Source organism: Ottowia massiliensis (assembly GCF_900240305.1).
GTDB classification, from domain to species: Bacteria; Pseudomonadota; Gammaproteobacteria; order Burkholderiales; family Burkholderiaceae_C; genus Ottowia; species Ottowia massiliensis.
Map to the genome: position 1 here is coordinate 361168 of NZ_LT964854.1, position 450927 is coordinate 812094.

The window sequence follows — 450927 nt, forward strand, 5'->3', positions numbered from 1 at the left end:
AAAGCGGCAGAAAAAGCAGCAGAAAAGGCGGCAGGGAAGCGGTCAGGCATGGCAGGCGGCTTTCATTCACTCAGCGCGGCTTTCGGGCGGCAGGCTGTGCGGGCGCGGCTGGCGCAGGGCCTGGCGCATGGCGTCCAGGCCGATCACGGTTTCAGCCGACACGGTCGCGCGCGGCACGGGCTTGAGCGCGTGGCCGTAAATCAGCTCGAATTCCAAGGGGATGGAGCCGCTTTCCGCGCCGCTTTCCGCACTGTTTCCGCGCAGGCTTTCCATCTCGGCCAGCAGGCGCGCGTGCCAGCGGCGGCCGCGCAGGGCGGCAAAGCGGCTGCGGCTCAGGTTGCGCCCCAGCGCGCGCAGCTCCTGCAAGGCGCGCTGCGGCGTTTCAAAAGTGAGGGTTACGTGCTCCATGAACATGACCGGCTCGGCAAAGCCGGCCTGCATCAGCATGTCGCCCCAGTCGTGCATGTCGGTGAATTCGTGCGCGGGCGCGGGCCAGCCCAGGCGCGCATACAGCGCGCGCAGGCCGCGCAGCGTGTCCGGCCCCAGGCAGGAAAACATCACAAAGCCATCCACGGCCAGCGCTTGCAGCCACTGGCGCATCAGCGCCTGCGGCTCGGCCACGCGGTGCAGCAGCATGTTGGCCCACACCATTTGCACGCTGCCCGCTTCGGGTTGCGCCACGGTGCGCAAGGCCGGGCGCGCCCAGCGGGCGGGCCGCCACCAGGGCAGGGGCGCGTCGCCCGCATGGCCCTCGCCCGCAGGCACGCCCACGCATTCGGCCTGGGCGAAGTGCGCCGTCACCAGCGCGTGCCCTTGCATGCCGCCGTGGCGTGGCGACCAGTGCGCCCAGCGTTTGACGGGCAGGGTGATCCACGGCAGGCGCTCGGCCATGCGGCGCGCCACTTCTTCATGCAGCCAGGGCGCGGGGCCGGGCAGCGCGGCCAGCCGGGCGGCGGCCCGCGCGTCCAGGGAAGGAGGGGAAGAAGGCGAGGAAGCGGCGGTCATGGCAAAAGCCCCGGCGCGCGGGGCGGATGCGGCTTGGCATCAAAAACAAGAGCGAATTCACAGGGCCTGAAAAGGCTGTCGTCGCAATGAATACGGGGAGGTCTTGCTATGAATCAAGGAGCAGAAAAACCCCTTCGCCACCCCGCCTGCGGCGCTGGGGCGGGCAGTATATTGATGGCGCGGCGCTTGCGCGCCCTGCCGCCGGACCATCCGCAGGCGCTGCGCGGCCTTCTTCCGCTTCTTCCACTTCTTCCGTTTCCTGCTCCCTTTTTCGCCGCATGGCCCTGCTTGCCCGCCTGCTGCCCAGCCAGTGTCATATCTGCCGCGCCTGGCCCGCGCCGCCCATTTGCGCCGGGTGCCTGGCCTGCTTCGTCCGCCCCGAGCCGCGTTGCCTTACCTGCGCCGCGCCGCTGGCGGGCAGCGCGGCGCAGTGCGGCGAGTGTTTGCTCAGGCCCCCGCCCATGAGCCGCACCTTCGCCGCGCTTTCCTATGGCTGGCCCTGGGACGGGCTGCTGGCCCAGTTCAAATTCCATCAGCAAACCGGCCTGGCCGCCCCGCTGGCTGCCATGCTGCTGCAAACGCCCGGCGTGGCGCAGGCCGTGGCCGAAGCCGATGCCGCCGTGCCCGTGCCCGCCTCGCGCCAGCGCCTGGCCGCGCGCGGCTACAACCCCGCCTTGCTGCTGGCCCGCGCCCTGGGCGCGCGGCGCGTGGTGGCCGATGCCCTGCTGCGCCCTCACGACGCGCCGCCCCAGCGCAACCTCAGCCGCGCCCAGCGCCTGCGCCGCGTGCAAAACGCCTTCGTTCCCAACCCCGCGCGCCGGCCCGCCCTGCAAGGCCGCCATGTGCTGTTGATCGATGACGTGATGACCACCGGCGCCACCTTGCGCGCCGCCGCCGAAGCCCTGCTGCGGGCGGGCGCCAGGCAAGTCAGCGCCGCCGTGCTGGCCCGCACGCCGCCGCTTTGAGCGGGCTGCTCTCAGTCTGTCTGCGAACAGCCCCTCAAAAACAGGAGCGAATCCAGGGGCGCCAAAAAGCTGATCTGCGCTGGTTCCACTAGGACATCATGCTATTGAAAAAGGAGCTGAACAAAAGAAACCAGGCCCGGCATGAAGCCAAGCATGGCGAGCGGGTCTGCGCCGCCCGCGCCCGAAAGGATAAATTCAGCCCTTCCACCCGTGCCATGCAGTACCGCTGCCCCGCCTGGCCTCGCGCTGGCCTTTCCCTTTTCCGGAACCCTTGCTGAGCGCAGGCAGGCGGCCCGCCTTTTCGCGCCCGCGCGCAGGTCTTGATCCCACTGATATGACCCATCTGCTTGTCATTGCCCACGCCCCGCTGGCCAGCGCCCTGCGCGATGCCGCCCTGCACGTGTTTCCCGATGCCGCCAGCCACGTGCTGGCGCTGGACGTGCAGGCCCACGTCAGCCCCGATGCCGCCTTGCTGGCCGCGCGCGCGCTGCTGCTGCCGGCTGCCGCGCGCGCGCTGCTGCTGACCGACGTGCTGGGTGCCACGCCCAGCAACGTGGCCAGCCGCCTGGCCGCCGAAACCGGCTCGCCCCTGCTGGCCGGAGCCAATTTGCCCATGCTGCTCAAGGCCATCACCTACCGCGCCGAGCCGCTGCTGGAGCTGGCCGCGCGCGTGCGCGAAGGCGGCCAGCAAGCCATCATCCGCATCGAGCCATGATCGAAAAACAGACCACCATCATCAACAAACTCGGCCTGCACGCCCGCGCCAGCGCCAAGCTCACCAAGCTGGCGGGCAGCTTTCCTTGCGAAGTGTGGATGCAGCGCGGCGAACGCCGCGTGAACGCCAAAAGCATCATGGGCGTGATGATGCTGGCCGCCGGCATGGGCACGGCCGTCACCCTGCAAACCAGCGGCGAACGCGAGCAAGAAGCCATGCAGGCGCTGCTGGCGCTCATCGAAGACAAGTTCGGCGAAGGCGAGTAGCCCGCGCGCCCTCCGGCCTGAACGTGATCCTTCCATGACCGCTCCTTTGCGTCCCGCCTTTTTCATCCTCTGCGCCCTGGCCCTGTGCGGCCCGGCCGCCACCCAGGCCCAGCCGACGCCCGCCATCGAGATGGCGGACATCCCCGCAGGCAGCTTCCTCATGGGCGCGTGCGTGCCGGCCAGCGCCGACAAACAGCGGCGCGCCCGCGATGAATTCATGGGCCGCCCGCCCGCGCAGCCCGCTTGTCAGCCAGAAGAAGAAGCCTTTGGTTCCGCATCCGGCCCGCAGCACGCCGTGCGCGTGCGAGCCTTCCAGCTTGGCAAAACCGCCGTCACGCTGGGCCAGTTCAAGGCCTGGCTGCGCGCCGCCGGGCGTGACGATCTGCTCACCGAAGAGTTCATGCAGGCCAACCGCCACGGCGACCAGGCCCCCGTGGTTTATGTCAGCTGGCATGACGCGCAGGACTACATCCGCTGGCTCAACCAGACCTGGCCGCAGGGTGGCCGCTGGCGCCTGCCCTCGGAAGCCGAATGGGAATACGCCTGCCGCGCGGGCCAGCCTGTTCGCTACTGCGGCAGTGATGACCCCGGCGCCGTAGCCTGGCACGCTGATAACAGTGACCGCCGCATCCACCCCGTAGCACAAAAGCAGCCCAACGCCTGGGGGCTTAAGAGCCTGTTTGCCCCCCGTCCGCAGGCGCGAAAGCGCGGCCTCGGGCGTCCTGCGGCGTTGCAAATCCTCGCCGGGCCATAAGGCCCGTCTGCGGTTTGCGCCTTGCAGCCCATCCCGACCCGCGCTTTCGCCCCTTGCGGCCAGAGGGCAAACAGGCTCTTGCGACATGAGCGGCAACGCCTTTGAATGGGTGCAGGACTGCTGGCACAACAGTTACAAGGAGGGCGGCATGGAAGACGCCGCCCCCGCCGACGGCAGCGCCTGGGAAAGCAGCTGCTCTTTTCGCAACCGCTATTTCAGCGGACTGCGCATGGTGCAGCGCGGCGGCAGCGCGCTGGCTCCGGCCTTTGGCTACGCGCGCGCCCTTGTGCGCCACCATGCCCCTCCCAAGTGGCGGGGCGATGACAGGGGCTTTCGCCTGGCGCGCGATCCGCATCCTTGAGCCGTCAAGGCGTTCCGGGAAAGGCTGTTTCTGCTCTTGTATCCATAGCTGGATGTCCCCGTATTCATTGCGGCACAGGCCCTTTTTGGCAGCCTGAATTTGCTCTTTTTTTTGAATTGAAAGGCCTCTTTTGCCAGCGCTGTCCGCCCAAACAGGCACGGATGGAACGGGAAAGGCTTCTCAAGGACAATCGCCCGCCATGTTCAAGTCCGCATTCCGTTTTTCCTTCTTGCGCCTGCTGCCCCTGCTGGCGCTGGCTTGCGCGCTGCTGGCAGGCTGCACGCAGGAGTCAGCGCCGCAAAGCAGCTTCTTGCTGCTGGACGGCCAGCGCATCTCCACCGAAAGCCTGCGCGGCAAGGTGGCGCTGGTGAATTTCTGGGCCACCAGCTGCACCACCTGCGTGGCCGAAATGCCCGAAATCGCCGCCACCTACGGCAAGTTCAAGGCGCAAGGCTACGAGACGCTGGCCGTGGCCATGCAGTACGACAAGCCCGAATACGTGAGCCGCTTTGCCACGCAGCGGGCGCTGCCTTTTCTGGTGGCTTACGACCATGATGGCCAGGCCGCCAAAGCCTGGGGCGATGTGCGCCTGACGCCCACCACCTTCTTGCTGGACAAGCAGGGCCGCATCGTCAAGCGTTACGTGGGCCAGCCGGACTTTGCCGCGCTGCACGCGCAAATTGAAAAGCTGCTGGCCGAATGAACGCTGCACCGCACAGCGCTTTGCGCCGCCAGCTTTGCCTGGCCGCGCCCGCCCTGCTGGCCGCTGGCGCGCTAGCCGGTTGCAGCCGGCAGCGCGCGCCCTACAGCACGTTCACGCTGCTGGATGGCTCGGCGTTTTATTCGTCCGCCTTCGCGGGTTCGGTGGCGCTGGTGAATTTCTGGGCCACTTCGTGCCCTTATTGCATGAACGAGGCGCCGCAACTGGCCGCGCTTTACCAGCATTACCGCCCTCATGGCTTGCAGGCCGTGGCGGTAGCCATGTCGTACGACCGCGCCGAAAGCCTGATTCGCTTCATGCAAACGAGGCAGCCGCCGTACCCGGTAGCGCATGACCGCGATGGCTCGCTTGCGCGCCAGTGGGGCGATGTGCGCGCCACGCCCACGGCCTTTGTGCTGGACCGCAAAGGGCGCATTGCCCGGCGCTTTGTCGGCTCGCAGCTGCACGAGGTGTCGCGCCTGATTGGCAAGCTGTTGTCCGAAGGCTGAGCGCCCGTTCAGAAAAGCCGGGCGCTACACTGCCCGCCTTCTTCGCCCTTCGCCCTCGCGCCTTGCCCCGCCGTGACCACTCCCGCCGTCGAACTGATCGCCGCTGACACGCCTGAGCGCGTGGCCCAGGCGCGCGCGCTGTTCGAGGAATACGCAGCCGAAGCGGGCATCGACCTGTCCTTTCAGAACTTTGAGCACGAGCTGGCCACGCTGCCTGGCGAATACGCCCCGCCGCGCGGCGCGCTGCTGCTGGCGCTGGTGGACCAACAGGCGGCCGGCTGCTGCGCCCTGCGCCCGCTGGATGATGCCGATACGCCCAACGCCGCCGAAATGAGGCGCTTGTATGTGCGCCGCATGTTCCGGGGCTTTGGCCTGGGGCGGCAGCTGACGGAGCGCATTCTGGACGCCGCCCGCCAGCGCGGCTACCAGTGCGTGCTGCTTGACACGCTGGACGACATGGAATCGGCCCGCGCGCTGTATGAAGACCTGGGCTTCGAGCCGACCGATCCCTACTATCACAACCCCCTGCCCGGAGCGCACTACCTGAAGGTGAACCTGGACTGACCCTCTGGCCGCAAGCGCCCGGACCGCCACCCTTTCATGCTTTCTCCTTCCGGCATGAAATGGGCCGCAAGTCCTCATGGAATCAGCGCAGGCAGCTATCATTTTCAAAGCAGAAAAAGACTTTTTCGATATCCGCATGAGCCAGCTTCTCTCTTTCAAAGGCCATCGCCGCCCGCCGCTGGCGGCCGCCTGTCTGTCCGCCTGCCTGGCGCTTGGCGCGATGCCGGCCCTGCCGCAGGCGGCGCAGGCGTCCGGCAAGGCCAGCCCAAAAGCGGCCCAGAAGGCCGCCAGCCAGCCCAAGGCACAGAAGGCGGCGTCTGGCGCGCCCCGGCGCGACCCAAAAGCTGACGTGACGCTGGATTTTGAAAATGCCGAAATCGAGGCCGTCGCGCGCGCCATGGCCACGCTCAGCGGCCGCAATGTGGTGGTAGACCCGCGCGTGAAGGGCACGATTACGCTGTCCAGCACCGTTGCCGTCACCCCTGCCGAGGCCATGCGCCTGTTTGCGGCGCAGTTGCGCACGCAGGGCTTTTCGGTGGTGGAAACCGATGGCATGTCGCTGGTGCTGCCCGAGGCCGAAGCCAAGCTGCGCAGCGGCAGCGTGCGGACGCAGACGCCGCGGAGCACCGGCAGCGGGCAGGTGCAGACGCAAATCTTCCGCCTCATGCATGAAAACGCGGCCAACCTGGTGCCCGTGCTGCGCCCGCTGATCAGCCCCAACAACACTATCAACGTCAGCCCCGGCGGCAACGCGCTGGTCATCACCGACTACAGCGACAACCTGCAACGCATGGGCCGCATCATCGCCGCGCTGGACATCTCCAACGCCACGGGCGTGGAGGTGGTGCCGCTCAAGCACGCCGTGGCCGCCGACCTAGCGCCGCTGGTGCTGCGCCTGGCCGAGGCGGGCGGCAGCGCCATGCCCGCCGCGCCCGGCAACGGCAACATGGCCGTGCAGGCCAGCGCGGGCAGCGGCGTCTTTCCCACCACGCTCATTCCGGAGCCGCGCAGCAATTCCATCATCGTGCGCGCGGCCAACCCGGCCAAACTGGCGCAGATCAAGGGGCTGATCCAGCAGCTGGACCTGCCTTCGGCCACGCATGACGACGGCAGCAGCGGCAACATTCACATCGTCCACCTCAAAAATGCCGATGCGGTGAAGCTGGCCGTGACCTTGCGCGCCGCACTGGCGGCCCTGCCGGGGCAGCAGCAAGGCGCAACCGGCGGCGCAGCCAGCGCGGCGGCGACCGCCTCAACGGGTTCCTCCTCCAGCAGCCGCAACAGCGCCAGCAGCAGCGTGCAAAGCAGCGGCAGCGGGCTGAATACCGGCCCCAGCATCGACGCCGAAGGCGACAACCAGCCTTCCACCGGCGGGCAAATTCAGGCCGATCCGGCCACCAACTCGCTCATCATCAGCGCGCCAGGGCCGGTGTACCGCGAGCTGCGCGAAGTCATCAACAAGCTGGACGAGCGCCGCGCGCAGGTATTCGTGGAAAGCCTGATTGCCGAAGTGCGTACCGACAAGGCGGCCGAATTCGGCATCCAGTGGCAAGGGCTGGTCGGCCGCCGCGACGGGGCCAACGTGGGCATCATCGGCACCAACTACAACACGGGCGGCACCAACATCATTTCGCTGGCCAGCCAGTTCCGCAACGGCATGCCGTCGTCCGACCGCAACGTGGTCATGCCCGCGCAAGGCATGAATCTGGCCTTCGGCCACCGCGTCAATGGCCTGTTCACGCTGGGCGCGCTGGCCAACTTCCTGCAAGCCACGGGCACGGGCAATGTGCTGTCCACGCCCACGCTGCTCACGCTGGACAACGAGGAAGCCAAGATCATCGTGGGCCAGAACGTGCCTTTCGTGACGGGCAGCTACACCAACACGGGCGGCTCCAACGCCGCGCTCAACCCCTTCCAGACCTATGACCGCCAGGACGTGGGCCTGACTTTGCGCGTGCGCCCGCAAATCAGCGAAAACGGCACCGTGAAGATGGTGATCTACCAGGAAACCTCCAGCGTGGTGAAGGAAACACAGAATGCCGCGCAAGGCCCCACGACCAACAAGCGCGCCATTGAATCCAGCGTGCTGGTGGAAGACGGCTCCATCGTGGTGCTGGGCGGCCTGCTGGAAGACAACTACGCCGAAAAGGAAAGCAAGGTGCCCGTGCTGGGCGACGTGCCCGTGGTGGGCAATCTGTTCAGAAGCCGCGAGCGCGGCTACGTGAAAACCAACCTGATGGTGTTTCTGCGCCCCGTGGTGGTGCGCGACGCGCCTTCGACCGAGCAGTATTCCGTGAGCCGCTACGACATGATGCGCGCCGCACAGCAGGACAACCAGCCCGATCCGAGCAGCGTGCTCAAGGTCAATATCGCGCCCGTCATGCCGCCCGCCCAGCCTCTTTACAAGGATGAGTGGAAAAACGAAGCGCCGCCCGCTCCCCTGAACCACGGCAGCGCGGCCCCCGCCCCCGGCATGGTGCGGCAGGAAAAGCGCTCTTCTTTCCGCATGCCCGCTTCCGGCGAAGCCAACTACATGGGGGATTGATGCGCTATCCCCTGCCCTACGCCTTCGCGCGCGCGGCCCTGCTGCTGCTGGAAGACGACGGCCAGACGCTCACCTTGTGGGCCAGCCCGCGCAGCGACCGCGCCAGCCTGGGCGAGGCGCTGCGCTGCCACGGCCAGGGCGAGCGGCCCTTGACGCTGCAAGTGCAGGACGAAGCCACGCTGGCCCAGCGCATCAGCAACGCCTACGCGCAGGGCGAATCCAGCGCCGCCGCCGTAGTCAGCGAAGTGCAGTCTGACGTGGACCTCTCGCGCATCATGCAGGAGCTGCCTGCCGTGGAAGACTTGCTGGAGGCGGCGGACGACGCGCCCATCATCCGCATGCTCAACGCGCTGCTCACGCAGGCCGCGCGCGATGGCGCGAGCGACATTCACATTGAGCCTTACGAGCGCCACTCCAGCGTGCGCTTTCGCGTGGACGGCACGCTGCGCGAGGTGGTGCAGCCCAACCGCGCGCTGCACGCCGCGCTCATCAGCCGCCTGAAGATCATGGCCGAGCTGGACATTGCCGAAAAGCGCCTGCCGCAAGATGGCCGCATCAGCCTGCGGCTTGGCACGCGGGCCATCGACGTGCGCGTATCGACCCTGCCCGGCGCGCATGGCGAGCGGGCGGTGCTGCGCCTGCTGGACAAGTCTGAAAGCCGCCTCACGCTGGAAGCCGTGGGCATGCAAGGCGGCGTGCTGCAACGCTTTGAGCAGCTCATTCACCAGCCGCACGGCATCATTTTGGTGACCGGCCCCACAGGCAGCGGCAAAACGACCACGCTGTACGCCAGCCTGGCGCGGCTGGATGCGGCGCACAGCAACATCATGACGGTGGAAGACCCCATCGAATACGACTTGCCGGGCGTGGGGCAGACGCAGGTGAACCCGCGCATTGAACTCACCTTCGCCCGCGCGCTGCGCGCCATCTTGCGGCAAGACCCGGACGTGGTGATGATTGGCGAAATCCGCGATGCGGAAACGGCGCAGATCGCCATTCAGGCCAGTCTGACGGGCCACCTGGTGCTGGCCACGCTGCACACCAACGACGCGCCTAGCGCCATCACGCGGCTGACCGATATGGGCGTGGAGCCGTTTTTGCTGTCATCTTCCCTGCTGGGCGTGCTGGCACAGCGGCTGGTGCGCAAATACTGCGCCGCCTGCCACGGCAAAGGCTGCGAGGCCTGCGGGCGCACGGGCTACCAGGGGCGCATCGGCGTGTTCGAGCTGCTGACTGTGGATGACGCCATTCGCGCCCAGATTCACGGCCAGGCGCCCGAGGCGGACATCCGTGCCCAGGCCCTGTCTGGCGGCATGACCCTGATGCGCGACGACGGCGCGCGGCTGGTGGAGCAGGGCGTGACCAGCCGCGAAGAAGTGCTGCGCGTCACGCGCGACTGACTGGCCGCCAACCGCCATCCCTGCACGCTTTTCACTCACCATGCCCGCAGTTCAGGCCCCGGCAGACATCCTGCGCGAAGTCTTCGGCTACGCCAGCTTCCGGGGGCAGCAGCAGGACATCATCGAACACGTCACGGGCGGCGGCGATGCGCTGGTGCTCATGCCCACGGGCGGCGGCAAATCGCTGTGCTACCAGATTCCGGCCATTGCCCGCCAGCGGGCCGGGCATGGCGCCACGCTGGTCATCTCGCCGCTCATCGCCCTCATGCAAGACCAGGTGGACGCGCTGCACGAAGCGGGCGTGGCCGCCAGCTTCCTCAATTCCACGCAAGACTGGCGCGAGGCCCAGGCCGTGGAGCGGCAGCTGCTGGCAGGGCACATCACGCTGCTGTACGCCGCGCCCGAGCGCGTGACCACGCCGCGCTTTCTGGAGCTGCTGGATGCGCTGCACGCGCGCGGGCAGCTGGGCCTTTTTGCCATCGACGAAGCGCACTGCGTGAGCCAGTGGGGGCACGACTTCCGCCCCGAATACCGGGCGCTGACGCTGCTGCACGAACGCTGGCCCGGCGTGCCGCGCATTGCCCTCACCGCCACGGCTGATGCGCTCACGCGCGCCGACATCATCGAGCGGCTGCGGCTGCAAGGCGCACGGCAGTTCGTGAGCAGCTTTGACCGGCCCAACATCCGCTACACCATCGTCGAGAAAAAAGACCCCGCGCGGCAGCTGCTGCAATTCATCGAACGCGAACACGCGGGCGAAGCGGGCGTGGTGTACTGCCAGTCACGCAAGCGCGTGGAAGACATGGCCGCCACGCTGAACGCCCACGGCATCACCGCCCTGCCCTACCACGCCGGCCTGCCCGCCACCGAGCGCCAGCACAACCAAAGCCGCTTTTTGCGCGAAGACGGCATCGTCATGTGCGCCACCATCGCCTTTGGCATGGGCATCGACAAACCGGACGTGCGCTTTGTCGCCCACGTGGACATGCCCAAGAACATCGAGGGCTACTACCAGGAAACGGGCCGCGCCGGCCGTGACGGCGAACCCGCCGACGCCTGGATGGCCTACGGCCTGCAAGACGTGGTGAACCAGCGCCGCATGATTGATGAAAGCCCGGCCGAAGAAAGCTTCCGGCAGGTGATGCGCGGCAAGCTCGATGCCCTGCTGGCCCTGGCCGAAGCCACCGACTGCCGCCGCGCCCGCCTGCTGGCCTACTTTGGCGAGGAAATGGCGCCCAGGCCCCATGGCACTACCAAAAAGATAGCTGCCGGCGCAGATTCCACTAGGACAAACGGCCATTTTGACCACTGGTGCGGCAACTGCGACAACTGCCTGAACCCGCCCCAAGTGTGGGACGCCACCGACTGCGCCCGCAAGCTGCTGTCCACCATCTACCGCGTGCAGCAGATGAGCGGCATCAGCTTTGGCGCGGGGCACATCATGGACATCCTGCGCGGCAAGCCGACGGACAAGGTCGCGCAATTCGGCCATCAGCAAATCTCCACTTTCGGCATCGGCAGCGAATACAGCGAAGCCCAGCTGCGCAGCGTGCTGCGCCAGCTCATCGCCCTGGGCGCGCTGCAAGTAGACGCCGCTTCCTACAACACCTTGCGCCTGCTGGAGCCTGCCCGCCCCATCCTGCGCGGCGAGCAGCCCGTGCATTTGCGGGCCGCCGCCAGTGCCAAAAAAGAAACCCGCAAGCGCCAGGCGCCCGCTCACAAAGCGCCCGCGCCCGCCGCTGCCGAGCTGGACGCCGCTGCCCAGGCGCGCTTTGCCGCTCTCAAGGCCTGGCGCGCCGAAACCGCCCGCGAGCACAACCTGCCCGCCTACGTCATCTTTCACGACGCCACCCTGGCCGCCATCGCCGCCCGCGCCCCGCAAGCGCTGCAAGACCTGCAAGGCGTCAGCGGCATCGGCGCCACCAAACTGGAGCGATACGGGCAGGCTGTGCTCGACGCCTGCCTGGTCGCTTCCGCTCACTGAATCCGTCCGCCATGAAATTCCGCCTCTTCGCCCTGTTGCTCTGTCTGGCCGCCTGCGCCCCAGCCTGGACCGCCGAAAAAGCCGCTGCCCAAGCCAACGACGCCCCTCCTGCCTGGCTGGTCTGGATACCCGTGCAAAACGGCTATTACGACCCCGCCCGCCAAAGTTGGGCCATCTCTCCGCCCGCCCGCCCCCAAAATGACGATGAACGCCACCCCTTTTCACGCAACGGGCTGGCTCCGGCCCGCCATAACGGCAAATATGGCTATATTGATACCCACGGAAAATGGAAAATCAAGCCGCAATACGATGCCGCCGCGCCGTTTTCTGAAAATCATCTGGCCGTCGTCCGCAAAGACAAGCGTGATATCTACATCAATGAAAAAGGCCAAAAGGCATTCAAAATGACTTTTGCGCAGGCTGGCTCATTCGGCGCCAATCAGCTGGCCATTGCGCGGCAAGACGGTTTATCTGGTTTTCTGGATGCCCTGGGCCAATGGAAAATTGCCGCGCGTTTTGCCAGGGCGCGCCCTTTCGCCCCTAATGGCCTGGCCGCAGCCAGCTCCGGCCAAGCCCCTGATCAATGGGGCTATATCAACGCCAGCGGCGCCTGGGCCATTCCCGCCAAATTCGACAGTGCGGGCGACTTTGCCGCCAACGGACTGGCTCCCGCCAGCCAGGGCGGCAAACACGGTTTTCTTGACCAACGGGGCAACTGGGCCGTGCCTGCACAGTTTGAACAAGCCCGCCCTTTCGCAGCCAACGGACTGGCGCGCGCCCAGCAAAACGGGAAATGGGGCTATGTGAATGCCTTTGGCCGCTGGGTTATTCCTGTTCACTTTGATGAAGCGGACGATTTTGAAGCCAACGGCCTGGCTGGAGCCAAGCAAAATGGGCTGGCCGGCTATTTGAATGAGCGCGGCGACTGGGCCATTGCCGCGCAATTCACGGAAGTTTCTCCATTTGAAAACCGCCCGTGGGCCAAAGTCATTCAGAGCAAAACGGAATTGCCCGGATTCATTGACGCGCGCGGCCAATGGATTGTCCGACAAGACAGGGTTTGCGGCCAAACCGTGGTCAAAAATGCTGGCGACGAGATTATCTGGCCCCGCAAATTCAGCGCCGCCTGCGACAAGAAATAATTACTTCGCGCTGGCTATAATTTTCTCCATTTTTTTGCAAGCGGTTTTCAACTGTGCCCGTATCCTCATCCATCCAGAAAATTCTCGCTCTCGTCGCCGATGACCTGCGCCAGGTTGACGCCACCATTGCGCAGCGGCTGGACTCCGGCGTGCCACTGGTTGGCGAAGTGGCGCGCTACATCATCTCTTCCGGCGGCAAACGCTTGCGCCCGGTTCTGCTGCTGCTGGCCTGCGGCGCCCTGGGCTACAAGGGGGAACAACGCTTCAATCTGGCCGCCGTGGTCGAATTCATCCATACGGCCACCTTGCTGCATGACGACGTGGTCGATGAATCCACCCTGCGGCGCGGCCGCAGCACGGCCAACGAGGTTTTTGGCAACCCGGCCAGCGTGCTGGTCGGCGACTTTCTCTACTCGCGCGCCTTCCAGATGATGGTGGACAGCAACAACATGCGCGTGATGCAGATCCTGGCCGATGCCACCAACGTCATCGCCGAAGGCGAAGTGCTTCAGCTCATGAACATTCATAACGCCACGCTCGATGAAGCGGCCTATCTGCACGTCATTCGTTCCAAAACCGCCAAACTGTTTGAAGCCAGCGCCCGCCTGGGCGCCGTGCTCGCCGACAGCGGCGCCGCCATGGAAGCCGCCTGCGTCGAGTACGGCCGATCCCTGGGCACCGCCTTCCAAATCATTGACGACGTACTCGACTATGACGGTGACAGCCATGAGATGGGCAAGAACCTGGGCGACGACCTGCGCGAAGGGAAAGCCACGCTGCCGCTCATCATCGCCATGCAGCGCAGCCGCGCCGAAGAAGCGGCTGTTGTGCGCCGCGCCGTGGAAGAAGGCAGTGCGCAAGACATGGAAGCCATCATCTCCATCGTGCGCCAAAGCGGCGCGCTGCAAGGCGCGCGCGAAGTAGCCGCCCGCCAGGCTGAAAGCGCCATTCGCGCAGCTGCCTTGCTGCCCGCCAATCCTCATAGTCAGTCAATGATAGAATTGGCGACTCAACTTTTGCAGCGGCGGACCTGAAATCTCCTTCAGCCTTCCCGCCCGCATACGGGGTGTAGCTTAGCCTGGTAGAGCGCTACGTTCGGGACGTAGAGGCCGGAGGTTCGAATCCTCTCACCCCGACCAGGATTCAAGAGTCAAATCAAGCACTTAGCTGGTTTGGCTCTTTTTCTTTGTGCATAGCAATTCAGAGTAAATCACCCTATTTGATGGCCCAACAATGGCCCAAAACCTTGGGTGCTCTTGCTGCTTGTAGCACCCGACTCTATACTGCTGTTCACGACAAACCAGTGTGGCAGGTTGGCGGAGTGGACAGGCATCCCCCGTCCTCGCTCAGGAAGCGCCTGCACGTTCTCCGGGGGATTCAGCGATAACCCGGCACGCCAATCACTGCGCCCGAAATTCCTGGGCCATCTTCCCGGTGGACTGTCGCAGCGCGAAAAGGCGCGACGAGATGCTGAAGTTAGGTTGAGCTTCCTCCAACCGTGCTCTTCGATCTCGACAGGGCTCTGGTCTCGAAAACTGTCAATCGCTTCACGAGCCGCTTGTCGGCTCACGACGAGTTTTCGAGCCATGCAACTTCCCCTGCTGCCAGAAGCGCAAGCTGGCATTCCCATCGTCCGAGCGACCCTTGACTCCCCATCCGCCCCGGTGCGGGTTCTCTTCACCGAGGACTTGTCCCGGATGCTGGGCAAGAGCGTCACCACCATCCGCACCTTCGCCACCAGCTCCAAGTACAGCCACCTGATTCCCCGCCCGTTCAAGATGCCAGGCAGCCGCAGGCTGTGCTGGTACGAACGCGATGTGCTCGCCTGGATCGAGTCCACCAAGCCTGCGGAACCACCGCCCCCACGGCGACCACGCGGGCGCCCCACCAAAGCAGAGCAAATAGCCCGCCAACGCTGGGCTGCGACCACTTTTACCCAGCCAAACACTTGAGCAGTGGACGCCGAAATCACCAGCGCGTCCAAACCGCGCTCGGCTTCTCCGTTTGACGATGCACTGGATTGGCTCTATCGGAAGAGCGCTGAAGTGTCGGCTCACGCTGCGGCAGCGACAGCACACCTTCCCGACAGTCCTCTTCCCGTCAGCATTGAACAAACAGCCACGGGAACTAAGATCCAACCCAAAGACAAGGTTGGTACTGGCCGTGCGCTCACGCGTGCCGAATCCGCGCTGATCGTGGTAGGAGGAAAAATTGCGGCGACGATGCCCGAAGGGCAGGACATGGCGTTCACTCATGCCGTGCTTTGCCAAGTCGGGCTGCCACGCGCCAAGGTCGAGGGTCGGGAGTTCATGCGCCAGTCCGGGGCCGCATGGGTAAACGTGCAAGCGGGCCTTCTGGATGAAGGCAAGGGGCCTGTGATGCAGCCTGTGCCCTACGGCCCGATGCCCCGCATGGCGCTGGCGTGGATCTCCACCTATGCGTTACGCACTGGAGAACAGGAAATCCACATCGGAAACAGCGCCGCCGAGTTCCTGCGGCTCATGGGCATGGGTGACGACGGCAAACGCTATGCAACCTTGCGCAAGCAGATGCACGCCCTGGCCGCCTGTCGCTTGCAGCTTGGCTTCAAAGGCCGCACCTACAACGGGCAGCCAGTAGAGCAGTTCGACGCATGGCAAAGCAACAAGGACACGGCGCAGCGTTCGCTTTGGCCGGGAGTGATGCGGCTTTCTGAAAGCTACTTCGGTTCATTGATCGAAAGCGCAGTGCCGCTCGACAATCGCGCATTGATGGCACTCAAAGGCTCCGCGCTGGCACTCGACGTATATGCGTGGCTGGCCCATCGTCTGCATCGTATCGAGGGCAAGGGCATCATCTTGCACTGGCATTCACTGCGGGAGCAGTTCGCACAAGAGTACACAGGCAAGGATGCCGACAAGGATTTCAAAAAGAAATTTCTTCCCGCGCTGCGAAAAGTGCTCGCAGCTTATCCACAGGCCAAGGTGCAGCAAGTCAGGGGCGGGGTACTGCTAAATGGCTCCCCTCCGCCGATTCCTCTCAAAGGCGGGCCGACGAAGTAGCCTGACAAATACCAAGGCCCTGATGGGCCTTTTTTGTTTCACGATGACTCCAGTACCGCTATTCGCTGGACTACACCAAGGCTCGATACAGCAGGTTTATCAATCACTTAGGCGAGTTCAACATATGCCGGTGCTTTCCGAAACCTGACCCGGCTTCCCCTCGCGTGGCTCCCATGCGGCTCTTGGAAACCGGGCTTTCCGAGGAGTCATCATGGCGAAGATCAAGCTCACCAAGTCCGCAGTCGATGCGGCGCAACCTCAAGACAAGGCCATCGAACTGCGGGATACCGTGGTGCCCGGCTTCCTGTGCAAGATCACCCCAGCGGGCCGCAAGGTGTTCATGCTCCAGTACCGCACGAACGCGGGCGAGCGCCGCAAGCCCGCCCTGGGCCAGTACGGGGAACTAACGGTCGATCAGGCACGCACGATGGCGCAGGAGTGGCTGGCCGAGGTGCGCAAGGGCGGCGACTCCAGCGCGGCCAAGAACGCCGCCCGCAAGGCACCGACCATGAAGGATTTTTGCCACACCTTCATGGAGGACTATTCCAAGCAGCGCAACAAGCCCAGCACGCAACGCGGCTATCAGGGCGTCATTGACCGTTGCATCATCCCGATCATGGGCCGGATGAAGGTGCAGGACGTGAAGCGCCCGGACGTGGCTGCGCTGATGAAGAAGCTAGCCTACAAGCAGGCCGAGGCGAATCGCACCTTTGGCGTGCTGCGCAAGATGTTCAACCTGGCCGAAGTGTGGGGACTGCGCCCCGACGGCACGAATCCGTGCCGCCACGTCCCGATGTACCCGCCCGGCAAGGAAACCCGGCTCATCGTGGACGATGAGCTGGTGCGGATATTCCGCCATCTGGAGCATCTGGAGGTCGAGGGACTGGAGAACTACGTCATCCCGCTGGCGATTCGCCTGCAATTCGAGTTCGCCGCCCGGCGCTCCGAAATCTGCCCACTCCAATGGGATTGGATTGATTTGGAGAATCGGAGGGTCGTCTGGCCTGACAGCAAGACCGGCGGTATCTCCAAGCCCATGAGCGAGGAAGCCTATCGGCTGCTGTCCACCGCACCGCGCTGGGCAGGCTGCCCCTACGTCCTGCCGTCGCCGAACGATCCGACTCGGCATCTGACCCACGGCGAGCACTACGGCGGCTGGACGCGCGTGCTCAAGGCCGCTGGCGTGCCCCACGTCGGCACGCACGGCATCCGCCATCGGGCCACGACCGACATTGCCAACTCAGGCGTGCCGACCAAGGTGGGCATGAAGCTCACAGGTCACAAGACCGTGGCGATGTTTATGCACTATGTTCATACCGAGGACAAGCCGGTGCGGGATGCGGCCGAACTGGTGGCGAACCGGCGGCTGGCGATTACCGGGGCATCCCGTTCTATGGAGGTGACAGCATGACAAGGAAGACGACCGTGGCAACGCGGAAACCTGCGGCTTTACCGGCCGGCTATGCCGGCATCCACGGCGGCATCGTGGAACTGCTGGATGCGGCGCGCCAGGCGGCGGCGCGCAGTGTCAATGCGCTGATGACAGCCAGCTATTGGGAGATTGGCCGTCGGATCGTCGAGGCCGAGCAGAAAGGCAGGCGACGGGCCGGTTACGGCGAGCAGTTGATGGAGCGCTTGTCCACCGATCTGACAGCGCGATTCGGGCGCGGTTTCAGCCCGGACAACCTGGAGAACATGCGGCGCTTCTTCGTCGCTTACCCCTTTGAGGCAATTTCCGAGACACTGTCTCGGAAATCTGGTGAAGGACTGCCCATAGAGAATTCCGAGACAGTGTCTCGGAAATTCGGCCTCTCCGAACTGGCCCAGGTCTTCACCCTGCCGTGGTCGGCCTATGAGTTCACTTCTCCGACGTTGGTCAAGGAGTACTTGCGCAACAAGCTGGCAGGCTTCGAGCATGAAGTCTTTGCGGTGCTGTTCCTGGATACGCGCCATCGACTGATCGAGTATCGGGAGATGTTCCACGGCACCATCGACAGTGCATCGGTGTATCCGCGTGAAGTGGTCAAGGAAGCGCTACGGCTCAATGCGGGGGCGGTGATCCTTTCGCACAACCATCCCAGCGGGAATCCTGAGCCGTCACAGGCCGATAAGGTGCTGACACAGCGGCTCAAGGAAGCACTGGGGCTAGTGGAGGTGCGTACGCTGGATCATGTCATTGTGGCTGGCGCAGATACGGTGTCGTTTGCGGAGCGAGGGCAGATGGGAACCTCTAAAAACCCTCGCACCCCTGACCGACACTGCCCCAGCCAACGCGACAATCACCCGATGAGCAAACCCCAAGCCCGCAGCGCCATCAAGTTCGACCTCTTTGCCGAGGCAGCACGCAAGCACAAGATCGAAAGGCTGGGCGATCCGCTACAAGTCATTGCCCGGCACATTGACTTCGCCCACCTGACGCAGGTCATCGATGGATTGTTGCCCAGGGGGGACGCCAGCAAGGGCGGGCGCCCGCCATACCCCAGCGAGGTGATGGTGCGCATTCTGATCCTCAAGTACCTCTACAACCTCAGCGACGAGCAGATGGAATATCAACTGCTCGACCGCATGAGCTACCAGCGCTTTTGCTTGCTGACCGATAGCGCCAACATCCCCGACCGCAACACCATCTGGCACTACCAGCAGCGTCTGGGGATTGATGGTGTCACAGCGCTGTTTCAGGCGGTGGACAACCAGTTGCTACAGCACGGTTACATGGCGCGGTGCGGGCAGATCATCGACGCCACCCTGGTGCCCGCTCCCACCCAGCACTTCACCAAGCAAGACAAGGCCCAGCTCGAACAAGGCAAGATTCCCGCCGACTGGAGCGCCGCCAAGCGCAGGCAAAAAGACCTGGACGCCACCCACACCAAGAAGCACGGCAAGGGCTACCACGGCTACAAACTCAGCATCAGCGTGGATGCCAAGCACAAATTCATTCGCAAGATCACCACCGGCACGGCCAGCGAGCACGACAGCACACACTTTGATGAAGTGCTGCACGAGCACAACACCAGCGCCGACGTGTACGCCGACCGGGGCTACCCCAGTGCACAGCGCAGCGAGATGCTCAAGGCCCTGGGGCACCGCGAGCACATCCAGCGCAAAGCCAAGCCGGGCGGGCCTTTGAGCGAATGCCAGAAGGGGCGCAACAAGCGCATTGCCAAGACCCGGGCACGGGTGGAGCACCCCTTTGCCCAGATGCGCCACATGGGCGGCAAGTTCATTCGCACCATTGGCCAGGCGCGCGCCACAGTCACCATGACCATGATGGCTGCGTGCTACAACCTCAAGCGCCTGGCGAAGTTCCTTGATGACGGGGTGGATGCGTTCTACAAGAACAGGCTACCAAAGACCGTGGTGCGTCTGCAGGGGGCCAATGCGTGAGGAATGGGGCATGAAAAGCCCCAAAAAGAGACGAAATTGCTCGAAAAATAGGCAAATCTGCGGGGCGCGAACTGCTTGCGCCAGAAACGGGCTGAAAACGGCAGTTTTTAGAGGTGCCCAGATCTAATCCTTGGGGCTTCGTCCCCTTTTTTGCTTTGACTTTTTATTGCGCGGCGACTGATTTCCTCCCATTGCCGACGTTCGGGTGTGTAGGTAGGGAGATTTTGTGCAGGATATGGCTGCTCGCCCCAAGGGCTTTGAGCGAGAAAATTTTTCTTCTCTCTGCTTCGTTTCACCCTCTTGAACTCTTGTTTGTAGGCCTCATATATGTGTAATGCGCTGGCATGACGTCTTTAAGGGGGTCAAGTGGGGGAACAAGGGAAAGCTAAAGCTGCCAACGGACGTTACAATACCGACGAGGTTACAAAACGTGTTGTCTGGACCCAGTCTGCGGGCCATTGTGAGCTTTGCGGAGCAGACCTTATGCACGACTACCGTGCAGGAAAGCCCATGCGATGGGGCGAAGTGGCCCACATCTTACCGGCTAGTCCCAAGGGCCCCAGGGGGCGCGAGGATCATGACGAGACGAAGGCCGAGTCGCTTACCAGCGATACAGCAAACCTCATGCTTCTCTGCCCAAGCTGTCACGACAAGATCGATCGCGATGCTGATGGATATCCAGAAAGCGACCTGAGCGGGCTTCATCAGGCTTATTTGGAGCGTGTCCGGCTGGCAGCAACCACGCCTGATGGTGGAAGAGCTATTCCAGTGGTTGTGCAAAGCCAGCATTTCACGACAATTAACGACATCTCGGTTCGTGATCTGTTGGTTGCAATGTCCTCAGAGGGGCTGACTGCATTTGATCACCCCATCAAGATCACTTTTCCGGCTCCAAGCCATCGGGGCAGGGACGCCCATTATTGGCAGAACATTCAGGATAGCGTCCAACACGAATTAAAGCATCAGCTAACGCGTCGTGGAGGGGCCTATGGTGATGCTCCTGCGTTGGCGGTAGTGGGTTTGGCAGATATTCCTGCGCTGATAATGCTAGGACAATCCTTAGGTGATCGATCCAAGCGCCTGCTCTTCTCGTACAACCGCGAGCATCAGTTACGTTGGCCTAATCAGTCAGCTGAACCACCAAATTTTTTGTTTAGCCCCCCAGTGGATGGGGAGGGGCCGCTTGCACTGGTGTTGTCTCTTTCCGCTCAGGTTCCACCTCGCGATGTCGAAGAGGCACTGCCTGGTGCGCGTATCGCAGAGTTAAGTATCCCCGAACCCAGCTACGCGATGGTTCAGAACCGTCGCGTGATCCACGCGTTCCGTGACGCTCTACAAACGCACTTGAGCCGGCTCGAGGCCATGACTGCAGGCACAATCCATGTGTTTGCAGCGATTCCCGCTGCTTTGGCAATTGAGTTTGGTGCCTTGCTTACCACGCAACACCAGCACGCTTATCTGATTTTCGATCGAGATAAAGACAACCAAAACAGGTTCACGCCAACACTACAATTGGGCCGCCAGGCTCAGGAGGTTCATTAATGTCTATGAGCAACGAGCAGACCAAGCGAGATAGTTGGGAGCATTTTCTGCTTCGAGCAGCGAGCGAAATCTCACTGTCTGAAGCACAGTACCAGAAGATTGAGGGTCGATACTCCCAACTGCAAAAGATCCTAAACGCTTCTGACAATCCACTACTGTCGGAAGCTCATATTTTTGCCCAAGGCTCCATGCGCCTGAAGACGACGATTAAACCAGTTTCCGAAGCCCCAGAGGATCTGGATACCATCGATGCTGACGCCATTATTTGGCTCCCCCATGCGCAGGGGGCTGGAGCTCAAGAAGTTTTGGATGCCATTGAGGAACGCTTCAAGTCTGGCAGTCGCGTCCAGGAAGAAATCAAGCAGCTACGTCGAGGCATCCGGATCATCTATGCCGACGAAAACCCCGGATTCCACATCGATGTCACGCCGGCACGTGCCATTAATGGGAATTCTCAAGGCAATGGCGAAGGTAAGCTGGAAGTACCAGACCGGGTAACTGGATGGAAGGCAAGTAGCCCAATTCCCTATTCTGACTGGCTGCAAGGGGCTTCAAAGCAGACGATAGTTATCGCAAAAAGTCAGCTATCCCTTGAGGCTGCGACTCAGGATCCGTTGCCGCTTTATCAGGAGTACATTGATCAGGATCCACTTCGAGCGTCGATCAAACTGCTAAAACGGCATCGGGATGAGTGGGCCATCCGCACAAAAAATGCAGACCACCGTCCAATTTCGGCAGTTATCACCACACTAGCTACACACGCCTACCTTGATGTGGCGAAAAGCTCTCAGTCGACGCCGATAAGGCCGCTGAACGTCATCCTCGAAATCGTTCGGAGGATGCCTAATCACATCAAACGCTTGGGGAGCGACTGTTTGGTCTGCAACCCCGCAGACAGCGGTGAAAACTTCGCTGAAAAATGGAATAGACCGAGGGAAGGGCATCTCTACCGCGGTGCATTCCAGGAGTGGCATGAGAGTGCCAGCACGTCCGTGTCCATAGGGCTTGAGAGTTTGTCCGCAGAGTCCTTTGCTGAGGCGGTCAAGGAGAACTTTGGCATGGGCTCAGCCTTCATCGCGGCAGTGAATAATGAAATCCCGCCCCATTGGACTATGCCTGGTCGGCCTGATGGAACCACCCGAAACTCCACGTTAATGAGCACCATGTTTGGCGGCATGAGCGGAACCGCGAGCTCTCAAGAGGATGTGAAGCCAGTTGGGCGTCTTGGTTGATCAGATGGATACGTCTCTGCAGCGTGGTATAGCCGCGCTGCGAGGTGCTCTTGGCGAAGAGGCAGCACACGCTCTGCTCCAGCCTGCGGTCGTTCGGACCGGTGAAGCTGCGAGCTACTATTTTCCTCTGCCAGTTGACTATACGGGCACGGAGCGGCGGCTACGCATCAGCTTTCCCAAGAATTTTCCCCGCAGTGGGTTGAGGCTTATAATCGAGCCCTCGCCATGGCTTGTATGGCCTCACGCTATGGAGGTCGGACTCTGCCTGCATGGTTTCCAGGAGCGCCCAGTCATGGGCGCCCCCGAATATGTTGTGTCGGATAGCTTGGCTCGGTTAGGCAGGATCGTAAATTTGTCCCGGATGGGTTCATGTGCGGCTACCCGGGACGCCGAATTTCAGCGCGAAATCACATCCTATTGGTCTAGGCAGCAAGGGCTATCTTTACAGAACCTTATTCTTTTGGATCGCCCTCAAGCTGCCTCGAAGCTGTTTGCCCTTAGCGATCCTCGACAGACGTTACCATCTGGCCAGGAAACCGTCTGGCTCGCCACGGATCTGACATCACTGAAAAGACATTGCCGGCGAACGATTGGCCGATCTCCAAGGATGCGAGCACCTGAGGCCCCAGGTTTCTACGCAAAGCTTCGGAGCTATCCAGATCTGCGCCTTCCCCCCCCTGATCTACTGCTCACATGGCTCTTGCCGCATCTTGCTCCTGATGACAGAACGCAGTTGGTGGCTTGGTTTAATGAGAGTGGTTCACTGCCAAACCGCTGGATCGCTTTGGAACTCCCTGGGGATACCAATGCTCCCATCTACTGCCTAAACGTTCGCGCATACGGCCTGCAGTTGGATCGCGGCTCGAGGTTTTACCTGCGATCAGCGCGGCGCCGGTCTGCAGTTGTGGTCAAAAATCCCCCAGTTCTGATCCGAGCAACGACGCTGGATGTGCTGGATCGGACGGAGATCTTGTCTCGTGACCTCAGTGGCGTGGCGCAGAAACTAGAAGGAGCTCGCGTCGTTTGCGTTGGAGTAGGTTCATTGGGTAGCACCGTTGCCCTACAGTTGGCTCGTTCGGGTGTTGGCCATCTGACACTCATTGACCCGGACCACTTGGTCTCGGCAAATCTTGGCAGACATGTGCTCGGTGCCGATGATCTCGGTCTTCCCAAGGCTGAGGCGCTTCAGGAACAAATTCGCAAAGACCTACCCACTACGGAAGTCACGGCGTTCGCCACCTTCTCCGAAGTGGTGATGTACAAGAATCCCGAGGTTTTTGATAAGGCGGATCTGGTGGTGGTTACTACTGCAGACTGGCAGTCGGAGGTGGCGCTGTGGGGGGCCAAGTCGGATGGTACCTCCTGGGGCTTACTCCAGGCCTGGAGTGAGCCCCATACGCAGGTGGGGCATGCGCTCCTAGCGCCATCTGGTGCATTTGATGCTCGAAGCCTGTTCACAGACAACGGTGAATTTAAGCACAAGTTCACCGAATGGCCGGAAGGTGGGGTCGTCGCTCTTCCCGCCTGCGGGGAGAGCTTCATCCCAGGAGGCTCTCTTGGAATGGTGAACATTGCTTCGATGGTTTCTCAAACTGCATTACGAGTGTTGAGTGGAAACATCGATAGCCCGAGCTGGGTCAGCAGCATCAATAGGCCTGATGACGTGGTGATGCTGGGAGGTAAGTACCTTGGGCCTGAGCTACCTGCCGGAATGCAGCAGGCTCAGTTAGAGCGCGACTGGCCGGAGACATTGGAGAGAGGTAAATGACGGCGATCGCCTGGCAATGGAGTTGGCCCGGGCTGAACACTCCCCTGTTGGTATCGCAGGAGGTCGCGAGCGTCCTGGAGAGCTATAGGCAGAAGCGCTTTGAAGTAGAGCGTGGGGGGCAGCTATTCGTCGACCCCTCAAGCTCTACCGGACTGGTACTCACCTTGGCGACTCCCTCTCATAAAGATGATCGGGCAGGCAGGACCTGGCTGGATTTGAATGCTCGTCGCTGCCGAAAGGAAATTGAGCAGGCCAATGCTACAGGTCTCCGCTTGGTGGGGTACTGGCATACGCACCCACAACGCATTCCTATGATCTCCCCCACTGATGTCCAGAGCTTTTCTCGGTTCGCCGCGCACTACACCCAAGAGCTGCCGCACCCGATGGCAATCATTGTAGGCAACTCCAGTAGCCGTGACGGCATAAAGGCTTGGTCTTTCAGGGATGGGCGTTATGTTGAAGCCGTCTGGGGGCACTGGTCGGGCTAACGGTTACGTGTTTCTGCCAACATAAGGGCGAAAAGTTCTCCCTGAAACCGTGCGTCGTCTAGCGCGTTATGGTTGGGTGCGCTTATGGGGTTGAGCCGAGCGGTCATCTGGGAGGATTTTGTTTCCTTCCAGCGGCATCCGGTCGCCCCCATGTAATACGCCTTCATGTCGATTGCGGTGAACCCAAAGGGGTTTGATCCAGAATACTTGTGGAAGTAATAGTTGATGAAGGACCAGTCAAACGGGGTATTAAGCCCCACGAAAACTACTTTCTGGTCTGCGGAGCAGATCTGGTTCAACCATTGCTCCAGCTTGAGCATCGCCGCCTGCGGAGCAAGCCCTTCGCTCTCAAGCTTGGTAAGGTCAAGCCCAGTGACGGCGACGGCCTCTGGATCGTGCTTTAGGCCGTCTGGCTGGAGCTCGAGATAGATAGACTGAGTGGGTTCTGAGACGACGCAGGCACCGATGGAAAGCAGGCTATAGATGCCTGGCACCGGTCCCGACGTCTCGACATCGACGGAAACATAAAGCTCATCGCTCATCATTTTTTCCTTAAATCTCGAATAGCATGCTTAGAGTGGAGCATCCTCGTAGAATTTATACTCATTCGATGACCACTTTTGGTCGAGATCAGGTATTGATGCAAATGGATAATAAGCGAAACAGATCCTTGCGTCTCCGCTTCGCGGACGCGCTGCTCCAGTTCGCTGTTCGCTCATCTCTGACGGGACTGGCATTCGCCAGCCTTCCACATCCCTGACGCCTACGGACCGGCTTCCAGCTTCGGGCCTGCTCGCTTCGCTTGCGTGCGGTCTGCACATCGCGGCGGCCGTTGTCATGTCCAGCCGTCTCCCCTGACTCCATCACCTTGCTTGCGACTGTAGCCCGTGGCCGCGTGCCATCAAGGCGCGTCAGGCCGTGCCCTCGGCTGCGCCTGCGGGCCCGCACCTACCTGCCGCTTTTCTCCTTGACGGCCCACGTCCGTGGGCTCCTGACCGTCGCGGGCGATGAACTCAGGAAAGACGGTGGCAACAGGGCCAACCGGGTTCCTCGTGCCAACCGCACCGAACAGCCGAAAGGCTGGGCTCCGAATCTAGGAAGGAGTCGGTGACGGTGCAGATCACCAGCGTGGTTCGCGCCAGTGATGCGTCTTTCAACGTGCGCAGGACGGAACGCCGCTACGTCAATGGCGGGGCGGCCGGACTGGAGCGATGGACGGCGGTGGTATCCATCGTGCAGCAGACCCCGCGCACTGAAGAACGCATGCGCCGCAACCCGCTGGGCATCTACGTCAATGGCTTGTCGTGGAGCCGTGAATTGGATTCTTCTGAAGGAGCCAAACCATGAATGCACGTTTCCGTAAAACCGCATTGCCGGTGATCCTGACGGTCGCTGGCCATCCTCGCAGGCGGCTTGTCGGTTGGCGTGATGGGCGTACTGATCTGGTCGCTGCAACCGCAGCAACGCGGTGTAGGCGAATCCACGGAGCTGTACAACGTGGATCACGTCTCGCGCTCCGAAGGACTGGATGCGCTGCCGACAGACTATTCCAAGCTGCCAGCGCTGCCCCCGGACGTGCCGGAGCTGGGGCCACCGCTGCCGGGTGATCTGGGGCCAGCCATCGTCAATTCGCAGCAGCCAGTTGCCGCCACCTATGCCGCGCCCGGCTACGACCCCAACGATGCGCTGCGCAAGGAAGCAGAAGCGGCGGCAGCTTCATCGGTATTCTTCCGCACAGGCGCCTCGCAGGCCGCGCCCGTGGTGCAGTCGCAGGTTGCTGCCGCGCCTGGCTTCGCCGCCAATGCAGCCTTCGATCCGCTGGCCGCTGGCCCGGCCTCGACGGCGGCCCAGCCTGCTGATCCGACCATGACACAAAATCAGCAAAACCAGAAGGAGGCGTTCCAGAAAGCCGGAACCACGGAAACCCGTAATTCCGGCAATCTGACCTTGCCGGCTTCGCCGTATCAGGTGATGGCCGGAACCGTAATCGCAGGTGCCTTGGTGACAGGCATCAAGTCCGACCTGCCGGGCGACGTGATCGCCACGGTGACGGAACCGGTCTATGACACGGCCACGGGCAGGTTCCTGCTGATCCCGCAGGGTTCGCGCATCCTGGGCAAGTACAACAGCCAGGTCAGTTACGGCCAGAGCCGCGTGCAGGTGGTGTGGAACCGCATCATCCTGCCGGATACGTCTTCGCTGACGCTCGACAACCTGATCGGCACCGCCCCGGCTGGCTATGCCGGCCTGGAAGACGACGTGGACTGGCATTGGGATCGGATCTTTGCCGGTGCCGTGCTGACCACGCTGCTGGGCGTCGGTGCCGAGCTGGCCGCACCCGAGGACCGCCAGGACGGTGATCGCGTCATCATCGCCGGGCGCGACAGCCTGCAGGACACCGTGAACCAGGTCGGCCAGGAAGTGACCCGGCGCAACCTCAACATCCAACCCACGCTGACCAGCCGCCCCGGCTTACCGGTGCGCATCATCGTGAACCGCGATCTGGTGCTGCGGCCCTATCAGCCGCTGTTCTTCAACAAGGGGACTTCACGATGAGCACAACCAGGAAACTGCGGCTGGGGCCGCTGCCAAAGACCGAAACCGTCAAACTGACCTTCACTTGCCCGGCCAGCCTGAAAGCCGACCTCGAACGCTACGCCGCGCTGCACGCGCAGGCGTATGGCGAGGCGGTCGATGCATCGACGCTGATCCCGCACATGCTGGAGGCGTTCATGTTGGGCGATCGAGGGTTCAAGCGACGACGTGCAGCCACTTAGGCTTGATAACCCAACGACTGGAGTTCGCTCACCAGTTGGTCATCCAGCACGGAATTCCCCATCAACTCATCCACCCGAAACTTGGCATACGCCAGCTTCGATACCGAATTCAACTCACGTTGCTCGACGTATCGAAAAGCTCGAACAACTTCTTGGCAAAACAGCTCCTGTTCATGTTGAGGGACAAAGCCGTATCGCCCTTGCAGCACCAGAGCATGTCCGTGAGCTTCAGCATCGTTGATCTCACGATTCTCTCGTTGGCCCTTCCGCAAAAGGGCTCGGCCTATCGAGAGAAGTATGGTGTCGCTAACAAACCCGGTGTGTGTATCCATGTGCGCCTCCTTATGATGAAATGAACACATACTAGAATTGGGGATGAATTCGCAGATTTCAAGGTTTCGCAGTCTTGGCCTGGGAAGATGTTCAAGCATATCGCCTAGGCTACGCTCACCGAGCCGCCTAGCTATTCCTCGGCAGTCGTTACTGCTTCAGCGCGCCCCGGCTTGCTTTCCCAAGACGCCTATGTGGCTCCTGGCCCACGAGTCCGCATTTCTGCAAAGCAGCTTGAAGGAAAGCTAACCTATTGCCCCGTGTATGGTTTCAAGCCTCGCGCGATTTGCACGAAAGGCTTGACACCGGCCCTTTTTTGCGGGCCTACAGCGCATCCCCCCCTTAGGAACCTCTGCATAACTCGATTTCAAGCGTGATAGTGCTTGAACGAGTGTGATGTTCCCTTGCCCCTGGCACTCAAGATGCCCGCGTTTCGCGGGCATCTTGCTTTTTATGCACCCACACCCTTACTTTGCCCCCCTTACCAAGCCACGACAACCGCTCTGCGGTCGCATTTCGGGCCTTGCAGGCACCTCCTCACTTTTCTTCTCAATTGCCAAGCCTTTGCGGGGGTGCCTGCGTGGCCGTTCAGGCCGCGCAAGGGGGCCGCAGGCCACGGGGGGCCGGGGGGCGGCACGCCCCACGCCGAGGAGCCGCCCTAGGCGGCGGGCTGGAAGCCTTTGGGAGTACGGCTCGCCCCCTGTGGGGGCGCGATTGAAGGTCTGCCAGCACCGGCCAAGAGCGAAGTTTTCCCCAAAAATGGCGGCTCAATTACAGGTAAAACATTACAGGGAAAAATTACAGGATTTAGGGGGGTCTGATTTCCCGAACGAAGGGGGGGCCGATTTCCCGACAAAATGGGGGTTTGGGGGGGTCTGATTGCACGTGGATAACTTTTTTATCCACAGGCTTGAGCGCCTGCAGATTTCTAGATGCCCCGGCCCGACACCGGCCAGCTCACTCCCCCGCGCCCAGCCGCAGTCCGCGTTCCAGCATCTGCACCACAGCCAGGTTGATCACCGCAGCCCGGCTTTGCCCCAACTGCCCAGCCAGCCCATCAACCCGCTCCAGCAAAGGCTCGGCAATGGTCAGCGTGATTTGCACTTTACGCCCCTTGCGCACCCGGCGGGGCACCTGGGAAGTACCCACATCCGCATCCGGCGCACCAGAGATAAATGCGTCCGCAGCCTCAGTGCTGGCAGGACTCGCAGGTCTGGAAGGTTTTCTCGTAATCGCCATACATCAAATAAGCAGTGAAATAACTTGTTTTTAATATTAAAACAATGTTTTTATAAGTACATTCAACTCTGCAACCGCTTTGTCATCTCTGGGCTTGGCCTCCAACACGCACAGGCCAGCGCCCGCAGCGTTGGCAAAGGCCTTGCGGCGGCGCAGTGGGGTGGGCAGGTACTCAAATTGCGGCACTTCAGCCACGGCAGCGGCTGCTTCGGCGTTGTCACTGGAATGCTCACCAGGATCGGCGCAATTGAGCACGGCAAAGGCCCGCAGACCATCCCGCACGCTGCGGGCTTCATCGACCAGTGCTGCGATGTCGCTGAGTGCCCACACGTCGTAGCTGCGTGGCTGGAAGGGCACCAGCAGCACGTCCGACAACACCAGTGCCGCACGCAAGGCGGTTGAATCCCGTCCTCCAGCATCAATCACCACGTCGTCAAACTTGGCCGCCTGCTGTTGCACCTGGGCACGCAAGGTAGGGCCATCCGGGTAGGTGGCACAGGCAATGCCTGGCACATGCTCGGCTTCAGCCCGGATGCTGATGGCCGTTTGGGCTGTGCCCTGGCGGTCGCCATCAATCAGCCACACGTCACGTCCAGCCAATGCACGGGCAATGGCAAGGTTCACGGCCAGCGTCGTCTTGCCTACCCCGCCTTTGGTGTTTCCAATCGTGATGATCATCTGTTTTCACCTCAATTTAATATTAAGTTGATTTGTTTTTAAATTGTAAAACAGTGGATTTCATCCGACAACATGCACTTTCACAGGCATCTGACGGTGTTCACCTATGCGCACGAATTCATTCCAGCCGCGAAGCATATGCAGTACATTTGCACGACAACCATCCTGTGCATTGCCATGTCGCTTCTCAAGGACGAAACCCTCTCCATCCGCACCTCTTCCGAGATCAAGCAATTGGTGCGTCTAGCCGCTGAGCGCGAGCGGCGCTCGGTCTCTTCCATGATCGAAATCCTGGTGCTGGACTATGCCCGCCAGCACAAGCTTCAGCCCGCTTCCACGGCAACGGCAAAAACGAAAAAAACCGCCAAGTAATGAACGACCCGTTGCCCCATATCACCCCTGCCCAACTCGAAAGCCATCTCTGGGAATCCGCCAACATCCTGCGCGGCCCTGTGGATGCGGCCGACTTCAAGACCTACATCTTTCCGCTGCTGTTCTTCAAGCGCATCTGCGATGTCTGGGATGAGGAATACCAGGAAATCGTCGATGAAACCGGCGACGAGCAGCTGGCCTGCTTTCCAGAGTCGCACCGCTTTCAAATTCCGCAGGACTGCCACTGGAATGACGTGCGCGCCAAGGCCGCCAACATTGGCGCAGCGCTGCACCATGCCATGCGCGGTATCGAGCAGGCCAACCCCGATACGCTCTACGGCGTGTTTGGCGATGCCCAGTGGGCTAACAAAGATCGCCTTTCAGACGCGTTGCTCAAGGATTTGATCGAGCATTTTTCACGCATCTCGTTTGGCAATCAGAACATCGCCTCGGATGTGCTGGGTGATGCCTATGAATACCTGATCAAAAAATTTGCCGATGCCACCAACAAAAAGGCGGGCGAGTTCTACACCCCGCGCAGCGTGGTGCGGCTGATGATCGACATGCTTGCTCCCAAAGAGGGGCAAACCATCTACGACCCCGCTTGTGGCACCGGCGGCATGTTGCTTGCGGCTGTGCAACACGTGCATGAGCAGCATGGCAATGTCAAGCGCCTGTGGGGCAAGCTCTACGGGCAAGAGAAGAACCTGACCACCTCATCCATCGCCCGGATGAACTTGTTTTTGCACGGCATTGAGGACTTTCAGATCGTGCGCGGCGACACCTTGCGCAATCCGGCATTCTTTGATAGCGACCGCTTGGCCAGTTTTGACTGTGTGATTGCCAATCCACCGTTCTCGCTGGAAAAGTGGGGCGAAGAACTCTGGGTGAATGACCCCTTTGGACGCAACTTTGCTGGCCTGCCGCCCTCGTCCAGCGGTGACTTCGCGTGGGTGCAGCACATGGTCAAGTCGATGGCCGACGTGAGCGGCCGGATGGCCGTGGTGTTGCCCCAGGGCGCACTGTTCCGCAAAGGTGTGGAAGGCAACATCCGCCAGAAACTGCTGGAGATGGATCTGGTTGAGGCCGTGATCGGGCTGGCACCCAACCTGTTCTACGGCACCGGCCTGGCCGCGTGCATCCTGGTCCTGCGCAAGCGCAAGCCGGCCAAACACAAGAAGCAGGTGCTGATCGCCGATGCGTCACGCCTGTTCCGCCGGGGGCGTGCGCAGAACTATCTGGAGCCCGAGCACGCCGCCGAAATCCTCGGCTGGTATCGCGGCTTTGCTGACGTGCAAGACGCAGTCCGCGTGGTCAGCCTCGACGAGATCAAGGCCGAGGACTGGACGCTGAACATTTCGCGCTATGTCCTGCCGCCATTGCAAGAAGACATCCCACCGCTGCCCGATGCCATCGCGGCATTCAAGGACGCTCTCACCCGCTGCCGTGAAGCTGAAGAGCGTCTTGCTCAGGTCATGACTGAGGGAGGATGGGTGAAATGAGCTCGGACCGCCCATTCAAAGACAACAAGATCTTTACTGAAGAAATGGCGAATGCTGCTCGCGCTCGACTGAAGGCAAAGTTTGCCCAGATGGAAGAAGAGAAAGCCCGTAGCAGCAAGCGCATCTCTCAACAAGAACTCGAAGGCTACCTATGGGGCGCCGCCGTGCTGCTGCGCGGCCTGATCGACGCCGGCGACTACAAGCAGTTCATCTTTCCATTACTGTTCTTCAAGCGCGTATCGGACGTCTGGGATGAGGAATACCAGGCTGCGCTTGCCGAGTCGGACGGAGACCTCTCCTATGCCCAGTTCGCCGAAAACCACCGTTTCCAGATTCCTGAAGGCGCGCACTGGAACGATGTGCGGCAAACGCCGAAGAACGTCGGTGCGGCCATCCAGAAGGCCATGCGCGCCATCGAGTCGGCCAACCCCGACATGCTCGACGGCATCTTCGGCGATGCCCCATGGACCAACCGCGAGCGCCTGCCCGATGAAACGCTCAAGAACCTCATCGAGCATTTCTCGACGCAGACACTCTCCGTAGCCAACGTCCCCGAGGACGAATTAGGTAACGCCTACGAATACCTGATCAAGAAGTTTGCGGACGACTCAGGCCACACGGCGGCCGAGTTCTATACCAACCGCACCGTCGTCCACCTGATGACACAGCTCCTGGCTCCGCAGGCTGGCGAGTCGATCTACGACCCCACCTGTGGTACCGGCGGCATGCTGATCTCTGCGCTGGACGAAGTGAAACGCTCCGGCGGTGAATACCGCACGCTCAAGCTCTACGGGCAGGAGCGCAATCTCATCACCTCATCCATCGCTCGAATGAACCTGTTCCTGCATGGCGTGGAGGACTTCGAGATCATCCGGGGCGACACCCTGGCAGAACCCAAGCACATCGAAGGCGACCGTTTGCGCCAGTTCGATGTGATCCTGGCCAACCCGCCGTACTCGATCAAGCAGTGGAACCGCGAGGCCTGGAGCACCGACAAGTGGGGCCGCAATTTTTTGGGTACTCCACCGCAAGGCCGGGCCGACTATGCCTTCCAGCAACACATTCTGGCCAGCCTTAGCGCCAAGGGTCACTGCGCCGTGCTCTGGCCCCACGGCGTGCTGTTCCGTAACGAAGAACAGGCCATGCGTGCCAAGATGGTCGAGCAGGACTGGGTGGAGGCCATCATCGGCTTGGGGCCCAACCTGTTCTACAACTCGCCGATGGAGTCGTGCATCGTCATCTGCAACCGCAAGAAGGTCGCTGCTCGCAAGGGCAAGGTGATCTTCATTGATGCAGTGAACGAAGTCACCCGGGAACGGGCGCAGAGCTTTCTGAAGGCAGAACACCAACAGCGCATCCTGAGCGCCTACAAGAGCTTCACGGACGAACCCGGCTTTGCCAAGGTCGCCACGCTGGCCGAGATCAGCGCCAATGCAAACAACCTGTCCATCCCGCTATACGTGAAGCGCATTGCCGCAGCCAGCCCCATCGACAGCAATGGCGACAAGATGTCGCTGCGCGCTGCCTGGGAGCAATGGCAGGCCGATGGACGCGCGTTCTGGCAACAGATGGATGCCCTGGTTGAGACCCTGGATAGTCTCGTCGACGATGAGGTAGCCGATGCGTAGTGCCCGCGAGTTGCTGGACGAACTCAATGCGACAGACGAATCACCCCGCATCGAGGCCAAACGCGCCAGCGATATTGGCAAATCGGTGATGGAAACCGTTATCGCCTTTGCCAACGAACCTGGCCTTGATGGGGGGTACCTGTTGCTGGGCGTGGATTGGGAGATCAACGACAAGGGCGATACCGTATATCGCCCCGTAGGCTTGCCAGACCCGGACAAGGTCCAGCGAGATCTCGCCAGCCAGTGCGCCAGCATTCCCAACGTTGCCCTGCGGCCAGAGATGCGGCTGGAACAGATCGATGGCAAGTCCCTGCTGGTGGTGTATGTGCCAGAGGCCGACGTCACTCTCAAACCGATCTACAAGAAAGCCACCGGCCTGCCGGGGGGCGCCTTCCGCCGAATCGGATCAAGTGACCAGCGCTGCGTCGATGAAGACCTCTGGGTGTTGCGCGGTGAAAGCCAGCCCTTGCATGGCCCTGATTCAAGCATTCTTTCTGATGCCCGCGCCGACGACTTTGACCCGACCGCGATTGCCGCGTATCGGCGTGAGCGTGCCCGCATCAACCCCCAGGCCGAAGAGCTGGACTATGGCGACGAAGACATGCTCGAAGCCCTGGGGGCACTGAGGCGTGTGGATGGTGCCTTGCAACCCACATTGGCGGGCATCGTTTTGTTCGGTAAACCGCTAGCTTTGCGCAGATTGCTGCCCATGGTGCGTATTGACTACATACGTGTACCGGGTAACGAATGGGTCGAAGATCCAGAAAATCGCTTCCAATCCATCGACATCCGCAAGCCCCTGATACTGGCATTGCCGCTCGCCGAAGCCAGCATTATTGATGAGCTGCCTAAAGGCTTTCGCCTGCCGGAGGGCCAGCTACAGAGCGTGCAGGAGCCCATTCTGCCGCGCAAGGTGATCCGCGAGGCGCTGGCCAATGCCGCCATGCACCGCAACTACACCCTACACAGCCCGACGCAGATCATTCGCTACAGCAACCGCATCGAAATTCGTAACGTCGGCTACTCCCTCAAGGAGCCAGCGCAGTTGGGCTTGCCAGGTTCACGTCTGCGCAACCCAGCCATTGCAGCGGTGCTGCATGATCTGCATCTGGCCGAAGCCAAGGGTACGGGGATTCGTACCATGCGTCGCCTGGCTGCGGATGCAGGCTTGCCGCTGCCAGAGTTCTACTCAGACCGGCAGGCCAATGAATTTAAGCTCACCCTGTTTCTGCACAACCTGCTCACCGAAGAAGACCACACCTGGCTGCGCAATTATGCCGGCAGCACACTGGGCCCCGACGAAGCCAAGGTGCTGATCTATGTGCGGGCAACCGGCGCGGTGGATAACACCGCCTGCCGCGACTTCTGTGGCTCGGATACCCTGGCCGCCAGCATGGTACTGCGCCGGTTGCGCGACCGGGGCTTGCTTGAGAAGCAGGGTGCAGGCAGCCGCACCTATTACACCTTGGCCGGTAATGAGCCTCGTCCGACTCTGGAGAGCGCACAGTCAGAGCTGCCGTTGGATGTCCCAGCAGACACCCCTCCTGTTGGCCAGCCTCAGCCTGCAGAGGCGGTAGCGGGCCAGCAAGCATGCAACCCTCAGCTTGCAACCTTGCCGCCTGAGCTTGCAACCTTACTTGCAACCTTGCAGGGCCGGATCAGCAGCGAAGCCTTGCGTGACGGCATCCGCCGCCTGTGCCAGTGGGCGCCCCAGAGCGGTGATCAACTTGCAACCTTGCTGGGAAAAGACCGCGACTACCTGCGCAACAAACACCTAATACCCATGGTGCGTGACGGCCAATTACGTTTCCGCTACCCGAAAAGCGCCAAACACCCACACCAGGCGTATGTCGCCCCAGAGGACAAGCGTAATGATTGAAAGGGATTTGAAGCCCGGCTGGCGTCGGGTGAAGTTTGGCGATGTGGTCCGCCAATGCAAAGAGAAAGCCGATCCCGACACCTCTGGTCTTGAGCGGTACATCGCCGGTGACCACATGGATACCGATGACCTGCGCCTTCGTCGCTGGGGTGAGATTGGTTCGGGTTACTTGGGTCCAGCCTTCCACATGCGCTTCAAGCCCGGACAAGTTCTCTATGGCTCGCGCAGAACCTATCTGCGAAAGGTGGCGGTGGCCGATTTTGAAGGAATCTGCGCCAATACGACCTTCGTGTTGGAGCCTAAGAACCCCAATGAACTTCTGCCGGAGTTTCTGCCGTTTCTGATGCAGACTGAGGCATTCAACGCGTTCTCGGTGAAGAACTCGAAGGGGTCAGTCAACCCATACATCAATTTCTCCGACTTGGCGCGTTTCGAGTTTGCGCTGCCTCCGATGGAGGAACAGCAGCGAGTTGTTCGGTTGCTTATGAGCGCTGAGGTAGCAAGAACCGCAGCAGAAGATGCGGCGACTCATGCGGAGAAGCTGAGAAAGTCACTGCTTCTTGAAACCTTTGATGCGCTACAGGGCAGCGATATGGTCCGTATTCCATTTCTAGCGACAGAAGTCAGTTGCCGGTGGGTGAAGGCGCGTGATGCGGGCGCGATTCTTATGGGTCGCCAGCTGTCGCCAAAATACAAGACCGGGAAGAACACAAAAAAATATCTGCGAGTAGCCAATGTATTTGACGGTTTCATTGACACGAGTGATGTCAATGAAATGGACTTCAATGAAAGTGAATTCGAGACTTTCAAGCTTCAGAGTGGCGACGTGCTGTTGAACGAAGGTCAAAGCCGTGAGCTTGTTGGCCGCAGTGCTATATTCCGTGACGAAGTTCCCGACTGCTGCTTTCAGAACACCCTGATCCGATTCCGGCCTAACGGAGACGTACTGTCGGAATTTGCGCATTACTACTTTCAGTATTGCCAGTACACATCTCGATTCGTCCAGATTTCCAAACAGACAACATCAATCGCGCACCTGGGTGTCCAGCGGTTTGCCGAAATGAAGTTTCCTCTTGTTGCGACTGATGTACAGAGAGCGGTCGTGGATGCCTTGTCCGCAGTAGTAACGGCCATTCCCCAGCTCAAGAAGCGCGCACAGGCAGCAAGCGCGATAAGGAATCAAGTTCTTACGGAGGGGGCTTCGAGATGAGTTTTTCAGAGTCCAACACCGTCGAGGCCTACGTCCGCGACCTGCTCGCCGGCCCAGTCAAGGCTGTACCGGCCCACACCGCCCAGGAACCGCAAGCCAACTACGGACCCAGCCCCAAAGGCATCGGCTGGCGCTACGCTGCTCCGTCTGAGGTGCCGCGCCAGATCCAGGAAGTTCTGGTCGAACCCTGGCTGCGCGATGCACTGATCCGCCTAAACCCCGAGATTGCCGCCCAGCCCGACCGCGCCGACGAGGTGCTCTACAAGCTGCGCGCCATCGTGCTGTCGGTGCGATCGGATGGGCTGATCCGCGCCAACGAGGAAATGACCGCCTGGATGCGTGGCGAGCGCTCGATGCCCTTCGGCGCCAATAACGAGCATGTGCCGGTGCGGTTGATCGACCTGGATGACCTCGCGCAGAACCAGTACATCGTCACCCAGCAGTACACCTACCGAGCCGGCCCCACCGAGCGCCGTGCCGATCTGGTGCTGTTGGTGAACGGCCTGCCGCTGGTACTGATCGAGGCCAAGACGCCGGTCAAGAAATGCATCAGCTGGGTCGATGGCGCGGTGCAGGTGCACGACGACTACGAGAAGTTCGTGCCTGAGCTCTTCGTCTGCAACGTGTTCTCGGTGGCGACCGAAGGCAAGGCTTACCACTACGGTTCCATCGGACTGCCGGTCAAGGACTGGGGCCCTTGGCATCTGGATGGTGATGGCGACGATGGTCAGCACCACCCACTGAAGTCGCTCAAGCTCTCCGCCGAAAGCATGCTGCGCCCGCAGGTGGTGCTGGATATCCTGGGCAGCTTCACGCTGTTCGCCACCAACAAGAAAAAGCAGCGCATCAAGATCATCTGCCGCTACCAGCAGTTTGAAGCGGCCAACAAGATCGTTGAGCGCGTGCTGGCGGGCTACCCCAGGAAAGGGCTGATCTGGCACTTCCAGGGCTCGGGCAAATCTCTGCTGATGGTCTTTGCCGCGCAGAAGCTGCGCATGCATGCCGGCCTGAAGAATCCCACCGTGCTGATCGTGGCGGATCGGATCGACCTGGATACTCAGATCACCGGCACCTTCACTGGCGCTGACATTCCCAATCTTGAGAAAGCGGACACCCGCGAGAAGCTGCAGCAGCTGCTGGCTCAGGACGTGCGCAAGATTATCATCACCACGATCTTCAAGTTCGGCGAGGCCACTGGCAGCCTGAACGACCGCAGCAACATCATCGCCTTGGTGGACGAAGCCCACCGCACGCAAGAAGGCGACTTGGGCCGCAAGATGCGTGAGGCCCTGCCCAACGCGTTTCTGTTCGGCCTGACCGGTACGCCTATCAACCGTGCCGACCGCAACACCTTCTACGCCTTTGGTGCCGACGAAGACGAGAAGGGCTACATGAGCCGCTATGGCTTCGAAGAGTCGATCCGAGACGGTGCCACGCTGAAGCTGCACTTCGAGCCCCGGCTGATCGATCTGCATATCGACAAGGCCGCGCTGGACGCCGCCTACAAAGACCTGACCGGGGGCCTCTCGGATCTGGACAAAAACAACCTCGCCAAGACCGCAGCCAAGATGGCCGTGCTGGTGAAGACGCCTGAGCGCATCCGCAAGGTGTGCGAAGACATAGTTGAGCACTTCCAGACCAAGGTGGAGCCCAATGGTTTCAAGGGCCAGATCGTCACCTTCGACCGGGAGTCGTGCCTGCTGTTCAAGGCCGAGCTGGACAAGCTGCTGCCGCCCGAGGCTACAGACATCGTGATGTCGGTGCAGGCGGCGGACAAAAAAGAACACCCTGAGTACGCGCCCTACGACCGAAGCCGCGACGAAGAAGAGCGACTGCTGGATCGCTTCCGCGACCCGGCCGACCCACTGAAGCTGATCATCGTCACGGCCAAGCTGCTGACCGGTTTCGATGCGCCCATCCTGCAGGCGATGTATCTGGACAAGCCGCTGCGCGACCACACGCTGCTGCAGGCCATCTGCCGTGTAAACCGCACCTACTCGGAGCAGAAGACCCACGGCTTGATTGTTGATTACCTGGGTATCTTCGATGATGTGGCAGCAGCGCTGGAATTCGACGACCAGAGCGTCAAGCAGGTGGTCAGCAACATCCAGGAGCTGAAGGACAAGCTGCCCGAAGCCATGCAGAAGTGCCTGGCGTTCTTCGCCGGCTGCGACCGAAGCGTGCAGGGCTATGAGGGCCTGATCGCCGCGCAGCAGTGCCTGCCCAACAATGAGGTGCGGGACAACTTTGCTGCTGAGTACAGCGTGCTCAACAAGATCTGGGAGGCGCTGTCACCGGACACCGTTCTGGGCCCCTTCGAAAAGGACTACAAGTGGTTGTCGCAGGTGTACCAGTCGGTGCAGCCCTCCAGTGGCCACGGCAAGCTGATCTGGCACTCGCTGGGCGCCAAGACCATCGAGCTGATCCACCAGAACGTGCATGTGGACGCCGTGCGGGATGACCTCGACACCCTGGTGCTGGACGCTGATCTGCTGGAGGCCGTGCTGTCGGACCCCGACCCGAAGAAGGCCAAGGAGATCGAGATCAAGCTCAAGCGCCGGCTGCGCGGGCATGGCGGCAACCCCAAGTTCAAGAAACTGTCGGAGCGGCTTGATGCGCTGAAAGACCGGTTCGAGTCTGGCCAGATCAACAGTGTCGAATTTCTGAAGCAGTTGCTGGAGATTGCCAAGGAGACGCTGCAAGCCGAGAAGGAGGTCCCGCCCGAAGAGGACGAGGATCGCGGCAAGGCGGCGCTCACTGAACTATTCAACGAGGTCAAGACGGCCGAGACGCCCATCATGGTCGAACGCGTGGTCGCGGACATCGACGAGATTGTGCGACTGGTCCGTTTCCCGGGCTGGCAAGGCACGCAGGCCGGTGAGCGTGAAGTGAAGAAGGCTCTGCGCAAAGCGCTCTTCAAATACAAGCTTCACGCGGATGAAGAGCTGTTTGAGAAAGCGTTTGGCTACGTGCGCGAGTATTACTGAGCGGCAATGGCTGGGGGCAACGCCTGATCAGGCAGCAAGGGTGCACAGCTGTCCAGCTCCCGCACAAAGTCCGCCAGCTCATAGCCCAGGGCCTTGAGCCAGATTCTGAGCTCGATCACGTCCAGCCTGCGCACCCCCGTCTCGCACTTACTTACGTCCGCCTGCGTCCACGCCAGGCGGCGCGCCAGCTCCACCTGGCTGACTTGGGCATCTGCGCGTTTGGCACGCAGCAGGGCAAGCATCTGCTGGTATTCGCGGGTGTAGAGGGTCTTGTACATGGGCAACTCGGCCCATGAGGTTGCATGCGATCATTGAATATGCGAACATCGCATATTTATGCGCCAAACCACTTTTGAAAATCGGCGGGAAAAGTATTTACCCCAGAACCATCAAGGACGCCCATGTTTCAGGTTGAGCAACGTTTTGAGCGGCAGATGATTAACTTCGGAGAGAAAGATCGACCCATTCGACATTATCCAATTGCCGAAGTAGTTGCCGGTCATCTTGTTTTACAAATTATCGGCACGCAGCCAATCCAGGAGCCCGATGGCCATGTTTACAAGAGGCGTACCCATCTGATGGTAACAAAGGTAGGGATTGCTGCAGAAATTCTGAATCAGAATAAATTTGAAGAGGTGGCGGTCTTTGCGGTGATTCCACCATTGAGCCCATCCTCACCAGCGCCTGCAGTCAAGCGATGCACAGCCATCTTTGAATGCAGAGATAAAAATTATCCAGACACCAAGGCGTGGGGTTGTGAGTTCGGGGCGGAATTATTCATTGATCCAACCGATGATGTTGATTTGAAACATATGACGAGCAAAAAAATGCTTTGGATATCAAAATAATCAAGCATTGAGGAGATTATTCACATGTCCCGATTCGAGAACAGCTATCTTGCAGAGTCCGTTGGTTACGCCAATGGACTCAACAACGGCTATGCAAATGGGCTGGCCGTTGGGAGAGAAGAAGGCTACACCCAAGGTTGGAACGAGGCGACAGCGCATGGCAATAGCGTGCTGGCAGAGCGCGACCATCTCATCGACCGGCTGTACGGTGCAAACGAACGACTGGGTGCAGAGAATAGGCGACTGATTCCAGAGAACGAGATACTGAGGGCAGAGAACGAGCAGTTGAAGCAGCAACTACAGTTGCAACAAGAGCAGGCACAAGCCCTGCGTGCAGAGTACGAGGCGATGTTCAAGGCCTTCCTGGGTGTCGTATCCATCGCGCGCCCCGCTATGAAGGCGGTTGCAAAGCTCCCTCTGAAAGAACGCGGTCAAATTTACTACGAGTATGGGGACGAAGCAGCCAAGTTGCAGTCTGTGGAATATGTGAAGGCAAATCGCTTCCCTGGAAATCAACCGTTGATTCAGAAGTACCTTCCTATCGCTCAGCAGGTTTTCCGTCAAACCCATGAACAGCTTCAACAGCAAGAAGCTGAATCAAAACCAACGACCAAAGATCCAACTGATAATTGATCAATATCTGAATTCTTTTCAATTCTTGGGCGCTTTCATGATCGTTGCAATATGTGCTGCATCGGTGCTCTGAAGGTGCTCTGTTGGTGCGCTCATGGAGCAGTAATCTTCCACCCGGTGTGCAGTGTGTTGATTTTCTCTATTGCACCATCGCAGCACCTACAGAGCACCATCACAGCTCGCTGACGTCTCCTTGATGGCACGCAAATGTAATTTGTCTCGTTTGCGCAAAAATATTTTTTGGTCACAGACGGCGCGTGCAGCATTACTCCCACGAAATTTCGCCGCCAAGCGTCAATTGCAATCCTGTCATGGCAACAGATGCTGTGATATGTGTACATTTTGGCTGGATTTGAGCACAAAAGAGTCGTGAAACCCCTGTTCATCCTTGTTTTGCGGCTGTGATACGTATCTTTTTTGGCGGCGATACGTACACCTTTTGGGGGAGTAATGCTGCAATGTGACCAGGAAAACGTCACCTGCAAACTGGGTACGACACACTTGCCACCGAAACACTCTCGCCTGAAACCTTCCCCTGCCGCCATAATTTTCAGTGTTGGTGGTGGCATCGCCAAGACTTTTTTGGCGCCGATCTACCGATGGTTTTGATTTCAGAGGTTGATTTTTTGCGCCCACTCGGCGTCCTGAATTCAGCCCTAAATCATTCTTTGTTAATTATTGGCTGGATATGTATGGACGAAAAATCATCTGATGGCGCCTTTCGTGCAAAAGCATTTGCAAATCGCATTCTTGAGGAGGAGATGGTAGGAGAATCGCTGGCTAAAAGCACTGTATATTTATACCTGAGAAAATTGGAGCAAATTGCAAAGAGATCATCCATCGGCGGACATTGGCAGTTGACGCCAGAAATCATTGTGCGTGATTTTACTAAACGGATTGAATCAAAGACAATTACGCAGGCGACGGCGCGTCTGGAGAGGGCGGCGGCCTTGTTTTGGATTGCCGAACAAGGTCGGTCAGCGTTTGACTCCAATTCCCGCGAGATTTGGCGATTTGAATGCGCATATAATGACATTATTTCAATGTCTATTGGTGAATTACCTGTCAATTTAAAAAATACATCATCGGAAAAAGCAAAGGCATTTCCTGATGAGGCATTTGATCTGCTGATGAACGAAGCCTTCACTTCAGGATCTGAATCTCTTCTTGATTCTCTGATATTTATTCGGGCAAATCTATTTTTGGGACTTCGCCCCGTCGAATGGTTGAATGCTCGGATTATAAATTATCAGCACAGAAATGCGTTGGGCGAGCACATATTTCAGCCCGATGGATCAGCAAAAACTTCGCCTGCTCTTGAAGTTCTGAATGCCAAGCACTCCACTGTGCGTGGCAATGGTCATATACGGATCATACTTCTTGATAGCATTGATAACGAAGGCATTCGACATATCCAGCAATGGATTGGCATAATCAGAAAATTGAAAACTGATTATCTGACGTCATTGTCCGAAGAGGAAATTTACAAGAAAATATACGGCAACATGCAACGCACTATCCGTAGAGTATTGATTAAGGCTGGGTGGCAAGGGCAAAAACCGACGCTATACAGTACTCGCCATCAAGCAGTTGCCAATGCCCGTGCCGATGGACTTACTGAGAAAGAAATCGCTGCCCTATTTGGGCATAGCAGCACCAACACAGCCCGCAGGCACTATGGTAAAAAAATTGCTGGTTATTCAGGCAGGACTATGCGCCCCGCTCCTGAGTCAATCTGGGCTGTTCGCAGCACGGTTGCTGTGCGCCCCAAGCCTCCGCGCGGGGAGCCGTCACCGGCATTGGGTTGACTCCCTTGGTTTTTGGGTGTCCCATGAGCACGCTCCATGACACTGAAAAATGGTTACCATCATGATCAATTGTCGTTTGTTTGGTTAAAATGTTGACCAAATTACGATTGAGAAATCAAACCTTCTCCTTGAGCGCCAGCTGCTGCTGCAACTCGGTGACCGCCTCAAGCGCCTGCGCAAGACCCAGCGCCTGGGCACAGTGGAGCTTGCAGCACGCGCAGGCATGACGCGCAACACCCTGCGCGCGGTCGAGTCGGGCGATCCTGCCCCGTCCATCGGCACCTACCTGCGCGTCATGTCCATCCTGGGTGTTGGTGGTGATCTGGCATTGCTGGCGGGTGATGTCTTGCAAGCTGCACCTGCGGGCTCCGCTGCTGCGCGTTCCTGGCATCCGGCGCCTGTCGTGCAAGTGCACGTGCGTGCCGATCCAACCAGGCATCAGTTGCAGGATTTGCAAAGCCTGGCCCTGCACGAGGAAGCCGTGCGGCTGGCCAAGGCCGACCCTGCTCAGGTGCAGCAGGCGCAGGACACGCTCCAGCGCTGGCTGGCGACGGGAGATGTTCGCTCTGCCGCCTTGTGGCGTGAGTGGGCGGACATTCTGAAGGCGGGTGCCTGGCGCAAGGTGCTGGCCCGCACCCGTCGTGCGCAGCAGCTGCGCCAGGCATCGCCGCTGGTCACGATCCTGCCGCCAGACACCCGGCAGGCCATCTTGGAGCAGGTGGGCGAACTCCAGAAGGGCGTTGCAATGGGCGACGAGCTGGACGATGCACCTGAGGGGCAGCCGTGACGCGGGAAGAGCTGGAACACATCATCCGTGCCAGCGGTGACATCACCGACCAGTACGAGTTCGTCATCGTCGGCAGCCAGTCCATCCTGGGCGCGGTGCCCCGGCCCGAGGAAGTGTTCACCGTGTCCATGGAAGCGGACATCTACCCCCTGCAGGCCCCGGAGCTGGCCGACAGGATCGACGACGCCATCGGCGAAGGCTCACGGTTCCTGAAACCTACGGCTACTACGCGCAAGGCGTCGGGCCCGAGACGGCCTGCCTGCCAGCCGACTGGATGCAGCGGGTGCATCGCATCCAGAACCGCAATACGCAGGATCGCATCGGTTACTGCCTGGACGTGCTCGACCTTTTCCTGGCCAAGGCTGTGGCCGCACGGGAAAAGGATCGCGAGTTCTGCATCGCGCTCCTGCAGTACGGCTACGTGAACCTGGAAGCCGCCTTGGCGCTCGTGCGCAACATGCCACTGGATGCCAAGGCGCAGCAGAGATTACGGGCGACGATGCGGCGGTGGGCGCGGAGTGCAGATCGCCCGCTCACCTGAGTCGCTGACAAGCCACCGCCGATTGGTATTTGACGCTGCCGTTGCCCACAAAAACCTCGGAGGCTGCCCCCACCAGCAAGGTCGTCTTCTTGCTGGTCTGCTTGTAGTAGGACGGCTCGTCGGTGTCCGCCTGCTCGTCGATCTGGCTGACCCCCAGCCGTTTCGCCAGCTGCTTGCCCGTCTGGCGCTTCAAGTACACGGCTGCCTTTGTCTCGCCACCGCCGGTAGTGACCAGCGCCGCCACCACTTCGTCTCCGAACAGCGTTGGCTTCTGCCCCTTTCGCAACGGCAGAAAGAAGCCATCCGCCCCTTTGAGCAGCCCGATAGATTGGAGCCTGGATTCCACTTCATCGGTCTTGAGCGTTGTCCCCGTCTTGCAATGCAGCACGGCTTCGAGCTGTTGTGCTGCGGCTGTTGGTGCGGCAGCGTCAAGCAGCGGCACAGGCATTTGTGCCCCAACTTTGCCAATACCGAATGCGACCAGGCCGCACGCAGTCCAGCGAAGCAAAGCACGCAGATTCTGATTCATGATGAGTTCCTTTCCGAACGACGTTGCAACCACCACCGCTGGCGTTCCAGCAGAGCCTGCAAATGGGTTTCGCTGGGCGCACTCCTCAGCGGCCAGTCGGGTGGCAGATCAGGCTGGGGGCGCGGCGCCATACGCAAAGCCAGCAACTCCAACCGTTTCGGAAAATTCCGCAGCAGGTCGGCAGCGATGGATTGTTCCTGCCCCATGATGGCGTTGACACACAGCAGCAGGTCTTGTGCGGCCTTGCGCAGCTCGGCAGCCAGCGCGTCGGCTTCGATGGTGTTCATGGCTGGCCTTCCTCTGTATTGGGCGCATCCGGTGGCTGCATTCGCAGCCCGGCGTAAACGAAGGCGCGGGCCTCTGGGGCGTAGGCGATGAGTTCGCCCCCATCCCACAGCGGGAAGGTGCAGACCGTTTTCCCCATGCGCAGGAATTCCTGGCGCACGTACTGCGCCAGGGCGTTCAGGTCATGCAGCGCAACGTTTTGCGGTGCCTCTGCCGCTGAAATCACCAGATCGGTGGGCGGCACATGCACCAACTCCAGGCCCATGCGCTGAAATGCCAGTACCAGCAGGGAGCGTGACGGTTCCTGGTCAAGGTAGTGCGGCAGCGCGGCCAGGGTTTCGTCATAGCGCAGCGGCTTGCGCTTGGCCATGATGAATTCGCGCAGCCGTGCAAACACATCGTCAAGCGCCTGCAAGCCTTTGGTGCTGATCTTGGTGCCGATGTCCCTGCCCTGGTTCAGCTCGCCATAGGCGTCGCTGGTCAGCCAGGCGCGGCGCGTCACCGTGTCCACCACGCAGTGCAGGATGTTCTGTGCAAAACCGTCTGTGCGCTCGACCAGGCCGAATTCGATGGTGTCCAAGCCATTGAGAGTGACCGTGGCCCACAGACCATTGCGCTCGTCGCCATGCAGGCACTGCGTGGCCATGCCTTGTAGGGGAATGATGAAGCCCAGCTCTTCCAGCTTGGCCAGCAGCAGCTCGACCGTGGCGTTGATGGGCGTCGGTGGTGGCGCGGGCGCCGCAGTGTCCTGGGGTGGTTCAGGCTGCGCCGGTGGCAGCCGCCCACCAAACCGTGCCTCGTACCACTCGCCCAGGATTTCCGTGGCGAGCTCGGACTCGCGCAGGCCTCGGACCTTGGCTTCATGTCGGATCGCATCCGCCAGACGCACGTCCAGCATCCAGTTGGTTTGCGCTATCGCACCCTGGGCCTTCTTGCGCTCGCGGTAGCGGCGTTGGTATTCGGCGGAGGACTGCCTGCCGGTTCGTGGACGTGCCATGCTTGTTTAATTAACAACACTAGTTAAACTAACTATCCATGAAATCACCATTCCATGCAAGCCCATGCCTGTGACAACAATTCTTTTCGGGAGATGTGCATGACAGCCAACCATGCCCTGCCCATGAGCCAGAAGCAGGCCGACGCACTACGGCGGGAATGGGCGTTGCTGCTCAAGCTGGGCTACGCCAGCCAATGGACACCAGCACAAAAGATGGCGCGACAGGATGAAATCGCCGCTTTGCTGCTGCTGGCGGGTCAGGTCCTGCCACGAGCATTGACCCGACAGGGAGAGCTGGTCAACGTGGATGTTGCCCCGCCAGGGGAGGCGCAATGATTTACTTCTTTGGCGACACCCACGGCCACTTCCGGCATGTGCTGGAGATCGTCTCCAGGGATCGCCCGGCAGCCATCGTCTTTTTGGGCGACCTGCAGGCGCAGCGCCCGTTGGAGGTGGAGTTGGAGTCCATCCTGGAGATGACCGAAGTGTGGTTCATCCACGGCAACCACGACACGGACTCCGATGCTGACTATGACAACCTGTTTGGCTCCGCACTGGCGGACAGGAACCTGCATGGCCGCGTCGCCGTGGTCGATGGCGTGCGCATTGCCGGGCTGGGCGGTGTGTTCCGGGGACAGGTGTGGATGCCGCCGGTGGACTGGCTGTACGAGAGCTCTAAGGAGTTCACCGCGCGCTGCGGCAGGGGCAATCGCTGGCGCGACGGCCTGCCGCGCAAGCACCGCAGCTCCATCTTCCCGGAGGACTACTTTCGCCTGGTCTCGCAACGTGCCGATATTCTGGTGACGCACGAGGCGCCCAGCGCGCACCCGCATGGCTTTGATGCGATTGCTGAACTGGCGCGCAGCCTGCGTGTGGGCAAGGCGTTCCATGGCCACCACCATGACTGCCTGGACTACAGCCGGGATCAGGTGCGACTGGGGTTTGCGGCCTTTGGCGTGGGGTTTTGCGGGGTGACCGACATGAACGGCGGCTGCATTCAGCCCGGGAAGTTTGACCAAGCACGGGCAGCACGCCTGCGGCAGGGGAGTGTATGAAAGACCAACGACAAGAGCGTTTGGGGCGCTTGCAGCGGGAGTACCACCGAAACCATCCATGGCGGCTGGGGCAGGGCGGATTGTTCGTCCCGCACAGCTATGCCGAGGTCAAGCAGGATGCATTGTCTTGGTGGGATGACGTGGGCTTCATCCTCAATCGTCGGCGCGTCATCGTGTGGTGGCGGCATCCACGCCACGTGTACCGCGATGCGATTGAAGAGCTGGCGCAGGAGCAAACTGGTGAGTTCCCGTTCGACGATTGGTTGACGCGAGGTGCAATTCCGAACTACCGCAAGGTAGGTCGATCGCGCAAGAAAATCGTCAGTTACACCTGCCGCCCGCCATCTGAAGCATCACGTGCATATTTCCAGCGTCTGCGAGCCCTGGAACAGGAAATGTCAGCGCAAGGGATTGACTGCAGTGTGCGCCCCAGCAGCAAGCGCAAGCGCCTGTCGTGGGCAACCGGGCTGGAGTTGGTTGCGCCACTGGAGGTGCGCAACGAACAGGAGCTTGCCGTCGTGGCCGATCTGGCCCGAAGCCTGCTGCTGGGCAGAACCACGCTTGAGCGGGAATTCGCCGACTATTGCTACGACAAGGCGATCTGGTTATCCGAGGCAGCAGCCAGAGCATAGCCATCCATTGCGATAGGCTGGATGGCCGAGGCATCTACGGTGGCCATGCGTCAGGCAATTTGCTTGGTCATCTCTTTGAGGACGGTGTGCAAGATGGCTCTGAGGCATCGCAATTCGCCTGCCAGGGTAGCTGCCAGTTCTGGGCGCGTCTGGACGATTCGGGCGTTATCGGCCTCAACCTCGGCGTACAGCGTTTCAGCTTCCGGCATCACACGATGGCGCAGGTTTTCCAATAGGCGCCCTGCAGTGCCTTTGGCCAGGTTCAGTGCCTCCCCAGCTTGCAGCAGCACGCCACGATGGATATTGGAGAAGTGGTGAACGCCCAAAATGGGCCAGGCTAGTGGGGTTTGCGCGGGCCAGCCGTTCTTGTCAAAGGCGGGGGAGTCGTAGGTGGCGACGCTGAGCAGGTCATAGAACGGCGCCAGCTGCACGCCCTCGTGCGAGACCAGAAAGCTCAGGTTTTTCAAGTGGGCATCGCTGTTGCCCACGAGCACGTTGAACACCAGCCAGCCAAACAGCCGCGTGCGTGCCACAGCCGGGCTACGGCAGGCCCTGGCCAGAGCCGCCAAGCTATCCATGCTGCCCTGGCTGTACTTGAAGCCACGATCGAGGCCAAGCAACTGGCAAGCATCGATGGCGTGACGGCGCTGCCACCCCTGGGGGCCTGACACCCGGTCAAAACGATCAACCAGGTACACCGGCGAGGGCACGTAGCGTCGATGCACGTTGGGCACATCCAGGCCGAGTCGCTGGGCCAGCCGCATGACAAACCATTCGTTGATGACGGAATGAGGGTAGTCCTCGTCAGGGTGATCAGGCTTGAGGATGTGGGTGGAAGGCGTGGCACCGGCAGGCTCAAACAATGCGCCCTCTTGCAAGACAACGGCCAGCTTGTGCTGCGCCCCAGCCAGCGACATGCGCTTGATTGCTGCGTGCGTCAATGGCGCCTTCGGCATCTGCAGGATGCGCGCCTGCAAGGGCTCATCAGGCAAAGGGCGCAACGGCTCGGTGGCTTGGAGCGCGGCCTCGGGCGGCAGTAAAGTCAGCGATCCGGCAGACTCCGCGCCATACCACGCCAGCAGGCCGAAAGCATCGGCAGCATCCAGCCTGGCATCACCGGCCAGCAGGGTGCGTTGCCCCTCCTCGGGCAGCAGATTGTCAAAGTACCACTGCACCGGGCGCTGACTGGCGCCGTCCAGCAAGGGCTCGGCGGTCAGTGGCAGGTGCGGGCTCAGCGCAAAGGCCTGCGGGTGGTTCAACCAGCTTGCGGCGTATTGAAAACTCCACAGGCCTGCCACCTCTTGCAGGCTGCCGACTTCCTGCTGATTGATCGAGGCACGCAGTGAGCGGCCATTCATGACTGCCCCTTGCTGCGCACAGCCTCAAGATGTGCAGCCACGCCCTCTGGCACATCCACCATGACGCGGATGCCCAAACCCTCCAGCACCTGAAAGAGCTTTCCCCACTGCACGGATTCGCTGCCACGCTCCACCTTGCCCAGGAAGTTCTCGCTCACGCCGACACTACCGGCAGCATCGTCTTGGCGGATTTTTTGCGCCTTGCGGCTGGCACGTACCACTTTGCCGATGGTTGATGCGCTGGTTATGGGTATGTTCATGGTCAATCCTCACAATTGCAAGGATTTTGAGCCAAACGAAGAGCCTTGACAATAAATCCACTCAGTCATGCGGATTTGCACGCAAGTCGGTTCTTCCGCAACAAAATCCTTACAATCACGAGGATTTTTAGAGCAGGCAACGCTGCGCGTTGCCTGCTCTCTACTCGTTTCTACGAAACCCGGAGAAATACAGCTACAGCCACCACCAGGTGGCAAGCCATCTCGATCATCAGCCCAGCTTCTTGGCCAAATCTTCCGCTCGCGGATGGTAGTAGCGCTTGAGCATGCGCAAGTCTCGGTGCCCTGTCACTGCGGACAACTCCAGCACGTTGGACAACTTTTCTGCCAGCCTCGAAGCCGCTTCATGGCGGGTATCGTGAAAGTGAACGTCGCTCAGGAAGCCTGGTTGCGGCCTTCTGCGTGCGGCTTTGCAGTCAGCCAGGTAGTCCTGCTGCGCTCGCTCAATCGCCCGCGCAAACCCCTTGCGCAACGCCATCGCAGTCGTCGGAAATACCGACCCAGCCACCCGTTCAACAGGCTTTCCGCGTTCCGCCTTCGGGCGCGAAGGCAGCTCCTTCAGAATACTGACCGCTGTCGTGGACAACGGCACGGTGCGCGCATCACCATTCTTCGTGTCCGGCAGGTGCGCGGTGCGTCGTTTGAGATCGACGTTCTCCCACTGAAGGGCCAGCAACTCGCCCCTGCGCATTGCAGTTTCCAACGCCAGCCGCACCAGCGGCAGCAACCACGGATTACGCGCCCCCTTGGTGAAGGTTCCATCCTGTTGGCGCACTCCGCCCGTCAGCGCTGCCAACAAGTAGCTTTCCTCTTCATGCGAAAGCCGCCGATCCCGCGCTCGCGCCTTTTCCGGCCGCTTCACCAACGGAATCGGGTTCTCGACATGGATGCCCCACTCTCGTCGCGCATGGTTGAACACTGTGGAAAGCACGTCGATTTCCCGATTGACGGTGCCTCCAGTCACCTCCTTGAGCCGACGGTCACGCCACCTGGCGACCTCCGTACTGGTGATGGCCGTCATCTTCAGACCCACCAGCGCCGCATCGCGCAAGAGCACATCGATCTTCACGGACTCGATGGCAGCAGACTTCTTCCCCGGCGTTATCTCCTGCTGATAGCGTTTGAGAATCGCTGCAAGCGTGTTCTTCTCAGCCTCCCGCCGATCAATGAACCCCTTGGTTTCCAGTTCGCTCTCAACCGTGCGAACCCACTTCTCGGCATCTTCCTTGTACGTGAAGGTGCGGGACTGTTCCGGGAAGCCCTTGCGCCTCACCTTGGCCCGCCACTGATACTCCCCACGCTTTGTAATTTGCCCCATGTCGCATTTGCCTCACATCGTCGCCAATGGCCCAAGAATGGCCCAACAAATGCTATCACGGACACATATACCAGGGAGAAATGTAAAAAATCGCTACGTTCGGGACGTAGAGGCCGGAGGTTCGAATCCTCTCACCCCGACCAGCTGGTTCAGACAGCAACCTGCTGGAAAACAACACTCCCCCATAGGAAAACGCGTATTGTGTCGATTCATTCACACATTGCGCCGTCTTTTTGATTTACAAAAACTCACCATTCGACGATGATTGGCAGATAACTTTAGTCTGCAAATCTTTGGTCACCGATGGCAACCGTTGAATCCCCCGCACAAGCAGCGCCTCTGCCCGGCTTGGCGCACACGCTGGTCATGACTGGCAAGCTCGGCCAGCAAGCCGCTGAAGACCTCTACAAGAAGGCGCAGCAGTCCAACAAAAATTTCATTGCGGAGCTAACTGGCTCCGGCGCTGTTTCCGCCTTCGACCTGGCGCACACCATCTCCGCTGCATTCGCGGCGCCGCTCATTGACGCCGCGGCCATTGACCCCAACCGCCTCCCACAGGATCTGATCGATCGCAAGCTGATCGTCAAATACCGCATCCTGCCTCTAAGCAAGAGAGGCAACCGGCTCATCATCGCAACAGCTGATCCCACGGATAACGAAGCTGCAGAAAAAGTCAAGTTCGCCACCCAGATGGGTGTGGAATGGGTCATTGCCGAATATGACAAACTTTCCCATCTGATCGAGACAGCCACTCGCGGCACAGGCGATGGAATGGACGGCATCAGCGCCGACGACTTCGAATTTGGCGAAGATGCCGCCAGCCCCAATGAAGCCGAAGAAGATGCTGAACAAGATGACAGCGAAGACACTCCTATCGTTCGCTTCCTGCAAAAAATGCTGGTAGACGCCGTCAGTATGCGCGCCTCTGACTTGCATTTTGAACCCTACGAATTCATGTACCGGGTGCGTTTTCGCATTGATGGCGAATTGCGCGAAATTGCCAGTCCTCCACCCGGCATCAAAGAAAAACTGGCTTCTCGCATCAAGGTTATTTCGCGTCTTGATATTTCCGAAAAACGCGTGCCGCAAGATGGCCGCATGAAACTCAAACTGGGGCCTGATCGCGTGATCGATTTCCGCGTAAGCACCTTGCCCACCCTGTTTGGCGAGAAAATCGTGATCCGTATTCTGGACCCGAGCAGCGCCAAGTTGGGAATTGATGCCCTCGGCTACGAACCAATTGAAAAAGAGCGTTTGATGACGGCCATTGAGCGCCCCTATGGCATGATTCTCGTTACCGGCCCCACGGGCTCCGGCAAAACTGTTTCGCTCTATACTTGTCTCAACTTATTAAACAAGCCAGGGGTCAATATATCCACCGCAGAGGATCCGGCTGAAATCAACTTGCCTGGCATCAACCAGGTCAATATGAATGACAAGGCTGGTCTGACATTTGCTGTCGCCCTCAGGGCCTTTCTCCGTCAGGATCCGGATATCATCATGGTAGGTGAAATTCGTGATCTGGAAACAGCTGACATTGCCATCAAGGCGGCCCAAACAGGGCATTTAGTATTATCCACACTGCATACCAACGATGCCCCGACGACGTTAACGCGCATGCGAAATATGGGGATTGCCCCATTTAATATTGCATCCAGCGTCATTCTTATCACTGCCCAACGCTTGGCGCGGCGACTTTGTCCAAAATGCAAGGAACCCACTGATATACCCAATGACGTTCTCTTAGAGGCCGGGTTTACAGAAAAGGATCTGGATGGAAGCTGGACACCCTACAAACCTGTCGGATGTGACGCATGCAACAATGGCTATAAAGGACGGGTCGGTATTTATCAAGTCATGCCTATTTCAGAAGAGATGCAGCGCATTATTCTCGCCGATGGGAGCGCCCTGGAAATATCCGATCAGGCTCGCTCCGAAGGAGTCCGTTCCTTGCGTGAGTCTGGTCTGCATAAAGTGAAGATAGGCGTTACTTCACTTGAAGAAGTTTTGGCCGTTACTAACGAATAAACCCTCTCAAAGATCTCAAGGGAGCGCACCGAATATGGCAACAGCAACCTCACGCCCAAACATGAAATCCGTCAAAGAGGTTATCTTTGAATGGGAAGGCAAAGATCGCAACGGCAAAATTGTCCGGGGCGAGTTGCGAGCCGCCGGCGAGCATCAGGTCCAAGCTACCTTGCGCAGGCAAGGCATTTTAGTAACAAAAGTGCGCAAGCGCCGGATGCGGTCTGGCAAAAAGATCGCGCCCAAAGACATAGCCATATTCACCCGACAGCTCGCCACCATGATGAAGGCGGGCGTGCCGTTGCTGCAATCCTTTGACATTGTTGGTCGGGGCAGTACCAACCCCAGCGTTGCCAAGCTGCTCAATGACATTCGCACTGATGTGGAATCAGGCTCTTCTTTGTCATCGGCCTTTCGGAAACATCCACTCTATTTCAATACCCTCTACTGTAATCTGGTAGAGGCCGGGGAAGCGGCAGGCATTTTGGAAGATATTCTGGACCGTCTTGCCATCTATATGGAAAAGACGGAAGCTATTAAGTCAAAAATCAAATCAGCTTTGATGTATCCGACTGCTGTTATTATTGTGGCATTTGTAGTCGTCGCTTTGATCATGATTTTTGTTATCCCGGCATTCAAGAGCGTCTTCGAAAATTTTGGCGCAGATTTGCCAGCGCCAACGCTTTTTGTGATCGCCATGAGCGAATTTTTCGTAAGCTACTGGTATATCATATTTATCGGAATATTTGCTGGAGTGTATTTGTTCCTGCAGTCATGGAAGAGAAATGAGAAGATGCAGATGTTCATGGATCGGTTGCTTCTGCAAATACCGATTTTTGGCAATTTGATCGAAAAGTCAGTGATCGCGCGCTGGACGCGAACCCTTTCAACCATGTTTGCAGCCGGTGTTCCCCTCGTTGAATCCTTGGATTCGGTTGGCGGCGCGGCAGGCAACTATATCTACAAGTCGGCGACTCAAAAAATTCAACAGGAAGTTTCAACCGGTACCAGCCTGACGAATGCCATGTCCAATGCGAATGTGTTTCCAAGCATGGTCATACAAATGACTGCCATTGGTGAAGAATCCGGTTCCATTGACCATATGCTTGGCAAAGCGGCCGATTTCTACGAAGCCGAAGTTGATGAGATGGTTGCCGGACTGTCAAGCCTGATGGAGCCTATCATTATTGTTTTCCTTGGAACCATTATTGGCGGCATTGTTGTCTCAATGTATTTGCCGATCTTCAAGCTGGGTTCTGTTGTCTGAGATATGCACGAAAATACTATAGATGCAATAATCTATCTGATTTTTGGACTTCTGGTTGGCAGCTTTCTCAATGTCGTCATTTATCGTCTGCCTCAAATGATGTATCGATCCTGGCTTCATGAAGCAGGATCGAATATTTCCGGCACTACCGCAGATGAGAAGACCCTATGGGCGCTAAGTTTCGGTTCGCGGACTACTGCCCCTGAAAATATGGAAGCGGTTGGACGGCATATCATGCAGGCGGTTGAAGATTTGCCGAGATTCAATCTCATGATGCCGTCTTCACGATGCCAAAGCTGTGGGCATAAAATTCGCTGGTTCGAGAATATCCCAATATTCAGCTGGGTATTCCTGCGCGGCAGATGCTCTGGCTGCAATGCGAGTATCTCATGGCGCTATCCCGCCATCGAACTGGCGGCAGGGCTTCTATTTGCATGGTGCGGCTGGCAATGGGGCCTGACAGCTTCTGGCGTGGCATGGGCGGCGTTTTCTGCCTTTCTGATCGTCATGACCATGATTGACTGGGACACAACGCTATTACCTGACGATTTGACCCTGCCTCTGGTTTGGGGCGGTTTACTGGCATCGTTGCTTCATTTGACAGCTGTTCCGCTATCCCATTCCGTAATTGGGGCGATGGCGGGTTACCTCTTTTTGTGGTCCATTTATTGGGCATTCAGGTTGCTTACGGGGAAAGAGGGCATGGGTTATGGCGATTTCAAGCTTTTCGCAGCTTTGGGGGCTTGGTTTGGCTGGAATGCATTGATACCGATTATTCTGATGGCTTCTGTCATTGGCGCGCTTGCTGGAATTGGCATGAAGTTCTGCAATAATCTTAGAGAAGGACATTATGTGCCCTTTGGGCCTTTTCTGGCGCTGGCTGGATTGACCGCCATGATTTTCAGCCCCACCAGCATTTTGCGCGCCATCGGGCTGGGCGCCTGAAGCTTTTTATCCTATCTTCCCGTGTTTCGGTTGGGATTGACTGGCGGCATAGGCAGCGGCAAAACCACTGTCGCGCAGATGCTTGCCGCACGTGGCGCAGCCGTCATTGACGCCGATGCCATTTCACGTGCGTTAACCGCCTCTCATGGTGCAGCGCTTCCAGCTATTGCCGCTCAATTTGGAACTCATGTCATTGGCCCGGATGGCGCGCTGAACCGTAGCGCAATGCGGCAAATGATTTTTGCTGATCCGGCTGCAAGGCAGCGCCTGGAAACCATCCTTCACCCGCTGGTTGAACAGGCACTGGAAGAGCAGACACGTGAGGCGGCCATGCGCAGCGTGCGCTGCGTTGTGTTTGATGTTCCGCTGCTGATTGAGAATTTCGCGCGCTGGCAATCTCGCATTGACGCGCTGCTGGTCGTTGATTGTCCGGAAGAAGTGCAAATTACCCGCGTCGTGGCCCGTAGCCAACTTTCCCGCGAAGAAGTGATGCACATTCTGTCTGCGCAAGCCAGCCGGGCGCAGCGGCTAGCTATGGCCAACTTTGTGATTACCAATGATGCTGGCACAACGCTGCAAGCGTTGGAGAAGCAGCTTGAAGCACTTCTTCCCCGCTTCGGACTATGATGCGCCCCTTTGCCAGCCCGTGCCCGCTTTCGCGTGATCCTGTACGAATACCCCTTTAACGAGCGCATCCGCACTTACTTGCGACTGGAGCACCTTCTTCATCGCCTGGGCAGTTTGCTAGCCCATACGGCTGCCTTGGATCACCATTTTGCGCTGGTCACCCTGTTTGAAATCATGGACATGGCCGGCCGGATCGACATCAAGACTGATGTGCTGAAAGATCTGGAAAACCACAAAGCCTATCTGTCCGCCCAACGCGGCAACCCGGCCATCGCCCAAGAGGCGCTGGAAGCCTTTGCCGGTTATGTGGAAAACGCTTTTTCCGCTCTCAAGCGCCAGCACGGCAAACCCTGCAGCCAGCTAACGGAAGATGACTGGCTGATGAGTGTTCGCAGCCGCATTTTCATACCGGGCGGCACCTGCTCCTTTGACTTGCCTGCATATCACGCTTGGCAAGAAGGCCACGCTGACGCCCGCTTGGCTGATCTGAGCCGCTGGACTTCACACTTGCAGCCGCTGGCCAATGCTCTGGCGCTTCTTTTGCATATGTTGCGCGACTCTGGCACGCCGCAAATGGCGCAAGCGCAGCAAGGCCAGTTCCAGCATGCGCTGCCTCAGGGCCGCCAGGTGCAGCTCATACGGCTGTCTCTTCCCAAAAAAATGAATGTCGTTCCCAAAATCAGCGGCAACCGGCTGCTGATATCCATACAGTTCATGCAGCAGCTAGCCGGGAACAAAAGCGCGCCCGTGGCTGATGATGTGGCGTTCGAGCTGGCGCTTTGCTCATGACTGAAGCCCAGCCGCCTGTCCCGCGCCACGTCAAGTGCCCCTCTTGCGGCCGCCCTAGCTTGTACGCGCCTGAAAACCGCTTTCGCCCCTTCTGTAGCGAACGGTGCAAACTGCACGATCTGGGCGCATGGGCCAATGAAAGCTTCCGTCTGGCTTCCCCTGAAGACCCGGGCCTTGATGCGGGCAGCGCAAGTTAAAATGCCCGGTTTTCCTTGCGCCCGGAACTCCTTTCTGGCCCGCTCTTTCGGAATGGCGCTTTCCTGAGCGCGCATCCTGCCAAATCACCTTTGCAACCCGGAACAAATATGGCTGCCAACATCGAAACCCTTGAAAAGCTGGAGCGCAAAATGACGCTCACCTTGCCTGCGGACTCCATCCGCAGCGAAGTCGAAGCCCGCTTGCGCAAACTCGCCCGCACGGTGCGCATGGATGGCTTCCGCCCTGGCAAAGTCCCGCTGAACATCGTTGCCCAGCGCTATGGCTATTCCGTGCAGTACGAAGTGGTCAATGACAAGGTTGGCGAGGCTTTTTTCAAGGAAGCCGCTGATGCCAAGCTGCGCGTGGCGGGCCAGCCCACCATCACTGAAAAAAGCGACGCGCCTGAAGGCCAGCTGGTTTTCGATGCCGTGTTCGAGGTTTTTCCCGAAATCAACTTGGGCGATTTGTCTTCCGTTGAGGTCGAGAAACTGTCTGCCGAGGTCAGCGAAGACGCCATTGACCGCACCATCGACATTCTTCGCAAGCAGCGCTGCACATTCGCGCAGCGCGCCAAAGGCAGCCCTGCTGAAGAAGGCGACCGCGTCACTATCGACTTTTCCGGCAAGCTCGACGGCGAGCCGTTTGAAGGCGGCAAGGCCGATGACTTCGTCTTCATCCTTGGCGAAGGCCAGATGCTCAAAGAGTTTGAAGATGCCGTGCGCGGCATGAAAACGGGAGAAAGCAAGACTTTCCCGCTCTCTTTCCCCGAAAACTATCACGGCAAGGAAGTGGCGGGCAAAACGGCTGACTTTCTTGTCACGCTCAAGAACATTGAAGCCGCCCATTTGCCCGAGCTGAATGAAGCCTTCATCAAATCTCTGGGCGTGGCCGACCCCACCATTGAGGGCTTGCGCGCCGATGTGCGCAAGAACCTGGAGCGCGAAGTCAAATTCCGCGTGGCCGCCCGCAACAAGCAAGCCGCGCTGGATGCGGTCACGGCCAAAACCGAATTTGACGTGCCCAAGGCCAGCGTGCAGGCCGAAGTGGCCCGCATGAGCGAAAGCGCCCGCGCCGACCTGAAAGCCCGCGGCATCAAGGATGCCGACAAGGTTGATCTGCCTGAAGACCTTTTCCGCTCCAATGCCGAGCGCCGCGTACGTCTGGGCCTGGTGCTGGCCGAGCTGGTCAATGCCCACAAGCTTCAGGCCACGCCAGAGCAAATCAAGGCGCAGGTCAAGGAACTGGCGGCCAGCTATGAGCGCCCCGCTGAAGTGGAGCGCTGGTACTTCCAGGACGCCAACCGCCTGTCCAATGTTGAAGCCATGGTGCTGGAAGCCAACGTGGCGGACTACGTCTTCAGCCATGCCAAAGTCACCGAAAAAACCCTCAGCTTTGATGAGCTGATGAGCGCTGCCGCTGCGCCAGCCGCCGCCTGACCTGAACACACAGGCGCAGCCCATTCGCACCCAAGGGGGCTTGAGCCGCACAGGCCAAGCCCCATTTTTCCGCCGGTCACTTCTTGAGGAGAACACGCATGCACATCCAGGAACCTGCCAGCAATCTCGGCCTTATCCCCATGGTCATCGAGCAATCGGGCCGGGGCGAGCGCTCCTTTGACATCTATTCGCGCCTGCTCAAAGAGCGCGTCATCTTCCTCGTGGGCGAAGTCAATGACCAGAGCGCCAATCTCGTCGTGGCCCAGCTGCTGTTTCTCGAAAGCGAAAACCCCGACAAGGACATTTCCTTCTACATCAACTCCCCCGGCGGCAGCGTCACGGCGGGCCTGTCCATTTACGACACCATGCAGTTCATCAAGCCTGATGTTTCCACCATGTGCCTGGGCTTTGCCGCCAGCATGGGCGCGTTTCTTCTGGCCGCAGGCGCCAAGGGCAAACGCTACAGCCTGCCCAACAGCAAAATCATGATTCACCAGGTGCTCGGCGGCGCGCGCGGCCAGGCCACCGACATCGAAATCCAGGCGCGCGATCTGCTGCGCACCAAGGAACAGATGAACCGCATCCTGGCCGAGCGCACCGGCCAGCCCTATGAAAAAGTCGTGCACGACACCGAGCGCGACTACTACATGACCGCGCCCGAGGCCAAGGATTACGGCCTGATTGACAGCGTCGTCGAAAAGCGCGCCTGAGAACCCGCTCAAAGTCTGCCCGTGGGTGCAAAAAACGCGGCCCCGGGCGTTCGCGGACATCGCAAATCTTCGATGGGCAGCAAGTAGCCGCAAAGCCCATCTGCGCCATCTGCGCCTTGCCGCCCATCCCGATCCGCACTTTTGCCCTTTCACAGCCAAACCCTGAACAGGTTCTGGACGCCCTATGAAAACCACTGCTTTCTTTCTTCTGACGCTGGCCTGCCTGGCTCCTGACGGGGCCTGGGCCATCAACAAATGCACGGACGCCGCAGGCAAAGTGAGCTATCAGGAGCAGCCCTGCCCTGCCAGCGCCCGGCAAAGCGCCGTGGCAAGCCCGCGCTCGCCAGCCGCGCCGCCGTCTGCCGCCCGGCAGCCTGGCAAAGGCGCTGCCGCGCAAGCCGGCGGCGGCCCTGCGGCGGGCGATGCCAGCGCTGACGAAGCCATCCTGCGTCTCGTGGCCACTGACTCCCTTGTTGAAAGCTGCAAGCACCTGCCAGACTTCAACGAGCAGGGCATGCCCCTGTATCAGAAATGGCGGCAAAACAGGCGGCAAGCCTACGCCCAATACGAAAACAGCGGCCGCTACGCCGAGCTGATGGCCCGCGCCACGGAGCAAGCCAGGCTCACCCGCCAGGCCGCCCCGCAACAGATGAACGCTTTTTGCAGCGGCCCGGCCCTCCAGGCCCTCCGGCAGCAGGCGGTCCAATGACGCATTCACTATCAGAACAATAGCTGCCCGCGCTGATTCCACGGGGGCTTGAGGCCGATTGCACGCTTGCGAAGCAGGCCCGGCCCCCGTCCAGGAACCCACCCCGAAGGCGCGCCTTTTCCGCTTCCGCAAGCTCCTTGCATTTCCTGTCCCTTATACACATCCGACCCTGCCGACGATCTTACGCGTGGCGATCGTCGCGGTCGCCGTACAATGAACGACAACCAGCCATAGCATGCACAGCAGCTACACGGCTGATGTCATCGACCGNCCGCCCCGAACCCGCTCCCCCCGACGCCCCCGCGCCTTCCGGCACAGGCGTTCTGCTGTGCAACCTGGGCACGCCTGAAGCGCCCACCACGCCGGCTGTGCGGCGGTATCTGGCGCAGTTCCTGGGCGACCCGCGCATCGTGGAAGCGCCGCGCGCGCTGTGGCTGCCCGTGCTGCATGGCTGGGTGCTGCGCACGCGCCCGGCGCGCTCTGCGGCCAAGTACCGCACTGTCTGGACTGAGCAAGGCTCGCCCCTGCTGGCCTGGTCAAAAAAGCAGGCCAGCCTGCTGCGCGGCTACCTGCACGAAGCAGGTTTGCGCGTAGCCGTGCGTCATGCCATGTGCTACGGGCAGCCCGCCATTGCGCAGGAGCTGGACGCGCTCAAGGCACAGGGCTGCGCACGCATACTGGTGCTGCCGCTGTACCCGCAGTATTCAGCCACCACCACGGCCAGCGTGCATGACGCCGTATTCGCCTGGGGCCGCACCGTGCGCAGCCTGCCCGAACTGCGGCTGGCCGGGGCCTTTCACGCCCATGCGGGCTATGTGGCGGCGCTGGCCGGGCGCATCCGCCAGCACTGGCAGGCGCATGGGCGGCCTGATGTGCTGTTGCTCAGCTTTCACGGCCTGCCGCAGCGCATGGCCGACCTGGGCGACCCCTACCCGCAGCAGTGCCATGAAACCGCGCGGCTGCTGGCGCAGGCGCTGGGGCTGCGCGAAGGGCAATACGTGACCACCTTCCAGTCCCGCTTTGGCCGCGCCAAATGGCTGCAGCCCTACACAGCGCCCACGCTGGCGCGCCTGGGCCAAGCCGGCACAGGCCGTGTGGACGTGGCCTGCCCCGGCTTCGTGAGCGACTGCCTGGAAACCCTGGAAGAAATCGCCGAAGACGCACGCGACGCTTTCCTGCACGCGGGCGGACGCGAATTCCACTACATCCCGGCGCTCAATGACGACCCGGACTGGATCCGCGCCCTCGTGTCCCTGGTGCAGCAACACCTCCAGGGCTGGCCAGCCGCGTAGCGCGCCAAGCAGGCCCGCGCCCGCTTCCGGCCCCGCGAAGATTTGCAAGGCCGCAAACTGTCCGGGTTCGCCCTTTCAGCGACCCACCGCCTGTGAACAGGGCCGCGCAAGGCTCTCATGCCCCGTTCCCGCTCATGCCCGCCCACAGGCTGGAAAAAACGCCCCGGGCGGAAAAGACGCAGGCAACCCATGCGCAGGATATGAATGCGCCGATCTATCCGCTCCTGTATCAATAGCATGATGTCCTAGTAGAAACTGCGCGAGATGGCATTTCATACCCCTTGGATTTGCTCCTGTTTCTGATGCAAACAGACAGCGCCATCCCGCCCATGAGCAGTGCCATGAGCGCCAGTGGGCCATGGGCGCGCCCCAAGGCCGTGGCCGCCGCAAACCTGAAAGCGGGCATGACCAGCGGCGGCGCCGCTCCGTCCGGGAAGCTGGCGAAACTGCAACCGTTTCCTACAATTTGGGCATGACCGCCCCCGCTCCTGCGCCTGTTTCATCTCTTGCCGCGCCTGCGCCGCGCCTGGCAGGCGTTCAGCAAATGCTGCTGTGGGCGGTGGCCGTGCTGGCGCTCACATCCAGCGCGCTGCTATGGCAAAAGCTGGCGCACACGCAAGAGCAGCTGGCCCGTCAAAGCGCCGCCAGCGGCGCCAAGGCAGACGAGGCGCAGGCCCAGGCCCGGCAGGTCCAGGGCATGGCGCAAACCGCCAAGGCCCGGCTGGCAGTCGCCGAAGGCAGCCTGGACGAGCTGCTGTCCTGGCAGCGGCAGACAGACGAGCTGCTGCAAACCGCCGTGCGCGCCCGCGATGACAGCCTGGTGACCGACCTGGCCGCCATGCTGGAGGCCGCGCAAATCCAGGCCCGCCTCTCGGGCGACGTAACGCCCCTGCAAACGGCGCTGCATCTGGTGCAAGAGCGCATCCGCCAGGCCGCCAATCCACGCCTGGCCGCCGCCGCGCGCGCCGCGCGGCAAGACCTGGAGCGCGCGCAGTCGGCAGACGTGCCCGACATCACCAGCCTGCTGACGCAACTGGATGCGCTGTGGGGGCAGGTAGATGCCATTCCCGCCGCCAATGACGCAGCCGACGCTTCCGATGCGCAGGAGCCGCCGGAAGCCGCCCCCGCCCCGTGGTGGCAGCGCGCGTGGCGCGAAGCCTGGTCTGGCGCCGGGCGGCTGGTGCGCGTGAGCCGCATCGACCGGCCCGACGCCAGCATGATGACGCCGCAGCAAGCGTTTTTCGTGCGCCAGCACGTGAAGCTGCGCCTGCAAGGCGCGCGCCTGGCCTTGCTGTCCGGGCGGCGCGATGCCGCGCAGGCCGACCTGGCCCGCGCCGAACAGATGCTGGGCGAGCTATTCGCGCCGCAGGCGCAGGCCACGCGCGACGCGCTGGCGCGCCTGCGGCAAGCGCAGGCAGCCCTGCAAGGCGCGCCCATGCCCAGCGCCAGTGCCACGCTGGCGGCGCTGGCTGACGCAGCCAGCGCCAGCTCCGAGGCCATCAGCGCCGCCAATGCGGCAGATGCCGACGCAAACGGCAGCGCCGAAGCCAACGCCACGCCTGACGCACAGGGCCAGCCCCACACGCGCCCGGCCGCCCATGAAGACGCCCGCACCGGAGAGTTCTGAAGTGAACAACGCCCTCATGCGCGCCGTGCTGTGGTTTCTGGGCCTGTTCGCCTGCGCCGTGGCGCTGGCGCTGCTCATGGGCGGCAACCTGGGCACGGTCACGCTGTTTTGGCCGCCCTGGCGGGTGGACGTATCCGCCAACCTGGCGCTGCTGTTGCTGCTGGCAGCGGCGCTGCTGCTGCACGCGGGCCGCCTGGCGCTGCGCAAGGCATGGCGGCCTGCCGCTGCGCTGGCCCGGTTTGCCAGATTCGGGCGGCGCGCGCCTGCCCGCCCGCCCGAAGCCTGCCTGGCCGAAGCCTGGGTGCACCGCCTGGCTGGCCGCACGGCGCAAGCTAGGCAAGCCGCCGCCGCCGCACTGGCCGCCGCTGGCGCGCAGGATTGGGCCTTGCAAGCGCAGGCGCACTTGATGGCCGCCGCCTGCGAGACTGGCCCCGCCCGGCAGCGGCACTGGCGGCAGGCCCAGGCGGCGCTGACGCAGTTGGAGCCATTGGCCCCATCCGCCGCTGAGCCAGCCGCGCCAGCCGCATCTGCCGATGGCGCAGCCGACACCGTGCCTGCTGGCCGCCGCGTGCTGGCGGCCAGCGGCCAGGCCGCCATCCGGCAGGAGTCCGGCGGCGAGCAAGAACCTGCCAGGACGCCTCAAAAACAGGAGCAAATATAAAGGGGCAAAAATACGAATCTGCGCAATATCCAGCTATTGATAATGCGCGGAACAGTGTTTTATTGCCTTTAAATTTGCTCCTGTTTCTGGGAAACTGCCCAGAGTTTGGCCATGAGGGGAAAAGAGCGGATTGGAGCGGCTGCAAGGCGTAAGCCGCGAACAGTCAGTGCTATCTGACAAAGCATTTGCAACGTCATAAACCGCCCAAGTCCGCGCTTTTAGCTCTTGCAGACAAACTTCAAACAGACGGGCGGCGGTTGTCGTGACGCTGGAGCGCTATCTGTTTATGGATTTCGCGTTGTTTATTATGATTTGGCGCATGCACGCCTGTAAACGTACGCTTTTTTGGATTTGACGCCTGGGTGAAAGAATCAGCCCGGATTGATTTTTCACTCAGCGGGCCTTGGGCCTGTTTCCGCTTTGAAATTCTGCATCTTTGAATCCGCGTCTTTGATGCAGCATCTCATTATTCCAAGGTCTGGATATGACAAAGCCGCGCTGCGCCAGAAAGCGGCTGCGCGCGGGCGGCGTCGTTACCGCACTCCGGTTTCGTCCATTTCTTTTCGCATGGCCTTGGCGCGCTCGCGCAGGGCGTATTGGCTGGCAAACAAAAAGGGCCGGGAAGGCCCTTTTTATTATTGCCTTGAATAACCGCCGCGCAGCTTTATTGGCTTTGCGCTGATTCTGGCGCGTTTTGAGCGGACAGGGCGGCAAATGGCGTTATCACTTTTGTACCGGACTGGCCACGCCTTTTTCGTCGGCGGCCTCAATGGCTTCGGTGGTGTCCAAAATCATGGACAGCTCGCCCTTCTTGCGGCTGGCGGCATTCTGACGCTCAATCAGGAAATACAACACCAGCCCGGCCACGATGGCGTAAATGGTGGCTTTGGTATCGGGCATGGCCAGCGTGACGGCCACAATGCCTGCCACACCGCGTTCGGCGGAGTCTTTCAGCTCTTCCATACCCACCATGATGCAGATATAGGCCGTGAGAATCAGCGACAGCGACAGCGCCAACGGCAGCACGGGTTTGAACATCGAGACCAGCGGCAGCACAAACAGCGCCAGAAAGCCCGAAATCCAGAATGCGCCTTGCCCGCCGTAGAGGGTATCCATGGACTTGCGGCCCAGTGCGTAGCGTTCGGCAATGACGGCCTGCACGGGCGTCCACAGCGGTCCGGCCAGGCCGGGCCAAGGGGCCAGCACGGCATGCAGCGCATTGCGAATGGCCGTGACCAAGTGCGCGCGAGTCACGTTGTTTTCGATCACTTCATCGGGGCGCTGGTGATCGGCGCGCTTGACAAGCGTAAAGCCCACCAGAATATCGCCAAAGGCAATCACGTAGGCAATCACCGCCGTGGGCGCAGCCAGCAGAAACATGTTCCAGTCAGGCCAGCCCACGTTAAAGGCCAAATGGCTGAACAGCAAGCCGAAATCGGGCTTGGTAATACCCCATTGAATATCGGGCAGCGGAAATTCGCCTATCACCCAGCCAATCAGCATGGCAACCACAATGCCGGGCACCATACCGAAATTGGAAATGATTTTGGCCGCCCGGCTGCGCAGCACCACGCTTTTGAATGAGAGCGAAAAAAGAATATAGGCGGCGATCATCGCGCCCATCAAAATGGAAAAGGGCGCGTTCGAAACACGGCCGCCCGCTTTCAGCTCCCCCATCATGGCGGCAATGCCCGCGCCGATGATGATGCCGCATTTGAGCGAATTGGGAATCAGTGTGACCAGCTTGTCGCCCAGGCCCGTGATGCCAAGCACCAGGAAAATGACGCAAACCTCGATTTGCAGCGCCACCATTGCCTTGACGGCTTCCGGCCCCGGCTCGAAATTCTGCAAATACAGCAGCACCACCGGAATGGCCGGCGTAATCCAGCCCGGCACCAGCGGCACGCCCATCAGCGCGGGCAGCATGAAGCCAATGCCGCAAATCACCACGCCCGCCAGCGCAGCTTCGTACGGCAGCCCCAGATATTGCTGGAGCAAGGGAATCATGCCCAGGCTGACCACGAACATCAGAAAAGCCTGAATCATTTCCGGAAATTCCCACCGGTAATGAATGAAAGGCAGCCTCAATTTGAATGGCCCCAAGGGCCAGAAAGGGTGTTCCTGGCCGTATTCACGCTGCATTGGCATGTATGTCTCCTTTGTTTGTGTGGATATGCGTTCTGCGCGGGCCAGCGGGACATGCCGCCGAAAATGGCAAATTTCCCCTTGAATTTCCGCGCGCCGCTGTTTTCGCGGCGGGCGCGACTGTAGCGGCTGGCGCACATCACCAGCATCAGGTTTTCCCCAATATCGCCATGCAACGCGGCGCGTGTTTTCCGGGGCCTTTCGGCCAGGCAGATTCATGGACGCTGCGGCGCCAGCAGCGGCCTTGGCATTCCTAAAAAAGGAGCGAATTCAAGAAGGCGGAAAACCCGTTCCGCGCCCGTTCCACTAGGACATCATGCTATGAATAGAAGAGCGAGATCAGACTCTGAACAGGTGCTAGAGGCCCCGGCCTGCAACAAAAGTGAATTGAGCACACGGGATTACAGCGCCGCATAAAAGGGCATCAAAGCATCTTGATGATTCAGTGGCGTATGAACCGCCTCATGGCGGGCATGGGACATCTATAAAACGCAGGGCAGCAAAAAATATCTCGCGCAATGAAAAAGGGCCTTCACGGCCCTTTTTTATTTGTCTTGCGATTTATCTTTTTGCGGCGTTTTGTCTTGCCGCTGCTCTGTTTTGTCGCCAGCTGGCTTGGGCGCGGGCTTGCTGGAAATTCGCTCGGCCGCCTTGTCCGCGCCGTCCTGGCGGTCTGCGGCTACTTTGCGTTCGGTCAGCGTTTTGCTTACTTTCACGGGCTTGCCCTTGAGCTTGGCCAGGGCCTGTTGCAAGGGAAAATCTTTTTCGCTGCCGTAGTCGGGCGGGCGGCGCTGGCTGGCGGGTTTTTTGGATTCGGCTTCCAGGCGCTTGATGGCTTCTTCGCGCTCTTTTTCCAGCTCTTTTTCAAAGGCAGGGTCTTTTTTCGCTTCGCTTGCGCCGCTGAGGTGTTTTTCCAGGTCGGCTTCGCGCACGTGCAGCGAGGCGTAGGGGCTGCCTTCTGCGGTGTCATCGACCATGACGTCGGGCACGATGCCGCGCGCCTGGATGGAGGTGCCTTTGGGCGTGTAGTAGCGGGCGGTGGTGATTTTCAGGCCGGTGTCAGGGCCGAGCGGGCGCACGGTTTGCACGGAGCCTTTGCCAAAGGTTTGGCTGCCCATGATGGTGGCGCGCTTGTGGTCTTGCAGTGCGCCAGCGACGATTTCGCTGGCAGAGGCCGAGCCTTCATTGACGAGCACGACAAGCGGCACTTTCTTGAGCGCGGCAGGCAGGCGGGCCAGCGGGTCGGAGCCGGGGCGGCGCATGTAGTCGCTGGGCGAGGCGCGGAAGGTGGCCTTGCTTTCGGCGATTTGGCCGTTGGTGGTGACGACGGTAACGTCTTTGGGCAGGAAGGCGGCGGAGATGGCTACGGCCGCGTCCAGCAGGCCGCCGGGGTCGTTGCGCAAATCGAGCACCAGGCCCTTGATGTGGGGGTCTTTTTCGTACAGATCGCTGACTTTGCGCACGAAGTCTTCCACCGTGCGTTCCTGGAATTGCGAGAGGCGCACCCAGGCGTAGCCCGGCTCGACCATTTTGGTTTTGACCGATTGCGTGCGGATTTCGGCGCGGGTGATGGTGACGGGGAAGGTGCGGTTTTCGTCCTTGCGGAAGATGGTGAGGGTGACTTTGGTGTTCGGCTCGCCGCGCATGCGCTTGACGGCGTCGCTCAATGAGAGGCCGCGCACGGCGGTGTCGTCAATCTTGGTGATGAGGTCGCCCGGCAGCAGGCCGGCGCGGTAGGCGGGGCTGTCTTCTATGGGCGAGACGATGCGGATCAGCCCGTCTTCCTGCGTGATTTCAATGCCCAGGCCGACGAAGCGGCCGCTGGAGCCTTCGCGAAATTCCTGATAGGTTTTTTTGTCGAGGTACTGCGAGTGCGGGTCGAGGCTGGAGACCATGCCGGCGATGGCGTCGGTAATGAGTTTTTTCTCGTCCACCGGCTCGACATAGTCGCTTTTGATCATGCCGAAGACGGCGGCGAATTGCTCCAGCTCGTGCAGGGGCAGCGGGGCGAGGTTGCTGTTGCGGGCTGCAGATTGCAGCGAGGCCGTGCCAAGCGCGCCAGCCAGCGCGCCCGCGCACAGCCAGCCCGCGATTTTGAGTTTCTGGCTCATGGGGGTGTCGGGTTTTCAGGTGGGGAAAGGGGAAAAGGCGTGCAAACGGGTTCCCGCAGCAGGTTCTCAGGCCTTGCCCTGGCTGGCGACGGCGGCTGCGGCCTGTTCGGCAGCCTGCGCGTCGCCCAGGTAATAGTGGCTCAGGGGTTTGAGATCGTCATCCAGCTCATAGACGAGGGGAATGCCGTTGGGAATGTTGAGGGCGACAATGCCCGCGTCTGAAATGCCATCCAGGTGTTTGACGAGGGCGCGAATGGAATTGCCATGCGCTGAAACCAGCAGGCGCTGGCCCTGGCGGATGCGCGGGGCCAGCTCGCCTTCCCAGTAGGGCAGCACGCGGGCCACGGTGTCTTTCAGGCATTCGGTCAGCGGCACTTCGCCGGGCTGCAGGGCGGCGTAGCGCGCATCGCTGCCTTCGCGGTGCGGGTCGTCCTCGCGCATGGCGGGCGGGGGCACGTCGTAGCTGCGGCGCCAGATCAGAACCTGTTCGTCGCCGTATTGGCGGGCCATGTCAGCCTTGTTCAGCCCCTGCAAGGCGCCGTAGTGGCGCTCGTTGAGCCGCCAGCTCTTGATCACAGGCAGCCACTGGCGGTCCATGGCGTCCAGACAGTGCCAGAGGGTGTGGATGGCGCGCTTGAGCACGCTGGTGCAGGCCAGGTCGAACTCGTAACCTTCCTCCTTGAGCAGACGGCCCGCTTGCCGGGCCTGTTCGATGCCCTTGGGCGTGAGGTCCACGTCCGTCCAGCCGGTGAAGCGGTTTTCGAGATTCCAGGTGGATTCGCCGTGGCGTATCAGAACGAGCTTGTGCATTGCAATGGCCGGCTGGGCGGCAGGAAATGGGAAAGGTCTGAAAGAAAAAAGGCGGCATTTTAGAATCGCCCGCTTTTTTCCACCCCTCACAGCCCCTTCGGGCTTTCATTTTTTTGCCCGGAAGCGGCCTTTTTGCACAGAGCCGCCCGGAACAGGAACACAAAGTGGACTTCATTCTTGCCAACTGGCTGCTGATACTGGTGGCGCTCGTTTCCGGCGCCATGCTGTTTGTTCCGGCGCTGTCGGGCCAGCCGGGCGCCGCCACCGTCACGCCCGCCGAGGCGGTGCATTTGATGAACCGTGAAAAGGCCGCCGTCATTGACGTGAGCGAGGCCGCCGAATTCGCCACAGGCCACATTGCCAACGCGCGCCACGTGCCGCTGGCCGAGCTGGCCGAGAAGCTGCCCGCCACCGTGAAGAACAAAACCCTGCCCCTGGTGCTGTGCTGCGCCAGCGGCCGCCGCTCCGCCGCCGCCGTGGCCGTAGCCAAAAAACTGGGCCACGAAAAAGCCGTTTCGCTCGCAGGCGGGCTGAAAGCCTGGCGCGAAGCGGGCCTGCCCGTCGAGAAAAGCTGAAAAAACACTTCCCGGAACCACCCGCCCCACGAGAGAACGCCTCATGCAACACGTCAAGATCTACACCACCGGCACCTGCCCCTACTGCATTCGCGCCAAACAGCTGCTGGCCGAGCGCGGCGTGACGCAGCTGGAAGAAATCCGCGTGGACCTGGCTCCGCAGCGCCGCACTGAAATGGCTGAAATCACGGGCCGGCGCACCGTGCCGCAAATCTTCATCGGCGGCACGCATGTAGGCGGCTGCGACGACCTGATGGCCCTAGACGCGCGCGGCGGCCTCACGCCGCTGCTGCAAGGCGACTGAGAGCCTGTTTCCCAAAGCCTGACCATGCGCCGAGTGCAGGCAATCTTCACGAATGCTTCAGTTGAAGAGGGCAGTGACCTTGTAGTCCTTGCCCAGTTTTCTCGCTTCACTTAGCCAGGCAAAAGTCCTCACCTCAATCCAGCTTTGCTGTCAGCTGGGGATTTGAAGACAGGCTTTTAAACAGGATTGGGCGGATCGGAAAAACGGCGCAGCCATTGCTGCCATGCCGCGCCCAGCGCCCGAACGAAGCGGGTGTGACGATAGCTCCAGAGCAGCCACAGCGCACCTATCAGAAGCCCGGCCAGCGCCCCTGGCCAGTCAAACAGCATGCCCAGCAGCAGGCTCAGCAAGGCCGACAGAAAAACAATGACGCCCCAATGCCGGAGTTGCTGCGGTTTTTTCCGCTGCTCCAATATGGCACTCAGCAAGCCGCCGCCGGGCACGAAAAGCAGCCCGATGTTCAGCAGGAATTTCAACACCAGCCAGATGAATTCAAGAAAAAGGCCCGCGAACGTGAATGCCGTTGCCAGCCAGACGTGGCGTTGCCGCCGGGAAGGCAGCTTGCGCAAGGCGGCAAGCGCGGGCGGTTTCGGTCTGTTTTTTTTCTGCTGGGCCGTTTTCTGCGGGGATGTTTGAGCTTGGATGAGAACCGGCGGCGAAAACGGGGCGGGCTTGACCAGTGCGGCGGGCGCGGTCAGCCGCTGCACATAGGCGGCGAAGTCGCCGTTGGGCGGGGTGTCCCAGTTGGGGCCTTCCAGGTGGCCTGTTTCAGGTTTCATGGCTGTTTTGATCCGGCTCTTGTTCGTCAAAAGAAGGCGGCGCGGGCCATAGCTGCACGGCCAGAAAGATCAGAAAAGCCGCCAGCAAGCTCACAAGCTGGCCAAGGCGGCCGCCTTCTGCGCTGATAACCAAAAGCACGCAGACGCCCAGAAAAATCAGCACGGTGTGCCATATCCGCTTGAAAAAGCCCCCAATGATTTGGAGCAGCTTTGCGGCAAGCGTCAGGCCTTGCTGTTTGGGTTCGCGCCATTCGTTTGCTTCCTTTTCGTTTGGCCTCATGGTTTTTTTCTGATTGATGGGGCCGGCTGCCAGTGTGCGCTTTCAAGCCGGCTTGCCGGGCGTTCGGGGCGGGCGTTTTGGGGTTTGGGTCCTGCTTTTCGTCTGCGTCGCCCGGCTTCTTTTCAGCAGGCGGCCCAAGAAAAGCAAGCAGGGCGACCAGCAGCCCCACCGGCCCGAAAGCAAGAGCCAGCAGGCATGCGATGAAGATCAGCACGTTCTCGAGCATCCATTTGCAAAACGTCCAGATCAGTCTCCAGACCAGACAACACAGCCGTTTGCCCAAAGACAGCAGCTCATCGGCTGCGTCAGGTTCTTGCGTGGGGTTGGGCTTCATGGCGTTCTCCGGTTGGCGTGAAAGTCTTTTTTACTCCCTTTTCAGAAGCAAATTCAAGACCAAGAAAACGCCTCTATCGCATGGATTCATGGGGTCTATTGCTATTGAACCCATAGCGAAATGGCTGGCTTCGGAAGCGGTTCAGCGCCGGGGCAGGCGACGGGCGATTTCGTCCACCAGCAGGCGGGCCAGCTGGCGCTTGCTGGCCGGTTGCAGCCCGGCGGGCAGTTCGGTGACGCCCGCTTCGTCAATCAGCAAGAGCGCGTTGTCATCGCGCCCGAAAGTGGCGGGGCCGATGTTGCCCGCCAGCAGCGGCACGCCTTTGCGCTGGCGCTTGGCTTGTGCGTGCGCCAGCAGGTTTTCGCTTTCGGCGGCAAAGCCCACGCAATACAGCTGCCCGGCTTGCGCGCGCGGGCTGCGGGCGGCGGCGGCCAGCAAATCAGGGTTTTCCACAAAGCGCAGGGGCGGCGGCAGGCCGCTGCCGTCTTTTTTCATCTTCTGCGCGGCCACTTCGGCGGCGCGCCAGTCGGCCACGGCGGCGGCGGCAATCAGCACATCGGCTCCTTGCAGTGCGGGCTGCAAGGCGGCTTGCATTTGCAGGGCCGATTCCACATCCACCCGCGCCACGCCATGCGGCGTGGGCAGATGCACGGGGCCGGCGATCAGCGTGACTTGCGCGCCCGCCAGGCGCGCCGCGCGCGCAATGGCAAAGCCCATCTTGCCGCTGGAGCGGTTGGTGAGGCCCCGCACGGGGTCGATGGCTTCAAACGTCGGCCCGGCCGTGACCACCACGCGGCGGCCCGCCAGTGTTTGCGGGGTGAGCGCGGCGATGACTTCTTCCAGCAGTTCGGGCGCTTGCAGCATGCGGCCATCGCCCGTTTCGCCGCAGGCTTGCGCGCCAAAGCCCACGGCCAGCACGCGCGCGCCGTCAGCGGCCGCCTGCCGCACGTTGCGCTGCGTGGCCGGGTGCGACCACATTTCACGGTTCATGGCGGGCGCCAGCAGCAGCGGCGCGCGCTCGCGCGGGCGCGCCAGGCACAGCAGCGAGAGCAAATCGTCCGCCCGGCCTGCCGCCAGCCGGGCCAGAAAGTCGGCGCTGGCGGGGGCCACGAGGATGGCGTCTGCCTCGCGGCCCAGCTGGATGTGCGCCATGCCACCCGCAGGGCGTTCGTCCCACTGCGAGGTGAACACCGGCTGGCCGGAGAGAGCCTGCATCGTCGCGGCCGTGATGAAGTGCTGCGCGCCTTCGCTCATGGCCACCTGCACGCGGGCGCCCGCTTGCGTGAGCAGGCGGCACAGCTCGGCGGCCTTGTAGCAGGCCACGCTGCCTGTCAGGCCCAGAAGGATGCGGCGGCCTGCCAGCTCGGGCGGTTCATGCGGCGGGGTATGGGTCATGGGCAAGGCTCAGTCTGTTCAAGGAAGGGAGATAAGGAGAGAGGCTGAAAGATTTATACAGCATGGCTTGCCCTTGTTTCCTTCAAAAACCATAGCAGCCAGTCCAGCCTGCGCCGGGACTTGCGGGCGGTTTGGGCATGAAAAAAGCCGGGATGCCCCGGCTCTTTCGTGACGCGCGGATGGCGCGGCGGAAAGTTACTTCAGCGCCTTGTAGCGCATGCGGTGCGGGCGGGCGCCTTCTTCGCCCAGGCGCTTGATCTTGTCGGCTTCGTATTCCTGGTAGTTGCCGTCGAAAAACACCCATTGGCTGTCGCCTTCGGCGGCGAGGATGTGGGTGCAGATGCGGTCGAGAAACCAGCGGTCGTGGCTGATGACCATGACGCTGCCGGCAAATTCGAGCAGCGCGTCTTCCAGCGCGCGCAAGGTTTCCACGTCCAGGTCGTTGCTGGGTTCGTCCAGCAGCAGCACGTTGCCGCCTTGCATGAGGGTTTTGGCCAGGTGCAGGCGGCCGCGTTCGCCGCCAGAGAGCATGCCCACTTTCTTTTGCTGGTCTTGCCCGTTGAAGTTGAAGCGCCCGCAGTAGGCGCGGCTGGGCATCTGGAATTTGCCGACGGTGATGATGTCCAGCCCGCCAGAGATGTCTTCCCACACGGTTTTGTCATTGGCCAGATCGTCGCGGCTTTGATCGACGAAGGCCATCTTCACGGTTTTGCCCAGCGTGACTTCACCGGCGTCGGGCTGCTCCTTGCCCGCGATGAGCTTGAAGAGCGTGGACTTGCCCGCGCCATTGGGGCCGATGATGCCGACGATGGCCCCGGCGGGCACCTTGAAGCTCAGGTTGTCGATCAGCAGACGGTCGCCAAAGCTTTTGCTGACGCCTTTGAACTCGATGACTTCAGCGCCCAGGCGCTCGGCCACGGGGATGAAGATTTCCTGCGTTTCATTGCGCTTTTGGTATTCGTAGTCGCTCAGCTCCTCGAAGCGGGCCAGGCGCGCCTTGCTCTTGGCCTGGCGGCCCTTGGGGTTTTGGCGCGCCCACTCCAGCTCTTTCTTGATGGCTTTGGCGCGGGCGTCTTCGCTTTTTTGCTCCTGCTTCAAGCGCGCCTCTTTTTGCTCCAGCCAGCTGGAGTAGTTGCCCTTGTAGGGAATGCCGTGGCCACGGTCCAGCTCCAGAATCCATTCGGCGGCGTTGTCAAGAAAGTAGCGGTCGTGCGTGATGGCCACCACGGTGCCGGGAAAGCGTTGCAGGAAGATTTCCAGCCACTGCACGCTTTCGGCGTCCAGGTGGTTGGTCGGCTCGTCCAGCAGCAGCATGTCGGGCTTGCTCAAGAGCAGCTTGCACAGCGCCACGCGGCGCTTTTCGCCGCCCGAGAGGTTCTTGATGACGGCGTCCCACGGCGGCAGGCGCAGCGCATCGGCGGCGATTTCAAGCTGGTGCTCGCTGTCGGTGCCAGCGGCGGCAATGAGGGCTTCCAGCCGGCCTTGCTCTTCGCTCAAGGCGTCGAAGTCGGCGTCCGGCTCGGCATAGGCGGCGTAGATTTCTTCCAGCCGCGCGCGCGCATCGTTCACCTCTTTCATGGCCTCTTCCACCGCCTGGCGTACGGTGTGTTCGGGGTTGAGCTGGGGTTCCTGCGGCAGGTAGCCAATGTCCAGCCCCGGCATGGGCAGGGCTTCGCCTTCAATTTCCTTGTCGATGCCTGCCATGATTTTCAGCAAGGTGGACTTGCCCGCGCCGTTCAGGCCCAGCACGCCAATCTTGGCGCCAGGGAAAAAGCTCAGGGAAATGTCTTTCAGGATCGCGCGCTTCGGGGGCACGATCTTGCTGACGCGGTTCATGGAAAAGACGTATTGGGCCATTGGGTGGTCTGGGAAAAGCAGAAAAGAAGAAATACGCCGCCAGTGGAAAGCGCCGGCGCAAAGGGCGGCGATTATCGGCCACGCCCACCAGCGGCTGAGCCGTTGGCCTGGGCGGCGCGTGTGGAACAAAAGGGAATATTTCGCTCCTGAAGCAATAGCGCGCTTTCCATGTTCATCTAGGACCTCATGTGTTTTCAAGGCCTTGAATTAGCTCCTGTTTTTGATGAAGAACCAACACAAAGGTGCGAGAGTGTTGGCAAGACTACATACTGACACGATACGTTGCAAAGCACGAACTACCATTGCCGCCCCGTTGACGAGCCTGAGCATGAACGCTGATTCACTGACCGACCCGCCGCATGACGCTGCCGCCGCGCCAGCCGAGGATGATTCCGCCTTTCCGTCTGAATGGCTGCACTACAGCGGCGCGACATCAAGGGGCTGGGTGCACTTGAGCATTCCTCGTGCGGCTGATGCGCCAGCAGCGCCGCCCACAGGCGAGGAGCAGGTGCTGCGCCTGGCCGAAGCCGAGGCGCTGGTTGCTTGCGTGGAAGAGTGGCTGCATGCAGGCTGGGACCCGGCGCCGGCGCAGGAAGCGCCGCCTGCGGGCGCGCTGGCGGCTGTGGTGCAGGCCCCGGCGCTCGCGCCTGCTGGTTCGCGCCTGGCGCTGATGCCCGGCCTGTTGCCAGGCGGCCAGCCGCCAGCCGCACTGCTGGCGCCGCATCTGGCCTGGAGCGCCGTAACCGGGCAGGTGCTGCTGGGCAGCGTGCCAGCCGAGGCGATACAGGCGCTGGAAGCCGGAGCGCTGGTGTGGCTGCCGGCCGCCTTTGCCAACCGCTGGGCAGTGACGCTGCATGACATGAGCCGCCATCTGCCGCCCGCCGCCGCTTGGCTTGATTTGCCTGACGCCCGCCTGGCGTTGAATGGCAGCGCCGCGCCTGGCAGCGCAACGCAAGATGAAACTGAAGGCGCCGGGCAGGCCATGCTGGAGCAGACGGTCAGCATTCCGCTGGATGTTTGGCTAGGCTGGCCGCGCCAGGGGCAGCCTGCGTTTCACTGGCCCCTGCCTGCTCCGTGGCCTGCTGAATTGCACGCCAACGGGCAGCGTCAAGCCAGCGGCGCGCTGTTGCCGCTGGGCAGCGGCTGCGGCTTGCACGTGCAGGCGCTGGAAAGCTGAACCCGGCTTGTTTCTTTGAACTGGTTCTTGCGCTTTTCCTGATTACACGAAAACAAACGCTATGGATCTTTCCCAGTTTTCTCCCTCTTCAGCGCTGATTACCGTCATCCTCGTGGCGCTAGCCCCGTTCGTGGGGGTGATGGTGACCTCCTTCACCAAGATCGTGGTGGTGTTGAGCCTGTTGCGCAATGCGCTGGGCCTTCAGCAGGTGCCGCCCAATGTGGTGCTCAATGGCATGGCGCTGGTGCTCACCATTTACGTGATGCTGCCTGTGGGCTTGGACGCCTATGCCCGCGTGGGCGCGCTGCCTCAGGCTGCGGGAGGCAACAGCAGCGCCAACATGATGCAGGCCGCTGACGCCGCCAAGGAGCCGCTGCGTGACTTTCTCATCAAGCATTCCAGCCCGCGCGAGCGAGCCTTTTTTCTGCAAACAGCGCAGAAGAACCTGCCAGCGGAGCGCGCCGCGCAGCTGACCGAGCGTGATTTCGTGATCGTGGTGCCGGCTTTCACGGTAAGCGAGTTGTCAGCGGCCTTCCAGATCGGCTTTCTCATCTTTTTGCCGTTTCTCATCGTGGATCTCATCATTGCCAACATCCTCATGGCGATGGGGATGATGATGCTTTCGCCCACGACGATTTCGCTGCCGTTCAAGCTGCTGCTGTTCGTGCTGGTCGATGGCTGGGTCAAGCTCTCGCACGGGCTGGTTCTGTCTTACTGATGGGGAGAGGCTGCATGCTGAACAGTGAAGCTTTGCAACTCGTCTATCAGGCCCTGTGGCTGGTGCTGATGCTTTCAGCGCCTCCCGTGCTGGCGGCGGCCGTCGTGGGCCTGCTCATTGCGCTGGTGCAGGCGGCCACGCAGATTCAGGAGCAAACGCTGCAATACGCGCTCAAGTTTTTCGCCATCGTGCTCACCATCTTCGTGACAGCGTCGCTGCTGGGCAGCTCGCTGTATCGCTTTGCGGACCGGGTGATGACGGAATTTCCGGCCATGGTGCGCAAGTAAAGGCAGCGGGCGGACGCAATGGACTTTGCCGCGTTTGGCAATCTGGGCGACATGGCTTTGCTGGCCGCTTTGGCCAGCACGCGCTTTGCCGTGGCCTTCCTGCTGCTGCCTGTGCTGGCGCAAGAGACGGTGCCCGCCACGGTGCGGGGGGCGCTGTTTCTGGGCTTTGGCGTCATCACGCTGGCGGTGCAACCGCTGCTGGACGTGAATGGCTTGACGGCGCAGCAATGGCTGCTGCTGTTTGCCAAGGAGGCTTTTCTTGGCTTGGCCATGGGAGCCATGCTGGCAGCGGTGCTCTGGGCGTTTCATGCCGCAGGCGAAATCGTGGACGGGGCCAGCGGCATGAGCATGGCGCAAATCGTCGATCCACTCTCGGGCCGCCAGACTTCGCTCACGGGCGCTTTTCTGGGACGCCTGGCTGTTTTCATGTTCATGTTTTCAGGCGGCATGCTGTTGTGGGTAGGCGCGCTGATGGAAAGTTTTGCCCTGTGGCCGCTGGGCCAGATGAACCTGCTGCCCAAAAGAGAAGGCGTGGTGGTATTCGAAGGGGTGTTCTCCCATTTCGCCAGCCTCATGTTCGTGCTGGCCGCGCCTGCGCTGGTGATGCTGTACATGATTGACCTGTCGCTGGGGCTGATGAATCGCTATGCCCCGCAGCTCAACTTGCTGCCCATTTCATCGTCGCTCAAAGGGCTGGCCGCCGTGCTGGCGTGGGTCGTCATGCTCTCAACTGTGGTGCATACGCTCACGGAGCAAATTGGCGAGCTGATGCCGCAGCTGCTGCAAAGATTGCAGGCCATGCTGGTATAGCTGTAGCTTCTCAACACGTTGCTCCCTGCAAAGCCGAGGCGGCAAACGGAAGTTTTATTTTTGATGGGTAGCGGCGCAAGCCAGCGCCGGGCATTCAGGCTCCGCGCGCCCCGCTCCGTCTTCACCTTACTGGCCTGTTGCGCCTTATTGCACGTTTTCTTTTCGCGGCGTGACCAGCACCTGGTCAATGCGGTAGCTGTCCACGTCCATCACTTCAAAGCGGTATCCGCCCCATTCCACGCAGTCGGTGCGGCGGGGCACGCGGCGGAGCATGACCATGAGAAAGCCGGCCAGGGTTTCGTATTCGTCCTTGTCGGGCCAGTCGTAGAGGCTGAGGGCGCGTTGCACATCAGGCATGGGGGTCATGCCGTCCACCAGCCAGGAGCCGTCATCGCGGCGCACGATGAGGTCTTCATCGGCGGGCGTGACCAGCTCGCCCATCACGGTGCTCATCACGTCATTGAGCGTGACCACGCCGACGACGGTGCTGTATTCATTGACGATGATGGCGAAGTCTTCATGCGCCTGCCGGAACTGGGCCAGCACTTCGGCCAAGCTGAGGCGGTCGGGCACGACCAGCGCCTTGTGGATGAGGCCCTCGTCGGTGAGCACGATGGGGCGCTGGTTGAGCACGCGCTGAAAAAGGTCCTTGGCGTCTACGTAGCCCACGACGTTGTCCAGCCCGCCGTCGCACACGGGGTAGGTGGAAAAAGGTTCGGCGGCGATGCGCACACGCACGCTTTCGTCGCTGTCGCGGATGTCGAACCAGGCCACGCTGCCGCGCAGCGTCATGGCGCTGGAGACGGGGCGGGTGTCCAGCTCGAAGACGTTTTCAATCACTTGCTGTTCGGGGCGCTCCAGCACGCCTGCCTGCGCGCCCGCTTCCGTCAGGGCCAGGATGTCGTCAGAGGTGATGCGCTCATCGCGCTGCATGGGCAGCCCCAACACGCGCATGGCGGCGCTGGCGCATTTGTTGTAGAGCCAGGCCAAGGGCTTGAGCAGTGCCAGCAGCCGCTCCATCGGGCCGACCAGGCGCACGGCCAAGCGCTCCGGGTTGGCCATGCCCGCCTGCTTGGGCACGAGATCGGCAAACACCACAAAAAGCGAGGTGACGAGTGCGACCGACAGCAAAAAGGCCAGCCGCGCCGCCCATCCGGCGGCCATCCACGGCTCGAAAATCCAGACCAGCCACGGCCCCAGCATGCCTTCACCCACGATGCCGCCCAGAATGGCAACGGAGTTGATGCCAATTTGAACCACTGTGAAATAGCGGCCCGGATGCTCCTGAATCTGCATCACGCGCAAGGCGCGGGCATCGCCCTCATCAGCCATCTGGGTGAGCTTGAGGCGGCGCGAGGCGGCCAGCGACATTTCAGCCAGCGAGAAAAATGCGCTGGCGGCAATCAGAAAAACAAGAACGAAAAGGCTTTGAAAAGGCGTCATAAGAAAGAAGCGCAGTTTACTGGCCGCCTGCCAAATGCCCGGCGCTGCGGCAACTACGGCGGCGCGAACACGGCTTGACGAAGCGGACAGTGCCTGGCAGCAGTAGTGCTCGCTCTTGTTCCGATAGCGGGTAGCGCCCGTTTCATGAGGACATCAGCCGTTTTTTAGACATTGAATTTGCTTCTGAAAAAAGAGCGTGTACGCAAGAGGAGGGCGGCTCGCATGCTGGCATCGCCGCCTGCAGCCAGGCGCAAGCGACCAGCCGGCGCAGATGCGCTCGCGCGGGGGTGTGCACGCGGAATGTTCATGTGTTGCGTTACGTAATGCGTTCGGGCCGGGCCTTCTGTGCCAGAGCCTGTTTCAGAGCCCGAAATGCCATGCGCCGCCAAAGCGGCGCTCTTTTGTTTTTCCGCCCTGATTGCGCGAAGGTAATGGCAACCCCCATTTCTATAATCATTTTTCATTTTTGACTTGAAGGATTTCACCGCATGTTTGACGTTCTTATCCGTGAAGTGGCTGTGCGCTTTAACCTGGGCGACAAGGCCCTGCCCTTGCTGCAAATGCTGCTGGCATGCATGACTCGGCAGGACACGGGCGGTCTGCCCGGCTTTCTTGAAAAGCTCAAGGCAGCCGGACTTGGCCCCGCCGTGCAATCCTGGCTGGGCGGCGGCCCCAGCGCCAAGGCTGTGACAGCCAGCCAGATTGAAAACGCCTTGGGCAGCGCGGGCGGCCTGCTGGAGCAGCTGACCGGGCGGCTGGACGCGCCGCGCGACGACGTTGCAGGCGCCTTGGGCTATTTGCTGCCCTACATCGTCGGCAAGTTCACGCCCGGCGGCAGCTTGCCCGGCTCGCTGCCCGCTGAAATCGCCAGCGTGGCCAGCGCCGGACAAGCCCTGCTGTCCGCCCCTTTGCCCAGCAGTGGCGGCGGCATGAAGTGGCTGTGGCCTGCCGTGGCCGTGGTCGCCGCCGGCCTGCTGGGCCTGAGCTACTGCCGCCAGGGCGGCGACGGTGTGCCTGCGCCAGCGTCAGCGCCCGTGGCCGCCCCGCAGCCTGCGCCCGCAAGCCCGGTTCAACCTGTGGAAACCGCTCCCGCGCCTCAAAAAACCCAGCCGGAAACGCCCGCCGAAACACCCGCCCAAACGCCCGTCCGGGAAATGCCAGCGCAAGAGCCGAGCAGCGAAGAAAAACCAGCCGCACCGCCCATGCCGGAAATGCCTGCGGCCGCCGCAGAAACACCACCCGCAGAAACGCTGCCTGCTGTTGAAACGGTTGAACCGCCCGCAGAAGAAAAACCAGCGGTGGAAAAACAGCCTGCGGCCTGACGCTTTTTCCACATTTTGCTGCCTGCCAGCCCATGCGCGTTTGCCATGTGCTGGCATTTTTTTTGGCCTTTTGTGTATGGCCTGGTTTGTTTTTAAGTGAAAGATCTTCGCATTGTGTGAAATAGTGCAGCCTTGCCGTGACATGGGCAAAAAGAAACGGACGCCTTGCCGGGCGTCCGTTGGCGTGCAAGAGCCTGAAATCGGTTTTCAGGCGGCGTTTTCAGCCAGCAGGTTTTGCAGCTCGCCAGACTCGAACATCTCCATCATGATATCGGAGCCGCCAATGAATTCGCCTTTCACATAAAGCTGCGGAATGGTGGGCCACTGGCTGTAATCCTTGATGCCCTGGCGGATTTCTTCGTCGGCCAGCACATTCACCGTTACCAGTTTGTGCAGATCCATACCGGCGGCCTTGAGCACCTGAATGGCGCGGCCAGAAAAACCGCACATGGGAAAGTTGGCATCGCCTTTCATGAACAGGACGATGGGATGGCCTTTGACAATGGCATCAATGCGCTGTTGCGTGTCGCTCACGGAAGAACTCCTCTGATTTGTGAAAACGTGGGGAAAAGAAAGAAGGGAAAACGCTGAAGGCGCGGATTATTCCACCGCCCTTCATTCGCCATCGCCCACATACGAAAAAGGCCTGCACGGATGGCAGGCCTTTGCTGGGTTTGTGACGCCGCGCCAAGCGGGCCGCAAGGGCGTATCAGGCAATGAGATAAGCGCTGCGGTCCTTGCCTTCAATCCACTTCGGCGGTTTGCCACGGCCCGTCCACGTAGCGCCCGTGGCGGGATCGCGGTATTTGGGCGGCACTTTGGAACCAGCGGCGCGAGAAGAGCGGCGGCCGCTGGAAGGGAAAATATCCTGCTGTGTCAAACCATATTCCTGAATGACGGCATGAACTTTGGCCAATGCTTCAGACAGCTCGCTTTGGCGGGCCTGTTCAATTTGGGCATTCAGTTGTTCGCGCTGTTGCAGCAGGTCTTTGAGAGATGACATGAAATCTCCTTGAGTGAGTTAGAAACTGGAGACTTGAATATACCATCATTTTTCAGCCGCTGCTTTTTGACTGAATGGCCTGCGGCATTAAGGGGCGCGCCATCACTTTATCAATGCGCCGCCCTTGCAGCGAAAGCACCTCAAATTCCCAGTCCGCCGCCTGGATTTTGTCTCCGGCGCGTGGCAAATCTCCCGCCTCGGCCAGCAGCAAGCCTGCCACAGTGTTGTAGCGGCCTTTGGCTTCGTGGGGCAATTCCTTAATGCCCAGGCGCGCCTTCATTTCATTGACGGGCATCAAACCCTCCAGAATCCATGCGCCATTGGCAGCGGGCGTGGCCCATGCGTCCATATCAGTATCGGGCTTGAGTTCGCCCGTGATGGCTTCCAGCAAATCACGCGGCGTCATCATGCCTTGCACCACGCCATATTCATCAACCACCAGCAGCAGCCGTCCGGATTTGGCGCGCAATTGCTCCAGCATTTCCAGCCCGCTCAGGGTTTCAGGCACGAATGCGGCATTTTCACAATGCTGTGCCAGCGCGCCTTCGGCATTTGGACCCAATTCAAGCAGGCGGGCCACGCTGATGATGCCGATTACGTCATCCAGCCCGCCATCGCACACGGGATACCACGAATGCGATTGTTTTTCACCACGAGTAGCCACATATTGCAGCGCCTGCGCCACGGTGTTTGCGCCGTCCAGCCAGTCAATATCGCTGCGCGGCACCATCAGTGACGTCAAAGGCCGGTCATCCAGGTGAAACACGTTGCGCACCATCTGGTGTTCGTGCGCCTCAATCAGGCCCGCGTCCACGCCCTCTTCCAGACTGGCGGATATTTCTTCGGCCGTGACGGCGCGTTCACTGCGGTTGTCAATGCGCAGCAGTTTCAGCACGCCCTGGGTAGACAGGGAAAGCAGCGCCACGAAGGGCCGCGTGAAAGCCGCCAGCGCCCGCATGGGCGGCGACACCCAGCGCGCCACGGTTTCAGGGTAGAGCTGGCCGATGCGCTTGGGCGCCAGCTCACCAAAAATGATGGTGACGAAAGTGATGGCGGCCACCACCAGCACCGTGGCTGCAATGCCCGCCGCCCTCTCGCTCAGGCCCAGCCCGCCCAGCCAGCTGGCAACCGGGGCGCTGAAGGCCGACTCGCCCACAATGCCGTTGAGCACGCCAATGGACGTAATGCCCACCTGCACGGTAGAAAGAAACTGCGTGGGGTCTTCCATAAGCCGCAGCGCCACGCCAGCGCCTGCGTCTCCCCCCTCGGCCATCGCCTCCAGCCGCGCCTTGCGGCTGGACGCCAGCGCCATTTCCGACATGGCGAACACGCCATTGAGCACGATCAACAAACAAATCAGCAGCAGTTCCATGCATCCAGGGCGCTTTGGCAAAGGCGCGCCCGCATCACAATCACAAGCATGTCACTCTACTTCATCGGCGACGTGCAAGGCTGCGACGGCGCCCTGCAGCGCCTGCTGGACGCCATTGCCTTTTCTTCCAGCCGCGACCGCCTCGTGCTCCTGGGCGATCTGGTCAATCGCGGCCCCCAGTCCGCCAGCGTGCTGCGTCGCCTCATGGGCTATGGCGACGCCGCCTGCTGCCTGCTGGGCAACCATGACTTGCACCTGCTGGCCGTGGTCTGCGGCGTGCGCAAGCCGCACCGCAGCGACACACTGGGCGAACTGCTGGCCTCGCCTGACGCCCCAGCCTTGCTCGAATGGCTGCGCCATCGCCCCCTGGCCGTGCGCGAAGCGGGCGTGCTGTGCGTGCACGCTGGCGTGCTGCCTGCCTGGACGGCACAAGACACCCTGCGTCTGGCCGCCGAAGTGCAAAGCGTGCTGCGCGGCCCCGCCTGGCCCGGCTTTTTGCGCCAGATGTACGGCAACCAGCCCGACGCATGGAACGAAAGCCTGCAAGGCGCAGACCGCCTGCGCGTCATCACCAACGCCCTCACCCGCCTGCGCTACTGCACCGCACAAGGACAAATGGAATTCGCCACCAAGGAAGGCACGGCGAGCGCCCCCGCTGGCCTGATGCCGTGGTTTGATGTGCCCGGCCGCCGCACGGCGGGCGACGTCATCGCTTTCGGCCACTGGTCCACCCTGGGCTGGCGCGAACGCCCCGACATCCTCCCGCTGGACACCGGCTGCGTCTGGGGCGGTTCCCTAAGCGCCCTGCGCCTGGGACCAAACGCAAGCGACCGCGAGCTGATCCAGATCGCATGCGAGCAGGCCCAAAAACCCGGCAACTGAAAAACAGCCCACTTCAGCCCGGTCTTTGCTCCTCGCGGCCAGATTGCGGCCAGAGTGCAAACAGGCTTTCTCTTCTGGCCTGCTTTCCGCCAGATGAAACCACGGCGCGCAAACCAGGCCGGGCATACGAGGCCGCTATGGGCAAAACAGGGCCTTTAGGCGGTTTATGCCGGTCAGAATTTATCAAAACAGGAGCAAATTAAAGGGGCCTTAAATACAGATCAGCGCCCGTTTTACTAGGACCTCATGCTATTGATAAAAGAGCTAAATAAGCCGGTCTCTGACATGGCCCGGCGCCTTTTGGGCCAGGCTTTCAGCCGCGCGCCCAGTCTTTGGCGCGGGCGACGGCTTCGCGCCAGCGGGCCAGGCGCTGGCGGCGCAGGCTTTCGGGCCATTGCGGCTCGAAGCGGCGGGCGGCGCTTTGGCTGGCGGCCAGGGCCTGCTCGTCAAAGCGGAAACCGGCGGCCAGGCCCGCCAGGCGGGCCGCGCCCAGGGCGGTGATTTCGGCGGCATGCGGGCGCACGACGGGCACGCCCAGCGCGTCGGCCTGCATTTGCATGAGCAGGTTGTTGCGGCTGGCGCCGCCGTCCACGCGCAGCTCTTGCAGGGGCAGGCCGGCGTCTTCGCTCATGGCGGCGAACACGTCGGCCGATTGCAGGGCGATGGCTTCGAGCGCGGCGCGGGCGATGTGGGCGCGGGTGGTGCCGCGCGTCATGCCGATGAGCGCGCCGCGCGCGCGGCCGTCCCAGTCGGGCGCGCCCAGGCCGGCGAAGGCGGGCACGAGAAAGACGTCGCCCGTGTCGGGCACGCTGGCGGCCAGCTCTTCCACTTCGGCGGCGGTGCGGATGATTTGCAGGCCGTCGCGCAGCCATTGCACGGTGGCGCCGGCCATGAAGACGCTGCCTTCCAGGCAGTAGGCGGCGCGGGGCTGCCCCGCTGGATGGTTGGCCGTATCGGGCGCGAGCCAGCCGACGGTGCCCAGCAGGTTGTTGCGGCTGGCGGCGGGCTGGCCGCCGGTATTCATGAGCATGAAGCAGCCGGTGCCGTAGGTGTTTTTGGCCATGCCGGGGGCCAGGCATCCGTGGCCGAAGGTGGCGGCCTGCTGGTCGCCCGCGATGCCAGCAATGCGGATGGGCGCGCCCAGCAGATCGGGCGCGGTGGCGCCGATTTCGCCGCTGGAGGGCACGATGCGCGGCAGCACGGCGCGCGGAATGCCAAAGAGCGCCAGCAGCTCATCGTCCCACTGGAGCGTGTGCAGGTTCATGAGCATGGTGCGGCTGGCGTTGCTGGCGTCCGTGACGTGCAGGCCGCCGCCTGCTGCACTGCCTTTCGCGCCGCCGCTGAGGTTCCACGCCAGCCATGAATCCACGGTGCCGAAGGCCAGCTCGCCCGCTTCGGCGCGGCGGCGCGCGCCGGGCACGTTGTCCAGCAGCCATTGCAGTTTGGTGGCGGAAAAGTAGGCGTCGGGCACCAGCCCGGTGCGGCTTTGGATGAGCTGGCGTTCGGCGGGCGACAGCGCTTCGCAGCGGGCGGTGGTGCGGCGGTCTTGCCAGACGATGGCCGGGGCCACGGGGCGGCCCGTTTCGCGGCTCCAGAGCACGGTGGTTTCGCGCTGGTTGGTGATGCCGATGGCCGCGATGTTGGGGGCGATGGCGGCCATGTCCGCGTCCGCCGAGCCGAGCTTTTGCACGCATTCGCGCGCCACGGCCAGTTGCGTTTGCCAGATTTCGTCGGCGTCGTGCTCCACTTGGCCGGGGCTGGGAAAATGCTGCGTGAATTCGCGCTGCGCCAGCGCGGCGATGCGGCCTTGCGCGTCAAACGCGATGGCGCGGCTGCTGGTGGTGCCCTGGTCCAGGGCTAGCAGGTAGGTCATGGGCTTGTCTCCTTGGGCGGGGGCGGCATTGTGCCCTTGCGGCAGCGGCAACGAATCCGGCCCGCGCCCCGCCTGGCCGCCTTGCTTTTCCCCTTTCAGAATTTCATGTCATTGCATACCGATCCCAATCCCTGCCTCGTCATTGGCGTGCTCGATGATGGCGCGGCCAGTCTGTCGGCCACGGCGCTGGCGCATGTGCGCACGGCCGATCTCGTCATTGGCGGCACGCGCGCGCTGGCGCTTTTGTCGCACGAGTTCAAGGCGGGCGCGGCGCAGCGCGATCTCACCGGGCAGCTGGCGCAAGTGCCCCGGTGGGCGCAGGCCGCGCGCCAGGCCAGCCAAAGCTGCGTGGTGCTGGCCACGGGCGATCCGCTGTGCCACGGCATTGCGCCGTATCTGGCGCGCCATTTGTGCGTGAACGCGCTGCGCGTGCTGCCCAATCTCTCCACCTTGCAAGTGGCTTGCGCGCGGCTGGGGCTGGCCTGGCAGGACGCGCGCATCGTCTCCGTTCACGGCAAAGACGCGGGCGAGTGGCAGCGCGGCAGCGCCCCCGGCCACGGCCTTTACGCGCTGGCGCAGGCCGTGCGCGCGCACGAGCGGCTTTTGGTGCTCACCAGCCCCGGCAACACGCCCGCGCGCATCGCCCGCATGCTGCTGGCCGAAGGGCTGGGCGATGACTTTCTGATGGCCGTGGCCGAAAACCTCTTGCAGCCGGGCGAGCGTGTGTACGCCGAGCTGGCCCCGCAAGAGGCGGCGGGCATGGATTTCGCGCCGCTGAACGTCGTCATCCTCTGGCGCAGCCGCCCCGCGCCGCAGCCCGTGCGCTTTGGCCTGCCCGACGCGGCTTACGCGCAGCGCCAGCCCGAAAAGGGCCTGATCACCAAGCTGGAAGCGCGCGCCTTGAGCCTGGCGCGCATGCAGCTGCGCGCCAACAGCGTGGTGTGGGACATTGGCGCGGCCACCGGCTCCGTGGGCCTGGAAGCGGCGCGCCTGTGCCCGCAAGGCCACGTGTGGGCCATTGAAAAAAACGAGGCCGATCACGCCATTGCCGCGCAAAACCACGCCGCCTTTGGCGTGAGCAACTACAGCCTGCATCGGGGCAAGGCGCCGCAAGGGCTTGAGAGCTGGCCTGACCCGGACGCCGTTTTCATAGGCGGCTCCGGCGGCGAGCTGCCCGGCCTCATCGCCCTGGCCCTGCGCCGCCTGCGCGCGGGCGGGCATCTGGTGATGAACTTCGTCACCTTTGAAAACCTCAATGCGGCCTGCGACGCGCTGAAGGCGCACGAAGCGCAAGGCATCGAGTGGGACGTGACCCAGCTGCAAGCCGCCCGCAGCCGCCCCATCCTGGACATGCACCGCCTGGCCGCCGAAAACCCGGTGTGGGTGGTGTGCGCGGGCAAGCCCACCAGCCAGGAACGCAGCGGGGTGTGACGCGGAATAATGGCTTATTTTCAGCTACCGATACGATAGCAATAGGTCCTAGTGGAAACTACGCGAAAGCCATTTTCTGCCGCCTTGAATTTGCTCCTTTTTCTGAACCCTTTCTCCGCCTTTCCAGCATGACCGCAGACGCTCCAAACCCTGACGCCGCGCACCCGGCGCCGGGCCGCCTCATCGGCGTGTCACTCGGCCCCGGTGATCCGGGGCTGATCACCCGTGCGGCCTGGGCGCAGTTGCAGCGCACGGACGCGGCCTGGGTGTATCCGGCCCGCAGCGCCAAAACGCCCAGCTACGCGCTGGGCATTCTTGAGCGCGCGCAGCTGGCGCCGCCGCCGGATGCCGCCACGCTGCTGTTTCCCATGACGCACGACGGCGAAAAGCTCGCCCGCGCCTGGCTGCGCGCCGCGCAAACCGTGCTGCCCTGGCTGCAAGCCGGGCGCGACGTGCTCTTTCTGGTGGAAGGCGACGCCAGCACCTACGCCACCTTTGGCCACCTGGCGCGCACCGTGCGCGGGCTGGATGCGCGCATTGCCGTGCAAACGCTGCCCGGCGTGAACGCCTTCACGGCCGCCTGCGCAGACGCGGGCGTGCCGCTGGCCGAGCAAGACGACACCGTGGCCATCGTCCCGGCCGCCTACGGCGTGGCCGCCGTGGACCGGCTGCTGCCGGAGTTCGACACGCTGGTGCTGATGAAAGTCAAGCCGCTGATGGACGAGCTGCTCGACTGGCTCCAGCAGCGCGGCTTGCTGGAGGCGGCCCATTTCATCGAGCGCGTAGGCGCGCCCGGCGAGCGGGCGCTGGCGGGCCGCGCCCTGCTGGCTTTGCGCGGGCAGACCGTGCATTACCTGTCGCTGCTGATCGTGAAAAACCCGCACCGCGTGCGCGGCGAGCGCATCAGGGGCTGCCTGAAGAAAAAAAGCCCGCCTGCGGCGGCCCCGCATCCATCCGCCTGAAGGCCGCCAGCCGTTTTCCGTTTTCCACTTCAAAAGGAGAAAAGCCATGTCTTTCCGTATGCGCCTGGCGCCCTGCGCGCTGATCGCAGCCCTGCTGGCTGCCAGCGCGCAGGCTGCGAACGTGGACGATCCATCCATGCAGGAAGTCATCCGCGCCGTGCTGGCCTCGGGCGGCAATTACGCTGTGGCGGAAGACACGCAAGAAGGCGGCGATTTGGCTGGCGCCATGCTGGCCGGGCAGGAGCAAAGAGCCAGCCCGCAAGCCCGCCCCGCCGATGTCAGCCTGCCCTATGGCGTGCGCCTGTTCCGTCTGGCGAAAAAAGACGATGCCGAAGGCACGCCCGCCTTCATCTACACCGCCCGCAGCAGCCGCAGCTTGCGCGTGTGGGTGGGCACGGACGGCGGCTTTGTCCCCGCCATCACCGTCAATAGCCTGGGCACGCAAATTTCGCCCGCGAGCAACGAATACGAAGTGGCGTTTGAAGCCGTGGCCGGGCGCGTTTACACCATCCGCCTGAACGAGCCGCCGGCCAGCGAGGGGCTTGACAGCATTGCCATCCGCAAGTGAGCGCCCACGGAGCGGACCCGGCGGACTCAGAGCAGGCTGAACAGATACACGCCCAGCAGCACGAAAACGATGGACAGGGCGCAGCCGAGCTTGGCCGCCGTGCCGATGATGAAACCGGCAAAAGCGCCCAGCCCCACCCGGCCCGCCGCCAGCAGCTCGCGGCGCGCCAGGTATTCGCCCGCCGCCGCGCCCGCCAGCGGCCCCAGCACCAGGCCGGGCAGGCCGAAAAACAGGCCCGCGAAACTGCCCGCCGCCGCGCCCCAGAGGGCCTGCCGGCTTGCGCCCGTGCATTTCGCGCCCAGCAGGCTGGCCACGTAATCCATGAGCGAGCCTGTGGCCGCCAGCGCGCCCACCGTGATGAGGCTGCCCGCGCCAAACGTCTGGTAGCCGTCGCTCCAGGCCAGCAGCCAGGCCCCGGCGAACATCAGCGGCAGGCCGGGCAGCGCGGGCAGCAAGGCGCCCGCCAGCCCAATCAGGATGACGAGCACGGCGGCCAGGGGCAAAAGAAGTGAAGCAGTCATGAGGGCGCAGGCGGAACAAGCGGGCGGAATTGTCTTCAGCTTCGCAGCTTCAGGCCCGGCCGCAAAGGGCGCAAAAAGCAGGCCGGATGGGCACGGCGCAGGCACTGGCATGCAGCCATTTCGCTCCTTTAACCATAGCATGAGGTCTTAGTGCAGATTGCGCGATGCGGCATTTTGGCCCTATTGAATTTGCTCCTGATTTTGATGCGCCCTGGCAGGCCCTGCGCCCGCTTGCGCGGCCAGCGCGCTCACGGAAAGGCCGCCTGCGCCTGATCCAGCGCCTGCCAGCCGCTGCGCATGGCCCCTTCCAGCGTGGCGGGGTAAGGGCCTTGCACGTAGTCGCCGCAGGCGGCCAGGCCGGGGGCGATGGCAGCAGCTGGGCGCGGCAGGGCGGGCGTGCAGGCGAAAGTGGCGCGCTTTTCGCTCACGCTGCGCAGCACGTTCACGGCCAGGCCCAGCTGGCTTTGCGCCTGGGCGGCCACGGCGGCGCAAAGGGCCTGCCGCTCCTGGCCCGCGCTGTTGCTGATGACGAAGGCCAGCAGCCCCGTGATGTTTGGTTCTGAGCTTGGTTCTGCGTTTGGTTCTGCGGCTTGTTGCGCCTTGCCTTCCGCGCCGCGCAGGCGCATGGCGTCCAGGGCAAAAGCGAACTGGGCGGGCGCGGCCGGGCCGCTGCGCAGCGCCAGCATGGGGCGGGCAAAGGCGGCCGCAATGGCTTCAGGCGCCGCCTGCGCATAAACGGTGGTGATGGCCGTGTGCCGCAGCGCGGCGGCGCAGGCGCGCCAGGCTTGCAGGCGGGGCGCGTGGGGCCAGGCGGGCGGCGTGATGGCTTCACCCGCCAGTTGCGCCGCGTGCGGGGCGGCGGTGGCGAGGATGACGGCGTCAAACAGCGCGCTGCACGCCTCATCGCCCGCCTGCCAATGCACGCGCCAGCCGGCGTTTTCGGCTTGCAGGCCCTGCACGCGCTGGCCCATGTGCAGGCGCGCGCCGCGCTCATGCAGCCAGCGCAGCGCCGGTTGGGGCCACAAATCGCCCAAAGGCACGCGCGGCAACAGCAGGTTGGAGCCGCCGCGCACGCCAAAAAGCGCATCGCGCAGCACGCGCAAAAAAACCGCGCCGCTGGCCTCATGCATGGCCGTGTTCAGGGCCGAGACGCAAAGCGGCTCGATGAAATCGCGCAGCAGCTGCTGCGGCAGGCCACGGCACAAATCGGCCACGCTCGCCTGCGGGCCGCAGGCAAAGCCGCCGCACTGCCAGGCCAGCGCCCGGCGCAGCAGCGCCAGCCGCGCGCGCCAGGGCCAGCCGCGCGCGCGGGCAATGCCCCAGGCGGCGTCCAGCGGCGCGGGCAGCCAGCGGGCGGCGGGCAGCGCCAGCCCCGTGCCATCGGGGTAGGCCAGCGCCAGCGGCAGGCGCAGCAGCAGGCGCTGCGGCTCGGCGCCCACCAGCTGCATCAGCCGCAGCGTTTCGCTGTAAGCGCCTATGAGGATGTGCTGGCCGTTGTCTGCCATGACTTCGCGGCCATCGGGCAGCGGCAGGGGCACGGCGCGCGCGCGCCCGCCGCCGCTGCGGCTGGCCTCAAACACGCTCACCGCCAGGCCGCCCTGCGCCGCCCGCACCGCCGCCGCCAGCCCGGCCCAGCCCGCGCCAACGATGGCAACGCGCCGCAGCGGGCGCATGGAGGAAGAAGCGGAGGGCATGGCAGTCACGGTCACAGGCGGCAGGCGGCAAGCGGCGGATGCTACGGGAACGGGGCCGCCCGCCCATGCCCGGCCTTCCGCCACAATCCGGCGCTTTTGCATCACAAGGAATCAAGCCCATGAACTTGCTCGAACGCCTGCCGTATGAATGGCGGCTGGGCTGGCGCTACACGCGGGCCGGGCGGGCTTCGCGGCGCAACGGCTTCATCTCGTTCATCTCGGCGGCTTCGATGCTGGGCATTGCGCTGGGCGTGGCGGCGCTCATCATCGTGCTGTCGGTGATGAACGGCTTTCAGAAAGACGTGCTGGGGCGCATGCTGAGCGTGATTCCGCACATTGAAATCTTCACGCCCGACGGCCAGGCGCTGCCCGATCCGGCGCTGACGCTGGCCGAGGTGCGGCAAAACCCGCAAGTGGCCGGCGCAGCCCCCTTCATTGGCGAGCAGGGGCTGCTGGCGCGCGGCGACGCGATGAAAGGCGCGGCCATCCGCGGCATCGACCCCGCCGAAGAAACGCAGGTGACGGAAGTGGCCGCGAAGCTGAAGGCCGATGGCGTGCTGGCGCGGCTGGAGCCGGGGCAGTTCCGCATCATCCTGGGGCGCGATCTGGCGCGCGCGCTGGGCGTGGCCGAGGGCGACGCGCTGACGCTGCTGGCCCCCGGCGGACAAGTCACGCCCGTGGGCGTGGCCCCGCGCATGAAGCAAATGACGGTGGCGGGCACCTTCAGCTCCGGCCACTATGAATACGACTCGACGCTGGCGCTGATTCACCTGGACGACGCGCGCCGCATCTTCCGCCAGGAAGGGCCGACCGGCGTGCGCGTGCGCCTGCACGACATGCGCCAGGCCCCGCAAGTGACGCAGGAGCTGGCCGGCACGCTCACGGGCCGCCTCTTGCTGCTGGACTGGCCGCGCCAGAACCGCACCTGGTACGCCGCCGTGCAAATCGAAAAACGCATGATGGCCATCATCCTCACCCTCATCGTGGCCGTGGCCGCCTTCAACCTGGTGAGCACGCTGGTCATGACCGTGCAGGACAAACGCGCCGACATCGCCATCTTGCGCACGCTGGGCGCCAGCCCGCGCAGCATCATGGGCATCTTCATCGTGCAAGGGGCGGTGGCGGGCGTGATCGGCACCCTGGCCGGGCTGGCGCTGGGGCTGGCGGTGGCCTTCAACATCGACGTCATCGTGCCCGCGCTGGAAAAGATGCTGAACACCAGCTTTCTGCCCAAAGACATCTACCTGATCTCGCAAATGCCCAGCGATCCGCAGGCGGGCGACATCATCCCCATCAGCATCGTCTCGCTGCTGCTGGCCTTTGCCGCCACGCTCTACCCCAGCTGGCGCGCCAGCCGCGTCAATCCGGCGGAGGCCCTGCGCTATGAATGAGCAACAAGCCGTCTTGCAGGCCAGCGGCCTGACCAAGCGCTTTGCCGAAGGGCAAATCGACGTTGCCGTGCTGCACGGCATAGACCTGACCGTGCGCGCGGGCCAGACGCTGGCCATCGTCGGCCAGTCAGGCTCCGGCAAAAGCACCCTTTTGCACCTGCTCGGCGGGCTGGACGCGCCCAGCAGCGGCAGCGTGCGCCTGATGGGGCAGGACTTCGCCGCCCTCACGCCCGCCCGGCAGGGCCTGCTGCGCAACCGGCACCTGGGCTTTGTCTACCAGTTCCACCACTTGCTGCCCGAATTCAGCGCGCTGGAAAACGTGGCCATGCCCCTGACCATGCGCCGCCTGCCCGCCAGCGCCGCCAACGGGCAGGCCGCGCAAATGCTCGCGCGCGTGGGCCTGGCCGAACGCCTGCACCACCGCCCCGCCGAACTCTCGGGCGGCGAGCGCCAGCGCGTGGCCATCGCCCGCGCCCTGGTCACCCAGCCCGCCTGCGTGCTGGCCGACGAACCCACAGGCAACCTCGACCGCGCCACGGCCGATGCCGTCTTCGCCCTCATGTTCGACCTGGCGGCCCAGCAAGGCACGGCCTTCGTGCTCGTCACGCACGACCAGCAACTGGCCGCGCGCTGCTCACGCCGCCTCACGCTCACGCACGGAAGGCTGACGGAAGGCTGAAGGCGCGGCCCCGGCATCCCGCCCGGACATTTCACGCCAGCGCTCCGCGCAGGTATTCCGCCCTTTATTTCGCTCCTCTATTCATAGCATGAGGTCCTAGAACAGATTGTGGCACACGGCATTTTCGCCCCTCTGGATTCGCTCCTCTTTTTGAGGCTATTGACGCCGCCCGGCCAAGCACTTTGCTGAAATGAGCAAAAGAGAGGGCCACGGTTTTGAGGCGCTGCCCAAGCGCTGGGTTGTGGAGAGGACTTTTGCCTGGTTGAGTCAATCTCGCAGGCGCTCCAAAGACGACGAAGTCACTGCCCTCTTCAGCCGAAGCATTCGCGAAGATCGCCTGCATTCGGCGCGGTCAGGCTCCTGAAATAACTTTTGGGGCAGCCTCTTCAGGGCTTTTCGTACTGCACGAAGATTTCGTTGGGCTTGACCATGCTCAGATCGTGGCGCGCCTTTTCTTCCACGGTATCCAGGCCGTCGCGCAGGTCGGCCACTTCGGAAGCGAGCTGGTCAATTTGCAGCTGGGCCTGCGCGTTGGCGGCTTTTTGCTCGCGCAGGCGTTGGCGCAGTTCGGCCACTTCAGGCAGGCTGCCACGGCCGGTTTGCAGTTGCACGTGCAGCGCAGCGAGCAGCAGCAGAAGAATGGCGACGACGATGCGTTGGGTCATGGCAGGCCTGGCAGGGCGCGTTCAGCAAGGGCGGGGGCGGAGAAGGGCGGATGCTATCGTTTCTGGAACGCCGCCGCGCCTTCTTCCGGCCCGTGCGGCGGCGCGTCAGCGCAGGTTGTAGAAGGCGTCGCGGCCCGGGTACACCGCCGTTTCGCCCAGGTCTTCTTCGATGCGCAGCAGCTGGTTGTATTTGGCCATGCGGTCAGAGCGCGAGAGCGAGCCGGTTTTGATTTGCCCGGCGTTGGCGCCCACGGCAATGTCGGCAATGGTGCTGTCTTCCGTTTCGCCGCTGCGGTGGCTGATGACGGCGGTGTAGCCCGCGCGCTTGGCCATTTCAATGGCCTGGAAGGTTTCGGTCAGCGTGCCGATCTGGTTGATTTTGATGAGGATGGAGTTGGCAATGCCGCGCTCGATGCCTTCTTTCAGAATCTTCGTGTTGGTCACGAACAGGTCGTCGCCCACCAGCTGCACTTTTTTGCCCAGCCGTTCGGTGAGCAGTTTCCAGCCGTCCCAGTCGCCTTCGGCCATGCCGTCTTCGATGCTGATGATGGGGTATTTGTCGGCCCAGGCGGCCAGCATGTCGGCCCAGGCGCTGGCGGTGAGCTGAAGGCCGCCTTCGCCGGCCAGCACGTATTGGCCGTCTTTGTAGAACTCGCTGGCGGCGCAGTCCAGGCCCAGCACGATGTCTTGCCCGGCCGTGTAGCCCGCCTGGTCGATGGCTTGCAAGATGAGTTCAATGGCCGCTTCGTGGCTGGGCACGTTGGGGGCAAAGCCGCCTTCGTCGCCCACGGCGGTGGGCATGCCTTTGTCGTTGATGATTTTCTTGAGCGCGTGAAACACTTCCGCGCCCTGGCGCAGCGCCTCGCGGAAAGACGGCGCGCCCACGGGGATGATCATGAATTCCTGCAAGTCCAGGCTGTTGTTGGCGTGCGCGCCGCCGTTGATGACATTCATCATGGGCACCGGCAGCTGGCAGCCGTTCATGCCGCTAAAGTAGCGGTACAGCGGCAGGCCGCTTTCTTCGGCGGCGGCGCGCGCCACGGCCATGCTCACGGCCAGCGTGGCATTGGCGCCCAGGCGGTTTTTGTTGTCGGTGCCGTCCAGCTCGATCAGGGTTTTGTCCAGAAAGGCTTGCTCGCTGGCGTCCAGCCCCATCACGGCTTCGGTGATTTCGGTGTTCACGTGCTCCACGGCGCGCAGCACGCCTTTGCCGCCGTAGCGTTTTTTGTCGCCGTCGCGCAGCTCGATGGCTTCGCGGCTGCCGGTGGATGCGCCGCTGGGCACGGCGGCGCGCCCCATCACGCCGCTTTCCAGCAGCACGTCGCATTCAACGGTGGGGTTGCCCCGGCTGTCCAGAATTTCGCGGCCCACGATATCGACGATGGCGCTCATGAGGTTTCTCCTTTTCGCAAATGGTTGGGAATGAATGTGGAAGGATTGCTCCTGAAACGGGAGCGGATGAAAGGGTCTGAAAACGGCTTCAGCGCCCATTGGACGGGCGCTGCAACTATTGAAACAGGAGCAAAAAAACAGGGGCGACAAACGGGCGGGCTGCCCGCCTTATCTCTACAGGCCCTCGACGCAGATCATGTTGAACACGCCCGCGCCTTCACGCGCCTGGCGCGCCTTGCGGTATTCGGCGCTGTCGTAAAAGGCGCGCGCCGCCGCGTAGCTGGGAAAGCGGATGATCACCGTGCGCTCGTGCGCTGCGCCTTCCAGCACCTGCTGCTGGCCGCCGCGCGCGATGAATTCGCCGCCATGCGCGGCCACGGCTTCAGTGCTCCAGCGCCGGTATTCGGCCATTTGCTCGGGACGGGTGGTGTGAACGTTGGCGATGATGTAGCCAAAGGGCATGGGAAAAGATCTCCTTGAGTCAGACAGGGGGGGCGGACGCTCAGGCCGAAAAGCTGTTTTCCAGAAAGCCGTTTTTCTTGGTCACGGCGTCCAGCGCCATCAAGGTTTCCAGCAGCGCCCGCATGTGCTTGAGCGGCACGGCGTTGGGGCCGTCAGAAAGAGCGTTTTGCGGATCGGGGTGGGTTTCCATGAAAACGCCAGCCACGCCTACGGCCACGGCCGCGCGCGCCAGCACGGGCACCATCTCGCGCTGGCCGCCGCTGCTGGCGCCCAGGCCGCCGGGCAGCTGCACGCTGTGCGTGGCGTCAAACACCACGGGCGCGCCCGTCTCGCGCATGATGGCCAGGCTGCGCATGTCGGAAACGAGGTTGTTGTAGCCAAAGCAGGCGCCGCGCTCGCAGGCCATGAAGCGGTCTTCGGGCAGGCCCGCCTCGCGCGCGGCGGCGCGGGCTTTGCCGATGACGTTTTTCATGTCGTGCGGGGCCAGAAACTGGCCCTTTTTGATGTTCACCGGCTTGCCGCTTTGCGCCACGGCGCGGATGAAATCGGTCTGGCGGCACAAAAAGGCCGGGGTTTGCAGCACATCGACCACGGCGGCGGCGGCGGGGATTTCGGCTTCGGTGTGCACGTCGGTCAGCACGGGCACGCCCACCTCTTTTTTGACTTTGGCCAGGATGTGCAGCCCCTTTTCCATGCCGGGGCCGCGAAAACTGCTGCCGCTGGAGCGGTTGGCTTTGTCGTAGCTGCTTTTGAAGATGAAGGGGATGCCCAGCGCCGAAGTGATTTCCTTGAGCTGCCCGGCCACGTCGATTTGCAATTGTTCGGATTCGACCACGCAGGGGCCGGCGATGAGAAACAGGGGCCGGTCAAGGCCGATGGGAAAGCCGCAGAGGTTCATGGCGAAAGTGTCTGGAATCAAAGAAGTGCGAAATGCGCGACTGGGGCGCGACTGGGGCGCGACTGGGGCGCGACTGGGGCGAACGGGCGATTTTCGGCAATCTCCCGGCCGGGCCAGGCCAGCGATGCAGCGTCAGCCGAAAAAAGCGGCCAGCGCGGGCGCAAGGAGAGCGGGCGCGTCGCGCTGGGCATCGTGCCCGGCAAAAGGCGCATTGAGCAAGGCGCTGCCAGCGATGTGCTGCTGCAAGGCGGCCAGCTCTTGCAGGCTGCACAGCTCGTCTGCGTCGCCCCGTATCAGCAAGGTGGGCGCAGTGATGGCGCGCACGGCTTCGCCGGGGTAGTTGCCGGGCTGCGCGTTGGTCCACAAGGTTTTGACGGCTTGCAGCAGGCTGGCGAAATCAGGCTGCGGATTGCAAGCCTGGTAGTCAGGCAAGGCGTTGGGGAACAGGCCCGCCCAGTCGTCTTGCGTCAGCCCTTGCAGCATGGGCAGCGCGGGGTCATCCGCCGCCAGCCGCCATTGCGCGCCGATGGCGGCCAGTTGCAGCACTTGGAACGGGCCGTTTTCAGCCGCTAGCCGGTAACCCGCAATGCCGCCGTCGCTAAAGCCCAGCACGCGCGCCGCAGCAATGCCCAATTGCCGCATGACGGCGATCACATCTGACTGATACAGGGCATACGTGAGCGCCTGGCCGCCCAGCGTGGAGCGGCCATGCCCGCGAAAGTCCATGCCAATGAGGCGCAAGCGCTGCGCCAGCGCGGGCAGCACGGGGTTGAGATCGCGCATGTCACCCAGGCCGCCATGCAGGCAGAGCAAAGGCGGGCCATCTGGCTGGCCTGCCTCTTCCACGTAGATCTGCGCGTCGCCCACGGGCAGAACGCGCCCGCAGGCGTGATTAAAAGCGGTGCGGATGGAGGGCATGGCCGTGCCTTTCAAGCGGTGAAGGAAGACGGAAAAAACGGAGGCAGACGCGCGGGAAGCCGGCGGCGTGCGGCGGGCATTGTGCGCTTGTGCTCTTGAACAACGGGCGCATTCGGGGGCTTCTGGCCACTGCCAGCGCCTTCGCTGGCGCCGACGCATCGCTGAAGCGGCGCTTGCAGCGGCTTGTTCAGACGGGCCGCCGATGGGCCGGTTCCACACGGGCCAGATACATCAAAAACAAGAGCAAATATAAAGGGGGCTAAATGACTTTCAGCGCAGTTTCGACTAGGACATCATGCTATCGAATCAAGAGCTAATAAAGGCCATCAAACCTACTGGGCTACGCTGCGGCGTCCCTGCGCCCCGTGGCGTTAGGGCCTGTTGGAAAGCCCTTGAAACTACGCGCTGACTGCCATCAAGCCCTGCACATCACGCCCGCCGCCTCCAGCAGCTGCGCCGTCTCGAACAGCGGCAGGCCCATGATGCCGCTGTAGCTGCCGCTGATGTGCTCGATGAACGCCGCCGCCCGCCCCTGCACGCCGTAAGCGCCGGCCTTGCCGCGCGGCTCGCCGCTGGCCACATAAGCGGCAATGCGGCTGGCGCTCAAACAAGCCAGGCGCACTTGCGAGCGGCTCAAGGCCGCCAGCGGCTGCCCCGCCAGCGGCCACAGGCGGATGGCCGTGAGCACTTCATGCGTGCGGCCCGACAGACGCGCCAGCATGCGGGCGGCCTCGTCATCGTCTGCGGGCTTGCCCAGGATGCCGCCGTCCAGCGCCACCGTGGTGTCGGCGCAAAGCACGGGCGCAGGCGGCAGGCCGCGCGCTTGCAGGCGCTGCACAGCCGCTTGCAGCTTCAGCCCCGTCACGCGCTGCACGTAGCGATCGGGCGGCTCGCCGGGCAGCACGGCTTCCAGCGCTTCGGCATCTTCGCCCGCTTCGGGCAGCAGCAATTCGTGATGCACGCCGATTTGCTCCAGCAACTGGCGGCGGCGCGGACTTTGTGAGGCCAGGTAAATCATGACGGGCAGGCTACTGCATTGGCGTTGGCTGTATTCACGTTCGCTGCATCCACGCGCTCACTCGCGGTGATAGGGATGCCCCGCATTCACCGACCAGGCGCGGTAAAGCTGCTCGATCAGCAGCACGCGCGCCAGGGCGTGCGGCAGCGTCAAGTCCGACAGGCGCAGGCGCTCGTGGGCGGCCTCGCGCAGCGCGGCATCCAGCCCGTCCGGCCCGCCAATGAGCAAGGCCACGCTGGCATTCATGCCCTGCGCCTGCTGCCAGTGCTTCAGGCGCGCGGCCAGCGCCTGTGTACGCAGCGCCTGGCCGCGCTCGTCCAGCGCCACAAGGTGCGCGCCCTTGGGCAGCGCCGCCTCAATGCGCACGCGCTCGGCAGCCATGAGTTGCGCCGCCGTTTTGCCGCCCGCGCGCGGCTCGGCCTTGATGGCTTTGAGCTGCACTTTCAGCTCTGGCGGAAAGCGCTTGGCGTAGTCGTCCCACGCCGCTTGCGCCCAGGCCGGCATGCGCTGGCCGACGGCGATGATGGTGAGTTTCATGTGGCAAAAGAGGCGGCAAAAGCGGCAAGAAAAATGATTTTGCAGGCGGCCAGATGCGAGAGGCCGTATTCAGCCGCCGTGCAGCCCGCCCAATGGGCTTTTCCGCACTGCTGGCGACCTGCACGCCTGTCTGCATTCATCGAAAACAGGAGCAAATTCAAGAGGTCTGAAATACCGTTTCTCGCAGATTTCACCAAGATCTCATGCTATGGTTTAAAGAGCAAAAAATCTTTGCGTATTCAACCCCGTTGCTCACTGGCCGCGTCTTGCATCTTGCTTTGCGTTTTTTGCTATCCGCCTGCCACCCCCGCCTCTTGCGGTTCGGGGCATGTGGTTTTCAGCGGCCTGCCTTGGCGGCGGCAAGGGCTTGGCGCTGGCGTTCGCGCCGGGGCAGCATGCCCCATTGCTGCCAGCGCGCGCGGCTGAGGCTGAAGCGTTCTGCTTGTTGGCCGTTGTACGGCGCCAGGCCCACGCGCTCAAAGCCCAATACGCGCAGGCAGTGCGCGGCCGACCGGTTGCGTGGCGAGCAGTGGCCAAAGACCTGCTCCCGCTTCAAGGTTTGAAAGGCCTGGTTCAGCAGCCATTCGCCGCCGTCGAGCGCCAGCGCCGCGCCCCATGCGTCAGGGCTGAGGCGCGCGCCTATTTCCAGGGCATCTGGCGCATCCATGAGGTGCACCAGACTGAACCAGCCGCAAAACTGCCAGGTGGGCGCTTCAACCAGGGCCAGCAAGGTTTCATGAATTTCGCCCTCGGCATAGGCTTGGCGGGCCTGCGCGACGCTTTCGGCATCGGGCGCGATGGCGCGCTCTGCACGCCAGATGCCAGTGCCTTCATACTGCCGGTAAAAGCGCTGCATGCCGTCGATGAAGCGCTGTGCGGCATTTGTGGTGTCCAGCGGTAAATCATCCATCAGCAACTCACGCACGCGAGGGTTCTGGTGCATGTGCGCAAGGTCAGCGGCATCTTGCCAGGTGAATTCGCTGATTCTCAGGCGCGCGCTGACTTGAAGGTTCTGAATGGGGCAGGACGGCAAATTCATCATGAAGCAGCGGCAAATGACGGAGGCGTAAAGGCCGGCGCGTGTTTTGTTTGCCGTCCCCCGGGCCACGTGTTTATTTCAGAAGCGCGTTCAAAATAGTCTGAATGCCGGTGCGCAGACGCGCAAGGCACAAGCGCCTGGCTGGGCAACCGCGCGATGCGCCTCTGCGCCTTTGTTTCGGCCTGCCTGCGGGTGGCTTAGGGATGGTTTTTGACGAAGAGGCAATCCAGAAACCGGGCTTGCATCTGGCTGGTGGTTTCGCCGCTGGCGGGTGGCACGGTCAGCGTGCGGGCCAGCTGAGGGCTTTCGCCATGAAAACCGTACACCTCAGCGGCTTGGCTGGCACCGCCGCTGGTTTGCGACGCTGGCGCGGGCCAGCCGCCAGCCACCGGCGAAAAACCGGCAGCTGGCAAAAAGGAGGAAGCGAGAGGGTTCATGACGCGGCCAAAAGCAGTTTGCAAAAAATCGTGACGCCAATGCTATTCGGTTGCAGACTTTTGCGCCACTAGGATCGTTCCCAGGGGGGTATTACCTATTCAGGGCTGAACAGGGTTGGATGGATGCGCTTTTTCAGCCCCTTGAGGTCCGGTGGCCGCGCCCAGCATTCTTCGGATGCTCTGGACGCCCATCGTCCGCAAGTTTCGGCATAGGCTGCGCGTGCTGGATTTACTGTTACTCTTTTTTTGGAAGCTCTTCGAAGCCCATAGCCGCCTGCCATGCCTCACCTGATCATTGCCGATGCTCACCGCGCCAGCATCTTGCCCCTGCCTGTGGACGATAGCGCGCCCCTGCCCAGCGGTGCGCGCTTGCCGCCCCTGGCGCGCCCCTGGGCCGCCCGCCTGCCACGGCTGGCCGCGTTGCTGCGCCGCATGCAGGTGCAGGCCCGCTATCTGCTGGCCGATGACGCCCCGCTTACGCCGCTGGAGCTGGCGCAAGCCTTGGCCTACGGTCTGCCCCATGCCGCAGATGACCCCGCCTGCATTCCTTGGGCCGCTTTTGAAACGGGCGCTGTTGGCGTGCCTTGCGCCTGGTTCACCCCTTGCCAATGGCTGCTCGGCATGGACCATGCTCTGCTGGCCGACCCTGCCGCCTTGGCGCTGCCGTCCGAACAAGCCCACGCCCTGCGCGAGGCCGTAGCCCCCCTGTTGGCTGAAGCGGGCATGACCTTGCTGGCTGACCCAACGCCGCAACCGCCATACCTGCGATGGCTGGCCCAAGGAGAACCGCTGCGCCGCCTGCCCACCTGCACGCTGGCGCGCGCGCGTCAACAACGACTCACCCCCAGCCTGCTGCCGCGCCTGCCCGCTGCACTCATGCGCCTGCAAAGCGAAATCCAGATGCTGCTGCAAACGCACCCCATCAACACTGCCCGCGAAGCAGCGGGCCAGCCCCCTGTCAATGCTCTGTGGATCAGCGGAGCAGGCGTGATCGATGCTCCTTGGGCCGCCCATGCTGATGTGCAAACCTTTACCCTCTTGCGAGACCTGCCTTCATATGCTGCCGGCCCTGACGTAGCAGCCTGCTGGCAAGCGGCAGACGCTGCCTGCGCTCCGTTGCTTCAGCAGCCCGGCGCACGCCTGACTCTTTGCACTGCCAACGCCTGTCTCACGCTAACCCCTGCTCCACGCCACTGGCTGCTTCGCCTGCTGGGGCGCTGAGGTCACCAGCTGCCGCTCCCTGTCTGTAAACAGATTCACAGGCACTGCTGCGGATCGTGCGCGCCGATGGCCTTTGGCGCAAACACGGTTTATGCACTGTGGCAAGGAGAAGGCGGTTTCTCGGCGTTTGCTGGCAGCTGCTCCCTGATAAATAGCAATAGGCCGCCAGGCGTTTTTTGCGGCATAGATGCAACATAGAGCGCGACTACACTTTTTACTTGCCGCAGCCGCCGATGCGGCTGGCTTGCCGCGTTTTTCTTGATTGCAAGGACCCTGCGCATGAGCATGACATTTGCCTCTGCCGCCTCATCTGCTGAATCGTCTGAACCTGCAGATCCGGTGCGCACACTGTATTTGCTAGATGACAACGACCAGTTCCGCGCCACGGCCAAGTGGTGGCTAAGCGGTGCAGGTTATCAGGTGGAAGACTTTTGCGACGCACGCCAAGCCATAGAAGCACTGAAACAACTGGATGGCGCAGCCATTGCACAGGCTTGCCTGCTGCTGGATGTGCGCATGCCAGTCATGAGCGGATTGCAAGTGCATGACGAATTGATTGCTCTGGGCATTACTGGCGCGGGCGCCACTCCGGCGCTGCCCGTGGTGTACATGACGGGCCACGGAGATGTGCCCCTGGCCGTGAAAGCCATGGAAAAAGGCGCCATCACCTTTCTGGAAAAACCCTTTGAGGGCGCCGCGCTGGAAGAAGCCCTCAAGCGCGCTTTTCAAAGCCACCGTGCGCCGTCTGATAGCCCTGCCGCCCCTCCTTGTGCCGAATACGCCAGCCGTTTGTCCAGCCTGAGTCCGCGTGAAGCGCAAATCATGCAGGAAGTGGTCAAAGGCAAGATCAGCAAGGTCATCGCGCGCGAGCTGGACATCAGCACCAAAACCGTGGAAATGCACCGCAGCCGCGTCATGCTGAAAATGAAAGCCAAATCCGTTGTGCACCTGACCCACATGGCTTTGGCCCAGCGGGTGTTGTAGTTCTCCCCAGCCAGAAGGACATCAGAAAGCAAATCTGCTCCAGCATGCGCTGCAAACAAGGGGCGCTGGTCATCAGGCAGCAAGAGGCATAGGGGTTTCCTTTTATGTTGCGCTCATGACATAGGGATCGTTCCCAGCTGGGAACGATCCCTATGGCGCAAGCCGCGCGAACCCGGTTTAATACACCCAACAGGCAACGCGAGCAAAGCGATGCTTGGTTACCAGGAAGGTCAGGCGCCAAAACGCTTGATCATCACAACCGGCCCTAACGGGTCATCTCAACCTTGAAGGAGAGTAAAAATGGGTGCAGCAGTAGGTGTAGTTGCTGGTGTTATTGGTGGTGGCGGCGGCGGCATGCTGGGCGGTTTGCTTGGCGGCAGCGGCTTGCTGGGCGGCTTGGGTCAATTGCTGGGCGGCTTTTTGGGTGGCAGCAACAAGCTTGACTTGGGTAAAGTGCTGGAAGGTTTTTCTCCCACCAACGTCATCAATGCCACGGCCAACCTGATCAATGCCATCAGCGGCAGCGGTGCCAGGCAAGCAGTGGATACACTAGCCAAGGAAGATGGTCTGCCCAAATTCCTGCAAGAAGCCATCAAGAAGGTTATTGATGAAGTCATTAAGAAATTTGAGAAAAAGGCCGATCCAGAAGCCGAAAAGGCCTTAAAAGACGCGGCTGGCAACGACATTCAGAAGTCTATTGATGATTTGGCGCAAAAGATTGCCGATGCCGTTCGCAAAAATCTGGAAGAAAACCAAAAAGACGAGGTGAACGAAAACCGGACTGGCGGCAAAGGCGGCAAGAAGTCTACTAATAGCTGGTTGGTAGCTATTGCAAAAGCTATGGGCAAAGTGCTGGGTGAGAAAGCTTCCAAAATGGTTGAGCTTTCACAAAGAATGACCAGCGCCGCAGAAGCTCAAAAGAGTGCTGGCGACGACAAAAAAGCACAGCAGGCTGCTGCCGCCGAGATGAATGAAGTGCAAACCGAAATGCAAGGGGTAAGTCAAGAATACAAGCTACTTACGGAAACCGTCTCTACTATGATTAAGAGTATCGGTGAATCTCTGAGTACTATGGGTCGTAAGCAGTAATATTTTAATAAGTGAAAGGCAGACGGATCTTCCGTTTGCCTTTTTTGTAAACACTCGAACAATGCTAGGCACTGTGTCAGAGTAAATTGGTCTTATCTTGGCGAGTTTTAGGTGAGTACTGGTTCATCTAATAGATTATTAGAATTGATCTTGAGGAAAGGAGTCCATCATGGCTATTCAAGCTGTTAATATGGGTGCTTCAGCTGCGCAGAATCCCACAAGGGGTGATTCAAATCAAGCGTTGCAGTTGCTTGAGAGTTCTAGGCAGGGGGGTGTTTTAGTGCCGAGACTGCTGGCGCAGGAGATTATGGGACGCTCCGAGCTGGAGAGAAATCAGCTTTTAAATGAAATTATGCCTCAATTGTCTGAGGTGGATCGCGACAGTCTGAGGCAGGAAATAAAAACGCTCATCGGAAACGTATGTACAGTACCAGAAAAAACTATTTCGACTGATACGCAAGGCAAAAATTACAGTATTTCCGTGGAAGGCTCCATGGAGAATAGTTTGCTTGCTAGCGGATGTCTTTACTTGAAAGAAGATGGGCAGATTGTTGATTCGATTCCGGTGACGGCGGGTGGTTTTGGTAGCGGTGCTCCGCAAAATGGTGAATATACCGTCGAAGGCTACAGAAATCGCCGTCCCGGGCATGAGTATAATAAAGGAATGAACCGCGAAGGCGTTGGTTTTAGCTTCAATTTGAATCCAACATTCGATACACTACGGTCTCTGTTGAGAATTCATCCTGATGGAAATAGCAGGGGTACATTGGGTTGCATTGGTTTGGAGAGTGGTCAGGCTGATTTGCTGGAATTTGAGTCTAATATGAAAAATGTCCTGGAAACACATGACAGCATTCCGGCGAGCATCCAAATAGAAGGCAACCCTAATCACTCGCGGCCTCCAGCCAAACCGCACAAAGTGCAGGAATGAAATACAAATTTGGTCTTGTCGCAGTCATATGGCATGGGTTGCTGCTGGCTGCGGCGCAGCCGCAGCCTTCGCATGTATCGGAGCAGGCGTCTTTTAGTGTCGCGCTTCTAGGTGTGGTTGCGGTAGGAGAGTCACTGCCTGCTATGTTGGTAAGTCGAGCGGGCCTCTCTAACACGCCTTTTTCTCAATTACCTGAAAAGTTGTACTTCAGCACTAAAGGGAAAACAGAGGTAGCAGTGCTGGATTTCTGTTGTGGTGCAGAGAAATACCCCGTGCAGCGCATCACTGTACTACCGATGGATGTAGTGAAGCAAGCCGTGTACGACACTATGCAGCCTCGGTTTGAAACGAATACCGGTATCCATTTGGGTATGCCTCCAGAAGCATTACGTGAACGTTTGGGTTCTCCAGATATCGAATATGTGTCGCCTGACGCACAGCAGAAGATACGAACTTTTGCAGCCGATTGTCCGCAGGGAGAGCGGCTGCAGCGTTTACTTGTTTACAAAAGCTCCAATCCAACCCATCCAATGCTGGTGCAGCATGACATGCCTTCTTATATGCAGGCATATGCGTTTGTTGACAGCAGGCTAGTGTGCATGACTTTTGGATTCGAATACCCATGATTTTGATGTTCGTCTACATGATATTTCTTATAAAAAGACGAGCAGTTGCCTGTTCGTCTTTTTCCTTTTAAATAAGCGACTAATAATGCGCATCTTCCTATCATAGGATTAACGTGATATCTCTAAATGATTTCATGAGAGAATTATCTCGTGTTTGTGCATTTGGCATCGCAACTACAATTCTGGCGCTGTGGCTTATCTATTCACCATCAGCACTGGCTTGGGGCATCAGCCTGGATACGCTGAGCGCATTGATGGAGCAAGACACACTCAATCGCATGATGGCGGAGCAGGAGCGATTACGGAATATTGATGCTGATACGACTTTGTCCAGGCCGCTTCCAAAAGAGTCGCCGCTGGCCTCTGGCAATTGGGAGGCGGGTTATGGCGAGGTGCGCGGGCGCTTTAGCAAGGAAAGAGGTTTTGCATTTCTCGCGGGCCAATATGGCCTGGGGGACGACTACAGTGAACGTAAATGGTATTTCAAGCGACTCGCCCTGGATTTCAATCATACGCAGCCTGCATTGTGGGACGTGCCGATGAACAATCTGGCTACGGGCATGGCAGCCCTTGTGGCCAGCGGATATCGAGTTTATTCTGGTCGGCAGGTGGAAGCGGCATGGATGAAGCCCGTTTTTCTTCAGATGGAGGCGGCCATGCTGAAGAACAATAAAGTCGTGCAGATGGACTATTCCGACAAGGGGTATCTGTATCAGGTAATGGTATGTCTTGCCATGGACTTGGAGGCGCGCGCGAAGCAAGCCTCGAGTTCCGAGATGAAAGCACAATGGAAAGAAATGGGCGGTCAGGTGCTGTCTACCGTTTTGCATGTGCCACCAGATAAAGTGGTGCTGGGTCCCAAAGGCATAACATTTAAATAGTGATTGTGGCAAGAGTCGCCGAATGAGAATTATTAGGCAAAGTGGGCGAGATAAAAGTTCATGAATTGCTGTCATGTTTTGGCTGCAATGTAGATGGCATAAGATTAATCTGCGTTTTCCATATTCGATAATTTGTAGCAAGGGTTGAGCGGCTCCACAAAGAATTTTTTCCCAATAACGCTGTATTGTGTGCGATCAGTTCGGAATAAAGCTGGTGAATCTTCTGGCTATATTCAGATGAAATCTGGGCTGCATTGGTTTCATTTTTTCATTTTCTTCAACAACAGACGAGGATTTGATATGCGCAAAACATTTTGCATCCTGCTTGCAACAGCCAGCCTGTGGGTGGCGCCGTGGGCGCATGGACTGACGCTCCCTTCGGTAATGGAAGGCATGTCCACTTCAGGCGCCAAGGTCAATGAATTGATATCAGGCGATACGTTACGATCATTATTGTCGAATACGACAGAGGACCCAAAACAAAATACATTGTCCGGCACTGTGGGCACGGCCATTGAGAAACCAACCGGTACGGCTGGAATTGACATGCTGGTTGCAGGCTACCAAGACGCCCAAAAGGCTGAGGCCCGCAAGCTTTTTGCAAAAATAATTGACATGTTCGAACCTGTGGCACAAAAGCTGGAAGTGCCTGCGTATGACATGGGGTCAGCAGCGGCGGCGCTGATTGCGGGCAGTTATGCCGCCTACAAGAACGAAGTGCTGCCCAACGAGTATTTCAAGCCATTGGTTCAGCAGATGCAGCAGGTGTTCATGGCCGATGCGAAGTTTGCGCAGACATCCGTCCAGGAAAAACAGCGCATGTATCAGATTCTGGTGGGTACAGGCATGTTCTTGACCATGGCCCAGATGGATAACATGAAAAACCCGGATCCGCAAATTACCGCGCAATTGCAGTCGGCAGGCAAGGAATTTTTGAGCCGTTTCACGCACATGGATGCAGCCAGCATCAAGCTGGATGAAAACGGCTTGAGCCAGGTTCGATAGAGCGCGCTGTGCTGCCAGCCATCTTCCAGAACAACAGCCTCTGCATGGTTTCTCTTCAGGAGCATTTCATGAGATTGAGTTGTGCTGGATTTTCATCATGCGTCGCAATGACTGGCAGATGGCGGATTTGTTTGGCGGCGCTGTGCCTGGCCATACCTGTGGCGGCTGGCGCGTGGGGAGATGCAGCCTGGGGATACAGTTATGATTATGTGACAGACGCGCTTGAAAGCGACAGGATGTGGCGTCTTATCCAGCAGCAGTCCCAAAAAGACGAGAAAGGCAATAAAAAACCATCTGAATCAGCGCCCAAACGCTCTCCGCTAGATTTGGGTGACGTGGGGAATATGTCTTCCGGCCAGCGCCTGAGTGATACGCGCGCGCCTGAAATGCTGGCTTCGCGCATATATGAGCGCGAGAATTTCATAGACCGCTCGCACATGTTTCAGAGATTAATTGTCGATTTCAATCTGAAGGTGGCTCCGGCTTATGGGATTCCACCCAATAATCTGGCTTCGGGTATGGCGGTTGCCCTGGCGGGCGCCTGGACGGCCTATAAGGGGCAGGCGTTTCCTGATGCCTATATCAAGCCGCTGGAGCAGCAGCTTGAAAAAGTGATGCAGGAAAACGAGAAGATCAAATCCATGCGTGTCCGCGACAAGGTGTTTACCTATCAGACGCTGGTAGGCATGGGCATGTGGCTGTTTGCCTTGCAGCAGGAGCTTCAGAAAAAGCCCAATATACAGGAGCAGGCGCGAATGAAGGCCATGGGCGACAATTTACTGAAAAGTCTGCTGGGCGTACCACCTGAGCGGGTGAGTTTCACGTCGTCCGGAATGGAAATATCGCAATGAATTTTTAACTCACAACGGGAAATGAAAATGTCAAATCAGAAACTTAGTGATACCACGATTGCCAAGCCAGCGGATATGGTAGGTATGGACGTACTTGTGGCAGGCTATCAGGATGAGCAGAAGGCCGAGGCTCGCAAAACATTCACCCGCATGATTGAAATGTTCGAATCTCTGGCGGAAAAGCTTGGTGTCGATGCTTATGACATGGGGTCAGCTTCCGCCGCGCTGATTGCAGGCTGCTATGCGGCGTACCACAACCGGGAGCTGCCAGCGGAGTATTTCAAGCCCCTGGCCCGTCAGATGAAAATCGTGCTGGCTGTCGATCCGAAATTCGCCGGAATGTCCATGACGGAAAAACAAAGCATGTATCACATTCTGGTGGGCGCTGGCGTGTTCTTGACCATGGCCCAAATGGAAAACATGAAAAATAAGAATCCGCAAGTGGCGGCGCAACTGAAGGAGGCGGGCAAAGAGTTTCTGAGCAAGTTCGCGCAAATGGATATCCGACACGTCAAACTGGATGAAAACGGTTTGAGAGAGATTAAATAGAAACAAGATTTGGGAAGCGGGCATGTGCTTCCAGCATGTCGGCATGCATAGGGCTTGTCATCAATCATGAAGAGTCGAGCCTGAAGCCTGCGGGCGAGAACCCAGAAGAGGGGCCATGGCCAGAAGATACGCGTTGCTCGACGATCAGTGGGAGCGCATCAAGGATTGGCTGCCCGAGCGTGCCGGCCAGCTAGGAGCACAGGACAACCGCTTGTTTGTCAATGCCGTGCTGCTACCGGGCCGGCATCCCCTGGCGCGATCTGTTGGCACGTTTCGGAGACTTCCGGGTGGCGCACCTGCGTCACAGCCGCTGGAGCTACAGCGGTGTATGGCAACAGGTCTTTGAAGCCCTGGCGCAGCAGGCCGACAACGAGTACGCAATGATCGGCTCGACCATCGTGCGAGCGCCCCCAGCACGGTGCAGGGATAAAAGGGGGAGCGCCGCAAGCCATCGGACACAGCCGCAGCGGGCTGAGCGCCAAGATTCACGCAGCGGCGGATGCACTGGGCCACCGGATTTCATCTCACGCCAAGGCAGGCGAACGGCCTCGAAGGGGCCGACGTGCTCTTGGCTCAAACAGCGGCCGAAACCGTGATCGCCAACAAGGACTATGACGCCCAAGCTCGAGTGCTCGAGCTGCTGCCGGCCCAAGGCAAAGGCGTTGTCATTGCCTCATGCAGCAGCAAGAGGGCGGCTCGGGACTACGACCTGCATCTTTACCAAGTCCGCCATCTGATCGAAAACTTCTTTGCCAAGCTCAAACAGTGCCGGGCCATCGCCACGCGTTACGACAAGACGGCTCGCAACCTCCTAGGCGCCATCCATCTGGCAGCGACTGGCGTATGGCTCGCCTGATTGATGACGCGCCCGAGTGAGCTTGTGCCGCCGTGGAGGCATGACTACAACTTCCGTCGCGCTCGCCTGACTATGGGTTCAGACACGCAAATCATGCAGACAGCCTTCGGCTCTTGCCTGGCCCGCACCTGCCTGCTTTGACGGCACGGGCGGGCAGGAAGCGGTTTTCACCAGAGTGGCAAGGCTTCGCCGCGCAGCTCGGCGCGCAAGGCGGCGTAGGTGGGCAGCTGGGCCTGCACGTGCGCCCAAAAGCGCGGGCTGTGGTTCATCTCGTGCAGGTGGGCCAGTTCGTGAACGACGACGTAGTCCACAACCGCCGGGCGAAAGTGCATGAGCCGCCAGTTCAGGCGGATGCTGCCGTCTGCGCTGGCGCTGCCCCAGCGGGTGCTGGCCGAGGTCAGGGCCATCTTTTGCCAGCGCACGCCCATGAGGGGCGCGAAGTGGTCCAGCCGCGCGGTGAAGTGGCGGCGGGCCTGCTGCTTGATCCAGGCTTGCGTGGCGTCGCGCCACTGCGCGGCCGTGGCGGCAGGGGGCAGCGAGAGATAGAGCGCGGGGCCAGCTGCGCTGCTGCGATCCGCGTCAGCCACGCTATCTGCAGCGGCTTGCCAGCGAGGACGGGCGGGGCCGTTCAAGGCGGCTCGCGGTTCACGCCGCAGGGTGAGCGTCTGGCCCAGCCAGGGCAGCGTGGCGCCTTCGCCCCACGGGATGCGGGCGGCATGCTGGCGTTGCTGCCGCTCTTGCGCCTGGGCGAGCTTGCTGAGGACCCAGCGCGCTTTTGAGTGCAGGGCGGCCTCGATTTCAGGCAGTTGCGTCCAGCGCGGGGCGCTGACGGTCAGGCCCAGCTCGTCCACCACGAAGCCAATGCTGCGCCGCGCCGAGCGCCGCAGCCGCCAGGCCACGCAGGTTTCGCCCAAGCGTATGGCGTGCGTGGCCTGCGGGTGGGCGTAGTGACGCAGGGGCGGCTGGAGCGTGGGAGAAGCCAGGCGCGGGGCCGGAGGCTGAACCGCCGCCCTGGGCGCGGCAGGCTGTGCGGATGCGGCGCCGAACAGGTCCAGCATGAGCTGGCCCAGATGCTCAAGCGCGGACATGTCAGTCGCCACCGCCGCCATCACCGCCGCCGCCATCACCGCTGCAGCCATCACCGCTGCAGCCATCACCGCCGCCACCATCGCTGTTTTCTGCCAGGCCGGCGTTCGCGCAGACAGGCTGGGGCGCGCAGAGGGCCGATCCATCGGCCGGCCCGCCGTCTGATGGCGGCAGGGCGGCAGCGCCGGCGTAGGCCTGCGGATCGAGCCGCCGCATTTCGGCTTCGATCCAGTCTTGCACTTCGCGCATCAGCTCATCCGCCTTGCGCCCCTGGCTGGCAATGAGCGGGCCAAATGAAATATCAACGATGCCAGGGCTTTTGACGAAGGCGCGCGGCGGCCAGCAGCGCGCCGAAGTCACGGCCACCGGAACCACGGGCACACCGCATTCAATGGCCAGCCGCGTGCCGCCGCTGCGGTATTTGCCCTGCTGGCCGCGCGCCACGCGTGTGCCTTCGGGGAAGATGACCACCCATATGCCTTGCGCCAGCAGGCGGCGGCCCTGCGTGACCATGCGGGTGAAGGCTTCCGTGGGGCGGCCCCGGTCGATGCGCACCATGTTCAGCCGCGCCAGCACCCAGCCAAAGAAGGGAATGCGCGCGAGTTCGCGCTTGAAAACGTAGGCAAGCGGATGCGGCGTTATCGTGGGCAGCACAAAGGTTTCCCAGGCCGATTGATGCTTGACGAGCAGCACGGCGGCGGCCTGCGGGCCGGCAGGCAGGTTCTCCAGCCCCCGCACCCGCGTGCGGATGCCCAGCAGCGGCCTGGCCGACGCCACAACCATGCGCACCCACACATGGCAGAAGCCATACAGCCACTGCTTGCTCACGAAGGGCGACAGCGCAACCACCGTCAGCGACCACGGAATCACCGTCACGGTGAGAAACAGCATGTGAAGAGCGGAGCGGATGAAACGCAGCATGAGCCTGGCCGGAAGATGAGAAAACGGCGGGTTTTACCGCATCGCCGCCGCAAGGCGCACGAACAGGCAGCGGGCAGGCGGGCGCGTGTTTTCCGGGCGCAAGCTTGCCAGGCTCGCGGCCCTGCCTCACGCGTCTTTTTCCTTGCGTTTTCCGCACGCCTTCACAGGCCACGCAGGCTATGCACAGAAACTGTGGACAACTTTGTTGAAAAGCCTGTGCAAACGCTGCGCCGCACTTGCAAAACAAGGGTTTTTGCGGATTGCACAGCAAAACGGCAAAAAATTTAAATCTTTTCAAATCAATGAGTTACGGACGCTATCGCTTCTGTAGTGAAAACGGAGCGGCACATGGCCGTGCGGGCGTTTTTTGTGCATAAGTGAGCCGCCATGCCCCAAAAAACATAGCGTGAAAGCCTTGTCTGGCGGGGCTTTGCGCGGGTTTCGCGTGGGGTTCACAGGAGGGCCGCGCTGACTTCCCGCTGCTGGCGCTCAGCCGCTCGCGCCGCCACCCTTGCGCTGTCACTTGCGCGCCGCCACTCTCGCCCGCGCCCGCTCAGGCCGTCCGCAAGCCCGCCTGCGACAATCCGGCGCATGAACGCACCCTTGCAAAACGATACTTTTGTGCGCGCCTGCCTGGGCCTGCCCACCGCCCACACGCCTATCTGGCTGATGCGGCAAGCCGGGCGCTATCTGCCTGAATACCGCGCCACGCGCGAGCGCGCGGGCAGCTTCATGGGGCTGGCCACGAATGTGGACTACGCCACCGAAGTCACCTTGCAGCCGCTGGAGCGCTACGCGCTGGATGCGGCCATTTTGTTTTCAGACATCCTCACCGTGCCTGACGCCATGGGCCTGGGCCTGAGCTTTCAGCCGGGCGAAGGCCCGCGCTTTGCGCACGCAGTGCGCGACGAAGCCGCCGTGGCCCGCCTGGCCGTGCCCGACATGCAGCGGCTGCGCTACGTGTTTGACGCCGTGACTTCCATACGCCGGGCGCTTGCCGGGCGCGTGCCGCTGATTGGCTTTTCGGGCAGCCCCTGGACGCTGGCCTGCTACATGGTGGAAGGCGGCTCCAGCGACGACTACCGCCAGGTGAAAACCATGCTCTATGCCCGCCCTGACCTGATGCACCGCGTGCTGGGCGTCAATGCCGATGCCGTGGCCGCCTACCTGAACGCGCAGATTGACGCGGGCGCGCAAGCCGTGATGGTGTTTGACAGCTGGGGCGGCGTGCTGGCCGATGGCGCCTTCCAGACCTTCAGCCTGGCCTACACGGCCCGCGTGCTGCGCCAGCTCAAACGCACGGGCGCCGACGGGCGCGTGGTGCCCCGCATCGTCTTCACCAAAGGCGGCGGGCCGTGGCTGCCCGACATGGCCGCCGCGCTGGAGTGCGACGCGCTGGGGCTGGACTGGACGGCCAGCCTGACGCGCGCGCGCCGCGAGCTGGAACGCGCACTGGCCCTGCCGCCTGGCGCGCCAGCGGCCACGCGCCCCGTTGCGCTCCAGGGCAATCTCGATCCGAACGTGCTCTTTGCCCCGCCCGAGGTCATCCGCCAGCAGGCCCGCGCCGTGCTCGACGCCTTCGGCCCGCCTGATGGGCAGCGTGGCTCAAGGCAAGACGAAGGCCGGGGCGTGAGCCACATCTTCAACCTCGGCCACGGCATCAGCCAGCACACGCCGCCCGAACATGTGGCGCACCTGGTAGACGAAGTGCATGCCTACTCGCGCCGCCTTCGGCAACCATGAAACGCGAGGAAAACGGCGCGCAGCGGCAGACGGCTGACGGTTGAAGCCCCCAACAGCAAGCGCCACCTGCCGGATAACATCAAAAACAGAAGCAAATATGAGGGGTTGAAAAAGCCGTTCTGCGCAGGCCCAACTAAGACCTAATGCTATGAATTCAAGAGCGAATATGGGCTTTGCCGCTGCCTGCTTGCCGGGCGCTTCGTTCATCAGAATGAACTGGGCAGAAGATGCACGGGCTGGCGCGCCCTGCCCTTCTTCCGCTGCAAAAGGAAATCCGGCAGCCGCAGGGCGCAAACCACAAGTCAGGTCTTGTGACCCTTTTGCCGCCCGGCGAGACGCTTAGCTGGCCTGCTCACGAGCAGGTTCCAGCAGATGCATGGGCACATCAAAAAGAAGAGCAAATTCACAAGCTCCAAAACGGCTTTTGCGCCCATTTCACTAGGACATCATGCTATAGATAAAAGAGCAAAAAAACTCCTTTTGCGTTTTCATCCTGCCCGAATGACAGGCCTTGAGCAGGCTTTCAGCGCCTGCTCTCAGCCCCGCTCACCCTCTATCTGGCGCGGGGTTGGCAGAGGGTTTGGTAGAGGGCTTGCACCTCTTTGGCGACGATCTTGCCCGTGGCGTTGCGCGGCAGGGCGGGCACGGGCAGCAGGGGGCGGGGCAGGAAGGCGGGGTCCATGCGCTGGCGCAGGGCGCCCATGATGCGCTCGGGCGTCATGCCTGGGGCGGCAACGACCAGCGCAGCCAGGCGCTGCACGCCGGCCTGTTTTTCGGCGGCGGGGTTCTGGGGGAGAAAAAAGCACCCGTCCGTCACGCCTTCCACGCCCAGAAGCTGGGCGGTGAGCGCGCTCAGCGAGGCGCGTTTGCCCGCCACGTTCACCATGTCGGCATGGCGGCTGCCCAGGCGAAAGCGCCGCTCGTCAAGCGGCTCGATGTGGTCAGACAGCTTCACGCGAATTTGCACGTGGCCGCCATGCGCCCATGCGCCTTCGGCACTGACATCAAGCTGCACGCCATCCAGCAGATGCCAGGCTTCGTCCTGCGTGGGGCGGCGGGTGGCGATCTGGCCGCTTTCGGTGCAGCCGTAGATTTCCGTCAGCGGGCTGCCGAAGGCGGCTTCAGCCTGGCGCGCCAGCGCCACGGGCAGCGGGGCGGTGGAGCACAGCAAGCGTTCGCATGACGGCAACGCCACCTGGGCGGCCAGCAGCGCGCCCAGGTGAAAGGGAGTGGTCACCAGCATGCGCGGCCCCGGCGCGGCTCGCAGCGCCGCGCAGATGTCCGCCGGGTAGAAGGGGCGCTCGCGCCACAGGCGCGCGCCGCCGCGCAAGGTGAGCATCACGCTCGATTCCAGGCCGTACATGTGCTGCGAAGGCACGGTGGCGATGATGGCAAGGCCCTGCGAGCCTATCCGCCGCGCTTCGGCCTCGCCATCGGCGCACAGTCCGCCCCAGCGCTTGAGGTGCGCCGTAGGCGCGCCGGTGGTGCCGGAGGTGAAAACGATGGCGGCCACCTGGTTGGCTTCGATCAGCGGCGCATCCTGCAAGGCGCGGGCCGCACCTGCCGCTGGCGGGGCGACTGGCCAGGCGGGCAGCCCTTCGGGGCGCTCCTGACCGTCGTGCAGGCACAGCAGCTGCGGATAGCGCTCCTGCAACTGGCGCACGGATTCGGGGGCAAGGCTGGAAGGCATCAGCGTGGGCCGCCCGGCCAGCAGGGCCGCGCCCAGACCCACCATGAACAGGTAGCGGTCGTGGCAGGTGTTCAGCACGTACTGGCTGGCGGGCAATGCTTCGGCCACGCTTTGCGCGTCGGCAAAGAAGCGCGCGGCCGTCACGGGGCCTTGCGGGCCGAGGGCCAGTGTTTCATCAGGAGCGTGAGCGCTCAGTGCGAGGGCGGGTGGGTTCATCTGGCTCTGCCGGGTTGCGTGGCGGAAAGGGCGTGGACGGGAAAGGCGGTGACGAAGGCGGGCACGCCTGGGGCGCTGGCTTGCCCTGCGACCGCGCACGCGCCTGAATGGCGCGCCAGGTGGCCATCAGGCCCATGCGGTTGTCGGGCGGCAGATAGCGTCTGCGCGCCAGGTTTTCCACAACGAACAGCGCCGCCGTCAGCAGCGGCCCCAGCACAGAGGAAAACAGCATCCACGCCGCAGGCGAAGCCGCCGCGAACAGCGCCAGCGATACGGCCGCCACGCCCGCGAAGAACGCCACCCACACCCGCGTGACTTGCCGCGTGTACCACACCAGCTGCGGCGTCATGCGCCAGTGCCCCCAGCTGGCAAATTCGGTGCAAAGCGGCGTGCGCCCGGGCCGCAGGCTTGCGCCAAACATCCAGCCCAGCGCCGCATGCGCGCCCACGTGCTGGGCCAGATACACCAGCAGCACATTGGCCAGCAGCGGCTCCCAGCCCGCCGCCAGGGCCGCGCACAACGCCAGCAGCGGCAGCCAGCGCCCGGCCCACCGCCACGCGCCGCCTGCGGCAGGCCGCGCCAGAGCGAACGCCGCCGCCAGCCACACAAAAGGCGCCACGGCCAGCGCCAGCGCCAGCCAGGGCAGATGGCGGCTGCTCCACCACGCCGCCGCTGCGTAGGTAACCACGCCCGCCGCCACCAGCATGGGTACGCGTGCGTCATGGGGCGCGCACGCCGCGCTGGCCTCACGGGCGTGAGCAAGGGCTGGGGCATCCGCGCGGGCTGCGCCGCAGGCAGGCGCGCTCTCGCCAGCGGGGCGGCCCGGCGGGCCTGCAGGCATCCAGGTCATTGGCAAGGGAGGAAAAAACTCAAATCGTGCGGTGCGCCGCGATGTGCCGGGCCAGGCTGCGCAGGCTGCTGTAGATGGCTTGCTTGTTCTCGTCTTCAGCCCGCAGCTGAAAACCGTATTTCTTGGATACCGCCAGCGCCACTTCCAGAATATCGATCGAGTCCAGCCCCAGTCCATCGCCATACAAGGGCGCATCCGGGTCGATTTCTGCAGGCTTCATATCCAGATTGAGGCAGTCCACCAGCATCTGGGCCAATTCAGCCAGCAAGGCGTTTTCATCAGCGGGGGAAACGGGAGCGTTCATAAATCTAGGGAACAGAGAGGCAAACAGGCGCGAGCGGCCAGCAAAAAGGCGGTCCGCCCGCCCTGAATCAGAAAAAGCGCGAAAGTATAGGCAGCGCAGGCGCACACTGCCTGCCCGGCCCGACCTGCACTGCGGCATACGCAACGGCGCGCAGCCGAAAAACACGTTCGGCCTGCCTATTTCTGGCCCGGCATCAAAACCCGTTTGCCACGCAAGAGCACCAAAAACAGGAGCAAATTAAAGCGGTAGAAACCGCCCTTCTGCGCAATTTCCACTAGGACATATTGCTATTTAATGCGGAGAGAAACCAGCCCAGCTTTCGCGCTGCGCTGCTGGCTGCCAAGGGCGAAAAAAGCCGCACGGCGTTCAGGCTCTGTGCTTTGGCTGATGCAAAGCTGCTGTGCGCCGCAATGGCTGCTGCGCCAGGCCTGAAAACGCAGGTTGCTCTATCTTGAAAAGAGGAGCAATTTCAAGGGGTCTGAAAGTAGCTTTGGCGCAGACTCTACTAGGACCCCATGCTATGAAACAAGGAGCGAATAAGCAGTGAATTCGCCCCTTGTTTCCTGTACATCTGGCGCTCGCCGGGAGCCTAGATGGAGTCCATAAAGCTGCGCAGTTTGTCCGAGCGCGAGGGGTGCTTGAGCTTGCGCAGGGCCTTGGCCTCGATCTGGCGGATGCGCTCGCGCGTGACGTCAAACTGCTTGCCGACCTCTTCGAGCGTGTGGTCGGTGCTCATTTCAATGCCGAAGCGCATGCGCAGCACCTTGGCTTCGCGCGGGGTGAGGCTGTCGAGAATGTCCTTGACCACGTCGCGCAGGCCGGCCTGCATGGCGGCATCGACCGGGGCGGTGTTGCTGGTGTCTTCGATGAAGTCGCCCAGGTGGCTGTCGTCGTCGTCTCCGATGGGGGTTTCCATGGAGATAGGCTCCTTGGCGATTTTCATGATCTTGCGGATTTTGTCTTCCGGGATTTCCATCTTTTCGGCCAGCAAGGCGGCATCCGGCTCGAAGCCGTGCTCTTGCAAGTGCTGGCGCGAGAAGCGGTTCATCTTGTTGATGGTTTCGATCATGTGCACCGGTATGCGGATGGTGCGGGCCTGGTCGGCGATGGAGCGCGTGATGGCCTGGCGGATCCACCAGGTGGCGTAGGTGGAAAACTTGTAGCCGCGCCGGTATTCGAATTTGTCCACCGCCTTCATCAGGCCAATGTTGCCTTCCTGGATCAGATCAAGAAATTGCAGGCCCCGGTTGGTGTATTTCTTGGCGATGGAGATGACCAGGCGCAGGTTGGCCTCAATCATTTCCTTCTTGGCAAAGCGGCTGGCGGCTTCGCCCTGGTTCATGCGTTTGTGGATGTCTTTCAGCTCGTCCAGCGGCACGACCACGAGCTGCTGCAAGTCGATGAGCTTTTGCTGCAAGTCCTGGATGGGCGGAATGTTGCGGCCCATGACGGCACTCCAGGGCTTGTTGGAGGCCGCCTGCTTTTCACACCAGCGCAGGTCGAGCAGGTGCGATGGCACGCGTTCGCCGTTTTTGCCCCGGCCGGAGAATTCGGCAATGAACTGCTCCTGCGGGTAGCCACACTTGTCCACGATGATGCGGCGCAGATCGCGCTCATGGCGGCGCACGGCGTCTACCTGGCCGCGCAGCATGTCGCTGAGCTTTTCAATGGTTTTGGCCGTGAAGCGGATGGTCATCAGCTCGGCCGAGAGCGCTTCCTGCGCCTTGACGTAGGCGGGCGTGCCCCAGCCGTCTTTGCTGTGCGCCTTGAGCACTTTTTCATAAAGCTGGGCAATGCGGTCAAAGCGCTCCAGCGCCTGCGTTTTCAGCGCTTCCAGCAGCTTGGTCATGGCCTTGGAGCCGCCCTTGCCGTCGTCGTCATCGTCGTCGTATTCGTCGAAGTCTTCTTCGGCCACGTAGTCGTCGTTTTCGTCGTGGTCCACAAAGCCGTCCACGATGGTGTTGATGACGGCTTTGCCTTCACGGATTTCGGCGGCCATTTGCAGGATTTCGGCAATGATGGAAGGGCTGGCGCTGATGGCCTGCATCATGTCCATCAGACCCCCTTCGATGCGCTTGGCAATTTCAATTTCGCCTTCGCGCGTGAGCAGCTCGACCGTGCCCATCTCGCGCATGTACATGCGCACGGGGTCGGTGGTGCGGCCAAACTCGCTGTCCACGGTGGAAAGGGCGGCTTCGGCTTCTTCCTCAGCTTCTTCTTCCGTGGCGGTGTTGTTGCCCTGGTTGGTGAGCAGCAGGGTTTCGGAGTCGGGCGTTTGCTCATAGACGGCCACGCCCAGATCGTTGAGCATGGTCACCACGGCTTCCAGCGTTTCAGGATCGACCAGCTTGTCAGGCAGGTGGTCGTTGATTTCGCCGTGAGTGAGGTAGCCGCGCGTCTTGCCCAGCTTGAGCAGCGCCTTGAGGTTGGCGCGGCGCAGGTTCAGCTCTTCTTCGGACAGAACGGTTTCGTCCAGCCCGAATTCCTTCATCAGCGCGCGCTCCTTGGCCTTGCTGATCTTCATGCGCAGCGGCTTGGCCTGCTCGACTGCTGCGGCTGCGCCGCCAGCGGCTTCGGCCTCCGGCTCGCCTTGCAGGTCGTCTTCGATATCCGACAGATCGGCGTCGTCATCCTCCGCACCTGCTTTTTTGCCTTTGGCTGGGCGGCCACGCTTGCCGCCCGTTTTGGCGGCTTCCGGTTTGGCAGCAGATTGGGCTGCGGGCTTGGCGGCAGCCTTGGCTTTTTTGGCCTTGGGCGCGCTTTCAGACACTGCGTCAGCAGTTTCGCCAACCGTTTCATCAGCGGCAGCCTTGGCGACGCGGGATTTTTTGGCCTTGGCTTCTGGCGCGGCTTCGGCTTTTTCAGCTTTGGCCTTCGGGGCCTTTGCAGCCGGAGTTTTCTTTAGGGGTTCGGCCTCGGCTTCGACGGTGGCAGCTTTCTTGGCGCTGGCTTTCTTGGCAGCTTTTGGCGCGACGGCTTCTTCAGCGGCGGGAGCAGACGTTTTCTTGGCGGGCATGGACGGACCTATGGTGAAGGGGCATGACAGTCGGTTGCATGAAAGGCATCCGGCGCCTGGCCATGCGTTCAGACATCAGAACAAAGGAGTGCGGTCAGGACGCAGCAGGCAAGGGGTGCCTTGCGGCGCGCAGGCAAGATGTCCGGGCGATCATTTGGTGTGCAATCCTTGCGGGAAAGTGGCCGCTGCGTCTGAATCTGGTGCGCGTGGCAGGCCGGGCCGGAGGTGTTGCTGTCGCTCTTGCCGCGAGTCGAGGGCCAAGATTGTAGCGGTGCAGGTTTTTTCAAGAGGCCGCGCGCCCGTAGCGAAAGCAGACCGTTCCAGGCGGCAGCTGGCGCGTGGCGAAAGAAAGCCAGGCTTTAAAACGCGCTGGCTACGCTGATGGCGTTGCGGCTCTTGCGGCTGGATGGGTTGACTGGGCTGGCGCTGCTTTCCGCCAGTGACCCGGCTTGCGTCAAGGCGTCAGCAGAGGCTGGCGCCGTGCCGGTGGCGGAAGCCTTGGCGCGCAGCGCTTCTTCGCTGGCCGCTGCGGGCAGGGCGCGGCCCGTAGCAGCGCGGTAGATGCGGGCGTGTTCGGCCATTACTTTGGCGGCGTAGCCGCCATCGTCCTCCATGTTGGCGGCGCCCACGTAGCACTTCAGGCCGCCAGCCGTGGAGCCGAAACGCGTGGTGCAGTCCTTGAGCACGCGGATGCCCACGCGCAGATTGCTGACGGGGTCAAACGCGGCGAAGTTGCCGCCGAAGTCTTCGTATTTGTCGGTATGCACCTTGGTCATCACTTGCATCAGCCCCTGTGCGCCCACGTTGCTTTGTGCGAAGGGGTTGAAGCTGGATTCGACGGCCATGACGGCCAGGATCAGCGTGGGATCGAGCCGCACGCGCTGGCCTGTTTCATAGGCTTCGGCTACCAGGGCGGCTACTGGCTCGGGGGCTACGCGGTATTTGCGGCTGATCCACTGCACCGCGTTGGCCTGCTCCGGCGGCAAGTCCACCGGGTTGGCGGCCGTGGCCCGGCGGCTGGCCACAGGTTCGGCTTCAAAGCCCACCTGTGCCGCCTGCCGCGCCTTGAGCCATGAGGTGAGTTGCTCTTCGCCTTGATGGCGCAAATCGGGCCGCGCCACCAGCAAGGCTACAGCGCAAACCACGGCCAGGCCCAGCAGGGCAAAGCCGTTGTGCGAAACCTGGAAGAACCCGGCGGCCACATCAACCGCGAAGGTGTTGATGCCGCGCCCCAGGGCGTTCAGCCTGGCGGGAATTTGCATGTTGCTTCCTTTCATGTCCGCAGGCGGCATGGCGCTGCTGCGGGTCACCGTGAAAAAGGCGGGAGCCAGCGCCTTTGTATTTTGTTTGCCGGAGGCTCCTTGAGAGTCCCGCCCAATGGCTGTCTGGCTGTTGGCGGGCGGGCTTTCCAAAAAAATTTGGCTACCTGTTGGAGGTAGCCAAGCTGATGGCCTAATGCGTGAAAAGTTGCGGAGCGGGACTCTAGCACACGTGCGTTTTTCGCGTGTTTCTGGCTTTTTCCAAAGGGAAAACGCATCACAGTTGTTAGAACATAACTACAATCGACAGCTTTCCCGTCCCCCCCTATGAACCCGTTCAGCGTCTGGCCGAGTCCGCGTTTTTCGCGCCCACAGACAGACTTTGAACAAGTTCTGAAACACAAAGGAGTATTTCAATCATGCAAGTGCTTTCATCCCTCAAAGAAGCCAAAAAGCGCAGCCGCGACTGCCAGGTGGTGCGCCGCCGTGGCCGCATCTACGTCATCTGCAAGTCAAACCCGCGCCTGAAGGCGCGCCAGGGCGGCGCCAAGAACAAAAACAAGTGTTGAAGCAGCGCGCGCCGCTTTCACGAATCTGCCAGCGGGCGTCTGAAAACAGGCGCCCGTTTCGCTTTCAACTCCAGGCAGGCAGTTACCATCCCACGCGCGCTGCCCGGGCAGGAGCAGCGCGTTTTCGTTTTCACGATTTCTTTTCAACAAACTTGTGGAGCACTCAACATGGAAAAACGGCTGTTTGCCTACCCTCTGGCTTTTGCCGCCCTGATGGCTTTGACCGCCTGCACCAACGCCCCGAAGCCCGCCCCTGAACCCGCACAGACCCAGACTCCCATGCACCCGCACGCTCATGACCACGCGCAAGGCCAGCCAAGCCAGCCGCGTGAAATCACGCAAGTGGAAAGCGGCAAAGCCGCGCGCAACCAATGCAACGCCAAAGCCGCGCAGTCCATCGTCGGCAAACCCTACGGCGGCCCGGCCATGCTGGAGCAGGCGCGCGCCGCCGCTGGCGCAGACCTTGCCCGCATGCTGCGCGAAAACAGCGCCACCACCAAGGAAATGCAGATAGGCCGCCTGAACGTCATCGTCAATGCGCAAGGCGCGGTCGTGCGCGTGACCTGCGGCTGATTCGCAGCCCTGACCATGATCGGACGCCTGGCTGGCCTGCTGGCCGAAAAGAACCCGCCGCGCCTGCTGCTCGACTGCCATGGCGTCGGCTACGAAGTAGACGTGCCCATGAGCACCTTCTACAACCTGCCCGCCGCTGGCGCGCCCGTCACGCTGCTCACCCACCTGGTCGTGCGGGAAGACGCGCACACGCTCTACGGATTCGGCACCGCCGCCGAGCGTGACGCTTTCCGCCAGCTCATCCGCATCAGCGGCATCGGCCCGCGCATGGCGCTGGCCGTTTTATCGGGCATGAGCGTGAGCGATCTTGCGCAGGCCGTTTCCACCCAGCAGGCGGGCCGCCTGACCAAACTGCCGGGCATCGGCAAGAAAATAGCCGAACGCCTGCTTCTGGAACTCAAGGGCAAACTCTCTCCCGACCTTTCCGCTTCCGGCGCGGCCGCGCCAGCCAGCGATGCGCACGCCGACATCCAGCAGGCTCTGCTGGCGCTGGGCTACAGCGAAAAAGAAGCCGCCGCCGCCCTCAAGGCCTTGCCTGCCGACGTAGGCGTAAGCGAAGGCATCAAGCAGGCCCTCAAAACCCTGGCGCGGTAAAAGCCTGTCGCCCATCTATCCGTGAGGCCGAGCGAAGTCTGGCCGCAAAGGGCGAAAGAGCAGATGAGCCTGGGCGGCCTGACCTGCCGCTTGCAGCGCCGCAGGCCGCCAGGCCGCTTTTCACACCTGTGGGCAAGCATTGGACAAGGTCAATTTCGCTCTACTATTCATAGCAAGACGTCCTAGTAGATATTGCGCAGAGCGGTGTTTCGACCCTCTCAAATTTGCTCCAGTTTCTGATGCCGGATGGACGGTAGAAATGGCCCATGCCAAAAACGCGGTCTGGCGGCAGCCGCAGCTTCATGAGCCAAGACAGGCAAGCCAGCGCATGCAAGAAAAGAACAGCGGCCAAGCCTGCGAGAAGCAGGGTGCCGTCTGTGCCTTGAGTGTCCTGACCGGCTTTTTATCTCTCGCGGCCAGACCCTGACCCGTTTTTCTGGCGCTTGACCGTCTGGCAAGCTCTGGCGCAGCCTGTATTCGCCGTCATGCTCTTTCAAAAAGCAGGCGGCCCAGATTTTTCACCTCTGCTCATTGAAGCTCGCCATCGAATCCGGGCGGCAGGGGCAAAGACATGACGGGGATGCCTTCTTCCAGCAGGGCGTGGGTTTCTTCGGGGCTTGCGCGGCCACGGATGGGACGTTCACGGGTTTCACCGTAGTGGATGCGGCGGGCTTCCTCTGCGAAGCGGGCGCCGACATCTTCGGTTTCGCGCATGAGACGGCGCATGGCTTTCAGTAAAGCGGCCTGCATGGCAGGCAAAGCGGCCCCCTCTGGCCCGCCGCTTGGGCCGCCCTGCCCTGCTGGCGCGCCGCCGCTGCCCAGGTTCAGGCGCGGGGCGCTGGGGAGTTTGTCCACATCGGGCGCGCCGCACAGGGGGCATGCGAGCAGGCCGCTTTGGCGCTGGGCCTGGTAGTCGTCTTCGGAGGCAAACCAGCCTTCAAAGACGTGGCCTTGGTCGCATTGCAAGTCAAGCACTTTCATCGCGCTGCCAGTCAAGCGGCCACGCGCCGCTGAGGTAGTTTTGCAGCCAGAGGGCGGCGGCGAGGGTTTTGCTGTCGGTCACGCGGCCCTGGCGGCACCAGTCGAGCAGTTCGGGCACGGTGGCGGTGAAGACGTGCAGGTGTTCACCCGCGTCAAGCTGGCGCGGGCCTGCCGTGAGGCCGCGCGCGAACCAGAGGTGGATGCCCTCGGTGGAGTAGGCGGGCGTGGGGTGCATCAGGCCCGCGCAGGCCCATTCGCGGGCGGTGTAGCCGGTTTCTTCGCGCAGCTCGCGGCGGGCGCAGTGCAGGGGCGGCTCGCCGGGGTCGAGCTTGCCGGCAGGCAGCTCGATGATGGCCTGGCCCAGGGGGTGACGCCATTGGCGCTCCAGCACCACGCGCCAGCCGCCCTGTCCGTCTTCCAGAAGGGCGGCGATGACGGCTGCGCCGGGGTGGCGCACGTATTCGCGGGTGGCCGTGCCGCCGTGTTCGCCGTGCTGGCCGCCCGGCAGGCGCACGGTGTCGCGCTGCACGCGCAGGAAATGGCCTTGCAGCAAAGGCTCGGAGGCCAGCGGCTGCTCGCGCAGGGTTTCGTCCCGAAAGTCAGGGCCGGCGGGGAAGAGCGAAGGGGCGGGGGTGCGGTCAGCGTCCACGTTTGAGCAGGTAGCGGTAAACAAAGCCGGGAAAGGCCAGCGTGAGAAAGAGCGCGGCGGTGACGGCGTAGAACTCCCAGTCTTGCGGGTGGATCTGCCCCGCATGGGCTTCCAGCGCCTTGCCGATGCCGCCCGTCACGAAGTACCAGAACACCAGCTCCAGCAGGCGCAGGCCCAGGCTTTTGCGGCCCGATGGCGCGGGCCAGACGGCCAGCCAGCGCTGGTTAAGAAAGGGCAGGTTGGCGGCCAGCGCCGCCAGGGCGATCAACAGCCAGATGCTTGCGCTTTGACTCATGGCAATGCCTTTTCCCGATATCCGCCGGGGCCAGCCGTCCGGCGCGCGGCGGCGAGCATGCCGCATGTGCGCGCCAGCGTCTGGTGCCACATCGCTTTATTTGCTCTTTGTTCCATAGCATGACCTCCCCGCCGATATTGCGCAAAAGGCCATTTTTGCGCCTTGAATTTGCTCCTGATTTTGAGGTATTTCAGACTTTTCAACAGCCTGCGCAGCGGCAGTAAGGAGCGCCGGGCGCCAGAGGCAAGCAGCGCAGGCGGCGGGCCGGCAGCAGGGCCGCCTCGGCTTTCAGGTATTGAGCATGTGCGCGATGGCGCTGCGGCAGGCTTCCATCAGCGCGCCCGGCAGCAGGCCCAGGCCCAGCACCAGCAGGCCATTGACGGTGAGCACGGCCCGCAGATCGGCCGGGGCGGCGATGGCGGCTTGCGCCTGCGGCCCGGCGGGCGCATCGAAATACATGACCTTGATGACGCGCAGGTAGTAGAAGGCGGCAATCAGCGACATGACGATGGCGAACACGGCCAGCGCAATGTAGGCGCTTTGCCCTGTGCTCACCAGCGCCTGGATGACGCCAAGCTTGGCCTGAAAGCCCACCATCGGCGGAATGCCCGCCAGCGAAAACAGGCAGATGAGCATGATGCCGGCGAACAAGGGGCTGCGCTGATTCAGGCCCGCGAAGTCGGCGATTTCTTCGCTTTCAAAGCCCTGGCGCGCCAGCAGCATGATCACGCCAAAGCTCACGAGCGTGGTGAGCACGTAGGAGAGCGTGTAGAACATGGCGCTGCTGTAGGCGTTTTCGGCCCCGGCCGGGTTGCCGTCCGTCACGCCCGCCATCAGGCCCATGAGCACAAAGCTCATTTGCGCGATGGTGGAGTAGGCCAGCATGCGCTTGAGGTTGGTCTGCGCAATGGCCGCCAGGTTGCCCAGAAGCAGCGAGGCAATGGCCAGCAGCGCCAGCATTTGCTGCCAGTCAAAGGCCAGCGGCAGCAGCCCTTCCACCAGCAGGCGGATGGCCATGGCGAAGGCCGCGATCTTGGGGGCCGAGCCGATCATGAGCGTGATGGCCGTAGGCGCGCCCTGGTACACATCAGGCAGCCACATGTGGAAAGGCGCCACGCCGAACTTGAAGGCCAGGCCGGCCACCACGAAAACAAGGCCGAATACCAGCACCTGCTTTTGCGCCGCGCCCGCTTCAATGGCCTGGCGCACGCCGCCGATATCGAGTGTGCCCGTGGCACCGTAAAGCATGGACAGGCCGTAGAGCAGAAAACCCGAAGCCAGCGCGCCCAGCACGAAATACTTCATGGCCGCTTCAGTGGCCGTGGCGTCGTCGCGGCGCAGCGCCACAAGCGCATAGGCCGAGAGGGTCATCAGCTCCAGCCCCAGGTAAATGAGCAGGAAGTTGTTGGCCGAAACCATGACGAACGCGCCCAGCAGCGACAGCAGGCCCATCGAGAAAAGCTCGCCGCCGCGCAGCATGCCCCGGTCGGCCGCGTAAGCGCGGCCATAGACGAAGCAGACGATGGTGGAAAGGGCCGCAAAGCACTTGAGCCAGTTGCTCATGGGATCGCTCACCACCAGGCCGCCAAAGCCATAGACGGTTTTGCCGTCTTGCGCGAAAAACGCCGTCAGCGCGGCCACCACGGCCAGCGTGAGCAGGGACATCAGGTAGGTGGGCGTGCGCAGCCTGCCCTTGACCATCAGGTCCATCAGCAGAATCACGCAAGCCATGGCCAGCAGCACGATTTCAGGGTAGATCGCCAGCCAGCTGAGTCGGTCAATCATGTTCACAGCTCCTCAATTCAGCTTGGATGTGGCAACGTGTTGCAGAAAGTGGGTTACAGAGGCGTCCATGACGTCAGTGAACGGCTTGGGATACAGGCCCATGCCCAGTATGGCGGCCGCCAGCAGGGCCAGCATCAGGCATTCGCGGGCATTGATGTCCTTGAGCTGGCGCACGTGGTCGTTGCCGGTGGCGCCCAGATAGACGCGCTTGTACATCCACAGGGTGTAGGAGGCGCCCAGAATCAGCGCCGTGGCAGCGCCCAGGCCAATCCAGAAGTTGAATTGCACGGCGCCCAGAATCACCATCCATTCGCCCACAAAGCCCGCCGTGCCCGGCAAACCGCAGTTGGCCATGGAAAACAGCAGGGCGAAGGCGGCAAAGCGCGGCATGGTATTGACGACGCCGCCATAGGCCGCGATTTCGCGCGAGTGCACGCGGTCATACAGCACGCCAATGCCCAGGAACATGGCGGCGGAAACGAACCCGTGCGAAACCATTTGCACCAGGCCGCCCGCCACGCCGAGGTCGTTGAACAGGAAAAAACCCAGGGTGACGAAACCCATGTGCGCCACCGAGGAATAAGCCACGAGCTTTTTCATGTCCTGCTGCACCAGCGCCACCAGGCCCACGTAAATCACGGCCACGAGAGAGAGGGTGATCATCAGCCAGGCCCATTCATGCGCGGCATCAGGCGCGATGGGCATGGAAAAGCGCAAAAAGCCATAAGCGCCCAGCTTGAGCATGATGGCCGCCAGCACGGCGGAGCCGCCCGTGGGCGCTTCCACGTGCACATCCGGCAGCCAGGTATGCACGGGCCACATGGGCACCTTGACGGCGAAGGCGGCGAACATGGCAAAAAACAGCAGAGTCTGCACCGGCAGGGGCAGGGGCAGCTGATGCCAGGTCTGAATATCAAAACTGCCGCCCGAACGCCAATACAGATAGACGAAGGCCACCATCGTGAGCAGCGACCCCATCAGGGTGTAGAGGAAGAACTTGAAGGCGGCGTAAATCCGGTTGGGCCCGCCCCAGACGCCGATGATGAGATACATCGGAATCAGCGTGGCCTCGAAGAACACGTAAAACAGCAGCCCGTCCAGCGCGGCGAACACGCCAATCATCAGCCCGGACAGGATGAGAAAGGCCGCCATGTACTGATTGACCTTCTTCTGGATGACTTCCCAGCCGGCAATGACGACGATGATGGTGATGAACGCTGTCAGCAGCACGAACCACAGCGAGATGCCATCCACGCCGAGGTGGTAATAAATGTTGAAACGCTCAATCCACGGCGCTTTTTCGACAAACTGCATTTGCGCCGTGCCTGCCTGAAAGCCGGTGTACAGCGGCAGCGTGACCAGAAAGCCCAGGACAGACCCGGCCAGCGCGAGCCAGCGCGCCAGCGAAGCTTGGCTATCGCGCCCCAGCGGCAGGATGACAAGGCCAAAGACGATGGGCGTCCAGATGGCAAGGCTCAACCAACTCATTTCCAACGCTTCCTTTTACTTGTTGAGCCAGACAAAGAACGTCATGAACACGAAAACACCCAGAATCATCCAGAGGGCGTAGTGGTAGAGATAGCCCGTCTGCACGCGGCGCACCAGGGCCGAAATCCGGCCGATCAGCTTCCAGGAGCCATTGACCACCGCGCCATCAATCAGCGCGCGGTCGCCCCCCAGCCATAGCCCCGTGCCAATCACGCGGCCGCCACGAGCAAAGATGTTTTCGTAAATCCAGTCCATGAAATATTTGCTTTCCAGAAACTGGTAAATGCCCGCGCTCATGAAGAACCGCTTGAGCGCCACCGGCAGCGCCGGATTGACCATGTACATGTACCAAGCTGATGCCGCACCCGCCACGGCCAGCCAGAACGGCCAGGAAACAAAGCCATGCAAAGCCATGCTGACAGCGCCATGAATATGTTCGGACAGCTCGGCCATCGCGCCGTGGCGCATGACATCAACAAAAATGACATCGCTGAAATACGGGCCAAACAGCAGCGGCATGAGCGTGAAAAAGCCGATGAAAATGGAAGGTATGGCCAGCATGACCAGCGGCACCCAGACGACCCAGGGCGACTCGTGCGGTTGGGCATCATGACCGTGGCCATGATGATCATCATGGTGGTGGATTTCCGGGTTCTGGTCATACCGCTCCTTGCCCCAGAAGACGAGGAAATAAAGACGGAATGAATAGAAAGAAGTGACAAACACGCCCGCCAGCACGGCGAAATAGCCAAAGCCTGCCCCCCAGACATGGCTGGCGCCTACTGCTTCAATAATGGCGTCCTTGGAATAAAAGCCCGAGAAAAAAGGCGTGCCAACCAGAGCCAGCGTGCCGATCAGCAGAGTCCAGTGCGTCACAGGCATGTATTTGCGCACGCCGCCCATCCAGCGCATATCCTGGTTATGGTGCATACCCATAATGACCGAACCAGCTGCCAAAAACAGCAGCGCCTTGAAAAACGCATGCGTCATCAGGTGAAACACGGCCACGGAATAAGCCGAAGCGCCCAACGCGACTGTCATATAGCCCAGCTGCGACAACGTGGAATACGCCACCACGCGTTTGATGTCATTCTGAATAATGCCCAGAAAGCCCATGAACAACGCCGTAATGCCGCCAATAACCATAATAAAACTCAAAGCAGCATCCGACAGCTCATACAGCGGCGACATGCGCGTCACCATGAAAATGCCTGCCGTCACCATGGTGGCCGCGTGAATCAGCGCGGAAATAGGCGTGGGGCCTTCCATTGAATCCGGCAGCCACACGTGCAGCGGAAACTGCGCGCTCTTGCCCATTGCGCCAATAAACAGGCAGATGCAAATAACCGTCACCAGCATCCAGTCCGTGCCCGGCATCGTCTGGGCCGCCAGCTCGCGGGCATGGGTGAATATTTCGGTGTAGTTGAGGGTATTGGTATAAGCTGCAATCAGGCCGATTCCCAGAATAAAGCCGAAATCGCCCACGCGGTTTACCAAAAACGCCTTCATGTTGGCGAAAATGGCTGTTGGCTTGTTGAACCAGAAACCGATCAGCAAATAAGACACCAGCCCCACAGCTTCCCAGCCGAAAAACAGCTGGAGCATGTTGTTGCTCATCACCAGCATCAACATGGAAAAAGTGAATAGCGAGATATAAGAGAAAAAGCGGTTGTAGCCTGCATCTTCATCCATATAGCCAATGGTATACACGTGCACCATGAGCGATACAAAGGTGACAACGCACATCATCATGGCCGTGAGACCATCGACCATGAAGCCCACTTCCATTTTCAGGCCGCCCACAACCATCCACTCATAAATGGTCTGGTTGAATCGCGCGCCATCCAGCGCCACGCTTTTGAGCGTACAGGCGGAAACAAGGAAGGCAATGAAAACGCCCAGAATGGTGGCTGTATGCGAAGCGCGGCGGCCAATGACGTTGCCGCCGAAGGTTGTGCCCAAAATACCGGCAGCCAGGCACCCAACCAAAGGCGCAAGCGGAACGGCCAGCAGAGCCGCAGTGGAAAGGGTCTGACTCATGATGCGTTTACCCTTTCAATTCATTGAGTTCATCTACATTAATGCTGGATCGATTGCGGAACAGCAGCATCAAAATAGCCAGGCCAATGGCCGATTCAGCAGCGGCCACCGTGAGGATGAAAAAAACAAACACCTGCCCGTGCATATCACCCAGATAATGCGAAAAAGCCACGAAATTCAGATTGACAGCCAGCAGCATCAGCTCGATGGCCATGAGCAGCACAATCAGATTCTTGCGGTTGAGAAAAATGCCGACGATAGCTATCGCAAACAGAATTGCGCCCAATATCAGACAATGCGCCAGTGTCATCGTTTCGTCTCCTCGGCTGGAGCAGCCGCCTCCTCCACTGCCGGAGCCGCCTGCGTCGCCTGCATGGAAACGACGACCAAACGGTCTGCCGCTTTGGCACGCACCTGAATGGAAGGATCAATTTTCTTGGTAGTCTTGCGTTCGCGCAGCGTGAGCGCAATGGCGGCGATCATGGCCACCAACAAAATGACTGCGGCAATCTGCACCGGGTACAGGTATTGCGTGTATAGCAGTCCGCCCAGCATCTTGCTATTGCCTGCGTTCACGCCAGCCAGCACAGCCTGCATTTCAGGCGCTTGCGCCGCGCTAAAGCCGCCTTTAAGGACAGCCGCCATTTCAAGCGTAATCACGGCGCCTACGCCCAACGCCAGCGGAAAATGCTTCCAAAAACCTTGCCGTGCACTGTCAATATTGATGTCCAGCATCATCACGACGAAAAGGAACAGCACCATCACCGCGCCCAGATAAACCAGCACCAGCGTGATGGCAAGAAATTCGGCTTTCAGCAGCAGCCAGATTCCCGCAGCTTGCGAAAACGCCAGCATCAGAAAAAGCACGGCATGCACGGGGTTGCGCGCCGTCACCACCCTGAATGCTGAAAACAGCAGCACGGCAGAAAACAGATAGAAAAAACCAGCCTGAATGTCCATGAATCGTGCCTGTGAATCAGCGATATTTGGCATCAGCGGCCTTCGCGGCAGCGATGTCTTTTTCGTACCGGTCACCCACGGCCAGCAGCATTTCCTTGGTGAAATAAAGATCGCCGCGCTTTTCGCCGTGGTATTCAAAAATCTGGGTTTCAACAATGGAATCGGTTGGGCAGCTTTCCTCGCAGAAACCGCAGAAGATGCATTTGGTCAGATCAATGTCATAGCGCGTGGTGCGGCGCGTGCCATCTTCCCGCTGAGTGGACTCGATAGTGATGGCCATCGCCGGACAGATGGCCTCGCACAATTTGCAGGCAATGCAGCGTTCCTCGCCGTTTTCGTAACGGCGCAAGGCATGCAGGCCGCGAAAACGCGGTGACAGCGGCGTTTTTTCTTCCGGAAACATCACCGTGACTTTGCGGCGGAAAGCGTAACGCCCCGTCAAAGCCATGCCTTTGAATAATTCCAGGAGCATGAAGCTCTTGAAAAAGTCCTTGATCGAAAAAGGAGTTGCAACAGGATTCATATTCGCGCTCCGGTATTCAGAGCCAGAGATTCAGCGGCGTATGCATCCAGACGCCAATGACCAATAGCCAAACGAGTGTGACGGGAATAAACACCTTCCATCCCAAGCGCATGATCTGGTCATAACGGAATCGAGGGAAAGTGGCGCGAATCCAAATGAACATGGTCAGCACGATGGCTGTCTTGACGCCCAGCCAGATCCACCCAGGAATCCATGTGAACGGTGCGAAATCAGCCGGCGGCAGCCATCCGCCCAAAAACATGATGACTGCCAATATGGAAACCAGCCACATGGCAGCATATTCACCCAGGAAAAATACCGCAAAACCCATGCCCGAATATTCGACCATATGGCCTGCGACAATCTCGGCTTCGCCTTCCACCACATCGAATGGGTGCCGATTGGTTTCAGCTACCATGGAAATCAGATACACTACGAACATCGGAATGAGCGGGAGCCAGTTCCATGACAGGAAAGTACCGGCAAAAATGCCGCCAAAGGCCACGCCTTCCGCCTGCTTCATGACAATGTCGGTCAAATTCATGCTGCCAGACACCATGAGCACGGCTAGAAAGCAAAAGCCCATGGCGATCTCATAGCTGATCATCTGGGCCGAAGCACGCAAAGCGCCCAAAAAAGCGTATTTCGAGTTGGAAGACCACCCCGCGATAATCACGCCATAAATCTCAATCGAAGTGATGGCCATGACCAGCAGCAGTCCCGCATTCACATCGGCCAGCGCCACATGAGGCGCGAAAGGAATGGCTGACCAGGCTGCAAGAGCGGGCATGATGGCCATCAGCGGCCCCATGATGAACAACCCCTTGGCGGAAGCCGTTGGCTGAATAATCTCCTTGGTCAGCAACTTGATGCCATCAGCAGCCGGTTGCAGCAGACCCCAGGGCCCCACGCGGTTGGGCCCGTGCCGCGCTTGCATCCAGCCCAGCAACTTGCGCTCCCACAGGGTGGTGTAGGCCACGGCAACCATCAATGGAGCAATGATTGCGATGATTTTCAGCAGGGTCCAAACAATGGGCCATGCGGCATGCGCCCACCATTGGCCTGCAAACAGGTGCAATCCAAAATCGTGCAGCGCATCAATCATGCCGCCACTCCTTGCTCACCCTGCGATCTGTATTCGCGCGCATCCGTTGTCTGCTGAAGCGCAGGCGCGCGCCGCACAATGCCATCCAGCTCGTAGATTCCCCAATCACGGGGCACATTGACAGCTTTTTCCACTGTGATGGACGCTTGCGTTGCGTTGCTCAACGAGCTGGCGGGCAGCATGGAAATACCTGAGCCACCCAACGCGTGCGCCAATACTTCTTGCGAGGAATTGAAAACAGGCTGCGCCAATCCCAGCATATCGCCAAGCACGCGCAGCACCTTCCATGCCGGTCGCGTGTCGCCCAACGGCTTGACCACGGCATGAAAACTCTGCACGCGGCCTTCAGCATTCACGAACGTTCCCGATGTTTCGGAAAAAGGCGCAATGGGCAGCAGCACATCGCTGACATCCATGTTGGCTTTGAATGGGCTGAACGTAACCACCATGCCGTTGTCTTCCATTTCAACCGGAGCAGTTGCATCCATCGCAGGCTCAGTATTGAGCAGCAGCAACGCCCTGAGGCCGCCTGCGAGCATTTGTCCAGCATTCAGCCCATTGTGGCCCGGCAATGCCTTCACCCACTGCGCGCCAACCGTATTGGCAGCTTCCGTCAAATAACCAACGCTGGCTCCCGTCTGGCAGCCCAGCCACTGGCACAAAGCCAGCAGGCTGCTGGCCTGTGGATGATGCGCCGCCGCATTGCCCAGCAAAATCGCCTGAGTGCCGCCCGAAAGCAAAGCCTTGGCAATGGACATCGCCACATCCGGAATATCAATAAACGCTTCAACCGGAGCGGGCACATCTTTTTCAGCCGCCACTGCCTGTGCAACCACAGCCAGCGCCTGGCACCAATCGGCTGGATCAAGCAGAAACTGATTTTGGACGGGCATGGCCCAAGCATCCACATGACGCAGCAAATTGTGCGATGTAATCGCCGAAACGACTGCGCCATGCCGCACAGATTGGCGAATTCGCTGTGCAAACAAGGGGTGGTCCTTGCGCAGGTTTGACCCCACAATCAGCGCCCCCTGCAAGCTGGAGAGAGACTCAACTGCCGTGCCAAGCCACCGAATGCCCTCAGGCTGGTCAAATTCAGTATGGCGAAGGCGATAGTCAATATTTTCACTACCCAAGCCCCGCACCAATTGAGCTGCGAGATACAACTCCTCCAGTGTGCTGTGCGGACTCACCAAAGCGCCAATTTTGTCCGCTCCAAATTCCGCCTTGATGTCATTCAGGCCATTGGCCACATACTCAAGAGCGGTTTGCCAATCCACTTCCTGCCATTGCCCGCCCTGCTTGAGCATTGGCTTGGTCAGGCGATCCTCGCCATTCAACGCCTCATAAGAAAAACGGTCACGATCCGCAATCCAACATTCATTGACAGCTTCATTTTCAAATGGAACAACGCGCATGACCTTGTTGTTCTTGACCTGCACAATCAGGTTCGCGCCAGTGGAATCATGCGGACTGACGCTTTTTCGCCGAGACAATTCCCACGTGCGGGCACTGAAACGGAAGGGCTTGCTGGTGAGCGCGCCGACTGGACAAACATCAATCATGTTGCCCGACAGTTCAGAATCCACGCTATGGCCAATGAATGTTTCAATTGCGGAAAATTCGCCACGATTCGCCATGCCGAATTCCATTGAGCCGCCAATTTCCTGCCCAAAACGCACACAACGCGTGCAATGAATACAGCGCGTCATTTCCTGCATGGATATCAGCGGCCCCACGTCCTTGGGTTTGACCACGCGCTTTTCTTCTTCATAACGCGTGCCAGACATGCCATAACCCACAGCCAAATCCTGCAACTGACATTCTCCGCCCTGATCACAAACCGGACAATCCAGCGGATGATTGATCAGGAGGAACTCCATTACCGATTTTTGCGCTGAGATAGCTTTGGCACTGTGAGTGCGCACCACCATGCCTTGCGTGACGGGTGTTGCGCAAGCAGGCACCGGTTTAGGCGCTTTTTCCACGTCCACCAGGCACATGCGGCAACTGGCTACGATGGATAGTTTTTTGTGATAGCAAAAGTGGGGAATATACATGCCAGCTTTGTCTGCAGCATGAATCACCATGCTTCCCTCAGCTATTTCGACTTTCTTGCCATCAATTTCAATTTCAACCATGACGTTCGCGCCTTTCAGACATAGGACGAGACCGTGCAGGTCTTGTGTTCAACGTGGTATTCAAATTCAGGACGGAAATGCTTCAGCATGGCTCGCACAGGCATGGCGGCTGCATCGCCCAAAGCACAAATCGTGCGCCCCATGATATTCCCTGCAACCGAGTCGAGCAGATCCATATCCGCTGGACGGCCTTTGCCATTTTCAATGCGATCAACCACTCGCCATAGCCAGCCCGTCCCTTCACGGCAAGGCGTGCACTGACCGCAAGATTCATGCATATAAAAATAAGACAAACGCTGAAGAGACTTAACCATGCAGCGCGTATCATCCATCACGATAACTGCACCAGAACCTAACATGGAGCCTGCTTTTGCAATGGAATCATAATCCATTGTGCAATCCATAATGATGGAAGCAGGCAGGACAGGCGATGAAGAGCCGCCGGGAATGACCGCCTTAAGCTGCCGTCCACTGCGAACACCGCCCGCCAACTCCAGCAAGACAGAAAAAGGCGTTCCGAGTGGAATTTCATAATTTCCGGGGCGCTCCACATCACCACTTACGGAAAAGATCTTGGTGCCGCCATTATTGGGCTTCCCGCATTCAAGATAAGCCTGTCCACCATTACGGATGATCCAGGGAACAGCAGAAAATGTTTCCGTGTTATTGATGATGGTTGGCCTGCCATACAGGCCGAAGCTTGCTGGAAATGGCGGCTTGAAGCGAGGCTGCCCTTTCTTTCCTTCTATGGATTCAAGCAGCGCTGTTTCTTCTCCACAAATGTAAGCGCCGAAACCATGATGCGCATTCAACTCAAAATTGAAGTTGCTGCCCATAATATTTTGGCCAATATAGCCAGCCTCGCGCGCCTCTTGCAAGGCCGCCTGGAATCTTTCATAAACCTGGAAGATTTCTCCGTGAATATAATTGTATCCACGGGAAGCGCCAATTGCGAAAGCTCCGATAGCCATCCCTTCGATAACAATATGAGGGTTATGCATCAGAATTTCACGATCCTTGCAGGTTCCAGGCTCGCCTTCGTCAGAGTTGCAAACCAGAAACTTGTCGCCCGGAAACTGCCGTGGCATGAAGCTCCATTTGAGGCCAGTCGGGAAACCCGCGCCGCCACGGCCACGCAAGCCTGACTCTTTGATGATGGCAATGATCTGATCCTGCGTCAGACCTTCACCGCCATCTTTGCCAAGAACTTTGCGCAGGGCCTGATACCCTCCACGCGCCTCGTAATCCTTGAGACTCCAATTGTTGCCATTCAATCCCGCATAAATCTGGGGATTGATATGACGGCCATGAAAACAAGTTTTTTCTCCCGAAGACTGAAACTGAGAGAGAAACTGAGCGACATCTTTCATGCGGCGTCTCCATTTTCAGCCGCGCGCAGACCATCAACAAGCTGATCCAGTCTATCGCTTTCCATGAAGCTGCACATGGTGCGGTCATTAACCAGCATGACAGGCGCGTCAGCGCAAGCCCCCAGGCATTCGCATTGCTGAAGGGTAAACAAGCCGTCAGGCGTGGTTTCTCCGGCCGAAATGCCGAGTTTCCGTTCTAAATGCGCCAACGCCTTCGCGCCATTGCGCAATACGCAAGGCAGATTCGTGCAGACATTCAATTTGTACTTTCCAACAGCATGTTGGTTGTACATATTGTAGAAAGTCGTCACTTCATGCACTGCCATCGGCGGCATTTCCAGATATTCGGCGATTGCCTTTTCGCTCTCAGGACTGACCCATCCCTGCTCCTGCTGGATGATGGAAAGACAGGCCATGACGGCTGACTGTTTCTGACCCGCTGGATATTTCGCAACTTCACGATCAAACCGCATGCGAGTAGCCTCTGATAGAGGCGTTGCGGTAATGGATGCGACACGTGTATTCATCGGTCGATCTCCCCAAACACGATATCCAACGTGCCAATAATCGCCACTGCGTCAGCCAGCATATGGCCTTTAACCAGTTCGTTAAAGGCCGACAGGTGCGCAAACCCCGGCGCGCGAATCTTCATGCGATAGGGCTTATTGGCGCCATCGCTCACCATGTAGATGCCAAACTCCCCTTTCGGGTGCTCCACCGCAGCATAAGCTTCACCTTCGGGCACATGCATGCCCTCGGCAAACAACTTGAAATGGTGAATCAGATCTTCCATGCCGAACTTCATGCGCTCACGCGGAGGCGGGGCCACCTTGTAGTTCTGCACAATAACCGGACCTGGATTGGCGCGCAGCCAATCCACGCATTGCCTGATAATCCTGTTGGACTCGCGCATTTCCTGCACGCGAACGAGGTAACGGTCGTAACTGTCGCCCGTTTTTCCAACAGGAATATCAAAATCTACCTTGTCATAAACATCATATGGCTGCTTCTTGCGCAAATCCCACGCAACACCAGAACCGCGCAGCATAGGCCCCGTCAGCCCCATATTCAAGGCGCGGTCTGCATCAACGACCCCAATGCCGACCGTCCGCTGTTTCCATATCCGGTTATCCGTCAGCAGCGTCTCATATTCATCCACATAAACAGGAAAACGCTTGGTGAAGTCTTCTATAAAGTCGAGCAGCGACCCTTGGCGATTGGCGTTGAGCGCCTCCAGCGACTTGGCGTTACGCACTTTGCTCGCCTTGTATTGCGGCATGGAATCCGGCAAGTCACGATACACGCCGCCTGGCCGGAAATAAGCCGCGTGCATACGCGCACCCGAAACGGCCTCATACATATCAAACAGATCTTCGCGCTCGCGGAAGGCGTAAATCAGAATCGTTGAAGAGCCGCAGTCGTTGCCATGCGAGCCGAGCCACATCAAGTGATTCAGGATTCGCGTAATCTCGGCAAACATTACGCGAATATATTGCGCACGAATAGGCACCTCAATACCCAACAGCTTTTCAACTGCCAGACAATAGGCATGCTCATTGCACATCATGGACACATAATCGAGCCGATCCATGTATGGCAATGCCTGAATGAAGGTCTTGTGTTCAGCCAGTTTCTCCGTTGCGCGATGCAGCAGGCCAATATGCGGATCAGCGCGTTCCACCACTTCGCCGTCTAGCTCCAGCACCAATCGCAACACCCCGTGCGCCGCCGGGTGCTGGGGGCCGAAATTCAGCGTGTAATTCTTGATTTCCGCCATTTACCGCATGCCTCCGTATGACTCTTCACGGATGACTCGAGGCGTAATTTCACGCAGCTCAATTGAAACCGGCTCATAAACTACGCGCTGACGATCGGCGTCGTAACGCATTTCCACATGCCCCGTCAAAGGGAAATCTTTGCGGAATGGATGTCCAACGAAACCATAATCCGTCAAGATGCGGCGCAGGTCGCCGTGCCCGTCGAACATGATTCCATATAGATCGAACGCTTCCCGCTCATACCAATTGGCCGAGCTCCAGATACCCGTGACCGTAGGCAGCACTGGAAAGTCATCGTCCTCACAGAACACGCGCAAGCGCACACGCTGGTTGTGGCTTACAGACAGCAAGTGCAGTATCACGGCGAAGCGCGCTCCTTCCCAGCGCCCATCTCCGTAAGCAGACATATCCATGCCGCACAAATCAATCATCTGTTCAAAGCAGCAATCAGGCGCATCTCGCAAAATCTGGGCGGCCTGTAAATAGGATGAAGCGGACACAAGCGCCGTCACTTCGCCAAGCGCCACGTTCACACTACTCGCCAATCCATCCAGCGCAATCGCAATCTTGTCTCGCAAGACGTCAGGCGCAATGGCGTAATTCACTGTTTCTGTCAGCATGAAATCACGCCCTCGCAATCGTGTTAGTACGCCGCACCTTTTGCTGCAATTGGATGATTCCGTATATCAATGCCTCGGCCGTCGGCGGACATCCGGGCACATACACATCCACTGGAACGATGCGGTCGCAGCCACGCACCACTGAATAGCTGTAGTGGTAATAGCCTCCGCCATTGGCGCATGAACCCATGGAAAGCACCCAGCGCGGCTCGGCCATTTGGTCATATACCTTGCGCAAGGCTGGCGCCATTTTGTTGCAGAGCGTGCCTGCAACAATCATCAGATCCGACTGACGCGGCGACGCACGAAATACTTCTGCGCCAAAACGCGCTATGTCATAGCGCGCCGTGGCGGCGTGCATCATTTCCACCGCGCAACAGGCCAGACCAAAAGTCATAGGCCAAAGCGAGCCTGTTTTGGCCCAATTCATCACCGCGTCAAAATTCGTGGTGATGAAATTTTTCTCCATCATCCCTTCAATCATGCTGCCATCCTTGCCAGACTGCCGACATTGCCATCACTCCCAATCCAGGGCGCCTTTCTTCCATTCATAAACGAATCCGACAACCAGAATCGCCAGAAAGACAAGAACAGCAATGAATCCTGGCAAGCCCACATCGCGCAGGGCTACCGCCCACGGAAAGAGAAAGGCGATTTCCAGGTCGAACAGAATGAACAGGATGGCTACGAGGTAATAACGCACATCAAATTTCATGCGCGCATCCTCAAAGGCATCAAAGCCGCACTCGTAAGGAGAGTTCTTGGCAGCGTCAGGGCGATTGGGGCCGAAAAAGGCTCCCATTCCCAGACACAGCGCGCCAACGAGCAAACCGATCAGAATAAAGACCAGAACAGGAAAATACTGAGCCAGACTCATTGCGCATTCATCGTCAGGAACCGGGATGCGCTGGGAACTCGCTCCCGGTGTTTTTTGTTTGGTGCCGTCGGCGAGACTCGAACTCGCACAGCTTTCGCCACTACCCCCTCAAGATAGCGTGTCTACCAATTTCACCACGACGGCTGATTGTTGCTTGCTTTCACTTGCTGCGTTTTTTTGTGACCTTTGTTCAGCCCGTGAAGCAAGACGGGAATTCTATCTGGAAAAAATCGTCTTACGGCAGAGCAAGGTTTTTAATTTTTGGGTGCCTGCTCGGCGGCATCGCCTGTCTTCTTGCCCGCCTCCGGCTTGGCTTTTTCCTGATTGGCATCAGCCGGTTTGCCCTCGTTCTGAGGCGTTGCATGCGACGCAGCCGCCCCGGCGGGGATGGCTGCCGCTGCGTCCGGCTGAACGGTCTCAGGGGCCTTTACGCCCTCCAGCACGCTGCCGCCAGATGCTTCAACGCGCGGACTGAAACCGTAGTAAGACAGCAGCAGCGTGCTGGCCAGAAAAACCGTTGCCAGCACGGCCGTGCTGCGCGAGAGAAAGTTGGCGCTGCCGCTAGCGCCAAACAGGCTGCCGGAACTGCCGCTGCCAAAGGCGGCCCCCATGTCAGCGCCCTTGCCGTGCTGCACCAGGATGAGGCCCACCATGCCCAAGGCAGACAGGATTTGTGCCACCAGCACGAGGTTCATGACAAAGCTCATTCGTTCACTCCAATGTATTTTTTGATGTAGCCAAGCGCTCGATTAGCTGGCCGTCTCAATGATTTTCAGAAAGTCCCGCGCCTTGAGGCTCGCGCCGCCAATCAATCCGCCGTCAATGTCAGGCTGGGCCAGTAGCTCGGCTGCATTGCCTGCATTCATGCTGCCGCCATAGAGGATGCGCACACCCGCCGCTTGCAAATCGGCGGCGGCCAACAAGGCGCGCAATGCGGCATGTACCGCCTGCGCCTGCTCAGGCGTTGCGGTTCTGCCTGTGCCAATGGCCCAGACAGGCTCATAAGCCACCACCAGATCAGCCAGACGTTCGCCGTTCAGCTGAATCACCGCCGAAAGCTGGCGGCTGACCACGGATTCGGTCTCTCCCTGCTCGCGCTCTCGCAGGGTTTCACCCACGCAGACGATGGGCGTAAGGCCCGCCGCCAGCGCGCGTTGCGCTTTGACTGCCACTTGTGCGTTGGTTTCGCCCTGGTACTGGCGGCGCTCGCTATGGCCCACGATGACATAGCGCGCGCCCAGCTCTTTCAGCATGGCCGCCGATACGTCACCCGTATAGGCGCCGCTTTCGTGCTGCGACACGTCTTGCGCGCCCAGCGCGATGCCGCCCTGCCCTGCCAGCAGCAGCTGCACCTGCGCCAAATAAACGGCAGGCACGCACACGGCCACATCGCATGCCGGTTGCCCGATGCCTGCCAGCAACTCGCCCATCAGAGCTGCATTGGCAGCCAGACTGCCGTTCATCTTCCAGTTGCCTGCAATCAGTTTTTTCCGGCCCATGACATCAGCTCCAGGTCAGAATGATCTTGCCCACGTGCGCGCCGCTTTCCATCAGCACATGAGCGCGGGCTGCGCCGCTGGGCCATCCATCCGCGCCTCGCAGCGCCGGAAAAGTGGCATGAACCACGGGCCGGATGGCGCCGCTTTCCAGCAGCGGCCATACCCTTTCGCGCAGCGCCCTGGCAATGGCCGCCTTGAAGGCCACGGGGCGGGCGCGCAGCGTGTTGCCCGTCACGGTCAGGCGTTTGACCAGCAGCCGCCCCGCGTTGAACCCGCTTTTCACGCCGCCTTGTACCGCAATGATGGCCAGGCGGCCGTCTTCGGCCATGCATTCCACCTCGCGCTGCACGTAATCGCCCGCCACCATGTCCAGAATGACGTCCACGCCTTTGCCATTGGTGAGCTTTTTGGCTTCTTCGGCAAAGTCAGCGGTCTTGTAATTGATGGCGTGATCAGCGCCCAGCTCGCAGGCTTTCGCGCACTTCTCGTCAGAGCCGCAGGTCACGATGACGGTCGCGCCCAGCGCCTTACCCAGCTGAATGGCTGTCACGCCGATGCCGCTGGCGCCGCCTTGCACGAGCAGGGTTTCTCCCGGCTGCAACCGCGCACGGTCAAACACGTTGCTCCACACGGTGAAGAAGGTTTCCGGCAGTGCGGCAGCCTGCACGTCGGTCAGCCCCTTAGGGATAGGCAGACATTGCGCCACCGGAGCCACGCAATATTCGGCATAGCCGCCGCCCGCCACCAGGGCGCATACCCGGTCGCCCACTGCCAGCCCGCATTCGGCCAGCGCGGCGGTATCGCCCGCTTCAATCACGCCCGCCACCTCCAGCCCCGGCAGGTCAGACGCGCCGGGCGGCGGCGGATAGTGCCCTTGCCGCTGAACCACGTCAGGCCGGTTCACGCCTGAAGCTGCCACGCGAATCAGCACCTCACCCGCGCCCGCCTGCGGCACAGGCCGCTCGGCAGGCACCAGCACAGCAGGGCCGCCGTTTTCCCTGATTTCAATGCATTTCATCATTCAAAACCGGCTTGGGTCCTCGTGAAACAAGGCCGGAGCGCTCTCTTTTTGATAGCCATCATTCAGCCGCTGGCTGGCGTTCTTCGCGCACCGGGCGTTCCAGCAGGGCTTTCATCGACAGCTTGATGCGGCCCTTGTCGTCGGTTTCCAGCACCTTCACGCGCACCACCTGGCCTTCTTGCAGGTAGTCGCTCACCTTTTCCACGCGCTCATGGGCAATCTGGCTGATGTGCAGCAGGCCGTCCTTGCCGGGCAGGATGTTCACCAACGCGCCAAAGTCCAGAATCTTGGTCACGGGGCCTTCATAGACCTGCCCCACTTCCGCCTCGGCAGTGATTTCCTCAATGCGGCGGCGCGCCTCTTCAGCCTTGGCGGCGTCATTGCTGGCAATGGTGATCACGCCGTCTTCGGCAATGTCTATGGTGGTGCCCGTTTCTTCCGTGAGCTGGCGGATGGTCGCGCCGCCCTTGCCGATCACGTCGCGGATTTTTTCCGGGTTGATCTTCATGGTGTAGAGCTTGGGCGCGTAGCTGCTGATTTCGGCCTTGGCCTCGCCCAACGCTTCCTGCATCTTGCCCAGAATGTGCATGCGCGCTTCCTTGGCCTGCGCCAGCGCCACTTGCATGATTTCCTTGGTGATGCCCTGAATCTTGATGTCCATCTGCAAGGCCGTGATGCCGCCTGTCGTGCCCGCCACCTTGAAGTCCATGTCGCCCAGGTGATCTTCGTCACCCAGAATGTCGGTCAGCACGGCAAAGCGGTTGCCTTCCTTGATCAGGCCCATCGCAATACCGGCCACATGCGCCTTCATGGGCACGCCCGCATCCATCAGGCTCAGACAGCCGCCGCACACGGAAGCCATGGATGAAGAACCATTGGACTCGGTGATCTCGCTCACCACGCGGATGGTGTAGGGGAACTCATCCTTGCCGGGCAGCAGCGGCACCAGGGCGCGCTTGGCCAGGCGGCCGTGGCCGATTTCGCGCCGCTTGGTGCTGCCCATGCGGCCCGCCTCGCCCGTGGCAAAGGGCGGCATGTTGTAGTGGAAGATGAAGCGGTCTTCAAACTCGCCCGCCAGCGCGTCAATGCGCTGCGCGTCGCGCTCGGTGCCCAGCGTGGTCACCACCAGCGCCTGCGTTTCGCCGCGCGTGAACAGGGCCGAGCCATGCGTGCGCGGCAGCACGCTGCTGCGGATTTCAATGGGGCGCACGGTGCGCGTGTCGCGCCCGTCAATGCGCGGCTCGCCCGCCAGAATCTGCCCGCGAACAATGGCCGCCTCCAGCTCGAACAGCTGGTTGTCCACCTTCACTTCGTCAAACTCCGCGCCCTCTTCGGCCAAAGCGGCCTTGACGGCGGCATACGCCTCACGCAGGGCCTGCGTGCGGGCCTGCTTGCTGCGAATCTGGTAGGCCGCGCGCAGTTTTTCTTCGGCCAGCGCCTTGACTTTGGCCATGAAGGCTTCGTCCCGGGCTTCCGGCGCCCAGGTGCCGTCTTCGGCCCACAGGGGCTTACCCGCTTCGCGCACCAGATCGTGAATGGCCTCAATGGCAATCTTGCCCTGCTCGTGGCCGAACACCACCGCGCCCAGCATCACGTCTTCCGAAAGCTGGTCGGCTTCCGACTCCACCATCAGCACGGCCGATTCCGTGCCCGCCACCACCAGGTCCAGCTGGCTGTTCTTGCGCGCCGTGGGGCCGGGGTTGAGCACGTATTCGCCATTGACGTAGCCCACGCGCGCCGCGCCAATGGGGCCGTTGAAGGGAATGCCGCTCACCGACAGCGCCGCGCTCACGGCGATCATGGCGGCAATATCCGCATCCACCTCCGGGTTCAGCGACAGCGTGTGCACCACCACGTGCACTTCATTGAAAAAGCCTTCCGGAAACAGCGGGCGGATGGGCCGGTCAATCAGGCGGCTGGTCAGCGTTTCCAGCTCGCTGGGCTTGGCTTCACGCTTGAAAAAGCTGCCGGGAATCTTGCCCGCCGCGTAGGTTTTCTCGATGTAGTCCACCGTCAGCGGGAAAAAGTCCTGCCCCGGCTTGGCCTGCTTGCTGGCGGCCACCGTGGCCAGCACCACGGTGTCGTCTATGTTCACCAGCACCGCGCCCGTGGCCTGGCGGGCGATCTCGCCCGTTTCCATCACCACGGTTTTGTCGCCCCACTGGAAGGTCTTGGTGACTTTGTTGAAAAGGCTCATGTTTGCTCCTTGTTTGATAGCTGCCCGCGCTTGTTTTGCGGGCGCTGGAGCCGGTTTTTCTCAAGACGCGATGCCATTCCAGAACCCGGCCCGCCAGCCAAACCGGCAGGGCCTGCAAACTTTTTCGGGTTTTGGAATGACACAGCCTCGCCTGTGAAACGCCGCGCTCCGGGGTTGAAAAAACACAAAAACGCCTGGGCCAGCAAAGGCGTCAGGCGTTTTGGCGTGCATGGCGGCTTACTTGCGCAGGCCGAGTTTCTGAATCAGGGCCAGATAGCGGTCGGCATCGCGGCCCTTGAGGTAGTCCAGCAGCTTGCGGCGGCGGCTGACCATGCGCAGCAGGCCACGGCGGCCGTGGTGGTCTTTGGCGTGCTGCTTGAAGTGGGGCATCAGCTCGTTGATGCGGGCCGTCAGCAGGGCCACCTGCACTTCGGGGCTGCCGGTGTCGCCAGCCTTGCGGGCGTTGTCCTTGACCACGGCGGCCTTGTTCTCTTTGGAGATCATTGCTTGAATCCTTGCGTTCCAAATGGTTTGACTTGCGCCACGCGCCGGAACTGCACGCGGCGTGCGTTTTGCGACATGCAAAACCGGCGGATTGTATGGCATTGCCCCTGTCTGGTCCTGCCTGAAAAGAGGCGCAAGAAGCTGCGCTTTCGCTGAAAGGCGGCAAACGCAGGCGCCCTCTTGCGGGCGCACTCTTTTTTTCAGGCGCGCCGCAGGGTAAAGCGCTCAAAGCCCGCGCCAAGCTGGCGGATTTGCTCTGGCGTGAGCGTCCAGGCGGGAGCGGCGGGGGTGCGGCATTCCTGCACGGCCCAGCAAGTCACGCCGCTGGCGCGCAGTTCGTCAGCCAGGGCCAGCAATTCGCTGGCGCTGAACAGGCCCGGGTGCCAGGTGGTGCGGCATTCAAAGTCGATGCCGCTGTCCGCCAGCGCGCGCAGAGCTTGCCGGGGACGGCCGGCGCTGCCGGGGGCGGCGGTGATGGCGTCGTGCCGGTGCGCGGGGGCCTTGATGTCCAGCCCCACCCAGTCCAGCTGAGGCAGCAGCGCGGCCAGGCGCTGCGGATACATGCCGGCGGTGTGCAGGGCCGTTTGCATGCCCAGCGCGCGCACGGCGGCAAGGGCGTCGGCAAGAGCGGCCTGCAAGGTGGGTTCGCCGCCGGAGAAGACCACGCCGTCCAGCAGGCCGCGCCGCCGGTGCAAAAAGGCCAGCGCGTCCGGCCACGGCAGAGCGGGCGGCGTGGCGGCGTCCAGCAGCTCCGTGTTGTGGCAGTAGGTGCAGCGCCAAGGGCAGCCCTGGCAGTAGAGAACGGCGGCCAGGCGGCCCGGAAAGTCGATGGTGGTCAGCGGCGTGAGGCCGCCCAGGCGCAGGGGCTTGCCGCTTTCCGCCGCAGGGCGGGCGGCCTCTGGCGGCAGGCTGGCAGGTGTTTTCACATCAAAAAGAGGAGCGAATTCAGGCATCTTAAATGCCGTGATGTCCTAGAAAATATTGAAAGGTATGCTATTGATGAAGGAGCAAATTCACGGCATGGCCGTAATGACCATCGCCATTCCCGCGCGGGCGGGAATGGCGACTCTGAAGCAGCCGCTCAGGCGCAACGGCTCAGCGCGGCAGGTTCCGCAAAGAAGCGCCGCTCGGCGTGCTCGCCCTGTTTGCCGATGTTGAAGCTGGCAACGGGGCGGTGGTAGCCCATCACGCGCGTCCAGACTTCGCAGGGCTGGCGCTCTTCGTCGGTGAGTTGCACGGCGTCGGCGGCAGGCGCCGCAACCGGCCGGATGGCGATGGTTTTGCTCATGGAAAGCTCCTTTCGGGTGGTTGAAGAAAAGGGGAAGAAGGCTGTCGCTGCTTCTTTGATGGCTGCTGCCGCGCGTGATGGAAGGCTTGCGCCAGACCGGGCCGTTTCTTGAACAGGCGTTTGCAGCCTGCTCAGAGCCAGCCGTCAAAACGCTCCCGAAACCATCATTTATTTCGCTATCAATTTGATTGCATCAAGTCCCGTGAGACCGTGCGGCAAATGCGTTTTTCAGGCCTTGAATTCGCTCTCGAAAACAGAGTGAAATGCGCCTGTCTGCGAACAGGTTTGGAGCTGGTTCTCAAGCCGCCCGCGCCTGCTGCTGGCGCTCGATGGCCTGGCGTTTGGCCGCCAGCTTTTCGGCGTCGCACAAGGGGCAGTATGGGTGCTCGCCCGCCAGGTAGCCGTGCACGGGGCAGACGGAAAAAGTGGGCGTGACGGTGATGTAAGGCAGGCGAAAGCGCGTGAGGGCGCGGCGCACCAGCTCGCGGCAGGCGGCGGCGTCCGATATGCGCTCGCCCATGTACAGGTGCAGCACGGTGCCGCCGGTGTATTTGGTTTGCAGGTCTTCCTGCCGCGCCAGCGCCTCGAAGGGGTCGTCGGTAAAGCCCACGGGCAGCTGCGATGAGTTGGTGTAGTAGGGCTTGCCGGGCGTGCCCGCGTGCAGGATGTCCGGCCAGCGTTTGAGGTCTTCCTTGGCGAAGCGGTAGGTTGCGCCTTCGGCGGGGCTGGCTTCCAGGTTGTAGAGATGGCCGGTGCGCTCCTGAAAACCGGTGATGCGCTTGCGCACGAAGTCCAGCAGGCGCAGCGCGAAGGCGTGGCCCCATGCGGTGGTGATGTCCTGCTCGCCGCGCGTGAAGTTGCGCACCATTTCGTTGATGCCGTTCACGCCCAGCGTGGAAAAGTGGTTGCGCAGCGTGCCCAGGTAGCGCCGGGTGTAGGGAAACAGGCCCTGATCCATCAGCCGCTGGATGAGCTTGCGCTTGACTTCCAGGCTCTGGCTGCCCAGCTCCAGCAGGCGGCCCAGCGCGTCCAGCAGCGCGGCTTCGTCGCCCGCGTGCAGGTAGCCCAGGCGCGCGCAATTGACGGTGACCACGCCCACGCTGCCCGTTTGCTCGGCGCTGCCAAACAGGCCGTTGCCGCGCTTGAGCAGCTCGCGCAAATCCAGTTGCAGGCGGCAGCACATGGAGCGCACCATGTTGGGCTTCAGCTCGGAATTGATGAAATTCTGGAAATACGGCAGGCCGTATTTGGCCGTCATGGCAAAAAGGCGCCCAGCGTTTTCGCTCTCCCACGGAAAGTCGGGCGTGATGTTGTAGGTGGGAATGGGAAAGGTGAACACGCGCCCTTTCGCATCGCCCGTGGTCATCACATCGATGTAGGCGCGGTTGATCAGATCCATCTCGGCCTGCAAGTCGCCGTAGGCGAAAGGCATTTCCTCGCCGCCGATCACGGGCACTTGCTCGCGCAAGTCTTCAGGGCACACCCAGTCGAAGGTGAGGTTGGTGAAAGGCGTTTGCGTGCCCCAGCGCGAAGGCACGTTCAGGTTGTAAATCATCTCCTGCATGCACTGGCGCACGGCGGCGTAGTCCATGCCGTCCTTGCGCACGAAGGGGGCCATGTAGGTGTCGAATGACGAAAACGCCTGCGCGCCCGCCCATTCGTTTTGCAGCGTGCCCAGGAAATTGACGATCTGCCCCACGGCGGAAGACATGTGCTTTGGCGGCGCGGCCTCCACCTTGCCCGGCACGCCGTTCAGCCCTTCGGTGAGCAGCGTGCGCAGCGACCAGCCCGCGCAGTAGCCGCTGAGCATGTCCAGATCGTGAATGTGGATGTCGCCCTCGCGGTGCGCCTGGCCGATTTCGGGCGCATACACATGCGAGAGCCAGTAATTGGCCGTGACCTTGCCCGCCACGTTCAGGATGAGGCCGCCCAGCGAATAGCCCTGGTTGGCGTTGGCGTTCACCCGCCAGTCGGCGCGCGTGAGGTATTCGTTGATGGAGCTTTGCACGTCCACCAGCGTCTGCGCGTCGGCCCGCAGCGTGGCGCGGCGCTGGCGGTAGGCCATGTAGGCGCGCGCGGTGGCCATGTGGCGCGCGGCAACGAGCGTTTGCTCCACCACGTCCTGAATCTGCTCGATGTGCGGTGCGCCGCCCGGCCAGCGGTAGGCCAGCACGCGGCACGCCTCATCGGCCAGGAGCGCGGCTTGCGCATCGCCGAACTCGCCCGTGGCCGCGCCCGCGCGGGCAATGGCCGAGCGGATGCGGCAGGCGTCAAAAACGGCGCGCTGGCCGTCGCGCTGGATGACGGCAGCGGGCATGGCAGGCGCGGCAGCGCTGGGTGTAGGCGTGGTCACGGATCAGATCTCCCGGAAAAAAGATGAAAGGCGCAGCGCGCGGCGCTGCCCGGAACCAAAGACAAACAGGACAGGCGGCTGCCCGGGCCGGATGGCGGCAGGCAAGGTCATGACACTTCTGGCGTTTGCGGTGCAGGGGCGGCATGGGCGCGGGCCGCGTCAATGGCCGCCGGGCGGCCCTGGCCGTCCACGGCCACCATCACGAACACGCCCTTGAGCACTTCTTCGCGCCGCGCGCCGGGCGCTTCGGCAAAACCGCTGATGCACACCGTCATCGAACTGCGCCCCACCCGGCTCACCCAGGCGCGCAGCGCCAGCGTGCGGCCCACGGGAATGGGGCGCATGAAATCAATGCCCGACGCGCCCGCCATCACCACCTCGCGCCGCGCCAGCTTGCGCGCGGCCATGAAAGCCGCCTTGGCCATCAGTTGCAGGCCCAGGCCCGCAAACAAGGTGCCGTGGTGGTTGGCCATGCCCGGCAGCACCAGTTCCTGAAGTTCGGCGCTCGAAATCGCCGTCTGCTCATCTCTCGTCATCACTCGCAATTTACGCAAAACAGCCGCGCTGCAAAAGCACTGAAATGGCGAATAGTTGCGTGAAAATTCCGGGCCTTTTGCGAATGCTGCGAATCTCCGCCGCCCCGCATGGCGCATCATCCAGGCCATGAAAAAAACCTTCATGGGCCTGAAGCTGCGCCGTCTGCGCGCCGAGCGCGGCCTGTCGCAAACAGCCCTGGCGCACACGCTGGGCATCTCGCCCAGCTACCTGAACCAGATCGAGCAAAACCAGCGCCCGCTCACCGTGTCCGTGCTGCTCAAAATCAGCCAGACGCTGGGCGTGGACGTGCAGCAGTTCTCCGAAGACGGCGAGGCGCGCCTGGTCGCCGCCCTGCGCGAAGCGCTGGCAGACGCGCCCGAGGCCATCTCCCTGCCCGAGCTGCGGGAAGTTGCCGCGCAAATGCCCGCGCTGGCGCGCGCCGTGCTGGCGCTGCACCGCCGCAATGCCGAAGCCGCCGAGCGCCTGGAAGCGCTGGCGCTGCGCCTGGGCGACGAACGCGGCGGCGGCGCACTGCCGCGCGCCCTGCCCTTTGAGGCCGTGCGTGATTTCTTCTTCGCGCACCAAAACCACTTCGACGCGCTGGACCGCGCCGCCGAAGCGCTGGCCCATCAAGCCCAGAGCCAGACCCAAGCTCCGGTGCGCGGCGGCGCGCTCGCCGCCTGGCTACAGCAGCGCCTGCAACAGCAGCACGGCGTGCACGTGCGCCACGCCGAAGGCGCGCAAGCAGACAAGCGCCGCTACGAACCGGCCACGCGCACGCTCTTCATCGCAGCGGCGCTCACCCCCAGCCAGCAAGCCTTCCAGATGGGCACGCAACTGGCCTTGCTGGAGCTGGGCGAAGCCATCGACGCGCAAATTGACGCGCCCTCCCTCGCGCACGACGCCGCCGCGCGCCGCCTCGCCCGCATTGGCCTGGCCAACTACGTGGCCGGCGCGCTGCTGCTGCCGTATGCCGACTTCCTGCAAGCGGCGCAAGCCTTGCGCTACGACATCGACCTGCTGGGCCAGCGCTTTGACGTGGGCTTTGAAACCGTCTGCCACCGGCTCAGCACGCTGCAAAGGCCGGGCGCGCCCGGCGTGCCCTTCTTCTTCGTGCGGGTGGACAAGGCGGGCAACATCTCCAAGCGCCAATCGGCCACGCACTTTCACTTCTCGCGCACCGGCGGCGCCTGCCCGCTGTGGAACGTCTACGAAGCCTTCGGCCAGCCAGACCGCATCCTGCGGCAAGTGGCCGTCATGCCCGACGGGCGCGCCTACCTGTGGATTGCGCGCGCCGTCTCGCATGGCCGCCCCGGCTGGGGGCAGCCGCGCAAACAGTTTTCCATCGGCCTGGGCTGCGACATCCGGCACGCGCCCCAGCTGGTCTATGCCCAGGGGCTGGACCTGAACGACCCCGGCGCAGCCACCCCCATCGGCATGGGCTGCAAGGTGTGCGAACGCGCCCAATGCCCGCAACGCGCCTTCCCCTTCGTAGGCCGCGCGCTGCAAGCAGACGAAAACCGCAGCTGGTTTGCGCCCTACAGCGCCTAGGCCTGGCACAAACTGCCCCCGGAGCCGGTCAAAACCCGTCCGAGGGTGCGAAAGCGCGGCTCCGGGCGTGGTTCTTGCAAACCATCCCGGTCCACCCCTGCGCCCCTACAGCCGAGCGCAAAGCAGGCTTCCTGACATATATAAGCTCCTTAATCAATAGCATGAGGTCTTAGTGGAATCAGCGCAGATGCCGTTTTATGCCCTCATAAATCCGCTCTTTTTTTGATAACCTCCTGCATTTGCAGGCGTCTATTCACAAACGGGCCGGGAGCTTCAAAGCCTGACTGACGCATGGCGTGCCGCCGCCAGAATCCATCCGCCTGCCCGAAGCGCCCACGCAAGGCCGCTTCCGGCGCGAGCGCGGGACCAAGCGCTGCTTTTCACCGCCTGTCTCTAGAAAACAGACAAGGCCGCCACATGTGAAATGGAAAATAGAAAGAGGGCATGGTGCCCAAAAGGCTAACCAACTGCCTTGCCCAGCACGTCGCAATCGCCCGGCCATCCTGATTTTTTGCCCCGCACTGCGCAGGCGCCCGCGCGATCGCTGCATTCATCATGGCCTTCCGCTGCTAGCATCCTGGCCAAGGTTTTAAACACGCATCACCACGCGATATTGCGCAGTATCGATAAGGCGCCGCATCGACAAACCAATCATTATTGGCGGCGGCTTTTCCCGCCGGGCAGCAAATGTTCAATCAAGCGCCACGGCAAATCTGCAAGGACGCAATCCAATCAGCGACCACTCATGCGCCTGGCGTGATTTCACTTTGCATTCAAAGCGCTGCGGCGCACGAAATTGATTGCGCCCACGCGATTTTGGCGGCATATGCCAATGCAATTCACATTGCCGCGCCAGCATATTCAACGTCATTCTCGGCGTTTCACCGCTTGCATCTTGCGCAGTGGCGGGTTTTACCGGCAAGGGCGCTGATTATTTTTCGTGCTGCCTGAATATTGCGAATGGTCATGCAACGCCCCATTCACGGCGGCGCATGGTTTTATTGGGCAAGCATTTTCTGCTTTGCCGGGAAATCTGGTTTGATTCAGGCTGGCAATGCGGATGAGGCGGCGTTCATCCACCGATTCATCAGAACCTGTTCAGCGTCTGGCCGTGAGGGCGAAAGCGAGAACCGGGATGGACTGCAAGGCGCAAACCGCAGATGAGCCTGACTGTTCAATTGCTGCCCATCAAGGAGGAAGGATTGGCAACGCCGCAGGCCGCCTTGAGGCCGCGCTTTCCGCACCCGAAGACAGACTTTGAACAGGTTCTCAGACTTTGCGCGCACCGATCCGCCGCCCTGCTCTGCCCTTCACGCGCCCGCTGCGCCCACAATGCCTTGCCTTGGGTACACGTTCGCTCCGTTATTCGGAGCATGATCTCCAGGAGAAACGGGCGCAAGCGCCACTTTCGGCCTCTTGAATTTGCCCCTTCTTTTGTAGCAAGCCACCCGCCGATGGCGCGTTTCACGCGTGAAAAACCGCTGCGGCCTGACGAAGCGCGGGCGTACGCTGGCGGGCGCTCACACCAGCATGCTGTTGCGGATCAAGCCGACGGCCAGGCCCTCGATGACGAAAGGCTCGCCGAGGCGCACGGTGATGGTGGGGTAGTCGGGGTTTTCAGGATGCAGCTCGATCACGTCGCCATTGCGGTGAAAACGCTTGACGGTCACGTCATCGCCCAGGCGGGCGACAACGATCTGGCCGTTGTAGGCCTCGCGGGTGCTTTGCACGGCCAGCAAGTCGCCGTCGATGATGCCCGCGTCGCGCATGGACATGCCGCGCACGCGCAGCAGATAGTCGGGCTTGCGCGAAAACAGGTGCGCTTCAATGTGGTAGGTCTGGTCCACATGCTCTTGCGCAAGGATGGGCGAGCCGGCCGCCACGCGCCCGATCAGCGGCAGTGCCAAGTGTTCGGGCGGCAGTTGTGAGGTATCCACCACCATCAGTTTGGCTTCTCCGCGCAGGCGGATGCCGCGCGAGGCGCCGCTGACCAGATCAATCATGCCTTTCTGCGCCAGCGCTTGCAGGTGCTCCTGCGCGGCATTGGCCGACTTGAAGCCAAGCGCCGTTGATATTTCCGCCCGCGTGGGCGGGGCGCCTGTTTCGGCAATGATGGTTTTGATCAGATCCAGAATCTGCCGCTGGCGGTCCGTGAGCTTGCGGGTCATGATGGCGGTGGCGGATAAAAAGACTGTTTCGATATCCAGTGATGCCTGTATTTTTAATCAGCTTTCTGGAATATGCAAGCCGGCTCCAAAGCAGCCAAGGCGCCGCCATAAAGCAAAAAGCCAGCGCTGACGCGCTGGCTTTTGAAACGCCTGAAACAGGGCGGCGGCGGATCAGCCCGCCAGCGCTGCCAGGGCGCGGGCGGTGATTTCCTCCACCGTGCCCAGGCCGCTGATGGTGCGGTATTTGGGCGCAGCGGCGGGGTCGGCCTTGGCCCAGTTGCCGTAGTAGTCCACCAGCGGGCGGGTTTGCTGGCTGTACACGTCCAGGCGTTTTTTCACGGTTTCCTCGCGGTCGTCGTCGCGCTGCACCAGCGGCTCGCCGGTCACGTCGTCCCTGTCTTGCTCTTTGGGCGGGTTGAACTTGACGTGATAGGTGCGCCCGCTGGCTGGGTGGCTGCGGCGGCCGCTCATGCGCTCCACGATGGCCTCGAAAGGCACATCGATTTCAAGCACGTAATCGAGTTTGACGCCCGCTTGCTTCATGGCCTCGGCCTGCGCAATGGTGCGGGGAAAGCCGTCGAACAAAAAGCCGGCCGCACAGTCGGGCTGGGCAATGCGCTCTTTGACCAGGTTGATGATGAGATCGTCGCTGACCAGCTGGCCCGCTTCCATCACGGCCTTGGCCTGCTGCCCCAGGGGCGTGCCGGCCTTGACGGCGGCGCGCAGCATGTCGCCCGTCGAAATTTGCGGAATGCCGTATTGGCGGCAGATAAACGCCGCCTGCGTGCCTTTGCCCGCGCCGGGCGCGCCCAGAAGAATCAGTTTCATACCGGTTTCCTTTTTGTGAATGACGTGGAAGATGAATGCGTGAAAACGCGTAAATCATGAGCGAAAAGCGCCCGCGCAAGAAGTTATTCGAAGTCTGGCCCGAGGGGCTGCGGATTGGATCTGCGGCCCATTTGCACCCTTCAGTGGCCCGGTAAATCCGCAGCGCCGCAGGCTTGCCCTAGTCCACCCTTGCGCGCTCTCGAGCAGGCCGTGAACAGACTCCAGGAGAAAGAGGGTGGAGTATGCGCCCCGTCAGCAACCCGCTCGCGCCCCAGGCCGCCAGGGCAGCCAAAACGGCCAGGCCGTGCCAATGTACAGGTCGCAGGACGGCTGCCAGCAGGGCACCTTATTTTGCTCTTTTATCAATAGCATGGCGTCCTAGGACCTGTTGAGAATTACCGAGACTAAATTACAGCCGAAGCTGGATAAATCGCAGCTTTGAAGCTGGCGTCGGTCTTGTCTCCGTGCATGGCACAAGGCGTTTGAACACGTTGAGCTTGTCAAAGAAGTTTTCAATGAGATCAGCACGAAATTAACCGGATTGCCCAGCTCATTCGCGAAAGCACTTGAAGACGGCGTTGCATTTGCCAAATTCTTCGAGCAAGTCGCGCCAGGGGCTGCCTGTGCGCACGATCCACGGCACGGCCTCTGCAAACCAAGCGCTTGTTCGCGCCTCTTGGCCCTGCATCGCCAGGCTTGCCCAGGTAGTGCGAGGCCATCTGTGCCCACTGCTTGTCGCTTGATGCTCTTCTTTCCATTGTGGTATTGCAGTACGAGAGGGGGGACTCAACAAGCCCTAGCACAGCAACAGAGGGAGGAAGATGGGTTTTGCAGTGTTGCATCCACCGCGCCAGCGCATCAGTGCAATGCACTGATGCGCGATAGCGATACGCATAGGCACGCTGCTTGAGCAAAGTCTGAATGAGAGCAAGGCGCGGCGTTTACGATGGAGGAATGACGACGCCAGCGCAGCTTTCTTCTTCTGCCATCGACTCTGCGGATCCGCCTTCAGCGGCCAGCCAGGCTGACGCCAGCGCGCCGCCGCTTCTGGCGCGCGCGCGCAGCTTTGCCGCGCCGCTGATCAGCAGCGAGTCTTTTCACTCAGGCGAAAACGCGCTGGCGCATGCCGATGGCGTGGCCAAAATCCTGGCCGACATTGGCAGCTCCGAAGAAATACAGGCGGCGGCCTATCTGGTGTATGCCAGCGAGCAGCTCAACCGCCCCGAAGAAATCATTGGCAAGGCGTTTGGCCCCGAATTTGCGCGGCTGGCGCATGAGGCGGTGCGGCTGGAGCGCGCGCAGCGCCTCTCGCGCATGGGGCGCGAGGAGCTTTCCACGCCGGAGCGCGCGCGCCAGCAGACGGAAAACGTGCGCAAGATGCTGCTGGCTTTCAGCCGCGATTTGCGCGTGGTGCTGCTGCGGCTGGCTTCGCGCCTGCAAACGCTGCGCTGGTTTGCCGCCCAGCGGCGCGCCTTGCCGCCGGCGCTGCTGCGCGAGTCGCACGAGGTTTTCGCGCCGCTGGCCAACCGGCTGGGCATCTGGCAGATCAAGTGGGAAATGGAAGACCTGGTCTTTCGCGCGCAGGAACCGCAGGTGTACCGGCACATTGCCAACATGCTGGAAGAGCGCCGCGCCGAGCGCGAAGCCGCGCTGGAAGAGCGCCGCGCCTATATTGAAAAGGCGCTGCGCGCGCTGGGCATGGATGCCGAGGTGTCGGGGCGGCCCAAGCACATCTACAGCATCGTGCGCAAGATGCGCGGCAAGAAGCTGGATTTCGCCCACATCTACGACGTGCGCGCGCTGCGCGTGATCGTGCCTACGGTGCAGGACTGCTATGCCGCGCTGGCCTGGGTGAATGAGCACTACACGCCCGTGCCGGGCGAGTTTGACGACTACATCGCCAAGCCCAAAGTCAATGGCTACCAGTCGCTGCACACGGTGGTGCGCGACGCGGACGGCAAGCCCTGGGAAGTGCAAATCCGCACGCGCGCCATGCACGAGCACGCCGAAAACGGCGTGGCCGCGCACTGGGCCTACAAGGAAGCGGGCGTGAAAGGCTACGCGGGCGTGAGCGCCGCCAGCGCCTATGACGCCAAGATTGCCGTGCTGCGCCAATTGCTGGCCTGGGAGCATGACCTTTCGGACGCCACGGCATCGCAGGCCTTGTTTGACGACCGCATCTACGTTTTCACGCCGGACGCGCGCCTGATTGACCTGCCCAGCGGCGCCACGCCCGTGGACTTTGCCTACGCCCTGCACACCGAGCTGGGCCACCGCTGCCGGGGCGCGCGCGTGGATGGCGTGATGGTGGCGCTCAATACCCCGTTGAAAAACGGCCAGACGGTGGAAATCACCGCCGCCAAGGAAGGCGGCCCCTCGCGCGACTGGCTCAACCCCGAGCTGAACTACATCGCCAGCTCGCGCGCCCGCGCCAAAGTGCGCGCCTGGTTCAACGCGCAGCACACGCGCGAAACCATTGCCCGTGGCCGCGAAATGGTGGAAAAGCTCCTCCAGCGCGAAGGCCGGACCAGCCTGGCGCTGGAAGAGCTGGCCGCTTCGCTGGGCTACAAAACGCCCGACGCGCTGTTTGAAACCGTGGGCAAAGACGAGCTTTCGCTGCGCACCATCGAAGCCGCCTTGCGCCCCGCAGAGCCGGAGCCGCCGCCCCCGCCCGAAGGGCAGGTGCTGCTGCGCAAGCCCAGCCGCGCCACGGCGGGCAAAGGCGGCGTGCTGGTGGTGGGGCTGGATTCCTTGCTGACCCAGATGGCGCGCTGCTGCAAGCCCGCGCCGCCTGATGCCATTGCGGGCTACGTCACGCGCGGCAAGGGCGTGAGCGTGCACCGCAAGAGCTGCCCCAATTTGCAAGACCTCATCGTGCGCGAGCCGGACCGCATCATCGAAGTGGCCTGGGGCGCTGGCGCACAAGCTGCCTACCCCGTTGATATTTCGGTGGAGGCGCAAGACCGGCAGGGCCTGCTGCGCGATATTTCCGACGTGCTGGCGCGCGAAAAAATCAACGTGACCGGCGTGCAAACCCAATCCGCCAAAGGCGCGGCCTGGATGACCTTCACCGTGGAAGTGAGCAGCACGCTGAATCTGGCCGACGCCTTGCGCGCCGTGCGGCAGGTGCCCGGCGTGCGCAGCGCCAAAAGGCGCTAGCCGCGCCGGTGCGGGCCGCAAGCGCCAGAGAAAAGTCTGCTTTTTTACTGCTAGAATCCGCCGCTTCGTTCACAACGAAGGCGCGTAGCTCAGCTGGTTAGAGCACCACCTTGACATGGTGGGGGTCGTTGGTTCGAGTCCAATCGCGCCTACCAGCATTCGAAATCGCCCGGCAGTAGCGCCGGGCGATTTTTTTTGCGTCTGCCAGCGGTCCGGCTGGCGGATTACTATGAAAAGAATAGCGGGTTGCGCCCATTCCACCAGGACTTGAGGCCGGTTTGGGCCTTGAACCAGGGCATTGAGTCCAGGCCAGGTTCAAGCGCGGCGGCCTGGCTCAAAGCACTTGCTCAATGGCTTGCAGCGGCCTTCCCAGGCGGGCGCCTTTTTCCGTGACCACGATAGGGCGGTTGATCAGCACGGGCGTGGCCACCATTGCGGCCAGCAGCTCATCGTCCGTCAGCGCGGGGTTATCCAGCCCTTGCTCCAGGTACTCAGGCTGCTTGGTGCGAATCAGGGCGCGCAGCGGCTGGCCCGTGGCGGCGGCGATGCGGCGCAGCTCGTCCGCCGTGGGCGGATTCTTCAGGTATTCGATGACGACGGGTTCGATGCCGCGCGCCTTCAGCAGCTCCAGCGCATGGCGCGATGTGCTGCAACGGGGGTTGTGATAGAGGGTGACGGTGCTCATGGGCGGGTCTGCGCTGGAAGCCATTGCAAAAGCGGCCATTGTCAGGCCAGGCACTACTATCGCGCTCATGCCACACACTGCAACAACTTCCGCCGATCCAGCCGCATCCGTGCCGCGCGCTTCGTCCACCCGGCTCATACACCACCCCTACGTTCCGCCTGCGGAGTTCGAGGCTCCGCAGCCGGCGGTGCACAAGGCGTCCACCGTGTTCTTTCCCAACGTGGCGGCCATGCGCGAGCGCCAGTGGATGGACAAAAGCGCCTACACCTACGGCCTGCACGGCACGCCCACCACCTTCACGCTCGAAGAGCGCATCGCCACGCTGGAAGGCGGCCTGCAATGCCTGCTGGCGCCCAGCGGTCTGGCCGCGCTGGCGCTGGTGAATCTGGGCCTGCTCAAAACGGGCGATGAAGTGCTGCTGCCCGACAACGCCTACGGCCCCGGCAAAGACCTGGCCGCTGGCGAGCTGCGCCAGTTCGGCATCACCCATCAGGTGTATGACCCCATGAAGCCGGCCGACTTGGCCGATCGCGTCACGCCCCGCACGCGCCTGGTCTGGCTGGAAGCGGCCGGCTCCGTCACGCTGGAATTTCCTGACTTGCTGGCGCAGGCGCGCCTGTGCCGCGAGCTGGGCGTGCTCAGCGCGCTGGACAACACCTGGGGCGCGGGCCTGGCCTTCAACCCCTTCAATCTGGACGGGTGCGGGCTGGCGGTGGACATTTCCGTGCAGGCGCTCACCAAATACCCCAGCGGTGGCGGCGACGTGCTCATGGGCAGCGTGGTCACGCGCGACGCGGCCTTGCACCGCAAGCTCAAGCTCTGCCACATGCGCCTGGGCCTGGGCGTGGGCGGCAACGACGCCGAAGCCGTGCTGCGCGCCCTGCCCACCCTGCCGTTGCGCTACGCCGCCGCCGACCGCAGCGCCCGCCGCCTGGCCGAATGGGCCGCGCGCCAGGCCCCTTTCGCGCAAGTGCTGCACCCCGCGCTGCCCGCCTCGCCCGGCCATGCGCACTGGCAAGCCGTCTGCGGCGCGGCCGACGCGGCAGGCCAGGGGGCGGCCGCCAGCTTGTTCAGCGTGGTGATTGGTGAGAAATTCAGCCGCGAACAGGTCGATGCCTTTTGCGATGCGCTGCGCCTGTTTCGCATTGGCTACTCCTGGGGCGGCCCGTTCAGCCTGGTCATGCCGTATGAGCTGCAAACCATGCGCCATGACTGGCCCGCGCATCTGGCGCGCGGCACGCTGGTGCGCTTTGCCATTGGCCTGGAAGACACGGCTGATTTGCAGGGCGACCTGCAACACGCCATGCAGCAGACGCTGGCCTGAAACACCTGCGCCGCCGCCATGTTCACCCCCTCTCCTGCCGAAGTGCGCCGCTTCTTCTGCCGCGCGTGGGCCAAGCGCCGCGCGGGCCAGCCCATGCAACCCATCGAAACCCTGGCCGCTGACTGGATTGCCGAACACCCCGAATACCACGCCGACTTTGCCGACGAAGCCAGCGCCATCGCCCGCGCCTACCCGGAGCTGGACGGCCAGGCCAACCCCTTCCTGCACCTGGCCATGCACCTGTCCATCAGCGAGCAATGCAGCATCGACCAGCCCCGGGGCATTCGCCACGCCGTTGAGCAGCTCGCCTCCCGGCAGGGCGATTTGCACCGCGCCCACCACGAAGTCATGGCCTTTCTCGGCCAGATGCTGGCCGACGCCCAATCCAGCGGCCGCCCTTTCGACGGCAACGCCTACCTTGACGCCATCCAACGCCGCGCCACGCGCGACTGAACACAACCGGCGCAACCGCGAAAGGCGCGCCGCATGCTTCAAAAAAGAGAGCGGCCTGCGCCCATTCCACCAGGACTTGCGGGCGATTTGACCTTGAAAACCTGCTGCAGTCAGCCCGCTTGCGGCTCATGCCAGGCGCGCGCGGGCTGGCGCTTGAGCAGCCAGCCCGATGCCACATCCAGGCTGGCGCACATCAGGTAATACAGCACGGCCACGGCCAGAAAGATTTCGGCGGGATAGACCATCACGCGGTTGTTCACCTGCGTGGCCACGAAAGACAGCTCGCCCACGCCAATCACGTAAGCCAGCGAGGTGTCCTTGATGAGCGCAATCCATTGATTGACAAAGGAAGGCAGCATCATCGGCAGCGCCTGCGGCAGCACCACGCGGCGCATGGCCTGCCAGCGCGTCATGCCCAGCGCCAGCGCAGCCTGCATCTGGCCGGGCGGCAAGCTGCTGATGCCCGCGTACACCGAATGCGCCAGATACGCGCCGCCCACCAGCGAAAGCGCCAGCACCACAGTCAAAAGCTCCGGCACATCCAGCCCGAAGGCGATGGGCAGCAAAAAGTAAACCCAGAAGATGAGCATGAGCACCGGAATGGCGCGCAAAAACGCCAGCGCACCCAGCAGCGCGGCGCGCAGCGCACGCTGGCGCAGCATGGCCAGCGCAATGCCCAGCGCCAGCCCCAGCAGGGCCGAAGCCGCGCCCGAAGCCAGGCTCAGCGCCAGCGTCAGCGCCGCGCCGCCCAGCGGGCCATCGGGCCAGGCGCCCAGCAGCAGGTAAGGCAGGTTGTCCCAGACGACGGAAAAATTCATGCCGCCGCCTTCACCGCTTCACGCCCCGCGCGGCGAAAACGCCCGCGCCGCTGCCACAGCTGCGAGGCCGCTTCCATTGCGGCAATCAGCAGCAGATACAGCAGCGTGGCAATGCCGAACGCCTGAAAGGTCTTGAACGTTTGCGTTTCCACCTGCCGCGAGGCGTAAGACAGCTCGGCCAGGCCGATGGCCATCGTCAGCGAACTGTTTTTCACCGCATTCATGTACTGGCCCACCAGGGGCGAGAAGGCGTTGTGCAGCGCCTGCGGCAAGATGACGTGGCGCCACGCTTGCAGAGGCGTCAGGCCCAGCGCGGCGGCGGCGGCGCGCTGGCCGGCGCCCACGCCCTGCACGCCCGCGCGGAATTCTTCGGCAATGAAAGCCGCCGTAAACAGCGTCAGCCCGAAAAAACCGGCAATGAACTCAAACGAAGGCCAGCGCAGCGCAAGCCCGGCCACTTCAATCTGCCGGGGCGTGTTCAGCCAGGGCAAAAAGCCTTCAGGCAAAAAGGCGCTCGCGCCGAAATACCAGAAAAACAGCTGAACCAGCAAAGGCGTGTTGCGAAACACCGAGAGATAAACGCGCGCCGCCCACTGCACCACGCCGCGCCCTTGCAGGCGCGCCACGCACAGCGCAAAGCCGCCCAGCGTGGCGGCCACGCACACGCACAGCGACAGGCCGATGGTCACCCAAAAGCCGTGCCACAGCCAGCCCAGATATTGGGGCGCGAGCAGTTCGCCAAAAACATTCATCGCCATGTGCCATTGCTCATTTGCAAAAAAGAAAAACCCTGCCTTTTACCGACGGCAGGGTTTCGGGCCGGGCCGCGCCCCTTTTAAAACAGGGCGTTACAAAACATGGTTTTATTTGGCCTGCGGTTTTTCCTGGCCGATTTTATAGAGGCGCTTGAGCGGCGTTTTTGTGTCGGGGCCGAACCAGGCGTTGTAAATCTGCTCGGCCTTGCCGCTTTTTTCCAGCTCCAGCAGGGCCTCGTCCACCACTTTCTTGAGCGCCGCCTCGCCTTTGGGAATGCCAATGCCAATCAGGTCTTCAGACACCGTGAATGGCGGAATCACGTATTTGTCGCGATCGGGCACGTTGGCCAGCAGGCCGATGAGCTTGGGGCCGTCTTGCGTGATGGCCTGCACATTGCCGTTGCGCAGGGCGGCAAAGGCAAAAGGCGTGTCGTCATACGCCACCACCGTGGCGCCGGGAAACTGGCTGCGAATCACGCCCTCATTCACGGTTCCTTTGTCCACGCCCACGCGCAGCTTGTTCAGGTCTTCGGGTTTTTCCAGCGCCGTGCCTTGCTTGATGATGAATTGCTGGCCCGAAGCGAAATAGGGAATGCTGAAATCCACCTGCTTGGCGCGCTCTTCCGAAATGGTGAAATTGGCCACTACCAAATCCACCTTGCCCGAAACCAGCAGCGGCACGCGGTTGGCCGGGTTGGTGGGAACGACTTCCAGCTTGACTTTCAGCTTGTCGGCCAGCGCCTGGGCAAAGTCCACATCCAGCCCTTCGATTTTCTTGGATTTGGCATCCACAAAGCCAAAAGGCGGATTGCTGTCAAAAGAGGCCACTTTCAGCACGCCTTTTTTCTGAATATCTTCCAGCCGGTCGGCCAGCGCCTGCGTGCAAGCCAGCGCCAGAACGGCGGCGCCCAGCCATGCCAGTTGCTTTTTCATTTCATTTGCTCCTGTCGGAATAGGGAAAACCGGCGCGGGCCGCGCCGCTTCAGCGAAGGCGCGTATCAAACCACATTTGCGCCGCGCCCGAAACGATATTTTTCACATAACCATCCAACCGGGGGTTGGATCGCCTGCGCCGCGCGCCGCCGCCTGCGGCAACCCCTGCCCCGCTGCGCCTTGGCGCGCGGGCTGGACACGCGGGCTTGACGCGCGGGCCTCAAGCGCGGCCTCACGCACAATTGCGGTTTTCGTTTTCAGCATTCACATTCATGTCAGACACTGCTGTCCACCATATCCAGCGCCGCCTCAAGGCGCGGCATCTTTCCATGATCGCCATTGGCGGCTGCATTGGCACGGGCCTGTTCATGGCCAGCGGCTCGGCCATTCACAGCGCCGGGCCGGGCGGGGCGCTGGTGGCTTACGCCGCCATTGGCCTCATGGTCTATTTCTTCATGACGTCGCTGGGCGAAATGGCCACGTTCATGCCCGTTTCCGGCTCCTTCAGCACGTACGCCACGCGCTTTGTCGATCCTTCGCTGGGCTTCGCGCTGGGCTGGAATTACTGGTTCAACTGGGTGATCACGGCGGCGGTGGACGTGAGCGTGGCCGCCGTCGTCATCAGCTACTGGGAGCCGCTGCGCAACTTCATGCCCGCCTGGGGCTGGAGCCTGCTGTTTCTGGGCGTGATTTTTCTGCTCAACATGGCCTCGGTGCGCGTGTATGGCGAGACTGAATACTGGATGGCGCTCATCAAGGTGGTCACCGTCATTATTTTTCTGGGCATCGGCGTGCTCACCATTTTCGGCATCATGGGCGGCCAATATATCGGGCTGAAAAACTTCAGCATGGGCGACGCGCCTTTTCTGGGCGGCAGCCTGGGCGGGCAGTTCCTGACCACGCTGGGGGTTTTTCTGGTGGCGGGCTTTTCATTCCAGGGCACGGAGCTGATTGGCATTACCGCAGGCGAATCAGAGGAGCCGGAAAAAAACATTCCCCGCGCCATTGACCAGGTTTTCTGGCGCATCCTGATTTTCTATATTCTCGCCATCGCCATTATCGGCCTCATTATTCCCTATACCAGCCCCGAATTGCTGGGCGCGGACGTGGATGAAATCTCCAAATCGCCTTTCACGCTGGTATTCGAGCGCGCCGGGCTGGCCTTTGCGGCGGCGGCCATGAATGCCGTCATCCTCACCTCCATTCTCTCGGCAGGCAATTCGGGCATGTATGCCTCCACGCGCATGCTCTACGCCATGGGGCGCAGCGGCCTGGCCTGGCCTGTCTTCGGCAAGGTGGATGCGCGCGGCGTGCCCATGCCCGCCCTGCTGGCCACGGGCGCGCTGGTGCTGGGCGTTTACATGCTGCAACTGGGCAACGACGCGGCCTACCAGTACGTGCTGGCCGCCTCGGGCCTGACGGGCTTTATTGCCTGGGTGGGCATCGCCATCAGCCACTACCGCTTCCGCCGCGCCTGGGTGGCGCAAGGCAGGCCGCTTTCCGGGCTGCGCTACCGCGCCAAATGGTTTCCCTTCGGCCCGCTGCTGGCGCTGGCGCTGTGCGTGCTGGTCATCATCGGGCAAGACACCAAGCTGATACTGGACGGCGATTTCGACTGGGAGCGCCTGTTGGTCACCTACATGGGGCTGCCCGTGTTCTTCGGCTTTCTCGTCTATCACAAGCTGCGCTACCGCACGCGCCTGATTGCGCTCAAGGAAGTGGATCTGAGCAAGACCGACCGCGACTGAGCGCCGCAGCGCGCAAAACGCCCGCGCAGGCTGGCAGGCCGCGCGGGCGTTTTGTTTGAAGCTGGCTACAGCAGCGCCGCCCGCTCATGCGCAAGCGGACTTCACGCCTTGATTAGCTCCTTGTTCAATAGCATGAGGTCTTAGTGAAAAGTGCGCAAGCCACGTTTTCATGGCCTCAAATTTGCTCCTCTTGTAAGAGCAAAACACTCTTGTGGAAGCCTCTGAATGCTGGCTTTGAACAGGTTCCGAGGCCAAGACCGCCAAGGCTGGCCAGCCAGCGCCTGACCGGGAAGCAGACTGTGGGCAAGATTTTTAAAATCCGCCGCTTTTTTCTTCACGCCCCGTCATGAATCAAGCCGATCTCTCGCCGCCGCGCCTGCGGCCTCTGCCCGCCCTGATTTTTGCCAGCCGCTGGCTGCAATTGCCGCTGTATCTGGGGCTGATCGTGGCGCAAGGCGTTTATGTGGCGCACTTTCTGATGGAGCTGTGGCATCTGGTGGAAGCGGCCTTTGGCAACAAGCATGCCTTGCAGGCGCTGGTGGAGAGCATTGGCTACAAGAGCGGCGCGCCCGTGGCGGCGCTGAATGAGACGGTCATCATGCTGGTGGTGCTGGCGCTGATTGACGTGGTGATGATTTCCAACCTGCTGATCATGGTGATCGTCGGCGGCTTCGAGACCTTTGTCAGCCGCCTGAACCTGGAGGACCACCCCGATCAGCCGGAATGGCTCAGCCATGTGAACGCGAGCGTGCTGAAGGTGAAGCTGGCGCTGTCCATCATCGGCATCAGCTCCATTCACCTGCTCAAAACCTTCATCAACGCCGACAACTATTCCGACCGCATGCTGATCGCGCAAACAGGCATACACCTCACCTTTTTGCTGTCGGCGCTGGCCATCGCCCTGGTGGACCGGCTGATGACCTCCGCCGCCGCGCACGGCGGGCATTGAGCGGTCCGCAAGGCATGAACGCCGCGCGCCTGCTCGTGCCCCTGGCCTTGCTGGGTTTGCTGTCTGCGGCCTGGCTCAAGGGCGGCTGGCCAGCCCTGGCGTTGGCGGCCAGCGGCGTGGTGCTGTGGGCGCTGCTGCACTGCACGCGGCTGCTGGCGGTGATGCGCCGCGCCGCCGCGCGGCCCCTGGGCTATGTGGACAGCGCCGTGATGCTCAACGCCCGCCTGCGCCCGCGCCTGCCGCTGCTGCACGTGGTGGCCATGACGGGCGCGCTGGGCGAGCGCGTGGAGCCAGCCAGCCAGCCGCAGGCCGAAGCCTGGCGCTGGCGCGATGGCGGCGGCTCCAGCGTGACGGCGGAATTCGTCCATGGCCGCCTGACGCAGTGGCGGCTGGAGCGCCCGCCCGCCGCCAGCGGCTGAAAGCGCCCCCGGCGGCGCGAAGGCAGCGCAAAAAAGCAAAAGGGCAACCGCTTCGCGCGGTCGCCCTTTCTGGCGGATGCTCCCGGAGCGCTCTTTGGGCGCTTACTGGGTGGGCGGCACGTAGCCTGCGGCCTGGTCGGCGCCCGCGCCGAAGAAGTGCGCCTCCATCTGGCGCTTGAGGTATTCGCGGGCGCGCTGATCGGCCATGTTCAGGCGGTTTTCATTCACGAGCATGGTCTGGTGGCGCAGCCAGTCTTGCCAAGCCTGCTTGCTCACGCTTTCCCAGATGCGCTTGCCCAGCTCGCCCGGATAGGGCGGAAAGTCCAGTCCCTCGGCCTCTTTGCCGAGCTTGATGCAGTGAACCATGCGTGCCATGTGCAAATGCCTTTGTCTTGCAGTAAGAAGAAGCGGAAAAAGCGGCGACTGTATCAAGCCGCCCTTGCCCCCAATGCCCAGGCGGAATTGGAGGCCAGGGAATTGAAAGCCGGAGGTCAGCGCGCAAACCGGCGGCAGCGGCAGAAAGAAAGCGGGGGTGCGTCAAGCGCGCCTCCTGCTTTCTGATACACCCATTAAACGCTCAATTTAGATGGCAGCGCCCGCGCCGCCGCGCGGCAGGCCGCCAGAATGCGCGCCTTTCTCTCCACTTTTTTCAGAGACGCCATGAAAAAAACCGCTCTCGCCTTGGCCCTGATGGCCGCTGCTGCCGCTTCCTTCGCCCAGTACGCCGGCCCTGGCTCGACCCCTGCGCCTGCCAGTGTGCAGGCCATTCTGGCTCACCCCGTGGATGACCAGCATGTGACCCTGCGCGGCAAGATCGTGCGCCAGCTACGCGGCGACAAATACATCTTCTCCGACGGCACGGGCGAAATCCGCGTGGACATTGACGGCCATCTGTTCCCGCAAGGCCAGCCCATTGCGGCCAGCACCACGGTGGAGATCGTGGGTGAAGTCGACGCTGACGTGATGGAAACCACCGAGATCGACGTGGATGCGCTGCGCATCGTGCAGTAACAAAGCGATTGCCTCAGGCAAACGCCGTCTGCCATGAAAAAAGGGCGCCGCGCGCGCCCTTTTTTTCGTGTCTGTGAACAGGTTCTGAAAACCAGGGGGCTTCAGACCATGTCCGCCGACAGCCCGGCCGTCTGGCTGAAGCCTGCGTCCACATAGGTGATTTCGGCCGTCACGCCTGCGGCCAGGTCGCTCAGCAAAAAGGCCGCCACGTTGCCCACGTCATCAATCGTCACGTTGCGGCGCAGCGGCGCGGCGTCGGCCACGCGGCCCAGCAGCTTGCCAAAGTCCTTGATGCCGCTGGCCGCCAGCGTCTTGATGGGGCCGGCGCTGATGCCGTTCACGCGCACGCAGCGGCCATCGGCCGTGCGGCCCAGCGCCTCGGCCAGATAGCGCACCGCCGCTTCCAGACTGGCCTTGGCCAGCCCCATCGTGTTGTAGTTGGGAATGGCGCGCAGCGCGCCCAGATAGCTCAGCGTCAGCAGCGCCGAGCGGTCGTTCAGATACGGCAGCGCCGCCTTGGCCATGGCGGCAAAGCTGTAGGCGCTGATGTCGTGCGCGATGCGAAAGCCCTCGCGCGACAGGCCATCCAGAAAATTGCCCGCAATCGCCTCGCGCGGCGCAAAGCTGATGGAGTGCACAAAGCCGTCAAACCGGCCCCAGGCCGCGCCCAGATCGGCGAACAGGCGCTCAATCTGCGCGTCATCGGCCACGTCGCAGTCAAACACCAGCTCGCTGCCGAACTCGGCGGCGAACTCGGTGATGCGCCCCTTGAACTTCTCGCCCACGTAGCTGAAGGCCAGCTCGGCGCCTTGCGCGCGGCAGGCGCGGGCAATACCGTAGGCAATGGAGCGGTTGGACAAAACGCCGGTCACGAGCAGCTTCTTGCCCGCCAGAAAACCCTGTGTCATGAATGAAAACTCCGGTGAGTGCGTGTGAGACAGAATCCGCGAGTGTATCGAATCCGACGCTTTGCACGGGCCTGCGCGGGGCTGACTCTGATTGCTCTGCTGGCCGCCCCCGCCGCCTTCGCCGCCCACGGCTACGCCCTGTGGGGCGAGCTGAAATACCCGCCCGGCTTTGCCCATTTCGACTACGTGAATGCCGACGCGCCCAAGGGCGGCGAGCTGCGGCTGGTCAGCAGCTTTCGCGTGTCCACTTTCGATAAATACAACCCCTTCACCCTCAAAGGCACGGCGCCTGCGTATCTGGATGACTTGCTGTTTGACACCCTGCTCATCGGCTCGCTGGACGAAGCGGGCAGCGCCTACGGCCTGCTGGCCGAAGATGTGGAGGTGGCGCCCGACCGCCTTTCGGCCACTTTCCGCCTGCGGCCGCAGGCGCGCTTTCACAACGGCGACCCGGTGCTGGCCGCAGATGTCAAGCACAGTTTTGACACCCTCACCGGCCCCCACGCCCGCCCCGCTTACGCCACTTTGATGGCCGATGTGGCGGGCGCTGACGCGCTGGATGAGCGCACCGTTCGCTTTCGCTTCAAAAAGCCCTCGCGCGAGCTGCCCCTGACCGTGGGCGCGCTGCCCGTGTTCAGCCGCCAGTGGGGCCAGGGCAAGCCCTTCAATGAAGTGGTGATGGAGCCGCCCATTGGCAGCGGCCCCTACCGCATCGGCCCCGTCCGCTTTGGCAAAGACATCACCTACGTGCGCGACCCCGCTTACTGGGGGCGCGATCTGAACGTGCGGCGCGGCACGGGCCATTTCGACCGCATCCTCGTCAAGATTTACCGCGACAACACCGCCCGGCTGGAAGCCTTCAAGGCGGGCGAGTTCGACCTGATGCGCGTGTTCTCCGCTGGCGACTGGGCGCGACGCATGAGCGGCAAGCGCTTTGCCACGGGCGAGCTGGTCAAAGGCAGCTTCCGCCACCGGCTGCCCACCGGCTTTCAAAGCTACGTGCTCAACAGCCGCCGCCCGGCCCTGCAAGATGCGCGCGTGCGGCAGGCGCTGGGCCTGGCGCTGGACTATGAGTGGATGAACCGGCGCTTTTTCTACGGCAGCTACAACCGCGTCAAGGGCCTGTTCGGCAACACCGAATGCGCCGCCGAGGGCCTGCCTGACGCCGCCCAGCTGGCCCTGATGGAGCCGCTGCGCGCCCAAATTCCCGCCGCCGCCTTCGGAGCCGCCTTCGAGCCGCCGCGCACCGACAGCCCCGAAGACGGCCCCCACGGCCTGCGCCACAACCTGCGCCGCGCCCAGGCGCTGCTGGCCGAGGCCGGCTGGCGGCCCGACGCCAGCGGCTGGCTGCGCAACGCGCAAGGCCAGCCCCTGGCACTGGAATACCTGGACAGCAGCGAAGCAGGCGCGCGCGTGGTGGGCGCGTGGCAGCGCAACCTGGAAAAAATCGGCGTGCGCCTGAGCCTGCGCGCCGTCGATTTCGCCCTCTACCAGCAGCGGCTGGACCGGTTTGACTTTGACATCACGTCGCTGGCCTATGCCGGCGCCGCCTTGCCGGGGCAGGAAATGGCCGAGCTTTTCGGCAGCGCCGCCGCCCGCGCCGAAGGCTCGGGCAACTACCCCGGCGCCGCCAGCGCCGCCATTGATGAGCTGATTGCCCGCATGGTCGGCGCGCGCGGGCACGCGGACTACCTGGCCGCCTGCCGGGCGCTGGAGCGCGTCATCACCCACAGCCACTACCTGCTGCCCCAGTGGTATTCGCCCGTGCACAACATGGCCTACAACGCCTGGCGCCTGCACCCGCCCGCTGTCACGCCCGCCTACTTTCAGGCCGAAACCTGGGCCATCTGGACGTGGTGGGCGCGCAGCGCCGAAGCGGCAGCCAGCCCGCGCGGCGCGCCATGAAGGCGGCCTGCCTGCCCCGGCGGGCGGCGGCTGGCGTTTTGCCGCTTTGGCCGGGCCGCAGGCCGTGAGCAGAAGGAGTTATTACGCTCTGCTTTCAATAGCGTAATGTCTTAGTGAAATGGGCGCAAGAGCCGGTTTTGATCCCTTCAAATTTGCTCCTCTTTCTGATGTGAAATGGAAGGGTTGCGCGCTCCCAAACCAGCTGCGCGTCGCGGCAGCGCCTGCGCAGGGATGCGCCAGCGCCGTAGGTGCGGGAGAGGAAAGCAGAACCTGCTCGCGGCCTGCTTATGCAGGGCGCATGGAAAGCGCCCGCGCTGCAGGCCCAGGGCGGACGCAGGGATGAAAGGGAGAGCCGGGCCAGCGGGGCGGCCTCAGCCATGCTGCATGGCATTAAAAAAAGGAGCTAATTTGATAGGTTTGAAGGGCCATTTCGCGCACGCTCCACTAGGACCTCATGCTATGGAACAAGGAGCTAAAAAGCGAAATTTCTGGCCTGGCCCGATTCGTTTTTCCGCCCCTGGCGGTCAGGCGGGCCAGCAGGGCGCACCGCTGGCCAGATGGGGCCGCCGCGCGACGGCCTATCCGCGCAATGGCGGCGCGAGGCGGGCGGCCCCGCGTCCGGATCAGGGCATCAGGGGCGGTTTTTCGCCGTGCTCATAGACGGCGTAGGCGCGGCCCACGATCAGGGAATCGAGCTTGCCGATCTGCGTGACGTCCTTGTTGGTATAGGGCAGCTTGTGCAGCACGTAGCGCATGGCGTTCAGGCGGGCGCGCTTTTTGCAGTCGCTCTTGATCACGATCCACGGGCTGTCGGCGGTGTCGGTCTCGAAGAACATGGCTTCCTTGGCGCGGGTGTAGTCGTCCCACTTGTCGAGGCTGGCCTTGTCGATGGGGCTGAGCTTCCACTGCTTGAGCGGGTGCGCCCTGCGCTCGGCAAAGCGGCGGCGCTGCTCTTCCTGGCTCACGCTGAACCAGAACTTGATGAGGTGGATGCCCGAGTGCACGAGGTGGCGCTCGAATTCGGGGGCCTGGCGCATGAATTCGCGGTATTCGTCATTGGTGCAAAAGCCCATCACGCGCTCCACGCCCGCGCGGTTGTACCAGCTGCGGTCAAACAGCACGATTTCGCCATGCGTGGGCAGGTGCTGCACGTAGCGCTGGAAGTACCACTGGCCGCGCTCGGCGTCGGTGGGCTTTTCAAGGGCGACCACGCGCGCGCCGCGCGGGTTGAGGTGCTCCATGAAGCGCTTGATGGTGCCGCCCTTGCCAGCGGCGTCGCGCCCTTCAAAGAGGATGACGATGCGCTGGCCGTTTTCCTTGGCCCAGGCTTGCAGCTTGAGCAGCTCCACTTGCAGGCGGAATTTCTGCTTTTCGTAGGTGCTGCGGCGCAGCAGGTTCTTGTAGGGGTAGCCGCCTTCGCGCCAGTCATCGGCCAGCTCCTCGTCAGGATTGACCTTGCCCGGCGAGAGGGTGGCGTGGCGCTCCAGCGCCTTGCGCAGCGCGCGCTGGTCGTCGGGCGAGGCGCCTTCGATGAGGGCGCGCAGCGCCTTGGCGCGCTCGGCGGGCGTGCCGGGCGCCTGCGGGTCAATCAGGCCCTGCGCGGCGGAAACCAGCGTGTCTTGCGCGGCAACAGCGCTTTTGCGGGCCACGAAGTTTTCAATGTCCTTGCGTTGCAGCGAGGGCGGTGTGTCGCCCGCAGCGGCGGGCCGCACGCCGGGAACGCTCCTGGGTTTTGCTGGCCGGGATGCCGCCGTGGATTTGGCGGACTTGGCAGCGACGGCAGCTGGCCTGGCCTTTGCGGCTGCGGCGCTTTGGGCGGGCCGGGTTGCGGGCTTCGCCGCATCTTTTGCCGCGGCGGCCGGGATGGCCTGGGGTTGCTTGGCATCGTCTTTTGCCATCGTGTGAATGCTCCTTCGTGTGTTGAAATTTTGAACTATGTGCCCGTCTTGGGAGGCATGCCTTGATGTTCGATAAAACTGCATGCTGCAGATGTTGCCGCAAGGCAAATCGGGTATTTCCGAATCCGTTGCCGTTGCGTTCCCGTTCACCCAAGGGCGGCGGAAGGCCTTGGGTTGCCTTGGCCTGCCGGGTAGTGTGGCAGGTTGGATTGGCGCCGCAAAAAGAGGAGCGGATTCATAGGGGAAAGAAGTGGCCTTTCCGCTTTGTTTACGGAAAGAGTTTGCTCTTAATTAAAGAGCGAAATACGGCCCCACTTTCGCCTTCATTTCACGGCAAGGCAAGCCGTGCGCCAGAGATAGCAGGCGCGTGTCGGGCAAAGGCCTTGGTGCATGCGGCCGGCTGTGGGCGGGCAGTGCAGAAATGGTGCAGGAGCGTCTGGCACGCTTGTCTGTTGGTGGCAACGGTTGGCATTTGTACCGTCATATTGCGAATTGTCAACGTCGCGGGCGCAAATGGGAATCCGTACATTTTTGCAGTGCCGCCCGCGCCCTTCATGCATTCACGTTCGTTTTGCTGCCCCTGCTGGCCCATGCACTGCTGCCCGCCAGGGCCGCTGCTTTTGGCGCCTCTGCCTTGCAGGGCAATGACGGCATGGAAGAAGAAGCTGCCAGCAGCGGCGATGCCGGCACGCTGGGCGCTGTCACGGTGGTGGGGCGCGCCGCGCCCGTGCCGGTGGAGCATGAAAGCAGCTACCAGCCCGTGCCCGATGCGTCCACGCTGCGCTCGCTGGCCCCCGCGCTGGAAGTGCCGCAAGTGACCAACGCCGTCTCTGCTCAGGTGCTGCGCGACCAGCGCCCGCGCTACATGGACGATGCGCTGATGAACGTCAGCGGCATCACGCAAGGCAACACGCTGGCGGGCACGCAAGACACCATCCTCAAGCGCGGCTTTGGCGGCAACCGCGACGGCTCCATCATGCACAACGGCATGCCGCTGGTGCAGGGCCGTGGCATGAACGCCGCCGCCGAAAGCGTGGTGGTGCTCAAAGGGCCGTCTTCCATGTTCTACGGCATCATGGATCCGGGCGGCGTGGTGAACGTGGTGAGCAAAAAGCCCCAAATGCAGCCGCGCACGGCCCTGAGCGTGACCGGCTCCAGCTACGGGCGCGGCCGCAACGGCGCGGGGCTGCTGCTGGATGCCACCGGCCCCGTGGCCGACAGCGGCCTGGCCTGGCGCCTGGTGGCCGACTACACGAATGAAGATTACTGGCGCAACTTCGGCAAGCGGCGTGACGTGCTGCTGGCCCCTTCGCTGGCCTGGTACGGGCGCGACACGCAAGCCGTGCTCTGGTACGAATTCCGTGACTACAACGTGCCGTTTGACCGTGGCACCGCGCTGGATCCGCGCACGAACAAGCCGCTGGACATTCCCGCCACGCGCCGCCTGGACGAGCCGTTCAACCAGATGAAGGGCAAGAGCCACCTGGCGCAGTTCTCGCTGGATCACCGCATCACGCCCGGCTGGTCGGGCCACGTGAGCCTGAGCTACAACCGCGAAACGTATGACGCCAACCAGCTGCGCCTGATGGGCATCAACACCGCCACCGGCCTGCTGCGCCGCCGCGCCGACGGCACCCGGGGCGCGCTCAGCGCCGACAGCTACGGCACCGCCTACATCGACGGCAGCACCAAACTGGGCGGCATGCAGCACGACATGCAATTCGGCATGGACGCCGAATACCGCAAGATTTACCGCGCCGACATGATTCGCGGCGGCGTGGACAACGCTTTCAGCTACCTCAACCCTGTGTATGGCCGCGTGCGGCCGGGCACAACCGTTGTGGCTGGCGACAGCGACCAGCGCGACCTGCTGCACAACCACTCGCTTTTCTTTCAGGACGCCATCCACCTGAACCGCCAGTGGATCGTCACCGCCGGCGCGCGCTATCTGCACTGGGCGCAGCGCGCGGGCCGGGGCCGCCCCTTCAAGCTCAACACCAACACCCGCGACGGCAAATGGCTGCCCCGCCTGGGCGTGGTCTACAAGCTCACGCCCGCCGTCTCGCTCTACGCCAGCTACAGCCAGTCGCTCAAACCCATCTCCACCATCGCCCCGCACTCCAGCGGGCTGATTGACTCCAGCGTCAAGCCCGAAAGCGGCAAGTCCTGGGAAGTGGGCGCCAAATACGAAAGCGCGGGCGGCCTGACCGGCACGCTGGCGCTTTTTGACATCCGCAAGAAAAGCGTGCTCGTCTCGCAGTTCAACCAGAACACGGGCTTGACCGAATGGCGCACCTCCGGCGCGGCCCGCTCGCGCGGCATCGAGCTGGACGTGGCCGGCGAAATCAACCCGCGCTGGAGCTTCATTGGCAGCCTGGCGCTGATTGACGCCAAAACCACCCGCGACCCCAAATTCCAGGGCAACCGTTTGTGGAACGCCGCCCACGTCACCGCCTCGGCCAACGCCGTCTACAACGCCGGCCAGCTCTGGGGACAAGGCCAGCTGCGCCTGGGCGCGGGCGTGCGCTACGCGGGCAAGCGCGCGGGCGACTCGGCCAACACCTTCTGGCTGCCTTCCTACACCGTGGCCAACCTGTTTGCCACGTATGAAACGCCCATTCAGGGCCGCAAAGTCAAGTTCCAGCTGAACGTGAAAAACCTGTTTGACCGCACCTACTACACCTCCAGCGTGAACGAATTCGGCCTGGCCCTGGGCGACGCGCGCCAGGTGTCGCTCACGGCAGGGTTCGAGTTCTGAAGCTGCTCAAAGCGGCTCGCAGGCGTGAAACGCGCAAGCCGGAACCGGCCCGGGCTGTGCGCGTTTCACTCCTTTTCCGGGAGCAAATTCAGGCCCCTGAAAACGTCCCTTCCGCCCAATTTCAAGGGACTTGAAGCTATCAAACCAATAGCGGATAACCAGCGGCTTCATAACCCGTTCACAGGCAGACTTTGAACCGCTCCCGCAAGCCTGCCCTTGCCCCCTCCATCGTCTTGCGCCTGGCGCTTTTCGCCTCACGACCACACGCCGACACCATCTGGCCGCCCTCGCTGCCCTGACCTTGCTGCCCGCCGCAAGACGCGCAAGGCATGGCGCTGGTCATCATCTCCTCCACCGTGGCGGCCAAAAACGTCCACCCCGGCTGGCGGCAGCTTGCTGCTCCGCTGCTGACCTGGGAAAACGACTTGCTCGACGACCTGGCCATGACCGGCAAGCGCAGCGGCACGGACTACGGCGAAGCGCCCAAGGAGCGCTATCTGTGGCTGGCGCACGCGCCGCATCCCATGTCGGCCGGCCTGCCAGCGGGTGCGGCCAATGTCTATGCGAAGCAGGCCCCCATGAGCTGGGGCCAGCCGGGCCTGGGCGCGATCACCATCGCCACGCTCTACGGTCAGCCGGAAAAAGCGGCCATCTTCGGCTACGAAAAAGGTGCGACTATGGACTACGAATCCCTGGCCCCGGCCCGGCGCGTCATGTTCTTTCTGGGCAGTGAGGNCCTGGGCGCGATCACCATCGCCACGCTCTACGGTCAGCCGGAAAAAGCGGCCATCTTCGGCTACGAAAAAGGTGCGACTATGGACTACGAATCCCTGGCCCCGGCCCGGCGCGTCATGTTCTTTCTGGGCAGTGAGGGCTTTGCCAATCTCTTGCCAGCGGGCCTGCGGCTGTTTGATGCCGCCGTGGATTGGGCGGTAGGCGGCTGAAGTGTTATGCCGCGTCTTGAGCATTCTTGCAGGCAAGCCATGAGTGTGCTGAGGCTCAGGGTTGTTGCCAGCTGGGGTCGTTACTAGCTGGGAATTGCATGCATTGACACGGCGCTCGGCTTTGCATGACAGTAGCGGCCCCTTAAGCAACTTTTGGAGTTTCGCATGACTGTCATATCTGCTAGGTCTTTTCACTCTGCGCAGCCGTTTAGTCTTCCAGCGACTGCCCGTGATTCTGTCCATGGAACGGGGCGGCATGGCTCCGATTCAATTTATTCAACAACCGGACAAGAAACAAACAGCCGTCCGGTCATCCCTCCTACTGCTCCTACGCCACCCAGTGAGCGGCATTTCAATGCAGGTGATTTGTACGGAGCATCAGGCAAGCCCTCTGCAGCCGATATTCGCCAGGATGATATTGGTGACTGCTTTTTCATCGCTACGGCAGGCGCAGTAGCCAACCAGTCGCCTGAGCGGATCAAGCAATCCATTTCTTATAATAGTGATACTGGTAATTTTACGGTTGAGCTTTATGATGGCAAAGAGTGGGCGTCTATTGAAGTCAATCAGTCGGAAATTAAGAATAATATTTTCCGCAATGGAGGAAGTTGGTTGGATAATGGCAAAAGCGATGCGCCGATATGGCCGGCGGTCATGGAAACGGCTTATGCAAAAATGCGAGGAGGAACATTGGATGCAGGTTATAATATTTTAAATAAAGGCGGGAAAGCGCGGGACGCCATGCAAACAATTACCGGAACACGTGGCAGAGATATTTCACGTCTTAACGCCAACCTGATGGGAGACAGAAATATTGAAGCCCAAATTGGGCAGGCTTTAAAGGAGGGACGGCCCGTCACGTTATCAACTGATCCTGAGTATGAATCTAATTGGTTTACTCGTCTTTTTGGTGACAAGGATGCGCCGCAGGATGGTTTGGCCGACAATCATGTTTATGTGGTGGAGGAAATTCGCCTAAACAGCAATGGAGAGGCAGTGGTGCGACTGAGAAATCCTTGGCAAAGGAATGAATCGGAACTTGTCAATGAGTATACTGCGGCCAATAATGAAAGTCCTTTCATTGAGGTGAAGATGAAGGATGTCATAAAGGGCCGTGGATTCGAATATTTCAATATTGGACCGAAATGAATGGAAAAAGGCTTTTCTTGCAATGTGCCTGTTTGGCTGCTTGTGTGGTTGCCACTTCGAATCTTTGGGCGGTAAATGACATGTCAAAACATGCTCCCTTTCTTTTTTTGCAAGAAGTGGATGTTGCCCAGGTTTCAGATGCGGCCAAGCATCTGGAAGATGGAGCCATGGCTTTCATGCAATCGGACTATGTCGTCACGACGCGCCGGTTTTTCCTGCTAACGGACGGCATATGGGTGGCTTACGTCAAACAGATGGATGCCGCTGCGCGGGACTGGAAGGGTATCCGGCAGGACATTAAGGGTGCCCGCGCTGGCATTGACCGGGTGGAGCTTTGGGCGGATGCCAAGGGGCAACGCGCCGAGGCGCTTGCCATGAGCCGCAAGCCGATTGACGAGCAAGGGCACTATCTACTGGGGTATTTCACGCTGTCGCCGGTTTCCGGGCGCTGAAGGCCTGCCAGCGTGCGCCTTCTCTGCGTATGCTGGCAGGTTCTTAAAGGAGAGAATTTAGCTCCTTTATTCATAGCAAGCTTTCTGCGTGAATAAAGCGGTAAGGCCCATCTTCATGGGCCTTTATTTGCTTCTCTTTTTAATGCAGCTACCTGCCGGGGCCATGCTTGGGCCGGGGTGCTGTTGCCTGTCTTTGCCGCTTCCGCTGCGCGGTAGCCTGCGCAAGCAATGCAAGCGCGCGGTGTGCGGCATTGGTGGATTTGCGCCGGCGTGGCGATAGATGGGTTCATTGGCATTCAAAGCTTTCCGCCTTGGCCGTATCGCCGCTTTTGTAGGTGGCAATTCGGGGCCAGGCGCAAATGGGCATTTGCTTGCCGGGGAATGATTTTCCTTGGGCCAGCAGGTGGGCGGGGGCCTGGTTGTTATCGTGCCAGTTTTCCAGTGCGGTGAGCGGGTCGAAATCATTGAATGCTTGGCCGCCGCCGCAGTGATTCATGCCGGGGATCATGAAAAGACGCGAGAAACCGGCGGCATTTTTCGTGTCCTGCTGCATTTGTCGGAACCAGGCCACCTGATCCTTGGCCGAGAAAACGGGATCGGAAACGCCGGTAACCACGATGAGTTTGCCGCCGCGCGCCTGAAAACTGGAAAGGTCGGTGCCGATGGCATCGTTGATCGCGCCGGTCTGGTTGGTTTTGGGCGTATCGCGGTCGAAATCGAATGTGTGCCAATCGAAATCGGGAGCGGCGGGGGTCATGAAATACCAGACGAGCGAGCCTGCACCGAGGGTTACGCCGCGTGAATCAGGTTTTGCAGTTTGCGAGGAGCCGAGTTTCCACGCGCGCCAATCGGGCTGATTCACGCCCGTATCGTAATACCAGCCGCTGTAAATGGGCTGACCTTGGCTGTTTTTCGCGCCGTCAAATATGGCCTTGAGCGCGGCAATCTTGTTTTTCGGCCAATTCAGGCTGTCGGGCGTGAAATCGCAGGTTTCCCATGCATTGACAATGCCGTCTTGCAAGCCGTCGCGGACATCGCATTGCGCGGCTATGGCCTGGCTGAGCTGGTTCAAATCATCCACAGTGAAAGCATGAGCCAGGATTTTTTCGCCTTGGACATTTTGCGGAGCGATTTTCATGAATTGCTGGTAATCCCATTGCTGGGCCACGGCGGCGCGGGACAGGCGAAAACCCGGATTGGCGGCAATCACGCCGTCGAATTCCAATGGATAACGCTGTGCGGCAATCATGGCCTCGCGTCCGCCGTTAGAGCAGCCCATAAAATAACTGTGCTGCGGAGCCGTTTCATACATTTCCCGAATCAGCTGTTTGGCAATATGGGTGACCTTGCCCGTGGATTGATAAGCAAAATCCAGCCGCGCCTGCTGGTCGGCGCCGAAATCGGGCGTAGGCGTGGGATGGCCGCCGTCCATTGAAACGACGACGTAGCCGCGCATCAGCGCAGGTGTTGCCGTGGAATTGCGTATGGGAATATTGCCGACGGCGGGGGCCACGAAGCCATCCACTCCGCCGCCGCCCTGAAACAAAAAGCGCCTGTTCCATTTTTCTGGCAGGCGCAATTGAAAACGCGTGCCGTAATGTTTGCCGTCCGCGCCGGTGCGCGCGCCGATCTCGCCTTCCACTACGCAGTGCTCCTGCGCCTGCTGGGTCGCGGCGGAGCCACCCGTCAGGGCCGACATGGCATCGGCGCCAATGCCGCCGCTTGACCATTCGGCGCGGGTGATTTGCACATCGGCCAGCGCCGCATTTTTCAGTGCGGCGCATTTTGCATTTGCGGCATTTTCATTTTGCTGGTTGGGCGCTTGCGCCAGCGCGGACGCGGCAGCGCTGGCTGCGGCCAGCGCGAGCAGAGAGGGAAGAAGATTCATGGCGTGGCTCCTGTTGAGAGAGAAAAAATAAAGGGGCCGCATTTCATGACACATGCCCCTTTATTCAGAACTTGCAAGAGTAGCGCGCACGCGGTTTTTCCTGCCGCTATCTTCAGGTTTTCAATATCGCGTATCGCGCCCAGGCGGGTATTGCGGTAAGAAGAATCCAGATTTTCGTAGAAAATTACCAGCGTTTGGCCCTGCCACAAAAGAATGTCGCCAGCCCTGATTTTGCCAATAGGGGAAGGCTTGCGGGCAAATCGGCATATTTTTCATTGCGCAGGCGGTTGCGCATGTCCAGCGTCAGGGGCAGCATTTGGCGCATATTCCACTGGTGCGTCATGCCATGGGTAGGATAGCTAATATCACTGTGGCTTGACGAGAATTCGCAGTACCCGCGAGCGCCTGGGCCTGCGCTTTTCATGCTCACGGGCGGACTTGTGAACAGGCTCTCAGGCTTGCGGATCGGTCTTGCGGCTGCGGCTATTGCGGCGGTTGCCAGCAAGCGGCTGGGCGGCCGCTTGCTGAAGACGGATGGTGGCGACCAGGCCGGTGCCTTCCAGGCTGTTGGTCAGGCGCAGCAGGCCGCCCATGTTCTGCACCATCTTGACGACGATGGACAGGCCCAGGCCCGCGCCGGTGGCTTCGGTGCGGGCGCTGTCGCCACGGAAGAACGGGCGGGTGAGCTTGGGCAGGTTGTCGGCGGAGACGCCGGGGCCGTGGTCGCGCACACGCACGAAAACGCGCCCTTCGTGCAAGTTGGTGCTGATGTCCACGGTGGTGATGCCGGTGCCGGGCGTTTTGCCGTAGCGGCGGGCGTTTTCGATGAGGTTGGAGAACACGCGGCCCAGCTCCACTTCGTCAGCCATGACGCGCAGATCCAGCGGAATGGTGGCGTTGATGCGGATGTCTTCCCGGGTGCTGAAGGGGTAGATGCAGCCTTCAATGACTTCGGCCAGGCTGACAGGGTGCATTTCCACTTCTTCCGGGCGGGCGTAGTCGAGGAATTTGTTGATGATGGAGTCCACCTGCGCGATGTCGGCGGCCATGTGCTCGCGGGCCTGTTCGTCGGGCACGCTCATTTCGGTTTCCAGCCGCAGGCGGGCCAGCGGGGTGCGCAAGTCGTGCGAGATGCCGGCGAGCATGCGGGCGCGGTCCAGCTCAATCTGCGAGAGCTGGTCGGCCATGCGGTTGAAGCCGACATTGACTTCCCGCACTTCGCGCGAGGCCACGTTTTCTTCCAGCCGGTGGCCCACGTAGTCGCCGCTGCGCACGCTGGCGGCGGCCACGGCCAGGTCTTTGAGCGGGCGGTTGATCAGGCGCGCCAGCAAGGCGGCGCCCACAAGGGAGGTGGCGCACAGGCCCACGATCCACAGCAGCCAGGCGCCGCCGCCCAGCACGGCGCTCACGCGCGAGCGGTCCATGAGCAGCCAGTAGGAGTCGCCCTCGATGGAAAAGCCGACCCACAGGCCCGGCTCGTCATTGACGCGGCTGGCCACGAGGGTGCCGGGGCCAAGGCGCGCCACGAGTTCCTCGCTGATGCGCTGCTCCAGGGGACTGTTGTCAAAGAGGGTGAAGCGGTCATCAGGCTCGTGCGGAGCGATGCGCACTTTTTCCTGCTCGGCCAGCGTTTTGATGAGAGAGATGCGGGCGATGGCGTCAGAGTGGATGAGCGCGGCGCGCGAGAGATTGACCAGCGAGGCGACCTGCCGCGCGCTTTGGATGGCGCGCGGCTCGTGCTCCAGCGTGCGAAAAAGCTGATACCACGCCAGAGCGCTGCCCAGCAGCATCAGCGCCAGCAGAAAGAAGGTGCGCCAGAAAAGGCTCAGGCCCGTGCCGGAGCGCCTGCGCTTGCGGCGCGCCGGGCTTTTCTGGGGAGAAGAAGCGGACGGCGGCAGCCCTTCCAGCGGCATGCTCATGGAATCGAACAATTCGGCGCTGTCAGACATGTGCGGGTTTGGGAAAGAAAGGCATACAAAAATGGCCCGCCGTGTTTCCTTGGCAGGCCAGAGCGGACAAAGCGCGCGGTCAGCGCAAATCAGTTGGCGCCGTCAGGCACGAAAACATAGCCCACGCCCCACACTGTCTGGATATAGCGCGGGCTGGCCGGGTCTTGCTCAATGAGTTTGCGCAGGCGGGAAATCTGCACGTCCAGGCTGCGGTCGAACGGCTCGAATTCGCGGCCGCGCGCCAGCTGGGCGAGTTTTTCGCGCGACAGCGGCTGGCGCGGATGGCGCACCAGCGCTTTGAGCATGGCGAATTCGCCCGTGGTCAGGGAGATTTCAACGCCGTTTTTGTGCAGCGAGCGAGCGCTCAGATCAAACACGAAGGGGCCGAAGCTCACCGACTCGCTCTCGGCAGCGGGCGCGCCAGGCGCTTCCAGCGGCGGGCGGCGGCGCAGCACGGCGTGAATGCGCGCGAGCAGCTCACGCGGATTGAAGGGCTTGCCCAGGTAGTCATCCGCGCCTACTTCAAGGCCCACGATGCGGTCCACGTCCTCGCCCTTGGCCGTGAGCATGATGATGGGCGTTTTGTCGCCCGCAGCGCGCAGGCGGCGGCAGACGGACAGGCCGTCTTCGCCAGGCATCATCAAATCAAGCACGATCAGGTCCACGGCATCGCGCAGCATGATGCGTGACAGCGCCTTGGCGTCTTCGGCCACGATCACTTCAAAGCCTTCCTGCGCCAGATAGCGGCGCAGCAGGTCACGAATGCGGGCGTCGTCATCAACGACCACGATCTTGTCGGTGCGATTGGCGAGCTGGTTCATGATTCTCCTGAGGTCGAATTTGTAACGGTGGCGATTGTGGCCTTGACAAAACGCGAAAAACGGAGTTTTTCAGCCTGGATTTCACTGTGTTACGTCTGTTGCCACTGACCGGCCACGCCGGGGAGTGGCAAATGCGGGCGTTTGTGCGAAGCTCCGCTGCGCCATGTCAGCAGTCCGTTCAATCCTCTTGTTCGCCTTCATCTGGCCCGCCAGCCCTTGCTGGGCGCAGCCAGCAGGCGAAGGCGCGCCTGGCGTTCAGCGCAGCGACTTGTGGAACAGCATTGAAGCGCATTACCGCACGCCTGCCGCCATGCAGCGCGCCACGCAGCGCCGCCTTTCTGCCGAGGAGCGCGCTTTGCTGCGCGAACAGGTGCGCGGCTACACGGCGCACGACGCAGCCCACATGGCGGCCCAGATGGCCGCGCACATGACTCCAGCGGCACCGCCATCTGCGGCTGCCGGTAGCGCCAATGGCGCCGTGGTTTCCATGCCAATAGCTACGGGTGAAGCGCCGCCTGCGCTGGCAACGCTTCAAGTGCCGGCGTCAGTCGGCAGCGCAAGCAGCACGGACTGAGTTTTCGCGTTTTTTCCCCTTGCCGCCGGGTTCTGGCGGCTTTTTTTCATCTTTTCAATCTCATGACCTCTTCCCGACTCTCGCCTGCTACGCGCCTCGGACTGTGCGCCGCCCTGCTCGCGCTGGCCGCTGCGGCGCAGGCTGAAACCCGCCCAATGACCATGACCGCTCCCCAGAACGTTCTCCAGCTGGCTGCCCAGGGCAGCGTTGAAGTCCGACAGGACTTGCTCATGCTGACGCTCTCCGCCGACCGCGAAGGCGCTTCTGCCGCTCAGGTGCAGGAAAACCTGCGCGCGGCACTGGATGCCGCCTTGTCAGAAGCCAGAAAAACCGCCGAACCTCAGCAAATGGACGTGCAAACGGGCGAATTCAGCGTGATTCCCCGCTATGACCGCAACAACAAGATCAGCGGCTGGCAGGGCCGCGCCTCGGTGCTGCTGCAAGGGCGCGACTTTCCGCGCATTACCGCAGCGGCGGCGCGCGTGAGCGCCATGACGGTTTCCCATGTGGAGTTCGACCTGAGCCGCGAGCAGCGCGCCAAAGCGCAGACCGAAGCGCAGAAGCAGGCCATTGATGCTTTCAAGGCGCGCGCCGCCGAAATCACCCGCGCCTTTGGTTTTGCCAGCTACACCCTGCGCGAAGTGAGCGTGGGCAATGAAAACGATGAATTCATGCCGCGCGCCATGTATGCGGCGGCGCCTGAATCAGCCAGCCTGCTGAGCAAAAAGGCCGCAGTGGCCGTGGAGCCAGGAACCAGCACGGTGCGCGTAACGGTTTCCGGCTCGGTGCAGGCGCAGTAATTCGTTTTGTCTTAAACCTGTTCAGAGTCTGGCCGAGAGGGGCGAAAGAGCAGATCGGGATAAGCCGCAAGGCGCAAACCGCTTGAGTCCACGCTTTTGTGCCCGCAGGCAGATTGCAAATAGGCTTTTAAAAAAGGAGCAAATTCAGGGCATCTAAAATGCCGCCTCGCGCCCTTTCCACTAGGACCTCATGCTATTGATAAAGGAGCGAAATAAGCCCGCCTTCCGCCTGCCTGGACTGCCTTCCTTTGCGAGCGGGCGCTGCACAGGCGCCGGGCGGTCGCTCAATGCAGCGCCTTGTAAATGGCCTCGGCCAGGGTGCGGGAGATGCCTTCCACGGTGGCGAGGTCGTCCACGCTGGCGTTTTCCACGCCGCGCGCGCCGCCAAAGCGTTGCAGCAGGCGCGCGCGGCGGCGGGGGCCGATGCCGGGAATTTCTTCAATGCGGCTGCCGCCCACGCGGGTTTTGGCGCGCGCGGCGCGCATGCCGGTGATGGCAAAGCGGTGGGCTTCATCGCGGATTTGCGCCACCAGCATGAGCGCGGCGCTGTCGTGGCCCAGCCAGACCTTGGGGCGGCCGTCGGCAAAGACCAGCTCCTCCAGGCCTACTTTGCGGCCTTCGCCTTTTTCCACGCCGACGATGCGCGAAAGCTCCAGCCCCAGCGCGGCGAACACCTCACGCGCCACGGCAACCTGCCCTTTGCCGCCATCGACCAGCACCAGATCGGGCAGGCGCGCGCGCGCGGCTTCCACCTCTTGCGGCTCATCGCCGTGCAGCGCCTGGGCCAGCTTGCCGTAGCGGCGCTCGAGCGCCTGGCGCATGGCGGCGTAGTCGTCGCCGCCGGTGATGCCTTCAATCTTGAAGCGGCGGTATTCGCTGCTTTGCATCTTGTGGTGGTGAAAGACCACGCAGCTGGCTTGCGTGGCCTCGCCAGCGGTGTGGCTGATGTCAAAACACTCGATGCGCAGGTTGTCCAGATCGTCATCAGGCAGGTTCAGCGCCTCGGCCAAGGCGCGGGTGCGGGCCTGCTGCGAGCCTTCTTCCGACAGCAGGCGGGCCAGTTGCAAGGCGGCGTTTTGCTCGGCCATTTGCAGCCACACGCGGCGCTGGCCGCGCGGCGCCCAGGTGGCGGTGATGCGGCGCTCTTCCTTGCCCGCCAGCGTGTCCAGCAGCGCGGCGGAAACGGGCGCGCTGGCAATCAGGTGCGCGGGCGCGGGCACGTGCAGGTAGTGCTGGGCGATGAAGGCATCGAGCACGCGCGCCTCGATGCTGTCGTGCCCGGCTTCATCCAGCCGCTCGCCCGCCAGCGCGTCTTGCACTTGCGCGGGAAAGTAGGCGCGGTCGCCCAGGTGGCGGCCGCCGCGCACCATCGCCAAGTTCACGCACGCGCGGCCGCCTTGCACCTTCACGGCCAGGATGTCGGCGTCAGCCTCGCCGCCCGTTTCCACCGCCTGCTGGTGCAGCACGCGCGAGAGCGCGGCAATCTGGTCGCGCAGCACGGCGGCCTGCTCGAACTCCAGCGCCTCCGAATGCGCCGCCATGCGCGCTTGCAGCGATTGCAGCAGCGCCTGCGTTTCGCCGCGCAAAAACTGCCCGGCGCGCGCCACGTCCGCCGCGTAATCCTCATGGCTGATCAGGCGCACGCAAGGCGCGGTGCAGCGCTTGATTTGATACAGCAGGCAAGGCCGCGTGCGATTGGCAAAAACCGAGTCCTCACACGTGCGCAGCCGAAACACCTTTTGCAGCAGCTCGATGGTTTCTTTCACCGCCCAGGCATTCGGATAAGGGCCGAAATAGCGGTTTTTGCGATCCACCGCGCCACGGTAATAAGCCAGCCGCGCGTGCGCCAGCGCGCTGGGGGCCGCAGGCGGCGGCGTGTCTTTTTCATGCCCCGTGCCCGTCAGCTTGAGATAGGGGTAGCTTTTATCGTCGCGAAAAAGAATGTTGTATTTGGGCGCGAGCTGCTTGATCAGGTTGTTTTCCAGAATCAGCGCCTCGGCCTCGGAGCGCACCACTGTCGTCTCCAGCCGCGCAATCTTGCTGACCATGTGGCCAATGCGCGTGCCGCCGTGGTTCTTTTGAAAATAGCTGGACACGCGCTTTTTCAGATTGCGCGCCTTGCCCACATAAAGCACCTGGCCCTTTTCGTCAAAGTAGCGGTACACCCCCGGCAGCGCCGGCAGCGCGGCCACCTGGGCCAGCAACTGCGGCGAGTGGGCAGCAGCGGCGGAAGATGAAGAAGAAAGCGCGTCAGACCCGGTCATTGGACGAAGTGTACGAAGGGAGCTGAAATGGCGGCGGCGGCAGGGACAAGCGTCCGGCTAGTTTGTGAAAAATGACAATTGACAAGTTTTACGAACATATCGGCCATAAACGAAACATATATATTGCAAGGAATAAATATTACGTATAGCCTTCGGACTGCCCGAATGTCAGGGTTTTCATCAAGGAGCAGGCCATGAACGGAATATCCAGCACTGCCTCCCGCAGCAGCTTTCGATCCCTGCCCGATGCGCCCCAGCCGCAACCCACCGGCGCAGCCAGCCCGCAGCCAGCCTCCAGCCCCTCCACGCCCGGCAACAGCCAAACGCTCACGCGGATGGCGCGCGATGCCCGCCCGCCCCTGGCTGGCCAGCAGCAAGCCGCAGCGGCAGACGCCAAAGGCGCGGCAACCGGCGCCTCACAGCTCAACATTGACGACAAAGGCCACGTCCAGCATGAAAGAGTGCTGCTGAAAACGGCGGCAGGGCGCGAAACCATCAGCCCGAAGATTGAGCGCAAGGAAATGCCAGAGGTGAATGGATTGGTAATTCACCAGACAGATTCACCCACAGTTTCTTCCACCTTGAATAGTTATGCGCTAAAAGGAGCCAATGGCGCTCATTTTCTGATTGACAAGGATGGAACCATTTATCAGACGGCTTCGCTGAAGCGGAAAACAAATCATGTGGGGCCACTTAGAAGCCGCTGCGCACAGGAAAAAAGCTGTTCGCCTGAAGAAACGGAGCTGAATGAAAAATTCAATCCTACAAAAGAAAACCAGCGGGAAAGCAAGAAACCGGCGGGGGAGCGCTTTCCCTCCAATAGCGACTCCATTGGAATCGAACTGGTGGGCATGTCTTACAAGGCCAAAAGTCATCAGGAAACCAGCAATCTGGATGGCAGTTTCAACTTCCTGATTACCACCACAGACGGGAAAACGCTAAAATATGAAAATCTGTCGGCTGATGTCGCCAGCCGGATGCGGGAGGAAATCAAGGAAAGCAAGCTCAGAAAAAAATATTATATTTTTGAACAAGTAACAACCCAGCAAAATGAGTCCCTTCAATGGCTGACGCAGCAGCTACGCAGAGAATATTCAATACCGGAATCAGAAGTCTTTGCTCACCCAACAGTTTCCCGCAAAACAGGTTCGGAAGCGCTGACAGCTCAATGGAGATAAACCGTCATGAATTTCAAATGGCTAGTCTGCCTGCCTTTCATTATGACGCCTGGCGTCATGTCTTTGGCCCAAGAGATGCCTGTTCATGATGCCTGCGTGGATATATTGGAAGAGGACTTTGCAGACGACACGATCACGCTATGCCCATCGCCATTGCCGCCGATCGAAATGATTCAGGTGGAAGGTTACAGTGAAAGCAAAAAGGAAGCAGGAGAGCCGGACTGCAATACATTTCATCCGGACGCTGCCACGGTGCGGCGCTATTTTTCAAAAGCGCGGCAAATTAGCCGTCAGGATTGGATGCATAAGATAATTATGGTTTCATGTGAAGCTTATGGAAGAATGGCGCTGCAAGATGGACGCAAAGCAGAATGGAGCGTTAGCCCCAGCCGCGCAGCTCTGATCAGGATTGATGAAGGGGCATACCAGGAATACTTCTTCTTTTGCTCGAAAGCGGATTGCGGTTTCCCGCCATTCTGGTAACAAGCGTCTATTTCAACAATTGCCTTCAAGCGCAGCGCATGAAGGCAATTTGTTTTGGAGACGATGACACGCATAAGCCCCAATGCCCCACCAGAAATCCGCGCAATGAATATTCAATGCCAGAATTGGAAGTTTTTGCTCATCCAGCAGTTTCCCGTAAAACAGGTTCGGAAGCGCTGACAGCCCGATGGAGATAAAACGTCATGAATTTCAAATGGCTAACCTTCCTGCCTTTCATTCTGACGTCTGGCAACATATCTTTGGCCCAGCAAATGATTATCCATGATTCCTGTGTAAAAGTCTTGGAAGAGGACTTTGCTGACGATAGGATCACGCTATGCCCTTCGTCACTGCCGCCGATCGAAACGATTCAGGTGGAAGGTTACAGTGAAAGCGAAAAGGAAGCAGGAGAGCCGGACTGCAATACATTTCATCCGGACGCTGCCACGGTGCGGCGCTATTTTTCAAAAGCGCGGCAAATCAGCGGCCAAGACTGGATGCATACGCTAACCATGGTTCCATGCAGCGCTTATGGCTCTATGACGCTGCAAGGCGGACGCAAAGCAGAATGGGGCATTAGGCCCAGCCGTGCAGGTCTCATCAGAATTGATGGAGGAGACTACCAGGAATATTTCTTCTTTTGCTCGAAAGCGGATTGCGGTTTTTCGCCATTCTGGTAATGAAAACCGTCCCGGCGCATGCCAGGCAGGCTGCATTTTTGCGGGTGATGAAAATTCTGGGCCAGCCATGCGCGGGGCCATTTTTGTTGTCCGTTTCTTATATTGGCATCACCGTTCATCATGGCAGTGAAGGGCGCGCCTGATTGTCATTTGCCAGGCCCGGAATTCCGTGAATTTGCCGGTTTCTGCCAAAGGGAAAATCAACCAGCAGGCGCGGCCGCGTGAATTGGCCTGGGTTCTCCGCCATGTTTTCAGCGCGACGGTTTTCAGGAATGGCCATCAAGGATGGCTTGGCATACGCGTGCTGAAGAATCAATGCCTGCGGCGTTCCATCCGTATTGGCACGATGGTCAATTTTCGAGGCGCCCGAGCCTTCCGTCCCGCCTTCTCCCGCCGCAGGCCAAGGCGCGCAGACGGATCTGACCCAGTTGCCGCTGCCGCTTTCCATTGCCAGCCAGATGCCCGCCCGCGCCCGGAAGCCGGAACGCCTGCCCGGCCAGCAGGGGCAGCAGGAGCAGGCAGCCGCAAAAAGCGATCACGATGCGCCTTATGACTGGCACGATTCGCCAAGCTGCGATGACGGCGACGATGACTGGCGCAGAGACGGCGCTTCATCGCGCCGCGTGCGCAGGCATGACGGCAGCGGCTGCGAAACCCTGACTTCACCCAGACTGCTGCCCGGTAACGGCAAGCCATCAAACAACGCCTCAGGCTCCATTGGCCCCACGCCGGGCAGCGGCTCGCCAGAGGGCGGCGCGCCAGGCGGCGGTTCAACAGGCGGCGGCTCGGCAGGCAGCGGCTCACCGGCGGGCCTGCCCAGCGGCGGCCCTGGCAACGCTCCCGGCTCGCAAGGCGGCAGTCCCGGGCCAACCGGCCGCGTGTTCGATTTCGACCCCGATGGCCGCTGGCATCCTGATTTGCCCGCGCCCGGCCCCGTCAATACACCCCTGGTCCAGCTTGCGCCCCCGCTCTGGATCGGCCCTGGCGCCGTGGGCGGCGGCTTCCCGCTCGCGCCGCCGCCTGACACCTATGGCCCGCCCGGCTATGACCCGCGCCTTGAGAGGCTGCGCGGCACGCCAGGTTATGGCGAGGACTCACTGCCGCCCTTGCCCTCGCTGCTGCCGCAAATCCACATTCTGGCAGCCCCCGCGCCGCTGATCAACCCCTCTGCGCCGCCGCCAGACAGGGACGATCAGATGCGGGACAAAACGCCTTCCGAGATACTGGGACTGGGCGGCAACCTTGAAGCCGCAGGCGTGCCAAGGCCGCCAGACACCGCCGCGCACCACATCGTGCCCTATGGCGACCGCCGCGCCCAGCGCATCTGCGACCTGCTGGGCAGCTTCAACCCGCCCATAGACCTGAATTCAGCAGCAAACGGTGTTTTCCTGCCCAGCCGGCCCGGCAGCACGGCGCCAGGGGCTTACCATCCGAGTCTGCATAGTGATGATTATTATGATGCACTTAGGGATGATTTTAGAAATGTGGGTACAAGAGATGAGGCAATTGAGGCGCTCGATAGAATTAGAGATCAATTATTAGACGCGACTTATCCTGGATCAAAACCAGTTCCCCCGAAAGAATGACATGCATATCCTGAAATGCAATTTCGACGGCTACGCTTCCTTTCTTTTCAAAAGTACGGAAGACGATTTAAAGTGGGGGAAAGGATGGTTTGATGGCGTTTCAAAAGGCGTTGCTTATCCTGTTCCAGAGGGTGTGCGCAATGTTGCCGGGCCTGAAAATCGTTCCGATATCATGCCAGATTTCACCCATATCGGATTGGCTCCAATTCCGACTTTTTCCATGCGTGCCATCCAGGCGCTGGGAAGCATGCTGTCGGAGCATGGGGAGCTTGCTCCAATCAAAATGGACGAGCCGGTCCAATATTATGGATTCAATCCTATCATTATTCTTGACCTTCTCGATGAAGATCAATCGCAAATTACCTATTTCAGTAGCGGCAGGATCATGGCGATTGATCATTATGTGTTGCGGAAAACTGGCATACGGCTTCCACCAATATTTAAAATACCTCAAACCCGCGTCAACAAGACCTACGTCAGCGACGAATTCATTGCCCGCGTGAATGAATGCAAGCTCACGGGCTTTCGCTTTCAGCCTTTGCCATAAATAAATCGGACGGCGCGCCCGGGATAGGATTTGAAATGCATGGGCAGTTTTGAGGGTATGCAAATTATCCTGGGTCAAAACCAGTTCCCCCGAAAGAATGACATGCACATCCTGAAATGCAATTTCGACGGCTACGCTTCCTTTCTTTTTAAAAACGCTGAAGAGGAATACAAATGGCGCAGCCTGCGTGATCATTTTAATCTGTTTGACGGCACGCCCCGCAATGGTAAATATCCCGTTCCGCAAGGCATTCGCAACCGGGTTGGAAAAGAAGAGCGATCCAACGTCTTGCCCGATTTCACCCATATCGGGCTGACGCCCATTCCCACCTTTTCAGAGCGCGCCGTGCGGGCTTTGGGCGACATGCTCAGTTGCAATGGCGAGTTGGCGCCCATCAAAATGGATGAAGCCATGCAGTACTATGGATTCAACCCAATCCGTATCGTGGACGTAGTAGATGAAAAAAACTCTACCATTGTCTATTTTCCAGACGGGGGGATCATGGATATAGATCATTACGTCTTGCGAGCGGATGCAAAAGAATTGCCGCCTATTTTCAGAATTCCTCAATTGGTGCGCAACACGACATACGTCAGCGACGAATTCATTGCCCGCGTGAATGAATGCAAGCTCACGGGCTTTCGCTTTCAGCCTTTGCCATGAAATAAAACCAGACGGTGCGCTCGGGACAAAATTTGAAATGCATGGGCAGCTTTGAGGGTATGCAAATTATCCTGGGTTAAAACCAGTTCCCCCGAAAGAATGACATGCATATCCTGAAATGCAATTTCGACGGCTACGCTTCCTTTCTTTTCAAAAGTACGGAAGACGATTTAAAGTGGGGAAAAGGATGGTTTGATGGCGTTTCAAAAGGCGTTGCTTATCCTGTTCCAGAGGGTGTGCGCAATGTTGCCGGGCCTGAAAATCGTTCCGATATCATGCCAGATTTCACCCATATCGGATTGGCTCCAATTCCGACTTTTTCCATGCGGGCTATCCAGGCGCTGGGAAGCATGCTGTCGGAGCATGGGGAGCTTGCTCCAATCAAAATGGACGAGCCGGTCCAATATTATGGATTCAATCCTACCATTATTCTTGACCTTCTCGATGAAGATCAATCGCAAATTACCTATTTCAGTAGCGGCAAGATCATGGCGATTGATCATTATGCGTTGCGGAAAACTGGCATACGGCTTCCACCAATATTTAAAATACCTCAAACCCGCGTCAACAAGACCTACGTCAGCGACGAATTCATTGCCCGCGTGAATGAATGCAAGCTCACGGGCTTTCGCTTTCAGCCTTTGCCATGAAGGCGCAGGGCGGCCCAGTCAGGCGTTTTTTCAGCCTGTTTGGGTATTTGCCTTCGTGATTTTCACGAAGGCATTTTTTTGGGTTTGGCGCTGGCGATNGGCATACGGCTTCCACCAATATTTAAAATACCTCAAACCCGCGTCAACAAGACCTACGTCAGCGACGAATTCATTGCCCGCGTGAATGAATGCAAGCTCACGGGCTTTCGCTTTCAGCCTTTGCCATGAAGGCGCAGGGCGGCCCAGTCAGGCGTTTTTTCAGCCTGTTTGGGTATTTGCCTTCGTGATTTTCACGAAGGCATTTTTTTGGGTTTGGCGCTGGCGATGCGCGCTGGCCGGTGATGGCTGCGGCGGCATCCGCCTGCCGCGTCAGTTGCCGGTCTGGCCAACGGGTATCGGGGCACATCGAAAAGAGGAGCGAATTCAGGTGCCTTGGAAATACATTCCGCGCAGATTCCACTAGGACCTGTCGCTATGCTAAAAGGAGCGAAAGAGAGCTGCCAGAAGGCGGCTTCTGCGCTGGCGCGGGGGACAATCGCCCGCGTGAACACGACCGCTCGCCAGCCTCTGCTCTGGGACATTTTTTGCCAGGTGATTGACAACCACGGCGACGTGGGCGTGTGCTGGCGGCTGGCGCGCGAGCTGGCCGCGCGCGGCCATACGGTGCGCCTGTGGCTGGATGACTTGCGTGCGCTGCCCTGGCTGGCCCCGGGCGCGTGGAGCGGGGCTTTCAAGCGCATCCGCGTGCTGCCCTGGCCGCGCAGCGCCCAGGCGCTGGCGCAGCTGCCGCTGGCCGATGTGTGGGTGGAGGCTTTCGGCTGCGAGCTGCCCGCCGCCTTCGTGGCCCGCTTCGCCGCTGAACAGGCCATGCCGCCGCCGGTGTGGATCAATCTGGAATACCTCAGCGCTGAAGACTGGGTGGAGCGCATGCACGCGCTGCCTTCGCCCGTGCTGGCCGGGCCGCTGGCGGGCCGCCGCAAGTGGTTTTTCTACCCCGGCTTCACGCCAGCTGCGGGCGGGCTGCTGCGCGAAGGCGATTGGCCCGCGCGGCAGGCGCGCTTTGACCGCGCCGCCTGGCTGGCCGCCCACGGTGTGCGCTGGCAGGGCGAGCCGCTGGTCTCGCTGTTTTGCTACGAGCCGCCCGCCCTGCCCGCGCTGCTGGAGCAGTGCGCCGCAAGCGGCTGGCACTGGCTGGTAACGCCGGGCCGCGCCACGCAGGCCGTGCAGGCGGCGCTGCCGCTGTTGCGCTCAGCCTCTGCGCACATCACGCCGCGCATCACTTTTTTGCCGCACCTGCCCCAGCCTGCGTATGACGAGCTGCTGTGGGCGTGCGATTTCAATGGCGTGCGCGGCGAAGATTCGCTCACGCGCGCGCTGTGGGCGGGCCGCCCCTTCGTGTGGCACATCTACCCGCAGCACGACGGCGCGCACCACGCCAAGCTGGCCGCCTTTTTGCGCTGGCTGCAAGCGCCCGCTTCACTGGCCGCCTTGCACGCCGCGTGGAACGATGCGCCCGGCGCGCCCGCCCTTCTGGCCCCCGGGCAAGCCGCCTTGCGCGAGTGGCAAGCTTGCGTGCAGGCCGCCCGCCAGCGCCTCATGCGGCAGGCCGATCTGGCCAGCCAGCTCATTCATTTCATCCATCAAAAGCAAAGCGAAACAAGCACATGACCACGCCCAGCCTTGACATCAGCGGCGCCATCGCCCGCATCACCCTCCAGCGCCCTGAAGCGGCCAACAAACTCGCGCCCGAAGACATCACCGCGCTGCGCGCCCACTTGCGCGAAATCAACGCCGCCGACGGCGTGCGCGTGCTCATCCTCCAAAGCGCGGGCAAGCACTTTTGCAGCGGGCACGACCTGGCCGAGCTGGCCGCCAACCCGCGCTCGGGCAACGGCTTTGGCGACATGGTGGACGCGCTGGCCGCCTGCCGCCCCGTCACCATCGCCGCCGTGCAAGGCGGCGCTTTTGGCGGCGGCGCCGATCTGGCCCTGGCCTGCGACTTTCGCGTGGGCGGCCCGCAATCGCGCGTGCGCGTGCCCCCGGTGCAGCTGGGCCTGCACCTGTACCAAAGCGGGCTGGAGCGCTTTGTGAGCCGCCTGGGCCTGAACATGGCCCGCCGCCTGCTGCTGGCCGCCGAGCCGCTGGACGCCGCCGCCATGCTGGACTGCGGCTTTCTCACCCACTTCAGCAACGGCCCCGACATCACCGGCGCCGTGGATGAGCTGGCCGCCACCCTGGCCCGCATGGCCCCGCTGGCCCTGCTGGGCATGAAGGAAAGCCTGAACCAGATTGCCTGCGGCCGCCCGGACGCCGCCCTGATTGCCGCCCGCGTGCAGCGCACCATCCTGTCTGAAGACTTGCAAGAAGGCATCCAGGCTTTGCAGCAAAAGCGCGAGCCGGTGTTCAAGGGGCGGTAAAGGAGTCAGGGGCGCGCTGCGCCGCCCGTGGCGCTAAAAACAGGAGCGAATCGGGGTGGGTAAAAATACCGTTTAGCGCACGTTTCACTAGGACATCATGCTATTGATTAAGGAGCTAAATAAGGCGACTTTCAAACTGCTCTCAGAGCCTATCCTCGAACTCCAAATGAATGGCTCCTCCCATGTACCCAAGCGATATGAGCGATGCGCAGTGGCAAGTGCTGGCCAAACACTTTGCCGAAATGAACAAGAGAGGACGTCCCCGTGTACGAATCGCCCGGGACTTGATCAACGCCATCTTTTATGTGCAAGCCACAGACGGCCAAACCACTGACCGTCGGTAGCGCGCACTGCCCAAGGACTGCCCGCCCTGCAAACAGGTCTACAACACCTTTGCCCGCTGGCGCCAGCGCGGCGTGTGGGATGTGCTGCTGGCTGTGATGGTGCACTCAGCAGGTATTCAGGACCGGGTGGAAGTCAAGGCTTTGCTGATCAGGCTATTTATGCGCTTTGCTGGATTGTGAAGAGGGCTTTTGCCTGGTTGAGTCAATCGAGAAGACTGAGCAAAGACTACGAGGTCACTGGCGCTTTAGCCGAAGCATTCGTGAAGGTTGCCTGCATTCGGCGCATGGTCAGGCTTCTGGGATGATTTTGGAGACAGGCTCTGAAAGAAGCTCGGGAAAAGCGCTGGAAGCAGGGCTGATTTTCGCGATCTGGCTCCAAGCTGCGCCCAGCGGCTCAAAGGAGCGGGCGGCCGCATGCCGGACAATCCAGGGCCTTTCCGCCCGCCGCCCGCCCCGCCTTTTCCTCGCCCCTTGCGCCCGAGATGAACCATCTGCCCCGCACAGAAGCCGCGCTGGCCAGCTACCGCATGCGGCTGGCCGTGGTGGCGCTGGCAGCCACGCTGGGCTTTGCGGCGCTGGGCACAAGGCTGTGGGTGCTGCAAGTGCAGCGGCACGAAGAAATGGCCGAGCGCGCCGAAAGCAACCGCACGGCGGTGGTGCCCATCGTGCCCAACCGGGGCGACATTCTTGACCGCAACGGCGTGGTGCTGGCCACCAGCTACAAGGCGCACGCGCTGGAAATCACGCCCGCGCAGGTGCCGGGCGATCTGGACGAGGTGATTGACGCCCTTTCTGAAGTGGTGCCTATCAGCGAGCGCGAGCGCCGCCGCTTCGAGCGCCTGCGGCAGAACACGCGCAGCTTTGAATCGCTGCCCATCCGCATGCGCCTGACGGATGAGGAAGTGGCCCGCTTTGCCGCCAACCGCTACCGTTTTCCGGGCGTGGAAATCAAGGCGCGTCTGTTTCGCACCTATCCAATGGGCGAAGTGGCCGCGCACGCCATCGGCTACGTGGGCCGCGTCAATGACCGCGACAAGGAGCGCATCGAAGACCAGGGGCCGGAATACGCGGCCAACTACCGGGGCACGGACTACATCGGCAAATCCGGCATCGAGGCCAGCTATGAAGACGTGCTGCATGGCCGCACCGGCGTGGAGCAAATGGAAACCGCCTCGGGCGGACGCGCCGTGCGCCTGCTGGAGCGCCGCTCCGCCGCCAGCGGCCAGACGCTGCGCCTGACGATTGACATCACCCTGCAAAAGCTCGTGGAAGAGCTGTACGGCGAGCGGCGCGGCGCGCTGGTTGCGATGGATCCGCAAACCGGCGAAGTGCTCGCCTTCGTGAGCAAGCCCACGTTCGACCCCAACCTGTTCGTGGAAGGCATCGACCAGGCCACCTGGACGGAGCTGAACGAATCGCTCGCCCGCCCCCTGTTCAACCGCGCCTTGCGCGGCACTTATCCGCCCGGCTCCACCTTCAAGCCCTTCATGGCGCTGGCGGGGCTGGAAAGCGGCCGCATCACGCCGCAAACCACCGTGAACGACACCGGCAGCTGGGTGCTGGCCGGGCACGTGTTCCGGGGCCACGCCACCGGCACGGTGAACCTGGAGCAAAGCATCACCCGCTCCAGCAACGCCTACTACTACCAGCTGGCCTACGACATGGGCATCAGCGCCATCAACCGCTTCATGGGGCCGCTGGGCTTCGGGCGCGAAACGGGCATTGACCTGCCGGGCGAAGCCAAGGGCGTGCTGCCCAGCCCCGAGTGGAAGCGTGAAGCCATGCGCCGCTACAAGGACCGGCGCATGCAAGTCTGGGTGCCGGGCGACACGGTCAATGTCGGCATCGGCCAGGGCTTCAACAACTACACCATGCTGCAAATGGCGCAGGCCGTGGCCACGCTGGCGGCTGACGGCGTCAAGCATCCGCCGCATCTGGTCAAGGCCACGCAGGCCAGCCCCGCCAGCGAGCCTGTGCCCGCCCCGCGCCCCGCCGCACAGAACATGGGCTACAAAAGCGCCCACATGAACGTGGTGCGCCAGGGCATGGTGGGCGTCACCCTGCGCGGCACGGGCCGCAGCGCCTTCAAGGACGCGCCGTATCTCTCGGGCGGCAAAACCGGCACCGCGCAAGCCATCACCATCGGCCAGAAAAGCCGCTACAACGCCGCCCGGCTGGCCGAATACCAGCGCGATCACTCGCTCTACATCGCCTTTGCCCCGGCAGAGCAGCCGCGCATCGTGGTGGCCGCCATTGTCGAAAACGCAGGCTTTGGCGCCACGGCGGCAGCGCCCATCGTGCGCCGCGTGCTCGACTACTGGCTGGCGGGCATCTACCCCAGCGAGCAAGACATCAAGGCCGTGCAGCGCAGCCGCGCCAGCGCCCCCATCGGCGCGCCGCGCACTGTGGAGGAAATGGCCATCCGCCCGCCCGAAGCAGCCAGGCCGCAGCCAGCGCCTGGCCCGGCTGACGCGGCTGATGCGCCCAATGCCGCGAATGCGGCAATCCAGACAGACACACCCCCAACACCCCAGACGCCCGAAGCATCCGCCGCGCCAGACACGCTGCCGCATCCCAAGCCCGCAGCCGTGCAAGCGCCAAAGCAACCCGCGCCGCCTGCTGCCCGTAGCGCAGAGGATGACGTGCCCTGAGAGCCTGTTCAGAGTTCGTCCATAGGTACGAAAAGCGCGGACTCAGGTGGCTGACGCAGGCGGCCTCGGGCCCCGCCAAGCCTCTCCGGAGCGCAAGCGGCCCGCAAGCAACCCGTCAAGCCTGTTTACGGCTTGCCCGGCTTTGGATTGATTCAAAAACAAGAGCGAATTCAAGGGGCTATAAGTACCGTTTTGCGCACGTTCCACTAGGACGTATTGCTATGAACAGAGGAGCAAAAAAAGACTTCCAATCCGTTGTCTCTTTGATCCAAGCGGCAAAGCTCAAGGCTGGCGGCGGACTATCGCCAGGGCAACAAAAAACCCGCCAGACGGCCTCTGCCCTGGCGGGTTCGCTGTTTTCAAATCAGGCGTTTTTTATGCGCTCTTGGCGGCGGCTTCCGCCTTTTTGAGGATGACGTACATCTCATCTTTGAGGCGCAGTTTTTGTTTCTTCAGTGTTTCAATGGTTTCGTGCGCTGCGCTTTCTACGCCGCTTTCCATGCGCTTGATCTGGTGATCAAGTTCGTTGTGCTGCTCGAACAGGCGGCTGAAATGGGGATCGGCGTTTTTCAGCTTGCTGATCAGGTCGCGAAATTCTGGAAACATGGAATCTCCTTTCTTGGGTGGTGGAATGACCTTGATTCTAGATGGGCCGCTGGCTCCGGAATCCAGCTGGCGGATTGCGCGTTGCGCCCTTCAATGTTGAAGCGGCCCGCACCGCCGCCCGGGCGGAACATGAAAAGCTGCGGCGGCGAGGCGCCATCGGCCGTCAGTTTTCATCCTTTCGCGGGCCGCTGGCGTTTTTTGACGGCTTTTTTGGCGTTTTTGGCGCGTTTTGCCGGTTTTTCTTCCAGCACGCAGTCGGCGAAGTAGCGTTTGCGGCCCTGTTCGTCCTCCACTTCCACCAGGCCGTGAATGTCGGTTTCAAAGCCGGGGCATTCCAGGGCGAAGGTGCGGGCGAACTTGAGGTAATCGACGATTTTCTGGTTGAAGACTTCACCGGGAATGAGCAGCGGAATGCCGGGCGGATAGGGCGTGACCAGGCCGACGGTGACGCGCCCTTGCAGATGGTCGATTTCCACGCGTTCAGTGCGCCGGCGGGCAATGCAGGCGTAGGCGTCGGCGGGCGTCATGGCGGGGGTGAGTTCGCTCAAATACATCTCGGTGGTCAGGCGCGCGATGTCGTATTTGGCGTAGAGCTGGTGCACGTGCTGGCACAAGTCGCGCAGGCCCATGCGCTCGTAGCGGCGGTGTTGCGCGCAAAACTCGGGCATCACGCGCCAGAGGGCGTGGTTGCGGTCGTAGTCCACTTTGAACTGCTGCAAGGCGGCCAGCAGCGTGTTCCAGCGGCCTTTGGTGATGCCGATGGTGAACATGACAAAGAAGCTGTAGAGGCCCGTTTTTTCCACCACCACGCCGTGCTCGGCCAGGTATTTGCTGACGATGCTGGCGGGTATGCCGGTGTCGCCAAACTTGCCATCCAGCCCCAGGCCGGGGGTGATGATGGTGGTTTTGATGGGGTCGAGCATGTTGAAGCCCGGCGCCAGCTGGCCGAAGCCGTGCCAGCTTTCCTGCCCGCTTTTTTTGCCGCCCTTTTCCCTGCCCTTTTGGGCAGCGCCGTCCTGAATGATCCAGTCATCGGCGCGGCCCACGCCTTCAGCGGCAAGCTGCTGCGGCCCCCACACGGTGAACCACCAGTCGCCCTCGCCAAAGTCGGCGGCCACCTTGCGCATGGCGCGGCGAAAGTCCATTGCCTCCAGCAGGCTTTCTTCGACCATCGCGCGGCCGCCGGGCGGCTCCATCATGGCGGCGGCCACGTCGCAGCTGGCGATGATGCTGTACTGCGGGCTGGTGGAGGTGTGCATCAGATACGCCTCGTTGAAAAGGAAGCGGTCCAGCGGCACGGTTTGCGAGTCTTGCACCAGCACCTGGCTGGCCTGGCTGATGCCCGCCAGCAGCTTGTGAATGGACTGGGTGGCGTACACCAGCGATTTTTTCGGGCGCGGCCTTTTCTTGCCCATGGCGTGATACGCGCCGTAGAAGGGGTGAAAGGCTGCGTGCGGCAGCCAGGCTTCGTCGAAATGCAGGTTGTCGATGTAGCCGTCCAGCAGCTGCTTGATGGTTTCGGTGTTGTAGAGGATGCCGTCGTAGGTGGACTGCGTGAGCGAAAGAATGCGCGGGCGCACCGCTTCGGCGTCCACATGCCGCAGCAGCGGATTGGCGCGAATCTTGGCCTGGATGGCCTGCGGCTCGAACGCCTCGCGCGCAATGGGGCCGATGATTCCGTAATGGTTGCGCGTGGGCCTGAGAAACACCGGCACCGCCCCCGTCATGATGATGGCGTGCAGGATGCTTTTGTGGCAGTTGCGGTCCACCACCACCACATCGCCCGGCGCCACGGCGTGATGCCACACGATTTTGTTGCTGGTGGAAGTGCCGTTGGTGGTGAAAAAGCAGTGGTCGGCATTGAAGATGCGCGCCGCGTTGCGCTCGCTCTCGCCGATGGCGCCGTCGTGATCCAGCAGCTGGCCCAGCTCTTCCACGGCGTTGCACACATCGGCGCGCAGCATGTTCTCGCCGTAAAACTGGTGATACATCTGCCCGATGGGGCTTTTGAGAAACGCCACGCCGCCCGAATGGCCGGGGCAGTGCCAGGAGTAGGAGCCGTCTTCCGCGTAGTCCAGCAGCGCCTTGAAAAAAGGCGGCTGTATGCCTTCCAGATACGCACGGGCCTCGCGGATGATGTGCCGCGCCACAAACTCCGGCGTGTCTTCAAACATGTGGATGAAGCCGTGCAGCTCGCGCAGGATGTCGTTGGGCAGGTGCTGGCTGGTCTTGGTCTCGCCATGCAGGTAGATGGGCACATCCGGGTTCTTGCGCCGCACCTGCTGGATGAAATGGCGCAAATTCAAAATGGCCGGGGCCAGATCGGGGCCGGGGTTGTCCGGGCCGGGGCTGAACTCCTCATCGTCAATCGAAAGAATGAAGGCGCTGGCGCGGCTTTGCTGCTGGGCAAACTGCGCCAGATCGCCATAGCTGGTGGCGCCCACCACCTCAAAGCCCTCTTCCTCGATGGCTTTGGCCAGCGCCCGGATGCCCAGGCCCGAAGTGTTGTCGTTGCGGTAGTCCTCGTCGATGATGACGATGGGGAAATGGAATTTCATGGGCGCGGCCTCCTCTTGGCGTTGCAATCGGGCAAAGCAAAAACGCCTGCGTCTTTCACGCAAGCGCCACGGCAAGGCGGCAAGTGTAAGAACCTGTTCAGAACCTGCGCAGAGTCTGGGCGCTAGCGCGAAAAAGCAGCTCCCAAGTGAATTCAGGAAGAATTTCTGGCAGGTGCAGACATCAAAAAAAAAACAGGAGCAGATACAAAGGGCATAAATACCGTTTTGCGCTGCCCCCACTAGGACATATTGCTATCAAGCCAGGAGCAAATGTACGGCTCCTTTGCTCTTTCAGGCTACGCAGGCGCTGTCTTGCGGCTGGCGGGTAGTTTCAGGGAACAGGCGGCCCAGCTCGCGGCAAATGGTGGCGGGAGCTGCGTCAATGATTTGGGCCAGATCGCGCAGTTGCGGCAGGGCTTTGCGGGGCAGCAGGCCTTCGCCGGCCGTCAGCATGGCGAGCAAGTGGCGCAGGCGGCCTTGCACGGCGCCTGTGCGCAGACGGGCCATGTCGCGGGCCTGGCGCTGCTGCTGGGCCATGACGGCGTGCATGAGCAGCAGACGGTCGCTCTCGTGCCGCCACAGCTCGGGGCTGGCGCGCACGGCGGTCAGCGCCACGGCGGTTTCGCGGTAGGCATTGCCGCTGAGCGCAGCGATGCCGGCGATGTCGCCCGGCCCGGCCAGTTGCACGAGCGCGTTGCCGTCGCCGCCAGGCTGAATCAGCGCCAGCCAGCCTTCGGCCACGCGCCATAGCGGCCCTTGGCTGCCAGCGGCCATGAGCTGCTGGCCGGGGGCGAGCGACAGCCCCCAGTGTTGTGCCTGGGCCTGGGCGCAAGCGGACGGAAGAGAGGCGGGAAAGCCGCGCGCCGCGTCAGGTTCCGCGTGAGATCCAGCGCCTTTGGGCAGGATGGCCAAGCCCGGCGCGTCTGCCGCAGGCATTTGGAAGGAAGAGAAGTTCATTGCCGATGCTCCTTGGGTTGCCGCCGCGCGGCGCGGCCAGTGCGCGAACGCGCAAGCCGTTGGCCGGAGTTGGGGATGGCGGCAGGAAAAAGACCGTGAAAGAAGGGCGCGGCCCTTCCCGAAGGGTCAGGCCGCGAAGGAGAAGGCGGGCAAGGCGGGCGGCCCGCGCGGATGGGCCGCCCGCACGGGCTGCGCCCAAACGGCGTGCCGCAAAACGGCAACAGGAGCGGCGTACGCCATGCGTTCCAGCGCCAGGGCGGGCGCTGCGGCAGGCGGGGCCAGCCGCTCGCCCATCAGCACGCACAGCGGGCAGTGGTCAAGGTGCAGGGCGGTTTTGCCGGCCTGGCCGTCACCGGCGGCGCTGTCTGCGCTGTTGTCTGCGTCAGACAGGGCGATCCAGCGGGTTCCTTCGGAGGTGCAAACCTGCACCCATTGCGCGTTGCCGGCGCTCGCCAGCGCGCGCGAGACGGTAGGCGCCAGCGCAGACAACGCGACAACCCAGGCCGTCAGCCAGACGAGCCAGCGGGGAAAGCCACGAGGAAGGCCGGTGCGGCGGTTCATGAGCGCAGTTGTCAAGCCGGTTCGCGCGTTGGACAGAGAGCAGCGGCGCGAAATGCGAAAAAACCCATTCGAGTTCATTTTATGAACCCAACACAAACCGTTGCCAGACAAGGCCTGGCTCTTTGAGCAGCATCAAGAAATTGACGTGGCTACAGGACGTAAAACCTGAAATTGACAAAGGTCAATTAAAGGCTGCTAGCTGTTTGTATAGTCAAAACCGGATATATCGATCCACGAAACGAAAGGAGTCTGAAATGAGTCTGCTTGGAAAAAAAGCGCTGGATGTGGCGGCCAACCTGGGTCGCCGCCGCTTCCTGAATTCGGCCGCTGCGCTGGGCGCGGTCACGGTCGGCTTGGCCGCCTGCAAGGAAAACACGCAGGGCAGCGCTGCGTCTGCTCCGGCGGCGCCAGCGGCTGCGCCTAAGGCGGCGCCAAAAACTGAAATCACGGCAGCGCCCGAGACGCGCGGCTTCGTGGGTGGTGCGGGCAGCATTGAAATCCATCCAGGCCAGCTGGATACGCACTACGGCATCTGGAGTGGCGGCCACACGGGCGATTTGCGCGTGCTAGGCATTCCTTCCGGTCGTGAATTGGCTCGTGTGCCTGGTTGCTGCCCGGATGCGCTGGTGGGATGGGGAATCACCAATGAATCCAAAGCCGTAATGGGCACCAAGCCCGACGGCACGTTGGAGTTCACCACGGGCGACACGCACCACGTGCACTGCTCATATAAAGACGGCATCTACGACGGTAAATACTGTTTCGTGAATGACAAGCTCAACGCCCGCTTGGTGCGTGTGCGCTTGGATTACATGGTGACGGACAAGATTCTCAAGTTGCCGCATGTGCAGGGCTTCCACGGCATCTTCCCGGACAAGCGCGATCCGGTGGATCCCAGCGTCAACTACACCACGCGCGTGTTCTGCGGCCAGGAATTTCGTGTGCCGCTGGAAAAAATTGACAACAACACCGTCAATGACGACGCGAACTATGGCTGCGTATTCACCTGTGTGGATTCCGAGAAGATGGAGGTCAAGTGGCAGGCCCGCATCGACGGCAACTGCGATTTGGTGGCTACCTCATACGACGGCAAGCTGGCTGCCACCAACCAGTACAACACCGAAGGTGGCGTAACCTATCCCGACATGATGTCGGCTGAAGTGGATGCTTGTCTGTTCTTCAATGTAGCGCGCATTGAGCAGGCCATCAAGGACGGCAAATTCACCCATCTGGGCAACAACAAGATTCCAGTGGTGGACTGCCGCGCGGAAGCCAACAAGGATCCGAAAACGGCGCTGGCTGTGCCCGTGCCCGTACCCAAGAACCCGCACGGCGTGAACGCTTCACCCGACGGCAAGTATTTCGTGTGCTCCGGCAAGCTTTCGCCCACCTGCACGGTGATCGAGCTGCAAAAGGTGCTGGACTGGTTTGACGGCAAGCTGGACGACATCGCCAAGGCCGTGGTGGCTGAAGTGGAAGTGGGCCTGGGGCCGCTGCACACCACGTTCGATGGCCGGGGCAATGCCTACACCACGCTGTTCCTGGATAGCCAGATTTGCAAATGGAACGTTGAACAGGCCATCAAGAAATACGCTGGTGATAAGAACATCAACCCCGTTATCGACAAGATCGACGTGATGTACCAGCCCGGTCACATTAGTGCGACGCATGCTGAAACCAGTGCGGCTGATGGCGTATGGATGGGCGTAGGCAACAAGTTTTCCAAGGACCGCTTCCTGCCTGTCGGCCCGCTGCATGCCGAAAACGACCAGTTGCTCGACATCACGGGCGAGCGCATGGTGCTGGTGCATGACACGCCGGTGCGCGGCGAGCCGCACGACTTCGTGATCTTCAAGCGCGAGTGGCTTAATCCCAAGCAGATCTACAACATGGAAGACTTCCCCTTGGCGGTGCCCAGCGCGGAAGAAGCGGGCGTCACCCGCAATGGCAACAAGGTCACTGTGCGTATGGTGTCTTTCGCGCCAGCTTTCGAGCCCAATGTGTTCAAGGTGAAATTGGGCGATGAAGTGACGGTGATTCTCACCAACATTGACCGCGTGGAGGACTTGACGCACGGCTTTGGCCTGCCTGACTACAACATTCAGTTCATTGTCAATCCGCAGGAAACCAAGTCTGTAACTTTCAAGGCGGACAAGCCAGGCGTGTTCTGGTACTACTGCACCAACTTCTGCCACGCGCTGCACCTGGAAATGCGCGGACGCATGATCGTTGAATCTTGATGCCCCTGGCAGGCAGGTAAACGGGCGGGTCATCGGGCCTGCCCGCAAAAGTAGAAAATAAAAAAGGGGCTTGAGCTGGTGACGGCTTGGCCCCTCGGTTTTTGTAAGAGCCTATTCACGGACAGGCTGTGAACAGGTTCTAAATCCCAGGATGTATTGGCTCATGAAAATCGAAACACTCGCTCGCAAGATGCTGACAGGGCTGGCGCTGTCACTGGCGGCGCTGGCGGTGCAGGCCGCCGGGCAGGGCGCAGGCGGCTCGCAAGCCTACGAAGCGCCCCTGCCGCCGGGGCTGGCCACGGCCAAGGACATGTGCGCCCTGCTGCCGTGCAAGGACGTGTTTCCGGGGGCAACCTCGTTTTCCGAACGCATGGGCCAGCCACCCTACGTGGAAGCCTACGGCGGCGAAGATGGCAAGCAAAAGCTCGGCTACGTGATGCTCTCTACCGACATCACCGACACGCCCGCCTATTCGGGCAAGCCGGTGGTCACGCTGATCGGCATGGACACGGAGGGCAAATACGTTGGCGTCAAAGTCATCAAGCACTCCGAACCCATCTTGCTGCTGGGCATCCCGGAGTCGGCGCTGCTTGATTTCAATGCCCAGTACATCGGCAAATCCGTTAAGGACAAGATTGAAGTGGGCCAGACCCGGCCTGATGAAGGCGTGCTGGGCGTGGACGCCATTTCCGGCGCTACGGTGACGGTTATCGCGCAAAACCAGGTCATCACCACTTCCGGCGCGGCCGTGGCGCGGCAGGTGGGCATCATCGAGCCGCTGGTGCGCGAGCCGGTGCGCTATGTGGAGCCTGCCGCTGGCCAGCCCCTGCCGGATTGGGACACGCTGGTCAAACAGGGCGCAATAGGCAAGCTGGTGGTCAAGCCAGAGCAGGTGGGGCTTGAAAAAAGCAACGTGCCTTTCATTGAGCTGTGGTTCGGCTCGCTCAATTCGCCCGTCGTCGGTCCGGCGCTGCTGGGCGAGGACACCTGGAAAAACCTGATAGGGCGCATGAAGGAAGGGCAAAACGCCATCTTCATCATTCGCACGGCGGGAGCCGAATCGTTCAAAGGTTCGGGCTTCGTGCGCGGCGGCATTTATGACCGCGTGCAGGTGCGGCAGGACAACGACATCTTCACCTTCAAGGACAGCGATGCCGTGAACCTGTACACCCTCAAGGCCAAAGGCGCGCCCAAGTTCAGCGAATCCAGCATCTTCATCGTGCGTTCGCCTGCCTTTTCGGCGGCGTATCCGTGGAAGCTGATCTTTCTGGGCAACAAGCGCGATCCGGCCACGGGCCAGCGCGTGTTCACGGTGTTTGACAAGGGTTACTGGCTGCCTGAGCAGTATTTGGTGGGCGGCCATCCCAAGATCGCTGTACCCGAGGCCACATGGGTGAAAGTGTGGAAGCAGCGCGCGCCGCAGATCGTGCTGTTCGCCCTGCTGCTGGTGGCTGTCACGGTGGTGTATGCCCTGCGCGACCATCTCACGCGCCGCTCCACGCACAAAAACAAGTGGCCGGTCAATTCCTTCAAGTTCACCTTCTGGGCCATCTTCATCTTCTGGGTGGGTTTTGGCCTGATGGCGCAACCTTCGGTCACGCAAGTGCTGACCTGGCTGCACTCGCTGCTGTTCAAGTGGGAGTGGGATCTGTTCCTGAGCGATCCTTTCCTGTTCCTCTACTGGATCTTCATCTTCGTGACCATCTTCCTGTTCGGGCGCGGCCTGTTTTGCGGCTGGACCTGCCCCTTCGGTTCCATTCAGGAAGGGCTGCACAAGATTGCGGGCGCCACGCCGCTGAAGCGCTACCAGTTCCTGCCGCCCAAGTGGCTGCATGACCGGCTCAAGTGGATCAAATACGCCGTGTTCTTCGGCCTGGTGGTGGTGTCGCTCTTTTCGATGGGGCTGGCCGAAAAGCTGGCCGAAGTGGAGCCGTTCAAGACCACCTTCCTTGTGGGCATCACCAAGCGCAGCTGGCCGTTTGCCACGTTTGTGCTGGTGATTCTGGGGCTGTCCATCTTTATTGAGCGGCCTTATTGCAAATACGTCTGCCCGCTGGGCGCGTCGATTGCCATGCCGACCACGTTCCGCTGGTTCGGTCTGCGCCGCAAGGCGGACTGCAACACCTGCAAAGCCTGCGCCAAAGGCTGCGGCGCGCTGGCCATTGACGCCGATGGGCGCATCGACCAGCGCGAGTGCATGCACTGCATGGATTGCATGATTCTTTACACCGACAGCGCCGGCTGCCCGCCGCTGGTCAAGGAGCGCAAGGCGCGCGAGCGCGCGGGCGAACCGATGACAGCCATTGCACGCGACGGCTACTACATCCCCATCGTTCCGATTGAGGAAGACCGCCAGCGCCTCAATGCCCAAAAGCTGCTGTCCATCAAGCCTGACCCGCGCTGGCCCAGCAAGCGCGCCCATCCCTCCGTGGAAAACCTGCATGGCGTGCGCCGCCTGCTGGGCGAAGTGGTGGAGCACCTCTGGCCCTTCAGCCGCGAAGGCTGGCAGGCCAGCCACGTGGTGGTGGCGCTGGGCGTAGCGGCGGCGCTGGGCGCCACGCTGGTCTGGCTGCTGGCCGCAGGCGGCAGCGCCTCGCCCATGCTCGTGATCGGCGTGTGGTTTGGCTGGAGCGTGTTTGAAGTGCTCGTGCGCTTCAAGAGCAAGCCCTACGTCAAGGACGGCCCCTGGTGGGGCAGCGTGTGGCGGCAGGCCACCGTCATGGACATGATCAGCTACGTGGGCCTCAAAAACCTGCTCATTGGCGCGGCGCTGTTCTGGCTGCTGGCGTTCACCGGTCTGTGGACGCTTGCATGAAGGGCGGCGTTTTCAGACCATCCGCGAAGAGACGGCTGGCCGCAGCCTTCCTGGGCATGGCCCTGGCGGGCCATGCCGCAGCGGCCACGCTCACGGTCAGGCCGGGCGAGTCCATCCAGGCGGCCATAGACCGCGCCCAAAACGGCGATGTCATCGAAGTGCAGCGCGCCCGCTACCAGGAAAACCTGCGCATCGACAAAACGGTCACGCTGCGCGGCATCGAACGCCCCACGGTCGATGGCAGCGGCAAGGACGACACCATCCGCGTCATCGCCCCCGACGTTGTCATCGAAGGCATGATCGTCGCCAACTCCGGCGACAACCGCTACAAGCAAAACGCTGGCATCTACGTTCAGCCCGGCGCGCACCGCGCCAAAGTGCAGCATTGCTACCTGGCCTACAACCTGTTTGGCATGTGGATTGAAAAAGCCGATGACGTGCAAGTGCTGCACAACAACATCACCGGCAAGCGCGACTACGACAGCCCCCGGCGCGGCAACGGTATCCAGCTCTACAACACCAAGGGCGCGCGCATCATCGGCAACCAGATCAGCTTCGTGCGCGACGCGCTCTATATCGACGTTTCGCACCACGCCATCTTCCAGAAGAACAACCTGCACCACAGCCGCTACGGCACGCACTACATGAACTCCTACTACAACCTGTGGGAGGACAACGACACCTGGAAAAACCAGGCCGGCCTGGCCCTGATGGAAGTGCGCGACCAGACCATCCGCAACAACCGCGCGTGGAACAACATCGACCACGGCATCATGCTGCGCACCCTGCAAGACGCAGTGGTGGAAAACAACATCGTCATGGGCAACAAGCGCGGCTTTTTCGTCTATGACGTGGAATTCACCAAGATGCTGGGCAACGTGGTGGCCGACAACTACACCGGCGTGCATCTGGCGGGCGCGGCGCGCAACACCTGGGACGGCAACGACTTCATCCAGAACCGCCTGCAAGTCAAATACGTGCTCACGCGCGACCAGCAATGGGGCGGCCCCGAAGGCAACTACTGGAGCAACTATCGCGGCTGGGACCGCGACCACGACGGCCGGGGCGACATTCCCTACGAAGCCAACGACATCGTGGACCGCCTCAGCTGGCGCTACCCTGCCGTGCAAATGCTGCTGGGCAGCCCTGCCGTGCAGGCGCTGCGCCTGGTGGGCCAGCAGTTTCCGGTGCTGCGCGTGCCCAGCGTCGTGGAAAACCACCCCCGCATGCTGCCGCGCTCCACCGAATGGGCCAAATGGCGCGCGCGCGTGCAAAAGGAAAACCCCAATGTCCGATGAAACCAGCAGCAGCCCCGGCGGGGGCGACGCCGTCATTCGCTTGCGCGGCGTCACCAAACGCTTTGACCGCTTCACCGCCGTGGACGATGTTTCGCTCGACATCCGGCGCGGCGAAGTGTTCGGCCTGATCGGCCACAACGGCGCAGGCAAAAGCACCCTGTTCAAGATGATGCTCGGCCTGCTTGCGCCCACCAGCGGCCGCATTGAAGTGGGCGGCCAGCCCGTGCACGGCCGCGCCGCGCGCGAAGTGCGGCGCGGCATTGGCTACCTGCCCGAAAACGTGGCCTTGTGGGACAACCTCAGCGGCCTGGAAACGCTGCGCTTTTTCGCGCGCCTCAAGCGCGTGGACGCGGCAGGCTGCCCCGCGCTGCTGGAGCGCGTGGGCCTGGGCGCGGCGGGCAAAAAGCCGGTGCGCGCCTACTCCAAGGGCATGCGCCAGCGCCTGGGCTTTGCGCAGGCGCTGCTGGGCCAGCCGCGCGTGCTGTTTCTGGATGAACCCACCACGGGGCTGGACCCGCACGCCATCCACTTTTTCTGGGACACGCTGGCCGAGCTGCGCGACCAAGGGCTGACCATCGTGCTCACCTCGCACATCCTGGCCGAGCTGCAAAACCGTGTGGACCGCGTGGCCGTCATGGCCAGCGGCAAGGTGCAGGCGCTGGGCACGCTGGACGAGCTGCGCGCCATCTTCGATTTGCCGCTGACGGTGCAGGCCAGCCTGGCCGCTGGCGTCGATGCCGGGCAGGCCCAGGGCTTCATGGCCGCCTGGCCGCCCGATCTGGCCGGCTTCGCACACGCTTTTGACGGCCAGACCCTCACCCTTCGCGCCCCGCGCGAGAAAAAAATGGCCCTGCTGCGCCACCTGCTGGCCGCGCCGCAAGTGGCCGACGTGCAAGTGCATGCCCCCTCGCTGGAAGACATGTTCTTCAGCGAAGGCGGCGCAGGCGTGGCCGCCAGCGCGCAAAACCGCCCGCAACCCCGCCCGCAAACCCAACAGGAAGCCGCATGATCCAGCCCCGTCAAGTCCTCACCCTGGCCTCCAAGGAATTTCGCGACCGTCTGCGCAACCGCTGGGTGCTGGCCGTGGCGCTGGTGTTCGCCGCGTTTTCGCTCGTCATCACCTACGCGGGCGGCGCGCAGCAGGGCACGGTGGGCCTGCGCTCGCTGGAATTCACCATCACCAGCCTGGTCAGCCTCGTCATCTACCTTGTGCCGCTCATTGCCCTGCTGCTGGGCTTTGACGCCATCGTGGGCGAGCGCGAGCGCGGCTCGCTCGACTTGCTGCTGGCCTACCCCATCACGCGCGGCGAGCTGCTGCTAGGCAAATACCTGGGCCTGGCGCTGGCGCTGGCGCTGGCCATGCTGGCCGGGCTGGCCGCCGTGGGCGTGGTGCTGGCGGGGCAGTTCGGCACGCGGGCGCTTTTTCACTATTCGGGCTTCGTGATCAGCGCGCTGCTCATGGGGCTGGCCTTTTTGAGCCTGGCCGTGCTCATCTCGGTGCTGGCGCGCGACCGCACGCGCGCTTCGGGCGCGGCCATCATCCTGTGGTTTTTGTTCGTGCTGGTGTTTGACCTGGCGCTGCTGGGCGTGCTGGTGGGCACTGCCGGGCGCTACGGCGGCGAAATCTTCCCCTACCTGCTGCTGCTGAACCCGACCGACGTTTTCCGCATCCTCAACGTCTTTTCCGCTGAAGACGTGCGCAGCGCCTACGGGCTGGTCAGCGTGGTGCCGCCCGTGCTGCTGCGGCTGGACGTGCTGGCCGCCGTCATGGCCGGCTGGATTGCCATACCCTTGGCCCTTGCCAAATGGAGATTTAAGACATGAGCGATTTCTTTCGCCTTCGCCCCCTTCATGCCGCCTGCCACTGCGGCCAGCCCCATGCCCGTGATGAAGCCTGCTCCGAGCGCCGCGTGCTGCTGGGCCTGATGGCCCTGTCAGCCATCGCCCCGCTGGCGGCGTGCAGCAACGAAACCGGCAGCCAGGCCGTCAGCACCGAACCCGTTGAAATCACCGCCTCCACCTCCTGCGAGCTGGACGGCATGCTGCTCACCGACTACCCCGGCCCCAAGGGCCAGATTCACTACGCGGGCGAAGACCGTCCCTGGTTTTATTGCGACACCATCGAAGTGCTCAACACCCTGCTGCTGCCCGAGCAAATCCGCAAGGTGAACGCCGTCTATGTGCAAGACATGGGCCGCGCCGACTGGGACAACCCCAAAGGCGCCTGGATCGACGCGCGCACCGCCCTTTATGTGCAAGGCAGCAAGCGCAAAGGCTCCATGGGCGAAACCCTGGGCACCTTCAGCAGCGAAGAAGACGCGCAAAAGTTCATCGCCGAATACGGCGGCAAGCTGCTGCGCATGAACGAAATCACCCCTGAAATGATTGATCTGCGCGGCGGCTCCGGGCTGGACAACAGCATGTGAGCGCCGCTCCATGTGCCTGAACAGCGCCTGAAAAACGCCCGGAAGCAGGGCCGGTTTTACCCTCTATTTCGCTCCTTGATTCATAGCATGAGGTCCTAGTGGAATGGGCGCGAAAGCCAGTTTTGGCCCCTCAAATTTGCTCCTGTCCTTGTTATCACGCCCTTCTTCAGCCCGCCATGAGCCAGCCGCCTTTGCTGACCCCGCCCGCTGCCGCCGCCTCTGCCAAAACGCCCCTCACACGCCGCCGCTGGCTCTGGCTGGCAGGCGCTGGCGCGCTGGCTGCGGCAGGCGCGGCGGGCCTGGCCCTGCGCCGCGCCGCGCCCGGGCAGCCGCCAGCGGGCGACGAAGGGCTGGATGAAGTCTGCATCGTCGCCCCGCCCACCCCTTACGACCCCGCCAGCGGCCTGCCGCCCGAAGCCCCGCGCCCCGTGCCGCCAGACGCGCGCTGCCCCGTCTGCGGCATGTTCCCCGCCCGCAACCCGCGCTGGGCCGCCCAGATCATCTACACCGACCACTCGGCGCAGTATTTCGACTCGCCCGTCAATTTGCTGCTGTTTCTGGCCAACGTCAGCCGCTACAGCCCCAACCGCAGCGAGGCCGACGTGCAATCGCGCTGGGTGACGGATGCCGCCAGCGGCCAGTGGACGCCGCTGAAGCAAGCCTGGTTCGTGCACGGCTCCGAAGTGCGCGGCCCCATGCGCACGCCCGACCTGCCCGCCTTCGCCCGCGAGGAAGACGCCGCACGCTTTGCCGCCAAGCGCGGCGGCCAGGCGCTGCCCTGGGCGCGCATCACGCCCCAAATCCTCGAGGCCCTGTCCAAAGAGCGCGGCGGCCCGCACAACCACGCCAGCCACGGCGCTGCCGCCGCAGCGCCCTGATTTCCTGCTGCTGCGGCGGTTTCTTTCCACCTTTTCTCTCACGATTTTTCCGGCCACCATGAAAAAAGTCGTCGTCGGCGTCTCGCGCGCCCTCTCTCCCCACCCCGTAGGCAATGCCTTTGAAGAGCAGCTTTTCTTCACCTATGACGGCATGGGCCGCCAGACCAATGCCGCCATTCGCGCCACCCACGCCGCCTGCGCCAGCGCGCCAGCGGGCGCCAGCACCGGCGCGCAAGCCTTTTGCGGCCTTGAATGCGTCACCCTCCTGCTCCAGGGCGGCCTGCGCGTGCGCGACAGCGCCGGGCACGACCACACGCTGGCCGCTGGCGACGTGCTCTGGAACGGCGCGGGCCGTGGCCTGCTGCGCGAAGAACGCCCCGCGCCCGGCGCGCCGCTGGAGCAAGTCAGCCTCTGGATCAACCTGCCCGCCCAATACAAGCTCACCGAGCCGCACTGCCAGCTCATCCGCAGTGCAAGCATCCCTGCCTTGAGCCTGCCCGGCGAAACAGGCAGCCTGCGCCTGATCGCCGGTGAATGGCAAGGCCAGCTGGGCCCCGCCGAAACCGTGCAATCCCTGCAACTGTGGGACCTGACCCTCAAAGCCGGCCAGAAAACCAGCCTGCCCCTGCAAAACGGCTGGTACGCCGTGCTCCTGACCCTGACGGGCACGCTGCGCATCAGCCACTGGCTGCACCCCGTGGGGCCGCTGCAAACGGCCATGCTCGATGCCTTCGGCGACGAAGCCGGCCTGCACGCCGAAGGCGATGAAGACGTGCGCGCCATCCTCGTCAGCGCCCAGCCGCTGAACGAAGCCATCAGCGGCCAGGACGGCCTGGTGATGAACACCCCCGAGCAGCTTGCCCACATGCAGCAGGCTCTCGCGCAAGGCGCTTTCGGCGCGCTGTCCGCGCTGGATTGACGCCCGCAGCCTGGCCGTGAACGGACGCCCCGGCCCCGGCGCGCGGCCCGGCGGCCAGCTTTCCTGGAGCGGGCAGGGGCTTCATTCATCAAAAACAGGAGCGAATTCGGCGGGCCATCAATGGGTATTCCCGCTGATTCCGCCAAGACCTGATGCTCTGATTTCAAGAGCGGATTTGGCGCTGCGCCTGCTTTCCTTTCGTGCCAGCGCGGGAGTCTGCGCTCGGCAGAAATGAATGAGGCGGAACGGGGCGCATCCGCGATGGAAAGGGGCCGGGGGCGGCGCTTCGGAACCCGTTCAGAGTCTGGCCGCGCGAGGGCGGCGCTTGAGTGATGGCCCGCAAAGCGCAGGCGCGCCTTGCAATCCGGCAGGAGTTTGCAGGGCCGCAAGAGCGTTCAAGTCCGCGCTTTTGCGCCTACGGACCGACGGCAAGCAGACGTTCAGAAGCCTTGCGCGCTGCTTTTTCCCTTCCAGGGCGGCGCTGACGAAGCGTTCATGTTCGCTCCTTCTTTCATAGCGTTACGTCTTGGTGAAATAGGCGCAATCGCCATTTCCGGGGGGCCTGAATTTGCTCCTGTTTTGATGCCATCCAGCATGCTTTCGCGCCTGCCCGCCATCCAGCCGGAAAAGGCGCAGGCCGCCAGCTGGCCGGGCCGCCCGCCTTGCGGCCAGCTTTTTGAACAGGCTCTCTCACGCGGGCGGCGCTTCTGACCTTTGTTCTGAAGGCGCGGCCCCGCCGCCGCAGGAGCCGGGCGCTTTGCCGCAGGTGCAGGCGTGGTCAATGCCTACGGCATTGGCCAGACCGCCGCAAGAGCCGCCGATGGGCTTGCGCCCCGCCATCACGCCAATGGCCATGCCCGCCACCACGAGCAGCATGACGATGAATGCGATGAGCCAGATCATGGTTTTTCTCCTTGAGGTGATGCGCCAAAGGCCGCGTCAAAAGCCGCCGTGGCCCGGGTAGCGAAGCCTGCGCCATTTTCCCGGCGGCTGACGAACAGGGCCGCAATGCCCCTGGCCTGGGCGTAGTCAAAGCCCTGCTGCGGCCCCAGCGCCATGAACAGGGTGGAGAGGCCGTCGGCCTCCAGCGCCGAAGGGGCGGCCACCGTGACGGCGGCCAGGCGATGGCGCACGGGCGCGAGCGTGCGCGGATCAATGATGTGGCTTTGCCGCTGGCCGTCCACCTCGTGCCAGTTGCGGTAGTCGCCCGAAGTGGACAGCGCCAGCCCGTTGAGCTGCACGATGCGCTGCGCCTGCCGTTCGCCTTCCAGCGGCGCCTCGATGGCAATGCGCCAGGGCGCGCCATCGGGCTTGAGGCCCACGGCTTTCATCTCGCCCGTGATTTCCACCAGATAGCTGCCCACGCCCTGCTGCGCAAAGTAGCTGGCGACGCGATCGACCGCGTAGCCGGCGGCGATGCTGTTGAATTCCACGCGGATGGGTGCGTCCTTGCACAACTGGCCGGGCTGCACGCGCAAATGCTGCATGCCCATGCGATCGCGCGCCGCCTCCAGCTCGGCTGGCGCGGGCGCGGGCGACGCCTCGTGCGCGGGCCGCGCCGCCGCGCCGTGGCGAAAGCCCCAGGCCTCCAGCACGGGCAGCAGCGTCACGTCAAACGCGCCTTCGCTTTGCTGCGCCAGCGCCAGCGCGTGCCGCGCCAGCTCAAGCGCCGTGTCAGGCATGTCCATGCACACCGGCGCGGGCGCGGCGTTAAAGCGTGCCAAATCCGAATCGTCACGGTAGGTGGACACGGCCGCGTCAATCTCGCCCAGCAGCGCCTGCACCGCCCCTTGCGCCTGCGCGGCGGCAGGCTGGCCGCCGGAGCCTGGCACGTAGCTGATGTGGTAGGTGCTGCCCATCGTCGGCCCCTCGATGCGCACGACGGACGCGGTGGACGCAGGCTGCGGCTGGCAGCCCGCCAGCGCCGCCATGCAGGCCAGGCAGAGAAGAAAACAGCGCGGATTCATGAATGATGTTTTGCCAAAGCCGCTGATTTTGCGCGCGGCCAGGCGCCTTCCGGCCCCCAGCCGCAGACACTGCTGCCGGAACGGCCGTTAAGCCACGCATGCATCCGCCCATGCATCCGCCCATATTTATTCGCCCATATTCGCGGCTGACGGTTTCATTCACGCCGCTTGCTGGCCCAATCCGTGAAATCAAGGCCGGGCCGTAGAGCAAAAGCGATGAAGCCTGGCGGGAATGGGCGTCTCTGCCAGTGGCAGCCTTCGCGGCGCTCAAAGGCCGTCACGCGCCAGCCAGGCTGCTTGAAGCACTGAAAACAGGAGCAATTCAAAGACTTTGAAAATGGCCCTTGCGCCCATTCCACCAGGACCTCATGCTATCAATCAAGGAGCAAGATTCAGGCGGCCCGCATCCGCCCGTGGCTGCGGTGCGGATCAGTACACCTTGATTTCAACGCGGCGGTTGCGCGGCTCGTCCACGCCGTCTTCAGTGGGCACGAGCAGCTCGCGCTCGCCACGGCCCACGGCCTCGATGCGGGCAGCGGGAAAGCCTTTGGCGATGATGTCTTCCCGCAGGCGGCAGGCGCGGTTGAGCGAAAGCTCGTCATTGGCAGTCAGTGAGCCAACGGTGTCGGTGTGGCCGGTGACGATGATTTCCGCGCCGGGGCGGTTGGACACCTCGGCCAGCACGGCGTCCAGCTCGGCCTCGGATTCGGGCGTGAGCTGCACCGACCCGGTGTGAAAGTACAGCGCGTAACGCTGCGCGGGCGCAGGCGCGGCGGCCAGCAGCTTGCCCATGCGCCGCTCCACCGCGCGCGCCGTGGTGTGGCCGCGCTCCACTTCCGACTGGGTGGACACGGACAGGGTCTGGTAAGCCTCATCCAGCCGCTCGTGGCGCTCGCCCGTTTGCACTTCCACGGCGCTGCCCGGCTGGGGCAGCAGGGTGACGCGGGTGGCGGGAGCGCAGGCAGCCAGCAGCGCGGCTGCGGCCAGCAGGAGCGGCAACAGGGCCGGGCGGGAATCCGGAGAAATCCTCATGGGCGGGTCTCGACAATGAAATCGGTGCCGCGCACGCCAATGACGGCGGTGGGCGTGGTGACTTTGACTTTTTCAGGCTGGAGCTTGGCAATCAGCCCGGTGATCACGCGCAGGCTGCCGCGCGCGAGCTTGACCCACATGCTGCCTTCCTGCGTGGTGGAGTTGAAATCGAACTCGGCCAGATCCAGCGACGAATCAGGCCCCAGCGTGAGCACGGTGCCATCGCGCAAGGTGACAGCAGCGATGCCGTCTGCGCCCGTGCTCAGGCGCTCCTGGGGCAGCAGGGCGCCGCCCACCACGGCGGCGCGGCGCGTGTCGCCCTGCGCCAGCGTGACCTGGCCTTGCACGGTCTTGAAAGTGCCCAGCCGTCCATCACCCGGCGTGATGACGAAAGCCCTGTCAGCCGCCTCGGCCGCTGGCGCCTGAGTCTGCGCCACAGGTTCAGGCCGCTGGGGGGCGCCTTCCTGCGCGGGTGCGGGCTGCGCCAGGGCGGCGGCGGCCATCAGCCCGCAACAGGCCGCCAAGCCGCGCCGCGCGATTGCTCGGAACGTGAACATCAGTGCTTTCTCCCATTTGGTTGCAAAAAGTGGACGAATGCTAACGCAGGCATCTTGACGGCGCTGCGTGAAACAGCGTATCGCAACGTATTGCGGCGCGCTGCGCGCCATGCGCTATGACTTGGGCGGCGCGTCGTGCACGACGAACGTGGGCACGCCCATGCCGCTGGGCGCAAAGAGAAAGGGCACTGTCACCCACATGGCATCGGGCGTGCCGTTGCGCGTGCCGGGCAGAAAGCGCGTGGCCAGAAGCCGGCGCACGGCGTAGTTGTCCAGCGAGGGGTAGCCGCTGGACTGCCTGATCTCGGCCCTGGAAGCGCAGCCATTCGTTTCAACCAGCACCTTCACCAGCACGCGGGGAATGTTCTCGCGCGCCTGCCCTTTCGGCACAGGCTGCCAGGCGGCCTGCCGGTCGGCGGACGTGGGCATGGGTGCGCAGGCTGGATAGGGCTGCTGGCGCGCTGACGCATCCGCCGCACGGGGCGGCGCGCCACATGCAGCAGCCAGCAAGCTGACACAAAAAAGAAGGGGCAGCGTGCGCATGGGCGGCTTCAGGTCTTGGGCAGCGTCACGCCCACCTGGCCCTGGTACTTGCCGCCCCGGTCCTTGTAAGAGGTTTCGCATACTTCATCGCTTTCAAAAAAGAGCACCTGCGCGCAGCCTTCGCCTGCGTAAATCTTGGCGGGCAAGGGCGTGGTGTTGCTGAATTCCAGGGTCACATAGCCCTCCCATTCCGGCTCGAAGGGGGTCACATTAACGATGATTCCGCAGCGCGCGTAAGTGCTTTTGCCCAGGCAAATGGTGAGCACGTTGCGCGGAATGCGGAAATATTCCACGGTGCGCGCCAGCGCAAAGCTGTTGGGCGGAATGATGCAAACCTCGCCCTCGAAATCGACAAAGCTCTTTTCGTCAAAGTTCTTCGGGTCCACCACCGTGCTGTGAATGTTGGTGAATATCTTGAATTCAGGCGCGCAGCGAATGTCATAGCCATAGCTGGAAGTGCCGTAACTGACGATCTTGCGCCCGTCCACCTGCCGCACCTGGCCCGGCTCGAAAGGCTCGATCATGCCGCGCTCCTCGGCCATGCGGCGGATCCATTTGTCACTTTTGATGCTCATGAAAAAAAACCTGAGGCAAAAAGGAAATTCATTTTGCCGCAGGCCCGCGCGATGCCTGAAGGCCGCTTGCTCATGAGTTTCCGGCGCACGGACAAGCGCGGCCCTTCAGCGCAGCCTACGGCCAGATCATGAGCAGGCTCCAGCGCCTCGCCACAGCCCAGCGGCGGCGGTTCACTGGCGGATGGTCCAATCCGCCGCGCTCATGCCGCTCTCCCTGAAATCAATCACCACATTGTGTTTGGCGGCCCCGCACTGAACCACCCACATTTCCTGCCAGCTGCGCGCGCCAGGCTCCCCCGAGGGCATGCGGGTCACGAATGGCTGCACGCCAGTGATTTTTTCGCAGCCCAGCACACCTGCCTTGGCAGCGACCCCCATCATGGCGTCACGTTGCAATTTTTCATTGGTCAATGTGCCCTGCTGGACAGGTTTTGGCTCGGCGTGGTCGGTTTTGCGAGCCTGCTCCTTCTCCTGCGCCAGGGCCGGCGCGCATGGCAGCGCCATTGCCAATGCCAAAAATAAAGCGCCTGCGGCGCATACACGCTTTTTCATTGCATTTTCTCCTTGTCAAAACCATTTATTCATACCATTCGACGGCGCTGCGGGTTGAAACAGCCGGGAAGGTTTCTCGGTCTTGCACTGACAATCTCCGCCGGTTTTTCCGCCGCGTCTTTTCTGCCCCTTCATCGACAAAAGCTTGCCCGCACGGTTTGCGGCAGCTTAGCCTGAATTGCAACAAAGCGGACGAGGCCGGATACATGGGCGGCACAGCAGCCTCATAAATCAAAAATAGGAGCTAATTTAAAGCATATAAAAGCGGACTTTGCGCTCTGTTGACTAGGACTGCGCGCTATGAATGGAGGAGCAAGAATTACAGCCTCATGGCCGCCGTAGGCAACCGGCGAAGCTTTTTTCGCTAACGCCGCCACGTGCCGTGAATATTGGTGAACGCAGGCGCGCAGCGGGACCATTGACTGCCTTTGAAGTTCATGAAAAAACCCGTAAAAATTTGAGGAAGGGAAGCCATTCCGCCGCTGTCCCATTCTTAAAATTACATTTTTTCAAGAAAAACATGCACCTCAAGCAACGCCTGATCATCGCCTCAAGCCTGATCGCAGCCGCGCAAGCGCAAGCGGCCATCATCAACTTTGACGAGCTGAACTGCAACTACAGCAACGCCCGCACCGACTACACCTTTGCCGCAGGCTACGGCGGCCTGGTGTGGAACAACCTTGAGTGCGCCAATAACACCATGCAAGACCCGTTTGGCACCGGGCAATACCTGGGCTCCGGCTACACCGATGGCGCGCAAACGCCTCGCAATCTGGCCGTTGTGCCTTTCGAGCCGCCTGCAACGCCAAATGACGGGTTGACCGGCTCCATCACCGGCAGCGGCGGCAGGCGGTTTGACTTGCACAGTCTCTACATCACACCCGTCTGGCACAACAACCTGCAAGTCAAGATCACCGCCTCGCGCGCCGGCACGGTGGTTGATACACGGACCGTCACGCTTGCGGCGGGCAGCCCCACATTCCTGAACCTGAATTACAGCGACGTGGACAAGGTGGAGTTCGCGTCCCAGACAGGCACCGGCACACCGCACACACCCTATTTTTCGGGGCCATTCGGCATGAATTTCGTCGGGCGCATCTTCGCGCTGGACACGATCAGCATCACGCTGCGCCCCTTGCCGCAGCAGCCTGCCGCCGTGCCCTCCGCATCAACAGGCGCGCTGGCCGCCCTTTCAGGCGCTCTGGGCCTGGCAGGCGCATTGGCGGCGCGGCGGCGCAGGAACGTCACACGTCAAAAGCAAGAGCAAATTCACGAAGGGTAAAAACGGCTTTGGCGCAATTCGCGCTAAAAACCTGTTCGCAATCTTTTAAGCAAGAGAACCAACCATGCCGCTTGATTTTTTTGAAAACGGGTTCTCAGGGCTTGGCGCTGCTTCGCCGTTTTTCCAGTAGCCGCTGCCACACGTGCGGGGCCACGAACTGCTCGGCATCGCCGCCCAGCAGGGCGATTTCGCGCACGAAGGTGCTGCTGACGAACTGGTAGCGCGTGCCCGGCGTGAGAAACACTGTCTCCACCTCCGGCGCCAGCACGCCGTTCATGCCCGCAAGCTGGAACTCGTAGTCAAAGTCAGTGACCGCGCGCAGCCCGCGCACCATTGCCTTGCCGCCTTTGGCTTGCACGAAGTGGCTGATCAGCCCCTCGAACGGCTCCGCCCGCACGCCCGGCCATTGCCGGGCCGACGTCTGCGCCATCTCCAGCCGCTCTTCCAAGGTGAACAGGGTTTTTTTGTGATGGGCGATGGCCACGGCGATGATGACCTCGTCAAACAGCTCGCGCGCGCGGCGCGCGATGTCTTCATGGCCCAGCGTGATGGGATCGAACGTGCCGGGATAGACGGCGATGACAGGGCGGCTCATGGTTTTTCCTCCGTGGGCAGGGGCTTGCAGAACAAATGGGCATGCACCGCGCCCGCCTTCAGGTGGCGGCGCAGCGTGAATAAAGCGGCTTCGGGGCGGCCCTGCCATGAGACGTCTGCTTCCAGATAGACAAAGCCGCCAGGGCGCAAAGCCTTGGCGGCGGCGGCCAGTGCGGGCGCATACAGGCTGGCGGCGGCAAAAGGCGGATCGAGAAACACCACATCCAGGCTGCCCGCAGGCTGGCCGTGCAGGGCCGCCACGCCATCGCCGCGCAGCACCTGCACGGCGCTGGCCGAAAGGCGCTGCTGATGCTGGCGCAAGGCGGCGGCCAGCCGCGCGTCCTGCTCCACCAGCAGCACACTCTGCGCTCCGCGCGAGGCGGCCTCCAGCCCCAGCGCGCCCGTGCCCGCGAAGGCATCGAGCGCCCGCCAGCCCGCCAAGTCTTGCCCCAGCCAGTTGAACAGCGTCTCCCGCACGCGGTCAGGCGTGGGACGCAGGCCGGGCATGCCGGGCACGCCAAGGCGCGTGCGCTTCCATTGGCCGCCAATGAGCCGGATCTGGTGAGGGAGCGTGGACATGAGTGCAGCAGGCGTGAGCAAAACTTGGCCCGGCAGCATAGCCTTCCGCGCGGCAGAGCCGGGGGGACTTCTCCCCCAACAGCGCCAGATGGCATCAAAAACAGGAGCAAATTCAGGGCATCTGAAATGCCGCTTTGCGCAGTTTCCACTAGGACGTCATGCTCTTGTTTCAAGAGCTAATAATGGCCTGTCTTTAACCGCGTTCCTGCTGCTGCCTTTGGCTGTGGGCGGCGCTGGCGGCGTCTTCGGCTTCTCGCTCTTGCACGGCTTCTTGCGCCTGGCGGTGGGCGCGGCGGGTGTCGGTGACGAGGGTTTCAGCGGCATTGACGGCGGCGCTGGCGCGCAGCCAGGCCTGGCGGGCGCGCTCGCGGCTCTTGCGGGCTTCGTCGAGGGCTTCTTCGTCGTCCAGCATGGCGTATTCGGTGCGCTCGATTTGGTCGTCAAGGTCGGCCGTCATGGCGCCGATGTAGGCGGCCAGGCGGCCCAGGTCGGGGGCGCATTCATGGACGATGCGCTGGCTGAGCTGGCCGCGCTCTTCGCTCAGGCGGGCCAGGGCGGCGCGGCGGCGCTCCAGCGCTTCTTCAGCCTGAAGGAGGGCTTTGTCAGCTTCGTGCAGGGCGGCCAGGGCGGTGCGCTCGCGCAGCTGGCGCAGGCGGGCCAGCTGGCGGGCCTGTTCAAGCTGGCGGGGCAGGTCTTGGGCGCCGCTCATTCAGTCATTCAACCTGGATGTCGCGGCTGCGGGCGGAGGAGGCGGCAAAGCCTTGCATCTGGCCGATGGTGTCTTCAAAGGCGCTGGCTTCGTCGGGGCGCTGGCGCAGCAGGTTTTCAATGGCGGGCTGGGCGGCTATGGCGTCATCAGCCAGGGCGTCGCTGCCGGGGGCGTATTCGCCCACTTGCAGCAGGAAGCGGATTTCTTCGTGTTTGGCCATGAGCGCGCGCACGCGCAGGGCGGCCTGCTGGTGCTCGCGGCTGGTGACGCGGGTGAAGACGCGGCTGGCGCTGGCCAGCACGTCAATGGCCGGGTAGTGGCCAGCCTGGCCAAGCTTGCGGGAGAGGACGATGTGGCCGTCCAGAATGGAGCGGGTTTCTTCGGCCACGGGGTCGGTGTTGTCTTCGTCTTCGGCCAGCACGGTGTAGAAGGCGGTGATGGAGCCGTGGGCGTCGTTGCCGGCGCGCTCGAACAGGCGCGGCAGCTCGGCAAAGACGCTGGGCGGAAAGCCCCGGCGCACGGCTGGCTCGCCCACCGAGAGGCCGATTTCGCGCAGGGCGCGGGCGTAGCGGGTGACGGAGTCCATCATGAGCAGCACGCGCTGGCCCTGGGCGCGAAAGCCTTCGGCAATGGCGGTGGCGGTCTGGGCGGCGCGCAGGCGTTCCATCGCGGGGCGGTCGCTGGTGGAGACGACGACAACGGAGCGGGCCATGCCTTCGGGGCCGAGGCTTTCTTCCAGGAATTCGCGCACTTCGCGGCCGCGCTCGCCCACAAGGGCGATGACGTTGATGTCGCTGCGCGCCTGCCGCGCCAGCATGCCCAGCAGAGTGGATTTGCCGCCGCCGGCCATGGCGAAGACGCCCAGGCGCTGGCCTTCACCGACGGTGAGCAGGCCGTCAATGGCGCGCACGCCGGTGATGAAGGGTTTGTCAACCGGGGCGCGGTGCAGCGGGTTGGGCGGCTCGCTGTAGAAGGAGCGCAGGGGCACGCTGGCTGGCAGGGGCTGGCCATCGAGCGGTTCACCAAAGGCGTTGAGCACGCGGCCCAGCAGGGCTTCTCCCATGGGAATGAGGGAGGCGCGCTCCATGATTTCAACTTCGGCGCCCATCGAGATGCCTTGCAGGTGGCCCAGCGGCACGAGGATGGCTTCGTGCTCATGCAGGCCGACGACTTCGGCGCGCAGCGGAGTGGCGTGAGGGCGTGCAGGATCGCGGATAAGGCACTGCTGGCCAATGACGGCTTGCAGGCCGCTGACGCGCAAGGTGGTGCCAAAAGCCTGGGCCACGCGGCCACGGGCAACTTGGGGCTGCATGACGCGCAGGCCCTGGGCCAGGGCGTCATCAAACAGGGGGCGGGCGGTGTTGCTGCTCACGATTCGCGCTGCTGCTGCGCCATCTGGCGCGAGAGTTCAAGGGATTGGGCGGTGCGGTCGAGCACGGCCTCCAGCCCGGCGATGAGCGTGCCGGTGGGCGATTCAATGACGCATTCCAGCGGCCCCAGCCGCTCATCGGCCTGGCATTGCACGGGCAGGGCCAGCTGGCGGGCGGCCAGGCGGGTCTGCACAGGCTCCAGCATGCCGGGGGCCAGGCGCACGCGCACGCTTTGCGCGGGCACGACGTGCTCGAAAGCGCGCTCGGCCAGCGCGGCCAGCACGTCGGGCGGAGCGAGTTCAGCCGCCATGCAACGCACCATGGATGAGGCCAGGGTGACGAGCGCACCACGCAGTTCTTCGCGCTGGGCGGCTTGCTCGCGGGCGATTTTCTCCAGCGTGTCGCTCAATGCCTGCGCGCCGCTTTCCAGCGCCTGCGCGCGGCCTTGTTCCAGCCCTTCTTCGCGCCCCTGGGCGCGGGCTTCTTCGCAAGCCTGGGTGACTTGCTGCTCCTGCGTGGCCAACAGCTGGGTGAGACGCGCGGAAAGGGCCAGTGCGTCTTGCAGCGCAGGCAGCTCGCTGGCGGGCACGATGGGAGAAGTGGTGGCGATGGCGCCGGGGAAGGCGTCATCCAGGGCAAGCAGGTAGCTCATGAAGGGAGGTCAGGAAGCGGGCCGCCTTGCGCGGCTTATCGGGTGGCGGATTTTGAAGCGGCGGCTTGCGGGCCGCCTGCTTCATTCGTCATCGGCATTGCCTGCCTCTTCTTCGCCTTCTTCGCCTTCTTCTGGCGGGCTGGCAGGCTGGACGCAGCGCGCGGCTTCAGCCGTGCCGGTGTCAATGGCGCGGCGCGCCCAGTCGATGTGGGCGTCAAAAGCATGGTGCTGATTGACTTCAGGGGCGGGCCAGCCCAGTGCGGCGGGCATCAGGGCGCGCAGCGCGGCGGGCAGACCCCACAGCAGCAGGGCGCGGCCGCAAGACTGCAGTTGGTCAGCGCATTGGCTGGCTTCAGTCAGGCCGGGGCGCGGCGGAGCTGCATCAAGCTCCAGACCGCCGCTTTCGGCACGCAACAGGCGCTGGAGGCCGTCTTCGCCCAGCACTTCACACACGGCGGCCAGGCGCTTGCCGTCGATGCTGGCGCGCAGCGAATCAGCCAGCCACCACGCGCCAACGAAGGCAGCCAGGCGCTGGCGTTCGCCTTCGCTGGCGGTGGCCCAGGCGGGGCAGGCGTCAATCGTGCGCCAGCTCGCGCCCGTGCCCGCCAGCAGGCGGGCAGCCGCCAGGCGCTGGCGCCGCCGCCCGGCCATGCTGGCAAAAAGGGAAGGCTGGATGGCGTCTTCGGCGGGTTCAGCAAGCGTGTCGGTCATGGCAGTCGCAGGAGACCAAAAGGTGTCTGGGAACAATGGGCAAAGCCTGGCAAGCAGAGGGAAGTTCAGGCAAGGAAGAAGGCGTTTCTGCTCTTTCATTCATAGCACGTTCTCTCGATTGCACTAGGACCTTTCTCGTTTTGCGCCCCTGAAATTCGCTCCTCTTTTTGAAGAAGCAGCGCATTGGAAGAAAACGGCTCGCATGGCAGCCTAAAAACGAAGCCGCCAGCGCGGCACAGGCTTGGAGCCTGTGGCCTGGCCCGGAGGCTTCGTGTCTTCATGTCAAACAGCGAGCCACCCGGAACGCTCAGGAAGAATGCGCGGATTTGGACGGCGGGGGCGCCGAAGACGCCCTATTACGCACCGTTAAGGCATGGCCTGAACTGGCCGAACGCCGCTGGCGCCAACCCAGAAACCAGGCCAGCACAAGGGCGGCAACGCCCAGTCCTGCGCCAATGGCCACAACGGGCTTGAAGCTATCTGTTCCCCAGATGGAAGCAGGCGCGGGAGCCGCTGGCTTGGCTACGACGGGCATGGATTCTGCGGGAAAGAGAACGACGGTGACGTTGTCATAAGGCAAGCCCTCAATGGCATTGACCACCAGCGCCTTGATCTTGCCGACCTGCTGCGTCATGTCCAGCCCCGGACGGTGGCGGATGAAAACCGAAGCGGTGGCGGTTGCGGGCTTGTCTGACAGCGGATTTTTCTCAGGCACGGAGACATGCACGCGCGCCTGCAGCACGCCATCAATACTGGAGATGGTGTGGGAGATTTCCTGCGAAAGGGCATGCGTGAAGCGCGCGCGCTCTTCCAGCGGTGAGGAAACAAAGCCTTCTTTCTTGAAAACCTGACCCAGGGTGTCGAAGTTATCGCGCGGCAAACCGCTGTCGTGCAGGACTTCAACGGCACGGGAGAAATCACCCGGGTTGGTGGTGACCGTGAAGGTCTTGCCGTCCCGGGCTGCGACCTTGTCGGCTTTCACGCCAGCGATGCGCAGCACCGCCACCATTTCATTGGCTTGGCGCTCGCTGAGCTGGCCATACAGCTCCTGCTGGGAGCAGGCTGCCAGCAGCAGGGCCATCAAAGGTGCGCCTAGCCACCGCCAATGGGCGGCAGCCGGACGCGCCGGACGGGAAAGCGCGCGCATCACGCCTGTTGCCGGAACAGTTGCTGGAGGCCGTCAGACGTGCGGTTGGCCACGTTGGCGGTCAGCTGGCTGTGAAACAGGAATTCGTGGCAGCGCACGGTGAGCATGACCATCTCGCCGGGCGTGAGGTCATTGCCCGCAGCCATGGCACTTTCAGCATGCTTGGACAGCGAAGCCGCCTCGGCATTGATGTGCTCCAGCGGCCTGAACAGCGCCTGCATGGTTTCGGCGGCGGGCGCCGTGGCATGCGGGTGCAGCGTGCCATCAGCGCGAGCCAGCGCGTCGCTGAAGCCCGACAAGTCGGTCAGCGACACGCCATAGCCCGCCTGCACGGAAGCTGGCGCGCCGCCCGCGTTTTGGCTTGCGGCAAGCGCCTGCTCGGCTGGGATCAGGGATGACAGTGCATTCATGCGGTTTCTGCTCCCGGCCCTTACTGCTTGCGAGCCATCGTTTCGAGCGCCGTGCCCACAGATTGCAGCGAGGTATGGGCGCTGTTGGACATGAAGCCCATCTGTTGAGCCAGCGCCGTCATGCGGGTGATGTGTTCGGGACGGTCATTGCCTTCGGCCAGCTGATCGGACGCGACCTCGATCTCATTGGCCTTGGCATTGAGCGTCTTGCCCCAGGCTTCAGCCATGGCTTCATACCAGCTGGAGGACTTGCCGCCCGGACGTTGCGAGCCGGTCAGGGGCGAAGTCGCCAGCACGGACAGAGGGGATACGCTGTTGCTCATGTTGCTCTCCTTTGTGAGACAGGGACCTGAAGCATGAAACGCAATGACCGCCGGTCCAAGGAAACGGTCTGCGCCGGAAAAACAAAGAAAAAGCTCAGAAGGTTAGCTGGCTGATTTGCCCATCGCGCTCCAGCTGAACAAGATTGGCCTGAATGGCCTGGATGCGATGCCCGGTAGGCAACACTGCGCCCGTGAAGTAGCGCGTGCCATCTGCCGTGACCACATAGGCAGGGTCGCCAGGAACAATGGCCGCCACGCGCTTGCCAGGATCCGCCGCCACGGGAGAAGCCTTGGCTGCGGCAGGCGGCGCGTCATTGACGGACACCAGCTTGACCAGGCCTGGCACATCACGCCGTGCTACGGCTTCGGCACGCTGCAGGTTTTCAGTGTTGGCTTCGCGTGTGTGGACTTGCACAACGCCCGATCCGGCAGATTTGACCTGCGCCGCAATGCCATTGAGCCGGAATACTTCAGCCACGCCTTGCGTGACTTGTTCATTGATCCACGGCATGACACGGACGCTTCGCATGGAAGTGCGCGCCAAGGCTTGCTCCAACTCGGCGCGCTGGGTTTCCGAATTGAGATAGCCCGTGACAACAGGCTGACCGTCGCGGATTTCGACATCCAGAGTGGCATAGCCAAGGCGGTGCAGGCTCTGGCGCATCTGCTCTACCTGCTGGCCGGGTGTGCCTGGGTGGCGATCCATGGCCCAGCTCAAGGTCAGTGCGCCAGCCGAAATTGCCACCAGGGCCACGCCGCCCTGCAACAGGCGGCGCACCCAACGCGCGCTTGCTACGGCGGCAGGCTGCATCGGCTGCAAGGCATTGCCTTGCGTTTCAGCTGGCACAAGCGGCTGCGGGGTAGCGTTGCCAAACAGTGCGCCCCATTGCGGCGCGCCCACTTGTCCCACTGCCAGCTGCACGTCGCCCAGGGAAAACGGCACATACAGGCCCACAGCCATTTTCTGGCCTGCATCAATGCTGACTTCTTCTACCTGCGAGCTGCCGTTTTCCACCTGCAGCTCCAGCGCGGATTCGTCATCCAGCAAAGCGATCCGCGCGGCGGCGGCACTGTCCGCGCGCAGCACAACATCGCTGGCCCAGTCCTGTCCAATGCGCAACGGCGCACCTGGCTTGATCGGAAACGTGGCGCCACGCTGGCGGCCACTGAGAACGCGCAGTTCGTAAAGCAGGGGTGCTGTCATGCTGGAGCCTCTTGAGTTGGTAGAACGTCAGTAGGTTTGACCAATGGATGCTTCGCCGCTGGCGGGCATGAGGAACCTGGATTTCGGCGCGGCGGCCTCGTCCTTTTTCTCCTGCGCCGTATCCGGCTTGGGTTCAAGCTCAGGCATGGGAGGCGCCTGAACGGCGTTGCCAGGCCGCTGCGGCCCGACAGGAGCCGTACCGGACAAGGCGCGGCGCGCCGGAACCAGGCGGGGCGAAATCAGGAACAAGCGCTCCTTGTGTTCACCGCCGCGTTCGGTGGTTTTGAACAAGTTGCCCAGCACAGGAATATCCCCCAGGAAAGGCACCTTGGTGACGCCTTCACTGGACTTTTCGCGCGTCATGCCGCCGATCAGCAGACTCTCGCCCGCCATGATAAGCGCCTGGGTATTGATCGCCGAACGGTTCACCGTAGGCATGGTATCCACTGATCTCTCGAAGTCAAAATCTCCGTCTTCAATCTGCACCAGCAGCTTGATGCGAACGTCGTTGCCTTCCTTGAACACATGAGGCGTGACGCGCAGCGTCGTGCCAGCCTCTACGCGGAACAGATCCACTTCATTGCGGCCCTGCACCTTGACATAGAAACTCTTGGTTGTGTCATAAAGGGCTTCTACGTTGGAGAGCGTCATGATTTGCGGGCTGGATACAACGCGCGCTGCCTTCTGCTGCTGCAAGGCGTTGATACGCGCCACAAATTGATTACGTCCGCCCAGCACCAATGACAAGAACCCGCCAGTGCCTTGGGGCGTAATGCTGCCCGTTGCCGTGGTGCCATGCAGCAGGGTATCGCTGGCAGTGCCATTGCCAAACAGGAATGACGCGCGATCATCCGTCCAGCGCCAGTTGATGCCCAGCTCGCGCAAACGGTCGGTGTTGAGGTCGATGATGGTGGCCTCGATTTCTACGGCTTGCGGCTCCACGTCGAGCGATTTGATGAGTTCGTCGTAATACGGCAGCCGTTCGGGCGCGTCGCGCACGATGATGGCATTCAACCTCGCATCTGCCTCCACGCGAGCCTGCCCTGGCAGCGTAACCAGAGGAGCCAAGTCATTTCCCGTTTCGTTGAACGTCACATTGATGCCGCCCCCAGAACCCCATGCGCGCCGCACAGTGTCTGCCGACGCGAGCATAGGGCTGGCGCCTTCCGCCCCCAAAGTGCCTTGGTTGGCCATGCCTCGGCCACGCAGACCGGGCACGGTAGGACGCAGATATTGCTCACGCATGCCCAGCACCTGAGGTTGTGTCTGTGACGTCAGCAGCGAGCGCAGGATACTGGCCACGCCCGGAATCACAACCACCTTGCCGCCATACTGGGACGTTACGTCCTGTGCCCATGCATAGCGCAGGTAATAAACCTTGAAGCCCAAAGGAGCAAGTGCATCAGTCTGCTTCTTCTGTCCCGTGGCCAGTTCGTCAACCATTTCCACGAAACGCTTGGCGCCTGTGGCAATCAGGGAGCCGCCCTGCCCGACTCGCAGCGTATTGCGGCTATCGACCAACTGCATTTCCTGAGCTGTCTTGATAACCGTGCGCGCATTGTCACTACTCAAAGGAAAGGTTCGAGTAGAAATTTCACTGGGAGTGAAAACATGCACAACTGAGCCGTCGTAATAAGCCATCAGACCAAACGAGCGCAGGATGTTGTTGAACACGCGATCAGCAGGCCCCTGGAAGGTGCCATTGATAGCGCCACTGACGCCAGAGCTGACTGCCACAGGAATGTCTACTGCGCCAAAAAAATCCTGCAGAAAGGAAGCTACCGGCTGCTCCCGTGCCGTCATTTCAACCTGACGTCCTTCAAATGGAATAGATGCAGCCCATGCCGCTCCTGCGCCTGCCCAAGCTGCACCTGCCAGCGCCAGAGCGGCAGCCCAATGCCGGGCAGCATTGATCTTTGTTGCTTTTCCTTGTCGCATGAAACCCATGAACTCTCCTGTAAACATATGAAATCCAAACACGCGATCTTTATTTTACAAATATGCGCATTTGCTTATGAACCCGCTTCCAACAAGGGAGCGTCTTCCGTGCTGACGCGATGTAGCGCCTCCAGTTGCAGAGATGGCAGCAGCTCGTGGTAGCTCAGCACGGGAACATCAAAGCAGTCTTGCTCAATCAACTTGCGTACATGGCGGCGTATGTCCACAGCCGTCACGATCGCTGCAGGCTTGAAAACCTGCACCACATTCCGGAAGCGCGTCATCAGGCGCGACATTTCCAGCGGATCAAGCGCCAGCTGCTGCGCCCCGCCGTTATGCCGAATGGCATTCCTGAGCATTTCCTCCAGCGCCGGCTCAAGCAAGACAGCGCGCAAATGCCCTTCCGGCGCATAGCGATGCGAAATCTGGCGCTTGAGACCAATGCGTGTCAGCTCCGTTAGTGCATAAACGTCTTTTTCCCTCTGAGCGGTATCCGCCAAAGTCTCCAGAATATCCCGCAAATTGCGGATTGCCACCTCTTCCTCAACCAAGCGCCGCAATATCTCCGCCACGCGCGCCAAAGGCAAGGCCCGCAGCGTTTCCTTGACCACGTCAGGCAAATCAATGGCCGCACGGGTCAGCAGCAAATTGGCCTCCTGTGTACCCATGAACAAATTGACATGTCGACGTAAAGACTCGCGCACCTCATTCACCAGAGACGGTACCGTATCTTCCTGCTGCAATTCACCTTCCGCAATGGGCACTTCATAAGCCAGCAATCGCCAAACAGCTGGCTTGTCTTCATCTGGCCGCATGGCATGTACGTCTATGCGTGGCAGGCGCATACCCAAGTTCAACTGAAAATGATCAAGCACCCCCTCCAGTCCAGCCAGCAATGAATGGCTTTCCTGCGCATCAAGCCGTCCAACCGGCACTTCCAGCAACAAGGGCACTGTCGGGCGCACTTGCACGGCTTCTGCGCTCATCAACACTGGAGCCGTGGGCGAACGGCGCATGACTGCAGACAAGGTAGGTTGTGCCAGCTTTTCCCACCGCACCCGCAGCGAAGGCGTCAGCATGAAGCCTGCAGCAAAAAAAGCCAGCCCAAGCGCCATAAATACAACAGTCGGGAAACCTGGCACAGCCGAAAACAGCACGCACAAACCGCCGCCCATCAGCAGCACCCGTGGTTTGGCCGTGAGCTGGCGGCCAATGGCATCGCCCAAGTGCTTGTCATGTTCGTCATCCGTCGTGCGCGTAACCAGCAGACCGGCAGACATGGCGCCTAATAAAGCTGGAATCTGTGACACCATGCCGTCGCCAATGGTGAGAATGGAATATTTGACGGTGGCATCACTCAGCGTCATATCCTGCTGCAAAACGCCAATAGTCAATCCCCCCAGCAAATTGATAATGATGATGATGATGCCCGCAATGGCATCGCCCTTGACAAACTTCATGGCGCCGTCAAGGCTGCCATTCAGCTTGCTCTCGTTTTCCAGCATACGGCGGCGGCGGCGGGCCTCGTCCTTGTCAATCAAGCCTGAACGCAGATCGGAATCGATGGACATTTGCTTGCCAGGCATGGCGTCCAGTGAAAAACGCGCAGCCACTTCAGCCACGCGTTCAGAACCTTTGGCAATGACAATGAACTGCACCACCGTGATGATGAGAAACACCACCAGCCCCACCACCAGGTTGCCTCCCGCCACCATGTCCCCGAAAGTTTGAATAATATGTCCGGCCTCGCCATGCAGAAGAATCATGCGCGTCGTGGCAATTGATAATGCCAGCCTAAACAACGTACTGATAAGCAAAACACTGGGAAATACCGAAAACTCCAGTGGACTTGAAATATAAATTGCCAGCAGCAGAAGCAAAATGCCTCCGGAAATATTGACGGCAACCAGAATGTCAATAGCCCAATTAGGCAATGGCACGATCATCAATGCGATGATGGCCACAATGCCTGCTACCAAGGCTATATCGGTATATCGGGACAAGGGGCTGCCGCTTTTACTGTTGGCCGCAGCAGACTGGAAATAACTGGCAAGACTCACGGAGAAATCTCTCCCACTCACTGTGGCACAGCGGACTGGCTGGCCAAGCTGCGCAGCAACGCATATTCCGCCAAAACTTGGCGGACATATCCTTGGGTTTCACGATAAGGCGGAATCCGCCCGCCATAGCGCTCAACCGCACCCTCCCCAGCGTTATAAGCAGCCAAAACCAACGGCAGGCGATTATTGAAGCGCATTTGCAAAGTTTTAAGATAGCGGGCGCTGACAAGCAAATTAACCTGCGGGTCATGCAGCGCCTGCGCGCTGCTGACGCCAAAACGAGCGGCGGTAGGCACTATGACCTGCATGACTCCGCGCGCTCCGGCATGAGAAACCGCGCCTGTGTTATGTCTGGATTCGACGCGGGCAATAGCATGCAGAAGCAGCGGATCAATATCGTGAGCACGAGCAGCGCTGTCAATCAGCGGAGAAAGAGCGACAGCCGCCCCTGCGCCGCTAGAAGAAGTGCGTACCGTCACAGGTCCTGTTTGCCGGTATCGCCGATCCACACGTTGCTTGCCGAGCTTGGCTGGCGCAGCCAGTGCGCCGCTTGGCCCATTGAGCAAGGTGCGCTCGTATGCCGCCAGTTGCTCTGCTTGCGGCACGGGCGCAGCAGCAAGCCGCACATCGCATCCTCGCTCACGCGCGGCTTCCTCCCTCTGTGCAGGAGCGAGCAACTGATCCCACCCTGCCCCACATGACTTTTGTGAGGCTTCTTTTTGCTGTGGAACCGCAGCATTGGCCCCCGTCGCAACCAAGCAAGCCGCTAGAGTGGCGGCGCATCGCCACCATGTGCGATTGGCTCTGCTGGCTGTGTTGTGAAGTCCCTTCATATGGCAAGTGCACTTGATCTGAACATTGGAGTATTGCCGCTGGCGCTGGTTAGATTGCAACAAATTTCATGTGATTGTTATGTATGCGTATCAAGTTAAGCATCGATGTCACTGTGTCTTATGCGCAGTGAACGATAAGGCCGTCTCGGTCTGCCTCGTGCCCGGCTTCAGGCTTTTGTTGCAAAACAGTGGGCTTGAACCAACGGTATTCGTTACATCTACTTTGACGTCAGCAAGCTGATTCGAACAGACTATGCAGGCCTTGAAGCCACAAGCACAAGCGCCCGCCTTCTTCCTTCTTTAGCCTCTAGAGTTTCACGTATGTCCGGATCTGATGACAGCGGCGACAAAACAGAGAAGCCGACACCCAAAAAGCTTCAGGATGCCCGCAAAAAAGGAGATATCTCCAAAAGCAAGGATGTCACTTCCACCGCTGGCCTGCTGGTGCTGCTGGCGCTGGCGGCCATGGCCCTGCCGCTGGTAGGCGGCAGGCTTTCAGCGCTGGTAGATGCCAGTTTTGCCGTGGTGCATGAACCCTTCAGCGCGGCTGCCCCCCGGCTAGGATACATGGCCTTGCAAACGCTGCTGGTGCTGGTAGGGCTGGTGGCCATGCCTGTTGCCATTGTGGGCGTGCTGATCGAATTTCTACAGGCTGGCCCTGTGCTGACAATCGAAAAGCTCAAACCAAAAATGGAAAACATGAACCCCGCCAAGGGTTTCAAGCGAATTTTTTCCATGGACAACTTGGTGGAATTCGTCAAATCCATACTGAAAACTGCGGTCGTGGGAGTGATCGCGTGGCTGAGCATGAAGACCATCCTGCCTCAGTTGCCGGAGCTAGTGCACGGCGGCGCTCGCTCCATAGGATCAGCCCTGTGGAATGCGAGCTGGACGCTGGTAGCCTGGGCCGTCGGCTCATTTGTCCTGGTTTCCGCCATGGACGCCGCATGGCAGCGCTATTCATTCATGAAGAAAATGCGCATGAGCATGCGCGACATCCGCCAGGAAGTGAAAGATGCCGAAGGCGATCCGCACGTCAAGCAGCAGCGCATGCAAATCCAGCACGAATGGGCACAGCAAGGCGCTTCGCAGGCTGCCGCCAACGCGCACGTTCTGGTGGTCAATCCAACGCACGTGGCCATTGCCATCGACTATGACCGCGAACGCTGCCCGGTTCCCACCGTGATTGCCAAAGGCGAAGATGACGACGCCCTGGCCATGCGGCGGGCGGCAGCTGAATCCGGCGTGCCAGTGCTGCGCAACGTCAAGCTGGCGCGGCAACTGCTGGCTGATGTGGAAACGGGAGACATCGTTCCAGCCGAGCTTTTCGACATCATTGCCACCATCATCCTTTGGGCACAAGATGTGCGCAGGGAACTTAAAGCCATTGCCAGCGGTTTGATAAGCCCGCCCAGCGAAGAGCAAAAATCCAAGCGCCGCACGCCGCCTGGCGAAGACTTGACGGACTATGGCTACAGGCCGCAACCTGCTGCCGAAACGGATGAAGCCCAGCCAGGCCGCCGCCGCAAACGCCCGCGCCCCCCCATGCCCAAAACGGCCTGATCGCTCTTGTTCACAAAAGCTGTGCAGACCGCATGTGCTCGCCAGGAGTTCTGCTCACGGTCTGCTTGGCGAAATAGCTTCTCCAGCGGTTTCCAGCACACACCTGGAATTAGCCTCAAAGCGGGCTGGCGTAGTCGGCAGATGACGCATGACCTTCAAGCCAACTGCGCGCGCCCTCTCCTTCAATACGTCAGCAAAAACAGGAGCAAATACAAAGGTCAAAAATGCCGCTCCGCGCAGTTTGCACTAGGACGTATTGCTATCGATAAAATAGCGAAATAAGACTGCGAACCGCCTGCATCTTGCCCATTTCAATCTGCTTTCATGGCTTCGCTCGACTCAAAGCATGAAGCGTCCCATGCTGAACGCACCTGACTCAAGGCGGCAATGCTCTGCTTCCTGAAGGATGTGAAGCCGGCAATTCCCGCTTTTGGATGGATCAGGTTTCGAAAACTGAAAAGCCTGCTCTCGCGCCACCGGTGTTTGAGTGCAGCGGTCTGTTTCAATCAGGCGCAAACGCCCACATTTATTCTGTATTGATGAAAAAAGCTGTCTCCGCAACGCGTTCGAGGTCAGTCTTTGGAAACCCCTAAACCATGAACCCTTCTTCTGATCCTTCCGGCAGTTTCCTCCTGGATTTGCTGGTTACGTTGGCCGCATTGGCCTTCGTGTTGGCTCTGGCATGGATATTTCTGCGTTTACTCAAGCGCGGTATGCAGGCGCATGGCGCATCAGCAGGCGTTGCAGTCCCCAGGGTGCTACAGGTTGTTTCGCTAGGCGGACATGAACGGCTGGTGGTTGTGCGTCATGCCAATGTGGACTATCTGCTGGGTGTCAGCGAAGGCGGCATCAGCGTGCTGGATCGCTCGCCTGCCGCAGCAGCCGGGTCTGCCACGGCGGCGGCAACGCCTTTCAACGCATCGGATTCCATTCGCTGACCAGCTGCGACAAGCCACTGCCTTTGCCATCGTTGCGCCGAAGCGCAGAGAGAAACGCATCTGAAGCCTCTGCCGCAGCGCGCGCTGGCGGCAGGCCGCCGGTTTTTTCCCAGCAATCTGCCATGGCGCGAAGTGCCTGGCGGATGTTGCGCGCCCAAGAGCCATCCAGCGGATCCTCGGCATCCGCCCTGATCTTGGCGCAATACAGGCGGCGCGCCAAATCACTGTGGGAAACCAGCCCCAGCAAAGCCCTTGCGTTGCGGTCAAAAGCTGTGGCATTCAGCGCGCCGCGTCCATCCGGCTGGGCATGCCAGGCGCATAAATATTCAATTGGATCCATCGCGCGAAACCCCGCTGCATGCAATGAGGTCGCCCCCCAAGCCGCATGCCGCCCTGATGGCAGGCGGCCGCTTTCAAGAGCATGCACCAGCGTTTCGGCCACTACGCGCTGCGCGTTTGCGTCGCCTTGCTCGCCAATCAGGCACAACACGCGCAAGAAAGCCGGATAGAGAGAATCGCCCAATGAAAGACACACGCGCTCCAGCCAGCGCACGCGCTCATCTTGCGTCGGCAAATGGGCGCAGCCTTCAATCAAAACCTCTGCCGCGCCAGACCAATCTGGCTGGGAACGCAGCGTAAGGGGCGGGCGGGGCGGCTCCACGGCAGGCAGCCGTTTCAGCTTGGCTCGAACAAACAGGCGACGAAACGGGCCTGCATCTGTGCCACGCTCTCGCCGCTGGGAGGCGGCGCCGACAGCACGCGCGCCGCCCCGGCTTCTGCGTGGAAGCCGAACCGGGCCGCCGCATCAGCGGCTCCAGGCTCGCGCCGCACACCAGAGGAAGGCCAGCCAGCTGCACTACCGATGCCAGCCTGTAGCGAAGGGAAAATAGACGAATAGCTCATGACGCTTGCCCGCACTCATGTGATTGAAACAGATCAGCCGATCCTACGAATTTGGCTTGCGGCGCGCTACTAGGGTGATTACAGGGGGTGCCTCCGCTATTTATCGTGATATCCCCAACACACGCGCAAGCTTCAGGCACGACGAAGCTGCTAACCGTACGGCGGCTGGCGCACCGCCATGCGGTAGCCTCCCGCCCCCATGAGCAAGCAAGACTCCAAGCGCCTGCGGCTGGCGCGCTGCGTGATGGTGCTGGGCGCCAGCAGCGGCGCGGGCAAAAGCTGGCTGGCTACGGCGCTGTGCCGCCACTACGCCAACCAGGGCCTGAAAGTGGCCCCTTTCAAGGCGCAGAACATGAGCAACAACGCCCGCGTGGTGGCGGGCCTGGCGGCCAGCGATACGGAAACAGGCGCGGCAGAGATAGGCACGGAAATGGGCGAAATCGGCTCGGCCCAGTACTTTCAGGCGCTGGCCGCGCGCGCCGCGCCGGATGTGCGCATGAACCCGCTGCTGCTCAAGCCCGAGGCCGATACGCGCAGCCAGGCCGTGCTGCTGGGGCGGGCCAGCGCGCAGCTGACGGCGCTGCCCTGGCGCGAGCGCGGGGCCGTGGCCTGGCCGCACATTGCCGCCGCGCTGGATGCGCTGCGGGCCAAAAACGACGTGCTGGTCATCGAAGGCGCAGGCTCGCCCGCCGAAATCAACCTCATGCCGCGCGATATCGTGAACATGCGCGTGGCCCGCCACGCTGGCGCGCGCTGCCTGCTGGTGGCCGATGTGGACCGGGGCGGCGCTTTCGCCCATCTTTACGGCACCTGGGCGCTGCTGCCCAAGGCCGACCGCGCGCTCATCAGCGGCTTTGTGCTCAACAAATTCCGGGGCGATGCCGCCCTGCTCGCGCCCGCGCCGCAGCAGCTTGAATGCCTGACGGGCGTGCCCACCGTGGCCACCATTGCCATGCAGCGCCAGCACGGCCTGCCCGAAGAAGACGGGGTGTTTGACGACCGCTGCGCGCCGCCCGGCAGCGGGCACGCAGGCGCGCCGCCGCTGACGGTGGCCGTCATCGCCTGGCCGCGCCTGAGCAATCTGGATGAATTCCAGCCCCTGAAAAACGTGCCTGGCCTGCGCCTGGTCTGGGCGCGCGCGCCCGCGCAGCTGCAGGGCGCTGACTGGATCGTGCTGCCCGGCAGCAAGGCCACGGCCAGCGATCTGGCCTGGCTGCGCGCGCAGGGGCTGGACGCGGCCATCACCGCCCATGCGCGCGCGGGCGGCCGCGTGCTGGGCATTTGCGGCGGCCTGCAAATGCTGGGCGCCGAGCTGCGCGACCCGCATGGCGTGGAAAGCGGCGGCCCGGGCGGCGATTCAGGCAACAGCGCCAGCGTGCCCGGCCTGGGCCTGCTGCCTTTGGCGACCACTTTCGCGCCGCGCAAAACCGTGCGCCGCGCCCGCTGCCGCTTTGGCGCGGTGTCAGGCCCCTGGGCCGCCTTGAGCGGCGTGCAGGCCAGCGGCTACGAGATTCACTGCGGCCAGACCGCGCCGCATCCGGCCCTGGCCGCGCGTGGCGAAATGGCGCGCGAACTCATGGCCGGCATGGCCTGGCAAAACGCCGCTGGCAACGTGCTGGGCGTGTACCTGCACGGCCTGTTTGAAGACCCCGCCGTGCTGCGCGCCCTGTTTGGCGTGCGCGCCCGGCCGCTGGATGAGGTGTTCGAGCGCCTGGCCGCCGTGGTCGCCGACAGTTTTGCGCCCGGCTTTTTGCAAGAACTGATTCAGGAGCCATAGGCCATGCCTGCGGCGCAGGCGCGGCGGCAGGAAGCGCATCAAAGGGAATCAAAAGCAGGAGCAAATTGAAAGGGTCTAAAAAGCCGTTCTGCGCAGTTTCCACTAGGACGTAATGCTATGGATACAAGAGCGAAAAACCTCTATGTTCCGCCCTGCCCCGGCCGCTTTTCTCGCCCGTGCAGGGCCGCTTTCAGCCGCCCGCCAGCAGGGCGCGCATGGCGGCTTCGTCGATGACGGTGATGCCCAGCGCCTGCGCTTTTTCCAGTTTGCTGCCCGCTTCTTCGCCTGCGACGACGTAGCTGGTTTTTTTGCTCACGCTGCCGCTGACTTTGGCGCCGGCGGCTTCGAGCAGGGCTTTGGCTTCGTCGCGGCTCAAGGTGGGCAGCGTGCCGGTGAGCACGAAGGTTTGACCTGCCAGTGTTTGCGCTTGCGCGGTTTGCGCGGCGGCGGAGCCTTCGGGCCAGGTGATGCCCGCTTCACGCAGCTGCTGCACGACTTCGCGGTTGTGCGGCTGGGCGAAGAAGGTGCGGATGCTGTGGGCGACGATGGGGCCGACGTCGGGCACTTGCAGCAATTCGTCTTCGCTGGCGTTCATCACGCTTTGCAGCGCGCCGAAGTGGCGGGCCAGGTCGCGCGCGGTGCTTTCGCCCACGTGGCGTATGCCCAGGGCGTAGAGAAAGCGCTCCAGCGTGCTTTGGCGCGAGCGCTCCAGCGCGGCCAGCAGGTTGCGGGCCGAGCGCTCGCCCATGCGCTCCAGCGCGGCGAGGTCTTGTTCGGTCAGTTTGTAGAGGTCGGGCAGGGTTTGGACGATGCCGCTGTCCACGAGCTGCTCGACCAGTTTGTCGCCCAGCCCTTCCACGTTCATGGCGCGGCGGCTGGCAAAGTGCCACAGGGCCTGTTTGCGCTGGGCGGGGCAGGAGATGCCGCCGGTGCAGCGGTGATCGGCTTCGCCTTCTTCGCGCACGGCCTGGCTGTGGCACACGGGGCACTGGGCGGGCATGGTGAATTCGGGCGCGCCAGCGGGGCGGCGCTCGAGCACGACGCTCACCACTTCGGGGATGACGTCGCCTGCGCGGCGGACGATGACGGTGTCGCCCACGCGCACGTCTTTGCGGCGCGCTTCCAGTTCGTTGTGCAAGGTGGCGTTGGTGACGGTGACGCCGCCGACGAAGACGGGGGCCAGTTTGGCCACGGGGGTGAGCTTGCCGGTGCGGCCCACTTGCACGTCGATGGCCAGCACGGTGGTCATTTGCTCTTGCGCGGGGTATTTGTGCGCCACGGCCCAGCGCGGCTCGCGCGTGACAAAGCCCAGTTGGCGCTGCTGCGCGAGCGAATCCACTTTGTAGACCACGCCGTCGATGTCAAACGGCAGGCTGTCGCGCTGCGCGGCCACTTCGGCATGAAAGGCGGCCAGCCCGGTAGCGCCGCGCGCCTGCCGCGCCAGCTCTGACACCGGCAAGCCCCAGGCTTTGAGTTGCTCAAGCACTTGCCAGTGGGTTTCAAAGGCGGGGCCGCCGGCTTCGGGCGGCGTGATGTCGCCCAGGCCGTAGGCGTAAAAGCTCAAGGGGCGCTGCGCGGCAATGCGCGGGTCCAGCTGGCGCACCGCGCCGGCGGCGGCGTTGCGCGGGTTGGCGAAGGGCTTGGCTGTTTTTTCGCCAGCGGCCATGCGCGCGCGCTGGCGTTCGTTGAGCGCCTCGAAGTCGTCGCGCCGCATGTACACCTCGCCGCGCACTTCCAGCACGGGCGGGGCGCTGCCCAGCAGGCGCAGCGGGATTTGGCTGATGGTGCGGATGTTTTGCGTGACGTCTTCGCCCGTGGCGCCGTCGCCGCGCGTGGCCGCTTGCACCAGCACGCCGTTTTCGTAGCGCAGGCTGATGGCCAGGCCGTCGAACTTCGGCTCGGCCACGTAGGCCACGGGCGGCAGGTTGTCGGCCAGCTTCAGCTCGCGGCGCACGCGGGCGTCAAACGCGGCCGCGCCGGCGGGGCTGGTGTCAGTTTCGGTGCGAATGCTGAGCATGGGCACGCGGTGCTGCACAGGCGCAAAGCCTTCCAGCACTGCGCCGCCCACGCGCTGGGTGGGCGAATCGGGCGTGCGCAATTCGGGGTGGGCCGCCTCCAGCGCCTGGAGCGCGCGAAACAGGCGGTCGTATTCGGCGTCGGGAATTTGCGGCGCATCCAGCGTGTAGTACTGCCAGGCGGCGCGGTTGAGCTGCTCGCGCAGGGCGGCGGCCTGGGCAGCGGGAGAGGAAGGCTGGGGCATGGAACGGGGAGATGGACTGAAAGCGCTGGATTGTGCGGGCGCGCATCAGAAGCAACACAACTCCATAGTCCATGGAAAGCCTGCGTGAGCAATTCAGCCAGGCAAAAGCCCTCTCCTCAATCCAGCGCTTGGGGCATACCTTGAAGACGCACTGCCCAAAGCGCATGAACAGCCTGATATCAGAGCGGCGCGCGCCCTGGGCGCGGTCAAAGGATGAAGCGCGAGAGGTCTTCGTCTTTGCTCAGAGCGGCCAGGCGCTCGTTCACGTAGGCGGCGTCGATGGTGATGGTCTGGCCTTGCAGGCTGGTGGCGGCGAAGCTGACTTCGTCGAGCAGGCGCTCCATCACGGTGGCCAGGCGGCGTGCGCCGATGTTTTCGGTGGATTCATTGACGTCGCAGGCAATTTGCGCGAGGCGGGCGATGCCTTCGGGCCGGAAGTCGAGCGTGACGCCTTCGGTTTCCAGCAGGGCCTGGTATTGGCGCACGAGGCTGGCGTGGGTTTGGGTGAGGATGGCTTCAAAGTCCTGCACGGTGAGCGAGCCGAGTTCGACGCGGATGGGAAAGCGCCCTTGCAGCTCGGGGATCAGGTCGCTGGGCTTGGCCAGGTGAAAGGCGCCGGAGGCGATGAAGAGGATGTGGTCGGTTTTGACCATGCCGTATTTGGTGCTGACGGTGGCGCCTTCCACCAGCGGCAGCAGATCACGCTGCACGCCCTGGCGCGAGACGTCGGCCGTGCCGCCGCCTTCGCCGCGCGAGGCGACTTTGTCGATTTCGTCGATGAAGACGATGCCGTTTTGCTCCAGGTTGCGCACGGCTTCGGCGCGGATGTCTTCTTCGTTCAGCAGTTTTTGCGCTTCTTCTTCGGTGAGCAGGCGCATGGCTTCGGCAATGCGCACGCGGCGCTTTTTCAGGCGCGGCGCACCCATCTGGCTCATGACGGAGCGGATTTGCTCGGCCATTTCTTCCATGCCGGGCGGGCCGACGACTTCGAGCATTTGGCCGGGCTGGGCCAGTTCCAGCTCGATTTCCTTGTCGTCAAGCTGGCCTTCGCGCAGTTTTTTGCGAAAGATTTGGCGCGTGGCGCTGTCGGGGCGGCTGCCGGCGTGGCTTTCGCTGGCGGCGTCGCCGTCAGCCGGGCGGGCGGCGGGCAGCAGGGCGTCGAGCACGCGCTCTTCGGCCAGGTCTTGCGCGCGGGCCTGGTGCTGGCGCATGGCCTGCTCGCGGGTTTGCTTGACGGCCATTTCGGCCAGGTCGCGGATGATGGAGTCCACGTCTTTGCCCACGTAGCCCACTTCGGTGAATTTGGTGGCTTCCACCTTGATGAAGGGTGCGTTGGCTAGGCGCGCCAGGCGGCGGGCGATTTCGGTTTTGCCCACGCCGGTGGGGCCGATCATGAGAATGTTCTTGGGCGTGATTTCGGCGCGCAGCTTTTCAGGCACTTGCTGCCGGCGCCAGCGGTTGCGCAAGGCAATGGCGACGGCGCGTTTGGCATCTTGCTGGCCGACGATGTGGCGGTCCAGCTCGGAGACGATTTCCTGCGGGGTCATGGAAGACATGGCAAAGCTTGTGGACAAGAGGTGAAGCGCAGCGGCTTCGGTTCAGAAAGAGGAGCAGATTCAGAGGCTGAAAAGAGCCTCTGGCGCACGTGTCTATTGGGTATATCGCTATGGAACCAGGAGCGAATTCAAAGCGTTTCGATGGTGTGCTGCATGTTGGTGTAGATGCAAAGCTCGCCCGCAATGGCCAGCGATTTGCGCACGATGTCTTCTGCGCCCAGATCGGTGTTGTTCAGCAGCGCCTTGGCGGCGGAGTGGGCATAGGGGCCGCCGGAGCCGATGGCGACGATGCCTTGCTCGGGTTCGAGCACGTCGCCATTGCCGGTGATGATGAGCGAGGCTTCGCGGTCGGCCACGGCCAGCATGGCCTCCAGGCGGCGCAGCACGCGGTCGGTGCGCCAGTCTTTGGTGAGTTCGATGGCGGCGCGGGTGAGGTGCCCCTGGTGCTTTTCCAGCTTGGCCTCAAAGCGCTCGAACAGCGTGAAGGCGTCTGCCGTGGCGCCAGCAAAGCCGGCCAGCACTTTGCCGTGATGGAGCTTGCGCACTTTGCGGGCGGAGCCTTTGATGACGATGTTGCCGAGCGTGACCTGGCCGTCGCCGCCGAGGGCGACCTGCCAGCCTTCAGGAGTCTGGCGGCGCACGCTGAGAATGGTGGTGCCGTGAAACTGTTGCATGCCGCGCGAAATGGGGGCAGGTAGGCATTTCACAAGGGAAGGCGCGAAGGCGGCGATTCAAGCGGGAAACCCGTTTTCAGAACCTGTTCGGAGTCCGGCCGTGAGGGGCAAAAGTGTGGTTCGAGATGAGCCTTGTGCCCAGCGAGGATTTGCAACGCGGCAGGCCACCCGGAGCCGCATTTTTCGCGCCTACAGACAGACTTTGAACAGGTTCTCACTGCCCAAGCGCAGGCCCGGTTGGAACAGCTGGCCGCGCAGGCTGAAAAGCATTAAAAAGAGAGCGAATTCAAGGGGGCTAAAATGCCGTTTGGCGCAGTGTCCTCTAGGACGTAACGCTATTGATATAGGAGCTGAATTAGGCAGCGCTCTCCGCTTTTCATGAGGCGGCGTCAGGCGTTTTGGCTCAGCCAGCGGCGCAGGCTGGAGACGGAATGGGCGATATGCAGCGGCTCCAACGCGGCCAGAGCCGGGCTGTCGTGCGCGCCATAGCTCACCGCCACGGCGCAGCAGCCGGCGTTGCGGGCCATTTGCAGATCGTGCGTGGTATCGCCAATCATCAGCGTGCGCCCGGGGTCGCAGCCGAATTCGCGCATCAGCTCGTGCAGCATGAGCGGGCTGGGCTTGCCTGCGGTTTCGTCAGCGGTGCGGGAGCCGTCGAAGGCCGCTTGCAGCCCGGCCAGGCGCAGCGCGCCATCCAGCCCCCGGCGGCTTTTGCCGGTGGCCACGGCCAGCCAGTGGTGGCGCGCCTTCAGTTCGGCCAGAAGTGGACGCACGCCGTCAAAGAGGCTGATATCGTTTTGACACGCCAGGTAGTGCTGGCGGTAGCGCTCGGCCAGCAGCGGGTGTTTTTCGGGCGGCACATCAGGCGCGGCATGGGCCAGCGCGGGCGCCAGCGCCATGCCGATGACGTAGGCGGCGGTTTCGCGGCTGGGCTGTTGTCCGCCCACATCCGCCACGGCCTGCTGGATGGCGCGGACGATGAGGGCGGTGGAGTCGAACAGGGTGCCATCCCAGTCGAAGCAGATGAGGTCAAAGCGGCGGGGCATGGGCAGCTTGAAAGAGCAGGCGCTGGGCCACAAAAAAAGCGCCTGGCCGCAAAGCCAGGCGCCTGAGTGTGTGGTGGGTGATACATGGATCGAACATGTGACCCCTGCCGTGTGAAGGCAGTGCTCTACCGCTGAGCTAATCACCCGTCTGCCTTGCAGCGCAGGCAGTAAAGCGCGAGATTGTAGCGGATTTCTTCAGGCTTCACGCTCTGGCATGGCGGGCTGCCGCAGCAAACAAGAAGAAGGCGCGCATTCAGGCCCCTTGAAAACGACCCGGAGAAAAAAGCGTGACCACAAACGTTCGTGGACATTGCGAATCTCTCAATGGGCCACGAAGCTCTTCTGCCGTTTGCGCCTTGCGGCCCATTCCGATTCCGCACTTTTGCCTCTCACGGCCAGATCATGAACAGGTCCTGAAAAAAGCAGGCAGCTCCGCCCCCGCTTCTGCCAGCCGGGCGGGCTGGCATACTGCCGCGCTTTCGCTCACTCTCGAGGCTTTCAATGAAAACGGATACCGAAATCCTCTCGCGTTCACCGGAATGGGAGAGGCGGGCGCTGGAGAAGCTGCTGCTGGCTGACGCGCGTGAGCGCCGGGCCGCGCGGCGCTGGCGCGTGATCAAAACGCTGCTATGGATGCTGCTTGTCGCGGGATTGGCGGCCGTGATGATCAGCCAGTCGCAAAACGCTGCGCCTGCGGGGCTGCACACGGCGGTCATTTCCATCCGGGGCGAAATTTCCAGCGACAGCGAAAACAATGCCGAACAGCTGCTGCCCGCACTGCGCAGCGCGATGGAAGATGAAGGCGCGCAGGCGCTGGTTCTGCAAATTGATTCGCCCGGCGGCAGCCCGGTGCAGGCCGGGCTGGTGTACGACGAAATCCGCCGCCTGCGCGAATTGCATGACAAGCCGGTTTACGCGGTGGTGGAAGACACCTGCGCTTCTGCCGCCTACTACATTGCCTCGGCCGCCGACAAGATTTACGTGAACAAGGCCAGCGTGGTGGGCAGCATTGGCGTGCTGATGGACGGCTTTGGCTTCACTGGCAGCCTTGAAAAGCTGGGCATCGAGCGGCGGCTTTTGACGGCGGGCGGCAACAAGGGCTTTCTCGACCCCTTCAGCCCCATGAGCGACGCCCAGCGCCAGCACGCGCAAACCTTGCTGGACCAGATACACCGGCAGTTCATCGCCGCCGTCAAGCAGGGCCGGGGCGAGCGCCTGAAGGAAACGGCCGACACCTTCAGCGGCCTGTTCTGGACAGGCGAGCAGGCCGTGGATATGGGCCTGGCCGACAGCCTGGGCAGCGTGGACGGCGTGGCGCGCGAAGTGGTCAAGGCCGAGGAGCTGGTGGACTACACGCCGGAAGAAAAGGTGTTCGAGCGCCTGACGCGCCGCCTGGGCGCGGCCATCGGGCAAGGCGCCGTCTCGGCCCTGCGCAGTGTGGCTTTGCGCTGAAGGCGCTGTCAGCGCGCGCCCTGGACGTGAATGGGTTCAGCAGAGGCCGTTTTTGCTCTTTGTTCCATAGCATGATGTCCTAGTGGAACGGGCGCTGAAGCCATTTTTAAGGGCTTGAATTTGCTCCTGTTTTTAGAATCCTGATCAGAGCTTGCCCGCCAGCAAAGGGGTGCAGAAAAAGCGGGGAGGCAAAAGTGAACCAGAACGAGGGGGCCGCCCTGTCCCGCAGCCAGACGCTCCGCTTGCGCCAACAAAAACGCCCGGCATGAAGCCGGGCGTTTTTTCATCGGGAGCGAGATGGAAAGCTCAGCCTGCGATCAGGAGAACTTGAGCTTGCCCTTCATCACGCTGCTGTGGCCGGGGAAGGAGCAGAAGAAGGAGTAGTCGCCATCGGTCTTGACCTTGGACATGTCCACGGTGATGGTGTCTTCTTCGCCGCCGCCCAGCATCTTGGTGTGGGCCACGATGCGTTCGTCGTTGGGCTTGACGTATTCAGGAGCGCCAGTCTTGATGCCGTCGCCGATCACGCCCTTCATGTCTTCGGTCTTGGTGATAACCAAGTTGTGGCCCATGGAGCCTTTGTTCATCTTGCCCACGTGCTTGAGGTGCACCTTGAATTCCTTGCAGCTCTTATCGACTGCAATTTCCTTCGTGTTGTATTTCATGTTGTCGCCAGCTTCAACGGTGACGTCGCAGGCAGCATGGGCGAAGCCAGCGGTTGCCATCAAAGCAGCGGCAGCGAGGGCGCGCAGAGCGGTTTTGGTCATGATGAATGTCCTTTCTGTGGAAAAACGGAACCAGGCGAACAAACCCGGAACCAGCGCGCATTCTATGGCGCATGCGCCGCGTTTGCTCAAGAACGGCTGCGACCTCTTCGCAACGCCGCACGTCGCTTAGAGGACGGCGCGCCCAAACCTGTCATCCCATCATGGAGATAGCGGAGCTGAATCCGCAGGCGCGAAGGCAGCTTCTTGCGGCGTGTCCAGCACGCCATCGCAGCCGCCTTGCCCGTCGGCGCGCGGGCGCCAGAAAACGGGCAGCATGCGCCAGCTCATCAGCGCGAAGGCGGCGCACCACAGCAGGGCGGCCGCGCCCATCAGCAGCGCCGTGGCATCCAGCGCGTAGGCGCAGGCGCGCAGCACGGCGCTGGCCGCCACCAGGGCCGCGCCCGCCAGCACCCAGGGGCGGCCGTTTTTTTCCAGCCCGCTGTGCGTGTAGCCCGCAATGCACATCACCACGAAAACCGACAGCCCCAGCGCCCCTGCCGTGAGCAAATGCAGCCCCGCATTCGGCGGCAGCCCCGTCAGCAACCCCACACCCGTCAGCGCGTAGCCCGCCGCCATGAAGGCGTAAGCCGCATACAGCATCAGCGGCCAGGGGCGCAGCAGCGGGCGGCCCACGTGCCAGTCGCCCATCAGGTTCAGCACGGCGCAGGCGGCGGCCAGGGCCAGCCAGGCGCTGGTGCGCGCGCCCGGCTCCCACCACTGGGCGGCGGTAAACAGGGCAATGGCCAGCATGGCCAGATTGCGGCGCGGCGGCCGGGCCAGGTAGCGGCGCGTCTCGCGCGTGGCCTCGTATTCCGGGTCTTGCTGGCGGCTTTCCACGGCGCGACGCGCCGCCTCGCTGTCGTCAATGCTGGCATTGACGATGCTCATGGAAATGCGGCTCATCGCCACGATGATCAGCACCATCAGCGCCCCCAGCAGCCCATGCAGCCAGCGCATGGGCGGCTCGCCGCGCAAGGCATCGGCATAAAAGCCGGCCGTGGCCGCCATCATCAGCGCCAGCGTCCAGGCGAATGAAAGATGCCTGCGCTCCGGCGCGCGCCACAGCCGGGGCATCAGCAGCGCCAGCAGCAGCGCCATGAAAGCCAAATGCGCCAGGGCCGAGGCCGCCAGGGCCGCCACGGGCCACCAGCCGCTGCACCAAAAGGCCACCCGCCCCGCCAGCCACAGCCCCGCCAGCCAGCGCACCGGCGCGGCGGCAAAGGCGGGCGTATCCGTGAATTCAGGCACGCCCGTCAACGCAAAACCCGCCGCCGCCGCCAGCGTAAAGCCCAGCAGCAACTCGTGTGCGTGCCACACAAATGGCCCGCCCGCCACCGCAGGCAGCGGCCAGCCCCAAAACAGAAAAGCCCCCCAGGCCGCCATCAGCCCCCAGCCCGAGAGCATCGCCAGCGCGAACATCGGCCTGAACGGGCACAGCCACAAAGGATGCGCCAGCTGCCAGAAGCGGGCTGAAAAACAGGCCGGGCGGGCGCCTTGGGAAAGCAGCGCAGAAGAAACGTTTGGGGAAGCGGCAGGCATCGTGGCAAAAAGCAACAGTCAAAAAAACCGGCAGGCGTGGCAGGCGTGGCAGGCGCGGCAGGCGCGGCAGGCGCGGCAGGCGCAATCATGAACCCGCGCGCCATCACCCGCGCATTGTCGGGCGGCGGGCTGCTCTGCCGCGCTTTCAAAAGCTATTTCATCCAATGCCCCAGCAGGCCGGACGAAACCACGCCCAGCAAAACCGTGGGCAGCATGGGCAGGCGGCTGGCGGCCGCCGCCGTCAGCGCAATGGCAATCAGCTCGTGCGGCTTGTCGGAAACGAAATAAGGGGCGATCACCGCAATCAGCACGCAGCCGGGCGCAGCTTGCATGACGCTGGCGGCGCGCTGGCTCAATGTGCGATTGCGCAAGGCGAAAAAACCCATCAGCCGCGTGGAATAAGTCACGCCCAGCATGCTGAGAAAAACCAGAAAGGATTCGAGCGAAATCATTTTGAACCGCTGCGGAAATACGCCGCCGCCAGGCCCGACAAGGCCCCCGCCGGCACATACCACGCGCCCGGCGCCAGCCGGTAAGTCAGCGCCGCCACGAGCAGACTCACCAGCCAGGGAAGCGCCGCTGAAAATCCTTTCCACATGCCGCGAAGCAAAACCAGAAAAACGGCGGGAAACGCCATGCCAAAGCCCCAGGCCGCCACGTCGCCAAACAGCGGCCCCACCGCCGCGCCCAGGGCCGCGAAAACAATCCAGGTGGAATACAAAATGGCGCAAACGCCCGCGTAAAACGGCAAATTGAACGAAGGCAGCCCCAGCGCCTGCCGCCGCCGCACTTCCCCCAGGCCCATTGCCCAGCTTTCATCGCACATGAAAAACAGGGCGGGCAGCGCTTTTTTCAATGGCATATCGCGCAGAAAAGGCGCCAGCGCCGCGCCCATGAGTATGTGGCGCGAATTGATCATGAATGTGACGGTGGCGATCAGCCATATGGGCTGCGGATGCGCCCATAAATTCACGGCGGCAAATTCGGAGCCGCCAGCAAAATTCATTCCCGTCATCAGCAGCATTTCCAGCCAGCTCATGCCTTTTTGCCCGCCTTGCACGCCCAGAATAATGGCAAAAGGCAGCAGGCCAATCAGCATGGGTGCGCTTTCCCGCGCGCCGCGAAAAAACTCCAGGCGGGATGAGTCATTTTCAGTCATGTGCGATGCGAATAAATGCGAAAAATAAATGCAAGGAAAATGAAATTCAAAAACAGGCTCATTCGTCCAGGCTGATGGCGCAATGCACAGGCCGCGCGCCCAGCGCCTGCACGCAGGCCTGCGGGTTGATTTGCACAATAAAGCCACGGCGGCCGCCGTTGATGGCGATTTGGGGCAGCTCCAGGATGCTTTGCTCGACATACACGGGCATGGCGCGGCGCGTGCCAAAAGGCGAAGTGCCGCCAACCTGGTAGCCGCTGTGGCGTTCGGCCACGGCAGGCTCGCATGGCTGCACGGTTTTGACGCCAATTTGCCGCGCCAGCTGCCGGGTGGAGACTTTGCGGTCGCCGTGCATGAGGACGATGAGCGGACGGGCGTGCTCGTCTTGCATGACGAGGGTTTTGATCACGGCGTGCGCGCTCAGCCCCAGCGCCGCCGCGCCTTGCAGGGCGCCGCCGTGGGGCTGGTAGTCATAGGCGTGGCCGGTGTAGGGCACGCCGTGCTGGCGCAGCCAGACGGTGGCGGGCGTCTGGCTGACGTGGCGTTCTTTTTTCATGGCGCTGGTTCATGGCCTGGCCGCAAGGGGCGCGCGGCGCGGAATGGGCGGGGGCTGGCAGCAGTGGGCAAGCAGGCGTATTTTGCTATTTTATCCATAGCATGAGGTCCTAGTGGAATCTGCGTAAAACGGTTTTTTCACCCCTCTGAATTTGCTCTTGTTTTTGATGCCGTGCAGTGGAAGGGGGCCTGCCGCGAGGGGCGGCAGTGCAGGCCGGGATGGGCAGCAAGGCGCAGACGGGTCTGGCAGCCCGGCGAGGATTGGCCGCGCCGCAAAGCGCCTTGAGTCCGCGCTTTTGCTCCCACGGACAGATGGCGGGCAGTCTCTCAGCTGGCGGGGTCGCGCATTTCAAGGCGGATGGCGTCGATGGCTTGCAGCAGGTCAGGCGGCAGCGTCACGCTCCAGGCGTCGAGGTCTTCGTCCAGTTGCGCCAGCGAGGTCACGCCGATGATGGTGCTGGCCACGCGCCAGGAGCGGTAGCAGAAGGCCAGCGCCATTTGCGTGGGCGTGAGGCCGTTTTCGCGCGCCAGGCGGTTGTAGCGGCGGGCGGCTTCAAAAGCCTGCGGGCGGCCCCAGCGCTGGCTTTTGGCGCGCTCGCCGTTCATGCGGCCAGCGGGCGCTTGCGGCACGCCAAAGCCGGTGGCGTCGTATTTGCCCGTCAGCAGGCCGAAGGCCAGCGGCGAGTAGGCCAGCAGTCCCACGCCCAGGCGGTGGCAGGTTTCGTCCAGCCCGTTGTCGTAGGCGCGGCTGGTGAGGCAGTAGGGGTTTTGCACGCTCACGGGCCGGGGCAGGCCGTGGGCCTCGGCCAGGCGCACGAATTCGTGCACGCCGTAGGGCGTTTCGTTGGACAGGCCGATGGCCCGCACTTTGCCCGCCTGCACCAGCTTTTGCAGGGCCTGAAGCTGCTCCAGGATGGGCGTTTGCGCGCTCTCTTGCGCCGGGTCGTAATACATCTGCCCGAAGCGGGGCGCATGGCGCTCCGGCCAGTGAATCTGGTAGAGGTCGATGACTTCGGTTTGCAGGCGGCGCAGCGAGCCTTCGCAGGAGGCGATGATGTCGGCGGCCGTCATGCCCTTGCCAGGGCGCAGCCAGGGCATGTCCCGCGCGGGGCCGGCCACTTTGGTGGCCAGGGTCACGCGCTGGCGCATGCCGGGGCGCTGGCGCAGCCAGCGGCCCATGAAGGTTTCCGTCGCCCCGGCGGTGGCAGCGCTGGGGGGCACGGGGTACATCTCCGCCGTGTCGAGAAAGGTCACGCCGCGCTCCACGGCGCGGTCCAGTATGGCGTGCGCGTCCGCCTCATTCACCTGTTCGCCAAAGGTCATGGCGCCCAGGCAGATGGGGGTCACGCGCAGCGGGCCGAGGGCGATGGGCGTCAGGGGTTTCATGGGCCGGCTCATGCCAGCGCCGCCGCCACGGCGTCGCCCATTTCGCGCGTGCCCACTTTGCGCGTGCCTTCGCTGGCAATGTCGGGCGTGCGCAGGCCCTGGGCGAGCACGGACTGCACGGCCGCTTCAATGCGGGCGGCGGCTTCGGGCTGGTTCAGGCTGAAGCGCAGCATCATGGCCGCGCTGAGGATGGTGGCCAGCGGGTTGGCGATGCCCTGGCCGGCAATGTCGGGGGCGCTGCCGTGGCTGGGTTCGTACAGGCCCTGCTTTTTGTCGTTGAGGCTGGCCGAGGGCAGCATGCCGATGCTGCCGGTGAGCATGGCGGCCTCGTCGCTGAGGATGTCGCCAAAGAGGTTGCCGGTGACGATGACGTCAAACTGCCGGGGCGCGCGCGCCAGCTGCATGGCGGCGTTGTCCACGTACATGTGATCGAGCTGCACGCCGGGGTATTGGCGGTGCACGTCGCACACCGCGTCGCGCCACAGTTGCGAGGTTTCCAGCACGTTGGCCTTGTCCACGCTGGTCACGCGGCCCTGGCGCTTTTGCGCGGCCTGGAAGGCCACGTGGGCGATGCGCTCGATTTCGGGGCGGCTGTAGCGCATGGTGTCAAAGGCTTCTTCGCTGCCGGCAAAGGGGCCGTCGGGGGCGCTGCGGCGCCCGCGCGGCTGGCCGAAGTAGATGTCGCCCGTCAGCTCGCGGATGATGAGGATGTCCAGCCCCGCCACGAGTTCGGACTTGAGGCTGGAGGCGTGCGTGAGCGGCGCGTGGCAAATGGCCGGGCGCAGGTTGGCAAACAGCCCCAGCGCCTTGCGCAGGCCCAGGATGGCCTGCTCGGGGCGCAGATGGCGCTCCAGCTGGTCGTATCGGGGGTCGCCCACGGCGCCAAAGAGCACGGCGTCAGCCTCTTGCGCGAGCCTGAGCGTGGCTTCGGGCAGCGGGTGGCCGCAGGCGGCGTAGGCCGCGCCGCCCACGGCAGCTTCCTGCATTTCAAGGGGCAGGGCCAGGGCTTTGAGAACTTTGACAGCCTCGGCCACGATTTCGGGGCCAATGCCGTCGCCAGGCAGAAGGGCGATTTTCATGGGGCGCTTTCGCTTTTCAGGAGTGGAGGAAAGGGGAAAGAAAGCTATTTGCTTCCGATTTCATAGCTGCTGGCGCTGATTTGGCGGGCGCTGGCGTCGGATACGCCTTCAAAAAAGGGGGCAAAAAAGGCATCACGCCTTTCCAGCCCTTGTGAAATCAGCGCAGGCAGCTATGGTTCCGGGAGCAAATGATTCTGCTGGCAGGCTTTCAGAGCGTGTGCGCCAGCCAGGGCTTGGCGGCCAGGCGGCGGGCCTCGAAGGCGCGGATGCCGTCCTGGTGGCGCAGCGTCAGGCCGATGTCGTCCAGCCCGCCCAGCAGGCAGTATTTGCGGAAGGGCTGCACGTCAAAGGCGATTTCGCTGCCGTCGGGCTTGACGATGCGCTGGCGCTCCAGATCGATGGTGAGGCGGTAGCCGGGCGTAGCGGCCACTTCGGCAAAAAGCTGGCTGACCACTTCTTCGGGCTGCACGATGGGCAGCAGGCCGTTTTTGAAGCAGTTGTTGAAGAAGATGTCGGCATAGCTGGGGGCAATGAGCGCGCGAAAGCCGTATTGCGCAATGGCCCAGGGCGCGTGCTCGCGGCTGGAGCCGCAGCCGAAGTTGCGCCGCGCCAGCAGGATGGAAGCGCCTGCGTAGCGCGGCTGGTTGAGCACGAAGTCAGGATTGGGCTGGCGGCTGGCGGGGTCCATGCCCGGCTCGCCCTTGTCCAGATAGCGCCATTCGTCAAACAGGTTGGGGCCGAAGCCCGTGCGCTTGATGGACTTGAGAAACTGCTTCGGGATGATGGCGTCGGTATCCACGTTTTCGCGGTCCATGGGCGCGACGATGCCGGTGTGAAGGGTGAATTTGTCCATGAGATTTGCAGTGTGCGGAAGACGGAAAAAAACGGCAAAAGGCGGCAGGCCGGCCTTATTCAAACTCCTCCCACTGGCCGCCGCCGGCCTCGCACTCCTCGGCCAGCGAGGCCAGCTGGCCCTCGTTGCGGCCATAGTGCCAGGTGTCGAATTCGCCTTCATACGCGCCCCGGCACACGGCGTCGGCATCGCGCCGGGGGCATTGGGGCAGCCAGGTGAGATTGACGCTGTTGCTGCGGCCCATGCCGCCCGCGTTGTTCCAGGCCACGCCTTCGCAGCGGTCCTTGATGGCGGAGCGGCTTGTGCCCTTGCGGCCTTGCAGGCAATCGGTAATGACCGTGGGCGCGCCCAGCGTCTGGATGGGCGACTCGATCATGCAGGCGCGCCCGTTTTGGGCCTGGGCCTGCAAAGGCAGGGCGGCGGCCAGCAAGGCGGCTGAAACCAGAAAATGAAAACGCATGAGAAAACTCCGTCAGAAAATCAAAAAAATCAGGAAAGGCGCTGCTCCATCAGCGTTTTGAGCGGCGCAAGGCCCAGCTTGCGATAAAACCCGGACGCGCTTTCATTGGCCTGCCATACATTCAGCGTCAGACTGTCGCATTGCTCGCGGCGGGCATATTCAAGAACATATTCATAAAGCCTTTTGCCAATATGCTGACCACGACAGGCGGCGTTCACGCACAAATCATCCAGATACAAAACCCGCCGGCCGGCCAATGAAGGGTGGCCTTGCGTTTCCTGCAGTTCGCAAAAGGCATAGCCTTGCACGGCGCCATTTTCGTCTTCATAAACAAAAACGGGGTTTTGCGCGTCGGCCAGCCGTTTTTCAAGTTCGGCGTCCGGATATTTTCTCCGGCCAATTTTGAAAATGTCGGGCCGCGCCCGGGCGTGAATATCGTGCACCTGATCCAGCAGCTCGCCTATGCGTTTTTGGTCTTGGGCTTGGGCGCGGCGGATGGTCATGGGCGTTTCCTTCGGTCCGGACTGCGCATGAAAGACTTAAAAAAAGGAGCAAATCCAAAGAGGGGAAAACGGCGCTCGCGCACTGCCCACCAGGACATCATGCTATGGAATGAAGAGCGGAAACGAAGAACAGAAACGGCCCCTTGCCCTGCGTGCTGCGCCAGGAGGCGCGGGCAAGAGGCCGCGCCGTTCAGTGGCGGTCGGCGGCGCGGTCGATGGCGCGGCCGCCCGCCTGCACGTCCTGGCCAAGGCCGTGCACGGTGTTGCAGCCGGCCAGCGTGAGGGCGGCCAGCAGGGCGGCAAAGAGGGCGAGGGTGGCTTTCTTCATGGTTCTCTCCTTTGGTGAGTGGATGTGCCGCCGCGCGGGGAGCGCGCGAGGCTTGCGTGGAGCTTTCTTCTCGTGCGGCGGCATGGGCATTGTGCCTTTGGGCCGGGCTGGGCCGGCGCGCTGGTTTTGGCGCTGATTTCGCTCCTGCTTCCATAGCGTGATGTCCTGGTGGACAGTGCGCGAACGCCGTTTTCTGGCTCCTGAATTTGCTCTGCTTTTTAAACCGTTTCACTGGCATGAGGCGCGGCGCGCGCGTCGTCTGCGCCCAGCTCGCGGATGTCCACGAAGTGCCCGTGCAGCGCGGCGGCGGCGGCCATGGCGGGGCTGACGAGGTGGGTGCGCCCGCCCGCGCCCTGGCGGCCTTCAAAGTTGCGGTTGCTGGTGGAGGCGCAGCGCTCGCCCGGCTCCAGGCGGTCGGCGTTCATGGCCAGGCACATGCTGCATCCGGGTTCGCGCCACTCGAAGCCTGCTTCGGTGAACACTTTGTCCAGCCCTTCGGCTTCGGCCTGCCTTTTGACCAGGCCGGAGCCGGGCACAACCATCGCCAGCTTGACGTTGGGCGCGAGCTTGCGGCCCAGGCGGCGGATGATGGCGGCGGCTTCGCGCATGTCTTCGATGCGGCTGTTGGTGCAGCTGCCGATGAAGACTTTGTCGATGGCGATGTCGCGCAGCGCCTTGCCGGGCGTCAGGCCCATGTAGGCAAGCGCGCGCTCGATGGCGCCGCGCCGCGAGGCGTTGGCTTCTTGCGCGGGGTCGGGCACGCAGCCGTCTATGCCCAGCACCATTTCGGGGCTGGTGCCCCAGGTGACTTGCGGGACGATTTGCGCGGCGTCCAGCTCCACCACGGCGTCAAAGTGCGCGCCGGGGTCGGAGTGCAGGGTGCGCCAGTAGGCCACGGCCTGCTCCCATTCGGGGCCGCCCGTGAACTGGCCGGTGGCCGCGTCGGTGCCGGGGGCCAGCAGGCGGCCCTTGAAGTAGTCGATGGTTTTTTCGTCCACGGCCACCAGCCCGGCGCGCGCGCCCGCTTCAATGGCCATGTTGCACACGGTCATGCGCCCTTCCATGCTCAGGGCGCGGATGGCGCTGCCCGCAAATTCGATGGTGTAGCCCGTGCCGCCTGCGGTGCCGATCTTGCCGATGATGGCCAGCACGATGTCTTTGGCGGTGATGCCGGGGGCGGCCTGGCCTTCCACGCGGATGAGCATGTTTTTGGCCTTTTTGGCCAGCAGCGTTTGCGTGGCCATGACGTGCTCGACTTCGCTGGTGCCGATGCCGTGCGCCAGCGCGCCGAATGCGCCGTGGGTGCTGGTGTGGCTGTCGCCGCAAACCACGGTCATGCCCGGCAGCGTGGCGCCGTTTTCGGGGCCGATGACGTGCACGATGCCCTGGCGCTGGCTCAGGAAGGGAAAGTAGGCCGCCGCGCCGCTGGCGCGCACGTTGGCGTCCAGCGTCATGACTTGCTCGCGGCTGATGGGGTCTTCAATGCCGGCCAGGCCCTTTTCCCAGCCGGTGGTGGGCGTGTTGTGGTCGGCCGTGGCGACGATGGAGCTGATGCGCCACACCTTGCGCCCCGCCTCGCGCAGGCCCTCGAAGGCTTGCGGGCTGGTGACTTCGTGTACCAGGTGGCGGTCGATGTAGAGGATGGCGGTGCCGTCTTCTTCGGTGGAGACGACGTGCTCGTCCCAGAGCTTGTCATACAGGGTGCGGGGGTCGGCGTGGGTCATGGTTTTTCTTTCTCTTGCGTGTCAAAAAAAACGGGGGAAGCAAAGGCTTGAAGGAAAGGCTTGAAGGGCTTGCGCAAAGGCTTTCAGGCGGGCGGCGCATCCGCCGCCAGGTGCGCCACCAGTGCGCGGGCGGGGGCGGGCAGGCTGTCGAAGTCGCGGGCGATCAGGGCAATCTGGCGCAGCGCCCAGGCGTCAGCCAGCGGCACGCCCAGCAGGCGGCCCTGGCCCACGCCGCGCAGCAGCGCGAAGGCGCGCCCGGGCATCAGGCCCACGCCCAGGCCGTTGTCAATCATGCGGCACATGGCGGCCAGGCCCGTGACGCGCACGCGCAGCCGCACGGGCCGCCCGGCACGGCGGGCCGCCTGCTGCATGGCCTGGCTGATGGAGCTGCCCGCTTGCAGCCCCACGTGGTCAAAGGCCAGCGTGTCGGCAAAAGCCACTTCATCGCGCCCGGCCAGCGGGTGGCCCTGCGGCACGGCCAGCAGCAGGCGGTCTTGCCGGTAGGGGCGCGATTGCAGCGGCGCGGCGCGGCCCGGCGCGGGCGGCAGGGCGCTGGCGTTGCAGATGCCCACGTCCGCCGCGCCTTCCTGCACGGCGCGCACCACGTCGGCGGACAAGTGCTCTTGCAGCTCAATCTTCACGTCCGCGTTTTCGCGCACGAAGCGCCCCAGGTCGTCGGGCAGAAACTGCACCACCGCCGAGATGCTGGCGTGCACGCGCACCGGCCCGCGCGCGCCGCTGGCGTATTCGCCCAGCGCCGCCTGCATCTTCTCCAGCCCGAACAGCGCTTCTTGCGCGTGGCGCAGCAGGCTTTGCCCCGCTGGCGTGAGCGCCACGCCGCGCGCGTGGCGCAGCAGCAGCGGCACGCCCGCCAGCGCCTCCAGCTCCGAAAGCCGCTTGCTCACGGCTGACGCGGCCAGCGCCTCGCGCGCGGCGGCGCGGCCGATGCTGCCCGTCTCCCCCACGGCCACAAACAGTTGCAGCGTGGTGAAGTCCAGGCGGCGGGCAAAGTCATGCGCGGCAGCGGAATCGGGCACGGCGGTCATGGAATTCATCTCGAAACGAGATGGCAATTCTATATCTCATTGCTGAAAATGAAAAAGCCATCTTGCTGCGCGATGCCTTGCACGGGACGAGAAAAAGCCCGCCGAAGCGGGCTTTCGCAGCTTTGCAGACCGGGGCGAATCAGTCGTTGTTCGTCACGCCCAGCAGCACCAGCAGGGACTGGAACACGTTGTAGATGTCCAGATACAGCTCCAGCGTGGCCATCACGTAGTTCGTCTCGCCGCCGTCGATGATCCGCTTGATGTCATAAAGCATGTACAGGCTGAACACGATGATGGACAGCGCGCACAGCCCCATCAGCAAGGGCAGCGATGCGCTGCTGGAAAACATCGCCAGCAGCCCGCAGGCGATGAAGCCCACAAACGTGATGGCAGCGCCCACCGCCAGCCAGCGCCCCAGGCCGGACAAATCGCGCTTGATCACGCTGGCCAGCGTCGCCATCACGGCGAACACGCCGGCGGTGCCGCCCACGGCCGTCATCACCACCGCCTCGCCGTTTTTCATGCCCAGCACAAAGCCCAGCAGGCTCGAGAGCATCACGCCCATGAAGAACGTAAAGCCCAGCAGCAGCGCCACGCCCGCGCCCGAATTGCGGTTTTTCTGAATGGCCCACATGAAGGCGAACGCGCCGCCCAGAAACACCACCAGCCGCAGCCAGCCCGTGAACGCATAGCCAATGCCCGTGGCCATGCCCAGCCACGCGCCCAGCACCGTCGGCACGAGCGACAGCGCCAGCAGCCAATAGGTGTTGCGCAGCACGCGGTTGCGCTGCGCGGCGAAATCCGCGCCAGCGGAGCCAGCGGCGTAATCGTTCAGAAATCGGTCGTTCAGGCTCATGCGCAATCTCCTCAAAAAAGGGGGTAACAAAAGGGGGAGCGGCATTGTATGCAGCCGCCTGCGCCCTGCCGCGCAGCGGCGGCGCGCGGCTGGTGGAAGCGCCAGGCTTGCGGATGGCCCCACAGCCTGCCAGGCTACATCAGAAACAGGAGCAGATTCAAGGGTATCAAAATGCCGTTCCGCGCAGTCTCCACTAGGACATATTGCTATGGATAAAGGAGCAAAAATAACGGGGCGCGTTTCACGCTCTCTTGCTGGCTTGGCCCGTTCATTCGCGGCCAGCGCCGGTTCAGAGCGCGGCCATGAAAGGCGGCGGGTTGGGCTGCACAGCACAGGCCAGCCTTGCCGCGCGCGCCGCGCTACCCGAAGGTGATGACGGCCTTGTTGTCCTGGCGGCGGCCCAGGATATTGAGCAGGTTGAGCAGCTGCGCCTCGGTGCCCGGCGTGGCTTCAGCCTGGCCGGTAAAGCGCAGGCGCTGGCCGACCCACTGCCCGCTGCCAGACAGCAGCAGCGCACTGCCGGGCAGGCTGGACAGGCTCAGCGAGGGCGTTTCGCCGCCCGTGAGGGTGACGCTGTAGGAGCCTAGCGGCTTCAGGGGCGAAAGGCGCGAAGCCACCTGCCGCGCCGTGGCCCCGGCCTGCCCTTGCAAATGCAGGCGGCCCTGCACCCAGCCGAAAGAAAGCCCGTGCGTGCGCAGCGTGATGTCGCCTTGCAGCTGCACGGTGTTCCACAGCGTGCCCAGGCCGGCAAGGAGGGCGGCGGGCCAGGCGGACTGGCCATCTTCCACGGCCACCTGCACGCCGCCCCACTGCCAGCGCACGCGCGCGGCCAGCGGCCCCTGAGGCGTGCAGCAATCGGCCTGAAGGCGCACGCTGGCGGCCAGCCAGCCGGGAGAAAGCTGCCACTGCACGCGGCCTGGCAGCGCCACGCGGCCACGGCTGCCCTCCCCGCCTGCGAGCATGAGGCGGGCCGAGCCGCGCCAGACGGTGCCATAAGGCTCGGCCAGCTGCACCATGCCGCCGCTGCCCGCGCGCACGGCAGCGGCCAGCCAGCGGGCGGGCGCCTGCCAGACGAGGGTGACGGCCAGCCCGATGAAAGCCCCGGCCAGGGCCGAGCGCCACGGCGCGCGCGGGCGCGGGCGGGCCAAGGCCGGGCGGGCGCGGCCCGCGCCCAGCTGGCTGGGGCTGAAGCCCGAAGGAAATTCGGAATGCCCAAAGCCGGAATGCCCGGACGGGGCAAAGTCTGCGAAGCGCGGCTTGCGGCGGCTCATGCCGGCGGCAGGGCAAGGGTGATGGAGCCGTCCCACACAGCAGCGCTGCCGGGCGGGCTGCCCGCCGGGCGCGTCAGGCGGGCCTGGGTGGGCACGGCGCGGGCGTTGGCGCGGGCCTGTTGCAGCCACTGCGCCAGCGCGGCGGCGGGCGCGGCCTTGAGGGTGAGCGTGGCGCGGTCGCCCGTGATGCTCAGGCGCGCGGCCGCGCCCAGCGTCTGCTCAACCGATTCCTGCAAGGCGCGCTGGGCCTGGCCCGGTGCCAGCCGGGGCATGGCCTGCAAGGCTTCGGCCTCGCTCTTGAGCAGCTGCATCTGCTGCCAGCGCGCCTGAAGTGCGGCGCGCTCGCCTTCGGCCTGCCGCAGCGTGCGCACGGCGGGCGCCAGCGCCAGCTGCCACAGCAGCGCGCCCAAAACCACGGCGGCAGCCAGCAGCACCAGACGGCGCTCGCGCGCGTGCAGCCTGCCCCAGCCCGCCGCAGCGGATGCGGCCAGCGCCGCAAAGGCAGATGCCTTCCCGCTGCGGCTCATGGCTGCGCTCCGGCGGATGCGGCTTGGCTCACGCGCAAGCCGCCTTCCACGGCTTCGGCCTGATAGCCCAGCGGGCGCAGGTGGGCGGCGGCATCCTGCAAGGCCGCGCCGTCCAGTTGCAGGCCCTTGAGGGTGATTTCGCCCGTGTCGTATTCAATGGCGGCGGGGCTGCCCGCCTCTGGATGGGCCAGCAGGGCCTGGCCCAGCGCAGCCAGCATCGGCTCCATGTCGCGCGCGGAAGGCGCGCCGGTGGCCTGGCGCAGCGCGGCCACTTCGCGCTCCATTTGCACGGGCGCATCCACCACGGCCCGCACCTGGGGGAAGGTATCGGTGAGCACGGTGTCAATGCGCGCGCGCAAGTCGCGCAGGCTGGCGCGCTCGTTCCAGGCCCAGGCGTTCAGGCCGGCCAGATTGGCCAGCAGCGCCAGCGCCAGGCCCCAGCGGGCGGGCCGCCACATGCGCTCGTGCAGCCAGGCGCGCCACAAGGAGGCCAGCCGCTTGCCCGCGCGCGCGCGGGTGTTCTGCGCCAGATCGAGCTGGGCCAGGTCCCAGGCGCTGCGGCCCGCCAGCAGCAGGCGCTCGGGCTGCGGCAGCAGCGCCACGCCTCCGCCCAGCAGGCGCTCGACCATTTGCGCCACGGCAGGCTCGGCCTGCACGGCGGCGTCTTCGGGCAAGCGGCCCGCATCGTCCTGCGGCAGCAGCGCCAGGGCGGCGGGGGTGAAAGGCAGCGCCTGCACGCCAGCTTCCACGCCCTCGCCCGTGATCAGCGCCTGGGGCTGGTCTGCCGTGCCGGTGATCAGCAGCGAAACAGGGCCGTCTTGCGGCGCGGCCTCGGGCACGATGCGGCTGACGGGGCGCTGCGCCGCTTCCAGCGCGCTCAAATGCGCCTTGAGCCAGGCGCGGTCGCACAGCGCCACCCAGCACTCGCCGCCGCCGCCGCGCGCCGAAGGCTCCAGCGCGAAATGCAGGCGCGCCGCGTCTTCCAGCAAACGGTCTTCCAGCAACCCTTCCAGCGCGGGGCGCAAGCGGGCCGATCCGGGGCCGACGCCCTTGGGCAAGGCCACGCGCTGCCAGGCCAGCCGTGCGGCAGGCGCGATGGCCACCACCTCCACGCCGCGCCCGGCCGGCGGCAGCAGCGTGGCGGCCACGCCGCTGCCGTGGCGGGCCACCGTCAGGCCGTCTTGCGAGGTGACGTAGGCATAAACGCCCGGCGGGCCAGGCGGCAGCATGACTAGAAGCAGGCTCATGGGCGGGCGATTCTATTGAGGGGCCATGCCAGCAACAGCCCGCGCACGGCGCAAGCGGCGAATGAACCTGGCCATTCGCAGGAGAAGCCGCTTGCCGCCTTGCATCAAAAAAAGGAGCAAATCAACGGCATGAAAAATGCCTTGTGTCGCTTTATTTACCGGGAAAGTTTGCTATTGATGAAGTAGCAAGAACCTTCTTTCCTCCCGCCTGGCGACCCGGTTGCGCCGGCCCGGAAACCAGCAAGCCCCGCCGGGCCATGCGGCGCCAGCGGGGCTTGTGTGCGGGGGACAGAAGACGAGGCCGTGCTCAGCGCAACGCGGCATCCATTTGCGCGATGAACTCGCTCAGGAAGCGTTCGATTTCCTGCTGAACATAGGCATTCGGGTCATTGATGGCCTGGGCCTCCTTGTCGTTTTCAGGCACGCCCGTGCCTGCCAGGGCTTGCGTGACCTGGTTCATGTCGCTGTTGCCAAACAGGATGGGAAGCTCTTCCTGCATGGTTTGCCGCCCTTGCTTGCCAAGGACTTGCTCCATGCCGTCTTTCATGGCCGCGCGCCAGACGGATGTGCCTGCGCGGGCCAGCCCCTGGGTGGCGCCGGGCACGGCGCTTTCCACCTTGGAAGCCACGTGGCTGGCAAAGCTTTGGCCCAGGGAGCGCGTGGCGTCATGCAACACGCTGCCGAAGCCTTCCTGAATGGAGCGCGCCACATCCAGCGCGCCGCGCGACAGGCCCGTTTGGGCGCGCGACAGCTGGCCTGCCGCCAGATCGCCCAGCGCCCTGGCGGCAAAGCCGGGCAGTCCTTTGCTGGCCGCCAATTGCGCTACGCCTGTGGAAAAGGCGCCGGCGAACGTGCTCTTTTGGGTGTTGGCCAGACCGTCAGCCAGCGCCAACGCCGGGCTGGCCGCGGTCAGCGCGGTGTAGGCGACATCGGCAAACCGGCTGTGAACAACGGAACTGGGAACCCCCAGCCTGGTGGCAAGCCGCCCCAGCAGGCTGCCAGCAAAGGAGCCTTTGGGCGCAACTCTGTCCGCAACTGAATTGAATGCGGCCTTGACGGCGCTGGCCACGTGCGAAAAAGCAGCGCCGATTCGCGAAGCCGGGCTGCGCGCCGCCGTCCTTGATGCCGACCGGGCCGCCTTGCCCCGGCTGGCGCCCGAAGAATGACCGGAAGAATGCCCACGGCCCGCGCCACGGCTGCCGCCTGCGCCACGTCCGCCGCCAGCGCCACCCGCGCCGCCCGATCCACCTTTTCCGCCTGCCATGATGTTTCCTTTCGTGAAAGTTCAAGAGAGTTGAAGCAGCCGATTGGATGACTTCTCCTGCTGGCATGGCAAGCTGGTGCGGTTACCAGGCTGTGCATGCATACAGCTACATACTTACCCTGGTTCCGGCATGACGCAAAGCTGCGCACACGGCGCCTGTCAGGGCATGCACACTGGGGGAAGGCAGGCGCTGAACGCCGCATGCAGGCAGGCCGTCAAACGCCACCGCTTTTCAAGTTTTGTTGCGAATGGCAGCATTTGTTTGCCGTTTGGCCTCGCGCTTCATTCACCGCATTCCACCGCTGCGCCACGCGCGCGCCCAGCGGGGCCAGGCGGCGGGCGGTGGCGAGCACGCGGCGGTCTTTGGTGAGCAGCGTGGCCTGGTGGGCCAGGGCCAGGTCGATGAAAGGCTGGTCGTCGGCGTCGCTGCACAGCACGGGCGCGCGCGGGGCGGCGGGCAGCAGGCGGGCCAGGTTGTCGAAGGCGGCCAGCACTTGTTCGGCGGCGCAGTGGCGGGCGGCCAGCTGCTTTTGCAAGGCGGCGTAGGTGAGCACGCGGGCGAGTTCGCTGCGCATGCCTTGCGTGGCCAGCCAGCGCGCTTGCCCGGTTTGCAAGGCGGCGCGCACGCTGGCGGCGGCGGGTTCGTCAAAGAGCAGCAGGTCCAGCGCCCAGTTGGTGTCGATGACCAGGTTCATGCGGCGGGGCCGGGGGCGCTGGCCGGGCGGCGGGCGGTGAGTTCAAAGCGCAGCAGGCGGCATTCGATGGGGCCGTTGAACAGGGGCACGCGGCGGCTTTCTTTCAGGCGCAGGCGCGCGCTCAGGCGGGCGTCGGGCGTGAGCAGCCAAGCGGTCCAGCCGCCAAAGTGGGTTTTCCAGTGCTGGCTGAGTTGCTCGAAGAAGTCGTGGGCGCTTTCTTGGCCGGGGCTGTTTTCATCGCCCCGGCGCAAGGTGGCGGTTTGGAAGGTTTCGCGCCCCTGGCCTGTTTTCCAGCCCGTTTCTTTTCCGGCGCCAGCTTTGCCGGCGACGGCGATGCGCTCGCCGTAGGGCGGGTTCATGAGGATGAGGCCCGGCTCGGCGCATGGCGGCTGGCGCTGGAGCGCGTCGCCGCCGCGCAGTTGCACGGCTTGCGCCACGCCGGCGCGTTCGGCGTTGCGCTGGGCGAAGTCCACCATGCGGTGCGACACGTCGCTGCCGAAGATGCGCGGCGCGGCGGGCGCGGGCCGGGCGGCGGCTTCGGCTTCGTCTTTCATGGCTTGCCATTCGTCGCGTTTGAAAAGCGGCAGGCGCTCGAAGGCGAAGCGCCGCTGGCCGCCGGGCGGCAGGCCCAGCGCCAGTTGCGCCGCTTCGATGACGATGGTGCCGCTGCCGCAGCAGGGGTCATACAGCGGTTGCGCGGCGACTGCGCGCCGGGCGGGCTGCCACCAGCCGCTGGCGGCCAGCATGGCGGCGGCCAGGGTTTCCTTGAGCGGGGCGTCGCCTTTGTCTTGCCGCCAGCCGCGTTTGAAAAGCGGCTCGCCGCTGGTATCCAGCAGCAAGCTGGCGTGTGCGCCGTCCAGGTGCAGGTGAATGCGCACGTCGGGCTGCTGCGTTTGCACGCTGGGGCGCGCGCCGCTGCGCTCGCGAAAGCGGTCGGCAACGGCGTCTTTGACGCGCAGGGCGGCAAATTGCAGGCTTTTGAAGGCGCTGCCGCGCGCGGTGACGTCCACGCGGAAGGTGTGGCGCGTGCCAAACCAGTCTTCCCAGGGCACGCGCCGCACCAGCGCGTAGAGGGCGTCTTCGCTTTCGCACGGCGCGTGGGCCAGCTCCAGCAGCACGCGCTGCGCCAGGCGGCTGTGCAGGTTCAGCCGCATCACGTCGCGCCAGCGGCCGCGCGCATAAATGCCGCCGCGCTCGATCAGCAGGTCTTGCCCGGCCAGGCCGGTCAGGCCGTGCACTTCATCGGCCAGAAAGTCTTGCACGCCTGCCGCGCAGGGCAGAAAGAGGGTCAATGCTTCATCGCTCATGCAAGGCATGGTAGGCCAAGCCCCGCCTGCCGCGCGGGCCGCCGGGCGGGCTGGATTGCCGTGGCGCGTTTTTTATCAAAAACAGAAGCAAATTCAGGCGGGCTTTAAACCTGCCTTGCGCACATTCCACTAGGACCTCATGCTATGGATGAAGGAGCAAATAAAGTCGACCCCAAAAGCTGCGGCCGCCACTGCCACCCTACTATGCTTGGCGGCTGGATACAGCTTCCACACTTTTGCAAAAACAATGAACGCCAAACCCCTGCTTGAAATGCAGCCCGCCGAAGCGGCGCTGCTTGCCGCCGCCTGCATTGCCGTGATGGGCGTGACCATGATCGGCTTTGGCTGGGCGCCGCACGTGTCCATCATCCTCGTGCTGTGCGCGCTGCTGGCGCTGGGGCGGCTCAAGGGGCTGGCCTTTGCCGACATGCAGCGCGGCATGGCCGGCGGGGTGATGTCGGGCATAGGCGCGATTTACCTGTTTTTCTTCATCGGGCTGCTGGTGTCGGCTCTGATGATGTCGGGCGCCATTCCCACGCTCATGTACTACGGGCTGGGGGCCATTGCGCCGGGGCTGTTTTACGTGTCGGCCTTCGTGCTCACTTCCGTGGTGGGCATTGCCATTGGCAGCAGCCTGACCACTTGCGCCACGCTGGGCGTGGCCTTCATGGGCATGGGGCAGGCGCTGGGGGCGCAGCCGGCCATCGTGGCCGGGGCCGTGGTTTCGGGCGCGTTTTTCGGCGACAAGATGTCGCCGCTGTCCGACACCACGGCCATTGCCGCTTCCATCGTCGGCATCGATTTGTTCGAGCACATCCGCAACATGAGCTACACCACGGCGCCCGCCTGGCTGCTCACGGCGCTGCTTTTGTGGCTGCTGCCCGCGCAGGTGGGCGAAGGCGGCCTGGCGGGCGTGCAGCTCTTTCAGCAGCAACTGGCCGCCAGCGGCCTGATCAGCGGCTGGGCGCTGCTGCCCTTTGTGGCGCTGGTGGCGCTGGCGCTGCGGCGGGTGAGCACGATTTACGCCATCAGCATCACCATTGCCGTGGCGCTGCTCATCACTTACGCCAGCGGCGGGCCGGCGCTGGGCGAGCTGGGCGGCTTTTTCTTCAAGGGCTACCACCCGCCCGAAGGGCTGGAGCTGGGCGATGTGGGGCGGCTGCTTTCGCGCGGCGGCATCGAGAGCATGTTTTTCACGCAGACCATCGTGATCCTGGCATTGAGCCTGGGCGGGCTGCTGAACGCGCTGGGCGTGCTGCCCGCGCTGCTGGCGGGCATCAGCCACATGCTGACGACGGCCGGACGCGCCACCTTCAGCGTGGCCGCCACCTCGCTGGGCGTGAACGTGCTGATTGGCGAGCAATACCTGAGCCTGCTGCTGGCCGGACACACCTTCAAGCCCGTTTACGAGCGCCTGGGCCTGCACCCGCGCAACATCGCCCGCACGGTGGAAGACGCAGGCACCGTCATCAACCCGCTGGTGCCCTGGGGCGTGTGCGGCGTGTTCATCAGCCACGCGCTGGGCGTGCCCGTGCTCGACTACCTGCCCTGGGCCACCTTCTGCTGGCTGTGCCTGCTGCTGACGCTGGCCTTCGGCTTTTCGGGCCGCACGATCAGCCGGGTTTGAAGGGGGCTAGAGCCTCCAAAGCGCCGTCATCAACGCTGTGTGCGCGGCCCAGTAGATCAGCCGATGCCATGCGCCATTTTTGCCATAAATAGTGCAATAGATATTCTTTTTGGAGAAGACAAAATCGGCGCCGTTACGCAACAAATCTTCAACCACACTCTGAAAGGAAATCTATGAGCTACAAACAAAGCAATGGCGGCTGGCCCAGCAAAACCGGTAATCCTTCCGGCGGCGGCCGCCGCAACAACCCGCCAGCATCAAAGCAAGGAAATGGCGGCGGCTGGCCCAGCACAACAGGCAATCCATCCGGCGGCGGCCGCAGCAATAATCCGCCAAAAGCAAAATAGGTTTGCCAGCGCATCCATGAATAGCCCTGAAAGGGGCGTTCATGGCGCGACGCAAATTCATTTTGCGAGGTAAATCAGGCAATGGCATCAAGCGGCCGTAGCTGCTTGATGCCATTTTTTGTCCAGTATTCAAATGACTGCGCCGCCCATGCGCTTGCATTGGGCGCACCCATGTATTCAGACGAATAATTTGGCAAATATTCGGATTGTTTTTCAAGCTGGTCATCAAGCCAGGTCAGGGTTCTCAAGGCAAAATAAACCCTGCGCGCTTCCCGGGCCAGAAAGAAAAGACAATTTAGCAAATCGCCTTGCACTTTCTCACGCAAGAAAAAAAGAATTTCCATAACCTTTTCTTCATCCGGGAAATATCTGTCGGCGTAATAGGCTCCCAGACTGGATAAATTAATCTTGTTTCCGCTTTTTTCAGAAATATATTCATGCAGATCCTGCTGCGACTTTGATTTGCATGCCTTTTGCAAGGCCTTCATCCATTTGGACGCCAATTTGATGGTTCCACTCCTTCCTGTTGCCATGAACGAGGCTGGCCCCATACCCAAGTCATTTCTCGCCATCTGCCATAGGGGATGTGAAGCCGCTCTTTCAGCTGCCAGTGATATTTGCAGCTCAAAAAATGGAACCGGCAATGCTCCCAAAGCTTGCGCCTTGTTTTTTGCTTCCCCAAGTTTTTCCAGCGAGTCATGTCGCCAATAGATGGATGCATCAGGCTGGTTTCGTATTTCTGCCGCCGTTTCGGCATATCGCTCCTGATGAAACAATGCCTCGGCCCGCCGCATCGAGTGCTCTATGCACCTGTACCGGCGCCAAGTTTCATTAAACTCATTCAAGGGAAGTCCTGCCGTCCCCGCCTGCCAATGACTGAAAGCGTCCGCCTGGATGGCAGCTGTCTGGTCACCCTGCATGGCCTTTTCGAGAATATTGAGAATCTCCACATTTGCGCCAGGATATTCATTTTCGACATGCTCTTTTACCTTGGCGCAAAATTCAGCGACCTTCCTCTTGAAATAAGGCGTTTCCATGGGATAATGCCTGTCGATATTCCTCTGGAACGTTTCAAAACCCATTTCTTTCACGCATTCGCTATACGCATCCAAAGTCCCGAAGGAAATTTGGCAATCCAGTTCAAGCGTGGGGATGAATAATGATGTGGTCTTGAATGGCTTGGGTCTGCCTTTCAGTGGGCGGGGGCTGGATTTTGTTGTGGCTCTTTTGCTTTCATGCAGACCGGTTGCCTGGCCTTCGATTTCACCTGGCGCGCTGCCATTGCGTTCGCAATAGGAAAAGACTGAATTCGCTATCAATGTCTTGTTTTCTGGCATGGTGAATCAATATGGATGTCCGTGCAGGTGCGCCCAAAATCTTATGGATTTGTATTCTTCTTGCAGAAAAAACCGTATCCATCCTCAATACCCCAGCGCCTTCGGCAGCCACAGCGACACGGCGGGCACGAAGGTGCACAGCAGCAGCACGGCCAGCATGAACAGCGCCAGGGCGAAGGCCCAGCGGGTGGTGGATTCCATGGAGGCATTGGCCAGCTTGCAGGTCACCACCAGGTTCAGGCCCACGGGCGGGTGAAACTGGCCGAGGGCGATGTTGAGCGTCATCAGCACGCCGAACCACACCGGGTCCCAGCCGAAGTGGGCCATGATGGGCAGAAACAGCGGCAGGAAGATGAAGAAGATGGAAATGCCGTCGATGAACATGCCCGCCAGCAGCAAGATGACGTTGATGGCCAGCAGCATCGCGGTTTCAGACGAAACCGAGCGCACCAGAAAGGCCGCCATGTGCTCGAAGGTGCCCAGCGCGTTGCTCGCCACGGCAAACACCGAGGCCAGCGCCAGGATGGTGAGGATGACGGCGGAAACTTCGCACGACTCCACCAGCACTTCATAAATGGCGCGCCAGTTGAGCGACTTGTAAACCAGCACGCCCACCAGCAGCCCGTAGGTGACGGCCAGCACGGCCGCTTCCGTGGGCGTGACCACACCGGTGCGCAGGCTGCCCAGAATGATGACGGGCGCCATCAGCGCCCAGATGGCTTCGCGCAGGCTTTTCCAGAACGGCGGGCGGGGCAGGTCCTGCTCATTGCCCAGCCGCCCCGCGCGCGCCAGCCACACCGCGCCGGCCATCAGCGCCACGCCTGCCAGCACGCCCGGCAGCAGGCCGGCGGCAAAAAGCGCGGGCACGCCAGCGGCGGGCACCAGCATGCTGTAGATGACAAAAGCAATGGAAGGCGGAATGAGAATGTCGGTGGAAGCGCCCGCCGCCACCACCGAGGCCGCGTAGCCGCGCGGGTAGCCCGCCCGCAGCATTTGCGGAATCATGACCGCCCCCACGGCGGATGAGGCGGCGGGGCCGGAGCCGGAAATGCCGCCCAGCACCATCGCCACCAAAATGGTGGTCACGGCCAGCCCGCCCCGGCGCGGGCCGACGATGGCCGAAGCCAGCCGCACCATCGAGCCAGCGATGCCCGCGCGCTCGAAAATGATGCCCGCCAGCACGAACATCGGAATGGCCAGCAGCGGGTATTTGGAGACGCTGCTGTACACGTTCAGCGGCACCGAAGACAGCCCCAGGTCGGCCAGCGCCACCACCGCCGTGCCCGCCAGCCCCAGCGTCACCGCCAGCGGCACGCCAGCGGCCAGCAGGCCCACAAAGAGCGCGAACAGCATGATGCTGAGCGTGTCGTAATCCAGATTCATCGGTCAGCCTTTGCAGCCGCCCGGCTGGGCGGCATGGGTTTCATATCAGAAAGAGGAGCAAATTCATGCGGGCTAGAAATAGGTTCTGCGCTTATTCATCTAAGACCTGCAGCTATTGATTCAGGAGCTGATTTGGCGCTTTCTCCATTGTTCTTTCCATCCGCTTCATCCCATCACGGCCTCGTCATCGTCGTCTGCGTTGTCATCGGCGCGCGGCGGCAGGAAAAACTCGTAGGGATACACCACCTGCTCGCCGGGCCGCGGCTCCTGCGTGGCCGCCAGAATGGCCTGCGCAATGGCCCCGGCGGACATGGGGCGGTACTTGTCGTACTTGCCCGGCAGCAGGCGGCCAAACAGGCCAAAGGCGGCAATGCCCAGCAGCTCCGTCCAGCGAAAGTCCTGGCGCTGCGCGTCAATCAGCGGCGCGCGCGCAATCACCAGGCTGCGAAAACCGGCCGCCCGCACCGCCTTTTCAGCCTTGGCCTTGGCGCGCAGGTAAAAGTGTTTGGAGTTGCGGCTGGCGTCGGGCGCGGAAACCAGCACGAAGCAGCGCGCGCCCGCCTTGCGGCCCCATTGGGCCAGCGCCTTGGGGTATTCCACATCCACTTGCAAAAAGGCTTCCTCGCTGCCCGCCTGCTTCAGCGTCGTGCCCAGGGCGCAGTAAATGTCATGCACCTGCTCGGGCGGCAGCGCGTCTATGTGGTCGAAGTCGATTTCTTCAACAAACAGCTTGGCGTGGCGGTAATTCAGCGGCTTGCGCACCCAGGCAATCACCCGCCCGTAATCGGGCCGCATCTCGCACATCTGCCGCACCAGCTCGCGGCCCACGGCCCCCGTGGCGCCCACGACCAGAGCAGTTTTGGGAATGGATTCCATATTCACAGCCTCCTTGAGCTGGCGCCGAGCTTAGAGCAGGTTTCCAAAACCTTGGCCGCGCGCGGCAGCGCATCAGGATGGGCGCAAGGCGCGCAGGCGAGCCCAAACGCTGACCCAAAGCTGGCGGCTTTCGCGCGCTGGCGCCCGCTGCCGCTCACTTGTTGGCGTGGTAGGGGGCGAAAACCAGGCTGGCTTCGCTGCCGCCTGCTTGCTTGAGCCAGTCTATGGCGTAGCGCTCGCCAAAGCGGTCGAAAAAAAGCTTCAGGCCGGGGGGCGCGGCCAGCACTTCCATGCCATTGCGCTGCAGGGTTTGCAGGGCTTGCCGGGACTGGTTTTCGCTTTGCGTCCAGCCGCTGTCTTCAGCGGCGCGGGCGGCTTGGAGCACGAGGTTTTTCAGGGCCTCATCCAGCGCGTTGAAGGCCCGGGCGCTGACGAAAACCAGCGTTTTGGGGTAGTAGGCCCGCAGGTCGTAGAAGTATTTGAAGCGCCGCCAGGCGCTCATCTCAACGCCTGTGGCGCCGGAAGTCAGCATGAGGTCCACGCCGCCGCTTTGCAGCGCCTGCTCCAGGGCGGGGCCGCTGGGCAAATCCAGCGCTTGCGCGCCCGCGTATTGGGCAAGCGAGTCGGTGGTCAGGTTATAGGTGCGCATGCGCAGGCCGCGCAAGTCGGCGCCGGTGTTCAAGGGGCTGACGGCATACAGCCCCTGGCCGGGCCAGGGCACGGCGTAAAGCAGCTTCAGGCCACGGGCCGCGAAGTCTTTCTCAAGCACGGGCTTTTGGTATTTCCACAGACGGCGGGCGTCCTGGGGCGAGGCCGTGAGAAAGGGCTGGCTGTCAATGCCCGCAATGGGAAATTCGGCGCTCATGGCGCTGCCCAGCACCTGGCCGCCGGTGATGGCGCCTTCGCCCGTGGCCTGGCGAATGTCGGCCATGCTGTGGGGCTGGCCCAGCGCCTGCACTTGCACCTGAAGGCGGCCCTGGCTGCTTTCGCTCAGGCGGGCGGCAAATTGCCGGAGGTTGTCGGTCATGAAAACGCCGGGGCCGTAGCCAGCGGCGAGCGTCCACTGAATGGCAGACGGGGGCGCAGCGGCCCGCGCGAGGCGGACCCCAGGCAGCCCCGGCAGGGCCAGGGCCAAAGCGCCTGCCAGCAGCGCGCGGCGGGCGGGCGCATGGGGCGCGGCACGGAAGGTGTTGGGGGTGATTCGGGGGGTGGCCGGCATGATGTGTCTCCTGTGTGCGCGCAGCCGCCTCTGCGGGCGGCTTGCAGCGCGCTTGAAGATTAGCTATCGCGCCGGTGAAATCAATCACGGATTCCACGAACGGCCAGCGCAGGCGCGCGCTGGCGCGGCTTTCACGCCCACTGCACCACGTCTTGCAGGCGCTGGCGCGTCTTGGGCTGCGGGGCGTTCAGGCGGTAGCCAAAGGCGGCCATCACGCTCAGCTTGAACTGGGCCGGGTCATACAGGCCGCGCCCGGCCAGTGCGCTGTTCATGGCCTCCAGCGGAAAGCCTTCGATGGCGGTGGAATCCACGCCAATCATGGCCGCCGCCGTGAGCATGTTGCCCAGGGCGATGTAGGTTTGCTTGCAGGCCCAGTCGTAAAAAGCGCGCGGGTGGCCGGCCAGCTCAAAGTCTTTCTCGCTGAAATTGCGGAAAAAGCGCAGGCGCATCTGCACCGCCTCTTCTGGCAAATGCTGCACTTCGCGCATGAAGCGCGGCAAATAGTCGCCATCGGGCGAGAGCATGGCGGGCTGGCGCGCGAGGATGACGACAAAGTGGCTGCACTCCATGACCTTTTCGCGCGCGCCCCAGGCCATGTCGCGGATGAGCGCGCGCGTTTGCGGCTCTTGCACGACCACAAAGCGCCAAGGCTCCAGGCCAAAGGAGCTGGGCGACAGCCGCCCCGTTTCCAGAATGAAGCGGAAATCGTCGTCGCTGATCTTGCGGGCCGGGTCATACGCCTTGCAGGCGTGGCGAAACTGGTAGGCATCCAGAATGGCTTGCTTGTCCAGCATGGGAGGCTCCTTTCAAAAGAAGAGTGGCAGGGAAAAGCGGCATTGTGCGGCTGACTGGCCGCCATCAGCGCCCATGAACGCTCCTGCTGGCGCCGCCCTGCCCGGGTCGCTTGAGAACTTGCTCCTGGCCCCGCCTCGAAAAGCAGGCTGGCGAGCTATTTCCGCTACTTTATCAATAGCGTGATGTCCTAGTGGAGATTGCGCAAGGCGGCATTTATGGCCCCCTGAATTCGCTCCTGTTTCTGATGCTCTCTGGCAGGCGGCATCCGTTCAAATCGCCCGCAAGCCCGCCCGGAGCCGCGCTTTTGGCGCCCACGGGCAAGCGCTGAACAGGCTCACAGGCCCAACAATCGGCCCTTCACGCCAATCAGCTTGGCTTGTTCAACGAAAGGAGCTTTCCCTTGTCTCAGTGGTACTTCATCCAGCCCGGCCAAAGCGAGCGCCTGGGGCCGTTTGACGCCGACCAGGCCTTCGCTTATGTGCGCCAGCACCCGGCCGCCCTGTGCTGGCGGCAGGGCCTCTCGGGCTGGCAGCCCGCCCGCGCCATGCCCGAATTCGCCGAAGCCTTTGAAAGCGGCCTGCCGCAAGACATGCCGCCCATTCCGCTGCCCGAGCAGCTGGCGCGCATGCAAAGCGACAACATCGACTACCGCATCGTGGGCAACGACATGCCCTTCGTGGAGGTGGAGCTGGACCCCGGCGAAAGCGCCGTGGCCGAAGCCGGAGCCATGATGTACAAGGACGCCGCCATTGAAATGGGCACCGTCTTCGGCGACGGCTCCCGGCAGGAAGGCGGCCTGATGAACAAGCTGCTGTCCGCCGGGCGGCGCATCGTCACGGGCGAGAGCCTGTTCACCACCGTCTTCACCCACCAGGGGCGCGGCAAGGCGCGCGTGGCCTTTGCCGCCCCCTACCCCGGCACCGTGCTGCCGCTGCGGCTGGCCGAGCACGGCGGCTGCATCATCTGCCAGAAAGACAGCTTTCTGGCGGGCGCGCGCGGCGTGCGGCTGGGCGTGTTTTTGCAAAAACGCATCCTCACAGGCCTGTTCGGCGGCGAAGGCTTCATCATGCAAAAGATTGAAGGCGACGGCTGGGTCTTCGTGCACGCGGGCGGCACGCTGGTCGAGCGCGATCTGGCCGCAGGCGAGCGCATTGACGTGGACACCGGCTGCGTCGTCGCCTTCCACCCCGGCGTGAGCATGGACGTGCGCGCCGCCGGCGGCATCAAGAGCATGCTGTTCGCTGGCGAAGGCATGTTTCTGGCAACGCTGACCGGCCCCGGCAAAGTCTGGCTGCAATCGCTGCCCTTCTCGCGCATGGCGGGCCGCATGCTGGCCGCCGCCCCGCAGACGGGCGGCAGGGACGTGGGCGAAGGCTCCGTGCTCGGCGGCCTGGGCCGCCTGCTGGATGGCGACAACAGGTTCTGAAAACCTCAGGCCACCCGCCGCGCGGAAAGCCGCTTTCCCAAGCCGTTGCCGCAGCCCTGGCGCAAAGCGTGCCAAGACTGCGGCGTTATTTCGCTCCTCTATTCATAGCATGATGTCCTAGTGAAAAGAGCGCAGGACGGCATTTTCAACCCCTCATATTTGCTTCTGTTTTTGATGTTCTCCGGCGGGCGGGCAGGCTGGCCTGCCCGCCGGGAGCAAGGGGCGCGGCGCAGGGCGCTAATGCGCCGTGGCGCCCGCCGCGCCCAGGCCGGTTTCGGAGCGCACCTGCTGCGCCTCGAAGGCCTGATGCTCTTCACGCGCGCGGGCGCTGCCGTCCAGCACTGAAAACAGCCAGACGCCGATAAAGCCCAGGCTCATGCTGAACAGCGCGGGCGACGAGTAGGGAAACAGCGCCGAGCCGGGCGGGTTGCCCAGCACGTTCTCCCACACCGAGGGCGAGACGACGGTGAGCGCCACCGACGAGATCAGGCCCAGAAAGCCCCCGGCCACCGCGCCGCGCGTGGTGCAGCCGCGCCATATCACCGACAGCAGCAGCACCGGAAAGTTGGCCGAGGCGGCAATGGCAAAGGCCAGCGCCACCATGAAGGCCACGTTCTGCCCTTCAAACGAAATGCCCAGCAGCACGGCGATCACGCCCAGCACGCCCGTGGTGATGCGCGTGACGCGCAGCTCGTCTGCCACGCGGGCTTTGCCGCCCTTGAACACCGTGGCGTACAAGTCATGCGACACCGCCGTGGCGCCCGAAAGCGTCAGCCCCGCCACCACGGCCAAAATGGTGGCAAAAGCCACGGCTGAAATAAAGCCGTAGAACATATTGCCGCCCACGCTTTTGGCCACCAGCACCGCCGCCATGTTGGATGCGCCCGCGCCGCCGTGAATCATGCCGGTTTCGGTATTGGCCATTTCAGGATTGGTCAAAACCAGGGTAATGGCGCCAAAGCCGATGATGAAAATCAGAATGAAGAAATAAGCCACCCAGGTTGTGGCCCAGAGCACGCTTTTGCGCGCCTCTTTGGCATTGGGCACGGTGAAAAAGCGCATCAAAACATGCGGCAGCCCCATCGTGCCAAACATGAGCGCCATGCCGAAACTGATGGCCGATACGGGGTCTTTAATGAATCCGCCCGGCCCCATAATGGCCAGCCCGGCTTTTTGCGCCGATTCGGGCGTGGCGCCCGGCAATCGCGAGGCAATATCCGTGCGCACGCGCACGGCATCGGCAAAAAGCGCTTCGGGGTTGAAACCGTATTTCAGCATGATCATGAAGGCCATGAAACTCACGCCCGCCAGCAGCATGACGGCCTTGATGATTTGCACCCAGGTGGTCGCCGTCATGCCGCCGAAAAACACATAAACCATCATCAGCGTGCCCACCAGCACCACGGCAATCCAGTAATCCAGCCCGAAAAGCAGTTTGATCAGCTGGCCCGCGCCCACCATTTGCGCAATCAGATAAAACGCCACCACCACCAGCGTGCTGCTGGCGGCAAAGGCGCGGAAAGGCCCCTGCCTGAAGCGGTAGCCCGCCACATCGGCAAACGTGAAGCGCCCCAGGTTGCGCAGCCGCTCGGCCAGCAAAAAGGTCATGATGGGCCAGCCCACCAGAAAGCCGGTGGAATAAATCAGCCCGTCATAGCCCGAACTCATCACGGCAGCCGAAACGCCCAGAAAGGCGGCGGCGGACATGTAATCGCCCGCAATGGCCAGCCCGTTTTGAAAGCCAGTGATACCGCCGCCTGCGGTGTAGAAGTCAGACGCCGAGCGCGTGCGCTTGGCCGCCCATTTGGTGATGCCCAGCGTGGCCAGCACAAACACCATGAACATGATGATGGCCGTCCAGTTGGTGGCCTGCTTGGCCGTCTCGCCCACATCGCCAGCCGCATGGGCCGCGCCTGCGGCAAGAAAAGCCAGCGAAAAAGCCAGCGCGGCAAAAACAAAATGAATAATGGAATGGGTGAAAAACCGGTTTTTCATTTTGCGCCCTCCTCCTGGCTTTCACGAATGATTTCCTGCGTGAGCCGGTCAAACTCGCCATTGGCGCGGCGCACGTACAGGCCGGTGATGGCGACGGAAAAAACAATCACGGCCAGACCCAGCGGAATGCCAATGCTCATGACGCCGCTGCCAATGGGGCGCGATAAAAATGGCTTGTCAAATGCAATCAGGCAGATATAGCCGTAAAAAACGATCAGCATCAGAATACTGAGCGTCCAGCCGTAGCGGCTGCGCGTGCGCTTGAGCTTCTGATATTTGGGGCTGCGGCTGATGTGCGCGGTCATGGAATCATTCATCGCGTGTCTCCTGGTCTCATGGACGAAACGCGCGGGCGCTCATGTGCATTCATCAGCCCGCGCCAAACCATTCTAGAAATCCGCAAGGCTGGCGGAATCCATGAAAACGCGGGGAAGGGAAAATACCGGGCGGGTAATTACCGGAAGGGTAAACACCGGGCGGGTAAACACGGGCGGGTTTATACGAATAGAAAAGGCGCAAACGGCGCTCCGCTTGGTGAAAACCCTGAAAAATATGCGCGCTGCGGGCGCGCAGGGCGAATGCCATCGCCGCTCGCCCAAGGCCGGCCGCCAAAGCGGCCCTTCCTGGACGCCCTCCTAAAATTCGCCGTTTTTCCTTCGCAAGAACCGACTGCCGCCATGACCCAAGCCGATCACGCCAATGCCGCGCCCGCCCGCGAACAGCCGCAAGATGAAAACAAACTCATTGCCGAGCGCCGCGAAAAGCTCAAGGCCCTGCGCGAGCGCCAGGCCGCTGGCGGCGCGGTGGCTTTTCCCAACGATTTCAAGCCGAAGGACCGCGCAGCCGCCTTGCAGGCCGCGCATGGCGGCAAAACGGGCGATGAGCTGCAAGCGGGCGAAAAAATCAGCGCCAGCATCGCCGGCCGCCTGATGCTCAAGCGCGTGATGGGCAAAGCCAGTTTCGCCACCGTGCAAGACGCCACGGGCCGCATTCAGATTTATGTGACGCGCGAAGACGTGGGCGAAGAAGCCTATGCCGACTTCAAGCGCTGGGATTTGGGCGACATCATCGCCGCCGAAGGCCATGTTTTCAAAACCCAGAAAGGCGAGCTTTCCATTCACGCCACGCGCCTGCGCCTGCTCACCAAAAGCCTGCGCCCGCTGCCCGACAAATTCCACGGCATGCAGGATCAGGAGCTGAAATACCGCCAGCGCTACGTCGATCTCATCATGGACGAAAGCGCCCGCCAGCGCTTTGCCCTGCGCAGCCGCGCGCTGGGCGTGCTGCGCGAATTCATGGTCAATGAAGGCTTCATGGAAGTGGAAACGCCCATGCTGCACCCCATTCCGGGCGGCGCCAACGCCAAGCCCTTCGTCACCCACCACAACGCGCTGGAGCAAGACATGTTTCTGCGCATCGCGCCCGAGCTGTATCTCAAGCGCCTGATCGTCGGCGGCTTCGAGCGCGTGTTTGAAATCAACCGGAGCTTTCGCAACGAAGGCGTCAGCGTGCGGCACAACCCCGAATTCACCATGATGGAGTCTTACGCCGCCTACTGGAACTATCTGGACCAGATGGACTGCGCCGAGCGCCTGTTCCGCACCCTCGCGCAGCGGCTGCTGGGCACGCTGCAACTGACTTACCAGGGCCGCAGCGTGGACTTGAGCCAGCCCTTTGCCCGCATGACCATCCGCGAAGCGCTGCACGCGCACACCGACATTGGCGCGCACGTGGATGACGCCGCCGCGCTCATCTCGCGCCTGAAAAAGCTGGGCCTGAGCGAAGAAAAAGACCAGCTTTCCCGGCGCAGCCTGCCCGCGCTGCAAGTGATGTACTTTGAAGAAGCCGTGGAGTCCGAGCTGTGGCAGCCCACCTTCATCATGGAGCACCCCACCGAAATCAGCCCCCTGGCCCGCGCCAACGACGCGCGCCCCGAAGTGACCGAGCGCTTCGAGCTGTACATCACCGGCCGCGAAATGGCCAATGGCTTCAGCGAACTCAACGACGCCGAAGACCAGGCCGCACGCTTTCAGCAGCAAGCCAGCGCCAAAGACGCGGGCGACGACGAAGCCATGTATTACGACGCCGATTACGTGCGCGCCCTCGAATACGGCATGCCTCCCACGGGCGGCATTGGCGTGGGCATAGACCGCACCATGATGCTGCTGACCGACAGCCCCAGCATCCGCGACGTCATCCTCTTTCCCGCCCTGCGGCGCGAGGCGTGAGCGGCCGCGAGCCGTGTTGTTCAGGGGCCGGGCTTGAGTCTGGCTTGAAACGAGCCGTCAGGGCCTGTTTTCGCTTCTCTTTTCATAGCACGAGGTCCTGACGAAATGGGCGCAAAGGCAGTTTTTCGTGGCTTGAATTTGCTCCTTTTTCAAATGCCGCCTGGCAGCCCCAGCTGAACGGGCTTGCCAAAGCCGCAAACCGGCATGCAGCGCCAGCGGCTATTGACCATCAGCGCCTGCCGCCCTCCTCTGAAAAAAGCGCCGCAGGCATGGCGGCGGGCCAGGCACAAAGACCTGATGCTCTTGAAACAAGAGCGAATTCAAGGGGACAAAAAAGCCTGAAGTCCTGATGGAATCTGCGCAGGCCGCTATTGTTTGAATAGCGAAAGGCAGCCATCCGGGCCGCCTGCCTGTTCCACGTGGGTGGTCTTGGCGCACAGGCACAAAAAAACCGCCTCAAGGCGGTTTTTTGCTTTTGCCGGCAGCGCACCCGTTTCAAACGGCAGGCGGAGGCTTGATGCGCCCGCCCGGGCTGTGTTGGGAAAGAAAAGCTCAGGCTGCTGCTGCTTGGGACAGCGCCTTGACCTTGGCAGACAGGCGGCTCTTGTCGCGGGCGGCCTTGTTCTTGTGGAAGATGCCCTTGTCGGCCACGGTGTCCACCACCGATTGCATGAGGGCGAAGGCGGCCTTGGCCTTGTCCAGATCGCCTGCGGCCACGGCCTTGTCCACGTTTTTCACGGCGGTGCGGTACTTGGAGCGCAGCGAGGTGTTGGCGGCGTTGATTTTGGTGTTCTGGCGCACGCGCTTGCGGCCGGAGGCCAGGCGCGGGTTCTTCTTTTTGGGTTTGGCTGATGCCATGTGTATGTTCCTTGAAGGTTTGTGGATGTTGCTGGCAAAGCGGCGGATTATAGGTTGATGCGTCTGAACACGAAGTCAGGCAGGCAGCGCACGATGAGCATGATGAGCGCCCATTTGCCCGGCGCGTAAACCACCGCCCTGCCCCGGTCGATGCCGCGCACGATGCAGCGGGCCACTTCTTCAGGCGCGGCCATTGAGGCGCGGCCAGTGCCGGTTTTCAGGTGCGCCGTCATGGGCGTGTCGGTGGGGCCGGGCTTGATGAGCACGGCGCGCACGGGGCTTTTTTGCAGCGCCAGGCGGTGTTGCAGGCCCTGCATGTAGCGGGCAACCAGGCCCTTGGCCGCGCCATAGACGTAGTTGGACTTGCGCCCGCGATCGCCCGCCACGGAGCCGATGACGGCCAGCGTGCCGCGCCCGGCCTGCTGCATGGCGTTGGCCAGCGCTTCGGCGTAGAGCGCGGGGGCCACGCCGTTGATCCATTGCGCGTCGGCATTGGCTTGCAGGTTTTGCTCGCAGGCAGCCTGGTCGGGCAGCAGGCCGAAGGCCACGAGCGCCACATCAGGCGGCGCGGGCGTTTGCAGGCTGGCCACGCATTGGGCGATGGCGGCAACGCTGGTGAGATCGGCCTGGGCGCGCGTGGCGATTTCGGACGCCGGGCTGCGCGCTTTCAGGTCGGCGGCGATGCGGCGCAGTTTTTCTTCGTCGCGGCCTATCAGGGTCAGCGTGAGAGGTTCGCGCTCAACCCACAGGCGCGCGCAGTGTTCGGCGATGGCGGAGGTGGCGCCGATGATGGCGATGTGTTTGCGGCTCATGAGGATGCGTTTTCAAAAAAATGTCCCGGGCGCTTATTGAGTGCTCGTCAGGCGCCCATCAGGCGGCGCGAGAGGGACGAGCTGATGCCCGGATCGCGGTAGGGCAGAAATTCCTGCAACCGGGGGTAGGCGGCCTCGAAATATTTGCGAGGCCAGCGCGCGTCTTTGGCCAGGTAGATGCGGCCGCCCGCTTCATGAACGATGGCGTCCAGCCGCTCGAAAAGCGCCAGCGTGGACGCCCCCCGGTTGGGAAAGTCCAGCGCCAGCGTGATGCCGGGCATGGCAAAGCCCAGCATGCCCGCCGAGGGCGTGTCGCCCATCGTCTTGAGCACGGCCAGAAACGAGCCTTGGCCCGATGCGCCTATGGCGTCCAGCATGGCCTGCACCGCTTCGGCCCCGCCCGCGTGCGGCACGACGCACTGGTATTGGTAAAAGCCGCGCGGGCCGTAGAAGCGGTTCCAGTCCTGAATGTGATCGAGCGGGTAGAGAAAAGGCTCGTAATAGGCCAGCCCCCGGCCCGCCTTCAGCCGGTGGGCGTGGTAGTAGGCCAGGTTGAACAGGCGCAGCGACAAGGGGTTGATGAGCGAAAACGGCGGCGTCAGCGGCATGCGCCAGCGCCGCTGGCGCGCAGCGGGCCGCCGCACGGCTTCTTTCACCAGGTTGCCGCGCATGAAGATGCCCCGCGTGCTGCCGTGGCGACGCAGGCAGTCGATCCACGAAACGGTGTGCGCCCAGCCTTGCTGCCCGGTTTCGGCGTTGATCGCCAGAAATTCCGCCAGGCTGTCAAAGGGCTGCACGTCCACCTCAAACCAGGGGCTTTGAATGCGTTCGAGCTGCAACTGCGCCTGCGTGATCACGCCCGTCAGCCCCAGGCCGCCTACCGTGGCGGCAAACCAGTCTGCTTGTCCGCCTTGGGGCGCGGCGTCAATCACCTGCCCGTCGGTGCGCGCCAGGCGCAGGCTGCGCACGTGCTGGCCGAAGCTGCCCGCGCTGTGGTGGCTTTTGCCGTGCACGTCATTGGCGATGGCCCCGCCCACCGTCACCATTTGCGTGCCGGGCGAAACGGGCAGCATCCAGCCGCGCTGGATGGCCAGGCGCTGCACGTCGCGCAGCAGCGCGCCGGCTTCGCAGGTGAGCACGCCTTCGTTTTCGTCAAAGCGGATGAAGCGGTCCAGCCCTCGCGTGGCCCACAGCGTGCCGCCGGGGTTCAGCGCCACATCGCCATAGCTGCGCCCCGCGCCATATGCAATGCCAGGCCGGCCCGCTTGCAGCTGCGCCAGCAGCGCCGGGCCATCGGCCTGCGTGAGCGCCTGCCAGTCGTGCGCATCGCGCGTCAGGCGGCCCCAGCTTTCAACGGGCATTTTCGGCATGGCGTTTCCTTTTCATTTTGAAAAAAAGCGGGCGGTTTTCACGCCGGCTGCCGCACAAAAACGAATTTTTTATCCAGGTGATATTTGGCGGCATAACCGATTCCCAGGCCAATCACGCCGCCCAGATAACGCATGAAATCATCCCTGAACAGAATTTCAAAGAGCCATTCCGCGCCCCAGAAAACCAGCGTTGTCAAAATGCCCATCAGGGAATAAAGCATGAACAGGCGGCTGTCATGCGCGGCATTTTCCGGCTTGAAGCAGAAGATGTAGCGCTTGTCCAGCGCATATTTCACGGCCAGCCCGGCCAGTGTGCCCGCCATGATGGAAGCCGCTACGGTATCCAGCGGCCGGGGAGCGAATCGCAGCCATAGCGCCTGGGAGGCAATATTGACCGCCGTCGCCGCCAGGGCGAACAAGGCATAAAGCAGTGCAATGCGCATGAAGTAAAGTGTGAAAAACCTTTTGTTTCCCTGAAAACCATCATGAATCGTAATGGCCCGGCCGCTTCCGCCGCGCGCTGCGCTGCCGGGCTGATCCGGCTGATGCGTCCCCGGCAGTGGATCAAGAACGGCTTCGTGCTGGCTCCGCTGCTGTTCACGGGGCAGTTCTGGCAGGCTGACCGCGCGGGCCAGGCGCTGCTGGCCGCGCTGCTGTTTTGCCTGGCGTCTTCAGCGGTTTACATCGTCAATGACTGGCGCGATGCGGAGCGCGACCGGCAGCATCCCGTCAAACGGCACGAGCGCCCCCTGGCGTCGGGCGCCGTGACGCCGCGCATGGCGCTGGCGCTGCTGCTGGCGCTGGGCGCGCTGCTGGCTGCGGGCGCGTGGATGCAGCCGGGCGTCATGGCCGTCATCGGCATCTACCTGGCGCTGAACCTGGCCTACAGCTTCGGCCTCAAGCATCAGCCGGTGATCGACATCTTCATCGTCGCCAGCGGCTTCGTGCTGCGCGCGCTGGCGGGCGCGGTGGCGCTGGAGGTCAAGCTGTCTTCCTGGATGTTCGTCACCACGCTGTGCCTGGCCCTGTACATGGCCGCCATCAAACGCAGGCAGGAGCTGGCGCGCTCGGGCGACAAGGGGCGGCAGGTGCTGCAACGCTATTCGCTGCCGCTGATTGAGCGCTATGCCGAAATGTCCGCCACGGGCGCGCTGGTGTTCTACAGCCTCTACGTCATGTCGGCCCATCCGGAGCTGATCGTGAGCATTCCGCTGGTGCTCTTCGGACTGTTCCGCTACTGGTACGTGGTGGAGATGAAAAAAGGCGGCGAATCGCCCACGGACGTGCTGCTGTCCGACTGGCAGCTGATGGCCGCCGTGCTCGCCTGGCTGCTCTTGTGCGCATGGAGGCTGGCGGGGTCATGAAAACCTGGAGCTACCTGCTGGCCCCGTTTGCCGCCTGGCTGGCGGCGGGCTGCCTGAAATTCGCCATCAACAGCCTGCGCGCGGGCAAGCCGGCCTTCGGGCTGATTGGCTACGGCGGCATGCCCAGCAACCACAGCGCCATCGTCAGCAGCATGGCCGCGCTGACGGCCCTGCGCGAGGGGCTGGACAGCGCGGCCTTCGGCGTGGCGCTCACGCTGGCCTTCATCGTCATGCTCGACGCCGCCAGCCTGCGCCGCCAGGTGGGCCGCCACGCGCAGGCGCTGAACGAGCTGCGGCCTGAAGAAAAGGCCCGTCTGCGCGAGCGCATGGGGCACACGCCCTTTGAAATCGCAGGCGGCATCGCGGTAGGCTGCGCCGTGGCCTGGCTGCTGCGCTGACCAGCGCCCGGCTGCACCGCAGGCAGGCCCGCGACAATCGGCACGGCAGCCTGGGCCTGGCATCTGCCGTGCCGGTCCGGGCCACAGCGCAGCCCTCCGTCCGTCACCGTCATCCGATTCCATGAAACGCCCAACCCGCGCGGCCGCAGCGCCGCAGCCCTGCTGGCGCCGCCTCTTGCAAACCGCATCCGAAAAAGGAGCAAATTCAGGCGCCTTGAAAAGGCCGTTCCCGCTTATTTCACGGGGAGATCATGCTATGGATCAAGGAGCGAAATACGCCCCTGCTTTTCTGCCTGCCCGCCCAGCATGAGCCTGTTCAAATCCGCCTCCACCGTTTCCCTGCTCACGCTGGCCTCGCGCGTCACGGGGCTGCTGCGCGACTGGCTCATGGCCTCGGCCTTTGGCGTCAGCGGCCTGACCGACGCCTTCAACGTGGCCTTTCGCATTCCCAATCTGCTGCGGCGGCTGTTTGGCGAAGGCGCGTTCAGCCAGGCTTTCGTGCCCGTGCTGGCCGCCAGCAAGGAGCGCGATGGCATCGAGGCCACGCGGCATCTGATTGACGCCGTGGCCACCGCACTGGCCTGGGCGCTGGCGGCCACCTGCCTGGCGGGCATGCTGGCCGCGCCGCTGCTGGTGCTGCTGCTGGCCAGCGGGCTGGATGCGGCCAGTTTTGAGGCCGCCGTGCGCATGACGCGCTGGATGTTCCCCTACATCGGCTGCATGTCGCTGGTGGCCCTGTCGGCGGGCATTCTGAATACGTGGAAGCGCTTTGCCGTGCCCGCCGTGACGCCCGTGCTGCTGAACCTTTGCATGATTGCCGCCGCCTGGCTGGGCGCGCCGCTTTTCGCGCGGCTGGGGCTGGAGCCGATTTACGCCATGGCCGCCGGCGTCATGCTGGGCGGCGCATTGCAGCTGGCGGTGCAAGTGCCTGCGCTGCGCCGCCTGGGGCTGCTGCCGCGCATTGCCTTGAGCTGGCAGCGCCTGCGCGCCGCCTGGGCCGACGCGGGCGTGCGCCAGGTGCTCTCGCTCATGCTGCCCGCCTTGCTGGGCGTGGGCGTGGCGCAGCTTTCGCTGCTCATCAACACGCAAATTGCCTCGCACCTGGCCAAAGGCAGCGTCACCTGGGTGTGGTATGCCGACCGGCTGATGGAATTTCCCACCGCCTTGCTGGGCGTGGCGCTGGGCGTGGTGCTCACCCCGCAGCTCACGGCCGCGCGCGCCAGCGGCGACGAGGCGGCCTACTCGGCCATGCTGGACTGGGGCCTGCGCCTGGTGGTGCTGCTGGGCCTGCCGTGCGCGGCGGCGCTGCTGGTTTTTGGCACGCCGCTGATTGCCACGCTCTTTCACTACGGCCAGTTCAGCGCGGGCGACGTGCAGCGCGTGGCGCTGGCGCTGGCCGGCTACGGCGCGGGTCTGGTGGGCCTGGTGGCCGTGAAGGTGCTGGCCCCCGGCTACTACGCCAGCCTGGACATTCGCACGCCCGTGAAGATTGCCGTGGCCGTGCTGGCGTTCACCCAGTGCCTGAACCTGCTGCTGGTGCCGCACTTGCAGCATGCGGCACTCACGCTTTCCATCGCCCTGGGCGCGCTGGTCAATGCCGCCTGGCTGCTGCGGGGCCTGCGCCGCCGTGGCAGCTACCGCCCGCAGCCCGGCTGGCGTTTGTTTGCCTTGCAGGTGCTGGCCGCCACGCTGCTGATGGCTGCCTTTTTGCTCTGGGGCAGCCGCCATTTCGACTGGATCGCCCTGCGCGCCGCGCCCTTGCAGCGCGTGGCCCTGCTGGCGGGGCTGATGGCGGCGGCTGGCGGCATCTACTTTGGCGCGCTCGCCGCAGGCGGCGTGCGCCTGCGGCAGCTGGCGCGGCGCTGAGAACGAACCCCAAGCCTGTCCGTGGCAGACGAATGGAGCCAATGGAGCGGGCCTTGCAGCCTGGCTCCATCCGCCATGCTGCATCAAAAACAAGAGCTAATTTGAAGGTTGGAAAACGGCTTTTGCGCCCATTGCACTAGGACCTCACGCTATGAATCGAGGAGCAAACATCCCCTCGCATTCAGCAAGGCTGCAAGGCATGGCGCAGCCCGTGCGTCCAAGGCTGGCTCGCCGCCATGCCTTGCCCTGGCTCCTTTCGGCTCCACGGGCAGGCGGGCTGGCGGCTAGATGCCCTGCCCTGAATGCCCGCCCGAGGTCTGGCGGAGGCTATTTCCTGGCCTTCGCCTTGGCGGGCGCTGCCGCTTTGGTTTTGGCCGCAGACGCTTTGCCCGCCGGTGCCTTGGCGGGCGCTTTGCCCGCGCCAGCCTTGGCCTTGCCTGGCGCCACCGTCACTTTGACCCGGCCTTTGCCGGCCTGGGCGGCGGCGGCGCGTCTGGCGCTGGCCTTGCTGCGGGGGGCGGCCTTGGGCTTGCCCGCGCGCATGGGCAGGTAGAGGGTGATGCTCTGGCCCGCCTTCAGGCTGGCAGTGGCGCTGGTTTTGTTCCAGCCGGCCACGGTGCCAGGCGGCAGGTCGTAGCGGCGGGCGATGCGGTCGATGGTGTCGCCCTTGCGCGCGCGCAGCACGGTTTTGCGCAGCACGACTTCGGGCGTGAAGGCCACGCGGGCGTTGTTGACGATGCTGGCGCTGACGGCCAGCGCCTGGCCCTTGCCGCGCGGCGCGAGCAGGGCTGCGCCGGCGCTGACTTTCACATGCGGCGGAATGTGGTTGAGCGTGCGGAAGGCGTCTTCGCTCATGCCCACTTCGCGCGCGGCTTCGGCCACGCTCATGGTGCGCGGGGCGACCCACACGGTGTGGCTGGCCAGCGGGGCCTTGGGGTCCATGGCCGCCAGGTTTTGCTTGAAGGTGGCGGCGTTTTCCCAGGGCAGCAGGATGTGTTCGGCGGCCTGGGCGAAGATGACGGAGCGCTTCATGCCAGGGTTGAGGGCGCGCAGATCGTCCAGCCGCACGCCGGCCAGCTCGGCGGCCAGGGCCACGTCGATGTCGCGGGTGATGGTGACGGTGTCGAAGAAGGGGTGGTTGCCAATGTCGGGCAGCGAGGCGTCGAACTTGCCGGGGTCGGCAATGATGTTTTTGACGGCTTGCAGCTTGGGCACGTAGTTGCGGGTTTCGTCGGGCATGCGCAGGTCTTCGTAGCGCAGGCCCAGGCCCGCCTTGCGGTTGCGCTCCAGCGCGTTGGCCACGTTGCCCGGCCCCCAGTTGTAGGCGGCCAGAGCCAGGTGCCAGTCGCCGAATTTGTCGTGCAGCTGTTGCAGGTAGTCCAGTGCGGCGTTGGTGGAGGCGATGATGTCGCGCCGGTCATCGCGCAAGGCGTTTTGGCGCAGCTCGAAATGGGTGCCCGTGGCAGGCATGAACTGCCACAGCCCGGCAGCCTTGGCGCTGGAGACGGCCTGCGGGTTGAAGGCCGATTCGATGTAAGGCAGCAGCGCCAGCTCGGAAGGCATGCCGCGCATCTCGGCTTCTTCGACGATGTGAAAGAGATACATGCGCGAGCGCTCGACCATGCGCTGGATGTAGTCGGGCCGGCCCGCGTACCACTGCTCTTGCTTGCGCACCAGGTCATTGCTCAGATCGGGCATGGCGAAGTTGCCGCGCACGCGCTCCCAGATGTCCGCCGGGGCGTTCAGGGGCGTGACGGGGCGGCCCTGCATGTCGCGCACCGTCAGCGGCGACATGGGCACGTAAGGGCGGATGCCCGCGCCGGGGCCGGTGGGCGAAGGGCGTATCTGCGCCTGCGGGCCTTCTTCTTCAGCGGCTGGCGAGGCGGCCGGGCGGGCGTCGGTGGATGCGGCAGCGTCAGCCGGTTCAGACGCCGGGGGCGTGGCAGGCCGGGTGGCGCAGCCCGCCAGAAAAACGGCGGCAGCCAGCGCCAGCGCCTGCAAAGTGCGTTGGGTGGTCATGAGAAACGGTTCTTCCATTCACGAAGGGCGGCAAAAACGGCCACGGCATCCGCAGCCTCGCCGCTGGCAGAGCCTGCGCCAGACACGGCGGGCGCAGGCACGGGCGCGCGGCGCGCGGCGCTCGCAACTTGCGGCACGCGGCAGCGCAGAAAAGGATTGATGGCTTTTTCCTGCCCAATGGTGCTGGGCAGCGTGGGCCGGCCCGCTTCGCGCAGCGCCTGGCAGCGCGCCTGCCAATGTGCAAGTTGCGCGTTGTCAGGCTCCACGGCGCGGGCAAAGTGCAAATTGGCCAGCGTGTATTCGTGGCCGCAGCACACGCGGGTGTCATCGGGCAGCGCAGCCAGCGCGTCGAGCGAGGCGAGCATTTGCGCGGGCGTGCCTTCAAACACGCGGCCGCAGCCGCCTGAAAACAGCGCGTCGCCGCAAAACAGCAGCGGCGCGCTGACGCCATTGGCTTCTACCCGCTCGCAAAAGTAGGCCACGTGCGTGGCCGTGTGCCCCGGCACGGCCAGCACCTGCCATTGCAAGCCCAGCAGCGGCACGGCATCGCCGCCCTGCACCACGGTCAAGGGCGCGGGTGTGGGCGAGGGCAGCAAAACCTGCGCAGGGCCGAACACCGGCGCGCCCGTAGCTGCATGCAGCGCGGCTGCGCCGCCCGTGTGATCGGCGTGGTGGTGCGTCAATAGAATGCCCGCCAGCGTCAGGCGGCCATTGGCGGGCGCGGCCGGTGCAGCCAGCGCGCGCAGCACCGGGGCGCTGTCGCCGGGGTCCACCGCCAGCGCCTGGCGGCCATCGTGCAGCAGCCAGACGTAGTTGTCGTTCAGGGCGGGCAGGGCAAGCAATTCCATGAGCCAAAAATTATCCATGAGGGGCCGGCGCGCCTGCCCGCAGAAGCGGCCGGCCACCGGCAAGGCGGCCGCCCATCATCAAAAAGAAGAGCGAATTCAGGAGCCTTGAAAAGCCGTCTGCGCCCATTCCACCAAGACATCATGCTATGAAACGAGGAGCGAATTTACACCCCTTTCAAGGCGGAATGCAGCCAGCGCATGGGGCGCTGCGATGATGGCCGCGTCCGATTGGTTCCGCACCCCGCCCGGCCAGGCCCTGCTGCGCTGGGAGCAGGCGCAGTTCGACGCCGCCGTGGCCGATGTTTTCGGCTACCACGCCCTGCAACTGGGCCTGCCTGCAATCGACGCCCTGGCCGCCAACCGCATGCCCCACCGCTGGCTGGCCCTGCCCGATGCAGCCGGTACGGCCCAGGCTGCTCAAGCCGCCGCCCAGGCTGCGCCCGCCGGGCGCATTCTGCTGGCCGCCAGCCCCGCCGCGCTGCCTTTTGCCGAAGGCAGCCTCGATCTGATCGCCCTGCCGCACACACTGGAGCTGTGCGGCGACCCCCACGCCGCCCTGCGCGAAGCGCACCGCGCGCTGATGCATGAGGGGCGCCTCGTCATCACCGGCCTGGTGCCCTGGCGCGCGCGCCTGTGGCAGCGCCTGCACGGCGGCGGCCCGCTGTATCTGCCGCCAGGGCATGAATTCATCGCCCCGCAGCGCCTGCGCGACTGGCTGCGCCTGCTCGGCTTCGAGCTGTGCGAACAGCGCTACGGCAACGACAGCGGCTTGCCGCCGGGCGCTGGCTGGCTGCGCCAGCTGGCCGCGCGCCTGGCGCGCGCTGGCGCGACGGGCTGGCCCATCACCCGCGCGGCCTGGTGCATCAGCGCCATCAAGCGCGCCCACGGCATGCGCCTGATTGGCGCGGCCTGGAAAACGCCCGCCGCCCGCCTGGCCCCCGTACCCGCCGCCAGCCGCGCGGCCAACCCGCCCGCCCGGCACCAGCGCGGACAATCCGCGCCCCGCTCCCAGAAAGGTCAATGAGCTTTGGACACCGTAGAGATCTACACCGACGGCGCCTGCAAAGGCAACCCCGGCCCCGGCGGCTGGGGCGCGCTGCTGCGCAGCGGCAAATATGAAAAACAGATGTGCGGCGGCGAAGCGCGCACCACGAACAACCGCATGGAGCTGCTGGCCGTCATTCAGGCCCTGGGCGCCCTCAAGCGCCCCTGCCGCGTGGACCTGTACCTCGACAGCCAGTACGTGCGCCAGGGCATCACCGAGTGGATACACGGCTGGAAAGCCAAAGGCTGGCGCACCGCCAGCGGCCAGCCCGTGAAAAACGCCGACCTCTGGCAGCGCCTGGACGCGCTGGCCGGCGGCGGCCCGCACGAGATCCGCTGGCACTGGGTCAAGGGCCACGCCGGCCACCCCGGCAACGAACGCGCCGACGCCCTCGCCAACCAGGGCGTGCCCAAGGCCGCCGCCTGATACGCCCGCTCTTTTCCGCCAGCGCAGCGGCTGATTCCATCAAAAACAGGAGCAAATCCAGGGGGGCTGAAAATGACGTTTGCGCACATTCCACTAGGACACCACGCTATCAATCAAGAAGCGTATTCCGGCCTGCGAACCAGCCTGGCGCGCTGCCCCATGCGATCCGCTTGCGCCCACGGGAGCGGGCCGTGGGCGGGCGCTCAAGAGGCCAGGTCGGCCTGGCTGGTGAAGGCGTCGGCGTAGAACTCGCTTTCGGGCAGGCGGGCGCGGGTGGTGAAGTCGTGGCGGGCGGCCCGCACCATGGCAGGAGCGCCGCAGGCATAGACCTGGTGGCCGGAGAGATCGGGGCAGTCTTGCAGCACGGCTTCATGCACGTAGCCGGTGCGGCCCTGCCAGCCGTCTTCGGACTGGGCGGCGGAGATGACAGGCACGTAGCGCAGGCCGGGCATGGCCGCTTGCTGTGCCAGCACCCATTCGTGCATGTACAGGTCTTGCGGGCGGCGGCCGCCCCAGTAGAGCGCGGCGGGGCGGGCAATGGCGTGGCGCTGCATGTGCTCGACGATGGCCTTGATGGGCGCAAAGCCCGTGCCCGAGGCCAGCAGCACGATGGGCTTTTGGGAGTCTTCGCGCAGAAAAAAGCTGCCCAGCGGGCTTTCGGCGTGCAGGATGTCTTTCACTTTCAGCCCGCCGCCAAACACCTGGTCGGTGAATTTGCCGCCCGGCAAGTGGCGGATGTGCAGATCGACGTAGCGTGCGCCGCGCTTTGGGCCAGGCGCTTCATCCTCCGCCTCTTGCGGGGCGCTGGCCATGCTGTAGCTGCGGCGGCTGCCATCGGGCAAGGTGAATTCCATGAACTGCCCGGCGCGCCAGGGCGTGGGCTGGTTGGCGGGCAGTTGCAGCCGCACGCGCATCACGTCAGGCGCGAGGCGCTCCAGCTCGGCCACACGCACGGGCATTTTGCGCGGCGGGTAGAGGCTGGCGAGCGTGACCTGACCGCACTCCAGCACCACATGGCCCAGCGCACGGGCGCGGCATGTCAGGGTGTAGCCTTGCGCGGCCTCATCGGCGGACAGGGCGCTTTCCAGATGCTCGCCCAGGGCCACCTGGCCGTAGGTGACTTTGCATTTGCACGCGCCGCAGGCGCCCTCCTGGCAGCCATAGGGCAGGCCCACGCTCTGGCGCAAGGCGGCAGCCAGCAGGGTTTCATCAGATTCGGCTTCAAAGCTGAAGCCGCCGGGTTGCACGGTAACGGAAAAGCTCATTTGGGTATCGTCGTGGGCTGTTTTGGGGAGCCTGCCTGCAATCTGCCTGTGGGCGCAAAAAGCATGAAAAGCGTGGATTCGGGCGGTTTGCGCCTTGCAGTCCATCCCGGTTTCCGCGCTTTTGCCTTTCACGGCCAGATTGCGAGCAGGCTCTGAATGAAGAAACCGCCTGCAAAAACTGCGAGGCGGTTCCGGGAGCGGATTTTGCCTGTGAACCTTTTTTTCTGCGGCGCGCGCCCCCGCGCGCTGCCCGCCCGCTTTCGCCGCGCGCGCGTGCTCATCGTCGGCTGCGGCGATGTGGGCGTGCGCGCGGCCCGCCTGCTGTTGCCGCGCGTGCGCGTGCTGGCCCTGTGCCGCAGCGCCGCCAAGGCGGCCGCCTTGCGGCAGATGGGCATCACGCCGCTGGCGGGCGACCTGGACGCGCCCGCCAGCTTGCGGCGGCTGGCCGCTTGGGCGGGGCGCGCGGGGCGCGTGCTGCACTTGGCGCCACCCGCGCCTTCATCGAATGACGGGGGTGACGCGCGCACCCTGGCGCTGGCGCGCGCCCTGCGTCGCCGCTGGCCGGCCGCGTTCATTTACGGCTCCACTTCCGGCGTTTATGGCGATGCCCAAGGCGGCTTCACGCCCGAAACCCGCCCGCTGCGCCCGCAAACCGCGCGCGCGCGCCGCCGCGCCGCCGCCGAAGCCGTGCTGCGCCCGCTGGGCGCTGCCGTGCTGCGCATTCCCGGCATCTACGCTGCCGACCGCCCCGGCGGCTCGCCCCGCGCCCGGCTGGAGCGGCGCGCGCCCGTGCTCGCCGCGCCGGATGACGTTTACACCAGCCACATTCACGCGGACGATTTGGCCCGCGCCTGCGCCCTGGCCCTGTGGCGCGCCCGCCCGCGCCGCGCCTACAACGTGTGCGACGACAGCCAGATGAAGATGGGCGACTGGTTCGACCTGGCCGCGCGCCTGTGCAGCCTGCCTTGCCCGCCGCGCATGCCCCGCACCGAGGCCGAAGCTGCGCTGCCCGCGCTGCAAATGAGCTTTCTGCGCGAATCACGCCGCCTGACCAACCAGCGCCTCAAGCGCGAGCTGCGCCTGAAGCTGCGCTACCCCACGGCGGAAAGCGGCCTGAAAGCCGCCCTGCTACTGGATTGATAGCGGCCCGCGCTGATTTCACGGGCGCTTGCGGGCGTTTGGCATGCGAGGCGGGGATGGGGCGCTTTGAGTATTGACTACGGTCGTTTTTTACTTTTTCGTTATTTGTACAGAAATACAGCATAGGAAGACTACCAGACAGTAATTACACCAGTTGCATGACGACATGCTTATTGGGTTTAATTGACCAGCCAGAACGAAGCGCTTTCGGCTCTGGCGGAACGCGAAGCCTGCAAATGCGGCTTCAATGGCTATTTATCTTTCAAAGGAACTGCAATGACAGGTATTACAGGATTATCACGTCCGTTTTCTCCGTCCCAGCAACTATCGCCTGTTGAAAATAGGTTGGCCGAACCCGGCTCCGGCGATTTTTCGCAGCCTTCTGCCAACACGCCACTTGGCGGCAGCCGTTTGCTGCATGACATGGCATTCAGTTTTCCGTTCTCCAGTTTACATGCAGACGCCACATCTTTTGCTTTTGGCGTGCAAAATCAAGGCATGGTTAATGCGGGAAATATTGAAGCCATTCAAGCGTCCGCAACGCCTGCTGAGTCATCCAGGGAGTTGAGTGGTCCGGCATGGGTCAGCAGATATCCCACCAGCCGATCCATCGATGATCTGGAGGCAGGATTCCGTTCCAAGGTCAGAAACTTCATTGGTTCCATTGAAGCCGCTGGCGGCCAAGTCTCCATATCTGCCACGCGGCGGCCTGCTGAAAGGGCTTATCTGATGCACTATGCGTGGAAAATTGCCAATGGAACCATTCAGCCCAGCGAGGTTCCAGCCCGTGAAGGAGTCAATATCAACTGGGATCATGGCGACGCAGCCAAATCAAAAAGGGCAGCGCAAGCCATGGTAAACGCCTACGGGATCGTACATCAACCCTCCCTCACATCCAATCATATTGACGGCACTGCCATTGACATGACCATCTCCAACATGAAGGGTAAGACCATGAAAAATGGCGGAGGAAAATCAATAAAGATTAATTCAAACCGCGACCTTCATAAGGTAGGTGCTTCATTTGGCGTGCACAAGCTTGTCAGCGATCCTCCCCATTGGTCAGCCAATGGCCGCTAGCATGAAACGCTGTCTGCTGGCAATTACATGGGCCAGCGCCTGCGCGTCTGCGGCGGCGCAGGCGCCTGCTTCGGGTTTTGTGGTGGTCAGTCCGTCCGGGCAGGTGCATTTCCATCTCACGCACGCGCCAGAGGCGAATGTTCCGCTATGGGCGCAGTGGCCAGGCCCCGGCGGGCAGCCCGTTTGTTGCAGGAAATTCACCCTCCAGGAATTGGCGCCTGCTTCTGCGCGGGCGGAGGAAGGGCACGCCGCAATGACTGCATCAGGCCGCGAAGCGCTCAGCTATGAATGGCGCGGCCAGGCAAGCCCTGCGCCGGCCATGCCTTTTGCGGGCATGGTTCTGGCTGCTCCAAGGGTGCGCGCAGGCAGCGTGGCGGAGCTACGGGCAGGCCGGATGACGCGGGCGCGCATGTGCCAGGGCGCGGAAGGCATCAACCTGCTGACGCAATCAGGCCGCTACCGCAGCGCCTTGTATCTGGGGCTGGGGTACGGCATTCAGTCTCCCAGCCGCCCATGCACGCGGGAAGACGAGAGATTCATTGAGCGCGCGCAGGATTGAGCGCCCTGCCGCCCGTCTGGTTTTTCCGGCTTGGCCGCATGCAAAAACGCCTGAATGAGTCGCGGCCCAGCGCTTATTCCAGGTTCTGCACCTGTTCGCGCATTTGTTCGATGAGCACTTTCATGTCCACGCTGATGCGGGTGAGTTCCAGCGTGGCGGATTTGCTGCCAAGGGTGTTGGCTTCGCGGTGCAATTCCTGAATGAGAAAGTCCAGGCGCTTGCCGGTTTCGCCGCCTTTTTGAAGCACGGCTTCGATTTCGTCCAGGTGCGCGGCCAGGCGGCCCAGTTCTTCGGCCACGTCGATGCGGATGGCAAACGCGGTGGCTTCGGCCAGGGCGCGCTCTTGCGCGGCTTGTGTGACGGCTTCGCTGGCGGGGGCCGCGCCCAGGGCTTCCTGCCAGCGCTCCAGAAAGCGCTGGCGCTGCGCTTGCACCAGCTGGGGCACGAGCGGGGCGGCTTGCGCGGCCAGTGCGCGCAAGGCGGTGATGCGCTCTTGCAGCAGGGCAAGCAGGCGCGCGCCTTCGCGCTGGCGGGCAGCCACCAGTTCATCGAGCGCCTGGCGGGCCAGGGGCAGCAGGGCTTCGCCCAGGGCCGGGCTGGCGGCGCTGTCGCCAGCGGCCAGGCGCAAGGCGTCGGCGACCGAGAGGGGGGCGGCTTCGGGCAGCCACACGCGCACTTGCTGCTGCGCGGCGGCCAGGCGCTGGAGGGTGCGCACGGGCACATCGGGCAGGGCGCCGCCAGCGGCGGCTTCCACGCTGACGCGCAGTTCCACCTTGCCGCGCTTGAGGCGCTTGGCGATCAGCTCGCGCAGTGCGGGTTCTTGCGGGCGCAGCTCGTCGGGCAGGCGCAGCACCACATCCAGAAAGCGGCTGTTGACCGAGCGCAGCTCCAGCGCCAGGCAGGCGGCGGGCGTGGCTATTTCGGCGTTGCCGCCCGGGGTGTGCTGGGCGCTGGCGTAACCCGTCATACTGTAAACTGGCATGTCAAATCTTTCCTGATGCAACGAGGTGGATCGCGCGCAGCCTGAAGGGGGCGAAGGCGGCGGCTGACGCACAAAAAGAAAGCCCGGTCAGGCCGGGCTAACTTGTTTTCTGGCTTGAAATTATGTCAAAACCCAAACCTGCTTCACTGCCCGCTGGCACGGTCATTGGCGGCTACCGCGTGGTGCGCAAGGTCTCGTCAGGGGGCTTTGGCGTGGTGTATCTGGCCACGGATCATGACGGGCAGCAGGTGGCCATCAAGGAATACCTGCCTTCGGCGCTGGTCACGCGCGCGGAAGGGGAGCTGATTCCGCACGTCGCGCCCGAAAAGCTTTCGCTCTACCGCCTGGGCCTGAAGAGCTTTTTTGAAGAAGGCCGCTCGCTGGCGCAAATTGCCCACCCTTCGGTGGTGAGCGTGCTCAACTTCTTCCGCCAGAACGAAACCGTTTACATGGTGATGAACTATCTGGAAGGCGCCAGCCTGCAAGACTTCATCGTCACCGCGCGCGAGCTGAACAACAAGAAGGTGTTTCGCGAGTCCACCATCCGTTCGCTGTATGACGAGGTGCTGCGCGGGCTGCGCATCGTGCATCAGCACAAGATGCTGCACCTTGATTTGAAGCCCGCCAACATCTTCATCACCGACGACGACAAGGCCGTGATGATCGACTTTGGCGCCGCGCGCGAAGTGCTCAACAAGGAAGGCAATTTCACCCGCCCCATGTACACGCCGGGCTTTGCCGCGCCCGAGATGTACCGGCGCGACTCGACGATGGGGCCGTGGACGGACATCTACGCCATTGGCGCGTGCATCTACTCGTGCATGCAGGGCTACCCGCCCAACGACGCGCCCCAGCGCCTGGAAAAAGACCAGCTCGCCAGCGCCCTCACGCGCATGCGCGGCATCTATTCGGACAGCCTCATTGAAGTGGTGCAATGGTGCATGTCGCTCGACCCCCTCTCGCGCCCGCAATCGGTCTTCGCCCTGCAAAAGGAACTCAGCCGCGAAGGCGAGCGCACCTACACCAAGCCCTCCGTCAGCGAACGCGTGCGCATGCAGTTCGGCAACCTCATGGCTGACGGCAAGAAAGCCAGCAAATAAAAAAGCACCCGCCATGCAATTCTCAATTTTTGAAGCAACCCACCTCGGCTCGCGCGAGAAAAACGAAGACCGCATGGGCTACAGCTACACCCGCGAAGCGGGCCTGTTCGCCCTGGCCGACGGCATGGGCGGCCACCCCGAAGGCGAAGTGGCCGCGCAAATCGCGCTGGAAACCATGTCCGCCCTCTTTCAGCGCGAAGCGCAGCCGCGCATGGCGGATGTGCCCAGCTTTCTGGGCCGGGGCCTGATGTCAGCCCACCACCAGATCATCCGCTACGCCAGCTCGCGCGGCATGATGGACACGCCCCGCACCACCCTTGTGGCCGCCGTCGTGCAGCGCGGCCAGCTCCACTGGGTGCACTGCGGCGACTCGCGCATGTACGTCGTGCGCGGCGGCCAGCTGCTCAAGCGCACGCGCGACCACTCCTACCTGGAAGCCAAGGCCAGCAGCGGCGCTTCACTCAAGGACGTCAACCGCAACGTCCTCTTCACCTGCCTGGGTTCCACCGTGCGCCCCATGTTCGACGTAGGCGGCCCCATCGTCTTGCAAGACCAGGACCGCGTCATGCTCTGCTCTGACGGCCTCTGGGGCACGCTGGACGACGACATCATCACGCGCGGCATGGCCGAGCGCCCCCTGGCCGAAGGCATGCCCCTGCTCATCGACCAAGCCCTCAAAAAAGGCGGCCCGCGCTGCGACAACGTCACCGTTCTGGCCTTCGAGTGGGAAGCGCCCGCCAGGGCGCGCCAGCGGCGCGGGCGTCCCGGCTTCACCGAAACCGCCTCCATGGACGACAGCGCCTTTGCTTCCACCATCCAGCCCACCAGCGGCCTGCCCGACAGCGCGCTGGACGAGCTGGACGACGAGGCCATCGAACGCTCCATCGCCGAAATCAACGAGGCCATCCAGCGCACCTCCCTCAAAAAGCACTGACGGCGCAAGCGGTTTGTCCGGCCCTATTTAGCTCCTAAAGCAATAGCATTAGGTCCTAGTAGAACGTGCGCAAAGAGGCCTTTCGACCCCCTCAAATTTGCTCCTGTTTTTACTGCCACCCGGCCGCGCTCACTGCCAGCGCAGGGTCGCCAGGTCATTGACCGAGATGGGCATCTGCTCCCACAGCCCTTGCAGACCCTTGCGGGCGGCGGTCAGCCAGTGCGGCTGGTACAGGAAGATGGCAGCGGCGTCTTCGGCCAGCAGGCGCTGGGCTTGCTCCAGCAGCTTCAGCCGCTCGCCTTCATCGGCGCTGGCGCGCAGGCGCTCGTAGAGGGCATTGAAGGCGGGGTTTTCGTAGCCCCAGTAGTAGCCGGGCTTGCTCCAGTTGCCCAGATCGAGCGGCTCGACGTGGCTGATGAGGGTGAGGTCAAACTGCGCCTGCCCGTAGACGTGGCTGAGCCACTGCGCCCATTCCACGTTTTGCACTTTCACGCGCACGCCCGCTTGCGCCAGCTGCGCGGCCACGACTTCGCCGCCCTGGCGGGCGTAGGGCGTGGGCGGCAGGGTGAGGGTGAGCGACAGGGGGCCATCGGGCAGGGCCTCTTTGAGCAGCTGGCGGGCCTTGTCCGGGTCATAGGCATTGACGCCGGTCAGGTCCACATAGCCGGGGCTGCCGGGGGTGTAGTAGCTGCCGATGGGCGTGCCCAGGCCGTTTTGGCCCGCTTGCAGCACGGCCTGGCGGTCAATGGCGGCGCACAGGGCGCGGCGCACGCGCACATCGCGCAAGGCCGCGTGGCGGTGGTTGAATGCGACGATGGTTTTGGCGCGCGAGCCGCTTTGCAGCAGCGCAAAGCGCCCATCGGCCTTCAGGCGCGCGGCGCCGCGCTCGCTCATGCGGACAAAGGCATCCACATCGCCCGCCAGCAGCGCGGCCACTTGCGCGGCCGGGTCGCTGATGAAGCGAAAGACGGCGCGGCCAATGGCAATGGCGCCCGCCTCGCGCCACTGCGGCCAGGCCTTGAGGGTGAGGGAAGCGCCGCGCTGCCATTTGTCCAGCACGTAAGGGCCGCTGCCGACGGGGCGCGTGGCGTTGCCGGCGGCGCTGCCCGGCTCGACGATGATGGCGGTGGCCTGGCCCAGCTTGAAGGGCAGATCGGCATCGGGCTGCTCCAGTTCGATGCGCACGGTGCGCTCATCGGGCGCGGCAATCTGGCGCATGGCGGTGAAGGTGCGCCGGTCTTTGTTGGTGCTGCCTTCGCTGGCGGCGCGCGTGAAGGCCCATTGCACGGTTTGCGCCGTCAGCGGCGCGCCGTTGGAAAAGCGTGCGTCTTCGCGCAGATGGAACGTCCACTGCTTCAGATCAGGCGAGCTGTGCCAGCTTTGCGCCAGCAGCGGGCCGACGCTGGCGTCGGGGCGGATTTTGGTGAGCGTCTCAAAGACGTTGTAGAGCATGATTTCGGCGATGGCCGAGGCTGCGCCGGCCGTGGGATCCAGCCCGGGCGGCTCCAGCGTCATGCCCAGCGTGAGCGAGCTGGGAGAGCGAGCCAGCGCGGGCTGCGCCAAGGCGGCCAGGGCCGGCAGGGCCAGGGTGCAATGGCGGCGGCGTATCGNTGCGCCGGCCGTGGGATCCAGCCCGGGCGGCTCCAGCGTCATGCCCAGCGTGAGCGAGCTGGGAGAGCGAGCCAGCGCGGGCTGCGCCAAGGCGGCCAGGGCCGGCAGGGCCAGGGTGAAATGGCGGCGGCGTATCGAGACAGTCATGTGAGAGGAAAGCGTCCAGGGACAAAAGGGCGCGCATGGTAGCGCGCCAGCCTGTGAAGCGGCCTGCCTGGCCGGCATTTGCTCCGGATGGGCGCCTGAGGCTGAAGGCGGAACGGCGAACGGGCAGTTTTTTGCTCTTCTATTCGTAGCATGATGTCCTAGTGGAAACTGCGCAAAGAAGCATTTCAATGGCCTTGAATTTGCTCCTGTTTTTGATTCGCCCTGGCAGGCGCTTCAGGCGCTGGGCGCGACCCAAAAGATTAAGGGGTGTCCACAATGCACCCCGTTTGAAATCCACGCGCGGCTCATGGCGCAAATAATCGGCGCGGGTGAATGGGAGGCAGGCAAATGCCCTGTGCCGTTACCATCCGCGCCCTGGCATTTCTTTTCCGAATACCGAATCCGTGACCCGTTTCTTTCTTGTTTTTCTTTCCGTTCAGGCCGTGCTGTTTGGCATGGAAATGCTTGCTCCCGTGCAAGCCGCCGTGGTGCAGCCCTGGACGGGGCTGGTGGCCAGCGCCAGCGCGGCCATCATCCAGTTTTTTGATCCTTCGGCCATTTCCCACGGGCGCGTGGTGCAAAGCGCGCAGTCGGGCTTTGGCATCTCCATCGAGCCGGGCTGCAACGGCGTGGAGGCGGCCATCGTGCTGCTGGCGGCGGTGCTGGCCTTTCCTTCGAGCTGGAAGATGAAGCTCTGGGGCCTGGGGCTGGGTTTCATGGCCGTGCAGGGCGTGAACCTGCTGCGCGTGGTCAGCCTGTTTTTCCTGGGGCAGTGGAACTTGCAGGTGTTTGAATTTGCGCATCTGTACATGTGGCAGGCGCTCATCATGCTGGATGTGCTCATCGTCTGGCTGCTGTGGATGCGCTACGTGGCGCGGCACGAAAAGCGGGCCAGCCCCGCCAAACAGCCTTCGGCGCCCACGGCCTGAACCCCGCCCGCCCCTTGCCCTGGAGAGCACCCATGCGCGCCACGCTCATTGGCCGATTTCTTCTGCTGGCCCTTGCCGGCCTCGTCGTTTTGCTGCCGCTGTGGTACTGGGCGCGCGAATGGTTCGCCGCGCCGCCGCTGTGGCTGGCTGGCACCGTGATGAAGCTGCTGTTCGCATGGGTGGAGGGTTTTGAAATAGATGGCGTGACAGGCACGCTGCTCACGCGCGTGCAAGTGCTCATGCCCGGCCCCGGCGGGCGGCAGATGCTGGCCGAACTCACGCCCGAAGTGAACTACCCCACCTACGGCTACGGCCAGGTGCTGCTGTGGGCCATGCTGCTGGCCTCGCGCCCGCGCTGGTGGCCCCTGAAGATGGCGTGTGGCAGCGTGCTGCTGCTGCCCGCGCAGGCCTGGGGCCTGTGCTTTCAGTGGCTGCGCGACGTGGCCCTGACCCCCGGCGGCAATGCAATGGCCTATCTGGGCTACCCCGCCTGGGCCAATGAAGTGATTGCCTACGGCTACCAGTTCGGCTTTCTCATGCTCACGCCCGTGGCGCCCATCCTGCTGTGGCTGTGGTTTGACAAACGCTTCGTCGCGGCCTTGTGGCTGGAAGCCGCGCTGGACGAAGAAGCGCCCGCCCGCCCCGAGCACGCGCCGCGCGTACGCTGAAAAACCGCCCAGGCGGCCTGCTTCGCTGATGCCCAGTATCTGCGCATGGCTCAGCCTTGAAAGACTGGCTCAGAAAGGCTTTTTCACGCTCCTCTATTCATAGCATAACGTCCTAGTCGGGATTGCGCGATACGGTATTTTTATCCCTCTGAATTCGCTCCTTTTTTTGATTCAGCTTGACAGCGGAACCAGCTCGCAGGCTGCTCGCAAAAACCGCTTTCCCGCGCGCTGGCGCTTCAGGCAACCGCGCGCAAAAAAAGCCGGGCAGCGTCCGGCTTTTTTGCATGGCGCGCCGCTGTAGGCCGCTGCTTATTGGCCTGGCGCCTGCCCTTCCACGCCTTCCACGAAGAAGTTGATGCCGCCCAGAAAGGCATCGTCGGCCACCTGGCCTTCGGCCAGCACCTGTTTGCCGGTGTTGTCGGCAATGGGGCCTTGCCAGATGTGGAAGGTGCCGGCCTTGAGGCCCTCTTTCACTTCGGCCAGTCGGGCGCGGGCGCTTTCGGGCACGTCTTCGGCCAGGGAAACGAGGTCGATCGCGCCTTCTTTCACGCCCCACCAGTGGCGCTCGGGCTTCCAGGTGCCGTCCATCACTTCGCGGATGGTCTTGACGTAAAACGGCGTCCAGTTGATGGCGGCGGAGGCGATGTGCGCCTTGGGGCCGTAGTGCGTCATGTCGCTGTCCCAGCCGAAGCCGCGCTTGCCCAGCTTTTCGGCGGTTTGCAGCACGGCAGAAGAGTCGGTGTTTTGCATGAGGATGTCCGCGCCGCTGTTGATGAGGGCGGTGGCCGCTTCGGTTTCCTTGGGCGGGTTGAACCACTCATTGACCCACACGATTTTCACGCTGGCCTTGGGGTTGGTGCTGCGCGCGCCCAGGGCGAAGCTGTTGATGTTGCGCATGACTTCAGGGATGGGCACGGAGGCCACCACGCCCAGCGTGCCGGTTTCCGTCATGGCGCCGGCCAGCAGGCCGGCCATGTAAGCGCCTTCGTAGGTGCGCGTGTCATACGTGCCCAGGTTGGCGGCGGTTTTGTAGCCGGTGGCGTGCTCGAACTTCACTTGCGGAAAGTCGGCGGCCACTTTCAGCATTTGCTCCATGTAGCCGAAGGTGGTGCCGAACACCAGCTGGTTGCCCTGCTGGGCCATGTCGCGCAGCACGCGCTCGGCGTCGGCGCTCACGGGCACGCTTTCCACGTAAGAGGTTTGCACCTTGTCGCCAAATTCTTTTTCAACGGCTTTGCGGGCGTTGTCGTGCGCAAAGCTCCAGCCGCCGTCGCCCACGGGGCCGATGTAGGCGAAGGCGACTTTGAGCGGCTCTTGCTTGGGCGCGGGGGCGCTGGCGGCGGGCGCTGGCGATCCGGCAGGCTGCTCAGCCGCTTGCGGGGCGGCTTCTTCTTTCTTGCCGCAGGCGGCAAGGGCGGCGGCGGCCAGCGCGGCGGCGGCCAGCTTGAGCGCAAGGCGTTTGGAGGGATGGTTCATGGGGAATGGAAGGGTGGGAGGAAGGAAGAGGAGGAAAGGGGCGAAAGGGCGGGCGAAAAGCGGCAATCGTAAGCAAATTTATGATCGCCGCCCCATGACGACCCCGCACGATATTTCACAAAGCGCCTCGCGGCCTGCCCCACAACCCGCCCCGCAAAACACCCTGCAAAACGCTCCGGCCCCTTTGCCTTCCCGCCTGGATTACCTGCGCCAGGTGCTCACCTCGCGCGTGTATGACGTGGCGGTGGAATCCGCGCTGGATGAAGCGCCCGCGCTCAGCCGCCGCACCGGCCACACCGTGCTGCTCAAGCGCGAAGACCAGCAGCCCGTTTTCAGCTTCAAGCTGCGCGGCGCCTACAACAAGATGGCGCACCTGACGCCCGGCCAGCTGCACAAGGGCGTGATTTGCGCCAGCGCGGGCAACCACGCGCAGGGCGTGGCGCTGGGCGCGCGCAAGCTGGGCGCGCGCGCCGTCATCGTCATGCCCGTGACCACGCCGCGCGTGAAGGTGGACGCCGTGCGGGCGCTGGGCGGCGAAGTCGTGCTGGCCGGCGAGAGCTATTCCGACGCCTACGCCCATTCGCTGCAATTGCAGGCCCAGCAGGGGCTGACCTTCATTCACCCGTTTGACGATCCGCTCGTCATCGCCGGGCAGGGCACCATCGGCATGGAGCTGCTGCGCCAGCACGCCGGCCCGCTGCACGCCGTGTTCGTGGCCGTGGGCGGCGGCGGCCTGATCAGCGGCGTGGCGGCCTATATCAAGGCCCTGCGGCCCGAAATCAAAATCATCGGCGTGCAGATGAACGACTCGGACGCCATGGCGCAATCGGTGGCGCGCGGCGAGCGCGTGGCCTTGCGCGATGTGGGCCTGTTTGCCGATGGCACCGCCGTCAAGCAAGTGGGCGAAGAAACCTTCCGCATCGCCCGCGAGCTGGTGGACGAATTCATCACCGTGGACACCGACGCCGTGTGCGCCGCCATCAAGGACGTGTTCATCGACACGCGCAGCATCGTCGAGCCATCGGGCGCAATGGCCGTGGCCGCCCTCAAGCAATACGCCGCGCGCGAAGGCACGGCGCCCGGGCAGACGCTGGCGGCCATTCTCTGCGGCGCGAACATGAACTTTGACCGCCTGCGCTTTGTGGCCGAGCGCGCCGCCGTGGGCGAGGAAAGCGAGGCGCTGTTTGCCATCACCATTCCCGAAGAGCGCGGCAGCTTTCGCCGCTTTTGCGAAACCGTGGGCCGCCTGCCCGGCGGCGCGCGCAACGTCACCGAGTTCAACTACCGCATCAGCGACCGCGCCCGGGCGCACGTCTTCGTGGGCCTGACCACCGCCGCGCGCGGCGAATCGCCCATGCTGGCCGCCGCCTTCGAGCAGGCAGGCTTTTCGGCGCTGGACCTCACCCACGACGAGCTGGCCAAGCAACACGTGCGCTACATGGTGGGCGGCCACTCGCCGCTGGCCAGCCACGAGCGGCTGCTGCGCTTTATCTTCCCGGAGCGCCCTGGCGCGCTGCTGCAATTTCTCAGCCTCATGCAGCCGGCCTGGAACATCAGCCTGTTTCACTACCGCAACCAGGGCGCCGATTTCGGCCACGTGCTCGTGGGCATCCAGGCGCCCGAAAGCGACGGCCCGGCCCTGCACGCCTTTTTGGACAAGCTGGGCTACGCCTGGATTGACGAAACCGGCAACCCGGCCTACGCGCTGTTTCTCAAGGGCTGAGAGGCTGTTCAACCGCCTTGCGGCAAGGCGCCGCGCACCAGCCGCTCACACAAAGCGATAGCCTGCGTGAAACGGGGAAATTCGCTCCTTGATTCATAGCACGACGTCCTAGTGGAAAGGGCGCGAAAGCCGTTTTTCACCCATCTGGATTTGCTCCTTTTTCTGAGAGCCTTTTCAGCGTCTGGCCGTGAGGGGCTGCAAGGCGCAGGCGAGTCTTGTAACCCGGCAAGGGTTTGCAGCGCCCACGAGCGCCCGGGTTCGCGCCTTTCGCGCCACGGACAAATTGCGAACGGGCACTCACACGGCGCGCGCGCCGTCTGCGGCCTGGCCCGGGCCTTCTGGCGCGTCAGGCTCCGTGTGCTGGCGCGCGCGCTGCCACACTGCTTCGGGCGGCAGGGGCTTGAGGCGGTGGTCGCTCCACACCTGCCGCCAGGCGCGCGCGCCGCGCAGGCCGTGGCGCAGGCCCAGCATGTGGCGGGCAATGGCGTACCAAGGCGTGCCGTCTTGCGCGGCCTCGGCCTGCATGTAGGCGAGCATGGCGCGCTCCACGGCCTCGCGCGTGAGGGGCGGGGCGGCATCGCGGCCTGTATCACGGCCTGCATCGCCGAAAAAGCGCGCGTCCCACTCGCTCATCAGCCAGGGGTGGTGGTAGGCGGCGCGGCCCAGCATCACGCCGTCCACGTGCGCCAGGTGCGCGGCGATTTGTTCGTTGCTGCTCACGCCGCCGTTCAGGCAGATGGTCAGCTGCGGAAAGTCGCGCTTGAGCTGCCAGACCCGCTCGTAGCGCAGCGGCGGCACTTCGCGGTTTTCCTTGGGGCTGAGGCCCTCCAGCCAGGCATTGCGGGCGTGCACGATGAACACACTGCAGCCCGCTTGCGCCACTTCGCCCACGAAGTCGCGCACGAAGGCGTGGCTTTCTTCGCGGTCAATGCCGATGCGGTGCTTGACGGTGACGGGAATGTGCACCGCATCGCGCATGGCTTTCACGCAGTCGGCCACCAGGCGCGGCTGGGTCATCAGGCACGCGCCGAATGCGCCGCGCTGCACGCGCGGGCTGGGGCAGCCGCAGTTGAGGTTGATTTCGTCATAGCCCCATTGCTGGCCCAGCCGCGCGCATTGCGCCAGCTCGGCCGGGTCGCTGCCGCCCAGTTGCAGCGCCACGGGGCGCTCCATCTCGTCGCGCCGCAGATGTCGCCGCAGCGAGCCGTGCAGCAGCGCGCCGCAGGTCACCATTTCGGTGTAGAGCCGCGCGTGGCGCGTGATCAGGCGGTGCAGGTGGCGGCAGTGCTTGTCCGTCCAGTCCAGCATGGGCGCCACGCACAGGCGCCAGGGGCTGAAAGGGGGCGAATCGGCGGCAGGGGTTTTTTCAGTATTGAGCATGGGCTGGCCAGCCTTTCAGTGATCAGGCGGCGCGGCCACGCTGAGCGCCACCTGTTCGGGCGCCAGCCACGCGCCATCGCGCAAACCCTGGAGCGTGGCCAGCACCAGCGCCGCCACCGTCAGCGAGGCGAAAGCCAGCGCCAGCAGCGCCAGCGCGCCCATCACGCCCGAATCGTGCCCGGCCAGCCGCAGGGAAAGGGCGGCAAAGGCCGCCAGCGGAAACGACAGCGCCCACCAGGTGACGGAAGCCGGCTGCGCGAGCATGCGCGGCATCACGTTCAGGCTCCAGAGCAGAAACATCAGCGCCACGCCCCAGGCCATCCAGGCCAGCACAGCAGGCCCGCCCAGTTGCAGCAAGGCCATGCCCGCCACCGCTGGCGGCGCGATGGTGATGAAAGTCAGCGGCAGCAGCCGCTGCGTCCACACGCCATGCACGGCCAGCCGCGCCAGCAGCAGCGTCAGCAGCGCCAGCCACAGCGTCACGCCCACGCCGAACTGGGCTGCCGCCCACGGCCCCGCGCCCACAGCCCCGCCTGCCAGCGCGGCCACCACATTGCCCACGGCGGGCAGAAAAAGCGATGGCGTGAGCTGCGCCCAGCCGCCCGCCTGCGCGTTGTTGATCCAGCGGCCCAGCGCCCAGACCGTGGCGCCCATTTGCCCCAGCGAACCCAGCCACCACAGCGCCGCCGCCCAGCCGCCCGTTTGCCCCAGCGCGCTCACGGCCACGCCCGCCAGCAGCATCAGGGAAATGGGCAGGGCCGCCACAAAGGCATGGCGCACCGGATGCGCCAGATCAGCCGCCAGCGCCTCCGGCTGGCGCAGCCAGCGCCACCACGACAGCCCCAGCAGCGCCACAAACGCCAGCGCTGCCAGCGCCCCCAGCGCCAGCGCCAGCGCCCCGGCGATGCCTCCCATGCTGCGCGCGGCCTGCGCCCACGCCAGCGACAGCCCGGCCAGCCCCATGACGATGGAAAACCAGCCGGGATGCAGGTGCTTGAGAGCCTCGGAACGCAGCATGTTCATGATGGAAGGTGCGGAAGAAAAACCGGAAGAAAAAACGGAAAAACCCGGTTCGGGCGCCAGGCCGGCCGCAAGCGCCAGCGGGCCTTGCAGCCATCATTCTTTTCAGAAGCGGCGCTTGCCGGAGCCTGCTCTCAGTCGCCCACCAGCTTGTTGAGCTTTTGCGCCTCGAACTGCTCATGCAAGGCGGCGTTGTCGGGCACGCAGTCCGGGTCAATCTTGCAGGCCAGCTTCTCGATGGCCTGCCACAGCAGGGCAATCTGGTGGTCTTGCGCGGCCGTGCCGTCAATCAGCCCGCGCAGCGCCTGGCTGACGGGATCATCGCTTTGCGTCACGCCGTAGGCGGAAAAACCCATTTTGGCGGCGGCGGCCTCGCGGCGCGCGGCCTCGCCCTCCTGAATGATGCGGGCCGGGTTGCCCACGGCCGTGGCCCCGGCGGGCACGGGCTTGGTGACCACCGCGCCCGAGCCGATCTTGGCGCCGTCTCCCACCGTGAAGCTGCCCAGCACCTGCGAATTGGCCCCCACGATCACGCCCTTGCCCAGCGTGGGATGGCGCTTGGCCCCTTTGTCCAGCGAAGTGCCGCCGAGCGTGACGCCCTGGTAAATCGTGCAGTCATCGCCGATTTCCGCCGTCTCGCCAATCACCACGCCCATGCCGTGGTCGATGAACACACGCGCGCCAATGCGGGCGCCGGGGTGGATTTCAATGCCCGTGAGAAAGCGCCCCCAGTGCGAAATCCAGCGCGCCAGCCACAGCCAGCCGCGCCGCCACAGTGCATGCGCCACGCGGTGCAACGCCAGGGCGTGAAAGCCGGGGTAGGAAAACACCACATCCCACACGCTGCGGGCGGCTGGATCGCGCTCCAGAATGGACTGGGCGTAAGAGCGAATGCGTTGAAACATAAGGGGCGAAAGTGTAGGGGCGAACGCCCTGGCGCGCCCCTTGCCGCCCAAGCCCCATGCGCAGCTGGATGCACGGCCCTATTTCGCTACCTTATCCATAGCATGATGTCCTAGTGGAAATTGCGCGAAGCGGGTTTTATGCCCCTTGAATTTGCTCCTGTTTTAAAGCCTCCCCTGGCAAGCGAAGCCAGATTTCATGCCCCGCCTGGCCGCCGAGCGGCCAGCCAGCGGCCCAGCCGCACGCCGGGGCGCTCCACCAGCCGCGCCAGCAGCCAGCAGATGCCAGTCAGCGCCAACAACGCCGCCGCCGTAGCAGCAGCGCCGCCCCAGCCTGCCTGCCGCAAGGGCTGGCGCAGAGCGTCAAACAGCCAGTTGTGCGTCAGATACACCGCATAAGTCAGCTCTGACAGCGCCAGCACCCAAGGCCAGGCTGGCAGGCGCCGCCGCAGCAGCCAGGCCGCCATGAACAAACCCAGGGCGCACGGCACAAAGCGCGCCTGTAGCCACTGCGGCTGCCAGGCATGCAGCCCCAGCCGGTAAAGGCCCCAAACAGCTGCCGTGAACGCCAGCGCCAACGGCCAGCCAATCGCGCGGCGCTCCAGCAGCCAGACGGCGCAGCCCACAAACAGAAACGGCATGTAAAGGCTCACGTAGCCGCGCGCCCAAGGCGTGTGCGCCGCTACAGGCCCGGCAACATGCAAGGTCAATGTCAGCAGGGCGCAAGCGCCCAGCCAGGCCGCGCCGCGCGCGGGCCGCGTCTGATTCGCCAGCCGCAGCAGCGCCATCCAGGCGTAAAACAGCATCTCCAGCCGCAGCGTCCACTCCACGCCCGCCAGCGCATACGGCGCGCCCGTGAAATCGCCCGCCAGCAGCAACTGCGCCAACCGCTCGCCGCCTGTTGCGGGCGGATGCACCAGCAGCCACTCGCCCAGCACCGCCGTGACGTAAAGCGGATAGATGCGAAAAACCCGCCTGAGCAGAAACAGCGCCGCGCCCTCGCGTTGCAGCACCTCGCTGATGACGTAGCCGGACACCAGAAAAAACACCACTACGCCCGCGCCGCCGCCTTCTATGAACGGCCACAGCGCCCTGGCCGCAGCACCCGCCAGACCCGCCTGCTGCGCCATTTCCTGCACCGGCCCGGCGAACTTGTGCCCTGCAAAAACGCTGGCAAAAGCGAAGATGCGCAGATAGTCCAGAAAAACAATGCGTTCCTGCCCGGCAGGCGGCGTGACGGCAGCGGTCATGGCGGCGGGATTATCAGCAGGGCAGCATGAATCCGCTTCAATCAAGCTCCTGACTCAATAGCGATCTGCGCTTTGTTCATGAGCGCGAAGTCCGTTTTTCGCCCTTCAAATCAGCTTCCGTTTCAATAGCGCAATCCGCGCCCGTCTCAATCTTCTTCATGGCCGCGCCTGGCCGCCTGCTGCATGGCGCGGGCGATGCCGCGCAGGATGTGAATGTCTTGCTGCGTGGGCTGGGCGCGGTTGAAGAGCTGTTGCAGGCGGGGCATGAGCTTTTTGGGCGCGGCCGGGTCGAGAAAGCCCACGGCGACGAGCGCCTGCTCCAGATGGGCCAGCATGGCCGCCACCTGCTCTGCATCAGCCTGATCGGCCAGGCTGGCGGCGGGCCGCACGGCAAAGGCGCTTGCAAACACCGACTCGCCAAAGCGCGCCAGCAGCGCCTGCCGCCAGTCGTAGGCGATGAGCTGCGCGGCGGCGGCCAGGTTGAGCGAGCCGTAGGCCGGATTGGCCGGAATGCTCAGGCAGGCATGGCAGCACCACACATCCGCGTTGCGCATGCCGTAGCGCTCGCAGCCAAACAGAAAAGCCACGCCCCAAGGGCCGCTGGGCGCGGGCCGCGCCGGATTGAGCAGCTGGCTGAAGTGCTCGCGCGGCGCGCAGACAGGCGGGCCGAAGTCGCGCGGCGTCATGGCCGTGGCGCACAGGTGCGTCACGCCCTCCAGCGCCTCTTGCAGCGTGCCCGTCACGCGGGCAGCGCGCAGCACGTCATCAGCGCCGCTGGCGCGCTCCACGGCTTCGGGGCGGGTCAGCACATCGGGCCAGCGCGGGCGCACCAGCGCCAGGTCATGAAAGCCCATCACCTTCATGGCGCGCGCCACCGCGCCCACATTGCCGGCATGGCTGGGTTCAATCAGGATGAAGCGGGTGACGGCAGGCGGCGCGGACATGGCAGGCAAGGGAACGGAAAGCAGGCGCGGATTGTGTGCCTGTTGCAAGCAGGGCTTTTGTGTAAAAACATGTTGCATAAAATCACCCGCCACCGCTTTTGTTCAACCTTCTTGCCTTTCTCAACCATGTCAATGCCAAGACTTTCCCTGGCGGCCGCAGCCGCCCTGGCGTGCGCTCTTTCAGCCTGCGCCTCCATCACGCCTGAAGCCCGCCGGGTCATGGTGTATTCGGAAAACAACCGGCTGCTGGATCGCTGCCAGCAGCTCGGCCCCGTCTCCGCTGAAGTGTCAGAGATGAATATGCTCACGCTGGAAGAAGCCATCCAGCAGGCCAAAAACGATTTGCGCCACCAGGCCGCCACGCGCTACAAGGCCGATGCCGTGGTGCTGGTGAATACCGATATCACGCAGTCTTTTCTGGTGCGGCATGCCACGCTTCAGGGCGTGGCGCTCAAGTGCCATCCGTAACCGGGCCTGAAAGAAGAACGCCATGCCGGATTTTTCAAATTCAAGCCAGGAGCGCCTTTTCACCGTCACTGTCAGCTATTCGGCTGAAGCGCTTCGCCGGGGGGGGGGGGGAACATTATGAAAACCTCTCTGCGCAATTGCAATCCAAGGCTGCTCTCAGCGAAGAAAAAGCGCTGCTGCTGACGCAGCGCCTGAAGTCTGCGCCCTATGTGGTGATTGGCAAGAAAACGCCGGAGAGCAAGGCCCGCGACTTGCAAAAGCGGCTGGAGTCCGTGGGCCTGCGCGTGGAGCTGGAGCCGGTTCTAAGTCTGGCCGCCAAGCTGGACGAGCTGCAATGCCCCGCCTGCGACAAATACGTGGTTCTGACTGCGCAGCGCCAGTGCCCGGCCTGCGGTGCGTATGTGGACAAGGTGTCTTCCCTGCACGTGCTGCGTAAAAAAATTGAGCGGGAGGAGCGCAAAGCCATCGAAAACGGCCTGGCCGCCAGCGCCAACCGCGAAAAGGGCCTGGAAATGGCCCGGCTGGAAAAACGCCTGCGCGAGCAGATTCGCGCGGAGCTGATGAAGGAAATGGGGCTGGACCCCAGGCGCCAGCGGCAGCGCATCTTCTTCCAGGCGGGCCTCGCGCTGCTGGCCGCCGTGGCTTTCGTGAGCGCAGGCTACGGCTACGCCCGCTACCAGAAGGGCGCGCCGCCCGATGAGCGCACCGCGCTGGCGCTGGCCCGCCAGCTCACGCCCGAAGAATGGCACCGTGAAGACGTGCTGACCAATCAGGCCCTGGCCGCCACGCAGGGCCTGGGGCCGCAGCCCGCCAGCAGCGCGGTGGAGCTGCTGGCCGCAAGCGGCGGCGAAGCCAGCCTGGCGGCCGCACCCATGGCGGAATACGAAGCCAGCCAGGGCGGCAACCACGCCTGGCGCGACGCCTTCCGCCAGCTGCCTGAGCCACAGCGGCTGCAAATCATTGGCCGCGTAGCCAATGACATGGCGCGCGCCGGACAGGCGGGCCGCGCCATGCAGGCGCTGCAAAGCTTGCCGGACAGCCCTGGCCTGCGAGCGCTGAAGCTGGGCTTGCAAGCCGCCGTGCTGGCCCGCAACCCGGACAGCCGCGATCTGGCTGCTTTGCAAACGCTGCAAAGGCAAATCCAGGCTCTGCCCGGCGCTTTTGAGCGGGCGCAAGCATGGCTGGCCGCCTACCGCCAACTCTCGCTCGCGCAGCCTGCCTTCTACGAGCAAAACGCGGCTTTTGCCAACGAGGCGCAGGCAGCCCTGCGCGACGCGCCAGCGCCGCACAAAACGATGCTGCAAGAGCAGTTGCGAATAGCCCGCGCCGAAGCCCTGCAAAGCCACATTGCCTGGCTGGCCCGCCAGGGCCGCTGGAATGAAGCGCAAAGGCAGTTCGAGCAGATGCGCTATGCCGCCGCCGGAACGGATGCCAGCGCGCCCGTGCAAATCAGCCTGCTGGCCCAGCACGCGCTGGCGGCGCGCAAGCTGGGCCTGCTGCGCGAGGAAGAAGAGCTGATGAACCGCCTGCCCGTTCCGCTTTCCAGGGCGATGGAATCAGGCCAATGGCCTGCCGCCCTGGATGCGCTGCGCCCTTGGGCGCGCGGCGGCAACTGGCCCGCCGCGCCGCGCATGCAGGCCGCCTTGCGGGCCGTCAGGGAGCAGATCGACCGGCTGCCTGCCGCCAGCAAGGCGCAGGCTCTTGCGCGGCTGGCCCTGCTCGACTACGAAGCGGGCGAGCGCAAGCAGGGCATGGAAACGGAGCGGCAATTTCGCCAGGCGCTGTCGCAGGCGGGCGGCGCGGCAGCGGAGGAGCAGGTGCGCTTTCTGGTGGAAAGCGGCCTGGTCTTCGCCGAACGCGCACGGCATGCCGGCGCGCTGGCCGAGGCCGAAGCCTGGCTGCGCAGCGTGGGGCTGGTGGTGTTGCGCTGAGGGTCTGTTCAAGGCCTGGCCGCGCGCTTGGCCAGCGGGAAGGACTGTCTCACTGGCTTATTTCGCTACCGTATCCATAGCATGATGTCTTAGTGGAAACTGCGCTAGGCGGCATTCATACCCCCTCAAATTCGCTCCTGTTTTTGATGGCATAGACAGGCGGCCGCACCCCACAGTCCCTGCCCGCCCGGCATGCGCGGGCGGGCCGCGCCGGTAGCATTGGGCCTTTTGCCAAAAGATGGGGCCGGCAGCGCGCAAAGCCGCCTTCTGCGCCTCATTTCCCGGGAAAGCCATTCATGCCATTCACCTGGACTGACCCCACGGTCATCATGTTCGCCGTTTATCTGGCCGCCATGCTTGGCATTGGCGCGCTGGGCTATCTGAGCACCAAGAATTTGTCGGACTACATCCTGGGCGGGCGCAGCCTGGGCAGCGTGGTCACGGCGCTGTCGGCGGGCGCATCCGACATGAGCGGCTGGCTGCTGATGGGGCTACCGGGCGCGGTGTATCTGTCGGGGCTGTCAGAGTCATGGATTGCCATTGGCCTGATTGCGGGCGCCTGGCTGAACTGGCGGCTGGTGGCGGGCCGCCTGCGCCTGTACACCGAGCGCGCGGGCAACGCGCTGACGCTGCCGGACTATTTCGCGCACCGCTTTGAAGACGAGAACAACATCCTGCGCATCGTCACGGCGATGGTCATTCTGGTTTTCTTCACGGTGTACTGCGCCTCGGGCGTGGTGGCGGGCGCGCGCCTGTTCGAGAACATGTTCGGCATGCCTTATGAAACGGCGCTGTGGGTGGGGGCGCTGTGCACCATTGCCTACGTGTTCGTGGGCGGCTTTCTGGCCGTGAGCTGGACGGACACCATTCAGGCGGCCATGATGATCACGGCGCTGCTGCTGGCGCCCGTCATCGCTTACCTGGCCGTGCAGGGCCAGTTGCAGCCGGGGCAGGACTGGCACAGCCTCATTGACGCCGACAAGTTCGACCTTTTCAAGGGGCAGACGGCCATCGGCATCCTCTCCTTGGCCGCCTGGGGGCTGGGCTACTTCGGCCAGCCGCACATTCTGGTGCGCTTCATGGCCGCCGCCTCGGTGCGGCACATTCCCAACGCCCGCCGCATCGGCATGACCTGGATGGTGCTGTGCCTGGGCGGCGCGGTGGCCGTGGGCTTTGTGGGCATTGCCTACTTCGCCGTCAGCCCGGCGGGCGCGGATGCCGTCAATGCCAATGCCGAAACCGTGTTCATGGAGCTGGCCAAGCAGCTGTTCAACCCGTGGATTGCGGGCGCGCTGCTGGCGGCCATTCTGGCGGCGGTGATGAGCACGCTCTCATGCCAGCTGCTCGTGTGCTCCAGCGCGCTGACGGAAGACATCTACCGCACCTTCTTGCGCAAGCAAGCAAGCCAGAAGGAGCTGGTGTGGTTTGGCCGCGCGATGGTGCTGGTGGTCGCGCTGATCGCCATTTCAATCGCCCGCAATCCCGAATCACGCGTGCTCGGCATGGTCAGCTACGCGTGGGCGGGCTTTGGCGCAGCTTTTGGCCCCGTCATCATCCTCTCGCTCTTTTGCAGCCGCATCACGCGCGACGGCGCGCTGGCGGGCATCGTCACAGGCGCGGTCACCGTGCTGGTGTGGAAGCAGTTCGGCTGGTTCGGCCTGTATGAAATCGTGCCCGGCTTCATCCTCGGCTGGGCCGCCACGCTTGGCGTCAGCCGTCTGGGCCGGCCCTCAGCCGCCATGCTGCAAACCCATGCCGGCGTCGAGCAGGAGCTGGCGCGCCTGCAAGTTCATTAAGAACGTGTTCACAGTCTTCGTAGCAGGACTCCCAAGAAAGCCAAAACGACCATTTGCAGACTGGTACTCAACTTACGCTCGCAGTTTTTCCAAAGCCGCCTATTCTTTTCCAACCAGGAAAAGCTGCGCTCTACTACCCATCGCTTCGGCAATACTGCAAAACGGTGCAATTCGTTTCGTTTGGCAATCTCTACCTCCGCACCAATCAACGCTTGTACCGACGAAGCAAATGCCTTACCCGTGTAACCACCGTCAGCAAGGACTTTTTGTACCGCCCCAAGATTATCCTTGTCACGTTCCAATGCCAGCAGACAGCCTTTTCTATCCGTGACATCCGCCGTCGTCACCCCCAAATCCTCATTTTAAGGGCATTTACCGACGGACGGGCGCTTCCCCTGTATGTATTTAAGGCCTTTAAACATACAGCTAAAGCGCCCTTACGCAGGTAAGGGCGCGTGAGGCTTTAGCCGAACAACCGCCAGTATGTATTTATATCTGCATTAAACCCAGCCGTTGGCCCGGTACCAATTAACGGTATCGGCCAGGGTCTCCCGGAGCGGGCGGAAAGTCGCGTCCAGTTCCCGCTCGCTCTTTTCGTGGCTGAAGCGGGTGCGGTCGTATTGGTTGGCCAATTCCCGCACGGTGGCGCGGCTCAACAGCACCGGCCGCTTCGTCAGCCAATGATAGCTCTCGTTGAGGGCGGCCAGCAGCCGCAGCAGGGCAAAGGGAACGGTTCTCTTCGGCATGGCCACCCCGCTAACGGCTGCCAGCTCCGCCATCAGCTCGCCCATTTCCAGGTGGCGGCCGGCGGCCAGGTAGGCTTCACCGCGGCGCCCCTTCTCCAGGGCTAACAGCTGGTGCTCGGCCACGTCGCGGGCGTCCACCACGCTAAAGCTGGCCCGCATAACCCCCGGCAATTTACCCCGGAGAAAATCCAAGATGAATTGGCCGGCGGCGGTGGGGCCCATGTCCGCCGGGGCGAACATCCAGCCCGGCAGCACGAAGCAGGCGAACAGGTCCGGGTGGCCGGCGAGAAATTCCCGCACGGCGCCGTCGCTGAAGATTTTGCTGCGGTAATAGTCATCGCTGGCCTGGCGGAGGTCGCGGCCCATGGTCTCGTCGATGACCGCGCCCCGGTCGCCGTAGAGCACGGCAATGCTGGAGGTGTGCACCAGGCGGCGAATGCCGGCCCGGTAGGCCCGCTCCAGCAGGTCGCTGGTGCCCTTAACGTTGCTGGCGTAAAGCATTGGCCAGTGCTGGCCGCCCTTGAGGGCGTCGCGGAAATAGGCGGCGGTGTGGAAAAGCCCATCGCAGCCGGCCAGGGCCGCATCATAGCTGTCCGGTTGCAGCAGGTCGCCCTCGACGAAGTTAATGGGCAGGTCGGCGAACATTTGCTGCGCCTTCGCCCGGCTCCGCACCAGGGCGGAAACCTTAACGTTGCGGGCGACCAGAGCGCGCACCAGGTGATTGCCCAGCAGGCCGGTGGCGCCAGTTACAAAAGCGTGTTTTAACATAAGATCCTCATTGGTTTACAGGTTTAAGAATTTGAACCTTTTCTCCTAAGAAAAACCCTGATAAATCAGGGCATTGGCCACGAATGGTCGCGGCGCTAATCCGAGTTAGTGTGCTCGCAGCTGCCCAGGCTGGCCAGCAGCCGCTGGAGCAGAGCGATGGAATAGTCCAGGGCCGCCGAGTAATAGCGCTCCTTGCCCTGCTGTTCCACCTGCACCATGCCCGCCACCAGCATGAGCTTGAGATGGTGGGAAATGGCCGGCCGCGACAGGTGCAGGCGCTCGGTTAAACCATTGACGTTCATGGGCCCCTGGCTCTGGAGCAGCTCCAGGATTTTGTGGCGGTTCTCATCGCTGAGGATGAAAAAAGTGGGAATGCACTCCCGCATAATTTCCATGGTTTGTTGGCTCATGCTATTGTCCATAGGTTTAAGAATGTGGACGAATTCTAGCGGCTTACTAAGCTGAATTCAAGACTTACCACGGCCCGTCGGTAAATTAAGGCTAAGAACGTGTTCATTGTCTCAGCCTCTGCTGTAAACAATCGGCATGAACAGAAAAACCTACCCAAGCGATATCAGTCGCGAGCAATTTGCGCCTCTCCTTCCCCTGCTGGAAAGTGCCCGTAAACGCACAGCGCCACGCCAGGTGGACTTGTACGATGTCTCGTGCCATTTTCTATCTGCAACGCACTGGCTGCTCCTGGCGCGCTTTGCCGGGCGATTTCCCTAAATGGCGCACCGTGCATTCCTACTTCCAGAGATGGACTGAGCCACGCGAGAGTGGCATCAGCATCCTTGAGGAAGCATTAAAAAATCAGGTAGTTGCGGAGCGCCGCAAGCAGGGGCACCATGAAGCAACCATTTTCCTGATTATTGATGCGCAGAGTGTGAAGAACACGGATACCGCCATGGAAAAAGGCTGCGATGCGGGCAAAAAGGTTAGCGGTATCAAGCGGCATATAGCGGTTGACACGCAAGGTTTGCCGCATGCCCTTGCGGTAACGACGGCGGATGTTACGGATAGAAAAGGTTGCCTGCTAGCCTTGGAACGTGACAGGGATAACCTTGGCGCGGTACAAAAACTCCTTGCTGACGGTGGTTACACGGGCAAGGCATTTGCTTCGTCGGTACAAGCGTTGATTGGTGCGGAGGTAGAGATTGCCAAACGAAACGAATTGCACCGTTTTGCAGTATTGCCGAAGCGATGGGTAGTAGAGCGCAGCTTTTCCTGGTTGGAAAAGAACAGGCGGCTTTGGAAAAACTGCGAGCGTAAGTTGAGTACCAGTCTGCAAATGGTAGCTTTGGCTTTCTTGGGAGTCCTGCTACGAAGACTATGAACACGTTCTAAGGGCCTGCCGGCTTTCACGCCAGCCTGCGCCCCGCTGCGGGAGCAGGTTCAATGCGAGGCCCATACGTTTTGAAACTGCTGTTGCGCCTGGCCTGTGCACCGCTTCAGGCGTTCTCGCGTTCAATTGCTGCATGCATTTGCGGCCTGCGCCGCATGATTTTTCTGATGTTCTCTACGCGAAAGGAGATGCGAAATGAGAATGCTGAAGCTGCTTTGGGCTTTGCCTCTGGGCCTGGCGACGCTGGGCGCGGCGCATGCGCGCGGCAACGATGTGTACTGGTCAGTGGACGTTGGCTCGCCCGGCCTGTCGGTCGGCGTGGGCAATGCGCCCCGCGTGTACGCGCCGCCTGTTTACGTTGCGCCGCCGCCCGTGTATGTGCCGCCGCCACCCGTTTACGTGCCGCCGCCGCGTCCCACGGTGTACGTGCAGCCTGCGCCGCCGCCCGTCGTGGTGTATGAGCCTCCTTACGGCGGCCCGTACTACGGCCAGCCCTATGGCGGCGGGCGCTACCACTATTGGCAGCCCACGCGGGCGGAAGCCAAATCAGGCAAGTCGAACTGAAAACTCCGCCGCCTGCTCTTGGCGGGCCGCGCAAAAAGGCCGTGAAGCTGCGGGCTTCACGGCCTTTTTGTGTGTGCGCCCGGCACAATCGCGCCTTTTGCCGTTCATTTCAGGAGTCGGGCGCGCCCCTGCCGCACCCAGCTTTCATGACTGACCTTGATGCTTTGCAGCCCCTCTCGCCCCTGTGGGCGGGCCGCCTGTATTTGATGCTGGAGCTGATGGCCACGCTGGCTTTCGCCCTTTCGGGCGTGCTGGAGGCGGCGCGCAAGCGGCTGGACATGGTGGGCGTGGTGGTGGTGGCCTTCGCGGCCGCCTTTGGCGGCGGCACGCTGCGCGATCTGCTGCTGGATCACCGCCCTTTTTTCTGGGTGCAGGACACCTTTTTTCTGTGGCTGGTCATCGTGGTGTGCGCCGCCGCCATGCTGTTCATGCGCCAGCATCATTTGCAGCCGACCGAGCGCGCCATTGTCTGGCCCGATGCCATTGGCCTAGGCCTGTTCACCGTGATTGGCGAAGAGCGCGCGCTGGCGCTGGGCCAGCCCGCGCTGGTGGCGGTGATGATGGGCGTGATCACCAGCGTGTTTGGCGGCGTGCTGCGCGATGTGCTTTGCAACGAAGTGCCGCGCGCCCTGGCCGATCACCGCCCTTACGCGCTCTGGGCTTTCGCGGGCGGCTGGCTTTACTGGGCGCTGCGGCTGGCGCTGCCCGTCTGGCTGTGCATCAGCGTGGGCGTGACGGCCATCGCGGGGCTGCGCCTTCTGTCCGTCTGGCGCGACTGGCGCCTGCCCGCCTGGCGGCAGTAGCCTCACCCTCTGGTTTGCAAGCCAAATCGGCCTGAAGTCCTAGTGGAATGGGCGCAGGCAGCTATCAAAACAATAGTAAAAGGAACTCTCGCAATGGCAATGGATGCCGCCCTGCTGCTGAAGGCCGCCGTGATGGGCGTGGTGGAAGGGCTGACGGAATTTCTGCCCATCTCCTCCACGGGCCATCTCATCCTGGCGGGCAGCCTGCTGGGCTTTGATGAAGCCAAGGCCAGCGTTTTTGAAATGGCCATTCAGATCGGCGCCATCTGCGCCGTGGTGCTGGTGTACTGGCAAAAAATCCGCGCCACCTTGCTGGCGCTGCCCACGCAGCGGCAGGCGCAGCGCTTTGCGGCCCATGTGCTGATTGGTTTTGCGCCTGCCGCCCTGCTGGGCCTGCTGGCGGGCAAGGCCATCAAGGCGCACCTGTTCAATGCGCCAGTGGTGGCGCTGGCGCTGGTTGCGGGCGGCATCGTCATCTTCTGGGCCGAAGGCCGCCAGCGCCCCGCGCGCATTCAAAGCGTGGACGAGATGAGCGGCCTGGACGCGCTCAAGGTGGGCCTGGCGCAGTGCGTGGCCATGATTCCGGGCGTCAGCCGCTCTGGCGCCACCATCATCGGCGGCATGCTGCTGGGCCTGTCGCGCCCGGCGGCCACGGAGTTTTCTTTTTTTCTGGCCATTCCCACCCTGATTGGCGCGGGCGTGTATTCGCTCTGGTCTGACCGCGCCTTGCTGGCCTGGGCCGATGCGCCGCTTTTTGCCGTGGGGCTGGCGCTGTCATTTGGCAGCGCCCTGGCCTGCGTGCGCTGGCTGCTGCGCTACATCGCCAGCCACAGTTTCGTGCTTTTCGCCTGGTATCGAATCATTTTCGGCCTGCTGATTTTGCTGACCTGGCAGATGGATTGGGTTCAATGGAGCCATTGATTCAATTGCAGAAAAAAGGGGCCGCTCGGCCCCTTTTTTTCATTTTCCAACCGCATCACATTTTCTGCGACAGCGCCATATATTCCCTGATGCGGTCGCAGGAAGCCTGAAACTGCGCCTGCTCCGCTGGCGTCATGCGAAGTTCGAGAATTTCTTCCACGCCATCCTTTCCCAGCAGCGCCGGAACCGAAGCAAATACCTGCCGCTGCCCGTATTCGCCTTGCAGCAGGCATGAAACCGGCAGCGCCTTTTTTTCGTCATGGAATATGGCGCGCACAATTTCCGTCACGGCCGAGGCAATGCCGAATTCGGTGGAACCCTTGCCTTCCAGAACCAGATAGCCGCCGTGTTTCATGTCTTGCGTCACCTTTTCCCGGTCAAAAGCGGGAAAACGCTGCGGCAAATCCTTTTGCAGCTGATCCAGCGCGATGCCCTGCACCCTCACGTGCGACCACGGCACCATTGCGCTGCCGCCATGCTCGCCCAGGGCATAGCACGTCAGCGAGCGGCGGCTCACCCGGCAAAGGCCCGCCACCAGCCGCTGCAAGCGCGCCGAATCCAGCGCCGTGCCGGAAGAAATGATTTTGCGCGCCGGGTAATCCAGATACCGCTGCACATAAGCGGCCACCACGTCCGCCGGATTGGAAATGCTGATGATGAAGCCGCCAAATCCCGAGGCCTTCACGCGCGGCAGAAACTCCTTGAGCACGGCCACCGTATCGCCCAGCGTGTCCAGCCTGTCTTGATCGGGCCTGGGCAAAGGCCCGGCGGAAATCACCAGAATATCGCAGCCGCCAATATCTTCCGGCTCGCAGGCCCTGGCCGTCACTTCGTGCGGCAAATAGCTCACCGCGTCGTTCACATCCGTGGCCTGCGCAATTGCCTTTTGCTTGTCAATATCCACCATCCATAATTCATCAACCTCGCCCTGGGTTGCCAGCGAAAAAGCCACGTGCGAGCCAACGTGGCCCGTGCCAATAATCGCCACCTTGCGGAGCTTGATATTTCCCATCATTTGCCTCTTTCACGTTATTCAATTGAAATCCAATTGAAATCGCGCCAATGATAGCGCGGCCGGAAATAGCGCAGGCTGAATACGGCGCGATTATCATCAGGCCTTTTCACGCCACCCAGCGCGCGAGATGCTTGAAAACCGACTGAAAACGCCATGAGCCAAGACCCCGTTTTGCTGCTGCGCATATGCGGCAAAGGCTTTGCCAAACTCGCCGCCGGACAGATCAAGGCCAAATACCGCGAAGCCAAGCCCTATTGGCAAAAACGCCTGCTCAAGCCCGACGGGCAGCCCCGCTCTTTCAGCGCTGTCCACATCAGAAACGGCTACCGCGCCGACGCGCCCCTGGCCGTTTTCGCCTTTGGCGGCATCAGCGCGCAGCTTCAGGAGCACGAAGGCAAGCCGTGCTACCGCATCGACCTCGGCCCGCTGATCGAAATCCGCCACTACGGCGACAACAGCGAATCCAGCGGCAAACCTGGCGAAAAAGGCGCGTAGCGCAATCGGCGCTGCTTCCTGGCCGCTTCCTATCATCGCGCTTTTCTTTTCACTTCACGGAGGTTTTCAGACATGTCCAATCCCTCGAGCGGCGGCCTGGCGGCCCAGTTATTGAACCAGCTGCAAGGCCAGCCCCTGGAGCAGATGGCGCAGCAGCTTGATGTCTCCCCTGCGCAGGCGGGCAGCGCCGTCAGCGCCGCCCTGCCCATGATGCTGGGCGCCCTGGCGGGCAACGCGCAAACGGCAGGCGGCGCGCAAGCCCTTCTGGGCGCCTTGCAGCGCGACCACGCTGGCGGCGGCGCAGACCTGGGCGGCCTGCTCGGCGGCGTGCTGGGCAGCGTGCTCGGCGGCGGCCAGCCCGCCGCCAGCAAGCAGCTGGACGCCAGCGGCATCCTCGGCCACATCTTCGGCAGCCAGCAGGCGCAGGCGCAAAACCAGATCGGCCAGGCCAGCGGCCTCTCCAGCGGGCAGGCCGGGCAGCTGCTGCAAATGCTCGCCCCCATCGTCATGGGCTTTCTGGCAAAACAAGTTGGCAGCGCCAAGCTGGACGCAGGCGGCCTTGGCAACTTGCTGGGCGGCCTGCTCGGCCAGGGCGGCCAGAGCCAGCCCCAAAGCGGCGGCCTGGCAGGCGGCCTGCTGTCCAGCGCGCTGGACCAAAACGGCGACGGCAAGCTGGACGCAGGCGATCTGCTCAAGCTCGGCAGCCGCCTGCTGGGCGGCAAGAGCTGACCGCAGCACGCTGAAAGACGCCAGAAAAACAGGAGCAAATATGAGGGGCAGAAAACACCCCTCAGCGCAGATTCCACTAAGACCTCATGCTATGGATACAGGAGCGAAATAAAGCCGCGCTGCGCCCCTGACCCGCGCCCTGCCCGTTGCGGCCCGCCGCTTCCTGCGCGGCCAGGCTTTGGGCAGGCGCGCGGCCCTCTGGCCGCAGGGGGAGCGCAGGGGGAGTTTTCCTAGAATCAGCGGCCATGTCTTCCACCAAAGAAACACCTGTTCCCGGCAATTTCTTGCGCCACGTCATCGAAAACGACTTGGCGCAGGGCACATATCAAAGCCGCCACTGGGGCGGCAGCCCCGGAGATGGCGCGCACCACGCCGCCGGCGCGCCCGATCCGGCCCGCATCCGCACCCGCTTTCCGCCTGAACCCAATGGCTATTTGCACATCGGGCACGCCAAAAGCATTTGGCTCAATTTCAGCCTGGCGCGGGAATACGGCGGCGTGTGCCACCTGCGCTTTGACGACACCAACCCCGAAAAGGAAGACCAGGAATACGTGGACAGCATCCGCGAAGCCATTCGCTGGCTGGGCTACGACCATCACCTGGCCGACGACCCGGCGCGCCCCGGCATCCGCCAGCCGCACGAATACTTCGCCAGCGACTATTTCGACTTCATGCACCGCGCCGCCGTCTATCTGATCGAAGCGGGCCTGGCCTACGTGGACGAGCAAACGCCTGACGAAATGCGCATCAACCGGGGCGACTTCAACACCCCCGGCAAAAACAGCCCCTGGCGCGAGCGCAGCCCGGCGCAAAACCTGGCGCGCTTTGCCGAAATGAGGGCCGGCCAACACCCCGACGGCAGCATGGTTCTGCGCGCCAAGATCGACATGGCCTCGCCCAACATCAACATGCGCGACCCGGCCATCTACCGCATCCGCCACGCCGCGCACCACAACACGGGCGACAAATGGTGCATCTACCCCATGTACACCTTCGCGCACCCGATTGAAGACGCGCTGGAGCAAATCACCCACAGCATTTGCACGCTCGAATTTGAAGACCAGCGCCCTTTTTACGACTGGCTGCTGGCGCGCCTGACCGAAGGCGGCCTGCTGAAGGCCCCGCCGCCGCGCCAATACGAATTTGCGCGGCTGAACGTCAGCCACGTCATCACCAGCAAGCGCAAGCTGCGCCAGCTTGTGGAAGAAGGCCACGTGAGCGGCTGGGACGACCCGCGCATGCCCACCCTTGCCGGCCTGCGCCGCCGGGGCTACACGCCCGAAAGCCTCAAGCTCTTTGCCGAGCGCAGCGGCGTCACCAAATCCGGCGGCTGGACCGACTACGCCGCGCTGGACGCCGCCTTGCGCGAAACGCTCGACCCCGTCGCCCCCCGCGCGATGGCCGTGCTGGAGCCGCTGCGCCTGGTCATTGAAAACTGGGAAGAAGTCTTTGGCAGCGCCGCGCATCAGCAAGCCTGCCAGGCCCCCGTTCACCCCCATCTGCCCGCGCTGGGCCAGCGCAGCTTTACGCTGGGCAAAGAAATATGGATCGAGCGCAGCGACTTTGAGGAAACCCCGCCCAAGGGCTTTTTCCGCCTCTTTCCGGGGAACAAGGTGCGCCTGAAATACGGCTACGTCATTGAATGCACGGGCGCGGAAAAAGACGCCACGGGCCAAATCACCCGCGTGCGCGCGCGCCTGCTGCCCGGCACCCAATCCGGCACCCCCGGCGCCGACAGCGTCAAAGTCAAAGGCGTCATCACCTGGGTGAACACCGCCGACGCCCTGCCCGCCCAAGTGCGCCTGTACGACCGCCTCTTTACCGAAGATCAGCCCGACGCAGGCGGCCGCGACTTTCTGACCGCGCTCAACCCGCAAAGCCTGCGCGTTGCGCGCGCCTGGGTGGAACCCACCCTCGCCAAAGCCCAGGCCGAAGACCGCTACCAATTCGAGCGCCACGGCTTTTTCGTGGCCGACCGGCGCGAGCACACCGTCAGCGGCCGCAATCTGGTGTTCAACCGCATCACGGGCCTGCGCGACTCGTGGGGCAAGTAAGCGGCGCGCCGCGCTTTGGATGCCTGCGCACGATCTCCTGCACCGCAAAGAGCGCGTGATGAATGAGCTGCAAGCCGGCCGCCCGGCAGCCGCCCGCAGCTCTTCCAGAGCTTGAGTGTGGCGGCAACGCCTGAGCGCTTTGCTGAACCTGTTCTTGCAATCTATCCGCAGAGACGAAGCCTGGATTGGAAGATCGCAAACACGTTCCCCGTGCTTGCAGCCCGGCGAGGATTGCAGCGCCAAGGCCGCCCCAAAGCGCCCGCAGCGGGCCGTGAACGGGCGCTCAATGCCAAGGCCAGCCTTGGCCTGCTCCGCCTTCGCGGCCCGCGCTGGCAGCCGCTTCCAGCTTCCATGCGCCTTCGGCTTTTTCCGGCAGGGCCAGGGGCAGGCGCAGCAGGCGGCCCTGGCGGGAGATGAGGGCGAGCGCGCGGCGGCCGGGGCGCAGGTAGAGGGGCAAATCGTCCAGCGCGGCCAGACGCCAGCCTGCATGGGCGCTTGCGCCGGTTTCTTCATCGCCGGTTTCTTCATCGCCTGTTTCCACGCCCAGCCACTCGTCGCCGGGGGCCATGCCGGCGGCTTGCGCCGCGCCGCCATCCAGCACGTGGGTGAGGGTGATGAGGCCGTTTTTTTCGCTGGCGCGCAGGCCCAGCGTTTGTGCGGGCGTGGGCGGCTGGCGCGTGGCGGTGATGCCGTGGGCGGCCAGCAACTCGGCCACGGGCAGCTCTTGCGTGCCGTGCACCCAGGCGGCCAGTTCGGCAGCGAAGCTGCGGCCTGTCAGCTCTTGCAAGGGCACCACATCTGGGCAGATCGTGCTGCGCTCCAGTTCGGCAGCGAAGCTGCGGCCTGTCAGCTCTTGCAAGGCGGCGGCAAAGTCGCTTTCGGTCATGGGGCCGGCTTTGCAGCGCCGCCAGAGCAGGCGCATGGCGTCATCGAGCGTGGCGGGCCGTTTTTCGCGGCGCAGGCTCAGGTCAAGGCACAGGGCCACGAGCGCGCCTTTGGCGTAGTAGCTGACGGTGGCGTTGGGGGTGTGGGCTTCGGGGCGGTAGTACTTCACCCAGGCGTCAAAGCTGGCTTCGGCCACGGGCTGCACGTGGCGGCCGGGCGTTTGCCAGACCTGGTTGAGCGACTTGGCCAGCAGTTTCAGGTAGGCGGCGCGGTCAATCAGGCCCGCGCGCAGCAGCAGCAAGTCGTCGTAGTAGCTCGTGAAGCCTTCAAAGAACCACAGCAGGCGCGTGTAGTTTTCCTGCCCGTAGTCGTAGCGGGCGAATTCGGCGGGGCGCAGGCGTTTGACGTTCCAGGTGTGAAAGTATTCGTGGCTGATGAGGCCCAGCAGGGCGGTGTAGCCCTCGCTGGCGTCGCTTTGCCCCAGGCGCGGCAGGTCGCGCCGGGCGCAGATGAGCGCCGTGCAGCAGCGGTGCTCCAGCCCGCCGTAGCCGCCGGGCGTGGCGTTGAGCATGAAAAGGTAGTGCGGCTGCGGCGGCTTGCCGCGCGCGCCGTGCCACAGGCGGGCGGCGGCCTCGCAGATTTTTTGCGTGTCGCGCAGCAGGCGCTGGCCGTCAAATGACGGGGGCGCGCCAGCCACCACAAAGCGGTGCGGCACGCCGCGCACGCTGAATTCGCCCTGCCAGAACGCGCCCATTTCCACGGGGCTGTCGGCCAGTTCGTCATAGCTGGCGGCCAGGTAGCTGCCGAAGCCGTCTGCGTCCACGCTTTGCGCCGTCAGGGCCGTGGCCACGCGCCAGTGCGCGGCTGTGGGGTCTGCGGGCCGGTGCAGGGTGATGGCGTGCGGGCCATCGGCCAGCTCGGGCACGCGCAGCAGCAGCGCGGTGGCGTTGAAAAAGCCGCGCGCGGCGTCCAGCCAGGCGGCGCGCACGGAGTCATCAAAGGCATAAACCTCGTAGCGGATGACCAGCGGCTTGCCGGGCGCGGCCTGCACTTGCCAGGTGCATTTGTCCACGGCCTGCGCCGGGCAAACCGCCCTGCCCTGCCGCGCCGTCAAGCCGCTCACGTGGCGGGCGAATTCGCGCACGAGGTAGCTGCCCGGTATCCACACCGGCAGCGCCACGCGCTGGAGCGCCTGCGGGCGGGCAATGGTGAGGGTGACGGCCCAGCGGTGCGCACTCAGGCTGGCGGGGCGAATGTCGTAGTGCAGCGGATGAGGCATGAGGAACCCAAAAAGAGGAGCAAATCCAAGAGCCTGAAAACGGCTTTCGCGCCCATTCCACTAGGGCATCATGCTATGAAACAAGAAGCAAATTCAGGCCAGCCAGGCCCAGCGGAAAAAGGCGGGCGGCAGAAGCAAAAACCCCGCTCCAGGGGCGGGGGCGCGAGGCTTGCGGCTTTACTTGGCGGCGTTCAGCATCTCGTCCATGCGGCTGCCCGGAATGGCGCCCGGCACGCGCGCGCCGTTGGCAAACACGATGGTGGGCGTGCCGGTGATGCGGTTGGCCCGCGCAAATTCCAGATTGGCCGTGATGGCGGCCTGGTCGCACTCGGCGGCGGCAGGCTCCACCTGCTTTTGCATCCAGGCATGCCAGGTCTTGAGCGGATCCTTGGCGCACCAGATGTTCTTGGCTTTCTCCACCGAACCCTGGCCCAGGATGGGGATGAGGAAGGTGTAGATCGTCACGTTGTCCAGATCGGCGATCTCGTGCTCCAGCTTGTGGCAGTAGTGGCAATTCGGGTCTTCAAAAATGGCCACCTTGCGCTCGCCCTTGCCGCGCACTTGCTTGATGGCGTTTTTCAGCGGCAGGGCGTCAAACTGAATGGCCGTGAGCTTTTCAATGCGCTCTTCCGTCAGGTTCTTGCGCGCGCGCGTGTCGATGAGATTGCCCTGCAAAACGAAATCGCCCTTGGCGTCGGCGTAGAGAATGTCGTTGCCCACGCGGATTTCGTACACCCCTTGCATCGGCGTCTTGCTCACCTCGTCAATGTTGGAGAGCGAAGGCAGCCGCTGGCCCAGGGTTTTGCGCAAATCGGCCTCTTGCGCCAGGGCGGCCGTCAGCGGCAGGGCCAAGGCCAGAGCGGCCAGCAGTGAAGCGGTTTTTTTCATGAGTCGTTTCGGAAAAAAGTTGAAAAAGAGCTGAAGGCGGGCGAGCGTAGCGCAAAGCCCCTGCGTCCGCCGCCGCGCTGCCATCAGTGCACACACGGCGCGAATGGTTCCCGGCGCGGGCAACCCGTTCATCAAGACCAGGGCAAAAGCGCGCGCTTTTGGCGCCCGGAACGCCCGCAAGCCCTGAAGCAGCCCGAAGCAAGCCAGAAAGAGCGCACCAAACGGGCGGAGCTTGCAGCCGCTTTGTGTGCGCAAACAAAAACCGCAAGGCAGCCCAGCCTGGGAAGAACGGAGAAAATGAAATACCCAAACAGGCCGCCTGGAAAAGGCTGCTGACAAAACTGGCGCGTCCTGTCTGCATCAAAAGATTTTCCAACCTCGCAGGAGAAATACCATGCACCATTTCACGCTCTACACCCACCCTTATTCCCGGGGCGTCAACGTCGTCTGGATGCTGAAAGAATGCGGCGCGCAATATGATGTCAAACTGATTCCGTTTGGCGAAGCCATGAAATCCGCCGATTACCGGGCGGTCAATCCGATGGGCAAAGTTCCCGCACTCAAGGCAGACGGCGCCGTGCTGACCGAAACCGCCGCCATCATCACCTTTTTAGCCGAGCAGTTTCCCGGCAAACACCTGATTCCGGCTGCCGATTCGCTGGCGCGCGGCGAGTTCTACCGCTGGCTGTGTTTTGCCATCCACCTCGAATATGCCGGACTCGACAAAATCAACCGTGTGCCCGATACCGGCGAGCGGCGCAAAGCCATAGGCTACGGCGATTTTGATACTGCCTTTGCCACCTTGCGCGGCCATCTGGCCAAACACGACTTTATCGTCGGCAACCGATTTTCCGCGCTTGATGTGTATTACACCGGCCTGCTGAACCACTTTATCCGCGTCATGCCAAAGCGCGGCACACCTCCGGTTTTCGAAGCGGACGAACCGGTTTTCTCCGCCTATATCAACCGCCACACCGCCCGCCCCGCTTTTGCCGAAACGATGGCCTGGGTGCAACAGGCGGCGGCGGAATTGGAAAAACAGGCTTGAGGCCGCCTGAAAACGGTATCCGGCCCCAGCGGGCCGCCGCCATATTGAAAATGAAATGAACCTGGCCGCGTCAAAACTGAAACGCCCGTTTCATCCGGCCTGGAACGCGGAATGGACGCTGGGCCGGCTTTCGCAAAGCCATGACATGGATCATTTTTGAAGCCAGGCCCGCCGCGCTCATGCATGACGCAGATCAATCATGATTTCCGGCAGATATTCAAAAGAAACCGGAATCAGGCCCTGAAAATCCATAAGCAAAGCCCGCCAAGGTTGCAATTGACATTTGTCAATGCGGCGGCGCGCCGCTCCCGGCAAAGTGCGGCCCATGCTTGCCAGCCCTCCATTTGATCTGCCCGGCGAAAAACGCATTGCCGAACGCGGCACGGTGCTCATGGACAGCCATGCGGACACCACGCATGCCGTGTATGTGGAAGCGGGCCGCGTGGTGCTGGGGCGCTTGCAGCAAGGGCACATGGCGCACAACATGGGCGTGGTGGAAGGCCCGCTGTGGCTCAACGCAGGCTGCGCGGTGCTGGGCGAGCGCCCCATTGCCGATGCCGTGGCCGACACGCGCGTTCGCCTGGTGTGCGTGCCGCTGCCCGCCTTTCAGTCTTGCATGCAGACGCTGCCCAGCGCCGCGCGCGCCGTGCTGCAAGACATGGCGCGCGTGCATCGCCTGCAAATTCACATGGGCATCAGCCGCGCGGCCAAGGCCGCCGAGGCGCGCTGCGCCGAATGGCTGCTGGCCAATGCCCGGGCTGATGAAAAAACCCCCGGCGCGCTGGCCGTTCAGCTGAGCCAGCGCAAGCGCCTGATCGCCGCCCAGCTGGGCGTGACGCCCGAGACCTTCTCGCGCGTGCTGCGCCAGCTGCGCGAGCGCAATCTCGTCAGCGGCACGGGCCGCCTGCTGCGCCTGCCCGATCCGGATGGCCTGCGCAAGTGCGCCGGGGTTTGACTTTGCGCCAGGGCCGGGCAAGGCCGCAAGCGGGTTTTGCTGCATCAAAAAGAAGAGCGGATTTCATGGGGTTCAAAACGGCCTCTGCGCCCGTTTTACTAGGACCTCATGCTATGAATCGAGGAGCTGAATCAACGCTTTCCCGCCCGTCTTGCCGCCAGGCAGGGCCGAAGGCGGCGGGCGCTCACGCATTGAGCGCGGCCAGGCGCTGGGGCGTGCCCACGTCGGCCCATTCGCCCGTGTAGAGCTGGCCGCTGACCTGGCCGGCGGCGATGGCGCGGCGCAGCAGGGGCGCGAGCGGGGCGGGCTGGCCTTGCGGGTTGCCGGGCGCGATGCTGCACCAAGGCGGCTCGAAGAGGGCGCGGCGGTAGAGGGCGATGGCGCTGAAGGTGTGGCGCGCGCCTTCGGCTTGCAGCAGGCCGCCGGGGGCGAGGGCGAAGTCGCCTGCCGGGTGGTGGGGCGGGTTGGGCACGAGCCAGAGGTGAGCGAGCAGGCCGCTGGCGGCAAAGCGGGCGGCGTCTTGCGCGGCAAAGGGAAATTGCGGGGCGTGGATGTCGCCCGCCACGGCCCAGAAAACGTCTGGGCTGCTGGCGGCCAGCCTGGGCAGGGCGCGGGCGATGCCGCCAGCGGTTTCAAGGGTGTGGCCGAAGTCGCGCTCTTCTTCGGAGAGGATGAGTTCGGGCCAGGCCGGCAGGCCGGGCGGCCATTGGATGCCGCCCGCGCCGCCTGGCGCCTGCGTCCATTCCCGTGCCCATTGGCGTATCTGCCCGCCCAGCCAGCCGGTGTTGATGACGATGCGGCGCACGCCCGCAGCGGCCAGGGCGCGCGCGTGCCACTGCATGAGGGGCTGGCCGCGCACGGGCAGCAGGGGTTTGGGGCAGGCGTCGGTCAGGGGCCGCATGCGTTCGCCCCGGCCTGCCGCCAGGATGATGGCGGCGGGCGCTTGCCAAGCGGCTTCAGGCATGGCGCTGCTCAGCCGCCGATGTGCATGGCGAATTCGGCGCCGTCGTTCATGCGGCATTTGCCGCTGCCCAGGGCGCTGTCGTTCATGCGGTAGGTGCAGTTGATGTAGTTGCCGCGCTCGCCCGCGCCGTTGGCCGTGCCTTCGCGCGAGCTGGCCGACTGGCGGGTGGCGTCGCCCGTGAAGCGTTCGCCGCCGATGATGGCGCTGAAGGCGCCGTGGCCCGTGTGGTTGTGGGTGACGGTGGCCTGCACCAGGCCGTAGCGGCGGGCCGCTTCGTTTTGCGGATACAGGCGCGCGGTGAATTGCGCGGCCGGCGGCGTGGCGGGCTGCACGGCGGCGGGCTGCACGGTCACGGGTTTGCCGTCCGGCCCCATGGGCACGACGTAGCAGCCAGCCAGCAAGGCGGCGGCGGCCAGGGTGAGGGCAAGGGTTTTGGTCATGGTGTGGTCTCCACAGGGGTGAAAGAAACGGGAAATGTATTCAGAAAGAGGAGCTGATTTGGCGGGCGAAAAATGGCTCCCGCGCACGTTCTACTAAGACATCATGCTATGAATCAAGGAGCGAAATGCGGGCCTTGGCGTCAGTCAATCAGCCCCTGCACGCGCGCTTGCAGATCGCGCGGGCTGGTGGCGTCGCCCGATACGGGCGGCCCCGCGCGCAAGGCCACGCGGTTGAACACGCCGCGCCTGAAGGGGCGGGTCATGGCGCCGGCCTTTTCAATGCGGCTGAAAAACGATCCCCACAGGTTGGACAGGCCCAGCGGCGCCACGGGCACATCTGCCAGGCCCTGCTCGCGGGCGCGGGCCAGAATTTTCATGATGCCGCCCTTGAAGGGCTGCAACTGCCCGTCGCGCGTGATGCCGCCTTCGGGAAAGATGCACACCACTTCGCCCGCTTGCAGCGCGCGCACGGCCTGCTCGAAGGCGGCGTGATAGACCAGCGGCTCTTCATGGTGCGGCGCAATGGGGATGGCGCGCGCCATGCGAAAAACCAGGCCCAGGCCGGGGGCGCGGAAGATGCGGCTGTCCATGATGAAGCGCACATCGCGCGGGCAGGCGGCCATGATCAGCACGGGGTCAATGAAGCTAACGTGGTTGGCCACCAAAAGGGCCGGCCCCGTGGCGGGCACGTGCTCCATGCCCCGCACCTTGAAGCGGTAAGTCAGCCGCGCAATCAGCTTGGCCGCCAGCCGCAGCAGCAGGCCCGGGGCCGTGCGCACGGCGTAAAGGGCTGCCAGCACATTCACCAGCCCCACGGCGGCAAACAGCGCCTGCGTGGACAAGCCCGCGCGCAGCAGCAGCGCGGCCAGCACGCTGGCGGCAATCATGAACAGCGCGTTGAGGATGTTGTTGGCCGCAATCACGCGCGCGCGGCGCTCGGGCGCGGCCTGCGCCTGAATCAGCGCGTAAAGCGGCACGCTGTAGATGCCCGCGCTGAAACTGAGCAGCGCCAGATCCGCCATCACGCGCCAGTGGCCGGGGCGGGTCACGAATTCAGCCACGGAAAGCGCCGTGCCACCGGCCACGGCGGGCAGCGCCTGCACGGCGGCATACAGGTCAATGGAAAACACGCTCATGCCGATGGCCCCCAGCGGCGCCAGGCCCGGCTCCACGTGCCCTTGCGAGAGCTTTTCGCACCACAGAGAGCCTGCGCCTATGCCCACTGAAAACACCGTCAGCAAAAGCGCCGCCACCTGCTCGCTGCCATGCAGCGACTCTTTGGCGAAGGCCGGAAAGTTGGCCAGAAACACCGCGCCAAAGAACCACATCCACGAAATGCCGATGAGCGCCATGAACACCGGCCACTGCTGCCTGGCCAGCGCCAGATTGCGCCAGGTTTCGGCCACGGGGTTCCAGCAAATTCGCAACTGCGGCGCGGCCGCCGGCGTGGGCGGCACCCCGTGCGAGGCGGCCAGCCCCAGCAGCGCCAGCGCCAGGCAGGCCAGCGCGGCGTATTGCGGGCCGTGATCAGGCAGCGCCACCAGCAGGCCGCCTGCCACGCTGCCCAGCAAGATGGCCACGAAAGTGCCCATCTCCACCATGCCGTTGCCGCCCGTCAGCTCGCTCTCATGCAGATGGCAGGGCAGGTAGGCGTATTTCACGGGGCCGAACAGCGTGGAATGCACGCCCATCAGAAACACGCAGCCCAGCAGCAAGGCCGCGTCATGCCGCCAAAAGCCCACGGCGGCCAGCAGCATCACGGCCACTTCCAGCCGCTTGATCCACACGATGAGCGCGCGCTTGTTGAACTTGTCGGCCAGCTGCCCGCTGGTGGCCGACAGCAGCAGAAACGGCAGGATGAACACCGCGCCGATGACCAGCCCCGCCATGTCAGGCGGCAGCCACGCGGCGCCCAGCTGCCAGGTGGCCATCACGGTGAAAGAGAACTTGAACAGGTTGTCATTGGCCGCGCCGCAAAACTGCGTCCAGAAAAACGGGGCGAAACGGCGCTGGGCCAGAAGGCCGAACTGGCTGGAATGGCTCATTTTTTTGCAGGAAATCTGAATCGGTCGGAAGCGCTGCCGCAGGCTGGGTTTGCGGGGCCAAACCGGCCCCTGGCCCTTGTGGAATGGGCGCGGACAGCTATCTTTTTTGAAGTTCTGGCGGGTTGAAAGCGTGTATCTGAAGCGCGCGGATTGTGTCAGTGTGTCGGCCGCGCCCGTGCAGCCTTTTGAGCGCCGCCAGCACCGGCCAGGCCGCCGCCGCAGCGGCCACGTGCTTGAGGCTGTGGCCTGAAATCACGCCATGCAGCGCGTGAAACACCGCGTGATCGCCCATCTCCAGCGCCTTGGCAAGGGCGTAGATGCCCAGCACGCCCAGCGTGGAAAAGCCCAGCGCTCCTGCGTGAGCCTTTGCATCCGGACTGAACGGACTGAACGGACTGTGTGGGCGGCGCAGCGCCAGCAGCGCCAGCAGCAGCGCGCCGCCCGCTTGCAGCACGGCCCAGGGCGTCATGTTGCCCGTGCGCCAGTCCCACACGGCCGCCAGCGGCCCCAGCGCCAAAAGCAGCGCGGCCAGCGCCAGGCCCGCGCGGCCGCTCACGCGGTCTGCCGCCGCCAGGCCCACGACGCCCGCAAAGGCCACGGCCATGCCCGCGCGGTCCAGCGCCAGCCCGGCGTTTTCAGGGTGCAAGTGGTAGATGCCCGAGCACAGCGCCGTCAGCACCAGCCCCGCGAAAAACAGCGCGGCCAGCATGCGCTGCGGCTGCGCCAGCCCCGTGGCGCGGCGCAGCCAGGCCAGGCCCCACGCACCGGCCAGCGCAAAGGGCAGGTTGGTGAGCACGTCCATCGCAAACGGCAGCCCGCCCAGCGCGCGCTGATCGGCAAAGTGGTGATAGTGCGCGGGCAAATGCGTGGCCGGCGCCAGCGCGGCCAGCGCCACAAGACCCAGCGTCAGGCCCAGCGTCAGGCGCTCGGCGGCGGCAGTGGAAAGGTGTTTCATGGCTTGTTCCTTTGGATGGGGATGAAACAGCGGGTAAAACCGCGGATGCCGCGCAGTCTGGGGGCGAACGCCGCAAAAAGCCGCAAAATATGCGACTTGAACGCCAAGTCTGAACCTGTAGTATCAAAATCAAATACTCATGAGCACCACCGCCGACCTCATCGCCGCCCTGAAAAAAGAACTCAAGGCCGCGCAAATGACTTACGCCGATCTGGCGCGGCAGCTGAACCTGGCCGAATCCAGCGTCAAGCGCATGCTGGCGCGCGGCGACATGCCGCTTTCGCGCATCGACGCCATCTGCCGCGCCCTGCGGCTGGACTTCGCCGAGCTGGCCCGCCGCGTGGCCGAGGCGCAGCCGCTGCTCAAGGAGCTGACGCTGGAGCAGGAAAAAGCCGTGGTGGCCGACGAAAAGCTGCTGCTCGTGTCCATCTGCGTGCTCAGCCAGTGGACGCTGGAGCAAATGACCGGCGCCTACCGCCTGACCGAGGCCGAATGCGTGAAATGCCTGGCGCAGCTGGACCGCATCGGCATCATCGACCTCAAGCCCGGCAACCGCTACCGCCTCAAGCTCGCCAAGGCCTTCCGCTGGCGGCCGCACGGGCCGGTGATGAACTTTTTCCGCGACAACGTGGCGCTGGACTACTACAGCGGCGGCTTTGACGGCCCCGCCGAAGGGCTGCTGCTGGTGCACGGCAGCGTCAGCCGCAGCCTGGCGCCGGTGTTTCTGGAACGCTTGCAGCGCGTGGCGCAAGACTTTGCCCAGCAGCACCTGGCCGACCAGAAGCTGCCCGAGGCCGCGCGCGAGGGCTACACGCTCGTGCTCGCCATGCGGCGCTGGGAATTCGATGCCTTCATGCGGCTGCGCAGGTGAGCATGGCGCGCCAGCCTGAACACCCCGCCCGCCCCGCCAACGCCGCCCGGAGCCGGGGCGGCGAGCTGGCCGCCATCGCCCGCCACGCCGCCGTGGTGCTGGCCGGGCAGCTGGCCGCCGTGGCCTTTGGCCTGGCCGACACGCTCATTGCCGGGCGCTACTCGCAAGACGCGCTGGCCGCGCTGTCTGTCAGCGTGGCCGTTTACGTGACCGTGCAGGTGGGCCTGATGGGCCTGTTGCAGGCCCTGCTGCCCGTGTGGGCCGAGCTGCGCGGCGCGGGCCGCCTGCGGCAGCTGGGCCAGTCGGTGCGCCAGTCGCTTTACCTGCTGGCCGCCGCCAGCGCGCTGGGCATGGCCGTGCTGCTCATGCCCGGCCCCCTGCTGGACGCCGCGCAAGTGCCCGAGGCCTTGCAGGCCGAAGCGCGCCGCTACCTGGCCGTGCAAGCCTGGGCGCTGCCGCCCGCGCTGTTTTTCCGCCTCTACAGCACGCTCAACCAGAGCCTGGGGCAGCCCCGGCTGGTCACGGCCCTGCAAATTGGCGCGGTGCTGCCCAAGGCGGCCCTTTCGGCCTGGTTCACCTTTGGCGGCCTGGGCGTGCCCGCGCAAGGCGCGGCAGGCTGCGCCTGGGCCACGCTGGCCGTTTACGCGGGCCTCATGCTCGCCGCGCTGGCGCTGCTGCGCGGGCGGCCCCTGTATGCGCCCTACGCCATCTGGCAAAAGCCGGAGCGGCCCGACTGGCGGCAGCTTGCCGCCTTCTTGCGCCTGGGCGTGCCCGCTGCGCTGGCGGTCGTGGTGGAAGTGACCTCGTTCACCTTCATGGCCCTGCTCGTCGCCCGCCTGGGCGCACTGGCCGCCGCCAGCCACCAAATCGCCGCCAGCGTGGCCACCGTGGTCTTCATGGCCCCGCTGGCGCTGGGCATTGCCGCCAGCGCCCGCATCAGCCACTGGCTGGGCGCGGGCCAGCCCGCCCGCGCGCGCCACGCCGCCGCCGTGGGCATAGCCGCAACGGCCGTGCTGGCCGCCTGCACCGCCAGCCTCATCGCCCTGGCTGCCGGCCCCATCGCGCGGCTGTATGTGGGCGACGCCGCCATTGCTGCCGCCGCGGCCGCGCTGCTGCCCGCCGTGGCCGCCTACCACCTGGGCGACGCCCTTCAGGCCGCCAGCCTCTTCGCGCTGCGCAGCTACCGCATCACCACCCTGCCCTTCGTCATCTACGCCGTGCTGCTGTGGGGCCTGGGCCTGCCCGCGGGCCATGCCCTGGCCTTCACCGGCCTGGGGCCTTGGCCCGCCTGGCGCTCGCCCCTGGCCTTCTGGTGCGCCATCGCCCTGGCCCAAGGCCTGACGGGCCTGACCCTGGCGGCCACGCTGTGGCGCGCGGCACTGAAAAAACGCTGAAAACCAAGCCCCAGGCTTCGCGCATTTCGCTCTTTTTGCGAGAGCAAATTTCAGGCCCTCAAAAACGCCCCTGTCGCACAGTTCGACGGGACCTGCCGCTATCGAGAAAGTAGCGAAAAAGAGGGCTTACGGGGCGCGGCCTGCGGCAAAAACCGGTTTGCGGCCAGACTTTGAACCAGCTCCTATACCCGCACTTTGCGCATCAGGGGCTCAAAGCGGTAAATCGCTGGGCGCTGCCCGGCAGGCTCGCGCACGGTTTCCAGCGGCCCTTGTTGCAGCAGCACGCGGCTGAAACGCGCGGCTGTCTGCCCCGGGATGCCCGCGTTGCGGATGAAGCGGCTGTTGCTGGAAACCGGATTGGCAAACAAGTAGTCCAGCGCCGCCACGGCATGCCTGGACGCAAGCACGTCGGCAAAGCGCGGCTTCATCTCTTCATAAAGGTCGCGGATGCCCTGCGCTGCGGCCAGATTCGCCTCGGCCTGCCGCGCCACGGCTTCCAGGAAGAAGGCGCACCAGCCGTCCCAGTCCCCTTGCGCGGACACATTGCGCAGGCGTTGCACATACTCATCCTTGTGGTCTTCAAGGTAGCGGCTGATGCAAAAGTGCGGCTCGGCAATCGCCCGGCCGCGCCACAGCATCAGCGTGATCAGCATCCGGCCCAGGCGGCCATTGCCGTCTTCAAACGGATGCAGCGCCTCGAATTCGGCATGCGCCAGCGCCGTGCGCAGCAGCACGGGCATGGTCTCGTCATCCATCAGGCGAAACAGCGCTTGCATGCCGCCGGGCAAATGCTCCGGCGCCACTGGCACAAAGCTCACCTGGCCGCTTCCGCGTTCGCCCACGTAGTTCTGCTCGTGTTTGTAGGCTCCGGGCGACTTGCCGGCCCCGCGCCCAAAGGAAAGCAGCTGCCGGTGCATGCTTTTGAGCAGCGATTCGGACAAGGGGCGCCCCTCCTGCATCATGGCTTGCGCCGTATTCATGGCCCGGCGATAGAGGGCTGTTTCCACCGCGTCAGAACGCAGCTCGCGCAACGGCGCCACGAACAGCTCGCTGTTGTGCAGGCCGCGCAGCATCTGGTCATGGCGCGCCAGCGCCGCCGTGGCGTCCAGCAGCCCCTGCATCCATCGCGCGTAATTTGGCGCACCAGGCGGAAACTGCCCCAAGTGATAGGGCATGCCTTATCTCCTGCGATCTGCATTGCCATTAAAAAACGCAATCACATGAACGACAACGCGATTTGTGCTTGCGCCATCAAGAGCAAACCGTGTTGTCATTCAGATTGGGCGGCAAATGAATGACAAACAAGCGCATGCTGGCGTGCGGCGGCGCGGCACATGAAAGCGCCCGGCCCGCCGCGCTTGAATGCGGCGCGACCAGTCTCATCTTCAACACTTCACCGCAACTCCAGAAGAAAGGAAACAGCCATGACACACCAATTCACCGTCGAGGGCATGACCTGCGGCCACTGCGAAGCCGCCGTCACCCGCGCCATCAAACAGCTGGACGCCGCCGCGCAAGTGAGCATCGACCGCGCGCAAAAGAGCGTGCGCGTGGAATCCGGCCAGCCGCGCGAGGCGCTGGCCGCCGCCATCCGCGAAGAAGGTTACGAAGTGCTGGCCTGAAAACCGGCCCCGGCCCTGCCCGCCGCCCGGCCGCAAACGCTGGAGCAAGCGGAAGAACGGGCGGGAAAGAGTGGATCAGCAGCGCTTTTTCGCTCCTTTATCCATAGCATGATGTCCTAGTAGAAACTGCGCAGACGGGCGTTTTAGCCCCTTGAATTTGCTCCTGTTTTGGACATGGCCTGGCGGGTGGGACTGGCTCTAAAACCCCGCCCGCCATCCACTGGTCGCGCCTGGGCCTTCCGCTGACGGCCATGCGGCGCAGGCCAGGATTGGCCCCACCCAAGGCCGCGCTTCGTCCTCACGGCCCAATCATGAACAGGCGCTCAAGGCCGGTTCAGCCATTGCAGGATGAGGTTGCGCTTGGGGTGGCCCTGCAGCCATTCGCGCAGCGCCTGCGTCTTGGCTGCGTCTTCTTCGCCCAGTTGCTGGCGCAGGCGCTCGCGGGCGGTCTGGGCCTGCTGCTCGGCGCGGATGCGGTGCTGCCAGGCTTGCGTGAAGATGCGGGGCACGTGACGGCTCAATTGCAGCGCGCGCAGCAGACGCCACTCGCCGCCGTCCAGCCAGGCTTCGTCGCAGGCGGGGCACAAATCCAGTGCGTTGCTCACGCCGTGGCCAATGCGGTAGCGGCTCATGAGGCGGCTGCATTTGGGGCAGCACAGGGCGCGCTGGCCGTCGGGCACGGGCTGCACGTCAGCGGCTGGGGCGCCGGCTTCGGCATCCTGCGGCAGCGGGGCGCGCTCCGCCCAGTCACGGTAATGGGCCAGGCCCACGAGCGCGCCCTGGCAGCTCTGGCAGCTTTCGCCAACCAGGCCGTCCTCCAGCCGGGCGGCGCGCAGCAATGTGGTTTGGCAGCGGGGGCAATACATGATTTGTCCGATAAAAAACCGCCACGGCGGCAGGCCGTGGCGGCGTTTCAATGCGCCTTGGAGAGGCTGCGGTTTACGGATTCAGCCAGCGGCTGAGAGCGGCGCTGTAGGCCAGGTCGAAGCGGCCATAGGCATCGCCGCCCTCGCGGTTGGAGCAACTGGCGCTGCCGCCGTAGAGCTGGCCGACGAGGTAGCGGGTCTGGTTCTCGACCATGGTGACGAACACGCCCGAGCCGCTGCTGCCGCCTTCGGTTGTGCCTTTCTGCCATTGCACCCAGAGGAAGTTCTGCGGAGTTGTTCCCGTCTCGAAAGAGGGTTGGCTGCCGCCGGGGCGCGTGTTGCGGGCGTAGCCTGCCACAACGCCTTCGCTGTACTTCTGCAAGTCGCCATGCGGATGGTGCACGCCCGTCATGCTGGCCTTGACAGGCACCACGCCGCCAAAGTACGAGCCGGCGTAGCGCACGCCCGCAGGCGGCCGCTCATTGAGCTGCATGAAGGCGGTATCGGTGTTGGCCGATGCGTAGAGCATGCGCGCGCCGCCGCTCAGCTGCCGCGCGCCGCTGTACATGCTGTCGGCGCTGCCGCAGCTGGCGGCGCGGAAGAACCAGCGCGTTTGCAGCGTGGAAGCCTCGGCCTGCGTGGACAGACAGTGGTTGGCCGTGAGGAAGTAGGGCGTGCCGCTGTTTCTGGCGTCGTTCATCAGCGTGCCGCTGCAAACGTATTGCTTGCCGCCGCTGGCGAAGCTCATCTGCGCTTCGGCGCGGCTTTCGGTGTTCAGCAATGCGCTGTTGCAGGTGATATTGAGGTTGCAGCTTCCGGCGTCGCCAATGCCCTTGAGCTGGAAGTCATGCACGCGGGCGGGGTCGATCACGTTGTGCATGACCGAGGGGACGGACAGCTGCACGTCTGTGGTGCGGACGGTGGCGGGCAGCTCGATTTCCAGCGTGGTCGCCGCGCCGCCGAAGTCAGGCCCCCAGTAAGTGACGGCCTCGTCGCCCTTCACGCCCGCCTGCCGGTTAAGCGCCAGCAGCTCCAGCACTTTTTTCGCGCTGACTTCCACGACTTCGCCGCCTGCGGCGTCGTTCACGTCGCCATAAAAGCGCAGCACGGCCTCTTCAGGCAGCTGCTCCACTTTCAGGCCCAGGCGCACGCCGTAGGCCTGGTCAGACGTGAAGCGGATAGCCGCCACTTGCGCGCCATCGGCCGTGGGCGTCCAGCTCAGCAGGCCGGCGAAATCGCCCGCTGCGGCGGTGGCCTGCGCAGGGCGGGCCAAGCCGATTTGCAGAGGCACGCCGGGGCCGCTGTTCTGGTTCAGCACCTCATCAGACTTGGCTTGCGCCAGCGCGCCAAGGTCCACCTGCGCGATAGGCGCCTGCGCGGGCAGGCGGCTGCGGGCCGCTGCCTTGGCTTCGACCTTGGCAGGCAGGTCATACGGCTCGATGCGGCCCGTGGCTCTGGGATTGGATGGGTTGGATGGGTTGGATGGGTTGGATGGGTTGGATGGGTTGGATGGGTTGGAAGGATTGTTGGGGTTGGGCGTGGGCACGGGCACCTCGCCGCCGTCGTCATCGCCGCCGCAAGCGGCCAGCATCATCGCCGTCAGGGCGGCGGCGGCCATCAGGCTGGTTTTGGTCTTAAAGGTCATGGTGTGCATCTCCTCACATGAAAAAAGGGCGGAATGCGCCCGTCAAGAAAAGCGAAAAGCGGGCTTGTTCTGATGATTCACGCACAAGCGCCGCAGGTGTTTTGAGTCTGAACGAAAAAATGCGAAGCCCGTCTTTTAAGTAGTTACCCTGTGTATCAGAGCGTAAGTGAAAGAGGCATTTCCATCGAGGCCAGTCCGCTGCCCAATATTAAACAGGAGCGAATTCAGCAGGGTCGAAATACCATTTCGCGCAGTCTGCACCAGGACGTCTTGCTATTGATAGAAGAGCAAAACCACGCCACGGACTCAGCTGGGCATGTCCATTCATTCACTGCTCGCGCCTTGCGGCTCGTCCCAATTTGGCGGAAGACGCGCAAGAAGGCAGCAATCTGTCCAGCGCAATGCCAGCCGGGCAGGAAGGCCAGCTCCTGCGCCATCCGCCTGAACGAGCGGCCGGGCAGCAAGAAGCTTTGCAGCATTGCCTTCCGCAAGTGAACGCCCACAGACAGTCTTTGAATCGGCTCATATGCCTTTCAAACCGATTCAAAAAGAGGAGCAAATTCAGATGCATTAAAACCTGTCCTGCGCTGTATCCACTAGGACCTCATGCTATGTAATCAGGAGCTAATCAGCGGGCCACCGCGCGGGCTTGCTCCAGCCAGCCGTCGAAGGTGGCCTGGTGCGCGCGAATCCAGCGCTGCACGTGGCGTTCGATGTCGGCGGGCTTGTTTTCGCCGTCTTTCATGCGCAGGTTCTGGGCGTTGATGTCGCCCACGGGCAGTTGCATGACGGCAAAGAGCCGTGCGGCGTCGGGGTGCGCGTCGGTAAATGCCTTGTTGGCCACGATTTGCTGCTGGTTGGCGATGAAGCCGTAGTTTTTGCCGTTAGGCAGCCGGGTGTCTTGCCCGGCCTGCTCGCCAGGCAGTGCGGTAAAGGGCACTTGCAGCCAGGCCACTTCCTGGCCGGGGCGCAGCACGCCGCTGACCCAGTAGGGCGTCCAGGTGTAGTAGAGGATGGGTTTGCCCTGCCGCCAGCGGGTGATGGTGTCGGCCATGAGGGCGGCGTAAGCGCCTTGCACGTGGGTGACGGTGTCGCGCAGCCCGTAGGCGCTGAGCTGGTGCTCGATGACGGCTTCGCAGCCCCAGCCGGGGTTGCAGCCGGTCAAGTCGGCCTTGCCGTCACCGTCGGCGTCGAACAGGCGGGCGATTTCGGGGTTTTTGAGCTGGTCGATGTGGGTGATGCGGTGCTGCTCGGCGGTTTTGCGGTCGATCAGGTAGCCCTGCACGGCGCCGGTGGAGTAGGCCCCCTGGCGGTAAAGGCGCGCGTCGCCGCCGGCGTTTTTGTAGAAGTCGGCGTGCAGGGGGTTCCAGTGCGCGGCCAGCAAGGTGGCGTCGCCGTTGGCGATGGCCAGGTGGCCCGTGGCGTATTCGATTTCCCGGATGGGCTGCACGTCATAGCCCAGCTGCTCCAGCGCTTTGACCACCAGCAGGGTCTGGAAGGTTTCTTCGGCGATGGAGCTTTGGATGGGATAGACCTTGACGCCTTGGCCCGGCTGGCGGCCTTCGGCCCGGGCGCTGGCGGCAAAGGCCGCAAAAACCAGCGCCAGGCTGGCGGCAAAAAGGGCGGCAAAGAAGGCGTGGCGTAGCGGTTTCATGCAAGCGTTTCCTTTCACGGGGTGGGTAAGAACCTGTTCCAAACGGGCAGTCAGCGCTGGAACAGCCGCGCAATCAGCCCCGCCGGGCCGCTTTGCCACCAGTGGCGCACGCCCCGGCGGGGCTGGCCCATGCCCTGGGTGATGCGGTCCAGCGTGATGGCCAGCAGCACGATGCCCAGGCCGCCCACGGCGGCCAGCCCCATGTCCAGCCGGCCGATGCCGCGCAGCACCATTTGCCCCAGGCCGCCCACGGCGATCATGGAGGCGATGACCACCATCGACAGGCTGAGCATGAGCGCCTGGTTGATGCCCGCCATGATGGAAGGCAGCGCCAGCGGCAGCTGCACTTTCAGCAGCATCTGCATGGGCGAGGCGCCGTAGGCGTGGGCGGCCTCGATCAGGTCGGGCCGCACCTGGCGGATGCCCAGGCTGGTCAGCCGCACCAGCGGCGGCAGCGCGAACACGATGGTGACGATGACGCCCGGCACGTTGCCAATGCCAAAGAGCATGACCACGGGCACCAGATAAACGAAAGCGGGCGTGGTCTGCATGGCGTCCAGCAGCGGGCGGATGAGGCGCTGCGCGCGGTCGCTGGCGGCCAGCGCGATGCCCAGCGGCAGCCCGATGACGATGCAAAACAGCAGCGAGGTGAGCACCAGCGCCAGCGTGACCATGGCCTGCTCCCACACGCCCAGCGCCGCCACCACGGCCAGCGAGAGCACGGCCCCGAGGGCCGTGGCGCGCCCCGCGAACTGCCAGGCCAGCAGCCCCAACAGGGCCGCCATCACGGGCATGGGCGTGCCGGTCAGCAGGCGCTCTGCGCCGCCAAGCGCGCCGTCAATGGGCGCGCGCACGGCCTGAAAGAAGGGGCGGAACTGCTCCACGAACCAGCCCAGCCCCTGGTTGATGGCGGCCTCGATCGCATCGGCATGGCCCGCCAGCGCGTCGGCCGCGCCGTGCGCAGCGGCAGGGCCGGCGCCAGCGGCGGCTTCAACCGCATCGGCGGCATCGTCCAGCCAGTCGGCAGGGGCTGCGGAAGCGGCGGCCTGCCAGGGGTCGTCGCCAGCGGCGCTGGCAAGGGGGGCGGCAAGGGGGACGGCATCCAGTTTCAGAGGGGTATCGCTCATGCGGCGCTCCTTTGCGTGTCGGCGTTGGCGGGAGGGGCTTGCGGCGGCAGCGGCGGCGTGCCCGGGTCCAGAAACTTCAGCAGCGTGCTCTTGCTGATGGCGCCCAGAAAGCGCCCGGCTTCGCCCACCACGGGCACGGCATACGGCGCTTGCGCCACCTGGCCCACCAGATCGGCCACGGGTGCGCCCGCCTCGATCAGCGGCACATCCGCCAGCATGGCGTGCTGCAAGCCCAGCGGGCCGGTGTGGCCGTGCAGCGCGGCGCGCAGCGCGTCTTGCGACACCACGCCCTCGAACTGCTGGCGCGAATTGACGATGTAGGCATGGCTGCGGTCTGACTCCTGCAGCAGCGCCAGCACGGGCCGGCAGCCGCGATCGGCGTGATGCGAGACGTAAACCACCGCCGGCTTGCGGGCAATGTCCGCCGCCTTGAACACCGCCGAGGCGTCCACCCCACGCACGAAGTCGCGCACAAAGGCATTGGCTGGCGCGCGCAGGATTTCGTCCGGCGTGCCGATTTGCACCACCTGCCCGTCGCGCATGATGGCGATGCGGTCGCCAATGCGCATGGCCTCCTGCAAATCGTGCGAAATGAAAACGATGGTGCGCCGCCGCAGCTGCTGCAAACGCAGCAGCTCGCCCTGCATTTCGGCGCGGATGATGGGGTCCAGCGCCGAAAACGCCTCGTCCATCAGCAAGATGGCCGGGTCAGACGCCAGCGCCCGCGCCAGCCCCACGCGCTGCTGCATGCCGCCCGAAAGCTCGTCCGGGTATTGGGCGCCCCAGCCGCCCAGGCCCACCTGCTCCAGCGCCTGCGCGGCCTGCCGCTGGCGCTCATCGCGCGGCACGCCCGCCAGCTCCAGGCCAAACGCCGTGTTGTCCAGCACCGTCATGTGCGGCATCAGCGCAAACGACTGGAACACCATGCTGATGTCCTTGCGCCGCAGCGCGCGCAAGGCGGCGGCAGGCAGCGCGTTGATGTCCTGCCCCTCGATCACCACGCGCCCGGCCGTCGGCTCAATCAGCCCGTTGAGCATGCGCACCAGCGTGGATTTGCCCGAACCCGACAGCCCCATGATGACGAACAGCTCGCCCGCCTCGATGGTGAAATCGGCGTCAAACACGCCAATGGACTGCCCCGTTTTTTCCAGAATCTGCTGCTTGTCCGCGCCTTCGCGCGCCAGCGCAAGCGCCTGTTGGGGATGGTTGCCGAACACCTTGAAAACATGCTCGACGCGGATTTGCTTGGCCATGAGGCGCACTCCTTGTCGTCGGCGGCGCGGCCAGCCAGGGGATGCCGAAAGGCGCAAGGCCAAAGGCCCATTGCCCATTCCCTGGTTCGACAAGCCCTCAATGAACCGCGCCCGGCGCGAAAAAGCGGCCCGCGCCCGGCAGACGCGGCGCCCTTTCGCTGAAGGGAAATCAGGGGCGCGCGGCCCCTGGCGAAGGGTGATGACCCTGTTGCGGGGCCATGCAAAGAGGTGAAGACGCGCAGCGCCTTCGGTCAGGGAAAATATCCGGCGCATTATACACGGAATATCGCCCAGAATATTCATTCATCATTAAGGAAAACCCTGATCCGCCTTCGGAAAATCCGCTCACGCCTTTTCTGCAGCAAATGAAATTGCCCTGCCTCTGTAATCCGCGCGAAACGGCATGGTGCATGCGCCGCGCGGCCCAACCGCTTTCCAACAGACTTTTATCAGCCTTTTACCGGCCCTTCCTGGTCATTCACCCGCCATTTATTTCATTCAATATTTCTGGGTGATGAAAACGGTTTTCCGATTTTCTTCTCTACATAAGTAGACATTATCCAGATCAGGCGCCACGCGTCATGGCGGGCGAATCGTCTTTCTGGCCATAGAAAATCACCCGATATATTTCAATTTCGCCATCGCCCCATTCAATTTGGCTGCGCCTGAAATCAAGACATGCTGCCGGAAGATTTCAAACCTCATGGCCGGCTCCATCCTGACTGGAACCGGCCAGGAAAATACGCCGCCGCAAAAGCGGCGCATCCACAATAATCGCCGCCCATGATCAAACTCTTTGTTGGCCTGGGCAACCCCGGGCCTGAATATGCCGACACGCGCCACAACGCGGGTTTCTGGTGGATTGACCAGATTGCCCGCCAGCTAGGTGCAGCGCTGGCACCCGAGCGCGCCTTTCACGGCCACGCGGCGCGCGCCAGCGTGCAAGGGCAATCCGTCTGGCTGCTCAAGCCGCAGACGTTCATGAACCTCTCCGGCAAGGCCGTGGCGGCGCTGGCGCGCTTTTACAAAATCGCGCCGCAGGAAATTCTGGTGGCGCACGACGAGCTGGATCTGCCTGCGGGCGAGGCCAAGCTCAAGCAAGGCGGCGGCCACGCCGGGCACAACGGCCTGCGCGACATTCATGCGCAACTGGGCAGCGGCGATTACTGGCGGCTGCGCCTGGGCATTGGCCATCCCGGCCACAAGGCGGAAGTGGCGGCCTGGGTGCTGCGCAAGCCGCCGCTGGATGAACGCATCGGCATCGAACAAGCCATGGACCGCGCCGCCCAAGCCTTCCCTTTGCTGGCGGCGAGCGAAATGGCGCAGGCCACGCAGATCATTCACACCAGCAAGCCGCCCCGCCCCAAGCCGCCGCGCAAGCCGCAGCAGGCAGCGCCTGCTCCTGATGTTTCTGAATGAAGCGCGGCTGGCTATAATGCGCGGCTTTGCTGGCAAAAGCCCCGCGGCCACATACTAGTTTCTGAAAGCGGGGCGACTTTTGCGGCGCATGGCGCGGGAGCTGATCTGGCCCGTGCCCGCTGGCCGCACATTCATGGAAAACCTGCATTTAAATGACCACCATCCGTGTGAAAGAAAACGAGCCGTTTGACGTGGCCCTGCGCCGCTTCAAGCGCACCATCGAAAAGCTGGGTCTGCTGACCGAACTGCGCGCCCGCGAGTTCTATGAAAAGCCCACCGCCGAGCGCAAGCGCAAGAAGGCCGCTGCCGTCAAGCGCCACTACAAGCGCGTGCGCAGCATGCAGCTGCCCAAAAAGCTGTACTGAACGCACGGCTCACACGCACGTTTTCAAAAGGCTCGCCGGGGACGCTCAGCGAGCCTTTTTTCATTGGCCCCGCGCCACAAGCCGAAAGTGAAAAATGACCCTCAAGGAACGCATCACTGAAGACATGAAAGCCGCCATGCGCGCCAAGGACAGCGCGCGCCTGGGCGCCATACGCCTGCTGCAAGCGGCCATCAAGCAAAAGGAAGTGGATGAGCGCGTGACGCTGGATGACGCGGCCGTCGCCGCCATCGTGGACAAGCTCGCCAAGCAGCGCAAGGACAGCATCGCCGCCTTCACCCAGGCGGGCCGCCAGGACCTGGCCGACAAGGAAACCGCCGAACTGGCCGTGCTGCAAGCCTATCTGCCCGCGCGCCTGTCCGCCGAAGAAGTGGCCGCCGCCGTCAAGGCGCTGGTGGCTGAAGTGGGCGCCAGCGGCCCCGCCGACATGGGCAAAGTGATGGGTGCAGCCAAAGCGCGCCTGGCAGGCAAGGCCGACATGGCCGCCGTCTCCGCCGCCGTCAAGGCCGCGCTGGCCGGATAAGGCGCGCCTATCCGGTTTTCTGCTCCTGTTTCGCTTTTGATTCAGGAGCAAATCCAGCGCCTGAAAAACGGCTTTGGCGCAGTTTCCACGGGGACATCGCGCTATTGTTAAAGGAGCAAATAGCCTCCTTCCCCGGCAGGCGCGCCGCCAGCGCGGGCAAGGCGCGCCACGCCAGCACGAATAAGCGGCCATTCCTACAATCCGCGCCTTTTTTCCTGAAAGTTCTCCATGAATTCACTCGTGGCCTCGGCTCTGCCGGGGCGCGTGCGCTTGCGCGGGCCGGTGCTGCGGCAAGCGCGGGCGCTGGCCCAGGCGCGCAGCGCCTTGCAGGCGCAGCCGGGCGTGATCCGCGTGCAAACCAATGCCCGCGTGGGCAGCCTGCTGCTGCATTACGACGCGGCCACGCTGCCGCAGCCGCAGGCTGAAGCCTTGCTGGCCGCCGCCGTGCAAGCCGCCTTGCAGCCCGCCGCCAACGATGACGCAGGCGCTGCGGCTTGCCCGTCCAGCCCTGCACCGCGCCAGCCCCGGCAAAACCGCCGCGCAGCCGCCAGCGCCGCGCGGGCGGCCCATCTGAGCGTGCCCGCCGCACCGCCAGCGCCGCACCCGCATCACGCACCCGCGCGCAATGTCATCAACCGCTGGGCCAAGCGCGGCATGCTGCTCACGCTGGGCGCTTCGCTGGCGCTGGCCGCCACGGGGGCCAAGCGCGGACACGCGGCGCTGGGCGGTGTGTTCGTGCTGCTGCTGGGCGTGCATTTGGCCGTGCACCGCCACCGCCTGCTCAAGTAAAAAACCGTTCAGAGGCTGGCCGTGTCCGTCCAAGTCCGCCCTTTTGCGCCCACGGACGGGCCTTGAACAGGCTCCAAGCCCCCACGGGCATAATCTTTCGCGCTGCGGACCTGCCCGGTCCGAACGCCTTCACAAACCAAGGAAAACGCCATGAGCGCCAATGACAATGCCTTTGAAATCCATGTGCATGGCGATGTGAAACTGCGCCCCGGCACCCGCCTGGAGGCCATTGAAGAGGCGCTCAAGCCCCTGTGGCAGTACGCGGGCGCGCGCTCGCTGGCTGGCGGCGCAGCCAGCCTGTACGAGGAAGAGCCAGGCATCCGCTACGACACCATCACGCGCACCTTGCAAATGTGCTGGACGGTAGAAGGCGGCGAAGACTTCCGCCAGCAGCTCGATGACCTGTGCATGAACCTCAATGACCTGGCCGAGTACGGCGCGCCCATCGAAGTCTCGTTCTACGACGTGGATTTCGACGAAGACGACGAAGACGAAGGCCGCGAGGCGCGCGATGACTTCGTGCTGCTGTTCATCGGCCCCACGCCGCAGGCCATCATGCAGGTGCAGCGCGACTTGCTCGTGGAAGACGTGGTGCGCCTGATGGAGCGCCATTTCGACAGCGCCGAGCTGGGCGGCGTGGTGCATGCCATTGACCAGCTCTTTGCCAACCGTTTCAACGACCTGACCAGCTCGCTGGACATGAGTCGCCCCCGTGGCGGCTCCGGCAGCCCAGGCGGTTCAGGCAACGCGGGCGGCCACGGTGGCGGGCGCAGGCCGCGCCATCTGCACTGACGCGCCTCCCGGCCATCGCACAAGCGCCGCTTTCTCGCGGCGCTTTTTTTCGGCCACGTGCCTGTCGATGTTCATGCTGAAAGGATTCTTTCGCTCCTCTATCCATAGCATGATGTCCTAGTGAAAAGGGCGCGAGGGCCATTTTCTGCCCCTTAGATTTGCTCCTTTTTTTGGGTACCAGCCCGCCAGCTGGCCTATGACCAAAGCCTCTGCGCCCGGCGGCCCGCTTCAGCCCAGACCAGCCAGCGTTTGCACGGCCTGCACGCGCGCCGCCCGCAGCGCCTGGCCAATCTGCGCGCCCCTGGCTCCGCTGGCGGCGGCCTGGCGGGCGATGGCGGCGGCGTCCACGCCCTGCGCGGCAGCCAGCGCGGCCAGCAGGCGCTGGCGGGGCGGCCAGGGCGCGGCGGAGGGGGCTGGCCCGCCGGGTTTCTGGGCGGTCTCTTTCCCGTCTTTCCCGCCTTGCTTTCCCTGCTCCGCGCGGGCTACGCATTCGCAGGCCAGCAGGGCCTGTTCAAAGCGGGCGGGGCGGCGCAGCGCATCGCCCGCTTGCAGCAGATCAACCAGGGCGGCGGCAGGCAGCGCGGCGCTGGCTTCTATGGCCGGGCGCAGGCGGGCCAGCAGGTCGGCCAGCGCCTGGCAATCGGCGGGCGGGCGCAGGCGTTCGTGCAAATCGGCAAGCGCGGCAGGGGCGATGTCCGCCGTCAGGCAGGCGTAGCGCGCGGGCAAGGGGGCGTTCAGCCGCGCGGCTTCGTCCAGCGCGCGCTCCAGGCGCGGGCCGTGGGTGATGTATGACGCGGCCAGTTCGGGCAGGGCGGCGGCCAGCGCGCCACAGCTGTGCAGCACATGCAGCATGCGCGAGGGGCGCGGCTGCATCAGGCCGCGCGCCAGCTCCTGCCACACGCGCTCGGGCACCAGATGGGCGGCTTCGCCTGCTTGCACCATGCTGCGCAGCAGGGCCTGCGTTTCAGGAGCAATGGAAAAGGCGTGAAAGCGCGCAGCAAAGCGCGCCAGGCGCAGGATGCGCACGGGGTCTTCACGGAAGGCATCGGTCACATGCCGCAGCACGCCCGCGCGCAAGTCGCGCAGGCCGCCAAAGGGGTCGATGAGTACGGCCTCATCGCCTTCCCAGTTCGCGGGGGCGGCAATGGCGTTGATGGTCAGGTCGCGCCGCGCCAGGTCTTCTTCCAGCGTGACGGCGGGGCTGGCCTGCACGGCAAAGCCCCGGTAGCCGGGGGCGCTTTTGCGCTCGGTGCGCGCCAGGGCGTATTCCTCGCGCGTTTGCGGGTGCAGGAAAACGGGAAAGTCCTTGCCCACGGGCACAAAGCCGCGCGCGGCCATGTCTTCGGGCGTGGCGCCCACCACCACCCAGTCGCGGTCGTGCACGGGCAGGCCCAGCAGACGGTCGCGCACGGCGCCGCCAACCATGTAGGTTCGCAAGGGGGGCAAGGGCGTGGCGGAAGCAGTCATGAGGCAGGTTTCCGGACGGCCCGGACGCGTCAGAAGGCATCAAAAACAGAAGCAAATTTTATAGATCGAAAAATAAGCCCTGCGCAGTATTCACTAGGACTTTATGCTATTGATAAAGGAGCAAAAAAACCTGCCCGCCCCTTGCCCTGCTCTTTCAGCCCCCTCGCCGCTGCGCTTTACGCCGCCCGCTCGAACACGGCCACGCTTTCCACGTGGGCGGTGTGGGGGAACATGTTCACCACGCCAGCGGCGCGGCAACGGTAGCCCGCCTGGTGCACGAGCAGGCCCGCGTCGCGGGCGAGGGTGGCGGGGTTGCAGCTGACGTAAACGATGCGGCGCGGCGGCTGCCAGCTGGCAAAAGCCGCCAGGGTTTGGGCTGAAACGGGCGGCGGCGCTTCGCTGCTTTCGCCTGCTGTTTCGGATGCGTTTTCCGCTGCTGTTTCCGCTGTTGCCGCTGCGCCCAGCCGCGCCTGATGAATGGCGGCCAGCGATTTGGCCAGGGCAAAAGCGCCTTCGCGCGGCGGGTCGATCAGCCAGCGCTCGGCCTGGCCGTCGGCCATGAGTTGTCCGGGCGTCATCTCGAACAGGTTGCGGGCGGCAAAGCTCACGGGCGCCAGGCCGGGGCGCTGGTTGGCTTGCAGGTTCTGGCGGGCGCGGGCCACCAGGGCGGGGCTGCCTTCAATGCCCAGCACTTCGCCCGCGCGCGTGGCCAGCGGCAGGGTGAAGTTGCCCAGGCCGCAGAACCAGTCGATCACGCGCTCGCCGCGCTGCGCGTCCAGCAGGCGCAACGCGCAGCTGACGAGCACGCGGTTGATGTGCGGATTGACTTGCGTGAAGTCGGTGGGGCGAAAGGGCATGGTGATGCCGAATTCGGGCAGGCTGTAGGCCAGCGGCGGGGCGCTTTCGCCGCCTTCGCCGTCTTCATCGAGCCGGTGCGCGCTGTCCGGTCCCTTGGGCTGGAGCCACCACTGGATGGGGTGCTGGCGGCCCTGCTCGCGGGCGAAGGCGCGCAGGCGCGCCAGGTCGGCCTCGCTCAAAGGCTCCAGATGGCGCAGCACCAGGGCCGTGACGCCATCGCCGCAGGCCACTTCGATTTGCGGGCAGGTGTCGCGCGCGTGCATGCCGGCGATGAGCTGGCGCAGCGGCAGCAGCCAGCCGCTCACGTGCGGCGGCAAGATGGCGCAAGAGCGCATGTCGGCGATGTAGCGGCTTTTGCGCTCGTGAAAGCCGATGAGCACTTCGCCTTTTTTCACCACATGCCGCACCGACAGGCGCGCGCGCCAGCGGTAGCCCCAGGCGGGGCCGTGAATGGGCGCCAGCACGTTGGCCGGGCGCACTTTGCCCAGACGCCAGAGGTTGTCTTCCAGCACGCGCTGCTTGACGGCCACTTGCGCGGCGGCGTCCAGATGCTGCATCTTGCAGCCGCCGCACGCGCCCGCGTGCAGGCCAAAGTGCGGGCAGCCGGGGCGCACGCGCTGGCTGCTTTCGCGGTGCACGGCCAGCAAGCTGGCGGCTTCCCAGTTGTTTTTCTTGCGGTGCACGTTGGCGGAGACGATTTCGCCGGGCAGCGCGCCTTCGACGAAGACGACTTTGCCGTCGGGGCGGCGGGTGATGCCCTGCGCGTCCATGTCAAGGGCCTCAATTTCAAGCCAGCCTTCAGGGAGAGGTTCGGTAGTCAAAGAGGGCTACGACAAAGATATTGAATTGAAAAAAATGGCTGCGGATGGACGCGGTGGTCTGGCTGATGCTTGACTGGTGGCCGGGCGATCCGTGGGCAGTAAAAAAAGTATCTTGACACAAAGTGTTCACCGCAGGTTTGGGCACGGACAAGCCGATCATCAGCAATGGTCGCCATCGTGCCAGCCCAACGGAACGCCACGGCACAGGCAGCCGGCTGCACAGCAAAAACACATGACTTCATCTGCTCGGAACGCACCAATCAAGGCGTTTTTCCGCGAAGGCGATTCCTTCGAGGGCGCGTGCTTGGGCAGCGTGCACTTCCATTTCTGCAGGACCAACGAATGCTTCAGCGCAGCGCGGCTGCTTGCATTCATCTGAAACGATGCAATGAAAACCGCAGGCGGAGTGCTATTTGACTAATTGCCGGGCACATTTGGAATAAGGTGAGCGGCATATCAAAAGCAACCTATAAACCTTGGGGATAGAAATCAGGCTGCTTTGCCCGTGCTGCGGGGTGGTTTCAGTTTTCAGGCAACCTTTTACCTGCCGCAAGCCACTCGAAAATCAAACGCTTCGGCTTAAATCTTCCAAGAATGCCTTCCGCTGTTCGGCGGTGGATTTGTCCATATTGCCGAAGTTGAGCCATTGACGTTTGGCAATACCGATGCCTTTCAGGGTGTGGCCCAGCATCGCTTTGCCAATACCGTTGCCGCAAAACCATTTCAGATACCATGTGGGGGCGGTGGATGTGCTGATGACCAGCGCTTCCTTGATGTGGGTCAGATTGCCTTTCAAGCCTGTGGCGGTGGGAACGTAAGCCAATGTTTTGAGAAAAACTTTGTCTTCAAATCCTTTGACGATGGCCGGCATATCCGCCCACCAGACAGGAAAGATGAAAATCAGGCGGCTGGTTGTTTTCAAGATTTCCTGATAACGCAAAACGAGCGGATCCAAGGCTTTCCCCTGGTTAAACAAGGCAAGTTCCTCTTTAGTGTAGGCGGGGTTGAAACCGTCCGCATACAAATCAATCAGCTGATATTTTTCTCCTTTTCCATCCAGTAGCTGCCGCACACGCTGCAAAATGCCGTGATTGAAACTTTCATCGTATGGGTGGGCATAAATAATCGTGGTAAATGACACTTTATACTCCTGACATGGAAAAGGTTGTGCAGATTGAAAGCGGGTTGGCATTACTTTAACGGAAGCAGTTAAACAGAATGCCTGCTATCCGTTTCATGGGTTCAGGAATAAACGCGCCAGAGCACTCCCGGTGGCCCGCCAGGCCGGATTCAGCGCCTGCCTGATAAGGAGCGTGCGGAAGAACGGGCGGCCCGGGGCTTGGCGGCTCTGGCCGCTTTGGCCGCTTTTGCGGCCCGGGGCTTGCGGTCTGTCTTGGCGGCGGCGGGGCGGGCGGTTTTGCGGCCGGCGGGCGCGTCAGCGGGCGCGGGCGGCCCGTCTGCGCTGGCGGCAGGCAGGCAAAAGTCGATGCGGCGGCCGTCCAGATCGACGCGGGCTACTTGCACGCGCAGCGGCTGGCCCAGGGTGTAGCGCGTGCCGCTGCGCTCGCCACGCAGCTCTTGCCGGGCTTCGTCAAAGCGGTAGTAGTCGCCAGCCAGTTCCGAGACGTGAATCAGTCCTTCCACGTAAAGGTCTTTCAGGGTGACGAAAAGGCCGAAGCTGGTGACGGCGCTGACCGTGCCTTCAAACACTTCGCCCAGGTGCTGCTGCATGTATTGGCATTTGAGCCAGGCTTGCACGTCGCGGCTGGCTTCGTCAGCGCGGCGCTCGCACGCGCTGCAATGCAGTCCGGCCGCTTCCCAGGCCTGATGGGCCTTGGTGGTTTTGCGCGGGAGGTTTTCCGCCGCGCTGGCCGGGCGGGCGTTTTTTTGCAGGCGCTGGCGGAGTTTTTCATGCGCTTCGCCAAACGCGGGCAGATTGGGCAGGGCGTATTTGCGGCCCGCGAGCATGGCTTTGATGACGCGGTGCACCAGCAAATCAGGGTAGCGGCGGATGGGGCTGGTGAAGTGCGTGTAGGCGGGGTAGGCCAGGCCGAAGTGGCCGCTGTTGGCGGGGGTGTAGAGGGCCTGGCTCATGGAGCGCAGGAGCACGGCGTGGATTTGGGCGGCGTCGGGCCGGGCGGCGACTTGTTCGGCAATGCGCTGGATGTCGGCAGGCTGCGGCTCATCAGGCACGGCGGCGCGCACGCCCAGGGCGGCCAGGTAGCTGCGCAAGGTGGCGAGTTTGTCGGGCGGGGGCGCGTCGTGCACGCGGAAAAGGCCCTCGCGCTTGCCTTCGAGCATGAAGTCGGCGGCGCAGACGTTGGCGGCGAGCATGGCTTCTTCAATCAGGCGGTGCGCGTCGTTGCGCTCGCGCGGCAGGATTTGCGTGATGCGGCCCGCTTCGTCGCAGACGATTTGGGTTTCAACGCTGTCCAGCTCCACCGCGCCGCGCGCGTGGCGGGCGGCCAGCAGTGCGCGGTAAGCGCTGGCGAGGTTTTGCAGCTGGGGCAGCAAGGCTTGCTGCCCGGGCGCTGCGCCGCCGGTCTCGCCTGCAAGCCAGGCGGCGGCCTGCGTGTAGGTCAGGCGCGCGTGGCTGTGGATGACGGCGGGGTAGAACTGGTAGGCGGTGATGGCGCCTTGCCGGTCAATCAGCATGTCGCACACGAGCGCGAGGCGGTCCACCTGCGGGTTGAGCGAGCACAGGCCGTTGCTGAGTTTTTCCGGCAGCATGGGGATGACGCGGCGCGGGAAATAAACGCTGGTGGCGCGCTCGAAGGCGTCCGCGTCGAGCGCGTCGCCGTTGGTCACGTAGTGGCTCACGTCGGCAATGGCCACGAGCAGCCGCCAGCCATTGGGCCGCTTGCCACGGCCTGACGCCACGGCGGGCTGGCAATAGACGGCGTCGTCAAAGTCGCGGGCGTCTTCGCCGTCGATGGTGACAAAGGGCACATCGGTCAAATCAATGCGGCCTTTGCGCTCGGCGGGCTGCACGGCGTCTGGCAGCGCCTGGGCCTGCGCCAGTGCGGCGGGGGAGAACTCGTGCGGCACGCCGAATTTGCGCACGGCAATTTCGATTTCCATGCCCGCGTCGTCCGCGTCGCCCAGCACTTCGGTCACGCGGCCCGTGGGCTGGGCATGCAGCGCCGGCTCGCCCGTGAAGGCGATGACGGCGATTTGCCCTTCGCGCACGCGGCCCAAGCCGCGTTTTTCAAGCAGCACGTCTTGCCCGTAGCGGCGGTCTTCCGGCCGGGCCAGCCACACGCCGCTTTCGCGCACGAGGCGGGCGATGAGCGGGCGCGGCGGGCGGCTGATGATGGACAGCACCCGCCCTTCGGCGCGGCCCTTGCGGTCAAACTGCGTCACGGCGGCGCGCACGCGGTCGCCGTGCAGCACGGCGCGCATTTGCGCGGGCGGCAAGTACAGGTCAGGGCCGCCATCGTCGCGCAGCACGAAGCCGTGGCCGTCGCGGTGGCCCTGCACAGAGCCTTCCAGTTCATTTTTCATGCGTGTTTTGTCTGTTTTCATTTTTATGCTGTAGAATTCGCGCTTTCCCTGAAACGCCCAGGTGGCGGAATTGGTAGACGCACTAGTTTCAGGTACTAGCGGGTAACTCCGTGGAGGTTCGAGTCCTCTCCTGGGCACCACACATGAAGCCTTGCGGCAAAAACCGCAAGGCTTTTTTTTGCCCATTGCATTGCCCATTCCATTGCCCATCGCAAGGCTTTTTTTGTCTGCCGCCAGGCGCATGGCCATGCTGGAGGCCGTGGATCGAGCGCCGGATTGCCGCCGCTGGCCGTTTGCAGCGGCCCGCTTTCTTGCTTGGCAACGGCTGCATGGATGGGAGGCATTTTCGCTCCTGTATCAATAGCATGATGTCCTAGTGGAAAGGGCGCAGGCACCGTTTTTGGCAGGCTCAAATTTGCTCCTTTTTCTGATCTTGTGCGCCTGCCGTCCGGCCCGGCTGGACGGCGCAGGCGGGCGGCGGTTTCGCGCTCAATCAACGATGTAGCCATTCATCAGCCAATGGCGCAGCGCCTGGCGGCGCTCCATGTGCTGCTGGATCATGCAGGCGTGGTGGCGGCTGTTGCCCGGGGCCCCGGCCTCGCCGCGCAGCGGGGCCAGCCGGTTGCAGTGCTGGCGGGCGGCGCGCCGCCACTGGTTCTGGTCGTTGCGCAGGGCCGGGCGCTCATGGGCGGCCAGCGCGGTGAGCACGTCGCCATACAGCGTTTCGGTGACGGCGCGGGCCGCCTCGAAGTCTTGCAGGGTGCAGGTTTCGGGCGTGCAAGCGCCCTGGGGCGATGCCGCTGGCTGCGCCAGGGCGCTGGCAGCCGTCAGCGCCAGCATGGCCAGCAGGCTGGCCTTGCGGAGGGCTTGGCGGGCGGGCATGGCTCTTTTTCCTTTCGGAGCGGCTTGCGGCGCGTTCACGGCGCTTCGTCCTTCATTTGATCTTCCAGCGCGCGCCCGAATTCGCCGCTTTGCCAGCGGGCGACAAGGGCGCGGGCGGCTTCGGCTTGTTCGGCGGGCACTTGCACGCGCACGCCGCCCAGCGCGGGCGAAACCAGCAGGTCGGCCGTGGCGTGGTGCTCGCCCAGCAGCGTGGCCGCCATGCCTTCGCTGCGCAGCAGGTTGCACACGATGCGCGCATCCCACGGATTGAGTTCGCTGTGGATGGTCGCCAGCTTCATGGTTTCTGCCTTTTCGTGTTGCGGTTCAGATCGGCACGCCCACCAGGTCATGCCCTTCGGCGGCGACGATGCGCGCCTTGGTGAACGCGCCCGCCTTGAGCGTCTTGCTGATTTTTTCGGGCGGCAGCAGGCGCACCACGCCGTCGATTTCGGGCGCGTCGGCGTAGCTGCGGCCCACGCCGCCGCGCCGGCCCTGCGCGGGAGCCGAGTCCACCAGCACCTGCATGACGCTGCCCACGCGGCGGCGCAGGCGGGCAGAGGAGACTTCTTCGGCCACGGCCATGAAGCGGGCGCGGCGCTCCTCGCGCTCTTCGGCGGCCAGCTGGCCCGGCAGTTCATTGGCCGCCGCGCCCTGCACGGGGCTGTAGGCGAAGCAGCCGGCGCGGTCAATCTGCGCCTCGCGCACAAAGTCGAGCAAATGCCGGAATTCGGCCTCCGTCTCGCCCGGGAAACCGGCGATGAAGGTGGAGCGGATGACCAGCTCCGGGCATTGCTCGCGCCAGCGGGCGATGCGCTCGAGGTTTTTTTCGCCGCTGGCCGGGCGCTTCATGCGGCGCAACACGTCGGGGTGGCTGTGCTGGAAAGGCACGTCCAGATACGGCAGCACGCGGCCCTGCGCCATCAGCGGCAGCACGTCGTCCACATGCGGGTAGGGGTAGACGTAATGCAGCCGCACCCAGGCGCCGTGCGGCTCGGCCAGCGCGGCCAGCGCCTGCACCAGCTCCAGCAGGCGGGTCTTGATGGGGCGGCCCTCCCAGAAGCCCGTGCGGTACTTCACGTCCAGCCCGTAGGCGGAGGTGTCCTGGCTGACCACCAGCAGCTCTTTCACGCCGCCTTCAAACAGCGCCTTGGCTTCCTTGAGCACGTTGCCAATCGGGCGGCTGACCAGATCGCCCCGCATGGAAGGAATGATGCAGAACGTGCAGCGGTGGTTGCAGCCCTCGCTGATCTTGATGTAGGCGTAGTGGCGCGGAGTGAGCTTCACGCCCGCCTCGCCCACCACGCCCGGCGTGCCCGGCACCAGGTCGGTGAACGGATCGTGCGGCTTGGGGCAGTGCTGGTGCACGGCGTCCATCACTTCCTGCGTGGCTTGCGGGCCGGTCACGGCCAGCACGCTGGGGTGCAGGCTCTTGACCAGGTTGTCTTCCTCGCCCGGCCGGGCATTGACCGTTTTGCGCGCGCCCAGGCAGCCGGTGACGATGACCTTGCCATTGACGTTCAGCGCCTCGCCAATCGTGTCCAGGCTTTCCTTCACCGCTTCGTCGATGAAGCCGCAGGTATTGACGATGACCAGATCAGCCCCCTCGAACGACTTGCCCGTCACGTAGCCTTCGGCGGAGAGCTGGGTGATGATGAGTTCCGAGTCCGTCAGGTTCTTCGGGCAGCCCAGGGAGACAAAGCCCACGCGCGGGGCGGGGCCTGGAGCGGATTCAGTCGGGGAGGTCGTCGTGGTCATTCTTGTCGGGTGTCATCGTGGAAGAAGCGGGCCGCAGGCCGAAAGCGCCCAGCACCTGCCCGGCCTGCGCGTGCATCTGCTGCTGCATGTGCGCCAGCAGCGCCTGCGACTGCTCGAAATAGCCGCCCATCACGCCCGGCTGCATGAACGCACGCCAGTTCTCGGGCGAGAGCGATTGCGCCTGCTCGGCCAGCCGCGCCTGCACATCCATCATGGCGTCAATGCTGCGCTCCAGATACGCGCCCATCAGCCCCTGCATGGCGTGGCCGTAAAAGCGGATCAGATTGGCCAGCAGCTGCTCGCTGAACATGGGCGCGCCGCCCGCCTCCTCCTCCAGCATGATCTGAAGCAGGATGCTGCGCGTGAGGTCTTCGCCCGTGCGCGCGTCACGCACCACGAACGGCGCGCGCTGCATCACCAGCGCCCGCACGTCCGCCAGCGTCACGTAGGCAGACGCCTGCGTGTCATACAGCCTGCGGTTGGGATATTTCTTGATGACGCGCTCGCTGCCCTGGGCGTGGCCAGCAGCGCCAGCAGAAGAAGAAGCATGGGAAGGCATGGGCGCGGCGGATTCTAGGCGGCTGTCCGCTTGCTGCAAAAACCATAGCTGCCCGCGCCCATTCCACCAGGACTTGCGGGCGATTTGGCTTGCAATGCCTCGTCTGCAACGCCTGCCTGCCAGGTTCCGTCCGCACGCTTTTGCCGCTGGGCGGCGGAAAACCCTTGGCAGGGTAATTCCCGAGAGGGAAATCCCCATGCGCCACGGCGGCGCTGCGCCCCAACAATCCGCGCCTGTTTTTGCACGGGGAGCCAGCTCGTGGGGCATTGCTGCCGCAGCTGGCGCTGCCGTGCGCTTTTTGGGCCCCAGCAACAGGAGCAATCCGCCATGAGCCTGCCTTCCGCAGATTCCAACGCGTGCGCAGCGTCCGTCCAACCGTCGGCGTCTGCGTCCAGCGAGCCGACCGAGTTCATTCGCTCGCGGCGCTCGTCCATCATCGCCGCCATTTTTCTGATGGCCACTTCGGCCATCGGCCCCGGCTTCATCACGCAAACAGCCACATTCACCACCAAGCTGGGGGCGGCGTTCGCCTTCGGCATTCTGGCTTCGGTGCTGATTGACTTCGTGGTGCAAATCAACATCTGGCGCATGGTGGCGCTGGCGCGGCGCGATGCTTCTTCGCTGGCCAACGCGGCGCTGCCGGGCAGCGGGCATGTGCTGGCGCTGCTGGTGATGTTTGGCGGGCTGGTCTTCAACGTGGGCAACATCGCGGGCGCGGGCCTGGGGCTGGACGCGCTGATGGGCCTGCCGCCAGCCTGGGGCGGGGCGCTGAGCGCGGCCATCGCGCTGGGCATCTTTGCCTCCAGGCGCGCGGGCATGGCGGTGGACAAGCTCATCATCTTCCTGGGCATTCTGATGATTGCGCTGACGGTGTATGTGGCCATCGTCTCCGGCCCGCCCGTGGGCGAGGCGCTGCGCCAGACCGTGATGCCCGAAGTGGTGGACTGGGTGATGATCACCACCATCGTGGGCGGCACGGTGGGCGGCTACATCACCTACGCGGGCGCGCACCGCCTGCTGGACCGGGGCATGACGGGCGAGGAAAACCTCAAGGCCGTCACCAGCGGCGCGCTCAACGGCATTGCCGTCACGGGCGTGATGCGCTACGTGCTCTTTCTGGCCATTCTGGGCGTGGTCAGCGGCGGCGTGGTCATCGACATCTCCGGCAAGGGCGCAAACCCGGCGGCGCAAGCCTTTCAGGCCGCTGCGGGCAATTTGGGCCTGCGCTTTTTCGGCCTGGTGCTGTGGGCGGCGGCCATCACCAGCGTGATCGGGGCGGCCTACACCTCCATGTCTTTCCTCTCGGCCTTCAGGCCCGGCATTTCGGAAAGTGCGCGCAACAAGGCCACGGTGGTGTTCATCCTGGTGTCGCTGGCCGTGTTTCTGGGCCTGGGCAAAGCGCCTTCGGCGCTGCTGGTGTTTGCAGGCGGCTTCAACGGCCTCATCCTGCCGCTGGGCATGACGCTCTTCATGTACGTCGGCTGGGCGCGCCCTGACCTGCTGGGCGGCAAAACCTATTCACGCCCGCTGCTGGCGCTGGGCTCGGCCGTGTGCCTGCTGACCTGGTACATGGGCTACAAATCGTTTGGCGGCGTTTTCAAATTCATCATGGGATAAGGCATGGCGCACATCGATCTGAACAGCGACCTGGGCGAAAGCCTGGGCGCGTGGCGCATGGGCGATGACGAGGCCATGCTCGGCATCGTCACCAGCGCCAATGTGGCCTGCGGCTTTCACGCGGGCGACGCGGCGGGCATCCTGCGCACGCTGCGCGCCGCCGCCGAGCGCGGCGTGAGCGTGGGCGCGCACGTGGCCTACCCCGATCTGGCCGGCTTTGGCCGCCGCAACATGGACGTGGCCAGCGCCGATTTGCGCGCCGATGTCATCTACCAGATTGGCGCGCTGCAAGGGCTGGCGCGCGTGGCCGGCACGCAGGTGCGCTACGTCAAGCCGCACGGCGCGCTCTACAACACCATCGCGCACGACGAGCGCCAGGCGGCGGACGTGATCGAAGCCATCCGCGCCATTGATCCCGGCCTGGCGCTAGTGGCGCTGGCTGGCTCGCCCCTGGTGGGCTGGGCGCAAGCGGCGGGCCTGCGCGTGGTGGCCGAAGCCTTTGCCGACCGCGCCTACACCCCGCAAGGCACGCTGGTCAGCCGCCGCCAAAGCGGCGCGGTGCTGCACGACGCGCCCCAGGTGGCCGCGCGCATGCTGCGCCTGGTGCAGCACGGCGTGGTGGAAGCCATCGACGGCACGCTCACCCCCATACAGGCCGATTCCATTTGCGTGCACGGCGACAGCCCCGGCGCCGTGGACATGGCCCGCCAGGTGCGCCAAACGCTGCTGGAAGCGGGGGTGGAATTGAAGGCGTTTGCGTGAGAAACGCCACTTGCAACGCATCAATAAAAATGCCCCGTCAAATGAAAACGGGGCCTTTTTTGGAAAAACGGTTTTCTGATTATCTTCGCAGGCATCAGCCATTTTCTTCCTGCCGGAAGTCGCAGCATCCCATACCGCCGCAGCACCTCATTTCCTTCGTGCCGGAACGGCATGGTTTCTCGCAGCGAGGCTCTTCCATGATTTTGAGAAGATCATGCCTGGTCCAATCTGACGCCGTATCGCAAGACGATGATTCCGGAATCTTGCCGCCTATTTTTTCTTCCGCCTGCTCCTTCGTCATGGGCGAAATCACCATGTCGATAACGGTATTGAAACGCTCTTTCCTGCTTTCAAAATGAAACGGCTTGCCCATTTTGGCCAGAACAACCCATTCGCTGGCCAGGGACAGGGCGCCATCCGCGCCAGGCGCGAAGACCATGCCTGAAACACGGCCAATGCGTTCTCCGCCCTCGTCCGCGCCCACCGGCCCCAGGGTGTAGTCCGGCCGCATGATCCCCCGTGAAATCTCCGTGGAATCCCCGTGAAATGGGCGCAGGCAGCTATCCTTTTTAAAGCGTTCAAGCGGCGCGTCTGTTTTCCGTCTTTTCATTCGTCCATCTTTTTTCCAGGCTTTTTTCATGACTCCAGCCCAATCCGCGCGTCTTGCCTATCGCCAGGGCCTCGTTGCGCCCACGGCGGGCGTGGCGCCCGGCCTGACGCAGGCCAACCTGATCGCCCTGCCCCGCGACTGGGCGTGGGACTTTCTGCTTTTCGCCCAGCGCAACCCCAAGCCCTGCCCCGTGCTGGACGTGACTGAGCCGGGCAGCTTCACAACCGTGCTGGCGCAAGGGGCCGACTTGCGCACCGATCTGCCCCTGTACCGCGTGTGGCGCAATGGCCGGCTGGCGGAAGAAACGCCGGATGTGCGCGCACTCTGGAACGAGCGGCCCGATCTGGTCACGTTCCTGATCGGGTGCAGCTTCACGTTCGAGACGCCGCTGGCGCAGGCGGGCATTGAGGTGCGCCACATCGCGCTGGGCTGCAACGTGCCCATGTTCAAGACGAACATCGCCTGCCGCCCAGCGGGCCGCCTACACGGGCCGATGGTGGTTTCCATGCGCCCCATCGCGGCCAGCCGCGTGGCCGATGCCTGCCGCATTTCGGGCCGCTACCCCGGCGTGCACGGCGCGCCGGTGCACGTGGGCGATCCGGCGGCCATTGGCATTGCCGATGTGCAGCGGCCCGACTTTGGCGATGCCGTGCCCATCCGCGCGGGCGAAGTGCCCGTGTTCTGGGCCTGCGGCGTCACGCCCCAGGCGGCGGTGATGGCCTCGGGCGTGCCCTTCGCCATCACGCACGCGCCGGGGCACATGTTCATGACCGACGTGGCGGATGAGGCGTATCACGCGTAGCCCGTTTCAGCCCCCTGTTTCAGGCATCAAATCGCCCGCAAGTCCGCATGGAACAAGCGCGGGCAGCTATCAAAACAAGAGCGAAACAGCTCTATCCCGGTTTCATCTTCTTTCCAGCATGAGATTTCTCCCCGTCACCGCAGGCGCTTTGCTTGTCGAGCTGCCCGATCTGCCCCGCACGCTGGCGCTGCTGCGCGCGCTGCAAGCTGGCCCGCCCGAGGGCGTGACCGAAGTCATTCCGGCCGCGCGCACGCTGCTGATTCATTACGAGCCGTGGCGCCTGGACGATGCGCAACTGGCCGCCGCCGTGGCCGCCATTGCGCAAAAGGCACAAAGTGCAGCAGAAAGCGGCGCGCCGCCTGAAGAAGCGGCCGGGGCTCTGGTGCACATTCCCGTGCGCTACGACGGCGAAGACCTGGCCGAAGTGGCCGCGCATCTGGGCTTGAGCGCAGCGCAAGTCATCGCCCGCCACACGGCGCAGCCCTGGCAGGTGGCCTTTGCGGGCTTTGCGCCGGGCTTTGCCTATTTGAGCGGGGGCGATGCGGTGTTTGACGTGCCGCGCCGCGCCAGCCCGCGCACGCGCATTCCGCCGGGGGCCGTGGCGCTGGCGGGGCGCTTTTCGGGCGTGTACCCGCGCGCCAGCCCCGGCGGCTGGCAGCTGATCGGGCAAACCGAAGTGCCCATGTGGGACCTGGCCCGCACGCCGCCTGCGCTGCTGCAACCGGGCCAGCGCGTGCAATTTGTGGATGCGGCCACCGAAGCGGGCCGCGAGCTGCTGGAGCGCTGGCGGGCGTCATCGCGCTGCGCCGTGGCCGCTTCTTCTTCTGCGCCAGACTCTTGCGCGCCAGGCGGGGGCGGCGCTGGCGCAGCGCCCGTGCTGGAAGTGCTGGCCCCCGGCTTGCAGGCGCTGGTGCAGGACTTGGGCCGCCCCGGCCAGGCGGGGCAAGGCGTTTCGGCCTCCGGCGCGCTGGACCGGGGCGCTTTTCTGGCCGCCAACCGGCTGGTGGGCAACCATTTCAACGCGCCCGCGCTGGAGCTGCTGCACGGCGGCTTTACCGTGCGCGCGCTGGGGCCTGCCGTGGTGGCCGTCACGGGCGCCGAAGGCCCGCTCACCTTGCGGCGGCAAGACGGCGCGGCCCTGCCCGCTGCGCGCCACGCGCCGCTGGCGCTGCAAGCGGGCGACACCCTTGCGCTGGGCGCGCCTGAAGCGGGGCTGCGCAGCTACCTGGCCGCGCGCGGCGGCTTTGCCGCGCAGCCCGTGCTGGGCAGCTGCGCGAGCGACACGCTGGCGGGCATTGGCCCCGCGCCGCTGGCCGCCGGGCAGCGCCTTGGCCTGGGCCGCCGCGAAAGCCGCCACGGCCCGCTGGCCAGCGTGGCCGCGCACCCCGAAGCCGCTTCGCCGCACCTGCCCCGCCCGGGTGATGCGGCCGCCGTGTGGCTGGACATCACCCTCGGCCCGCGCGCCGACTGGTTCAGCCCGCAAGCGCTGGCGCTGCTGCTGGAGCAGCCCTGGCAAGTCACGCCCCAGTCCAACCGCGTGGGGCTGCGCCTGGCTGGCAGCCAGCCCTTGCAGCGCGCCGCCGCTTTTGAAGGCGCGGAGCTGCCCTCTGAAGGCACGGCGCTGGGCGCGCTGCAAGTGCCCGCCAACGGGCAGCCCGTGCTGTTTCTGGCCGATCACCCGCTCACGGGCGGCTACCCCGTCGTGGGCTGCGTGGCCGCGCACCATCTCGATCTGGCCGCGCAACTGCCTGCGGGCACGCTCATCCGCTTTCGCGCACAAAGTCCTTTTCAGGAAATCTGCCTCTCATGAAAAAAGTCCTCATCGCCAACCGGGGCGAAATCGCCGTTCGCATCATCCGCGCCTGCGCCGACTACGGCGTGGCATCCGTGGCCGTCTATGCCGACGCCGACATCGACGCGCCGCACGCGCGCCTGGCCACTGAAGCCTGGGCGCTGCACGGCGAGCGCCCCGCCGACACCTATCTGAACATCGACAAGCTGATCGGCATCGCCCGCCAAAGCGGCGCCGACGCCGTGCACCCCGGCTACGGCTTTCTCTCCGAAAACGCCCGCTTTGCGCAAGCCGTCATCGACGCGGGGCTGAAGTGGATAGGCCCGCCGCCCGAAGCCATCGCCCTCCTGGGCGACAAAGTCTCGGCCCGCCAAATCGCGCAGCAAGCGGGCGCGCCTCTGGTGGCTGGCACCCCCGGCCCCGTGCAAGACGCGCAGCAAGTGCTGGCCTTTGCCCGCGAACACGGCCTGCCCATCGCCATCAAAGCCGCCTTTGGCGGCGGCGGGCGCGGCCTGAAAGTGGCCTGGCACATGGAAGAAGTGGCCGAGCTGTATCACTCCGCCGTGCGCGAAGCCACCGCCGCCTTTGGCCGGGGCGAATGCTTCGTGGAGCAATACCTGCACCAGCCGCGCCATGTGGAAGTGCAAGTCATGGCCGACGCGCACGGGCGCATCGCCATCCTCGGCACGCGCGACTGCTCCTTGCAGCGGCGCAACCAAAAGCTCGTGGAAGAAGCCCCCGCCCCTTTCCTGAGCGACGCACAGCGCCAGCGCCTGCACCAGGCCGCGCGCGACATCTGCGCCCGCGCGGGCTACGTGGGCGCGGGCACGGCGGAATTTCTCGTCAGCCGCAGCGGCGCCATCTCCTTTCTGGAAGTGAATACGCGCCTGCAAGTGGAGCACCCCGTCACCGAAGAAACCACCGGCTGCGACCTCGTCATCGAGCAGCTTCGCATCGCCGACGGCCTGCCCCTGTCCGTGCCTGACGAAGCGGCCCCGCGCGGCCACGCCATTGAATTTCGCATCAACGCCGAAGACGTGGCGCGCGGCTTTTTGCCCATGCCCGGCCGCATCACCGCCTTTGCGCCGCCCGGCGGCCCCGGCGTGCGCGTCGACAGCGGCGTGCAAAGCGGCTCGCTCATCGCCCCGCAGTTCGACTCGATGATGGCCAAGCTCATCATCTGGGCGCCCACCCGCGCCCAGGCGCTGGCGCGCGCGCGCCGCGCCCTGGCCGAATTCCACATCGAAGGCGTGCCCAGCGTGCTGCCCTTTCACCGCGCCGTGCTCCAGTCGCCCGCCTTCTGCGCCGAAAACGCCGAAGACTTCACCGTGCACACCCGCTGGATCGAAACCGGCTTTGCCGACGAGCTGGCCAGCCTGCCCGCTGCCCGCCCCGAACCGGCCAGCGCCGCCTTGCTGCGCCTGCCCATCGAAATCGACGGCCGCCGCCACACCCTGGCCCTGCCCGCCGCCCTGCTGGCCGCCCTGCCCGCCAGCGGCGCGCAGCCGGGCGCCAAACCGGGCGGGCAGGCTGGCGGGCCAAGCGACGAGCAGGCAGACGAAAGCGCCATCCCCGCCCCCGCCGCCGCCACGCTCCACGCCTGGAAAGCCGAAGACGGCGCCGCCGTGCAAGCCGGCCAGCTCATCGCCGTGATGGAAGCCATGAAGATGGAAATGCAAGTCACCGCCCCCAAAGCCGGCGTGCTGCGCCACGCCGTGCCCGCCGGCCAAACCGTGGCCCTGGGCCAGACCATCGGGCGCATCGAGTAACGGGCAGGAACCCGCCCGCCGCCTGGCCCCGGAAACCTGCCCAGAGGCCCGCCGCAAGGAGCGAAAGGCGGACCGGGACGAGCTGCAAGGCGCAAACCTGGCCGCATGCTCTCCCGCCGCCACAGAAGCCCTGCTTGTCGAAAACAGGAGCAAATCCAGGGGTATTGAATCGGCTCCTGCGCTTATTCCACTAGGACCTCATGCTATGGATACAGAAGCGAATACAGCCCTTCCTTCCCATCCGGCTCGTGGGGTTCTGCGCCTTCGCGCCAGCCGCCTTTTCGCCGCGCGGGGCTTCACGTCATGCCCCAAGAATCCACCTGGGTTGCGCCACATCTTTCAGCCTGCCTTGAGGGACGCAGGCCGCGCGCCACGCGCTTGCAGCCAGCCGCCCCGCATGGCCGCAGCCCACAATCAGCGCTTTCCTTCACCGCCCTATTTCAGGAGACCGCCATGACGCACCGCTACACCCGCCTCATCACCGCCGAACAGCTCGCGCAGCTGCAAGCCGAAGGCGCGCCGCTGATGGTGTTTGACTGCTCCTTCAACCTGTTCGAGCCTGAAGAAGCCGACCGCCTGTTCGCCCAAAGCCACATCGCGGGCAGCCAGCAGGCGCACCTGGAGCGCAACTTGAGCGCCCAGCCCGGCCAAAGCGCCGCCAGCGGCGGCCGCCACCCGCTGCCCACGCGCGAAGCCTTCGCCAGCTGGCTGGGCCGCTGCGGCTTTGCCAACGACATGCAGGCCGTCGTCTATGACCGCAACGGCATGAACTTCTGCGGCCGCCTGTGGTGGATGCTGAAATGGGCCGGGCACGACGCCGTGGCCGTGCTCGACGGCGGCCTGCAAGCCTGGCAGGCCGCAGGCGGCGCGCTGGAAAGCGGCCCGGCCCGCCCGCAGCCCGCCACCCGCTTTGAGCTGAAGCCGCCGCTGCGCCGCCTGCTCACGCAAGCCGAAGTGGCCGCGCGGCTGGGCAGCCCCGCGCAAACCCTCATCGACGCGCGCGCCGCCGCCCGCTATCTGGGCGAAACCGAGCCGCTGGAAGCTGTGGCGGGCCACATTCCGGGCGCGCTGAACCGCCCCTTTGGCGAAAACCTCACGCCCGAAGGCCGCTTCAAGCCCGCCGCCGCCCTGCGCGAGGAATTCACCCGCCTGCTGGCCGGGCGCGATGCCGCCAGCGCCGTCTGCTACTGCGGCAGCGGCGTCAGCACCGTGCCCAACATCATCGCAATGGAGCTGGCCGGCCTGGAGCCGCCCGCCCTCTACGCCGGAAGCTGGAGCGAATGGAGCCGCACACCCGGCGCGGGCGTGGAAACCGGCCCCGCCCGCTAAAAGCCTGTTCACAGTCTGACCACAGGGGCGAAAAGCGCCGCCCCGGGCGCTTGGCGGCCTTGCGGGCCATCCCGATCCTCTCTTTTGACTCTTGCGGCCAGACTCTGAACAAGCTCTCAAGCCTGCTGCATGCTGCGGCGCAGCTCGCCCACCGTGGCCGGGTGTTTTTCAAGCTGCTCAATGGCCACGGCGCGCACGTCGGCGCGTTCGTTGTAGCGGGCGAAGGCGCGCTGGTTTTCAGCGCGCAGAAACTGCCTGAAGAGCGCCGGATGGCGCAGCTCGGCGTAGGAAAACGCCATGCCCAGCACATGCTGGGCCACTTCATCGCTGGCCGCATCGAGCTGCGGCGCATGCGTCAGGCCCCGGGCCACGGCCTGCCGCGCGCGCTCGATGTGCGGATGCTGCTCGCCCTGGGCGGGCTTGAAACGCTCCAGCGAATACGCCTTGACCACCTGATCGAGCAGCTCGAAGGCATAACCGGCCAGCGCTGCCTGCCGCGCGCCGCGAAAAGGCCGCTCGAACAGGAAGTCAAGAATGAGCGGGCTGTTCACGATGACCACGCCCTCGTCCGTCACCAGGGCCGGCACCTGCGACAGGGGATTGATGGCCGTGAGTTCGGCAGGCGTGGTCCACGGATCGGCGTAGGCCAGCTGCAAATCGTCCAGGCCATGCGCCAGCGCGGCCAGCATGACGATGCGGCTATAGGGCGAGGTGTTGCTGGTAAAGAGCTTCATGACGGTTTCCTTTGCGAAGGGAAAAACAAATGGCGGAGAAACTTCGGGCGGCAGCTCACGCGCCTGGGCACGGCCCCGCGCGCTTTGCGTCTGGCCCGTAGCCCTGATTCAGCCACATCCTCGCGCACGGCAGGGCCGCGCCAGCCCATGCCCATGCTGGCCTTGGTTCAATTGCCGCGTCAGCCCGCGCGGACCCGGGTCGAATGGCCGCAGACGGTTATTGCTTTTGCGGCAGCCAGTCCGGCAGCATGCGCTCCACGTAGCGCGCCACGGTGTCGATTTCGAGATTCACCGCGCTGCCCGCTGCCAGCCGGCCCAGCGTGGTGTGCTGCACGGTGTGGGCGATGAGGTTGATGCTGAATTCGCAGCCATAGGCCGTGTCTTGCACGCTATTGATCGTCAGGCTCACGCCGTTGATGGCGATGGAGCCTTTGTAGGCCACGAATTTCGCCAGCTCGCGCGGCGCCAGCACCCGCAAAAGCCAGCTTTCGCCCACGGGCGCCAGCTGCCGCACCTGTCCGATGCCGTCCACATGGCCGGAGACGATATGGCCGCCCAGCCGGTCCTGGGCGCGCAGGGCTTTTTCCAGGTTCACCGGGCCGGGCGCTGACAGGCCGCAGGTGCGCGCCAGCGATTCCGCCGACACCTCCACGCTGAAGCGGCCCGCTGGCGCATCCAGCGCCGTCACGGTCATGCAGGCGCCGTTGAGCGCAATGCTGTCGCCCAGCGCCACATCGTCCAGGTAGCCCGCAGGCGTTTGCAGCGACAGGCGCACGCCATAGGCGCTGCCCTGCCCCAGCGGAGCCGCTTGCTGGATTTGGCCGATGGCCGTGATGATGCCGGTGAACATGCGCGAACCTCCTTTTTTGCAGCGCCTGCGAAGAAATGAAAGAAAACCAGGCTCCAAACAGAAAAAAGCCCCGCAAACAAGGCGTTTGCGGGGCTTGGAAGAAGTGGCGCGGCTGGCAGGATTCGAACCCACGACCCCTTGGTTCGTAGCCAAGTACTCTATCCAACTGAGCTACAGCCGCGCGAAAACCGGGATTATAGGCACATTTTGGAGCTTCGTTGCCCAGCGGGCGAAAAAGTTCGCGGACTGCGCACAGGCATGGTCTTTTCAGGGCAGCCGAGCGGCCAGACTCGTCTGCCAAAGGCGCCTGTGGAATCAGGGTTGATTAAGCTCCCGTATCCATAGCCTGATGTCCCAGGGCCTGTTAAGAACCGAACCACCGAGACTGGATCACAGCTGAAGCCAGATAGATCACAGCCTTGAAGCTGGCGTCGATTGGGTCTTTGTGAGATCACGATTGGCACGCCTTGCGCTTGCAATCGCTCCATCGGCCATTGAACATCAAACGCCTTGTCCGCCAGCAGTGCCCCAAACTTTGGGTTTCGGATCAGTTCTTCGACACCTTTGCTGTCATGCTGATGGCCTGGCATCAGCACGAACTTGACCAGATTGCCCGGCGTATCGCACGAGGCCCGTATCTTGGCGCTCACGCCCCCGCGCCAGTGGCCTATGGCCTGGCTTTGAGTCTCCCTTTTGCGCCCTGCCTGCGCCTTGCAGGCTCCTACAGCACCCGCGAAAAGAGCCGGGCCGTGGCTTCCAGCAGGCGCTGGCTGAAAGAGAGCTGGCGGCGGGCGGGCACGCGCCGGCAGAGCGAGAGATCGCGCGTGAACATGGCGGCCAGCTCGGCGTTGAAGGCTTCGTCCAGCACCACGGCGGCGGCTTCAAAGTTGAGGCGGAAACTGCGGTTGTCGAAATTGGCGCTGCCCACCATGCCGTAGCGGTCATCCACCAGCAGGGTTTTGGCGTGGAACATGGCGGCGGTGTATTCAAAGATGAGCACGCCGGCGCGCTGCAATTCGTCAAAGTAGGAGCGCGCGGCGGCGCTGGTGAGCCGCGAGTCGCCGCAGGCGGGCACCATGAGCTTGACCTGCACGCCGCGCAGGGCGGCGCTGGTGAGCGCGAACAAGGTTTCTTCCGTGGGCACGAAGTAGGGCGTGGCCAGCCAGATGCGTTCGCGCGCCAGGCCAATGGCGTCCACCATCGCGCGCAGGATGGCTTCGCCGTCGGTGTCTGGCCCGCTGGCGACGATTTGCACGGGAACTTGCGCGGGAATCTGCGCAGACTGGCCGGACGGATCGGCCGCCAGGCGCGCCAGACCGGAAGGCGCGCCAAAAAGCGTGTCGCCGGAATGCGCCGAAGGGGTTTTGCCGCTGGCGTAGGCCCAGTCCTGCAAGAAAACGTACTGGAGCCAGCGCACGGCGGCGCCGCGCAGCTCCAAATGCGTGTCGCGCCAGGCCCGCTCGCCGCAGACGTTTTCGTTTTCTTCGTCGGTGATATTGACGCCGCCAATGAAGCCCACGCGCCCGTCGCACACCACGAGCTTGCGGTGGGTGCGCAAATTGACCAGCGGCCGGAAGCGGTCCAGCCGCGCGGGGTGAAACAGCGCCAGCTCGCCGCCTGCGGCCAGCAGCTCTTGCAGCGCCTGGCAGCGGCTGCGGCGGGCGTAGAGCGAAAACGAGCCTATGGCATCGACCAGCAGGCGCACGGCCACGCCTTCGCGCGCCCTGGCTGCCAAGGCGCGCAGCACGGTCTGGCCGGTTTCGTCGGGCCGGAAGATGTAGTACTCCAGATGAATGTGCGCGCGCGCTTGCCCAATGGCTTGCAGCAGCGCTTGCTGCGCCTGGCCGCCGCTGCCCAGCAGGCGCGCGCTGTGGCAGGCGGACATGGGCAGGCCGCAGCAGCGCTCAATCAGCCGCGCGTGCTGCAAGGCCCAGGCGGGCGGCTCGGCCTGCTGGCCGCGCAGCGCCAGCCAGTCGTGCTGCGAAAGCAGGCTGGCGCGGTAATGCCAGCGCTTGAGCCGCTGGCGCTGCACGCGCTGCGGGCCAAAGTAGGCATACACGGCCAGGCCCACAACGGGCGTGAGGCTGAGCACCAGAATCCACGCCAGCGTGGCCACGGGCGGGCGCTTTTGCAGCACGATCCACGCAGCCAGCGCCAGCGCGTAGGCGGCCCAGACGCCGCCCAGCCACGATAGCCAGGAAACGCTTGCGAGGGGAAGAATGGGCCAGGGCAAGGCAGAAATGCGCCGCGCGCTTCGTATTGAAATTACTTATCTGACCACACCGCCAGTTCATTTCCGGCCGGATCGGTGAAGTGAAAACGCCTGCCGCCGGGAAAAGCAAATATTTCCTGCGTGATGGCGCCGCCCGCCTGGCGGACTTTGGCGCAGGCCGCTTCCAGATCGGCCGTATAAATCACGGCCAGCGGCTTGCAAGGCGGGTGGTCGCACGTCATGCCGCTGCCAATACCGCTGCCGGCGGTGTCCATGTAGTCATCGCCCCACGGCTGATACATCCAGCCAAACGCCTGGCCATAAAAAGCTCTGGCGGCATGCAGGCTTTCGCGGCTGGGCGCGGGAAATTCAATATAGGTAATGTGGCCCTCAGACGGTTTCATGCTGCTTTCCTGGTTTTCAAACAGATGGGCAAACAGGTATGCCGCCCGCATTTTCGGGCCGCCAGCGGCATGTGGCGGGGCGCGGAAAAACGGGGCCGGGTCAGCGCTCCTCGCCCGCGTTTTCGCTTTTGCTTGCGTTGGCAGGCACGTCACGCCAGGCAATGTCCTGCACGGCGTCGGCGGGCGTGGCGGCTGGCTGGCTGCGGCTGCGCGGCCAGCGGGCGCTGCCGCCCCAGCGGCTCCAGCGTTGCTGCCAGAAGTCGGCGGGCGAAGCGCGCCGTCCGGCAAGCCACGCCGCCAGCAGGCTGACGATGACCACCACCGCCACCGCCAGCAGCAGCAAGATGGTCAGCGCCAGCGCCCCCAGCACGAACAGCGCGCGCAGCACGGCGGCCAGAAAGCGGCTGAACGGGTTGGAGGCGGAATCAGGAAAAGACGGGCGGGACATGGCATTCCTCATAAGAGCCTGTTTGCAATCGGTCCACGGGCGCGAAAAACGCGGCCCCGGACGGTCTGCGGCTTGCCGTCCGCCCCGGTCCGCCCCGCGCGGCCAAATGGCAAACGGATGGCAAACGGATTTTTGGGGCAGATAGGGCGCGGCGCGGCAATTGCCAAGGGCGCGCATTGTCTTTGATGCAGGGCGCAGGCGGCGCTTGCGCCAGGCCGCTTCTATTTTTGAACCATGTCAAAGCGTTATGTGCCGCTCGCAACGACCATTCCACCTGCTCCGGTCATGGAGCGCTGGCCAGCGCAAGCTGGCCTGAACGCACACTGATGCTCCTGTCCCTGCCAGCCGCCCGCCATTTCATGGGGGTGCGGGCGATCTGGCGGCGGCTTCACCGCCTTTGCTGCAAAAGCTGCCGAAGCACAGCTTTTGCAGCAAAGGCGGATTTTTTTGCCCGCTGCGGGCTGTCTGCCGCCGGGCGCGTTGAAGCTGCGCGCAGCATGGGTTTGACTGCTTTGTTAGCTCCTTGTTTCATAGCATGATGTCCTAGTGCATCCAGCGCAAAACAGGTTTTTCATGCCCTTGAATTTGCTCCTTTTTTAAGGTCATCCAGCTCGGCTTCTGGCGGCGCGTTCAGAAGCGTTCATCTGCGGCCAGATAGCGCCACTGGCCTACGGGCAGCGCGCCCAGGCGCACCTGGCCGATGCGGATGCGCTTGAGGCCGACGACGCGCAGGCCCACCAGTTCGCACATGCGGCGGATTTGGCGTTTCTTGCCTTCGGTCAGCACAAAGCGCAGCTGCTCGGGGTTTTGCCAGTGCACTTGCGCGGGCTTGAGCGGCTGGCCATCCAGGCTCAGGCCGTGGCGCAGCAGGGCCAGGCGCTGCGGTGGAAAAGCGGCTTGCACGTTCTGCGTGACGGGGCCGAAGGCCACGCGCACCAAGTATTCCTTGTCCACGGGCGAGTCTTCGCCAATGATGCGGCGGGCCACGCGCCCGTCTTGCGTGAGCACGAGCAAGCCGGTGGAGTCAATGTCCAGCCGCCCGGCCGGGGCCAGGCCGCGCAGTTGCGCGGGCGCAAAGCGCAGGCGCACGGCGTCGCCCGCCCAGCGGCTGCGCGCGGCAATCAGGCTGGCGGCGGGCGGGTGGCCGTCTTCAGCCTGGCCGCTGACGTAGCCCACGGGCTTGTGCAGCAAGATGGTGACGCGGCCCGCCTGCTGCCGCCCTGCCGCGCGGCTGACGGTGATGCGGTCGCCAGCGGCGACTTTGGCGCCCATTGGCGCGGGCTGGCCATTGACCAGCACCCAGCCTTTGGCAATCCATTCGTCCGCCTCGCGGCGCGAGGCCAGGCCCAGCTCGGCCATGCGCTTGTTCAGCCGCACCAGAGCGCCGCTTTCGGCGGCCAGGCAGGCAGCGGGCATTGCAGGCGCGGGAGCGCGGCGAAGGCGGGAGGGCTGGGGAGCGGACGGGGCGGCGGACATGGCTGCGAAAGCGAAGGAAGGCGAAGAAATCGGCGGAGATCGGCGCGGCTGTCTGATGGCGATGTCTGGCGGCGATGGGCCGCCGCGCCGGGCGCCAGCCGGCGCATGCGGCGGCGGCGCGTTTCGGCCGCCGGGCCGCTCAGTCGTAGGGCCTGAAGACGATGGTGAACTGGGTGTGCACGCGCCCGTCCACGTCGCGCGGCATGGAGCCGGTTTTTTCGACGGCGCGGACGACGGCGCGGTCCCACGCGGGGTTGCCGCTGGCCTTGACCAGGCGGGCGCTGATGAGGGTGCCGTCGGGGGTGGTGCGCACTTCGACTTCGGCCACGGGGTTGCCGTTGATGTCGTCAGGGAAAACGATGTTGGGCTTGACGCGGGCTTTGACGCGGCCTGCGAAGCTGCCGGAAGGGCCGGCGTCGCGGTCGGCCTGGCCGTTGCCACTGCCGCCGCTGGCGCGGCCTGTGCCGCTGCGGCCGGCATCTGCGCCATCGCTGCCGCTGCCCGCCAGGGCGTTCATGCGGCGCAGGGCTTCGGCGCGGCGGGCGGTTTCGGCTTTTTTGTCGGCTTCGGCCTGGCGGCGTTCTTCGGTGCGGCGCTCGCGGTCGAGTTTTTCTTTTTCCTGCTGAAGCTGTTTTTCGAGGCGCTCTTTCTCTTTCTGGCGCTCTTTTTCCTTTTCGGCGCGTTCTTTCTGCTGTTTTTCTTTTTCCTGGCGTTCTTTTTCTTCGCGCAGCTTGTCCTGCCGTTCTTTTTCGGCGCGTTCCTTTTCCAGGCGCAGTTTTTCCTGGCGCTGCTGCTCGAGCTGGCGCTGGCGCTGCTGTTCTTTTTCTTTCTGCTCGCGGGCGATGTCGGCTTCGCGGGCGTCAGGCTGGGGAGCCGGGGGCCTGGGTTTGGGTTCAGGCGCAGGCTGCGGTTTGGGCCTGGGTTCTGGCGCGGGCTGGGGCCTGGGCTGCGGGGCGGTGCGCACGGCGCGGGGGGCGGCCTGCTGCACGCTGGCAGCCCAGATTTCGGCTTCGATGGCTTCGCTTTGCTCTTCGCTGCGCCGCCAGCTCATGCTGAGCAGCGCGAACACAAGCAGCAGCGCCACATGTGCGCCAATGGCCCAGGGCAAGGCGGTGAGCAGGCTGGGTTCGGGCGGCGGGGCGAGTTCGGCCGGGTCTGCGGGGGCCGGGTTCATGTCGGGCATGGCGGGCCTTGCTTGGTAGCTGCCGAAAAGGGCAGGGCTTATTTCACGGAGAGCGCGATGCGCTGCACGCCCGCTTCGCGCAGGCGGCCCATGAGGCTCATGACTTGCTGGTAGGGCAGGTTCTTGTCGGCAGCCAGGAGCACGGGCATGTCGGGCTGGCCGGCCAGGGCCTGCTGCACGCTGGCGATGAGGGCGGCTTCGCTCTGGGCGGGCTGCAGGGGGGTGTCCTTGCCGCCGGTGCGGCCCGTGTTGTGGCTGTAGACGCCTTTGTCGTCAATGGCGACGATCATGTAGTTTTCAGGCGGGCGGGAGGATTTGCCAGCGGTGGGCACGTTGATGGCGCCGGGGGTGATGACGGTGGCGGTGACCATGAAGATGATGAGCAGCACCAGCATCACGTCAATGAAGGGAACCATGTTGATTTCATTGACGGAGCGGCGGCCACGGCCACGGGAGGCGACGGCGGGCATGGGCGTTTCTCCTTGGGGCGGGCGTCAGATGCGCGCGGCGGCTGGGGAAGCAGGCGCCGGAGCGCCGAGGTTGCGCTGGAGGATGTTGGTGAATTCTTCGATGAAGGTTTCCTGCCGGGTGGCGAGGCGGTCGATGTCGCGCGCAAAGCGGTTGTAGGCCAGCACGGCGGGAATGGCGGTGAACAGGCCCAGCGCCGTGGCCACGAGCGCCTCGGCAATGCCGGGGGCGACGGTGGCGAGGGTGACTTGCTGCAAGCCGGCCAGGCCGGTGAAGGCGTGCATGATGCCCCAGACGGTGCCGAACAGGCCCACGTAAGGGCTGACCGAGCCTGCGGAGGCCAGCAGCGACAGGTGCGTTTCGGCGGCGTCCATCTCGCGCTGGAAACTGGCGCGCATGGCGCGGCGCGCGCCGTCCAAAAGCGTGCCGGGGTCGGCGATGCGGCGCTCGCGCAGCTTTTGATACTCGCGCATGCCGCAGGCGAAGATGCGCTCCAGCGGGCCGATCTGGCCGGCGTTGCGGCTGGCGTTGTCGTACAAGTCGTTCAGGCTGGCGCCCGACCAGAAATCGCTCTCGAACTGGCTGTTTTGCCGCTGAATGGCGCGCAGCGCGGAGGCTTTGCGGATGATGGCGGCCCAGCTGGCCACGGAGACCAGCAGCAGCAGCAGCATGACGGCCTGCACGACGAAGCTGGCGTGCAAGATGAGCTGGAAGATGGAGAGTTCCTGGTTCATGGTTGGTTTGGCTGTGTGGTGAAAACGGAGCCTTCAGCCGCGCAGGCGCTCAAGCAGAAGGGGCGGAATGCGTTCGGGCCGCATGCCTTCGGCGCTGACCCAGGCCAAGCGGAACTGGCCGGTGACGAGCAGGCGGCCCGCGCGGGCTGCTTCGGGCGCATCAGGCGCATCGGTTTGCCCGCCTTGCAGCCAGATTTGCTGGCCGATGAGCAGCGAGGCCGCGCCCGCCTGCTCCAGCGTGGCGGTGACGGCGATGCAGTCATCCAGCCGCGCCGGATGCAGGTAGTTCACGCTGGCGCGGCTGACGACGAACATGCCGCCTTGCCGCTCGCTCAGACTGCGCTGGCCCAGGCCGCGCGCGCGCAGCCATTCGGTGCGGGTGCGCTCGAAAAAGCGCAGGTAGTTGGCGTAATAGACGATGCCGCCCGCATCGGTGTCTTCCCAGTAAATGCGGGCGGCGTAAATGAAGCTGGCGGGGGCGGGTGCGGTCATGCGAGCAGCGCTTTCATGCGGGCCACGGCTTCTTGCAGCTGCGGCAGGGCGTTGGCGGTGGAAAAACGCACGCAGCGGGCCGTGCCGTTGGCGCCGAAATCGCGCCCGGGCGTGACGGCCAGGCGCGCGCGCTCCATCAGGGCGAAGGCGAAGTCCCAGCTGTTCATGCCTTCGCCGCCCAGGCGGCGGGCGGCTTCGGCGCAATCAGCCCAGGCGTAGAAAGCGCCGTCTGGCATGACGGGCACCTGCAGGCCCAGCGCGGCCAGCTGCGGCACGAACCAGTCGCGCCGCGCCTTGAATTCGGCGCGGCGGCGCTCGTATTCGGCCAGGCTTTCAGGCTCAAAGCAGGCCAGCGCGGCATGCTGCGCCACGGCGCTGGGGCAAATGAACAGGTGCTGCGCCAGCTGCTCCACCAGCTGCGCCATGCGCGGGGGCACCACCATCCAGCCCAGCCGCCAGCCTGTCATGCAGAAATATTTGCTGAAGCTGTTGATGCTGATGATGTCGGGCGACAGGCGCAGGGCGCTTTGGCCGTAGGCCGCGTCAAAGCTCAGGCCCAGGTAAATCTCGTCCACCAGCGTGAAGCCTTCCCGGCCTTGCACGGCGGCGTGCAGGCGCGCCAGTTCGTCGGCAGCAATCGAAGTGCCCGTGGGGTTGGAAGGCGAAGCCAGCAGCACGCCGCGCGTGCGCGCGCCCCAGGCGGCCTGCACGTGCTGCGCATCCAGCTGAAAGCGCGCCTGCGCCGAGGCGGGCAGCAGCACGGCCCGCGCGCCCGCGCTGGCGACAAACTGACGGTTGCAGGGGTAGCAGGGGTCGGGCATCAGCACTTCGTCGCCCTCGTCCAGCAGGGCCAGGCAGGCCAGTTGCAGTGCGGCCGAAGCGCCTGCCGTCACGATGATGCGGCTGGCGGGCACGCTCACGCCAAAGCGGCTGGCGTACCAGCCGCTGATGCGCTCGCGCAGCCCGGGCAGGCCGCAGGCGTGGGTGTATTGCGTGCGCCCCTCGCGTATGGCGCGTTCGGCGGCTTCGCGCACCAGCGGCGGGGCGGTGAAATCTGGCTCGCCTATGTTCAGGCGGATCATGGGCGGCCCGCCTTGCGTCTGCATCGCGGCGGCGTGCTTGGCCATTTCCATCACGTAAAAAGGCTCGATGCGCTGCGCGCGCTGCGAGTGGCGAAAACTCATGGCCTGCTCTCGCCTTTGCTGGCCTTGCCTGCGGCGCGGTCGGCCTGCACCTCGTGCGGGCGCAGGCGGGGCGCCATGCCGTTGAGCACGGCATTCACGTATTTGTGCCCGTCGGTGCCGCCAAAGTCCTTGGCCAGCTCGATGTATTCGTTCAGCACCACGCGCCAGGGCACGTCGGGGCAGCGCAGGAATTCAAATGCGCCCATCCACATGCACGCATGCTCGATGGGCGACAGCTCGGCCAGCCTGCGGTCCAGCTGCGGCTCGATCAGCGCGTCCAGCTCCTGGCTTTGCTCGATGCAGCCGTGCAGAAGCGCGTCGTAATGGGCCGAGTCGCACTTGTGAAAGCCGGAAAGATCGCGCGTGAAGGCGTCAATCGCGCCGGCTTCGCCCTTGCCCACCAGAAATTGATACAGCCCCTGCAAGGCAAATTCACGCGCCCGCGAACGGGCCGACTTGATGGAGGATTTGCGTGTGCCGCCCGTGAGTTTGGGCGGCCTGGCGGTTCTCCGGGCTTTCGGGGCGTCGCCAGCGTCTGTGGCTGGGCCAGGCTGCGGCCCCAGGCCGGGAATGAACACTTCACCCGCGCCGCTGGCGCCATTGCCGCCGTTCATGCCAAAGCCGCCGCTCATGCCCGCACCTTTTGCAGCAGGCGGGCCATTTCCACGGCCACGCGGGCGGCTTCGCGCCCCTTGTCCAAGCGGGCGATGGCCTGCGCCTCGTCTTCGGTGGTGATGATGGCGTTGGCAATGGGCAGGCCGTGATCCAGCGACACGCGCGACACGCCCGCGCCCGATTCATTGGCCACCAGCTCAAAGTGGTAGGTCTCGCCGCGAATCACGCAGCCCAGCGCCACCAGCGCGTCAAACCGGCCCGTGGCCGCCAGCGCGTGCAGCGCCAGCGGCGCTTCCAGCGCGCCGGGCACTTGCACATGCGTGATGTCGGCGGCGGCCACGCCCAGCGCCGCCAGCTCTTGCAGGCAGCCTTGGGCCAGCGCCTGCGTGATACCGGCATTGAAACGCGCCTGCACGATGCCGATGACCAGGCCTGCGCCGTCCAGCTGGGGCGCCGCGCCACGATTGGCTTCAAACATGAAAAAGCTCTTTCTCTTGTGAATCAGTTCAGTGGGATGAATAAGGCAGGAGCAGCCAGCGCAGCGGCTTCAGCCTTGCGCCTGCGGCTCTTGCTGCGGTGAAAGATGCCCCGTCACCTCCAGCCCGAAGCCGCCGGCCATGCTCGGCAGGCGGCGCGGCATGCCCAGCAGCTGCATGCGGCGCACGCCCAGCTCGCGCAGGATTTGCGCGCCCACGCCGTAGCTGCGCAAATCCATGCGTCCGCGCTCGGGCGCATGGCTGGCGCGCGCCTTGCCCTCGAACTGCGCCAGCAGCTGATCGGCGCTTTCGCCGCAATTGAGCAGCACGGCCACGCCGCGCCCGGTCTTGGCGATGAAGGCCAGGCTCGCATCCACGCTCCAGGAGTGCATGGCGCGGCCCGGCTCCAGCGCGTCCAGCACCGAAAGCGGCTCGTGCACGCGCACGGGCACTTCTTCATCGGGCTGCCACTGGCCTTTGGTCAGCGTCAGATGCAGCGCGCCGCTGGGCGTATCGCGCCACAGCTGCGCCATGAACTCGCCATGTGCCGTCATCATGGGGCGCGCGGCCACGCGGCTCACCAGCGTTTCATTGCGGCTGCGGTACTCAATCAAATCGGCAATCGTGCCGATCTTCAGCCCGTGCTGCGCGGCGAAAAGCTGCAAATCGGGCAGCCGCGCCATCGTGCCGTCGGCATTCATGATTTCGCAAATCACGGCAGCGGGCGTGCAGCCGGCCATGCGCGTCAGATCGCACCCGGCCTCGGTGTGCCCGGCGCGCATCAGCACGCCGCCTTGCACGGCCTGAATGGGAAACACGTGCCCCGGCTGCACCAGGTCTTGCGGCCGGGCCTGCCGCGCCACTGCCGTTTTGATGGTGCGCGCGCGGTCGGCGGCTGAAATGCCCGTGGTCACGCCCTCGGCCGCCTCGATGGAAGTGGTAAAGGCCGTGCCATAACGCGCGCCGTTGTGCTGGCTCATGGGCGACAGGCCCAGCTGCTGGCAGCGCTCTTGCGTGAGCGTCAGGCAAATCAGCCCGCGCGCGTGCGTGGCCATGAAGTTGATGGCCTCCGGCGTCACGAAATCGGCCGCCAGCACCAAATCGCCCTCGTTCTCGCGGTCTTCCTCGTCCACCAGAATCACCATGCGGCCGGCCTTGAGTTCCGCCACGATTTCATGCACTGGCGCAATACCCTGCGCCACAGGCTGCAAGCCTTGCCGGGCGGCAATTTCACGCGCGGCTGCGCTAGAAGCTGGAAGTGCGGAGATATCAGACATGACCGGGATTATTTCAATGAGCGGAATACGGCAAAAGCGCCGCGAAAAATGGTGAATTGTAGCGCCGCCCCTCTTTGCCTTCTTTGCGCCCTGCCGTCCATGCCTTGTTTTTCAATCAGACGCAGGGCGGGACACAAAAGGCGCCGATTTGTTTTGCGGTGTTTTCAGGCCATTATCAAAAATCAGTCCGCCAATGCCGTTGATTTTCAAAATTTCCCGAAATTCATTTTCATGAAAACAAATGCGCAATCAGGCAAAAAGAACGCCGGGGTGTGGCAGCGAATCAGAATGCGTTGGCAAGGCGCGAGCCGCAGGCAAGCCTGATGAATCACACGCTGCCCGGCGAAGCGTTTGCAACACCCACAAGTGTCCGAGTCCGCATTTTTCGCCGCAGACAAGCGGCAAACAAGCGCTCAGGCTGGCTTCGGCAATCCAGAATCATCAGAAAAAGGAGCAAATTCAGGGACAGGAAAATGCCCTTCTGCGCTTTATGCACTAGGACGTTTAGCTATAAATAGAGGAGCTAATTAGTGATGCTTGGCCTGGACTTAGGCACTTGAGGCGGCTGGGCGGCTTGCTCTTTGCCAGCGCGCGGGAAACAGCCTGGCTCCGGCGCTGCCGGAAAATGCGCCCGGGCCGCTCTCACACGCCGCTTTTTACGCGGGCGGCCCGCCGTTCGAATTGCACGAAACCATCTTGCCAGGAGACCAACATGAACCATCCTCACGCCGCTGTCGCCGTCACCCAGCTGCCGCAGCCCTACCGCGTTCAGCTGAATGACAACCTGGGCCACCAATGGCTGTCTGACGAGCCTGAAGACGCAGGCGGCCAGAACACGGCCACCACGCCTGACCGCATGCTGCTGGGCGCGCTGGGCGCCTGCACCGCCATCACCTTGCGCATGTACGCCCAGCGCAAAGGATGGCCGCTGACCGGCGTGACGGTGGATTTGCAGCTCAATCCCCAGGGCAAGCCCGAGGCGGGCGCGGGCAATGACATCGCGCGCGTGATCCGGCTGGAGGGTGATCTGGATGCCGGACAGCGCGCCCGCCTGATGCAAATTGCCGATGCCTGCCCCGTTCACAAGCTGCTAACGGGCCAAGTGCGCGTCAGCACAACGGAAGCAGCGGCCTGAGAGGCTGTCCTTTGAACAGGTTTTCAGAGCCTGTTCCCATGGCAGCGCCTCATGGCTGCGGCGCAGCGGCTTCGCCCTCGCCGCCATCGGCAGCGGCTTTGCGGCCCTTGGCGGGCTTGGCATCAAGGCCATCGGGTGCAGCCACGGCCGCTGGCCGCGCGGCAATGCCCAGCGACTCGCGCACCTTGTTCTCGATTTCGCGCGCCAGCTCCGGGTTTTCGCGCAGGAAAGTGCGGGCGTTGTCGCGGCCCTGGCCGATTTTTTCGCCCTGGTAGGCGTACCAGGCGCCGGACTTTTCCACCACCTTGGCTTCCACGCCCATGTCGATGATTTCGCCTTCGCGGCTGATGCCCTGGCCGTAGAGGATGTCGAACTGCGCCTGCTTGAATGGCGGGCTGACTTTGTTTTTCACCACCTTCACGCGCGTTTCATTGCCAATCGGCTCCTCGCCCTTCTTGATGGAGCCAGTGCGGCGGATGTCCAGCCGCACCGAGGCGTAGAACTTCAGCGCGTTGCCGCCCGTGGTGGTTTCGGGGCTGCCGAACATCACGCCAATCTTCATGCGGATCTGGTTGATGAAGATCACCGTGCAGTTGGTGCGGTTGATGCTGGCCGTGAGCTTGCGCAGCGCCTGGCTCATCAGGCGTGCTTGCAGGCCGGGCAGGCTGTCGCCCATGTCGCCCTCGATTTCAGCCTTGGGCACCAGCGCCGCCACCGAGTCCACGACCACCAGATCCACCGCGCCGGAGCGCACCAGCGAATCGACGATTTCCAGCGCCTGCTCGCCCGTGTCGGGCTGGCTGATGAGAATGTCCGAGAGTTTGACGCCCAGTTTTTCGGCGTAGCTGGTGTCCAGCGCGTGTTCGGCGTCAATGAAAGCGCAGGTGCCGCCGAGTTTTTGCATTTCGGCCACCACTTGCAGCGTGAGCGTGGTTTTGCCGCTGGATTCAGGCCCGAAGATTTCAATCACCCGCCCGCGCGGCAGCCCGCCCACGCCCAGCGCCACATCCAGCCCCAGCGAGCCGGTGGACACCACCTGGATGTCTTCTGCCTTCTCGCCCTCGCCCAGCCGCATGATCGCGCCCTTGCCAAACTGCTTTTCAATCTGCGCCAGCGCAGCTTGCAGCGCCTTGGCTTTTTCTTCAGCGGCATTGGCAGGCGGCGCGTTCTTCGGGGCAGTGCTCATGTGTGTTCCTCGGTCAAAGTGTGAAGGCGGGGACTGTAGCAGGCGGCCTGCGCCCGCATGCGGGGAGTGCGGGCTGGCCGCCCCCGTCGAGGCCAGATCATGGGCAGGTTCTCAGACGGGCCGCGTGCATGGTTCCTGACGGAGGCGGCGCTGCTGGCAGGGATGATTGATTTCTGGCAAATGAATTCAGCGCGCAGCTGGATGAATTCACAAACATCAATTCATTTCCCGAGAAAATCAATCAATATCAAATCATGTTTGCCTTTATATATTGCCGCCGTCTGATTGAAAATGGTTTAAGCGGTTATTATCCGCTCACGGGTCGAAATTGCAGTTGAAAAGGATTTCGCAAATGAAAAAAGCCATTTTCTGTGCCCTATTGCCGCTGCTCGTTCAAGGCTTTCAGGCGGCGTGGGCTGAAGAAGGGAGCGCGGTGCGCAAACGCGCGGCGGATGAGGAAGACGCCGCGCCGCAGCTGGCCACGGTGGTGGTGCAAGGCCGGCGCGAGACGCCTGCTTTGCAAACGCAGGTTGAAACGCGCTCGGCCAGGCAGCCGCTGCAAAGCGCCGATGCGGCGCGCTTTCTGACGCGCATGCCGGGCTTTGCGGCGCTGCGCAAGGGCGGCGGAAACTCGGAGGCGGTGCTGCGCGGCATGTCTGGCTCGCGGCTGGGCATCCTGGCCGATGGCGTGGAGCTGTACGGCAGCTGCTGGCAGCGCATGGATTCGCCGCTGTCGTACATCTACCCTGATGCCTACGAGCAAGTCACACTCATCAAGGGGCCGCAAAGCGTGTCGCACGGCGCGGGCATGTCGGCAGGCGTGGTGGAGTTCAAGCGGCGCAGGCCCGTTTTCGAGCAGCCCGGCATCCGCTTTGACGGCGCGGCGCTGGCAGGCAGCTTCGGGCGCAATGACCAGATGGCCGAAGTGCTGGCAGGCCATGCGCAGTGGTACGGGCGCGTGGGCGCAACGCGCTCGGAGAGCCAGTCGTACAAAGACGGCGCGGGCCTGCGGGTGCATTCGGCCTGGCGGCGCTGGAGCGGCGATGCGGCGCTGGGCTGGACGCCTGACGCGCGCACGCTGCTGGAGCTGGCGGGCGGCGCCAGCGACGGGCAGGCGGACTATGCCGACCGCCACTCCGACGCCACGCGCCTGCACCGCGCCTGGTGGAAGCTGAAGCTGGAAAAACAGGCCGTCTCGCCCTGGGTCAAGCGCATCGACGCCTTCATCCACCACAGCCACGCCGATCATGTGATGGACAACTACAGCATGCGCACCATCCACCCTTCGTGGGAAGGCATCCTGATGGTGATGAACCCGCAAAACAAGCTGGATCAGGGGCGCTTGAGCGTGGATTTGGAGCCGGCGAAAAACGTGATCTGGACGCTGGGGCTGGACCGCCAGCGCGTGCGCACCTTCAACCGCATGGCCATGTTCTATCCCTCGCTGGTGGGCGTGCCGGGCCTGCCGCCGGATGTGGTTGAGCGCAACACCACCGATTACCGCCGCATTGAATTGCAGAAGTACCACGACGTGACCAAGACCGGCGCTTTCACCGAGCTTTTGTGGCCGCTGGACGCAGCCAACACGCAGCGCCTGGCAGGCGGCGCGCGGCTGGACCGCGTGGAAATGGAAATGCCTTCAGTGAAAGCCGCTTCGCGGCGCACGCTGCGCAGCGGCTTTGTGCGCTACGAGCGCGACGTGCCGCAGTGGGGCAGCTTCTACGCGGGCCTGGGGCACAGCCAGCGTTTTCCCGACTACTGGGAATACATGTGGATCAACGAACGCGTGGGCGGCGCCAGCTATGCCAGCCTGCGGCCCGAGCGGCTCACGCAGCTGGACGCGGGCTTTGCCATGCAGCGCGGGCGCTGGAGCGCCCAAGTGTCGGGCTTTTATGGCCGCTCAAGGGACTACCTGCTGTTTCACTGGCGGCCTGCCATCTTTGTGGAAAACATCGATGCCCGCCAGTTCGGGCTGGAAGCCCAGGCGCACGCGCAAATCACGCCCGCCTGGTCGGCCGGCGCCTCGCTGGCCTGGGTGCGCGGCTTCAACCTCACGCGCCACACCAGCTTGCCCCAGCGCCCGCCGCTGACGGCCACGCTGGAGGCACGCTACGCGCAAGGCGGCCTGTCGGCAGGCGTGAAGCTGCTGGCGGCCATGCGCCAAAAGCACATCGATTACGGCACGGGCGGCGTGGACGGCTTCGACCAAGGCCCCACGCCCGGCCATGCCACGGTGTCGCTCGACGCAAGCTGGCAAATCCAGCGCGGCCTGACGTTCAGCGCAGGCATCGACAACCTGTTCAACCGCCAATACAGCGAGCATCTGTCCGCAGGCGCCGCTCCAGGCACGCCCCGCTCGCTGGTCGAGCCGCTATCGCGCCTGAACGAGCCGGGCCGCGCCTTCTGGCTGCGCGTGAGCTACCGCTACTAAAAATCCGCAAGCGAGCCGCCCGTGGGCGCGAAAACGCAAATCCGGCTCAAAGCCTGTCCGTAGCCCTGCTTAACTATCAAGACAGGAGCAAATTGAAGGCCCCAAAAAGCGCCTCCATCGCACGGTTTGACGGACTTTGCTGCTATTGCACAAGGAGCGAAAAGGCGAAGGGCTTCGCGGCGGGCGGCCCGGCTTTGAACCCGCTCCAAAGCCTTCCCGCAGCGCCAAAAACTTCAAAAGCGCCAGCCGCCGGGCGCTTTTGCAGCGGGCGGCTGCAATCACATTCATTTGCATATAGACTCCGCCGCCCCCTCATTTTTTGCGGCTTCTTTTCATTTGCAACAGATGGCATGCGAATGACGCCCGGCGGGGCCGCCCGGCGCAGGAAAAGCGCCTTTTCCCCAACCCTTCCAAGGAATCCCTTCATGCAAAACCGACCCCCTTTTTGGGCCTGCGCCGTGGCGCTGGCTGCCGCGCTGGCCTGCCATGCCGCCCAGGCGCAGCAGTCCGTGCAACCCGTGCAATCCGCCCCGTCTGATGCCGCCGATGAAGCCGGCGACGGCGAAGCTGGCAACACGCTCCAGGCCGTCACGGTCAAGGCAGTGGGCGACTGGCTGGGCAGCGCCGAAGAACGCAACGTGCAAAACCACCCGGGCGCGCGCAATGTGATTCGCCGCGCCGAAATGCAGCAAGAAGGGCTGACCACCGTACGCGAGGCGCTCAACCGCATTCCCGGCGTCCATGCGCCGGAAAACAACGGCACGGGCAGCCACGACATGGCGCTGAACATCGGCATTCGCGGCCTCAATCCGCGCCTGGCCAGCCGCTCCACCTTGCTGATGGACGGCATTCCCGTGCCTTACGCGCCCTATGGCCAGCCGCAAATGTCTTTCGGCCCCGTTTCGCTGGGCCTGATGGACGCCGTGGACGTGGTGCGCGGCGGCGGCGCCGTGCGCTACGGCCCGCAGAACGTGGGCGGCATCATCAATTTCGTGACCCGCCGCATTCCTGAAAAGCCTTTCGCGGGCGATGCCAGCGTGCAGCTGCAATCCAGCCCGTCTTCCACGCAATCTTCACCCAAGAAAACCGCCAACCTCATGCTGGGCGGCACCGCTGCCAATGGCCTGGGCATGGCGCTGCTGTATTCCGGCACGCGCGGCAGCGACTGGCGCGAGCACAGCCAGACGCACATTGACGACGTCATCCTCAAAGGGCGCTACCAAATCAAGCCCGCCCACGCCGTTTACGCCACGGTTCAGCACTACGAAGGCCGCGCCGAAATGCCCGGCGGCCTCACGGCTGCGAACTTCCGCCAGGACCCCTACCAGTCCACCCGCCCGCTGGACGGCTTCTGGGGCCGCCGCACCTTGGCCGCTGCCGGCTACCAGCACGAACAGGGCCAGCGCAAAGCCAGCGTGAACACCTTTTTCACCAAAACCCTGCGCAGCGGCTTTCTGGACCAGGGGCGCTTTGTTTCGCTCTCGCCGCGCTATTACTGGGTGCGCGGCATTGAAGGCCACCTGGCCCAGGGCTTTTCCACCGGCCTGAACAGCCACCACGAAATCGGCATGGGCTACCGCTACATCAACGAAGCCAGCCACGAGCTGCGCTACCGCGAGAACATCGGCGCGGGCGCACTGCCCAGCGAGCGCAGCCGCAATGACCGCGACACGCGCGGCCGCACCGAAGCGCACGCCATCAGCCTGGACGACCGCATCGACCTGGGCGAGCACTGGACCATCACGCCAGGCATCCGCTACGAGCGCATCCGCCAGCAGCAAGACAACCTCCTGACCCGCACCCCCTACCGTGGCAACTACCACGCCGTGCTGCCCGCGCTGAACGTCATGTACTGGCTGCGCGAGGGCGTCAGCCTCTATGCCAACACCGAAGGCTCCTTCGGCAGCGTGCAGTACAGCCAGATGCCCAACCGCGTCAAGGCCAAAGACATTTCGCCCGAAAAAGCCCGCACCTGGGAGCTGGGCGTGCGCTACGCGCAAGGGCCGCTCAAGGCCGACGCGGGCCTGTTTCTCATCAACTTCAGCAACCAGTACGAAAGCAGCCAGATCACCAACAGCGTCACTGCGCGCGGCAAAACTCGCCACCAGGGCCTGGAAGGCAGCTTCACCTACCGGCTTGGCCACTGGGGCGCGGCCCTGCAAGGCGTGCAGCTGTATGGCAACTACGCCTATGTGGACGCGCGCATCCGCGAAGCCGGCCCCAACAAGGGCCACCGCGTGCCCTTTTCCTCGCGCCACAAGGGCCTGCTGGGCGTGAGCTACCAGCAAGGCGGGCTGAAACTGGGCTTTGAAGGCGCCTTCCAGTCTTCGCAATACGCCGACAACGCCAACACCGCAGCGCCAAGCGCCGATGGCAGCACGGGCCGCATTCCCGGCTACGCCGTCTGGCACCTGCGCGCGGGCTACGACTTTGGCGGCGCGCTCTCGAACCTGCAACTGAACGTGGGCGTGAAAAACCTCTTCAACCGCTCGTTCTACACGCGCTCCTACGACGACAACAACAAGGGCCTGTACCTTGGCCAGCCCCGCACGGTGTACGTGCAGGCTTCGGTCAAGTTCTGAGCGCTTGCCCCAGCGCCCGCCGCTGACGGCCACGCTGGAGGCGCGCTACGCGCAAGGCGGCCTGTCGGCAGGCGTGAAGCTGCTGGCGGCCATGCGCCAAAAGCACATCGACTACGGCACGGGCGGCGTGGACGGCTTTGACCAAGGCCCCACGCCCGGCCATGCCACGGCGTCGCTCGACGCAAGCTGGCAAATCCGGCGCGGCCTGACGTTCAGCGCAGGCATCGACAACCTGTTCAACCGCCAATACAGCGAGCATCTGTCCGCAGGCGCCGCTCCAGGCACGCCCCGCTCGCTGGTCGAGCCGCTATCGCGCCTGAACGAGCCGGGCCGCGCCTTCTGGCTGCGCGTGAGCTACCGCTACTGAAAGCCCGCAAGCCTGATCCGCAGTCTGTTTGTGAGCACAAAAAGCGCGAACGAAAAGCACGGCCTCAAGCGTTTGTGGGCGTTGCGAACATCTCGCNACAACCGCCAATACAGCGAGCATCTGTCCGCAGGCGCCGCTCCAGGCACGCCCCGCTCGCTGGTCGAGCCGCTATCGCGCCTGAACGAGCCGGGCCGCGCCTTCTGGCTGCGCGTGAGCTACCGCTACTGAAAGCCCGCAAGCCTGATCCGCAGTCTGTTTGTGAGCACAAAAAGCGCGAACGAAAAGCACGGCCTCAAGCGTTTGTGGGCGTTGCGAACATCTCGCCGGGCTGCGGCTTGCGCCTTGTCGCCCTCCCCGACTCCGATTTGCGCCTCTCGCGCCCAGACAGTGAACAGGTTCTGAAGAAAGCTCTTGCCCGGCAGGCCGCAGAGACTTACCAGTTTTTTGCTCCCGTATCCATAGCATTATGTCCTAGTGGATATTGCGCAAGGCGGTATTTTGACCCCCTGAATTTGCTCCTGTTTTTGACTTACCGCTGGCGGGCGGGGGCCGCGCTGAAAGCTCCGCTTCATCCGTCAGCCGCGCTGCTCCTGCGGCTGGCGCGCGAAAACGGCCCGCACGCGGGCCAGGTCTTCTGGCGTGTCCACTCCCGCGCCGGGCGCGCTGGCGGCCATGTGCACGGCAATGCGGTGGCCGTGCCAGAGCGCGCGCAATTGCTCCAGCGATTCCGTCTGCTCAATGGGCGCGGGCGGCATTTGCGGAAAACCGCGCAGAAACGCCGCCCGGTAGCTGTAGATGCCAATGTGGCGCAGCGGCGCAGGCTGCGGCAGCGCGTGAATGCCGCTGGCAAAGCCATCGCGCCACCAGGGCAGCGGGGCGCGGCTGAAGGTCAGCGCCAGGCCCTGCGCGTCGGTTGCCACTTTCACCACATTGGGGTTCACGAAATCGGCCACGCTGTCGATGGCATGCGCGGCGGTGCCCATTTGCGCTGCGGGCATGGCGGGCAGCAGGGCGGCCACGGCGTCGATCAGCGCGGGGTCGATCAGCGGCTCGTCGCCTTGCACGTTCACCACCACGTCATCGCCATCCAGCCCCAGCAGGGCGCAGGCTTCGGCCAGCCGGTCGCTGCCGCTGGGGTGGCCGGCGCGGGTGCCCACGGCCCGCACGCCGTGCGCGGCGCAGGCGGCCAGGATTTCCGGCGCGTCCGCCGCCACCACCACTTGCGCGGCACGGCTTTGCAAGGCGCGCTCGGCCACGCGCACCACCAGGGGCTTGCCCGCCACATCAGCCAGAGGTTTGTTCGGCAGGCGCGTGGAAGCCAGGCGGGCGGGAATCAAAACGGTGTAAGTCATGATGGAGCAAAGCGGGTGGAAAGGATGGTTTTGCGTGAATTGCATTATTCGATAAATATTCTATTGCGAATGCCTCCGGCGCGAGCGGCTTATTTGTATTTCATTCGCGCAGCCATAAACGGAAAGATATTTGCCAAGTATTTATTGCGCGAACACAAATCCGGGCGAATGCATTTTCAGAAATGCCTTTTCCGGCAAAAGCGTTAAAAAGCGCGCGGGCGGCTTATCAGCCGCTGCGACGCAGGCGCGGCCCCGGCCGGCCGCCTTGCCGCGCGGCCATAAACATATGAGCAAACAGTCTGAAGCAGCCCTTTGCGCGGCAGGTCTGGCCAGGATAATTTGCCGCTTTGCCACCAAAGTCTTTTTCATGACCGATTTGCTTTCGCTGTATCGCACGATGGTGCGCATACGCGCTTTTGAAGATGCCGCCGAAGAGGCCAGCCAGGGCGGCGTGCAGGCCTGGGGCCTGAGCGCCTCGGCCAAGCCGGCGCTGGTGCGCGGGCCGCTGCATCTGTCCACGGGGCAGGAGGCCGTGCCGGCGGGGGTGTGCGCGCATTTGCGCCCCTCGGACCTCATCACGTCCACCCATCGCGGCCACGGCCACACACTGGCCAAAGGGGCCGATCCGGCGCGCATGATGGCCGAGCTGTTTGGCCGCGCCACGGGCTACAACCAGGGCAAGGGCGGCTCCATGCACATTGCCGATTTTTCCGTGGGCATGCTGGGCGCCAACGGCGTGGTGGCTGCGGGCCTGGCCATAGCGGCAGGCGCGGCGCACGCGCTCAAGCGGCGCGGGCGGGGCGAGGTGGCCGTGAGCTTTTTTGGCGACGGGGCCATCAATCGCGGCCCCTTTCTGGAGGCGCTGAACTGGGCCGTGGTGTACGGGCTGCCCGTGCTCTTCGTGTGCGAGGACAACCGCATTTCCGCCACCACTGAATCGGCCCCCATGACAGGCGGCGAAGGCGCGAGCGGGCGCGCCGCCGCGCTGGGCGTGCCTGGCGTGAAGGTGGACGGCAATGACGTGCAGGCCGTCTGCCGCGAAGCGGGCCGCCTGATTGCCCAAGTGCGCGGCGGCAGCGGCCCGCGCCTGCTGCACGCCATGACCGAGCGGCAAAAGGGCCACGTCTCCGTCGATAAAGCCGCCTACCGCAAGCCGCAGGACGTGGAGCGCGCCCTGGCGGACGATCCCATCCGCCGCGCCCGCGCCGCGCTGGAGCGGCAGGGCCTGGCCGCGCAGGCCGATGCCATCGAGCGCGAGGCCAGGGCCGAAATTGACGCCGCCCTGGCCGCCGCCGAAGCCGCCCCTTTCCCCGCCCGCGAGGCGGCCTATCAGGAAATCGCCAACACCGGCGAAGGAGTCTGGAAATGACGCAAGCGCGCACCCTCACCTACGCGCAGGCCGCCGCGCTGGCGCTGGCTGAGGCCATGCAGGCCGATGAGCGCGTGCTCGCCCTGGGCGAAGACCTGGGCCGGGGCGGCGTGTTCGGCCAGTACCGCGATCCGGACGATCCGAACGGCCAGCCGCTGGTGAAACGCTTTGGCCCTGAACGCATCATGGACACACCCATTTCGGAGGCCGCCATCGTCGGCGCGGGCGTGGGCATGGCCCTGGCAGGCCTGCGCCCCGTGGTGGAGCTGCGCGTGGTTGATTTCGCGCTGTGCGCCATCGACGAAGTGGTGAACCAGGCCGCCAAAAACCGCTTCATGTTCGGCGGCCAGGGCCGCGTGCCGCTTGTCATGCGCATGCCCATCGGGCTGTGGAGCGCCTCCGCCGCGCAGCACTCGCAGTCGCTGGAAGCGTGGTTCGCGCACATACCGGGCCTGACCGTCGCCGCCCCCGCCACGCCCGCCGACAACTACGGCCTGCTGCACGCGGCGCTGGCCAGCGGCGACCCCGTGGTTTACATGGAGCACAAGGAACTCTGGAGCCGCCAGGGCGAAGTGCCCGCAGGCCATGCCGTGCCGCTGGGCAAGGCCGCCCGCCTGCACGAAGGGCAGGACTTGCTCATCGTCGCCTGGTCGCGCCAGGCCCTTGTGGCGCAAGAAGCCGCGAAGCAACTGGCGCAGCAAGGCATACACGCCGAAGTGCTGGACTTGCGCACCCTCTGGCCCTGGGACCAGGGCGCCGTGCTCGAAGCCGCCGCCCGCACGGGCCGCGTGCTCGTCACCCATGAGGCCGTGCAGGTTGCCGGCTTTGGCGCCGAAGTGGCCGCCACGGTGGCTGAACACACCGGCGCCAAAGTCGCCCGCCTGGGCGCGCCCCGCATTCCCGTGGGCTACGCGCCCGCGCTGGAAGACGAGTCGCGCGTGGGAGCGGAAAAAGTGGCGGCAGCGGCCCGTGCGCTGCTGCGGCGGTGAGGCCGCGCATTGCTGGCGCAAAGCCCCATTCACTTCAAATTTGATAGCTGCCCGCGCAGATTCCACGGGGACCAACGGCCTTTTTGGCACTGATTTCAGCACTGCTCTCCATCCTGTTTCCAGCCCTGATGCCGCACGGCCTCTTCCCTCTCTTTTCCTTGTTGGAGCAACACCTATGAAACCCGTTTTCAAAATCCTGATGACTGCTTTGGCCGCTGCTGCCACGCTGGCTGTCGCGCCCGCCGCGTGGGCGCAAGGCCAGTACAAGCCGGAATACCGGATGTCCACCAATGTGAACAATGCCTTTGCGCTGGGGCGCGGGGCCGAGCTGTGGGCGAAGCTGGTGAATGAGCGCACGAACGGGCGCATTCATGTGAAGTGGTATCCCGGCTCTTCGCTGGTGGGCGGCGAGACCACGCGCGAATTCACGGCGCTGCGGCAGGGCGCGCTGGATTTCAATGTGTCCTCGGTCATCAACTGGGCACCGCACGTCAAGGAGCTGAATCTGTTTTTGCTGCCGTTTCTGGTGTCGGATGAAAAGGCGTTTGACGCGCTGATTGACGGCGAAGTGGGCAAGGAGCTTTTCGCGCTGGTGGAAAAGCGCGGCGTGGTGCCGCTGGCCTGGGGTGAAAATGGCGCGCGTGAAATCAGCAATTCAAAGCGTGAAATCCGCAAGCCGGAAGATTTGAAGGGCATGAAATTCCGCACGGTCGGCTCGCCCATTTTCAATGACATTTACGCGGCGCTGGGAGCCAACCCCACGCAAATGTCATTTGCCGATGCGCAGCCGGCGTTGCAAAGCGGCGCGGTGGACGGGCAGGAAAACCCGGTTTCCATCTTCGTGGCGGCCAAAATGACGGGGCTGAATCAGAAATACCTGACCAAATGGAATTACGTGAATGACCCGCTGGTTTTCGCCGTCTCGCAAAAAGCATGGAAGAGCTGGTCGCCCGAAGACCAGAAAATCGTGCGCGAGGCGGCCATTGAAGCGGCCAGAGCCGAAATCGCCGATGCCCGCAAGGGCGTGACGGGCAGCGACGACGCGCTGCTGAAAGAGGCCGCCGCCGCTGGCGCGAAGGTGACGGTGCTCACGCCCGGGGAGCAGCAGGCTTTCGCGCGCGCCACGCAGCCGGTGATCGAGAAGTGGACGCCCGTGATTGGCGCTGACCTGGTGCGCAAGGCGCAGCAGGCGGTGGCCGCTTCGCGCCAGTAGGGGCCGGCCATGAGCGAAAGGCAAACGCAATCGCCCGCCATGCCGCCCGCCAATATGCCGCCCGATATGCTGCCTGTTGCGCCAGAGGCGGGCGGCCCGGCGGCGCGCCCGCCGCGCCCTTTTCATGTGGAAGAGGCGGTGGCCGCAGCCATCATGGCGGCGCTGTGCCTGATCACGCTGGCGAATGTGCTCACGCGCTACCTCAGCAGCATTTCGCTGGCGTTCACGGAAGAGTTCTCGGTGTTTCTGCTGGTGGCGCTCACCTTCGTGGGCGCGGCCACGGCGTTCACGCGCGGGCATCACCTGGCCATCACTTTCTTGGTGGACAAGTTGCCGCCGCGCTGGCGGCGCTGGCAGCGGCGCTTCGCCCTGCTGTGCGCGCTGGCGGTGTTTGGCGTGCTGGCCTGGCAGGGGGCGCTGATGTTCTGGGACGACTATGAAACCGGCGTGACTTCCCCCGGCCTGGGCCTGCCGCAGTGGTGGTACACGCTGTCGGTGCCGGTGCTTTCCCTGCTGGTGGCGCTGCGCATCGCGCAGCAGCTTTTCAGGCGCGCGCCGTGAACGTCTGGCTCAAATACGCCACTACGGCCGCCGTTCAGGGCTGTTGATTGCGCAGGGAAATCCTGTTCAGAAGTTTGGCCCGCAAGGGGTGAAGGAGCGTGAAGAAGCGGATTGGGATGGGCTGCAAGGCTCAAACCACGGACGGGCTTGGGTTGCCCGGCGAAGATTCGCAACGCCGCATAGCGCCCAAGGCCGCGCCAGCTACGGGCTTTCAGCCCGCCCGCAAGGCATCGGCCAGCGACTGGGCCAGGCGCTGGGCCTGGGCGGCATCGGGGCACTCGACCATCACGCGCACCAGCGGTTCGGTGCCGCTGGCGCGGATGAGCACGCGGCCCGTGCGGCCCAGTTCGGCTTCGGCGGCGCGCGTGGCCTGTTGCAGGCGGGGGTTGTTTTGCCAGTCTTGGCCGGGGGCCAGGCGCACGTTGATGAGCGGCTGTGGAAAAAGCTGCACGCCTGCCAGCGCCTCGGCCAGCGTGCGGCCCGTTTGCACCAGCGCGTGGAGCACTTGCAAGGCGCTGACGATGCCGTCGCCCGTGGTGTGCTTGTCCAGCACGAGCAGGTGGCCCGATCCTTCGCCGCCCAGCGGCCAGCGGCGCGCCATCAGTTCTTCGAGCACGTAGCGGTCGCCCACTTTCGCGCGCACGAGTTGCAGGCCGCGCTGTTGCAGCGCCAGTTCCACAGCCATATTGGTCATGAGCGTGCCCACCACGCCCGCCAGGGGCGCGCCTTGCTCCAGCCGGTGCAGCGCCAGCAGGTAAAGCAGCTCGTCGCCGGTGTAAAGGCGCCCGTGCCCATCCACCATTTGCAGGCGGTCGGCGTCGCCATCCAGCGCAATGCCGATGTGCGCGCCATGCTGGCGCACGGCCTGCTGCAAGGCCTGCGGGTGCGTGGCGCCCACGCCGTCGTTGATGTTCAGGCCGTCAGGCTGGTTGCCAATGGCGATGACTTCGGCCCCCAGCTCGTGAAAAACGGCCGGGGCGATCTGGTAGGCCGCGCCGTGGGCGGCGTCCACCACGATCTTCAGCCCGCGCAGGCTCAAATCCGCGCCGAAAGTGCTTTTGCAGAACTCGATGTAGCGGCCCGCCGCGTCGTCCAGCCGGCGCGAGCGGCCCAGCGCGGCCGATTCCACCCACTGCGGGGCTTCTTGCAGCGCCGCTTCCACTTGCTGCTCCCATTCGTCGGGCAGCTTGGCGCCGTCGGCGCTGAAAAACTTGATGCCGTTGTCGGCGTAGCGGTTGTGGCTGGCGCTGATGACCACGCCCAGGCTGGCGCGCTGCGCCCGCGTGAGGTAGGCCACGGCGGGCGTGGGCACGGGGCCGAGCAGCAGCGCGCCCACGCCAGCGGAGTTCAGGCCCGATTCGAGCGCGCTTTCCAGCATGTAGCCGGAAATGCGCGTGTCTTTGCCAATGAGCACGAGCGGGCTGCCTGACTGGCCTTGTGCGCTTTGTGCCTGGCGCTTGAGCACGCGGCCCACGGCGTGCCCCAGGCGCAGCACGAAATCAGGCGTGATGGGCGGCTGCCCCACCGTGCCGCGTATGCCGTCGGTGCCGAAATACTGGCGGGTCATGATCCGGAAAGTCCTTTTGCGAAGAAGCGAAGGCGCGATTGTCTAGGACGGCTGCCTACATCAAAAACAGGAGCAAATTCATGGCTCTGAAATACCGCTCTGCGCACATTTCACTAGGACATATTGCTATCAATCAAGTAGCGCAAACTGACCGGAAATGAACGCCATTTCCGGCCAGCGCGAAACGCAGGCCGCCCGCCCTACACTCGCCCGATGCAATCCGACTATGCCCCCGAATCCCTTGACGTGGCCTCTTTCTCGGCCTCGGCCAGCCGCCTGCAGGGCGTCAGCCCGCTGGAGCAATACCCGCGCCTGGCGCAAGACTGCCTGCCCGCGCCGGAAGGCGTGCAGGTGCGCTGGCTGGCCCGTGGTCTGCGGCTGGCGCTGCCTGGCGCGGGCGTGCTGCCCGCCCTGCACCTGCAAGCGCAGGCCGAGCTGCCGCTGGCCTGCCAGCTGTGCCTGGGCAGCGTGCGCACGCCCGTGACGGTGGACCGGCGCTTTGCCTTCGCCGCCAGCGAAGAAGCCGCAGCCCGGCTGGACGAACAGGCCGAAGACGTGGATGTGCTGGCGCTCGCGCCCCGGCTGAATCTGCACGCCCTGATTGAAGACGAGCTGCTGATGGCGCTGCCGCTGACGCCGCGCCACGCCAACGCCTGCCCGGAACACGTGCCCATGTCGGCCCAGTCCGAAGGCTTTGACGCGGCGGCCCGCCGCCCCAGCCCGTTTGCCGCACTGGCCGCGCTCAAGGACGGCGGCAAGAGCGGCCCTGCCAATGGCGCGAAAGCGTGAGCTGGCTATAATCCGCCGCTTTGGCATCTCGGTGCCAGCTCGTTTTTCCATCTCTTTCACGCTCTGCCGCCCGCGCCGCGCTGGCGGCAGTTTCACAAGGAGCCATCATGGCTGTTCAACAGAACAAAAAATCGCCTTCCAAGCGCGGAATGCACCGCTCGCACAATGCCCTCACCGCCCCCGGCATTGCAGAAGAACCCACCACGGGCGAAATCCACCTGCGCCACCACATCAGCCCCAACGGCTTTTACCGTGGCCGCCAGGTCATCAAGCCCAAGTCGCAAGACTGAGGCGAGTCTTTCCGGCAGCAGAAATCAGGCTGCCAGCGGCGCTCCCGTCATTCCAAAGGCCCGGCACTACGCCTGATCTGCGTAGCCTCCGGGCCTTCGTTGTTCATGGAACCGGCGTTTCATGGCGCGGGCCTCTTGGAACCTGTTCAAAGTCTGCCCGTGAGTATGAAAAACGCGGCTTCGGGCAGCCTGCAGCGTTGCACGCCTTCGCCGCCCCCAAGGCCCGTCTGCGGTTTGCGCCTTGCAGCTCATTCCGATTCCCGTGCTGTCGCCCCTCACAGCCAGACTCTGCCAAAACCATCAACTTCGCGGCTTGATTGACGGCATGGGCCAATACGGCCTCGCCAAGTCGCTGGGTATAGGCAGCCTGTCCGCCAAAACCTTCATCGCCCGCTACTTCGCCCGCACCTTGGCGTTGCCGAATACATGCAGCGCACCAAAGAACAAGCCGCAGTCCAAGGCTTCGTCGAGAACCCGTCCGGCCGCCGCCTCTACCTGCCCAACATCCGCAACAAAAACGCCAACGCCCGCGCCGGAGCCGAACGCGCCGCCATCAACGCCCCCATGCAAGGCACTGCATCCGACCTCATCAAACGCGCCATGACAGACGTGTCCCGCTGGCTTTCAGACGGCCTGACAAGCAAATTGATTATGCGGGAGCATGACAAACTGGCGCTGGAAGCGCCTGAAGCCAAACTGGATTTAGTCAAAGAAAAACGGCCGCAGATGATGGTGAAAGTGGATGAAGGGATATTGAAAGTGCCGCTGATAACAGAGGTTGGCGCGGGCATGAATTGGGGAAAAGCGCATTGAGGTTGTGCAGTATTCAAGAGATTGTTTCAAGAAGGGGATAGACAATGAGTATTCAAAATTTAATTAAAGAAGGCATAGATTTATTCAAGAATAAAAAATTTGATGAAGCAATTACGAAACTGAGTCAGGCTTTAGAAAAAATTGAAAATAAAGATAGCCATATTCAGGAGCAAAATGATATTCAGTTTTGGCTAGGCCGTTGCTATTTTGAGCAGGCGATAAAAGCCAAAGGAGAGGCTTCTACACGGTTGTTTGAACAGGCAATTGAACACCACCAACAACAATTGAGGCTTGCCAAACAGTTGGAGGGCGAAAACGGTATTCAGGAACAGATCTATGCCCAATCTTGGTTAGGCAACTGCTATTTAGAGCAGGCGAGGAGAGCCAAAGGAGAGGATGCGAATCAGTTATTTGGACAAGCAGATGAATGTTTCAAAAAGCAATTAGAGCTTGCCGAACGGCTGACAGACAAACAAAACAGTCTTCAAGAACAAATCTATGCCCAACATTGGTTAGGCAACTGTTATTTAGAGCAGGCGAGGAGAGCCAAAGGAGAGGATGCGAATCAGTTATTTGGACAAGCAGGCGAGTGTTTCAAAAAGCAATTAGAGCTTGCCGAACGGCTGACAGACAAACAAAACAGTCTTCAAGAACAAATCTATGCCCAACATTGGTTAGGTCGCTACTACTTTAAGCGGGCGAAGAAAGCCAAAGGAGAGGATGCGAATCAGTTATTTGGACAGGCAAGTGGGTGTTTCAAGCAAAAATTGGAACTTGCAGAACTGCTAGAGGGGAAAAACGGCATTTGGGAACAGATTAATACTAAATGGTGTCTGGGTTATTGTGATTACGCAAAAGCAATTGCTATTGAAAACAACAACAATAATGATAAGAATTGTTTCAAAGATTTATCAAGAAGTGCTGCTAGATGGTTTTTATGCGCTTTAAGACAAATGAAGCAATTAGATGATGATGAACTGCGAAAGAAAAAAATCCAAAGGAAAATTTATCATTATTTGAAAAAAATTTATTTTCTTGAAGCAACATGGGTGCGTTACTTTAAATGGAAAAAACAAGAAATACAGGAAAATTTATTTGAAAAGCAAAAGAGCGATTTAACCAATGCAATATCCATTATTCTGGCGGTTTTAAATATTCCACCTATTGAATTAGGTTCAATTCCGCTTGCCCATTATACTTCACCTTCCGTATGCGAGAAATTATTCGGCATTGTTCATGATAAAAATGATGTCAATAATAAAGACAAGGATCCAGTTGACAAGCAGCAGGCCAGTCCAATGAGAATCAGCAGCTCCACCTATATGAACGATCCAACAGAAGGAGAAGGATTGTTGGAGTTACTTAATCTGCAGGATTTGGAATTGAAAAACAAAATCAATTGCCCTGACTATAATGCTTTTTTTACCTGTTTTTCCAGCCGCGTAAACGATTTGAACCAGTTCCGTCTGTATGGCAAAGAAAATGATGTTGAAGCATCAGGCTGTTGTTTGGTGTTTAATAAAGATGGGGATTGGCTGAAAGAGTCCGATATTTCCTTCTCATTCCGCAGCATGGCAGAAAAAGGGGATGAATATTCGAGGGAGCAGCCGGTAGAAGCAGACATATCTGATGCAGATTTGGAAGATGCAAACCTGCCGCTTTATCAAGTGGCTTATATTGCTTATCAAGATATTGCTTATCAAGATGAATATCTTGCCGAAGATAAATGCAGCATATGGCTGCCAAAAAATAAGCAAAAATTCGGCATTCAATTGGAGCCTGTAGGAAAAAATCCAGGATGGCATCAATTGCGCATCAACAAGCTTGAAGAAGCGTTGATGAAATTAATGGAAAAATCTAACGAAATCAACAAGGAAGACAGAAAAGCTTTGGAATATATCCGCTATCTGTTTAAAGATTTTGCATTCCGCGATGAAGAAGAGTTTCGCCTGCTAAAAATTGAAAAAATCGGTTCGGACAAAATCGAATATTGCGAAACTACGCAATCCATCTATCTGCCTTATGCTGATGCGCGCGATATTGTGGATGAAGTGATTTTGGGGACAAATTACGAAAAAAGCGGGAAAGGGCGCAAGGCGGAAGCGTTTCAGCATTTGATGCGGAAGCATTACCCAAATATTAAAGTTTCCCGCTCGTCATTGCCAATTAATGCCAATCCGCCGATCAAGAAGGATTAGCCAGCAGCAGGCCGGATATTTAAGCCACTGCCATCCCAAAGCTGCCGGATTCGAGAATCCGGCCTGCCAAACTGGTGCTGGAAGTACCCGAAGCCAAACTGGATTGGGTAAAAGAAAAACTGCCGCAGATGATGGCGAAGGTGGATGCAGGGATGTTGAAAGTACCGCTGGTGGCTGAAGCTGGTGTGGGAGCGAATTGGGAAGATGTGCATTAATATTGTTAGGTACAATTTTGTCGGCAACTCATGGGGACGCAAGTACAGATCCAACCTGAACCGCGCCCGCCAAAAATGCTATTTTTAAGAGTCATGCGCTGATGTTTTACATAATCGTTGCAGTCAAACTCATCTTGGGCCTATTGGCGCTTGTGCTGGTGATTAATTTGACCGGAAAGGGCAATCTTGCGCCCGCTTCGGCCAGCGACCAGGTGCAGAACTATGTGCTTGGCGGTATTGTCGGTGGGGTCATCTACAACACTGATATTTCTATTCCTGTATTCATGTTGATTTTGGCCATTTGGTTTGCGGCGGTTTTATCGCTGCGCTGGCTGAAAAAACATAATAATTGGGTCAAGAGATGGGTGGACGGGCAACCTGTCATGTTGATTTCACGCGGCAAAATCGATGTGGACGCGGCACGCAAGGCAGGCATCTCGGCAAATGATTTGTCCTTCAAGCTGCGTATGCAGGGCATTTATGCGGTCAAAGATGTCAAGCAGGCCATTCTTGAGCAGGACGGGCAGCTCATCATCACATCTTTTGGCGAGGAAAATCCGAAATATCCGTTGATTACCGACGGCAGCATTCAGCCGGCCATACTGGAAATGATTGATAAAGATGAAAATTGGCTGCTGGCTGAATTGAAAACCCAAGGAATCACGGACGTTGGCACGGTATTTCTTGCGGAATACGACAACGGAAAGATTACAGTAACGAGCTCTCTCCCGAATCAAGGCTTACACATATGACCATTCTGGCCATTGATTGCATGGGCGGCGACCACGGCACGCAAGTCACGCTGCCAGCCTGCCGCCAGTTTCTGAAGCAGCATGACGACGCCAGCCTGCTGCTGGTGGGGCAGCCCGAGGCGCTGGCGGGTTTTGCGCATCCCCGTGCGCGCGTGGTGCCCGCCAGCGAAATCGTGAGCATGGACGACCCTGTGGAAGTAGCCCTGCGGCGCAAGAAAGACTCGTCCATGCGCGTGGCCATCGAGCAGGTGAAAGGCGGCCAGGCCGACGTGGCCCTGTCCGCCGGCAACACGGGCGCGCTCATGGCCATTGCCCGCTACGTGCTGAAAACCGCTGAAGGCATTGACCGCCCCGCCATCGCCTACCCCATGCCCAACAGCAAGGGCGGCGCCACCACCATGCTCGATCTGGGCGCCAACGTGGACTGCACCGCCGAGCACCTGCTGCAATTTGCCGTGCTGGGATCGGCCCTGGTTTCAGCCCTGAGCGGCAAGCCCGACCCGCTCGTGGGCCTGCTCAACATCGGCGAAGAGGCCATCAAGGGCAGCGAAGAAATCAAGCGCGCTGGCGAGCTGCTGCGCCAGGCCGCGCAAACCGGCGTGATCAACTTTTACGGCAACGTGGAGGGCAACGACACCTTCAAGGGCACCACCGACATCGTGGTATGCGACGGCTTCGTGGGCAACGTGGCGCTGAAAACCACCGAAGGGCTGGCCAGCATGATTGCGGGCTTTCTGCGCGAAGAGTTCTCGCGCAACCTGCTCACCAAACTGGCCGCGCTGGCGGCCATGCCCGTGCTGGGCGCGCTGAAAAAGCGCATCGACCCGCGCCGCCACAACGGTGCGGCCCTGCTGGGGCTGCGCGGCCTGGTCTTCAAGAGCCACGGCGGCGCTGATGAATTCGCGTTCTGCTGCGCCATGACCCGCGCGTATGATGCGGCCCGCCACGGACTGCTGGGCCGCGTGCAGGAGCGCATCACGCGCGCCGCGCCGCTGCTGGCCTGCGCCGCTCCCCAGCCGGCCGTCACCACGACAAACTGAATGAAAACGCCGCCCTCTTGGGCGGCGTGTTTTTTGGAGACATTTTTCATGACACGCTACACCCGCATCACCGGCACAGGCAGCTTTCTGCCCGCGCGCCGCGTCTCCAACGACGAACTGGCGGCCGAGCTGGCCGCGCGCGGCATTGAAACCTCCGACGCCTGGATCACCGAGCGCACCGGCATCCGCGCCCGCCACTTTGCCGACCCTGCAACCCCCGCCAGCCAGCTGGCCGTGCCCGCCGCGCAAGCGGCCATGCAAGCCGCAGGCGCGCAGCCGCAAGACATTGATCTGCTCATCGTCGCCACCTCCACGCCCGACATGGTGTTTCCCGCCACCGCCGCCATCGTGCAGCGCCAGCTGGGCATTGCGGGCAGCCCTGCCTTCGACGTGCAGGCCGTGTGCAGCGGCTTCATCTACGCCCTCACCGTGGCCGACGCCATGATCCGCGCCGGCGGCGCGCGGCGCGCCCTGGTCATTGGCGCGGAAGTGTTCAGCCGCATCCTCGACTTCAACGACCGCACCACCTGCGTGCTCTTTGGCGACGGCGCGGGCGCCGTGGTGCTTGAAGCCAGCGACACCCCCGGCATCCTCGCCACCGACTTGCACGCCGACGGCAGGCATGTGGACATCCTTTGCGTGCCCGGCCACGTCAGCGGCGGCCACGCGCTGGGCACGCCCTTGCTGCACATGGACGGGCAGGCCGTTTTCAAGCTCGCCGTCAGCCTGCTTGACAAAACCGCCCGCGCCGTGCTGGAAAAAGCCGGTAAAACCGCCGCTGACGTGGACTGGCTCATCCCCCACCAGGCCAATTTGCGCATCATGCAAGGCACGGCCAGAAAGCTCGGCCTGCCGCCCGAAAAAATCATCGTCACCCTGCAAGAGCACGGCAACACCTCCGCCGCTTCCATTCCGCTGGCGCTGGACCACGCCGTGCGCAGCGGCCAAGTCCGCCCCGGCCAAACCGCCCTGCTCGAAGGCGTGGGCGGCGGCTTTACCTGGGGTTCCGTGCTGCTGACCCTGTAGCCTGCGGCCAGCCGCCGTTTTCGGAAGGCGCGGCGGCCAACACTGATTTCACCCGGGCGGAGCAGCCCGTGGGCGCAAAAAAAGCGGGCTGAAGCGGGCGCACCGCAGGCGGCCAGGCAGCCCGGTGAGCGGAACTGAACGGCAAACGCGCAAGGCCTGGCGCGCAGCGCCGAATGTGCGGCGCCACTGCGCCACTCTTTTCATCGCGCTGATTTGCTCCTCTATCAATAGCATGACGTCCTAGTGGAATCTGCGCGATAGGGTGTTTTACCCCCATTGAATTCGCTCCTGTTTTCGATATTCCTGGCAAGCAAAATTCGATTGGAGACACCGCCTTGCCTGGCGCAGCTCCATTCATCGGCCGCGCCTGCGCCGCCCAGACTGCTGCTCCCGCTTCGTCCGCCTCATGAGCGGGCCGTGAGCAGATAACAAGTCCCTCAAAACCTGCTCTCAGGCCAAAGCCTGTTCTGGCCCGCCAGCTTGCTCCACCCGCGCGCGCAGCCAGCAGGCGGCTTCGGCCACGCCCTGACGCTTGAGGGCAGAAAAAAGCATCACATCGCCGCCGCCCGCTTGCAGGCGGGCGATGGACAGCGCCTTGGCCTGCTCGCTGCGGTTGAGCTTGTCGGCCTTGGTCAGCAGCACCAGAAAAGGCAGGCCCTGCTCCACGCGCGGGCGAATGACCTCCAGCAGCGCCTCGTCCAGCTCCTTGATGCCGTGGCGCGGATCGCAAAGCATGACCACCGCCGCCAGATTGGCGCGTGTGAGCAGGTAATTGACCATGACTTGCTGCCAGCGCAGCTTGTCGGCCTGCGGCACGGCGGCATAGCCATAGCCGGGCAAATCAGCCAGCACGGCATCGGTTTGACCACGGCGGCCCAGGGCGAACAGATTGATGTGCTGGGTGCGCCCCGGCGTTTTGGAAGCGAAGGCCAGGCGGTTTTGCTGCGTCAGCGTATTGATGGCCGTGGATTTGCCCGCGTTGGAGCGGCCCACGAAGGCGATTTCAGGCACTTGCAGCGCGGGCAGCTGGTGCAGCTGGGCGGCCGTGGTGAGAAAACGCGCCGTGTGCAGCCAGCCAAGCGCAAGGGCGCTGGCGGTGTCAAGAGGCTTTTTTTCGCGCGTGTAAGAGGGGGTAAGCGGCATGGGGCGGGCATTGTAGAATTCGCCCCAGCTGCATCAGGGCATTCCCGGCCTGATGCAGTTTTTTCCATAACCATCAAGACGATACCCACATGAAGTCGCCCGCCTTCTTCCTCGCAGCCGCCTTGATTGCGGCTTGCGCGCACGCTGCCGAAGGGACTGCTGCCGAGGCGCCCGCCGAGCAAGCGCCCGCCACCGAAGCGCCCGCTGCCGCCGCCGAACAGGCTCCTGCCGCCGCCGCTCCTGCTGCTTCGCCGCAAAAGATTGATTTGGCGCAAGGCGAGGCGTCTTATTCAGGCATCTGCCTGGCCTGCCACGGCGAAGGCGGCGCTGGCGTGGCTGACATTCCCACGCAGCCCCGGCTGGCGCACCAGCACCCTGACTATTTCATCAAGCAAATGATGGAATTTCGCAGCGGCGCGCGCGAAAACGCCGTGATGGAAGGCATGGCGCAAGCCGTGTCGGAAGAAGACATTCACAACATCGCCGCCTGGCTGCTGGCGCAAAAACCCGCGCAAGGCGCCGCTGCCGACAAGGAGCTGGCGCAGCTGGGCGAGCGCATTTACCGTGGCGGCGTGGCCGACCGCAAGATACCCGCTTGCGCTGGCTGCCACAGCCCCAACGGCGCGGGCATTCCGGCGCAATACCCGCGCTTGGCAGGCCAGTTTTCCGACTACACGATCGCGCAGCTGAACCAGTTCCGCGACGGCACGCGCAAGAACAACCAGTCCATGGCCGACATTGCGGGCAAGATGAATGACCGCGAAATCAAGGCGGTGGCCGAATACATCGCCGGCCTGCATTAAGCGCCGGGCCGTCTTACCAGCGATTTTTGCCAACGAGCGCGCCGCCAGTTTGCACCCGCAAGCTGGCGGCGCGTTTTTGCCTGCACAAAAAGAAAAACGCAGCAAGCCGCCGGGCCAAGGCGAACGGGCAACAATCGCCGCTCCCGAGCGCAGCTTTTCGCTGCCGCCTGTTTCTTTTCTGCCTTGAAAACCACCCGCATGAGCACCTCCAGCACAGAAGGCCCTGCCGCGCGGCGCAGCTGGCCCGCCTTGCGGCAGGCGGCGGAGCTGCTGTCGTCCATGCGCTTTGCCATTGCGCTGCTCACGGTCATCTGCATTGCCTCGGTCATTGGCACCGTGATTCAGCAGCACGACTCGATGGCTGGCTATGTGAGCAAGTTCGGGCCGTTCTGGGCCGGGCTGTTCATGGCGCTGAAGCTCAATGCGGTGTACAGCGCCTGGTGGTTTCTGCTGATTCTGGCTTTTCTGGTGGTCAGCACCAGCCTGTGCATCGCGCGGCACGCGCCCAAGATGCTGGCCGATCTGAAAGCGTTCAAGGAAGACATCCGCGTGCAAAGCCTGCGCGCCTTCCATTACAAGGCCGAAGCCGCGCTGCCCGCCGCGCCCGCCCAGGAGGCGCAGCGCATCCGCCAGGCGCTGGCGGCCAGCGGCTGGCGCGTGCGGCTGCAAAAACGCGAAACGCCCGAAGGCGACGGCTGGATGGTGGCGGCCAAGGCCGGGGCGGCCAACAAGCTCGGCTACATCGCCGCGCACAGCGCCATCGTGCTGGTGTGCCTGGGCGGGCTGCTGGATGGAGACTTGTTCATCCGCGCGCAAACCTGGCTGGGCGGCAAGTCGGTCTATACGGGCGGCGGGCTGGTGTCGCAAGTGGGGCCGCAGCACCGGCTCTCGCCCGCAAACCCGGCTTTCCGGGGCAATCTGGCCGTTGCCGAAGGCACGGCATCGGACACCGTGGTGCTGGCGCAGCCGGATGGCGTGCTCTTGCAGGAGCTGCCGTTTGCCATTGAACTCAAGAAATTCACCATTGAGTATTACGACACGGGCATGCCGCGCCTGTTTGCCAGCGACATCGTGATTCACGACAAGGAAGGCGGCGGCAAGCGCGAGGCCCGCGTGGAAGTGAACCACCCCGTCAAGCACAAAGGCATCAGCATCTACCAAAGCAGTTTTGACGACGGCGGCTCGCGCCTGAAGCTGGCCCTGGTTCCGCTGGGCGCAGCGGACATCGCGCCAGCCGGGCTGCAAGGCGCCGTGGGCGACAGCCTGCCGCTGAACGTGCAGGGCGAAAGCCTGACGCTGGAGCTGGGCGAGCTGCGCGTCATGAACGTGGAAGACGTGGCGCAAGAGCAGCCCGGCATGGCTGCACCCGCCGGGCCGGATCGCGGCCTGGCCCACGCCATAGAGCAGCGCCTGGGCGCGGCTGACAAAACCGTCACGCAGCGCCATTTGCGCAACGTCGGCCCCAGCTTCAGCTACCGCCTGCGCGACGCCGCCGGGCAGGCCCGCGAATACAAAAACTACATGCTGCCCATCGACATGGGCGATGGCGGCCCCAGCGTCTTTTTGCTGGGCGTGCGCCTGTCGGCCAGCGACTCCATGCGCTATTTGCGCATTCCGGCCGACGAAAACCAGTCGCTGCAAGGCTTTGTGCGCCTGCGCGCCGCCTTGCAAGACGCCCGCCAGCGCGAAGCCGCCGTGGCCCGCTACGTGGCGCGCAACCTGGAAGGCGGGCGCACCAGCCTGGCCGGGCAGCTCACCCTCTCCGCCCGCCGCATGCTGGGGCTGTTTGCGGGCGTGGACGCCATCCGGGGCCGCAAGCCTGGCGGGCTGCAAGCCATCGCCGATTTCGTGGAAGAAGCCGTGCCGCCTGCCGAGCGTGAAACCGCCGCCCAGGCCCTGCTGCGCCTGCTCAACGGCGTGCTGTTCGAGCTGAACCAGGCCGTGCGCGAAGCCCACGGCCAAAAGCCCCTGCCTGAAGACGACCCGCAAGCCATCGCCTGGGTGCAGCACGCGGCCGTCGCGCTGTCTGACGTGAACCTCTACCCCGCCGCCTTCACGCTCGAACTCAAAGACTTCACCCACGTGCAGGCCAGCGTCATGCAAGTGGCGCGCGCGCCCGGCCAGGCCGTGGTCTATCTGGGCTGCCTGCTGCTGATTGCCGGCATCTTCGGCATGCTCTACGTGCGCGACCGCCGCCTGTGGATTTGGCTGGCTCCAGCTGCCAGCGGGCCGGGCGCACAAGCCGTGGCCGCCTTCTCATCCAACCGCAAAACGCTGGACGCCGACCGGGAATTTGCCCAAATCAAGGCGCGGCTTTTGCAACTTCCGGCAAGCTCATGTGCCATGCAGCCCACAACCACGCTTTCCTGACGATGAACACCGCCGCCGCCACACCCTCCGCCGCCCCTGCGGCCACGCCGCCGGAAAACGCCGCCCTGGCCGCCGCGCCCGCGCCGGACGCGGGCTATTTCGCCCGCCGCACCTGGGGCGACTGGCTGTTTGCCGCCATCGCCGCCGCTGGCGCGGGCTTTGCCCTGTGGCGCTACCGGCAGGCCATGGACGGCTACGAAACCGCCATCCTCCTGGCCACACTGCCCATCGTCATCTGGCTGGGCTGGTTCTGGCGGCCCCTGCGCCACCTCATGCTCGTCTGCGGCGGCCTGGCGCTGCTGGCCATTGCCAGCTACGGGGGCGACCTGGGCCGCGCCGAAACCGTCTTCTGGCTCAAATTCCTGCTGTCCAGCCAGTCGGCCATTCTCTGGATGAGCGTGCTCTTTTTCATGAGCACCGTCTTTTACTGGGCCGGCATGTTCATCCGGCAGCCAGCGGCTTCTCTTGAAAGCCTGGGCAGCAAGCTGGCCTGGGGCGCCGTGGCGCTGGCGCTCACCGGCACGCTGGTGCGCTGGTACGAAAGCCACCACATCGGCGCGGGCATCGGCCACATCCCGGTCAGCAACCTGTATGAAGTTTTCATCATGTTCTGCTGGATGACCACGCTTTTTTACCTGTACTACGAGGAGCAATACCGCACGCGCGCACTGGGCGCGTTCGTCATGCTCGTGGTCAGCGCCGCCGTGGGCTTTTTGCTGTGGTACACGCTCGTGCGCGAAGCGCACCAGATCCAGCCGCTCATCCCCGCCCTGCAAAGCTGGTGGATGAAGCTGCACGTGCCTGCCAATTTCATCGGCTACGGCACCTTCGCGCTGGCGGCCATGGTCGCTTTCGCCTATCTCATCAAGCAGCAGGCCGGCGAGCAGCAGCGGCATCGCATCGCGTCCATGTGGCTGCTGGGCATGGCCGTGTGCTTTGTGCCCCTGGCCTTCCGCCAGCGCGCAGAAGGCGCAGGCGGCGGCTACTGGCTGGGCTACACCATCGTGGCCGCCGCCATCGTCGGCCTCATCGTGCTGGGCCGCAAGCGCATTGCCCAGCGGCTGCCTTCCTTCGAGGTGCTCGATGACGTGATGTACAAGGCCATCGCCGTGGGCTTTGCCTTCTTCACCATTGCCACCGTGCTGGGCGCTTTCTGGGCCGCCGATGCCTGGGGCGGCTACTGGAGCTGGGACCCCAAGGAAACCTGGGCGCTCATCGTCTGGCTCAACTACGCCAGCTGGCTGCACATGCGCCTGATCAAGGGCCTGCGCGGCACTGTGGCCGCCTGGTGGGCGCTGGCGGGCCTGGCCATCACCACCTTCGCCTTCATCGGCGTGAACATGTTCATCACCAGCCTGCACAGCTACGGCTCGATTTAGGCGCCTGTGTGCCGCCTGTGCGCAGGTGCGCAAAGCGCAGATCCGGGCGCTTTTGCGGCCTTGCGAATCCTGCCGGGCTGCTGCCGGGCTGCTGCCAGGCTGCAATTGGGCGGAAAGGCAGCCCGCATTCGCTCCTGTATCAATAGCGCGATGTCCTAGTCGAATGGGCGCAGGGCCTGTTTTTCAGGCCATTGATTCGCTCCTTTTTCCAAAGCGCAAATAACGCTCCGGCCATCCCGGCCCGGCTCGCCTGCCTGGGACAAGCGCCTGCTGCGTTTCATGCCACGCCGCCGCTGGCAGCTCCAGCCCGGAGCCTTCTTTTCCGAACGCCGCCTGCGCCGGAATCCATGCTGCGGCCGCGCCCTTTGGCCATGCGCACAATACGGCGCGGGAAAGGCGCTTTCCCGCGCCATTTCCTCCTTCAACCAACGAAAGAGTTGCAACATGGCAGAAAAAACAGACCAAAAAACAGTCCGGCAACCGGCTCAAGACCCGGCGAAAGGCAAGCTGGGTTTCAAGCTTTTGCCAGCAGGCATTGCACTGGCGCTGGCGCTGCTGATCGCGTTCGCCATTCCCGTGCCGCAGGGCGTGACGCCCCGGGCCTGGCATCTGCTGGCGATGTTCGTGGGCGTGATCGCCGCCATCATCGGCAAGGCCATGCCCATCGGCGCGCTGTCGATGGTGGCCATCACGCTGGTGGCCGTGACGGGAGTGACGGCGGACGCGCCTGAAAACGCCATCAAGGATGCGCTTTCGAGCTTTGCCAATCCGCTGATCTGGCTGATTGGCGCTTCCATCATGATTTCGCGCGGGCTGCTGAAAACGGGGCTGGGCGCGCGCATCGGCTACTTTTTCATCGCGCTGTTTGGCCGCAAGACGCTGGGCATTGGCTACAGCCTGGCGCTGTCGGAGCTGCTACTGGCGCCGGTGACGCCCAGCAACACCGCGCGCGCCGGCGGCATCATCCATCCGGTGATGAAGGCCATTGCCGCCAGCTACGACTCGGACCCCGAAAAAGGCACGCAAGGGCGCATGGGCCGCTATCTGGCGCTGGTCAATTACCACGGCAACCCCATCAGCTCGGCCATGTTCATCACGGCCACCGCGCCCAATCCGCTGGTGGTGGACATCGTGGCCAAGGCCACGAATTCCAGCATCAAGCTCAGCTGGGGCACATGGGCGCTGGCCATGCTGCTGCCGGGCCTGGCGGCCATGCTGCTGATGCCGCTGGCGCTGTATTGGCTCTACCCGCCCGAAATCAGGGAAACGCCCAACGCTGCCGCTTTTGCCAAGGAGCGCCTGGCCGAGCTGGGGCCGATGAACCGGGGCGAAAAAATCATGCTCGCCATCTTCGCGCTGCTGCTGGCGCTGTGGGCGGGCGTGCCCGCCCACATTGGCGGCCCGGCCTGGGCGGTGGACGCCACGGCCACGGCCTTCATCGGCCTGAGCCTGCTGCTGCTCACCGGCGTGCTGAGCTGGGAAGACGTGCTCAAGGAAAAAAGCGCGTGGGACACCATCACCTGGTTCGCCGCGCTGGTGATGATGGCCACGTTCCTGAACAAGCTCGGCCTGATCGCCTGGTTTTCCCACATGCTGGAGGGCGGCATTTCCCATCTGGGCCTGGGCTGGGCGGGCGCGGCCAGCCTGCTGGTGCTGGCCTACTTGTACGCGCACTACATGTTTGCCAGCACCACGGCGCACATCACGGCCATGCTGGGCGCGTTTTACGCCGCTGGCATTGCGCTGGGCGCGCCGCCCATGCTGTTTGCCCTGCTGATGGCCGCCGCCTCCAGCCTGATGATGACGCTGACCCACTACGCCACAGGCTCCTCGCCCGTGATCTACGGCTCGGGCTACACCACGCTGGGCGAGTGGTGGAAGGCCGGTTTTGCCATGAGCGTGCTGAACCTGCTGGTTTTCACCCTCATCGGCGGCGTTTGGTGGAAGGCGCTGGGGTACTGGTGAGAACCGGCTCCATGCGCTCCGCCGCGCATCAAAAAGAGGAGCTGATACAAGAGGCCAAAAAACGGCCTCTGCGCCCATTCCACTAGGACCTCTAGCTATGGTTTAAATAGCGAAAAGGCTCTAGGCAGGCTCTCAGGGCATGTTCTGCGGGCGGTCCGGCTTGCCCATCACGCCCTGCACGGCGCGGTAGAGCGCATCCGAGCCGTGCAGGGGGTTGGCGGGGTCGAAGGCGAAAGGATTGGGCTGCGCCGCCTGGGCGCCCTGCCCTGCCTGGCGGGCTGGCTCCGGCGGGTGCAGAAAGAAAGACAGCGTTTGCGCGCCGTGGGCCTGGTGGCGCAGCAGCACGCGGCGCAATTCGGCGGCGCTCATGGCGTGCATGGGGTGAAATTCGGTGACGCTGTAGCGGCCCTGGCGCGAGCGGGCGAGCCAGTCGAAAAAGCTGTCGTCCTGCGTGGCTTCGCCGTAGAGGTTGATGCCCAGCTGCACATGGCCAAAGGGCTTGAGCGACGCTTCAGAGGCAAAGCGCGTGCCGTCCCAGCCCGCTTTTTCAGCGGGGTAGATCTGCTGGGTGCGGCGGGGCACACCGGCCAGGCAGGTGCGCTCCAGCAGCGCGTCAAAGTGGCGCAGGTAGGCCACCACCTGCTCGGCGCGCCAGGCGTGCCAGAGGGCGGCCAGCGGGTTGTAGAAGACGGCGGCGTGGTCTTGCGGCGTGTCAATCCAGTAGGCCGCGCCGGAGCCGCCTGCTGGCTGCATGGGCGGCAGGGCCGCCTGCATGGGCTGGGGGCGGGGAGTGGACTGCTGGCGGTCCATCACGGCCACGTGGCGCGTTCCCATGTGGATGAGGCGCGGGCCGTCTTCCAGCGCCAGATCAATGCGGTGCAGGCCCGCTGGCAGCCGGGCAAAGGGCAGGTCATAGCGCCAGCCGACCTGGGCCGTGCCCAGATCGGGGCGGGCCGCCGCCACGTCTTGCCGCATGAAGCGCGCAGGCACGCGGGCGGCAAAGCGCCCGTTCAGATACACGCGCACCCAGGCCGGGCCGCTGGCCGCGTGCGCCCAGCCGCTGACGGGCAGCAGGCCGTGCGCGGTGGCGTCCAGATGCTGCCAGTAGTGCGCCAGCGGCTGGCGGCGGATGTCGCGCGAAGGCGGCTGCACGTCGTCAAACGAGGCAAAGGGCGCGCCGCCCAGCCAGGCGTTCAGCGCCCCGATGTCGCCCGCAAAGCGCCGCGCCAGCCAGCGCGAAAAGCCCTGGCGCGAAGCGGCGCTGTAGTCGGTAATCACGTAGTCGCTGCCCGCGCCCATGCCGGCCTCGAAATCGGGGTAGAGGTGATGCACTTCGCCCAGCAGGTTGATGCCCGCAATGCGCGCGCGCGCCGCAGGCGGCATCTGGCACAGGGCGTCCGCCAGCGCGCGGATGGCCTGCTCGCGCCGGCGGGTGATGGGGTTGTCGGTGCGGGCAATGCTCCACGGATACAGCGGCCAGCCCATGTAGCGGTCCGGCGGCAGCGGGCCGGCGGGCGTGACGGCCATGTTGTCGGGGTTTTGCGCCAGCGCGGCCTCGATGGGCGCGTCTTCGGAAAAGTGGGTGGAAAAGAGATACAGCACCACCGGGCGCGGCACGCCTTCAATCGTGCGCGCAATGCGCCGCAGCGCCTCTTCATTGACGGCCCAGCGCCCTTCCGGCGCGGGGGCGGCCTGCGCGTGCGGCTCGAACAAATTGAGCAGCGGCACCACCAGCGTGTAGCCCAGCAGAAAGCGGCCATCGGCGCTCTCGCGCGGCCCCAGCGCCTGCAAGGCGCGCTCTATGCGCGGCGCGGCCGAGCCGTCAGGCGCCGTGCAGGCGGCGTCAGCGGGCGCGCCGCGCGGCCCCAGCGCCAGGCAGTTGTGCAGCCCACCCAGGGCCGGGGCCAGCAAAAGCGGCGCGCGCCCGGCCTGCCACAGCCAGGCGGAAAAAGCCGCCAGCGCCGCAAAAATGGCGGCGGCCAGCGCCAGGCACAGGGCGTTGATGGGGCGGTCGTTGCGGAAAGCGGGCGTGGCGCTCATGGAAGAAAACCGGAAAAACGTGGGGGGAACAAGAACGGGCAATGAACAGGCGGGGCCGTTTGGCGCGCCCTCAAAAACAGGAGCAAATCCAAGAGGGTCTAAATACCATCCAGCGCACTTTCCACTAGGACATCTTGCTATTGATAAAGGAGCGAAATAAGGCTGTGCCCCAGCCCACGGCCAGGCTCCGAACAAGCTCTCAGCCCATTTGCAGCGCAATGGTGACGGGGCCGTCATTGATCAGCGCCACCTGCATGTCGGCTCCGAACTGGCCCGTGGCCACCTCGGGGTGCGCGGCGCGGGCGCGGGCCACGAAATCGTCATACAGCTCGCGGCCCAGGGCGGGCGGTGCGGCGCCCGCAAAGCTGGGGCGGTTGCCGCCGGATGCGTCGGCGGCCAGCGTGAACTGGCTGACGATGAGCAGGCCGCCCGCAGCGTCTTGCACGCTGCGGTTCATCTTGCCCTGCCCGTCCGCAAAGATGCGCAGCTTGAGAATCTTGGCCAGCAGCCGCTCGCCCGTGGCGGGGGTGTCTTGCGGCTCGGCGCAAATGAAAACCAGCAGGCCCGCGCCAATGCGGCCCGTCACCTGGCCGGCAATGCGCACCTCGGCCTGCGACACGCGCTGAATCAGTGCTTTCATGAAAGGCGGCTTTCTTCAGGAGATGGGCTGGCTGCCGCCTCGTCCGGCTCGGGCGGCAGGATCTGAATGAGCGCGCACAGGCCGGGCACGCCTTCGGCCAGCGCGGCGGCCACCTGGGCGCGCAAGGCAGCCGCTTGCGTCAGCGTCCACTCAGGCGGCAGGTGCATGTGCAAATCGGCAAAGCGGCGCTGCCCGGCCTGGCGGGTGCGCACGTGGTCAAAGCGCGCCACGCCATCGGCGGCAAAGCGCGCCAGCACGGTCTGAATCTGCGCCAGGGTTTCGGCCTGCACGGCCTCATCCATCAGCCCTTGCGACGATCGCCACAGCAGGCCAAAGCCTTCGCGCAAGATGTTCAGCGCCACCAGCAGGGCCATGAGCGGGTCCAGCCACAGCCAGCCCGTCAGCGGCGCAAGCAGCACGCCCGCCAGCACGCCGGCGGAAGTCCACACATCCGTCAGCAAATGGCGGGCATCGGCCTGCAGCGCCAGCGAGCGGTGCACGCGCGCGGCGCGCAGCATGAGCCAGGCCAGCGCGCCATTGAGCGCAGAGCTGCCCACCGACAGCGCCAGCCCCCAGCCCGCCAGCGCCACCGGCTGGGGCTGCGCCAGGCGCGGCAGCGCCGCCCAGGCAATGGCCGCAGCGGCCGCCAAAATGAGCAACCCCTCGAACGCAGAGGCAAAGTACTCGGCCTTGTAGTGCCCGTAAGGGTGCCCCTCGTCGGCAGGGCGGCTGGCCACGGTGAGCATGAGCAGGCCAAAGCCCGCCCCGGCCAGATTGACGACGGACTCCAGCGCATCCGACAGCAGCCCGACGGAGCCGGTGAGCTGCCAGGCCAGCGCCTTGAGCGCAATGGCCGCGCAAGCCACGGCAGCGGACGCGGCCATGAGGCGGCGCGGCGTCAGCCAGTGCAAAAAAGCGTTTCCGGAAACAGGCATGAAAACAGGAAGAAAGCGGAAAAAACAGCGCGCAAACCACTCGGACAAGGCGCGCCAAAGAATGCGGATTGTGGCCACAGCCGCTGAAACGGCTGCTTGCGCCTGCCTTTTTCCCGTTACCGCGCGGCTTGGGCGGCATGGACAAAGCGCTTTCTAAAATCGCCGCCCATGTTCACGCGCCGCCCGACTCTCGCCGCCCGGCTCCGCACCGCCTTCTGCCTGGGGCTGGCCCTGCTGACAACGGCCTGCGCCCACGGCTCGCTGCCTTCGCAGGCATCCGGCCGCGTGCTGGAGCAAGGCCGCGCCTCCTGGTACGGCGCAGACTTCCAGGGCCGGCGCACGGCCAGCGGCGAGCGCTTTGACATGCACGCATTCACCGCCGCCCACAAGACCCTGCCCTTTGGCACCCGCGTGCTGGTGCGCAACCCCCGCAACGGCAAACAGGTGGTGGTGCGCATCAACGACCGGGGCCCTTTCTCCCAGAGCCGCATCATTGATTTAAGCCGCGCCGCCGCCCGCCATCTGGGGCTGGAAGGCAGCGGCCACGGGCACGTTGTGCTGCACGAAGCGCAATAGGCGCCAGAAAAGCGGCGGCAGCAAGCCTGCTCCGCATGCCGCCGCTCCCCGGAACGCATCCCCCCTCTTTCCGCGCCCACCGCGCCCCGGCCCTGAACTGGCCCGGCCCGCGCCAATTCAGCTCTTGTTTCAATAGCATGAGGTCTTAGTGGAACGGGCGCAAACGCTATCTATGGCAGCTTGAATTTGCTCCTGTTTTCAATGCGCTGCCGCTTCCCTGCCTGCCCGCGAGAAGCTGCGGGCCGAAACGGGCGGCAAACGCAAAACGGCCTTTGCCACGCCCGCAGCGCGCCTTGAACGGTTTTTTTATTTCAGCCCGCCCGTCTCCACCGTCCAGCCCTGCCCGGCCCCACGCTTGAGCGCATTCAGCACGGCGGGCAGGGCCGCGCGCAGGGCGGCGGGCAAGGTATGCGGCGGGTTGATGACGAACACGCCGCTGGCCGACAGGCCCGCCTGCCCCTTGGCCGCGCCCACGTTCAGTGTGGCGTGAAGCCAGCCGCGCCGCGCCTGATTGGCCAGGGGCTTGAGGCGGCGCGGCAGGCCGTGCGCTTCAGGCCGGGCGATGATGGGGTGCCAGACGAGATACACGCCCGTGGCAAAGCGTTGCAGGCATTGCTGGATGGCGGCCGCCGCGCGGGCGTAGTCGGTCTTGATTTCGTAGCTGGGGTCCATCAGCGCCAGCGCGCGGCGCGAACCGCCAGCCGCTGCGGGCGGCGGCAGCAGGGCGGGCAGGGCGGCAAAGCCGTCTTCGGTCTGAATGGTGATTTGGCGGCCCGCCTGCAACTGGGCCACATTGGCTTGCAGCGCGTGAATATCAGACGGATGCAGCTCGAACAGGCGCAGGCGGTCGTGCACGGCGGCGCGCTCTTGCGCCGCCATGAGGCGCTGCATGATGAAGGGCGATCCGGGGTAGATGCGCCAGCTTTTGCCCGGCGCGTTGAAGCTGGCAACCATGTCGAGATAGTCGCGCAGGGCTTCGGGCGCGGGCGCGCCGCCATCAGCCTGCCCATTGGCCTGCGCCTGCAAGGCCAGCACGCCTTGCGCGGCCTCGCCGGAAGTGCGGGCGGCCTCGCTGTCCAGCCGGTACAGGCCCGCGCCCGCATGGGTGTCCGCCAGCAAAAGCGGCGCGGGCTTGGCCATGAGATGCCGCAGCGTGGCAATCAGAGTCAGATGCTTGAGCGCGTCGGCATGGTTGCCGGCGTGAAAGGCGTGGCGGTAACTGAACATGGGGCAATCGTAATGGCAGCCCATGTGTAGAATCGCCGGTTTTTTGTAGCGCCGCCCGCTCCGCGACAAAACGCGCTTTTGCCGGCATTTTTGCCAGCTTCGGCGCGCCAGCCGCCTGAGAGATTCCCGCCAGAGGAATGCCGACCGCGGAAAAGAGCGGGCCAGCCACTTCACTTTCCCCGAAAAGGAAAAAACCATGAAAACGTTCAGCGCAAAACCCGCTGACGTGAAGCATGAGTGGTTTGTGATTGACGCCACCGACAAGGTGCTCGGCAGGGTAGCCAGCGAAGTTGCCCTCCGTCTGCGCGGCAAGCACAAAGCCATTTACACGCCTCACGTCGATACCGGCGACTTCATCATCGTCGTCAATGCCGCCAAGCTCCGCGTGACCGGCAACAAGGAACTGGGCAAAAAGTATTACCGCCATACCGGCTACCCCGGCGGCATCCGCATGACCACCTTCCGCGACATGCAGGCCAAACACCCCGGCCGCGCGCTGGAAAAGGCCGTCAAGGGCATGCTGCCCAAAGGCCCGCTGGGCTACGCCATGATCAAGAAGCTGAAGGTGTATGGCGGCGCAGAGCATCCGCACACCGCCCAGCAGCCCAAAACGCTGGAAATCTGATAGGAGCCGTCAATGATTGGTGAATGGAACAATGGCACAGGCCGCCGCAAATCCAGCGTGGCCCGCGTGTTTCTGAAAAAAGGCTCCGGCAAGATCACGGTCAATGGCAAGTCCATCGAGGAATACTTTGGCCGCCAGACCTCCATCATGATCTGCAAGCAGCCGCTGGTGCTGACCGAAAACACGGAAACCTTCGACGTGATGGTGAACGTGCGCGGCGGCGGCGAATCCGGCCAGGCCGGCGCAGTGCGCCACGGCATCACCCGCGCGCTGATTGATTACGACGCCAACCTCAAGCCGCAGCTGTCCGCAGCCGGCTACGTGACCCGCGACGCCCGCGAAGTGGAACGCAAGAAGGTCGGCCTGCACTCCGCCCGCCGCCGCAAGCAGTTCAGCAAGCGCTGATTCTGGCGCTCACGCTGGCACGGTGCGGCAAAGCTGCCTTCTGTGCTACAAGCAAGCCGTGCCGCCCGCAAGGGCCGCACGGTTTTTCTTTGGCCCCGCCACGCCCACTTCAGAGGAGATGCAAGCTCATGTTCAACCAGAAAAAACACCCGCCGATGCGCAACGCCATTGGCGCCGGCATGCAGGTGCAGGGGCCGTGCACGTTTGAAGACGGCCTTCAGATCGACGGCACCGTGCTGGGTGACGTGCTGCCCGCATCGGAGCAGAGCGTCAGCAAAATCGTGATCGGCCCCACGGGCCAGGTGCAGGGCACGATTCGCGCGGATTTCATCGTGATCGCGGGCACCGTGATCGGCAATGTGCAGGCGCTCGAAGCGCTGGAACTCCAGGCCAGCGCCCATGTGCAAAGCGAGGCCATCCAGTACCGCACGCTTGAAATGCAAACGGGCGCCGTCATCTCAGGGCAATTGCAGCCGCAGCTGATGCCGCCTTCCACGCCCGCAAAAACCATTTTGACAGGCGAAGATCAGGCGGTTTGATAGACTGCCCGCGATTTCCGCATTGAATATAAATACAGGAGTTACCCCATGAATGCCGCCCCTGAAACCCAAGCTGCCGCTCCGGCCATGCCGGACCCCATCGTCTTTACCGATAGCGCCGCCGCCAAGGTGGCCGATCTCATTGCCGAAGAAGGCAACCCCGATTTGAAGCTGCGCGTGTTCGTGCAGGGCGGCGGATGCTCCGGCTTTCAATATGGCTTCACGTTCGACGAAATCGCCAATGAAGACGACACGACGATGACCAAGAATGGCGTTTCGCTGCTGATTGACGCCATGAGCTTCCAATATCTGGTCGGCGCTGAAATTGACTACAAGGAAGATTTGCAGGGCGCGCAATTCGTCATCCGCAATCCAAATGCTGAAACCACTTGCGGCTGCGGTTCGTCATTTTCCGTGGCGGAAGAATAAATTCCACAAATAAAAAAGGGCGCTTCTTAAAGCGCCCTTTTTTTATTTTCCAGGAATATGAAATGAATTCACTCGAAAGCTGTGCCCGCCATTTGTTTGGCTGATTCCAGCTGGGCCTGCATATCAAGTGAAAGCTGGGCAAATGTTTCTTTTTTCGCCACCGAAGCCAGCACGGCGCCGCTTTGCTCGGCCAGCGCCACTGTCGGATTGACGGGCTTGTTTTCCACGCGGAACTCGAAATGCAGGTGCGGCCCCGTCGCGCGGCCCGTGGCGCCCACGGCGCCGATCACATCGCCCTGCGACACCTTCTGCCCAGGCTTCACGTCAATGCGCGAAAGGTGCGCGTACACCGTCGAATCCTTGCCGTTGAGGTGGCTGATGTAAATCACGTTGCCATAACCGTTTTGCGCTCCGGCCACCGTCACGGTGCCGTCGCCAATGGTGCGCACGGGCGTGCCCGTGGGCGCGGCGTAATCCACGCCCGTGTGCTTGTGCGTGTAGCCCAGAATGGGATGATGGCGCTCGCCAAATTTGCTGGTCACGCGCAGCACAGGCAGCGGAGCCGCCAGATAGGCGCGCCGCAGGCTCTCACCAGCAAAGTCAAAGTAGCCGCCTTGCCCGGGGCTGCCGCTTTCCTGGAACCAGACTGCCTCATGCGCTTTGCCGCGATTGACGAACTCGGCGCTCAGCACGCGGCCTGCGCGGACCGGCTCGCCATCAGCCTCCAGCGTCTCGTACACCACCGAAAAGCTGTCGCCCTTGCGCAGGCCTTTGTGGAAGTTGATGACCGAGCCAAAAATATCGGCCAGCTGATACGTCACGCTGTCAGGCAGATTGACCTCATCGGCCGCCGCGAAGAGCGACGAGCGGATGACCCCGCTTGCCACGCGCTGGCCCACTTGCAGCGGCGCCGTTTCCACGCGGGCTGTCAAGCCGGCTTCCGTCTTTTCCACGATCAGCCGCCTGAATTCCTGGCTTCCCGGCTTGTCCAGCCAGTGCGTGCGCAAGGAAAGGAGCTTTTGCCCGTCATCGGCCTGCACTGCCACGGGCCGCCCCGTGCGGCTGAACAGCGCGTTGCGCGCGTCCGCATGGCCGCGCAGAAAACGCGCCGCCTCGGCATCCACCACCCCCATGCGCGCCAGCAGCGCTTCCGGCGTATCGCTGCTGCGCGTGCTGCCATTGCGGTACAGCGTCAGCGCGCCGCCGCCTTGCGCGGCCACGTCTGCCTGCACAGGCTCCGTCACCAGCCGCACCAGTTTGGGCGGCTCGGCGGGCGTCAGCGCGGCCATGGCAAACGTGCCAGCGCCCATTAAAAAGGCGGTGATGGCCGCCGTCGTGCGTTTCGGGTTGCGCTGAATCAGTCCAGCAATGAACAAGACAATGGCAGAAGGCTTCACGGGGATATCCGGGTCAAGGCGGGAAGCGGCAGACTGTAGCCTGCACACTACAATTTGAGTCGTTTTCTTTGCTTTTGGCAAAGCGGGCGAGTATAGCCATGCGCCTTGCACGCAAAACCCGCTTTGCCTTTCCTCTCCCCCAGCTTTACATATGACACAGCCTCCCGCGCAAGCCGCTTCAAGCCCCTTTCCCATCACCGACCGCGTGCGCGAAGCCATGCAAATCACCCTGCGCGGCTGCGATGAGCTGCTGCCCACCGCCGACTGGGAACAAAAACTCGCCCGCGCCGAAGCCACCGGCCAGCCGCTGCGCATCAAACTGGGCCTGGACCCCACCGCGCCCGACATCCATCTGGGCCACACCGTCGTGCTCAACAAGCTGCGCCAGCTGCAAGACCTGGGCCACACCGTCATCTTCCTCATTGGCGACTTCACCACCCTCATTGGCGACCCCAGCGGCCGCAACACCACCCGCCCGCCGCTGAGCGCCGAACAAATCCGCGCCAACGCCGAAACCTATCGCGCCCAGGCCTACAAAGTGCTCAGCCCTGAAAAAACCGAGCTGCGCTACAACAGCGAGTGGTGCGACCAGCTGGGCGCGCGCGGCATGATCCAGCTGGCGGCCCAATACACCGTCGCCCGCATGATGGAACGCAACGACTTTCACGCGCGCTTTCACTCTGGCGCCTCCATCAGCCTGCACGAATTCCTCTACCCCCTGCTGCAAGGCTACGACTCCGTCGCCCTCAAAAGCGACCTCGAACTCGGCGGCACCGACCAGAAATTCAACCTCCTCATGGGCCGCCACCTGCAAATCGAACACGGGCAGGAACCCCAGTGCGCGCTCACCATGCCCCTGCTCGTGGGGCTGGACGGCGTGGACAAAATGTCCAAAAGCAAAGGCAACTACATCGGCATCACCGAAGACGCCAACACCATGTTCGCCAAAGTCCTGTCCATCAGCGACGAACTCATGTGGCGCTGGTACCCCCTGCTGTCTTTCCAGAGCCTGGCCGACATTGAAAAACTCCAGGCCGAAGTCGCCGCAGGCCGCAACCCCAAAGAAGCCAAAGTCATGCTTGCGCGCGAAATCACCACGCGCTTTCACAGCGCCCAGGCAGCCAGCGCTGCCGAGCAAGACTTCATCAACCGCAGCAAAGGCGGCGTGCCCGACGACATTGCGCAAGTGCAGCTGAGCGCCGGCAGCGAGGGCCTGGGCATCGGCCTGGTGCTCAAGCAATCGGGCCTGGCCCCTTCCACCAGCGAAGCCAACCGCCTGATAGACGGCGGCGGCGTGCGCGTAGACAGCGCCGTCATCAGCGACAAGGCCCTGAAGCTGCGCCCCGGCACTTACGTGGTGCAAGTGGGCAAACGCAAATTCGCCCGCGTCACCCTGGCCTGAAAACCCATGTGCGGCCCGCTCCTGCTGGCCTGAATACACCAAAAACAGGAGCAAATATGAGGGGCCTGAAATGCCGTTCCTCGCAAATTCCACCAAGACCTCATGCTATTGATTCAGAAGCGAAAAATTCCTCGCTTCCCGCCCGCGCCTTGCCCATTCCAAACCGCTTCTTCACGCTGAAAGACGGGGCGCGAACAAACGCCGGAAACCTGTTCAGAGTCTGGCCATGAGGGGCGAAAGCGCGGCCCCGGGCGCTCTTGGGCCTTGCCCATCTTCAGCGGGTCACAAAGGCTGCAGCAAGGCAAGCTGCGCCTCGTCCAGCCAGCGCCACTGGCCGGGGGCCAGATCAGCGGGCAAGGCAAGCTGGCCAATGCGGCTGCGGTGCAGCGCCGTCACGCGGTTGCCCACGGCAGCCAGCATGCGCTTGACCTGGTGGTACTTGCCCTCGGTCAGCGTCAGGCGCAAGGCATGACTGCCCGTCGCCTCGCAAGCGGCAGCGCGCACGGGCTGGGGATCGTCATGAAGAACCACCCCCTCCAGCAGCCGGGCAATTTGCGCGGCAGTCACCGCATGCGCTGCGCTCACCTCATACACCTTGGGCACATGGCGGCGCGGGGCGTTCATGCGGTGAATGAAAGCGCCATCGTCACTGAGCAACAACAAGCCAGTCGTATCCTGATCCAGCCGGCCCACAGCCTGCACGCCGCTGGCCCTGCCACCCTTGGCGGCAGGACGCTGCCGCAGCATGGCAGGCAGCAAGGCATAAATGCTGGGCCAGGCGCTGGGGCGCTGCGAACACTCATAGCCCGCTGGCTTGTGAAGCATGAGATACGCAGGACTGCGGCACTCCCAAGGCTGCCCCTGCACGGCAATGCGCAGGCCCTGCGGCGGAAAAACAGCCGCCGGATCAGTGCAAACGCTGCCTTGCACTTGCACCAGCCCCTGCGCAATCAGCCCCGCGCACTGACGGCGCGTGCCAAAACCCTGGGCAAAAAGAAGGTCATCCAAACGTTGCATGGCGAAAAGCAAATGGCTGAGAACCCGCTCACATTCTGTCCGTAGACGCGAAAAGCGCGGCCTCAGGCGCTCTGCCGCGTTGCAAATCCTCGCCGGGCCACGAGAGCTGCCTACGGCTTGCGCCTTGCCGCCCATCCCGATCCATTCTTTCGCCTCTCACGGCCTGATCATGAACAGGCTCTTATAAGCCCAAATTTCCGGCAAACAGTTTCCGCCCAAACCCAAAGCACTGGCAACGAAAACCGGAAACAGCCTTTTCTTCATTTACGCAGCATTTACCCAATCTTGCTGCCAAAGCAGCGGCTGTTGCTGGATTCAATCCCTTTGAAATCAGGGGTGGCCTGAAACTTCCGTCGCTTTCAACACTGCTTACCACGCTGTGTCTTAATCCCTTTGAAATCAGGGGTGGCCTGAAACCCTGACAACCTGGCAACCTGGCAACCTGGCAACCTGGCAACCTGGCAACCCAAGGATGCCGCCCCGGTCTTAATCCCTTTGAAATCAGGGGTGGCCTGAAACAGACAATCCGGCGTATGCAGGAGATCGTTGACGTCTTAATCCCCTTGAAATCAGGGGTGGCCTGAAACAAGCTCGAGGATGTGGACTTCGCGTTCATGTTCTTGTCTTAATCCCTTTGAAATCAGGGGTGGCCTGAAACTCGAACTCGACACCAACCCCGAAAGCCTGGACTGTCTTAATCCCTTTGAAATCAGGGGTGGCCTGAAACCATTTGAAAGGACACAACAATGGCAGTATTTAGTCTTAATCCCTTTGAAATCAGGGGTGGCCTGAAACCATCCACGGAGTATGACTATGACTTTCGCCTGCTGGTCTTAATCCCTTTGAAATCAGGGGTGGCCTGAAACCGTACGCCTCTGAAATCCGTTGCGGGACAACAGCTTGCAGAGGGCTTTATGGACGGTCACAGGTCGTTGGGGAGATGTCGCTTCAGGCGTCGTTTCAGGCTTTTGGCGGGGGGTATTTTCGCCTGGTTTTGGCCCCCAGCTGGGCCGGGCGCAGGGTATCTGTGGGTGGAATGCGCGTTTTTGCTCCTTGATTGATAGCAGGATGTCCTAGTGGAATGCACGAGAGGCGGCATTTCGACCCCATGAATTCGCTCCTGTTTTTGATGTGAAGGGCGCTTGTCCGGCAGGCTTTCAGATGAGAGTCCAGGGTTTGCGGTTTGAGGGGGCTGACGGGGCGCCGGGTTCGTCTGTGCCGTCAAGGCTGCTGATGGCGTCGGCAGCGCCCGGGCCGGCCGGGTTGCCGTTTTCGTTGATGTTTCCGTCGCCGCTTTCGTCGCCCGGAAGCAGGGCGGGGTCGTCTTGCCAGGTTTCGGGCAGGCCGCTCCAGTGGATGCCGCCGGGCGGGGTGGCGAGGGCGATGGCCTGAAGCAGGTTTTGCACGCTGTGGCTGATGCTGCGGCGCGGGGGTTGGCGTATTCCTCGCAGGCGTTGTAGTAGTGGGCGCGGACGGCTTTGCCGAGCAGGCAGCCGGCGGCGCTTTGGCTGAAGTGGTCTTTGGTGAGGGTTTGGCGGGCAACGGGTTGCAGGCAGAAGCGATCGACGAGGGGGCGCACGGTTTCGAGCAGGTCGCAAGCGAGCGAGTGTCTGCCGAAGCTGAGCTGGTGGTAGTAGCCAATGGCCGGCTCCAGCCCGGCGCCGTGCAGCGCCAAGGCGATTTCGGAGCCGGCAAGGGAGAGCCAGGAAGCTGCTACAGGCTTGCAGCCCGGTCAAACCGTTGCCCGATATTGTTGCTACAGAATTAACAGCATGATGTCCTAGTGGAAACTGCGCGAGATGGCATTTTCAGCCCCTTGAATTCGCTCCTGTTTTTTAAGCTTTTCTGCGCCGTCAGGCCAGTGCAGCCAAGCTCGAAGCGCCGCGCGAGAATCCGGCCGGACATTGCGAGAGTCATCATGCGTCTTTCCTCACCCGACACCCTCCAGCTCATTACCGCCGCCACCCGCGCTCCATCTGGTCATAACTCGCAGCCGTGGTATTTTGAAATCAACGCCAATGAAATTGCCATTTTTCCCGACCCCGCAAGGGCGCTGCCCGCCGTGGACGGCAACCGCCGGGAATTGTTCATCAGCCTGGGATGCGCGGCTGAAAATCTTTGCCTGCAAGCTTCAGCCTTGCATTACGCCGCCCAGACGGAAATAAGCGGCGATGGAAGCATCAGAATACAGCTTCAAAAATCAGACAGTATTATTCCAAGCCCGCTTTCTGCCTATATTGAACAGCGGCAGACAAACCGCTCAACATACAATCACAAAATCATTCCGGAAGATATTTTGCGTGCCATTCTGGAGGAATGGACCGGAAATGAAATAAAAATCCATCTGTTCAAGAAGGAGGACCGCGCCTTCAAGCTGCTGACCGAAGCCGTCACGCAGGGCAATGAAGCGCAAATGAACGACCCCGCCTTCAAGGCGGAGTTGCTTTCATGGGTGCGCTTCAACAAAAAGCATGCCGAAAGCACGGGCGACGGCCTCAGCTACGCCACCCTGGGCGCGCCCAGTCTGCCCCGCTGGATCAGCGAACCCATCGTGAAATCCATGCTCAACGGCAAATCGCAAAACAAATCCGATCTGAAAAAAATCGCATCTTCATCCCATTTGGCGCTTATCACCAGCCCGGCTGATGATGTTTTTTCATGGATCAGCACGGGGCGCGCACTCCAGCGTTTTCTGCTTTCGCTGACCCGGGCAGGCATTGCCAGCGCATACCTGAATCAGCCTTGCGAAGTCGCCGAAATACGCGGGAAATTGCGCGAGAAACTTTTTCACGCGACCCGTGAATATCCACAACTGCTGCTGCGCATCGGCTATGCAAAGCCGCTTCCGCGCGCCGGAAGAAGGCCGCTTCGGGACGTCATGAAATCTGAATATGGAATGGCCTATTGAACGTGCCCGTTCAGCCCATTTTCCGCCAGCAAAAGGGCAAGGCGGCCACTAGCTCTTTTTACGCGAAAAACCAGCCGTGGCGGTGTATGGCTTGCGAGCTGCCCCACACATGGCTGACGCGCGAGGGGCGAACGCATCAGCAATCCGAATGAGCATGGCGTGAGCGGAGGAAAGAGGCAATATTTCGCTCCTTTAACCATAGCATGATGTCCTAGTGGAATCAGCGCAAACCGGTATTTCTGCCCCTTGAATTTGCTCCTGTTTCCGATGCCCTCATCTGCCAGGCACCGGGCAACCCGGAGGCTGCGCCAGCCGCCCGCCTTGGGCGCTTCTGAACGGGCTTCATGAGCGGCGCCTGATTCAATTCCGCAAAACGGACGGCAGGCCGCTTGGCTGAGATGCGCCAGGGCAGCGCGGCGCATCGCACGCGCGAAATGAAGGTTGACCGTTTTGAAAGCTGGCTGTTTTCTTTGAAGGCGCGCCCTGCTCCGCCCTGACCCGGCGGCGCACGAAAACGAACGGGGCGCAGGTGTTGCCTTGCGCCCCGTGCCGTGCAGCGGCCAGCCAGCCGCCTATCAGTCCATCAACTCAAGGCGCCGTGGCAGTTCTTGTAGCGCTTGCCGCTGCCGCAGGGGCAGGGGTCGTTGCGGCCCACGCGGGGCACTTCGCCTGCGGCCAGGCCCGCGCCTGCCGCCCCGGCCACGGTGCTGCGTGCGCTGCCGGCCGGGGTTTGGGGCAGGGTCTGCGCCTCACCCATTTCCGAGGGCGCGGTGTAGGTAACGTTGCTGACGCGCTCGGCCTGCTGGCTGATGCTGCCAGCGGCTTCATCAGCCTGCTCGCGGGTTTGCACGCGCACATTGATGAGCACGCGGGTGACTTCGTTTTTCACTGTGTCCAGCATTTGGCTGAAGAGTTCAAAGGCTTCGCGCTTGTATTCCTGCTTGGGCTGCTTCTGGGCGTAGCCGCGCAGGTGGATGCCCTGGCGCAGGTAGTCGAGCGCGGAGAGGTGCTCGCGCCAGTTGCTGTCGATGGATTGCAGGAGCACGGAGCGCTCGAAGGGGCGGAAGTTTTCCGCGCCAACCAGGGCCACTTTGGCGGCGTAGGCTTCGTCGGCGGCCACGCGCACGGCTTCGACGATTTCCTGATCGGTGATGGAGCTGGAGGATTCCACCGACTTTTGCAGGGGCAGCTCGATTTGCCAGTCCTGCGCCAGGGCTTTTTCAAGGCCGGGCAGGTCCCATTGCTCTTCTACCGAGTCGGCGGGCACGTATTGGCGCACAAGGTCTTCAAAGCAGCCGTGGCGCAAGGCGGTGATCTGGGCGGTGAGGTCTTGCGCGTTGAGGATGTCGTTGCGCTGCTGGTAGATGACTTTGCGCTGGTCGTTGGCGACGTCGTCGTATTCGAGCAGCTGTTTGCGGATGTCGAAGTTGCGGCCTTCCACTTTGCGCTGGGCGCTTTCGATGGCGCGGGTGACCATGCCGGCTTCAATGGCTTCGCCTTCAGGCATTTTGAGGCGGTCCATGATGGCGCGCACGCGGTCGCCCGCAAAGATACGCATGAGCGCGTCGTCCAGGCTGAGATAAAAGCGCGAGGAGCCGGGGTCGCCTTGGCGGCCCGAGCGGCCGCGCAGCTGGTTGTCGATGCGGCGGCTTTCGTGCCTTTCGGTGGCGATGATGCGCAGGCCGCCCAGGGATTTGACTTTTTCGTGGTCGGCCTGCCATTGCTGGCGCAGCTGCTGGATGCGGCTGGCGCGGGTGGCTTCGTCAAGCGATTCGTCGGCTTCGATGGCGGCGACGGTTTTTTCGATGTTGCCGCCCAGCACGATGTCGGTGCCGCGCCCGGCCATGTTGGTGGCGATGGTGATGACGCCGGGGCGCCCGGCCTGGGCGACGATGTCGGCTTCGCTGGCGTGCTGCTTGGCGTTGAGCACCTGGTGCGGCAGGTTCTCCTTTTTCAGCAGGTTGGAGATGATTTCGGAGTTTTCGATGGAGGTGGTGCCCACGAGCACGGGCTGGCCGCGCTTGTGGCATTCGCGAATGTCGGCGAGCGCGGCGGCGTATTTTTCGGGGGTGGTTTTGTAAACGCGGTCGAGCTGGTCGTCGCGCTTGTTGGGGCGGTTGGGCGGGATGACGACGGTTTCCAGCCCGTAGATTTCCTGGAATTCATAGGCTTCGGTGTCGGCCGTGCCCGTCATGCCCGAGAGCTTGGCGTAGAGGCGGAAGTAGTTCTGGAAGGTGATGGAGGCCAGCGTCTGGTTTTCGGCCTGGATGGGCACGCCTTCCTTGGCTTCCACGGCCTGGTGCAGGCCGTCGCTCCAGCGGCGGCCGGTCATGAGGCGGCCCGTGAATTCATCGACGATGACGATTTCAGGGCCGTTTTCGCCGTTTTGCACCACGTAGTGCTGGTCACGGTGATACAGGTGCGCGGCGCGCAGGGCGGCGTAGAGGTGGTGCACCAGCGCGATGTTGGCGGGGTCATACAGCGACGCGCCTTCGGCAATGAGGCCGCGCGCGGCCAGGATGCGCTCGGCGTTTTCGTAGCCTTGTTCGGTGAGATAGACCTGATGGGACTTTTCGTCCACGGTGAAGTCGCCAGGCTTGATAACGCCTTCGCCCGTGCGCGGATCGGCTTCGCCTTCCTGCCGGGTGAGCTGGGGGGCCACTTCGTTCATGGCCAGATAGATAGCAGTCTGGTCTTCGGCTTGGCCGCTGATGATGAGCGGCGTGCGCGCTTCGTCAATGAGGATGGAGTCCACCTCGTCCACGATGGCGTAGTTGAGCTGGCGCTGCACGCGATCGCCCGGCTCGTACACCATGTTGTCGCGCAGGTAGTCAAAGCCGTATTCGTTGTTGGTGCCGTAGGTGATGTCGGCGCCGTAGGCGGCCTGCTTTTCTTCGCGCGGCATGTAAGGCAGGTTCACGCCCACCGTCAGGCCCAGGAAGTTGTAGAGGCGCGCCATCCATTGCGCGTCGCGGTTGGCCAGGTAGTCATTGACCGTGACCACATGCACGCCCTTGCCCGTGAGCGCGTTCAGATACACGGGCAGCGTGGCCGTGAGCGTTTTGCCTTCGCCCGTGCGCATTTCGGCAATCTTGCCCTCGTGCAGGGCCATGCCGCCGATCAGCTGCACGTCAAAGTGGCGCATCTTCATCACGCGCTTGGAGGCTTCGCGCACCACGGCGAAAGCTTCCGGCAGAAGCTGATCCAGCGTTTCGCCTTTGCCCAGCCGCTCTTTGAACTCTTGCGTTTTGGCGCTGATTTGCTCGTCGGACAGCTTCTCGAACTGCGGCTCCAGCGCGTTGATGCGCGCCACCGTCTTGCGGTATTGCTTGAGCAGGCGATCGTTACGGCTGCCAAAGAGCTTGGTCAAAAGAGTAAGGGGCATACGCGGCGGAAATCGGAAAATGTTCGGTCAAAGAAAAAGCCAAGCAAGGGCGGAAACAATCCGCGCTTGCAAGGCGGCGAGGCATTTTAGAACCTGTGCACAGTCTGGCCGCGAGGGGCAAAAGAGCGAATCAGAATAGGCTGCAAGGCGCGAACCGCAAGCGGGCCTCATGGCCTGCTGGCTGCCCGGCCAGAGATTGACAACGCCACAGATCGCCCAAGGCCGCGCTTTTGTGCCTGCAGACAAACTCTGAACAGATTTTCGGAGCGCGCATCTCCTTCCTGAGCCTGGTTGTGAAGACCTTGCGCTTGCCTGCTGGCAATAATGCGCGCGGAAAGCGGAGCGGGCTGCGCTGCCAGCTATAGCCGCTTTGCAACATTTCAATACTTTCATCCGCCATGAGCATCACGTTGAAAACCCCCATGAACATGCAGCAAGCCATGCACGGCTCACCCATGCTTGCGCAACTGATGCGAATGGCGGAGGAAACCCGTGCGTGCATGGCCGTCATCCGCCCCCTGCTGCCCGCTTCGCTACGTGGCGCCGTGCGCCCAGGCCCCATGCAAGACGGCACTTGGTGCCTGCTTATCGCCCACACAGCCGCCGCAGCAAAGCTGCGCCAGCTCGCTCCGGCCCTGCTAGCGGCCCTGCGCGCCAAGGGGCATGAGGTGCAGACCCTTCGCTTCAAGGTCCAGCCGCCGCCCGATTCAAAAATCCAAGAAAAAACCCGCTGGCCGTGAGCGGCTGGCGGGTTGTTAATGTGGTGCCGGTTGTCGGACTCGAACTGACGACCTACCGCTTACAAGGCGGGTGCTCTACCAACTGAGCTAAACCGGCTGAAACTCAAAGGGGCGGATTCTAACCACTATTTGACGATTCTCAGCGATGGCCTGCCGCCGCTTGGCGCAGGAGGCTCGTCATCCGGCCCGGCATCTTTGCTAGAACCGGGTGGCGAAACAGGCCGTAGTTGAGGTTTCTCGGCTATGGGCACCTCAGATTCGCCGTCTGCGCCTGGCATTTTCCCCGCTTCAGCCTCTTGGCTCGCCTCCGGGAATGCCATGCCCTGCCCCGTTTCCCGCGCATAGATCGCGAGCACCCGATTGACGGGTATGAAAATATCTCGCGGCACGCCGCCAAAACGGGCCTTGAACTCAATATAGTCATTGCCCATTTTCAAGCCATTGGTCGCGTCAAAACCAATGTTAAGCACAATCTGCCCATTCTGAACAAATTCTCTGGGCACCTGCACGGTTTCATCCACACGCACCGCAATATGGGGGGTCAGCCCATTGTCGCTGCACCATTCATACAAGGCGCGCAACAAATACGGCTGGGTAGAGGTGGTTTCCAATTCAGCCTCCTGAAGTTCCCAATCATTACTTCCGCATGACTTTTTCAGACGGCGTCAGTGCCTCAATATACGCAGGCCGGGAAAAGATGCGCTCCGCATATTTGAGAAGCGGCGCCGCATTCTTGCTCAGCTCAATTCCATAGTAATCAAGCCTCCAGAGCAGAGGCGCCAAAGCGACATCCAGCATGGAGAAATGCTCGCCCAGGATATATTTGTTCTTCAAAAACACGGGCGCCATTTGCGTCAGGCGATCGCGGATATTTCCCCGCGCTTTTTCCAGCGCCTTTTCATTGGTCCGGCCCACACGATGTTCCAGCACGCTTACGTGAGAAAACAGCTCTTTTTCAAAATTGAGCAGGAAAAGGCGCACCCGCGCCCGGTCCACCGGATCGCCCGGCATAAGCTGCGGATGAGGAAAACGCTCATCAATATATTCATTGATGATATTTGATTCATAAAGAATCAGATCTCTTTCCACCAGAATAGGCACCTGCCCATAAGGGTTCATCACACTGATATCTTCCGGCTTGTTGAACAGGTCGACATCACGGATTTCAAAATCCATTCCCTTCTCGAACAGCACAAAACGGCAGCGATGCGAAAAGGGGCAGGTTGTTCCTGAATAAAGCACCATCATGGCGGGAGGCTCCTAAAAAACCGAAAGAGTGGGCAGCGCAAATGCACCGTCCACTCTATTTACTGCCCGGTCAAAACCGGGCACGCAGAATAAAAGACTTTATTTGACGTCTTTCCAGAATGCCTTGTTCAAATTCCAGGCGGCAAAAGTAAACAAAGCCAGGAACAGCATGGCAAAGATGCCTATCTTCACGCGCTTGTTCTGGGCCGGTTCACCCATCCATTGCAGGAAATTGACCAAATCACCCACATTTTTGTCGTAATCGGCAGCGCTCATGGCACCCGGTGTCACTTCTTCCCACCCTTTGTGCACTTGCACTTGCTGGCCATGTGACTCATGCGTTTCAAACAGAGGCTTGCGCTCACCCTGCAATTCCCACAACGGGTGCGGCATGCCAATACTGGGAAATGCCAAGTTATTCCAGCCAGTGGGTTTGGTGGGATCTCGATAGTAAGAACGCAGCAGGGTGTAGATGTAATCTGCGCCCGTGCCATTGGAGCCAGCCCGAGAGCGGGCAATCAATGTCAAATCCGGCGGATTGGCGCCAAACCATTTTTTGGCCTCGATGGGATCAATCGCGGCTTTCATGACGTTGCCCACCTTGTCAGTGGTGAACATCAGATTTTCCTTGATCTGTTCTTCCGTCAAGCCAATGTCTTGCAAACGGTTGTAGCGCATGAACGCCGCTGAATGGCAGCTCAGGCAGTAATTGACAAAGATGCGTGCGCCGTTTTGCAGCGACGCCTGGTTTGTCACGTCAATAGGGGCCTTATCCCAAGGGATTCCGCCGCTTGCAGCGTGGGCGCTGATGACCAGATTCGCTGCCAGCATCAGGCCAGCGACCAGTTTCTTGTGGAATTTCATTTTTATGCTCCGGCAAATTCAGTGCGGTGTGAAGGTGACGCGATCAGGCACAGGTTTGGGCGTGCCAATTCGCGACCACCACGGCATCAGCAGGAAGAAGCCGAAGTAAAACAGCGTGCCAATCATGGCGACCAGTTCATTGGTCATCCAGCTCAAGGCAGGCGCGGCAAAAATCGGGCCGGGGAGCATGATGCCCAGCACCATCAGAATGCCAAACCACACCACGAACACGGCATAGAGCCATTTATGCCAGCCGGGGCGATAGCGGATGGACTTGACGGGACTCCAGTCCAGCCACGGCAGGAAGAACAGGATGATGACAGCGCCGCCCATGACGACCACGCCCCAGAACTTCGCGTCAAACGTCTTGAGCAGGAAAGCCGCCACGACAGCCGCGCCAGCAACCCCCACCTTGATCAACATGGGCAAGCGTGTACGCAGGAACACGAATGCCGCTGCCAGCACGATGATGACGCACAGCACATTGACCATCGTGTCGGTTGTGGCGCGCAGCATGGAATAGAACGGCGTGAAATACCACACAGGCGCGATGTGCGCTGGCGTAACCAGCGGATCGGCCGGAATGAAGTTGTTGTATTCCAGGAAATAGCCGCCAAATTCTGGCGCGAAGAAAACCACGGCGAAATAGACCATGAAAAACACGCCTACGCCCAAAATGTCGTGAACCGTGTAGTAGGGGTGGAACGGGACGCCATCCGCAGGCGCAGTGGGCGACCAGCGGTTGCCTTTGGGGCCTTGCTTGATCTCCACGCCATCAGGGTTGTTGGAGCCTACGTCATGCAGGGCAAGCAAGTGCGCCACCACCAGTCCGAGCAGCACCAGCGGCACGGCAATAACGTGAAAACTGAAAAAGCGGTTCAGTGTGGCGTCACTTACCACGTAGTCACCGCGAATGAGCAGGGACAGATCGGATCCGACAAATGGAATCGCGGAAAACAGGTTCACGATCACCTGCGCGCCCCAGAAAGACATTTGTCCCCAAGGCAGCAGATAACCCATGAATGCTTCAGCCATCAGGCACAGGAAAATGGCGCAGCCAAAAATCCAGACCAGCTCCCGTGGCTTGCGGTAGCTGCCATACAGCAATCCGCGGAACATGTGCAGATAAACCACGATGAAGAAAGCGGAGGCCCCCGTGGAGTGCATGTAGCGGATGATCCAGCCGCCCGGCACGTCGCGCATGATGTATTCGACCGACTCAAACGCCTTGGCCGCATCAGGCTTGTAGTGCATCACCAGAAAAATGCCCGTGACGATTTGGATCACCAGCACCAGCAGCGCCAGCGAGCCGAAGATGTACCAGACGTTGAAATTCTTCGGCGCATAGTACTCCGACATGTGTTTGCGGTAAGCCTCAAACGCAGTCGGAAAGCGGTTGTCAAACCAGTTGGTTACCTTGGCAACCAATGGCGCATTCGGAGAAATTTCCTTGAATTCAGCCATGTCCGCCTCCCGTCACGCTTCGGAATCGTCGCCAACCAGAATCTTGGTTTCGGACAGGAATTTGTAGGGGGGCACTTCAAGATTGTCTGGCGCAGGCTTGTTCTTGAACACGCGGCCAGCCAGATCGAATGTGGAGCCGTGACAGGGGCAGAAAAATCCGCCTTCCCAGTTGTCAGGCAACGAAGGCTGAGGACCGGTCTGGAACTTGTCCACTGGCGAGCAGCCAAGGTGCGTGCAAATCCCCACGACAACCAGAAACTCTTCCTTGCGCGAGCGCCATTCGTTTTGCGCGTACGCAGGCGTGGGGTATGCCTTGCGTTCCGACTTGGGGTCGGCCACTTCGGAGTCCGTATTCTTCAACGTTGCCAGCATCTCTGGAGTGCGGCGCAAAACCCAGACGGGCTTGCCACGCCATTCGACGATGACCTTTTCGCCAGGCTGAAGCTTGGAAATGTCCACTTCCACAGGCGCGCCAGCGGCTTTGGCCCTTTCTGACGGCTGGAAGCTGCCAACAAAAGGGGTTGCCAGCGCGCCTGCGCCGACCGCGCCGACGACGCCCGTGGTAATCAGCCACGTCCTTTTGCTGCTATCTACCGGGGTATCACTCATGGGAGTCCTCTGGTGTGTTTTTGTGTATCGGGGGTAGCTCAGGATTGTAGCGGAGCCATCTTTCTGACATGGCCCGTTTCAACTTGGCCGCTTTTGACGTACATCAGTGCCTGACAATACGCAGCCTCTTCCATTTCATGTTTCAAAAGGAGAAAGCTTCATGTCCATGTTGCAGGAGTTCAAGGAGTTCGCCGTCAAGGGCAATGTGATGGATCTGGCCGTGGGCGTCATCATTGGCGGCGCGTTCGGCAAGATCGTCGATTCGGTGGTGGGCGATCTCATCATGCCGCTGGTGGGCAAGGTGCTGGGCGGGCTGGATTTTTCCAGCTATTACATCCCGCTGTCCGGGCAGGAATACGGGCTGCCGCTGGCCGAAGCCAAGAAGGCGGGCGCCGTGTTCGCCTATGGCAACTTCGTCACTGTCTCACTCAATTTCGTCATTCTGGCGTTCATCATCTTCATCATGGTCAAGCAGATGAACCGCCTGCGCCGCGCCGAGCCGCCCGCCGAACCTGCCGCTCCGCCTGAAGAAGTGGTGCTGTTGCGCGAGATCCGCGACAGCCTCAAGCGCTGAAAGCGCCTTCTCCATTTCTGTTTTCCATGCCAGCGCCCGCTTTCATGCGGGCGTTTTTCCAGGCGCAGGTCTCTCCTCTCTCATTCGCCTGCCAGCGCGCGCGCCGTGCGCACGGCGGCCAGCAGACTGCCGGCGCTGGCTTGGCCTGTGGCCGCCAGATCGAAGGCCGTGCCGTGGTCGGGGCTGGTGCGCACGAAGGGCAGACCGAGCGTCACGTTCACGCCTTTTTCCACGCCAAGGTATTTCACGGGAATCAGCCCCTGGTCGTGGTACATGGCCACGACCACGTCGAATGCGCCCTGGCGCGCGCGCATGAAAACAGTGTCAGGCGCGAAAGGGCCTTGCGCATTCATGCCCTGCGCGCGGGCAGCGGCTATGGCGGGGGCGATGTGCTCGATTTCCTCACGGCCAAACCGGCCGCCTTCGCCCGCGTGCGGGTTCAGCCCCGCCACGGCCATGCGCGGCGGCCGTCCCAAAGCGCGCGCCAAGGCCGCATGAGTGATTTGCAGGGTGCGCAGCACGCTGGCCTGCGTGACTTGCTCAATGGCTTCACGCAGCGGCATGTGAATGGTGACCAGCACCGTGCGCAGCTCGTCATTGGCCAGCATCATGCGCACGGGCACTTGCTCCACCGGCACGCCCAAGTGCGCCGCTGCTTCAGCTTGAAGCAGCTCGGTGTGGCCTGGAAAGCGGCTGAATGGCTCGCCTGCGGCGGCCAGCGCCTCCTTGTGCAGCGGGGCCGTGACCACTGCCGCCACCTCGCCGCGCAGAGCCGCGCGCGCCGCCCAGACAACGGCTTCGCCCGCCATGCGGCCTGCAGCGGCGCTCACGCGGCCCGGCTCCGGCAACCCGGACGGAGCCTGAACCACAGGCAGCACGGGAATGCAGCGCGGCGGAGCATGCAACGCCTCATTGGCTTGCTCCAGGCAGGCCACGGGCAGGCCGCCCAGCCAGCCAGCAGCGCGGCGCATCACGGCCACGCTGCCCGCCACAAAGCAGCCGCGCATGGCTTCGGGCGCGTCTTGAAAGGCTTTGGCGATGATTTCGGGGCCGATGCCCGCCGCATCGCCCTGGGTAATGGCAAATGGTTTCTGCATAAGGTTTGCAAATTCAGCGCAGACTGCTTCTGAAAGCAGAGCAAATTTACTGCCCTGAAAACCGCTGATGTCCTAGAAGAAAAAGCGCAGGCCGCTATTGAATCAGAAGCAAAAAAATCGACTCTCTTGCTGCCTTCGGTTCAAGCCGGGTTGTCTATCTCGATGAACTCATGCGCCAGCCCCAGCTGGTGCGCCACATGCGCGGCCAGGGCGGGGGCGCCGTAGCGCTCGGTGGCGTGGTGGCCGCAGGCGTAAAAGGCCACGCCGCACTCGCGCGCCAGATGGGCCTGGGGTTCGGAGATTTCGCCCGTGATGAAGGCATCGGCCCCCGCCGCAATGGCGCCTTCAAAAAAGCCTTGCGCGCCGCCGCTGCACCAGGCCAGCTTGCGAATGGGCGCAGGCGGCCCGTAAATGGCAATGGGCGGCCTTTGCAGCGCTTGCGCCAGGTGATCGGCCAGCGCCTGGCCGTCTTCGTAAGCCGCCTCGCCCAGCCAGCCCAGCTGCTGCTCGCCAAAGCGGCCCGTGGGCTGCCAGCCCAGGCGCCGGGCCAGTTGCGCGTTGTTGCCGTGCACGGGGTGCGCGTCCAGCGGCAGGTGGTAGGCGTAGAGGTTCACGTCGTGCGCCAGCAGGCGCGCCAGACGCTGCTTCATCCAGCCCGTGACGCGCCCGTCCTGCCCGCGCCAGAACAGGCCGTGGTGCACGAAGATGGCATCGGCCCCGGCGGCTATGGCCGCCTCAATCAGCGCCAGGCTGGCCGTCACGCCGCTGACCAGCTTGCCAATTCGCTCGCGGCCCTCCACTTGCAGGCCGTTCGGCCCGTAGTCCTTGAACAGCGCCGGTTGCAGCGCCTCGTCAAAAGCGGCCAGCAGCGTGGCCCGGTCGGTTGTGCTCATGGCTGACAATGCTGCCATGTTTGCGGCGCGCTCAGCGCCGCGCCTGCCGCCCGCAAAAACAGGCTTTGCCCGCCTGCGCGGGCGCAGGCTTGAACCGTCAAGGAATTCCAATGAAAAAGCTGTGGCTTTTTTTCTCGCAGGCTGTCACCGTTTTCGTGGCCGCATGGTTCGTCATTGCCACTTTGCAGCCGCAGTGGCTGGCAGCGCCCGCCCCGCCGCCAGCGGTCAGCGCGCCGCTCGTTCTGCCCGCGCCGCAGGTGTCGGCCGCCGCGCAGCCGGGCAGCCTGGCCGCCGCCGTCAGGCGCGCCGCGCCCGCCGTGGTCAGCATCAACACCAGCCGCATCACGCGCCATCCGTTTGCCGATGACCCGTGGTTTCGCCTTTTTTTCGGGCAGCAGGGCAGCCAGTCGCAAAGCGGGCTGGGTTCGGGCGTGATCATGTCGGCCGATGGCTATGTGCTGACCAACAACCATGTGGTGCAAGAGGCCGATCACATCGAGGCCGTGCTGGCCGATGGCCGCCGCGCCAGCGCCCGCGTGATTGGCGCCGATCCCGAGTCCGACCTGGCCGTGCTCAAGATTGACTTGCCCGATTTGCCCGTGATGACGCCCAGCGACTCGGACCGCATTGAGGTGGGCGACCGCGTGCTGGCCATTGGCAACCCCTTTGGCGTGGGGCAAACCGTCACCAGCGGCATCGTCAGCGCCCTGGGGCGCGATCAGCTGGGCATCAACACCTTCGAGAACTTCATCCAGACCGACGCGGCCATCAACCCCGGCAACTCCGGCGGCGCGCTCACCGACGAGCAAGGGCGCCTGCTGGGCATCAACACTGCCATTTACTCGCGCTCCGGCGGCAGCTTGGGCATCGGCTTTGCCATTCCCGTCAATGTGGCGCGGCAGGCGCTGCAAGACATCGTGCAAAACGGGCGCGTCGTGCGCGGCTGGATCGGCGTGGAATCCACCGCCCTCACGCCCGAGCTGGCCGAAAACCTGGGCGCAGCCAGCGCGCAAGGCGTCATCATCACCGGCGTGCTCAATGGCGGCCCGGCTGCGCGCGCGGGCATGCGGCCAGGCGACGTCGTCACCCGCATCAACGGCCAGCCCATCCGCACCGTGGCTGAACTGCGCGCCGGCATCACCGCCCTGCGCCCCGGCACAGCCGCCACCTTCACCGCCTTGCGCCAGGGCCAAAACGTGGAAATGCAGCTTGTGCCCGGCCTACGGCCCAGCGTGGCGCAGCGGCAGTAGCGAGCCAGCCCCGCCCTGCCCCGCCGATTGCGGCGGTCCGCCCCCCGGCTTCAAGGACTGGCTACAGGCCGCTGCGGGCCTTGAAAAACCAGCCGCCCCGCCCGCCGTGACGCATCAAAAACAAGAGCAAATTCAAGTGGGATGAAATGCTGCTCTGCGCCCGATCCACTAGGACATTATGCTATGGATTCAGAAGCAAATTCAGGCTTTCCCTTTCTACCACCGCGCCACCGTTTCGGCCATGCAGGCGGTTATGGCAAAGACAGGGGCAAGGGATGCACGGACTGCTTCAAGCAAAGCCCCGTTCGGGGGCTGTGGCAAGAGGATGGGGCCGGGGCGCCGTTTCAGCCCCTGTACAGCACGTTGCGGCCGCCGCTTTGCAGGCCGCGCACGATGGAGCGCACGTCGGTGTTGACGGCCGGGCCAATGCACATGCCGTCTCGCGCCAAAACCCGCACATACGGCTGCTGGCGCGGGCCGTACATGTCTTCCCACTCCATGCCTGCCGCCAGCCAGGGACCATCCGCCTGCCGGCGCGCGAACACGCGCCACTGCCCGCCATTGCAGCGGATGCCTTCATAGGTGGCCACGCGGGCGCTGATGCCGCGCATGACAGCCACGTAGCGCACCACGCCCGCCTGCGCGTCCACGCTGATGGTTTCAGGCGCAATGCCAATGCGCACGGTGCTGCCGCGAGGTTGTTCAATTTCAATCAGGCGCGCTTCGTCATAGGCGGGCGGCAGGTCCACTTTCAGCGCCGTGCCTGCAGGTGGAGCGGCAGGCTCGGGCAGCCGCTCGGGGCGGCCACAGGCGGCCAGCGCCAAAGCGGCCAGCAACGGCAGAGAAAGGGAGAAAGCAGTGCGGCGGCGGCAAGTCATGGCTGTGCGTGTTCAGTGGCGGGAGGCGCGTCATCCAGCCGCCAGAAAGCGGGCGGGCCGCTGGCTGGCCCCAGCGGAGCGGGTTCGGAATCCGGCGGCAAATTGCAGGCCGCCACGGGCGTGCGGATGCCGCTGCGCAGGTAGCGGTTGCGATGCTCCGGCGGGCGCGGCAGAAAGCGCGCCAGCTCGGTGAGCGCCATTTCATACACGCCGCGCTTGAACTCAATCACCACATCCAGCGGCACCCAGTAATCGTTCCAGCGCCAGGCATCGAATTCAGGGTGATCGGTGGCGCGCAGGTTCAGGTTCCAGTCATGAGTGATGAGCTGCAGCAGAAACCAAATCTGTTTCTGCCCCCGGTAGCGGCCGCGCGCGTCGCGGCGGATAAAGCGGTCGGGCACCTCGTAGCGCAACCAGTCACGGGTACGGGCGACGATGCGCACGTGCTCCGGCTTCAGGCCGATTTCCTCATGCAGCTCGCGGTACATGGCCTGCTCCGGGGTTTCGCCCCGGTCAATGCCGCCTTGCGGAAACTGCCAGGAATGGGTGCGTATGCGTTTGCCCCAAAAAACCTGGTTTTTCTGGTTGAGCAAGATGATGCCGACATTCGGGCGAAAGCCTTCCCGGTCAAGCATAATCAAACTCCAATTTCAAAATGTTGCGGGCCATTATGCCCGCGCGTCATGTCAAGGGGCCTGTCAACGGCCTCTTGCCGTTTGGGGCCAGGGCTTGCCGCGCGCCTGCGGCCCTTTTCCACCATTCGCATCTGTCATGAAAGCCTCGCAGTTCCTCATCTCCACCCTGAAAGAAGCCCCGGCGGACGCCGAAGTCATCAGCCACCAGCTCATGACCCGAGCGGGCATGATCAAGAAGCTGGGCGCGGGCATCTACACCTACATGCCCATGGGGCTGCGCGTTATCCAGAAAGTGCAGGCCATCGTGCGCGAGGAAATGAACCGCGCTGGCGCCATTGAATGCCTTATGCCGATGGTGCAGCCCGGCGAGCTGTGGCGTGAAACAGGGCGCTTCGACAAGATGGGGCCGGAGCTTTTGCGCATCAAGGACCGCCACGAGCGCGACTTCGTGCTGCAACCCACCAGCGAAGAAGCCGTGACGGACATCGCCCGCCAGGAATTCAAAAGCTACAAGCAGCTGCCGCGCAACCTGTACCAGTTCCAGACCAAGTTCCGCGACGAACGCCGTCCGCGCTTTGGCCTGATGCGCGGGCGCGAATTCATCATGAAAGACGCCTACAGCTTCGACCGCGACGAAGCCAGCGCGCGCCAGAGCTACCAGAAAATGGCCGCGGCCTACCGCGCCATTTTTGACCGCTTCGGCCTCACCTACCGCGCCGTGGCGGCCGACTCGGGCAGCATCGGCGGCGACATGAGCGAAGAATTCCAGGTGATTGCCGCCACCGGCGAAGACGCCATCGTCTACAGCACCGGCAGCTGCTACGCCGCCAACATGGAAAAAGCCGAAAGCGCCCCCCCCAAAGGCCCGCGCCCGCCCGCTGCGCAGCCCATGACCCCAACCCCCACGCCCGGCAAAGCCACCTGCGCCGACGTGGCCGAACTGCTGAAGCTGCCTTTGCAGCGCACCGTCAAATCCCTCGTGCTGGCCACGGACGAGCTGAACGGCGCAGGGGAAATTGCCCGAACCCGCATCTGGCTGCTGCTGCTGCGCGGCGACCATGAGATGAACGAAGTGAAAGTCGGCAAAGTGCCGGGCTTGGCGGACTTTCGCTTTGCCAGCGTGGCCGAAATCCTGGAACACTTTGGCGCCGAGCCGGGTTACCTCGGCCCCATTGGCCTGAAAAAGCCCGTGACCGTCGTGGCTGACCGCGAAGTAGCCGTCATGGCCGACTGGGTGTGCGGCGCCAACAAAAAAGACTTCCACATCACCGGCGTGAACTGGGGGCGCGATCTGCCGGAGCCGGACATCGTGGCCGATTTGCGCAACGCCGTCGCAGGCGACCCCTCGCCAGACGGGCAAGGCCAGCTGGCCATCGAGCGCGGCATCGAAATCGGCCACATCTTCTATCTGGGCACGAAATACAGCGCCGCCATGAACGCCACCTTTCTGGATGAAGACGGCAGGCCCAAGCCCTTTCAAATGGGCTGCTACGGCATGGGCATCACCCGCCTGCCCGCCGCCGCCATCGAACAAAACCACGACGCGCGCGGCATCATCTGGCCCGATGCCATCGCGCCCTTTACCGTGGTCATCTGCCCCGTGGGCATGGACCGCAGCGAAGCCGTGCGCCAAGCCGCCGAAAGCCTGCACGCCGAACTGCTGGCTGCTGGCGTGGACGTCATCCTGGACGACCGTGGCGAGCGCCCCGGCGTGATGTTTGCCGACTGGGAGCTGATCGGCGTGCCGCACCGCGTCACCATCGGCGAGCGGGGACTGAAAGAAGGCCTGGTTGAATACCAGCACCGCCGCGACGAAACCGCCGCCAAAGTGCCTGCCGACGGCATCGCTGCCTTCGTCAAAGCGCGGCTTGCCGCATGAGCCGTCAGCCAGGCCCGAGCGACCCGCAACGCCGCCAGACCCTGCGGCAACTGGCCCTGCTGCCCGGCCTGCTGGTGCTGGCGCAACCGGCGCGCGCCGGCGGGCAAATTGAAGAGCCGCTGGCCGACTCCGTGCGTACCGCACTCAGCTCGGCCATCGCCAACAGCGCCCCGCCCGTGCCCATCTTCGCCAGCACCGCAGCGCGCCTGGCCTACCTGCGCTGGCTCTCGGCCATGAGCGACCGCCTCTACAAGCGCATGCCCGACCTCGACCGCCGCGTGGACTTTCTGCAAACCGTCTGGTACGAATCCCGCCGCGCCGGGCTGGAAACCTCGCTCGTGCTGGGCCTCATCCAGGTAGAAAGCGGCTTTCGCAAATACGCCGTCTCCGTCGTCGGCGCGCGCGGCTACATGCAAATCATGCCGTTCTGGACCCGCGTCATCGGCGACGGCGACCCCGGCAAACTCTTTCACATGCAGACCAACCTGCGCTTTGGCTGCGTCATCTTGCGCCACTACCTGGACCGCGAGCACGGCGACATGTTCATGGCCCTGGGCCGCTACAACGGCTCGCGCGGCAAACCGCAGTATCCCAATGCCGTTTTCGCAGCGCAGCGCCATTGGGAATATGTTGACCACCTTCCAGCTGCATCTACCCCCTTTCCGCCCCCTGCACCGGCAGCGCCATACCATCCTGCCCCCATACCTCCCCAAACAACACCTCAACCCCTTCTCTCTTTGCAACCCCGCACTGCATTGCCCGTTTCTACTATTCCGCCTGCGCATAGAGGCCACAGCGTAAGCGGGACAGTAGTGAACATCATTACATCAACACCATAATCTGATAGCGCTATTCAATATATATTCCATACGACCAGAATTAGCGATTTAATTATAAGAAGCACCAACAAAAAACCCCGGTTACCCGGGGTTAATGAGACTTAGCTGCAAACAGTTTTCAGCGGCCCCAGCAGTCTTGAACACTCTGTCCAGAGGCAGCTGTTCTCACACCCGCGTTGTTCAGAGTCAGGGTGCCACATTTATCCACTTCCTGCCCATTCTTTGGCGTAGCCTTAAGCAGGTAAGTTGCGCCATCGCTGGCCATAGAATAGGTGATGTCATATTTGTTGGCCGGCGTGGATTGCAAGCCTGTTGGAATGGAAGACGGGTATTTGCCTTGAGCTGTCGCGGCCCTTTCAAGCCATTGCCCAGCCGATAGCAAAGCTGCACGCGCCTCAGCCCGGTATCCGCGCCGCAGATATTCGGCATACGAGGGCACCGCAATGGCGGCCAGAATACCAATTACCGCCACAACAATCATTAACTCTATTAATGTAAAACCATGCAGGTTTCGTGCAGCCATCTTCATCGAATGAAAACGCAATTCCATTGCAGAATTCCCTTGTTTCATTATTGGAGCTGGCGCCAATTCGGCCGCAGAACAACAGCTGGCAGGCGGCGTAAATCAACCCGGGCCGGCAGGCCGTTGGCAGCGCCACCATTATGGCGCAGATTTGTGCTTTGTCCTCTATTATTCATTTCGACATCCGCCGCTGTACTGCGCGATGCCATGACGCCATCGCCCACCATATCGCCGGTCATATTGTATAGGCCGTCACCATTCACATCCATAATGTTGGTTGTAGGCGGGTATCCCGTTTCAATATTGATCAGCGTACGAAATCCTTTTGATGCTTCTGAATCAACGCCGCAAGTTTCCTTTCCATCGTCAGTGAGGCTACCTTTGGCAGGAATAACGCTTTTGAGCTCAATAATCCGGCTGCCATCGTAAAACTCTGGCGATTGCGTGACACGTTCCCGAGCTTCCGGAAGGTCAAAAAACCAGCCACGATCACCCTTTTTATAATCTACCTTGGTATTGACCGAACCGGTTGGTTTTTCTTGTCCCCAGTACGTCAATCCCGAAGCAGCCCCGCTCCCCGCTACACTTGTGCTAGTGTACTTGCGTTCTTTCAGACTAGTGCGATCCTGCACCCGGTCATTGGCTGATGCGTTATCTACTTCGACACTTGATCCGGACGCCTTATAACGCGTCTTGTCCAGCACTGCATAGAACGTCTGCCTTTCAACAGACGCACGGTCCTGCTCCGTCATGGTACGGCCTGTACCGAAAGCCACCATCAGTCCACCCACTTCAACATTGGGTTTTAGCAGAGGGGCTGTCGTTATGGGTTGGCGTACTGAACCAATCTGCGCCGTAAATAGAGGCACTGACGCCCCCGCGAACGTCGCCAATTTCCACTGCGTTGGCACATTGGAAGTCAAATCAAATTTCCACATATTGCCACGCAAATCGCCTGCGTACACATAATCAACCAGACCGTCAGCATTCACATCCAGGGGACGAGGCGTTGAAAGGCCATTGCCACTAGCTTCAGTGCCTGTTTTTGCGGCTGAAATTTTGATGGTTTCCCGGGCGCCATCCAGAAACTGCACAAACAACACAGGCTGGCCGCTATCGCTATTGACTCCATTGCCAGTCAGAAACGCCCAACGTTCATTGTTCATGCGCACCAATTGCACAGGGCGCTGAGGATTGCCCTCTTCCGTCAGCGGCGCGCCAAAAATATGCCCCATATCCGGGTCATCGTCGCCCGTGTTATCCATAAGAACCAACTGCTGAGCATTGGCATTGGTAAATTCAGGATGAGATGTCGTAATGCTTGTGCTTGGCTTGGCTCCGGGATTGGTGACATCCAGCACGAAGTATCCCTTGCCCCCAGCTCCCAGTGTACCAACCAATACCGTACGCCAGTCAGCTACCGATGTACCACCTATCTGCACATCGCCAACCAAAGGTGAACCATCAACAAAATAACGATGCTCCGGATCGTAATTGACGTCTGTCAGACGAGAAAGATTGGCGTAAACACCTCTGGGCACATAGGCAATCTTTTCCGAACCATCCACCGCTGAGAAACCATGCAGCATGCCGTCATTGCCTCCTACATAAACAATAGGAAGACGGTTGTAAACATTATTGGCGTATGTAGGATAACCATTGAACGCGTAATTGCTAGCTGGATCAGCCGCATACCACAACACTGAATTTACGATATCCCCTTGGCGTGATTTACGCTCACGGAATCGTGCACCGCTTGCACCCTCATCCGCACGGCTGCCACGCAGATACTCAAGTCGCTTCTCCCCTATGGCATCGCTTGCCACATTGGCCCCCAAAGTTTTAAGAGCCGTTTTTTGGCTTGCATCGATATTGGCCCACTTGAAAGGAACGCCCACATACTGGCCAGAAGCCTGTTTGGAACTAGTCAGGATGACGCGGTTGTTAATCGCTGTATTTGACAGGGCATCCATCACGTCTGCTGTGGTCTTCGGCGAACCATCGGCATTGCTTCCCCATAAAGGCGTCGGCACCAATGTTCCATCAGGATTCAGCTTTTGAGCGCCAACATAGCCGCGCCAATGCGCGCCAGAGTCGTAACCCGAGTGGAAGAAATCAGTTCCGTTTCGGCTATAAGAAGCGGAAGAAGCAACAAAACTCGTCAATGGCTTTTGGCTATCTACAGAGATCTGCGACAAAATGGTAGAAAAGGCTTTTTTCAAATCATCCACGTTGCGGGCAGGAATGAAACGACCTCTGCCATTAATGGCAGCATGCCACATTTCGTTTCTATTATCCAAAGGCGAGCCAACGCCAGGCCATCCTATTGCTCCCGTTACCAGACGCGCATAATCACTCCGCGCCAAATTAGTGGAATACATATCATCCGTCGAGCCATCCCATTTTGGAGCATCAAATGACGCAGCGTCACCAAACCCGATCGTATAAGTCACCATATTTTGCCATGTCGAAGGATCATTTTTCGGGTTCCAATACGGCTGCAAATCAACAGCTCTCGATCCGTCCGTTATTTGCTCACCGGTCTTAATCCGCATCAACGGGGAGAGTTTATTAGGTATCCCCGGCTGCAAATCTGTCGACCAATAATAGAAAGCCATATCAGAAATAGTACTCACATTGTGACGGCAATCAGTATAGCCACGATTATATCCATTGCATACACGAACAGATGAGCTGCTACCGGTATAGACTTTCGTCTGCTCTGCCCCAGGATTATAGGTGGTACCATCTGGGAAAGTGGTGGTTGTGCGATCAGAGCGTCTCCTCGCTGCTGGAATCGTATTTTCGTTATAGTTGAAACCCATATTCCAACTGCCGTCAGTCATGAGAATATGATAACTGCGACGACACGGCAGAAACCCGGAGCTGGAATCCCCGGGCTTATCCAGCCATGGATTCTCACTGTCCGTACGACTCAGGTACTCCCCAACCTTCTGAAAGGCGCCATGAATAGGCGTCCAGCCGTCAGCAGGAACCTGTCTTGCCCATCGCAAAAATTTTCCGCGATGTTTATTGGTATCCGAGTCACTCCCCTCGAGAGAGCGCAGCAAGTTTTGACCATTGCAATTACCACTGTTCGCAGGGAACCCCAGACACTGATTCATCATTTGCCAGCCCAGCCTGATGCGTCCATCCGCAACATCGGGGTTGCTGCTTGAAAATGTATGAACTAACGCATTTCGCAAGGCCTGAACCCGCGTCATGCCGCCTGGGCCACCGTCACGTTCAGTCATACTGCCCGAATCATCCAATGTCAAAATCACATTGGGCGCTGGCGCGCGCCCCGTAGTTCCTGCTGGCGACTGAGCCAAAGGCAGTTTTTGAGCAAATGCAGGCACACCCATAACCCCCATGACAGCCAAAACCAAGGCCGAGGGAAGAAATCTTTTCGCATTGTGTAACATTATTTAATCTCCTTGATCAGTTCAGGCGTTGGCGCACCAGGACAGATTGCAAGACAACTTGCGTGCCAGGCCTCACTCCTCTTGCCAGCACGGTAATCCTGTAAACAAAAGGCAGTGAGGTTTCCGGCGCATAAACGTATTTATTAGCCTTCGGATTGTGATTTGACATGAGCACCTGCCCGACAGATTCATAAGGCAAAACCTCAACCCAGTACCAAGCCCCAGCATTGGAGCCTCTTCCCGGGTCCAGTATCGGCCCGGTCTTGGTAGCGCCGGTATATTCGCCGTACTTGGCCGCCTGCGCCAGCATGTCATCCAGCGTTTCCTTCAAATTCCAAAAATCCTGTGCTCCCGCACGCTTTTGGCAAATGCCAAACTGGCATTTGGTTTTTGGGTCGACCTCTAAAGAGCTAACCAAACGGTTGAAGTCCTTCGTTTCCGTTGGGAAGTACACACTGCTGCTATTATGGCGGCAAATTTTCGTATCATTGCCGCGCTGACAAGGAGTTCCATCCGGTCGAATATTCTGCACATCAAACTCAGCGTCCTGTAGCGTGGCCTGAGCGGCCTCAAAAGCCCGCTGATAGTCTGCATCATTACTGACAACCAGTTGATTGAATATCGAACTGCGGAATGCCCATGCTGCCAGCAATGTGGAGAGCAAGACAATCACTAGCACAACAAAAAGTGACAATCCCTTTTGCCGGTCAGCTCGCCCACCTCCACCTAAAGTAGGCTGTCTCCGATACACCTTATAAGAATCATATTGCATACCAATCACCTTGCAAGCGAACTCCAATCTCATAACACACCTTGGCTCCGCAGCTGGAAGGTATTCCGCATGACAAGATGCCTCACTGCGCTGCCAGCCCCCCCCTGCCGCAGCGAACCGCTCTTACCGTCGCACTGGGTATATGTTGCATCTCCCTCTACGGCCACTTTTTCCACCCCCTTCAGATCGAGGCAAACTTCCACTGCAAATACTTTCTGCCAGTTTGTTACATTTGCCGCACTCAAGCGCTGAATGACTGTTTGCCCATTTTGAAGGCCCTGCACCAAATACCACACCTGGAAATCAGCGACGTTTGATGAAAGGGCCTGCTGACCACTCCCCGCACTCGCCCCGCAAATCAACTCGCCTTTGCTATTCAAATCAAACGAACTGGTAATTCCAATGGCATTTTTGGCATTCGCCGATACGCCACCAGGAATCTCTCCTAAACAATTGCGCATCTGGCTGCCAAGGACAGTATCGCCTTTATTCTTCGCATTGCTTTTGTAAATCATTTCTGGCGTATTCTGGAAGCTCACGCTGAGGCGACTTCCATCTGCACCCGGCACGGCACCAACAACTGTCGCAGCGCGGAAGAAAAGATTGTCAGGATCAAACACCACAGGCGTATGCGGTGAACTCAGATTGCTTCCAGACCCAGCAGGTATCTTTAAGTCCAATTCCATGCTCCCCGCCTGCCTCAGCTGCTCGCCAATCTTTCGAAAAATGAAACTAGCCTCCTGTTGAAGTTTAGCAACTTCACTTACTGAAGAAGACAATCCCCTTGAGGTCAAAAAAGCAGTTAAAGCAACGGCAACCACCAGCATACCTATAGCAATGCCAACCATCAACTCGATCAGCGTAACACCCGCCTGGCGTTGCAGTTTCCTTGCAGCATTCATATAGCGGCTCATAAACAAAACTCTTGCTCTTAGTTAGGACAAATAACAGGAACCACCGTCGACGTAACGCCGTTTACCGTTTGCTGATAGCGTCCTTCCGGTGACGGCAAGCAACGTTGCATCGGGCCAATGAGTTGAAAATGGCATAGCCAGCCATTAGGACAAGAAAACCCATCGGTTTCAGTTTTATCCAGCGCGAAGGGAGTTTTATATTGCTGATTTTCCGATTCGGTCAGACCGTCCCGTTGACGCTCCGTATGCCGCCAGCCCACAACAACACCCAGCATCCGCTGATTGCCTGCTGATCCCGAAGCAAACACCTTGACATCCCCTAAAGGCAGCGCCGCCTTTACATTTGCTCTCCAAGCATCCAAATCGAATGCGGCCAGTTCAGTATTTGTACACGGCGTCGCTCGACAGTCTTTTGTACTGTTCGGCGCAGTACCCCATGTAGCCACATACTTTGCCAAATCTGTCAATCCACTAGGATTCACATTCATTCGTTCGCTCAAATCCTCAATCAATCGGATTGCCTGACCACGATAGACGCTTGATTGCGTATCCGCCAATGTTCGCAACTGGATACCCAAAAGTGCTAATCCACCCAGCGCAAGCACAACAATAGCCACCAGTGACTCAATCAACGCCATACCTTGCTGAAGATTCCCGGTTCTTTTGCTCGGTTTCATATTTAGCATGTCACATCTCCTCGACGGATGTCCACCCTCATTCCTGAATTAATGCATAACGTTGTAGTGGCATGCGATGCAACACCGGATGCAACTGGAACAAACAACACTCTCATTGATCCCTGGCCATTTGCTTGCCCCCACCGATCAAAGCGCAAGATATCTGTGGCAGCAGAACTCGTAATAACAGAAACATCAACTCCTTTAAAAAAAGGAATCACCTGGATCTGCGTATCGCTACTCGCGTCAAATCTTCCATTTCGATCCTTGTCCAATACAACAGACCATCCGCAGCTCCAATCCTGCTTTGCGGTCGCGCGGGTGCATTCTGTTCCCACCGGAGTTTTAACCATCAAAACCCCGCCGCCATGCTTGATCGCCTCAGATCGAGCCAGATAAAAAGACGACTCCATTGCATGCGCACTTTCTGTAACACGCATTTTTTCCAAAAGCAACGCGAAGCTTGGGGCCGCCAGCGTTGCCAATACACCAAGAATGGCCACTACCACCAGCAGCTCTACAGCAGTAAAGCCGAACTGACCGAACCTTGAGGGTCGCGATGAATATTTCTCTACGGGTTGCATACGACGAAATGATAGCTTTCTGTTTGTTGCAGGATGCAATGCTATCGGATGAAATCCGCCGTTTGTCGCCCATGGGCTTATCGCGTTGAATTTTCCCCCCCGCCTGTTAAAAAAGCGGAGCCTGTTTCCAGGCTCCGCTTTTTGTGGTCAATACTCTTTTTTGGCCTTACGTCTCACACCGCAGTAGGCGCGTGATCGGCGACAGGCGTGCCGCCCGAGGGGCCGCCGCCTGAGGGGCTTGAGTGTGGCACGTGGTCTTGCGGCGGGCGCGGCGGGCGGCCGGCCATGATGTCGAGCACCTGGTCGCGGTCGATGGTTTCCCACTGCATCAGCGCCTCGGTCATGGCTTCGACCTTGTCGCGGTTTGCTTCCAGAATCTTCTGCGCCACGGCGTACTGCTCGTCCAGGATGCGGCGGATTTCAGCATCCACTTTCTGCATGGTGGCCTCGCTGATGTTGGTGGTTTTGGTCACGCTGCGGCCCAAGAACACCTCGCTCTCGTTTTCGGCATACACCATCGGGCCGAGTTCGGCGCTCATGCCATAGCGGGTGACCATGTCGCGGGCGATTTTGGTGGCGCGCTCGTAGTCATTGGAAGCGCCCGTGGAAATCTTTTTGACGAACAGGTCTTCAGCGATGCGGCCGCCAAAGAGGATGCTGATTTCGTTGAGCATCTGGTCGTAGTACTGGCTGTATTTGTCGCGCTCGGGCAGCTGCCAGGTCACGCCCAGGGCGCGGCCACGGGGCATGATGGTGACTTTGTGCACGGGGTCGGTGCCGGGCAGGATTTCGGCAATGATGGCGTGGCCCGATTCGTGGTATGCGGTGGCGCGCTTTTCGTCGTCGGTCATCACCATCGAGCGGCGTTCCGGCCCCATGTAGATCTTGTCTTTGGCTTTTTCGAAGTCCTGCATTTCCACCACGCGGGCGTTGCGGCGTGCGGCCATGAGGGCGGCTTCGTTGCAGAGGTTGGCCAGATCGGCGCCGCTCATGCCGGGGGTACCACGGGCAATGACGGTGGCGCTCACGTCCTGCCCGATGGGAATCTTGCGCATGTGCACGCCCAGAATCTGCTCGCGGCCGCGAATGTCGGGCAACGTGACGTATACCTGCCGGTCAAAGCGGCCAGGGCGCATCAGGGCGGAATCCAGAATGTCTGGGCGGTTGGTGGCGGCCACCACGATCACGCCCAGGTTGGTTTCGAAACCGTCCATTTCCACCAGCATCTGGTTGAGCGTCTGCTCACGTTCGTCGTTGCCGCCGCCCAGGCCCGCGCCGCGCTGGCGGCCTACGGCGTCGATTTCGTCAATGAAGATGATGCAGGGGGCGTTTTTCTTGGCGTTTTCAAACATGTCGCGTACGCGGGCCGCACCCACGCCGACGAACATCTCTACGAAATCGGAGCCGCTGATGCTGAAAAACGGCACCTTGGCTTCGCCCGCGATGGACTTGGCCAGCAACGTCTTGCCCGTGCCAGGCGGCCCGACCAGCAGCAGGCCGCGCGGAATGCGGCCGCCCAGTTTCTGGAACTTCTGCGGGTCCTTGAGGAAGTCCACCACTTCCTTGACTTCTTCCTTGGCTTCGTCGCAGCCTGCCACGTCGGCGAAGGTGACCTGGTTGTTGTTTTCGTCCAGCATGCGCGCCTTGCTCTTGCCAAAGCTGAAGGCGCCGCCCTTGCCGCCGCCTTGCATCTGGCGCATGAAATAGATCCACACGCCAATGAGCAGCAGCATCGGCCCCCAGCTCATGAGTATGCGCAGCAGCAAGGAGCCTTCGTCGCGCGGCTTGACGTCGAATTTCACGTTGTGATTGACCAGATCGCCCACCAGCCCCCGGTCCAGGTAAGTGGCCTGGGTGTGCACGCGGCGATCGTCGCTCATCACGGCCACGATATCTGCGCCGCTGGGGCCTTCCTGAATGGTGGCGCTTTTCACGCGGCCATTGCGCACGTCCTGAAGAAAGTCGGAATACGCCACATGGCCTGCGCTGGCCGCGCTGCTTTCAAACTGCTTGAACACCGCAAACAGCACCAGCGCCACTATCAGCCAGACAGCCACTTTTGAAAACAGTTGATTCTTCAAGCCACACGCTCCAATCAGGAGAAAAGGAAAAAGGGATGCTCTTCAAAGCTTTTTCAGCTGCGGTTCATTCTAGGTATTTCAAGCCTGCCGAAGGGTTCGCGGGCGCGCCGTCCCCGACGCGGACTGCGGCTTTTGCACGCTTTCAACGGTTTTCACCGCGCAGTGGGCGCTTGAGTCCCACACCAACCAGAAAGGTTTCCGCCGAGCGGCCGCGCGAGGCTTTGGGTTTGATGGGCTTGGCGACCCGGAACGTGTCTTTGAACAGCTTGACCAGCTGGCTGTAGCCGCTGCCGTGAAACACTTTGGCCACCAGCGCGCCGCCGGGCTTCAGATGGTTTTGCGCGAAGTCCACCGCCAGCTCCACCAGATGGCTGATGCGTGCGGCGTCCGCCGATTCGATGCCTGACAGATTGGGCGCCATGTCAGAGATCACCACATCCACCGCGCGCCCGGCCAGCGCCTCGCGCAGGCGCGCCAGCACGTCTTCTTCGCGGAAGTCGCCTTGCAGCCAGGTCACGCCTTCAATCGGTTCCATCGGCAAGATGTCCAGCGCCACGATGGCGCCGTTCAGCTCCCCCGCAGCCGCGCCTTGCGGCGAGAGGCGGCGGCGCGCGTACTGGCTCCACGCCCCCGGCGCGCTGCCCAGGTCCACCACCACGCAGCCGGGGCGAATCAGGCGCAGCGCCTCATCAATCTCCTTGAGCTTGTAAGCCGCGCGCGAGCGGTAGCCTTCCTTTTGGGCCAGTTTCACATAGGGGTCATTCACATGGTCGTGCAGCCATGCCTTGTTGAGCTTTTTGCTCTTCGTTCCAGACTTCATGGCCCGTATTTTCAAGGGACAATCCTTTCCCATGCCCCAACTTGAACTCTCTCCCGCCGAGCGCAAGGCGCTCAAAGGCGACGCACACCACCTTGATCCCGTCGTCATGATCGGCGCCGACGGCCTCACCGATGCCGTGCGCAAGGAAACCGACGCCGCCCTGAACGCCCACGGCCTCATCAAAATTCGCGTGCTGGGCGATGACCGCGCCGCCCGCGAAGCGATCTACGCGCAGCTGGCCGACGAGCTGAACGCCGCTTGCGTGCAGCACATTGGCAAGCTGCTGGTGCTCTGGCGCCCCATGCCCGAAAAAACGCGCGCGCCTGATGAAAACCGCAAGCCCGGCCCGCGCGAAGTCAAGGTCATCAAATACAGCTCGCGCGGCGGCCAGCGGCCCGAAGTCAAGCGCCTGCGCGTGCTCGGCAACCAGCGCCTGACGGCGGGCGGCAAGATCAAGAAAGCCCAGCCCAAGCAGAAATCGGCCAAGAAAGGCCGCCCGGACTGATTGCGCCCCGCCGCCCATGACCCACGCCGCCGCGCCGCAAACCGCCCGCCACATCCTGTGCATGAAATGGGGCCGGAAATACGGCCCCGAATACGTCAACCGCCTCTACGGCATGGCGCGCCGCCATCTGCAAGGCGATTTCCGCTTCATCTGCCTCACGGACGACGCCAGCGGCATCCGCCCTGAAGTGCAGTGCCTGCCCATCCCGCCGCTGGCGCTGCCCCCGGGCATACCCGAGCGCGGCTGGACCAAGCTCACCACCTTCAGCCGCAGCCTGTGCAACGAATACGGCCTGCGCGGCACGGCCCTTTTTCTGGATATTGACGTCGTCATCGTCGGCAGCCTGGACGAGTTTTTCACCCAGCCGGGCGAATTTCTCATCATCCACGACTACAAGCGCCCCTGGCGCATCACGGGCAACTCCTCCGTCTATCGCTTCGAGCTGGGCGCGCACCCCGACGTGCTGGAACATTTCCGCACGCACTTTGAATCCATTCGCCGGCAGTTTCGCAACGAGCAGGCCTATCTCTCGGACTTTCTGCACCGCCAGGGCAGGCTGGCCTACTGGCCCGCCCAGTGGTGCCCCAGCTTCAAATACCACAGCATTCCGCGCTGGCCCGCCAATTACTTCAAGCCGCCCGCCATACCGGCGGGCGCACGCATCGTCATCTTTCACGGCGAATGCAACCCGCCCGACGCGCTGGCCGGCCGCCGCAACCGGCGCTTTCGCTACATCCGCCCTGCGCTCTGGGTGGGCGAGCACTGGCGGGAATAGACGAAGAAATAGACGACATTCGCTTCTGAAACAATAGCAACCTGCGCAGCATCCACGGCGACAAAAGGGCAATTCAGCTCCTTGAATTTGCTTCTAATCCAATAGCGCCAGATTGTCCCGGTGCACCATTTCCGGCTCCACCGCGTAGCCCAGAGTGGCGGCAATCTCGGCTGAAGGCTTGCGGCACAGCAGCCGCGCTTCGGCGCTGGAGTAGTTGGCCAGCCCGCGCGCCAGCTCCGCGCCGCCCTCGTCAAGAATGGCGATCACGTCGCCGCGCGCGAACTGCCCCTGCACAGCCGTCATGCCTATGGGCAGCAGGCTCTTGCCTTCATCTCGCAGCTTGGCAGCGGCGCCCGCGTCAATGCGCACACTGCCTTGCAATTGCAGATGGTCCAGCATCCACTGCTTGCGGGCGTGATGCCGGCGCGTGGGCGCCACCAGCAAAGTGCCAATGCGCTCGCCGCGCGCCAGGCGCAGCAGCGCATCCGGCTCGCGGCCCCAGGCAATGACGGTGCTGGCGCCCGATCCGGCCGCGCGCTTGGCCGCCAGCACCTTGGTGATCATGCCGCCCGTGCCGATGCCGGAGCCTGCGCCGCCAGCCATGCGCTCCAGCCCGGCATCGCCCGCCTGCGCCTCGTGCACGAACTCGGCAGCGGGGTCATGACGCGGATCGGCGGTGTACAGGCCCTGCTGGTCCGTCAGGATGATGAGCAGATCGGCATCCACCAGATTGGCCACCAGCGCGCCCAGCGTGTCGTTGTCGCCAAAGCGGATTTCGTGCGTAACCACCGTGTCGTTTTCATTGATGACAGGCAGCACGCCGTGGCCCAGCAGGGTCAGCAGCGTGCTGCGCGCGTTCAGGTAGCGCTCGCGGTCGGCCAGGTCGGCGTGCGTCAGCAGCACCTGCGCGCTGCCCAGGCCGTGGCTGGCCAGCTGGCGCTCGTACATCTGCGCCAGCCCCATTTGCCCCACGGCGGCGGCGGCTTGCAGTTCATGAACGGCATGGGGCCGGCGCGCCCAGCCCAGACGCTTCATGCCCTCGGCAATGGCCCCGCTGGAAACCATGATGATTTCGCGCCCCTCGCGCACCAGGGCGGCCATCTGGCGGCACCACTGCCCCACGGCCTGCTCGTCCAGCCCGCGCCCTTCGTTGGTGACAAGGCTGGAGCCAACTTTGATAACGATGCGTCTGGCTTCGCTCAGAACAGGAGAGAGGGGTTGCATGACGGAACAGCTCGGCAAAAAAGCAAAAGTGTAGAGCGCGCGCCCTGCCCGCCCCCAGCTCAGCGCGGCGCCCGTGGGCGGGGATGCGCCAAGGCGCAGGCAGCGAGCAGACAGTGGGCGGACAGGCTCATTTCGCTCCTTGTTTAATAGCAAGATGTCCTAGTGGAATCTGCTCGGAAGGGCATTTCACCCCCACCGAATTAGCTCCTGTTTTTTGATGCAAGCAGGCGGACGGAAGCAGTCCAAGGCCCCGTCCCGACCGCCCCCGCCGCGCCCGGTGGTTGCACGCATTAAAAATGCCAGCAGCTTTTCAGCCGTTGGCATTTGCATAAAGCGCGTTTTCTGCTTTTCCCCGTGCCTTGCAGCGCAAGGAGCCGCATCAGCCGCCGAAATCGTCCAGGAAGATGCTGTCGCGCTCCACGCCCAAATCCAGCAGCATCTTGATGACGGCGGCGTTCATCATGGGCGGGCCGCACATGTAGAACTCGCAGTCTTCGGGCGCGGGGTGGTTTTTGAGGTAGTTCTCGTAGAGCACGTTGTGGATGAAGCCGGTGGGGCCGCTCCAGTGGTCTTCGGGCTGCGGGTCGGAGAGCGCCAGGTGCCAGGTGAAATTGGGGTTTTCGGCGGCCAGGCGGTCAAATTCTTCGACGTAGAAGGCTTCGCGCAGGGAGCGCGCGCCGTACCAGAAGGAAATCTTGCGCTGGCTGTGCAGGCGCTTGAGCTGGTCAAAGATGTGCGAGCGCATGGGGGCCATGCCCGCGCCGCCGCCGATGAAGACCATTTCGGCGTCTGTTTCCTTGGCGAAAAACTCGCCAAAGGGGCCATAGACGGTGACTTTGTCGCCCGGCTTGAGGCCAAACACCCACGAGGACATCTTGCCGGGCGGGATGTCGTCGCGGCCGGGCGGCGGGGTGGCGACGCGGATGTTGAATTTGACGATGCCTTTTTCTTCGGGGTAGTTGGCCATCGAATAGGCGCGCACGGTGGTTTCTTCCACTTTGGAGACGTAGCGCCAGAGGTTGTATTTGTCCCAGTCGGCGCGGTATTCATCGCCAATGTCGAAGTCTTTGTAGGCCACGGTGTGCGGCGGGCATTCGAGCTGCACGTAGCCGCCGGCGCGGAAATTGACGTGTTCGCCTTCGGGCAGGCGCAGGGTGAGTTCCTTGATGAAGGTGGCGACGTTGGGGTTGGACTCGACCGTGCATTCCCACTTTTTCACGCCGAAGACTTCTTCGGGCACGCGAATCTTCATGTTTTGCTTGACCGCCGTCTGGCATGACAGGCGCCAGCCTTCGCCCGCTTCGCGCCGGGTGAAGTGCGGCTCTTCGGTGGGCAGCATTTCGCCGCCGCCTTCTTCGACGATGCATTTGCACTGCGCGCAGGTGCCGCCGCCGCCGCAGGCCGAGGACAGGAAGATGTTTTGCGCCGCCAGCGTTTGCAGCAGCTTGCCGCCAGAAGGGACGGTGATGCGGCGTTCGCCATTGATTTCAATGGTGACGTCGCCGCTGGAGACGAGTTTGGAGCGCGCAAAGAGAATGAGCACGACCAGCGCCAGCACGATGCCGGTGAACATGCCCACGCCGAGCAGGATTTCGGTGGTCATATTTGCACCCCCGAGAAGGACATGAAGCCCAGCGCCATCAGCCCGATGGTGATGAAGGTGATGCCCAGGCCGCGCAGGCCGGCGGGCGTGTCGCTGTATTTGAGCTTTTCACGGATGCCCGCCAGCGCGGCAATGGCCAGCGCCCACGACAGGCCGGAGCCGACGCCATAGACGGCGCTTTCGGCAAAGGTGTAGTCGCGCTCGACCATGAAAAGCGTGCCGCCCATGATGGCGCAGTTCACCGTGATGAGGGGCAGGAACACGCCCAGCGCGTTGTAGAGGCTGGGCACGTATTTGTCGAGCAGCATTTCCAGAATCTGCACGATGGCGGCGATGACGCCGATGTAAGACAGCAGGCCCAGAAAGCCCAGATCCACTTCCGGCAGGCCCGCCCAGGCCAGCGCGCCGTCTTTGAGCAGCCAGCGGTAAAGCAGGTTGTTGGCAGGCACCGTGATGGCCTGCACCACCACCACGGCCACGCCCAGGCCAATGGCCGTTTGCACCTTTTTGGAAATGGCAATGAAGGTGCACATGCCCAGAAAGAAGGCCAGCGCCATGTTCTCGATGAACACGGAGCGGAAAAAAAGGCTGAGGTAGTGCTCCATGTCAGACGCCCTCCCTGTTGCTGACTTGCGGGGCCAGATGCCAGGCGGCGGCTTCCACCTGGTCTTTCTTCCAGGTGCGCAAGGCCCAGATGATCAGGCCAATGAGGAAAAAGGCCGAAGGCGGCAGCAGCAGCAGGCCGTTGGGCACGTACCAGCCGCCGTCATTGACCACGGGCAAGATGGTGTGGCCCAGCAGCTTGCCCGCGCCAAACAGCTCGCGGAAGATGCCCAGCGTGATGAGCATGGCGCTGTAGCCCAGCCCGTTGCCAATGCCGTCAAAAAACGAGAGCACGGGCGGGTTCTGCATGGCAAAGGCTTCGGCGCGGCCCATGACGATGCAGTTGGTGATGATCAGGCCCACGAATACCGACAGCTGCTTGGACAGCGAAAAGGCGAAGGCCTTGAGCGCCTGATCCACCACGATGACCAGCGAGGCGATGATGACCATCTGCACGATCATGCGGATGGAAGACGGGATTTGCGCACGGATGGCCGAGATGAACAGGTTGGAAAAAGCCGTCACCAGCGTGAGCGCAATGGACATGACCAGCGCCGTTTTCAGGTTGGAGGTGACGGCCAGCGCCGAGCAAATGCCCAGGATTTGCAGGGTGATGGGGTTGTTCTTCAGGACAGGGTCGAGCAGAACCTGCCTGATCGTGGGTTGTGCCATGTGTGTCAGTCCTTGTCAGTGCGTGCCTTGTTCTTCGCGCAAATGGGCCAGCAGCGGGCCAAATCCCTTGGGGCCGAGCCAGAAATTGAGCAGATGACTCACGCCGTTGCTGGTGAGCGTGGCGCCTGCCAGGCCATCCACCTGGTGCAGCGCCTGCGGGCTGGCCGGATCGACATTGCCTTTGACGATGCGAATGGCGGGCTGGCCCTCGCCATCCATCACCTGCTTGCCGGGCCACAGCGCCTTCCAGCGCGGGTTGTCCACTTCGCCGCCCAGGCCGGGCGTTTCGGCGTGCTGGTAAAAGCCCAGGCCCACCACGGTTTTGAAGTCGTTTTTCAGCGCGATAAAGCCGTGCAGCGTGGACCACAGGCCGTAGCCGCGCACGGGCAGGATGATGGTTTGCAGCGCACCCGCGTCTTCCACCAGGTAAACGACCGAATAGCGCTCGCGGCGGCGGATGGAAGCAATGTCGTCGCTGGCCGCCAGCGGAGCCGACAGGGCCGGGTCTTGCGCGGCCTTGAGCGCGTCAAACGTGGCGGCGTCTTGCGCGTCGGAAAAGCGCCCGGCGTCCAGATCGACCAGGCGGGGCTGAATGCGCTCCTTGAAGATGCGCTGCACTTCGGCTGCGGGCGCGGCGGCATCGGCCAGATGGGCAATCGACAGGATGTTGCGCTGCTTGTCCAGCTCGCGGTTGATCACCTGCGCGGGTTTCAGCCCCACGGCCGCGCCCGCCACCACCACCGAGCACACCAGACACACCATGAGCGCCACCAGCAGCGTGCGGCGCGTGGATTCTTGCTTGACTTCAGACACGGCGTGCGGCCCTCCGCTTGATGTTGGCCTGCATCACGAAATAGTCGATGAGCGGCGCAAACAGGTTGCCAAACAGGATGGCGAGCATCATCCCTTCGGGGAAAGCGGGGTTGATGACGCGGATCATCACCACCATCACGCCAATCAGAATGCCGAAGGCCCATTTGCCCGCGTTCGTCATGGCAGCCGATACCGGATCGGTTGCCATGAACATCATGCCGAAGGCATAGCCGCCCAGCACCAGATGCCAGTACCAGGGCATGGCGAACATGGGGTTGGAGGCCGATCCGATCCAGTTGAACAGCGTGCTCAAGGCCACCATGCCCAGCATCACGCCCGCCACGATGCGCCAGGCCGCGATGCGCATGACCAGCAGCGCGCCGCCGCCCAGCAAAATGGCCAGCGTGCTCGTCTCGCCCACCGAACCGGGCATGAAGCCGAGGAAAGCATCCATCCAGCTCAAACCATGCGCGGGCAGCGCCTGCACGCCGCCAGCGGCGGCCTGGCTCAGCGCCGTGGCGCCTGCGTAGCCATCCACCACATTCCACACCGCGTCGCCCGAAATGAAAGCCGGGTAGGCGAAGAACAAAAAGGCGCGCCCGGCCAGCGCCGGATTGATGAAGTTCTTGCCCGTGCCGCCAAACACTTCCTTGCCCAGCACCACGCCAAAGCTGATGCCCAGCGCCACCAGCCACAGCGGAATGGTGGGCGGCAGCGTGAGCGCAAACAGCACGGACGTGACGAAAAAGCCCTCGTTCACTTCGTGCCTGCGGATGGTGGCAAACAGCACCTCCCAAAAGCCCCCCACCGCGAAGGTGACGGCGTAGATGGGCACGAACCACAGCGCGCCGCCCAGCAGGTTGTGCCAGACGCTTGAGGGATTAAACCCGGCCAGGTGGCGCAGCACTTCAAAGCGCCAGCCCGTTTGCGCCGCCAGCAAATCAGGCTGCACGGCAAAAGCCAGATTGGCCTGGTAGCCCACATTCCACATGCCAAAGAACATGGCGGGGAAAGTGCACAGCCACACCAGAATCATCATGCGCTTCAGGTCCAGGCAGTCGCGCACGTGCGCCGTGCTGCGCGTCACGCTGCCGGGGCGGTACAAAAAGGTGTCGGTCGCTTCATAAAGCGCAAACCACCGGTGCAGGCGGCCGCCTTCCTCGAAGTGCGGCGCCAGCCGGTCCAGCAAAGATCGCAAACCCATTTTTCTTCAGCCCTCCTTCTCGATGCGGGCCAGCACGTCCCGCAGGATGGGGCCGTGTTCATATTTGCCTGCGCACACGTAGGTGCACAGGGCCAGGTCTTCTTCGTCCAGCTCCAGGCAGCCGAGCTTTTGCGCCATCTCGGTGTCTCCCACGATGAGATAGCGCAAAAGCTGCGTGGGCAGAATGTCCAGCGGCATCACCGCTTCATAGTTGCCAATGGGCACCATCGCGCGCGGGCTGCCTTGCGTGGACGTGGTCATGGGCAGCAAGCGCCGCCCCATGAAGCTCGACAGGAAAGCCCCCGTCACCGAATGCTTGTCCGCGCCCAGCCGCAGAAAGTGCAGCATCTCGCGCTCGCGCCCTTCGTGCAGGCAGCTCACCTGCACGTGATAGCGGCCCAGAAAGCCGTAAGGCCCCTGCGCCGTGCGCCCGCCCAGCACCGAGCCGGAAATCACGCGGTTTTCGCCGTCCGCCAGCTCGCCAGCCGTCAGCTCCTGCAAATTGGCTCCCAGCCGCGTGCGCAGCAGGCGCGGCTGTTTCACCACCGGCCCGCCCAGCGCCACCACGCGCTGCGTCCACAGCCGCCCCGTGGCAAACAGCTTGCCCGTGGCAATCACATCCTGATAGCCGATGTGCCACACGCTGCGCGCGGCATCCACCGGATGCAGAAAGTGAATGTGCGTGCCCGGCAGCCCCGCCGGATGCGGCCCCGCGAAAGTTTCAACGCGCACGCCCGGCACATCTTCGCCCGGCAAGGCCGCGCCTTCAGCCTTGCACAGCCACACGGGCGCCAGCCGCGAAAGCGCCAGCAAGCCGCGCCGGAAATCATCTGCATGCGCCTTGATGATGGGCGCCGGATCAGCCGCCAGCGGGTGCGTGTCCATCGCCGTCACGAAAATGGCCTGCGCCACCGCATCTGCCGCCGGCACCTTGCTGAAAGGCCGCGTGCGCAGCGCCGTCCACTGGCCAGACTGCAAAAGGTTCTCGCGCACCTGCGCTGCGTCCAGCTGCGCCAGCGCTGCGTCGTCATAGCGCGCGAAAGACAGCGCTTCTTCCTGCTCTGGCGCGCCGTCCACGTCAATCACCACCGACTGCAACACGCGCCGCTCGCCCCGGTTGATCGCGCTGACCACGCCCGCAGAAGGCGCCGTCACGTGCACGCCGGGCCGCGTTTTGTCGGAAAACAGCGGCTGGCCCGTCTTCACCCGATCGCCCACCTGAACGGCCATCGAAGGCTTGAGGCCGTGATAGTCCGCGCCGATGACAGCCACGCTGCGCACGGCCTGCGCATCGCTGACTTGCGGCTGGGGGCTTCCCTCAATGGGGAGGTCCAGGCCGCGCTTGATCTTGACCATCTCGCTTGCCTTACATCATGGGATAAAAGGGCCGCATTCTACGAGACGTAACCGAGTGTGATGCCCGCGTGAGCAGCCGCAAAACCGCTGGCGGCGCGCCATGACGGGCATTGCACAATCGCCCCTTCGCTCGTGGCGGAAGGCTGCCTGCCAGCATGCCTGCCACATCCACCCTGTGCAGCAAGAGCCTGTTTGCAATCTGGCCGCAAATGCAAACACGCTCCAAGAAGGAGGTTTTTGCGTGACTCCCATCTCCCGCCGCCTGGCGCTGGCGCAACTGGCCCTGGCCGCCCTGCTGGCCGCTTGCAGCCCGCAGACCGACCAGCAGCCCGCTGCACTGCCGGAGCCTTTTCGGGGCGTGAACCTGACCGGCAGCCCCAAATACGGCAAGGATTTCCACCTGCCCGATGCCGATGGCAAGGAGCGCAGCCTGGCCGACTTCAAAGGCAAGGCCGTGCTGCTGTACTTTGGCTTCGTGCAGTGCCCCGACATCTGCCCCACGTCGCTGCTGCGCGCCGCCGAGGTCAAGAAGATGCTGGGCAAGGATGGCGAGCGCCTGCAAGTCATCTTCGTCACCGTCGATCCCGAGCGCGACACGCCCGAGGTGCTGCGCGCCTACATGAACGCATTCGACCCCAGCTTCATCGCCCTGCGCGGCAGCAGCGAGCAGCTGGCCAAGGTGGCCGAAGACTTCAAGGTCTACTACCGCAAAGTGCCCACCGGCAGCAGCTATACCATGGACCATACGGCCCACTCCTACGTATTCGACCCGCAGGGCCGCCTGCGGCTGGCGCTGCGCCACGAGCAAACGCCGCAGGACTACGCCCACGACATCAGCCTGCTGCTGAAAGCGCCGGACTGACGCGTCCAACCGTTTTTTTGACCCCAAAAGAAAGGAACCTCAGCCATGAAACGCCTTGCCTTGACCCTGGCCAGCCTCACGCTCTGCGCCAGCGCCTTCGCGCAGCAAGTCACCATCCACTCGCCCTGGGTGCGCGGCACCGTGCCCGAGCAAAAAGCCACCGGCCTGTTCATGAACATCGAAGCCGCGCAAGACGTGCGGCTGATCGGCGGCGCATCGCCCGTCGCAGGCGTGGTTGAAATCCACGAAATGAGCATGGACCAGGGCGTGATGAAAATGCGCCAGCTGGAAAACGGCCTGCCCATTGCCAAGGGCCAGCCCGTCGAACTCAAGCCCGGCGGCTATCACGTCATGCTGATGGAACTCAAGCAGCCCCTGAAAGGCGGCGACACCGTGCCCGTCACGCTCACGTTTGAAGACGCCGCCAGCAAAAAGCAATTCACCCAGCAAATCCAGGCCCCCGTGACCGAGCTGGGCCAGCAGCACGGCAGCGGCCACGACCATCACGACGGTCACGGCCACGAAGGCCACGCGGGCCACAAACACTGAGCCGCGCTCTCAAGCGCCCGTTCATGGACCCGTCCATGATCTGGCCATGAGACAGTGGACCGGGATGGGCTGCAAGGCACAGACAGTCCTTGTGGCCCAGCGAGGATTTGCAACGCCGCAAAGCGCCTGAAGGCGGCACGGCAAGCGGACGCGGCCTTTCACGGCAGCAGGCCATCCGCCAGCGCCGCCGCCAGGCTCCGCGCAGGAGTTTTTCGCTCCCCCGGCCTGTTCACGGCCTGCCCGCAAGGAGCCACGGCCAGACTGACGGAAGCCGCTGGCAGGCCGCTTGATTTCGCTCCTCTATCCATAGCATGATGTCCTAGTGCAATCTGCGCGAGACGGCATTTTTGCTACCCTGTATTTGCTCTTGTTTTCGATTCATTCAGCTGAAGGGGCAGCGGATCGGGAAGCGGAATGGGCTGCAAAGCGAAAACCGCAGACGGGTTTGATGGCCCGCTTGCGGCCCGGCGAGGATGGGCTGCGCCGCTGACTGCCCGCTTTGCACTCACGAACAGGCTCCAAGGCCGGGGTGGGCGTGGCAATTCGATACATTCGCCGCTTCTATGGAAATCTTCTTGCTGCTGACCGCCCTTGCCAAAGCGCTGATATTCGTGCTGGCGGCCATTCTTCCCATCATCAATCCGCTGGCCATGGCGCCCACTTTTCTGTCGCTGACGGAAGGCGCGAGCAAGGGCACGCGCTCCGTTTTGGCCAAGCGCATCGGCTTCAATTCTTTTTTGCTGCTCTCGGGCGCGATGCTGTTTGGCTCTTACGTGCTGGACTTTTTCGGCGTGTCGCTGGGCATCGTGCGGGTGGCGGGCGGCATGATCGTGGCCCGCACGGCCTGGCAGCTGCTCAACAGCCGCGTGCAGGAGAAAAGCCCGCGCAGCCAGCTGGCCGAAACCTATACCGCCGAGCAGGCGCGCAGCCAGGCTTTTTATCCCCTCACTTTTCCCATCTCCTGCGGCCCCGGCTCCATTGCGGCGGCCATCACCGTGGGCGCGGCGCTGTTCGATCCGAAGTGGAGCGTGCTGCTGGCGCGCATGGCTGGCGCCGTGGCGGCCAATTTCCTGACCGGGCTGACGGTGTATCTGGTTTATCGCAACGCGCGGCGGCTGCTGGAGCCGCTGGGCGAGGCGGGCATGGTGGTGTTTTTGCGCCTGTCGGCCTTCATCCTGCTGTGCGTGGGCGTGCAGATTGTTTGGGACGGCTTCAGCGAGCTGGCGCGCCAGCTGGCCGCCGAGCTGATCTGAGAACCTGTCCAGAGCGCTTTTTGCAGAAAACTTCCAAATGAGCACAACTTTCCGCCGCCTCTTTGCAATGACCCTGGCGCTGACCGCCGCGCTGTGCGGCAGCGTCCGCGCGCAAGCGCCGCTGCCGCCTGAAGTGGCCCACGCCTTGCGCCGCGCCCAGGTGCCCGAGAGCGCACTGGCGCTGCTGATCGAGCCGGTTTCCGTGCCGCAGGCCATGCCCGCCAGCGGCGAGGCCGCCACGCCC

At 63.0% G+C, this 450927-nt stretch carries 434 protein-coding genes, 7 tRNA genes and 11 pseudogenes (1 of these 452 only partly in view); 208 read left to right on the forward strand and 244 right to left on the reverse strand.

The genetic code is table 11. The features are described from left to right. Positions 1-66: 66 nt before the first annotated feature. Positions 67-1005, reverse strand: a complete 939-nt coding sequence (locus tag C1720_RS14115; protein ID WP_102284434.1) for a class I SAM-dependent methyltransferase — start codon at positions 1003-1005, stop codon at positions 67-69. A gap of 278 nt (positions 1006-1283) precedes the next feature. Between C1720_RS14115 and C1720_RS01495 the strand changes: the two genes are divergently transcribed. The 24 genes and pseudogenes from C1720_RS01495 (at position 1284) to C1720_RS01610 (ending at position 24365) form a co-directional block, all read left to right on the forward strand. Continuing rightward, the gene (locus C1720_RS01495) at positions 1284-1970 is read left to right on the forward strand and encodes a ComF family protein (protein WP_102282992.1); all 687 of its coding nucleotides are present in this window, start codon (positions 1284-1286) and stop codon (positions 1968-1970) included. Between the two features lie 334 nt (positions 1971-2304). Continuing rightward, entirely contained in the window at positions 2305-2685 is a 381-nt protein-coding gene (locus C1720_RS01500; RefSeq protein ID WP_050715834.1) for a PTS sugar transporter subunit IIA, read from the forward strand. Further along, the gene (locus tag C1720_RS01505; protein ID WP_050715833.1) at positions 2682-2951 is read left to right on the forward strand and encodes an HPr family phosphocarrier protein; all 270 of its coding nucleotides are present in this window, start codon (positions 2682-2684) and stop codon (positions 2949-2951) included. Before C1720_RS01500 ends, C1720_RS01505 begins: the two co-directional genes overlap by 4 nt. Before the next feature lie 34 nt (positions 2952-2985). Next, positions 2986-3705 (forward strand): formylglycine-generating enzyme family protein, encoded by a 720-nt coding sequence (locus C1720_RS01510; RefSeq protein WP_102282993.1) that lies wholly within the window; start codon positions 2986-2988, stop codon positions 3703-3705. After that, on the forward strand, positions 3632-4066 hold the full coding sequence (locus C1720_RS14390; protein WP_255397762.1) for a formylglycine-generating enzyme family protein: 435 nt from the start codon (positions 3632-3634) through the stop codon (positions 4064-4066). The genes C1720_RS01510 and C1720_RS14390 overlap by 74 nt, the downstream gene beginning before the upstream one ends. 199 nt (positions 4067-4265) lie before the next feature. Continuing rightward, complete coding sequence (locus tag C1720_RS01520) at positions 4266-4769, forward strand: TlpA disulfide reductase family protein (RefSeq protein ID WP_102282995.1); 504 nt, start codon at positions 4266-4268, stop codon at positions 4767-4769. Next, a complete protein-coding gene (locus tag C1720_RS01525) occupies positions 4766-5275 on the forward strand; it encodes a TlpA disulfide reductase family protein (protein ID WP_102282996.1) in 510 nt (169 codons plus the stop codon). Before C1720_RS01520 ends, C1720_RS01525 begins: the two co-directional genes overlap by 4 nt. A gap of 93 nt (positions 5276-5368) precedes the next feature. Beyond that, the gene (locus C1720_RS01530; RefSeq protein WP_371256952.1) at positions 5369-5839 is read left to right on the forward strand and encodes a GNAT family N-acetyltransferase; all 471 of its coding nucleotides are present in this window, start codon (positions 5369-5371) and stop codon (positions 5837-5839) included. Positions 5840-5975: 136 nt separating this feature from the next. Next, positions 5976-8384 carry a type II secretion system secretin GspD gene (gene gspD / locus C1720_RS01535; protein WP_233199732.1) on the forward strand — a complete coding sequence of 803 codons (2409 nt, stop codon included), beginning with the start codon at positions 5976-5978 and terminating at the stop codon, positions 8382-8384. Beyond that, positions 8384-9784: a GspE/PulE family protein gene (locus C1720_RS01540; protein ID WP_050715826.1), complete on the forward strand. Its 1401-nt coding sequence runs from the start codon at positions 8384-8386 to the stop codon at positions 9782-9784. Before gspD ends, C1720_RS01540 begins: the two co-directional genes overlap by 1 nt. A 40-nt stretch (positions 9785-9824) precedes the next feature. Continuing rightward, positions 9825-11768 carry a RecQ family ATP-dependent DNA helicase gene (locus tag C1720_RS01545; RefSeq protein ID WP_102282997.1) on the forward strand — a complete coding sequence of 648 codons (1944 nt, stop codon included), beginning with the start codon at positions 9825-9827 and terminating at the stop codon, positions 11766-11768. An 11-nt stretch (positions 11769-11779) separates the two neighbouring features. Continuing rightward, positions 11780-12910: a WG repeat-containing protein gene (locus C1720_RS01550; RefSeq protein ID WP_102282998.1), complete on the forward strand. Its 1131-nt coding sequence runs from the start codon at positions 11780-11782 to the stop codon at positions 12908-12910. Between the two features lie 53 nt (positions 12911-12963). Further along, on the forward strand, positions 12964-13944 hold the full coding sequence (locus C1720_RS01555) for a polyprenyl synthetase family protein (RefSeq protein ID WP_233199734.1): 981 nt from the start codon (positions 12964-12966) through the stop codon (positions 13942-13944). A gap of 28 nt (positions 13945-13972) precedes the next feature. Further along, a tRNA-Pro gene (locus C1720_RS01560) sits at positions 13973-14049 on the forward strand. Between the two features lie 447 nt (positions 14050-14496). After that, entirely contained in the window at positions 14497-14862 is a 366-nt protein-coding gene (locus C1720_RS01565) for a helix-turn-helix transcriptional regulator (protein WP_102282999.1), read from the forward strand. A 3-nt stretch (positions 14863-14865) separates the two neighbouring features. Beyond that, positions 14866-15951 carry a replication protein RepA gene (locus C1720_RS01570; RefSeq protein ID WP_439650726.1) on the forward strand — a complete coding sequence of 362 codons (1086 nt, stop codon included), beginning with the start codon at positions 14866-14868 and terminating at the stop codon, positions 15949-15951. A 211-nt stretch (positions 15952-16162) separates the two neighbouring features. Continuing rightward, complete coding sequence (locus C1720_RS01575) at positions 16163-17362, forward strand: tyrosine-type recombinase/integrase (protein ID WP_102283000.1); 1200 nt, start codon at positions 16163-16165, stop codon at positions 17360-17362. Beyond that, positions 17359-17805, forward strand: a pseudogene (locus C1720_RS14765) (DUF1016 N-terminal domain-containing protein); the annotation flags it as partial. The gene C1720_RS01575 and the pseudogene C1720_RS14765, both read left to right, overlap by 4 nt. Positions 17806-17808: 3 nt before the next feature. Then, positions 17809-18168, forward strand: a pseudogene (radC, locus tag C1720_RS14770) (RadC family protein); the annotation flags it as partial. 69 nt (positions 18169-18237) lie between these two features. Continuing rightward, on the forward strand, positions 18238-19335 hold the full coding sequence (locus C1720_RS01590; RefSeq protein ID WP_102284438.1) for an IS5 family transposase: 1098 nt from the start codon (positions 18238-18240) through the stop codon (positions 19333-19335). Positions 19336-19701: 366 nt separating this feature from the next. After that, positions 19702-20877 carry an SAVED domain-containing protein gene (locus C1720_RS01595; protein WP_102283001.1) on the forward strand — a complete coding sequence of 392 codons (1176 nt, stop codon included), beginning with the start codon at positions 19702-19704 and terminating at the stop codon, positions 20875-20877. A gap of 5 nt (positions 20878-20882) precedes the next feature. Beyond that, positions 20883-22109, forward strand: coding sequence for a nucleotidyltransferase domain-containing protein (locus tag C1720_RS01600; RefSeq protein WP_199170928.1), 1227 nt, complete (start codon positions 20883-20885; stop codon positions 22107-22109). Positions 22110-22809: 700 nt separating this feature from the next. Continuing rightward, positions 22810-23877 (forward strand): ThiF family adenylyltransferase, encoded by a 1068-nt coding sequence (locus C1720_RS13945; RefSeq protein WP_199170929.1) that lies wholly within the window; start codon positions 22810-22812, stop codon positions 23875-23877. Further along, positions 23874-24365, forward strand: coding sequence for a Mov34/MPN/PAD-1 family protein (locus tag C1720_RS01610; RefSeq protein ID WP_102283004.1), 492 nt, complete (start codon positions 23874-23876; stop codon positions 24363-24365). Before C1720_RS13945 ends, C1720_RS01610 begins: the two co-directional genes overlap by 4 nt. On the opposite strand, the gene C1720_RS01615 is transcribed toward C1720_RS01610, so the two are convergent. Then, positions 24362-24907, reverse strand: coding sequence for a 3'-5' exonuclease (locus C1720_RS01615; protein ID WP_233199737.1), 546 nt, complete (start codon positions 24905-24907; stop codon positions 24362-24364). The two genes, C1720_RS01610 and C1720_RS01615, sit on opposite strands and share 4 nt — an antisense overlap. Before the next feature lie 556 nt (positions 24908-25463). On the opposite strand from C1720_RS01615, the pseudogene C1720_RS01620 reads away from it, so the two are divergent. From C1720_RS01620 to C1720_RS01630, 3 genes and pseudogenes are all read left to right on the forward strand, one after another. Further along, positions 25464-25712, forward strand: a pseudogene (locus C1720_RS01620) (VirB8/TrbF family protein); the annotation flags it as partial. Between the two features lie 39 nt (positions 25713-25751). Further along, positions 25752-26921: pseudogene (locus C1720_RS01625) on the forward strand (TraB/TrbI/VirB10 family type IV secretion system protein); the annotation flags it as partial. Beyond that, complete coding sequence (locus C1720_RS01630; protein ID WP_102283006.1) at positions 26918-27142, forward strand: DUF2274 domain-containing protein; 225 nt, start codon at positions 26918-26920, stop codon at positions 27140-27142. The pseudogene C1720_RS01625 and the gene C1720_RS01630, both read left to right, overlap by 4 nt. On the opposite strand, the gene C1720_RS12685 is transcribed toward C1720_RS01630, so the two are convergent. From C1720_RS12685 to C1720_RS01645, 3 genes are all read right to left on the reverse strand, one after another. After that, positions 27139-27474, reverse strand: a complete 336-nt coding sequence (locus C1720_RS12685) for a hypothetical protein (protein ID WP_146006811.1) — start codon at positions 27472-27474, stop codon at positions 27139-27141. The two genes, C1720_RS01630 and C1720_RS12685, sit on opposite strands and share 4 nt — an antisense overlap. A 955-nt stretch (positions 27475-28429) precedes the next feature. Beyond that, positions 28430-28621, reverse strand: coding sequence for a ribbon-helix-helix domain-containing protein (locus C1720_RS01640; RefSeq protein ID WP_233199739.1), 192 nt, complete (start codon positions 28619-28621; stop codon positions 28430-28432). A 126-nt stretch (positions 28622-28747) separates the two neighbouring features. Then, positions 28748-29389: an AAA family ATPase gene (locus C1720_RS01645; protein WP_102283009.1), complete on the reverse strand. Its 642-nt coding sequence runs from the start codon at positions 29387-29389 to the stop codon at positions 28748-28750. A gap of 96 nt (positions 29390-29485) precedes the next feature. Between C1720_RS01645 and C1720_RS01650 the strand changes: the two genes are divergently transcribed. Genes C1720_RS01650 through C1720_RS01675 form a run of 6 tightly spaced genes read left to right on the forward strand, consistent with a single transcriptional unit; the run spans position 29486 to position 38967 of the window. Beyond that, complete coding sequence (locus tag C1720_RS01650; RefSeq protein WP_233199741.1) at positions 29486-29761, forward strand: hypothetical protein; 276 nt, start codon at positions 29486-29488, stop codon at positions 29759-29761. Continuing rightward, complete coding sequence (locus tag C1720_RS01655; RefSeq protein WP_102283010.1) at positions 29761-31263, forward strand: type I restriction-modification system subunit M; 1503 nt, start codon at positions 29761-29763, stop codon at positions 31261-31263. The genes C1720_RS01650 and C1720_RS01655 overlap by 1 nt, the downstream gene beginning before the upstream one ends. Then, the gene (locus C1720_RS01660; protein ID WP_199170930.1) at positions 31260-32891 is read left to right on the forward strand and encodes a type I restriction-modification system subunit M; all 1632 of its coding nucleotides are present in this window, start codon (positions 31260-31262) and stop codon (positions 32889-32891) included. The genes C1720_RS01655 and C1720_RS01660 overlap by 4 nt, the downstream gene beginning before the upstream one ends. Positions 32892-32901: 10 nt before the next feature. Further along, on the forward strand, positions 32902-34770 hold the full coding sequence (locus C1720_RS01665) for a DUF8451 domain-containing protein (RefSeq protein ID WP_233199743.1): 1869 nt from the start codon (positions 32902-32904) through the stop codon (positions 34768-34770). Then, positions 34763-35980: a restriction endonuclease subunit S gene (locus tag C1720_RS01670; protein WP_102283012.1), complete on the forward strand. Its 1218-nt coding sequence runs from the start codon at positions 34763-34765 to the stop codon at positions 35978-35980. Before C1720_RS01665 ends, C1720_RS01670 begins: the two co-directional genes overlap by 8 nt. After that, entirely contained in the window at positions 35977-38967 is a 2991-nt protein-coding gene (locus C1720_RS01675; RefSeq protein WP_102283013.1) for a type I restriction endonuclease subunit R, read from the forward strand. Before C1720_RS01670 ends, C1720_RS01675 begins: the two co-directional genes overlap by 4 nt. On the opposite strand, the gene C1720_RS01680 is transcribed toward C1720_RS01675, so the two are convergent. After that, positions 38961-39245, reverse strand: a complete 285-nt coding sequence (locus tag C1720_RS01680; RefSeq protein WP_102284441.1) for a helix-turn-helix domain-containing protein — start codon at positions 39243-39245, stop codon at positions 38961-38963. The two genes, C1720_RS01675 and C1720_RS01680, sit on opposite strands and share 7 nt — an antisense overlap. A gap of 123 nt (positions 39246-39368) precedes the next feature. Between C1720_RS01680 and C1720_RS12690 the strand changes: the two genes are divergently transcribed. The 5 genes from C1720_RS12690 to C1720_RS14545 all read left to right on the forward strand — a co-directional run bounded on the left by C1720_RS12690 (position 39369) and on the right by C1720_RS14545 (position 43584). After that, positions 39369-39815 (forward strand): hypothetical protein, encoded by a 447-nt coding sequence (locus tag C1720_RS12690; protein WP_146006812.1) that lies wholly within the window; start codon positions 39369-39371, stop codon positions 39813-39815. A gap of 24 nt (positions 39816-39839) precedes the next feature. Further along, positions 39840-40448, forward strand: coding sequence for a hypothetical protein (locus C1720_RS01685; RefSeq protein ID WP_102283014.1), 609 nt, complete (start codon positions 39840-39842; stop codon positions 40446-40448). 692 nt (positions 40449-41140) lie between these two features. Further along, entirely contained in the window at positions 41141-42256 is a 1116-nt protein-coding gene (locus C1720_RS12695) for a site-specific integrase (protein WP_146006813.1), read from the forward strand. Between the two features lie 100 nt (positions 42257-42356). Next, on the forward strand, positions 42357-43043 hold the full coding sequence (locus C1720_RS01690) for a helix-turn-helix transcriptional regulator (protein ID WP_102283015.1): 687 nt from the start codon (positions 42357-42359) through the stop codon (positions 43041-43043). A gap of 274 nt (positions 43044-43317) precedes the next feature. Continuing rightward, on the forward strand, positions 43318-43584 hold the full coding sequence (locus C1720_RS14545) for a hypothetical protein (RefSeq protein WP_369406055.1): 267 nt from the start codon (positions 43318-43320) through the stop codon (positions 43582-43584). Here C1720_RS14545 and C1720_RS01700 read toward each other — a convergent pair. From C1720_RS01700 to C1720_RS01710, 3 genes are read right to left on the reverse strand one after another with little or no spacing between them, the layout of a single operon-like run. Continuing rightward, entirely contained in the window at positions 43577-44113 is a 537-nt protein-coding gene (locus C1720_RS01700; protein WP_102283016.1) for a hypothetical protein, read from the reverse strand. The two genes, C1720_RS14545 and C1720_RS01700, sit on opposite strands and share 8 nt — an antisense overlap. Continuing rightward, positions 44110-44400 carry a hypothetical protein gene (locus C1720_RS01705; RefSeq protein WP_102283017.1) on the reverse strand — a complete coding sequence of 97 codons (291 nt, stop codon included), beginning with the start codon at positions 44398-44400 and terminating at the stop codon, positions 44110-44112. The genes C1720_RS01700 and C1720_RS01705 overlap by 4 nt, the downstream gene beginning before the upstream one ends. Next, on the reverse strand, positions 44397-45395 hold the full coding sequence (locus C1720_RS01710) for a hypothetical protein (protein ID WP_146006814.1): 999 nt from the start codon (positions 45393-45395) through the stop codon (positions 44397-44399). Before C1720_RS01710 ends, C1720_RS01705 begins: the two co-directional genes overlap by 4 nt. Before the next feature lie 54 nt (positions 45396-45449). Here C1720_RS01710 and C1720_RS01715 point away from each other — a divergent pair, with 54 nt between their 5' ends. Genes C1720_RS01715 through C1720_RS01725 form a run of 3 tightly spaced genes read left to right on the forward strand, consistent with a single transcriptional unit; the run spans position 45450 to position 47082 of the window. Then, positions 45450-45731 carry a hypothetical protein gene (locus C1720_RS01715; protein ID WP_102283019.1) on the forward strand — a complete coding sequence of 94 codons (282 nt, stop codon included), beginning with the start codon at positions 45450-45452 and terminating at the stop codon, positions 45729-45731. Further along, positions 45728-46450 (forward strand): metallophosphoesterase family protein, encoded by a 723-nt coding sequence (locus tag C1720_RS01720; RefSeq protein ID WP_102283020.1) that lies wholly within the window; start codon positions 45728-45730, stop codon positions 46448-46450. Before C1720_RS01715 ends, C1720_RS01720 begins: the two co-directional genes overlap by 4 nt. Then, positions 46447-47082 (forward strand): Rossmann-fold NAD(P)-binding domain-containing protein, encoded by a 636-nt coding sequence (locus tag C1720_RS01725; protein WP_102283021.1) that lies wholly within the window; start codon positions 46447-46449, stop codon positions 47080-47082. Before C1720_RS01720 ends, C1720_RS01725 begins: the two co-directional genes overlap by 4 nt. 50 nt (positions 47083-47132) lie before the next feature. Here the strand turns inward: C1720_RS01725 and C1720_RS01730 are convergent, their stop codons facing one another. From C1720_RS01730 to C1720_RS01740, 3 genes are all read right to left on the reverse strand, one after another. Beyond that, the gene (locus C1720_RS01730; RefSeq protein WP_102283022.1) at positions 47133-48440 is read right to left on the reverse strand and encodes a HipA domain-containing protein; all 1308 of its coding nucleotides are present in this window, start codon (positions 48438-48440) and stop codon (positions 47133-47135) included. Further along, complete coding sequence (locus C1720_RS01735; protein WP_102283023.1) at positions 48437-48700, reverse strand: helix-turn-helix domain-containing protein; 264 nt, start codon at positions 48698-48700, stop codon at positions 48437-48439. Before C1720_RS01735 ends, C1720_RS01730 begins: the two co-directional genes overlap by 4 nt. Positions 48701-48929: 229 nt before the next feature. Continuing rightward, positions 48930-50036, reverse strand: a complete 1107-nt coding sequence (locus C1720_RS01740; RefSeq protein ID WP_102283024.1) for a site-specific integrase — start codon at positions 50034-50036, stop codon at positions 48930-48932. Positions 50037-50339: 303 nt separating this feature from the next. Here C1720_RS01740 and pilB point away from each other — a divergent pair, with 303 nt between their 5' ends. The 12 genes from pilB (at position 50340) to C1720_RS01805 (ending at position 62322) form a co-directional block, all read left to right on the forward strand. Continuing rightward, a complete protein-coding gene (pilB, locus tag C1720_RS01750; RefSeq protein ID WP_102283025.1) occupies positions 50340-52064 on the forward strand; it encodes a type IV-A pilus assembly ATPase PilB in 1725 nt (574 codons plus the stop codon). Positions 52065-52098: 34 nt separating this feature from the next. After that, positions 52099-53328 (forward strand): type II secretion system F family protein, encoded by a 1230-nt coding sequence (locus C1720_RS01755; protein ID WP_102283026.1) that lies wholly within the window; start codon positions 52099-52101, stop codon positions 53326-53328. A 3-nt stretch (positions 53329-53331) separates the two neighbouring features. Further along, positions 53332-54273: a prepilin peptidase gene (locus C1720_RS01760; protein WP_102283027.1), complete on the forward strand. Its 942-nt coding sequence runs from the start codon at positions 53332-53334 to the stop codon at positions 54271-54273. Between the two features lie 21 nt (positions 54274-54294). After that, a complete protein-coding gene (coaE, locus tag C1720_RS01765) occupies positions 54295-54900 on the forward strand; it encodes a dephospho-CoA kinase (RefSeq protein ID WP_102283028.1) in 606 nt (201 codons plus the stop codon). 33 nt (positions 54901-54933) lie between these two features. Beyond that, on the forward strand, positions 54934-55689 hold the full coding sequence (zapD, locus tag C1720_RS01770; RefSeq protein ID WP_102283029.1) for a cell division protein ZapD: 756 nt from the start codon (positions 54934-54936) through the stop codon (positions 55687-55689). Further along, positions 55686-55886 carry a DNA gyrase inhibitor YacG gene (locus C1720_RS01775; protein ID WP_102283030.1) on the forward strand — a complete coding sequence of 67 codons (201 nt, stop codon included), beginning with the start codon at positions 55686-55688 and terminating at the stop codon, positions 55884-55886. Before zapD ends, C1720_RS01775 begins: the two co-directional genes overlap by 4 nt. Before the next feature lie 108 nt (positions 55887-55994). After that, positions 55995-57323, forward strand: coding sequence for a trigger factor (gene tig / locus C1720_RS01780; RefSeq protein WP_102283031.1), 1329 nt, complete (start codon positions 55995-55997; stop codon positions 57321-57323). Positions 57324-57421: 98 nt separating this feature from the next. Further along, on the forward strand, positions 57422-58033 hold the full coding sequence (gene clpP / locus C1720_RS01785; protein ID WP_102283032.1) for an ATP-dependent Clp endopeptidase proteolytic subunit ClpP: 612 nt from the start codon (positions 57422-57424) through the stop codon (positions 58031-58033). Between the two features lie 184 nt (positions 58034-58217). Beyond that, complete coding sequence (locus tag C1720_RS14120) at positions 58218-58742, forward strand: DUF4124 domain-containing protein (RefSeq protein ID WP_233199745.1); 525 nt, start codon at positions 58218-58220, stop codon at positions 58740-58742. Between the two features lie 257 nt (positions 58743-58999). Further along, positions 59000-60034: a ferrochelatase gene (gene hemH / locus C1720_RS01795; protein ID WP_102283033.1), complete on the forward strand. Its 1035-nt coding sequence runs from the start codon at positions 59000-59002 to the stop codon at positions 60032-60034. A 472-nt stretch (positions 60035-60506) separates the two neighbouring features. Then, positions 60507-61661, forward strand: coding sequence for a uroporphyrinogen-III C-methyltransferase (locus tag C1720_RS01800; RefSeq protein WP_158241604.1), 1155 nt, complete (start codon positions 60507-60509; stop codon positions 61659-61661). A 1-nt stretch (position 61662) separates the two neighbouring features. Beyond that, positions 61663-62322 carry a heme biosynthesis HemY N-terminal domain-containing protein gene (locus C1720_RS01805; RefSeq protein ID WP_158241605.1) on the forward strand — a complete coding sequence of 220 codons (660 nt, stop codon included), beginning with the start codon at positions 61663-61665 and terminating at the stop codon, positions 62320-62322. Positions 62323-63045: 723 nt separating this feature from the next. Here the strand turns inward: C1720_RS01805 and C1720_RS01810 are convergent. The 3 genes from C1720_RS01810 to gpmA form a co-directional block, all read right to left on the reverse strand. Then, positions 63046-64368, reverse strand: a complete 1323-nt coding sequence (locus C1720_RS01810; protein ID WP_233199747.1) for a solute carrier family 23 protein — start codon at positions 64366-64368, stop codon at positions 63046-63048. Between the two features lie 644 nt (positions 64369-65012). After that, on the reverse strand, positions 65013-66578 hold the full coding sequence (locus tag C1720_RS01815) for a S41 family peptidase (RefSeq protein WP_102283037.1): 1566 nt from the start codon (positions 66576-66578) through the stop codon (positions 65013-65015). A 66-nt stretch (positions 66579-66644) separates the two neighbouring features. After that, positions 66645-67388 (reverse strand): 2,3-diphosphoglycerate-dependent phosphoglycerate mutase, encoded by a 744-nt coding sequence (gene gpmA / locus C1720_RS01820; protein ID WP_102283038.1) that lies wholly within the window; start codon positions 67386-67388, stop codon positions 66645-66647. Between the two features lie 164 nt (positions 67389-67552). Between gpmA and C1720_RS01825 the strand changes: the two genes are divergently transcribed. Continuing rightward, a complete protein-coding gene (locus C1720_RS01825; protein WP_102284442.1) occupies positions 67553-67963 on the forward strand; it encodes a rhodanese-like domain-containing protein in 411 nt (136 codons plus the stop codon). 43 nt (positions 67964-68006) lie between these two features. Beyond that, positions 68007-68267, forward strand: a complete 261-nt coding sequence (gene grxC / locus C1720_RS01830) for a glutaredoxin 3 (protein ID WP_102283039.1) — start codon at positions 68007-68009, stop codon at positions 68265-68267. A gap of 176 nt (positions 68268-68443) precedes the next feature. On the opposite strand, the gene C1720_RS01835 is transcribed toward grxC, so the two are convergent. The 4 genes from C1720_RS01835 to ettA all read right to left on the reverse strand — a co-directional run bounded on the left by C1720_RS01835 (position 68444) and on the right by ettA (position 72912). Beyond that, positions 68444-68974 (reverse strand): hypothetical protein, encoded by a 531-nt coding sequence (locus C1720_RS01835; RefSeq protein WP_199170931.1) that lies wholly within the window; start codon positions 68972-68974, stop codon positions 68444-68446. Between the two features lie 98 nt (positions 68975-69072). After that, positions 69073-69660, reverse strand: coding sequence for a hypothetical protein (locus C1720_RS12700; protein ID WP_146006815.1), 588 nt, complete (start codon positions 69658-69660; stop codon positions 69073-69075). Positions 69661-69801: 141 nt separating this feature from the next. After that, positions 69802-71055, reverse strand: coding sequence for a bifunctional phosphopantothenoylcysteine decarboxylase/phosphopantothenate--cysteine ligase CoaBC (gene coaBC, locus C1720_RS01850; RefSeq protein WP_102283043.1), 1254 nt, complete (start codon positions 71053-71055; stop codon positions 69802-69804). Between the two features lie 195 nt (positions 71056-71250). Next, complete coding sequence (gene ettA, locus C1720_RS01855; protein ID WP_102283044.1) at positions 71251-72912, reverse strand: energy-dependent translational throttle protein EttA; 1662 nt, start codon at positions 72910-72912, stop codon at positions 71251-71253. A gap of 328 nt (positions 72913-73240) precedes the next feature. On the opposite strand from ettA, the gene C1720_RS01860 reads away from it, so the two are divergent. The 4 genes from C1720_RS01860 to sctT all read left to right on the forward strand — a co-directional run bounded on the left by C1720_RS01860 (position 73241) and on the right by sctT (position 75904). After that, complete coding sequence (locus tag C1720_RS01860; protein ID WP_102283045.1) at positions 73241-74089, forward strand: hypothetical protein; 849 nt, start codon at positions 73241-73243, stop codon at positions 74087-74089. 61 nt (positions 74090-74150) lie between these two features. After that, positions 74151-74807 (forward strand): type III secretion system export apparatus subunit SctR, encoded by a 657-nt coding sequence (gene sctR / locus C1720_RS01865; RefSeq protein ID WP_050715801.1) that lies wholly within the window; start codon positions 74151-74153, stop codon positions 74805-74807. Between the two features lie 14 nt (positions 74808-74821). Then, positions 74822-75094, forward strand: coding sequence for a type III secretion system export apparatus subunit SctS (gene sctS / locus C1720_RS01870; RefSeq protein ID WP_050715800.1), 273 nt, complete (start codon positions 74822-74824; stop codon positions 75092-75094). Positions 75095-75112: 18 nt separating this feature from the next. Next, positions 75113-75904, forward strand: a complete 792-nt coding sequence (sctT, locus tag C1720_RS01875) for a type III secretion system export apparatus subunit SctT (protein WP_050715799.1) — start codon at positions 75113-75115, stop codon at positions 75902-75904. A 144-nt stretch (positions 75905-76048) separates the two neighbouring features. On the opposite strand, the gene paeA is transcribed toward sctT, so the two are convergent. Then, complete coding sequence (gene paeA, locus C1720_RS01880; RefSeq protein ID WP_050715798.1) at positions 76049-77347, reverse strand: polyamine export protein PaeA; 1299 nt, start codon at positions 77345-77347, stop codon at positions 76049-76051. Positions 77348-77835: 488 nt separating this feature from the next. Here paeA and C1720_RS01885 point away from each other — a divergent pair, with 488 nt between their 5' ends. Then, on the forward strand, positions 77836-78669 hold the full coding sequence (locus C1720_RS01885; RefSeq protein ID WP_102283046.1) for a YidB family protein: 834 nt from the start codon (positions 77836-77838) through the stop codon (positions 78667-78669). 207 nt (positions 78670-78876) lie between these two features. Here the strand turns inward: C1720_RS01885 and grxD are convergent, their stop codons facing one another. The 3 genes from grxD to C1720_RS01900 form a co-directional block, all read right to left on the reverse strand. Next, positions 78877-79203, reverse strand: a complete 327-nt coding sequence (gene grxD / locus C1720_RS01890) for a Grx4 family monothiol glutaredoxin (protein ID WP_050715796.1) — start codon at positions 79201-79203, stop codon at positions 78877-78879. A 175-nt stretch (positions 79204-79378) separates the two neighbouring features. Then, positions 79379-79672: an H-NS histone family protein gene (locus C1720_RS01895; protein WP_050715795.1), complete on the reverse strand. Its 294-nt coding sequence runs from the start codon at positions 79670-79672 to the stop codon at positions 79379-79381. Positions 79673-79724: 52 nt separating this feature from the next. Continuing rightward, entirely contained in the window at positions 79725-81044 is a 1320-nt protein-coding gene (locus tag C1720_RS01900) for a hemolysin family protein (RefSeq protein ID WP_050715794.1), read from the reverse strand. A 48-nt stretch (positions 81045-81092) separates the two neighbouring features. Here C1720_RS01900 and C1720_RS01905 point away from each other — a divergent pair, with 48 nt between their 5' ends. After that, complete coding sequence (locus tag C1720_RS01905) at positions 81093-81926, forward strand: symmetrical bis(5'-nucleosyl)-tetraphosphatase (RefSeq protein ID WP_102283047.1); 834 nt, start codon at positions 81093-81095, stop codon at positions 81924-81926. Between the two features lie 313 nt (positions 81927-82239). Here C1720_RS01905 and glpK read toward each other — a convergent pair whose 3' ends face one another. Beyond that, complete coding sequence (gene glpK, locus C1720_RS01910) at positions 82240-83799, reverse strand: glycerol kinase GlpK (protein ID WP_102284443.1); 1560 nt, start codon at positions 83797-83799, stop codon at positions 82240-82242. Between the two features lie 105 nt (positions 83800-83904). On the opposite strand from glpK, the gene cbiE reads away from it, so the two are divergent. The 3 genes from cbiE to C1720_RS01925 all read left to right on the forward strand — a co-directional run bounded on the left by cbiE (position 83905) and on the right by C1720_RS01925 (position 86760). Next, complete coding sequence (cbiE, locus tag C1720_RS01915) at positions 83905-85230, forward strand: precorrin-6y C5,15-methyltransferase (decarboxylating) subunit CbiE (RefSeq protein WP_102284444.1); 1326 nt, start codon at positions 83905-83907, stop codon at positions 85228-85230. Positions 85231-85358: 128 nt separating this feature from the next. Further along, positions 85359-86192 (forward strand): precorrin-2 C(20)-methyltransferase, encoded by an 834-nt coding sequence (cobI, locus tag C1720_RS01920; protein ID WP_102283048.1) that lies wholly within the window; start codon positions 85359-85361, stop codon positions 86190-86192. Between the two features lie 46 nt (positions 86193-86238). After that, a complete protein-coding gene (locus C1720_RS01925) occupies positions 86239-86760 on the forward strand; it encodes a hypothetical protein (protein ID WP_146006816.1) in 522 nt (173 codons plus the stop codon). Positions 86761-86786: 26 nt separating this feature from the next. Here C1720_RS01925 and C1720_RS01930 read toward each other — a convergent pair whose 3' ends face one another. Beyond that, positions 86787-87281, reverse strand: a complete 495-nt coding sequence (locus tag C1720_RS01930) for a DUF456 domain-containing protein (protein ID WP_102283050.1) — start codon at positions 87279-87281, stop codon at positions 86787-86789. 248 nt (positions 87282-87529) lie between these two features. Continuing rightward, positions 87530-88975 carry a hydroxysqualene dehydroxylase HpnE gene (gene hpnE, locus C1720_RS01935; RefSeq protein ID WP_233199749.1) on the reverse strand — a complete coding sequence of 482 codons (1446 nt, stop codon included), beginning with the start codon at positions 88973-88975 and terminating at the stop codon, positions 87530-87532. 119 nt (positions 88976-89094) lie between these two features. Here hpnE and C1720_RS01940 point away from each other — a divergent pair, with 119 nt between their 5' ends. From C1720_RS01940 to C1720_RS14125, 3 genes and pseudogenes are all read left to right on the forward strand, one after another. Then, positions 89095-90366, forward strand: coding sequence for a lipoprotein-releasing ABC transporter permease subunit (locus tag C1720_RS01940; protein WP_102283051.1), 1272 nt, complete (start codon positions 89095-89097; stop codon positions 90364-90366). After that, positions 90359-91045 (forward strand): lipoprotein-releasing ABC transporter ATP-binding protein LolD, encoded by a 687-nt coding sequence (gene lolD / locus C1720_RS01945; RefSeq protein ID WP_102283052.1) that lies wholly within the window; start codon positions 90359-90361, stop codon positions 91043-91045. The genes C1720_RS01940 and lolD overlap by 8 nt, the downstream gene beginning before the upstream one ends. Before the next feature lie 205 nt (positions 91046-91250). Beyond that, a pseudogene (locus tag C1720_RS14125) lies at positions 91251-91343 on the forward strand (IS5/IS1182 family transposase); the annotation flags it as partial. A gap of 88 nt (positions 91344-91431) precedes the next feature. On the opposite strand, the gene C1720_RS01955 reads toward C1720_RS14125, so the two are convergent. The 10 genes from C1720_RS01955 to C1720_RS01995 form a co-directional block, all read right to left on the reverse strand. Next, positions 91432-91710, reverse strand: coding sequence for an FtsB family cell division protein (locus C1720_RS01955; RefSeq protein WP_102283053.1), 279 nt, complete (start codon positions 91708-91710; stop codon positions 91432-91434). Positions 91711-91815: 105 nt separating this feature from the next. After that, positions 91816-93102 carry a phosphopyruvate hydratase gene (gene eno / locus C1720_RS01960; protein ID WP_102283054.1) on the reverse strand — a complete coding sequence of 429 codons (1287 nt, stop codon included), beginning with the start codon at positions 93100-93102 and terminating at the stop codon, positions 91816-91818. Positions 93103-93276: 174 nt separating this feature from the next. Then, the gene (locus tag C1720_RS01965) at positions 93277-93564 is read right to left on the reverse strand and encodes a DUF1330 domain-containing protein (RefSeq protein ID WP_102283055.1); all 288 of its coding nucleotides are present in this window, start codon (positions 93562-93564) and stop codon (positions 93277-93279) included. 40 nt (positions 93565-93604) lie between these two features. Beyond that, positions 93605-94462, reverse strand: coding sequence for a 3-deoxy-8-phosphooctulonate synthase (gene kdsA, locus C1720_RS01970; RefSeq protein ID WP_050716558.1), 858 nt, complete (start codon positions 94460-94462; stop codon positions 93605-93607). Between the two features lie 132 nt (positions 94463-94594). Next, positions 94595-95380 (reverse strand): alpha/beta fold hydrolase, encoded by a 786-nt coding sequence (locus tag C1720_RS01975; protein ID WP_102284446.1) that lies wholly within the window; start codon positions 95378-95380, stop codon positions 94595-94597. 415 nt (positions 95381-95795) lie between these two features. After that, positions 95796-96407 carry a Maf family protein gene (locus tag C1720_RS01980; RefSeq protein ID WP_102283056.1) on the reverse strand — a complete coding sequence of 204 codons (612 nt, stop codon included), beginning with the start codon at positions 96405-96407 and terminating at the stop codon, positions 95796-95798. A gap of 48 nt (positions 96408-96455) precedes the next feature. Then, positions 96456-96935 (reverse strand): 23S rRNA (pseudouridine(1915)-N(3))-methyltransferase RlmH, encoded by a 480-nt coding sequence (gene rlmH, locus C1720_RS01985; RefSeq protein WP_050715783.1) that lies wholly within the window; start codon positions 96933-96935, stop codon positions 96456-96458. Next, a complete protein-coding gene (locus C1720_RS12705; protein ID WP_146006817.1) occupies positions 96932-97132 on the reverse strand; it encodes a hypothetical protein in 201 nt (66 codons plus the stop codon). Before C1720_RS12705 ends, rlmH begins: the two co-directional genes overlap by 4 nt. 140 nt (positions 97133-97272) lie before the next feature. Next, the gene (locus tag C1720_RS01990; RefSeq protein WP_102283057.1) at positions 97273-97977 is read right to left on the reverse strand and encodes a GNAT family N-acetyltransferase; all 705 of its coding nucleotides are present in this window, start codon (positions 97975-97977) and stop codon (positions 97273-97275) included. 194 nt (positions 97978-98171) lie between these two features. Then, positions 98172-98411 carry a hypothetical protein gene (locus C1720_RS01995; RefSeq protein ID WP_050715781.1) on the reverse strand — a complete coding sequence of 80 codons (240 nt, stop codon included), beginning with the start codon at positions 98409-98411 and terminating at the stop codon, positions 98172-98174. 279 nt (positions 98412-98690) lie between these two features. Between C1720_RS01995 and C1720_RS02000 the strand changes: the two genes are divergently transcribed. The 10 genes and pseudogenes from C1720_RS02000 (at position 98691) to C1720_RS02035 (ending at position 107404) form a co-directional block, all read left to right on the forward strand. Then, complete coding sequence (locus tag C1720_RS02000; protein WP_102283059.1) at positions 98691-99632, forward strand: hypothetical protein; 942 nt, start codon at positions 98691-98693, stop codon at positions 99630-99632. 279 nt (positions 99633-99911) lie between these two features. Beyond that, positions 99912-100616: a response regulator transcription factor gene (locus C1720_RS02005; protein WP_199170933.1), complete on the forward strand. Its 705-nt coding sequence runs from the start codon at positions 99912-99914 to the stop codon at positions 100614-100616. Positions 100617-100916: 300 nt separating this feature from the next. Then, on the forward strand, positions 100917-101705 hold the full coding sequence (locus C1720_RS02010) for a hypothetical protein (protein ID WP_102283060.1): 789 nt from the start codon (positions 100917-100919) through the stop codon (positions 101703-101705). Positions 101706-101874: 169 nt separating this feature from the next. Then, the gene (locus C1720_RS12710; protein WP_146006818.1) at positions 101875-102636 is read left to right on the forward strand and encodes a L,D-transpeptidase; all 762 of its coding nucleotides are present in this window, start codon (positions 101875-101877) and stop codon (positions 102634-102636) included. Next, a complete protein-coding gene (locus C1720_RS12715; protein WP_146006819.1) occupies positions 102633-103262 on the forward strand; it encodes a hypothetical protein in 630 nt (209 codons plus the stop codon). The genes C1720_RS12710 and C1720_RS12715 overlap by 4 nt, the downstream gene beginning before the upstream one ends. Positions 103263-103396: 134 nt before the next feature. Then, positions 103397-104143, forward strand: a complete 747-nt coding sequence (locus tag C1720_RS02015) for a DUF6683 family protein (protein WP_146006820.1) — start codon at positions 103397-103399, stop codon at positions 104141-104143. Positions 104144-104443: 300 nt separating this feature from the next. Beyond that, positions 104444-105148, forward strand: a complete 705-nt coding sequence (locus C1720_RS12720) for a DUF6683 family protein (protein WP_199170934.1) — start codon at positions 104444-104446, stop codon at positions 105146-105148. An 8-nt stretch (positions 105149-105156) separates the two neighbouring features. Next, entirely contained in the window at positions 105157-105999 is an 843-nt protein-coding gene (locus C1720_RS12725) for a DUF6683 family protein (RefSeq protein ID WP_146006822.1), read from the forward strand. Positions 106000-106026: 27 nt separating this feature from the next. Then, on the forward strand, positions 106027-106548 hold the full coding sequence (locus C1720_RS02030; RefSeq protein WP_146006823.1) for a DUF6683 family protein: 522 nt from the start codon (positions 106027-106029) through the stop codon (positions 106546-106548). 115 nt (positions 106549-106663) lie between these two features. Beyond that, positions 106664-107404 (forward strand): annotated as a pseudogene (locus C1720_RS02035) (IS5 family transposase). 167 nt (positions 107405-107571) lie between these two features. On the opposite strand, the gene C1720_RS02040 reads toward C1720_RS02035, so the two are convergent. Both C1720_RS02040 and C1720_RS02045 read right to left on the reverse strand, forming a co-directional pair. After that, the gene (locus tag C1720_RS02040; protein WP_233199753.1) at positions 107572-108492 is read right to left on the reverse strand and encodes a M48 family metallopeptidase; all 921 of its coding nucleotides are present in this window, start codon (positions 108490-108492) and stop codon (positions 107572-107574) included. A 1-nt stretch (position 108493) separates the two neighbouring features. After that, the gene (locus tag C1720_RS02045) at positions 108494-109381 is read right to left on the reverse strand and encodes a lysophospholipid acyltransferase family protein (RefSeq protein ID WP_369406057.1); all 888 of its coding nucleotides are present in this window, start codon (positions 109379-109381) and stop codon (positions 108494-108496) included. Between the two features lie 621 nt (positions 109382-110002). Between C1720_RS02045 and hemE the strand changes: the two genes are divergently transcribed. Further along, positions 110003-111154: a uroporphyrinogen decarboxylase gene (hemE, locus tag C1720_RS02050; protein WP_102283065.1), complete on the forward strand. Its 1152-nt coding sequence runs from the start codon at positions 110003-110005 to the stop codon at positions 111152-111154. Positions 111155-111707: 553 nt separating this feature from the next. Here the strand turns inward: hemE and C1720_RS02055 are convergent. The 5 genes from C1720_RS02055 to C1720_RS02075 all read right to left on the reverse strand — a co-directional run bounded on the left by C1720_RS02055 (position 111708) and on the right by C1720_RS02075 (position 118492). Continuing rightward, positions 111708-113060, reverse strand: coding sequence for an AMP-binding protein (locus tag C1720_RS02055; RefSeq protein ID WP_102283066.1), 1353 nt, complete (start codon positions 113058-113060; stop codon positions 111708-111710). Next, positions 113020-113910 carry a COG4648 family protein gene (locus C1720_RS02060; RefSeq protein ID WP_102283067.1) on the reverse strand — a complete coding sequence of 297 codons (891 nt, stop codon included), beginning with the start codon at positions 113908-113910 and terminating at the stop codon, positions 113020-113022. The genes C1720_RS02055 and C1720_RS02060 overlap by 41 nt, the downstream gene beginning before the upstream one ends. A 19-nt stretch (positions 113911-113929) precedes the next feature. Further along, positions 113930-114214, reverse strand: coding sequence for a phosphopantetheine-binding protein (locus tag C1720_RS02065; RefSeq protein ID WP_050715768.1), 285 nt, complete (start codon positions 114212-114214; stop codon positions 113930-113932). Between the two features lie 589 nt (positions 114215-114803). After that, the gene (rpoD, locus tag C1720_RS02070) at positions 114804-117230 is read right to left on the reverse strand and encodes an RNA polymerase sigma factor RpoD (protein ID WP_102283068.1); all 2427 of its coding nucleotides are present in this window, start codon (positions 117228-117230) and stop codon (positions 114804-114806) included. Between the two features lie 359 nt (positions 117231-117589). Further along, positions 117590-118492, reverse strand: a complete 903-nt coding sequence (locus C1720_RS02075) for a lytic transglycosylase domain-containing protein (RefSeq protein WP_082203394.1) — start codon at positions 118490-118492, stop codon at positions 117590-117592. Positions 118493-118908: 416 nt separating this feature from the next. On the opposite strand from C1720_RS02075, the gene ykgO reads away from it, so the two are divergent. From ykgO to ruvA, 3 genes are all read left to right on the forward strand, one after another. Then, on the forward strand, positions 118909-119058 hold the full coding sequence (gene ykgO, locus C1720_RS02080) for a type B 50S ribosomal protein L36 (protein ID WP_050715766.1): 150 nt from the start codon (positions 118909-118911) through the stop codon (positions 119056-119058). A 168-nt stretch (positions 119059-119226) separates the two neighbouring features. Continuing rightward, entirely contained in the window at positions 119227-119631 is a 405-nt protein-coding gene (locus tag C1720_RS02085) for an I78 family peptidase inhibitor (RefSeq protein WP_050715765.1), read from the forward strand. A gap of 15 nt (positions 119632-119646) precedes the next feature. Further along, entirely contained in the window at positions 119647-120225 is a 579-nt protein-coding gene (ruvA, locus tag C1720_RS02090) for a Holliday junction branch migration protein RuvA (RefSeq protein ID WP_050715764.1), read from the forward strand. Between the two features lie 528 nt (positions 120226-120753). Here ruvA and C1720_RS02095 read toward each other — a convergent pair. The 28 genes from C1720_RS02095 to C1720_RS02225 all read right to left on the reverse strand — a co-directional run bounded on the left by C1720_RS02095 (position 120754) and on the right by C1720_RS02225 (position 146235). Continuing rightward, positions 120754-121206 (reverse strand): DUF1178 family protein, encoded by a 453-nt coding sequence (locus C1720_RS02095; RefSeq protein WP_102283069.1) that lies wholly within the window; start codon positions 121204-121206, stop codon positions 120754-120756. Then, positions 121193-121855, reverse strand: a complete 663-nt coding sequence (locus C1720_RS02100; RefSeq protein ID WP_439650727.1) for an NUDIX domain-containing protein — start codon at positions 121853-121855, stop codon at positions 121193-121195. The genes C1720_RS02095 and C1720_RS02100 overlap by 14 nt, the downstream gene beginning before the upstream one ends. Next, entirely contained in the window at positions 121845-122150 is a 306-nt protein-coding gene (locus C1720_RS02105; RefSeq protein ID WP_050715762.1) for a DUF2818 family protein, read from the reverse strand. Before C1720_RS02105 ends, C1720_RS02100 begins: the two co-directional genes overlap by 11 nt. Beyond that, the gene (locus C1720_RS13950) at positions 122147-122353 is read right to left on the reverse strand and encodes a hypothetical protein (protein ID WP_199170935.1); all 207 of its coding nucleotides are present in this window, start codon (positions 122351-122353) and stop codon (positions 122147-122149) included. The genes C1720_RS02105 and C1720_RS13950 overlap by 4 nt, the downstream gene beginning before the upstream one ends. Positions 122354-122438: 85 nt before the next feature. Next, positions 122439-123935 (reverse strand): NADH-quinone oxidoreductase subunit NuoN, encoded by a 1497-nt coding sequence (gene nuoN / locus C1720_RS02110; RefSeq protein ID WP_050715761.1) that lies wholly within the window; start codon positions 123933-123935, stop codon positions 122439-122441. A gap of 12 nt (positions 123936-123947) precedes the next feature. After that, positions 123948-125423, reverse strand: coding sequence for an NADH-quinone oxidoreductase subunit M (locus C1720_RS02115; protein ID WP_102283071.1), 1476 nt, complete (start codon positions 125421-125423; stop codon positions 123948-123950). Positions 125424-125438: 15 nt separating this feature from the next. After that, on the reverse strand, positions 125439-127463 hold the full coding sequence (nuoL, locus tag C1720_RS02120) for an NADH-quinone oxidoreductase subunit L (protein WP_102283072.1): 2025 nt from the start codon (positions 127461-127463) through the stop codon (positions 125439-125441). Positions 127464-127470: 7 nt separating this feature from the next. Next, the gene (nuoK, locus tag C1720_RS02125) at positions 127471-127773 is read right to left on the reverse strand and encodes an NADH-quinone oxidoreductase subunit NuoK (RefSeq protein ID WP_102283073.1); all 303 of its coding nucleotides are present in this window, start codon (positions 127771-127773) and stop codon (positions 127471-127473) included. Continuing rightward, positions 127770-128423, reverse strand: coding sequence for an NADH-quinone oxidoreductase subunit J (locus C1720_RS02130; RefSeq protein WP_050715757.1), 654 nt, complete (start codon positions 128421-128423; stop codon positions 127770-127772). The genes nuoK and C1720_RS02130 overlap by 4 nt, the downstream gene beginning before the upstream one ends. Before the next feature lie 16 nt (positions 128424-128439). Beyond that, positions 128440-128946 (reverse strand): NADH-quinone oxidoreductase subunit NuoI, encoded by a 507-nt coding sequence (gene nuoI / locus C1720_RS02135; RefSeq protein WP_102283074.1) that lies wholly within the window; start codon positions 128944-128946, stop codon positions 128440-128442. 16 nt (positions 128947-128962) lie between these two features. After that, entirely contained in the window at positions 128963-130051 is a 1089-nt protein-coding gene (nuoH, locus tag C1720_RS02140; protein WP_102283075.1) for an NADH-quinone oxidoreductase subunit NuoH, read from the reverse strand. Next, complete coding sequence (gene nuoG / locus C1720_RS02145; protein ID WP_102283076.1) at positions 130048-132192, reverse strand: NADH-quinone oxidoreductase subunit NuoG; 2145 nt, start codon at positions 132190-132192, stop codon at positions 130048-130050. Before nuoG ends, nuoH begins: the two co-directional genes overlap by 4 nt. Positions 132193-132206: 14 nt before the next feature. Beyond that, complete coding sequence (nuoF, locus tag C1720_RS02150) at positions 132207-133562, reverse strand: NADH-quinone oxidoreductase subunit NuoF (protein WP_102283077.1); 1356 nt, start codon at positions 133560-133562, stop codon at positions 132207-132209. Further along, positions 133559-134089 carry an NADH-quinone oxidoreductase subunit NuoE gene (gene nuoE / locus C1720_RS02155; RefSeq protein WP_102283078.1) on the reverse strand — a complete coding sequence of 177 codons (531 nt, stop codon included), beginning with the start codon at positions 134087-134089 and terminating at the stop codon, positions 133559-133561. The genes nuoF and nuoE overlap by 4 nt, the downstream gene beginning before the upstream one ends. Beyond that, on the reverse strand, positions 134086-135339 hold the full coding sequence (locus tag C1720_RS02160; RefSeq protein WP_102283079.1) for an NADH-quinone oxidoreductase subunit D: 1254 nt from the start codon (positions 135337-135339) through the stop codon (positions 134086-134088). The genes nuoE and C1720_RS02160 overlap by 4 nt, the downstream gene beginning before the upstream one ends. Continuing rightward, entirely contained in the window at positions 135340-135960 is a 621-nt protein-coding gene (locus tag C1720_RS02165) for an NADH-quinone oxidoreductase subunit C (RefSeq protein ID WP_102283080.1), read from the reverse strand. It lies immediately after the preceding gene. A gap of 4 nt (positions 135961-135964) precedes the next feature. Continuing rightward, complete coding sequence (locus C1720_RS02170) at positions 135965-136444, reverse strand: NuoB/complex I 20 kDa subunit family protein (protein WP_050715749.1); 480 nt, start codon at positions 136442-136444, stop codon at positions 135965-135967. Between the two features lie 33 nt (positions 136445-136477). Further along, positions 136478-136837, reverse strand: a complete 360-nt coding sequence (locus tag C1720_RS02175; RefSeq protein ID WP_102283081.1) for an NADH-quinone oxidoreductase subunit A — start codon at positions 136835-136837, stop codon at positions 136478-136480. 59 nt (positions 136838-136896) lie between these two features. Beyond that, positions 136897-136981, reverse strand: a tRNA-Leu gene (locus C1720_RS02180). A gap of 110 nt (positions 136982-137091) precedes the next feature. Further along, positions 137092-137544 carry a preprotein translocase subunit SecG gene (gene secG / locus C1720_RS02185; RefSeq protein WP_102283082.1) on the reverse strand — a complete coding sequence of 151 codons (453 nt, stop codon included), beginning with the start codon at positions 137542-137544 and terminating at the stop codon, positions 137092-137094. 42 nt (positions 137545-137586) lie between these two features. Continuing rightward, on the reverse strand, positions 137587-138336 hold the full coding sequence (tpiA, locus tag C1720_RS02190) for a triose-phosphate isomerase (protein WP_102283083.1): 750 nt from the start codon (positions 138334-138336) through the stop codon (positions 137587-137589). 4 nt (positions 138337-138340) lie between these two features. Next, the gene (locus tag C1720_RS02195) at positions 138341-139354 is read right to left on the reverse strand and encodes an NAD(P)H-quinone oxidoreductase (protein ID WP_102284450.1); all 1014 of its coding nucleotides are present in this window, start codon (positions 139352-139354) and stop codon (positions 138341-138343) included. Positions 139355-139415: 61 nt separating this feature from the next. Beyond that, positions 139416-141554, reverse strand: coding sequence for a polyribonucleotide nucleotidyltransferase (gene pnp, locus C1720_RS02200; RefSeq protein WP_102283084.1), 2139 nt, complete (start codon positions 141552-141554; stop codon positions 139416-139418). Between the two features lie 237 nt (positions 141555-141791). Beyond that, positions 141792-142058 carry a 30S ribosomal protein S15 gene (rpsO, locus tag C1720_RS02205; RefSeq protein WP_050715744.1) on the reverse strand — a complete coding sequence of 89 codons (267 nt, stop codon included), beginning with the start codon at positions 142056-142058 and terminating at the stop codon, positions 141792-141794. 200 nt (positions 142059-142258) lie between these two features. Then, entirely contained in the window at positions 142259-142966 is a 708-nt protein-coding gene (locus C1720_RS02210) for an anaerobic ribonucleoside-triphosphate reductase activating protein (RefSeq protein ID WP_439650764.1), read from the reverse strand. Positions 142967-143139: 173 nt separating this feature from the next. Continuing rightward, positions 143140-143346, reverse strand: coding sequence for an anaerobic ribonucleoside-triphosphate reductase (gene nrdD / locus C1720_RS02215; RefSeq protein WP_102283086.1), 207 nt, complete (start codon positions 143344-143346; stop codon positions 143140-143142). Between the two features lie 298 nt (positions 143347-143644). Continuing rightward, on the reverse strand, positions 143645-145663 hold the full coding sequence (locus C1720_RS02220; RefSeq protein WP_050716552.1) for a ribonucleoside triphosphate reductase: 2019 nt from the start codon (positions 145661-145663) through the stop codon (positions 143645-143647). A 143-nt stretch (positions 145664-145806) separates the two neighbouring features. After that, on the reverse strand, positions 145807-146235 hold the full coding sequence (locus C1720_RS02225; protein WP_102283087.1) for an acyl-CoA thioesterase: 429 nt from the start codon (positions 146233-146235) through the stop codon (positions 145807-145809). A 127-nt stretch (positions 146236-146362) separates the two neighbouring features. Here C1720_RS02225 and C1720_RS02230 point away from each other — a divergent pair, with 127 nt between their 5' ends. Continuing rightward, a complete protein-coding gene (locus tag C1720_RS02230; RefSeq protein WP_102283088.1) occupies positions 146363-147787 on the forward strand; it encodes a short-chain fatty acyl-CoA regulator family protein in 1425 nt (474 codons plus the stop codon). Between the two features lie 691 nt (positions 147788-148478). On the opposite strand, the gene C1720_RS12730 is transcribed toward C1720_RS02230, so the two are convergent. Next, positions 148479-148709, reverse strand: coding sequence for a hypothetical protein (locus C1720_RS12730; protein ID WP_146006824.1), 231 nt, complete (start codon positions 148707-148709; stop codon positions 148479-148481). Between the two features lie 44 nt (positions 148710-148753). On the opposite strand from C1720_RS12730, the gene C1720_RS12735 reads away from it, so the two are divergent. Then, entirely contained in the window at positions 148754-148951 is a 198-nt protein-coding gene (locus tag C1720_RS12735; RefSeq protein ID WP_146006825.1) for a hypothetical protein, read from the forward strand. Positions 148952-149307: 356 nt separating this feature from the next. Here C1720_RS12735 and lexA read toward each other — a convergent pair whose 3' ends face one another. The 3 genes and pseudogenes from lexA to C1720_RS14130 all read right to left on the reverse strand — a co-directional run. Next, on the reverse strand, positions 149308-149955 hold the full coding sequence (gene lexA / locus C1720_RS02235) for a transcriptional repressor LexA (RefSeq protein WP_102283089.1): 648 nt from the start codon (positions 149953-149955) through the stop codon (positions 149308-149310). A 171-nt stretch (positions 149956-150126) separates the two neighbouring features. After that, positions 150127-150783, reverse strand: a complete 657-nt coding sequence (adk, locus tag C1720_RS02240) for an adenylate kinase (RefSeq protein WP_102283090.1) — start codon at positions 150781-150783, stop codon at positions 150127-150129. Positions 150784-151342: 559 nt separating this feature from the next. Next, positions 151343-151438 (reverse strand): annotated as a pseudogene (locus tag C1720_RS14130) (transposase); the annotation flags it as partial. 299 nt (positions 151439-151737) lie between these two features. Here C1720_RS14130 and C1720_RS02250 point away from each other — a divergent pair. Beyond that, positions 151738-153942, forward strand: a complete 2205-nt coding sequence (locus C1720_RS02250; protein WP_102283091.1) for a RelA/SpoT family protein — start codon at positions 151738-151740, stop codon at positions 153940-153942. A 78-nt stretch (positions 153943-154020) separates the two neighbouring features. Beyond that, positions 154021-154097: transfer RNA gene (locus C1720_RS02255), tRNA-Val, on the forward strand. Between the two features lie 179 nt (positions 154098-154276). Here the strand turns inward: C1720_RS02255 and arsC are convergent. Next, positions 154277-154651 carry an arsenate reductase (glutaredoxin) gene (gene arsC / locus C1720_RS02260; RefSeq protein WP_314538600.1) on the reverse strand — a complete coding sequence of 125 codons (375 nt, stop codon included), beginning with the start codon at positions 154649-154651 and terminating at the stop codon, positions 154277-154279. A gap of 43 nt (positions 154652-154694) precedes the next feature. On the opposite strand from arsC, the gene C1720_RS02265 reads away from it, so the two are divergent. Together C1720_RS02265 and C1720_RS02270 are read left to right on the forward strand one after the other, a co-directional pair. Beyond that, complete coding sequence (locus tag C1720_RS02265) at positions 154695-155951, forward strand: PLP-dependent transferase (protein ID WP_102284452.1); 1257 nt, start codon at positions 154695-154697, stop codon at positions 155949-155951. 18 nt (positions 155952-155969) lie between these two features. After that, complete coding sequence (locus C1720_RS02270; protein ID WP_050715737.1) at positions 155970-156404, forward strand: DUF1841 family protein; 435 nt, start codon at positions 155970-155972, stop codon at positions 156402-156404. 110 nt (positions 156405-156514) lie between these two features. Here the strand turns inward: C1720_RS02270 and C1720_RS02275 are convergent, their stop codons facing one another. The 3 genes from C1720_RS02275 to C1720_RS02285 form a co-directional block, all read right to left on the reverse strand. Continuing rightward, positions 156515-157222 (reverse strand): amino acid ABC transporter permease, encoded by a 708-nt coding sequence (locus C1720_RS02275; RefSeq protein ID WP_102283092.1) that lies wholly within the window; start codon positions 157220-157222, stop codon positions 156515-156517. Then, entirely contained in the window at positions 157219-157980 is a 762-nt protein-coding gene (locus C1720_RS02280; RefSeq protein WP_371256826.1) for an amino acid ABC transporter permease, read from the reverse strand. The genes C1720_RS02275 and C1720_RS02280 overlap by 4 nt, the downstream gene beginning before the upstream one ends. Positions 157981-158085: 105 nt before the next feature. Then, positions 158086-158910 carry an ABC transporter substrate-binding protein gene (locus C1720_RS02285; protein ID WP_102283093.1) on the reverse strand — a complete coding sequence of 275 codons (825 nt, stop codon included), beginning with the start codon at positions 158908-158910 and terminating at the stop codon, positions 158086-158088. 272 nt (positions 158911-159182) lie between these two features. Between C1720_RS02285 and C1720_RS02290 the strand changes: the two genes are divergently transcribed. The 3 genes from C1720_RS02290 (at position 159183) to C1720_RS02300 (ending at position 162026) form a co-directional block, all read left to right on the forward strand. Next, on the forward strand, positions 159183-160658 hold the full coding sequence (locus C1720_RS02290) for an amino acid permease (RefSeq protein WP_199170936.1): 1476 nt from the start codon (positions 159183-159185) through the stop codon (positions 160656-160658). 346 nt (positions 160659-161004) lie between these two features. Further along, the gene (locus tag C1720_RS02295; RefSeq protein ID WP_050715732.1) at positions 161005-161607 is read left to right on the forward strand and encodes a TIGR00645 family protein; all 603 of its coding nucleotides are present in this window, start codon (positions 161005-161007) and stop codon (positions 161605-161607) included. Between the two features lie 14 nt (positions 161608-161621). Further along, entirely contained in the window at positions 161622-162026 is a 405-nt protein-coding gene (locus C1720_RS02300; protein ID WP_050715731.1) for a hypothetical protein, read from the forward strand. A 102-nt stretch (positions 162027-162128) separates the two neighbouring features. Here C1720_RS02300 and C1720_RS02305 read toward each other — a convergent pair whose 3' ends face one another. Further along, positions 162129-162401 carry an oxidative damage protection protein gene (locus tag C1720_RS02305; RefSeq protein WP_050716549.1) on the reverse strand — a complete coding sequence of 91 codons (273 nt, stop codon included), beginning with the start codon at positions 162399-162401 and terminating at the stop codon, positions 162129-162131. A gap of 285 nt (positions 162402-162686) precedes the next feature. Between C1720_RS02305 and C1720_RS02310 the strand changes: the two genes are divergently transcribed. Continuing rightward, a complete protein-coding gene (locus C1720_RS02310; RefSeq protein ID WP_050715730.1) occupies positions 162687-163037 on the forward strand; it encodes a YgiW/YdeI family stress tolerance OB fold protein in 351 nt (116 codons plus the stop codon). A 101-nt stretch (positions 163038-163138) separates the two neighbouring features. Here C1720_RS02310 and fabI read toward each other — a convergent pair whose 3' ends face one another. Beyond that, positions 163139-163945 carry an enoyl-ACP reductase FabI gene (gene fabI / locus C1720_RS02315; protein ID WP_102283095.1) on the reverse strand — a complete coding sequence of 269 codons (807 nt, stop codon included), beginning with the start codon at positions 163943-163945 and terminating at the stop codon, positions 163139-163141. A gap of 51 nt (positions 163946-163996) precedes the next feature. Between fabI and C1720_RS02320 the strand changes: the two genes are divergently transcribed. Next, positions 163997-165850, forward strand: a complete 1854-nt coding sequence (locus C1720_RS02320) for an extracellular solute-binding protein (protein WP_439650765.1) — start codon at positions 163997-163999, stop codon at positions 165848-165850. A 623-nt stretch (positions 165851-166473) separates the two neighbouring features. On the opposite strand, the gene ppk2 is transcribed toward C1720_RS02320, so the two are convergent. After that, the gene (ppk2, locus tag C1720_RS02325; protein WP_102283096.1) at positions 166474-167748 is read right to left on the reverse strand and encodes a polyphosphate kinase 2; all 1275 of its coding nucleotides are present in this window, start codon (positions 167746-167748) and stop codon (positions 166474-166476) included. A gap of 571 nt (positions 167749-168319) precedes the next feature. Here ppk2 and C1720_RS02330 point away from each other — a divergent pair. The 4 genes and pseudogenes from C1720_RS02330 to C1720_RS02345 all read left to right on the forward strand — a co-directional run bounded on the left by C1720_RS02330 (position 168320) and on the right by C1720_RS02345 (position 173051). Further along, the gene (locus tag C1720_RS02330; protein ID WP_233199755.1) at positions 168320-170506 is read left to right on the forward strand and encodes a TonB-dependent siderophore receptor; all 2187 of its coding nucleotides are present in this window, start codon (positions 168320-168322) and stop codon (positions 170504-170506) included. A 329-nt stretch (positions 170507-170835) separates the two neighbouring features. Beyond that, positions 170836-171450 (forward strand): annotated as a pseudogene (locus C1720_RS14695) (hypothetical protein); the annotation flags it as partial. A gap of 165 nt (positions 171451-171615) precedes the next feature. After that, positions 171616-172599 (forward strand): C2 family cysteine protease, encoded by a 984-nt coding sequence (locus C1720_RS02340; protein WP_146006826.1) that lies wholly within the window; start codon positions 171616-171618, stop codon positions 172597-172599. An 80-nt stretch (positions 172600-172679) separates the two neighbouring features. Beyond that, positions 172680-173051: a hypothetical protein gene (locus C1720_RS02345; protein WP_199170938.1), complete on the forward strand. Its 372-nt coding sequence runs from the start codon at positions 172680-172682 to the stop codon at positions 173049-173051. Between the two features lie 286 nt (positions 173052-173337). Here C1720_RS02345 and C1720_RS02350 read toward each other — a convergent pair whose 3' ends face one another. The 5 genes from C1720_RS02350 to ompR all read right to left on the reverse strand — a co-directional run bounded on the left by C1720_RS02350 (position 173338) and on the right by ompR (position 177709). Continuing rightward, positions 173338-174939 (reverse strand): tannase/feruloyl esterase family alpha/beta hydrolase, encoded by a 1602-nt coding sequence (locus C1720_RS02350; RefSeq protein WP_102283100.1) that lies wholly within the window; start codon positions 174937-174939, stop codon positions 173338-173340. Beyond that, positions 174936-175148: a hypothetical protein gene (locus C1720_RS14550; protein WP_158241606.1), complete on the reverse strand. Its 213-nt coding sequence runs from the start codon at positions 175146-175148 to the stop codon at positions 174936-174938. The genes C1720_RS02350 and C1720_RS14550 overlap by 4 nt, the downstream gene beginning before the upstream one ends. Then, positions 175124-175369: a cyclophilin-like fold protein gene (locus C1720_RS13955; RefSeq protein ID WP_199171033.1), complete on the reverse strand. Its 246-nt coding sequence runs from the start codon at positions 175367-175369 to the stop codon at positions 175124-175126. The genes C1720_RS14550 and C1720_RS13955 overlap by 25 nt, the downstream gene beginning before the upstream one ends. A 22-nt stretch (positions 175370-175391) precedes the next feature. Next, the gene (locus C1720_RS02355; RefSeq protein WP_102284454.1) at positions 175392-176852 is read right to left on the reverse strand and encodes an ATP-binding protein; all 1461 of its coding nucleotides are present in this window, start codon (positions 176850-176852) and stop codon (positions 175392-175394) included. A gap of 125 nt (positions 176853-176977) precedes the next feature. Continuing rightward, positions 176978-177709 (reverse strand): osmolarity response regulator transcription factor OmpR, encoded by a 732-nt coding sequence (gene ompR, locus C1720_RS02360; protein ID WP_050715726.1) that lies wholly within the window; start codon positions 177707-177709, stop codon positions 176978-176980. Positions 177710-177872: 163 nt separating this feature from the next. Here ompR and C1720_RS02365 point away from each other — a divergent pair, with 163 nt between their 5' ends. Beyond that, entirely contained in the window at positions 177873-178283 is a 411-nt protein-coding gene (locus tag C1720_RS02365; RefSeq protein WP_146006828.1) for a hypothetical protein, read from the forward strand. 62 nt (positions 178284-178345) lie between these two features. Next, positions 178346-179083, forward strand: a complete 738-nt coding sequence (locus C1720_RS02370; RefSeq protein WP_102283101.1) for an SIMPL domain-containing protein — start codon at positions 178346-178348, stop codon at positions 179081-179083. Positions 179084-179367: 284 nt separating this feature from the next. On the opposite strand, the gene uvrC is transcribed toward C1720_RS02370, so the two are convergent. Beyond that, positions 179368-181347 (reverse strand): excinuclease ABC subunit UvrC, encoded by a 1980-nt coding sequence (uvrC, locus tag C1720_RS02375; protein ID WP_050715723.1) that lies wholly within the window; start codon positions 181345-181347, stop codon positions 179368-179370. 194 nt (positions 181348-181541) lie between these two features. On the opposite strand from uvrC, the gene C1720_RS02380 reads away from it, so the two are divergent. From C1720_RS02380 to C1720_RS12740, 3 genes are all read left to right on the forward strand, one after another. Continuing rightward, positions 181542-182525, forward strand: coding sequence for an N-acetylmuramoyl-L-alanine amidase (locus tag C1720_RS02380; protein ID WP_102283102.1), 984 nt, complete (start codon positions 181542-181544; stop codon positions 182523-182525). 6 nt (positions 182526-182531) lie between these two features. Further along, complete coding sequence (locus C1720_RS02385) at positions 182532-183008, forward strand: hypothetical protein (protein WP_146006829.1); 477 nt, start codon at positions 182532-182534, stop codon at positions 183006-183008. 203 nt (positions 183009-183211) lie between these two features. After that, entirely contained in the window at positions 183212-183688 is a 477-nt protein-coding gene (locus tag C1720_RS12740) for a hypothetical protein (RefSeq protein WP_146006830.1), read from the forward strand. A gap of 118 nt (positions 183689-183806) precedes the next feature. Here C1720_RS12740 and C1720_RS12745 read toward each other — a convergent pair whose 3' ends face one another. Beyond that, a complete protein-coding gene (locus C1720_RS12745) occupies positions 183807-184136 on the reverse strand; it encodes a hypothetical protein (protein ID WP_146006831.1) in 330 nt (109 codons plus the stop codon). Here C1720_RS12745 and C1720_RS02395 point away from each other — a divergent pair. The 9 genes from C1720_RS02395 to mrdA all read left to right on the forward strand — a co-directional run bounded on the left by C1720_RS02395 (position 184117) and on the right by mrdA (position 192546). Beyond that, positions 184117-185274 carry an AHH domain-containing protein gene (locus C1720_RS02395; protein ID WP_146006832.1) on the forward strand — a complete coding sequence of 386 codons (1158 nt, stop codon included), beginning with the start codon at positions 184117-184119 and terminating at the stop codon, positions 185272-185274. The two genes, C1720_RS12745 and C1720_RS02395, sit on opposite strands and share 20 nt — an antisense overlap. Before the next feature lies 1 nt (position 185275). Beyond that, entirely contained in the window at positions 185276-185821 is a 546-nt protein-coding gene (locus C1720_RS12750; RefSeq protein ID WP_146006833.1) for a hypothetical protein, read from the forward strand. A gap of 102 nt (positions 185822-185923) precedes the next feature. Continuing rightward, positions 185924-186484 (forward strand): imm11 family protein, encoded by a 561-nt coding sequence (locus C1720_RS02405; protein ID WP_146006834.1) that lies wholly within the window; start codon positions 185924-185926, stop codon positions 186482-186484. Between the two features lie 104 nt (positions 186485-186588). Then, a complete protein-coding gene (locus C1720_RS12755) occupies positions 186589-187134 on the forward strand; it encodes a hypothetical protein (protein ID WP_146006835.1) in 546 nt (181 codons plus the stop codon). Between the two features lie 184 nt (positions 187135-187318). Further along, positions 187319-187597: a hypothetical protein gene (locus C1720_RS12760; RefSeq protein ID WP_146006836.1), complete on the forward strand. Its 279-nt coding sequence runs from the start codon at positions 187319-187321 to the stop codon at positions 187595-187597. 80 nt (positions 187598-187677) lie between these two features. After that, positions 187678-188802: an elongation factor P maturation arginine rhamnosyltransferase EarP gene (earP, locus tag C1720_RS02420; RefSeq protein ID WP_233199757.1), complete on the forward strand. Its 1125-nt coding sequence runs from the start codon at positions 187678-187680 to the stop codon at positions 188800-188802. Next, entirely contained in the window at positions 188799-189551 is a 753-nt protein-coding gene (locus C1720_RS02425; protein ID WP_102283110.1) for an enoyl-CoA hydratase/isomerase family protein, read from the forward strand. Before earP ends, C1720_RS02425 begins: the two co-directional genes overlap by 4 nt. A 182-nt stretch (positions 189552-189733) precedes the next feature. Then, positions 189734-189895, forward strand: a complete 162-nt coding sequence (locus C1720_RS02430; protein WP_158241608.1) for a hypothetical protein — start codon at positions 189734-189736, stop codon at positions 189893-189895. 482 nt (positions 189896-190377) lie between these two features. Then, positions 190378-192546 (forward strand): penicillin-binding protein 2, encoded by a 2169-nt coding sequence (gene mrdA / locus C1720_RS02440; RefSeq protein WP_102283113.1) that lies wholly within the window; start codon positions 190378-190380, stop codon positions 192544-192546. Positions 192547-192921: 375 nt separating this feature from the next. Here mrdA and C1720_RS02445 read toward each other — a convergent pair whose 3' ends face one another. The 4 genes from C1720_RS02445 to C1720_RS02460 all read right to left on the reverse strand — a co-directional run bounded on the left by C1720_RS02445 (position 192922) and on the right by C1720_RS02460 (position 197228). Then, positions 192922-193152, reverse strand: a complete 231-nt coding sequence (locus tag C1720_RS02445) for an HP1242/YdcH family protein (protein WP_050715715.1) — start codon at positions 193150-193152, stop codon at positions 192922-192924. 170 nt (positions 193153-193322) lie between these two features. Continuing rightward, the gene (locus tag C1720_RS02450; protein WP_102284455.1) at positions 193323-195710 is read right to left on the reverse strand and encodes an arginine/lysine/ornithine decarboxylase; all 2388 of its coding nucleotides are present in this window, start codon (positions 195708-195710) and stop codon (positions 193323-193325) included. 291 nt (positions 195711-196001) lie between these two features. Next, positions 196002-196667, reverse strand: a complete 666-nt coding sequence (locus tag C1720_RS02455; protein ID WP_146006837.1) for a Crp/Fnr family transcriptional regulator — start codon at positions 196665-196667, stop codon at positions 196002-196004. Between the two features lie 126 nt (positions 196668-196793). Further along, on the reverse strand, positions 196794-197228 hold the full coding sequence (locus tag C1720_RS02460; RefSeq protein WP_158241610.1) for a DUF2946 domain-containing protein: 435 nt from the start codon (positions 197226-197228) through the stop codon (positions 196794-196796). A 254-nt stretch (positions 197229-197482) separates the two neighbouring features. Between C1720_RS02460 and nosZ the strand changes: the two genes are divergently transcribed. The 8 genes from nosZ to C1720_RS02500 all read left to right on the forward strand — a co-directional run bounded on the left by nosZ (position 197483) and on the right by C1720_RS02500 (position 207804). Next, complete coding sequence (gene nosZ, locus C1720_RS02465) at positions 197483-199468, forward strand: TAT-dependent nitrous-oxide reductase (RefSeq protein WP_102283115.1); 1986 nt, start codon at positions 197483-197485, stop codon at positions 199466-199468. A 163-nt stretch (positions 199469-199631) separates the two neighbouring features. Then, positions 199632-202283 (forward strand): NosR/NirI family protein, encoded by a 2652-nt coding sequence (locus C1720_RS02470; protein ID WP_102284456.1) that lies wholly within the window; start codon positions 199632-199634, stop codon positions 202281-202283. Between the two features lie 56 nt (positions 202284-202339). Then, positions 202340-203581 carry a nitrous oxide reductase family maturation protein NosD gene (locus C1720_RS02475; protein ID WP_233199759.1) on the forward strand — a complete coding sequence of 414 codons (1242 nt, stop codon included), beginning with the start codon at positions 202340-202342 and terminating at the stop codon, positions 203579-203581. Further along, a complete protein-coding gene (locus C1720_RS02480) occupies positions 203571-204590 on the forward strand; it encodes an ABC transporter ATP-binding protein (RefSeq protein ID WP_050715710.1) in 1020 nt (339 codons plus the stop codon). Before C1720_RS02475 ends, C1720_RS02480 begins: the two co-directional genes overlap by 11 nt. Next, complete coding sequence (locus C1720_RS02485; protein ID WP_199170939.1) at positions 204587-205405, forward strand: ABC transporter permease; 819 nt, start codon at positions 204587-204589, stop codon at positions 205403-205405. The genes C1720_RS02480 and C1720_RS02485 overlap by 4 nt, the downstream gene beginning before the upstream one ends. 101 nt (positions 205406-205506) lie before the next feature. Beyond that, positions 205507-206007 (forward strand): nitrous oxide reductase accessory protein NosL, encoded by a 501-nt coding sequence (locus C1720_RS02490; RefSeq protein ID WP_233199999.1) that lies wholly within the window; start codon positions 205507-205509, stop codon positions 206005-206007. A 176-nt stretch (positions 206008-206183) separates the two neighbouring features. Next, a complete protein-coding gene (locus tag C1720_RS02495) occupies positions 206184-206885 on the forward strand; it encodes a nitrous oxide reductase accessory protein NosL (protein WP_102283118.1) in 702 nt (233 codons plus the stop codon). 58 nt (positions 206886-206943) lie between these two features. Beyond that, the gene (locus C1720_RS02500) at positions 206944-207804 is read left to right on the forward strand and encodes a pirin family protein (protein ID WP_102283119.1); all 861 of its coding nucleotides are present in this window, start codon (positions 206944-206946) and stop codon (positions 207802-207804) included. A gap of 440 nt (positions 207805-208244) precedes the next feature. On the opposite strand, the gene C1720_RS13580 is transcribed toward C1720_RS02500, so the two are convergent. The 8 genes from C1720_RS13580 to C1720_RS02535 form a co-directional block, all read right to left on the reverse strand. Continuing rightward, complete coding sequence (locus C1720_RS13580; protein ID WP_158241611.1) at positions 208245-208400, reverse strand: hypothetical protein; 156 nt, start codon at positions 208398-208400, stop codon at positions 208245-208247. Positions 208401-208494: 94 nt separating this feature from the next. Further along, positions 208495-208707 (reverse strand): (Na+)-NQR maturation NqrM, encoded by a 213-nt coding sequence (gene nqrM, locus C1720_RS02505; RefSeq protein ID WP_050715708.1) that lies wholly within the window; start codon positions 208705-208707, stop codon positions 208495-208497. Further along, positions 208704-209771: an FAD:protein FMN transferase gene (locus tag C1720_RS02510; RefSeq protein WP_102283120.1), complete on the reverse strand. Its 1068-nt coding sequence runs from the start codon at positions 209769-209771 to the stop codon at positions 208704-208706. Before C1720_RS02510 ends, nqrM begins: the two co-directional genes overlap by 4 nt. A gap of 429 nt (positions 209772-210200) precedes the next feature. Next, entirely contained in the window at positions 210201-210803 is a 603-nt protein-coding gene (locus C1720_RS02515; RefSeq protein ID WP_102283121.1) for an OmpA family protein, read from the reverse strand. Continuing rightward, positions 210800-211360: a FecR family protein gene (locus tag C1720_RS02520; RefSeq protein ID WP_050715705.1), complete on the reverse strand. Its 561-nt coding sequence runs from the start codon at positions 211358-211360 to the stop codon at positions 210800-210802. Before C1720_RS02520 ends, C1720_RS02515 begins: the two co-directional genes overlap by 4 nt. Positions 211361-211474: 114 nt before the next feature. Continuing rightward, positions 211475-211789: an energy transducer TonB family protein gene (locus C1720_RS13585; RefSeq protein WP_050715704.1), complete on the reverse strand. Its 315-nt coding sequence runs from the start codon at positions 211787-211789 to the stop codon at positions 211475-211477. Positions 211790-211911: 122 nt separating this feature from the next. Further along, positions 211912-212478 carry a dCTP deaminase gene (gene dcd / locus C1720_RS02530; protein ID WP_050715703.1) on the reverse strand — a complete coding sequence of 189 codons (567 nt, stop codon included), beginning with the start codon at positions 212476-212478 and terminating at the stop codon, positions 211912-211914. A gap of 171 nt (positions 212479-212649) precedes the next feature. Beyond that, the gene (locus C1720_RS02535; protein WP_199170940.1) at positions 212650-212988 is read right to left on the reverse strand and encodes a hypothetical protein; all 339 of its coding nucleotides are present in this window, start codon (positions 212986-212988) and stop codon (positions 212650-212652) included. Between the two features lie 562 nt (positions 212989-213550). On the opposite strand from C1720_RS02535, the gene C1720_RS02540 reads away from it, so the two are divergent. Beyond that, positions 213551-214312, forward strand: a complete 762-nt coding sequence (locus C1720_RS02540; protein WP_102283124.1) for a hypothetical protein — start codon at positions 213551-213553, stop codon at positions 214310-214312. A gap of 94 nt (positions 214313-214406) precedes the next feature. On the opposite strand, the gene coaD is transcribed toward C1720_RS02540, so the two are convergent. The 13 genes from coaD to C1720_RS02605 form a co-directional block, all read right to left on the reverse strand. Continuing rightward, positions 214407-214907 (reverse strand): pantetheine-phosphate adenylyltransferase, encoded by a 501-nt coding sequence (gene coaD, locus C1720_RS02545; protein WP_102283125.1) that lies wholly within the window; start codon positions 214905-214907, stop codon positions 214407-214409. Then, the gene (rsmD, locus tag C1720_RS02550; RefSeq protein WP_233199761.1) at positions 214904-215485 is read right to left on the reverse strand and encodes a 16S rRNA (guanine(966)-N(2))-methyltransferase RsmD; all 582 of its coding nucleotides are present in this window, start codon (positions 215483-215485) and stop codon (positions 214904-214906) included. Before rsmD ends, coaD begins: the two co-directional genes overlap by 4 nt. A gap of 193 nt (positions 215486-215678) precedes the next feature. Continuing rightward, the gene (locus tag C1720_RS02555; protein ID WP_050715698.1) at positions 215679-216194 is read right to left on the reverse strand and encodes a hypothetical protein; all 516 of its coding nucleotides are present in this window, start codon (positions 216192-216194) and stop codon (positions 215679-215681) included. A 4-nt stretch (positions 216195-216198) separates the two neighbouring features. Then, positions 216199-217506 carry a FliI/YscN family ATPase gene (locus C1720_RS02560; RefSeq protein ID WP_102284457.1) on the reverse strand — a complete coding sequence of 436 codons (1308 nt, stop codon included), beginning with the start codon at positions 217504-217506 and terminating at the stop codon, positions 216199-216201. Positions 217507-217562: 56 nt separating this feature from the next. Next, positions 217563-218216: a FliH/SctL family protein gene (locus tag C1720_RS02565; RefSeq protein WP_102283127.1), complete on the reverse strand. Its 654-nt coding sequence runs from the start codon at positions 218214-218216 to the stop codon at positions 217563-217565. An 81-nt stretch (positions 218217-218297) separates the two neighbouring features. Further along, entirely contained in the window at positions 218298-218927 is a 630-nt protein-coding gene (locus C1720_RS02570) for a hypothetical protein (protein ID WP_102283128.1), read from the reverse strand. 307 nt (positions 218928-219234) lie between these two features. After that, a complete protein-coding gene (gene sctJ / locus C1720_RS02575) occupies positions 219235-220074 on the reverse strand; it encodes a type III secretion system inner membrane ring lipoprotein SctJ (protein ID WP_082203233.1) in 840 nt (279 codons plus the stop codon). Next, positions 220074-220484: a hypothetical protein gene (locus tag C1720_RS02580; protein ID WP_233199763.1), complete on the reverse strand. Its 411-nt coding sequence runs from the start codon at positions 220482-220484 to the stop codon at positions 220074-220076. Before C1720_RS02580 ends, sctJ begins: the two co-directional genes overlap by 1 nt. A 20-nt stretch (positions 220485-220504) precedes the next feature. Beyond that, complete coding sequence (locus C1720_RS02585; RefSeq protein WP_050715693.1) at positions 220505-220807, reverse strand: hypothetical protein; 303 nt, start codon at positions 220805-220807, stop codon at positions 220505-220507. Positions 220808-220901: 94 nt separating this feature from the next. Next, positions 220902-222011 carry a SctD/MshK family protein gene (locus C1720_RS02590; RefSeq protein WP_146006838.1) on the reverse strand — a complete coding sequence of 370 codons (1110 nt, stop codon included), beginning with the start codon at positions 222009-222011 and terminating at the stop codon, positions 220902-220904. A 27-nt stretch (positions 222012-222038) separates the two neighbouring features. Continuing rightward, a complete protein-coding gene (gene sctC / locus C1720_RS02595) occupies positions 222039-223976 on the reverse strand; it encodes a type III secretion system outer membrane ring subunit SctC (RefSeq protein WP_102283130.1) in 1938 nt (645 codons plus the stop codon). Between the two features lie 47 nt (positions 223977-224023). Beyond that, on the reverse strand, positions 224024-226009 hold the full coding sequence (locus tag C1720_RS02600; RefSeq protein WP_102283131.1) for a flagellar biosynthesis protein FlhA: 1986 nt from the start codon (positions 226007-226009) through the stop codon (positions 224024-224026). A gap of 17 nt (positions 226010-226026) precedes the next feature. Then, a complete protein-coding gene (locus C1720_RS02605; RefSeq protein WP_158241612.1) occupies positions 226027-226614 on the reverse strand; it encodes a lytic transglycosylase domain-containing protein in 588 nt (195 codons plus the stop codon). 549 nt (positions 226615-227163) lie between these two features. Here C1720_RS02605 and sctU point away from each other — a divergent pair. Together sctU and C1720_RS02615 are read left to right on the forward strand one after the other, a co-directional pair. Beyond that, a complete protein-coding gene (sctU, locus tag C1720_RS02610; RefSeq protein WP_082203230.1) occupies positions 227164-228405 on the forward strand; it encodes a type III secretion system export apparatus subunit SctU in 1242 nt (413 codons plus the stop codon). Between the two features lie 596 nt (positions 228406-229001). Beyond that, complete coding sequence (locus C1720_RS02615) at positions 229002-229343, forward strand: flagellar biosynthetic protein FliO (protein WP_102283133.1); 342 nt, start codon at positions 229002-229004, stop codon at positions 229341-229343. Here the strand turns inward: C1720_RS02615 and C1720_RS02620 are convergent. Further along, positions 229318-229896 carry a hypothetical protein gene (locus C1720_RS02620; RefSeq protein WP_156304112.1) on the reverse strand — a complete coding sequence of 193 codons (579 nt, stop codon included), beginning with the start codon at positions 229894-229896 and terminating at the stop codon, positions 229318-229320. The genes C1720_RS02615 and C1720_RS02620 overlap by 26 nt on opposite strands. Before the next feature lie 549 nt (positions 229897-230445). Between C1720_RS02620 and C1720_RS02625 the strand changes: the two genes are divergently transcribed. Continuing rightward, the gene (locus tag C1720_RS02625) at positions 230446-232023 is read left to right on the forward strand and encodes a cobyric acid synthase (protein WP_233199765.1); all 1578 of its coding nucleotides are present in this window, start codon (positions 230446-230448) and stop codon (positions 232021-232023) included. Positions 232024-232213: 190 nt separating this feature from the next. Here C1720_RS02625 and ligA read toward each other — a convergent pair whose 3' ends face one another. From ligA to C1720_RS02655, 5 genes are all read right to left on the reverse strand, one after another. Further along, the gene (gene ligA / locus C1720_RS02630; protein ID WP_102283135.1) at positions 232214-234283 is read right to left on the reverse strand and encodes an NAD-dependent DNA ligase LigA; all 2070 of its coding nucleotides are present in this window, start codon (positions 234281-234283) and stop codon (positions 232214-232216) included. A 206-nt stretch (positions 234284-234489) separates the two neighbouring features. Continuing rightward, a complete protein-coding gene (gene hslU, locus C1720_RS02640; protein ID WP_102283136.1) occupies positions 234490-235839 on the reverse strand; it encodes an ATP-dependent protease ATPase subunit HslU in 1350 nt (449 codons plus the stop codon). 128 nt (positions 235840-235967) lie between these two features. Further along, positions 235968-236513, reverse strand: a complete 546-nt coding sequence (hslV, locus tag C1720_RS02645; RefSeq protein WP_050716540.1) for an ATP-dependent protease subunit HslV — start codon at positions 236511-236513, stop codon at positions 235968-235970. Between the two features lie 389 nt (positions 236514-236902). After that, positions 236903-237559: an HAD family hydrolase gene (locus tag C1720_RS02650; RefSeq protein WP_102284460.1), complete on the reverse strand. Its 657-nt coding sequence runs from the start codon at positions 237557-237559 to the stop codon at positions 236903-236905. Positions 237560-237630: 71 nt separating this feature from the next. Next, positions 237631-237705 (reverse strand) — tRNA-Val (locus C1720_RS02655). A 355-nt stretch (positions 237706-238060) separates the two neighbouring features. On the opposite strand from C1720_RS02655, the gene C1720_RS02660 reads away from it, so the two are divergent. After that, a complete protein-coding gene (locus C1720_RS02660; RefSeq protein WP_102283137.1) occupies positions 238061-239011 on the forward strand; it encodes a S49 family peptidase in 951 nt (316 codons plus the stop codon). A 317-nt stretch (positions 239012-239328) separates the two neighbouring features. Here the strand turns inward: C1720_RS02660 and azu are convergent, their stop codons facing one another. The 18 genes from azu to C1720_RS13960 all read right to left on the reverse strand — a co-directional run bounded on the left by azu (position 239329) and on the right by C1720_RS13960 (position 255128). Next, a complete protein-coding gene (gene azu / locus C1720_RS02665; protein WP_050715684.1) occupies positions 239329-239778 on the reverse strand; it encodes an azurin in 450 nt (149 codons plus the stop codon). Between the two features lie 159 nt (positions 239779-239937). Next, on the reverse strand, positions 239938-241317 hold the full coding sequence (locus C1720_RS02670; protein ID WP_102283138.1) for an NnrS family protein: 1380 nt from the start codon (positions 241315-241317) through the stop codon (positions 239938-239940). A 152-nt stretch (positions 241318-241469) separates the two neighbouring features. Beyond that, on the reverse strand, positions 241470-241769 hold the full coding sequence (locus tag C1720_RS02675) for an AzlD family protein (protein ID WP_050715683.1): 300 nt from the start codon (positions 241767-241769) through the stop codon (positions 241470-241472). Further along, entirely contained in the window at positions 241766-242476 is a 711-nt protein-coding gene (locus C1720_RS02680; RefSeq protein WP_102283139.1) for an AzlC family ABC transporter permease, read from the reverse strand. Before C1720_RS02680 ends, C1720_RS02675 begins: the two co-directional genes overlap by 4 nt. A 58-nt stretch (positions 242477-242534) precedes the next feature. Then, positions 242535-243032, reverse strand: a complete 498-nt coding sequence (locus tag C1720_RS02685) for an aminoacyl-tRNA deacylase (RefSeq protein ID WP_050715681.1) — start codon at positions 243030-243032, stop codon at positions 242535-242537. A gap of 326 nt (positions 243033-243358) precedes the next feature. Further along, on the reverse strand, positions 243359-244417 hold the full coding sequence (locus C1720_RS02690; protein WP_050716538.1) for an aldo/keto reductase: 1059 nt from the start codon (positions 244415-244417) through the stop codon (positions 243359-243361). An 8-nt stretch (positions 244418-244425) separates the two neighbouring features. Continuing rightward, positions 244426-245496 carry a 3-isopropylmalate dehydrogenase gene (gene leuB / locus C1720_RS02695; RefSeq protein ID WP_050715680.1) on the reverse strand — a complete coding sequence of 357 codons (1071 nt, stop codon included), beginning with the start codon at positions 245494-245496 and terminating at the stop codon, positions 244426-244428. Positions 245497-245704: 208 nt separating this feature from the next. Beyond that, a complete protein-coding gene (leuD, locus tag C1720_RS02700; RefSeq protein ID WP_102283141.1) occupies positions 245705-246349 on the reverse strand; it encodes a 3-isopropylmalate dehydratase small subunit in 645 nt (214 codons plus the stop codon). A 55-nt stretch (positions 246350-246404) separates the two neighbouring features. Then, positions 246405-246809 carry a hypothetical protein gene (locus C1720_RS02705; RefSeq protein WP_102283142.1) on the reverse strand — a complete coding sequence of 135 codons (405 nt, stop codon included), beginning with the start codon at positions 246807-246809 and terminating at the stop codon, positions 246405-246407. A 29-nt stretch (positions 246810-246838) separates the two neighbouring features. After that, entirely contained in the window at positions 246839-247312 is a 474-nt protein-coding gene (locus tag C1720_RS02710) for a GNAT family N-acetyltransferase (RefSeq protein ID WP_102283143.1), read from the reverse strand. A 190-nt stretch (positions 247313-247502) separates the two neighbouring features. Continuing rightward, the gene (locus C1720_RS02715) at positions 247503-247640 is read right to left on the reverse strand and encodes an entericidin A/B family lipoprotein (protein ID WP_102283144.1); all 138 of its coding nucleotides are present in this window, start codon (positions 247638-247640) and stop codon (positions 247503-247505) included. Positions 247641-247858: 218 nt separating this feature from the next. Further along, the gene (gene leuC, locus C1720_RS02720; protein ID WP_102283145.1) at positions 247859-249364 is read right to left on the reverse strand and encodes a 3-isopropylmalate dehydratase large subunit; all 1506 of its coding nucleotides are present in this window, start codon (positions 249362-249364) and stop codon (positions 247859-247861) included. Between the two features lie 83 nt (positions 249365-249447). Then, positions 249448-250410: a LysR family transcriptional regulator gene (locus tag C1720_RS02725; protein WP_050716537.1), complete on the reverse strand. Its 963-nt coding sequence runs from the start codon at positions 250408-250410 to the stop codon at positions 249448-249450. Between the two features lie 139 nt (positions 250411-250549). Next, positions 250550-251266: a Bax inhibitor-1 family protein gene (locus C1720_RS02730; protein WP_102283146.1), complete on the reverse strand. Its 717-nt coding sequence runs from the start codon at positions 251264-251266 to the stop codon at positions 250550-250552. A 359-nt stretch (positions 251267-251625) separates the two neighbouring features. Further along, on the reverse strand, positions 251626-252537 hold the full coding sequence (gspN, locus tag C1720_RS02735; protein WP_102283147.1) for a type II secretion system protein N: 912 nt from the start codon (positions 252535-252537) through the stop codon (positions 251626-251628). After that, positions 252534-253064, reverse strand: coding sequence for a type II secretion system protein GspM (gene gspM, locus C1720_RS02740; RefSeq protein ID WP_050715674.1), 531 nt, complete (start codon positions 253062-253064; stop codon positions 252534-252536). The genes gspN and gspM overlap by 4 nt, the downstream gene beginning before the upstream one ends. Then, positions 253061-254311 (reverse strand): type II secretion system protein GspL, encoded by a 1251-nt coding sequence (gspL, locus tag C1720_RS02745; protein ID WP_102283148.1) that lies wholly within the window; start codon positions 254309-254311, stop codon positions 253061-253063. The genes gspM and gspL overlap by 4 nt, the downstream gene beginning before the upstream one ends. 307 nt (positions 254312-254618) lie before the next feature. Further along, a complete protein-coding gene (locus C1720_RS13960; RefSeq protein ID WP_146006841.1) occupies positions 254619-255128 on the reverse strand; it encodes a hypothetical protein in 510 nt (169 codons plus the stop codon). A 223-nt stretch (positions 255129-255351) separates the two neighbouring features. Between C1720_RS13960 and C1720_RS14395 the strand changes: the two genes are divergently transcribed. Further along, complete coding sequence (locus C1720_RS14395) at positions 255352-255477, forward strand: hypothetical protein (RefSeq protein ID WP_255397808.1); 126 nt, start codon at positions 255352-255354, stop codon at positions 255475-255477. Positions 255478-255790: 313 nt separating this feature from the next. Here C1720_RS14395 and C1720_RS02760 read toward each other — a convergent pair whose 3' ends face one another. Next, complete coding sequence (locus C1720_RS02760; protein WP_102283150.1) at positions 255791-256270, reverse strand: putative toxin-antitoxin system toxin component, PIN family; 480 nt, start codon at positions 256268-256270, stop codon at positions 255791-255793. Beyond that, positions 256267-257577, reverse strand: a complete 1311-nt coding sequence (locus C1720_RS02765) for a THUMP domain-containing class I SAM-dependent RNA methyltransferase (protein ID WP_102283151.1) — start codon at positions 257575-257577, stop codon at positions 256267-256269. Before C1720_RS02765 ends, C1720_RS02760 begins: the two co-directional genes overlap by 4 nt. Positions 257578-257824: 247 nt before the next feature. Between C1720_RS02765 and C1720_RS02770 the strand changes: the two genes are divergently transcribed. Further along, positions 257825-259204, forward strand: a complete 1380-nt coding sequence (locus tag C1720_RS02770; RefSeq protein ID WP_050715670.1) for a Na+/H+ antiporter NhaC family protein — start codon at positions 257825-257827, stop codon at positions 259202-259204. Between the two features lie 421 nt (positions 259205-259625). Here the strand turns inward: C1720_RS02770 and C1720_RS12770 are convergent, their stop codons facing one another. The 5 genes from C1720_RS12770 to C1720_RS02800 all read right to left on the reverse strand — a co-directional run bounded on the left by C1720_RS12770 (position 259626) and on the right by C1720_RS02800 (position 265160). Then, entirely contained in the window at positions 259626-260888 is a 1263-nt protein-coding gene (locus C1720_RS12770) for a hypothetical protein (protein WP_146006842.1), read from the reverse strand. A gap of 84 nt (positions 260889-260972) precedes the next feature. Beyond that, the gene (locus C1720_RS02785; RefSeq protein ID WP_050715669.1) at positions 260973-262271 is read right to left on the reverse strand and encodes a TRAP transporter large permease; all 1299 of its coding nucleotides are present in this window, start codon (positions 262269-262271) and stop codon (positions 260973-260975) included. Between the two features lie 165 nt (positions 262272-262436). After that, the gene (locus tag C1720_RS02790; RefSeq protein WP_102283154.1) at positions 262437-263147 is read right to left on the reverse strand and encodes an NAD(P)H-binding protein; all 711 of its coding nucleotides are present in this window, start codon (positions 263145-263147) and stop codon (positions 262437-262439) included. A 154-nt stretch (positions 263148-263301) separates the two neighbouring features. Next, positions 263302-264366, reverse strand: a complete 1065-nt coding sequence (locus C1720_RS02795; protein ID WP_102283155.1) for a TRAP transporter substrate-binding protein — start codon at positions 264364-264366, stop codon at positions 263302-263304. A 131-nt stretch (positions 264367-264497) separates the two neighbouring features. Beyond that, positions 264498-265160, reverse strand: coding sequence for an NAD(P)H-dependent oxidoreductase (locus C1720_RS02800; RefSeq protein WP_102283156.1), 663 nt, complete (start codon positions 265158-265160; stop codon positions 264498-264500). Between the two features lie 401 nt (positions 265161-265561). On the opposite strand from C1720_RS02800, the gene C1720_RS02805 reads away from it, so the two are divergent. Continuing rightward, complete coding sequence (locus C1720_RS02805; RefSeq protein ID WP_102283157.1) at positions 265562-266587, forward strand: TIGR00266 family protein; 1026 nt, start codon at positions 265562-265564, stop codon at positions 266585-266587. A gap of 237 nt (positions 266588-266824) precedes the next feature. Here the strand turns inward: C1720_RS02805 and C1720_RS02810 are convergent, their stop codons facing one another. Together C1720_RS02810 and C1720_RS02815 are read right to left on the reverse strand one after the other, a co-directional pair. Then, positions 266825-268582: a cation acetate symporter gene (locus C1720_RS02810; protein ID WP_102283158.1), complete on the reverse strand. Its 1758-nt coding sequence runs from the start codon at positions 268580-268582 to the stop codon at positions 266825-266827. Next, a complete protein-coding gene (locus C1720_RS02815) occupies positions 268579-268899 on the reverse strand; it encodes a DUF485 domain-containing protein (protein WP_102283159.1) in 321 nt (106 codons plus the stop codon). Before C1720_RS02815 ends, C1720_RS02810 begins: the two co-directional genes overlap by 4 nt. Before the next feature lie 360 nt (positions 268900-269259). On the opposite strand from C1720_RS02815, the gene lysS reads away from it, so the two are divergent. Further along, entirely contained in the window at positions 269260-270810 is a 1551-nt protein-coding gene (lysS, locus tag C1720_RS02820; RefSeq protein WP_102283160.1) for a lysine--tRNA ligase, read from the forward strand. Positions 270811-271362: 552 nt separating this feature from the next. On the opposite strand, the gene rpsT is transcribed toward lysS, so the two are convergent. The 4 genes from rpsT to C1720_RS02840 are packed head-to-tail and all read right to left on the reverse strand — an operon-like array spanning position 271363 to position 274293. After that, positions 271363-271668 carry a 30S ribosomal protein S20 gene (gene rpsT, locus C1720_RS02825; protein WP_050715661.1) on the reverse strand — a complete coding sequence of 102 codons (306 nt, stop codon included), beginning with the start codon at positions 271666-271668 and terminating at the stop codon, positions 271363-271365. A 47-nt stretch (positions 271669-271715) separates the two neighbouring features. Continuing rightward, positions 271716-272480, reverse strand: a complete 765-nt coding sequence (locus tag C1720_RS02830) for an SDR family NAD(P)-dependent oxidoreductase (protein WP_102283161.1) — start codon at positions 272478-272480, stop codon at positions 271716-271718. Between the two features lie 47 nt (positions 272481-272527). Then, entirely contained in the window at positions 272528-273850 is a 1323-nt protein-coding gene (locus C1720_RS02835) for an FAD-binding oxidoreductase (RefSeq protein ID WP_102283162.1), read from the reverse strand. 38 nt (positions 273851-273888) lie between these two features. Next, complete coding sequence (locus C1720_RS02840; protein ID WP_102283163.1) at positions 273889-274293, reverse strand: GtrA family protein; 405 nt, start codon at positions 274291-274293, stop codon at positions 273889-273891. A 42-nt stretch (positions 274294-274335) separates the two neighbouring features. On the opposite strand from C1720_RS02840, the gene C1720_RS02845 reads away from it, so the two are divergent. From C1720_RS02845 to murJ, 3 genes are all read left to right on the forward strand, one after another. Continuing rightward, a complete protein-coding gene (locus C1720_RS02845) occupies positions 274336-275214 on the forward strand; it encodes a decaprenyl-phosphate phosphoribosyltransferase (protein WP_102283164.1) in 879 nt (292 codons plus the stop codon). Continuing rightward, a complete protein-coding gene (locus C1720_RS02850) occupies positions 275211-275612 on the forward strand; it encodes a divergent PAP2 family protein (RefSeq protein WP_050715656.1) in 402 nt (133 codons plus the stop codon). Before C1720_RS02845 ends, C1720_RS02850 begins: the two co-directional genes overlap by 4 nt. A gap of 306 nt (positions 275613-275918) precedes the next feature. Then, positions 275919-277478 (forward strand): murein biosynthesis integral membrane protein MurJ, encoded by a 1560-nt coding sequence (gene murJ, locus C1720_RS02855; protein ID WP_102283165.1) that lies wholly within the window; start codon positions 275919-275921, stop codon positions 277476-277478. A 327-nt stretch (positions 277479-277805) separates the two neighbouring features. Here the strand turns inward: murJ and C1720_RS02860 are convergent, their stop codons facing one another. Both C1720_RS02860 and gloB read right to left on the reverse strand, forming a co-directional pair. Continuing rightward, positions 277806-279497 carry a transglycosylase SLT domain-containing protein gene (locus C1720_RS02860; RefSeq protein WP_102283166.1) on the reverse strand — a complete coding sequence of 564 codons (1692 nt, stop codon included), beginning with the start codon at positions 279495-279497 and terminating at the stop codon, positions 277806-277808. Beyond that, positions 279494-280345, reverse strand: coding sequence for a hydroxyacylglutathione hydrolase (gene gloB, locus C1720_RS02865; RefSeq protein ID WP_102284462.1), 852 nt, complete (start codon positions 280343-280345; stop codon positions 279494-279496). Before gloB ends, C1720_RS02860 begins: the two co-directional genes overlap by 4 nt. Positions 280346-280559: 214 nt before the next feature. Here gloB and C1720_RS02870 point away from each other — a divergent pair, with 214 nt between their 5' ends. Together C1720_RS02870 and rnhA are read left to right on the forward strand one after the other, a co-directional pair. Beyond that, complete coding sequence (locus C1720_RS02870; RefSeq protein WP_369406058.1) at positions 280560-281369, forward strand: class I SAM-dependent methyltransferase; 810 nt, start codon at positions 280560-280562, stop codon at positions 281367-281369. 3 nt (positions 281370-281372) lie between these two features. Further along, positions 281373-281816: a ribonuclease HI gene (gene rnhA, locus C1720_RS02875; protein ID WP_050715653.1), complete on the forward strand. Its 444-nt coding sequence runs from the start codon at positions 281373-281375 to the stop codon at positions 281814-281816. A gap of 203 nt (positions 281817-282019) precedes the next feature. Here rnhA and C1720_RS02880 read toward each other — a convergent pair whose 3' ends face one another. After that, positions 282020-283081 carry a CDP-6-deoxy-delta-3,4-glucoseen reductase gene (locus tag C1720_RS02880; RefSeq protein WP_102284463.1) on the reverse strand — a complete coding sequence of 354 codons (1062 nt, stop codon included), beginning with the start codon at positions 283079-283081 and terminating at the stop codon, positions 282020-282022. A 204-nt stretch (positions 283082-283285) separates the two neighbouring features. Here C1720_RS02880 and C1720_RS02885 point away from each other — a divergent pair, with 204 nt between their 5' ends. From C1720_RS02885 to C1720_RS02895, 3 genes are all read left to right on the forward strand, one after another. Next, positions 283286-284221, forward strand: coding sequence for an NAD-dependent epimerase/dehydratase family protein (locus tag C1720_RS02885; RefSeq protein ID WP_439650728.1), 936 nt, complete (start codon positions 283286-283288; stop codon positions 284219-284221). Between the two features lie 183 nt (positions 284222-284404). Continuing rightward, the gene (locus tag C1720_RS14145; protein WP_233199771.1) at positions 284405-285301 is read left to right on the forward strand and encodes a hypothetical protein; all 897 of its coding nucleotides are present in this window, start codon (positions 284405-284407) and stop codon (positions 285299-285301) included. A 253-nt stretch (positions 285302-285554) separates the two neighbouring features. Beyond that, positions 285555-285860 (forward strand): hypothetical protein, encoded by a 306-nt coding sequence (locus C1720_RS02895; RefSeq protein ID WP_102283169.1) that lies wholly within the window; start codon positions 285555-285557, stop codon positions 285858-285860. A 73-nt stretch (positions 285861-285933) separates the two neighbouring features. On the opposite strand, the gene C1720_RS02900 is transcribed toward C1720_RS02895, so the two are convergent. Further along, positions 285934-286842, reverse strand: a complete 909-nt coding sequence (locus C1720_RS02900) for a YicC/YloC family endoribonuclease (RefSeq protein WP_199170941.1) — start codon at positions 286840-286842, stop codon at positions 285934-285936. A gap of 122 nt (positions 286843-286964) precedes the next feature. On the opposite strand from C1720_RS02900, the gene C1720_RS02905 reads away from it, so the two are divergent. Together C1720_RS02905 and C1720_RS02910 are read left to right on the forward strand one after the other, a co-directional pair. Continuing rightward, positions 286965-287942, forward strand: coding sequence for a serine/threonine protein kinase (locus C1720_RS02905; RefSeq protein ID WP_102283171.1), 978 nt, complete (start codon positions 286965-286967; stop codon positions 287940-287942). 13 nt (positions 287943-287955) lie between these two features. Continuing rightward, on the forward strand, positions 287956-288876 hold the full coding sequence (locus tag C1720_RS02910) for a PP2C family protein-serine/threonine phosphatase (RefSeq protein ID WP_050715648.1): 921 nt from the start codon (positions 287956-287958) through the stop codon (positions 288874-288876). Between the two features lie 129 nt (positions 288877-289005). Here C1720_RS02910 and C1720_RS02915 read toward each other — a convergent pair whose 3' ends face one another. Beyond that, positions 289006-290484 carry an ABC transporter substrate-binding protein gene (locus C1720_RS02915; RefSeq protein ID WP_439650766.1) on the reverse strand — a complete coding sequence of 493 codons (1479 nt, stop codon included), beginning with the start codon at positions 290482-290484 and terminating at the stop codon, positions 289006-289008. Between the two features lie 554 nt (positions 290485-291038). Here C1720_RS02915 and xrtH point away from each other — a divergent pair. Next, positions 291039-291563, forward strand: coding sequence for an exosortase H (gene xrtH, locus C1720_RS02920; RefSeq protein ID WP_102283172.1), 525 nt, complete (start codon positions 291039-291041; stop codon positions 291561-291563). 32 nt (positions 291564-291595) lie between these two features. Continuing rightward, on the forward strand, positions 291596-292231 hold the full coding sequence (locus C1720_RS02925; protein WP_102283173.1) for an exosortase H-associated membrane protein: 636 nt from the start codon (positions 291596-291598) through the stop codon (positions 292229-292231). Positions 292232-292540: 309 nt separating this feature from the next. Here C1720_RS02925 and C1720_RS02930 read toward each other — a convergent pair whose 3' ends face one another. Next, positions 292541-293707, reverse strand: a complete 1167-nt coding sequence (locus C1720_RS02930) for a BMP family ABC transporter substrate-binding protein (RefSeq protein ID WP_102283174.1) — start codon at positions 293705-293707, stop codon at positions 292541-292543. A gap of 94 nt (positions 293708-293801) precedes the next feature. On the opposite strand from C1720_RS02930, the gene ilvA reads away from it, so the two are divergent. Continuing rightward, positions 293802-295430 carry a threonine ammonia-lyase, biosynthetic gene (gene ilvA, locus C1720_RS02935; protein WP_102283175.1) on the forward strand — a complete coding sequence of 543 codons (1629 nt, stop codon included), beginning with the start codon at positions 293802-293804 and terminating at the stop codon, positions 295428-295430. 297 nt (positions 295431-295727) lie between these two features. Here ilvA and dusA read toward each other — a convergent pair whose 3' ends face one another. From dusA to C1720_RS02960, 5 genes are all read right to left on the reverse strand, one after another. After that, on the reverse strand, positions 295728-296810 hold the full coding sequence (gene dusA, locus C1720_RS02940) for a tRNA dihydrouridine(20/20a) synthase DusA (protein ID WP_102283176.1): 1083 nt from the start codon (positions 296808-296810) through the stop codon (positions 295728-295730). 15 nt (positions 296811-296825) lie between these two features. After that, positions 296826-297833 (reverse strand): SLAC1 family transporter, encoded by a 1008-nt coding sequence (locus tag C1720_RS02945; protein WP_233199775.1) that lies wholly within the window; start codon positions 297831-297833, stop codon positions 296826-296828. 131 nt (positions 297834-297964) lie between these two features. Next, positions 297965-298735: a serine O-acetyltransferase gene (gene cysE, locus C1720_RS02950; protein WP_050715642.1), complete on the reverse strand. Its 771-nt coding sequence runs from the start codon at positions 298733-298735 to the stop codon at positions 297965-297967. Positions 298736-298929: 194 nt separating this feature from the next. Then, on the reverse strand, positions 298930-299982 hold the full coding sequence (locus C1720_RS02955; protein ID WP_102283177.1) for an acyltransferase family protein: 1053 nt from the start codon (positions 299980-299982) through the stop codon (positions 298930-298932). Between the two features lie 146 nt (positions 299983-300128). After that, positions 300129-300926 (reverse strand): RNA methyltransferase, encoded by a 798-nt coding sequence (locus C1720_RS02960; protein WP_102283178.1) that lies wholly within the window; start codon positions 300924-300926, stop codon positions 300129-300131. 132 nt (positions 300927-301058) lie between these two features. On the opposite strand from C1720_RS02960, the gene C1720_RS02965 reads away from it, so the two are divergent. The 3 genes from C1720_RS02965 to putP all read left to right on the forward strand — a co-directional run bounded on the left by C1720_RS02965 (position 301059) and on the right by putP (position 305121). Further along, complete coding sequence (locus C1720_RS02965; RefSeq protein ID WP_102283179.1) at positions 301059-301394, forward strand: DUF4156 domain-containing protein; 336 nt, start codon at positions 301059-301061, stop codon at positions 301392-301394. 137 nt (positions 301395-301531) lie between these two features. Beyond that, positions 301532-303325 carry an amino acid adenylation domain-containing protein gene (locus C1720_RS02970; RefSeq protein WP_102283180.1) on the forward strand — a complete coding sequence of 598 codons (1794 nt, stop codon included), beginning with the start codon at positions 301532-301534 and terminating at the stop codon, positions 303323-303325. 296 nt (positions 303326-303621) lie between these two features. Continuing rightward, complete coding sequence (gene putP / locus C1720_RS02975; protein ID WP_102283181.1) at positions 303622-305121, forward strand: sodium/proline symporter PutP; 1500 nt, start codon at positions 303622-303624, stop codon at positions 305119-305121. 8 nt (positions 305122-305129) lie between these two features. On the opposite strand, the pseudogene C1720_RS02980 reads toward putP, so the two are convergent. From C1720_RS02980 to C1720_RS02990, 3 genes and pseudogenes are all read right to left on the reverse strand, one after another. Then, positions 305130-305474, reverse strand: a pseudogene (locus C1720_RS02980) (transposase); the annotation flags it as partial. A gap of 147 nt (positions 305475-305621) precedes the next feature. Beyond that, entirely contained in the window at positions 305622-306635 is a 1014-nt protein-coding gene (locus C1720_RS02985) for an SDR family oxidoreductase (protein WP_102283183.1), read from the reverse strand. Between the two features lie 95 nt (positions 306636-306730). After that, on the reverse strand, positions 306731-307045 hold the full coding sequence (locus C1720_RS02990; protein WP_102283184.1) for an ArsR/SmtB family transcription factor: 315 nt from the start codon (positions 307043-307045) through the stop codon (positions 306731-306733). Positions 307046-307181: 136 nt separating this feature from the next. On the opposite strand from C1720_RS02990, the gene C1720_RS02995 reads away from it, so the two are divergent. The 4 genes from C1720_RS02995 to C1720_RS03010 all read left to right on the forward strand — a co-directional run bounded on the left by C1720_RS02995 (position 307182) and on the right by C1720_RS03010 (position 310268). Then, a protein-coding gene (locus C1720_RS02995) for an IS5 family transposase (RefSeq protein ID WP_102283185.1) occupies positions 307182-307971 on the forward strand; the annotation gives its coding sequence in 2 pieces (ribosomal slippage) (positions 307182-307306 and positions 307305-307971; 792 coding nt in all). Between the two features lie 204 nt (positions 307972-308175). After that, a complete protein-coding gene (locus C1720_RS03000; protein WP_102283186.1) occupies positions 308176-308544 on the forward strand; it encodes a hypothetical protein in 369 nt (122 codons plus the stop codon). 146 nt (positions 308545-308690) lie between these two features. Continuing rightward, the gene (locus C1720_RS03005; RefSeq protein WP_102283187.1) at positions 308691-309347 is read left to right on the forward strand and encodes a trimeric intracellular cation channel family protein; all 657 of its coding nucleotides are present in this window, start codon (positions 308691-308693) and stop codon (positions 309345-309347) included. Positions 309348-309446: 99 nt separating this feature from the next. Further along, entirely contained in the window at positions 309447-310268 is an 822-nt protein-coding gene (locus C1720_RS03010) for an undecaprenyl-diphosphate phosphatase (RefSeq protein ID WP_102283188.1), read from the forward strand. Between the two features lie 55 nt (positions 310269-310323). Here C1720_RS03010 and C1720_RS03015 read toward each other — a convergent pair whose 3' ends face one another. Then, complete coding sequence (locus C1720_RS03015; RefSeq protein WP_199170942.1) at positions 310324-311280, reverse strand: L-lactate dehydrogenase; 957 nt, start codon at positions 311278-311280, stop codon at positions 310324-310326. Between the two features lie 156 nt (positions 311281-311436). On the opposite strand from C1720_RS03015, the gene C1720_RS03020 reads away from it, so the two are divergent. The 3 genes from C1720_RS03020 (at position 311437) to C1720_RS03030 (ending at position 314561) form a co-directional block, all read left to right on the forward strand. Continuing rightward, positions 311437-311778 (forward strand): hypothetical protein, encoded by a 342-nt coding sequence (locus C1720_RS03020; RefSeq protein WP_102283189.1) that lies wholly within the window; start codon positions 311437-311439, stop codon positions 311776-311778. A gap of 72 nt (positions 311779-311850) precedes the next feature. Then, on the forward strand, positions 311851-312507 hold the full coding sequence (locus tag C1720_RS03025) for a DUF937 domain-containing protein (protein ID WP_102283190.1): 657 nt from the start codon (positions 311851-311853) through the stop codon (positions 312505-312507). A 245-nt stretch (positions 312508-312752) separates the two neighbouring features. Further along, complete coding sequence (locus C1720_RS03030; protein WP_102283191.1) at positions 312753-314561, forward strand: glutamine--tRNA ligase/YqeY domain fusion protein; 1809 nt, start codon at positions 312753-312755, stop codon at positions 314559-314561. Positions 314562-314844: 283 nt separating this feature from the next. Here the strand turns inward: C1720_RS03030 and C1720_RS03035 are convergent, their stop codons facing one another. Continuing rightward, positions 314845-316725, reverse strand: a complete 1881-nt coding sequence (locus C1720_RS03035) for a M61 family metallopeptidase (RefSeq protein WP_102283192.1) — start codon at positions 316723-316725, stop codon at positions 314845-314847. A gap of 177 nt (positions 316726-316902) precedes the next feature. Beyond that, positions 316903-317613 carry a DsbC family protein gene (locus C1720_RS03040; RefSeq protein WP_102283193.1) on the reverse strand — a complete coding sequence of 237 codons (711 nt, stop codon included), beginning with the start codon at positions 317611-317613 and terminating at the stop codon, positions 316903-316905. Positions 317614-318007: 394 nt separating this feature from the next. On the opposite strand from C1720_RS03040, the gene C1720_RS03045 reads away from it, so the two are divergent. Further along, the gene (locus tag C1720_RS03045; protein ID WP_102283194.1) at positions 318008-318661 is read left to right on the forward strand and encodes a glutathione S-transferase family protein; all 654 of its coding nucleotides are present in this window, start codon (positions 318008-318010) and stop codon (positions 318659-318661) included. Between the two features lie 177 nt (positions 318662-318838). Here the strand turns inward: C1720_RS03045 and C1720_RS13595 are convergent, their stop codons facing one another. After that, a complete protein-coding gene (locus C1720_RS13595; RefSeq protein ID WP_158241614.1) occupies positions 318839-318988 on the reverse strand; it encodes a hypothetical protein in 150 nt (49 codons plus the stop codon). Here C1720_RS13595 and C1720_RS03050 point away from each other — a divergent pair. After that, entirely contained in the window at positions 318987-319616 is a 630-nt protein-coding gene (locus C1720_RS03050) for a Crp/Fnr family transcriptional regulator (protein WP_050716529.1), read from the forward strand. The two genes, C1720_RS13595 and C1720_RS03050, sit on opposite strands and share 2 nt — an antisense overlap. A gap of 184 nt (positions 319617-319800) precedes the next feature. Here the strand turns inward: C1720_RS03050 and C1720_RS03055 are convergent, their stop codons facing one another. The 4 genes from C1720_RS03055 to C1720_RS03070 all read right to left on the reverse strand — a co-directional run bounded on the left by C1720_RS03055 (position 319801) and on the right by C1720_RS03070 (position 324020). Continuing rightward, on the reverse strand, positions 319801-320580 hold the full coding sequence (locus tag C1720_RS03055; protein ID WP_102283195.1) for a nucleotidyltransferase family protein: 780 nt from the start codon (positions 320578-320580) through the stop codon (positions 319801-319803). Positions 320581-320588: 8 nt separating this feature from the next. Continuing rightward, complete coding sequence (locus C1720_RS03060; RefSeq protein WP_050715626.1) at positions 320589-321020, reverse strand: hypothetical protein; 432 nt, start codon at positions 321018-321020, stop codon at positions 320589-320591. A gap of 140 nt (positions 321021-321160) precedes the next feature. Then, positions 321161-323065, reverse strand: a complete 1905-nt coding sequence (locus tag C1720_RS03065) for an MFS transporter (RefSeq protein ID WP_102283196.1) — start codon at positions 323063-323065, stop codon at positions 321161-321163. 97 nt (positions 323066-323162) lie between these two features. Beyond that, positions 323163-324020, reverse strand: coding sequence for a hypothetical protein (locus C1720_RS03070; protein WP_102283197.1), 858 nt, complete (start codon positions 324018-324020; stop codon positions 323163-323165). A gap of 139 nt (positions 324021-324159) precedes the next feature. Here C1720_RS03070 and C1720_RS03075 point away from each other — a divergent pair, with 139 nt between their 5' ends. Beyond that, complete coding sequence (locus tag C1720_RS03075; RefSeq protein ID WP_050715623.1) at positions 324160-324891, forward strand: helix-turn-helix domain-containing protein; 732 nt, start codon at positions 324160-324162, stop codon at positions 324889-324891. 2 nt (positions 324892-324893) lie between these two features. Beyond that, entirely contained in the window at positions 324894-326285 is a 1392-nt protein-coding gene (locus C1720_RS03080; RefSeq protein WP_102283198.1) for an MATE family efflux transporter, read from the forward strand. A gap of 182 nt (positions 326286-326467) precedes the next feature. On the opposite strand, the gene C1720_RS03085 is transcribed toward C1720_RS03080, so the two are convergent. Then, complete coding sequence (locus tag C1720_RS03085) at positions 326468-327460, reverse strand: Fic family protein (RefSeq protein ID WP_199170943.1); 993 nt, start codon at positions 327458-327460, stop codon at positions 326468-326470. Positions 327461-327709: 249 nt separating this feature from the next. Here C1720_RS03085 and C1720_RS03090 point away from each other — a divergent pair, with 249 nt between their 5' ends. Then, a complete protein-coding gene (locus C1720_RS03090; RefSeq protein WP_050715620.1) occupies positions 327710-327907 on the forward strand; it encodes a heavy-metal-associated domain-containing protein in 198 nt (65 codons plus the stop codon). 323 nt (positions 327908-328230) lie between these two features. Here the strand turns inward: C1720_RS03090 and C1720_RS03095 are convergent, their stop codons facing one another. The 5 genes from C1720_RS03095 to proV all read right to left on the reverse strand — a co-directional run bounded on the left by C1720_RS03095 (position 328231) and on the right by proV (position 334452). Then, entirely contained in the window at positions 328231-328773 is a 543-nt protein-coding gene (locus tag C1720_RS03095) for a TFIIB-type zinc ribbon-containing protein (RefSeq protein WP_102283200.1), read from the reverse strand. Positions 328774-328846: 73 nt separating this feature from the next. Beyond that, positions 328847-330418: a trypsin-like serine peptidase gene (locus tag C1720_RS03100; protein WP_158241615.1), complete on the reverse strand. Its 1572-nt coding sequence runs from the start codon at positions 330416-330418 to the stop codon at positions 328847-328849. Between the two features lie 628 nt (positions 330419-331046). Beyond that, positions 331047-332072, reverse strand: a complete 1026-nt coding sequence (proX, locus tag C1720_RS03115) for a glycine betaine/L-proline ABC transporter substrate-binding protein ProX (RefSeq protein ID WP_102283204.1) — start codon at positions 332070-332072, stop codon at positions 331047-331049. A gap of 50 nt (positions 332073-332122) precedes the next feature. Beyond that, complete coding sequence (gene proW, locus C1720_RS03120) at positions 332123-333199, reverse strand: glycine betaine/L-proline ABC transporter permease ProW (protein ID WP_102283205.1); 1077 nt, start codon at positions 333197-333199, stop codon at positions 332123-332125. Further along, the gene (gene proV / locus C1720_RS03125) at positions 333196-334452 is read right to left on the reverse strand and encodes a glycine betaine/L-proline ABC transporter ATP-binding protein ProV (RefSeq protein WP_102284467.1); all 1257 of its coding nucleotides are present in this window, start codon (positions 334450-334452) and stop codon (positions 333196-333198) included. The genes proW and proV overlap by 4 nt, the downstream gene beginning before the upstream one ends. Before the next feature lie 218 nt (positions 334453-334670). On the opposite strand from proV, the gene C1720_RS12775 reads away from it, so the two are divergent. From C1720_RS12775 to C1720_RS03150, 6 genes are all read left to right on the forward strand, one after another. After that, positions 334671-334967, forward strand: a complete 297-nt coding sequence (locus tag C1720_RS12775) for a hypothetical protein (protein WP_146006845.1) — start codon at positions 334671-334673, stop codon at positions 334965-334967. A gap of 268 nt (positions 334968-335235) precedes the next feature. Beyond that, a complete protein-coding gene (pth, locus tag C1720_RS03130) occupies positions 335236-335871 on the forward strand; it encodes an aminoacyl-tRNA hydrolase (protein WP_102283206.1) in 636 nt (211 codons plus the stop codon). 152 nt (positions 335872-336023) lie between these two features. Continuing rightward, complete coding sequence (gene rpsU, locus C1720_RS03135) at positions 336024-336236, forward strand: 30S ribosomal protein S21 (RefSeq protein WP_012346814.1); 213 nt, start codon at positions 336024-336026, stop codon at positions 336234-336236. A 94-nt stretch (positions 336237-336330) separates the two neighbouring features. Continuing rightward, the gene (locus C1720_RS03140) at positions 336331-336777 is read left to right on the forward strand and encodes a GatB/YqeY domain-containing protein (RefSeq protein WP_102283207.1); all 447 of its coding nucleotides are present in this window, start codon (positions 336331-336333) and stop codon (positions 336775-336777) included. 228 nt (positions 336778-337005) lie between these two features. Beyond that, a complete protein-coding gene (locus C1720_RS03145) occupies positions 337006-337566 on the forward strand; it encodes an HMA2 domain-containing protein (protein ID WP_102283208.1) in 561 nt (186 codons plus the stop codon). A gap of 150 nt (positions 337567-337716) precedes the next feature. Then, positions 337717-338358, forward strand: a complete 642-nt coding sequence (locus C1720_RS03150; protein ID WP_050715612.1) for a DUF6806 family protein — start codon at positions 337717-337719, stop codon at positions 338356-338358. Positions 338359-338586: 228 nt separating this feature from the next. On the opposite strand, the gene C1720_RS03155 is transcribed toward C1720_RS03150, so the two are convergent. Together C1720_RS03155 and rlmD are read right to left on the reverse strand one after the other, a co-directional pair. After that, complete coding sequence (locus C1720_RS03155; protein WP_102284468.1) at positions 338587-339795, reverse strand: tRNA nucleotidyltransferase/poly(A) polymerase-related protein; 1209 nt, start codon at positions 339793-339795, stop codon at positions 338587-338589. A gap of 206 nt (positions 339796-340001) precedes the next feature. Further along, positions 340002-341504 (reverse strand): 23S rRNA (uracil(1939)-C(5))-methyltransferase RlmD, encoded by a 1503-nt coding sequence (gene rlmD, locus C1720_RS03160; RefSeq protein ID WP_255397810.1) that lies wholly within the window; start codon positions 341502-341504, stop codon positions 340002-340004. 232 nt (positions 341505-341736) lie between these two features. On the opposite strand from rlmD, the gene C1720_RS13600 reads away from it, so the two are divergent. Continuing rightward, positions 341737-341883, forward strand: a complete 147-nt coding sequence (locus C1720_RS13600) for a hypothetical protein (RefSeq protein WP_158241616.1) — start codon at positions 341737-341739, stop codon at positions 341881-341883. Positions 341884-342069: 186 nt separating this feature from the next. Here C1720_RS13600 and C1720_RS03165 read toward each other — a convergent pair whose 3' ends face one another. Both C1720_RS03165 and C1720_RS03170 read right to left on the reverse strand, forming a co-directional pair. Continuing rightward, positions 342070-342645 carry an NAD(P)H-dependent oxidoreductase gene (locus C1720_RS03165; RefSeq protein ID WP_050715610.1) on the reverse strand — a complete coding sequence of 192 codons (576 nt, stop codon included), beginning with the start codon at positions 342643-342645 and terminating at the stop codon, positions 342070-342072. A 149-nt stretch (positions 342646-342794) separates the two neighbouring features. Further along, a complete protein-coding gene (locus C1720_RS03170; RefSeq protein ID WP_255397811.1) occupies positions 342795-345029 on the reverse strand; it encodes a ribonuclease R family protein in 2235 nt (744 codons plus the stop codon). Between the two features lie 34 nt (positions 345030-345063). On the opposite strand from C1720_RS03170, the gene C1720_RS03175 reads away from it, so the two are divergent. Continuing rightward, positions 345064-345148: transfer RNA gene (locus C1720_RS03175), tRNA-Leu, on the forward strand. Between the two features lie 349 nt (positions 345149-345497). On the opposite strand, the gene C1720_RS03180 is transcribed toward C1720_RS03175, so the two are convergent. The 4 genes from C1720_RS03180 to phaR are packed head-to-tail and all read right to left on the reverse strand — an operon-like array spanning position 345498 to position 348204. Then, entirely contained in the window at positions 345498-345890 is a 393-nt protein-coding gene (locus tag C1720_RS03180; RefSeq protein ID WP_102283209.1) for a lysozyme inhibitor LprI family protein, read from the reverse strand. A gap of 35 nt (positions 345891-345925) precedes the next feature. Then, complete coding sequence (locus C1720_RS03185) at positions 345926-346189, reverse strand: putative signal transducing protein (protein ID WP_050715607.1); 264 nt, start codon at positions 346187-346189, stop codon at positions 345926-345928. Between the two features lie 25 nt (positions 346190-346214). After that, positions 346215-347645: a 30S ribosomal protein S12 methylthiotransferase RimO gene (rimO, locus tag C1720_RS03190; RefSeq protein WP_050715606.1), complete on the reverse strand. Its 1431-nt coding sequence runs from the start codon at positions 347643-347645 to the stop codon at positions 346215-346217. Then, a complete protein-coding gene (phaR, locus tag C1720_RS03195; protein ID WP_102284471.1) occupies positions 347620-348204 on the reverse strand; it encodes a polyhydroxyalkanoate synthesis repressor PhaR in 585 nt (194 codons plus the stop codon). Before phaR ends, rimO begins: the two co-directional genes overlap by 26 nt. A 327-nt stretch (positions 348205-348531) precedes the next feature. Here phaR and C1720_RS03200 point away from each other — a divergent pair, with 327 nt between their 5' ends. Both C1720_RS03200 and C1720_RS03205 read left to right on the forward strand, forming a co-directional pair. Then, a complete protein-coding gene (locus C1720_RS03200) occupies positions 348532-349821 on the forward strand; it encodes an NRAMP family divalent metal transporter (protein WP_102283211.1) in 1290 nt (429 codons plus the stop codon). Positions 349822-349824: 3 nt separating this feature from the next. After that, on the forward strand, positions 349825-350583 hold the full coding sequence (locus C1720_RS03205; protein WP_102283212.1) for a LamB/YcsF family protein: 759 nt from the start codon (positions 349825-349827) through the stop codon (positions 350581-350583). Positions 350584-350677: 94 nt separating this feature from the next. Here C1720_RS03205 and C1720_RS03210 read toward each other — a convergent pair whose 3' ends face one another. Beyond that, complete coding sequence (locus C1720_RS03210; protein WP_146006846.1) at positions 350678-351223, reverse strand: hypothetical protein; 546 nt, start codon at positions 351221-351223, stop codon at positions 350678-350680. Between C1720_RS03210 and C1720_RS03215 the strand changes: the two genes are divergently transcribed. From C1720_RS03215 to C1720_RS03230, 4 genes are all read left to right on the forward strand, one after another. After that, positions 351222-351995 (forward strand): putative hydro-lyase, encoded by a 774-nt coding sequence (locus C1720_RS03215; RefSeq protein WP_102283214.1) that lies wholly within the window; start codon positions 351222-351224, stop codon positions 351993-351995. The genes C1720_RS03210 and C1720_RS03215 overlap by 2 nt on opposite strands. 118 nt (positions 351996-352113) lie before the next feature. Further along, positions 352114-353805: a 5-oxoprolinase subunit B/C family protein gene (locus tag C1720_RS03220; protein WP_102283215.1), complete on the forward strand. Its 1692-nt coding sequence runs from the start codon at positions 352114-352116 to the stop codon at positions 353803-353805. Continuing rightward, complete coding sequence (locus tag C1720_RS03225) at positions 353802-355556, forward strand: acetyl/propionyl/methylcrotonyl-CoA carboxylase subunit alpha (protein WP_102283216.1); 1755 nt, start codon at positions 353802-353804, stop codon at positions 355554-355556. The genes C1720_RS03220 and C1720_RS03225 overlap by 4 nt, the downstream gene beginning before the upstream one ends. Positions 355557-356009: 453 nt before the next feature. After that, on the forward strand, positions 356010-356885 hold the full coding sequence (locus C1720_RS03230) for a sulfurtransferase (protein WP_102283217.1): 876 nt from the start codon (positions 356010-356012) through the stop codon (positions 356883-356885). A 116-nt stretch (positions 356886-357001) separates the two neighbouring features. Here C1720_RS03230 and C1720_RS03235 read toward each other — a convergent pair whose 3' ends face one another. The 16 genes from C1720_RS03235 to ribBA form a co-directional block, all read right to left on the reverse strand. Then, positions 357002-357619, reverse strand: a complete 618-nt coding sequence (locus C1720_RS03235) for a glutathione S-transferase family protein (RefSeq protein WP_102283218.1) — start codon at positions 357617-357619, stop codon at positions 357002-357004. Between the two features lie 217 nt (positions 357620-357836). After that, positions 357837-358469 (reverse strand): riboflavin synthase, encoded by a 633-nt coding sequence (locus C1720_RS03240; RefSeq protein ID WP_102283219.1) that lies wholly within the window; start codon positions 358467-358469, stop codon positions 357837-357839. A gap of 104 nt (positions 358470-358573) precedes the next feature. Beyond that, positions 358574-358650 (reverse strand) — tRNA-Arg (locus C1720_RS03245). Positions 358651-358663: 13 nt separating this feature from the next. Further along, the gene (locus C1720_RS12780; RefSeq protein WP_146006847.1) at positions 358664-359119 is read right to left on the reverse strand and encodes a hypothetical protein; all 456 of its coding nucleotides are present in this window, start codon (positions 359117-359119) and stop codon (positions 358664-358666) included. 71 nt (positions 359120-359190) lie between these two features. Then, complete coding sequence (gene cls / locus C1720_RS03250; protein WP_233199777.1) at positions 359191-360702, reverse strand: cardiolipin synthase; 1512 nt, start codon at positions 360700-360702, stop codon at positions 359191-359193. Between the two features lie 32 nt (positions 360703-360734). Next, the gene (locus C1720_RS03255) at positions 360735-361085 is read right to left on the reverse strand and encodes a VOC family protein (RefSeq protein ID WP_102284473.1); all 351 of its coding nucleotides are present in this window, start codon (positions 361083-361085) and stop codon (positions 360735-360737) included. A 100-nt stretch (positions 361086-361185) separates the two neighbouring features. After that, entirely contained in the window at positions 361186-361533 is a 348-nt protein-coding gene (locus tag C1720_RS03260) for a hypothetical protein (protein ID WP_146006848.1), read from the reverse strand. A 630-nt stretch (positions 361534-362163) separates the two neighbouring features. Continuing rightward, the gene (locus tag C1720_RS03265) at positions 362164-363009 is read right to left on the reverse strand and encodes a pseudouridine synthase (RefSeq protein ID WP_102283221.1); all 846 of its coding nucleotides are present in this window, start codon (positions 363007-363009) and stop codon (positions 362164-362166) included. 139 nt (positions 363010-363148) lie between these two features. Next, complete coding sequence (tolA, locus tag C1720_RS03270) at positions 363149-364192, reverse strand: cell envelope integrity protein TolA (RefSeq protein WP_233199779.1); 1044 nt, start codon at positions 364190-364192, stop codon at positions 363149-363151. A 38-nt stretch (positions 364193-364230) separates the two neighbouring features. Further along, the gene (locus C1720_RS03275; RefSeq protein ID WP_050715592.1) at positions 364231-364662 is read right to left on the reverse strand and encodes an ExbD/TolR family protein; all 432 of its coding nucleotides are present in this window, start codon (positions 364660-364662) and stop codon (positions 364231-364233) included. A 24-nt stretch (positions 364663-364686) separates the two neighbouring features. Continuing rightward, positions 364687-365394: a protein TolQ gene (tolQ, locus tag C1720_RS03280; RefSeq protein WP_050715591.1), complete on the reverse strand. Its 708-nt coding sequence runs from the start codon at positions 365392-365394 to the stop codon at positions 364687-364689. Positions 365395-365427: 33 nt separating this feature from the next. Then, positions 365428-365886 carry a YbgC/FadM family acyl-CoA thioesterase gene (locus tag C1720_RS03285; RefSeq protein ID WP_102283222.1) on the reverse strand — a complete coding sequence of 153 codons (459 nt, stop codon included), beginning with the start codon at positions 365884-365886 and terminating at the stop codon, positions 365428-365430. Next, positions 365883-367070, reverse strand: a complete 1188-nt coding sequence (locus C1720_RS03290) for a pyridoxal phosphate-dependent aminotransferase (RefSeq protein WP_102283223.1) — start codon at positions 367068-367070, stop codon at positions 365883-365885. Before C1720_RS03290 ends, C1720_RS03285 begins: the two co-directional genes overlap by 4 nt. Continuing rightward, a complete protein-coding gene (gene nusB, locus C1720_RS03295; RefSeq protein ID WP_233199780.1) occupies positions 367067-367702 on the reverse strand; it encodes a transcription antitermination factor NusB in 636 nt (211 codons plus the stop codon). Before nusB ends, C1720_RS03290 begins: the two co-directional genes overlap by 4 nt. Next, positions 367699-368163 carry a 6,7-dimethyl-8-ribityllumazine synthase gene (gene ribH, locus C1720_RS03300; RefSeq protein WP_050715588.1) on the reverse strand — a complete coding sequence of 155 codons (465 nt, stop codon included), beginning with the start codon at positions 368161-368163 and terminating at the stop codon, positions 367699-367701. The genes nusB and ribH overlap by 4 nt, the downstream gene beginning before the upstream one ends. A gap of 69 nt (positions 368164-368232) precedes the next feature. Further along, positions 368233-369438: a bifunctional 3,4-dihydroxy-2-butanone-4-phosphate synthase/GTP cyclohydrolase II gene (gene ribBA, locus C1720_RS03305; protein WP_102283224.1), complete on the reverse strand. Its 1206-nt coding sequence runs from the start codon at positions 369436-369438 to the stop codon at positions 368233-368235. A 712-nt stretch (positions 369439-370150) separates the two neighbouring features. Here ribBA and C1720_RS03310 point away from each other — a divergent pair. Next, positions 370151-370573, forward strand: coding sequence for an OsmC family protein (locus C1720_RS03310; RefSeq protein WP_050715587.1), 423 nt, complete (start codon positions 370151-370153; stop codon positions 370571-370573). 49 nt (positions 370574-370622) lie between these two features. On the opposite strand, the gene recA is transcribed toward C1720_RS03310, so the two are convergent. Further along, entirely contained in the window at positions 370623-371759 is a 1137-nt protein-coding gene (recA, locus tag C1720_RS03315) for a recombinase RecA (protein ID WP_102283225.1), read from the reverse strand. A 99-nt stretch (positions 371760-371858) separates the two neighbouring features. Here recA and C1720_RS12785 point away from each other — a divergent pair, with 99 nt between their 5' ends. The 4 genes from C1720_RS12785 to C1720_RS03330 all read left to right on the forward strand — a co-directional run bounded on the left by C1720_RS12785 (position 371859) and on the right by C1720_RS03330 (position 377139). Then, complete coding sequence (locus C1720_RS12785) at positions 371859-372044, forward strand: hypothetical protein (RefSeq protein WP_146006849.1); 186 nt, start codon at positions 371859-371861, stop codon at positions 372042-372044. Positions 372045-372111: 67 nt separating this feature from the next. Beyond that, positions 372112-374190 (forward strand): TonB-dependent copper receptor, encoded by a 2079-nt coding sequence (locus C1720_RS03320; RefSeq protein ID WP_102283226.1) that lies wholly within the window; start codon positions 372112-372114, stop codon positions 374188-374190. Positions 374191-374615: 425 nt separating this feature from the next. Further along, complete coding sequence (fecA, locus tag C1720_RS03325; RefSeq protein ID WP_304528910.1) at positions 374616-376772, forward strand: TonB-dependent Fe(3+) dicitrate receptor FecA; 2157 nt, start codon at positions 374616-374618, stop codon at positions 376770-376772. A gap of 4 nt (positions 376773-376776) precedes the next feature. After that, positions 376777-377139, forward strand: coding sequence for a TonB-dependent receptor domain-containing protein (locus C1720_RS03330; RefSeq protein WP_158241617.1), 363 nt, complete (start codon positions 376777-376779; stop codon positions 377137-377139). Between the two features lie 575 nt (positions 377140-377714). On the opposite strand, the gene kdsB is transcribed toward C1720_RS03330, so the two are convergent. Together kdsB and C1720_RS03345 are read right to left on the reverse strand one after the other, a co-directional pair. Further along, entirely contained in the window at positions 377715-378491 is a 777-nt protein-coding gene (gene kdsB, locus C1720_RS03340) for a 3-deoxy-manno-octulosonate cytidylyltransferase (RefSeq protein WP_102284476.1), read from the reverse strand. Between the two features lie 141 nt (positions 378492-378632). Then, on the reverse strand, positions 378633-378860 hold the full coding sequence (locus C1720_RS03345) for a hypothetical protein (protein WP_146006850.1): 228 nt from the start codon (positions 378858-378860) through the stop codon (positions 378633-378635). Here C1720_RS03345 and C1720_RS03350 point away from each other — a divergent pair. The 4 genes from C1720_RS03350 (at position 378859) to C1720_RS03365 (ending at position 382623) form a co-directional block, all read left to right on the forward strand. Further along, positions 378859-379860: a thiamine pyrophosphate-dependent dehydrogenase E1 component subunit alpha gene (locus tag C1720_RS03350; RefSeq protein ID WP_233199782.1), complete on the forward strand. Its 1002-nt coding sequence runs from the start codon at positions 378859-378861 to the stop codon at positions 379858-379860. The genes C1720_RS03345 and C1720_RS03350 overlap by 2 nt on opposite strands. Further along, the gene (locus C1720_RS03355; protein ID WP_102283232.1) at positions 379857-380849 is read left to right on the forward strand and encodes an alpha-ketoacid dehydrogenase subunit beta; all 993 of its coding nucleotides are present in this window, start codon (positions 379857-379859) and stop codon (positions 380847-380849) included. The genes C1720_RS03350 and C1720_RS03355 overlap by 4 nt, the downstream gene beginning before the upstream one ends. A 199-nt stretch (positions 380850-381048) precedes the next feature. Beyond that, positions 381049-382062, forward strand: coding sequence for a DctP family TRAP transporter solute-binding subunit (locus C1720_RS03360; protein WP_439650729.1), 1014 nt, complete (start codon positions 381049-381051; stop codon positions 382060-382062). Between the two features lie 9 nt (positions 382063-382071). Then, a complete protein-coding gene (locus C1720_RS03365) occupies positions 382072-382623 on the forward strand; it encodes a TRAP transporter small permease (protein WP_199170944.1) in 552 nt (183 codons plus the stop codon). A gap of 211 nt (positions 382624-382834) precedes the next feature. Here the strand turns inward: C1720_RS03365 and glmM are convergent, their stop codons facing one another. Next, complete coding sequence (gene glmM, locus C1720_RS03370; protein WP_102283234.1) at positions 382835-384190, reverse strand: phosphoglucosamine mutase; 1356 nt, start codon at positions 384188-384190, stop codon at positions 382835-382837. Between the two features lie 213 nt (positions 384191-384403). Between glmM and C1720_RS03375 the strand changes: the two genes are divergently transcribed. The 8 genes from C1720_RS03375 to C1720_RS03405 all read left to right on the forward strand — a co-directional run bounded on the left by C1720_RS03375 (position 384404) and on the right by C1720_RS03405 (position 391313). Next, positions 384404-384979, forward strand: coding sequence for a YceD family protein (locus C1720_RS03375; protein WP_102283235.1), 576 nt, complete (start codon positions 384404-384406; stop codon positions 384977-384979). A 107-nt stretch (positions 384980-385086) separates the two neighbouring features. Further along, complete coding sequence (rpmF, locus tag C1720_RS03380) at positions 385087-385269, forward strand: 50S ribosomal protein L32 (protein ID WP_050715576.1); 183 nt, start codon at positions 385087-385089, stop codon at positions 385267-385269. A gap of 333 nt (positions 385270-385602) precedes the next feature. Continuing rightward, positions 385603-386082, forward strand: a complete 480-nt coding sequence (locus C1720_RS03385; RefSeq protein WP_255397828.1) for a DNA polymerase — start codon at positions 385603-385605, stop codon at positions 386080-386082. Between the two features lie 44 nt (positions 386083-386126). Beyond that, positions 386127-388280, forward strand: coding sequence for a hypothetical protein (locus C1720_RS13965; protein ID WP_199170946.1), 2154 nt, complete (start codon positions 386127-386129; stop codon positions 388278-388280). Between the two features lie 74 nt (positions 388281-388354). After that, a complete protein-coding gene (locus tag C1720_RS13610) occupies positions 388355-388495 on the forward strand; it encodes a hypothetical protein (protein WP_158241619.1) in 141 nt (46 codons plus the stop codon). Positions 388496-388596: 101 nt separating this feature from the next. Then, positions 388597-389247 (forward strand): DUF421 domain-containing protein, encoded by a 651-nt coding sequence (locus C1720_RS03395; protein ID WP_102283237.1) that lies wholly within the window; start codon positions 388597-388599, stop codon positions 389245-389247. After that, a complete protein-coding gene (gene plsX / locus C1720_RS03400; protein ID WP_050715572.1) occupies positions 389244-390287 on the forward strand; it encodes a phosphate acyltransferase PlsX in 1044 nt (347 codons plus the stop codon). The genes C1720_RS03395 and plsX overlap by 4 nt, the downstream gene beginning before the upstream one ends. 48 nt (positions 390288-390335) lie before the next feature. Next, positions 390336-391313, forward strand: coding sequence for a beta-ketoacyl-ACP synthase III (locus C1720_RS03405; protein ID WP_050715571.1), 978 nt, complete (start codon positions 390336-390338; stop codon positions 391311-391313). 450 nt (positions 391314-391763) lie between these two features. On the opposite strand, the gene yihA is transcribed toward C1720_RS03405, so the two are convergent. Continuing rightward, entirely contained in the window at positions 391764-392456 is a 693-nt protein-coding gene (gene yihA / locus C1720_RS03410; RefSeq protein ID WP_102283238.1) for a ribosome biogenesis GTP-binding protein YihA/YsxC, read from the reverse strand. A gap of 89 nt (positions 392457-392545) precedes the next feature. Here yihA and C1720_RS03415 point away from each other — a divergent pair, with 89 nt between their 5' ends. The 4 genes from C1720_RS03415 to C1720_RS03430 all read left to right on the forward strand — a co-directional run bounded on the left by C1720_RS03415 (position 392546) and on the right by C1720_RS03430 (position 398973). Further along, entirely contained in the window at positions 392546-393259 is a 714-nt protein-coding gene (locus C1720_RS03415) for a c-type cytochrome (protein WP_082203211.1), read from the forward strand. Positions 393260-393457: 198 nt separating this feature from the next. After that, the gene (locus C1720_RS03420; RefSeq protein WP_102284478.1) at positions 393458-395629 is read left to right on the forward strand and encodes a cytochrome c biogenesis protein ResB; all 2172 of its coding nucleotides are present in this window, start codon (positions 393458-393460) and stop codon (positions 395627-395629) included. Between the two features lie 2 nt (positions 395630-395631). After that, on the forward strand, positions 395632-397008 hold the full coding sequence (gene ccsB, locus C1720_RS03425; protein ID WP_082203210.1) for a c-type cytochrome biogenesis protein CcsB: 1377 nt from the start codon (positions 395632-395634) through the stop codon (positions 397006-397008). A 444-nt stretch (positions 397009-397452) separates the two neighbouring features. Further along, entirely contained in the window at positions 397453-398973 is a 1521-nt protein-coding gene (locus tag C1720_RS03430) for a DASS family sodium-coupled anion symporter (protein WP_199170947.1), read from the forward strand. Positions 398974-399105: 132 nt separating this feature from the next. On the opposite strand, the gene C1720_RS03435 is transcribed toward C1720_RS03430, so the two are convergent. The 3 genes from C1720_RS03435 to C1720_RS03445 all read right to left on the reverse strand — a co-directional run bounded on the left by C1720_RS03435 (position 399106) and on the right by C1720_RS03445 (position 402588). Next, positions 399106-401013 carry a hypothetical protein gene (locus C1720_RS03435; RefSeq protein ID WP_102283239.1) on the reverse strand — a complete coding sequence of 636 codons (1908 nt, stop codon included), beginning with the start codon at positions 401011-401013 and terminating at the stop codon, positions 399106-399108. Positions 401014-401212: 199 nt separating this feature from the next. Then, positions 401213-401653, reverse strand: a complete 441-nt coding sequence (gene dtd, locus C1720_RS03440; protein ID WP_102283240.1) for a D-aminoacyl-tRNA deacylase — start codon at positions 401651-401653, stop codon at positions 401213-401215. Then, on the reverse strand, positions 401650-402588 hold the full coding sequence (locus tag C1720_RS03445; RefSeq protein ID WP_102283241.1) for a cation diffusion facilitator family transporter: 939 nt from the start codon (positions 402586-402588) through the stop codon (positions 401650-401652). Before C1720_RS03445 ends, dtd begins: the two co-directional genes overlap by 4 nt. A 168-nt stretch (positions 402589-402756) precedes the next feature. On the opposite strand from C1720_RS03445, the gene C1720_RS03450 reads away from it, so the two are divergent. Next, positions 402757-403164, forward strand: coding sequence for a septal ring lytic transglycosylase RlpA family protein (locus tag C1720_RS03450; protein WP_102283242.1), 408 nt, complete (start codon positions 402757-402759; stop codon positions 403162-403164). Positions 403165-403470: 306 nt separating this feature from the next. Here C1720_RS03450 and C1720_RS03455 read toward each other — a convergent pair whose 3' ends face one another. Then, on the reverse strand, positions 403471-404391 hold the full coding sequence (locus tag C1720_RS03455) for a 23S rRNA (adenine(2030)-N(6))-methyltransferase RlmJ (protein ID WP_102284479.1): 921 nt from the start codon (positions 404389-404391) through the stop codon (positions 403471-403473). Positions 404392-404587: 196 nt separating this feature from the next. Here C1720_RS03455 and rplM point away from each other — a divergent pair, with 196 nt between their 5' ends. The 4 genes from rplM to erpA all read left to right on the forward strand — a co-directional run bounded on the left by rplM (position 404588) and on the right by erpA (position 406389). Beyond that, a complete protein-coding gene (gene rplM, locus C1720_RS03460) occupies positions 404588-405016 on the forward strand; it encodes a 50S ribosomal protein L13 (protein ID WP_102283243.1) in 429 nt (142 codons plus the stop codon). 12 nt (positions 405017-405028) lie between these two features. Then, on the forward strand, positions 405029-405421 hold the full coding sequence (gene rpsI / locus C1720_RS03465) for a 30S ribosomal protein S9 (RefSeq protein WP_050715564.1): 393 nt from the start codon (positions 405029-405031) through the stop codon (positions 405419-405421). A gap of 128 nt (positions 405422-405549) precedes the next feature. Further along, a complete protein-coding gene (locus C1720_RS03470) occupies positions 405550-405960 on the forward strand; it encodes a bactofilin family protein (RefSeq protein WP_050715563.1) in 411 nt (136 codons plus the stop codon). An 87-nt stretch (positions 405961-406047) separates the two neighbouring features. Next, positions 406048-406389 carry an iron-sulfur cluster insertion protein ErpA gene (gene erpA, locus C1720_RS03475; RefSeq protein WP_102284480.1) on the forward strand — a complete coding sequence of 114 codons (342 nt, stop codon included), beginning with the start codon at positions 406048-406050 and terminating at the stop codon, positions 406387-406389. 68 nt (positions 406390-406457) lie between these two features. Here erpA and C1720_RS03480 read toward each other — a convergent pair whose 3' ends face one another. Continuing rightward, complete coding sequence (locus C1720_RS03480) at positions 406458-407765, reverse strand: M23 family metallopeptidase (RefSeq protein WP_233199786.1); 1308 nt, start codon at positions 407763-407765, stop codon at positions 406458-406460. A 172-nt stretch (positions 407766-407937) separates the two neighbouring features. On the opposite strand from C1720_RS03480, the gene tyrS reads away from it, so the two are divergent. Continuing rightward, positions 407938-409188: a tyrosine--tRNA ligase gene (tyrS, locus tag C1720_RS03485; protein ID WP_102283245.1), complete on the forward strand. Its 1251-nt coding sequence runs from the start codon at positions 407938-407940 to the stop codon at positions 409186-409188. A gap of 282 nt (positions 409189-409470) precedes the next feature. On the opposite strand, the gene C1720_RS03490 is transcribed toward tyrS, so the two are convergent. From C1720_RS03490 to C1720_RS14155, 3 genes and pseudogenes are all read right to left on the reverse strand, one after another. After that, positions 409471-410205 carry a pseudouridine synthase gene (locus C1720_RS03490; RefSeq protein ID WP_102283246.1) on the reverse strand — a complete coding sequence of 245 codons (735 nt, stop codon included), beginning with the start codon at positions 410203-410205 and terminating at the stop codon, positions 409471-409473. 1157 nt (positions 410206-411362) lie between these two features. Then, positions 411363-411611, reverse strand: coding sequence for a hypothetical protein (locus tag C1720_RS14150; protein WP_233200068.1), 249 nt, complete (start codon positions 411609-411611; stop codon positions 411363-411365). Positions 411612-411709: 98 nt separating this feature from the next. Continuing rightward, positions 411710-411880 (reverse strand): annotated as a pseudogene (locus C1720_RS14155) (CRISPR-associated endonuclease Cas1); the annotation flags it as partial. A gap of 243 nt (positions 411881-412123) precedes the next feature. Between C1720_RS14155 and C1720_RS03500 the strand changes: the two are divergent. Further along, a complete protein-coding gene (locus C1720_RS03500; RefSeq protein WP_102283248.1) occupies positions 412124-413113 on the forward strand; it encodes an Acg family FMN-binding oxidoreductase in 990 nt (329 codons plus the stop codon). Positions 413114-413696: 583 nt separating this feature from the next. Here C1720_RS03500 and secA read toward each other — a convergent pair. Beyond that, positions 413697-416498 (reverse strand): preprotein translocase subunit SecA, encoded by a 2802-nt coding sequence (gene secA / locus C1720_RS03505; RefSeq protein WP_102283249.1) that lies wholly within the window; start codon positions 416496-416498, stop codon positions 413697-413699. Between the two features lie 130 nt (positions 416499-416628). Then, the gene (locus tag C1720_RS13970) at positions 416629-416922 is read right to left on the reverse strand and encodes a hypothetical protein (protein ID WP_146006851.1); all 294 of its coding nucleotides are present in this window, start codon (positions 416920-416922) and stop codon (positions 416629-416631) included. On the opposite strand from C1720_RS13970, the gene C1720_RS03515 reads away from it, so the two are divergent. Then, a complete protein-coding gene (locus C1720_RS03515; protein ID WP_050715558.1) occupies positions 416897-417238 on the forward strand; it encodes a DciA family protein in 342 nt (113 codons plus the stop codon). The two genes, C1720_RS13970 and C1720_RS03515, sit on opposite strands and share 26 nt — an antisense overlap. Positions 417239-417259: 21 nt before the next feature. Here the strand turns inward: C1720_RS03515 and C1720_RS03520 are convergent. The 6 genes from C1720_RS03520 to petA form a co-directional block, all read right to left on the reverse strand. Further along, positions 417260-417335: transfer RNA gene (locus C1720_RS03520), tRNA-Thr, on the reverse strand. Between the two features lie 28 nt (positions 417336-417363). After that, the gene (locus tag C1720_RS03525) at positions 417364-417849 is read right to left on the reverse strand and encodes a ClpXP protease specificity-enhancing factor (RefSeq protein WP_233199788.1); all 486 of its coding nucleotides are present in this window, start codon (positions 417847-417849) and stop codon (positions 417364-417366) included. A gap of 25 nt (positions 417850-417874) precedes the next feature. Beyond that, positions 417875-418486: a glutathione S-transferase N-terminal domain-containing protein gene (locus tag C1720_RS03530; RefSeq protein ID WP_050715556.1), complete on the reverse strand. Its 612-nt coding sequence runs from the start codon at positions 418484-418486 to the stop codon at positions 417875-417877. A 99-nt stretch (positions 418487-418585) separates the two neighbouring features. Continuing rightward, positions 418586-419350 carry a cytochrome c1 gene (locus C1720_RS03535; RefSeq protein WP_102283252.1) on the reverse strand — a complete coding sequence of 255 codons (765 nt, stop codon included), beginning with the start codon at positions 419348-419350 and terminating at the stop codon, positions 418586-418588. A gap of 18 nt (positions 419351-419368) precedes the next feature. Next, the gene (locus C1720_RS03540; RefSeq protein WP_102283253.1) at positions 419369-420814 is read right to left on the reverse strand and encodes a cytochrome b; all 1446 of its coding nucleotides are present in this window, start codon (positions 420812-420814) and stop codon (positions 419369-419371) included. Positions 420815-420826: 12 nt separating this feature from the next. Continuing rightward, positions 420827-421423: a ubiquinol-cytochrome c reductase iron-sulfur subunit gene (petA, locus tag C1720_RS03545; RefSeq protein WP_050715553.1), complete on the reverse strand. Its 597-nt coding sequence runs from the start codon at positions 421421-421423 to the stop codon at positions 420827-420829. A 160-nt stretch (positions 421424-421583) separates the two neighbouring features. Here petA and mscL point away from each other — a divergent pair, with 160 nt between their 5' ends. Continuing rightward, positions 421584-421997, forward strand: a complete 414-nt coding sequence (gene mscL / locus C1720_RS03550; RefSeq protein ID WP_050715552.1) for a large conductance mechanosensitive channel protein MscL — start codon at positions 421584-421586, stop codon at positions 421995-421997. A gap of 80 nt (positions 421998-422077) precedes the next feature. On the opposite strand, the gene pdxA is transcribed toward mscL, so the two are convergent. Together pdxA and C1720_RS03560 are read right to left on the reverse strand one after the other, a co-directional pair. Next, positions 422078-423094, reverse strand: coding sequence for a 4-hydroxythreonine-4-phosphate dehydrogenase PdxA (gene pdxA, locus C1720_RS03555; protein WP_102283254.1), 1017 nt, complete (start codon positions 423092-423094; stop codon positions 422078-422080). 140 nt (positions 423095-423234) lie between these two features. Beyond that, positions 423235-423987, reverse strand: coding sequence for a Nif3-like dinuclear metal center hexameric protein (locus C1720_RS03560; RefSeq protein WP_102284481.1), 753 nt, complete (start codon positions 423985-423987; stop codon positions 423235-423237). 110 nt (positions 423988-424097) lie between these two features. Between C1720_RS03560 and C1720_RS03565 the strand changes: the two genes are divergently transcribed. Further along, positions 424098-425237 carry a S1C family serine protease gene (locus C1720_RS03565; RefSeq protein ID WP_102283255.1) on the forward strand — a complete coding sequence of 380 codons (1140 nt, stop codon included), beginning with the start codon at positions 424098-424100 and terminating at the stop codon, positions 425235-425237. A gap of 344 nt (positions 425238-425581) precedes the next feature. Here C1720_RS03565 and C1720_RS03570 read toward each other — a convergent pair whose 3' ends face one another. After that, positions 425582-426115 carry a CNP1-like family protein gene (locus tag C1720_RS03570; RefSeq protein ID WP_102283256.1) on the reverse strand — a complete coding sequence of 178 codons (534 nt, stop codon included), beginning with the start codon at positions 426113-426115 and terminating at the stop codon, positions 425582-425584. Next, complete coding sequence (locus tag C1720_RS03575) at positions 426112-426750, reverse strand: RNA pyrophosphohydrolase (protein ID WP_050715548.1); 639 nt, start codon at positions 426748-426750, stop codon at positions 426112-426114. The genes C1720_RS03570 and C1720_RS03575 overlap by 4 nt, the downstream gene beginning before the upstream one ends. A 136-nt stretch (positions 426751-426886) precedes the next feature. On the opposite strand from C1720_RS03575, the gene C1720_RS03580 reads away from it, so the two are divergent. Then, positions 426887-428629 carry a proline--tRNA ligase gene (locus tag C1720_RS03580; protein WP_102283257.1) on the forward strand — a complete coding sequence of 581 codons (1743 nt, stop codon included), beginning with the start codon at positions 426887-426889 and terminating at the stop codon, positions 428627-428629. Further along, a pseudogene (locus C1720_RS03585) lies at positions 428626-429264 on the forward strand (lytic transglycosylase domain-containing protein); the annotation flags it as partial. The gene C1720_RS03580 and the pseudogene C1720_RS03585, both read left to right, overlap by 4 nt. Positions 429265-429586: 322 nt before the next feature. Here C1720_RS03585 and C1720_RS03590 read toward each other — a convergent pair. The 8 genes from C1720_RS03590 to C1720_RS03625 all read right to left on the reverse strand — a co-directional run bounded on the left by C1720_RS03590 (position 429587) and on the right by C1720_RS03625 (position 439264). After that, positions 429587-430018, reverse strand: a complete 432-nt coding sequence (locus tag C1720_RS03590; protein WP_304528911.1) for a type IV pilin protein — start codon at positions 430016-430018, stop codon at positions 429587-429589. Between the two features lie 20 nt (positions 430019-430038). Next, a complete protein-coding gene (locus C1720_RS03595; RefSeq protein ID WP_102283258.1) occupies positions 430039-433416 on the reverse strand; it encodes a pilus assembly protein in 3378 nt (1125 codons plus the stop codon). Positions 433417-433432: 16 nt separating this feature from the next. Continuing rightward, the gene (locus tag C1720_RS03600; protein ID WP_102284483.1) at positions 433433-434188 is read right to left on the reverse strand and encodes a pilus assembly PilX family protein; all 756 of its coding nucleotides are present in this window, start codon (positions 434186-434188) and stop codon (positions 433433-433435) included. A gap of 29 nt (positions 434189-434217) precedes the next feature. After that, positions 434218-435102 carry a PilW family protein gene (locus C1720_RS03605; RefSeq protein ID WP_102283259.1) on the reverse strand — a complete coding sequence of 295 codons (885 nt, stop codon included), beginning with the start codon at positions 435100-435102 and terminating at the stop codon, positions 434218-434220. A 17-nt stretch (positions 435103-435119) separates the two neighbouring features. Beyond that, a complete protein-coding gene (pilV, locus tag C1720_RS03610) occupies positions 435120-435788 on the reverse strand; it encodes a type IV pilus modification protein PilV (protein WP_102283260.1) in 669 nt (222 codons plus the stop codon). Then, entirely contained in the window at positions 435782-436363 is a 582-nt protein-coding gene (locus C1720_RS03615; RefSeq protein ID WP_102283261.1) for a GspH/FimT family pseudopilin, read from the reverse strand. Before C1720_RS03615 ends, pilV begins: the two co-directional genes overlap by 7 nt. Positions 436364-436536: 173 nt before the next feature. Next, on the reverse strand, positions 436537-438444 hold the full coding sequence (ftsH, locus tag C1720_RS03620) for an ATP-dependent zinc metalloprotease FtsH (protein ID WP_102283262.1): 1908 nt from the start codon (positions 438442-438444) through the stop codon (positions 436537-436539). A 142-nt stretch (positions 438445-438586) separates the two neighbouring features. After that, the gene (locus C1720_RS03625; protein WP_050715542.1) at positions 438587-439264 is read right to left on the reverse strand and encodes an RlmE family RNA methyltransferase; all 678 of its coding nucleotides are present in this window, start codon (positions 439262-439264) and stop codon (positions 438587-438589) included. Positions 439265-439295: 31 nt separating this feature from the next. Between C1720_RS03625 and C1720_RS03630 the strand changes: the two genes are divergently transcribed. Together C1720_RS03630 and C1720_RS03635 are read left to right on the forward strand one after the other, a co-directional pair. Next, positions 439296-439769: a YhbY family RNA-binding protein gene (locus C1720_RS03630; protein WP_050716508.1), complete on the forward strand. Its 474-nt coding sequence runs from the start codon at positions 439296-439298 to the stop codon at positions 439767-439769. A gap of 16 nt (positions 439770-439785) precedes the next feature. Continuing rightward, positions 439786-440544, forward strand: coding sequence for a glycosyltransferase (locus C1720_RS03635; RefSeq protein WP_102283263.1), 759 nt, complete (start codon positions 439786-439788; stop codon positions 440542-440544). A 93-nt stretch (positions 440545-440637) separates the two neighbouring features. On the opposite strand, the gene proB is transcribed toward C1720_RS03635, so the two are convergent. The 7 genes from proB to C1720_RS03670 form a co-directional block, all read right to left on the reverse strand. Continuing rightward, positions 440638-441768, reverse strand: coding sequence for a glutamate 5-kinase (gene proB / locus C1720_RS03640; protein WP_102283264.1), 1131 nt, complete (start codon positions 441766-441768; stop codon positions 440638-440640). Between the two features lie 379 nt (positions 441769-442147). Further along, entirely contained in the window at positions 442148-443371 is a 1224-nt protein-coding gene (gene nqrF, locus C1720_RS03645) for an NADH:ubiquinone reductase (Na(+)-transporting) subunit F (RefSeq protein ID WP_102283265.1), read from the reverse strand. Beyond that, positions 443368-443976, reverse strand: a complete 609-nt coding sequence (gene nqrE / locus C1720_RS03650) for an NADH:ubiquinone reductase (Na(+)-transporting) subunit E (RefSeq protein WP_050715538.1) — start codon at positions 443974-443976, stop codon at positions 443368-443370. The genes nqrF and nqrE overlap by 4 nt, the downstream gene beginning before the upstream one ends. Position 443977: 1 nt before the next feature. Then, positions 443978-444646: an NADH:ubiquinone reductase (Na(+)-transporting) subunit D gene (locus tag C1720_RS03655; protein WP_102283266.1), complete on the reverse strand. Its 669-nt coding sequence runs from the start codon at positions 444644-444646 to the stop codon at positions 443978-443980. A 15-nt stretch (positions 444647-444661) separates the two neighbouring features. Further along, positions 444662-445459 carry a Na(+)-translocating NADH-quinone reductase subunit C gene (locus C1720_RS03660; RefSeq protein ID WP_102283267.1) on the reverse strand — a complete coding sequence of 266 codons (798 nt, stop codon included), beginning with the start codon at positions 445457-445459 and terminating at the stop codon, positions 444662-444664. Continuing rightward, a complete protein-coding gene (locus tag C1720_RS03665; protein ID WP_102283268.1) occupies positions 445452-446663 on the reverse strand; it encodes an NADH:ubiquinone reductase (Na(+)-transporting) subunit B in 1212 nt (403 codons plus the stop codon). Before C1720_RS03665 ends, C1720_RS03660 begins: the two co-directional genes overlap by 8 nt. A 6-nt stretch (positions 446664-446669) precedes the next feature. After that, a complete protein-coding gene (locus C1720_RS03670; protein ID WP_102283269.1) occupies positions 446670-448019 on the reverse strand; it encodes a Na(+)-translocating NADH-quinone reductase subunit A in 1350 nt (449 codons plus the stop codon). 241 nt (positions 448020-448260) lie between these two features. Between C1720_RS03670 and C1720_RS03675 the strand changes: the two genes are divergently transcribed. The 4 genes from C1720_RS03675 to dacB all read left to right on the forward strand — a co-directional run. Further along, positions 448261-448881 (forward strand): SCO family protein, encoded by a 621-nt coding sequence (locus tag C1720_RS03675; RefSeq protein WP_233199793.1) that lies wholly within the window; start codon positions 448261-448263, stop codon positions 448879-448881. A 45-nt stretch (positions 448882-448926) separates the two neighbouring features. Then, complete coding sequence (locus tag C1720_RS03680) at positions 448927-449430, forward strand: copper chaperone PCu(A)C (protein ID WP_102283271.1); 504 nt, start codon at positions 448927-448929, stop codon at positions 449428-449430. 563 nt (positions 449431-449993) lie between these two features. After that, complete coding sequence (locus tag C1720_RS03685; protein WP_102283272.1) at positions 449994-450683, forward strand: MarC family protein; 690 nt, start codon at positions 449994-449996, stop codon at positions 450681-450683. A 37-nt stretch (positions 450684-450720) separates the two neighbouring features. Then, on the forward strand, positions 450721-450927 hold the beginning of the coding sequence (dacB, locus tag C1720_RS03690; RefSeq protein WP_102283273.1) for a D-alanyl-D-alanine carboxypeptidase/D-alanyl-D-alanine endopeptidase. The gene runs 1269 nt beyond the window's last position; only the first 207 of its 1476 coding nucleotides appear in the window; it begins with the start codon at positions 450721-450723; its stop codon lies beyond the right edge, outside the window.

Coding starts and splice junctions, on each gene's coding strand:
- C1720_RS14115 (WP_102284434.1), bottom strand. CDS start 1,005: ATGACCGCCGCTTCCTCGCCTTCTTCCCCTCCTTCCCTGGACGCGCGG.
- C1720_RS01495 (WP_102282992.1), top strand. CDS start 1,284: ATGGCCCTGCTTGCCCGCCTGCTGCCCAGCCAGTGTCATATCTGCCGC.
- C1720_RS01500 (WP_050715834.1), top strand. CDS start 2,305: ATGACCCATCTGCTTGTCATTGCCCACGCCCCGCTGGCCAGCGCCCTG.
- C1720_RS01505 (WP_050715833.1), top strand. CDS start 2,682: ATGATCGAAAAACAGACCACCATCATCAACAAACTCGGCCTGCACGCC.
- C1720_RS01510 (WP_102282993.1), top strand. CDS start 2,986: ATGACCGCTCCTTTGCGTCCCGCCTTTTTCATCCTCTGCGCCCTGGCC.
- C1720_RS01520 (WP_102282995.1), top strand. CDS start 4,266: ATGTTCAAGTCCGCATTCCGTTTTTCCTTCTTGCGCCTGCTGCCCCTG.
- C1720_RS01525 (WP_102282996.1), top strand. CDS start 4,766: ATGAACGCTGCACCGCACAGCGCTTTGCGCCGCCAGCTTTGCCTGGCC.
- gspD (WP_233199732.1), top strand. CDS start 5,976: ATGAGCCAGCTTCTCTCTTTCAAAGGCCATCGCCGCCCGCCGCTGGCG.
- C1720_RS01540 (WP_050715826.1), top strand. CDS start 8,384: ATGCGCTATCCCCTGCCCTACGCCTTCGCGCGCGCGGCCCTGCTGCTG.
- C1720_RS01545 (WP_102282997.1), top strand. CDS start 9,825: ATGCCCGCAGTTCAGGCCCCGGCAGACATCCTGCGCGAAGTCTTCGGC.
- C1720_RS01550 (WP_102282998.1), top strand. CDS start 11,780: ATGAAATTCCGCCTCTTCGCCCTGTTGCTCTGTCTGGCCGCCTGCGCC.
- C1720_RS01565 (WP_102282999.1), top strand. CDS start 14,497: ATGCAACTTCCCCTGCTGCCAGAAGCGCAAGCTGGCATTCCCATCGTC.
- C1720_RS01575 (WP_102283000.1), top strand. CDS start 16,163: ATGGCGAAGATCAAGCTCACCAAGTCCGCAGTCGATGCGGCGCAACCT.
- C1720_RS01590 (WP_102284438.1), top strand. CDS start 18,238: ATGAGCAAACCCCAAGCCCGCAGCGCCATCAAGTTCGACCTCTTTGCC.
- C1720_RS01600 (WP_199170928.1), top strand. CDS start 20,883: ATGAGCAACGAGCAGACCAAGCGAGATAGTTGGGAGCATTTTCTGCTT.
- C1720_RS01610 (WP_102283004.1), top strand. CDS start 23,874: ATGACGGCGATCGCCTGGCAATGGAGTTGGCCCGGGCTGAACACTCCC.
- C1720_RS01615 (WP_233199737.1), bottom strand. CDS start 24,907: ATGAGCGATGAGCTTTATGTTTCCGTCGATGTCGAGACGTCGGGACCG.
- C1720_RS01630 (WP_102283006.1), top strand. CDS start 26,918: ATGAGCACAACCAGGAAACTGCGGCTGGGGCCGCTGCCAAAGACCGAA.
- C1720_RS12685 (WP_146006811.1), bottom strand. CDS start 27,474: ATGGATACACACACCGGGTTTGTTAGCGACACCATACTTCTCTCGATA.
- C1720_RS01645 (WP_102283009.1), bottom strand. CDS start 29,389: ATGATCATCACGATTGGAAACACCAAAGGCGGGGTAGGCAAGACGACG.
- C1720_RS01655 (WP_102283010.1), top strand. CDS start 29,761: ATGAACGACCCGTTGCCCCATATCACCCCTGCCCAACTCGAAAGCCAT.
- C1720_RS01660 (WP_199170930.1), top strand. CDS start 31,260: ATGAGCTCGGACCGCCCATTCAAAGACAACAAGATCTTTACTGAAGAA.
- C1720_RS01670 (WP_102283012.1), top strand. CDS start 34,763: ATGATTGAAAGGGATTTGAAGCCCGGCTGGCGTCGGGTGAAGTTTGGC.
- C1720_RS01675 (WP_102283013.1), top strand. CDS start 35,977: ATGAGTTTTTCAGAGTCCAACACCGTCGAGGCCTACGTCCGCGACCTG.
- C1720_RS01680 (WP_102284441.1), bottom strand. CDS start 39,245: ATGTACAAGACCCTCTACACCCGCGAATACCAGCAGATGCTTGCCCTG.
- C1720_RS12690 (WP_146006812.1), top strand. CDS start 39,369: ATGTTTCAGGTTGAGCAACGTTTTGAGCGGCAGATGATTAACTTCGGA.
- C1720_RS01685 (WP_102283014.1), top strand. CDS start 39,840: ATGTCCCGATTCGAGAACAGCTATCTTGCAGAGTCCGTTGGTTACGCC.
- C1720_RS12695 (WP_146006813.1), top strand. CDS start 41,141: ATGGACGAAAAATCATCTGATGGCGCCTTTCGTGCAAAAGCATTTGCA.
- C1720_RS14545 (WP_369406055.1), top strand. CDS start 43,318: ATGCAGCGGGTGCATCGCATCCAGAACCGCAATACGCAGGATCGCATC.
- C1720_RS01700 (WP_102283016.1), bottom strand. CDS start 44,113: ATGAATCAGAATCTGCGTGCTTTGCTTCGCTGGACTGCGTGCGGCCTG.
- C1720_RS01705 (WP_102283017.1), bottom strand. CDS start 44,400: ATGAACACCATCGAAGCCGACGCGCTGGCTGCCGAGCTGCGCAAGGCC.
- C1720_RS01710 (WP_146006814.1), bottom strand. CDS start 45,395: ATGGCACGTCCACGAACCGGCAGGCAGTCCTCCGCCGAATACCAACGC.
- C1720_RS01715 (WP_102283019.1), top strand. CDS start 45,450: ATGCAAGCCCATGCCTGTGACAACAATTCTTTTCGGGAGATGTGCATG.
- C1720_RS01720 (WP_102283020.1), top strand. CDS start 45,728: ATGATTTACTTCTTTGGCGACACCCACGGCCACTTCCGGCATGTGCTG.
- C1720_RS01725 (WP_102283021.1), top strand. CDS start 46,447: ATGAAAGACCAACGACAAGAGCGTTTGGGGCGCTTGCAGCGGGAGTAC.
- C1720_RS01730 (WP_102283022.1), bottom strand. CDS start 48,440: ATGAATGGCCGCTCACTGCGTGCCTCGATCAATCAGCAGGAAGTCGGC.
- C1720_RS01735 (WP_102283023.1), bottom strand. CDS start 48,700: ATGAACATACCCATAACCAGCGCATCAACCATCGGCAAAGTGGTACGT.
- C1720_RS01740 (WP_102283024.1), bottom strand. CDS start 50,036: ATGGGGCAAATTACAAAGCGTGGGGAGTATCAGTGGCGGGCCAAGGTG.
- pilB (WP_102283025.1), top strand. CDS start 50,340: ATGGCAACCGTTGAATCCCCCGCACAAGCAGCGCCTCTGCCCGGCTTG.
- C1720_RS01755 (WP_102283026.1), top strand. CDS start 52,099: ATGGCAACAGCAACCTCACGCCCAAACATGAAATCCGTCAAAGAGGTT.
- C1720_RS01760 (WP_102283027.1), top strand. CDS start 53,332: ATGCACGAAAATACTATAGATGCAATAATCTATCTGATTTTTGGACTT.
- C1720_RS01775 (WP_102283030.1), top strand. CDS start 55,686: ATGACTGAAGCCCAGCCGCCTGTCCCGCGCCACGTCAAGTGCCCCTCT.
- tig (WP_102283031.1), top strand. CDS start 55,995: ATGGCTGCCAACATCGAAACCCTTGAAAAGCTGGAGCGCAAAATGACG.
- clpP (WP_102283032.1), top strand. CDS start 57,422: ATGCACATCCAGGAACCTGCCAGCAATCTCGGCCTTATCCCCATGGTC.
- C1720_RS14120 (WP_233199745.1), top strand. CDS start 58,218: ATGAAAACCACTGCTTTCTTTCTTCTGACGCTGGCCTGCCTGGCTCCT.
- C1720_RS01800 (WP_158241604.1), top strand. CDS start 60,507: ATGACCGCCCCCGCTCCTGCGCCTGTTTCATCTCTTGCCGCGCCTGCG.
- C1720_RS01810 (WP_233199747.1), bottom strand. CDS start 64,368: ATGATTCAGGCTTTTCTGATGTTCGTGGTCAGCCTGGGCATGATTCCC.
- C1720_RS01815 (WP_102283037.1), bottom strand. CDS start 66,578: ATGAGCCAGAAACTCAAAATCGCGGGCTGGCTGTGCGCGGGCGCGCTG.
- gpmA (WP_102283038.1), bottom strand. CDS start 67,388: ATGCACAAGCTCGTTCTGATACGCCACGGCGAATCCACCTGGAATCTC.
- grxC (WP_102283039.1), top strand. CDS start 68,007: ATGCAACACGTCAAGATCTACACCACCGGCACCTGCCCCTACTGCATT.
- C1720_RS12700 (WP_146006815.1), bottom strand. CDS start 69,660: ATGAAGCCCAACCCCACGCAAGAACCTGACGCAGCCGATGAGCTGCTG.
- coaBC (WP_102283043.1), bottom strand. CDS start 71,055: ATGACCCATACCCCGCCGCATGAACCGCCCGAGCTGGCAGGCCGCCGC.
- ettA (WP_102283044.1), bottom strand. CDS start 72,912: ATGGCCCAATACGTCTTTTCCATGAACCGCGTCAGCAAGATCGTGCCC.
- C1720_RS01860 (WP_102283045.1), top strand. CDS start 73,241: ATGAACGCTGATTCACTGACCGACCCGCCGCATGACGCTGCCGCCGCG.
- sctR (WP_050715801.1), top strand. CDS start 74,151: ATGGATCTTTCCCAGTTTTCTCCCTCTTCAGCGCTGATTACCGTCATC.
- sctS (WP_050715800.1), top strand. CDS start 74,822: ATGCTGAACAGTGAAGCTTTGCAACTCGTCTATCAGGCCCTGTGGCTG.
- sctT (WP_050715799.1), top strand. CDS start 75,113: ATGGACTTTGCCGCGTTTGGCAATCTGGGCGACATGGCTTTGCTGGCC.
- paeA (WP_050715798.1), bottom strand. CDS start 77,347: ATGACGCCTTTTCAAAGCCTTTTCGTTCTTGTTTTTCTGATTGCCGCC.
- C1720_RS01885 (WP_102283046.1), top strand. CDS start 77,836: ATGTTTGACGTTCTTATCCGTGAAGTGGCTGTGCGCTTTAACCTGGGC.
- C1720_RS01895 (WP_050715795.1), bottom strand. CDS start 79,672: ATGTCATCTCTCAAAGACCTGCTGCAACAGCGCGAACAACTGAATGCC.
- C1720_RS01900 (WP_050715794.1), bottom strand. CDS start 81,044: ATGGAACTGCTGCTGATTTGTTTGTTGATCGTGCTCAATGGCGTGTTC.
- C1720_RS01905 (WP_102283047.1), top strand. CDS start 81,093: ATGTCACTCTACTTCATCGGCGACGTGCAAGGCTGCGACGGCGCCCTG.
- glpK (WP_102284443.1), bottom strand. CDS start 83,799: ATGACCTACCTGCTAGCCCTGGACCAGGGCACCACCAGCAGCCGCGCC.
- cbiE (WP_102284444.1), top strand. CDS start 83,905: ATGTCATTGCATACCGATCCCAATCCCTGCCTCGTCATTGGCGTGCTC.
- cobI (WP_102283048.1), top strand. CDS start 85,359: ATGACCGCAGACGCTCCAAACCCTGACGCCGCGCACCCGGCGCCGGGC.
- C1720_RS01925 (WP_146006816.1), top strand. CDS start 86,239: ATGTCTTTCCGTATGCGCCTGGCGCCCTGCGCGCTGATCGCAGCCCTG.
- C1720_RS01930 (WP_102283050.1), bottom strand. CDS start 87,281: ATGACTGCTTCACTTCTTTTGCCCCTGGCCGCCGTGCTCGTCATCCTG.
- hpnE (WP_233199749.1), bottom strand. CDS start 88,975: ATGCCCTCCGCTTCTTCCTCCATGCGCCCGCTGCGGCGCGTTGCCATC.
- C1720_RS01940 (WP_102283051.1), top strand. CDS start 89,095: ATGAACTTGCTCGAACGCCTGCCGTATGAATGGCGGCTGGGCTGGCGC.
- lolD (WP_102283052.1), top strand. CDS start 90,359: ATGAATGAGCAACAAGCCGTCTTGCAGGCCAGCGGCCTGACCAAGCGC.
- C1720_RS01955 (WP_102283053.1), bottom strand. CDS start 91,710: ATGACCCAACGCATCGTCGTCGCCATTCTTCTGCTGCTGCTCGCTGCG.
- eno (WP_102283054.1), bottom strand. CDS start 93,102: ATGAGCGCCATCGTCGATATCGTGGGCCGCGAAATTCTGGACAGCCGG.
- C1720_RS01965 (WP_102283055.1), bottom strand. CDS start 93,564: ATGCCCTTTGGCTACATCATCGCCAACGTTCACACCACCCGTCCCGAG.
- kdsA (WP_050716558.1), bottom strand. CDS start 94,462: ATGAACCTCTGCGGCTTTCCCATCGGCCTTGACCGGCCCCTGTTTCTC.
- C1720_RS01975 (WP_102284446.1), bottom strand. CDS start 95,380: ATGCCCTCCATCCGCACCGCTTTTAATCACGCCTGCGGGCGCGTTCTG.
- rlmH (WP_050715783.1), bottom strand. CDS start 96,935: ATGAAACTCACCATCATCGCCGTCGGCCAGCGCATGCCGGCCTGGGCG.
- C1720_RS01990 (WP_102283057.1), bottom strand. CDS start 97,977: ATGATGAATTTGCCGTCCTGCCCCATTCAGAACCTTCAAGTCAGCGCG.
- C1720_RS01995 (WP_050715781.1), bottom strand. CDS start 98,411: ATGAACCCTCTCGCTTCCTCCTTTTTGCCAGCTGCCGGTTTTTCGCCG.
- C1720_RS02000 (WP_102283059.1), top strand. CDS start 98,691: ATGCCTCACCTGATCATTGCCGATGCTCACCGCGCCAGCATCTTGCCC.
- C1720_RS02005 (WP_199170933.1), top strand. CDS start 99,912: ATGAGCATGACATTTGCCTCTGCCGCCTCATCTGCTGAATCGTCTGAA.
- C1720_RS02010 (WP_102283060.1), top strand. CDS start 100,917: ATGGGTGCAGCAGTAGGTGTAGTTGCTGGTGTTATTGGTGGTGGCGGC.
- C1720_RS12710 (WP_146006818.1), top strand. CDS start 101,875: ATGGCTATTCAAGCTGTTAATATGGGTGCTTCAGCTGCGCAGAATCCC.
- C1720_RS12715 (WP_146006819.1), top strand. CDS start 102,633: ATGAAATACAAATTTGGTCTTGTCGCAGTCATATGGCATGGGTTGCTG.
- C1720_RS02015 (WP_146006820.1), top strand. CDS start 103,397: ATGAGAGAATTATCTCGTGTTTGTGCATTTGGCATCGCAACTACAATT.
- C1720_RS12720 (WP_199170934.1), top strand. CDS start 104,444: ATGCGCAAAACATTTTGCATCCTGCTTGCAACAGCCAGCCTGTGGGTG.
- C1720_RS02030 (WP_146006823.1), top strand. CDS start 106,027: ATGTCAAATCAGAAACTTAGTGATACCACGATTGCCAAGCCAGCGGAT.
- C1720_RS02040 (WP_233199753.1), bottom strand. CDS start 108,492: ATGTCCGCGCTTGAGCATCTGGGCCAGCTCATGCTGGACCTGTTCGGC.
- C1720_RS02045 (WP_369406057.1), bottom strand. CDS start 109,381: ATGCTGTTTCTCACCGTGACGGTGATTCCGTGGTCGCTGACGGTGGTT.
- hemE (WP_102283065.1), top strand. CDS start 110,003: ATGAACGCACCCTTGCAAAACGATACTTTTGTGCGCGCCTGCCTGGGC.
- C1720_RS02055 (WP_102283066.1), bottom strand. CDS start 113,060: ATGAACCCACCCGCCCTCGCACTGAGCGCTCACGCTCCTGATGAAACA.
- C1720_RS02060 (WP_102283067.1), bottom strand. CDS start 113,910: ATGACCTGGATGCCTGCAGGCCCGCCGGGCCGCCCCGCTGGCGAGAGC.
- C1720_RS02065 (WP_050715768.1), bottom strand. CDS start 114,214: ATGAACGCTCCCGTTTCCCCCGCTGATGAAAACGCCTTGCTGGCTGAA.
- rpoD (WP_102283068.1), bottom strand. CDS start 117,230: ATGCCCGCCAAGAAAACGTCTGCTCCCGCCGCTGAAGAAGCCGTCGCG.
- C1720_RS02075 (WP_082203394.1), bottom strand. CDS start 118,492: ATGCAAATTCCCGCCAGGCTGAACGCCCTGGGGCGCGGCATCAACACC.
- ykgO (WP_050715766.1), top strand. CDS start 118,909: ATGCAAGTGCTTTCATCCCTCAAAGAAGCCAAAAAGCGCAGCCGCGAC.
- C1720_RS02085 (WP_050715765.1), top strand. CDS start 119,227: ATGGAAAAACGGCTGTTTGCCTACCCTCTGGCTTTTGCCGCCCTGATG.
- ruvA (WP_050715764.1), top strand. CDS start 119,647: ATGATCGGACGCCTGGCTGGCCTGCTGGCCGAAAAGAACCCGCCGCGC.
- C1720_RS02095 (WP_102283069.1), bottom strand. CDS start 121,206: ATGAAAGTGCTTGACTTGCAATGCGACCAAGGCCACGTCTTTGAAGGC.
- C1720_RS02105 (WP_050715762.1), bottom strand. CDS start 122,150: ATGAGTCAAAGCGCAAGCATCTGGCTGTTGATCGCCCTGGCGGCGCTG.
- nuoN (WP_050715761.1), bottom strand. CDS start 123,935: ATGATTGACCGACTCAGCTGGCTGGCGATCTACCCTGAAATCGTGCTG.
- C1720_RS02115 (WP_102283071.1), bottom strand. CDS start 125,423: ATGAGTTGGTTGAGCCTTGCCATCTGGACGCCCATCGTCTTTGGCCTT.
- nuoL (WP_102283072.1), bottom strand. CDS start 127,463: ATGAGTCAGACCCTTTCCACTGCGGCTCTGCTGGCCGTTCCGCTTGCG.
- nuoK (WP_102283073.1), bottom strand. CDS start 127,773: ATGACACTGGCGCATTGTCTGATATTGGGCGCAATTCTGTTTGCGATA.
- C1720_RS02130 (WP_050715757.1), bottom strand. CDS start 128,423: ATGGACATTCAGGCTGGTTTTTTCTATCTGTTTTCTGCCGTGCTGCTG.
- nuoI (WP_102283074.1), bottom strand. CDS start 128,946: ATGAATCCTGTTGCAACTCCTTTTTCGATCAAGGACTTTTTCAAGAGC.
- nuoH (WP_102283075.1), bottom strand. CDS start 130,051: ATGATTGATGCGCTGCACGATTTTGGATTGCACCTGTTTGCAGGCCAA.
- nuoG (WP_102283076.1), bottom strand. CDS start 132,192: ATGGTTGAAATTGAAATTGATGGCAAGAAAGTCGAAATAGCTGAGGGA.
- nuoF (WP_102283077.1), bottom strand. CDS start 133,562: ATGAAAGATGTCGCTCAGTTTCTCTCTCAGTTTCAGTCTTCGGGAGAA.
- nuoE (WP_102283078.1), bottom strand. CDS start 134,089: ATGAATACACGTGTCGCATCCATTACCGCAACGCCTCTATCAGAGGCT.
- C1720_RS02160 (WP_102283079.1), bottom strand. CDS start 135,339: ATGGCGGAAATCAAGAATTACACGCTGAATTTCGGCCCCCAGCACCCG.
- C1720_RS02165 (WP_102283080.1), bottom strand. CDS start 135,960: ATGCTGACAGAAACAGTGAATTACGCCATTGCGCCTGACGTCTTGCGA.
- C1720_RS02170 (WP_050715749.1), bottom strand. CDS start 136,444: ATGATTGAAGGGATGATGGAGAAAAATTTCATCACCACGAATTTTGAC.
- C1720_RS02175 (WP_102283081.1), bottom strand. CDS start 136,837: ATGAGTCTGGCTCAGTATTTTCCTGTTCTGGTCTTTATTCTGATCGGT.
- secG (WP_102283082.1), bottom strand. CDS start 137,544: ATGAGCTTTGTCATGAACCTCGTGCTGGTGGCACAAATCCTGTCTGCC.
- tpiA (WP_102283083.1), bottom strand. CDS start 138,336: ATGGGCCGGAAAAAACTGATTGCAGGCAACTGGAAGATGAACGGCAGT.
- C1720_RS02195 (WP_102284450.1), bottom strand. CDS start 139,354: ATGAAATGCATTGAAATCAGGGAAAACGGCGGCCCTGCTGTGCTGGTG.
- pnp (WP_102283084.1), bottom strand. CDS start 141,554: ATGAGCCTTTTCAACAAAGTCACCAAGACCTTCCAGTGGGGCGACAAA.
- rpsO (WP_050715744.1), bottom strand. CDS start 142,058: ATGATCTCCAAAGAGAACAAGGCCGCCGTGGTCAAGGACAACGCCCGC.
- nrdD (WP_102283086.1), bottom strand. CDS start 143,346: ATGAGCAAAACCATCGCCATCCGGCCGGTTGCGGCGCCTGCCGCCGAC.
- C1720_RS02220 (WP_050716552.1), bottom strand. CDS start 145,663: ATGCCCGCTGCCGTCATCCAGCGCGACGGCCAGCGCGCCGTTTTTGAC.
- C1720_RS02225 (WP_102283087.1), bottom strand. CDS start 146,235: ATGACGAGAGATGAGCAGACGGCGATTTCGAGCGCCGAACTTCAGGAA.
- C1720_RS02230 (WP_102283088.1), top strand. CDS start 146,363: ATGAAAAAAACCTTCATGGGCCTGAAGCTGCGCCGTCTGCGCGCCGAG.
- C1720_RS12735 (WP_146006825.1), top strand. CDS start 148,754: ATGCAACGCCCCATTCACGGCGGCGCATGGTTTTATTGGGCAAGCATT.
- lexA (WP_102283089.1), bottom strand. CDS start 149,955: ATGACCCGCAAGCTCACGGACCGCCAGCGGCAGATTCTGGATCTGATC.
- adk (WP_102283090.1), bottom strand. CDS start 150,783: ATGAAACTGATTCTTCTGGGCGCGCCCGGCGCGGGCAAAGGCACGCAG.
- C1720_RS02250 (WP_102283091.1), top strand. CDS start 151,738: ATGACGACGCCAGCGCAGCTTTCTTCTTCTGCCATCGACTCTGCGGAT.
- arsC (WP_314538600.1), bottom strand. CDS start 154,651: ATGGCTTCCAGCGCAGACCCGCCCATGAGCACCGTCACCCTCTATCAC.
- C1720_RS02265 (WP_102284452.1), top strand. CDS start 154,695: ATGCCACACACTGCAACAACTTCCGCCGATCCAGCCGCATCCGTGCCG.
- C1720_RS02270 (WP_050715737.1), top strand. CDS start 155,970: ATGTTCACCCCCTCTCCTGCCGAAGTGCGCCGCTTCTTCTGCCGCGCG.
- C1720_RS02275 (WP_102283092.1), bottom strand. CDS start 157,222: ATGAATTTTTCCGTCGTCTGGGACAACCTGCCTTACCTGCTGCTGGGC.
- C1720_RS02280 (WP_371256826.1), bottom strand. CDS start 157,980: ATGGCGATGAATGTTTTTGGCGAACTGCTCGCGCCCCAATATCTGGGC.
- C1720_RS02285 (WP_102283093.1), bottom strand. CDS start 158,910: ATGAAAAAGCAACTGGCATGGCTGGGCGCCGCCGTTCTGGCGCTGGCT.
- C1720_RS02290 (WP_199170936.1), top strand. CDS start 159,183: ATGTCAGACACTGCTGTCCACCATATCCAGCGCCGCCTCAAGGCGCGG.
- C1720_RS02295 (WP_050715732.1), top strand. CDS start 161,005: ATGAATCAAGCCGATCTCTCGCCGCCGCGCCTGCGGCCTCTGCCCGCC.
- C1720_RS02300 (WP_050715731.1), top strand. CDS start 161,622: ATGAACGCCGCGCGCCTGCTCGTGCCCCTGGCCTTGCTGGGTTTGCTG.
- C1720_RS02305 (WP_050716549.1), bottom strand. CDS start 162,401: ATGGCACGCATGGTTCACTGCATCAAGCTCGGCAAAGAGGCCGAGGGA.
- C1720_RS02310 (WP_050715730.1), top strand. CDS start 162,687: ATGAAAAAAACCGCTCTCGCCTTGGCCCTGATGGCCGCTGCTGCCGCT.
- fabI (WP_102283095.1), bottom strand. CDS start 163,945: ATGACACAGGGTTTTCTGGCGGGCAAGAAGCTGCTCGTGACCGGCGTT.
- ppk2 (WP_102283096.1), bottom strand. CDS start 167,748: ATGGCAAAAGACGATGCCAAGCAACCCCAGGCCATCCCGGCCGCCGCG.
- C1720_RS02340 (WP_146006826.1), top strand. CDS start 171,616: ATGACTGTCATATCTGCTAGGTCTTTTCACTCTGCGCAGCCGTTTAGT.
- C1720_RS02345 (WP_199170938.1), top strand. CDS start 172,680: ATGTCAAAACATGCTCCCTTTCTTTTTTTGCAAGAAGTGGATGTTGCC.
- C1720_RS02350 (WP_102283100.1), bottom strand. CDS start 174,939: ATGAATCTTCTTCCCTCTCTGCTCGCGCTGGCCGCAGCCAGCGCTGCC.
- C1720_RS02355 (WP_102284454.1), bottom strand. CDS start 176,852: ATGCCGCTGGAAGGGCTGCCGCCGTCCGCTTCTTCTCCCCAGAAAAGC.
- ompR (WP_050715726.1), bottom strand. CDS start 177,709: ATGAACCAGCTCGCCAATCGCACCGACAAGATCGTGGTCGTTGATGAC.
- C1720_RS02365 (WP_146006828.1), top strand. CDS start 177,873: ATGTCAGCAGTCCGTTCAATCCTCTTGTTCGCCTTCATCTGGCCCGCC.
- C1720_RS02370 (WP_102283101.1), top strand. CDS start 178,346: ATGACCTCTTCCCGACTCTCGCCTGCTACGCGCCTCGGACTGTGCGCC.
- uvrC (WP_050715723.1), bottom strand. CDS start 181,347: ATGACCGGGTCTGACGCGCTTTCTTCTTCATCTTCCGCCGCTGCTGCC.
- C1720_RS02380 (WP_102283102.1), top strand. CDS start 181,542: ATGAACGGAATATCCAGCACTGCCTCCCGCAGCAGCTTTCGATCCCTG.
- C1720_RS02385 (WP_146006829.1), top strand. CDS start 182,532: ATGAATTTCAAATGGCTAGTCTGCCTGCCTTTCATTATGACGCCTGGC.
- C1720_RS12740 (WP_146006830.1), top strand. CDS start 183,212: ATGAATTTCAAATGGCTAACCTTCCTGCCTTTCATTCTGACGTCTGGC.
- C1720_RS12745 (WP_146006831.1), bottom strand. CDS start 184,136: ATGGAAAGCGGCAGCGGCAACTGGGTCAGATCCGTCTGCGCGCCTTGG.
- C1720_RS12750 (WP_146006833.1), top strand. CDS start 185,276: ATGCATATCCTGAAATGCAATTTCGACGGCTACGCTTCCTTTCTTTTC.
- C1720_RS02405 (WP_146006834.1), top strand. CDS start 185,924: ATGCACATCCTGAAATGCAATTTCGACGGCTACGCTTCCTTTCTTTTT.
- C1720_RS12755 (WP_146006835.1), top strand. CDS start 186,589: ATGCATATCCTGAAATGCAATTTCGACGGCTACGCTTCCTTTCTTTTC.
- C1720_RS12760 (WP_146006836.1), top strand. CDS start 187,319: ATGAATGCAAGCTCACGGGCTTTCGCTTTCAGCCTTTGCCATGAAGGC.
- C1720_RS02425 (WP_102283110.1), top strand. CDS start 188,799: ATGACCACGCCCAGCCTTGACATCAGCGGCGCCATCGCCCGCATCACC.
- C1720_RS02430 (WP_158241608.1), top strand. CDS start 189,734: ATGTACCCAAGCGATATGAGCGATGCGCAGTGGCAAGTGCTGGCCAAA.
- mrdA (WP_102283113.1), top strand. CDS start 190,378: ATGAACCATCTGCCCCGCACAGAAGCCGCGCTGGCCAGCTACCGCATG.
- C1720_RS02445 (WP_050715715.1), bottom strand. CDS start 193,152: ATGTTTCCAGAATTTCGCGACCTGATCAGCAAGCTGAAAAACGCCGAT.
- C1720_RS02450 (WP_102284455.1), bottom strand. CDS start 195,710: ATGAAATTCCATTTCCCCATCGTCATCATCGACGAGGACTACCGCAAC.
- C1720_RS02455 (WP_146006837.1), bottom strand. CDS start 196,667: ATGAACTTCTCTTCCTTCCAAATGCCTGCGGCAGACGCGCCGGGCTTG.
- C1720_RS02460 (WP_158241610.1), bottom strand. CDS start 197,228: ATGAACCGCCGCACCGGCCTTCCTCGTGGCTTTCCCCGCTGGCTCGTC.
- nosZ (WP_102283115.1), top strand. CDS start 197,483: ATGAGTCTGCTTGGAAAAAAAGCGCTGGATGTGGCGGCCAACCTGGGT.
- C1720_RS02470 (WP_102284456.1), top strand. CDS start 199,632: ATGAAAATCGAAACACTCGCTCGCAAGATGCTGACAGGGCTGGCGCTG.
- C1720_RS02475 (WP_233199759.1), top strand. CDS start 202,340: ATGGCCCTGGCGGGCCATGCCGCAGCGGCCACGCTCACGGTCAGGCCG.
- C1720_RS02480 (WP_050715710.1), top strand. CDS start 203,571: ATGTCCGATGAAACCAGCAGCAGCCCCGGCGGGGGCGACGCCGTCATT.
- C1720_RS02485 (WP_199170939.1), top strand. CDS start 204,587: ATGATCCAGCCCCGTCAAGTCCTCACCCTGGCCTCCAAGGAATTTCGC.
- C1720_RS02490 (WP_233199999.1), top strand. CDS start 205,507: ATGGCCCTGTCAGCCATCGCCCCGCTGGCGGCGTGCAGCAACGAAACC.
- C1720_RS02495 (WP_102283118.1), top strand. CDS start 206,184: ATGAGCCAGCCGCCTTTGCTGACCCCGCCCGCTGCCGCCGCCTCTGCC.
- C1720_RS02500 (WP_102283119.1), top strand. CDS start 206,944: ATGAAAAAAGTCGTCGTCGGCGTCTCGCGCGCCCTCTCTCCCCACCCC.
- C1720_RS13580 (WP_158241611.1), bottom strand. CDS start 208,400: ATGCTGGATGGCATCAAAACAGGAGCAAATTCAGGCCCCCCGGAAATG.
- nqrM (WP_050715708.1), bottom strand. CDS start 208,707: ATGATCTGGCTCATCGCATTCATCGTCATGCTGCTCGTGGTGGCGGGC.
- C1720_RS02510 (WP_102283120.1), bottom strand. CDS start 209,771: ATGAATCCGCGCTGTTTTCTTCTCTGCCTGGCCTGCATGGCGGCGCTG.
- C1720_RS02515 (WP_102283121.1), bottom strand. CDS start 210,803: ATGAGGATTTCTCCGGATTCCCGCCCGGCCCTGTTGCCGCTCCTGCTG.
- C1720_RS02520 (WP_050715705.1), bottom strand. CDS start 211,360: ATGTTCACGTTCCGAGCAATCGCGCGGCGCGGCTTGGCGGCCTGTTGC.
- C1720_RS13585 (WP_050715704.1), bottom strand. CDS start 211,789: ATGCCCACGTCCGCCGACCGGCAGGCCGCCTGGCAGCCTGTGCCGAAA.
- dcd (WP_050715703.1), bottom strand. CDS start 212,478: ATGAGCATCAAAAGTGACAAATGGATCCGCCGCATGGCCGAGGAGCGC.
- C1720_RS02540 (WP_102283124.1), top strand. CDS start 213,551: ATGCACCTCAAGCAACGCCTGATCATCGCCTCAAGCCTGATCGCAGCC.
- coaD (WP_102283125.1), bottom strand. CDS start 214,907: ATGAGCCGCCCTGTCATCGCCGTCTATCCCGGCACGTTCGATCCCATC.
- rsmD (WP_233199761.1), bottom strand. CDS start 215,485: ATGTCCACGCTCCCTCACCAGATCCGGCTCATTGGCGGCCAATGGAAG.
- C1720_RS02555 (WP_050715698.1), bottom strand. CDS start 216,194: ATGAGCGGCGCCCAAGACCTGCCCCGCCAGCTTGAACAGGCCCGCCAG.
- C1720_RS02560 (WP_102284457.1), bottom strand. CDS start 217,506: ATGCAGCCCCAAGTTGCCCGTGGCCGCGTGGCCCAGGCTTTTGGCACC.
- C1720_RS02565 (WP_102283127.1), bottom strand. CDS start 218,216: ATGAGCTACCTGCTTGCCCTGGATGACGCCTTCCCCGGCGCCATCGCC.
- C1720_RS02570 (WP_102283128.1), bottom strand. CDS start 218,927: ATGACCGACACGCTTGCTGAACCCGCCGAAGACGCCATCCAGCCTTCC.
- sctJ (WP_082203233.1), bottom strand. CDS start 220,074: ATGCGCGCGCTTTCCCGTCCGGCGCGTCCGGCTGCCGCCCATTGGCGG.
- C1720_RS02580 (WP_233199763.1), bottom strand. CDS start 220,484: ATGAATGCACTGTCATCCCTGATCCCAGCCGAGCAGGCGCTTGCCGCA.
- C1720_RS02585 (WP_050715693.1), bottom strand. CDS start 220,807: ATGAGCAACAGCGTATCCCCTCTGTCCGTGCTGGCGACTTCGCCCCTG.
- C1720_RS02590 (WP_146006838.1), bottom strand. CDS start 222,011: ATGACAGCACCCCTGCTTTACGAACTGCGCGTTCTCAGTGGCCGCCAG.
- sctC (WP_102283130.1), bottom strand. CDS start 223,976: ATGTTTACAGGAGAGTTCATGGGTTTCATGCGACAAGGAAAAGCAACA.
- sctU (WP_082203230.1), top strand. CDS start 227,164: ATGTCCGGATCTGATGACAGCGGCGACAAAACAGAGAAGCCGACACCC.
- C1720_RS02615 (WP_102283133.1), top strand. CDS start 229,002: ATGAACCCTTCTTCTGATCCTTCCGGCAGTTTCCTCCTGGATTTGCTG.
- C1720_RS02625 (WP_233199765.1), top strand. CDS start 230,446: ATGAGCAAGCAAGACTCCAAGCGCCTGCGGCTGGCGCGCTGCGTGATG.
- ligA (WP_102283135.1), bottom strand. CDS start 234,283: ATGCCCCAGCCTTCCTCTCCCGCTGCCCAGGCCGCCGCCCTGCGCGAG.
- hslU (WP_102283136.1), bottom strand. CDS start 235,839: ATGTCTTCCATGACCCCGCAGGAAATCGTCTCCGAGCTGGACCGCCAC.
- hslV (WP_050716540.1), bottom strand. CDS start 236,513: ATGCAACAGTTTCACGGCACCACCATTCTCAGCGTGCGCCGCCAGACT.
- C1720_RS02650 (WP_102284460.1), bottom strand. CDS start 237,559: ATGCCCCGCCGCTTTGACCTCATCTGCTTCGACTGGGATGGCACCCTG.
- C1720_RS02660 (WP_102283137.1), top strand. CDS start 238,061: ATGAAAACGGATACCGAAATCCTCTCGCGTTCACCGGAATGGGAGAGG.
- azu (WP_050715684.1), bottom strand. CDS start 239,778: ATGACCAAAACCGCTCTGCGCGCCCTCGCTGCCGCTGCTTTGATGGCA.
- C1720_RS02670 (WP_102283138.1), bottom strand. CDS start 241,317: ATGCCTGCCGCTTCCCCAAACGTTTCTTCTGCGCTGCTTTCCCAAGGC.
- C1720_RS02675 (WP_050715683.1), bottom strand. CDS start 241,769: ATGATTTCGCTCGAATCCTTTCTGGTTTTTCTCAGCATGCTGGGCGTG.
- C1720_RS02680 (WP_102283139.1), bottom strand. CDS start 242,476: ATGACTGAAAATGACTCATCCCGCCTGGAGTTTTTTCGCGGCGCGCGG.
- C1720_RS02685 (WP_050715681.1), bottom strand. CDS start 243,032: ATGAAAAAAGAACGCCACGTCAGCCAGACGCCCGCCACCGTCTGGCTG.
- C1720_RS02690 (WP_050716538.1), bottom strand. CDS start 244,417: ATGAAACCCCTGACGCCCATCGCCCTCGGCCCGCTGCGCGTGACCCCC.
- leuB (WP_050715680.1), bottom strand. CDS start 245,496: ATGAAAATCGCCCTTCTGCCTGGCGACGGCATTGGCCCCGAAATCGTG.
- leuD (WP_102283141.1), bottom strand. CDS start 246,349: ATGGACAAATTCACCCTTCACACCGGCATCGTCGCGCCCATGGACCGC.
- C1720_RS02705 (WP_102283142.1), bottom strand. CDS start 246,809: ATGCGTTTTCATTTTCTGGTTTCAGCCGCCTTGCTGGCCGCCGCCCTG.
- C1720_RS02710 (WP_102283143.1), bottom strand. CDS start 247,312: ATGACCATCCGCCGCGCCCAAGCCCAAGACCAAAAACGCATAGGCGAG.
- C1720_RS02715 (WP_102283144.1), bottom strand. CDS start 247,640: ATGAAGAAAGCCACCCTCGCCCTCTTTGCCGCCCTGCTGGCCGCCCTC.
- leuC (WP_102283145.1), bottom strand. CDS start 249,364: ATGACCCACGCCGACCCCCGCACCCTGTATGACAAGCTCTGGGACGAG.
- C1720_RS02725 (WP_050716537.1), bottom strand. CDS start 250,410: ATGACCGCCGTGCCCGATTCCGCTGCCGCGCATGACTTTGCCCGCCGC.
- C1720_RS02730 (WP_102283146.1), bottom strand. CDS start 251,266: ATGAGCCTGAACGACCGATTTCTGAACGATTACGCCGCTGGCTCCGCT.
- gspN (WP_102283147.1), bottom strand. CDS start 252,537: ATGAGCCGCCGCAAGCCGCGCTTCGCAGACTTTGCCCCGTCCGGGCAT.
- gspM (WP_050715674.1), bottom strand. CDS start 253,064: ATGAGCCGCAGCGGGAAGGCATCTGCCTTTGCGGCGCTGGCCGCATCC.
- gspL (WP_102283148.1), bottom strand. CDS start 254,311: ATGAGCCTGCTTCTAGTCATGCTGCCGCCTGGCCCGCCGGGCGTTTAT.
- C1720_RS02760 (WP_102283150.1), bottom strand. CDS start 256,270: ATGAACCTGGTCATCGACACCAACTGGGCGCTGGACCTGCTGCTCTTT.
- C1720_RS02765 (WP_102283151.1), bottom strand. CDS start 257,577: ATGAGCGATGAAGCATTGACCCTCTTTCTGCCCTGCGCGGCAGGCGTG.
- C1720_RS02770 (WP_050715670.1), top strand. CDS start 257,825: ATGAACGCCAAACCCCTGCTTGAAATGCAGCCCGCCGAAGCGGCGCTG.
- C1720_RS12770 (WP_146006842.1), bottom strand. CDS start 260,888: ATGCCAGAAAACAAGACATTGATAGCGAATTCAGTCTTTTCCTATTGC.
- C1720_RS02785 (WP_050715669.1), bottom strand. CDS start 262,271: ATGAATCTGGATTACGACACGCTCAGCATCATGCTGTTCGCGCTCTTT.
- C1720_RS02790 (WP_102283154.1), bottom strand. CDS start 263,147: ATGGAATCCATTCCCAAAACTGCTCTGGTCGTGGGCGCCACGGGGGCC.
- C1720_RS02795 (WP_102283155.1), bottom strand. CDS start 264,366: ATGCCGGCCACCCCCCGAATCACCCCCAACACCTTCCGTGCCGCGCCC.
- C1720_RS02800 (WP_102283156.1), bottom strand. CDS start 265,160: ATGCTGGACAAGCAAGCCATTCTGGATGCCTACCAGTTTCGCCACGCC.
- C1720_RS02810 (WP_102283158.1), bottom strand. CDS start 268,582: ATGAAAAACCGGTTTTTCACCCATTCCATTATTCATTTTGTTTTTGCC.
- C1720_RS02815 (WP_102283159.1), bottom strand. CDS start 268,899: ATGAATGATTCCATGACCGCGCACATCAGCCGCAGCCCCAAATATCAG.
- lysS (WP_102283160.1), top strand. CDS start 269,260: ATGACCCAAGCCGATCACGCCAATGCCGCGCCCGCCCGCGAACAGCCG.
- rpsT (WP_050715661.1), bottom strand. CDS start 271,668: ATGGCATCAGCCAAACCCAAAAAGAAGAACCCGCGCCTGGCCTCCGGC.
- C1720_RS02830 (WP_102283161.1), bottom strand. CDS start 272,480: ATGAGCCGCAAACACATCGCCATCATCGGCGCCACCTCCGCCATCGCC.
- C1720_RS02835 (WP_102283162.1), bottom strand. CDS start 273,850: ATGCCGAAAATGCCCGTTGAAAGCTGGGGCCGCCTGACGCGCGATGCG.
- C1720_RS02840 (WP_102283163.1), bottom strand. CDS start 274,293: ATGCGCATTGCACTGCTTTATGCCTTGTTCGCCCTGGCGGCGACGGCG.
- C1720_RS02845 (WP_102283164.1), top strand. CDS start 274,336: ATGAATCGTAATGGCCCGGCCGCTTCCGCCGCGCGCTGCGCTGCCGGG.
- C1720_RS02850 (WP_050715656.1), top strand. CDS start 275,211: ATGAAAACCTGGAGCTACCTGCTGGCCCCGTTTGCCGCCTGGCTGGCG.
- murJ (WP_102283165.1), top strand. CDS start 275,919: ATGAGCCTGTTCAAATCCGCCTCCACCGTTTCCCTGCTCACGCTGGCC.
- C1720_RS02860 (WP_102283166.1), bottom strand. CDS start 279,497: ATGACCACCCAACGCACTTTGCAGGCGCTGGCGCTGGCTGCCGCCGTT.
- gloB (WP_102284462.1), bottom strand. CDS start 280,345: ATGGAATTGCTTGCCCTGCCCGCCCTGAACGACAACTACGTCTGGCTG.
- C1720_RS02870 (WP_369406058.1), top strand. CDS start 280,560: ATGGCCGCGTCCGATTGGTTCCGCACCCCGCCCGGCCAGGCCCTGCTG.
- C1720_RS02880 (WP_102284463.1), bottom strand. CDS start 283,081: ATGAGCTTTTCCGTTACCGTGCAACCCGGCGGCTTCAGCTTTGAAGCC.
- C1720_RS02895 (WP_102283169.1), top strand. CDS start 285,555: ATGACTGCATCAGGCCGCGAAGCGCTCAGCTATGAATGGCGCGGCCAG.
- C1720_RS02900 (WP_199170941.1), bottom strand. CDS start 286,842: ATGCCAGTTTACAGTATGACGGGTTACGCCAGCGCCCAGCACACCCCG.
- C1720_RS02905 (WP_102283171.1), top strand. CDS start 286,965: ATGTCAAAACCCAAACCTGCTTCACTGCCCGCTGGCACGGTCATTGGC.
- C1720_RS02910 (WP_050715648.1), top strand. CDS start 287,956: ATGCAATTCTCAATTTTTGAAGCAACCCACCTCGGCTCGCGCGAGAAA.
- C1720_RS02925 (WP_102283173.1), top strand. CDS start 291,596: ATGCGCGCCACGCTCATTGGCCGATTTCTTCTGCTGGCCCTTGCCGGC.
- C1720_RS02930 (WP_102283174.1), bottom strand. CDS start 293,707: ATGAACCATCCCTCCAAACGCCTTGCGCTCAAGCTGGCCGCCGCCGCG.
- ilvA (WP_102283175.1), top strand. CDS start 293,802: ATGACGACCCCGCACGATATTTCACAAAGCGCCTCGCGGCCTGCCCCA.
- dusA (WP_102283176.1), bottom strand. CDS start 296,810: ATGCTCAATACTGAAAAAACCCCTGCCGCCGATTCGCCCCCTTTCAGC.
- C1720_RS02945 (WP_233199775.1), bottom strand. CDS start 297,833: ATGAACATGCTGCGTTCCGAGGCTCTCAAGCACCTGCATCCCGGCTGG.
- cysE (WP_050715642.1), bottom strand. CDS start 298,735: ATGTTTCAACGCATTCGCTCTTACGCCCAGTCCATTCTGGAGCGCGAT.
- C1720_RS02955 (WP_102283177.1), bottom strand. CDS start 299,982: ATGACCGCTGCCGTCACGCCGCCTGCCGGGCAGGAACGCATTGTTTTT.
- C1720_RS02960 (WP_102283178.1), bottom strand. CDS start 300,926: ATGTCCGCGCCGCCTGCCGTCACCCGCTTCATCCTGATTGAACCCAGC.
- C1720_RS02965 (WP_102283179.1), top strand. CDS start 301,059: ATGCCAAGACTTTCCCTGGCGGCCGCAGCCGCCCTGGCGTGCGCTCTT.
- putP (WP_102283181.1), top strand. CDS start 303,622: ATGCCATTCACCTGGACTGACCCCACGGTCATCATGTTCGCCGTTTAT.
- C1720_RS02985 (WP_102283183.1), bottom strand. CDS start 306,635: ATGTTAAAACACGCTTTTGTAACTGGCGCCACCGGCCTGCTGGGCAAT.
- C1720_RS02990 (WP_102283184.1), bottom strand. CDS start 307,045: ATGAGCCAACAAACCATGGAAATTATGCGGGAGTGCATTCCCACTTTT.
- C1720_RS03000 (WP_102283186.1), top strand. CDS start 308,176: ATGAGAATGCTGAAGCTGCTTTGGGCTTTGCCTCTGGGCCTGGCGACG.
- C1720_RS03005 (WP_102283187.1), top strand. CDS start 308,691: ATGACTGACCTTGATGCTTTGCAGCCCCTCTCGCCCCTGTGGGCGGGC.
- C1720_RS03010 (WP_102283188.1), top strand. CDS start 309,447: ATGGATGCCGCCCTGCTGCTGAAGGCCGCCGTGATGGGCGTGGTGGAA.
- C1720_RS03015 (WP_199170942.1), bottom strand. CDS start 311,280: ATGGGAAATATCAAGCTCCGCAAGGTGGCGATTATTGGCACGGGCCAC.
- C1720_RS03020 (WP_102283189.1), top strand. CDS start 311,437: ATGAGCCAAGACCCCGTTTTGCTGCTGCGCATATGCGGCAAAGGCTTT.
- C1720_RS03025 (WP_102283190.1), top strand. CDS start 311,851: ATGTCCAATCCCTCGAGCGGCGGCCTGGCGGCCCAGTTATTGAACCAG.
- C1720_RS03030 (WP_102283191.1), top strand. CDS start 312,753: ATGTCTTCCACCAAAGAAACACCTGTTCCCGGCAATTTCTTGCGCCAC.
- C1720_RS03035 (WP_102283192.1), bottom strand. CDS start 316,725: ATGCCTCATCCGCTGCACTACGACATTCGCCCCGCCAGCCTGAGTGCG.
- C1720_RS03040 (WP_102283193.1), bottom strand. CDS start 317,613: ATGAAAAAAACCGCTTCACTGCTGGCCGCTCTGGCCTTGGCCCTGCCG.
- C1720_RS03045 (WP_102283194.1), top strand. CDS start 318,008: ATGCACCATTTCACGCTCTACACCCACCCTTATTCCCGGGGCGTCAAC.
- C1720_RS03050 (WP_050716529.1), top strand. CDS start 318,987: ATGCTTGCCAGCCCTCCATTTGATCTGCCCGGCGAAAAACGCATTGCC.
- C1720_RS13595 (WP_158241614.1), bottom strand. CDS start 318,988: ATGGGCCGCACTTTGCCGGGAGCGGCGCGCCGCCGCATTGACAAATGT.
- C1720_RS03055 (WP_102283195.1), bottom strand. CDS start 320,580: ATGCCTGAAGCCGCTTGGCAAGCGCCCGCCGCCATCATCCTGGCGGCA.
- C1720_RS03060 (WP_050715626.1), bottom strand. CDS start 321,020: ATGACCAAAACCCTTGCCCTCACCCTGGCCGCCGCCGCCTTGCTGGCT.
- C1720_RS03065 (WP_102283196.1), bottom strand. CDS start 323,065: ATGAGCCATTCCAGCCAGTTCGGCCTTCTGGCCCAGCGCCGTTTCGCC.
- C1720_RS03070 (WP_102283197.1), bottom strand. CDS start 324,020: ATGAAACACCTTTCCACTGCCGCCGCCGAGCGCCTGACGCTGGGCCTG.
- C1720_RS03075 (WP_050715623.1), top strand. CDS start 324,160: ATGAGCACCACCGCCGACCTCATCGCCGCCCTGAAAAAAGAACTCAAG.
- C1720_RS03080 (WP_102283198.1), top strand. CDS start 324,894: ATGGCGCGCCAGCCTGAACACCCCGCCCGCCCCGCCAACGCCGCCCGG.
- C1720_RS03085 (WP_199170943.1), bottom strand. CDS start 327,460: ATGCCCTATCACTTGGGGCAGTTTCCGCCTGGTGCGCCAAATTACGCG.
- C1720_RS03090 (WP_050715620.1), top strand. CDS start 327,710: ATGACACACCAATTCACCGTCGAGGGCATGACCTGCGGCCACTGCGAA.
- C1720_RS03095 (WP_102283200.1), bottom strand. CDS start 328,773: ATGTATTGCCCCCGCTGCCAAACCACATTGCTGCGCGCCGCCCGGCTG.
- C1720_RS03100 (WP_158241615.1), bottom strand. CDS start 330,418: ATGACCTTTAAGACCAAAACCAGCCTGATGGCCGCCGCCGCCCTGACG.
- proX (WP_102283204.1), bottom strand. CDS start 332,072: ATGAAACCGCTACGCCACGCCTTCTTTGCCGCCCTTTTTGCCGCCAGC.
- proW (WP_102283205.1), bottom strand. CDS start 333,199: ATGAGCGATACCCCTCTGAAACTGGATGCCGTCCCCCTTGCCGCCCCC.
- proV (WP_102284467.1), bottom strand. CDS start 334,452: ATGGCCAAGCAAATCCGCGTCGAGCATGTTTTCAAGGTGTTCGGCAAC.
- C1720_RS12775 (WP_146006845.1), top strand. CDS start 334,671: ATGCAAAGAGGTGAAGACGCGCAGCGCCTTCGGTCAGGGAAAATATCC.
- pth (WP_102283206.1), top strand. CDS start 335,236: ATGATCAAACTCTTTGTTGGCCTGGGCAACCCCGGGCCTGAATATGCC.
- rpsU (WP_012346814.1), top strand. CDS start 336,024: ATGACCACCATCCGTGTGAAAGAAAACGAGCCGTTTGACGTGGCCCTG.
- C1720_RS03140 (WP_102283207.1), top strand. CDS start 336,331: ATGACCCTCAAGGAACGCATCACTGAAGACATGAAAGCCGCCATGCGC.
- C1720_RS03145 (WP_102283208.1), top strand. CDS start 337,006: ATGAATTCACTCGTGGCCTCGGCTCTGCCGGGGCGCGTGCGCTTGCGC.
- C1720_RS03150 (WP_050715612.1), top strand. CDS start 337,717: ATGAGCGCCAATGACAATGCCTTTGAAATCCATGTGCATGGCGATGTG.
- C1720_RS13600 (WP_158241616.1), top strand. CDS start 341,737: ATGACTTCATCTGCTCGGAACGCACCAATCAAGGCGTTTTTCCGCGAA.
- C1720_RS03170 (WP_255397811.1), bottom strand. CDS start 345,029: ATGAAAACAGACAAAACACGCATGAAAAATGAACTGGAAGGCTCTGTG.
- C1720_RS03180 (WP_102283209.1), bottom strand. CDS start 345,890: ATGCCCGCCCGCCAAGCCCTCCGCAAGGCCAGCCTGCTGGCCATGCTG.
- C1720_RS03185 (WP_050715607.1), bottom strand. CDS start 346,189: ATGAAGCTGGCGACCATCCACAGCGAACTCAATCCGTGGGATGCGCGC.
- rimO (WP_050715606.1), bottom strand. CDS start 347,645: ATGACCACGACGACCTCCCCGACTGAATCCGCTCCAGGCCCCGCCCCG.
- phaR (WP_102284471.1), bottom strand. CDS start 348,204: ATGCCTTCCCATGCTTCTTCTTCTGCTGGCGCTGCTGGCCACGCCCAG.
- C1720_RS03200 (WP_102283211.1), top strand. CDS start 348,532: ATGAGCCTGCCTTCCGCAGATTCCAACGCGTGCGCAGCGTCCGTCCAA.
- C1720_RS03205 (WP_102283212.1), top strand. CDS start 349,825: ATGGCGCACATCGATCTGAACAGCGACCTGGGCGAAAGCCTGGGCGCG.
- C1720_RS03215 (WP_102283214.1), top strand. CDS start 351,222: ATGACTCCAGCCCAATCCGCGCGTCTTGCCTATCGCCAGGGCCTCGTT.
- C1720_RS03210 (WP_146006846.1), bottom strand. CDS start 351,223: ATGAAAAAAGCCTGGAAAAAAGATGGACGAATGAAAAGACGGAAAACA.
- C1720_RS03220 (WP_102283215.1), top strand. CDS start 352,114: ATGAGATTTCTCCCCGTCACCGCAGGCGCTTTGCTTGTCGAGCTGCCC.
- C1720_RS03225 (WP_102283216.1), top strand. CDS start 353,802: ATGAAAAAAGTCCTCATCGCCAACCGGGGCGAAATCGCCGTTCGCATC.
- C1720_RS03230 (WP_102283217.1), top strand. CDS start 356,010: ATGACGCACCGCTACACCCGCCTCATCACCGCCGAACAGCTCGCGCAG.
- C1720_RS03235 (WP_102283218.1), bottom strand. CDS start 357,619: ATGAAGCTCTTTACCAGCAACACCTCGCCCTATAGCCGCATCGTCATG.
- C1720_RS03240 (WP_102283219.1), bottom strand. CDS start 358,469: ATGTTCACCGGCATCATCACGGCCATCGGCCAAATCCAGCAAGCGGCT.
- C1720_RS03255 (WP_102284473.1), bottom strand. CDS start 361,085: ATGAAACCGTCTGAGGGCCACATTACCTATATTGAATTTCCCGCGCCC.
- C1720_RS03260 (WP_146006848.1), bottom strand. CDS start 361,533: ATGTCCCGCCCGTCTTTTCCTGATTCCGCCTCCAACCCGTTCAGCCGC.
- C1720_RS03265 (WP_102283221.1), bottom strand. CDS start 363,009: ATGTCCGCCGCCCCGTCCGCTCCCCAGCCCTCCCGCCTTCGCCGCGCT.
- tolA (WP_233199779.1), bottom strand. CDS start 364,192: ATGCCCGACATGAACCCGGCCCCCGCAGACCCGGCCGAACTCGCCCCG.
- C1720_RS03275 (WP_050715592.1), bottom strand. CDS start 364,662: ATGCCCGCCGTCGCCTCCCGTGGCCGTGGCCGCCGCTCCGTCAATGAA.
- tolQ (WP_050715591.1), bottom strand. CDS start 365,394: ATGAACCAGGAACTCTCCATCTTCCAGCTCATCTTGCACGCCAGCTTC.
- C1720_RS03285 (WP_102283222.1), bottom strand. CDS start 365,886: ATGACCGCACCCGCCCCCGCCAGCTTCATTTACGCCGCCCGCATTTAC.
- C1720_RS03290 (WP_102283223.1), bottom strand. CDS start 367,070: ATGAGTTTTCGCCACTCGCAGCGCGCGCAGCGCATCGAGCCTTTTTAC.
- nusB (WP_233199780.1), bottom strand. CDS start 367,702: ATGAGCGGCGGCTTTGGCATGAACGGCGGCAATGGCGCCAGCGGCGCG.
- ribH (WP_050715588.1), bottom strand. CDS start 368,163: ATGTTTGAAGCCAATCGTGGCGCGGCGCCCCAGCTGGACGGCGCAGGC.
- ribBA (WP_102283224.1), bottom strand. CDS start 369,438: ATGTCTGATATCTCCGCACTTCCAGCTTCTAGCGCAGCCGCGCGTGAA.
- C1720_RS03310 (WP_050715587.1), top strand. CDS start 370,151: ATGAACCATCCTCACGCCGCTGTCGCCGTCACCCAGCTGCCGCAGCCC.
- recA (WP_102283225.1), bottom strand. CDS start 371,759: ATGAGCACTGCCCCGAAGAACGCGCCGCCTGCCAATGCCGCTGAAGAA.
- C1720_RS12785 (WP_146006849.1), top strand. CDS start 371,859: ATGGGCAGGTTCTCAGACGGGCCGCGTGCATGGTTCCTGACGGAGGCG.
- C1720_RS03320 (WP_102283226.1), top strand. CDS start 372,112: ATGAAAAAAGCCATTTTCTGTGCCCTATTGCCGCTGCTCGTTCAAGGC.
- fecA (WP_304528910.1), top strand. CDS start 374,616: ATGCAAAACCGACCCCCTTTTTGGGCCTGCGCCGTGGCGCTGGCTGCC.
- kdsB (WP_102284476.1), bottom strand. CDS start 378,491: ATGACTTACACCGTTTTGATTCCCGCCCGCCTGGCTTCCACGCGCCTG.
- C1720_RS03350 (WP_233199782.1), top strand. CDS start 378,859: ATGACCGATTTGCTTTCGCTGTATCGCACGATGGTGCGCATACGCGCT.
- C1720_RS03345 (WP_146006850.1), bottom strand. CDS start 378,860: ATGAAAAAGACTTTGGTGGCAAAGCGGCAAATTATCCTGGCCAGACCT.
- C1720_RS03355 (WP_102283232.1), top strand. CDS start 379,857: ATGACGCAAGCGCGCACCCTCACCTACGCGCAGGCCGCCGCGCTGGCG.
- C1720_RS03360 (WP_439650729.1), top strand. CDS start 381,049: ATGACTGCTTTGGCCGCTGCTGCCACGCTGGCTGTCGCGCCCGCCGCG.
- C1720_RS03365 (WP_199170944.1), top strand. CDS start 382,072: ATGAGCGAAAGGCAAACGCAATCGCCCGCCATGCCGCCCGCCAATATG.
- glmM (WP_102283234.1), bottom strand. CDS start 384,190: ATGACCCGCCAGTATTTCGGCACCGACGGCATACGCGGCACGGTGGGG.
- C1720_RS03375 (WP_102283235.1), top strand. CDS start 384,404: ATGCAATCCGACTATGCCCCCGAATCCCTTGACGTGGCCTCTTTCTCG.
- rpmF (WP_050715576.1), top strand. CDS start 385,087: ATGGCTGTTCAACAGAACAAAAAATCGCCTTCCAAGCGCGGAATGCAC.
- C1720_RS13965 (WP_199170946.1), top strand. CDS start 386,127: ATGAGTATTCAAAATTTAATTAAAGAAGGCATAGATTTATTCAAGAAT.
- C1720_RS03395 (WP_102283237.1), top strand. CDS start 388,597: ATGTTTTACATAATCGTTGCAGTCAAACTCATCTTGGGCCTATTGGCG.
- plsX (WP_050715572.1), top strand. CDS start 389,244: ATGACCATTCTGGCCATTGATTGCATGGGCGGCGACCACGGCACGCAA.
- C1720_RS03405 (WP_050715571.1), top strand. CDS start 390,336: ATGACACGCTACACCCGCATCACCGGCACAGGCAGCTTTCTGCCCGCG.
- yihA (WP_102283238.1), bottom strand. CDS start 392,456: ATGCCGCTTACCCCCTCTTACACGCGCGAAAAAAAGCCTCTTGACACC.
- C1720_RS03415 (WP_082203211.1), top strand. CDS start 392,546: ATGAAGTCGCCCGCCTTCTTCCTCGCAGCCGCCTTGATTGCGGCTTGC.
- C1720_RS03420 (WP_102284478.1), top strand. CDS start 393,458: ATGAGCACCTCCAGCACAGAAGGCCCTGCCGCGCGGCGCAGCTGGCCC.
- ccsB (WP_082203210.1), top strand. CDS start 395,632: ATGAACACCGCCGCCGCCACACCCTCCGCCGCCCCTGCGGCCACGCCG.
- C1720_RS03430 (WP_199170947.1), top strand. CDS start 397,453: ATGGCAGAAAAAACAGACCAAAAAACAGTCCGGCAACCGGCTCAAGAC.
- C1720_RS03435 (WP_102283239.1), bottom strand. CDS start 401,013: ATGAGCGCCACGCCCGCTTTCCGCAACGACCGCCCCATCAACGCCCTG.
- dtd (WP_102283240.1), bottom strand. CDS start 401,653: ATGAAAGCACTGATTCAGCGCGTGTCGCAGGCCGAGGTGCGCATTGCC.
- C1720_RS03445 (WP_102283241.1), bottom strand. CDS start 402,588: ATGCCTGTTTCCGGAAACGCTTTTTTGCACTGGCTGACGCCGCGCCGC.
- C1720_RS03450 (WP_102283242.1), top strand. CDS start 402,757: ATGTTCACGCGCCGCCCGACTCTCGCCGCCCGGCTCCGCACCGCCTTC.
- C1720_RS03455 (WP_102284479.1), bottom strand. CDS start 404,391: ATGTTCAGTTACCGCCACGCCTTTCACGCCGGCAACCATGCCGACGCG.
- rplM (WP_102283243.1), top strand. CDS start 404,588: ATGAAAACGTTCAGCGCAAAACCCGCTGACGTGAAGCATGAGTGGTTT.
- rpsI (WP_050715564.1), top strand. CDS start 405,029: ATGATTGGTGAATGGAACAATGGCACAGGCCGCCGCAAATCCAGCGTG.
- C1720_RS03470 (WP_050715563.1), top strand. CDS start 405,550: ATGTTCAACCAGAAAAAACACCCGCCGATGCGCAACGCCATTGGCGCC.
- erpA (WP_102284480.1), top strand. CDS start 406,048: ATGCCGGACCCCATCGTCTTTACCGATAGCGCCGCCGCCAAGGTGGCC.
- tyrS (WP_102283245.1), top strand. CDS start 407,938: ATGACACAGCCTCCCGCGCAAGCCGCTTCAAGCCCCTTTCCCATCACC.
- C1720_RS03490 (WP_102283246.1), bottom strand. CDS start 410,205: ATGCAACGTTTGGATGACCTTCTTTTTGCCCAGGGTTTTGGCACGCGC.
- C1720_RS03500 (WP_102283248.1), top strand. CDS start 412,124: ATGCGTCTTTCCTCACCCGACACCCTCCAGCTCATTACCGCCGCCACC.
- secA (WP_102283249.1), bottom strand. CDS start 416,498: ATGCCCCTTACTCTTTTGACCAAGCTCTTTGGCAGCCGTAACGATCGC.
- C1720_RS03515 (WP_050715558.1), top strand. CDS start 416,897: ATGAGCATCACGTTGAAAACCCCCATGAACATGCAGCAAGCCATGCAC.
- C1720_RS13970 (WP_146006851.1), bottom strand. CDS start 416,922: ATGGGGGTTTTCAACGTGATGCTCATGGCGGATGAAAGTATTGAAATG.
- C1720_RS03530 (WP_050715556.1), bottom strand. CDS start 418,486: ATGATGGTGCTTTATTCAGGAACAACCTGCCCCTTTTCGCATCGCTGC.
- C1720_RS03535 (WP_102283252.1), bottom strand. CDS start 419,350: ATGAAATTCCACAAGAAACTGGTCGCTGGCCTGATGCTGGCAGCGAAT.
- C1720_RS03540 (WP_102283253.1), bottom strand. CDS start 420,814: ATGGCTGAATTCAAGGAAATTTCTCCGAATGCGCCATTGGTTGCCAAG.
- petA (WP_050715553.1), bottom strand. CDS start 421,423: ATGAGTGATACCCCGGTAGATAGCAGCAAAAGGACGTGGCTGATTACC.
- mscL (WP_050715552.1), top strand. CDS start 421,584: ATGTCCATGTTGCAGGAGTTCAAGGAGTTCGCCGTCAAGGGCAATGTG.
- pdxA (WP_102283254.1), bottom strand. CDS start 423,094: ATGCAGAAACCATTTGCCATTACCCAGGGCGATGCGGCGGGCATCGGC.
- C1720_RS03560 (WP_102284481.1), bottom strand. CDS start 423,987: ATGAGCACAACCGACCGGGCCACGCTGCTGGCCGCTTTTGACGAGGCG.
- C1720_RS03565 (WP_102283255.1), top strand. CDS start 424,098: ATGAAAAAGCTGTGGCTTTTTTTCTCGCAGGCTGTCACCGTTTTCGTG.
- C1720_RS03570 (WP_102283256.1), bottom strand. CDS start 426,115: ATGACTTGCCGCCGCCGCACTGCTTTCTCCCTTTCTCTGCCGTTGCTG.
- C1720_RS03575 (WP_050715548.1), bottom strand. CDS start 426,750: ATGCTTGACCGGGAAGGCTTTCGCCCGAATGTCGGCATCATCTTGCTC.
- C1720_RS03580 (WP_102283257.1), top strand. CDS start 426,887: ATGAAAGCCTCGCAGTTCCTCATCTCCACCCTGAAAGAAGCCCCGGCG.
- C1720_RS03590 (WP_304528911.1), bottom strand. CDS start 430,018: ATGGAATTGCGTTTTCATTCGATGAAGATGGCTGCACGAAACCTGCAT.
- C1720_RS03595 (WP_102283258.1), bottom strand. CDS start 433,416: ATGTTACACAATGCGAAAAGATTTCTTCCCTCGGCCTTGGTTTTGGCT.
- C1720_RS03600 (WP_102284483.1), bottom strand. CDS start 434,188: ATGCAATATGATTCTTATAAGGTGTATCGGAGACAGCCTACTTTAGGT.
- C1720_RS03605 (WP_102283259.1), bottom strand. CDS start 435,102: ATGAGCCGCTATATGAATGCTGCAAGGAAACTGCAACGCCAGGCGGGT.
- pilV (WP_102283260.1), bottom strand. CDS start 435,788: ATGCTAAATATGAAACCGAGCAAAAGAACCGGGAATCTTCAGCAAGGT.
- C1720_RS03615 (WP_102283261.1), bottom strand. CDS start 436,363: ATGCAACCCGTAGAGAAATATTCATCGCGACCCTCAAGGTTCGGTCAG.
- C1720_RS03625 (WP_050715542.1), bottom strand. CDS start 439,264: ATGAAGTCTGGAACGAAGAGCAAAAAGCTCAACAAGGCATGGCTGCAC.
- C1720_RS03630 (WP_050716508.1), top strand. CDS start 439,296: ATGCCCCAACTTGAACTCTCTCCCGCCGAGCGCAAGGCGCTCAAAGGC.
- C1720_RS03635 (WP_102283263.1), top strand. CDS start 439,786: ATGACCCACGCCGCCGCGCCGCAAACCGCCCGCCACATCCTGTGCATG.
- proB (WP_102283264.1), bottom strand. CDS start 441,768: ATGCAACCCCTCTCTCCTGTTCTGAGCGAAGCCAGACGCATCGTTATC.
- nqrF (WP_102283265.1), bottom strand. CDS start 443,371: ATGACCACCGAAATCCTGCTCGGCGTGGGCATGTTCACCGGCATCGTG.
- nqrE (WP_050715538.1), bottom strand. CDS start 443,976: ATGGAGCACTACCTCAGCCTTTTTTTCCGCTCCGTGTTCATCGAGAAC.
- C1720_RS03655 (WP_102283266.1), bottom strand. CDS start 444,646: ATGGCACAACCCACGATCAGGCAGGTTCTGCTCGACCCTGTCCTGAAG.
- C1720_RS03665 (WP_102283268.1), bottom strand. CDS start 446,663: ATGGGTTTGCGATCTTTGCTGGACCGGCTGGCGCCGCACTTCGAGGAA.
- C1720_RS03670 (WP_102283269.1), bottom strand. CDS start 448,019: ATGGTCAAGATCAAGCGCGGCCTGGACCTCCCCATTGAGGGAAGCCCC.
- C1720_RS03680 (WP_102283271.1), top strand. CDS start 448,927: ATGAAACGCCTTGCCTTGACCCTGGCCAGCCTCACGCTCTGCGCCAGC.
- C1720_RS03685 (WP_102283272.1), top strand. CDS start 449,994: ATGGAAATCTTCTTGCTGCTGACCGCCCTTGCCAAAGCGCTGATATTC.